341 protein-coding genes, 4 tRNA genes, 3 pseudogenes and 1 riboswitch (2 of these 349 running past the window's edge) are annotated in these 461,373 nt (G+C 43.5%); of the genes and pseudogenes, 184 read left to right on the top strand and 164 right to left on the bottom strand.

The genetic code is table 11. The annotated features are described in order from the left end of the window. The 4 genes in view from BacF7301_RS26135 to BacF7301_RS23800 are tightly spaced (at most 44 nt apart) and all read left to right on the top strand, a layout consistent with a single transcriptional unit that may run on beyond the window. Positions 1 to 71: the 3' end of a family 43 glycosylhydrolase gene (locus tag BacF7301_RS26135; RefSeq protein WP_369805662.1), read on the top strand. The gene continues 853 nt to the left of window position 1, outside the view; only the last 71 of its 924 coding nucleotides appear in the window; its start codon lies beyond the left edge, outside the window; the stop codon is at positions 69 to 71. A 44-nt stretch (positions 72 to 115) separates the two neighbouring features. After that, on the top strand, positions 116 to 2,980 hold the full coding sequence (locus BacF7301_RS23810; protein WP_167966701.1) for a glycoside hydrolase family 3 C-terminal domain-containing protein: 2,865 nt from the start codon (positions 116 to 118) through the stop codon (positions 2,978 to 2,980). Between the two features lie 38 nt (positions 2,981 to 3,018). Then, positions 3,019 to 4,722 (top strand): family 43 glycosylhydrolase, encoded by a 1,704-nt coding sequence (locus BacF7301_RS23805; RefSeq protein ID WP_167966700.1) that lies wholly within the window; start codon positions 3,019 to 3,021, stop codon positions 4,720 to 4,722. Positions 4,723 to 4,740: 18 nt separating this feature from the next. Beyond that, positions 4,741 to 7,302: a glycoside hydrolase family 3 C-terminal domain-containing protein gene (locus tag BacF7301_RS23800; protein WP_167966699.1), complete on the top strand. Its 2,562-nt coding sequence runs from the start codon at positions 4,741 to 4,743 to the stop codon at positions 7,300 to 7,302. A gap of 147 nt (positions 7,303 to 7,449) precedes the next feature. Here BacF7301_RS23800 and BacF7301_RS23795 read toward each other — a convergent pair whose 3' ends face one another. From BacF7301_RS23795 to BacF7301_RS23745, 11 genes are all read right to left on the bottom strand, one after another. Next, a complete protein-coding gene (locus tag BacF7301_RS23795) occupies positions 7,450 to 7,917 on the bottom strand; it encodes a hypothetical protein (protein ID WP_167966698.1) in 468 nt (155 codons plus the stop codon). Between the two features lie 81 nt (positions 7,918 to 7,998). Then, positions 7,999 to 8,334, bottom strand: coding sequence for a hypothetical protein (locus BacF7301_RS23790; RefSeq protein ID WP_167966697.1), 336 nt, complete (start codon positions 8,332 to 8,334; stop codon positions 7,999 to 8,001). Positions 8,335 to 8,496: 162 nt separating this feature from the next. Next, the gene (locus BacF7301_RS23785; RefSeq protein WP_167966696.1) at positions 8,497 to 12,195 is read right to left on the bottom strand and encodes a glycoside hydrolase family 2 protein; all 3,699 of its coding nucleotides are present in this window, start codon (positions 12,193 to 12,195) and stop codon (positions 8,497 to 8,499) included. Positions 12,196 to 12,437: 242 nt separating this feature from the next. Further along, a complete protein-coding gene (locus BacF7301_RS23780) occupies positions 12,438 to 15,146 on the bottom strand; it encodes a hypothetical protein (RefSeq protein ID WP_209319478.1) in 2,709 nt (902 codons plus the stop codon). 44 nt (positions 15,147 to 15,190) lie between these two features. Continuing rightward, positions 15,191 to 17,020, bottom strand: coding sequence for a DUF5010 domain-containing protein (locus BacF7301_RS23775; protein ID WP_167966695.1), 1,830 nt, complete (start codon positions 17,018 to 17,020; stop codon positions 15,191 to 15,193). Positions 17,021 to 17,050: 30 nt separating this feature from the next. Continuing rightward, positions 17,051 to 18,412 carry a glycoside hydrolase family 99-like domain-containing protein gene (locus BacF7301_RS23770; protein WP_167966694.1) on the bottom strand — a complete coding sequence of 454 codons (1,362 nt, stop codon included), beginning with the start codon at positions 18,410 to 18,412 and terminating at the stop codon, positions 17,051 to 17,053. Between the two features lie 22 nt (positions 18,413 to 18,434). After that, positions 18,435 to 20,423, bottom strand: coding sequence for a SusD/RagB family nutrient-binding outer membrane lipoprotein (locus tag BacF7301_RS23765; RefSeq protein WP_167966693.1), 1,989 nt, complete (start codon positions 20,421 to 20,423; stop codon positions 18,435 to 18,437). An 11-nt stretch (positions 20,424 to 20,434) separates the two neighbouring features. Continuing rightward, positions 20,435 to 23,713, bottom strand: a complete 3,279-nt coding sequence (locus BacF7301_RS23760; protein ID WP_167966692.1) for a SusC/RagA family TonB-linked outer membrane protein — start codon at positions 23,711 to 23,713, stop codon at positions 20,435 to 20,437. Between the two features lie 456 nt (positions 23,714 to 24,169). Then, entirely contained in the window at positions 24,170 to 26,752 is a 2,583-nt protein-coding gene (locus BacF7301_RS23755; protein WP_167966691.1) for a hypothetical protein, read from the bottom strand. A 201-nt stretch (positions 26,753 to 26,953) separates the two neighbouring features. Then, positions 26,954 to 29,215, bottom strand: a complete 2,262-nt coding sequence (locus BacF7301_RS23750) for a GH92 family glycosyl hydrolase (protein WP_167966690.1) — start codon at positions 29,213 to 29,215, stop codon at positions 26,954 to 26,956. 36 nt (positions 29,216 to 29,251) lie between these two features. After that, on the bottom strand, positions 29,252 to 32,494 hold the full coding sequence (locus BacF7301_RS23745) for a glycoside hydrolase family 2 protein (RefSeq protein ID WP_167966689.1): 3,243 nt from the start codon (positions 32,492 to 32,494) through the stop codon (positions 29,252 to 29,254). A gap of 599 nt (positions 32,495 to 33,093) precedes the next feature. Between BacF7301_RS23745 and BacF7301_RS23740 the strand changes: the two genes are divergently transcribed. From BacF7301_RS23740 to BacF7301_RS23730, 3 genes are all read left to right on the top strand, one after another. Beyond that, positions 33,094 to 35,607, top strand: coding sequence for a carbohydrate-binding protein (locus tag BacF7301_RS23740; RefSeq protein ID WP_167966688.1), 2,514 nt, complete (start codon positions 33,094 to 33,096; stop codon positions 35,605 to 35,607). Positions 35,608 to 35,663: 56 nt separating this feature from the next. After that, entirely contained in the window at positions 35,664 to 37,163 is a 1,500-nt protein-coding gene (locus BacF7301_RS23735; RefSeq protein ID WP_209319477.1) for a hypothetical protein, read from the top strand. Between the two features lie 94 nt (positions 37,164 to 37,257). Beyond that, complete coding sequence (locus BacF7301_RS23730; protein WP_167966687.1) at positions 37,258 to 38,682, top strand: glycoside hydrolase family 32 protein; 1,425 nt, start codon at positions 37,258 to 37,260, stop codon at positions 38,680 to 38,682. A gap of 104 nt (positions 38,683 to 38,786) precedes the next feature. On the opposite strand, the gene BacF7301_RS23725 is transcribed toward BacF7301_RS23730, so the two are convergent. Then, positions 38,787 to 39,659, bottom strand: coding sequence for an aldose 1-epimerase family protein (locus tag BacF7301_RS23725; protein ID WP_167966686.1), 873 nt, complete (start codon positions 39,657 to 39,659; stop codon positions 38,787 to 38,789). A 228-nt stretch (positions 39,660 to 39,887) separates the two neighbouring features. On the opposite strand from BacF7301_RS23725, the gene BacF7301_RS23720 reads away from it, so the two are divergent. The 7 genes from BacF7301_RS23720 (at position 39,888) to BacF7301_RS23690 (ending at position 52,246) form a co-directional block, all read left to right on the top strand. Further along, a complete protein-coding gene (locus BacF7301_RS23720) occupies positions 39,888 to 42,998 on the top strand; it encodes a SusC/RagA family TonB-linked outer membrane protein (RefSeq protein ID WP_167966685.1) in 3,111 nt (1,036 codons plus the stop codon). A 30-nt stretch (positions 42,999 to 43,028) separates the two neighbouring features. After that, positions 43,029 to 44,735, top strand: a complete 1,707-nt coding sequence (locus tag BacF7301_RS23715; protein ID WP_167966684.1) for a RagB/SusD family nutrient uptake outer membrane protein — start codon at positions 43,029 to 43,031, stop codon at positions 44,733 to 44,735. 43 nt (positions 44,736 to 44,778) lie between these two features. Continuing rightward, complete coding sequence (locus BacF7301_RS23710; RefSeq protein WP_167966683.1) at positions 44,779 to 46,170, top strand: DUF4960 domain-containing protein; 1,392 nt, start codon at positions 44,779 to 44,781, stop codon at positions 46,168 to 46,170. A gap of 32 nt (positions 46,171 to 46,202) precedes the next feature. Continuing rightward, positions 46,203 to 47,771, top strand: coding sequence for a glycoside hydrolase family 32 protein (locus BacF7301_RS23705; protein ID WP_167966682.1), 1,569 nt, complete (start codon positions 46,203 to 46,205; stop codon positions 47,769 to 47,771). Between the two features lie 129 nt (positions 47,772 to 47,900). Beyond that, positions 47,901 to 49,733: a glycoside hydrolase family 32 protein gene (locus BacF7301_RS23700; protein ID WP_167966681.1), complete on the top strand. Its 1,833-nt coding sequence runs from the start codon at positions 47,901 to 47,903 to the stop codon at positions 49,731 to 49,733. Between the two features lie 420 nt (positions 49,734 to 50,153). After that, complete coding sequence (locus BacF7301_RS23695; RefSeq protein WP_167966680.1) at positions 50,154 to 51,323, top strand: MFS transporter; 1,170 nt, start codon at positions 50,154 to 50,156, stop codon at positions 51,321 to 51,323. A gap of 35 nt (positions 51,324 to 51,358) precedes the next feature. Further along, on the top strand, positions 51,359 to 52,246 hold the full coding sequence (locus BacF7301_RS23690) for a carbohydrate kinase family protein (protein WP_167966679.1): 888 nt from the start codon (positions 51,359 to 51,361) through the stop codon (positions 52,244 to 52,246). Between the two features lie 115 nt (positions 52,247 to 52,361). Here the strand turns inward: BacF7301_RS23690 and BacF7301_RS23685 are convergent, their stop codons facing one another. Together BacF7301_RS23685 and BacF7301_RS23680 are read right to left on the bottom strand one after the other, a co-directional pair. After that, the gene (locus tag BacF7301_RS23685; protein WP_167966678.1) at positions 52,362 to 53,201 is read right to left on the bottom strand and encodes a DUF4377 domain-containing protein; all 840 of its coding nucleotides are present in this window, start codon (positions 53,199 to 53,201) and stop codon (positions 52,362 to 52,364) included. A 77-nt stretch (positions 53,202 to 53,278) separates the two neighbouring features. Then, complete coding sequence (locus BacF7301_RS23680) at positions 53,279 to 53,857, bottom strand: Crp/Fnr family transcriptional regulator (protein WP_167966677.1); 579 nt, start codon at positions 53,855 to 53,857, stop codon at positions 53,279 to 53,281. A 332-nt stretch (positions 53,858 to 54,189) separates the two neighbouring features. Here BacF7301_RS23680 and BacF7301_RS23675 point away from each other — a divergent pair, with 332 nt between their 5' ends. From BacF7301_RS23675 to BacF7301_RS23640, 8 genes are all read left to right on the top strand, one after another. Further along, on the top strand, positions 54,190 to 54,759 hold the full coding sequence (locus BacF7301_RS23675; RefSeq protein WP_167966676.1) for a Crp/Fnr family transcriptional regulator: 570 nt from the start codon (positions 54,190 to 54,192) through the stop codon (positions 54,757 to 54,759). Positions 54,760 to 54,830: 71 nt separating this feature from the next. Continuing rightward, a complete protein-coding gene (locus BacF7301_RS23670) occupies positions 54,831 to 55,514 on the top strand; it encodes a hypothetical protein (protein ID WP_167966675.1) in 684 nt (227 codons plus the stop codon). 505 nt (positions 55,515 to 56,019) lie between these two features. Further along, entirely contained in the window at positions 56,020 to 61,578 is a 5,559-nt protein-coding gene (locus BacF7301_RS23665; protein ID WP_245208288.1) for an alpha-2-macroglobulin family protein, read from the top strand. A gap of 14 nt (positions 61,579 to 61,592) precedes the next feature. Next, on the top strand, positions 61,593 to 64,388 hold the full coding sequence (locus tag BacF7301_RS23660; protein WP_369805661.1) for a substrate-binding domain-containing protein: 2,796 nt from the start codon (positions 61,593 to 61,595) through the stop codon (positions 64,386 to 64,388). 121 nt (positions 64,389 to 64,509) lie between these two features. Next, positions 64,510 to 64,848, top strand: a complete 339-nt coding sequence (locus BacF7301_RS23655) for an MGMT family protein (protein WP_167966672.1) — start codon at positions 64,510 to 64,512, stop codon at positions 64,846 to 64,848. A 297-nt stretch (positions 64,849 to 65,145) separates the two neighbouring features. Next, positions 65,146 to 66,372, top strand: a complete 1,227-nt coding sequence (locus BacF7301_RS23650; RefSeq protein WP_167966671.1) for a quaternary amine ABC transporter ATP-binding protein — start codon at positions 65,146 to 65,148, stop codon at positions 66,370 to 66,372. Beyond that, a complete protein-coding gene (locus BacF7301_RS23645; protein WP_167966670.1) occupies positions 66,369 to 67,196 on the top strand; it encodes an ABC transporter permease in 828 nt (275 codons plus the stop codon). The genes BacF7301_RS23650 and BacF7301_RS23645 overlap by 4 nt, the downstream gene beginning before the upstream one ends. A gap of 48 nt (positions 67,197 to 67,244) precedes the next feature. Further along, complete coding sequence (locus BacF7301_RS23640; RefSeq protein WP_167966669.1) at positions 67,245 to 68,108, top strand: glycine betaine ABC transporter substrate-binding protein; 864 nt, start codon at positions 67,245 to 67,247, stop codon at positions 68,106 to 68,108. Positions 68,109 to 68,178: 70 nt separating this feature from the next. Here the strand turns inward: BacF7301_RS23640 and BacF7301_RS23635 are convergent. Continuing rightward, positions 68,179 to 68,424: pseudogene (locus BacF7301_RS23635) on the bottom strand (hypothetical protein); the annotation flags it as partial. Positions 68,425 to 68,534: 110 nt separating this feature from the next. On the opposite strand from BacF7301_RS23635, the gene BacF7301_RS23630 reads away from it, so the two are divergent. Further along, positions 68,535 to 68,837 carry an NVEALA domain-containing protein gene (locus BacF7301_RS23630; RefSeq protein ID WP_167966668.1) on the top strand — a complete coding sequence of 101 codons (303 nt, stop codon included), beginning with the start codon at positions 68,535 to 68,537 and terminating at the stop codon, positions 68,835 to 68,837. Positions 68,838 to 68,998: 161 nt separating this feature from the next. Then, on the top strand, positions 68,999 to 69,985 hold the full coding sequence (locus BacF7301_RS23625; protein ID WP_167966667.1) for a BF3164 family lipoprotein: 987 nt from the start codon (positions 68,999 to 69,001) through the stop codon (positions 69,983 to 69,985). Positions 69,986 to 70,108: 123 nt separating this feature from the next. Here the strand turns inward: BacF7301_RS23625 and nifJ are convergent, their stop codons facing one another. Beyond that, a complete protein-coding gene (nifJ, locus tag BacF7301_RS23620; protein WP_167966666.1) occupies positions 70,109 to 73,657 on the bottom strand; it encodes a pyruvate:ferredoxin (flavodoxin) oxidoreductase in 3,549 nt (1,182 codons plus the stop codon). 32 nt (positions 73,658 to 73,689) lie between these two features. Continuing rightward, entirely contained in the window at positions 73,690 to 74,868 is a 1,179-nt protein-coding gene (locus BacF7301_RS23615; RefSeq protein ID WP_167966665.1) for an ATP-binding protein, read from the bottom strand. A 162-nt stretch (positions 74,869 to 75,030) separates the two neighbouring features. Between BacF7301_RS23615 and BacF7301_RS23610 the strand changes: the two genes are divergently transcribed. After that, a complete protein-coding gene (locus BacF7301_RS23610; protein ID WP_167966664.1) occupies positions 75,031 to 76,233 on the top strand; it encodes a hypothetical protein in 1,203 nt (400 codons plus the stop codon). Between the two features lie 10 nt (positions 76,234 to 76,243). On the opposite strand, the gene BacF7301_RS23605 is transcribed toward BacF7301_RS23610, so the two are convergent. Together BacF7301_RS23605 and BacF7301_RS23600 are read right to left on the bottom strand one after the other, a co-directional pair. Then, a complete protein-coding gene (locus BacF7301_RS23605) occupies positions 76,244 to 77,800 on the bottom strand; it encodes an ATP-binding protein (protein WP_167966663.1) in 1,557 nt (518 codons plus the stop codon). Between the two features lie 938 nt (positions 77,801 to 78,738). Further along, positions 78,739 to 80,196, bottom strand: a complete 1,458-nt coding sequence (locus tag BacF7301_RS23600; RefSeq protein ID WP_167966662.1) for a glycoside hydrolase family 10-like protein — start codon at positions 80,194 to 80,196, stop codon at positions 78,739 to 78,741. 109 nt (positions 80,197 to 80,305) lie between these two features. On the opposite strand from BacF7301_RS23600, the gene BacF7301_RS23595 reads away from it, so the two are divergent. Genes BacF7301_RS23595 through BacF7301_RS23585 form a run of 3 tightly spaced genes read left to right on the top strand, consistent with a single transcriptional unit; the run spans position 80,306 to position 82,453 of the window. Further along, positions 80,306 to 81,736: a carbon starvation CstA family protein gene (locus tag BacF7301_RS23595; protein ID WP_167966661.1), complete on the top strand. Its 1,431-nt coding sequence runs from the start codon at positions 80,306 to 80,308 to the stop codon at positions 81,734 to 81,736. Next, positions 81,733 to 81,963, top strand: a complete 231-nt coding sequence (locus tag BacF7301_RS23590; RefSeq protein WP_167966660.1) for a hypothetical protein — start codon at positions 81,733 to 81,735, stop codon at positions 81,961 to 81,963. Before BacF7301_RS23595 ends, BacF7301_RS23590 begins: the two co-directional genes overlap by 4 nt. A 4-nt stretch (positions 81,964 to 81,967) precedes the next feature. Next, entirely contained in the window at positions 81,968 to 82,453 is a 486-nt protein-coding gene (locus tag BacF7301_RS23585) for an outer membrane beta-barrel protein (protein WP_167966659.1), read from the top strand. Between the two features lie 81 nt (positions 82,454 to 82,534). Here BacF7301_RS23585 and BacF7301_RS23580 read toward each other — a convergent pair whose 3' ends face one another. From BacF7301_RS23580 to uvrA, 3 genes are all read right to left on the bottom strand, one after another. Continuing rightward, on the bottom strand, positions 82,535 to 83,317 hold the full coding sequence (locus BacF7301_RS23580; protein ID WP_167966658.1) for a class I SAM-dependent methyltransferase: 783 nt from the start codon (positions 83,315 to 83,317) through the stop codon (positions 82,535 to 82,537). Positions 83,318 to 83,416: 99 nt separating this feature from the next. Then, positions 83,417 to 84,928, bottom strand: a complete 1,512-nt coding sequence (locus tag BacF7301_RS23575; RefSeq protein ID WP_167966657.1) for a sigma-70 family RNA polymerase sigma factor — start codon at positions 84,926 to 84,928, stop codon at positions 83,417 to 83,419. Between the two features lie 325 nt (positions 84,929 to 85,253). Further along, on the bottom strand, positions 85,254 to 88,025 hold the full coding sequence (uvrA, locus tag BacF7301_RS23570; RefSeq protein ID WP_167966656.1) for an excinuclease ABC subunit UvrA: 2,772 nt from the start codon (positions 88,023 to 88,025) through the stop codon (positions 85,254 to 85,256). Between the two features lie 17 nt (positions 88,026 to 88,042). On the opposite strand from uvrA, the gene BacF7301_RS23565 reads away from it, so the two are divergent. Next, on the top strand, positions 88,043 to 89,629 hold the full coding sequence (locus BacF7301_RS23565) for a glycoside hydrolase family 10-like protein (protein WP_209319476.1): 1,587 nt from the start codon (positions 88,043 to 88,045) through the stop codon (positions 89,627 to 89,629). 69 nt (positions 89,630 to 89,698) lie between these two features. Here BacF7301_RS23565 and BacF7301_RS23560 read toward each other — a convergent pair whose 3' ends face one another. From BacF7301_RS23560 to purL, 4 genes are all read right to left on the bottom strand, one after another. Further along, a complete protein-coding gene (locus BacF7301_RS23560) occupies positions 89,699 to 90,247 on the bottom strand; it encodes a chromate transporter (protein ID WP_167966655.1) in 549 nt (182 codons plus the stop codon). A 110-nt stretch (positions 90,248 to 90,357) separates the two neighbouring features. Next, positions 90,358 to 90,906 (bottom strand): chromate transporter, encoded by a 549-nt coding sequence (locus BacF7301_RS23555; protein ID WP_167966654.1) that lies wholly within the window; start codon positions 90,904 to 90,906, stop codon positions 90,358 to 90,360. After that, a complete protein-coding gene (locus tag BacF7301_RS23550; RefSeq protein ID WP_167966653.1) occupies positions 90,903 to 94,916 on the bottom strand; it encodes a hybrid sensor histidine kinase/response regulator transcription factor in 4,014 nt (1,337 codons plus the stop codon). The genes BacF7301_RS23555 and BacF7301_RS23550 overlap by 4 nt, the downstream gene beginning before the upstream one ends. A 276-nt stretch (positions 94,917 to 95,192) precedes the next feature. Then, the gene (gene purL, locus BacF7301_RS23545; RefSeq protein ID WP_167966652.1) at positions 95,193 to 98,897 is read right to left on the bottom strand and encodes a phosphoribosylformylglycinamidine synthase; all 3,705 of its coding nucleotides are present in this window, start codon (positions 98,895 to 98,897) and stop codon (positions 95,193 to 95,195) included. Between the two features lie 258 nt (positions 98,898 to 99,155). Between purL and BacF7301_RS23540 the strand changes: the two genes are divergently transcribed. From BacF7301_RS23540 to BacF7301_RS23500, 9 genes are all read left to right on the top strand, one after another. Then, the gene (locus BacF7301_RS23540; RefSeq protein ID WP_167966651.1) at positions 99,156 to 99,809 is read left to right on the top strand and encodes a LysE family translocator; all 654 of its coding nucleotides are present in this window, start codon (positions 99,156 to 99,158) and stop codon (positions 99,807 to 99,809) included. 10 nt (positions 99,810 to 99,819) lie between these two features. Beyond that, on the top strand, positions 99,820 to 100,365 hold the full coding sequence (locus tag BacF7301_RS23535; protein ID WP_167966650.1) for a DUF4924 family protein: 546 nt from the start codon (positions 99,820 to 99,822) through the stop codon (positions 100,363 to 100,365). Continuing rightward, positions 100,366 to 101,214, top strand: a complete 849-nt coding sequence (gene rfbD, locus BacF7301_RS23530) for a dTDP-4-dehydrorhamnose reductase (protein ID WP_167966649.1) — start codon at positions 100,366 to 100,368, stop codon at positions 101,212 to 101,214. It begins immediately after the preceding gene. A 5-nt stretch (positions 101,215 to 101,219) separates the two neighbouring features. Then, positions 101,220 to 102,794 (top strand): peptide chain release factor 3, encoded by a 1,575-nt coding sequence (locus BacF7301_RS23525; RefSeq protein ID WP_167966647.1) that lies wholly within the window; start codon positions 101,220 to 101,222, stop codon positions 102,792 to 102,794. A gap of 77 nt (positions 102,795 to 102,871) precedes the next feature. Continuing rightward, complete coding sequence (locus BacF7301_RS23520) at positions 102,872 to 103,462, top strand: RNA polymerase sigma factor (protein WP_167966646.1); 591 nt, start codon at positions 102,872 to 102,874, stop codon at positions 103,460 to 103,462. A gap of 8 nt (positions 103,463 to 103,470) precedes the next feature. Next, positions 103,471 to 104,307, top strand: a complete 837-nt coding sequence (locus BacF7301_RS23515) for a FecR family protein (protein WP_167966645.1) — start codon at positions 103,471 to 103,473, stop codon at positions 104,305 to 104,307. 709 nt (positions 104,308 to 105,016) lie between these two features. Beyond that, positions 105,017 to 105,277: an OadG family protein gene (locus BacF7301_RS23510; protein WP_167966644.1), complete on the top strand. Its 261-nt coding sequence runs from the start codon at positions 105,017 to 105,019 to the stop codon at positions 105,275 to 105,277. A 28-nt stretch (positions 105,278 to 105,305) separates the two neighbouring features. Further along, positions 105,306 to 107,135: a biotin/lipoyl-containing protein gene (locus BacF7301_RS23505; protein WP_167966643.1), complete on the top strand. Its 1,830-nt coding sequence runs from the start codon at positions 105,306 to 105,308 to the stop codon at positions 107,133 to 107,135. Next, entirely contained in the window at positions 107,135 to 108,370 is a 1,236-nt protein-coding gene (locus tag BacF7301_RS23500; protein ID WP_167966642.1) for a sodium ion-translocating decarboxylase subunit beta, read from the top strand. The genes BacF7301_RS23505 and BacF7301_RS23500 overlap by 1 nt, the downstream gene beginning before the upstream one ends. Before the next feature lie 100 nt (positions 108,371 to 108,470). Here BacF7301_RS23500 and BacF7301_RS23495 read toward each other — a convergent pair whose 3' ends face one another. The 5 genes from BacF7301_RS23495 to BacF7301_RS23475 form a co-directional block, all read right to left on the bottom strand. Then, positions 108,471 to 109,742: a TolC family protein gene (locus tag BacF7301_RS23495; RefSeq protein WP_167966641.1), complete on the bottom strand. Its 1,272-nt coding sequence runs from the start codon at positions 109,740 to 109,742 to the stop codon at positions 108,471 to 108,473. 33 nt (positions 109,743 to 109,775) lie between these two features. Then, positions 109,776 to 112,814 carry an efflux RND transporter permease subunit gene (locus BacF7301_RS23490; protein ID WP_167966640.1) on the bottom strand — a complete coding sequence of 1,013 codons (3,039 nt, stop codon included), beginning with the start codon at positions 112,812 to 112,814 and terminating at the stop codon, positions 109,776 to 109,778. Further along, on the bottom strand, positions 112,811 to 113,866 hold the full coding sequence (locus tag BacF7301_RS23485) for an efflux RND transporter periplasmic adaptor subunit (protein WP_167966639.1): 1,056 nt from the start codon (positions 113,864 to 113,866) through the stop codon (positions 112,811 to 112,813). Before BacF7301_RS23485 ends, BacF7301_RS23490 begins: the two co-directional genes overlap by 4 nt. 803 nt (positions 113,867 to 114,669) lie before the next feature. Further along, positions 114,670 to 115,077: a hypothetical protein gene (locus tag BacF7301_RS23480; protein ID WP_167966638.1), complete on the bottom strand. Its 408-nt coding sequence runs from the start codon at positions 115,075 to 115,077 to the stop codon at positions 114,670 to 114,672. A gap of 167 nt (positions 115,078 to 115,244) precedes the next feature. Further along, positions 115,245 to 115,499 (bottom strand): type B 50S ribosomal protein L31, encoded by a 255-nt coding sequence (locus BacF7301_RS23475; RefSeq protein WP_005678397.1) that lies wholly within the window; start codon positions 115,497 to 115,499, stop codon positions 115,245 to 115,247. 370 nt (positions 115,500 to 115,869) lie between these two features. On the opposite strand from BacF7301_RS23475, the gene BacF7301_RS23470 reads away from it, so the two are divergent. Continuing rightward, positions 115,870 to 116,874, top strand: coding sequence for a class II fructose-bisphosphate aldolase (locus BacF7301_RS23470; RefSeq protein WP_022137411.1), 1,005 nt, complete (start codon positions 115,870 to 115,872; stop codon positions 116,872 to 116,874). Between the two features lie 244 nt (positions 116,875 to 117,118). Here the strand turns inward: BacF7301_RS23470 and BacF7301_RS23465 are convergent, their stop codons facing one another. From BacF7301_RS23465 to BacF7301_RS23435, 7 genes are all read right to left on the bottom strand, one after another. Further along, positions 117,119 to 118,432 carry a tetratricopeptide repeat protein gene (locus BacF7301_RS23465; protein WP_167966637.1) on the bottom strand — a complete coding sequence of 438 codons (1,314 nt, stop codon included), beginning with the start codon at positions 118,430 to 118,432 and terminating at the stop codon, positions 117,119 to 117,121. 255 nt (positions 118,433 to 118,687) lie between these two features. Next, positions 118,688 to 119,848 carry a sodium ion-translocating decarboxylase subunit beta gene (locus tag BacF7301_RS23460; RefSeq protein WP_167966636.1) on the bottom strand — a complete coding sequence of 387 codons (1,161 nt, stop codon included), beginning with the start codon at positions 119,846 to 119,848 and terminating at the stop codon, positions 118,688 to 118,690. Between the two features lies 1 nt (position 119,849). Continuing rightward, positions 119,850 to 120,281: an acetyl-CoA carboxylase biotin carboxyl carrier protein gene (locus BacF7301_RS23455; RefSeq protein ID WP_167966635.1), complete on the bottom strand. Its 432-nt coding sequence runs from the start codon at positions 120,279 to 120,281 to the stop codon at positions 119,850 to 119,852. A 24-nt stretch (positions 120,282 to 120,305) separates the two neighbouring features. Then, positions 120,306 to 121,226 carry an OadG family transporter subunit gene (locus BacF7301_RS23450; RefSeq protein WP_167966634.1) on the bottom strand — a complete coding sequence of 307 codons (921 nt, stop codon included), beginning with the start codon at positions 121,224 to 121,226 and terminating at the stop codon, positions 120,306 to 120,308. Positions 121,227 to 121,257: 31 nt separating this feature from the next. Then, a complete protein-coding gene (locus BacF7301_RS23445) occupies positions 121,258 to 122,811 on the bottom strand; it encodes an acyl-CoA carboxylase subunit beta (protein WP_167966632.1) in 1,554 nt (517 codons plus the stop codon). 28 nt (positions 122,812 to 122,839) lie between these two features. Continuing rightward, the gene (mce, locus tag BacF7301_RS23440) at positions 122,840 to 123,244 is read right to left on the bottom strand and encodes a methylmalonyl-CoA epimerase (protein WP_008999807.1); all 405 of its coding nucleotides are present in this window, start codon (positions 123,242 to 123,244) and stop codon (positions 122,840 to 122,842) included. A 173-nt stretch (positions 123,245 to 123,417) separates the two neighbouring features. Continuing rightward, on the bottom strand, positions 123,418 to 124,416 hold the full coding sequence (locus BacF7301_RS23435; protein ID WP_167966631.1) for a GNAT family N-acetyltransferase: 999 nt from the start codon (positions 124,414 to 124,416) through the stop codon (positions 123,418 to 123,420). A 240-nt stretch (positions 124,417 to 124,656) separates the two neighbouring features. Here BacF7301_RS23435 and BacF7301_RS23430 point away from each other — a divergent pair, with 240 nt between their 5' ends. The 3 genes from BacF7301_RS23430 (at position 124,657) to BacF7301_RS23420 (ending at position 130,264) form a co-directional block, all read left to right on the top strand. After that, positions 124,657 to 127,773 (top strand): SusC/RagA family TonB-linked outer membrane protein, encoded by a 3,117-nt coding sequence (locus tag BacF7301_RS23430; protein WP_167966630.1) that lies wholly within the window; start codon positions 124,657 to 124,659, stop codon positions 127,771 to 127,773. Between the two features lie 12 nt (positions 127,774 to 127,785). After that, positions 127,786 to 129,585, top strand: a complete 1,800-nt coding sequence (locus BacF7301_RS23425; RefSeq protein ID WP_167966629.1) for a RagB/SusD family nutrient uptake outer membrane protein — start codon at positions 127,786 to 127,788, stop codon at positions 129,583 to 129,585. 136 nt (positions 129,586 to 129,721) lie between these two features. After that, positions 129,722 to 130,264: a beta-class carbonic anhydrase gene (locus BacF7301_RS23420; protein WP_167966628.1), complete on the top strand. Its 543-nt coding sequence runs from the start codon at positions 129,722 to 129,724 to the stop codon at positions 130,262 to 130,264. On the opposite strand, the gene BacF7301_RS26005 is transcribed toward BacF7301_RS23420, so the two are convergent. After that, positions 130,233 to 130,475 carry a hypothetical protein gene (locus tag BacF7301_RS26005; RefSeq protein WP_167966627.1) on the bottom strand — a complete coding sequence of 81 codons (243 nt, stop codon included), beginning with the start codon at positions 130,473 to 130,475 and terminating at the stop codon, positions 130,233 to 130,235. The two genes, BacF7301_RS23420 and BacF7301_RS26005, sit on opposite strands and share 32 nt — an antisense overlap. A gap of 102 nt (positions 130,476 to 130,577) precedes the next feature. On the opposite strand from BacF7301_RS26005, the gene BacF7301_RS23410 reads away from it, so the two are divergent. From BacF7301_RS23410 to BacF7301_RS23390, 5 genes are all read left to right on the top strand, one after another. After that, positions 130,578 to 131,114, top strand: a complete 537-nt coding sequence (locus BacF7301_RS23410) for a nitroreductase family protein (protein WP_167966626.1) — start codon at positions 130,578 to 130,580, stop codon at positions 131,112 to 131,114. 2 nt (positions 131,115 to 131,116) lie between these two features. Continuing rightward, positions 131,117 to 131,452 (top strand): hypothetical protein, encoded by a 336-nt coding sequence (locus BacF7301_RS23405; RefSeq protein ID WP_022137506.1) that lies wholly within the window; start codon positions 131,117 to 131,119, stop codon positions 131,450 to 131,452. 40 nt (positions 131,453 to 131,492) lie between these two features. Continuing rightward, positions 131,493 to 132,287: a Rossmann-like and DUF2520 domain-containing protein gene (locus BacF7301_RS23400; RefSeq protein ID WP_167966625.1), complete on the top strand. Its 795-nt coding sequence runs from the start codon at positions 131,493 to 131,495 to the stop codon at positions 132,285 to 132,287. After that, positions 132,268 to 132,789 carry a KdsC family phosphatase gene (locus tag BacF7301_RS23395; RefSeq protein WP_167966624.1) on the top strand — a complete coding sequence of 174 codons (522 nt, stop codon included), beginning with the start codon at positions 132,268 to 132,270 and terminating at the stop codon, positions 132,787 to 132,789. Before BacF7301_RS23400 ends, BacF7301_RS23395 begins: the two co-directional genes overlap by 20 nt. A gap of 83 nt (positions 132,790 to 132,872) precedes the next feature. Next, positions 132,873 to 133,454: a Maf-like protein gene (locus BacF7301_RS23390; protein WP_167966623.1), complete on the top strand. Its 582-nt coding sequence runs from the start codon at positions 132,873 to 132,875 to the stop codon at positions 133,452 to 133,454. Between the two features lie 58 nt (positions 133,455 to 133,512). Here the strand turns inward: BacF7301_RS23390 and BacF7301_RS23385 are convergent, their stop codons facing one another. From BacF7301_RS23385 to pheS, 8 genes are all read right to left on the bottom strand, one after another. Beyond that, positions 133,513 to 135,717: a tetratricopeptide repeat protein gene (locus tag BacF7301_RS23385; RefSeq protein ID WP_167966622.1), complete on the bottom strand. Its 2,205-nt coding sequence runs from the start codon at positions 135,715 to 135,717 to the stop codon at positions 133,513 to 133,515. Between the two features lie 14 nt (positions 135,718 to 135,731). Continuing rightward, positions 135,732 to 136,913: a DUF418 domain-containing protein gene (locus BacF7301_RS23380; protein WP_167966621.1), complete on the bottom strand. Its 1,182-nt coding sequence runs from the start codon at positions 136,911 to 136,913 to the stop codon at positions 135,732 to 135,734. 161 nt (positions 136,914 to 137,074) lie between these two features. Then, positions 137,075 to 138,118: a porin gene (locus BacF7301_RS23375; RefSeq protein WP_167966620.1), complete on the bottom strand. Its 1,044-nt coding sequence runs from the start codon at positions 138,116 to 138,118 to the stop codon at positions 137,075 to 137,077. Positions 138,119 to 138,128: 10 nt separating this feature from the next. After that, positions 138,129 to 139,109, bottom strand: coding sequence for an ABC transporter substrate-binding protein (locus BacF7301_RS23370; RefSeq protein ID WP_167966619.1), 981 nt, complete (start codon positions 139,107 to 139,109; stop codon positions 138,129 to 138,131). Between the two features lie 123 nt (positions 139,110 to 139,232). Next, positions 139,233 to 140,492: a phosphoglycerate kinase gene (locus tag BacF7301_RS23365; RefSeq protein WP_167966618.1), complete on the bottom strand. Its 1,260-nt coding sequence runs from the start codon at positions 140,490 to 140,492 to the stop codon at positions 139,233 to 139,235. A gap of 92 nt (positions 140,493 to 140,584) precedes the next feature. Further along, positions 140,585 to 141,262 carry an endonuclease III gene (gene nth, locus BacF7301_RS23360; protein ID WP_167966617.1) on the bottom strand — a complete coding sequence of 226 codons (678 nt, stop codon included), beginning with the start codon at positions 141,260 to 141,262 and terminating at the stop codon, positions 140,585 to 140,587. Further along, entirely contained in the window at positions 141,259 to 142,455 is a 1,197-nt protein-coding gene (locus BacF7301_RS23355; RefSeq protein WP_167966616.1) for an MFS transporter, read from the bottom strand. Before BacF7301_RS23355 ends, nth begins: the two co-directional genes overlap by 4 nt. Before the next feature lie 98 nt (positions 142,456 to 142,553). Beyond that, positions 142,554 to 143,573: a phenylalanine--tRNA ligase subunit alpha gene (pheS, locus tag BacF7301_RS23350; protein WP_167966615.1), complete on the bottom strand. Its 1,020-nt coding sequence runs from the start codon at positions 143,571 to 143,573 to the stop codon at positions 142,554 to 142,556. Between the two features lie 120 nt (positions 143,574 to 143,693). On the opposite strand from pheS, the gene BacF7301_RS23345 reads away from it, so the two are divergent. Together BacF7301_RS23345 and BacF7301_RS23340 are read left to right on the top strand one after the other, a co-directional pair. Beyond that, positions 143,694 to 144,710, top strand: a complete 1,017-nt coding sequence (locus tag BacF7301_RS23345; RefSeq protein ID WP_167966614.1) for an energy transducer TonB — start codon at positions 143,694 to 143,696, stop codon at positions 144,708 to 144,710. 499 nt (positions 144,711 to 145,209) lie between these two features. Next, positions 145,210 to 145,422, top strand: a complete 213-nt coding sequence (locus tag BacF7301_RS23340) for a hypothetical protein (protein WP_024988929.1) — start codon at positions 145,210 to 145,212, stop codon at positions 145,420 to 145,422. An 18-nt stretch (positions 145,423 to 145,440) separates the two neighbouring features. Here BacF7301_RS23340 and BacF7301_RS23335 read toward each other — a convergent pair whose 3' ends face one another. The 3 genes from BacF7301_RS23335 to BacF7301_RS23325 form a co-directional block, all read right to left on the bottom strand. Further along, on the bottom strand, positions 145,441 to 145,860 hold the full coding sequence (locus tag BacF7301_RS23335; protein WP_167966613.1) for a hypothetical protein: 420 nt from the start codon (positions 145,858 to 145,860) through the stop codon (positions 145,441 to 145,443). Between the two features lies 1 nt (position 145,861). After that, positions 145,862 to 146,860: an AAA family ATPase gene (locus BacF7301_RS23330; protein WP_167966612.1), complete on the bottom strand. Its 999-nt coding sequence runs from the start codon at positions 146,858 to 146,860 to the stop codon at positions 145,862 to 145,864. Positions 146,861 to 146,960: 100 nt separating this feature from the next. Next, positions 146,961 to 147,034, bottom strand: a tRNA-Ala gene (locus tag BacF7301_RS23325). A 117-nt stretch (positions 147,035 to 147,151) separates the two neighbouring features. On the opposite strand from BacF7301_RS23325, the gene BacF7301_RS23320 reads away from it, so the two are divergent. The 3 genes from BacF7301_RS23320 (at position 147,152) to pulA (ending at position 150,102) form a co-directional block, all read left to right on the top strand. Then, on the top strand, positions 147,152 to 147,454 hold the full coding sequence (locus tag BacF7301_RS23320) for a DUF4286 family protein (protein WP_167966611.1): 303 nt from the start codon (positions 147,152 to 147,154) through the stop codon (positions 147,452 to 147,454). Beyond that, positions 147,451 to 148,017, top strand: a complete 567-nt coding sequence (gene ruvC / locus BacF7301_RS23315) for a crossover junction endodeoxyribonuclease RuvC (protein ID WP_024988767.1) — start codon at positions 147,451 to 147,453, stop codon at positions 148,015 to 148,017. The genes BacF7301_RS23320 and ruvC overlap by 4 nt, the downstream gene beginning before the upstream one ends. Before the next feature lie 84 nt (positions 148,018 to 148,101). Beyond that, positions 148,102 to 150,102: a type I pullulanase gene (gene pulA, locus BacF7301_RS23310; protein ID WP_167966610.1), complete on the top strand. Its 2,001-nt coding sequence runs from the start codon at positions 148,102 to 148,104 to the stop codon at positions 150,100 to 150,102. Between the two features lie 6 nt (positions 150,103 to 150,108). Here the strand turns inward: pulA and BacF7301_RS23305 are convergent, their stop codons facing one another. Continuing rightward, the gene (locus tag BacF7301_RS23305) at positions 150,109 to 154,227 is read right to left on the bottom strand and encodes a two-component regulator propeller domain-containing protein (RefSeq protein ID WP_167966609.1); all 4,119 of its coding nucleotides are present in this window, start codon (positions 154,225 to 154,227) and stop codon (positions 150,109 to 150,111) included. A gap of 371 nt (positions 154,228 to 154,598) precedes the next feature. On the opposite strand from BacF7301_RS23305, the gene BacF7301_RS23300 reads away from it, so the two are divergent. From BacF7301_RS23300 to BacF7301_RS23255, 10 genes are all read left to right on the top strand, one after another. Beyond that, positions 154,599 to 157,697 carry a SusC/RagA family TonB-linked outer membrane protein gene (locus tag BacF7301_RS23300; RefSeq protein WP_167966608.1) on the top strand — a complete coding sequence of 1,033 codons (3,099 nt, stop codon included), beginning with the start codon at positions 154,599 to 154,601 and terminating at the stop codon, positions 157,695 to 157,697. A 28-nt stretch (positions 157,698 to 157,725) separates the two neighbouring features. Next, positions 157,726 to 159,627, top strand: coding sequence for a RagB/SusD family nutrient uptake outer membrane protein (locus BacF7301_RS23295; RefSeq protein WP_167966607.1), 1,902 nt, complete (start codon positions 157,726 to 157,728; stop codon positions 159,625 to 159,627). A gap of 179 nt (positions 159,628 to 159,806) precedes the next feature. Next, positions 159,807 to 161,453 carry a sialate O-acetylesterase gene (locus BacF7301_RS23290; protein WP_167966606.1) on the top strand — a complete coding sequence of 549 codons (1,647 nt, stop codon included), beginning with the start codon at positions 159,807 to 159,809 and terminating at the stop codon, positions 161,451 to 161,453. A 21-nt stretch (positions 161,454 to 161,474) separates the two neighbouring features. Then, on the top strand, positions 161,475 to 162,959 hold the full coding sequence (locus BacF7301_RS23285; RefSeq protein ID WP_167966605.1) for an MFS transporter: 1,485 nt from the start codon (positions 161,475 to 161,477) through the stop codon (positions 162,957 to 162,959). Positions 162,960 to 163,027: 68 nt separating this feature from the next. Further along, the gene (locus BacF7301_RS23280) at positions 163,028 to 164,122 is read left to right on the top strand and encodes an endo-1,4-beta-xylanase (protein WP_245208499.1); all 1,095 of its coding nucleotides are present in this window, start codon (positions 163,028 to 163,030) and stop codon (positions 164,120 to 164,122) included. 45 nt (positions 164,123 to 164,167) lie between these two features. Then, positions 164,168 to 165,145, top strand: a complete 978-nt coding sequence (locus BacF7301_RS23275) for a glycoside hydrolase family 43 protein (RefSeq protein WP_167966602.1) — start codon at positions 164,168 to 164,170, stop codon at positions 165,143 to 165,145. Between the two features lie 151 nt (positions 165,146 to 165,296). Beyond that, positions 165,297 to 167,462 carry an alpha-glucuronidase family glycosyl hydrolase gene (locus BacF7301_RS23270; protein ID WP_167966601.1) on the top strand — a complete coding sequence of 722 codons (2,166 nt, stop codon included), beginning with the start codon at positions 165,297 to 165,299 and terminating at the stop codon, positions 167,460 to 167,462. Between the two features lie 60 nt (positions 167,463 to 167,522). Further along, on the top strand, positions 167,523 to 167,966 hold the full coding sequence (locus tag BacF7301_RS23265; protein ID WP_167966600.1) for a VOC family protein: 444 nt from the start codon (positions 167,523 to 167,525) through the stop codon (positions 167,964 to 167,966). 117 nt (positions 167,967 to 168,083) lie between these two features. Next, positions 168,084 to 169,535 carry an ATP-binding cassette domain-containing protein gene (locus tag BacF7301_RS23260; protein WP_167966598.1) on the top strand — a complete coding sequence of 484 codons (1,452 nt, stop codon included), beginning with the start codon at positions 168,084 to 168,086 and terminating at the stop codon, positions 169,533 to 169,535. Positions 169,536 to 169,644: 109 nt separating this feature from the next. After that, positions 169,645 to 170,160 (top strand): RNA polymerase sigma factor, encoded by a 516-nt coding sequence (locus BacF7301_RS23255; protein WP_167966596.1) that lies wholly within the window; start codon positions 169,645 to 169,647, stop codon positions 170,158 to 170,160. Positions 170,161 to 170,791: 631 nt separating this feature from the next. Here BacF7301_RS23255 and BacF7301_RS23250 read toward each other — a convergent pair. The 6 genes from BacF7301_RS23250 to BacF7301_RS23225 all read right to left on the bottom strand — a co-directional run bounded on the left by BacF7301_RS23250 (position 170,792) and on the right by BacF7301_RS23225 (position 174,147). Beyond that, a complete protein-coding gene (locus BacF7301_RS23250) occupies positions 170,792 to 171,220 on the bottom strand; it encodes a hypothetical protein (RefSeq protein WP_167966595.1) in 429 nt (142 codons plus the stop codon). 84 nt (positions 171,221 to 171,304) lie between these two features. Continuing rightward, entirely contained in the window at positions 171,305 to 171,682 is a 378-nt protein-coding gene (locus BacF7301_RS23245; RefSeq protein ID WP_167966593.1) for an Imm10 family immunity protein, read from the bottom strand. A gap of 32 nt (positions 171,683 to 171,714) precedes the next feature. Next, positions 171,715 to 172,227: a hypothetical protein gene (locus BacF7301_RS23240; protein WP_209319475.1), complete on the bottom strand. Its 513-nt coding sequence runs from the start codon at positions 172,225 to 172,227 to the stop codon at positions 171,715 to 171,717. Beyond that, positions 172,217 to 172,786: a hypothetical protein gene (locus tag BacF7301_RS23235; protein WP_167966589.1), complete on the bottom strand. Its 570-nt coding sequence runs from the start codon at positions 172,784 to 172,786 to the stop codon at positions 172,217 to 172,219. The genes BacF7301_RS23240 and BacF7301_RS23235 overlap by 11 nt, the downstream gene beginning before the upstream one ends. An 82-nt stretch (positions 172,787 to 172,868) precedes the next feature. Then, complete coding sequence (locus BacF7301_RS23230) at positions 172,869 to 173,564, bottom strand: nucleotidyl transferase AbiEii/AbiGii toxin family protein (protein ID WP_167966587.1); 696 nt, start codon at positions 173,562 to 173,564, stop codon at positions 172,869 to 172,871. 10 nt (positions 173,565 to 173,574) lie between these two features. Further along, positions 173,575 to 174,147 (bottom strand): hypothetical protein, encoded by a 573-nt coding sequence (locus BacF7301_RS23225; protein WP_167966585.1) that lies wholly within the window; start codon positions 174,145 to 174,147, stop codon positions 173,575 to 173,577. Positions 174,148 to 174,394: 247 nt separating this feature from the next. Here BacF7301_RS23225 and BacF7301_RS23220 point away from each other — a divergent pair, with 247 nt between their 5' ends. The 7 genes from BacF7301_RS23220 to fsa all read left to right on the top strand — a co-directional run bounded on the left by BacF7301_RS23220 (position 174,395) and on the right by fsa (position 185,825). Beyond that, positions 174,395 to 175,462: a FecR family protein gene (locus tag BacF7301_RS23220; protein WP_167966583.1), complete on the top strand. Its 1,068-nt coding sequence runs from the start codon at positions 174,395 to 174,397 to the stop codon at positions 175,460 to 175,462. Positions 175,463 to 175,481: 19 nt separating this feature from the next. Then, on the top strand, positions 175,482 to 179,075 hold the full coding sequence (locus BacF7301_RS23215; protein ID WP_167966582.1) for a SusC/RagA family TonB-linked outer membrane protein: 3,594 nt from the start codon (positions 175,482 to 175,484) through the stop codon (positions 179,073 to 179,075). 20 nt (positions 179,076 to 179,095) lie between these two features. After that, a complete protein-coding gene (locus BacF7301_RS23210) occupies positions 179,096 to 180,523 on the top strand; it encodes a RagB/SusD family nutrient uptake outer membrane protein (RefSeq protein ID WP_167966580.1) in 1,428 nt (475 codons plus the stop codon). A 17-nt stretch (positions 180,524 to 180,540) separates the two neighbouring features. After that, a complete protein-coding gene (locus tag BacF7301_RS23205; RefSeq protein WP_167966578.1) occupies positions 180,541 to 183,036 on the top strand; it encodes a zinc-dependent metalloprotease in 2,496 nt (831 codons plus the stop codon). A 237-nt stretch (positions 183,037 to 183,273) separates the two neighbouring features. Further along, a complete protein-coding gene (gpmA, locus tag BacF7301_RS23200) occupies positions 183,274 to 184,020 on the top strand; it encodes a 2,3-diphosphoglycerate-dependent phosphoglycerate mutase (RefSeq protein WP_167966576.1) in 747 nt (248 codons plus the stop codon). Positions 184,021 to 184,048: 28 nt separating this feature from the next. Then, the gene (locus BacF7301_RS23195) at positions 184,049 to 185,101 is read left to right on the top strand and encodes a class I fructose-bisphosphate aldolase (protein ID WP_167966574.1); all 1,053 of its coding nucleotides are present in this window, start codon (positions 184,049 to 184,051) and stop codon (positions 185,099 to 185,101) included. A gap of 67 nt (positions 185,102 to 185,168) precedes the next feature. After that, positions 185,169 to 185,825, top strand: a complete 657-nt coding sequence (gene fsa, locus BacF7301_RS23190) for a fructose-6-phosphate aldolase (RefSeq protein WP_167966572.1) — start codon at positions 185,169 to 185,171, stop codon at positions 185,823 to 185,825. Positions 185,826 to 185,968: 143 nt separating this feature from the next. Here fsa and BacF7301_RS23185 read toward each other — a convergent pair whose 3' ends face one another. After that, positions 185,969 to 189,916, bottom strand: a complete 3,948-nt coding sequence (locus tag BacF7301_RS23185; RefSeq protein ID WP_167966570.1) for a hybrid sensor histidine kinase/response regulator transcription factor — start codon at positions 189,914 to 189,916, stop codon at positions 185,969 to 185,971. Positions 189,917 to 190,028: 112 nt separating this feature from the next. Here BacF7301_RS23185 and BacF7301_RS23180 point away from each other — a divergent pair, with 112 nt between their 5' ends. The 14 genes from BacF7301_RS23180 (at position 190,029) to BacF7301_RS23115 (ending at position 217,401) form a co-directional block, all read left to right on the top strand. After that, positions 190,029 to 191,459, top strand: a complete 1,431-nt coding sequence (locus BacF7301_RS23180) for a RapZ C-terminal domain-containing protein (RefSeq protein WP_167966568.1) — start codon at positions 190,029 to 190,031, stop codon at positions 191,457 to 191,459. Between the two features lie 10 nt (positions 191,460 to 191,469). Then, complete coding sequence (locus tag BacF7301_RS23175; RefSeq protein WP_167966566.1) at positions 191,470 to 192,219, top strand: nucleotidyltransferase family protein; 750 nt, start codon at positions 191,470 to 191,472, stop codon at positions 192,217 to 192,219. Between the two features lie 141 nt (positions 192,220 to 192,360). After that, positions 192,361 to 194,355: a hybrid sensor histidine kinase/response regulator gene (locus tag BacF7301_RS23170; protein WP_167966564.1), complete on the top strand. Its 1,995-nt coding sequence runs from the start codon at positions 192,361 to 192,363 to the stop codon at positions 194,353 to 194,355. A gap of 660 nt (positions 194,356 to 195,015) precedes the next feature. Then, positions 195,016 to 196,053, top strand: coding sequence for a PD-(D/E)XK nuclease family transposase (locus BacF7301_RS23165; protein ID WP_167966563.1), 1,038 nt, complete (start codon positions 195,016 to 195,018; stop codon positions 196,051 to 196,053). A gap of 285 nt (positions 196,054 to 196,338) precedes the next feature. Further along, entirely contained in the window at positions 196,339 to 198,021 is a 1,683-nt protein-coding gene (locus BacF7301_RS23160) for a glycoside hydrolase family 18 protein (protein ID WP_167966561.1), read from the top strand. Positions 198,022 to 198,051: 30 nt separating this feature from the next. Beyond that, the gene (locus BacF7301_RS23155) at positions 198,052 to 201,384 is read left to right on the top strand and encodes a SusC/RagA family TonB-linked outer membrane protein (protein WP_167966559.1); all 3,333 of its coding nucleotides are present in this window, start codon (positions 198,052 to 198,054) and stop codon (positions 201,382 to 201,384) included. Positions 201,385 to 201,397: 13 nt separating this feature from the next. Next, complete coding sequence (locus tag BacF7301_RS23150) at positions 201,398 to 203,224, top strand: RagB/SusD family nutrient uptake outer membrane protein (protein ID WP_167966557.1); 1,827 nt, start codon at positions 201,398 to 201,400, stop codon at positions 203,222 to 203,224. 44 nt (positions 203,225 to 203,268) lie between these two features. Then, positions 203,269 to 205,080, top strand: a complete 1,812-nt coding sequence (locus BacF7301_RS23145; RefSeq protein WP_167966555.1) for a DUF5006 domain-containing protein — start codon at positions 203,269 to 203,271, stop codon at positions 205,078 to 205,080. 241 nt (positions 205,081 to 205,321) lie between these two features. Next, entirely contained in the window at positions 205,322 to 206,905 is a 1,584-nt protein-coding gene (locus tag BacF7301_RS23140; protein WP_167966553.1) for a sulfatase family protein, read from the top strand. 18 nt (positions 206,906 to 206,923) lie between these two features. Beyond that, complete coding sequence (locus BacF7301_RS23135; RefSeq protein ID WP_167966551.1) at positions 206,924 to 209,248, top strand: glycoside hydrolase family 20 protein; 2,325 nt, start codon at positions 206,924 to 206,926, stop codon at positions 209,246 to 209,248. A 69-nt stretch (positions 209,249 to 209,317) separates the two neighbouring features. After that, positions 209,318 to 212,401 carry a glycoside hydrolase family 2 TIM barrel-domain containing protein gene (locus tag BacF7301_RS23130; protein ID WP_167966549.1) on the top strand — a complete coding sequence of 1,028 codons (3,084 nt, stop codon included), beginning with the start codon at positions 209,318 to 209,320 and terminating at the stop codon, positions 212,399 to 212,401. 147 nt (positions 212,402 to 212,548) lie between these two features. Then, the gene (locus BacF7301_RS23125) at positions 212,549 to 214,366 is read left to right on the top strand and encodes an alpha-L-fucosidase (RefSeq protein ID WP_167966548.1); all 1,818 of its coding nucleotides are present in this window, start codon (positions 212,549 to 212,551) and stop codon (positions 214,364 to 214,366) included. Positions 214,367 to 214,507: 141 nt separating this feature from the next. After that, positions 214,508 to 215,683, top strand: a complete 1,176-nt coding sequence (locus tag BacF7301_RS23120; protein ID WP_167966546.1) for a mechanosensitive ion channel family protein — start codon at positions 214,508 to 214,510, stop codon at positions 215,681 to 215,683. Between the two features lie 107 nt (positions 215,684 to 215,790). After that, positions 215,791 to 217,401 carry an ATP-binding protein gene (locus tag BacF7301_RS23115; protein ID WP_167966544.1) on the top strand — a complete coding sequence of 537 codons (1,611 nt, stop codon included), beginning with the start codon at positions 215,791 to 215,793 and terminating at the stop codon, positions 217,399 to 217,401. 199 nt (positions 217,402 to 217,600) lie between these two features. Here BacF7301_RS23115 and BacF7301_RS23110 read toward each other — a convergent pair whose 3' ends face one another. The 5 genes from BacF7301_RS23110 to BacF7301_RS23090 form a co-directional block, all read right to left on the bottom strand. Next, positions 217,601 to 218,668, bottom strand: coding sequence for a metallophosphoesterase (locus tag BacF7301_RS23110; protein WP_167966542.1), 1,068 nt, complete (start codon positions 218,666 to 218,668; stop codon positions 217,601 to 217,603). Positions 218,669 to 218,680: 12 nt separating this feature from the next. Then, entirely contained in the window at positions 218,681 to 219,709 is a 1,029-nt protein-coding gene (locus BacF7301_RS23105; protein WP_167966540.1) for an endonuclease/exonuclease/phosphatase family protein, read from the bottom strand. Positions 219,710 to 219,716: 7 nt separating this feature from the next. Next, positions 219,717 to 221,240, bottom strand: coding sequence for a SusD/RagB family nutrient-binding outer membrane lipoprotein (locus tag BacF7301_RS23100; RefSeq protein WP_167966538.1), 1,524 nt, complete (start codon positions 221,238 to 221,240; stop codon positions 219,717 to 219,719). Positions 221,241 to 221,252: 12 nt separating this feature from the next. Beyond that, positions 221,253 to 224,564 carry a SusC/RagA family TonB-linked outer membrane protein gene (locus BacF7301_RS23095; RefSeq protein WP_167966536.1) on the bottom strand — a complete coding sequence of 1,104 codons (3,312 nt, stop codon included), beginning with the start codon at positions 224,562 to 224,564 and terminating at the stop codon, positions 221,253 to 221,255. A gap of 254 nt (positions 224,565 to 224,818) precedes the next feature. Next, on the bottom strand, positions 224,819 to 225,841 hold the full coding sequence (locus BacF7301_RS23090) for a FecR domain-containing protein (protein WP_167966535.1): 1,023 nt from the start codon (positions 225,839 to 225,841) through the stop codon (positions 224,819 to 224,821). A 103-nt stretch (positions 225,842 to 225,944) separates the two neighbouring features. On the opposite strand from BacF7301_RS23090, the gene BacF7301_RS23085 reads away from it, so the two are divergent. After that, positions 225,945 to 226,532, top strand: coding sequence for an RNA polymerase sigma-70 factor (locus tag BacF7301_RS23085; RefSeq protein ID WP_167966533.1), 588 nt, complete (start codon positions 225,945 to 225,947; stop codon positions 226,530 to 226,532). 31 nt (positions 226,533 to 226,563) lie between these two features. On the opposite strand, the gene BacF7301_RS23080 is transcribed toward BacF7301_RS23085, so the two are convergent. Both BacF7301_RS23080 and BacF7301_RS23075 read right to left on the bottom strand, forming a co-directional pair. After that, positions 226,564 to 227,712, bottom strand: a complete 1,149-nt coding sequence (locus BacF7301_RS23080) for an endonuclease/exonuclease/phosphatase family protein (RefSeq protein ID WP_167966531.1) — start codon at positions 227,710 to 227,712, stop codon at positions 226,564 to 226,566. After that, positions 227,693 to 229,153, bottom strand: a complete 1,461-nt coding sequence (locus BacF7301_RS23075; protein ID WP_167966529.1) for an aminoacyl-histidine dipeptidase — start codon at positions 229,151 to 229,153, stop codon at positions 227,693 to 227,695. The genes BacF7301_RS23080 and BacF7301_RS23075 overlap by 20 nt, the downstream gene beginning before the upstream one ends. 135 nt (positions 229,154 to 229,288) lie before the next feature. Between BacF7301_RS23075 and BacF7301_RS23070 the strand changes: the two genes are divergently transcribed. Then, positions 229,289 to 229,522 carry a hypothetical protein gene (locus tag BacF7301_RS23070; protein WP_167966527.1) on the top strand — a complete coding sequence of 78 codons (234 nt, stop codon included), beginning with the start codon at positions 229,289 to 229,291 and terminating at the stop codon, positions 229,520 to 229,522. Positions 229,523 to 229,549: 27 nt separating this feature from the next. Continuing rightward, positions 229,550 to 230,152, top strand: coding sequence for an OmpH/Skp family outer membrane protein (locus tag BacF7301_RS23065; RefSeq protein ID WP_167966525.1), 603 nt, complete (start codon positions 229,550 to 229,552; stop codon positions 230,150 to 230,152). Positions 230,153 to 230,274: 122 nt separating this feature from the next. Here the strand turns inward: BacF7301_RS23065 and BacF7301_RS23060 are convergent, their stop codons facing one another. Next, positions 230,275 to 230,616 (bottom strand): hypothetical protein, encoded by a 342-nt coding sequence (locus tag BacF7301_RS23060; protein ID WP_167966523.1) that lies wholly within the window; start codon positions 230,614 to 230,616, stop codon positions 230,275 to 230,277. 3 nt (positions 230,617 to 230,619) lie between these two features. Then, positions 230,620 to 230,916 carry an FtsB family cell division protein gene (locus tag BacF7301_RS23055; protein WP_044653844.1) on the bottom strand — a complete coding sequence of 99 codons (297 nt, stop codon included), beginning with the start codon at positions 230,914 to 230,916 and terminating at the stop codon, positions 230,620 to 230,622. Positions 230,917 to 231,077: 161 nt separating this feature from the next. Between BacF7301_RS23055 and BacF7301_RS23050 the strand changes: the two genes are divergently transcribed. After that, positions 231,078 to 232,955 carry a DNA polymerase III subunit gamma/tau gene (locus BacF7301_RS23050; RefSeq protein WP_167966521.1) on the top strand — a complete coding sequence of 626 codons (1,878 nt, stop codon included), beginning with the start codon at positions 231,078 to 231,080 and terminating at the stop codon, positions 232,953 to 232,955. Between the two features lie 80 nt (positions 232,956 to 233,035). Here the strand turns inward: BacF7301_RS23050 and BacF7301_RS23045 are convergent, their stop codons facing one another. From BacF7301_RS23045 to rho, 13 genes are all read right to left on the bottom strand, one after another. Further along, complete coding sequence (locus BacF7301_RS23045; RefSeq protein WP_167966519.1) at positions 233,036 to 233,269, bottom strand: PspC domain-containing protein; 234 nt, start codon at positions 233,267 to 233,269, stop codon at positions 233,036 to 233,038. Between the two features lie 96 nt (positions 233,270 to 233,365). Next, positions 233,366 to 233,441, bottom strand: a tRNA-His gene (locus BacF7301_RS23040). Between the two features lie 64 nt (positions 233,442 to 233,505). Further along, positions 233,506 to 234,660, bottom strand: coding sequence for a CapA family protein (locus BacF7301_RS23035; protein WP_167966517.1), 1,155 nt, complete (start codon positions 234,658 to 234,660; stop codon positions 233,506 to 233,508). Beyond that, positions 234,657 to 235,538, bottom strand: coding sequence for a bifunctional methylenetetrahydrofolate dehydrogenase/methenyltetrahydrofolate cyclohydrolase FolD (folD, locus tag BacF7301_RS23030; protein ID WP_167966515.1), 882 nt, complete (start codon positions 235,536 to 235,538; stop codon positions 234,657 to 234,659). Before folD ends, BacF7301_RS23035 begins: the two co-directional genes overlap by 4 nt. Positions 235,539 to 235,673: 135 nt before the next feature. After that, positions 235,674 to 237,056, bottom strand: a complete 1,383-nt coding sequence (locus tag BacF7301_RS23025) for a cytochrome c peroxidase (protein ID WP_167966513.1) — start codon at positions 237,054 to 237,056, stop codon at positions 235,674 to 235,676. Positions 237,057 to 237,073: 17 nt separating this feature from the next. Continuing rightward, positions 237,074 to 237,862, bottom strand: a complete 789-nt coding sequence (locus tag BacF7301_RS23020; RefSeq protein WP_167966511.1) for a cytochrome c biogenesis protein — start codon at positions 237,860 to 237,862, stop codon at positions 237,074 to 237,076. Beyond that, positions 237,846 to 238,724 (bottom strand): cytochrome c biogenesis ResB family protein, encoded by an 879-nt coding sequence (locus BacF7301_RS23015; protein WP_167966509.1) that lies wholly within the window; start codon positions 238,722 to 238,724, stop codon positions 237,846 to 237,848. Before BacF7301_RS23015 ends, BacF7301_RS23020 begins: the two co-directional genes overlap by 17 nt. A 500-nt stretch (positions 238,725 to 239,224) precedes the next feature. Beyond that, positions 239,225 to 240,547 (bottom strand): signal recognition particle protein, encoded by a 1,323-nt coding sequence (ffh, locus tag BacF7301_RS23010; protein WP_167966507.1) that lies wholly within the window; start codon positions 240,545 to 240,547, stop codon positions 239,225 to 239,227. Between the two features lie 58 nt (positions 240,548 to 240,605). After that, positions 240,606 to 241,928 carry an MATE family efflux transporter gene (locus BacF7301_RS23005; protein WP_167966505.1) on the bottom strand — a complete coding sequence of 441 codons (1,323 nt, stop codon included), beginning with the start codon at positions 241,926 to 241,928 and terminating at the stop codon, positions 240,606 to 240,608. A 39-nt stretch (positions 241,929 to 241,967) separates the two neighbouring features. Continuing rightward, positions 241,968 to 243,932 (bottom strand): tetratricopeptide repeat-containing sensor histidine kinase, encoded by a 1,965-nt coding sequence (locus tag BacF7301_RS23000; protein ID WP_167966503.1) that lies wholly within the window; start codon positions 243,930 to 243,932, stop codon positions 241,968 to 241,970. Further along, positions 243,929 to 245,743 (bottom strand): sensor histidine kinase, encoded by a 1,815-nt coding sequence (locus tag BacF7301_RS22995; RefSeq protein WP_167966501.1) that lies wholly within the window; start codon positions 245,741 to 245,743, stop codon positions 243,929 to 243,931. Before BacF7301_RS22995 ends, BacF7301_RS23000 begins: the two co-directional genes overlap by 4 nt. Before the next feature lie 131 nt (positions 245,744 to 245,874). After that, positions 245,875 to 247,341, bottom strand: coding sequence for a sulfatase family protein (locus BacF7301_RS22990; protein ID WP_167966499.1), 1,467 nt, complete (start codon positions 247,339 to 247,341; stop codon positions 245,875 to 245,877). 196 nt (positions 247,342 to 247,537) lie between these two features. Then, positions 247,538 to 249,778, bottom strand: a complete 2,241-nt coding sequence (gene rho / locus BacF7301_RS22985) for a transcription termination factor Rho (protein WP_167966497.1) — start codon at positions 249,776 to 249,778, stop codon at positions 247,538 to 247,540. 234 nt (positions 249,779 to 250,012) lie between these two features. Here rho and BacF7301_RS22980 point away from each other — a divergent pair. Then, a pseudogene (locus BacF7301_RS22980) lies at positions 250,013 to 250,850 on the top strand (4Fe-4S binding protein). Here BacF7301_RS22980 and tilS read toward each other — a convergent pair. Continuing rightward, positions 250,835 to 252,115: a tRNA lysidine(34) synthetase TilS gene (gene tilS / locus BacF7301_RS22975; RefSeq protein WP_167966495.1), complete on the bottom strand. Its 1,281-nt coding sequence runs from the start codon at positions 252,113 to 252,115 to the stop codon at positions 250,835 to 250,837. The pseudogene BacF7301_RS22980 and the gene tilS overlap by 16 nt on opposite strands. Before the next feature lie 164 nt (positions 252,116 to 252,279). Between tilS and feoB the strand changes: the two genes are divergently transcribed. The 4 genes from feoB (at position 252,280) to BacF7301_RS22955 (ending at position 255,966) form a co-directional block, all read left to right on the top strand. Continuing rightward, positions 252,280 to 254,766 carry a ferrous iron transport protein B gene (gene feoB / locus BacF7301_RS22970; RefSeq protein WP_167966493.1) on the top strand — a complete coding sequence of 829 codons (2,487 nt, stop codon included), beginning with the start codon at positions 252,280 to 252,282 and terminating at the stop codon, positions 254,764 to 254,766. Continuing rightward, positions 254,763 to 254,978 (top strand): hypothetical protein, encoded by a 216-nt coding sequence (locus BacF7301_RS22965; protein WP_167966491.1) that lies wholly within the window; start codon positions 254,763 to 254,765, stop codon positions 254,976 to 254,978. Before feoB ends, BacF7301_RS22965 begins: the two co-directional genes overlap by 4 nt. A gap of 51 nt (positions 254,979 to 255,029) precedes the next feature. Beyond that, a tRNA-Cys gene (locus BacF7301_RS22960) sits at positions 255,030 to 255,101 on the top strand. Positions 255,102 to 255,225: 124 nt separating this feature from the next. After that, complete coding sequence (locus tag BacF7301_RS22955) at positions 255,226 to 255,966, top strand: Fic family protein (RefSeq protein WP_167966489.1); 741 nt, start codon at positions 255,226 to 255,228, stop codon at positions 255,964 to 255,966. Between the two features lie 18 nt (positions 255,967 to 255,984). On the opposite strand, the gene BacF7301_RS22950 is transcribed toward BacF7301_RS22955, so the two are convergent. Further along, on the bottom strand, positions 255,985 to 256,500 hold the full coding sequence (locus BacF7301_RS22950) for a GNAT family N-acetyltransferase (RefSeq protein ID WP_167966487.1): 516 nt from the start codon (positions 256,498 to 256,500) through the stop codon (positions 255,985 to 255,987). 157 nt (positions 256,501 to 256,657) lie between these two features. Between BacF7301_RS22950 and BacF7301_RS22945 the strand changes: the two genes are divergently transcribed. Together BacF7301_RS22945 and BacF7301_RS22940 are read left to right on the top strand one after the other, a co-directional pair. Beyond that, positions 256,658 to 257,311: a hypothetical protein gene (locus tag BacF7301_RS22945; RefSeq protein ID WP_167966485.1), complete on the top strand. Its 654-nt coding sequence runs from the start codon at positions 256,658 to 256,660 to the stop codon at positions 257,309 to 257,311. Positions 257,312 to 257,386: 75 nt separating this feature from the next. Then, positions 257,387 to 258,265 carry a DMT family transporter gene (locus BacF7301_RS22940; protein ID WP_167966483.1) on the top strand — a complete coding sequence of 293 codons (879 nt, stop codon included), beginning with the start codon at positions 257,387 to 257,389 and terminating at the stop codon, positions 258,263 to 258,265. 60 nt (positions 258,266 to 258,325) lie between these two features. Here BacF7301_RS22940 and BacF7301_RS22935 read toward each other — a convergent pair. Continuing rightward, positions 258,326 to 258,399: transfer RNA gene (locus BacF7301_RS22935), tRNA-Thr, on the bottom strand. A gap of 102 nt (positions 258,400 to 258,501) precedes the next feature. On the opposite strand from BacF7301_RS22935, the gene BacF7301_RS22930 reads away from it, so the two are divergent. Beyond that, positions 258,502 to 259,104: a TlpA family protein disulfide reductase gene (locus BacF7301_RS22930; RefSeq protein WP_167966481.1), complete on the top strand. Its 603-nt coding sequence runs from the start codon at positions 258,502 to 258,504 to the stop codon at positions 259,102 to 259,104. Between the two features lie 131 nt (positions 259,105 to 259,235). Here BacF7301_RS22930 and BacF7301_RS22925 read toward each other — a convergent pair whose 3' ends face one another. Continuing rightward, positions 259,236 to 259,967 (bottom strand): class I SAM-dependent methyltransferase, encoded by a 732-nt coding sequence (locus BacF7301_RS22925; protein WP_167966479.1) that lies wholly within the window; start codon positions 259,965 to 259,967, stop codon positions 259,236 to 259,238. A gap of 98 nt (positions 259,968 to 260,065) precedes the next feature. Here BacF7301_RS22925 and BacF7301_RS22920 point away from each other — a divergent pair, with 98 nt between their 5' ends. Both BacF7301_RS22920 and BacF7301_RS22915 read left to right on the top strand, forming a co-directional pair. Continuing rightward, positions 260,066 to 260,251, top strand: a complete 186-nt coding sequence (locus BacF7301_RS22920) for a hypothetical protein (protein WP_167966478.1) — start codon at positions 260,066 to 260,068, stop codon at positions 260,249 to 260,251. A 110-nt stretch (positions 260,252 to 260,361) separates the two neighbouring features. Further along, positions 260,362 to 260,736 carry a DUF3592 domain-containing protein gene (locus tag BacF7301_RS22915; RefSeq protein ID WP_167966477.1) on the top strand — a complete coding sequence of 125 codons (375 nt, stop codon included), beginning with the start codon at positions 260,362 to 260,364 and terminating at the stop codon, positions 260,734 to 260,736. 104 nt (positions 260,737 to 260,840) lie between these two features. Here BacF7301_RS22915 and BacF7301_RS22910 read toward each other — a convergent pair whose 3' ends face one another. The 6 genes from BacF7301_RS22910 to BacF7301_RS22885 all read right to left on the bottom strand — a co-directional run bounded on the left by BacF7301_RS22910 (position 260,841) and on the right by BacF7301_RS22885 (position 265,633). After that, positions 260,841 to 261,218: a VOC family protein gene (locus BacF7301_RS22910; protein ID WP_167966476.1), complete on the bottom strand. Its 378-nt coding sequence runs from the start codon at positions 261,216 to 261,218 to the stop codon at positions 260,841 to 260,843. A gap of 14 nt (positions 261,219 to 261,232) precedes the next feature. Beyond that, entirely contained in the window at positions 261,233 to 262,378 is a 1,146-nt protein-coding gene (locus tag BacF7301_RS22905) for a DUF4468 domain-containing protein (protein ID WP_167966475.1), read from the bottom strand. A gap of 13 nt (positions 262,379 to 262,391) precedes the next feature. Then, a complete protein-coding gene (locus BacF7301_RS22900; protein ID WP_167966474.1) occupies positions 262,392 to 263,123 on the bottom strand; it encodes an MBL fold metallo-hydrolase in 732 nt (243 codons plus the stop codon). Positions 263,124 to 263,190: 67 nt separating this feature from the next. Next, positions 263,191 to 263,835: a pyridoxamine 5'-phosphate oxidase gene (gene pdxH / locus BacF7301_RS22895; RefSeq protein ID WP_167966473.1), complete on the bottom strand. Its 645-nt coding sequence runs from the start codon at positions 263,833 to 263,835 to the stop codon at positions 263,191 to 263,193. Between the two features lie 31 nt (positions 263,836 to 263,866). Further along, positions 263,867 to 264,571: a pirin family protein gene (locus BacF7301_RS22890; protein ID WP_167966472.1), complete on the bottom strand. Its 705-nt coding sequence runs from the start codon at positions 264,569 to 264,571 to the stop codon at positions 263,867 to 263,869. A gap of 60 nt (positions 264,572 to 264,631) precedes the next feature. Beyond that, positions 264,632 to 265,633, bottom strand: a complete 1,002-nt coding sequence (locus BacF7301_RS22885; protein WP_167967288.1) for a 2-hydroxyacid dehydrogenase — start codon at positions 265,631 to 265,633, stop codon at positions 264,632 to 264,634. 211 nt (positions 265,634 to 265,844) lie between these two features. On the opposite strand from BacF7301_RS22885, the gene BacF7301_RS22880 reads away from it, so the two are divergent. Further along, positions 265,845 to 267,206 carry an OmpP1/FadL family transporter gene (locus BacF7301_RS22880; RefSeq protein WP_167966471.1) on the top strand — a complete coding sequence of 454 codons (1,362 nt, stop codon included), beginning with the start codon at positions 265,845 to 265,847 and terminating at the stop codon, positions 267,204 to 267,206. Positions 267,207 to 267,292: 86 nt separating this feature from the next. On the opposite strand, the gene BacF7301_RS22875 is transcribed toward BacF7301_RS22880, so the two are convergent. Continuing rightward, positions 267,293 to 268,582: a DcaP family trimeric outer membrane transporter gene (locus BacF7301_RS22875; RefSeq protein WP_167966469.1), complete on the bottom strand. Its 1,290-nt coding sequence runs from the start codon at positions 268,580 to 268,582 to the stop codon at positions 267,293 to 267,295. Positions 268,583 to 268,745: 163 nt separating this feature from the next. Between BacF7301_RS22875 and BacF7301_RS22870 the strand changes: the two genes are divergently transcribed. The 5 genes from BacF7301_RS22870 (at position 268,746) to queF (ending at position 272,484) form a co-directional block, all read left to right on the top strand. Continuing rightward, positions 268,746 to 269,252, top strand: coding sequence for an RNA polymerase sigma factor (locus tag BacF7301_RS22870; protein WP_167966467.1), 507 nt, complete (start codon positions 268,746 to 268,748; stop codon positions 269,250 to 269,252). A 258-nt stretch (positions 269,253 to 269,510) separates the two neighbouring features. Then, positions 269,511 to 269,912 carry a hypothetical protein gene (locus BacF7301_RS22865; RefSeq protein ID WP_167966465.1) on the top strand — a complete coding sequence of 134 codons (402 nt, stop codon included), beginning with the start codon at positions 269,511 to 269,513 and terminating at the stop codon, positions 269,910 to 269,912. Positions 269,913 to 270,098: 186 nt separating this feature from the next. Next, positions 270,099 to 270,779: a queuosine precursor transporter gene (locus BacF7301_RS22860; protein ID WP_167966463.1), complete on the top strand. Its 681-nt coding sequence runs from the start codon at positions 270,099 to 270,101 to the stop codon at positions 270,777 to 270,779. An 8-nt stretch (positions 270,780 to 270,787) separates the two neighbouring features. Next, positions 270,788 to 271,447, top strand: a complete 660-nt coding sequence (gene queC / locus BacF7301_RS22855; RefSeq protein WP_167966461.1) for a 7-cyano-7-deazaguanine synthase QueC — start codon at positions 270,788 to 270,790, stop codon at positions 271,445 to 271,447. Positions 271,448 to 272,028: 581 nt separating this feature from the next. Beyond that, complete coding sequence (queF, locus tag BacF7301_RS22850; protein WP_167966459.1) at positions 272,029 to 272,484, top strand: preQ(1) synthase; 456 nt, start codon at positions 272,029 to 272,031, stop codon at positions 272,482 to 272,484. Between the two features lie 31 nt (positions 272,485 to 272,515). Here queF and BacF7301_RS22845 read toward each other — a convergent pair whose 3' ends face one another. Next, the gene (locus tag BacF7301_RS22845; RefSeq protein WP_167966457.1) at positions 272,516 to 273,085 is read right to left on the bottom strand and encodes an RNA polymerase sigma-70 factor; all 570 of its coding nucleotides are present in this window, start codon (positions 273,083 to 273,085) and stop codon (positions 272,516 to 272,518) included. Positions 273,086 to 273,227: 142 nt separating this feature from the next. Here BacF7301_RS22845 and BacF7301_RS22840 point away from each other — a divergent pair, with 142 nt between their 5' ends. The 7 genes from BacF7301_RS22840 to BacF7301_RS22810 all read left to right on the top strand — a co-directional run bounded on the left by BacF7301_RS22840 (position 273,228) and on the right by BacF7301_RS22810 (position 286,598). Next, the gene (locus tag BacF7301_RS22840) at positions 273,228 to 274,250 is read left to right on the top strand and encodes a FecR family protein (protein ID WP_245208286.1); all 1,023 of its coding nucleotides are present in this window, start codon (positions 273,228 to 273,230) and stop codon (positions 274,248 to 274,250) included. Between the two features lie 176 nt (positions 274,251 to 274,426). Then, positions 274,427 to 277,960 (top strand): TonB-dependent receptor, encoded by a 3,534-nt coding sequence (locus BacF7301_RS22835; RefSeq protein WP_167966455.1) that lies wholly within the window; start codon positions 274,427 to 274,429, stop codon positions 277,958 to 277,960. A gap of 10 nt (positions 277,961 to 277,970) precedes the next feature. After that, on the top strand, positions 277,971 to 279,992 hold the full coding sequence (locus tag BacF7301_RS22830; protein WP_167966453.1) for a RagB/SusD family nutrient uptake outer membrane protein: 2,022 nt from the start codon (positions 277,971 to 277,973) through the stop codon (positions 279,990 to 279,992). Between the two features lie 68 nt (positions 279,993 to 280,060). Continuing rightward, on the top strand, positions 280,061 to 281,587 hold the full coding sequence (locus BacF7301_RS22825; RefSeq protein WP_167966451.1) for a sulfatase: 1,527 nt from the start codon (positions 280,061 to 280,063) through the stop codon (positions 281,585 to 281,587). Between the two features lie 51 nt (positions 281,588 to 281,638). After that, on the top strand, positions 281,639 to 284,296 hold the full coding sequence (locus BacF7301_RS22820; RefSeq protein ID WP_369805660.1) for a glycoside hydrolase family 2 protein: 2,658 nt from the start codon (positions 281,639 to 281,641) through the stop codon (positions 284,294 to 284,296). A gap of 18 nt (positions 284,297 to 284,314) precedes the next feature. Next, a complete protein-coding gene (locus BacF7301_RS22815) occupies positions 284,315 to 285,889 on the top strand; it encodes an arylsulfatase (RefSeq protein WP_167966447.1) in 1,575 nt (524 codons plus the stop codon). Positions 285,890 to 285,956: 67 nt separating this feature from the next. Continuing rightward, positions 285,957 to 286,598: an HD domain-containing protein gene (locus BacF7301_RS22810; RefSeq protein ID WP_167966445.1), complete on the top strand. Its 642-nt coding sequence runs from the start codon at positions 285,957 to 285,959 to the stop codon at positions 286,596 to 286,598. Between the two features lie 44 nt (positions 286,599 to 286,642). Here the strand turns inward: BacF7301_RS22810 and rlmH are convergent, their stop codons facing one another. Further along, a complete protein-coding gene (gene rlmH, locus BacF7301_RS22805; protein WP_167966443.1) occupies positions 286,643 to 287,116 on the bottom strand; it encodes a 23S rRNA (pseudouridine(1915)-N(3))-methyltransferase RlmH in 474 nt (157 codons plus the stop codon). Between the two features lie 127 nt (positions 287,117 to 287,243). On the opposite strand from rlmH, the gene BacF7301_RS22800 reads away from it, so the two are divergent. From BacF7301_RS22800 to BacF7301_RS22770, 7 genes are all read left to right on the top strand, one after another. Beyond that, complete coding sequence (locus BacF7301_RS22800) at positions 287,244 to 287,636, top strand: DUF4783 domain-containing protein (RefSeq protein ID WP_167966442.1); 393 nt, start codon at positions 287,244 to 287,246, stop codon at positions 287,634 to 287,636. After that, positions 287,629 to 288,477: a carboxylating nicotinate-nucleotide diphosphorylase gene (nadC, locus tag BacF7301_RS22795; RefSeq protein WP_167966441.1), complete on the top strand. Its 849-nt coding sequence runs from the start codon at positions 287,629 to 287,631 to the stop codon at positions 288,475 to 288,477. Before BacF7301_RS22800 ends, nadC begins: the two co-directional genes overlap by 8 nt. A 266-nt stretch (positions 288,478 to 288,743) precedes the next feature. After that, positions 288,744 to 289,295 (top strand): RNA polymerase sigma factor, encoded by a 552-nt coding sequence (locus BacF7301_RS22790; RefSeq protein ID WP_167966440.1) that lies wholly within the window; start codon positions 288,744 to 288,746, stop codon positions 289,293 to 289,295. After that, positions 289,279 to 290,325, top strand: a complete 1,047-nt coding sequence (locus tag BacF7301_RS22785) for a putative outer membrane beta-barrel protein (protein WP_167966438.1) — start codon at positions 289,279 to 289,281, stop codon at positions 290,323 to 290,325. Before BacF7301_RS22790 ends, BacF7301_RS22785 begins: the two co-directional genes overlap by 17 nt. Positions 290,326 to 290,336: 11 nt before the next feature. Further along, a complete protein-coding gene (locus BacF7301_RS22780; protein ID WP_167966436.1) occupies positions 290,337 to 290,861 on the top strand; it encodes a DUF4943 family protein in 525 nt (174 codons plus the stop codon). A 184-nt stretch (positions 290,862 to 291,045) separates the two neighbouring features. Then, positions 291,046 to 291,774, top strand: coding sequence for a DUF4858 domain-containing protein (locus tag BacF7301_RS22775; protein WP_167966434.1), 729 nt, complete (start codon positions 291,046 to 291,048; stop codon positions 291,772 to 291,774). A 167-nt stretch (positions 291,775 to 291,941) separates the two neighbouring features. Further along, positions 291,942 to 292,886, top strand: coding sequence for an NAD(P)H-dependent flavin oxidoreductase (locus tag BacF7301_RS22770; protein WP_167966432.1), 945 nt, complete (start codon positions 291,942 to 291,944; stop codon positions 292,884 to 292,886). A 154-nt stretch (positions 292,887 to 293,040) separates the two neighbouring features. Here BacF7301_RS22770 and ald read toward each other — a convergent pair whose 3' ends face one another. The 5 genes from ald to BacF7301_RS22745 form a co-directional block, all read right to left on the bottom strand. Continuing rightward, the gene (gene ald / locus BacF7301_RS22765; protein ID WP_167966430.1) at positions 293,041 to 294,147 is read right to left on the bottom strand and encodes an alanine dehydrogenase; all 1,107 of its coding nucleotides are present in this window, start codon (positions 294,145 to 294,147) and stop codon (positions 293,041 to 293,043) included. A gap of 126 nt (positions 294,148 to 294,273) precedes the next feature. Continuing rightward, positions 294,274 to 294,957 (bottom strand): WG repeat-containing protein, encoded by a 684-nt coding sequence (locus BacF7301_RS22760; RefSeq protein ID WP_167966428.1) that lies wholly within the window; start codon positions 294,955 to 294,957, stop codon positions 294,274 to 294,276. 430 nt (positions 294,958 to 295,387) lie between these two features. Continuing rightward, on the bottom strand, positions 295,388 to 296,722 hold the full coding sequence (locus BacF7301_RS22755; RefSeq protein ID WP_167966426.1) for a RagB/SusD family nutrient uptake outer membrane protein: 1,335 nt from the start codon (positions 296,720 to 296,722) through the stop codon (positions 295,388 to 295,390). Positions 296,723 to 296,738: 16 nt separating this feature from the next. Beyond that, positions 296,739 to 300,074, bottom strand: a complete 3,336-nt coding sequence (locus BacF7301_RS22750) for a SusC/RagA family TonB-linked outer membrane protein (protein WP_167966424.1) — start codon at positions 300,072 to 300,074, stop codon at positions 296,739 to 296,741. A gap of 33 nt (positions 300,075 to 300,107) precedes the next feature. After that, positions 300,108 to 302,741: a zinc-dependent metalloprotease gene (locus BacF7301_RS22745; RefSeq protein ID WP_167966422.1), complete on the bottom strand. Its 2,634-nt coding sequence runs from the start codon at positions 302,739 to 302,741 to the stop codon at positions 300,108 to 300,110. Positions 302,742 to 302,936: 195 nt separating this feature from the next. Here BacF7301_RS22745 and BacF7301_RS22740 point away from each other — a divergent pair, with 195 nt between their 5' ends. From BacF7301_RS22740 to BacF7301_RS22730, 3 genes are all read left to right on the top strand, one after another. Continuing rightward, positions 302,937 to 304,592 carry a M23 family metallopeptidase gene (locus BacF7301_RS22740; RefSeq protein WP_209319473.1) on the top strand — a complete coding sequence of 552 codons (1,656 nt, stop codon included), beginning with the start codon at positions 302,937 to 302,939 and terminating at the stop codon, positions 304,590 to 304,592. Positions 304,593 to 304,620: 28 nt separating this feature from the next. Beyond that, positions 304,621 to 306,264 (top strand): C69 family dipeptidase, encoded by a 1,644-nt coding sequence (locus tag BacF7301_RS22735; RefSeq protein WP_167966420.1) that lies wholly within the window; start codon positions 304,621 to 304,623, stop codon positions 306,262 to 306,264. A gap of 160 nt (positions 306,265 to 306,424) precedes the next feature. Then, positions 306,425 to 308,170 carry a phospho-sugar mutase gene (locus BacF7301_RS22730; RefSeq protein WP_167966418.1) on the top strand — a complete coding sequence of 582 codons (1,746 nt, stop codon included), beginning with the start codon at positions 306,425 to 306,427 and terminating at the stop codon, positions 308,168 to 308,170. Positions 308,171 to 308,536: 366 nt separating this feature from the next. Here the strand turns inward: BacF7301_RS22730 and BacF7301_RS22725 are convergent, their stop codons facing one another. From BacF7301_RS22725 to cdd, 9 genes are all read right to left on the bottom strand, one after another. Further along, positions 308,537 to 309,712: a DUF418 domain-containing protein gene (locus BacF7301_RS22725; protein ID WP_167966416.1), complete on the bottom strand. Its 1,176-nt coding sequence runs from the start codon at positions 309,710 to 309,712 to the stop codon at positions 308,537 to 308,539. Next, complete coding sequence (locus BacF7301_RS22720) at positions 309,681 to 310,772, bottom strand: acyltransferase family protein (protein ID WP_167966414.1); 1,092 nt, start codon at positions 310,770 to 310,772, stop codon at positions 309,681 to 309,683. The genes BacF7301_RS22725 and BacF7301_RS22720 overlap by 32 nt, the downstream gene beginning before the upstream one ends. Before the next feature lie 81 nt (positions 310,773 to 310,853). Further along, positions 310,854 to 311,417 (bottom strand): Crp/Fnr family transcriptional regulator, encoded by a 564-nt coding sequence (locus tag BacF7301_RS22715; RefSeq protein ID WP_167966412.1) that lies wholly within the window; start codon positions 311,415 to 311,417, stop codon positions 310,854 to 310,856. Between the two features lie 6 nt (positions 311,418 to 311,423). Continuing rightward, complete coding sequence (gene nudC / locus BacF7301_RS22710; RefSeq protein ID WP_256380266.1) at positions 311,424 to 312,248, bottom strand: NAD(+) diphosphatase; 825 nt, start codon at positions 312,246 to 312,248, stop codon at positions 311,424 to 311,426. Positions 312,249 to 312,297: 49 nt separating this feature from the next. Beyond that, complete coding sequence (locus BacF7301_RS22705; RefSeq protein ID WP_167966408.1) at positions 312,298 to 313,998, bottom strand: ABC-F family ATP-binding cassette domain-containing protein; 1,701 nt, start codon at positions 313,996 to 313,998, stop codon at positions 312,298 to 312,300. Positions 313,999 to 314,806: 808 nt separating this feature from the next. Then, complete coding sequence (locus BacF7301_RS22700; protein ID WP_167966406.1) at positions 314,807 to 316,180, bottom strand: FAD-dependent oxidoreductase; 1,374 nt, start codon at positions 316,178 to 316,180, stop codon at positions 314,807 to 314,809. A 99-nt stretch (positions 316,181 to 316,279) separates the two neighbouring features. Next, on the bottom strand, positions 316,280 to 316,861 hold the full coding sequence (locus BacF7301_RS22695) for a DUF417 family protein (protein WP_167966404.1): 582 nt from the start codon (positions 316,859 to 316,861) through the stop codon (positions 316,280 to 316,282). 87 nt (positions 316,862 to 316,948) lie between these two features. Beyond that, positions 316,949 to 317,788, bottom strand: a complete 840-nt coding sequence (locus BacF7301_RS22690; RefSeq protein WP_167966403.1) for an AraC family transcriptional regulator — start codon at positions 317,786 to 317,788, stop codon at positions 316,949 to 316,951. Positions 317,789 to 317,790: 2 nt separating this feature from the next. Then, on the bottom strand, positions 317,791 to 318,273 hold the full coding sequence (gene cdd / locus BacF7301_RS22685) for a cytidine deaminase (RefSeq protein ID WP_167966401.1): 483 nt from the start codon (positions 318,271 to 318,273) through the stop codon (positions 317,791 to 317,793). A 111-nt stretch (positions 318,274 to 318,384) separates the two neighbouring features. On the opposite strand from cdd, the gene BacF7301_RS22680 reads away from it, so the two are divergent. The 18 genes from BacF7301_RS22680 (at position 318,385) to BacF7301_RS22595 (ending at position 343,483) form a co-directional block, all read left to right on the top strand. After that, a complete protein-coding gene (locus BacF7301_RS22680) occupies positions 318,385 to 319,290 on the top strand; it encodes a glucosaminidase domain-containing protein (RefSeq protein WP_167966399.1) in 906 nt (301 codons plus the stop codon). A gap of 186 nt (positions 319,291 to 319,476) precedes the next feature. Next, a complete protein-coding gene (locus BacF7301_RS22675) occupies positions 319,477 to 320,835 on the top strand; it encodes an NAD(P)/FAD-dependent oxidoreductase (RefSeq protein ID WP_167966397.1) in 1,359 nt (452 codons plus the stop codon). Between the two features lie 289 nt (positions 320,836 to 321,124). Continuing rightward, the gene (locus tag BacF7301_RS22670) at positions 321,125 to 322,372 is read left to right on the top strand and encodes an efflux RND transporter periplasmic adaptor subunit (RefSeq protein ID WP_167966395.1); all 1,248 of its coding nucleotides are present in this window, start codon (positions 321,125 to 321,127) and stop codon (positions 322,370 to 322,372) included. 17 nt (positions 322,373 to 322,389) lie between these two features. Next, positions 322,390 to 323,055, top strand: coding sequence for an ABC transporter ATP-binding protein (locus tag BacF7301_RS22665; RefSeq protein ID WP_167966394.1), 666 nt, complete (start codon positions 322,390 to 322,392; stop codon positions 323,053 to 323,055). 85 nt (positions 323,056 to 323,140) lie between these two features. Then, entirely contained in the window at positions 323,141 to 324,430 is a 1,290-nt protein-coding gene (locus BacF7301_RS22660; protein WP_167966392.1) for an ABC transporter permease, read from the top strand. 32 nt (positions 324,431 to 324,462) lie between these two features. Continuing rightward, positions 324,463 to 325,716, top strand: a complete 1,254-nt coding sequence (locus tag BacF7301_RS22655; RefSeq protein ID WP_167966390.1) for an ABC transporter permease — start codon at positions 324,463 to 324,465, stop codon at positions 325,714 to 325,716. A gap of 83 nt (positions 325,717 to 325,799) precedes the next feature. After that, entirely contained in the window at positions 325,800 to 328,412 is a 2,613-nt protein-coding gene (locus tag BacF7301_RS22650; RefSeq protein WP_167966388.1) for a sensor histidine kinase, read from the top strand. Positions 328,413 to 328,543: 131 nt separating this feature from the next. After that, entirely contained in the window at positions 328,544 to 330,034 is a 1,491-nt protein-coding gene (locus BacF7301_RS22645; protein ID WP_167966386.1) for a TolC family protein, read from the top strand. Between the two features lie 97 nt (positions 330,035 to 330,131). Beyond that, entirely contained in the window at positions 330,132 to 331,481 is a 1,350-nt protein-coding gene (locus tag BacF7301_RS22640; RefSeq protein ID WP_167966385.1) for a sigma-54-dependent transcriptional regulator, read from the top strand. Positions 331,482 to 331,603: 122 nt separating this feature from the next. Then, positions 331,604 to 332,917, top strand: a complete 1,314-nt coding sequence (locus tag BacF7301_RS22635; protein ID WP_167966383.1) for a sensor histidine kinase — start codon at positions 331,604 to 331,606, stop codon at positions 332,915 to 332,917. 96 nt (positions 332,918 to 333,013) lie between these two features. Continuing rightward, positions 333,014 to 335,566, top strand: a complete 2,553-nt coding sequence (locus tag BacF7301_RS22630; RefSeq protein ID WP_167966382.1) for a DUF5686 and carboxypeptidase-like regulatory domain-containing protein — start codon at positions 333,014 to 333,016, stop codon at positions 335,564 to 335,566. Positions 335,567 to 335,674: 108 nt separating this feature from the next. Continuing rightward, on the top strand, positions 335,675 to 336,964 hold the full coding sequence (locus tag BacF7301_RS22625; protein WP_167966381.1) for an inositol-3-phosphate synthase: 1,290 nt from the start codon (positions 335,675 to 335,677) through the stop codon (positions 336,962 to 336,964). Between the two features lie 89 nt (positions 336,965 to 337,053). Continuing rightward, complete coding sequence (locus tag BacF7301_RS22620) at positions 337,054 to 337,533, top strand: phosphatidylglycerophosphatase A family protein (protein WP_167966379.1); 480 nt, start codon at positions 337,054 to 337,056, stop codon at positions 337,531 to 337,533. Positions 337,534 to 337,547: 14 nt separating this feature from the next. Continuing rightward, positions 337,548 to 338,015 (top strand): GtrA family protein, encoded by a 468-nt coding sequence (locus tag BacF7301_RS22615; RefSeq protein ID WP_209319472.1) that lies wholly within the window; start codon positions 337,548 to 337,550, stop codon positions 338,013 to 338,015. Between the two features lie 47 nt (positions 338,016 to 338,062). Further along, complete coding sequence (locus tag BacF7301_RS22610; RefSeq protein WP_167966375.1) at positions 338,063 to 338,713, top strand: CDP-alcohol phosphatidyltransferase family protein; 651 nt, start codon at positions 338,063 to 338,065, stop codon at positions 338,711 to 338,713. Positions 338,714 to 338,796: 83 nt separating this feature from the next. Next, on the top strand, positions 338,797 to 339,732 hold the full coding sequence (locus BacF7301_RS22605; RefSeq protein WP_167966373.1) for a phosphoinositol dihydroceramide synthase: 936 nt from the start codon (positions 338,797 to 338,799) through the stop codon (positions 339,730 to 339,732). A gap of 81 nt (positions 339,733 to 339,813) precedes the next feature. Further along, a complete protein-coding gene (locus tag BacF7301_RS22600) occupies positions 339,814 to 340,806 on the top strand; it encodes a lysylphosphatidylglycerol synthase transmembrane domain-containing protein (protein WP_167966371.1) in 993 nt (330 codons plus the stop codon). A gap of 130 nt (positions 340,807 to 340,936) precedes the next feature. Then, the gene (locus BacF7301_RS22595) at positions 340,937 to 343,483 is read left to right on the top strand and encodes a zinc-dependent metalloprotease (RefSeq protein ID WP_167966369.1); all 2,547 of its coding nucleotides are present in this window, start codon (positions 340,937 to 340,939) and stop codon (positions 343,481 to 343,483) included. Positions 343,484 to 343,545: 62 nt separating this feature from the next. Here BacF7301_RS22595 and BacF7301_RS22590 read toward each other — a convergent pair whose 3' ends face one another. The 6 genes from BacF7301_RS22590 to BacF7301_RS22565 all read right to left on the bottom strand — a co-directional run bounded on the left by BacF7301_RS22590 (position 343,546) and on the right by BacF7301_RS22565 (position 347,893). Further along, positions 343,546 to 343,995, bottom strand: coding sequence for an N-acetylmuramoyl-L-alanine amidase (locus tag BacF7301_RS22590; RefSeq protein WP_167966367.1), 450 nt, complete (start codon positions 343,993 to 343,995; stop codon positions 343,546 to 343,548). An 11-nt stretch (positions 343,996 to 344,006) separates the two neighbouring features. Continuing rightward, entirely contained in the window at positions 344,007 to 344,324 is a 318-nt protein-coding gene (locus BacF7301_RS22585; protein ID WP_167966365.1) for a hypothetical protein, read from the bottom strand. 142 nt (positions 344,325 to 344,466) lie between these two features. Continuing rightward, entirely contained in the window at positions 344,467 to 344,988 is a 522-nt protein-coding gene (locus BacF7301_RS22580; protein WP_167966363.1) for an HU family DNA-binding protein, read from the bottom strand. A 192-nt stretch (positions 344,989 to 345,180) separates the two neighbouring features. Beyond that, a complete protein-coding gene (gene dnaB / locus BacF7301_RS22575; RefSeq protein ID WP_167966361.1) occupies positions 345,181 to 346,560 on the bottom strand; it encodes a replicative DNA helicase in 1,380 nt (459 codons plus the stop codon). Further along, positions 346,550 to 347,167: an LvrA C-terminal domain-related protein gene (locus BacF7301_RS22570; protein ID WP_167966359.1), complete on the bottom strand. Its 618-nt coding sequence runs from the start codon at positions 347,165 to 347,167 to the stop codon at positions 346,550 to 346,552. The genes dnaB and BacF7301_RS22570 overlap by 11 nt, the downstream gene beginning before the upstream one ends. A 420-nt stretch (positions 347,168 to 347,587) precedes the next feature. Continuing rightward, on the bottom strand, positions 347,588 to 347,893 hold the full coding sequence (locus tag BacF7301_RS22565; protein ID WP_167966357.1) for a DUF4248 domain-containing protein: 306 nt from the start codon (positions 347,891 to 347,893) through the stop codon (positions 347,588 to 347,590). A gap of 205 nt (positions 347,894 to 348,098) precedes the next feature. Between BacF7301_RS22565 and BacF7301_RS22560 the strand changes: the two genes are divergently transcribed. The 4 genes from BacF7301_RS22560 (at position 348,099) to BacF7301_RS22545 (ending at position 355,003) form a co-directional block, all read left to right on the top strand. Then, on the top strand, positions 348,099 to 349,043 hold the full coding sequence (locus tag BacF7301_RS22560) for a tyrosine-type recombinase/integrase (RefSeq protein ID WP_167966355.1): 945 nt from the start codon (positions 348,099 to 348,101) through the stop codon (positions 349,041 to 349,043). 371 nt (positions 349,044 to 349,414) lie between these two features. After that, positions 349,415 to 352,666: a coiled-coil domain-containing protein gene (locus BacF7301_RS22555; RefSeq protein ID WP_167966353.1), complete on the top strand. Its 3,252-nt coding sequence runs from the start codon at positions 349,415 to 349,417 to the stop codon at positions 352,664 to 352,666. A 467-nt stretch (positions 352,667 to 353,133) separates the two neighbouring features. Continuing rightward, positions 353,134 to 353,367, top strand: coding sequence for a hypothetical protein (locus BacF7301_RS25845; protein WP_209319471.1), 234 nt, complete (start codon positions 353,134 to 353,136; stop codon positions 353,365 to 353,367). A 76-nt stretch (positions 353,368 to 353,443) separates the two neighbouring features. Then, on the top strand, positions 353,444 to 355,003 hold the full coding sequence (locus tag BacF7301_RS22545; protein WP_167966351.1) for an ATP-binding protein: 1,560 nt from the start codon (positions 353,444 to 353,446) through the stop codon (positions 355,001 to 355,003). Between the two features lie 72 nt (positions 355,004 to 355,075). On the opposite strand, the pseudogene BacF7301_RS26165 reads toward BacF7301_RS22545, so the two are convergent. The 3 genes and pseudogenes from BacF7301_RS26165 to BacF7301_RS22535 all read right to left on the bottom strand — a co-directional run. Further along, positions 355,076 to 355,174 (bottom strand): annotated as a pseudogene (locus BacF7301_RS26165) (PD-(D/E)XK nuclease domain-containing protein); the annotation flags it as partial. Positions 355,175 to 355,599: 425 nt separating this feature from the next. Beyond that, positions 355,600 to 357,174 (bottom strand): Rne/Rng family ribonuclease, encoded by a 1,575-nt coding sequence (locus BacF7301_RS22540; protein WP_167966349.1) that lies wholly within the window; start codon positions 357,172 to 357,174, stop codon positions 355,600 to 355,602. 284 nt (positions 357,175 to 357,458) lie between these two features. Further along, the gene (locus BacF7301_RS22535) at positions 357,459 to 357,734 is read right to left on the bottom strand and encodes an HU family DNA-binding protein (protein WP_167966347.1); all 276 of its coding nucleotides are present in this window, start codon (positions 357,732 to 357,734) and stop codon (positions 357,459 to 357,461) included. Between the two features lie 214 nt (positions 357,735 to 357,948). On the opposite strand from BacF7301_RS22535, the gene mutY reads away from it, so the two are divergent. From mutY to BacF7301_RS22515, 4 genes are all read left to right on the top strand, one after another. Continuing rightward, positions 357,949 to 358,998 carry an A/G-specific adenine glycosylase gene (mutY, locus tag BacF7301_RS22530; RefSeq protein WP_167966345.1) on the top strand — a complete coding sequence of 350 codons (1,050 nt, stop codon included), beginning with the start codon at positions 357,949 to 357,951 and terminating at the stop codon, positions 358,996 to 358,998. A gap of 87 nt (positions 358,999 to 359,085) precedes the next feature. Next, positions 359,086 to 359,553 (top strand): single-stranded DNA-binding protein, encoded by a 468-nt coding sequence (locus BacF7301_RS22525; RefSeq protein WP_167966343.1) that lies wholly within the window; start codon positions 359,086 to 359,088, stop codon positions 359,551 to 359,553. Between the two features lie 76 nt (positions 359,554 to 359,629). Further along, complete coding sequence (locus BacF7301_RS22520; RefSeq protein WP_167966341.1) at positions 359,630 to 360,982, top strand: gliding motility-associated protein GldE; 1,353 nt, start codon at positions 359,630 to 359,632, stop codon at positions 360,980 to 360,982. A gap of 100 nt (positions 360,983 to 361,082) precedes the next feature. After that, complete coding sequence (locus tag BacF7301_RS22515; RefSeq protein ID WP_167966339.1) at positions 361,083 to 361,715, top strand: 4'-phosphopantetheinyl transferase family protein; 633 nt, start codon at positions 361,083 to 361,085, stop codon at positions 361,713 to 361,715. Between the two features lie 189 nt (positions 361,716 to 361,904). Here the strand turns inward: BacF7301_RS22515 and BacF7301_RS22510 are convergent, their stop codons facing one another. From BacF7301_RS22510 to phoB, 9 genes are all read right to left on the bottom strand, one after another. Continuing rightward, on the bottom strand, positions 361,905 to 362,129 hold the full coding sequence (locus BacF7301_RS22510) for a (4Fe-4S)-binding protein (RefSeq protein ID WP_167966337.1): 225 nt from the start codon (positions 362,127 to 362,129) through the stop codon (positions 361,905 to 361,907). An 8-nt stretch (positions 362,130 to 362,137) separates the two neighbouring features. Further along, positions 362,138 to 362,440, bottom strand: a complete 303-nt coding sequence (locus BacF7301_RS22505) for a GNAT family N-acetyltransferase (RefSeq protein ID WP_167966335.1) — start codon at positions 362,438 to 362,440, stop codon at positions 362,138 to 362,140. Between the two features lie 115 nt (positions 362,441 to 362,555). Further along, positions 362,556 to 363,935: a tryptophanase TnaA gene (tnaA, locus tag BacF7301_RS22500; protein ID WP_167966333.1), complete on the bottom strand. Its 1,380-nt coding sequence runs from the start codon at positions 363,933 to 363,935 to the stop codon at positions 362,556 to 362,558. 278 nt (positions 363,936 to 364,213) lie between these two features. Next, entirely contained in the window at positions 364,214 to 365,011 is a 798-nt protein-coding gene (locus BacF7301_RS22495) for a DUF4465 domain-containing protein (RefSeq protein WP_167966331.1), read from the bottom strand. A gap of 34 nt (positions 365,012 to 365,045) precedes the next feature. After that, entirely contained in the window at positions 365,046 to 367,022 is a 1,977-nt protein-coding gene (locus BacF7301_RS22490) for a YncE family protein (RefSeq protein WP_167966329.1), read from the bottom strand. 15 nt (positions 367,023 to 367,037) lie between these two features. Further along, positions 367,038 to 369,080, bottom strand: a complete 2,043-nt coding sequence (locus BacF7301_RS22485) for a TonB-dependent receptor plug domain-containing protein (RefSeq protein WP_167966327.1) — start codon at positions 369,078 to 369,080, stop codon at positions 367,038 to 367,040. Between the two features lie 188 nt (positions 369,081 to 369,268). Continuing rightward, a riboswitch (cobalamin riboswitch) is annotated at positions 369,269 to 369,477 on the bottom strand. 280 nt (positions 369,478 to 369,757) lie between these two features. Beyond that, entirely contained in the window at positions 369,758 to 370,702 is a 945-nt protein-coding gene (locus BacF7301_RS22480; RefSeq protein ID WP_167966325.1) for a DUF5106 domain-containing protein, read from the bottom strand. Positions 370,703 to 370,836: 134 nt separating this feature from the next. Beyond that, positions 370,837 to 372,618, bottom strand: a complete 1,782-nt coding sequence (gene phoR, locus BacF7301_RS22475) for a two-component system sensor histidine kinase PhoR (protein WP_167966323.1) — start codon at positions 372,616 to 372,618, stop codon at positions 370,837 to 370,839. A gap of 9 nt (positions 372,619 to 372,627) precedes the next feature. Further along, a complete protein-coding gene (phoB, locus tag BacF7301_RS22470; RefSeq protein WP_167966321.1) occupies positions 372,628 to 373,317 on the bottom strand; it encodes a two-component system response regulator PhoB in 690 nt (229 codons plus the stop codon). A gap of 241 nt (positions 373,318 to 373,558) precedes the next feature. Between phoB and BacF7301_RS22465 the strand changes: the two genes are divergently transcribed. From BacF7301_RS22465 to BacF7301_RS22450, 4 genes are all read left to right on the top strand, one after another. Further along, a complete protein-coding gene (locus BacF7301_RS22465) occupies positions 373,559 to 374,752 on the top strand; it encodes a hypothetical protein (protein WP_167966319.1) in 1,194 nt (397 codons plus the stop codon). A 71-nt stretch (positions 374,753 to 374,823) separates the two neighbouring features. Next, on the top strand, positions 374,824 to 375,630 hold the full coding sequence (locus BacF7301_RS22460; protein WP_167966317.1) for a DUF3805 domain-containing protein: 807 nt from the start codon (positions 374,824 to 374,826) through the stop codon (positions 375,628 to 375,630). A 27-nt stretch (positions 375,631 to 375,657) separates the two neighbouring features. Then, complete coding sequence (locus tag BacF7301_RS22455; protein WP_167966315.1) at positions 375,658 to 377,526, top strand: ABC-F family ATP-binding cassette domain-containing protein; 1,869 nt, start codon at positions 375,658 to 375,660, stop codon at positions 377,524 to 377,526. Between the two features lie 35 nt (positions 377,527 to 377,561). Continuing rightward, positions 377,562 to 378,410, top strand: coding sequence for a histidinol-phosphatase (locus BacF7301_RS22450; protein WP_167966313.1), 849 nt, complete (start codon positions 377,562 to 377,564; stop codon positions 378,408 to 378,410). A 454-nt stretch (positions 378,411 to 378,864) separates the two neighbouring features. Here BacF7301_RS22450 and BacF7301_RS22445 read toward each other — a convergent pair whose 3' ends face one another. The 4 genes from BacF7301_RS22445 to BacF7301_RS22430 form a co-directional block, all read right to left on the bottom strand. Next, a complete protein-coding gene (locus BacF7301_RS22445; protein ID WP_167966311.1) occupies positions 378,865 to 379,305 on the bottom strand; it encodes a hypothetical protein in 441 nt (146 codons plus the stop codon). Positions 379,306 to 379,957: 652 nt separating this feature from the next. Continuing rightward, positions 379,958 to 381,985, bottom strand: a complete 2,028-nt coding sequence (locus BacF7301_RS22440; RefSeq protein ID WP_167966309.1) for a polysaccharide lyase family 8 super-sandwich domain-containing protein — start codon at positions 381,983 to 381,985, stop codon at positions 379,958 to 379,960. 338 nt (positions 381,986 to 382,323) lie between these two features. Beyond that, the gene (locus BacF7301_RS22435) at positions 382,324 to 382,473 is read right to left on the bottom strand and encodes a hypothetical protein (protein WP_167966307.1); all 150 of its coding nucleotides are present in this window, start codon (positions 382,471 to 382,473) and stop codon (positions 382,324 to 382,326) included. Between the two features lie 689 nt (positions 382,474 to 383,162). Beyond that, positions 383,163 to 384,398: a fucose isomerase gene (locus tag BacF7301_RS22430; protein ID WP_167966305.1), complete on the bottom strand. Its 1,236-nt coding sequence runs from the start codon at positions 384,396 to 384,398 to the stop codon at positions 383,163 to 383,165. Between the two features lie 181 nt (positions 384,399 to 384,579). Between BacF7301_RS22430 and BacF7301_RS22425 the strand changes: the two genes are divergently transcribed. Both BacF7301_RS22425 and BacF7301_RS22420 read left to right on the top strand, forming a co-directional pair. After that, a complete protein-coding gene (locus BacF7301_RS22425) occupies positions 384,580 to 385,779 on the top strand; it encodes a pyridoxal phosphate-dependent aminotransferase (RefSeq protein WP_024987316.1) in 1,200 nt (399 codons plus the stop codon). Between the two features lie 20 nt (positions 385,780 to 385,799). Next, the gene (locus tag BacF7301_RS22420) at positions 385,800 to 387,044 is read left to right on the top strand and encodes an ABC transporter permease (RefSeq protein ID WP_167966303.1); all 1,245 of its coding nucleotides are present in this window, start codon (positions 385,800 to 385,802) and stop codon (positions 387,042 to 387,044) included. Positions 387,045 to 387,079: 35 nt separating this feature from the next. Here the strand turns inward: BacF7301_RS22420 and BacF7301_RS22415 are convergent, their stop codons facing one another. Genes BacF7301_RS22415 through BacF7301_RS22400 form a run of 4 tightly spaced genes read right to left on the bottom strand, consistent with a single transcriptional unit; the run spans position 387,080 to position 392,010 of the window. Then, positions 387,080 to 388,252, bottom strand: coding sequence for a glycosyltransferase (locus BacF7301_RS22415; RefSeq protein WP_167966301.1), 1,173 nt, complete (start codon positions 388,250 to 388,252; stop codon positions 387,080 to 387,082). A 56-nt stretch (positions 388,253 to 388,308) separates the two neighbouring features. Beyond that, complete coding sequence (locus BacF7301_RS22410; RefSeq protein WP_167966300.1) at positions 388,309 to 389,334, bottom strand: AI-2E family transporter; 1,026 nt, start codon at positions 389,332 to 389,334, stop codon at positions 388,309 to 388,311. A gap of 58 nt (positions 389,335 to 389,392) precedes the next feature. After that, on the bottom strand, positions 389,393 to 390,646 hold the full coding sequence (locus tag BacF7301_RS22405) for a sensor histidine kinase (RefSeq protein ID WP_167966298.1): 1,254 nt from the start codon (positions 390,644 to 390,646) through the stop codon (positions 389,393 to 389,395). A gap of 5 nt (positions 390,647 to 390,651) precedes the next feature. Then, a complete protein-coding gene (locus BacF7301_RS22400; RefSeq protein ID WP_167966296.1) occupies positions 390,652 to 392,010 on the bottom strand; it encodes a sigma-54-dependent transcriptional regulator in 1,359 nt (452 codons plus the stop codon). 375 nt (positions 392,011 to 392,385) lie between these two features. Here BacF7301_RS22400 and BacF7301_RS22395 point away from each other — a divergent pair, with 375 nt between their 5' ends. The 17 genes from BacF7301_RS22395 to BacF7301_RS22315 all read left to right on the top strand — a co-directional run bounded on the left by BacF7301_RS22395 (position 392,386) and on the right by BacF7301_RS22315 (position 415,363). Then, positions 392,386 to 393,687, top strand: coding sequence for a TolC family protein (locus tag BacF7301_RS22395; RefSeq protein WP_167966294.1), 1,302 nt, complete (start codon positions 392,386 to 392,388; stop codon positions 393,685 to 393,687). Between the two features lie 107 nt (positions 393,688 to 393,794). Continuing rightward, on the top strand, positions 393,795 to 395,042 hold the full coding sequence (locus BacF7301_RS22390; protein WP_167966292.1) for an efflux RND transporter periplasmic adaptor subunit: 1,248 nt from the start codon (positions 393,795 to 393,797) through the stop codon (positions 395,040 to 395,042). A 48-nt stretch (positions 395,043 to 395,090) separates the two neighbouring features. Further along, on the top strand, positions 395,091 to 395,807 hold the full coding sequence (locus BacF7301_RS22385; protein WP_167966290.1) for an ABC transporter ATP-binding protein: 717 nt from the start codon (positions 395,091 to 395,093) through the stop codon (positions 395,805 to 395,807). Beyond that, positions 395,804 to 398,224, top strand: a complete 2,421-nt coding sequence (locus BacF7301_RS22380; protein WP_167966288.1) for an ABC transporter permease — start codon at positions 395,804 to 395,806, stop codon at positions 398,222 to 398,224. The genes BacF7301_RS22385 and BacF7301_RS22380 overlap by 4 nt, the downstream gene beginning before the upstream one ends. A gap of 417 nt (positions 398,225 to 398,641) precedes the next feature. Beyond that, on the top strand, positions 398,642 to 399,394 hold the full coding sequence (locus tag BacF7301_RS22375; protein WP_167966287.1) for a FadR/GntR family transcriptional regulator: 753 nt from the start codon (positions 398,642 to 398,644) through the stop codon (positions 399,392 to 399,394). Beyond that, complete coding sequence (locus BacF7301_RS22370; RefSeq protein ID WP_501986045.1) at positions 399,391 to 400,464, top strand: hypothetical protein; 1,074 nt, start codon at positions 399,391 to 399,393, stop codon at positions 400,462 to 400,464. Before BacF7301_RS22375 ends, BacF7301_RS22370 begins: the two co-directional genes overlap by 4 nt. A gap of 29 nt (positions 400,465 to 400,493) precedes the next feature. Next, the gene (locus BacF7301_RS22365; RefSeq protein WP_167966283.1) at positions 400,494 to 401,405 is read left to right on the top strand and encodes a dihydrodipicolinate synthase family protein; all 912 of its coding nucleotides are present in this window, start codon (positions 400,494 to 400,496) and stop codon (positions 401,403 to 401,405) included. 117 nt (positions 401,406 to 401,522) lie between these two features. Beyond that, a complete protein-coding gene (locus tag BacF7301_RS22360; RefSeq protein ID WP_167966281.1) occupies positions 401,523 to 403,163 on the top strand; it encodes a sialidase family protein in 1,641 nt (546 codons plus the stop codon). Between the two features lie 3 nt (positions 403,164 to 403,166). Beyond that, positions 403,167 to 404,402 carry an MFS transporter gene (locus BacF7301_RS22355; protein WP_167966279.1) on the top strand — a complete coding sequence of 412 codons (1,236 nt, stop codon included), beginning with the start codon at positions 403,167 to 403,169 and terminating at the stop codon, positions 404,400 to 404,402. Positions 404,403 to 404,421: 19 nt separating this feature from the next. Then, positions 404,422 to 405,846 (top strand): sialate O-acetylesterase, encoded by a 1,425-nt coding sequence (locus BacF7301_RS22350; protein ID WP_167966277.1) that lies wholly within the window; start codon positions 404,422 to 404,424, stop codon positions 405,844 to 405,846. 70 nt (positions 405,847 to 405,916) lie between these two features. Then, complete coding sequence (locus BacF7301_RS22345) at positions 405,917 to 409,180, top strand: SusC/RagA family TonB-linked outer membrane protein (RefSeq protein WP_167966275.1); 3,264 nt, start codon at positions 405,917 to 405,919, stop codon at positions 409,178 to 409,180. Between the two features lie 14 nt (positions 409,181 to 409,194). After that, positions 409,195 to 410,655 carry a RagB/SusD family nutrient uptake outer membrane protein gene (locus BacF7301_RS22340; protein WP_167966273.1) on the top strand — a complete coding sequence of 487 codons (1,461 nt, stop codon included), beginning with the start codon at positions 409,195 to 409,197 and terminating at the stop codon, positions 410,653 to 410,655. 12 nt (positions 410,656 to 410,667) lie between these two features. Next, positions 410,668 to 411,777 carry a sialidase family protein gene (locus tag BacF7301_RS22335; RefSeq protein WP_167966271.1) on the top strand — a complete coding sequence of 370 codons (1,110 nt, stop codon included), beginning with the start codon at positions 410,668 to 410,670 and terminating at the stop codon, positions 411,775 to 411,777. Positions 411,778 to 411,808: 31 nt separating this feature from the next. Further along, positions 411,809 to 413,353: a PKD domain-containing protein gene (locus tag BacF7301_RS22330; protein WP_167966269.1), complete on the top strand. Its 1,545-nt coding sequence runs from the start codon at positions 411,809 to 411,811 to the stop codon at positions 413,351 to 413,353. Positions 413,354 to 413,667: 314 nt separating this feature from the next. Continuing rightward, entirely contained in the window at positions 413,668 to 414,210 is a 543-nt protein-coding gene (locus BacF7301_RS22325) for a hypothetical protein (RefSeq protein WP_167966268.1), read from the top strand. An 18-nt stretch (positions 414,211 to 414,228) separates the two neighbouring features. Beyond that, a complete protein-coding gene (locus BacF7301_RS22320; protein ID WP_167966267.1) occupies positions 414,229 to 414,819 on the top strand; it encodes a sugar O-acetyltransferase in 591 nt (196 codons plus the stop codon). Positions 414,820 to 414,874: 55 nt separating this feature from the next. Next, positions 414,875 to 415,363, top strand: a complete 489-nt coding sequence (locus BacF7301_RS22315; protein ID WP_167966266.1) for a hypothetical protein — start codon at positions 414,875 to 414,877, stop codon at positions 415,361 to 415,363. A gap of 157 nt (positions 415,364 to 415,520) precedes the next feature. On the opposite strand, the gene BacF7301_RS22310 is transcribed toward BacF7301_RS22315, so the two are convergent. The 16 genes from BacF7301_RS22310 to BacF7301_RS22240 form a co-directional block, all read right to left on the bottom strand. Then, entirely contained in the window at positions 415,521 to 416,216 is a 696-nt protein-coding gene (locus BacF7301_RS22310) for an isochorismatase family protein (protein ID WP_167967285.1), read from the bottom strand. Positions 416,217 to 417,168: 952 nt separating this feature from the next. Next, on the bottom strand, positions 417,169 to 417,819 hold the full coding sequence (locus BacF7301_RS26000) for a DUF5071 domain-containing protein (protein ID WP_245208284.1): 651 nt from the start codon (positions 417,817 to 417,819) through the stop codon (positions 417,169 to 417,171). Between the two features lie 117 nt (positions 417,820 to 417,936). Further along, positions 417,937 to 418,428 carry a DUF2004 domain-containing protein gene (locus BacF7301_RS22300; protein ID WP_167966264.1) on the bottom strand — a complete coding sequence of 164 codons (492 nt, stop codon included), beginning with the start codon at positions 418,426 to 418,428 and terminating at the stop codon, positions 417,937 to 417,939. Positions 418,429 to 418,727: 299 nt separating this feature from the next. Continuing rightward, a complete protein-coding gene (locus tag BacF7301_RS22295) occupies positions 418,728 to 419,393 on the bottom strand; it encodes a hypothetical protein (protein ID WP_167966262.1) in 666 nt (221 codons plus the stop codon). 2 nt (positions 419,394 to 419,395) lie between these two features. Continuing rightward, positions 419,396 to 419,809 carry a hypothetical protein gene (locus BacF7301_RS22290; RefSeq protein WP_167966260.1) on the bottom strand — a complete coding sequence of 138 codons (414 nt, stop codon included), beginning with the start codon at positions 419,807 to 419,809 and terminating at the stop codon, positions 419,396 to 419,398. Positions 419,810 to 420,113: 304 nt separating this feature from the next. Further along, entirely contained in the window at positions 420,114 to 420,713 is a 600-nt protein-coding gene (locus tag BacF7301_RS22285; protein ID WP_167966258.1) for a hypothetical protein, read from the bottom strand. Between the two features lie 121 nt (positions 420,714 to 420,834). Continuing rightward, positions 420,835 to 421,485 carry a hypothetical protein gene (locus BacF7301_RS22280; protein WP_167966256.1) on the bottom strand — a complete coding sequence of 217 codons (651 nt, stop codon included), beginning with the start codon at positions 421,483 to 421,485 and terminating at the stop codon, positions 420,835 to 420,837. Between the two features lie 246 nt (positions 421,486 to 421,731). Next, positions 421,732 to 421,983, bottom strand: coding sequence for a DMP19 family protein (locus BacF7301_RS25995; RefSeq protein ID WP_245208283.1), 252 nt, complete (start codon positions 421,981 to 421,983; stop codon positions 421,732 to 421,734). Between the two features lie 264 nt (positions 421,984 to 422,247). Next, complete coding sequence (locus BacF7301_RS26070; RefSeq protein ID WP_256380246.1) at positions 422,248 to 422,382, bottom strand: hypothetical protein; 135 nt, start codon at positions 422,380 to 422,382, stop codon at positions 422,248 to 422,250. A gap of 102 nt (positions 422,383 to 422,484) precedes the next feature. After that, a complete protein-coding gene (locus tag BacF7301_RS22270) occupies positions 422,485 to 423,024 on the bottom strand; it encodes an SMI1/KNR4 family protein (protein ID WP_167966254.1) in 540 nt (179 codons plus the stop codon). An 81-nt stretch (positions 423,025 to 423,105) separates the two neighbouring features. Next, positions 423,106 to 423,666 (bottom strand): imm11 family protein, encoded by a 561-nt coding sequence (locus tag BacF7301_RS22265; RefSeq protein ID WP_167966252.1) that lies wholly within the window; start codon positions 423,664 to 423,666, stop codon positions 423,106 to 423,108. Between the two features lie 56 nt (positions 423,667 to 423,722). After that, the gene (locus BacF7301_RS22260) at positions 423,723 to 424,592 is read right to left on the bottom strand and encodes a hypothetical protein (protein ID WP_167966250.1); all 870 of its coding nucleotides are present in this window, start codon (positions 424,590 to 424,592) and stop codon (positions 423,723 to 423,725) included. 39 nt (positions 424,593 to 424,631) lie between these two features. Further along, positions 424,632 to 424,844, bottom strand: coding sequence for a hypothetical protein (locus tag BacF7301_RS22255; RefSeq protein WP_167966248.1), 213 nt, complete (start codon positions 424,842 to 424,844; stop codon positions 424,632 to 424,634). A 79-nt stretch (positions 424,845 to 424,923) separates the two neighbouring features. Further along, positions 424,924 to 425,430 carry a hypothetical protein gene (locus BacF7301_RS22250; RefSeq protein WP_167966247.1) on the bottom strand — a complete coding sequence of 169 codons (507 nt, stop codon included), beginning with the start codon at positions 425,428 to 425,430 and terminating at the stop codon, positions 424,924 to 424,926. A gap of 69 nt (positions 425,431 to 425,499) precedes the next feature. Then, positions 425,500 to 426,063, bottom strand: a complete 564-nt coding sequence (locus BacF7301_RS22245; RefSeq protein ID WP_167966246.1) for a hypothetical protein — start codon at positions 426,061 to 426,063, stop codon at positions 425,500 to 425,502. A gap of 82 nt (positions 426,064 to 426,145) precedes the next feature. After that, positions 426,146 to 426,757: a DUF6707 family protein gene (locus BacF7301_RS22240; protein WP_167966245.1), complete on the bottom strand. Its 612-nt coding sequence runs from the start codon at positions 426,755 to 426,757 to the stop codon at positions 426,146 to 426,148. A gap of 1,254 nt (positions 426,758 to 428,011) precedes the next feature. Here BacF7301_RS22240 and BacF7301_RS22235 point away from each other — a divergent pair. From BacF7301_RS22235 to BacF7301_RS22190, 10 genes are all read left to right on the top strand, one after another. After that, positions 428,012 to 430,489: a TonB-dependent receptor gene (locus tag BacF7301_RS22235; protein WP_167966244.1), complete on the top strand. Its 2,478-nt coding sequence runs from the start codon at positions 428,012 to 428,014 to the stop codon at positions 430,487 to 430,489. A 135-nt stretch (positions 430,490 to 430,624) separates the two neighbouring features. Then, on the top strand, positions 430,625 to 431,704 hold the full coding sequence (locus BacF7301_RS22230; RefSeq protein ID WP_167967283.1) for a sensor histidine kinase: 1,080 nt from the start codon (positions 430,625 to 430,627) through the stop codon (positions 431,702 to 431,704). Beyond that, on the top strand, positions 431,701 to 432,744 hold the full coding sequence (locus BacF7301_RS22225) for a sensor histidine kinase (RefSeq protein WP_245208282.1): 1,044 nt from the start codon (positions 431,701 to 431,703) through the stop codon (positions 432,742 to 432,744). The genes BacF7301_RS22230 and BacF7301_RS22225 overlap by 4 nt, the downstream gene beginning before the upstream one ends. Beyond that, complete coding sequence (locus BacF7301_RS22220) at positions 432,741 to 433,457, top strand: LytR/AlgR family response regulator transcription factor (protein ID WP_167966242.1); 717 nt, start codon at positions 432,741 to 432,743, stop codon at positions 433,455 to 433,457. The genes BacF7301_RS22225 and BacF7301_RS22220 overlap by 4 nt, the downstream gene beginning before the upstream one ends. Before the next feature lie 66 nt (positions 433,458 to 433,523). Continuing rightward, positions 433,524 to 434,072: an RNA polymerase sigma-70 factor gene (locus tag BacF7301_RS22215; RefSeq protein ID WP_167966241.1), complete on the top strand. Its 549-nt coding sequence runs from the start codon at positions 433,524 to 433,526 to the stop codon at positions 434,070 to 434,072. 85 nt (positions 434,073 to 434,157) lie between these two features. Continuing rightward, on the top strand, positions 434,158 to 435,333 hold the full coding sequence (locus BacF7301_RS22210; RefSeq protein WP_167966240.1) for a FecR family protein: 1,176 nt from the start codon (positions 434,158 to 434,160) through the stop codon (positions 435,331 to 435,333). A gap of 10 nt (positions 435,334 to 435,343) precedes the next feature. Then, positions 435,344 to 438,739 carry a TonB-dependent receptor gene (locus BacF7301_RS22205; RefSeq protein WP_167966239.1) on the top strand — a complete coding sequence of 1,132 codons (3,396 nt, stop codon included), beginning with the start codon at positions 435,344 to 435,346 and terminating at the stop codon, positions 438,737 to 438,739. Positions 438,740 to 438,766: 27 nt separating this feature from the next. Further along, positions 438,767 to 440,224: a RagB/SusD family nutrient uptake outer membrane protein gene (locus tag BacF7301_RS22200; protein ID WP_167966237.1), complete on the top strand. Its 1,458-nt coding sequence runs from the start codon at positions 438,767 to 438,769 to the stop codon at positions 440,222 to 440,224. A 25-nt stretch (positions 440,225 to 440,249) separates the two neighbouring features. Continuing rightward, entirely contained in the window at positions 440,250 to 441,422 is a 1,173-nt protein-coding gene (locus BacF7301_RS22195; protein ID WP_167966236.1) for a metallophosphoesterase, read from the top strand. A 33-nt stretch (positions 441,423 to 441,455) separates the two neighbouring features. Then, positions 441,456 to 442,625 carry a metallophosphoesterase gene (locus BacF7301_RS22190; RefSeq protein WP_167966234.1) on the top strand — a complete coding sequence of 390 codons (1,170 nt, stop codon included), beginning with the start codon at positions 441,456 to 441,458 and terminating at the stop codon, positions 442,623 to 442,625. A 3-nt stretch (positions 442,626 to 442,628) separates the two neighbouring features. Here the strand turns inward: BacF7301_RS22190 and BacF7301_RS22185 are convergent, their stop codons facing one another. From BacF7301_RS22185 to trxA, 4 genes are all read right to left on the bottom strand, one after another. After that, positions 442,629 to 442,934 (bottom strand): YidH family protein, encoded by a 306-nt coding sequence (locus BacF7301_RS22185; RefSeq protein ID WP_167966232.1) that lies wholly within the window; start codon positions 442,932 to 442,934, stop codon positions 442,629 to 442,631. 125 nt (positions 442,935 to 443,059) lie between these two features. Further along, positions 443,060 to 444,307, bottom strand: coding sequence for a glycosyltransferase (locus tag BacF7301_RS22180; protein WP_167966231.1), 1,248 nt, complete (start codon positions 444,305 to 444,307; stop codon positions 443,060 to 443,062). A 59-nt stretch (positions 444,308 to 444,366) separates the two neighbouring features. Continuing rightward, positions 444,367 to 445,584, bottom strand: a complete 1,218-nt coding sequence (locus BacF7301_RS22175) for a radical SAM protein (RefSeq protein ID WP_167966230.1) — start codon at positions 445,582 to 445,584, stop codon at positions 444,367 to 444,369. Between the two features lie 216 nt (positions 445,585 to 445,800). Then, the gene (trxA, locus tag BacF7301_RS22170) at positions 445,801 to 446,298 is read right to left on the bottom strand and encodes a thioredoxin (protein ID WP_167966228.1); all 498 of its coding nucleotides are present in this window, start codon (positions 446,296 to 446,298) and stop codon (positions 445,801 to 445,803) included. A gap of 497 nt (positions 446,299 to 446,795) precedes the next feature. Between trxA and BacF7301_RS22165 the strand changes: the two genes are divergently transcribed. The 3 genes from BacF7301_RS22165 to BacF7301_RS22155 are packed head-to-tail and all read left to right on the top strand — an operon-like array spanning position 446,796 to position 450,056. After that, positions 446,796 to 448,193 carry an RtcB family protein gene (locus BacF7301_RS22165; protein ID WP_167966226.1) on the top strand — a complete coding sequence of 466 codons (1,398 nt, stop codon included), beginning with the start codon at positions 446,796 to 446,798 and terminating at the stop codon, positions 448,191 to 448,193. A 43-nt stretch (positions 448,194 to 448,236) separates the two neighbouring features. Continuing rightward, a complete protein-coding gene (locus BacF7301_RS22160) occupies positions 448,237 to 448,944 on the top strand; it encodes an RNA ligase family protein (RefSeq protein ID WP_167966224.1) in 708 nt (235 codons plus the stop codon). 2 nt (positions 448,945 to 448,946) lie between these two features. Then, on the top strand, positions 448,947 to 450,056 hold the full coding sequence (locus BacF7301_RS22155; protein ID WP_167966222.1) for an AAA family ATPase: 1,110 nt from the start codon (positions 448,947 to 448,949) through the stop codon (positions 450,054 to 450,056). An 82-nt stretch (positions 450,057 to 450,138) separates the two neighbouring features. Here BacF7301_RS22155 and BacF7301_RS22150 read toward each other — a convergent pair whose 3' ends face one another. From BacF7301_RS22150 to BacF7301_RS22100, 11 genes are all read right to left on the bottom strand, one after another. Further along, complete coding sequence (locus tag BacF7301_RS22150) at positions 450,139 to 450,888, bottom strand: GNAT family N-acetyltransferase (RefSeq protein WP_167966220.1); 750 nt, start codon at positions 450,886 to 450,888, stop codon at positions 450,139 to 450,141. A 358-nt stretch (positions 450,889 to 451,246) separates the two neighbouring features. Next, a complete protein-coding gene (locus BacF7301_RS22145; protein WP_167966218.1) occupies positions 451,247 to 451,639 on the bottom strand; it encodes a hypothetical protein in 393 nt (130 codons plus the stop codon). A 33-nt stretch (positions 451,640 to 451,672) separates the two neighbouring features. Then, positions 451,673 to 452,329 (bottom strand): hypothetical protein, encoded by a 657-nt coding sequence (locus BacF7301_RS22140; protein WP_167966217.1) that lies wholly within the window; start codon positions 452,327 to 452,329, stop codon positions 451,673 to 451,675. An 80-nt stretch (positions 452,330 to 452,409) separates the two neighbouring features. Beyond that, positions 452,410 to 453,015 carry a hypothetical protein gene (locus BacF7301_RS22135; RefSeq protein ID WP_167966215.1) on the bottom strand — a complete coding sequence of 202 codons (606 nt, stop codon included), beginning with the start codon at positions 453,013 to 453,015 and terminating at the stop codon, positions 452,410 to 452,412. Positions 453,016 to 453,144: 129 nt separating this feature from the next. Then, positions 453,145 to 453,402, bottom strand: a complete 258-nt coding sequence (locus BacF7301_RS22130) for an Imm17 family immunity protein (RefSeq protein WP_167966213.1) — start codon at positions 453,400 to 453,402, stop codon at positions 453,145 to 453,147. A gap of 111 nt (positions 453,403 to 453,513) precedes the next feature. Continuing rightward, positions 453,514 to 454,104: a hypothetical protein gene (locus tag BacF7301_RS22125; RefSeq protein WP_167966211.1), complete on the bottom strand. Its 591-nt coding sequence runs from the start codon at positions 454,102 to 454,104 to the stop codon at positions 453,514 to 453,516. Positions 454,105 to 454,188: 84 nt separating this feature from the next. Beyond that, positions 454,189 to 454,446 carry a hypothetical protein gene (locus tag BacF7301_RS25840; protein ID WP_209319470.1) on the bottom strand — a complete coding sequence of 86 codons (258 nt, stop codon included), beginning with the start codon at positions 454,444 to 454,446 and terminating at the stop codon, positions 454,189 to 454,191. Positions 454,447 to 454,597: 151 nt separating this feature from the next. After that, on the bottom strand, positions 454,598 to 455,116 hold the full coding sequence (locus BacF7301_RS22115) for a GNAT family N-acetyltransferase (RefSeq protein WP_167966209.1): 519 nt from the start codon (positions 455,114 to 455,116) through the stop codon (positions 454,598 to 454,600). Between the two features lie 41 nt (positions 455,117 to 455,157). Continuing rightward, a complete protein-coding gene (locus BacF7301_RS22110; protein WP_167966207.1) occupies positions 455,158 to 456,657 on the bottom strand; it encodes an L-lactate permease in 1,500 nt (499 codons plus the stop codon). Positions 456,658 to 456,769: 112 nt separating this feature from the next. Then, the gene (locus BacF7301_RS22105; RefSeq protein ID WP_167966205.1) at positions 456,770 to 458,224 is read right to left on the bottom strand and encodes a DUF3868 domain-containing protein; all 1,455 of its coding nucleotides are present in this window, start codon (positions 458,222 to 458,224) and stop codon (positions 456,770 to 456,772) included. A 24-nt stretch (positions 458,225 to 458,248) separates the two neighbouring features. Beyond that, positions 458,249 to 458,836 (bottom strand): DUF3575 domain-containing protein, encoded by a 588-nt coding sequence (locus BacF7301_RS22100; RefSeq protein ID WP_167966203.1) that lies wholly within the window; start codon positions 458,834 to 458,836, stop codon positions 458,249 to 458,251. 244 nt (positions 458,837 to 459,080) lie between these two features. On the opposite strand from BacF7301_RS22100, the gene BacF7301_RS22095 reads away from it, so the two are divergent. After that, positions 459,081 to 460,625, top strand: coding sequence for an acyl-CoA carboxylase subunit beta (locus BacF7301_RS22095; RefSeq protein WP_167966201.1), 1,545 nt, complete (start codon positions 459,081 to 459,083; stop codon positions 460,623 to 460,625). 146 nt (positions 460,626 to 460,771) lie between these two features. Further along, on the top strand, positions 460,772 to 461,373 hold the 5' portion of the coding sequence (accC, locus tag BacF7301_RS22090) for an acetyl-CoA carboxylase biotin carboxylase subunit (protein WP_167966199.1). It continues 910 nt past the right edge of the window; the window shows 602 of its 1,512 coding nt (coding positions 1–602); it begins with the start codon at positions 460,772 to 460,774; its stop codon lies beyond the right edge, outside the window.

Genomic DNA, 461,373 nt, shown 5'->3' with positions numbered 1-461,373 from the left:
GTTCCATCTGTGTAGATAAACTGTATCATAATCCGGACGGTACTATCCAAATGGTAAAGCAGACCAAATAAATAGATAAACAGAATACTAATAATATTTGAAAAACGAACATAACATGAAAAACAAAATGAAATGGATGCTGGCAGTAGGATTATTGTCATGTTCAGTAGCAATGGCGCAGCAACAAAGCGATATCCTGTCGGTATCGGCTTCTGCAAATGCGGAAAATGCTTCTTTGGCATTTGATAAGAATGTAAAGACAATGTGGACAATCCCCTCTCAGGCATTAAAGGCCGAGCAATGGCTGATGTTTACTATCCAACAACCCGGCGATGTCTGCGAACTGGATCTTCAGATGCAGGGCATCAACAAAAACGAGCTAAAAGATGCATTGGATATTTTTGTCACTTATGACCCAATGAACCTGGGAACTCCCGTAAATTACCAGGTAGAAGGGAATGACAAACAAATGAAAGTGAAATTCACTCCTAAATATGGTGCTCATGTCAAACTAAACTTCAAACCCGGAAAGTTGGATAAGCCTTTTTCTCTAAAGGAGATTTCCGTGCTCGTAGCGGAAAAGGTTCTGACGGACAGCAAAGGTAAAGTAACTGACCGCCGTTATATGGACGCGTCTCTTCCCGTAGAAGAACGTGTGGAAAGCCTGTTGGCGGTGATGACGCCGGAAGATAAAATGGAACTGATTCGTGAAGGATGGGGCATCCCCGGTATCCCTCATTTATATGTGCCGCCTATTACAAAGGTAGAAGCGGTACACGGCTTCTCATACGGTAGCGGCGCAACTATTTTCCCGCAAGCCCTGGCAATGGGAGCTACCTGGAACAGAAAACTGACGGAAGAAGTGGCGATGGTTATCGGTGACGAGACGGTAGCGGCAAATACCAAACAGGCATGGTCGCCCGTATTGGACGTTGCACAGGATGCACGTTGGGGACGCTGTGAAGAAACTTTCGGAGAAGACCCCGTACTGGTTTCACAAATTGGCGGTGCATGGATTAAGGGCTATCAATCCAGAGGCTTGTTTACCACTCCCAAACACTTCGGCGGACACGGTGCCCCATTAGGCGGACGTGATTCGCACGACATCGGACTGTCCGAGCGTGAAATGCGCGAAGTGCATTTGGTTCCGTTCCGTCATGCTATCCGCAACTACGATTGCCAGTCTTTGATGATGGCTTACTCCGACTATATGGGAATTCCTGTTGCCAAAAGTACGGAATTGCTCCAACAGATTTTACGCCAGGAATGGGGATTCAACGGATTTATTGTCAGCGACTGCGGCGCTATCGGAAATCTGACTGCGCGTAAGCATTATACGGCAAAAGATAAGATTGAAGCTGCCAACCAGGCATTGGCTGCCGGCATCGCTACCAATTGCGGTGATACCTATAATAATAAGGAAGTGATTCAAGCCGCCAAAGACGGACGCATCAACATGGAAAACCTGGATAACGTATGTCGTACCATGCTATCTACCATGTTCCGCAACGAACTCTTCGAGAAGAACCCTTGCAAACCGTTGGATTGGAAGAAAATCTATCCGGGATGGAACTCGGACAGCCACAAAGAAATGGCACGCCAGGCAGCACGTGAATCTATTGTAATGTTGGAAAACAAAGACAATCTTCTGCCTCTGACCAAGACCCTGCGTACTATTGCAGTGTTAGGCCCCGGAGCGGACGACCTTCAACCGGGCGATTACACCCCGAAATTACAGCCAGGACAATTGAAATCCGTACTGACGGGTATCAAAGATGCCGTAGGCAAACAAACGAAAGTTCTCTATGAACAAGGTTGCGACTTTACAAATCCGAACGCAACGAATATCCCTAAGGCTGTCAAAGCAGCTTCCCAATCGGACGTTGTAGTAATGGTATTGGGTGACTGCTCCACCAGTGAAGCCACCACTGATGTCCGCAAAACGTGCGGAGAGAACAACGACTGGGCTACCCTGATTCTGCCCGGCAAACAACAGGAACTGTTGGAAGCCGTTTGCGCAACAGGGAAACCGGTCATCCTGATTCTTCAGGCAGGACGTCCCTACGACATTCTGAAAGCATCAGAAATGTGTAAAGCGATTCTTGTAAACTGGCTTCCGGGACAGGAAGGCGGTCCGGCAATGGCAGATGTTCTGTTCGGTGACTACAACCCCGGCGGTCGCTTACCTATGACTTTCCCGCGCCACGTAGGACAACTCCCTCTATATTATAACTTCAAGACTTCAGGTCGTCGTTACGAATATGTAGATATGGAATATTATCCGCTTTACCGCTTCGGATTCGGACTTAGCTACACTTCTTTTGAATACTCAGACTTGAAGATTAAGGAACAACCGAACGGCAATGTAACTGTTCAGGCTACCGTGAAGAATGTAGGAAGCCGTGCCGGTGACGAAGTGGCGCAATTGTATGTGACGGATATGTACGCCAGTGTAAAGACCCGCGTCATGGAACTGAAAGACTTCGACCGTGTTCACTTGCAGCCGGGAGAATCGAAAACCGTCTCTTTTGAACTGACACCCTACGACATATCCCTGCTCAACGACCATATGGACAGAGTCGTGGAAAAAGGAGAATTCAAAATATGCGTCGGCGGCATGAGCCCCGATTACAAAGCTAACAATGAAATCAAGCACAGTGTAGGCTTCAGCGATAAGAAGAAAGGCGTATCCGGCATGCTTAATTATACGCATGAGTTTGGCGCCAACTTCAATCTCTCTATATCAAAGGTAGAAGAGAATTTGACGAAGAATCAGAAGACCGTATGGGTAAGCGTGAAGAATGAAGGTTCATTGATGGATATTGGTAAAGTTGAAATGTTTATTGACGGTATAAAGATAGGTGATGCCATCCATTATGAACTGGGAGCAGGAGAAGAAAAATTGATTCCGTTCAAGCTGAATAAAGACAGCAAGCAACCCGTTGCCTTTACTACCAAGTATAAAATGGTGGCTCTGTAGAGTCGCCATTCGCCGGAACAACTAAAAAGAAAAACACCATGAAAAGAGCTACTTACCTGTTAATAGCAGGCGTAATGGCAGGATGTATCGCTTCCTGTTCATCCGAGAAGCGGATAGCCAAACATAGGATTGTGACGAACCCCATCAATCTGAACTACCGCTTTCAGCCGCAAGACGAATCACGTCGTGAAGCTGCCGACCCGGTACTGGAGTACTTTAAAGGCTATTATTATCTGTTTGCATCCAAGTCCGGCGGCTATTGGCGTTCTGAAGATTTGGCGGACTGGGAATACATTCCCTGCACTACCATCCCTACCTTGGAAGATTATGCTCCCACCATTCTTCCGATAGGAGACACGCTGTACTTCACAGCTTCCAGCGGGCAAACTCAAATCTTCAAGAATGCTCACCCGGAAAAAGATGCCTGGGAAGCCGTAGATACCAAACTGACCTACCGTCTGCACGACCCCGCCTTCTACAAAGACGACGACGGCAAAGTATATATGTATTGGGGCTGCTCGGATAAAGAGCCAATCATGGGCGTGGAAGTAGACCCGAAAGACGGCTTCCGGGAGATAGGTGAAGCCAAAGAACTGATAGCGCATCATGGTGATAAATACGGTTGGGAAGTCCCCGGCAAGAATAATGAAGAACCACGCCAGGGATGGAACGAAGGCCCTTGCATGCTGAAATTTGAAGGACGCTACTATTTGCAGTACGCGGCTCCCGGCACTCAATATCGTATTTATGGAGATGGAATTTATGTAGGAGATACGCCTTTAGGCCCATTTGAATACATGGAAGATAATCCGTTTTCATTCAAACCGGGCGGCTTCATCGGTGGAGCAGGGCATGGGCATACTTTCCAAGATAAATATGGAAACTACTGGCACGTAGCCTCTATGACCATTTCCGTCCGCCATTGGTTTGAGCGTAGGCTGGGACTTTTTCCCGTAGCTATCTCTACCCGCAACGGCATGTACGCACATACAGCCTGGTCGGATTATCCTTTCTCGATTCCCGACCGGAAAACGGACTTTGACAAGACCGATTTAAGCATGGGATGGAACCTGCTTTCATACCGGAAACCGGTACAGGCTTCTTCCGCCCTCACCGGCTACGAACCGTCTAAGGCCAATGACGAACAGATTGAAACCTGGTGGGCTGCCGAAACCGGAAAAAAGAACGAATGGCTGCAAGTCGATTTACAAACTCCCATGTCGGTAAATGCCGTACACGTGAACTTTGCCGACCATAATTTTAAAGTCTTTGCACCACATCCGCCGGTCGTTTATCAATTCGTTATCGAAGGCTCGACAGACGGAAGGAAATGGATAACCCTGATTGATGAAAAGGAAAATACGAAAGACGAACCCCATTGCCTGTATCCACTGGATAAGCCTGTGAATCTCCGATACCTGCGAATTTGTAACACAAAGGATATGGAAGGATGTTTTTCTTTGTCCGGTTTTCGTATATTTGGCAAGGGTGAAGGCGCAGTTCCTTCTAAAGTAACCGGCTTCCGGGCTATCCGTAATCAGGAAGATAAACGAATCTACCGCTTCACCTGGGATGCGCAAAAGGGGGCTACCGGATACGTATTGCGATGGGGAACTCAAAAAGATAAGTTGACGCACGCCGTGACAGTCTTCGACCATCAATATGAAGCCCGTTACTTTAACAGGGATTCGGAATATTATTTCTCGATAACAGCATTCAATGAGAACGGCATTAGTAATTAAACAATGTAAAATAGAAAAATGGAGCTAATAAATAGGTATAGAACGTTTTTACTGGCAGGTGCCTTGTCTGTGATGTCCTGTTCTTTTATACAGGCGCAAGAATTGTATAAGAATGAAAATGCGCCCGTACACGAACGAGTGACGGATTTACTCTCCCGCATGACGGTGGAAGAAAAGATAAGTCTGCTGCGTGCCACTTCTCCCGCCATTCCCCGTTTGGGCATTGATAAATACTATCATGGCAATGAAGCGCTGCATGGAGTGGTACGCCCGGGACGTTTTACCGTATTCCCGCAAGCCATCGGCCTGGCCGCCACCTGGAATCCTGATTTACAGAAGCGGGTCGCTATCGTGATTTCGGATGAGGCGCGTGCCCGTTGGAATGAACTGGAGCAGGGCAGGGAGCAGAAAGAGCAATTCAGTGATGTGCTGACCTTTTGGTCGCCTACCGTGAATATGGCACGTGACCCTCGTTGGGGGCGTACCCCGGAAACGTACGGGGAAGACCCTTTCCTCAGTGGAATTATGGGAACTGCTTTTGTGCAGGGACTGCAAGGCGATGACCCGCATTATCTGAAAATCGTTTCCACTCCCAAGCATTTCGCCGCCAATAATGAGGAACACAACCGCTTTGTCTGCAATCCGCAAATCTCCGAAAAGCAATTGCGTGAATATTATTTCCCTGCTTTCGAGATGTGTGTGAAGGAAGGAAAAGCCGCTTCCATCATGACTGCCTATAACGCATTGAACGATGTACCCTGTACGCTGAACGCCTGGCTGTTGCAAAAGGTATTGCGTCAGGACTGGGGATTTCGGGGATATGTCGTTTCCGATTGCGGGGGGCCATCCTTACTTGTAAACGCCCATAAATATGTAAAAACGAAAGAAGCGGCGGCTACTTTATCCATTAAAGCAGGACTTGATTTGGAGTGTGGCGACGATGTCTATGACCAATATCTCCTGAATGCCTACAAGCAATATATGGTATCCGACGCCGACATTGATTCGGCTGCCTATAACGTCCTGACAGCCCGTATGAAACTGGGACTTTTTGATGGAACGGAACGCAATCCGTATACTAAAATCTCCCCGTCGGTGATTGGCTCGAAAGAGCATCAGGAGATAGCTTTGGACGTTGCCCGCCAATGCATTGTTCTGTTGAAGAATAAAAAGAACATGCTTCCGTTGAATGCCGATAAGTTAAAGTCGATAGCAGTGGTTGGTATCAATGCAGGCAAATGCGAGTTTGGAGATTATAGCGGTGCACCGGTAGTAGAGCCTGTTTCCATCTTGCAGGGAATCAAAAACAGGGTAGGCGATAAAGTAAAAGTAGTATATGCTCCCTGGAAATCTGCCGCCGACGGACTGGAATTGATTCAAGGCGAGAACTTCCCCGAAGGATTGAAAGCGGAATATTTTGAAGATACTCATTTGAAAGGTACTCCCAAAGTGCGCACGGAAAACTGGATTAACTTTGAACCTGCCAACCAGGCGCCCGACCCGTTTCTGCCTAAATCTCCGCTTTCTATTCGTTGGACGGGTAAACTGAAACCGACTATCTCCGGTCGCTATACATTCAGCTTTACTTCGGATGACGGTTGCCGTTTAAGCATTGACGACCAGTTGTTGATTGACGCATGGTCGGCGCATGCGGTATCTACGGACTCTGCTTCTATCTATCTCGAAGCAGGAAAAAACTATCAATTAAAAGCCGAATATTACGATAACCGTGATTATGCCATTGCAAAATTGCAATGGAAAGTTCCGCAAACAGGAAAGGCTACCCGTCTTGATTTGTATGGAGAAGCCGGAAAAGCTGTCCGTGAATGTGAGACGGTGGTTGCCGTAATGGGAATCAATAAGTCGATAGAACGCGAAGGACAGGATAGATACGATATTCAGCTTCCGGCAGACCAAAGAGAGTTCTTGCAGGAAATCTATAAAGTGAATCCGAACATAGTCGTTGTCCTCGTTGCAGGAAGTTCATTGGCTATCAACTGGATGGACGAACATATTCCTGCCATCGTGAATGCCTGGTATCCGGGCGAGCAAGGCGGAACGGCTGTTGCCGACGTATTATTCGGTGATTATAATCCTGCCGGACGTTTGCCACTCACTTATTACAAATCGTTGGATGAACTGCCGCCGTTCGATGATTACGATGTCACGAAGGGGCGTACTTATAAGTATTTCAAGGGCGACGTCCTTTATCCTTTTGGCTACGGACTGAGCTATTCTTCTTTTAAGTATAGCGATTTGAAAGTAAAAGACAGCGCAAATAAAGTCACTGTTTCCTTCCGTTTGAAGAACACCGGAAAGAGAAAAGGCGATGAAGTGGCACAGGTGTACGTGCGAATCCCCGAAACAGGCGGCATCGTTCCGATAAAAGAACTGAAAGGCTTCCAACGTGTCCCTTTGAAACCGGGCGAGAGCCGTACCGTAGATATTGAGCTTGATAAAGAACAACTTCGTTATTGGGATACGGCAAAAGAGCAGTTTGTAATGCCTGAAGGCATATTTGACATCATGGTCGGTGCATCTTCCAAAGATATTCGTTTGCAGACGGTAATCGGTTTATAGCCTATGCTTATATAATAAGAATAGCGAAGTAGTTATAAAAGAATGCTTATAGAAATAGATAAGTATAATGGTTCATCATAGTATAATTAACTTTAAACAAGAAAGCGGAGTTTTTTGCTCCGCTTTCTTGTTTAAAGTTATGTATGATTAGAAGTTAGCAATTTCATAATACTTAAAGAAGTAATAGAAAGCTACCTTATGCCATTTGGTTAACTCTTTATCACCCGATAGGAGTGAAGATACCGTGCATTTGTCAATGCCTGTATAGTTGCTTAGGTGTTTGCTTCTTAAGCCCAAGTGGTCCATCCTTTTCTTAACCCAATCAACAGTAATCCCATCGATGTCTTTGCGGTCGAAATTGACTGCTGATACGGTCAGCTTCCAATCGTCCGGGATTTCTCCTTTGAACATTTCACGAATACGTTCAGTCAGTTCTTTTTTGGTAAGAAACTTATCATTTACCAAGTCTTTTTGTTCAGCGCGAACAATCAATCGCCCTTCATTATAGGACACAACTTCAATAGAAATATGGCCCATGCGTTGATACTGCCTTGCGAACTCATCAATTCGTTTTTTACTCTCGGCAGGGAGAGGTAGTAATTCAAGATTCTTCATAATTCATCAATTTACGTTTTGATAATCGGATATTTAATAATGTAATATACTTTGTAATGGAGGGGCTTTCGCCCCTCCTGATCACAATTTGATGAGCCTCATCTGCGAGATGTCGAAAATAGCAATCTGATTGTTTTCACGTCCGAATAGCTTGGCTTCTTCGAGGTTGGTGAAAATTCTGATGGAGTCGAAGTAGAACATTCTGTTTTCTTCATTAAACCATCCACCGACTTTCTTTTCGTGCATCAAAGCATGATTAAGAACTCTTTTCAATCCTTCTTCTCCGAAACTGTTTTGAGTCTCAAGATAGGCGACTGAAATACCTTTTGTGATCTTTTTTAAGGTTGTGAGATCAACCGTGAATCCGTCAGGATTCGCCTTTGCTATCATTTCGATAGCTTCGAACAATTGTTCCATAATATAAAGAACTTATGCGGACGTCACCCGCGTTTGTTTGACTCAACAAAGATATGAAAAAGTTTGTTAGTCACAAACTAATACTATATAAAAGTTTGTGACTAACAAACTTTTATATAGTAAGGTAGTCTTTGTTTTAACTAGTTGTGAATGCTTACTTACCTATTTATTTGTAGCCAGACAGTTTATCATATTCACTACCAATTTGCCTGCTATCGGGTCTGTCATTGCTTTTTCCGTGCACATAGTGGAGACAATGGCTTCTCCCTTTCCGTCAGCTATTTGTAACATGGTCAGTCCGCGCATGGATTCTATCCGTTCAATGCGGTCTTCTGGTTTGCCACCGTCAATGTAAGCATGGATTTTCATTTGCCCTGCCAGTTCCGTTACATTCTTGTGGCGGTGAGCTTTCAAGGTAGCCGTACATGCCACGGGAATTTCTCGTTTATTGTTATTGAAATAGCGCAGTTCCAGTACGTCGATGTCGTTAAAGACCGGAGCGTCATTGCGTTCCATGATTACAATATCGCCTTCCGTCGGGATAATCCAGCCTGTGATATATTCGGGATATACGGTTTTGACAGTTTCCTTGCTGTTGAGGAAAAGAAGTTTTCCACCTTTTGACTGGTAGGCACGGAGCAATTCTTTTTCTTCATCGTTGCAAGTTGTCAGTCCGGAGATGACGCAAAGGTCGGCTTTTAGTTTGCTGTCGAGCAATTCTTTTACCGAAGAAACCGGTTGATACTTGATGTTCAGGAAGTCGAATACGCTTTTCGTGTTATCTTTATCTAATAATACAATCTTTTTGCTGTTGTCCACCTGACCTGCATTCCATTCTTTGCGGGCGAGCAGTAACTCGTATTCATTGGCAGAGATGGGCAAGCCGTTCTCTGTGAGTTTCAATACCAGTTTGGCTTTTGTCTTGTTGGCAGGCAGACAGGTCGGTAACTGAATGTCAGGTTCGATATAATATCGTGCGTAATGCTTCACGGCAGGGATATTTTCACAACCGTTTGCCAATCGCTTTCCGGTTTCGTCTTGTATTTCCCAATGGAGCAGCGACGGTTTCAAATCCGTGCCGTTCTCGCGGTCGTTTACTATATAGATACGTGTAGGCAACTTCTCGCCGGCATACAAATTGCGCCCCCATAATTCTGCGCTGACCAATACAGGTTGTAAAGCCCGTTTCAAAGCATAGTAAGTAGGATACGGCTCGATATTCTGATAATCGTATGTTTGACGGAACCAGGTCATTAACGCAAAGTGCATAATACCCGAAGCCTGGTCGTTGGAACGGCGGAGCGTTTCAGCCAGTTCGCCCGTGATGAATGCCTGTACTTTCAGGAAGGATGCAGGGTCAGCCCAGTCGTAAGCCTCATAACCTATCAATGTATAGGGATTCTGATGGATAAGCTGGTAAGAACGTGTAGGATGCCCCGTTTCATTGTTGGGATAACCCGTAGACATTTCCTGGCTGATGAGCGGACGGTCTGCCACTTTGAACTGCTTTTGGAATTCACCGTTGAAGAAACGGAATACGGAGTAGTCATACCAGTTGTAATAACCGTGCATATCGTCAATGTCACCATCATCAATGCTGTTCATAAAGTCGGTGCCGAATTTCTTGTCTTTGCCTTTGGCCTGATAGTTGGAATCGAAGCAGATAGGACGGGTAGGGTCGATGCGGCGCATCTCTTTCACTACATCCGAGATAATGCGATATTTCTCTTTGGCACGTTCCAGATCGCTGTCATTGTCGTAGAACTTCATTTCATTGTTTACTGTCCAAAAGAGTAATGACGGATGATTGCGATACTTTTTCAGCAGTCCCAGAAATTCGTCGCGCCACATCTCCAACAGACGTTGGTCGGGAATCGGTGTGGAGTGAATCATCAGCCATGACCATGTACCTTCGAATGAAACACCGATACCGTTGTTATCGGCAGCCGCCATCCAAAGTTTGTTCCACGGGGTGGTATGCGTGCGGGTTACGTCAATGTTTCCGGCTTTCATCAGTTGCATGAAGGTATTGGCCAGGTTTTCATCGTTGGGGGCCAGTGCGAAAGGAATGTGGTTTCCGCCACGTAACCAGTATTTATTACCGTTCAGGTAGAAAAGTCCGTCCTTTACTTCAAAAGTGCGGAAACCGGAAGTTTCAGTCAGGCAGTCCAGCTCAGTGCCTTTGGCCGCAACCAGGCGGAACTTGAAATCATAGAGATTAGGATGCTGCGGTGTCCATAGACGGGGTTTCAGGTCGTTTATAGTGTACGTTTCCATTCGTTCTTCGCCTGCGTTGAGGTTCAGTTTCCGCAGAGATAGGCCGGAGTAAAGCATAGAGCCGGTTTCCTTGTCGATAATATCCGTGTAAAGGTCGAATTGTTTCTTCTTGCTACCGTGGTTCTTTATGGTTACGTCGAAGGTAGCGCCCTGCAAGGTAGGCTTGATAAAGACATCTTCCACCTTCATCGGGTCGGTGACAGTCAGCTTCACAGGTTGCCAGATTCCGGCAGGTTCATCACCGTAGAAACCATGTGCGATGTCTTTCAGGATATCTTTCTTTACGGTCACTTTACCGTCCTCTTTCTCACTTTCGCGGACGGAAGAGTAGAAGAAGTCGATAGAGTTGGAATCGGAAGAAGTGTTGCCGTCCGCGTTGCGCGTCACTTTTACTGTAAGCAGGTTCTTGCCGGGTTTCAGCAGTTGGCTGCCGTCTACCCGGATTTCACCGAACATACCGATGTTCGAAGCTGCCAGTGTGCCGTTGATATAGATTTCGGCAATTTTAGAAACAGCGTCGAAGGTCAGAGTCAGGTTCTTGCCTGCTACGTCAGCGGGCAGTTCCATCCATTGGCGATACCAGGCGTATTTCACGCGGCGGTAATCAAAGGTATAGTTTTCGCAACGGTCGGTTTCCTGTTGATAGTAGGTGTCCGATACGCCTTTCGGCTGTGCTCCGGTGGGAGAGGGCATTGTTTCGCCGTGCAGCCAGATGCGGATAGGATTCCAGAAATTGGGGACGGACATGATATGCCAGTCCTTATCGTCAGTTTGTGCTGAAATAGCTTTATCCTTGTTGTCCAGTTGATAGTCAGGCATAAAGAGCCAGTTGCCATCCAGCGTGATGTCCGTGCGGCTGCCGGTGAGGGCTTTTAATTGAACGGGCGCGTAGGCGGCACGTTCCTCGCGGCGTTTGTTTTCTTTTTCCGCAGGGGTGGCTTTCTTTTTATATTCCGCTACTTTTACGTCTTTCAGTGCGTCGTCCGCCATCGGGGTTACGACAAGGTCGTCAAACTCAGTCTCTATCCATCCGCCGCCTAAAGCAACTTCACCCGATGGAACGAGGTTCGCGTTTTTGTCCACGAGGTCGATACGGGGTTGTTTCTCGTCATTGAGGAAGATACGGATACGGTTGCCGCAAACTTCTACTTTCACCTGATACCATTCTCCCGGCACAGGGTGGAAGCCCAGCGGACGGACACCCATAAACTCATCCGTACCCATATATCCGGTGCGCATCAGGTAGAGGTCGTCTTGCAGTCCGCCTTTGATACCTACCACATAGCGGTCGAAACGGTTGTAATTGCGGAAACTCGCCCAGATTTGTACCTGTTCGGCATTTTTAGGGGCACGGGCTTTGAAAGAGAAAGAGTAGTTCTTCCATTCGGGGTTGCCGAATAAGGCGTAGGAGCCTTTGGAACGGAATACGTTGTCGGCAATACTGCATGTGCCCCGACCCACCACTTTCAGTGTTTCTCCGGTGTTGGAGAAGTCGTTTGTCCATGAAGCATTGTCTTGTGCTTGTCCGTTCATGCAGAAGGCGCTGCACGCACAGGCTAGAAATACTTTGCTGATTCTATTCATGATATTACAAGTTAATAATAATTTTGAGACAAAGATATCGTCCGGCGATAAATTTTAGGATGAAGTGTCGCTTAATGTACGCTTAAAATGTGATTAATTGTCCCTGCTCTTGTTTTTTTGTAAAAAGAGCCATGCCGGAATTCGAGGTCTGTAACAGACTTGCGATTTCACGGCATGGTTGTTTGATAGAGTTCCTATTCTAAAGTAACCTGTATTACTCTAGTTTGTACAGAGAATAAGACTTACCCCTCAACAATTCTGAAGAACAGGTTCTGGTTTGAGAAGTCGGTATTATAATCAATCTTTATTTGAAAATTGGTCGTTGTCGGAACTGCCTTTAATTTGAATGTCTGTTCGTCACTGTCAATTTCCAAGCCGGCAGTAGTTTCATTACCTTGTGGTTGGAACTTTAATTCACACCTTCTTTTGCCAAAGTACTTCTTTGCATAATCGGTTATCACAAGTTTATTTGTGGCAAAATCATATTTTATTAATACGGGAAGATCCTTTCCGGTAAGATTATCAGGCCCGCCGTAAACATCCCATGAACAACCGTTTACCCAGAAATTGTGATTTTTGAAGTAATCTCCGAATTTATACACTTTGCCTACTTCCAAATCTGACAATTTCTTCTTTTCCGGATCGCCCGTTATTTCAGATACTTTGATTTCATAGTCTGTACTGATGACGCCCGTTGCGTTTGGCTGTTTGTCAAGTCCCATGTAAATTGTGTTTTCACCTGGTTGGCGAACGGGGTCTTTGATGTACCACTGTTCATTTCCGTTAGAGTTAGTTGCTCCCTTACCGGCATCGAATGTCCAAGAGAATTTGACACCATTATTGGATTCTGTCATATCACTCACTTTCTTGTCGTTGAAGTTGAAGTTATACAGAGCCCATACCGGACTTAATGTTAAAGTATAGTTGTCGGCATCCCATTTGAAGTTAGTGTCCCATTTTTCTTTAACTTTGTCATTTTGGTCGTCTCTATTCAATGTGATTTTGAAATCAGCGTCAGCAGGTTTGAAATTATACAAGGTAGTGCGCAAATCCAACTCGTTGAAGTGGTAACCCAGTTCTTCATCATACACACCGGGGATTGCCAATTTCTTGCCTAATATACGTATATTCTGATTAGGGTCGGTATCCGGATGGTCAATACCGGCTTTTACATACATTTGAATAGCCAGTTCCTCTTTTGCAGTCGGAGCTTCCACTACATACTTCGTACCTACATTTCCTACATACAATCCCACTTCTTTCTCATTGAGAGTGAAAGGAGCTTTGTCTGTTCCTTCATCATTCATTGCGAACAGGTTAGCGCTTTCTATACCGTCAGCCTGAGGGCCTACCAACAGATAACTGGTCTTTTGGGCGGCATCGTAGTAAAGGCATACTTCACCATTAGCTAACTCAGTGTCTTGTGTAATCGTCGCAAGGTTGGTAGTCATCGGGATAGCTTCCCAATTGCCGCCGTTGGCTTGAGTACCCAGTTTCCATGCTTTGGACGCAGTGACACCGAGATTTTCCAGTGTTGTTTGGGAGTTCTGCACAATGAAGACTTTTGTACCTTTGTACAGACTTTCAATGTCGCTCAACGATACTGTTGTACTTCTTAATTCGATACCGTTCTTAGCGGTTGCTTCATCTTGTGAGTAAATCAATACTTCTTTAGAGAATTCCTCTTCGGCAACGGTATAAGTTATTCTGACTTTACCCGACCTGTTAGGAGCTTTGGCAGTTAATACACCTTTATCAGTAACTTCGAACGTATTGTTCGGGTTTTCTGTCAATTCATAAGTGGTTGCAACTGCGAGTTCACTGAATCCCAGTTCGTCTACAAACTTCACTTCTTCGTTTTCACCGAATCCCCAGCCTATTGTTCTGGCAAGGTCGAGACTTTCCGTGCTGACGAATTTCAAGGATTCCGAGTTCTGATATACCGTACGTGTCTCACGATAAGCGAACACGCCATTATTGGCACTGTAGGAAGTCGGTTTCACCACGAAGTAGTTGGAACTTGTAGTCGTTTTGTCCAATGTGATTTCCAGTACTGCACCGTAGTAAGGAGCAGTCATGTTACTTGGAGTCAACTCTACGCTCAAAATGCCGTTTTCGTCTAACTTCTTAGTTGTATTTACTAACAATTGGGGCACTTCCGCACGTGTCAGCTTCAATTCGTGAATATCCGCGCACTGGAAGTCTGCTTCGGACAAATCAATGTCTTTAGGCAGAATCTTGAACTTGGCGGTAGCTGTATGGGCGGTAACCACTTTACCTTGCGTATTGGTATAGCTGGCTGCTTCCAGGAACTCGTCTTCTTCGAAAACAAATTGTTTCTGGAAGAGGATAGAGCTGATACCGCTGAAACCGCCGCCTTGTACGGGAAGAATATAGTTTTCGCCGTAGATATAGACAGAGAGCGTCTTATTCTCTTTGTTCTCTGCCAAAATTGGTGTATCCTTGTCTGCGGTGATAGTGGTTTGTACCAGTCCTTCCGTTTTCTGGATATAGATGTAACCGTTGCTCTTGTCATAATACAGTTGGTCTTTGTCTGTTCCGGCGATTTCCTGTTCGGTACCGAATGTCAGTACTTTATACCAGCCCGCACCTTTGTCTTTGGTATATCTCCATGTACCTTCTTCCACCTTGAACTGGTAGAAAGGGGTGGCTTTATTGGAAGCTTGGACGTATAACTCGTCTCCGTTGCTCAATACGATGGTGTATTGCGACTGGTCTTCACTGGGGTACCAGCTTTGTACGGTCAGGTTTGCGTTCAGCGCAGCTTCAATCTTTTCTTTGAATCTATCCATGTCAGACTCAACCGTTGTGATGCGGTTGTTCAGACCTTCGATATCCGAGTCGTAATCCTTGCAAGAAACAACTCCTGTTCCTAATGAAAACAACAGTGCTCCATAGAGAAAACTGTTTAATACTCTTTTGTTCATCATAGGTAAATTTTTAGTTTGATACATATTTTACTATTCTAATTTCTTTATTTCTCTGCGATAATTTCCGCGTAGTTCAGACTGATGTCACCTTCGGTCACTATCAGGTTGAAGTCGGCATATCCGCGTGCTTCACGGGAGTAAACAGCTACTTCGGCTTCTTCCCATGCGCCGCCTGTGGCAGGGAGACTTACGCTTTGGGTCATCGTGTCGCCAATCTGGCAACGTACGCTGGCTGCACCATTGCTGGAGTAGCGGAAGCGGATGGTGGACGCTCCGGTCCGGAAAGGAATCTCTTTCCATCTTAGCGTATTCAGACCGCCGGAAGTGAGGTTGGCGTGCCAACCGCCGTTGTACTTCGTATCGTCGCTGTATTTCACCACGCCCTGTTCGGGAGCATTGTTCATTTCTACTTCCATCAACAGCGACTCTATCTTGCTTCCCGAAACTGAACCGTTGAAACAATAGTCGCAGGCTTCCGCTTCCAGTTTCTGTTTGGTCGGGAAAGGATGGTTGCTGTACTTGCGGAGCAGGTTGATGCGCTGGTTGGGATAGTCGTAGTAGATTTTATCCGAACTGCGCCACCAGGCTGCGTTCTCGGCAAGGTCGGTAAATCCTTCCAGGAATACGAGGTCAGGCTTTTTAGCTAAGAAAGATTCCATCATCTTGGTTGCGTAGCGACCGTGGTCGGAGTCGATAAACTGCCAGTTCGGACGGGCGAGGTCACCCTGTACGAAGCCCGGGCATCCACTGCCTACACTGAATCCTTTGAAGTTATAGGCGGAGATATAGGTGTTGTAGATTAAGTTCTCATTGTACACTTCCTCTGACATATCCATAGTGGGAACTGCAAACCAGTTGTGAATACCGTCCAGATAGGGACAGTTTACCAGTGAGAAGTCGCGGTCGGTCCATTCGCGCTGGATGATAAGGAACGGGCGCACGCCGAACGTACTGTTGAAATCGTCACTGATACACTTCAGGATATAGCTCAACTTGCCGTTGTAGGCATCCGATTTTGTTTCATCGAGTCCGGTCGTACTTTTGTATTTTGCCGGGTCTTTTTTCATCAGCTCGCTGAGGTAACTGTCCTGCAGAAAGCCGTTAGGATTCCAGAACAGGATAACCGGGCGTCCGTCTATCTCGAACCAGTAGTCGCGTGGTACGTTTTCGAACGAGGGTTTCAGGTTGGCATCCCAGATGTAGTAGTACACTTCCTTGCGGAAATCGTTGTCCATACCTTTCATATCCTCTTTCTCGGGGTCGAGGAACAGCAACGGATAGTGTGAGCCTTCTACACGGCTACCGTTCTTGAACGGCTTGTTGTCATAACCGTAACCTTTGTGCGCGTTGCGCGCAGCCGACCATGAGGCAGGCGTATCGTCGAAGATGGCGATTTTGAACTCGTGTTCCACACCTTTGCGCTTGATAGCTGCCATCAGGTCGTGTAGCTTGTCGGGACGTCCGTGGTCAATGTCCTTGTTGGCTTCACCGCGACAGTTCATGGCAACATAATCCTGACCGCTGTAAGCGATTTCTTCTACGAAGTTATCCCACCAGTCGGCTTCGGTAATCGGGCCGGGATAAGGTTTGTCGTCCTGTGCTTCCGGGTAAGCGGAAGCAACGTAGCGACAGAATAATGAACGGTTGTGCATGGTGGATACGTCGGTTCTGGGCTTGTCCATCTTCTGGCGCAAGTTGCCTTCGAATCCTGCCAGTGTACCTATCTTGTAGGAACGTACGATTTCCTGTTCCGTTCCCTGTCCGCCTTCAGAACCCGGACCGTCCGGTCCGTCATTCGGATTGTCGTCCGAGCACGTCCAGCAGAAAGCGCCCAATCCTAGCAGACAAATGTATTTCCAATATTTATTTTTCATATTCTTTCTATCATTAAAGAGTTTACAATCTTAGTTTTTCTTGAATTGCTGGCGGGTGATGTCCAGGTAAGTCCTGCCGTATCCGTTGCCGTATCCTTCTACTGTCGGCTCGATGAAAGAGTCGAAGTTGTACTTGTTGTAGGAGTCGATAAGAATTAACCGGTTGCGTCCGGCATTCATCTTGGCCACGTTGCACATGGTGCGGTAGGTGGCGTCGTCTTTCTTCACAATCGGAGAGTTGCCGACGGAACCGCGACCATCCTGCACCAGTTTGTTCCATGCCGGACCGACACAAGGAACGAACTCCATGCTGCCGTCGCCGAAAGCGGGCAACGCTGTTTCACGGTTGTACTTCCAGTTTTGGTCTATCATCTGCGGGTACATATAGGAACGGCTCATTTCCGACTGGTCGTACATATTACGGCTGGCTACGGCGTCTACGCAACCTTCCATGTAGAAGTATTGATAACGCATCTGGTTGCACCATACATCAGCGCTTTCCACCATGATGTAAATGTCGTAACCGGTAGCTTCTTTCACCGCTTTGCGGATGCCGTCATACATTGCCTTGGATTCTTGCGCATAGATTTCGCCTGTCTTGTTCTTGATGTAAACTACCGGGCGTGTGCCGTTCAGCTTGTAGTAACGTTCGTCCGAGAAGTAACAGCCGATTTTGCTGAAGAAATTGTTCAGTAGTTGCTGGCGGGTGTAGGTGACACCGTCATATGCTTTTCCGGCTGCCGTCTCGATACAGTTGCTTGAAGAAAGAGTGGGGGGCAGGTCGACAATGTTGTTCCAGTTGACAGCAATTACTATCTTCATGGTTTTCAGGTCTACGAAGTCTACTCCCGGTTGTCCGAGGTGCGGCATCGGCAGGCGTTTGCCGCCCCTGCCGGAACGTCCCAGCATCATAGTGACGAACAGGGAATCTCCCTGGTTGATTTCCGTACCGGGGCCCTTGCCCAAGTCAGCGCCCACTTCGGGCAGGATGATAAAGTTCGCTCCTGCTTCGATACAGTCGTCTACGTGCTGCTGTACCATTGGTATCATGCGATAGCTTTGGCTTCCTGCGTCCGGTTGCAAGTAACCGTCCTTTTGTGATTCGGGCATTACTTGCGGTGTCAGGTTGTTGTAGTCGTTCTTGGCGCTCAGTTCCTTGTCGGTCAGCGTCAGAAGTTCCCAACGGGTGAAATTTGCGTCACCATTCGGTCTGGTGGTAATGTCGTTCCCCTTGTAGTAGAAGATGCCCACCTGATAATCTTCGGTGACAGGAATTTCCGGAATCTCGTAGTTCAGGAAGTAGTCATCGACGCTCGGACCTTCTTCCTTGCTGCATGCTGCAAGAAGTAGTAAGGCTGCGGAGCATCCGGCAATGTATTTCATTAGTTTCATAACTGTCTATCTGTTTATTATATTATTTATTATCTTCTATACGTACCCACTTGATACTTGCCGCCAGGCGTTCTTCTCCTTGCAGGGAAGCGTATTCGGGATAGTCTTCGAGTACATTTTCGACAAACTCTTCAATTGTGTCGCCATACCAATGGGCTACCATTTCGTTGTTATACATCAACTGGCCGCCTTTCCAACGCTCGTACAAGCCTTCCTGGTTGTATGGACCGCCGATACCCAACGGAGTGAAGAAATTATCATTATAGTTACCGTCGGAACGGGGTACGAGTGAAGTGGATTGCAGCATACGGCAGGCTTCACGGTAATAGTTCATGTTCCAGTTACGTTCGTCCGTAGGATATTGCAGGCGTTCGGGCACAGGGTCGAACTGGTTGGCACCGTAGGTTCCGTAGTTGTTCGGAGTTCCGTTGTAGAAGATAGGTGGATATTGCATCACACGTGTCCTGCGTTCCAATGTCCATCCGGCGAATCCGTTGAAGTAGTCGGCGATGTAACGTTGCTTCCACACCTGTTCCAGATTGTTCTTGTAACCGCCTTTTCCGTTGATGTCGGCTTTGTAGAAGGCGCGGTAGTCGCGGCATCCCAGTCCGTTGGTGTTCCATTTGATACCGTTGCGTTCGATGTATCCGGAGATTCCGGCTGTGACGCCATACTCGTTCATGGAAGCACTGATACCGTTGTAGTAGTACTGTTCGGCGCTCTGCGGCAATGCCACGTTCAATCCCCATTCATCTTTGCGCAATTGGATTTCGGCGAGCATGAAGTTTACGTCCGCCCATGTCAGCAGTTTCACCGTAGCGTCCTGCTTGATGAAGTCACGATGAATCAGGGCGTATGTATAACCCTCGATGCTGACGGAAGCTGTGGAGTAAAGGCTCTGAAGGTTGTTATTGTGTTCATCCTTGCCTACAATCCATCCGGTTGGAGTCTGTTTCAATTCGAAGCGGGGCAGGAACGGTACTCTATAGGATACCTGGATATATTTCTGCTCTGCTACCGACCAGAGGGAGTCTCTTACTACGGCACGGTAGTCACCACTCTCGTTGAGGCGCGATGTTTGCGCGTACTTGCTCAGACGAGGGTCTTTGTAGGAGCGCATATAGCAGAAGAAGTATTCGTTCATTGCCGGGTAAGTCAGCCCACCTATCTCTGTTTCCAGTTTCGTACCCAGGTCGAATTCTTTCAGGATACGGTTGTAATATAAGGATACGTCGGCATTGGGGTCGGTTCCGTAGCGTCCGGCCGCGTTGTCGCTGTTGGAACTGAACAGGTAGTTGCGGTTGGTTTCGTTCAGCGCTTTTTCTATCTGTTCACGTGCCATGGAGATGGCTTCGGGGCTTTTCTTCATGTTCATCATGCGGATAGCTACGTCCAAACGCAGAGAGTTGGCAAACTTGCGCCATTTATCAATGTCGCTGTCACCACCGGCAGACGGATAGAACGGGTCTTTCAGCATTTTCGTTCCGTTCGGGTCGAATGTTTCCACTGCCTGATCCAACCAACGGAGTATTTGCATATATGCTTCGGCTTCGCTGTTGTAGTAATATACGTTTCCGTAAGTCTCTTTGCAGGCAGAATCCAAAGGAATAGGTCCCCAGGTTCCGGTTAGTACAGAGTAGAGGTAGGCTTTCCAAGTGGTCAGTATCGCCCAGTAGTTGCCGTTGGTATCCCGGTCATATTTCTGCTCCATGATAGCTACGTCGCCCAAAACTTTCTTGTAGAAGTTATAGAATCTGTCGCCTACGTTCTCCGAACTTTGCGGGCTCGTCCAGGAAACTACGTAACGTGCCATGTAGGCGTAGTAGTTATAGTTCATTTCGGATAATACGTCCAGGGATTTGTAGATAGTGCCCGGAAATATCTTCTGAATGTCAATTTCATCCAGATATAGCTTGTTGGGGTTTTGATTGGTTGCGTCGAAACTATCCACGCAAGATGTAGCCAGTCCCAACATGGCTGCAGCGCATAGTGTATATAAGTACTTTTTCATCGTCATCGCTGTTAAAAAGTTATTTTAAAATCGAAACCGTAACTGGAAGTAGGCAGGTTAAAACCGCGTTCCAGACCTTGTTGGATTCCCATGGAAGAAGTGGCTTCCGGGTCAATTCCTTTCGGCGTTTTCTGATGAAGGATAGCTACGTTCCTGCCTACGGCGGAAACTCTCATGGATTGTATGAAGCCTATCTTTCTCAGCCAGTTCTTGGGGATGTTGTATCCCAAAGAGATTTCTTTCAGTTTCACGTAAGAAGCGTCGTACAAATAGAGCTCACCGTTTTTACCGCTGTCGTTGGTCCAATAGTCAATCGGCTTAATCCAAGCCTGGCAAGGTTGTCCCGCCAGTCCCGGTACGGAACTGTCATATACGGCTCCGGGGATATTCATGCCTTTCGGGCGGGAAGCGTCCATGTAGATGTTGTTCTTGCCGTTGGGTACGTATTTAGGGTCGAGAATACCGAGATAACCGGTCTGGTCGCCTTCATTCAGAATCAGGTCAGAGAACAGGTGCTCTGTACGTCCGCCCATGGACATGATGGATTGTGCGTTTCGCGAAGACTGGAAAGCCGTTTCCGACCATACGTGTCCGCCCATACGAACGTCGAGCATGGCGGAGAAAGTCAAATCTTTCCAGCGGAGCGAAGTACGGATACTGCCTGTCCATTTCGGTTCTACGCTGGCGAGGAATTTGGCTTCGCCTGACAGGGGACGGCCGTTGGCTCCCACGAGTACTTGGCCTTCGTCATTGGTCTTCCACGGTTCGCGGCAATAGAGGCTTACCAGCGGCTCACCTTTCACAATACGCAGTTCCACACTGTTTTGTACGGTAGTCAGTGTCATGTAGTCCATACCGTTTGCCAGTGAGACTACTTCCGAGTTGTTTTTAGCCCAGTTGATGTCTACTTTCCATTCCCAGTCTTTATTCTTGAAAGGAACGACGCCCAGGGTCACTTCATATCCCCAGTTCTTTACTTCACCGGCGTTGAACAAGGCTTCTCCATAACCGCTTACACCGTTGATAGTGGAAGTCAGGATTTGGTTTTTGGTGTTCTTGTTGTAATAGGTGAAGCTGAATGAAGCGCGGTCTTTCAGGAAACGAAGGTCCAACCCTGTCTCGAAAGAGGTGGTGCTTTCCGGTTTCAATGAATTGGTCTTGCGCTTGTTTTCACTCTCAAACCATGCCATGTCTCCCAAGTAAGAAGTATTGTAGCTGAATCCGTTCAGTAATTGGTCGAAGCCGGTATCGTTACCTACTTTGGCGTAAGAACCACGAACCTTGGCATAGGATAACCAGTCTTTGGGAATACTTTTCACTAACTCTGTCAGTACGAAGCTGACACCGTAAGAGGAGTAGAAATAAGAACGGTTGTCGGAAGGCAGGGCAGACGACCAGTCGTTACGTCCGGTTACGTCCATGTAGATGAAATCTTTGTAACCTACGCTGGCAGTTCCGTAGACAGCTTGCTTTTTCTTCGCGTTATATTCCGGCCATGATTTGATGGTAGCACCGTTATTGGTGAGGGAGATAAAGTCGGAAGTAGCCAATGTACCGATTTCCGAGTTTTGTTTCTTGAACAGGAAGTCCTGCATATTGGTACCCACGCTGGCGGATACGTTGAAGTCTTTCCAGGTCTTGTTGTAAGAAAGCATGGCTTCGTAAGTATAGTTACGGGCTTTCTCCGTGAATTCTTTATAGAATCCGTCGGCATCTCCCGGAGTGTACATATTACGGAACTCATAGCCGTCTTTCATATTCATGTCGAGGGCGGCTTTCAGACGCAGTTTCAGGTCTTTGGTCAGTTTGTAGTTTATCGTAATGTCTGCCAGTATCCATTCTTTCTTATCCTGGTTGGAAAGTTCGTTCAGCATCCACACCGGACTCTTGAATTGAAGGGCGGTCGGTTTTCCGTTCTCGTCTTTCCAGGGATACATTTCCTGTATGGAAAGGTCGCGGGGCATATCCATAAGTGTATAGATAGGGTTACGGTCGGAGTTGTTACGGTAAGAACGGTTTTTGACATTCTCGTGCGTATAGCGACCGTTCAGGTCGACGTCCAGTGACTTTGTCAGTTTTACGTTGGAACGTACGTTGAAAGCGTTACGGGTCAGGTTGTTCAGTCCTTCCAATACGTCGTCGCTCCGCAGGTTGGTGAAACCGATACGGGTGGAGACATGTTCGGTGGCGCGTTCTATGGAAACACTGTTCGTCCAGGAGTAGGCAGTCTGATACATAGAGGTGGTGTTTGCCGGGGTAGGAACGTAAGATTTGAGTTCTCCGTTGCGTCCTACTACTTGGAAACCTAACATCGGCATACCCCATGAACGGGAGTTGTCGTAACCGCCCATGCGTTGGATACCGTAAGGTAGATTCGGGTCATAAGGCACTTTGACGTCTCCATTGAAGGAGTTGGCTTTGTTGTTTTCAAAACGGTTGATATGTCCGCCACCATATATATTCTGATAGATGGGATATTGGGAAAACTCAGTGAACTGTACGTTTGTGGAGTACGTCACACCCAAGCCGCTTCTTTGACCGGCTTTCTTGGTGGTAATCAGGATGGCGCCGTTGGCTGCGTCCGAACCGTAGAGGGCAGAAGCGTTCGCACCTTTCAGGACTACGATGTTTTCGATGTCGTCCGGATTGATACTGTTGGCGGGGTTACCGTAGTCGATTTCGCCACCGGTCACGTCATTAATAATAGGTACACCGTCGATAACGTAAAGTGGCTGGTTGTTACCGGAAATGGAGTTAGCACCACGGATGCGCACGGTAGCCGAACCGGCGGCACCGTTGGAGATAACCTGCAATCCCGCTACTTTACCTGCCAGCATGTTTACGAATCCTGCGTCCCGGTTTTCGGTCATGCTTTCTACGTCCATCTTCTGGAAAGCGGTGGAAAGTGATTTTTCATCACGGCGCAAGTCCATGGCTGTTACTACTGTCTGTTCCAACATCACGGCGTCTTCTTCCAGGGTCACATTCAATAGGTTCTTTCCTTTTACTACATTGAATGATTTTGTCTTAAAACCAATATAGGAGAATTTCAACACAGCGCCGTTTTCGGGGACTTGAATAGAGTATTTACCATCAAGGTCGGTTATTACACCTTTTGTACCACCCACTATCACTACATTAGCACCGATAATAGGCTCACCTTGTGCATCGGATACTGTTCCTTTCACCGTCCGGTTCTGCGCCTGCATCACCGAAGCACTGAACAGCATTAAAATTAAAATGAGACTTCTTTCATAGTATCTCATGTGCTGAGAAAATCGTTGTTTCATGCTTTTCATGAATTTATTTATGAATAATCACTAAATTTAAGAATTAATCGGATGAGAGAAGCTTGTTTCCTTATAGGCTTCGTCATTCGAATTAGATTAAGGTGTCCTTTCTTCTTTCATAATACGTTATGTTTTTAAGATTAATTTTTCAGCAAAAGAACTGTTAATCAATAAAAAAAGAGGGGTGTTTGCGATTAATTGGGAATTAAAAAACAATTAAATGTGAATTAAGTCTTTTTTTTCTTATAATCCTTCACAGATAGGTGCTTTTTCCTTGTATTGAATGAAAATAAAGTTATGTATATGGAGAAATATCTCTGGAATTATTCAGGTTTGTGATGTGGAGTGTATGAAATGGAACTCCCCTTTTCCCTAAATCTTGATATATTTCGATGGTTTAGGGGGAAGGGGAGAATGTTTATGGAAAAATTAATGCTAAAATAACTTGTCGTCGGGTTATAAATCGCCAAATGGGACTTTATAAGTTTCACCCATGGAGTCGTGATACTCTTTGCAGAAGCGGTCGTACAGGTTTCGGGCAATACCTTTCTTTCCCTGTGCGACCAGTACGGAACACTTGGCTGCCAATGCTTCTTCATTCAGTGGGTCGTGCAGGAACATGATGTCGGCAAGGCGGATAATCATATCCTGATGGTTCCGGCTGATTTCAATGTCCAGCAGGTTCTTCAATAAGTCGATGGAATAACTGGAATAATCGTCCTTAAAGTCGTCCAGCCAATCAAGAATCGTATTGGGGAGTAAGGGGCCGTATAATAGTAATTCCAGGATTCGGTTCAATAGTTCTTCACTTTTCTCCTGCTCGAATTGTTTGGTACAGGCAATCAGGGTGTGGTAATCACAGAAAACGTCTGTTCCCCATTTGATGCGCAGGAAATTGTTTTCTATCATTACTTCCATGTCTCCGATGCTTTCCAAGAGTACCCGTAGCTTGCGCAGGTTTACGTTACGGTTATTGCGGGCGGCTGTTTCTTCCTTGTCCGGCCATAGTATTTCCGTTGTCTTGGATGCTAAAATGCCCTGGGAATTTTTCTCTGTATGGAGTATCAGCAGGATAAGCATATGTTTCAAGCGGGGGGTGAAGTTGGAAGTGATGTCATTCCCATCTTTATCGCGTACGTTGAAACAGCCCAGTAAAGAAATTGACGCACGGCTACGGTCGTAATAGTTCATCGTTTCAGTGAAAACGGGCTCCGTGTCTTGCATTATTTCTCTTCTCGATGCCGCCTTGTACTCTGTTGGTTCCGGTTGTTTTTGGGTATTTCCGGTTTCTGTCATAGCTGGATTTTCTGCGACTTTCTTGGGGGCAGGTGCTTCTTCCTTCTTGTTCTTGCATTTCAAGCGGTAGAATACGAAACCACCTAAGACAAGCAGGATGATACCGATGACGTAGATATACCAACAACTGCCGGTATCCTCTTCAGCCGTGGACTGCCGGATATCCATTTCGTTCACGAGTGGCATATTGATGGAATAGATAGCTACATCGTGAGTATGGTTGCTTAGTATCTTATCTAATACCAGGAACAGTTTTCCGTGCGACGGAGAGGTATAAAGGCTGAAATCACAGTCTTGATAGGTCGATTCGTTATAAATGGGCTTGGAGACTTCCGTGTAGACGGAGTCTTTCATCGAAATCTTCCACAATACGCCCCCTTTATTTGTCGAGACGGCATAGAAGGTACTGTCCGATGGTTCGAAATACATGGATGAGGCCATAATTGTGCCGTCCGCTTTGGGCTTGTCTTTTTGCCAGACGATACGTGATTGCTTGGTTTTCAGATTGATGGCACATAAGCCCCAATAGTAGTGAGTGCTTAGTTCCTGCTTGCCGTACTTGTTTCCTCTGCCGCCAAAGATATACAGTTCATCGCCAACCACCGCCATAGCTGCTGAGTAGCGGGGATAGAGGGGGCGTTCGTATTCTATCTGTTCTACTTTGCCACTGCCGGACTTCATCCGATAGAGGTCATTGCGGTATTGGTAGAAACCATAGCCGCCGAAGAAGTAGAAAGAAGAGTCTGCCGGATTAAATGCCCTGGCATGGTTGTAGTTAGAGGCTTCTTCCGTATTGCGTACCTCATTGCTCCATTTCTCCGTATCGAACGAAAAGCTGGAAATTGTGCCTTTTTTCGGGAAATAAGAGACTAACCGGTTGCTTAACGTATCGTATATAAGATGGTTGGGAGACTCGACAGCCGGATAGCCGCCACGTATAGTTACTTCCTTTTGATGGACTCCGTTTTCGTCTAAAATGTCAATCGACTGGGATTTGACCAGATAAAATAAGGCTTCGCGGACGTTAAAGGCTATGTTCAGTTTTCCCGGAATTTTAGCCTGGTGGATAAGTTTCCATTCGATATGATTGTCTATCAGCCATAAAGGATGGACAGCGCGTGCCACAGCCTCTTCTATTTCATCATAGCATACATCGTCATTGTGTTTCCACAGTTTCCATTCGTGTATCTGTTTTCCATCTTGTGTGATGGTTATGTTTCTCAAGTCGATAGGAGCCACGTCTGCCAGGTATTGTTGCATCTGTCCGAATGAAGCCGTTAAGCTTTTCACTCCTTGCAGGGGAGCCATGGCGGATATTTTCTTGTTGTCGTAATCTACCTCGATAACGTTGTCTTTCAGGCGCAGATGCAAAGAGACATCCAGCCATTTTTCACGTTCTATGGGACTGTTTATGTTTACGATACCTTCATTGAGCACCAATGCCGGGAAATGCCTTTCTTCACCGGCGACAAATGAAAAACGAATAAACTGGTTCGTATTTGTATGCAGATGGAGAATGGAACCGAAGTCGGGTTCACCGGCTCGTACATACATTTGGAATGAAATGATGAAATCGTTTTTTATAGAGAAAGGTTGGTTATCATCCAAGTACAAGGTGGTTCTCTCTACTCCCGGCACTGTATGGGATTTGAGAGAAAGACCATAATCATACAAAGAAGATGCGTCCACTTTACCTACCGTGCAAAGCAGGACGAAGAGCAAAATTTGCAGTTGATATTTCATAGTACTCTGTTTATAGTGCAAAAATACAAAAAACTGTATGATATACCCAAGAAATGGGAGTTATTTGTGGGGCAATACTTTGAAACAGATATTCGGTATTACTATCTATCATACGTTTTATGAAAAATGAAGATGTCCCAAAATAGAATGCGGGAAATGAAAATTCTATTTTGCGACATCTTCATATAAACTGGTGGTAGCTTATTTACTGTCCGCTGAGGGCGGAGCGTCATTTATTCCGCTGCCCCATGCCTTATTCGGTTTGTTGCCCATTTTCAATACTAACTTTCCACCGTTTTTCAAATCATCGTGGCTAAACCAAGGTTTCTTCCATTCCTGACCGTTCAGTGTAGCCGACTGGATATATTTATTTTCTTCGGAAGCGTCCGGAGCCTCGATTTCAAATACGGAACCGTTGCTGAGGGTCACCTTTGCATTGGTGAAAAGAGGACTCCCGATATTGTAGGCGGGCATTCCCGGAGTGACAGGGTAGAAGCCCAGTGAGGAGAAAACTACAAATGAAGTCATACCACCGCCGTCTTCGTCTCCCGGCATTCCCATAAGGTCATTGCGAAACCAGGTTTTCAGCATTTGGCGGATACGTTTCTGGGTTTTCCAAGGCTGCCCTGCGTAGTTGTAGAGATAAGGTACGTGCAATGACGGTTCGTTTGCCATGGAAAACTGTCCGACGTTGCCTGTGTGGTCGGGGAGTTTTGAATAGAATTCATATTTGCTGCGCCCCAACGGTTCGCTGAAAGTGCGGTCGAGGTTGGCGATGAACTGTTCTTTTCCGCCCATAAGGTTGATGAGGTCGGCTACGTTGTGGGGGACGTCCCAACGATATACCCAGCCGTTGTTCTCTCCGTAGTATTCACGGGCGCCCATACCGCCTGAGTAACGGTAGTCGAATGGAGTAATCCAGTTGCCTTCCTTGTCTTTCGGGTGGAAGAAACTTGTTTCTTTATTGAAGATATTCCGGTAGTTGTAAGAGCATTGCAGGTAGTGGACGGCTTCGTCTTTTTTGCCTAATGCATCCGCGATGCGTGAAAGACACCATTGGTCGTAGCTGGTTCCCAAAGTGACGGCGACGGGCTGACGCTTTTCAAAAGGATGCACGTTCGGGTCGGTTTCTTTTTCGTCCGGGCGAAGGGCGGGGATATATCCGTTGTTTCGGTAGAATTCATCCAGCCATCCGGCGGCGGCTCCCGACCAGGGGGCAAGGGTTTTTTCTTCAATTCCTTTCCGGCAGGCTTCGTAGGCTTTTGCCGCATCCAAGTTCAATCCTTTGGCAAGGGCATCGGCTATGGTGGCGACGGCATGGTTGGAGTTCATGCGGCGTGAGTCACCCGTTACTTCGGGGAAGGTAGGCATCCACATCGTTCCCATTTGTTCCGCCATCAATAGGAAGGAAGCGATGATGTCCTCTTCTTTCTTCTGGTCAATCAATGTACGGAGCGGGTGGGCGGCGCGGTAGGTATCCCAAATCCAGTCATCGTTGTAGAAAGGAGTGCCGTTGTCATCGTGTACTTTACCGTCGAAGGCGCTGAAGTAACGGCCGCCGGCTTCACTCATGCAGATAGGACGTTCGAAAGTACGGTAGAACGAGGAATATAATACGGTCTTGTCGTCTTCCGTACCGCCTTCCACCTTGATGCGTCCCAGGGTTTCGTTCCATAGTTGGCGTCCGGCTTTTGCCAGGTTCTTTATATTGTAGTCTTTCAGTTCGTTGCGCATGTTCTTTTCTGCCTGTTCTTCGCTGATGAAAGAGATGCCATAGCGAAGGTTGACTGTCGTTGTTCCGTCGGCGAAACGCCATGCTGCACAAGCGTTTATGCCTTCTGCATTGTCTTTGCTGGCTTCGATGACACCGTCGTTCAGGATACCTGTACTTATCGGTTTTTCTTGTGGCTCGATATATACATATACATTGGTGTTGTCGCTCAGTTGCTGATGTCCGCTGATAAAGTTCTCACCTACATGGATAGAGCCATTGCGGGAGTTGACAATGATATAGGCAGGTTTGTCCGCTTCAAAGGTTATCCGGTAAAGGGCGGATTGGTGGGAAAGGGCATATTCCGCTTTCATGCGGTTGTCGTCCAGGTCTACTTCGTATGAGTAAGGGGTGAGACGCTCGTTATCATAGTTGTAAGTGATGATGGGGCGGAGCTTCGTTCCCTGATAGGGACTGAGGTTGAACGCGGAACGTTCGCGGTGGTTGGTGACAATCAAAGGCAGTCCGTTTAACAACTCGGTTGTATAGTCGACACGTTCGGGATAGATGCGGAGCATGCTGTTCGGCAGTTGGATGGTAGGGAATGTAGGAACCAGCAGATGGCTGATATTACCTATGTACGGATTGACATAGTCGACAGGCTCCTTGTTGGAGCTCTGCGACTGTCCGCCATTGCATCCGCTTAATATGGCAACGATTGTTGCGGCAGCGAAGAAATGTGTAATTCTCATGGTTGCTTTTTATTTTTAGTTGTTTCTAATCCTATTTTATTTGGCTTCCGGGTTGATGAAGGCAGCTTTTAAAGTCGGAAGAAAATCCTGTTTGTTGTCACATTTGAAGAATCCGGTAAAGTCGTTCCGGTCGCCTTCTCCTATTTTAATGACTAACTTGTTCCAGCCTTGCAATAGAGGAAGCTCTTTATAGATTATTTCATTCCGCCCGTCGTGCGATACACTTGTATAAGGTTTGTCATTAATGAGCAGTTCGCGTTTCTTCGCTTTCAACATCAGGGAGAGTTTTGGCATATTAGGCTCTATCAACAGGTCATCCAGGGGACGCGGGCTGAATACATAAAATTCCAATGTCCGGCTGTCATTCTCCTTCACGAATTTATCTTTAGTGGCTACCGGGAAGTTCATCTGCTCGTCGCGCAGGAAAAAGACTTCGTTGATGTCAATTTCCGGCTTTTGGGATTGGATTCCTGCATTCTTCAAGATAGTGCTCAATGTGTTGTATCCTTTTTCCGAATTGGCGAACTCGGTTAGTGTATTTAAATAGTAAGTGGAAGCCCCTTCCCGGTATTTGACAAACACCGGAGTGGCGGACGTACATTCGTATTCACTGCGGATTGTTCCGGCTGTCTTGATTTCTTCCGGTCGTTTGTTCCACTTGCGCCAGTCTGTTTTGCAGGCGTTCAGTAGGACATCGCCTTCTTCTACGAATGCGCCTTTCAGTGAATAGTTGGAAGCATCCGCCTTTTGAAGTTCACAGAAATAGAAGTCGGAGTTGTTGAGTCCATACATCCATGCTTTCTGCACAGGTAGGAAAGAAGAACGTTTCAGCGGGTCTAAGGCTACCGGAAGCGGCAGAATCTCGTTGTATCTTCCTACGGTTTCCGGTGTAATTCCCCAAATCCATGCATCTGCGCCTTTGGCAAGCTGCTTTTGCAGTTCTTTTTGGGTGGCGGCATCTAATGCGCGGGTACCGTCTATGATATAAAGCAGTGAGGAAGGAGTGGTTATTTTTGAAGCGAATGTTACTCCCTGTGCGTCCATCAGTTGTTTTACTTTGCTGTCCGGATTGCCGATAAATACTACTTCCTTATAATTTCTGACTGTATTTGTGGCTTCGTGGGCCTTGTATTGTTCTTTGTCGATTGTGGCGTAAGGTGACCATGCCGGTTCTCCCGGAGCATTGGCGGCACGTAGGGCGCTATACATTGGCCATTCCTGATAGAGTGGCAAGGTTGGGTCGTAACCGGGATTGAACGTCGTGCAATAAGGGCCTACGCGTTCGGGTTGTACACCCGGAACTCCTTCCTGGTATTCACCGAAGAATACGCCGTCTTCCGTCACGGAAGGCGTTTTCGTTACATCTCTCTTGCCGAGTGGGAGCGGTTTCAGTGCATACCATGCCATATTGAAGACAGTACTGTATGAAGCACCCATCCGGCGTTGGTTGGCTATCAGGTTGTAACACTCGTTTGCCAGTCCTTCCATACGTCCTTCCTGTGATTCGTAAGCACGTTCTCCATTGTATTTGGATACTTGTTCAGGTGTACCGTAGTAAGCCATGCTGTGTTCACCGATACCCCAAGGCTTTCCGATGTTAATCCAGTTTTTCATGGAGTTGATGTCTCCATAGTGCCCGACGGTTACAGGTAGTATGCCGTTGCCGTCGTCTTCACCGTCAGATGAAATCCAGGGACGGGTAGGGTCGTACAGGCGTACGATGTCGCGCCATTCTTCCCATGCCTTTTGTTGGGTGGGCATCAGTTCGGGACGGTTATATACATGCAGGATAACGGGTTTGTTCTCGTTGCTGATACTCCATCCGAAGACGGAAGCATGGTTGCGGTCACGCAAGACAAAACGTTTCAGATGTTCTTTTGATGATTCCCAAAAGTGTTCCGAATCCAGTTTCGGGCCACCGTCGCTCGCCCAGTTGGCGGTTTCATTCAGTACGCAGATACCCATTTCGTCGGCCATATCCATATAGAAGCGGGGATAGACCTGTGCGTGCGGGCGGACTGCGTTTCCGTTCATGCCCTTAATGGCAGTAAACCATGCCCACGCATAGCGGCGTGTCATTTGCGGGATACCCATAAAGTGCCAGGAGTCTCCATGCAATGTATAAGGTTCGCCGTTCAGACATTGTGTAGTTCCTTGTAATGTCCATTCACGCCAGCCGAAGCGTTCGTATTTGGTATCGACAGTCTGTTTTTTGTCTTTTATGGAAAGTAATAAGGCATACAGGTTCGGTTGTTCGGGAGTCCAGTATTGGAGCGTATTCTTGCCGACAGCTATTTGTAAGGTGACTTTCTGTTTTTCATTGGCAGCCAGCGAAACTTTGAGCGGAGTTACCTGTAACGCTTCCGTGCCTAATGTCCAGGCAGGAACGGGAGCGGAATTAATGTCCGTTCCGGCACAGTTTATCCATTCTTTTACATTGCCTTGCAGTTGTATGTTGGCTTTCTGGGCGGTTTTATTCTCCAGGGTTACTTCTATTTCCAATGTATTCTTGGAAACCAGCGGTTTCACATATACATCTTCTATATGTATTTTGGGCAAGGCCAACAGATATACATCTTGCCAGATACCGTTGATATGATACCCCCACATGGAGCCACCTGGTACGATACGGCGTCCGATAGTCGAGTTATCTTCAAATAAGGACTGGCTGCGTACTCCTACGAGTACTTCCACGGTTTCACCGGGAGTCACTTTATCTGTGATGTCGAAGCTGAAAGGCAGGAACAAATCGAAATTCTCGCCTAACTTTTTCTTGTTGACATAGACTTCGGAATATCCTGCGACGGCTTCAAAGTGAAGTTTGATTTGCTGACCTGTCCAGTTGGCGGGGATGGTGATGTTCTTTTTCATCCATGCCATTTTTACTTGTTCCCATTCTTTGGGATAAGAAGGATAGTTGCGGTGGTCGGGACCTTCTAAATCACGATAACCGAAAGAATTGATATTCCATGGAGAAGGTATTTTGATACGTGTCGCACTCCAATTACTACCGTCTTTCGGGAGTGGCAATTCGGGAGCTGTTCCTTTCCCTTGTTTGTAGTCCTTCGGCAAAGCGACGGGTTGGAAATCCCAGTAGCCGTTCAGGCAAATCTCTTGGCGATGTTCTTTCTCGGTTTTATTCACCAAACCTTCGCTGGGGGCAAAAGGATAGGGATAAAGTAACTTTTGTCCGTTAGTCACTGTTTGTGCATTCGTCTGTATGGGCTGTAAGGTAAAACTAGCCAGCAGACTACACAATAGGATTAGATTCTTCTTCATATTTATACATTAATAGTTTTTCTGATATTATTAGTTAGCGGCAAAGTAAAGGGAAAAGCATTAAAAAGGGGGAATGAAAGGGATTAATCTGGGATTAAAAAGTAATTAATTGCACAAAACATCTGTTTTTCTTCCAAATAAAGGGAAAAATCTGCTTTAGATGCCGTCTTTGCACGTCTGAAAAAACTTATATCTGAGAATGATTTTTAATTCTTTGAGCGAAATAACTTTTGCTGGCTTTTTAATTTCATCGTTTAACTATCAGGATATATTTCATTCGTTACTTTTATTTCGTTTAACTATAGTTTCCCTTGCGGATGACTATAGTTATACGCAAGGGAGACTATAGTTATCTTTGTGTTACACTATAGTGTAACGCAAAAAGAATAAGCAATGAAGATAATCTGATTAGGTAATGAAAGAAATCCTGTTAGCCTCTCCGGCAATAAATGGACATAATTGATAAGAAAAGTAGCATTTTAAGCGATTTAATTGTTTTTTAATCTCCGGTTAATCCGGTTTTAATAAAGTAGGAAACCGGCTCCATTTATCTTTGCAAATACAGATATGATAAATGTTATTTGATAAAAAGAAAAACTATGAGACACAATTTATTATTTGCTTTGAGATATTTTCTTCCGCTCTTCTTTAGCGGATTAGTCGTCTTGAATGTTGCTTGTAAGGAAGAGCGTTCGGTCATCAGTGATGATTCTGGGAAAGATGGGGATGGTGACGATGAATATGAGTATGTGGACGACCGTTATGATAATGGGATAAGCTGCGAGGAATATTTGGCCAACTATCGGGGAGTTCCGTTTAAAAAAGATTCGGAAGGAAATAGTTTGTCTGTGATTTCGGGAGTACCCGCTACGATAGAAGCCGAGGACTTTGATGACGGCGGACAGGACATCTCTTTCAACTTTAAAAACAGCACGGCCGGAAACTACAAGGATTATCGTACAGAAAAGGGAGTTGCCATCAGCAAGAGCGGAACGGTCATTAATATAGGTAATATCAATAATGGTGACTGGCTTTGCTATACATTGCAGGTCACTCAGACAGGAGCTTATTCTATTGAAACATATTGTGTGTCGGGTGGCGGAAAGACCAGTTTTTATTTTGAGGTGGACGGTAAATCCGCCGGTCAGATAGTCGATTCGCCGGAAGATGACTGGAGCGTCTTTTCACATTCGGTCAAGGTGACGAATGTGCAGTTGAGTGAAGGAAAGCATGTTTTGAGGTGGTACACTACGGGTAGCATTAATCTGGATAAGTTCGTATTTACACGTACCGGAGAATATACGGGAGATAAAGTGGACGGTGCTCAGTTTGAATATCCCAGATACGGTTATTATGAACATAATCCGTTGTTCGTCGATTTCTCCTCTCAGATGTTTCAGAATTCATTTACGGGAACGCTTTATACAGCCGACCCTTCGGCCCATGTTTGGGCGGACGGAAGACTGTATGTCTATGCTTCACACGACATGGAGCCGACACAGGGATGCGACCGCATGGACAGATACCATGTTTTCTCTACTACGGATATGAAAAACTGGACAGACCATGGAGAGATAATGAACTCGGCTACTGTAAAGGCACATGTAGGTATGGGCATTGACGGCTTTATGTGGGCTCCTGATTGTGCGTATAATAAGGAAGACCAATTGTACTATTTTTATTTCCCTCATAAGATTGACGCGAATACATGGCGTATTTTTGTGGCAACTAGCAAAGAACCTGCCGCGAAGTTCAGGGTGAAAGGAGTGATTGACGGTATTCCTTCTACGATTGACCCTTGCGTATTTGTCGATGACGACGGACAACCTTATATTTATACCAGCGGTGCCGGCAAAGGCTGTTGGGGCGCTAAGTTACGTAAGGATGACTGGACTAAGTTGGATGGAGTAATGACTCCTCTGACCGGTTTTACCGATTTTCATGAAGCTCCTTGGGTGCATAAATATAAAGGTAAGTACTATTTGAGCCATTCGGACAATCATGCGGCCAGCCAGGGCGGTAACCGGATGCAGTATTCTATGTCCAACAATCCTTTAGGCCCGTATACTCCATGTGGTGCATATATGTATCCTCATGGTGAAGAGACAGCGCATGGTTCTATTGTCGAGTATAACGGGCGTTGGTATTCTTTCTACCACACAGCTAATCATTCTGGGAAAGGAGCTTTGCGTTCAGTCTGTGTAGACCCGATTGAATATGACCAGAATAATAAATTAAAGATGGTACAAAACTGGGGAACTCCCCGCAGTGGAAAGGCTGTGGAAGTAAAAATGTCGCCGTCTGTGGTGATTCAGGCAGAGGACTATAATGCGGGCGGTGAACATTATGGGTATCATAAGAATCCGTCGGAAGGCGGAATGAAACAGGAGACACAAAATGGGGTTACATATCTTAAAGGAATGAAGTCCGGCGAATGGGTGCGTTATTCGATTAATGTCAGGGAAGCGGGACGTTATGGCATCACTTGCAGAATGTTCCAAAAACGTTCGGGCGGTAAATTCCGTATTGCCATCAATGGAGTATATAAAACGGGTGAAATTGCTTTGAGCGGTTTTGCCGGTGTATGGAGTGAGACTTTTGTATATCCTGTCGAACTGGAAGCGGGCGAGCAATATATCGACTTCCGTATTAAGGGCGGGGATATTGACATGGACTGGATAAAGTTCGGTGCGGGATACAGCCAGGTGCCCGGTGTCATTCAGGCTGAGGATTTTGACGAAGGACAATATAGTTTCAAGAACGGTTCGTCCGGCAATTTCAAATCTTACAGGAGTGACCAGGGGGTAGCTATCAGTGCAAGTAATAATGTTGTCCATATCAGTAATACTTCCGGTGGCGACTGGATTCAATATACATTCAGCGTTCAGGAGAAGATTTCCAGCGTCAAGGTTCGTGCGGCAGCAGAAAGTGGCGGTAAGTTTGCCCTTTCTTTTGATGGTGGGGCGCAGTTGGATGCCGTATCCACAACTACGGGGAACTGGAATACCTATAATGATTTTACCGTCTCGAATGTGCAATTATCCCCCGGCACTCATACAATGAAAATTCATATACTTAGTGCCTTGAACATCGATTGGTTTGAATTTCGATAAGAAATAGAAAGAAATAAGTATAGTTGAGCTTGTTTGAGAATTAAATAGAGCAAAATATGAGAATACGAAATTTGTTTTTAGGGGGAAGCTTAATCTTCTTCAGCTTCTGTCCGTCTTTGGTTTCAGCGGCTACTGTTGAAAAGATGGTTGTGGGAGTAGCAGAAAAGAAAGATGCATATGTTCATATTATAATGAACGGGCAGAGTTTGTCTACCGGACATCAGTCTTATCCGGTACTTTCTACGGAGAATGTGGAAGGTAATTATATGATTGGTAATCAGATATGGATAAACTATGGAAATTCCCGGGAATATGTGTTTAATCCGCTGACAGGCAATATCGCTTCGAGTTTTCTCACCGGGAAGGATGTAAAGAGCCGTTCGGCAGGAACGATAGCCGAATGTCCGTTATTGGCGGCTGTCAATCATATCCGTTTGAAGCGACCGAAGATGGATAAAATCCTGGCAACTTCGGTAGGCGTCAGTGGTGCCAGTGTGGAAGAATTGTCGAAAGAGTCGGAAATTCGTTCTTATTATAAGGACTTTCTCCGTTCATTGGATTATGGTGTTGAAGTTGCCCGAAGCCAGAATAGCAATCTCTATTGCCCGGTTATTTTTTGGATGCAGGGTGAGTTTAATTATAGTCCGAATAAAGATAAGGGAATGCATGCCGATGTGCCGAATACAACAGACAGGGAAGAATACAAAGCTTTGTTGTTGCAGTTGAAAAACAACATGCAGGATGATATATTGTCACGATACGGACAGAAGAAGAAACCGGTATTTATAACCTATCAGACCGGTGCGCAATATATGCGTGATACGCTTTCCATTTCTATGGCACAACTTGAGGCGGCTAACGAAAATCCGGATATTATCTGTGCGGGCCCCATTTATCCGATGACAGATAGGGGCGGGCATCTTGATGCTAATGGTTATCGTTGGTACGGGGAGATGTTGGGTAAGGTTTATTATCAGACGCAAATCAAAAAGAAGGAATTCAAACCTTTACAACCGGTGGCAATAAAGCGGACAAGCCAGCCCAATCAGATACGTATCAAGTTTCATGTACCTGTGCCGCCTTTGGTGTTTGATGTGAATACATTGCCCAAAATCCGTGATTATGGTTTTGAAGTATATCTGAATGACTATCGGCCGGACAACTGTCAGAAGATAACAAACATAACTATCGAGAAAGATGAAGTTGTACTGACCTGTCAGCAATCTTTGGAAGGAGAGGTTATCATCATGTATGCCGGAACAAGAGCGCATATTGACCAACAGGAGAATGGCAAGAATCATTTGCAGGGACATGGCAATTTGCGGGACAGTGACCCTTATAAAGCTTTTTATACCTATATAGACTTGGATAAAAAAAATGAAGACGGTTCTTTTGTTTATCCGCGTGAGGACTTTGAGACGACTCTCCGTCCTGACTATGAACCTAAAGACGAATCGGGACAAATCATTTATGATAAGGCATATCCGCTGTATAATTTTAGTGTAGGGTTTTATTATAAGTTGCCTGCCGGTTGTATCAAATTTGATACCCTTTGAAACAAAGTTTATAGACGAAGGCAAAGATACCCCCTATCTTTGCCTTCGTCTTATTTTAATTAGGTCTTGTTATTAAATTGAATACTTTGTTGCCATGAAAACAATCCCTTGGATAGAACTATGTAAAGGTGCCCTACTTGCGTTAGCAGCCTTCTGCGGACTGACCTGTTGCCACACAAGCAGCACATTAGATACAGTTGCAGAAAAGTTCCGTCCTGTCTACCATCATACTCCCCTTTACGGCTGGATGAACGATATTAACGGCTTATCTTATCAAGACGGAGAGTATCATATCTATTTTCAATACACCCCCTATGATTCCAGGCAGGGAAATATGTATTGGGGACATTCTGTCAGCAAAGACCTTCTACATTGGGAGTATTTGGTGCCAACTACTCCCCGTGATACGTTGGAACACATCTTTTCCGACGACTTGGAGATATTCAACGCTTCCAAAGTCTTTTGGTATGCATCGGAGAATAAATGGGTGATGATTGTGTCTGACAATAAAGAAATAAGTTTCTATGCTTCCAAAGACAAGAAAGACTGGGATTATATGAGCAGCTTCGGGGAAGGATACGGAGTGCAACCTTGTCTATTGGAGAATCCTGACATGGTGGAACTATCGGTAGATGGAGATACCGGTCGTAAGAAATGGGCTTTGATAGTCAACGTAAATCCGGGCTGTTACTTCGGCGGTAGTGCAACTCAGTATTTTATAGGAGACTTTGACGGGACGAATTTTATTTGTGACAATCAGCCCAATGTCACGAAATGGCTGGATTGGGGAAAAGACCACTATGTTACAGCTTGTTTCTCAAATACAGAAGAACGGACAATTGCCATCCCTTGGATGAATAATTGGCAATATTGCAATATTGTTCCGGCGAAACAATTCTGCAGTGCGAATGCATTGCCACGTGAGTTGGGACTGTACACGCAAGATGACGATATTTATCTTTCTGCTGCTCCGGTAGCGGAAGTAAAGGCGTTGCGGAAAGAAAGTAAGGAGATTCCTGCTTTTGCTGTTACCAAAGATTATCATATTGATTTCTTATTGGCTGATAATGAAGGTTCTTATGAACTGGTATTGGATATAACTTCCGGGAAAGCAGAGATTATGGGATTCAGCCTCTTTAATGATAAAGGTGAAAAGGTTGATATCTATTTCAATCTTCCGGAGAAGAAACTGGTGATGGACCGTACGAAAAGCGGCATTGTAGATTTCGGAAAGAATAGCATACCCCATGAACTGGAAGCTCATGACCGTAGAAAGACGACTTCGATTAATTATATGAATGATTTCGCATTGGCTACATGGGCGCCTATAAGGAAAGAGAATAAATATACTTTGGATATTTTTGTTGATAAATGTTCGGTAGAAGTCTTTCTGAATGGGGGAAAGATAGCTATGACTAACCTCGTTTTTCCGACGGAACCATACAACCGTATGTGTTTCTACAGTAAAGGGGGAGCATTCAATGTTGATTCATTAAAAGTGTATAGATTAGGTTTATAAGTTAGGTTTTGTTGATTAGAATTAGGTGTGGGTAGCTGTCGGATGCGAATCCGGCAGCTACTTTTAGGTATGATATGGCTCGAATATTGTTGGCTATTCATCAATTACTCATTTATTTCAATCGTATATCCCCCTTTGAATACGTCATCCGGCTGTAAATGCTGCATCCAGTCTTTATCTTTGTATTCCCCTGTATAGTGTGCACGGTCGCAACGCCCATACCAGGGTTCGATGCATACGAAAGGAGCATTCTTTGCGGGCGGCGACCAAAGCCCTACTACCGGAGCATCAAAATGCAGGCTTAGATAAGCTCTCTTCTCCTTATTATATAAGGTGACTTTATGAATCTGTTCACCTTCCAATATCAAAGCATCTTTATCAAAGCTATGTATATCAAGTGGCAACAATCCATCCGCCAACTCTAACGCATATTCAGTAGAAGGGTCTGCACATCCCTTTTCAGAGATAAGAATATATTTCAAGTCGTCTTTCTTATCAAATCCGAAGAACCCTCTTTCCGAAGTGGCGGCATCAAAGTCCGGCCAATAGAAAGCAGGATGAGCACCAATCTGAAAATACATTTCTTTGTCACCCGTATTCTTTACTTTCCATATCACTTCAATTTGCTTCCCATGAATACGGTAACCTATTTCCAGACAGAATGGAAACGGATATTTCTGCAACGTCTCTTCATTGCTGGTAAGACGATAACATACTTCGTTTTCTTTTTCAGAAACAAGCGTGAATTCCATGTCGCGGGCAAAACCATGCTGGGTAAGTACATAAGGAATACCTTCATTGCGATACTCATTCTCCCACACACTTCCTACAATAGGGAACAGGACAGGGGAGTGGCGTTTCCAAAATGCAGGATTGGCTTGCCACAGATATTCTTTTCCATTGGCAAAGATACTGCAAAGTTCAGCTCCATGCGGAGATACTTGAATCGTAAGTTGTTCGTTGGATATTGTTTTCATATCATTCATTTTTCAGTTGACTACAATTAGTAGTCAACTCCATTTTAAAAGTTCTTATCATCATACAAAGGTAGCGTTTTCTGTGATTATAGCGTTCTATGCAACATAAATTACAGCCTTTGAAACATTTCTTTCAGTCGATTGACATAAATCAACCGTAATTTGCATCATCGATAAAGAGAAAATTCGTACTTTTAAATTAATAACATTAAACTAATGCTCAGTATTATGAAGAACAAAAAACTTCTTTGCAGCGTTTGTTTCCTGTTTGCTTTCATGTCAGCCCTTTGGGGGCAAAGCATAACGGTGAAGGGAAACGTTACTTCCAAAACGGACGGACAGCCGATTATCGGGGCCTCTGTTATTGAAACTACAGCTACAACCAACGGAACAATTACCGACTTTGACGGTAACTTTACCCTTTCCGTTCCTGCTCATTCAACTTTAAAGATTTCGTATATCGGCTACAAACCCGTGACCGTGAAAGCGGCTGCTTCTATCCGTGTATTATTAGAAGAAGACACACAAATGGTGGACGAAGTCGTCGTGACCGGCTACACCACCCAACGCAAAGCCGATTTGACCGGTGCCGTCTCCGTAGTCAAGGTGGACGATATACAGAAACAAGGTGAGAACAATCCCGTGAAAGCCCTTCAAGGCCGTGTCCCCGGTATGAACATCACTACTGACGGTAACCCGAGTGGTTCCGCTACCGTACGTATCCGCGGTATCGGTACGTTGAATAACAACGACCCTCTTTACATTGTCGACGGAGTGCCTACTAAATCGGGGATGCACGAACTGAACGGAAACGACATCGAATCCATCCAAGTATTGAAAGATGCTGCTTCCGCATCTATCTACGGTTCGCGTGCTGCCAACGGCGTGATTATTATTACTACCAAACAAGGCAAGAAAGGACAGATTAAAGTAAACTTTGACGCTTCCGTTTCGGCTTCTATGTATCAGACCAAGTTAGAAATGATGAATACCGAGCAGTACGGCCGTACCTTGTGGCAGGCTAATGTTAATAGCGGCAAGAATCCGAACGCCAATCCTATCGGTTATAATTATAACTGGGGATACGATAGCAATGGCACTCCGGTACTTCATGGAATGTCATTACCCAAATTCATTGATTCGGAAAATACCATTGCCGTAGGCGATACCGACTGGTTCGACGAAATCACCCGTACCGGATTTATCCAGCAATATAATCTTTCTATCAGCAACGGTACTGAAAGAGGAAACTATTTCTTCTCATTAGGCTATTATAAAAATGACGGTTTGATTAAGTATACAAACTTCGACCGTATCTCTGCCCGTATGAATGCCGACTTTAAGGTAATCGGCGACCTTCTTACCATTGGTGAGAACTTTACCCTGAACCGCACTACTGAAGTGCAGGCACCGGGCAACTTGCTGAGTGATGCCATGATTTCACTTCCGATGATTCCCGTACATACGGTAGACGGAAAAGGATGGGGCGGCCCTAACAAAAGTATGCCCGACCGTCAGAATATTGCCCGCGTGCTGCATGACAATAAAGACAACCGTTACACATACTGGCGTATCTTCGGCAACGCTTATGCCAACCTGCATCCGTTCAAAGGATTCAATATCCGCACCAACTTCGGTTTGGACTATGCACAGAAATATCAACGCAACTTTGTATTACCCTACAAAAACGGCGTTCTGGAAAACAGCACCAATGGCGTGACCATGAAACAGGAACATTTCACCAAATGGATGTGGAATGCCATTGCTACTTACGAACTGGAAGTCGGTAAACATCGCGGAGACGTCATGGGTGGTATGGAGTTGAACCGTGAAGACGACATCGACCTGGCCTCTTATCGTGAAGACTTTGCAGTCATCGACCCCAACTACATGTACCCCAGCGCAGGCACCGGACTGGCGCAAGCCACAGGCGGCGCAGGTGGCTTCTCACTGGTTTCTTTCTTTGGCAAGTTGAACTACTCTTATGATGAGAAATATCTCGCATCATTCACCATTCGTCGTGACGGATCTTCCCGTTTCGGTAAGAACAACAAATATGCGAACTTCCCTTCCGTTTCCGTAGGATGGCGTATCAGCCAGGAGGCTTTCATGGAAAAGACACGGAGCGTAGTGGATGATTTGAAAATCCGTTTTGCATGGGGACAGACCGGTAACCAGGAAATTGAGAACAACGGTCGTTTCTCCCTGTATAACTCCAATTACGGAACAGGCGAACCGCCCACATACGGAACTGCCTATGACATCATCGGCAATAACGGCGGTCTGATCCTTCCTTCCGGTTTCAAACGCGACCAGTTGGCCAATGACGATCTGAAATGGGAGACGACAACGCAGACGAACGTCGGAATCGACTTCACACTCTTCAACCAAAGTCTGTATGGCTCTGCCGAATACTTCTATAAGAAAACAACGGACATACTGCTGAAACCGTCCTACATCGCCGTATTGGGAGAAGGTGGAGCGCATTGGCGAAATGCAGGCTCTATGGAAAACAAAGGTTTCGAAATCAATTTGGGCTATCGTAACAAAACAAGATTCGGACTAAGCTATGACATCAGCGCCAACTTGGGAAGCTATCGTAACAAGGTTCTTTTCGTGCCTGCCGAAGTGGCTTCTACCGGAGATTTTGGTGGTGACGGTGCTATGAATATCATCGGTCATGCCTATCAGATGAGAGCCGGATATATTGCCGACGGCATCTTCAAGACACAGGAAGAAGTGGACAATCATGCCGACCAAACGGGAAAGGGCATTGGCCGTATCCGCTACCGGGATGTAGATGGCAATGGAGTAATCGACCAAAATGACCGTACATGGATTGGTAATCCGAACCCCGACTTTACGTATGGTATCAACATCTATCTGGAATATAAGAATTTTGATTTCACCATGTTCTGGCAAGGTGTACAAGGAGTGGATGTAGTCAATGACGTGAAGAAGAATACAGATTTCTGGTCGGTAGGAGACATGAACGCCAATCGCGGTACACGCCTGCTGAATGCATGGTCGCCATCGAATCCTTCTTCCACGATTCCGGCATTATCTGTTGACGACCTGAATGATGAAAAACGTTTCTCCAGTTACTTTGTGGAAAACGGCTCTTATCTGAAACTTCGTAATTTGCAATTGGGCTACACCCTGCCTGCTGCCATTTCCAAGAAGATTTGCATGGAACGCCTGCGTTTCTACTTCAGTGCACAGAACCTGTTGACTATCAAGAGCAAGAACTTTACCGGCCTCGACCCTGAAGACAAGGATAAAGGTTTTGCTTATCCGATTCCTATGAATCTCACGTTCGGATTCAATATCGGTTTTTAATCAAGTTACTTATCAATAATACATGAAGATATGAAAAAGAGAAAACTATATATATCATTGCTGTTGGCAGCTTCCTTATTGACCACTACCGGTTGTAATGATTTTCTAGACCGGAATCTGCAAGGCTCCCTCACGCAGGAAGAAATCACGACGCCCGAATATGTGGACAATCTCGTTATTGCCGCTTATGCCTATATGGTGACAGGGCAGGACATGAATGCCCCGTTCAGCCTTTGGCCGTATGGAAATGTCCGTTCGGACGACGCATACAAGGGCGGGCTCAACTCCGAAGACGGCTCACACTTCCACTTCCTTGAGATAGGAAAAGGAATCACGACCGACAACTGGGCTTTTGATGATATCTGGTATCGTTTTTATTGCGGTGTCTCCCGTGCAAACGCGGCATTGAATTCACTCAACTCGATTGATGAAGCCAACTATCCTTTGAAACAGGCACGCATCGGAGAAATGCGTTTCCTGCGCGGCCACTATATGTTTATGCTTAAAGAGATGTTCAAGAATATTGTGATTGTGGACGAAACGGTTCCGACAGAACAATACACAAAGATTTCTAACGTGCAATATACCAGTGACGAGCAATGGCAGAAGATTGCCGACGACTTTAAGTTTGCTTTCCAAAACCTGCCGGACACTTGGATACAGGACGGGCAAACCATAAAAGGACGTCCCACCCGTGCCGCAGCTTCCGCCTATCTGGCAAAAACAATGCTTTACAAAGCCTACCGTCAGAATGAAAAGAATGAAGTGACGGAAATTAATGAAGATGACCTGAAAGCCGTATTGGCTTATACGGACGACGCGATAATGAAAGCGGGCGGTTTCAGCCTGGAGCAGGATTACTCCATGAACTTTCTGCCGCAATACGAAAATGGCAGAGAGTCCATCTGGGCAGTTCAATACTCGGAGAATGACGGAACTAAATATGGTAATCTGAACTTTGGCGACCAACTGACTGCTCCGCAGGGAATCGGTTGCTGTGACTTCCACAAGCCGAGCCAAAACCTGGTGAATGCATTCAAGACCAGTGTGGATGGATTTCCTTTGGTCGGTTCTTATGATACCGAAAATTATAACAGTGCAACAGACCCGGTAGATCCCCGCCTGTTCCACACGGTAGCTGTTCCGGGTTTCCCCTATAAGTATAATGAGAAATATACTTTCGATGAAAGTTGGAGCCGCAACAAGACCTTCTATGGTACATATGCGTCGCTGAAAGAAAATGTGGATAAAGACTGTACCTGTCTGAAAAAGGTCGGTGTGTTCTATGCCAACTCGCTGAACCATATCGTGCTACGCTATGCAGATGTGCTGTTGATGCGTGCCGAAGCCTTGATTGAGCTTCACCGTTACCAGGAAGCATTGCCTTTGATTAATGAAGTGCGCAACCGTGCCGCCAAGAGCACAGTATTGATTTTCGACTATAATGCCCGTTTCAAAGTATCTCCGTATGCCGGTTTTGCATCGGAAGAAATAGCTCGCGAAGCATTACAGTGGGAACGCCGTTTGGAATTTGCCATGGAAGGAAGCCGCTTCTTCGACCTGGTACGTTGGGGGATTGCCGATAAAGTAATAAACAACTATTACCGTACCGAGACTGCACGCCGTTCTTATTATGGCGAAGCTGTATTCACGAAGAACAAGAATGAATATCTGCCTATCCCGCAGAAGCAGATAAATTACAGCGGTAACCTGTACAAGCAGAATTATGGCTGGTAATCGTAAGACAGATAAAATCAAATTATTTAAAAACAGAATCACTATGATACAGAAAATATATATGTTATTCTTGTCGGCACTGCTGCTTTTGGCTGCCGGATGCGATGACGATAATACTTCTTCGCTGATACTGGACAATGACGTGTGGATTACCTCTTTCCGGATTGGCGAACAGGCAGGCGAGATAGACCAGGTAGCCAAAACAGTGAAAGTACACGTTCCGGTAGGTACGGATATTACCAATCTTACTCCCGAATTTACCCTTTCAGAAGGAGCGGCTGCCAATTTGAAAAGCGGCACGCCGGTTGATTTCACACTGCCGGTCGTAGTAAGAGTGACGAACGGAAATGTTTTTCTTGACTATACTCTTACCGTAGAATGTGATGAGGCTCGAATCACTGAGTTTAAAGCCGGAGCATATTTGGGCAGCATTGATGAAGCAGGCAAGAAGATTGCCATCTATGTGCCATTGGCTACGGATGTCACAGCCATGTTGGTAAGCGTTCAGGCAAGCGAGGGAGCTACTATCGAACCCGAATCAGGAGACATCATCGACTTTACCAGTCCGGTCGTATTTACCGTGACCAATCGCACCGCTACTGCTGCCTATACCGTTACTGTCGTACCGACCAACGTTAAGTTTACAGGTTTCATCGGCACGGCTGCTTCTGCCGACCAGTTGGAAAGCGATGACGAAAAGGCTGCATGGACTTGGATGAAGAGCACTATCGCAGCGTCAGAGTACATATCTTTCGAAGCCGTAAAGAATGGAAGTGTCGATTTAAGCCGTTACACAGCTATTTGGTGGCATGGAGATTTCCATCCGCATGACAATCTCCCATCTATAGCCGACGACGTTTCTGCTGCCATGCGCTCTTACTTCGAAGGCGGGGGCAGCCTGTTGCTGACACGTTTTGCTACGAAGTATGCAGGTAAATGGGGAATTGCATTGGACGGTAGGGAACCGAATAACTGTTGGGGTAATTCTGTATCGGAAGCCTTTGTGACAGATGCCCCCTGGGGAGTTTCATTCAAAGGACATGAAGACCATCCGTTATTCCGCGGACTGGCATTGAAAGACGGACGTTCGGATGTGGCTTACCTGTTCGATAAAGGATATTATACAACGAACAGTACTGCACAGTGGGTGACGCAAATCAAGGAAGGTTGGGCTGATGCATACTCTACAATGGTAGACTGGAGAGAGAAGACAGGTGGTATCGACCTTGCCGCTTCGGATGGCGATGTAGATGCGGATGAAGACAGAAAGGCGGTGGTAATAGCCGAATTCCCGTCGCGTGATGGCAGCGGTAAAGTAATCTGTATCGGCTCAGGCTCTTACGACTGGTATGGTGAGAACGGAACCAGCGACAACCTGTACCGTCCGAATACGGAGAAGTTAACCAGGAATGCTATCGACTATTTATGTGAATAATATCTATTAAACTATATAAAGACACCATTATTATGAAAACTATGATATTCAGTATATTGTCACTGGGACTTTCCTTATCGTTCGCTGCTTGCGGCGACGATGACAATCCGGTCATCACCGACCGTCAGTTGGAACAGACTACTACCTATTTCACCCGTTCCGAACCGGATAGTTATTTCACCTACTACAAGCCGCAAGTAGGCTATGTAGGTGACCCGATGCCATTCTTCGACCCGGTGAGCAAGGAATTCCGTATCCTTTATCTTCAGGACTGGCGTGACGGTGCGGCTACTTTCCACCCCATTCATTGCGTCGCTACAAAAGATGCGGCTTCTTATATTTCCTTTGGTGAAGCAATCCCCTGCGGAGCATTGACAGAACAAGACCCTGCCATAGGCACCGGCGGTACGATTTATGCCGACGGCACTTATTATACTTTCTACACCGGACATAAGTTCAACTATAAAGGCGACCAAAAGAAAGAAGTGTTGATGCTGGCTACCTCTGCCGATTGCCGCACATGGACTAAAGACCACTCTTTCCGTCTCGAAGCGCCCGAAGGATATAATCCGAATGAATTCCGCGACCCGCATGTGTTCCGTGACGAAGATGCTGGACTCTACCGCATGGTGGTGTCTGCCATTAGAAACGGCAAATCGGTCATCGCTCATTTTACTTCCACCGACTTGCGCAACTGGACTGTGCAGGAGCCTTTCTTCAACAATATATGGGGACGATTCTACGAATGCCCGGATGTATTTAAGATGGGAGACTACTGGTACATGATTTACTCCGACAAAGACGAAACCCGCATGGTGCAATACTTCTTTGCGCCTACACTGGCCGGACTGATGGGATTGCCGGATAACGGTTATCCCGGCTATCTGCCTCGTGAAGGAAAGTTGGAAGGTACTTCATTCTATGCCGGAAAGACGGCAAGCGACGGGAACGACCGTTATCTTTGGGGATGGTGCGCCACTCGTGAAGGGAAAGACAATGCAGCCAATGCCGACTGGGCAGGCGCTTTGGTAGCCCATAAACTGGTACAGAACGCAGATGGCACGTTGAGCCTGGATGTCCCCGCCGCAATTAATGCCAAATATACACAGGCAGTTGTGTGGGAAGAAAAAGCTAGGACAGGAGAGGTGAGTGGGAATGCTTCAGCCTATACCTTGAAAGCAGGGGCTTCCGTTCGCTTCGGACGTTTGCAGGATAATAATAAGATAGAAATGACGGTGAAAGCACCCGAAAACAGTGAAGCCGTATTCGGAGTTTCGTTTGTAGACTGCACCGACCGTAATGTGAAATACAGTCTCTTTATCGAAGCTCGATGGAATATGCTGAAACTTGCCAAAGTAGTGACAGACGAGAAGACCGGAGAAGTGACCGAACGGAAAGACATCACGGAAGTTCCTTTTGAGAAATCCGCCGATGGTATGTACCGCATCAAGATGTACACGGAGCAATCTGTTTGTGTATTATACGTCAACGATGCTTTCGCATTCACCAATCGGGTGTATGATTTGCCTAAGAATCCCTGGTCTGTCTTCTGCTCCGACGGCGAAGTGACCGTATCCGAAATTAAATTGAGTACTTATTGATTGAAAAGTAACATCTTTTACAGCGTTTGAAACAAATGTGATAGGCGCTCTGCTCCATTGCGCCTATCTTTGCACTGTTACAAGAAACGCGATATCCTGAAATAAGTAACAACCTTAATACCATAAAACATGAATGTATTTTTGCCTTTAAAAAAACTTCAGACCCTTCTGATTTGTTTTACGCTTATGACTGTCTCACTCTCTGTCCAAGCGACCGGTTCTTCCTTATCCATCCGGAATTTGGGAGAAGGTTATTGCCTGGTGCGTGTCAACACGAATCAGAAATACCTGCTGTTGCCCGTAGAAGATGCGTCTCCCGATGTACGTATCAATATGATCGTTAATAATAAAGAAGTAAAGAACTTCGATGTCCGGCTGGCTATCAATAAAGTGGATTACTTTGTTCCGGTAGACCTTTCCGACTACTCCGGCCAACTGATTTCTTTCAAATTCAAACTGAACTCGAACGACCCGGTTCGTGTCAACCTTTCACCGGACAACACGGCCTGCTGCAAGGAAATGAAGCTATCCGACACGTTCGATACTTCTAACCGTGAAAAGTTCCGCCCCCTGTACCATTTCTCACCCCTCTACGGATGGATGAACGACCCGAACGGAATGGTATATAAAGACGGTGAATATCACCTGTTCTATCAATACAATCCTTATGGCTCCAAATGGGGGAATATGAACTGGGGACATGCCATCAGCAAAGACCTGGTCAATTGGGAACACCGTCCGGTTGCCATTGCTCCCGATGCTTTCGGAACGATATTCAGCGGCTCGGCAGTAGTAGACCATAACAATACCGCCGGCTTCGGCGCAGGCGCAATCATCGCCATCTATACACAAAACGGCGACCGCCAGGTACAAAGCATCGCTTACAGCACCGACAACGGGCGTTCGTTTACCAAATACGAAAACAACCCCGTCCTGGTTTCCGAAGCCCGCGACTTCCGCGACCCGAAAGTCTTTTGGTACGAAGGAACAAAACGTTGGATTCAAGTGCTTGCCGTAGGACAGGAAATGCAAATTTTCTCTTCTCCGAACTTGAAAGACTGGACATTTGAAAGCAGCTTCGGCGAAGGATACGGCGCCCACGGTAATGTGTGGGAATGTCCCGACCTCTTCGAACTTCCCGTGGAAGGAACAAATGAAAAGAAATGGGTACTGCTTTGCAGTCTCGGTGACGGCCCTTTCGGAGATTCCGCCACTCAATATTTTGTCGGCAGCTTCGACGGAAAGAAATTTGTCTGTGACAACCAGCCGGAAGCTACCAAATGGATGGACTGGGGAAAAGACCATTACGCCACCGTAACCTGGAGCGATGCTCCCGACAACCGCCGTATCGCTATCGCATGGATGAGCAACTGGCAGTATGCCAACGACGTCCCGACTTCCCAATACCGCAGCCCGAACTCCGTTCCCCGCGACTTGAGCCTGTTCTCCATAGACGGTGGGATTTATCTCAAATCCGCCCCTTCTCCCGAACTGTTGAAACTGCGCGACATTTCAAAGAAACGTTCGTTCAAAGTAAGCGGAACACGCACGGTCAAAGAAATGATTCCGGGCAACGAAGGTGCTTACGAAATAGAACTGACCATCAAGAACCAACATGCAGACATTATCGGCTTCCGTCTCTACAATGATAAAGGCGAAGAAGTAGATATGCAATATGACATGAAAGAGAACAAATTCTCTATGGACCGTCGTAAAAGCGGAGATGTCAGCTTCAACGAAAATTTCCCGATGCTGACATGGACGGCTATTGAAAGCGGAAGGAACGAATTGAAACTTCGCCTGTTTGTCGATAAATCAAGTGTAGAAGCCTTTGGAGACGACGGACGTTTTGCGATGACCAACCAGGTATTCCCGTCGGAACCTTACCGCCATATCGACTTTTATAGCAAGGGCGGAGCTTATAAGGTAGATTCGTTTGTGGTTTACCGGTTGAAGCAATAGGCTTCTTCTATTTAATCTATACGCTCTTTTCCCGATTCCCTACGGCAGAGTATATCTACCCTTACGGATTACTACACTTAAGGTAACGGCATACTTCTGTTAAGCCTACGGTATAGTTAGTTTACCATGGCCGTGGTAGCTTCTTCTCACGGCCATGAAGAGAACCTACCACGGACATGAAGAGAATTCGTCACGGCCGTGACAAACTAATAATACCGTAGCTTTCGTCCTATTATAGCGGTATGAAGCAAGAATCGGATAAGCGCTAAACAGGTTTACTCCCGTAGGGGCGGACAAGTTAAGCCCTAAGGATACAGAAATTATATAATAACAGATTCACTTTGTAGCATACGGATAAACAGGTATGTGCAATTTAAGTAAAAGATATAACAATGGAAAACTTAAGTAAAAGATATAATAATGGAAAACAGTAAAAACTCTTCTCTCTCCAAACTTATCCCGGTGATGCTATGCTTCTTCGCCATGGGGTTCGTTGACTTGGTAGGCATTGCTTCCAATTATGTAAAGGCAGACCTCGGTCTGTCAGACTCACAGGCGAATATCTTTCCTTCACTCGTCTTCTTCTGGTTCTTGATTTTCTCCGTACCGACAGGGATGCTGATGAGCCGTATCGGTCAGAAGAAAACCGTATTGCTTAGTTTGCTTGTGACATTCGCTTCGTTACTGTTACCCATTTTCGGTGACAGCTATATGCTGATGCTGATTTCCTTCTCTTTGTTGGGCATCGGAAACGCATTGATGCAGACTTCCCTGAATCCGCTGCTCTCTAACATCGTGAGGGGTGACCGCTTGGCAAGTAGCCTAACTTTCGGTCAATTCGTGAAAGCGATTGCTTCTTTCCTTGCGCCATATATTGCTATGTGGGGAGCGACGCAGGCCATTCCGTCTTTCGACCTGGGCTGGCGCGTTCTTTTCCCGATTTATATGATAGCAGCCGTCGTTGCCATTCTCCTGCTCAACGTCACGCAGATTGAAGAAGAAAAGGAAGAGGGCAAACCGTCTACTTTTGGTCAGTGCTTGGCCTTACTCGGCAAACCGTTCATTCTGCTTTGCTTTATCGGTATCATGTGCCATGTCGGCATCGACGTAGGTACGAACACTACCGCCCCGAAGATTCTGATGGAACGTATCGGCATGGGACTGGACGATGCCGCTTTTGCGACAAGCCTTTATTTTATCTTCCGTACGGCAGGCTGCTTCCTGGGATCTTTCATCTTACGTAAGATGTCTCCGAAATCTTTCTTCGGCATCAGCGTAGTGATGATGTTAATTGCCATGATAGGTTTGTTTATTTTCCATGAAAAAGCAATTATCTATGCTTGCATCGCCTTGATTGGTTTTGGCAACTCTAATGTATTCTCCGTTATCTTCTCGCAAGCATTACTTTATCTGCCGGGTAAGAAAAACGAAGTTTCCGGCTTGATGATTATGGGGCTTTTCGGTGGAACGGTATTCCCGTTGGCGATGGGACTGGCTTCGGACACTTCACTGGGACAGAACGGAGCGATTGCCGTTATGACAATCGGAGTGCTTTATCTGCTGTTCTATACGCTCCGTATCAGAAAATAATTTTATATTTGGGAATCAATTAAACTCTGTTTATCATGAATAATATAATAGTAGGAATGGGTGAAGCGCTATGGGATGTGCTGCCCGAAGGAAAGAAAATAGGTGGTGCTCCGGCAAACTTTGCTTACCATGTTTCACAATTCGGCTTTGACAGCCGTGTAGTCAGTGCGGTAGGTAATGACGAACTGGGGGATGAGATAATGTCAGTATTCAAAGACAAGAAACTGAATACTCAGATTGAACGGGTAGATTACCCTACCGGTACGGTGCAAGTGACACTGGACGCTGAAGGTGTGCCTTGTTATGAAATCAAGGAAGGCGTTGCCTGGGATAACATTCCTTTCACGGACGAACTGAAACGCTTGGCGTTGAATACACGTGCCGTCTGCTTCGGCTCGTTGGCGCAACGCAATGACGTAAGCCGTGTCACTATCAACCGCTTTCTGGATACAATGCCCGATATAGACGGACAACTGAAGATATTCGACATCAATCTCCGCCAGGACTTCTACACCAAAGAAGTGTTGCGTGAGTCTTTCCAACGTTGCAATGTCTTGAAGATTAACGATGAAGAGCTGGTGACCATCAGCCGTATGTTCGGCTATCCGGGCATCGACTTGCAGGATAAGTGCTGGATTCTGTTGGCTAAGTACAATCTGAAGATGTTGATTTTGACTTGCGGAATCAATGGCAGCTATGTATTTACCCCGGGTGTTGTTTCTTTCCAGGAGACACCGAGAGTTCCTGTTGCCGATACGGTAGGGGCAGGCGATTCTTTCACGGCAGCTTTCTGTGCTTCTATACTTAACGGTAAACCGGTTCCCGAAGCTCATAAGTTGGCGGTGGAAGTTTCTGCTTATGTCTGTACGCAGAGCGGGGCGATGCCGGAACTTCCGCAGGTGTTGAAAGACAGATTATTATAGGAAAGATATAATCGGTAGTATTTACATACTTTCCTTAAAGAAGTTAGTAGCAAATACTACCGATTAATATTGAAATGTATTACTTGTTTTTGTGATATGTCTGCATGGTATGAAATCAGGATATAGTAAATTGGCTATTGTTCAGGCGTTGAACGCGTACTACACCTTTAACTCCGGCATTTGGAAATTTAGTCTTATAATAATTAGTCAAATCTTCGTAAAACCAAAGACGATAGTAAGGATCCCTTCCGCCACCGGGCATTAATGTAATAATGACATCATACGGGTGCACTATTTGTTCAGATCTCGATATAGAAGAAAAGAACCATATTGCATACGTGGCTATTTGTTCATCCGGTTGTAACAGTTGATAGGATGCAGGTAGTGGTGTCTCCAAAGGAAAATTGCTCTTTCTTTGAAGTGTCCCACTTTCTATTGGAACATTGTTTGCATCTAAAAGTGTCCATGCCGTCAGCTCGTAATTGAAAAGATAACTGCCGCCAACAAAGAATGATGAATTATTCTTTAAATCATTTTCGATAATATCTTTCTGCTCTGCATCAACTGCATACATGAGCTGAATATTGAATAATGGTACTATTTTATTTTGAGATATTATCTCTATTAGTTCATACCTCTCTGTACTACCGTTAGAGGAAGGATTATCGAAAGGGGTTATCCTCACCCTTAATTTATATTCATATCCGCTTTGGTATTCAAAGCCTTCTATCTGATTGGGAAGAATACGCAATTTCTCATTAGAATCTTTGATAGTGCATTCTATCATACCCTGAACTTTATGTTCGGTTGAAGTGACAACCTCAACCCACACCAGTTTGGACGAAATAGACATAACGACAATTTCTCCAACAACATTGTCGTCATCACTACAACTGATAAAACAGAATGTATAAAGGAATAGTAGTAGTATTCCAAATCTTTCTTTTGTTCTCATTATACTAATCGAATTAAAATATAAAATTATCTGACTACAAAATACAGCAAAAGAATGGATAATAACCTTGATTTGAATCAAGATTTACTTCTCTGTACAATCCTTTTTCTAATCCGGCTCAATGTTTCGGGTGTTATCATTAAATAGGAAGCCATTTCTCGCAAGGTTATCCTGTTTAATATGTCAGGACATTTTGCTGTTAATGCTTGATACCGCTCTTCCGGGGTATCACAATATATGGCTCTGAGTCTTTGTGCCATTGAAAAAAGAATAACTTCTGCTATCCTTCTGCCAAGATGCTGGGCATCTATGTTACTGTTGAAAAATGAATTTACTTCAGATATTGAAAGTATATATATGACAGAGTTTTGAACAGCTTGTATATTAGCAATTGCACGACTGTTATTCTGTAAAGGAGAATAATTGCCGAGAACTTCATTCTCAAATGCGTATGACAGGATATGTTCTTTCCCACTAGAATCATCGCAGGTGTATCTGAATGAACCTTTTTCAAGATAACCTATAAAGGGAAAATGCTCGCCTACTTTACAAAAATAGTCGTTTTTCTTAAAATCAATCCTTTTTCCATTATTGAGAAACAGACTGAAGAACTCGCTGAAATCGAGTATTTCGTTGTATATGTTGAATTCTCCCATTGCCGGTAGATTATTTTCATTAGGGCAAAGATATATAGAAAAATTAAATAAGTGTCACACAATCGGTTAATTGTTTATCCTTTACACTATTGTGGATAGTTCCCTGCTAAATATTTGTGTTCATTCTATCTTTTTGGGGGAAGAGATTATTAATAAAATAATCAAGTTATATGAAAAAAAGCACGGTAAGTTCCGTATTTCTAGGAGCTTTGTGTTATATTTGGCAGAAGCTTATTTGTTATATACTAATTTGTATAGCAATAATATAGCGTTAAATCATAATAGAAGAGTTACTAAAGACACAAATACCGAGTATCTAATAGAGACGGAATATGAAAAATTTCAATTTATATATAGAGCAGTTTGATTATACTCCAATCAGGGAACTTTTCCGCAAAAAGGGTCAGTTGCGTATCTTAAAAAAACGGGAATATTTCGTTCGTCAAAATGAAGTTACTCAATTTGTAGCATTAATAGAATGTGGGATATTTCGTTATACTTGTACTAGTGATGATGGTAATGAGCATATTATGGGATATTCTTTTCAGGGTGAGTTTGTGTGTGATTATCCATCATTAATTCTTGGGAGCAGAACAACAGTCTGCATACAAGCAATGACTGATTGTGAGGTTTATTGGTTACCGATACATGTACTCAATCAATTTTGGGAAACTAATATGGATACGCAGCGTATGGGCAGGCATGCTGCTGAAATCTTATTTACGGAGATGTACCAGCGTTTGCTTGGATTTTATTGTGACACACCGGAGCAGCGATATATAAAGTTAATGAGGCGCTGTCCTGACTTAAAAGAAAAAATACCACTAAAGGATATTGCGTCATTTCTTGGAGTTACCCCCGAAACGGTCAGTAATATACGAAGAAAGCTTCGATATAAATGAAAGTCTTGAAATACTTCAAGTTTTTTTCTTCTCGTTATTCATAGCTTTGTTGCGCAAAATATGAATAAGTTATGAAAAACTCCAGGTTGATTCTGAAAAGAGTATTTTTATGCTCGGTAATATTCTCTTTAATTTCCGTTTGTTCTTTCGGTAAAGAAAGAAAAGTACTTTATGCGATACTGACACTTAAAGATTCGACTATCGTGGAAGGTTATCTGCGTTCTTTTCCATTGACAGATAGGGCTGTTTCAGTCAAAATCAGTTCTGATATAGAAGGCAAGTCCGAGAAGTATAAAATAAGGAATATAGAAAAGATGGAGATTAAATCAGAGAATGGCGATTCTATAAGCGGTGTATGGAAACCTATGTTTGTCAACAATGGTGTTGGAAGATATAAAGGATATATCGCTGAAAACCCGGTTATGTTACTTTCCATTTATCAAGGTAAGAATGTGAATGGGTATGTGGGAATGATATGGTGCCTTGTTGACCCCCTTAGTGGCTATTCGGAAGTACTCCCTTGCTTTTATTATCAGCTACCAGATATGGATTATGCCAAATGTTTCCTTATTATGAAAGGTACTCTCTTTTATAAAAGACACAAAAAGTCATTGATGAGGGAGTTTGCGGATTATCCTGCACTCGTAAATATGTTACGGAACGATACGCTTCAAATAAAAGAGATTCTTAAAAATCCAATGATTGTTATTCGTGAACTGGATAAAATCATTTCTGCTTCTATGGCTGTTGAATGATAACGTAGATAGTAGAAAAGATTAGAATAAACTGAAACAGAGACTTAAGAAGGGGAAATGAAGCGGTTACAAATTGTAACCTGTTGAAAATGCAAGCCACTGACGGTAAAATGAGATTGACAAATGCAACAGATACAGAACAACTGTTCTGCCTTATGAATAACTGGTTTTCCTTTACTTAGGAGAGGTATGGACATAAAAAAAGGAGCAACGCCTTGCTCCAACCTTTGTTAACCTTAAATCTAATACTATGAAAAACACAGTGCAAAGATACGGACTTCTGTGAAATCTGCAAATAATCCAAATAAAAAGAGATGTTTTATAACATTGATTAAGCGTTTTGTTTACGCTTTACACTTTTCTTAATAATTCTCCGGCAAATATCTATACCCATCTTATCTTCTTTTGAGAGACTAATTCGTAGAATAATCGGGCGATAATTAGTGAACTCGCATATTTATTTTTATTTTTGTTCAGAATCAATCTATTAAGTACTATGAGCACCATGCGATTTCGAATAAAAAGCCTGTTACTACTGGGGTTACTGCTTCTTTCTGACTGGACTTTCGGACAACCGATGCTTGGAAGCGACGCTTCTCCCGAAACGGTTGTTTTCGAATTGAACAATAAGGATGCCTTGAAGCTTCTCAAAGGTAAACTCGGACGTAAGGATTGGGACAGAATACAGCAGACGCCATTTGCCCGTTTCACTAAAACGTGGACTGAACTTCCTGCCAGGGGACATTTCCTGCTAGCTAATGTAGAGCGGAACGAAGTTCATTACCGGTATACCCCAGTGATTCCTTTCCACGTTTTTCTGTTCAAAGAGTATGGGGTGCTGACTCTCCAAGTGGTTGATGCCGAAGGAGCAATCAGAAAAGATGCTAAAGTACGTGTTGGCGGCAGGGCGGTATATTACGATAAAGACAGCCAGACGTATACGGATGATAACTGGTCGCAGAAAGAGCAACATATCCTGACGGTGGAGTTAGACAAGTTCCGGGCAGTATTTGATTTGCGGAAACATCTTGTTTCGCCTTGGTATCGGAATGATTATGGTCAGCAAAGCGGCCCGGAATTTTATAGTTATCTGATTACGGATAAGAATAAATATAAACCGGGCGAGACGGTTCGTTTTAAATCTTATGCTCTCTCGGAGCATAAACGACCTTTGAAACAGGAACTTTCTTTGTGGATGCGTACCGGTTCTTCCGGACGTGACTATAAGAAGATAATGCCTGTCACTCCTTATCATCCGGGGGGATATGCAGGAGAATTTCAGTTGGACGATTCATTGAATCTGAAGTTGGACAAGATGTATATCATCCAGCTTCGTGACAAGCGGGGACGTATTGTCGGTTCTACAGGGTTCAAATACGAGGATTATGAGCTGAACGGGAATAAGTTGCTTGTCAAGTTGGCTTCGAACGTGCAGTATGCGCCACAGGGCAACCGGATAGATATTAGTGCCACGGATGCCAACGGACTTCCTCTGCGGGAAGTGAATGTGGAAGTTACCATCAACAGGCAGCAAGTGTTGAAATCTTATACGGAAATCCTCTCTTTGCCGGATACGTTGATGTCTGTGCAGGCGGAACTGGATGTTTCGGGAAAAGCCTCGGTAAATATCCCTTCTGCAATATTCGGCGCTTCCGACTGCTTTTATAGTGTAAATGTCGTGTTGCTGACTGCTGATAATAGTCGGTTGGAACAACAGGACAAAGCGACTTTCTACTATTCCAGCCACGATGTGCAATGTACGACACAAGCGGATACTATCTGCTTTTCTTTCTTTGATTCGGGCGTAGAACGTCCGGTAGCAGCGGAACTGGTTTATGGAGATAAGAAAGAAGTAAAGAAAATACGTTTGCCTTATCGGGAACCATTCAACCAATCTGTTTCCGACTATCGGTTTAAAATCCCCGAAGCGAATTATGAAACAGTCATTGCTGCCGACAGACTGGATTCCAAACTGAAATTGAATGGCGGAATAGAAAAGGATTCGTTCTGTGTCTCTCTTTCCAATCCTTTGCAACTGGAACTTTCCTGGTATGTATATCAGGGCAACCGGTTATTGCAAAAAGGTTCGGGAAAGGAGATGGAACATCGCTCTGGTGAAATAGACCCGTCTTCTGTCTATTACGTGGAGATATTCTATTTTATGGGAGATAAGGAATGTATGCTGAAACGCTCGTACACTTCTCCTTCCGAACGGTTGTTGATTGAATCCGATTTGCCCGAACGCGTGTATCCCGGACAGAAAGTAACCACAAAACTGAATGTAACGAATATCCAGGGGCATCCGGTTGCCAATGTGGACTTGACGGCTTTTGCCGTGAATAGTCAATTAAATTATTATGTGCCCGATTTGCCTTATTATGGCAGCGCTCCCCGTCCGCGTGAGCAGCGTGCTTCTTATTCGATGCGGCAAAAAGAATATCTGCATACCGGCAGGTTGGATTATAAACGTTGGAACCAGTTGCTTCATTTGGAGAAATTGCCTTATTATCAGTTTGCTTATCCTTCGGGAAATCTGTTCAGGCAGACGGCGGACACGCCGGACGGAACTACCCAGTTTGCTCCTTATGTGATGCTGAACGGGGAAGCGGTGGATATTTATGTGATTGAGCAGGACGATGTTCCCTGTTATTTCTCGTGGACGGAGCAGCCGAAAGAGTATTCTTTTCCTGTATTTCGTCCGTGGGGAAAGCAGAAGATAACTTTACGGATGCATGACCGGGCTTTTATTATTGACTCTTTGGCCTTTGAACGGGGCAAGAAAACGATACTGAGTTTTGATATGAATCAGTTGCCGCAAGGCGTATCAATGGTTTGGCTAAGACAGAAGAAAGGGAAATATTATGATTATAAGTTTACCCCGGAAGAGAAAAAACGATATGAACGGTATCTCTGCCGGCTTCCCGTAGCGGAAGGGTGGGGATATACTTCTCTGGAACATAATAGAGATTTGTTTCCAGTTTCACTTCAGGGATTGCCGCGTTATAAGAAGAATATATTGGCAGGGCCGGTAGAGCCGGGGCTTTGGAAATATATGAATGGCGTACTCTATCGGCATGAAGGCGGGTTCTCTTATGGGTTTGAGGGGAATGTAGTCTATAAGTATAAGGATGACGAGTTGTGTCCGACTCGTTTATACTTTTCATCTGTGGCTAAGATTCCCACTTTGGACGATTCCCACTTGTCGCCGGAAAGATTCCGTAAGCTGGTGGAAGAGCATAGGAAAGGAATCAGTTGGCATCCTTCCCGGATTTATTTTTCTTTGCCGGACAAGAAGCTGAACTTCCGCCTTCCTGAAGAGAGGGATTCTACCGGAGTGGCAAACTTGTTCTTTAGAGATTGCGTTACCGGGGAAATTGTATACCCGGATACACTGGTGCGGAAAAGCAGGATATATTCTAAACTTCCTGCGGGTATCTATGATGCTATTCTGCTTTATAAGAACGGGAAGTATCTGAAACAGGACAGTTTGCAGATAAGACCTTATACTTATATGGATGTCAGTATGGAATCTCTGTCATTGCATGAATGTGATTCTTTATCTGCCAAATGGCTTTTGGCGGGAGGAGAAGCCGGTTTCATCGGAACGAATCCGTCTTTTGGCAAAACGATGAGGATAACGCAGTATGTTCGCCATTATGGAGGAAAGATTTGCGGGTATGTCGTTGATTCTACAGGAGAAGGACTGATAGGATGCACTGTGTTGGTGAAAGGAACGATGGAAGGGACGATAACTAATGTGGACGGATATTTTGAAATGGATTGTGGCAGGAGCGGAGATTTGCTTCAGATTAGCTACATCGGATTTAAAACACAGGAAATAATGGCAACTCCCGGCATGAACCTGATGATTACCTTAGAAGAAGATAGTCAGGCGTTGGAAGAAGTGGTAGTCGTTGGATATGGAGTAAGTGCCAAGCGCTCGTTGACGGGGGCTGTTGCCGGACTCTCGGCGGATTCTTCTGCTCCGGCTTCCGCACCTTTAGAGAAACTGGAAGAACAGGATAAAGAAACTAAGGACGAAGTGGATGCCGGTCAAATCTATAATGAGTTGATGCAATTGAGCGGATTGCGCCGGAACTTCTCGGATGTAGCTTTCTGGCAACCCCGCTTGTTTACGGATAAAACCGGAACAGTCCGGTTTGAAACGACTTTCCCTGATAATATGACGAAATGGGAAGCGGTTGTCTATGCTATGAACCATCGTTTGCAGACGGGTACTTTCCGCCGTTCCGTCCGCTCCTACAAGCCGTTGATGGCGGAGCTGAAAACTCCCCGTTTCCTGATAGATGGAGACCGGAGTGCATTGGTCGGAACGATTCGTAATTATTTGGAAGGGCAGCAGATAAAAGGAAATGTGCAGTTCCGTGTTGATGGGGAGGCAAGGATGGAGCGGGAAGTGAATCTGACGGAAGGATTCCATGAAACGTTGCCGATGCAGGCCGCGAATACCGATAGTGTGACAATGAGTTATCTTTTCACTCGTGACGATGGATATAAGGATGGGGAAGAATATACAATTCCTGTATTACCTCAAGGAACGGAACTGGCTGAAGGTACGTTAAGTATCTTATCCGATCCGGAAACGGTCAAAGTACAATCCGGCAAGGATGAAGAGGTCACGATTAGTATCATGGACAATCAACTGGATGTTTATAAAGAATCGGTGAATTATCTGAACGGATACAGATATTTGTGTAATGAGCAACTGGCTTCCAAGTTGATGGGTTTGCTGGCTTATCAAAAGTTTATGCAAAATAAGGGCGAACCGGGAAAAGTGGATAAGACAATCAAATCTATTGTCCGCAAGTTGGTGAACAACCAGAATAAGCAGAAGCTATGGTCGTGGTGGGGAAATATGGAAAATACTTCTTACTGGATGTCGGCACATATCCTGCGGGCTTTGAAATTAGCGAAAGATGCAGGCTATGCGGTAGACTTGAATCTGAACGGGTTGGAAGTAAATTATGCCCATGTGCGTCCTTATCGGGGGATGAAACTGGATGATATAGAAATCCTTCATGCATTGTATGAATGGGGAGTTCAGGCGGATTATTCCTCGGCTGTCAAATTGTTGCAACCGTTCGTCCGGCAACAGGAGCAAAAGGAGGATTCATTGGCGAACAGATATAAGGACTATCATCCTCGCTCGTATCTGAAAGAAAAGCTGCTTCTTTGGGAAATCAAACAGCAAGTGGATTCAGTAAATGTAGGCGATAGTGTAAATCGTTATTTGAAAAAAGATATATTGGGCGGTGTTTATTGTGATGATGGGCGGCGCACTTCTTCCTGGTCTTGGGAAGGAAATAAAATGATAAATACGCTGATTGCTTACCGGATTATCAAGAATGATTCTTCCTTATATAAGCTGAAAGATAAGATGCAATTATACATTCTTCGGACTAAAGAACGTGGTTGGAATACTTATCAGGCTTCTTCTGCCGTGGCAACCATCCTCACTGATATATTAAAAGAATCGAAAGGCACAATAATGGGGACGACTGTATCCGTGAGCGGTAAGGACAACAAACAAATAACGGAATTTCCTTATCAAGCCCGACTGACAGCAGGAGAGAGTCTGCTTATTTCAAAAACAGGGAATGAGCCTTTATTGTATAGTGTCTATTCGACGAAGCGTGTAATGGATGCTCGTGAAAGCGATTCATTCAAGGTCGAATCGACTTTGGAGACGGATTCTTTGGTAGCGGGTATGCCTGTCGCACTCACGGTTACCTTGCAAGTGAAACAGGAAGGCGCGCAGTATGTAATGCTCGAAGTTCCTATACCGGCAGGTTGCAGCTATGCTTCAAAACCTGTTAATTTTTCCGGTGGCGAAGTGTATCGTGAATATTTTAAAGAGAAAACTGTTATCTTTAGCGAAAAATTACCGATAGGTACTTATACGTTTACTATTCCTCTGCTTCCACGGTTTACCGGTAAATATACGCTGAATCCTGCGAAAGTGGAATTGATGTACTTCCCGGTAGTGAATGCTAATAACGAAGGGAAAAGAATTTGGATTACAGAAAGAAAAACGAAAGAATGAAAACAATTAAAGCGATGAAATATACGAAATGGATAGTGATATTGTTTTGTCTTTTAGGAATGGCTGCCTGTCGGCAGGATGCTCCCCGTTTCCGTATTGGGGTGGCTCAATGTAGCGATGATTCATGGCGACATAAGATGAATGATGAAATTCTCCGTGAAGCGATGTTCTATGACGGGGTATCGGTAGAGATACGTTCTGCCGGAGATGATAATCGCCGGCAGGCGGAAGATGTTCATTATTTTATAGACAAAGGAGTTGATTTACTGATAATCTCCGCCAATGAAGCAGCTCCCATGACTCCGATAGTGGAAGAAGCCTATCAAAAGGGAATTCCTGTTGTTTTAGTAGACCGGAAGATTCTTTCTGATAAATATACCGCATATATCGGTGCTGATAATTATGAAATAGGCCGTGCGGTGGGAAACTACATTGCATCCAGCCTGAAAGGAAAAGGAAATGTGGTGGAGCTCACCGGCTTAGGTGGTTCGACTCCTGCTATGGAACGGCATCAAGGTTTTATGGCTGCCATCAGTAACTTCCCGGACGTCAAGCTGATTGATAAAGCGGATGCTGCCTGGGAGCGTGGTCCGGCAGAAGTAGCAATGGATAGTATGCTTCGTCGTAATCCAAAGATTGATGCCGTATATGCTCATAATGACCGTATAGCTCCGGGAGCTTATCAGGCCGCCAAGAAAGTGGGACGGGAAAAGGAAATGATGTTTGTCGGTATCGACGCTCTGCCGGGGAAAGGAAACGGACTTGAACTTGTTCTTGATAGTGTGTTGGACGCCACCTTTATTTATCCTACCAATGGCGACAAGGTGTTGCAGTTGGCAATGAATATCCTTGAGAAAAAGACTTATCCTAGAGAAACTGTGATGAATACCGCTGTTGTAGACCGTACGAACGCACACGTCATGCAACTTCAGACGACTCACATCTCAGAACTGGATCAGAAGATAGAAACCTTAAACGGACGTATCGGTGGATATCTGTCACGTGTGGCTACGCAACAGGTTGTCATGTATGGTGGTTTGGTCATTCTTTTATTGGTGGCGGGATTATTATTAGTTGTTTATAAGTCTCTTCGCTCTAAAAACAGACTGAATAAGGAATTGTCGGAACAAAAGAGGCAATTGGAAGAGCAGCGCGATATACTGGAAGAGCAACGGGATAAGTTAGAGGAACAACGTGACAAACTGGAAGAACAGCGTGACCAATTAATACAGCTTTCCCACCAACTGGAAGAAGCGACCCACGCCAAACTTGTTTTCTTTACGAACATCTCTCATGATTTCCGTACTCCATTAACTTTAGTTGCCGATCCGGTAGAGCATCTGTTGGCCGATAATACACTAAGTGGTGACCAGCATCGAATGTTGATGCTGATACAACGAAACGTAAATATCCTCTTGCGTCTGGTCAATCAGATTTTGGATTTCCGTAAATACGAAAATGGCAAGATGGAATATACCCCCGTTCCGGTAGATATTCTTTCCTCTTTCGAAGGTTGGAACGAATCTTTCCTGGCGGCAGCCCGCAAAAAGCATATTCATTTTTCTTTTGACAATATGCCGGATACGGATTTCCATACATTGGCGGACATAGAGAAACTGGAACGTATTTATTTCAATTTGCTCTCCAATGCCTTCAAGTTTACTCCCGAGAATGGAAAAGTAACAGTCCGCCTGGCTTCGTTGATGAAAGAAGGTAGCCAGTGGATTCGTTTTACGGTAACCAATACCGGTTCGATGATTTCCGCAGAACATATCCGGAGTATTTTTGAACGTTTCTATAAAATAGATATGCACCATGCCGGTTCGGGAATAGGATTGGCTTTAGTAAAGGCTTTCGTAGAACTGCACGGCGGAACTATATCAGTGGAAAGTGATGAAAAACAGGGAACTGTCTTTACCGTCGATTTACCGGTACAGGCTTGTATTTATGAGACTTCTTCTTTGGAAGGCTCTCCCGCATCTTCTGTTTCCGAAGCTTCTCCCTTAAATGACGCTTTACCCATTGAAGAAGAGGAACTGGAAAAGAACTATGATTCTTCCAAACCTTCCGTACTTATCATTGATGATAATGCGGATATCCGTTCATATGTTCATGGACTACTTCATACAGACTATACTGTCATTGAAGCGGCAGACGGTTCGGAAGGTATCCGCAAGGCTATGAAATATGTCCCGGATTTGATAATCTCCGATGTAATGATGCCGGGCATTGATGGTATTGAATGTTGCCGCCGTCTGAAAAGCGAACTGCAAACATGTCATATCCCTGTTATCCTATTAACGGCCTGTTCTTTGGATGAACAACGGATTCAAGGCTATGACGGTGGCGCAGATTCTTATATCTCCAAACCTTTCAGTTCGCAATTGTTACTGGCACGTGTCCGTAACCTGATAGATTCACATCGTCGTCTGAAACAATTCTTTGGTGACGGACAGACATTGGCAAAAGAAGATGTCTGTGATATGGACAAGGACTTTGTAGAAAAATTCAAAACCTTGATTGATGCGAAGATGGGAGATTCCGGTTTGAATGTAGAAGACTTGGGCAAGGATATGGGACTAAGTCGTGTGCAGCTTTATCGTAAGATAAAATCCCTGACTAACTATTCTCCTAATGAATTACTTCGAATTGCCCGCTTGAAGAAAGCGGCTTCCCTGCTTGCTTCATCGGATATGACTGTGGCTGAAATTGGTTATGAAGTCGGCTTCAGTTCTCCTTCTTATTTTACCAAATGCTATAAGGAACAGTTTGGTGAGAGCCCGACGGATTTGTTGAAGAGGAAAGGATAAGGCAGGGAAATTCTTACAGAAACGGAAATAGATGATTCTAATAAACTGGTTGCAAATTATAATTTGCACATTCTCTTATTTTTATCTAGCTTTGAAAATCAAATAAGTAGAAATCCGAGCAATGAAAGATTATAAAGTAGATAAAGCGAGCCTTTCCGATAGCTTTTGTCAGGAAGTATATCAGGTGGTCTGTGAAATACCTTCAGGTAAAGTTTCCACTTATGGTGGTATAGCTGCATTATTGGGAATACCTCAATGCTCCCGCATGGTAGGTCGTGCCCTGAAGCAAGTGCCGGATGAAGTCTCAGCGCCTTGTCATAGGGTTGTCAATGCATCCGGGCGTCTCGTTCCCGGTTGGGAAGAGCAAAAACTATTACTCTTGGAAGAAGGAATTTCTTTCAAACAAAATGGGTGTGTAGACTTGAAAAAGCACCTTTGGAACTACTCCGTTTCTGAATAAAATTTGCATCTTTAATCTATTTTGCCTATCTTTGCAGTAACAATATGCAAAAACAGGCTGTAATTCGTATATGAAAATACTGTTTTTTACTGTTCATTGAGAGGATAATCTTATCAAATTCTATTCCTTTTAAACTACTCAGTCTGTTTTTTTAATCATTAAAAACTCATTAGCTTGTCATGTTATAATGTAACGTGACCGAACCAAGCGAACTTTCAACTTGTTTATCATTGGTGAGAATGATAAGCGCAACAGTTGAAAACAAAACAATTATTATAATCTAAACCAATATATTATATGAGCAAAATAGAAATAAAGGATTTATATCTCATCTTCGGTCATGAGAAACAGAAAGCACTCAAGATGCTGAAAGAAGATAAGAGCAAAGCGGAAATCCTGAAAGATACCGGGTGTACGGTAGGAGTGAAAGATGCTAATCTTTCAATTAACGAAGGAGAATTTTTTGTGATAATGGGACTCTCCGGCAGTGGAAAATCGACATTACTACGTTGTATAAACCGTTTGATACGTCCCACATCGGGACAAGTACTCGTCAATGGAGTAGATATTTCCAAAGTTTCCGAAAAAGAACTCTTGCAAGTCCGGCGAAAAGAGCTGGCTATGGTTTTTCAGAATTTCGGGTTATTGCCCCATCGTTCCGTATTACATAATATCGCATTCGGACTCGAACTTCAGGGAGTGAAGAAAGAGGAACGAGAAAAGAAAGCCATGGAAAGTATGAAGTTAGTCGGGTTGAAAGGCTACGAGAATCAAATGGTAGGCGAGCTTTCCGGTGGGATGCAACAACGTGTCGGTTTAGCCCGTGCCTTGGCCAATAATCCCGAAGTACTTTTAATGGATGAGGCTTTCTCCGCCCTCGATCCTCTGATTCGCGTACAGATGCAGGATGAACTGCTGGCTTTGCAATCAAAGATGAAAAAGACGATTGTCTTTATTACCCACGACTTGAGCGAAGCAATCAAACTGGGCGACCGTATTGCTATTATGAAAGACGGGGAAGTCGTACAAATAGGAACTTCAGAAGAAATTCTGACTGAACCCGCCAACGACTATGTAGCCCGCTTCGTGGAAAACGTAGACAGAAGCAAGATTATTACCGCTTCATCCTTGATGATTGACAAACCATTGGTTGCCCGCCTGAAGAAAGAAGGACCCGAAGTACTGATTCGTAAAATGCGTGCGAAGAATATAACAGTACTTCCTGTTATAGATGCCGACGACAAGTTGATAGGAGAGGTTCGTCTGAATGACCTGCTTAAACTGCGTAGTAAACAGGAGAAATCCATAGAACCAATTGTGAGGACAGAAGTACATTCAGTACTATGCGATACAGTATTGGAAGATATTCTCCCTCTGATGACAAAGAGCAATTCACCGGTTTGGGTGATTGACGAAACACATGAATTTCTGGGAACTATCCCACTATCATCCTTAATCATCGAAGTGACAGGAAAAGATAAAGAAGAAATAAACGAAATAATCCAAAACGCAATAGATTTATGATAAATATAGGACAATATATAGAAAGTGCCATCAACTGGATGATGGTACATTTCGCCACTTTTTTTGATGCCGTGAATGCAGGTATCGGTAGTTTCATTATCGGATTTCAACACATTCTTTTCGGAATCCCTTTTTATATAACCATCCTCGTACTTGCCGTCGCAGCCTGGATGAAAGCAGGACGCGGAACAGGTATCTTCACCGTACTAGGCTTATTACTAATCTACGGTATGGGATTTTGGGAAGCAACCATGCAAACGCTGGCTCTCGTATTATCATCTACCTGCCTGGCATTGATTGTCGGTGTCCCTTTAGGAGTATGGACGGCAAACAGTCCGCGTGCGGATAAGATACTCCGCCCCATTCTTGACTTGATGCAGACTATGCCTGCCTTTGTCTATCTGATTCCTGCCGTTCTTTTCTTCGGCTTGGGGGCAGTGCCCGGAGTGTTTGCTACCATCATTTTCGCCATGCCGCCTGTGGTCCGTCTTACCGGATTAGGAATCCGGCAAGTTCCTAAAAATGTAGTGGAAGCTTCCCGCTCGTTCGGAGCTACCCGCTGGCAGTTACTTTATAAAGTACAGCTTCCTTTGGCACTACCCACTATCCTGACCGGAGTAAACCAAACGATTATGATGTCACTCTCCATGGTCGTCATCGCCGCAATGATTGCTGCCGGTGGTTTGGGAGAAATCGTATTAAAGGGTATTACCCAAATGAAAATCGGACTCGGATTTGAAGGCGGTATAGCAGTGGTCATCTTGGCTATCATCCTGGACCGTATCACACAAGGAATGGCAGGAAGAAAAAGCAAGAAGGACTAAAATAGAAAGAACTAAAATAAGAAAGACAGAAAACTGAAAGGAATAAAAATGAGAATATATAAATTAGCAGGAATCGTACTGTCCGCTCTGCTTTTGCTGGCTTCCTGTACGAATTCCGACTCAAATAAGAAAAAAGTAAAAATAGCCTATGCCAATTGGTTGGAAGGAATAGCCATGAGCCATTTGGCGAAAGTGGTACTGGAAGAACAAGGATACGAGGTTGAGCTACAGAATGCCGATCTTGCACCCATCTTCGTATCCATATCCGGAAAGAATTCAGATGTCTTTTTGGATACTTGGTTACCGATCACAATGAAAGATTATATGGACCAATATGGTGATAGCATCGAATTTTTAGGCGAAGTATATGGAGAAGCGCGTGTCGGACTGGTCGTACCTCAATACGTTACCATTAATTCCATTGATGAACTGGCTGCCAATAAAGACCGGTTCTCTTCTGAAATAGTCGGAATAGATGCCGGTGCAGGAATCATGAAAACCACGGATAAAGCCATCTCAGCTTACGGCCTTGACGGCTATACACTGATGACTTCAAGTAGCTCGACGATGCTTGCATCTCTGAAAAAAGCGATGGAGAAAGGCGAATGGATAGTTATTACAGGATGGACACCACACTGGATGTTCGATCAGTTTGATTTGAAATTTCTGGAAGACCCGAAGAAAGTATATGGTGACTTGGAAGAAATCCATGCCGTCGCCTGGAAAGGATTCAGTGAAAAAGATCCGTACGCAGCGGAGTTCTTTGGTAATATCAAATTAACGACAGAGGAACTCAGCTCCTTTATGACAGCTATGAAAGACGCCCGAATGGACGAAGAAGATATAGCACGCAAATGGCGGGATGAACATCGGCAGTTGGTGGATAGCTGGATACCGAAATCAAAGGAATAACTGGCTTAAACATAAAAAGGGAGTCATGCATTGAGCAGACTCCCTTTTATATCTATCTGAGTGTGATTAATTATTCAGCATCCCAGTTTCCTTTAGCCAGACGTCTGTAGTTGTTGTAACGCCATTTAGCGTTTTCTTCAGCAGCTTTGAACAGTTCTTCAGCTTCAGTAGGATATTGTTTCATTACAGAAGCGTAACGAACTTCACCCTTCAAGAAACCTTGGAATTCTTCCCAGTTCGGTTCTTTGCTATCCAATTGGAACGGATTCTTGCCTTCTTCTTCCAAAGTTGGGTTGTAACTCCACAAGTGCCAGTAATAAATTATATATAATCTGCTGAATAACATAGCATAAAATATTGCTTACAACTAATAAAACAGTATATTTACGGAAAATACACAAAGTAACAAATTAAAAACTTATCAAGATGAAAAAAAAAAATTATGGCTTAGCTGCTTTGATTATAGCAGTTGCTTGTTATGGCGTCCATGTGACGTATAATTCAAAATATGAATTAACTCAGTTAACACTTCTTAATGTGGAGGCTTTGGCATATGATGAGTTCACCGGAAGGTTCAAACAGTGTTACATTTTTACTAGTACAACATTACTACCAGACGAACCCGCATTCTATGTTACATCGTGCAGTAACTGCCATACAGTAAAATCCACTACGAGTATTGGTACTTCTAATTGTGCGGGTTCTTTTCCTGGTCTACCGGGATGGTAACTTTATTATAGCCTATAGATCTATTATTCATTGAAAAATATCATTTTTTCATGTACAAAAATCAGATTCTTCGAGCTAAAACTCTCTAAATGATAGATACAGTATTATATACACTTATTTATTGAATTAAGATAGTCATTTTAGAAAGAATAAATTATACGATGAAAAAAACAACTTATTTATTACTTATTTATACTTTAATTATTATAGCATGCAGTGGACAAACTTGTGCACAAAGGCAGGCATTTTCACAGGAAATAGAACCCTTTCCAGTGAAAAAATCTTTTTGTGCGGAGAAAATAAGAGTAAATGAAATATTCTCTCCTGATGGAATAGTGATAAAAAAAGGAAATCTCTTTGTAACAGATTCAAGAAATAATGATGCTATGATATATCAATATTCACTTCCTAGATTTCATTGTATTTATCAAGGTGGAGTCAAAGGAGGAGGAAAAGATGAATTTCAAATATCTCCCACATTATGTAAAACTGTTTCTGATAAAGTTTATATTTGGGGATACACTCCATTTCTTATCAAATGTTTTATGTTGGATAATAACCACATGTCTCTTGAGAAAGAAATCAAACTGCCTATCTCTGATAGAATAGTCAATTTTATGAATGTTGTCAACGATTCTTTATTAATATATAGTACGTTTCCCTATAAACTTAATATAGAAAAAGTCAATTTGAATACCATGCAGATAACAGGACAGATTTTAATTGAACAAAAGCAGAAGGAATTATTCTTTGACGAGAATAGAGGATATTTGGCAGCTAACGACTCTCTAATAATCTATGCTTATACCTATAAAAAGCAAATAGATTTTTATCGAGTAAGCGATATGAAGCTCTGTAAGAGACTTATTGATAATACTGTAGTGCCTTATATAATAGTGAACAATATCAAAGAAACCAAATTTTGTCAGCGTGAATTAGTTGCAGGTAAGCGTTATTTCTATATAAGATGTCCCAAAAAGGAAAAAGGATGTTTTATTGAAGTATTTGATTATTCAGGACATTCTGTCGCAAAATACGAACTGGACGTTCTATTATATGCATTTGATGTGGATGAAGAGAACGGAATTATATATGGTTATAATGGTGACATATTTGAAGATGGCTTTTTGAAGTACACTATCTTGTAGTGTACGAACTCCCATAGTTTGCTGGGTGTGCCAAAATTATATTGATTAAAGATATTTTTAACTAACTGTAAAAAAGGCGGATATCCCTTGTGGATTCCGCCTTTTCCTTCTTAAAATAGCTCTTTATTCAGCATCCCAGTTTCCTTTAGCCAGACGTTTGTAGCTGTTGTAACGCCATTTAGCGTTGTTCTCAGCAGCTTGGAACAGTTCTTCGGCTTCAGCAGGATACATCTTCATTACAGAAGAGTAACGAACTTCGCTCTTCAAGAACGTTTGGAAGTCTTCCCAGTTCGGTTCTTTGCTATCCAGCATGAACGGATTCTTGCCTTCTTCTTCCAAAGCCGGGTTGTAACGCCACAAGTGCCAGTAACCGCACTTAACAGCCTTTTCTTCTTCTTCCTGGCTCTTACCCATACCGGCTTTCAGACCGTGGTTGATACATGGAGCATAAGCGATAATCAAAGATGGTCCAGGATATGCTTCTGCTTCGCGGATCGCTTTCAGAGTCTGAGCTTGGTCAGCACCCATAGCAATCTGAGCAACATATACATAACCGTAAGTAGTAGCCATCAGGCCGAGATCTTTCTTACGTACGCGCTTACCAGCAGCAGCGAACTTAGCGATAGCACCCACCGGAGTAGCCTTAGAAGACTGACCACCTGTGTTAGAGTAAACCTCAGTATCAAGAACAAGGATGTTAACGTCCTTACCAGAAGCGATTACATGGTCAAGACCACCGTAACCGATATCATAAGAAGCACCGTCACCACCGATAATCCACTGGCTGCGTTTAACAAGATATTGTTGCAGTTCAGCGATTTGCTTGCAATGATTACATTTATCTTTGTTAGCTTCAACAACCGGGATAATCTTAGCTGCCAGTTCTTTCGTCTTGTCAGCGTCCAGCATGTTGTTAATCCATTCAGCGAACAGTTCTTTTACGTCAGCAGGAGTGCAGTCAGCAGCAATTGCTTCGTTCATAACCTTAACGATACGTGCACGCATCTTTTCGTTAGCCAGTTCCATACCCAGACCGAATTCGCAGAAGTCCTCGAACAATGAGTTAGCCCAAGCAGGACCATGACCGTCTTCGTTCTTAGTATAAGGAGTAGAAGGAACAGAACCAGAGTAGATAGAAGAACATCCGGTAGCGTTAGCAACCATTTCGCGGTCACCGAACAACTGAGAAATCAGTTTCACGTACGGAGTTTCACCACAACCTGAGCAAGCACCTGAGAACTCGAACAACGGAGTAGCGAACTGAGAGTTCTTCACGTTAGACTTGATGTCAACCAAATGTTGTTTAGTCTTCACGTTCTTAGCGCAGTATTCCCAGTTAGCAGCTTCAGCCAATTGGCTTTCAAGATGCTTCATAGACAATGCTTTGCCACCCTTCTTCGGATTACCCGGACAGATGTCGGCACAGTTGCCGCAACCCAGACAGTCGAGAACGTCAACCTGGATACGGAATGTCATACCGTCGAATACTTTACCTACCGCTTTCAGTTGTTCGAACTGAGCACCCTTCTGTTCTTCTGCGTCGAGAACGAACGGACGGATAGAAGCGTGAGGACAAACGTATGCACACTTGTTACACTGGATACAGTTTTCAGCATTCCATTCGGGCACAAATGCAGCAACACCACGTTTTTCGTATTGAGAAGTACCTTGTTCCCAAGTACCGTCTTCGATACCCTTGAACGCAGATACAGGCAGTAAGTCACCGTCTTGTGCATTGATCGGGCGAACTACTTCGTTGATGAATGCAGGGTCGTTGTTTTCAGCTTTTGCGTCGTCCGGCAGGTTAGCCCAAGCAGGATCAACAGGCAAAGTCTTGTATTCACCACCACGGTCAACGGCAGCATAGTTCTTGTTGACAACGTCTTCACCCTTCTTGCCGTAAGACTTAACGATGAATTTCTTCATCTGTTCAACAGCCTGTTCTACAGGAATAACGCCTGTGATACGGAAGAATGCAGATTGAAGGATAGTGTTGGTACGGTTGCCCAAGCCAATTTCCATTGCAATCTGAGTTGCGTTGATATAATATACAGAAATGTTGTTCTGTGCGAAATATTTCTTAACCTTGTTCGGCAAGTTCTTAGCCAGTTCGTCGCCTTCCCAGATAGTGTTCAGCAAGAAAGAGCCGTTCTTACGCAAACCACGTGTTACATCGTACATGTGAAGGTAAGCCTGAACGTGACAAGCAACGAAGTTCGGAGTATTTACCAAGTAAGTAGAACGGATAGGATTATCACCGAAACGCAAGTGAGAACAAGTGAAACCACCAGACTTCTTAGAGTCGTAAGAGAAGTAAGCCTGACAGTGTTTGTCGGTGTTATCACCGATAATCTTAACAGAGTTCTTGTTAGCACCTACCGTACCGTCAGCACCCAAACCGTAGAATTTAGCTTCGAACATACCTTCACCGCCCAAAGCGATTTCTTCTTTCTGAGGAAGAGAAGTGAAAGTTACGTCGTCTACGATACCGATAGTGAAGTGGTTCTTCGGCATCGGCATAGCCAGGTTTTCGAATACAGAGATAATTTGAGCAGGAGTAGTGTCCTTAGAACCCAGACCGTAGCGACCGCCAACGATAACCGGAGCATTTTCTGCACCGTAGAAGCAGTCTTTAACGTCAAGATACAAAGGTTCACCGTTAGCACCCGGTTCTTTAGTACGGTCAAGAACTGCGATAGTCTTAGCAGTCTTAGGTACAGCAGCCAGGAAGTGTTTAGCAGAGAACGGACGATACAGGTGTACGGCAACCATACCCACTTTTTCACCGTTGGCTACCAAATGGTCGATAGCTTCGCGTGCAGCTTCCGTTACAGAACCCATTGCGATAATCACGCGTTCTGCATCTTCTGCTCCGTAGTAATCGAACAAACCGTATTTGCGACCTGTAATCTTGGAAATTTCATTCATGTATTCTTCTACGATAGCAGGAACAGCTTCATAGTAGTTGTTGCATGATTCACGATGTTGGAAGAAGTGGTCGGGGTTTTCAGCCATACCACGAGCTACCGGATTCATCGGGTTCAGTGCGCGGGCACGGAATTCAGCAAGAGCTTCCTGATCAACCAGCGGAGCAAGGTCTTCGTTTTCCAACATTTCGATCTTCTGGATTTCGTGAGAAGTACGGAAACCGTCGAAGAAGTTCATGAAAGGAACGCGAGATTTGATAGTAGCCAGATGAGCAACACCAGCCAAATCCATAACTTCCTGTACAGAACCTTCAGCCAACATAGCGAAGCCAGTCTGACGAGCAGACATTACGTCTTGGTGGTCACCGAAGATACACAATGCGTGAGAAGCCAATGTACGTGCAGATACATGGAATACGCAAGGCAAAAATTCACCGGCAATTTTGTACATGTTAGGGATCATCAGGAGAAGACCCTGAGAAGCAGTGTAAGTAGTAGTCAACGCGCCAGCCTGAAGAGAACCGTGTACTGCACCGGCAGCACCGCCTTCAGATTGCATTTCCTGTACCAATACTGTTTCGCCGAAGATGTTCTTACGTCCTGCGGCAGCCCATTCGTCTACGTACTCAGCCATAGTCGAAGAAGGAGTGATGGGGTAGATAGCTGCTACTTCAGAGAACATATACGAGATATGTGCTGCAGCTTGGTTACCATCACAAGTGATGAATTTCTTCTGTTTAGTCATAACTAAATTAAATATTTAAGTAAATAAATCTTTTAATATAAAAAACCGAACATCCAGAGAGGTATCTGGTTGCCCCGGCCTATCTCCACTTTGTGCAACGCGTACGTCACATTCGGATTGTTCTTTATCTTTGCTCCTTCCTGGCAAATTTTGAACGGCATTACTTCGTCCACCATAAACGAGTAGTTCTTGTCTCCTTTATGTATCTTATGGTCTTTCCATAAGGAATTTGCAAAGAAAGTGTCCAGTACATCCTGCTCTTCCACTTTCACCGGATAGATGGAATACATCAGGTTGGAGTTGTGCATCATTATCTTTGATGGCTTTTTCGGAAATTCTTCCCCTTTCGGATAAACCAGGTTAATGAGTCGTGCGTCCGCCAAATACTTGATATAATTCATCACCGTGGCGCGGGATGTCTGTATGTCGCTTGCCAGTTGACTCACATTGGGAGCCTTCGGCCCGTCGACAGCGAGCAAATATAGTAATTTTTTTATCTTTGAAAGATATTTCAATTCAATTTGTTTGAGGAGCAGTATATCCACTTCCACCATCATGTTCATCGTTTTCAGCAGATTCTCCGAAAAGTTACGCTTTTCGAGGAAGAACGGGTAAAACCCATGATGCAGGTAATCCTGGAAATAATCCAGCGGACGAACTTTGGAAAGTACTCCTTTGGCTATCTGCTCGTGCGTGCTGAGAATCTCTTCAAGGCTGTAAGCCCGGAATTTCATACCTGTTTGCAGGTTCAGGAATTCACGGAAAGAGAATCCACGCAGGTTATAGCTTTTTGCAATATCACGCAGTTCTAGGTTTTCTTCTTTCAGTCGCATCACGGACGAACCGGTAAAGACAATCTTCAGATTGGGAAAACGGTCGTAGCACATACGCAGTTCTTTGCTCCATTCCGGGTGTTTGAATACTTGGTCGATCAGTAATACCTTTCCACCGCGTTTCTGAAATTCGTTGGCAAAATCCACGATGCTGTGTCCCGAGAAATAGAAGTTGTTCATATTGATGAACAGGCAAGAGCGGTCGTTCCCGAATTTCTCTTTGGCATATTGGAGCAGGAAAGTGGTTTTTCCTACGCCACGTGTCCCTTTGATACCAATCAGGCGGTCGCTCCAGTCAATCTCGTCCATGAGGTCGCGGCGAACGGGGGCATTGGTGTGCTCAACAAGATAGGAGTGCGTGCGATAGAATGATTCCATTTCTGTTCTTTGTTTTTCGGGGGGCAAATATAGTGCTTTTTTTAGGATTTGCAAAGTAGAGATGGCAAAATTGTGCTTTTAATTCTAACTTTCTGTTTATTGTAGCCATTCCTGACTATTTCCTGCATATATTTGCAGAATAAAGTTTTGAATTCATTTGAAATGACTAAGAAGGTTCTTTATATATTCAATCCGGAGCATGATTTGGCGCTTGCCAGTGGTGAAGCGAATTATATGGCTCCGGCTTCCGCCAGACAGATGGCGGCTGAACTAGCTTTGCTTCCGATGTGGTATGCAGAAGAGGGGAGTGCAGTATTGGCTTCTTCCGCTTATAATCTCAATTATCTGAAGCAAATGCAGGAGTTGCTGGATATTCCGGTTCGTTTGATAACGGAGCCGGAACTGGCTTCTGAACCAGATTGGGATATTCATCCTTGGGGCTGGGATGTAGCTTTACGGAAACGGCTTGCAGGGCTGGGAGTAGATGAAACTTTGCTCCCTTCTATGGAGCAGCTAAGCAGTTGGCGGGAATATTCTCATCGTTCTAAAGCTGTCTCATTACTTTCGGAATTACAGTTAAATGAACATTTCTGCGGAGAATCTTATTACTTGGAAACACCGGAAGAATGGAAAGCTTTTGTGGAAGAGCGGGAAGGCTGCCTGTTGAAAGCTCCGCTTTCGGGAAGCGGCAAGGGGTTGAATTGGTGCAAAGGCGTATTTACTCCTTTTATTTCCGGTTGGTGTACACGTGTGGCTGCTTCGCAAGGCGGAGTTATCGCGGAGCCTATATATAATAAGGTAGAAGATTTTGCCATGGAGTTTTATTCCGACGGTGCAGGTGGAGTGACGTTTGCGGGATATTCCCTTTTTCATACCGGAAAGAGCGGAATGTATGAAGGAAACCGTTTGCTTTCTAATGAGGCAATCCGAGAACAACTTTCGCAATATGTCCCTTCGGAGGCTCTGACAGATTTGGAGAACTGTTTGAAATACAAACTTTCTGCATTGGTGGGAACCGTGTATAAAGGTTATCTTGGAGTTGATATGATGATTTGCCGGTTTCCGGAGAATAAAAAAACTGTATTCCGAATTCATCCTTGTGTGGAAATTAATCTGCGCATGAATATGGGAGTCATGACACGTCTTCTGTATGACCATTATGTATATTCTGATTCTACAGGACGTTTCGGGATTGATTACCATCCTTCGGAAGGCGAAGCCTTGAAGGAACATGAACGGCTGTCCGCAACCTTTCCGTTGGAAATCAGGGAAGGGAAAGTGCATTCCGGTTATTTACCTTTGGTGCCTGTTCATAAGAGAAGCTGCTATCGGGCGTGGATACTGGTTACTCCCGATAGTTTATAGTTCCATCTATTCACACCAGCCAGCGGCTGATATTACGTTTCTCCGCACTGAATTCTACTCCAATTTTTATCACTTCACGTCCGTCTGCCTGATATGGTATCAAGTAGCCTTTATCTTCAATCTGCTTTAGTGCCGCTTCTGCCGTATCATGCAGTTTGAACTCGAAGACATAGATATATTTAGGAGTTTTCACTACGGCGTCTGCGCGACCGCGGGCGCTGCGCACTTCCGCATCAGTGAACTGTCCCATAAGTTTGAAGACAATATAGAAAACCACTTGGTAATGGCGTTCTGTTTGCTCGTTCAGTTCGTAGTTGAAGTCGGCAAAGAAGGCTTGCAGGCGGGTGAGGAAAGAATCGTAGTCTCCGTTTTCCAACTCATTGACGAACTTTCCGACGTAAAAGCCTTGATCGTTATTCTTTACTCCGGTATAGAATGGTACCAGAAAATCAATGAAACCGTAACGCACCTCATCGTTGGGAAATTCCAGCAGGTAGTTGCGGAAACGTTCATCATAAGCTTTTATCGTTAGATAGCCACTTTGATAAATCAGCGGAATCGGGTTATTGGAATCTACACGATACTCGGAAAACATGGAAGACGGTGCTTCGATGCCGTCGAGCAAAGTACGCAGGTCATATTCGGTTTCTTGCAGCATCTCGACGAGGAAAGTCGGAGTGCCGGTCTGGAACCAGTAATTGTCGAATACTTTTGATTTCAGGACATTCAGTACACTGAACGGGTTGAAAATGCCTACCGAGTTGATGCAAAAATGATAGCCATCATAGAGACGCGTCATTCGTAGCACTGCTTCATCATAAGAAATGGAATTATTGGCTGCAAGTATCTTTATTTCCGGTTGGAAGGTATCCAGTAATTCTTGAAGAGTGATGCCGCAAAGAGTGCCGTAATCGGGCCATAAGGTGATGTCCTGCAACTGGTTGAGGTCACTGAATACACTTACTTGTGCGAATTTCGTCACTCCCGTGAGGAAGACAAAACGCAGGTAGCGGTCAGCGCTTTTCAATACGCCATAAAAGGCTTTCAGAGTTTTACGATAGTCATCCAGCAGGTTGTCATTACCTAGGGCTTGAAGTAACGGCTTGTCATATTCGTCTACCAAAACCACAACGCTGTTACCTGTTTGCTCGTAGGCACGGCGGATGATGCCGGAGAAGCGGCCGGAAAGAGTGTTTTCATCCATTCCTTTGCCATACTGAATCTCCCATAGGGTAAGTTGACGGCTAAGAATATCATAAAGTCTTTCTGGGGAATCATATTTTTCTGCGTTCAAATCCAGATGTAGCACAGGATGCTTTTCCCATTTCGTTTCCAGCTTTTCGATGGCAAGCCCTTCGAATAGTTCTTTCTTTCCTTCAAAGTAGGCTTCAAAGGTAGATAGGAGAAGACTTTTACCGAAACGGCGTGGACGGCTCAGAAAGTAAGGAGTAGATGTATAAGCTATTTTCCACACAAGTTCTGTCTTATCTACATATAGATAATCACCCTTACGAAGTTTCTCAAAAGTCTGTATCCCAATAGGGAGTTTGCGAAGCAGGTCATTCATTGTTAATCTCCTTTTAGTGGTTCAAAGATAATCATTATTTTCGTAATATTCCGCTTTCAATATGTCAAAGAATGGGTATTATAATTTTGTTTAACTGGAAAATTATCATTTAGCTCATTCTCATGCGAAAATGAGCTAAACTGTGCAGTTCTGAATCATTCGATAGCGGAATACTGCGTAACTTACCTCTTTCTTAATAAATAAAGTATCATAAATGCCACTATAAGATTATTGCTATTCATCGATTTCACCTGATTCTTGAAATGCCGATGAATAAGGTTATAGCGGGTGAAAGCGAGGGGCAAATTAGGTGAAACAGAACATTATCGGTTCCACCTTGTCTTTTCTAAATATCCCTTGAGCTAAAACCAATATCATTATAGCTAATCCGGATATCATTATAGCTAATGAAAATATGCTTATAGCAAATCCATTGTCAGGTATTAATAGATGAGCTGTCAGATATTAATAGCCTAGTTGTCAGGTGTTAATACCTTGGTTCTCATCTATTAATACTTGAATTGGTACATCTATAGATTCAACAGATTGCATCTATATACTCACCGTATTGCATCTATATATTCAGCACAGTGGCTCTATATGTCCAGCAATCGGTATAAATAAATTCAAAAGGTGAAAGCGATAATGGAAGACTTCACCTGGTTCTTCCCTACGCTTTCACCCGCTATCTCCTTATTCATCGATGTTTCAGCTATAAGGTGAAACTGGTGGAACTTATGAATCAAAAGTTCATGTTATACTTATGCAAATCAGTAATTGAAAGCAAAATCTCATTCATTTCCGCACGGTTTTACTCATTACTGTTACAGTTATGGATAAAACGTATGGCTGTATCAAGGTTCTTTCTCCTTTGTGTTACTAATTGAACTTGAACTGTTATTCTTCTTTGATTTTATATACATCTTTACTTGATACTTCTAGTTTCCCTCTTGTATCGCTACGCTTTCATTTCCGAAACGGTCTACGGCCGTAACAGCGAAATGCTTTTTAGTATTCCAAGGCAGGATGGGGGCATAGATATAACTTGTGTCCCTAATATTCTGTGCTACGATATTTTCCGGTCGGCTGGTGTCTACCGGATACTCATTGGAAGCATAAATAACATACATCGGTTTGTTGCGTTCGTCATTATCCGTAGCAGCCTGCCATTTTAATTCAGTGTATCCATTCTCGATATTCGTTATTTTTAGCTCCGACGGAGCCGTAGGCGGAACATTATCCAGCCAGGGCATAGGTGGCTGTAAAGCCGGATATGCATAGAAATTTTCGGCCAATTCATCATAAATACCTTGTGTATTCTCCATAAGATACTTCACCCGGTAGTGTGCTTCACCTGCCAGTTTATGACTGCGGATAAAATTCATCTGACGGTCTATCTCGTCACGTGTCCATTTTCCTTCGTCGGGATGAAGGAAATAAATGCCGAGTCCCGGAATCACCTGCCGTCCGTTGCACTGTTCCTGCCAGTCGAGGGCAAAAGGATAGAAATTGTTTCCTTGGAAATACATCATCGGATATATCTGGTCCATGATACCTTCGCCAAGCCATCCTTGCGGGTCTTGATAAACAGTGAAGAAAGCATTCCATCCACGGGAAGGATAGCGTGAAGTATCCCGGTATTTTCCTACCGGACTGGCACTGAGCTTCACCCACGGCTTCATCGCTTTTACACCTTTATATATATAGCGCACGATTTCCGAAATATTATCCCGCCGCCATTGTTCCAGTGTACGGCCTTTGCCATATCGGCGGAAGTCGTACTTGTCGGGAAAGAGAGGAGCATTCTCCGGATAGCGCAGATAATCGAAATGCACCCCGTCAATATCATAACGGCTTACGACTTCCCGCACCAGTTTCATCAGATACTCTTTGGTTCCCGGATGTCCCGGATTAAGAAAATATTCATTCTTATATGGTACGCAAATGTCTTTCATCCGCTTGGTGACGGACTGGCTGCCGAGAGAAGCAACGTGTTTCCTGTTTCCCAGCGGGATAGTCACCATCCAGGCATGACATTCCATGCCCCGCTTATGACATTCCTCAATGGCAAAAGCGAGCGGGTCATATCCGGGATTTCCGCCGGACTTTCCTGTCAGGATAGAGTTGAAAGGTTCGATAGACGAGGGATATAATACATCCCCGCGTGTACGTGTCTGAAACAGGACGGTATTGAAGTTGGCAGCTTTCAGCTTATCGAGAATATCCACTAGTTCTTCCTTTTGCTTGCGGATACTTTGAGGACTTAGCGCACGTGTACGAGGCCAGTCAAGACCATACAAGGCCGTGAGCCAGGCGGCACGAACCTCATGCTTGGGCTGTGCAGCTACAGAGAGGAAAGGAAACAAAAGTGAAAGAATGAAAATAGATAAGCGCATATTCTTTATTTTTTGTTTTAAATCCCTGCAAAGTTAGTAAAAGTGTCGGTAATGTTGGGCTGTTTCGTGAGATTATGTTACATTTGCCAAGCTAAAAAAACGACACACTATGATAACATTTACTCTATGCCTGCTGGCGCTGATAGTAGGCTATTTTACGTATGGACGCCTGATGGAGCGCGTCTTTGGTCCTGATGACCGTAAAACACCGGTTCTGACCAAGGCTGATGGAGTGGACTATATTCCATTGCCAACCTGGAAGATATTTATGATTCAATTTCTGAATATCGCTGGATTAGGTCCGATATTCGGGGCAATTATGGGAGCTAAATTCGGTAGTTCTTCCTATTTGTGGATTGTATTGGGTAGTATTTTTGCAGGTGCGGTGCACGATTATTTTGCCGGGATGCTTTCATTACGGAATGGCGGAGAGAGCCTGCCGGAGATTATCGGTCGTTATTTGGGGCTTACGACGAAGCAGGTCATGAGAGGATTTACCGTTATCCTGATGATTTTGGTAGGTTCCGTTTTCGTTGCCGGTCCTGCAGGGCTGTTGGCAAAGCTGACACCGGAAAGTCTGGATGCGACATTTTGGATTATCGTTGTGTTTGCTTATTATATTCTGGCTACTTTACTGCCCGTTGATAAAATCATAGGTAAAATCTATCCGTTATTTGCGGTTGCCCTACTGTTTATGGCAGTAGGAATTTTAGTGATGCTTTATGTCAACCATCCTGCTTTGCCGGAATTATGGGACGGACTACAGAATACAAATCCGGAAGCGAGTGAGCTTCCTATTTTCCCGATTATGTTTGTGAGCATTGCCTGTGGTGCAATTTCCGGTTTTCATGCTACGCAGAGTCCGTTAATGGCACGTTGCATGACTTCGGAGCGTCACGGTCGCCCGGTGTTCTACGGCGCGATGATTACCGAAGGTATCGTTGCCCTTATTTGGGCTGCCGCTGCTACTTACTTTTTCCACAAGAATGGAATGGAAGAAAGCAATGCTTCCGTTATTGTGGATGCCATTACAAAAGAATGGTTGGGAACAATCGGTGGAGTGCTTGCTATTTTGGGAGTCATTGCCGCTCCGATAACTTCGGGAGATACGGCTTTCCGTTCCGCCCGCCTGATTGTAGCGGACTTTCTGGGCATGGAACAAAAAAGTATGCGCCGTCGTTTGTACATCTGTATTCCGATGTTCGTGGTAGCTATCGGTTTGCTTTTGTACAGTTTGCGTGATGCGAACGGATTTAATATGATATGGCGTTATTTTGCCTGGGCCAACCAGACTTTGGCTGTGTTTACCCTGTGGGCTATAACAGTTTTCTTGGCGGTATCCAGGAAACCTTATATCATAACTTTGATACCGGCACTGTTTATGACAAGTGTATGTTCAACTTATATATGTATTGCTCCCGAAGGACTGGGACTTTCGCATGCACTCTCCTATGGCATCGGCATAGCGTGTGTAGTGATTGCGGCAGTTTGGTTCTACGTCTGGCTGGGCAAGCAGAAAACAAGAAAATTATCAGAATGAAGAAAATAAAGAAATCAACGGGAGTTGCGTTAGCATTCCTTATTTATGTATCAGTAACGGCAGCTTATTTGTTGCCGCGTAACACGGAAGTTAGCCTGACAGAGAAAGTTCTGACAGTGGGCGTCTCTTATGTCATTGTCTTCCTTCTTTGGTTAGTGCTCCGTAAAAAGGAACAAATGCGCGAACGCCGCAAAAAAGACGAACAATCTATTCACTTAAAAAAGTAAGTTTATGAAGAAATTAGCTTTAGCTCTTTGCTTATTGGCAGTCTCTTTCACTGCACAGGCACAATTTGAGAAAGGAATCACGATTATTAATCCTTCATTGTCAGGATTGGACTTTTCGTATAGTAAAAATGATAAAGCAAAATTTGGTCTTGGCGCACAGGTCGGTACGTTCTTTGCCGAAGGCATTGCCTTGATGGTAAACGCCGGAGCCGACTGGTCGAAACCGGTAGACGAGTACACACTGGGTACGGGGGTACGTTTCTACTTTAACAAAACCGGTATTTATTTAGGTGGCGGACTGGACTGGAACCGTTTCCGTTGGAGTGGCGGCAAGCATCAGACTGACTGGGGATTGGGTATTGAAGCAGGATATGCTTATTTCCTTTCACGCACAGTAACTATCGAGCCTGCCGTTTATTATAAATGGCGTTTCAATGATGGTGATATGTCACGCTTCGGCGTTAAGATAGGATTCGGATTTTACTTGTAAATAAATTGAGATTTAATATATTCCCTCTTAGTAAGTAAAAGCTTATTAAGAGGGATTGATGTCTTGTTTAGTCTTGTTAGTTTATTCTTTTTCTTTTAAGATATAGAAACAACTGGTGCTTGCATAATTCCTTAGATAAGGTATTCTGGAAATCGTATTATTCAATTTATGTGGAGATAACCCGAACTTTGTTTTATAATGTGGATTAATGAACCATAGTTGCCTATTTAGTATTATTAGATCAGTCTTTTTAATTAATCTTTCGAATAATTCTATTGATACCCTCGTCTTTTTGATGGAAAGCAATTCTTTGATACAATCTGTATCCACTCTGAAGGCTTTTAGAAGTAATCGGTATATAAAAGCGGGGAATAAATGAATAAAAGGCAGATAGGAAAATATTCGGTTTCTGCATATTTGTTGGTGACCTCCAAATGGCATTTGCCATGCTGGGAATGACATAAAGACAATGCCTTGTGGTTTCAGATATTTGCTCAGATTAGACAAAAACAGTTCTTTTTTTGTGATATGTTCAAATACATCATGGCAGATAATAATATCAAAATTCGATTCCAATTCCTTTAGCTTAAATATATCTGATGCTATAAATTCACCTTTTGCATGAAGCTCATTAAAAAAGTTTTTTGCGTCTTTGATACGACTTTTAGCCATATCAACCCCGATGGTATTACATCCTATTTCCGAGAAAGGAAGCAAGTTACCTCCATCACCACAACCAATTTCCAACACATTCATTTCTGCTTCTATTGTATGCCAATTTTGGATATAGGGGATAAAGTAGTTTCTACTTGTTATAGATAATTCTTTGAAATATATATTTCTGTTCTTATGACGCTCTTGCATAATAATAGTTTCATATATAAAGAGTGATTCAATTGAAATTACTTACTATAATTATGATAAACTATTCCCTGAAAGACTGCATGGTAATCGTTGTTTTTTTTACCAGGATAAGCGAATACCTATCGGTAATGTCACATTGAATGGCTTTGTAGTCCTAATTGTATTCAACCTACTTCCATTGTCAAAGTAGTATCGTAAATTAGGTTCTGCATAAATTCCGATAGAGGGAGTTATATGATACTGGATGCCTATGCCAAAATCGGCTGACCACTGTAAATGTGGATATAGGCTACTCTTCTTTTGAGATATAATTTGCCCATTTTCTGACGTGATTTCTTCTGAAGTAGCTCTTACAGGTATATCCAAAGTCATTCCTGCGGAAGTGTATAGAGAGAATCTTCGTTGCTTCCATACATTGAAAGAGCCTTTTATTGGGATTCCTATATAATTGATTTTGTGTGTTTTTTCTAAATAAGAATCGCTAATGACAGTGAAGTCAGAACGTAGGTATGTATATTGAATTCCGGTTTCTATGCCCCAATGTTCATTTATATTCTTACGCAACGAAAGCGATAATGTAATAGGAATGTGATGATATGATTTTTCCAGTACTTCCTTGGAATGTCCGGATGAAATATCACCGGGGATTCTTGATTTGTGAGAGTTGATTTGTTTTTCTCCACCTGAATAAGATAAAGCCAACGACCAATTTCTTTTATCGTTGGAAAGTTGTTTTGGAGTATAGGTACTATAAAACTCTTTCCGCTTTTTGGTATCTTGATTTTCTATTATCTGGTGATTAGAGAGTTTAATACTGTCTTTTCCTTTTGCAACACTGTCTTGTAAAATAACCTTTTGTTTAGGTATCTTTCTTACAGATTCAGATTTTGCATACAGAGGAGAAGTAGGTACATGATTTAAAATAGTTTTTATGGAATCTTTTGTTAAGATGCTTTGGACTTCTTGTTTTTTCTCTTTCTGTGTAGTCGCAATACTTTGTTCTGTAGTAACAGTTTTCTTAGATGTATAGAGCCATATTTGTATAAAAATAATAGATGATAATATAAGTAATCCAATCATAATGCGGTATTGGGAGATGAGTTTACGCAATATCTCTTTCGCTCTTGATAATTGCGATGAGGAAGAATGAGGAGCTATATTTAACAATAGACCGATTTCTTTGTGAGACAATCCTTCTAATACAGCTAATTTGAAAACTTTGTTATAGCCTTCCGGAAGTGATTCTATCATTTTGAGCATCGTTTTGTAGGACGGGAAATCATTAGAGGGAAATGTGTCGATGGGAGCTTCATCTTCACCTATCTCTTCTAAAGAGATTGTAGACGCAGAACTGCACTGTTTCAAATATCTTAAAGATATATTTTTCATAATTGTTCCCATCCAGTGCTCTAATTTCTCAGGAGAATGTAGGGATTCTATAGAAGTGAAGATGATAATAAAGCCGTCATGCAGAAGGTCTTGTACAATTTGCCTGTCAGAGACATAATGAAAGCAGATTTTTGTCATCTTATTAGCATAAGTTTGGTAGAGCCAGCTTAAAGCCTGCTTATCTCCTTTTTTACATAACTCTACGAGTTTATTTTGGTTCATGTGTTTTACGTTCTATATGACATTCTATAATAGATATGATGTATAAAAGTCAAAAAGACTGCATGCCTTTTGCTATTTTAACATTCCTCTCCTTTGTCTTTGGTATAAGATGAAGATGAGATACGTTAAAATATAATCAGTTTAAGGATAGTTTATTGATTAGCGTGTTTGGCTAGTTGTTTGTGTCAAGAAGTAAAAGACGCAATTTGGATAAAAGAAGTAAATTGCAAGGCTTTGAACACTCTTTTTTAAAATGGAGAGTACAAATACCTTGCATATATGAGGAGAGATTAAGATACAACGAATCTTAGGAAATAAATTATTTCTATTTCAGTTTTTCTTTCAAAAACTGCCCCGTATAGCTTGCTCCGCAAGCGGCTACCTCTTCGGGAGTACCTACCGCTATTATATTTCCCCCTTTATCTCCGCCTTCTGGCCCGAGGTCAATCACATAATCGGCGCATTTGATAACGTCCATATTGTGCTCAATAATAACAATACTATGTCCCCGACGGATAAGTGCATCGAAAGCATCCAACAATTTACGAATATCATGGAAGTGCAATCCCGTAGTCGGTTCGTCGAAGATAAACATAGTCGGGTCTGCTTTCTCCTGGCTTAGGTAGAATGCCAGTTTCACACGCTGGTTCTCACCACCGGAAAGGGTGGAAGAGGATTGTCCCAGTTTGATGTATCCTAATCCTACGTCCTGTAAGGGAAGCAGCTTCTTTACAATTTTCTTCTGTCCATGTTCATTGAAGAATTCAACAGCTTGGTTCACGGTCATTTCCAGTACATCATAGATGCTTTTATCGTGGAATTTCACTTCCAGCGTGTCGGATTTGAAGCGTTTTCCGTGACAGGATTCACATTCGAGCACTAAGTCTGCCATGAACTGCATTTCTACCGTGATGGTTCCGTCGCCCTTGCACTCTTCGCAACGTCCGCCTTCGCTGTTGAAACTGAAGAATCCGGCTGTGTAACCCATTTGTTTAGCTAAAGGTTGCTCAGACCATAATTTGCGGATTTCGTCATACGCTTTGATATAAGTTACCGGATTGGAGCGCGATGATTTGCCAATCGGATTCTGGTCTACAAATTCCACATTCCGCAGGTCGCGCAGACTGCCGTCGATAGAAGAGAACTCTCCCGGTCGGTCACTACATTCGTCCAATTCACGTTTCAGTGCCCGGAAGAAAATGTCCCTTACTAACGTACTTTTTCCGGAACCGGAAACTCCGGTAACGACCGTCATTACGTTGAGCGGAAAACGGGCATCTACTCCTTTCAGATTATTCTCGCGTGCCCCTTTCAATTCTATATAGTTATTCCACGGACGGCGATGTTCGGGAACAGGAATTTCTTCTTCTCCCAGAAGATAACGCACTGTGTGGCTATTACTTCCCTTTTTCAAGTCTTTCATGTCGCCCTGATAAACGACTTCTCCGCCCAAGCGTCCGGCATTGGGCCCTATGTCGATGATATAATCTGCGGCACGGATGATTTCTTCGTCATGTTCCACGACCACTACCGTGTTGCCTAACTGTTGCAGTTGGCGTAATACATAAATCAATCGGTCTGTATCACGGCTGTGAAGCCCGATACTTGGCTCGTCAAGAATATAAAGACTGCCTACAAGGCTGCTGCCTAGTGATGTTGCCAGATTGATACGCTGGCTTTCTCCACCGGACAGGGAATTACTGAGACGGTTCAAGGTCAGGTATCCCAAACCTACGTCAATCAGAAAGTGGATACGGTTATTGATTTCAATCAAGATACGGCGGGCTACATCGCTGTCGTGCTCGTTGAGTTCCAGTCCGTCAAAGAACTGCTTTAATTCTGTGATAGGTAAATCTACCAGTTCGGAGATATTCTTTCCGCCTACCCGTACATATCCGGCTTCCGGTTTCAGGCGTGTGCCGTGACATTTCGGACAAAGCGTCTTTCCCCGGTAACGGGCGAGCATCACACGATACTGGATTTTATATTGATTCTCTTCCAGCATCTTGAAGAAATCGTTGATGCCGTGGAAGTATTCGTTGCCTTCCCAAAGTAGTCGGCGTTGTGCATCCGTCAACTCATAATAAGGAGTGAATATCGGGAAATCAAACTTGTCCGCGTTGTGGATCAATTCTTCTTTCCATTCTCCCATCTTCTCGCCACGCCAGCATACAATAGCCCCTTCATAAACTGATAAAGAACGGTTCGGCACAACCAGATGTTCGTCTATGCCGATAACCTTACCGAAGCCTTCGCAGCTAGGACAGGCACCGATAGGAGAGTTGAACGAGAACATCTGGTCGTTCGGTTCTTCAAAGACGATGCCATCCGCTTCGAATTTCGTGCTGAAAGTGTGTAGCTTCGTTGTTCCGTCCGAAAGATAGAAACGCAACATACAGGTTCCGTCACCTTCATACATGGCTGTTTCGGCAGAGTCGGTCAACCGGCTCATGGCATCCTTGGTGTTGGCTACCGCCATACGGTCTACCAGCAGATAGACTTCATCACCTGCCACGAGCGTATATTCATCTATACGTTTCATTTCACCGTTCACTTCGATACGGTTGAAACCCTGTTTCAAGTCTATTTCCAACTGTTGTTGCAGGGTGCGGTCTTCACGCAGGCGGATCGGTGTCAGCACCGTATATCTTGTACCTTCCGGATACGAGAGCATACAGTTGACAATATCTTCCGTCGAATGTTTTTTTACTTCCTGTCCGCTGACGGGGCTGTATGTTTTCCCCACGCGGGAATAAAGCAGGCGGAGATATTCGTAAATCTCGGTCGAAGTCCCCACCGTAGAACGCGGATTGCGGCTATTCACTTTCTGTTCGATGGCAATGGCGGGTGGAATGCCTTTGATAAAGTCACATTCCGGCTTGCTCATTCGTCCCAGAAACTGGCGCGCATAGCTGCTCAAACTTTCTACATAGCGGCGTTGTCCCTCTGCATAGAGGGTATCAAAAGCGAGGGAAGATTTGCCGGAACCCGATAATCCGGTGATTACAACAAGTTTGTTGCGTGGTATATCTACATCGATGTTTTTTAGGTTGTTTACTCGTGCACCTTTTATCGAAATATAGTTATTTTCTGACATAAAATACTCCTTGTTTTATGGTAGTCGGCAAAGTTAGCGAATTTATCGGGAGTTTGTATTATCTTTGCGTCACATTATTACGATTTAAGAATATTATGAAGCTGAAAAACTATCTTTTACTTTTAGCTCTTCTTCTTGCGGTAGGAGTGAGGGCGCAGGTGCCAACCGGCAATAAATATCCCAAACGTGAATTTCGTGCAGCATGGATACAGGCTGTCAACGGGCAGTTCCGCGGTATTCCTACCGAACGGCTGAAACAGACGTTGATTAGCCAGTTGAACTCTCTTCAGGGAGCCGGCATTAATGCGATTATCTTCCAGGTACGTCCCGAAGCGGATGCACTGTACGCTTCACAACATGAACCCTGGAGTCGCTTCCTGACCGGTACGCAAGGGCAGATCCCTTCTCCTATGTGGGATCCGATGCAGTTTATGATTGAAGAGTGCCAAAAAAGAAATATGGAGTTTCATGCCTGGATTAATCCTTATCGTGTGAAGACTTCGTTGAAGAATCAGTTGGCTCCGGAACATATTTACCATCAGCATCCTGAATGGTTCGTTACTTATGGCGATCAGGTATATTTCGACCCGGCACTTCCTGAAAGCCGGGAATATATTTGTAAAATTGTGACTGATATCGTGTCCCGTTATGATGTGGATGCGATTCATATGGATGATTATTTCTATCCTTATCCTGTGAAAGGACTGGATTTCCCGGATGATGCGAGCTTTGCCCGTTATGGCGGTGGCTTTACGAATAAGGCGGACTGGCGTCGTAGTAATGTCAATGTGTTGATAAAGAAGCTTCACGAGACTATCCGTGGAATAAAGCCGTGGGTGAAGTTCGGTATCAGCCCGTTTGGTATTTATCGTAATCAGAAGAGCGATCCGTTGGGAAGTAATACGAATGGTTTGCAGAATTACGATGACTTGTATGCCGATGTCCTGCTTTGGGCACGTGAAGGATGGATTGACTATAATATTCCGCAGATATATTGGGAAATCGGTCATAAGGCAGCCGATTATGAGACATTGGTGAAATGGTGGGCTACCCACTCGGAAAACCGTCCGTTGTTTATCGGCCAGTCTGTGCCGAACACTATTCAGCATGCCGATCCGCAGAATCCTTCCATCAATCAGCTTCCACGGAAGATGGCCTTGCAGCGTGCTTATCAGACGATTGGCGGTAGTTGCCAATGGTATGCGTCGGCAGTTGTCGAAAATCAGGGAAGATACCGTGACGCTTTAGTTAGCGAATATCATAAATATCCCGCTTTGATTCCTGTTTTTGACTTTATGGATGACAAGGCTCCGGGCAAAGTGCGCAAGATGAAAAAGGTATGGACGGAAGATGGTTATGTGCTTTTCTGGACTGCCCCGAAGGCGGAAACGGAAATGGATAAAGCGGTTCAATATGTAGTTTACCGCTTTAGCGGAAAAGAAAAGGTGAATCTCGACGATCCTTCACATATTGTAGATATCACCCGCAATTCTTTTTACAAGCTCCCATACGAAACAGGAAAAACAAAACACCGCTATGTAGTAACGGCTTTGGACCGTCTTCATAATGAATCGAAGTCTGTAAGTAAGAAAGTGAAATTATAGCGTAAATAAAGAACTATAGATAAAGGATGAAGATTTTTGCTGCATGGCACATCTTCATCCTTTATTTTTTTAATAGAGCAGCAATCCTGCAATGCCGCAGGCGATAATCATCAGAATCGGGTTTGCTTTATATTTTCTCGTTCCGATAAAAGCAATCAGGAATATAATGACGCTGATAACAAATGAATAAGTATCTTCCGTAGGCGAACCGAAATTCTCTACATTCATTAATACCAGTGCGGCAGAAGCCAGCAGTCCTACGACTGCTGGTCGTAACCCGCTGAAGATAGATTCTACTACCGGATGTTTCTGATATTTCAGAAAGAATTTGCTGATAGTCAGCATTAAGATAAAAGAGGGGAGAACTACTGCGAAAGTAGCAATGATGGATCCCCAAACACTGCCTGTCGAAGTAAATCCTACATAAGTTGCCGCATTGATACCTATCGGTCCCGGTGTCATCTGGCTGATTGCGACAATATCCGTGAACTCCTGCGAACTTACCCATCCATAGCGGGTCACCACCTCGCCTTGAATCATGGAAAGCATGGCATAACCGCCACCGAAGCCGAAAAGCCCAATCTTGAAAAATGTATAGAATAACTGTAGGTAAATCATATGATTAATAATTTATATAATAATTTTAAGCACGGATTACACGGATTTCACGGTTTTTAGAATTATGAATCTGTAAAACAACAGCATTAATCCGTGTAACCCGTGCCTTCTCAACTCTCAATTCTCAACTTCTTTAATTTTCCCCATAAGAACCCGCCTACACCCGCAGCAATGATAATCCAAATCGGTGAGAAGCCCAGCAGCCAAATTAGCAGTGCTGAAACAACAGGAATCCACAAGTTATAGCGGTTGATTTTCGCCGACCGTCCCATTGTAAAAGTCGGTGCAGCGATGAGTGCCACTACTGCCGGGCGAATCCCTTTGAAGATACGCTCCACTATCGGATTATCCTTAAAGCTATGGAAGAACAGAGCGATAGCCAATATAATAATGAAAGACGGCAGAATTGTTCCCAATGCCGTGATGATGCTTCCCCGGATGCCGCGCAACTTATATCCAATAAAGATGGAAATATTAACAGCCAGTATGCCGGGAGCAGATTGGGAGATAGCCAGCAAGTCGATAAAGTCTTCTTGTGCTATCCATTTCCGCTTGGTCACAATTTCGTTTTCGATTAGCGGCACCATTGCATACCCGCCGCCAATGGTAAAGGCGCCTATTTTAAAAAAGATTCCAAATGCTTCGAGATAAATGTTCATTCTTCTTTTTCTCCTTCTTCCTTATTTACTGCTTTTTTCTCTTTGAAGTATTGACTGGGACTTACGTTGTAATGCTTCTTAAATACTTCGCGGAAGTATTTGGCATCACTGAACCCTGTCATCTCCGCTATTTCTGTTATGCTATGTGCGTCTTCTTTCAGCAACTGTATGGCACGTTTCAGGCGAATCAGCCGGATATAATCTCCCGGTGCCTGGTCGGTCAGTGCTCTTAGTTTGTTGTAGAAACTGGTGCGGCTCATGCCCATCAGACTGCAGAGCACGTCTACTGTGAGAGCCGGATTATCTATGTTATCTTCCACGTTCTTCTTCACGCTTGCGATAAATTTCCAGTCAATATCCTGTGAGCAGTTAATACAATCTTCATCGTTCTCTTCGTCTTCCAAGTCCAGACTCGCATACTTGCTGCGCAGGAGCGCGCGGTTAGCCAGCAGATTGGAGATATTTGCTTTTAAGATACCGATGTTGAACGGTTTCACCACATACTCGTCCGCGCCGGTGTTCAGTCCCGAGAGAATATCTTTCTCGTTGTTGAGGGCTGTCAACAGGATAACAGGGATATGTGATGTTTCGATATTGTTCTTGATAACCTTGCATAATTCGTCCCCTCGCATTTCCGGCATCATAATGTCGGAGATAACCAATTCCGGTTTGTATTCGGGAATAATAGTCAATGCTTCCTTTCCGTTGGAACAAACCTGGATGGTATAGTCTCCGGATAATGTCTGCGACAAGTAATTACGCAACTCGTCATTATCTTCCACGATTAGGATTCGCTGGTGTTCTGCATTTTCTTTCTTTTGTGCAGTTTCGTAAATCTCAGGTGATGGAGCCGCGTCATCGTTGAGGCTTTTGATTTCCTGGCGTTGCTTGCTTGGAGCCGCCAAATGCGCTTTCCGATAAAGCTTGCTGTCTTTTGGGAAAGTGATTTTAATCACTGAACCCTGATTCTCCACGCTCGACAGATTAATCTTTCCTTTGTGCAACCGGACTAATTTCCATACGAGCATCAGTCCGATACCGCTGCCGGTCACTTTGGAATTGATAGCGTTGCTGCCGCGGAAATGAAGTTTGAACAGCTTGTTTTGTTCACTGGCCGGAATACCGATACCTGTATCTCTCACTTCCACGCTCCATGAATCGGATGTTTCCGAAACGAAAATCTGTACGTTCCCATTTTCCGGTGTATATTTCAACGCATTTGAAATGATGTTCTTGAAGATAGACTCCATCTTCTCCTTGTCAAACCACACATTCATGTACCTGAAATTACTTTCATAGGTGAAGTTGATGTGTTTGATATTGGCATACTGCTGGAATGCGTTGAATATTTCATTCATAAACGTGTTGAGTTCATGTTCCGAAATGTATAGTTCGGAAGAATATACGTCCGCCCGTTCAAAGTTGATAAGATTGGTCGTGAGGCGTAGCAGGGCATTCACGTTGCGTAAAGCCGTATTCATATTCGAAATGCCTTCTTTGCTTAACGCTTCTTTTTCACGAAGCTCTTCCAAAGGCGCTTTGATTAACGTCAATGGAGTACGGATGTCATGTGCGGTATTGATAAAGAAGTGTATTTTCTCATCGGAGACTTTACGCTGTTTTCTTAAAATAAGAATACGCAGCAGAATGGCGGCAATGAGGACAATTATGCCTGCATATAATAGCATCGCCCAGAATGTCAGCCAGAAGGGCTGGGCAATGATAATATCCAGACTTCTCTCTTCAAGTACGACCCGTTTGTCTTCGTTAGAGATTGCACGCACTTTCAGCGTGTATGTGCCCGGTGCAAGATTAGTGTAGCGGATTGTATTTTCGCTGCTGGGCTTACTCCATTCTTTGTAGAACCCTTCCAGTTTCCAGGAATAAATAACGTTGGAAGGATAATCGTAGTTGATGGAAGAAACCTGCAAGGAGAAAATATTCTGATTGTATTCCAATTCCAATACTTTGGTATCGTTGATGCTTTCTTTCAGTGGCGAACTCTTGTCGCCCGGATAAATGGTCTGATAGAAAAGTTTGAAATCACTGAAAATCATCTTGGACGAATAGCTTCTGGGCAGCTTCATATCTTTATGAAACTCGATTGCCCCGTCGGAACTGCCGAAGACAAAGTTATTGTTTCTGCGTAATACGCCCGACAGCGCATTGAAGTGTGTAGTCATCAATCCCATATCTTCCGTCCAGTTATGGAATTTCTTTTCTTGCGGATAGAAACTCGTTAATCCGCTTTCCGTGCCCATCAGTATTTCTTTATCCTCATCCGATAATATGGTATAGATATTATTGGATATCAAAGCACAGTTCTCCGAATAGTAATGAGTGAACAGCTTTTTATTAAAATCGTAGATTAAGAGCCCCGACCCACTTGTACCTATATATAATGAACCGTTCTTTGCTTGATACAGAGAGTAGATATAGGTTGATTCTACCGGCAGCTTGATGCGTTCCCATTTTCCGGATTCTTTGTCCAGCAGGTATAACCCCGTGGCACTGCCTATCCACATGCTTTTATCATCTTTCTCGACAATGGCGGTAATGGAATTCAAACCGGGGTAAAACCGTACGTCCTGTGTTTGCAGGCGGATACGTTTGAGGTTGTAAAATCCACCGGACCATATGTATCCTTGTGAATCCATGCGGATATCCCGTATATACTTGTCCGGGCGCATGCTGGTTTGAGTATATAACGGCGGCATGAAATAGCTGACTGTGAATGACTTTTTGTCTATCTGGTAAGCGCCGGAAGAATAACCGCCTGCCCAAATCGTTCCGGGAGCCACCTCGCAAAGAGTGAGGAATATATGGCTCTTGTTTTTTTGCGACTTCTCGAATGAACTGAGTACCGAACGCCACTGTCCGGTCTTTGAATTGAAGAAACTGATGCCATTGTTCGTGGCAAACCATAAATCTCCGTCGCTGTCTTCAATGATTGCATTCACTTGGTCGTTGATTAAGGACTGCTTGTTGCCTATGGAGTGCTTTATCCACTTATAGCTGGAGTAGCGGTTGTTCTGCACAGTTACTCCGATGGGGTAATTTGCCAGCCAAATCCGTTCTTCATCATCCACATAAATGTCATTGATACTGTTACCGTTCATGCCATTATTGCTGTTGTAGTCTGTGATGATAAAAGGCTCCAACTGGTAAGTTTCGGCATTCATCTTGTGTACGCCGCCGCCATCCGTAGCTATCAGCAATTCTTTGTCGTTCAGTGGCTTGATTTTGTTGATAGTGATATCCATCAAGTTGTTTTCCGGCTGTACGACAGACTTGATGCTCATGTCGTAGACAAAGATACCCCGCAGGAAGGTCCCGATGAATAGCTTGCCTATCTTTCTGTCGAAATGCAAATCGCTGACCTGAAACTTCACATTCTCCATCTTGTCGCAATTGATAAGTTCCAGGGTGTCATTTTTCAGCTCGGCATAGTGTATCCCCATTTCCGTGCCAATAAAGTAATGTGATTCATCTATCTGCTCAATGTCAGTGATTTCTTCTTTTATTTCATTCTTGATAGGACATACTTGGGAAGTTGCCGTGTTATAAAGGAAGATGGTTTCTTCATTGCATAGCCATATGTGATTGTTTTGGTCCAGCCATGCAAAGCTGACCGGAGCAGGCAGGTCGCGAAAGTTCTCTATCGGTAACTTGTAGACAAGTTCGAAACGGTCATGCACCTGGTCATACCGGAACACCTTGCCTTTCTTGCCGATTTCCCACAGGACTCCATTCCGGTCGATGTACAGCCAGTTGAGGTTTAATAGAGAGTTCACTTCTGTGTCACCATCCATTAACTTATATCGCTTGAAATCTTTTCCGTTGTATCTATCAATACCTTCGTGCGTGAGGAACCACATATAGCCGGTTCTATCTTTTTGAATACAATAAACTCGCCTGTTGCTCAACCCATCTTCCACTCCTAGATATTGATACGTCTGAGCGACACAGGTTAAAGGAAACAATAATAATAGAAAAATCCACTTTTTCATACAAATAGGACTTTTAAGGGTTATTGAATCTTATTTTAGAGGGGGAAAGTTTGACAAAATTAAGAAGAATTTTCGATACTGCAAAATTTTAAGGTAAGATTAGATAGCTCTTGAAATAAAGCGAATCAGGTATTTTATCGCTATTTGTATATGCTGTTTATTTATGGAATGTTTAGTTGCAAAAAAGGGAATTGCGGTAGCAAAAAAGTGAAAAAGAAAAAGCTGGTATTTCAAAAAAATACCAGCTCTTCTTAAATAAAATATAAAAGAGTGTCTTTATTTCACTTTTTCTTCAACCCATTTGCGGGCATTGACAAATGCTTCGATCCACGGAGTTACCTGATCGCTGTTCTTGCGGTCTGCCGGGTAACAACCGTTCTGCCATGGGAAGATGGAGCGTTCCAAGTGAGGCATGATAGCCAGGTGGCGTCCGTCTGTGCTAGCCAGTGCTGCGATGGAATAATCGGAACCGTTCGGGTTAGCAGGATATTCATCATAGCTGTACTTCGCTACTACATTATATTTGTCTTCGTCATATGGCAAAGAGAACTTTCCTTCTCCATGAGCAACCCAGATACCCAGTTTGCTGCCGCTCAAAGAACCGAACATAACGCTGCGGTTTGTCGGGATTGTCAGGCCGAGGAAGCGTGATTCGAACTTATGCGAATCATTGTGCAACATCTTACCCTGCTTCTTCAGTTCCGGGTTGATAAGGTTGAGTTCCATCATCAACTGGCAACCGTTGCAGACACCTAATGAAAGCGTGTCTTCACGGGCATAATATTTATCCAACGCTTCTTTTGCTTTCGGGTTGAACAGGAAGGCACCTGCCCATCCTTTGGCGGAACCCAGTACGTCGGAGTTGGAGAAACCACCGCAGTAAACGATCATGTTCACATCTTCCAGTGTTTCACGTCCGCTGATAAGGTCAGTCATCGTGACGTCTTTTACGTCAAAGCCTGCCAGGTAGAGTGAGTAAGCCATTTCACGCTCGCCGTTTGTACCTTTTTCACGGATGATGGCCGCACGGATACCGCTAGGAGTGCGACGGTCGGGAGTGATACCATATTGAGAGAGCTTCCCTTTGAATTCAGGCATGAACGCAAATTCTACGGGTTGCATCTTATAGTTTTCGAAACGTTTCTTTGCGCAGCCGTTCATAGACTGTTTGCGGTCGAGCAGGTAAGAAGAAGAATACCATACATCACGCATATAGTCAATACCGAACTGGTAAGTAGCGTCGTTCTTAGATACCAGGATATGGCGTTCGTCAGTCGGTTTACCCAACTTCAGGTAGCCTACACCGGCATCTTCCAGAATCTTTTTCACTTCATCTTTATGCTTGTCGCTGATTTGGATAACGATACCCGGATTTTCTGCAAACAGAATCTTGATGATATCCTGTTCTTTCATCTTGTCAAGACTGATTTCCATACCGCCTTCTACATTAGAGAAGCACATTTCGAGCAATGTAGTGATTAAACCACCGGCAGAAATATCGTGTCCTGCAAGAATCAGTCCTTTGTTTACGAGCTCCTGTACGGCAAGGAAAGCATCACGGAAGTATTCGGCATCTTGTACGCAAGGCACATCGTCGCCTACTTTACCCAGAGATTGCGCGAAAGCGGAACCGCCGAGTTTCAGTTCGTCAAAGCTGAAGTCGATATGATAAAGAGTTGTCTTTTCGTTGTTCACCAATACCGGAGATACTACCTTCTTCACGTCAGAAACTTCACCGCCGGCAGAAACAATCACAGTTCCCGGAGAAACCACCTTTTCACCGTTCGGGTACTTCTGAGTCATTGACAAAGAGTCTTTTCCGGTAGGAACGTTGATTTGCAAAGCGCAGCAGAAGTCGCTCAATGCTTTAACGGCTGTGTAAAGGCGGGCGTCTTCACCTTCCTGAGAGCGGCAAGGCCACATCCAGTTGGCAGACAAAGAGATGCTGTCCATACCTTCTGCCATCGGAGCCCAAACGAGGTTGGTCAATGCTTCGGATACGGAAAGGATAGAACCGGCAGCCGGATCCGCCAATGCCGCTTGCGGAGCATGTCCGATAGAAGTGGCGATACCTTTCTCGCCACGGTAGTCGAGCGCAACGACGCCACAATCGCTCAACGGCAACTGAAGTTCACCCTGGCATTGCTGACGGGCTACTTTACCTGTCACGGAGCGGTCTACCTTATTTGTCAACCAATCCTTGCAGGCTACTGCTTCGAGCTGTAATACATTGGTCAGATATTCATGGAGTTTCGACAATTCGTATTTCGGCATTTCGTAATGACGCTCTACGGTTTTATCTATCATATAAGTCTTGGGAGAAGAACCGAACATCTGTTCTACGGCAAGGTCGAACGGACGTACACCGTCTGCCTGCTGGAAAGCGAAGCGATGGTCGCCGGTTGTTTCACCGACTACGTACATCGGAGCGCGTTCGCGTTCGGCAATCTTACGTACATGTTCGATAGCTTCTTCTTTAATCAGCAGACCCATACGTTCCTGGCTCTCGTTGGCAATGATTTCTTTTGCAGACAAGGTCTTGTCACCGATAGGTAACTTGCTCATGTCAATCAAACCGCCACATTCTTCCACCAACTCGGAAAGACAGTTTACGTGTCCTGCCGAACCGTGGTCGTGGATGGAAACAACGGGATTCACCTCTTCTTCGCAAAGAGCGCGTACTACGTTGTTGGCACGTTTCTGCATTTCTGCGTTGGCACGCTGAACGGCATTCAGTTCGATTCCGCTGCTGTAACGACCTGTATCTACGGAAGATACGGAACCGCCGCCAAGTCCGATGCGGTAGTTGTCACCACCGATTACTACCACTTTGTTTCCCGGTTCGGGAGCACCCTTCAGGCAGTCACGTTGTGTGCCGTAACCTACACCGCCGGCAAGCATGATTACTTTATCGTAACCATATACTTCTTTGTTCTCCGTATGTTCGAAAGTCAGTACGGAACCGCAGATCAGCGGTTGACCGAATTTATTTCCGAAGTCGGAAGCACCGTTGGATGCCTTGATAAGAATCTGTTCGGGAGTCTGATACAGCCATTGGCGTACCGGAAGAATATCTTCCCATTCGCGTCCTTCGTCCGTGCGGGGATAAGAAGTCATGTAAACGGCAGTACCTGCTATCGGCAATGAACCTTTACCACCACCCATACGGTCGCGGATCTCACCGCCTGTACCGGTAGAAGCACCGTTGAACGGTTCTACGGTAGTCGGGAAGTTATGTGTTTCCGCTTTCAGCGAGATAACGCTCTTGATGTCTTTCACCTGGAAGTAATCAGGCTTGGAGTGGTCTGCCGGAGCAAACTGTTCCACAACCGGACCTTCTGCGAAGGCTACATTATCTTTATAAGCAGAGATGATTTTATTAGGATTTTCCTGTGTCGTCTTTTTAATCATCTGGAACAGCGAGGACTCCTGCTCTACGCCGTCGATGACAAACGTTCCGCCGAAGATTTTGTGGCGGCAGTGTTCGGAGTTAATTTGTGCAAAACCGAAAACTTCGGAGTCGGTCAGTTTACGTCCGAGGTCATTTTCCACTTTCTTCAGATAGTCCATTTCTTCTTTAGAAAGTGCCAGACCTTCTTTTTCGTTGTACACTTCGAGGTCTTCGATGTAGATGATCGGTTCCGGCTGGCGGTTTGTCGTGAATACGTTCTGGTCGAGTCCTTTGTACATGCGTTGCAGCATTGGGTCGCGGTCGGCGTTTTCGTCCTTAACGGGGAAGTACTCCTCGATGCGGCTGATGCCTTCAAGTCCCATGTTTTGGGTGATTTCTACTGCGTTTGTACTCCAGGGAGTGATCATCTCGCGGCGCGGACCAACGAAACAGCCTTTCAGGTTTTCTTCACTTTCCATCACGGCTTCGCCAAAAAGCCAGCAGAGTTTATTACTTTCGTCAGGGGTGAGCTGATGGTTGCTCTCTACGGCAATCACGCTCTTGGAAGGGGTTCTGAAAAAAAGAATCATGTTGTATATTTACGATTTTACGATTTACGATTTTACGATTGAAGTCTCTGCAGGAGAAACTCTTCTCTTTTTCTGTGGCGCAAAGATAAGCAATTTCATTGGTGGTAGGAAAAAAATGGAGAATAAATTCCTATACCTTATTTAATATGTTTATTTTCGATGTACGTTTTGCTTATTATGGCTATATATAGTGATTCTTGTGTGGAAAAAACGTTAATATACTATCCCCATATCACAAAAAAGTGCGATATTTGCGGAATGATTCAGATAGAGACAATATTCGATATATTAGTTAAAGGCTTTATTATTGGCGTTGTTGTGTCCGCACCTCTCGGTCCGGTGGGTGTATTATGCATCCAAAGGACTTTGAATAAGGGGCGTTGGTACGGATTTGTGACAGGCCTGGGAGCCTCTTTGAGCGATATAGCTTACGCTCTGCTGACCGGTTACGGCATGAGTTTTGTATCAGATTACATTAATAAAGGCAGTTTTTATCTGCAATTGCTGGGTAGTGTCATGTTACTTCTTTTCGGAATCTATACCTTTCGCAGTAATCCGGTGAACTCCATTCGTCCGGCTTCGTCCAATAAAGGGTCTTATTTCCATAATTTTATAACCGCATTTTTCGTCACTCTTTCCAATCCTTTAATCATATTCCTGTTTATCGGACTTTTTGCCCGTTTTGCCTTTGTGCAGCAGGGCGTTCTGGTCTTTGAAGAGATAACGGGATATTTTGCTATCGCTGCGGGAGCATTGACCTGGTGGCTCGGAATCACTTATTTTGTAAATAAGGTGCGTACCAAGTTCAATCTGCGTGGCATCTGGATACTGAACCGTGTCATTGGAAGTATTGTGATACTGGTATCCGTGGCAGGCTTGATTTATACTTTGTTGGGAGAGTCAATTTATTAAGAGGTAACTTATGAATCAGATAGCACAACAACTGAAGGAGCAGAATATTGCCGAATACCTTATATATATGTGGCAAGAGGAAGACTTGATTCGTGCCAATCATTGTGAACCGGAAGAGATGGAAGCCAATGTGATTTCCCGCTACCCGGAAGACCAGCGTCCTGCCATGCGAGAATGGTATGGAAACCTGATGACAATGATGGGCGAGGAAGGCGTACGTGAAACGGGACATTTGCAGATTAATAAGAATGTGATTATCAATCTGACCGAACTGCACAATGCGCTGGCTTCGTCTCCTAAGTTCCCTTTTTATAGTGCCGCCTATTTCAAGGCATTGCCGTTTATCGTGGAATTGCGGAATAAAAACGGCAAGAAAGACGAACCTGAACTGGAAACCTGTTTTGAAGCCTTATATGGAGTACTCCTGCTTCGGCTTCAGGGAAAAGCCATCAGCGAAGGAACGGCAAAGGCAATAGAAGCCATCACTAGCTTTCTGTCTATGTTGGCGAACTATTATGATAAAGACCGCAAAGGTGAATTAAAACTGGATGAATAAATGAGAATTTTGGTAACGGGTGCCAACGGTCAGCTTGGCAACGAAATGCAGGTGCTTGCAAAAGAGAACCCGCAACATACGTATTATTTCACAGATGTGCAGGAACTCGACATTTGTGATGAGCAAGCTGTATGGGCTTATATTGCCGAGAAGCGAATTGAATTGATCGTAAACTGCGCAGCTTATACGGCAGTGGACAAAGCGGAGGAGAATGCAGAACTGGCTTACAAATTAAATTGTGAAGCAGCGAAAACCTTGGCAACCGTTGCGCAATTTAATGGCGCGGCTATGATACAGGTTTCTACAGATTATGTGTTCGACGGCACCGCCCATACCCCTTACACCGAAGATTGTGACCCTTGTCCGGATTCTGTATATGGCACTACAAAACTGGAAGGAGAATATGATGTGATGAACCACTGCGAGAAAGCAGTCGTTATCCGCACCGCATGGCTCTATTCCACTTTCGGCAATAATTTTGTAAAGACGATGATTCGCTTGGGAAAAGAACGTGATAGTCTGGGAGTCGTTTTCGACCAGATAGGAACACCTACTTATGCCAACGACCTGGCACAAGCCATCTATACCATTATTAATAAAGGTATAGTTCGCGGTGTCTACCATTTCAGCAATGAAGGAGTCTGCTCCTGGTATGACTTTACGATAGCCATCCATCGCCTGGCAGGAATCACTTCATGCAAAGTAACCCCTTTGCATACGGCGGAATATCCGGCGAAGGCAAACCGTCCCGCCTATTCCGTACTTGATAAGACAAAGATAAAAACAACGTTCGGCATCGAGATTCCTCATTGGGAGGAAAGTCTTAAACGATGCATTGACACCTTATAATATATATGGCAGATAATACAGAAATTTTGAGACGGCGAACGTTCGCCATTATAGCGCATCCTGATGCCGGTAAAACATCCTTGACGGAAAAGCTATTGCTTTTCGGTGGTCAGATTCAGGTGGCAGGTGCGGTAAAAAGCAATAAGATTAAGAAAACGGCTACGTCCGACTGGATGGAGATTGAGAAACAGCGTGGTATCTCGGTGACGACTTCTGTGATGGAATTCGATTATCGCGACTACAAGATTAATATTCTCGATACTCCGGGTCACCAGGACTTTGCCGAAGATACATATCGTACATTGACAGCAGTAGACAGCGTTATCATCGTGGTGGATGGTGCGAAAGGTGTGGAAACACAGACACGTAAACTGATGGAAGTGTGTCGTATGCGCAAGACTCCGGTTATTATCTTCGTCAATAAGATGGACCGTGAAGGAAAAGACCCGTTCGATTTGCTGGACGAACTGGAAGAGGAACTGATGATTCAGGTTCGTCCTTTGTCCTGGCCGATTGAACAGGGAGCCCGTTTCAAGGGTGTATATAATATCTACGAACAGAAACTGGACTTGTATCAGCCGTCCAAACAGATGGTGACGGAAAAAGTGGCAGTCGATATTCATACGGATGAACTGGACGAGCAGATTGGAAAAACATTAGCAGACAAGTTGCGCGGTGATTTGGAACTGATTGAAGGGGTTTATCCTGAATTTGATGCTGAGACTTATCTGGAAGGTGACTGTGCTCCGGTATTCTTTGGCTCGGCTTTGAATAACTTCGGTGTTCAGGAATTGCTGAACTGTTTCGTAGAGATTGCTCCGAGCCCTCGCCCTGTACAGGCTGAAGAGCGTGAAGTAAAACCGGAAGAACCTAAATTCACCGGATTTATCTTTAAGATTACCGCCAATATCGACCCGAACCACCGCTCATGTGTGGCATTCTGCAAGATTTGTTCCGGCAAGTTTGTGCGTAACGCTCCATACCAACATGTGCGCCACGGAAAGACGATGCGCTTTTCGTCGCCAACACAGTTTATGGCGCAGCGCAAGACAACGATTGACGAAGCCTATGCCGGAGATATTATCGGTCTGCCGGATAACGGTACTTTCAAGATTGGCGATACGCTGACGGAAGGTGAAATGCTTCACTTCCGCGGATTGCCGAGTTTCTCGCCGGAGATGTTCAAGTATATCGAGAATGCAGACCCGATGAAGCAGAAACAATTGGCGAAAGGTATCGACCAGTTGATGGACGAAGGTGTGGCGCAGTTGTTTGTCAACCAGTTCAATGGCCGTAAGATTATCGGTACGGTAGGGCAGTTGCAGTTTGAGGTTATCCAGTATCGTTTGTTGAACGAGTACAATGCGTCTTGTCGCTGGGAGCCGGTAAGCCTTTATAAGGCTTGTTGGGTGGAGAGTGACGATCCTGCGGAACTGGAAGCCTTCAAGAAACGCAAATATCAGTATATGGCGAAGGATAGGGAAGGGCGCGATGTGTTCCTGGCGGATTCCAACTATGTACTCCAGATGGCTCAAATGGACTTTAAAAACATCAGATTCCACTTTACAAGTGAGTTTTAAGACATATTCGATGTATTTTAACTAAAAAATTAGGTAAAAAAAGGAAAAACATATCTCATATAAATGAGCGAAGAGAAATGAAGACACTATCCTGGGATAAGATTCAGCAAGGGGATGAAGAGGCATTCAGGCAGCTTTACGACCAGTATGCAGATTTGCTTTATGGGTATGGCATGAAGATAGCCGGTGATGACACCGTGGTGACAGAAGCGATACAGTCGTTGTTCGTTTACATCTTTGAGAAAAGGGAAACGTGTGCCGCTCCTCAATCCATACCTGCCTATCTATGTGTTTCGTTGAGGCACATGATAGTGAACGAGCTGAAGAGAGAGAATAGTGGAACATTCAAATCGCTGGATGAAGTAGACACCAATGAATATCGGTTTGATCTGGAGATAGACATAGAGACAGCTATTATCCGTTCGGAATTGGAAAAGGAACAGTTGGAGGCTTTGCAAAAAGAGTTGAATGGCTTGACAAAGCAGCAACGGGAAGTATTGTATCTGAAATACTATAAGAAGATGAGTCCGGAAGAGATTGCTCAGGTGATGGGACTCACTCCTCGTACGGTTTACAATACCACCCATATGGCTATAACCAGATTGAGAGAGCGTTTAGGTACATCTTTATTGTTAGCAGTGATGGCTAATTTATGGATCTTTAATTAAGGTGGGATATGGAAAATTGGACAGAATCTTTAGAAAAATACCTGGAAGAAGGCAAACTACCTCTGATTGGCGATAAGTTCTCTCGCAGGAAAGAAATCGGCGATAAGCTGAAGCTGCAGCGTGAAGAGAGCCATAAGATTGCCTTGAGCCGCAGGAGAAAACAAGGTGCCGGGCGAAGTATTCCTTTCTCTTGGGGAATAGCTGCCATGTTCTTGCTTCTTTTGGGAGTGGGCGGATATTATTTTTCGGAGAAGAAGATTGTAACGGAAGGTACGGCTATGGCATATGAATTGCCGGATGGCAGTAATGTGCAGATTATGGAGAATTCGAGCCTGACTTACAACCGAATAACCTGGCTTTGGGAACGCAAACTGCAATTGTTTGGTAAGGCTTCTTTTGAGGTGACCAAGGGCAAGACATTTACTGTAAATACCGAAGCCGGTGCTGTGACAGTGCTGGGAACAAAATTCCTGGTCGACCAGCAAGGAAAGAAAATGTTCGTGAACTGTGAAGAGGGTAGTGTCAAGGTAGAGACTGCCGTAGGCAAGCGGACATTAGTTGCCGGAGAAAGCGTGCGCTGTGATGAAAACAAGATTGTCCCTGTGCCGAAACCGGATGATCCGCAATTTCCGGAAGTCTTGGGGTATGAAGACGACCCATTGATTAATGTAGTAGCAGATATAGAACTTATATTTAAGGTCACGGTAGTAGGGCGTGAAAAGTGCGATGGACTTACCTATAACGGAACGGTCTTGACGAAAGACCTGAACGCCACCCTCGAAAATGTCTTCGGTTCGTGTGGAATCAGTTACGAACTTCACGGAAAAGAAATTATTTTAAAATAAAAAAAGCCCCTTCTAGGTATCCAGAAGGGGCTTTTTTATTTTTCTTCAAATTTTCTTCATTTTTTTTTGGTAAAAAACAAATGTTCTCTTCTCTTTCTAGTATAAGAGCTATTAATGATGTTTGAAAGAAACGATAGAGATTTAATTAGAAGAGTAAAATGTTGTAGAAGAAATTGATGTAGAAATATCCTCGTGATGAGGACTGAATTTTTAAGCTCAAAACAAACAATAGACAATTGGCAGGTGAATGGTTGTCGAAAATTAGAATAGGAAACGGCCCCCTCGTTGACAGTGGCGATTGCTCCTTAGGCTCGTTTCCCCTATCAAACAGACATAGTCGGCTAATAAAAGGGTTGACAACCGGACACTATACTGCTGTACTAATTTAAAGATGAACGCCGGGATGGCGCATGAGAGGTTTATAACGATGGTCGGCTCCTTTTGGCGGTTAATAGGTTAAGAAGGTATGAAGCCAAAATGAGAAGCCGAACCAGTTTTTATCATTGAGTATTTTTATTTAATAATTGTTTTATCAGAATGTGAGAGAAGGTTGAGGGGCCTTCTCTCACATTGTTTTTATACCTGTCTGTCAGCAAAGTAAATTACGGATTTATATTTTATATTCCTTTCTTAATTTATTTTATAGCAAATATTTGGTATTTTCGAACGCTTTTTAGACAAACAGCTTAAATTACTAATAATTTATTATATGGAAAATATCGAAACAGCGATCCTGCTGATGGTGGTCGGAATGGCTACCGTATTTGTTATTCTGCTGATTGTGATTTATTTAGGCAAGTTTTTGATCACGTTGGTCAATAAATATGCCCCCGAAGAAGTGGTTCCTGTGAAGCGGGAAACACAGAAAGGCCCTGCGCCTGTCCCCGGAAATATTCTGGCAGCTATTACAGCCGCTGTGAATGTGGTGACATTGGGCAAGGGTAAAGTCACTAAAGTAGAAAAATTATAAATCTATAAAAGTTATATCACTGAAAGACATGAAAAGAGAAGTAAAGTTTAGTTTGGTTTTCCGAGATATGTGGCAATCTGCCGGAAAATATGTACCTCGTGTAGATCAACTCGTAAAGGTAGCGCCTGCCATCATTGAAATGGGCTGTTTCGCCCGCGTAGAAACAAATGGCGGTGGTTTTGAACAGGTAAATTTATTGTTTGGCGAAAATCCGAATAAGGCTGTACGTGAATGGACAAAGCCCTTCCACGAAGCAGGTATTCAAACCCATATGCTTGACCGCGCACTGAACGGACTCCGCATGAGTCCTGTTCCGGCAGATGTCCGCAGATTGTTCTATAAAGTAAAGAAAGTCCAGGGAACGGACATTACCCGTACATTTTGTGGATTGAACGATGTACGCAATATTGCTCCTTCCATTACCTATGCAAAAGAGGCCGGCATGATTTCACAGTGCTCGCTTTGTATCACTCACTCGCCCATCCATACGGTAGAATACTACACCAATATGGCGTTGGAACTTATCAAACTGGGAGCGGACGAGATTTGTATCAAGGATATGGCAGGTATCGGCCGTCCTGTTTCATTAGGAAAAATCGTAGCCAATATCAAGGCTGCGCATCCCGAAATACCTGTTCAGTATCATAGTCATGCAGGTCCGGGATTCAATATGGCAAGCATCCTCGAAGTGTGCGACGCCGGTTGCGACTATATCGACGTAGGTATGGAACCTCTTTCATGGGGTACAGGTCATGCTGACTTGCTGAGTGTACAGGCAATGCTGAAAGATGCCGGATACCAGGTTCCCGAAATCAATATGGAAGCTTATATGAAGGTACGTGGTATGATTCAGGAATTTATGGATGACTTCCTGGGATTGTACATCAGCCCGAAAAACCGCCTGATGAACTCCTTGCTGATTGCTCCCGGACTGCCCGGCGGTATGATGGGTAGTTTGATGGCAGACCTGGAATCCAATCTGGAATCTATTAATAAATACAAGGCGAAACATAACCTGCCGTTTATGACGCAGGATCAGCTTCTTATCAAACTGTTTGATGAAGTGGCTTATGTATGGCCGCGTGTGGGTTATCCACCATTGGTGACTCCGTTCAGCCAATATGTGAAAAACCTTGCCATGATGAACGTGATGGCAATGGAGAAAGGCAAAGACCGTTGGGGTATGATTGCCGACGATATTTGGGATATGATTCTGGGTAAAGCCGGACGTTTGCCGGGCGAGCTTGCTCCTGAAATCATCGAAAAGGCGGAACGCGAAGGCCGCAAATTCTTCGAAGGAAATCCGCAGGATAATTATCCTGATAATCTCGACAAGTATCGCAAACTGATGAAGGAGAACAAATGGGAAACCGGACAAGACGATGAAGAACTCTTCGAATATGCTATGCATCCGGCACAGTATGAAGCCTACAAGAGTGGCAAGGCGAAAGAAGACTTCCTGGAAGATGTCGCCAAGCGCCGTGCTGAAAAAGACAAGTCGCCCGAAGAAGATGCAAAACCAAAGACACTGACCGTACAGGTAGACGGACAGGCTTATCGCGTGACCGTTGCTTATGGTGACGCTGAACTTCCTGCTGCGCCCGCTGCCGCTGCTCCGGTAGGAGAGGGCAAGGATGTGCTTTCTCCATTGGAAGGTAAATTCTTCCTGGTGAAGAATGCGCAGGAAACTGCTTTGCAGGTAGGTGATACTGTGAAGGAAGGCGACGTGCTCGGTTATGTAGAAGCAATGAAGACTTACAATGCTATCCGTGCAGAGTTTGGCGGTACGGTGACTGTCATTTGCGTTAACCCGGGAGATGCTGTTTCAGAAGATGATGTATTAATGAAGATAGGATAATGAACGAGATATTTGAGAATTTGTACGACATGACTGCGTTCAGCAATATCATTGCCGAACCGCAGTTCCTGATAATGTATGCCATCGCGTTCGTTCTGCTCTATTTGGGTATCAAGAAACAGTACGAACCGTTGCTGCTTGTACCCATCGCCTTCGGTGTGCTGCTTGCCAACTTCCCCGGTGGAGATATGGGGGTGATTCAGGCCGACGAGAATGGTATGATAATGATAAACGGAGTAATGAAGAACATTTGGGAAATGCCTTTGCATGACATTGCGCATGAACTGGGAATAATGAACTTCATTTACTATATGTTGATTAAGACAGGTTTCCTGCCACCGATTATCTTTATGGGTGTCGGTGCATTGACGGACTTCGGGCCGATGCTGCGCAACCTGCATCTTTCTATTTTCGGTGCTGCTGCACAGCTTGGTATCTTTACTGTGTTGCTGGTGGCTATCCTGATGGGTTTCACTCCTCAAGAGGCTGCTTCCCTGGGTATTATCGGTGGTGCGGACGGTCCTACGGCTATCTTTACAACCATTAAGCTCGCTCCGCATCTGCTGGGTCCGATTGCCATTGCCGCTTATTCTTATATGGCATTGGTGCCGGTCATCATTCCGCTGGTAGTAAAATTGCTTTGTTCAAAGAAAGAATTAAGTATCAACATGAAAGAGCAGGAAAAGAAATATCCTTCAAAGACAGAAATCAAGAATCTGCGTGTATTGAAGATTATCTTTCCGATTGTGGTAACTACGGTTGTTGCTCTCTTCGTGCCCAGTGCAGTGCCTTTGATTGGTATGTTGATGTTTGGTAACTTGGTGAAAGAAATCGGAACCAATACATTCCGTTTGTATGATGCTGCTTCTAACAGTATCATGAATGCAGCCACTATTTTCCTCGGCTTATCCGTAGGAGCAACGATGACTGCTGAAGCGTTCCTGAACTGGACGACAATCGGTATCGTTGTCGGTGGATTCCTTGCATTCGCACTGTCCATTACCGGTGGTATATTCTTAGTGAAACTATTTAATCTCTTTTCCAAGAAGAAAATCAATCCGCTTATCGGCGCAACCGGACTTAGTGCCGTTCCGATGGCGAGTCGTGTTGCCAACGAGATTGCTTTGAAATATGACCCGAAGAATCATGTATTGCAATATTGCATGGCTAGTAACATCTCCGGTGTGATCGGTTCTGCCGTAGCAGCGGGTGTGTTGATTTCCTTCCTTGCGTAAGTGAAGAACAACTGACTTTAGAAATAAAAACCGGAGAAATGAGCATTTTGACTCATTCTCCGGTTTTCTTTATATATAGATTTTGAGAATTGGGTTTTCCTTATTCACTGATAACTTTCCTGTATTCCGCTATCGCCATCTTTTGTGCCAGATAAGCATTAATCAGATTAGTATGAGCCTGTGTCCATGATAACTGTGCGGAGAGTACATCTACCATATTCGCTTTCCCTTCATTATATGAAAAAGAAACCAAATCGAGATTCTCATTTGCCAGGTTCATCGTTTCTGTCGCTGTCTTTACCTGATATTCCGTTTCCGTCAGTTTGGTCAGTGCGGCGGAAAGTTCTTCATTGATGTTATCCGTCACATAGCTTTGTTGGAGCTTCCGTATACCGATATATGCTTTCTGCTGGCGGTTTGTTTTGAAACGCGCCCCCCAGCGGAAGATAGGGATATTCAGGTTAATACCGACAATGGGATTAAATGAAACATCATATCCAAGGTTAGGCGTACCTGTTGCCCAACCGCCACTGAAGTACATATTCAACTGCGGATTAAACTGGCTAAGTGCCGCTTTACGTTGCGCCTGACTTTTCAGAATGTTGACTTCCGTACTTTCATAATCGGCACGGCGTTGCAATACATTTTCAAGGGATAGGATTTGTATAGGGGCGGAAGCCGTGTCGATCGTATAAAGGCTGTCTACGGGACTATTAGGTTCCGCTCCCATTAGAATATTTAGTTTTTGCAATGCCAATGTATAATTCTGGCGAGCTTTGATATATTGCAATTCCGCTTCTTTCAACCGGGTAGAAATCATCAGTAAGTCCGTGCGGCTAATCATTCCGTCGTTGAAACGATCCTGGATAATATCATATTGCTGCTTTACGATACTCTGATATTTATCAGCAGCCTGTAACATAGCTTGTGAAGCGGAAGCGTTCCAATAGACAGCATCACTCTGATAGTGAATCTGGTCTATGGTGAGTTCCTCATTAAGCCGGTTCAGCTTTTCGTCAGCTTTCGCTATTTTGTGCCGGGCATTGAGAGCGCCACCTGTGTACAGCGGTTGCGACACGACGAATACTCCTTGATAAGTGTGATTGCGGTATTCACCTAACGGTTCATTCCATGCGCTGAGGTCACTCATGTTGAGAGTACCGTCCGCATTGACATCTATTTTGGGCAAGAATCCTGTATGCGCAATCTTTCGTGCTTCAGTACTTGCCAATGTCTTTAGTTTCTGTTGTTTCAGAATTTGGCTGTACGCTTCCACTTTATCCCGGTAGGCTTCCCTGCTGAGATAAGGCTGTTGCGCCTTGGCTGTGAAACCGAGGGTCAGTAGTGATAGAATTATAAGTTGAGTCTTCATTTTATTCATTATAAATATTAAAATCAAGTTTCATCAGGAATCGGAGTGGATTCGTTGAATAGCACAATAAGCTACCGGAAGGACAAACAATGTCAGCGCCGAAGCTACTAGTAGTCCGCCCATGATAGTAGCCGCCATTCCACCGAACATAGCGTCGAACAACAAGGGTAACATACCCAGGATTGTTGTACCGGATGCCATCGCTACGGGAACAATACGGCTGGTCGTTGCACTGACAACTGCGTCCAAAGGTTTCTTTCCTGTTGCCGCTTCCAAATCAATTTGCTCGACGAGTACGATCGCATTCTTTATATTCATACCAATCAACCCTAGCAACCCCAGGATAGAGAAGAAGTCGAATGACTTGCCAAGTACCAATAATCCCAAGACAATCCCGATGAAAATCAGCGGTAACATGAGCAGAATCACTGTCGGCTTTCGATAGGTACGGAAGAGGAACAACAATGTCACAAACATCAGGAAGAACGTCAACGGCAAATTCTTTGCCAGCGCCTCGTTAGATTCCACCTGGCTTTCCTGTTCACCAAAATACTTCATCGTATATCCTTCGGGAACTTTAATCTCTTTCTGTACCTGCGGCCATACTTGATTAAAAGCAGCGATGGCATTTATCCCGCGACGCGGGTCGCATTGTGCCATCATCACCATTTGCCGGTTATAATCCTTCACATTCGAGAACCGATACTGAAAATCAAAATCAGAAACGACTTGTTCGAGACTGGTTGTCTCGTTTCCTGTTCCGAATACCGGTAATGTGCGCAAATCATTGATGCGGAACGAATCTACCGTATTATTTTTCAGTAAAATCGGAAGCACTTGGTCACCTTGGCGATATTCTCCCAATGTCATTCCTGTAGTTCCTATTTGGATACTCTGTGCCATGCCCTGGCGTGATACTCCTAAGGGTTGTGCCCGTTCCGGGCTATACACAGGTTTCCACACCGGAACCTTGTTTCCCCACGAATTACGTACGTTAATCAAATCAGGATTCCGATGCATAATGTCCAACGCCTGGTTGGTGAGTGCCACGAGTGTATCCATATTGGGTCCGATAAAGCCTATTTCAATAGCTGCATCTACGGCAGGAGATAGTTTGAACAGACTTGTACGGGTAATTGCATTCGGATAATTCGCTTTCATATATCCATCGAAATTCTCTTCATACTCTTTCGTATATTTACTATCCGTCAATTCCACCAATACATTGGCGAAGTTGGGTTTCGGTCCTACTGAAGTAGAAGCCAGGTAATATCTAAGCGGTGTACTGCCGAAAGTTATGGATACTTTCTTCACTTCCGGCTGTTTGGCCAAATGTGCTTCTACTGATTTCATTTCTTTCACCACATCGTTGATGCTGTATCCATCCGGATAGAATACGTCTGCACGGAAATAAGGCTTATCCAAAGATGGAAAAAAGTTTTGCGGCATCGTCCCCATGATAACGAGTGAAATGACGAAAAGTACCACCATAGAACCTAGCGTCAATGTTTTTCTGCGAATCAACACACGGAGAATGGCAGCAAATTTGTGATAGAATGGCTTATCGTACGGGTCTTTAGCACCATCGTTAGCTTTTGCCTTTAGAATAAAATTACCGAATACCGTCGTCTGCGTGAGAGCAAGCACCCAACTCAATCCGAGTGAAATGGCGAGCACAACGAAAAGCGGTTTCACAATTTCCGCCACAGAAGAAGGAGCGAGGTAGAGTGGCAGGAACGAGCAAATGGCAATAAATGTAGCTCCGAGCAATCCCCATTGTGGCCCCGTTGCGCCATCTATCAATGCTTTCCGTCGATTGACTCCACGGGCAATGGCTATCTGTGCGTTGTCCGTCACTACGATGGCATTGTCTACCAGCATCCCCATGGCAATGATGAATCCTGCCAGCGACGTACGATTCAGTCCGACACCGAAGAAAGACATAATGAGCAATGTGCCACCGATGGAGAAAATGAGTGATGAACCGATTAGTAATCCCGCGCGCAGCCCCATCACTAGCATGATAATCACGATTACTATCAGGATAGATTCTATTAGATTGATGATAAATCCGTTATTGGCTTCGTTGGCTATTTCGTTTTCCAAATATAGGCTTTGTAACTCAAGTCCTACCGGCATAAGTGGTAATAATTCGCTTAATTTCGCTTTCACATTCTCGCCTGTCTGCACTACGTCCCGTTGCGGGTCAGTAGAGACACCGATACCGATGGCACGTTTTCCGTTCACGTGCATGATATTGGAAGGCGGGTCCATATATCCTTTTTCTATAACGGCAATATCTCCCAGCTTCACTTGTCCGGCTTTCGTGGTAATCACTTGATTGCGGATGTCGTCTACCGTAGTGTACATACCATTGGCGGTCACTCGTAACTGCTGCTCGCCTGCACGGATTTCTCCGGTATTGATAATCTGGTTCTGTGATTGCAACAGGCTGGCAAGCTGCTTCGGATCAATGCCCATACCCACCAACTTGTTGGTTGAAATAAAGATATTGATTACTTCCGTCTGCACCCCGAACAGGGCAACTTTCATCACTCCGTCCGCTGTGACCACCTGGGTTTTGATTCGTTCCGCCCAGTTGCGCATCTCTTCATACGAGTAACCGTCGTCTGCTGTCAATCCATAATAGATGCCGAACACATCCCCGAAATCATCGGAAACAGTTGGTGTAGAAGCACCACTTGGTAATTGCGGCTGTATATTGAGTACCTTTCGCCGCAACTCGTCCCATTTTTGTGGAATAGAACTGGCTGCCAGTGACGGTTGTAGTTCGAATGTGATTTTAGAAAGCCCGTACATGGATTCCGATTTAATCTTGTACACACCACTCATACTTTGAATCTCGCGAGAGATAGGTTCGGTAATCAATCGCTCCACTTCAGCTGGTTCGGCTCCCGGATAACGGGTCATGATAACCGCCGACTTGATAACGAAGGGAGCATCTTCTTTCTTACCCAGTTTACCGAAGGAAGTGATTCCCCCAATCAGTAATACAGCAAGAAAGAAATAGATGATTTTCGTGTTGTCTAGTGAATATTTAGCTAAGTTCATTTCTCAATTTCTTTTACAGTTTCTCCTTCTACTAACTGATGCACACCTGCAATAACGATTTTCTCTCCGGATTTTAACCCTGCGGAGATAAGAACCTGAGCTTCTCCGGTAGGTGCATTGACGGTAATCTCACGTTTGTGAACTTTATCTCCTTCCACTACCCAAACATACATTTTCTTCCCCTCACTTTCGCCGAACACGGCACTGAGGGGTACAATCGTCCAACTGTCCTGCACCAGCGGACCTACATCTGCCGTGAAACGGATACTGCACGTAAATCCCGGTTTCACCGCATAGAGGTCGCGGTCGAACGTCGGATCGTCAATCGTGATACTCACCGGGATTCCGGTTCCATCTGTTGATATGTCAAGATACTCTTCAAGTTTTGCTTGAAACACGTGTCCCTTGAATGTATCGAATTCTATCAGGAAACGAGGGTCTTTGGCATGGAGCAGATAGAGATAAGCATCAGGAATAGTGAACTTGATGCGCAAGTTACGTGTATTGACCAACTGCACGATGCCTTCACCGGAATTGACACGTTGATAATTCTCTACCAAGCGCTTCTCGATAGAACCGTCAAAAGGAGCTGTCAGCTTCGTGTCACGCATATTGTTGACGGATAATTCGTATTCGGATTTTGCTTTCTGGTAGTTGGCCAGGCTGATTTCGTATTCCTGCACGGAGATAGCCTGACGGGAAAGAAGCCGCTTGTTGCGTTCTACCTGTGCGGCAGCCGTTTCATAGGCGGATTTTGTAGCAGCATATTGTAACGCAATGTCTCTAGGGTCAATTGCTGCTATCAGTTGTCCCTTTTTTACTTTCTCTCCTTCGATGACGGGCAATTGGATGATTTGTCCGCTAACACGGAATGCCAGTTTCACATACTCCACAGCTTCTACGATTCCCGAAAAATCTTTCCTGATAACCGACCTCGACTCTACAATCGTAGTCTTAACAGGACGGGCTGTTGTTACTTTCGTCTCTTTTTTTTGTCCGCAGCCGGCTAGCAAGATAGCAGCCACCAGGACGAATCCATATTTCTTCTTCATATACCACACTGATGTTTAGAGTTTTTGCGTTGATTCGTTTTTCTTTTTTAAAGAGACAAAACAATTTGCAGGTATGAATGTTCAAGAAAAGTTTATTTCATTTCTGCACGGTTTTGAGCTAATTGATGTGATTCTCTCACTACTATAAAGTTTAAAAGTGTGCAAGTATCTGCAACGCTGCAACAAAACGGAGATAATAAACTAATAAATAGACAGTTATAGTGTTGCAGATATCTGTTGCAGATGGTGGCAGATAGCCTTTATCTGCCACACTGTATAAAACAATAAATCTTTTATTGCAAACGGTACAATCATATATATGAAACAATGGTTCCCTACATCGAAACTCCCGTTCCCAGGCTGGAAATTGCAGTATCCGCGTATGGAAACGAGAGTATCCGCGTAGGGAAATTGGAGTTTCTGAGTATAGATACTCCAGTTTCCCTATGCGGATACTGACATCAATGTAATGCCTCCGGCTTTTCCTTAAGGGGATATCTGCCCGTAACTACACGATACGTGTTGCAGATAAGGGATATCTGCAACCATCTGCCACAGGTATCTGCAACGCTGTAACTATCTATTTATTAGTTCATTGCCCCCGTTTTGTTGCAGCGTTGCAGATACTTGTATATTTTTAAACTTTATAGTAGCATGAATATTACATTAGACTCATCTTAATACAGATTAGTTCATTTCTGCACAGTTTTTATTCTCCTTCAGCCATTGATTCATATTATTTAATAAAAAAATCCCCGGCAGTGCATACTGTCAGGGATTACTTTTATTAGTTTACTGAAACTTTAGTTCCGTTGCCTTTTGGGCTTTCCGGAAAAAATAGTCAATTCGAAAATTGTGAATATGATTTCGACCGTTGAATAGCCGTTGAGGTCATATTCCAAGTTTTCGTTATCGGAGTAGTATCTGAGATAAACGGTTGGAGTTCCATTATCGAAATCAAGGAAAAGATAAGAAGTGTAATCGTAAATCCCCAAATTGGCAAATTCATTTAGTATGGCAGTGTTGAAAAGCGTGCACCACCCTGTTGTTTCTTCGTTTCCTGACATCTCGAATCTGCGGTGTTCTTTGTTAAAAGCATCTTCATTCACATGTTTGAGTTGCCTTTTTATCTCTGCACTGAAAGACAGACGTTGTCTGATGAAATTGAGTACCTCTTCTTTTGTCATTTGTTTTAATTGAGCTATTTCCATTATATTTGTTTATTAAGTCACCAAAGGTACTCTCTTTATTCGGTAATCAAACATAAATGGAAGTGTTTCTTTTGAAAAACTTACTTTTTGTCGTAGGACACTTTAAACGAAAAAGAGGAAATTCTCAGTGAGAATCTCCTCTTTTTCATCTTTAGCGAAAGATCGAGTTATTTCTTCTTACGGTCACCGTAACGGCTCATGAACTTATCAACACGACCTGCAGTATCCACCAATGTAGATTTACCTGTATAGAACGGGTGAGAAGTGTTAGAGATTTCAATCTTCAGCAACGGGTAAGTTTCACCTTCGAATTCGATGGTTTCTTTAGTTGCTACAGTTGACTTAGACAAAAACATGTCACCATTTGACATATCTTTAAATACTACCGGACGGTATGATTCTGGATGAAGGCCTTTTTTCATTTCAGTATCTGTTTTTTTAATTTATATTCTGTTACTATTTTGGTAAGAAATAGTGTAATGGTCATTTTCAGAGCGCAAAGATAATGTATTTCCGTCAAATAGAAAAAGGTTTTGCAGAAAAAAAGATGATAAAGTGTTTTAGTGCCCTATTGGGTTAATTGGATTATCTGTTACCTGGCTATTCTATCTTTTAGTCATTTGTTTGTAAGGTGGACATTACAATCTAATGTAGGACGAGCTTCCCTGCTAGAATTTGATGTCCGATTTAAGCCTTTTTCTACTATATTTTTCTTTCCGATGTTCGTTATTCGGTGGATAATGCTTACTTTTGCGTAGAATTTTTATTCACTAACAATAAACTTTAAACAAAATGGTAAATTACAAAGATTTAGGATTGGTAAACACGAAAGAAATGTTTGCTAAGGCTATCAAAGGTGGATATGCTATCCCAGCATTCAACTTCAACAATATGGAACAGATGCAAGCTATCATCAAGGCTGCTGTTGAAACTAAATCTCCTGTGATTCTTCAGGTTTCTAAAGGTGCTCGTCAGTATGCTAACGCTACTTTGTTGCGTTACATGGCTCAGGGTGCTGTAGAATATGCTAAAGAATTAGGCTGCGCACATCCGGAAATCGTTCTTCACCTTGACCACGGAGATACTTTCGAAACTTGCAAATCTTGTATCGACTCTGGTTTCTCTTCAGTTATGATCGACGGTTCTCACCTTCCTTACGAAGAAAACGTTGCATTGACTAAGAAAGTGGTTGAATACGCTCATCAGTTTGACGTAACAGTTGAAGGTGAACTTGGCGTATTGGCTGGTGTAGAAGATGAAGTTTCTGCTGACCACCACACATATACTGACCCTGAAGAAGTAATTGATTTCGCTACTCGCACAGGTTGCGACTCTTTGGCTATCTCAATCGGTACTTCTCACGGTGCTTACAAATTTACTCCGGAACAATGTCACATTGACCCGGCTACAGGTATGATGGTTCCTCCTCCATTGGCATTCGAAGTATTGGACGCTGTAATGGAAAAACTTCCGGGATTCCCTATCGTTCTTCACGGTTCATCTTCAGTTCCTCAGGAAGAAGTTGCAACTATCAACAAGTTCGGTGGTAACCTGAAAGCTGCTATCGGTATTCCTGAAGAATGGTTGCGTAAAGCTGCTACTTCTGCAGTTTGCAAGATCAACATCGACTCTGACTCTCGCTTAGCTATGACTGCTGCTATCCGTCAGGTATTCGCAGAAAAACCGGCTGAATTCGACCCACGTAAGTATCTTGGTCCGGCTCGTGACAATATGGAAAAATTGTACAAGCACAAAATCATCAACGTACTTGGTTCTGATAACAAATTGGCTCAGTAATCATCAGATTATTCCAATATAATAAGAAAGGCTGCTTCCGGTTGACGGTAGCAGCCTTTTTAATTGGTGCTAAAGAGGTCTTCTGTTTGCTTGATAAATGGGAATTTTTTAGGCACGGATTACACGGATTTCACGGTTTTTAGAAATATGATTGTATAAAGCAACAGCGTAATCCGTGTAATCCGTGCCTAAAATGACAACACCCCGCAAGGAAACCTTGCCGGGGCGCTACGCCCCTAAATTATCATTTTCCATTCTGAAAGAAATCTTCAATTTTCTGTTTGCTTTTCAAATCTTTCAGCCAGTTGGCGGCAGCGTTATAATAATTGGCCATTCCCAAAACAAGTTCACCTTTTTCGTTCAATTTAGCTTGCTCGGTCTTATCATCTTTAGGGCGCGTTTTCAAGAATGCTTCCAAATAACGCTCTGTGCTTTTTTTGTCTTTCAAGGCAGAAAAGGATAGGTGGGCCATATCATACAAGATTTTGTGATTTTGCCTGTCGTATTTCTGATAGCGTTCTTTCATGGATGCCAGTTGCTCTTTATACATCTGTGCCATCTTGTAGCAATCAGTCATACCGATGTAAAGTCGCGTCATGCTACTGTCTTTCGGTATCGACAGATTGATAGCCTGTTCCAAATACTCTACTCCCTGTTTTTTCCACGAAGTTTTGGCGCAGGCACGTCCGAGATAATAGAGAAGGTTTACATTTTCCGGATCGTATTTCCGGGCGGCTTCCAAAAAGTCATGTGCTTCGTAATATCTTTCTATTGCATAATAACTGATGCCAAGATAGTAGCAAGTATGGAAGGAGCTGTCTCCTTGGTTCACCAAGTATTGATAACGGCGAATTGCGGTAGGATAATCTTGTTTTAAACAGTACGCCAAAGCATTCTGGCGGTTGACTGCGATATTGGTAGTGTCGATCTGCCGGTATTTCTCTGTGGCTTCGATGGCTTCGTCGAAGTAGGAACCTGCTATATTTATAGCGCCTAGTTTGGCGGCGGCAAGATAGTCGCCCGGATATTTCTCCTGAATATTGTAGTAGCATCCGGCTGCGGGGAGCGGTTCACCCATGCCTTCGAAACTTTGTGCCTGCAAGTGCAGGGCAATGGCGGAGCTATCTTTCTCTGTCATCAAACTGCTTTCCCCTAATGCGTCCCTGAACTTTTGCAGGGATAGGAGCAGGGTGATATATTGGATACGCACATATTTGTTTTCCGGATTGAGGTCAAGTGCCCGTTCGTAATACGCTAGTGCCTGATTGCTTTTGGCAAGTGTACGGCAACATTCGGCTGCTTCAATAAATACACGGCTATTTGTAGTGTCGTTCGTGATAATCTCTTGATAGGTGGAAAGTGCTTCTGTGTTGAGTCCCAGTCCTCGCAAAGCTTTTCCTTTTTGCAGGAGGAGGGGAGTGGTCGGCTTCTTTGCTGCGATAAGAGAAAGTGCTGTCTCGTAATCATAGTTTGCCATTGCTTCCTGGATGCGGTCTGTGTGCTGTGCCAGCAACAGAGTGGTGGGACAGAGCAAGAGCAATAGAAGTAATCGTTTCATAAATCGTAATTTTAGTGTGTTGTTAATGAGGTGCAAGTTACTAAAATTATTGTATTTACGAAATATTCGTAGTGTGTTTCAGATAGATTAACGTACCGATAACACTAGATAACATGGCAGAGGAATGTGATATAACGAAAAGAGTGATAATAAAAAATGCCTCTTTCATAGGAAAGAGGCATTTTCGTAGTAGAAAAATCTACTTTTATAATTTTAAGGCATACCGAATGGAAACCCGGCAGGGGCACCTTGCTCCTACATCAAGAATCCCAGCAGGATACCGGCAGCAACAGCTGAACCGATAACTCCGGCAACGTTCGGACCCATAGCGTGCATCAACAGGTAGTTGGTAGGATCGTATTCCAAACCGATAACTTGTGAGATACGTGCCGAGTCGGGAACGGCAGATACACCTGCATTACCGATCAACGGATTAATCTTGTTACCCTTCTTCAGGAAGAGATTGAAGATCTTAACGAAGATTACACCTGACGCAGTTGCAATAATGAATGACAATGCACCGAGAGCGAAAATCTTGATAGAGTCGATAGTCAGGAATTCAGAAGCTTGCGTAGAAGCACCTACTGTCAAACCTAACAGGATAGTGATGGTGTCAATCAACGGACCACTTGCTGTATTGGCAAGACGACGGGTTACACCACTTTCTTTCAACAGGTTACCGAAGAACAGCATACCGAGCAAAGGCAAACCGGAAGGAACCAGGAAGCAAGTCAGCAACAAACCGATAATCGGGAAAATCACCTTCTCCGTGTGAGAAACGGCACGCGGCGGTTTCATACGGATGACGCGTTCGTGTTTGGTGGTGAGCAATCGCATGATAGGCGGCTGTATCACCGGAACCAACGCCATATAGGAGTAGGCGGATACCGCAATGGCTCCCATTAGGTTAGGTGCCAGCTTGGATGAGAGGAAGATGGCCGTCGGGCCGTCTGCACCACCAATGATACCGATTGCACCGGCTTGCATCGGGTCGAAACCTATTTCCAATGCAATCATGTATGCGCCGAAGATACCGAACTGTGCAGCAGCACCGATCAACATCAATTTCGGGTTAGAGATAAGTGCCGAGAAGTCCGTCATGGCACCGATACCCAAGAAGATGAGTGGCGGATACCAACCGGAAGTTACTCCCTGATACAATATATTCAATACTGAACCTTCTTCATAAATACCGACTTTCAGTCCGGCATCCATATTAAAAGGTATATTACCGATTAGCATACCGAACCCGATAGGAATCAGCAACATCGGCTCGAACTCTTTGGCTACCGCCAAATAGATGAACACCAAGCCTACGAGGATCATCACCACGTGTCCTACGGTAGCGTTGGCAAAACCCGTGTAGGTCCAGAAGTCGGCAAGGTTGTTTCCTAAAAAGTTTATAAAATCTCCCATATTATTCGATAATTACGAGGTCATTACCTTCAAGAACAGAATCTCCCTTATTTACATTGATGGCAGTAATCTTGCCGTCTTTGTCCGCATTGATATTGTTTTCCATCTTCATGGCTTCCAATATAATGATGGTCTGTCCTTTCTTTACAGTATCGCCTACATTCACTTTGATGTCGAGGATAACACCCGGTAGCGGAGACTTGACACCTGACTTGCCGGTAGACGGCGCAGTTGGTTTCACAACTTGAGTAGGAGCAGTAGGCGCATTAGGCATAGGGCGTACCACTACTGGCTTTGCAGCCGCTTTGGGCTGTTTCTCCATTTCTACTTTATAGTGTGTACCGTTCACTTCTACATGAGCGATATTGTCTTCAATATCTCCGATGGTTACTTTATATGAGTTACCGTTGATTTTATATTTATATTCTTTCATCGTTTTTACTTTTTATAAGGTGACTTACTTTCTGGGAGGAGTTTCACGCAACGTGTAAATCTTCGAACTCCACGGTGAGTAGCTGCGTTTCACACGAGTGATAGTCAGTACTGTATCTTCTACGTCGTGTACTTCATCCTGCATTTCGTGCAATGCCATAGAAATAGCAGCGTAAACTTCGCCCGGAGCCTGTGACAGCTCTTTCGCTTCTTGTTTGTCGACGCCTTTTGTTCTCATAGTATTGCGCTTGCTTAAGTTGACTGCAACTTTGCCGACAACTTTGAAAGCAATGAACAGAAGAATCAATCCGCAGAATACCACACTCATAGCAGAAATAGACATACCGACACCGTCAGCATCATGTTCCTCGAACTTTTCCATCTTAGCATTACTGTTAAGAGTTTGGTTGTTGGTGCTCGGAGTAACGTATTTGTCACTGCTTGCTCCTTTTACTTCCCATTCTGCTGCACCGTCACTTATGCGTGCATATGATTGGTTAGTACTGAGAGCGCCTGCCGGTATTACAATTTGATCCATCAGCTTTTTGCCGGAGTCGAATAGGCCAATCCAGTTGGCAGTTTCGGGATTCAGCTTGAAGCTGGTGTGGAAAGTACCGCGGTTAGGCTCGCCGTCTGCCCAAAATAAAGCGTGCTGGCGTGGTTTCACTAGCGTAAGTATATCACCTTTCGGGATAAAATAAGTAACTGTATCGCCCGGTTGGCTACTTACTTTCAGCAAGCAAGCTGCCAGGTCGGCGCTACCGAATGATTTATTGAATATTTCAATCCATGCACTGTGCAGTCCGTAATCATCCTGGAAATTATTTTCGTTATCTATCAGGATTTCGTTCAATACCAGCTTATTGTTAGACTTTTTCTCTCCACAAGAAGTCAGCCCAATCAGCAACAGCAAAGAAAGGAATATTCCGATTTTGGTTTTGTTCATAATCGTTCTTGTTTTAATGTGAAAAGTTGGATTACAACGGAATATTACCATGCTTCTTAGCCGGGTTGGTCAGTTTTTTAGTCTGCAACTGCTGTAAAGCGCGGATGACACGGAAACGTGTGTTGCGTGGTTCAATCACGTCATCAATGTAACCGTATTTAGCTGCATTGTAAGGATTGGCAAACAGTTTCGTGTATTCTGCTTCTTTCTCAGCAAGGAATTGTGCCGGATTTTCCTGATCTTTTGCTTCACGTGCGTACAATACTTCTACTGCTCCTGCACCACCCATTACTGCGATTTCAGCAGTTGGCCATGCATAGTTCATATCACCGCGAAGTTGCTTACAACTCATCACGATATGAGAACCACCGTAGGACTTACGCAATGTGATAGTTACTTTAGGTACGGTAGCTTCGCCGTAAGCATACAGCAATTTAGCACCATGAAGGATAACGCCGTTGTATTCCTGACCTGTTCCCGGAAGGAATCCAGGTACGTCTACCAACGACACGATAGGAATATTGAATGCATCGCAGAAACGAACGAAGCGTGCACCCTTACGAGATGCGTTGCTATCGAGCACACCTGCCAGATACTTAGGCTGGTTGGCAACGATACCTACGGATTGTCCGTTGAAACGTGCGAAACCGATGATTATATTCTTGGCATAGTCTTTCTGGATTTCCAGGAACTCACCATTATCAACAACAGCACCGATTACTTCGTACATATCGTATGGTTTAGTCGGGCTGTCAGGGATAATATCATTCAAAGAATCTTCCAAACGGTCGATTGGGTCTGTACAATCTACATAAGGAGCTTCTTCAAGATTATTTTGAGGAATGAAGCTCAACAGATTACGAATCAGTGCGAAACCTTCTTCTTCTGTCTTAGCAGTGAAATGAGTGACACCCGACTTGGTAGAGTGAACACTTGCGCCACCAAGGTTTTCCTGGCTTACATCTTCGCCTGTTACAGTCTTTACAACTTTCGGTCCGGTAAGGAACATATAAGAAGTACCTTCCATCATTAATGTGAAGTCCGTCAAAGCCGGAGAATAAACAGCACCACCGGCACAAGGACCAAAGATACCTGAAATCTGCGGAATAACACCGGAAGCAAGGATATTGCGCTGGAAAATTTCTGCATAACCTGCAAGGGCATTGATACCTTCCTGGATACGTGCGCCACCCGAGTCGTTGATACCGATACATGGAGCACCCATCTTCATTGCCTGATCCATGATCTTACAGATCTTCAATGACATTGTTTCGGATAGTGAACCGGCAGAAACAGTGAAATCCTGTGCAAAAACATATACCAGACGTCCTTCGATAGTACCGCAACCGGTTACTACGCCATCACCTGGATAATGTTTTTTCTCCATGCCGAAGTTCGTGCATCTATGCTCAACGAACATGTCCATTTCTTCGAAGCTACCTTCATCCAGCAACATAGCCAAACGCTCGCGTGCTGTGTATTTCCCTTTTTCATGTTGCTTCGCAATTGCTTTTTCGCCGCCCCCGAGACGTGCTACGGCACGGCGTTCAATAAGCTCTTTAATTTTTTCAAGTTGATTACTCATGAGTTCTTGTTAGTTTTAGAGTTTATGATTAATGTTCGCAGAGTTCTGTCAGCACGCCAAGAGTTGATTTCGGGTGAAGGAAAGCGATGCTTAAACCTTCTGCACCTTTGCGCGGAGCCTTGTCGATAAGGCGGATTTCTTTGCTTTCAGCTTCAGCCAAAGCATTAGCTACGCCATCTTCAACAGCAAATGCAACGTGATGAACACCTGCACCTTTGTTTTCAATAAACTTAGCAATGGTACTCTCAGGGCAAGTCGGCTCCAACAGTTCGATTTTTGTTTCGCCTACTTTTAAGAAAGCGGTTCTTACTTTTTGATCTTCCACTGTTTCAATGTTGTAACACTTCAGACCTAATACATTTTCGTAGTAAGGAAGGGCCTCTTCGATGCTTTTTACAGCAATGCCCAGATGTTCAATGTGTGAAATCTTCATAACTATACTTTTTATTTGGTTTTAATTATGTGCTTATACGGCATAAAACAGCACAAAGAAAGACATTTCTTGCCTAATAAAGAAATATTTCTGCATTTAATTGTTGGGTTATAAAGCATAAAAAATGGCTGGAAGGGAGCACTGGAAGTCGTTTTGCAATCTTGAGATTACATTTAGACATAAAATTTGACTAGAAGTTTGTTCAACCAAGTCCAACTGACGCGGAACCAGCGGCGTGTGCTGCTTTGTTTTCCACCGAAGCGAAGTACGAAATCACGGTAACCGTGTTTGCGGAACGGAAGTCCTACGTCCATAAATTCCATATGCCGGAATCCACGTTCGTGAGCGTCTTCCAGAGCTTTCCAGACAGCGAGTACACCGGGATATTGCAATGCATAAGTCTTTCGCATCCCACCCGAAAACCAAAGGAAAGCACTGTCACCGGAATAAATGCAAACAGAGCCGCCGATAATCTTCTCCTTATATTTTACGATGAATATTTTTGCCTGTTTTCCTTTGATTAGCATACTATTCATATGCCGGAAAAAATCATTGGCAGGGAAGTATCTGCGTATGCGGGAAGAATATACTTTGTGTAACATTCGTGAGAAATCGCGTATTTCTTCTGCGGTATGTGCTTCTTCTACTATTGCTCCATTATTAAGCCCTTTTTTTATCTGACGGATACGCGACGGACTGAATCGGTCTTCAGTCTTTTTCATACTGTGCAATGAATTTCGCACCCGTAACCAATTGACCGGAAAGTAATTATTGCTTCGAAAAAACTTGTAACCGAACATAGAATTATTCAGATTACGGAATTCAATAAGAAAACAGGTGCGCGATGCTTCCTGGGTAAGATGCTCTAGCATCTCGCCGAACACTTCTTCCGCTTTTTCTTTATTGGTATAGAGAGTTTCATCCAAAGCTTCGCCTTCACTATATACCACACAATGTTTCACCAAAGAGGATGGAAGCCATCTCTTTGCCTTACGGATAGCGGCAAGTAAGCGTGCCACTGGTTTACCATCTTCTGTCGCTACTATTAATAAAGGTGTATACCCTGGAGTTGCTTCATAAATCTGAAACAGCTCTTTGGAGTGGAATGTATTCTTTCCTGATAAATCAGGAATATCCTTTCCTTTATAATATGTTGTTAGTTTAAGTGGCATCTAGGTACAAATTTACACTTTTTATTCTTCATTCAACAATAAAATAGAGATTTTGTTGGGGATACTTAAAGTGACGGACAATATAGTTTTCTATCTTTAGTAGAAAAAATGTGCTGAAAAATAGAAATATAGTATCAAAAGTGAGTACTTCTTAAAATAATAATCGTCTTTTTAATTGGTAATAATCAACTGCTTTTATGTAAAACTGAGATAATTAATATTAACTTTAAATTAGAATGAATGAAAGATTATGCATTTGTTGAAGCGTGGAAGACATGCTATTGTCGTACTTCTATGATTTTAGGGCTTTCGTTATTATGTGCCCCTCTGTCTTTTTCGGTTTATGCGGAAGATGGAGTTTCTAATACTATGGTGCAGGTTGTCACACAAACAAAAACTGTACAAGGAACTATTATTGATGAAAATGGCGAGCCTCTGATTGGGGTTTCTATTATTGTGAAAGGAACGAGTACAGGTACGATTACTGATTTTGACGGTCACTTTTCTATCAATCTTCCGGTAGGAAAGAAAGAATTGGTTATCTCTTATATAGGATATAAAGAGCAAACGGTTACTGTTACTGGCAGTGCGCCAGTCAATGTGAAGATGGTAGCAGATACCCAAGCTTTGGATGAAGTGGTGGTAATCGGTTATGGTACAGTGAAGAAGCGTGATTTGACAGGAGCGGTAACTTCCGTTAAAAGTGGAGAAATCACGATGAGTCCGGTTAACAATCCTATGGAAGCACTTCAAGGAAAAGTCGCAGGTTTGGATATCATGAAATCTTCCGGTAAGGCAGGCGCGGATGTGGATATCCAATTGCGTGGAACTCGTTCGATTTACGGTTCTAACACTCCTTTGTTTATTATCGACGGAATTCAGGGCAGCTATAATCAAGTGAATCCGGCGGATATTGAATCTATTGAAGTGCTGAAAGATGCTTCTTCGACAGCTATTTATGGTTCGGCAGGAGCCAATGGCGTTGTCATTATTACTACTAAACAAGGAAAAACAGGAAAAACTACAGTTAACTTTGATGCCTATGTCGGAATCAGTGGCTTTGCCAAATATCCTCATGGAATGGTTGGTGATGAATATGTTAATCTGAAAAAAGAAGCCTGGCGGACGAAAAATAACGAAGAGTATCCGGAATTTATGTCTACAATCTTCAATAAACCGGGAGTGCTTGAGGCTTATGAAGCCGGCAAATGGATTGATTGGGTAGACGAAGTAATGGGGAAAAACGGTGTTCAGCAGAATTATAACCTGTCAGTGACAGGAGGAACGGAAAAGACGAAGATTTTTGCTTCCTTGAATTATAATAATGAAGAAGGATTGATTAAAAACGATGATCGTAAGCGTTATAGCATGCGTCTGAACCTGGACCAATCTATTTTTTCCTGGGCCAAAATAGGTTTCAATACTAACTTGACATATACCGATAGCAATTCACGTAATCAAGGTGTTTTTGTAAATGCATTGACTTTCCTGCCATTGGGTGACGTGTATGATGCAGCAGGAAATATAAACTATGAATATTGTAAAGACGGGGAAAAGGTGAATCCGATGGCTGATGAGGCCAAGGATCAATACGTAAACAATACACGTAGTACCTATTTTGCAGGCAATGCTTACCTGGAACTGACTCCATTAAAGGGGCTTACTTTTAAATCAGTGCTTGGGACTACGTTGAATAATGCCCGTAATGGGGTTTTCTTTGGAAAGAAATCTATTGCCAATATAACTTCCGGTTATCAGGCGCCTCTTGCAGAGATATATAACAGTTCTTCTTATGCTTATAGATGGGAGAATGTGCTGACTTATAATTTTACGTTGGCTAAAGACCATAATTTAGGTGTAACGGGGATTACTTCCTGGTCGAAAAATCAGAATGAGGCGAACGAAAGTCATGCACAGGGGCAGGAACTTGCTTCACAGTCGTTTCATAACCTGGGAGCCGGCACGGAAAAAGTAGTAGTAAGATCGAGCTTCTCACAGACGCAATCGATGTCTTACGCGCTTCGTTTCAATTATAGCTATAAAGGTAAATACCTGTTTACTTTCTCTAATCGTTGGGATGGGGTTTCTCATTTGGCTGTCGGACATAAATGGGATTCTTTCCCGGCTGCGGCTATCGCGTGGCGTATTAGTGATGAAGCTTTTATGGAAAAGACACAGGACTGGCTGTCTAATCTCAAGTTTCGCGCAGGCTATGGTGTGACCGGAAATTCCGGTCGTAAAGATGCTGCCTATTCTTCCACAACAGGAAGTTTTACCTATACTACCGGTGTTGGTTTCGGGAATAACGGGGCCGGACATATCCAATACGGAGGGACGTATGGTAATCCCGATGTAGGCTGGGAAAAGTCTTACAATACAAATATCGGTATTGACTTGGGATTGTTTAATGGAAGAGTTAATCTGACTCTCGACTGGTACAATACAGATACGAAAGATTTGCTGTATGCACGCACGATGCCGATTACTTCAGGAGTATCGGGCTGGGGCTCACCGTTAAAAGCATGGCAGAACCTCGGCGAGACTAATAATAAAGGTGTCGAAATATCATTGAATACTCAGAATATAGTAAAGAAGAATTTTACATGGTCTTCCAATATAACTTTTACTGCTAATAAAGAAAAGATCGTTTCTTTGCCGGACGGAGATGTGAAAGATGAAAAACTATTTGAAGGAGAAGCGATCAGTGTTTTCTATGACTATAAATATTCGGGCATTTGGTCAACTGCTGAGGCAGAGGAAGCTGCCCGGTATAACTGTAAACCTGGCGATATCAAACTTGCTACAGATGGTTCATTCAATGATAAAGGCATCCATACATACAGTAATAAAACAGATTATTTCATTTTGGGCAAGAAAACACCGGACTGGATTCTCGGTTTTCAGAATAACTTTACCTATCGTGATTTTGACCTGAGCTTCTTCGTAATGGCTCGTTGGGGATTTATGGTTAACAATGATGTTATCACCCGTTATAACCCGACTACAAGCTGGGATAATTCACCGACAGGAATCGACTATTGGACACCTGAAAATCAGGGAGCTTATTTGCCTCGTCCGGGACTTCACGAGCAAAAAAGTAATTATGCCGGCTTCACTTCTTTGGCTTATATGGATGGTTCATATATCAAAGTGAAAAATATTACTTTAGGATATTCCCTTCCAAAGAAATGGCTTGCTAAGATTCGTATGGAAAAGCTTCGTGTATATGCTACCGCTTATGATCCGTTTATTTTCGCTAAGGAGGAATTAATGAGAGATCTTGACCCGGAGCGTAATGGTGCATCGGATTTCCCATTGACCAAGAGATTTGTATTTGGTGTAAATGTAACCTTTTAATTAATGAGAATTATGAAAAATAGAAAAATATACAATGTATTATTAGCTACAGTCTGGATTTTCTGGGGAGCATCCTGTTCTTTGGACGAATACAATCCGGGTGGTTCGGATATTGAGTCGTTAATGACCACACAGAATGGCTTTCAGTTGGCTATTAACAATTGCTACTTTGGGTTGCAACGCAGCTTCAACGGCAAGCAAATTTATATTCAACTGTCAGAAGCCGGTACTGATTTGTGGACAGCGAAGCAAAACTCAAACACGAATGCTAATTATTTTAAATATGCAGAAGGAGGAGCAATGAACCTGAATATGGCTCAAAGTATTTGGAACTCTGGATATGATGGAATTGGCTCGTGTAATTTGGCACTCGCACAAGCCGATAAGGTTATCGATTGGGAGTCGGAAGAGGTAAGGAATGCAACTATTGCAGAGGCTCATTTCTTAAGAGCTTTGTATTACTATAATTTGGTTGAAACATTTGGCGGAGTTACTCTTATTACTGGTAAAACCGAAAGTGTAAACATGGCTCCGGGCAGGGTTGAACCTTTGGAAGTTTATAAGAGCTGTATTATTCCTGACCTGGAATTCGCCGCTACTTATTTACCAGTATCCCGTCCGGAAGAAGAGGGACGTGCTTTACGAAAATCCGCCAAAGCCTATTTAGTGAAAGCCTATCTGACAACTAAAGAATATGGCTGTTCCGATTATTTGCAGGCAGCCAAAGACTTGGCAGATGAATTGATTCGTGATTGTGAAGCTGGCGGGGCAAATCTGGGTACTTATATGTATCCTTCTTACGAAGAGGTATTTACTGATGCCAACAATCAGAATAATAAAGAGTCGATGTTTTCCATTGCTTGTAGTAGCCTGTATGGTAGTGTCAACAAGTGGCAGAATAACTTAAGCTGGATGGAGTTTTACTGCAATACTTATTATTTTCCTGCTATTGAAAAGACCGAAGATGGAATTAAACAATGGGGCGGCAATCCTGAAGGAGAATTTATGCCTTCCAAATATTTATTAGACTTATATGTAGAATCCGATAATACACTTGACCCTCGTTATTCTTCTTCTTTCAAAACCTTATGGAAGGCTAATAAGGAATTTACCTGGTCTGAGGATAAAATTAAGGAGATGGACAGGACTAGTAATGTGACAACCAATACATCTTTGGAAGTAGGCGATGATGCTATTCGTATTATCCGTTCGGAAGAAACTGATTATGCAACTTTGAAAGCTCAAAAGTTAAATGCTCCTTATATGATTGTGGACATTGAAGATTTGTATGATAATAATGGAAAGGTAAAGATGAATTATACTCGTCAAAGTGACGGCAAAAGTGTCTTGAATCCATTTTATTATTTCTATCCGTCTTTATCCAAGTTTAATACGACAAATGTCATAGTCTCTAACTGGAGTAAGGGACGTTATGGAAGTAATGCTTCAATTATAACGATGCGTATGGCTGAAATTTATTTGTTAGCTGCCGAAGCAGATTTTTATCTGACGGGCGGAACTAATGCGAACAAATATATAAACAAGGTGCGTAGCCGGGCAGGAGCCTCTATATATAATGGTACGGTGGATATCCAGTATATTTTAGATGAACGGGCAAGAGAGTTGGCAGGTGAGAGTACCCGGTGGTTTGACTTGAAGAGAACCGGCAAACTATCGTCGGAATACTTGAAACAAACTAATCCGGATATCGGTCAGTATTTTCAGGACAATACTCATACTGTACGCCCTATCCCGCAGTCATTTACAGATGTAATAGAGAATGGGGTGAATTATCAGAATCCAAATTATTAAGAAGCTCTTTTTTATTAAAAAAATAGATGTCGATTAAATTTTAATTTTAAGGAGGGATATATCCGTGATGATATATCCCTCTTTCTTGTTTTTTCTTTATCTTTGTATGGTTACATATCAAATAAAACAAAAAGCTATGTTAGAAGAAATACTTGCTTACAACAAAAAGTTCGTTGAGAACAAGGGATATGAAGCGTATATTACAAACAAGTATCCCGATAAGAAAATTGCTATTCTTTCCTGCATGGATACCCGACTGACAGCTTTGCTGCCTGCCGCATTAGGCATCAAGAATGGAGATGTAAAGATGATTAAGAATGCAGGAGGTGTTATTTCCCATCCTTTCGGTAGTGTGATTCGTAGTTTGCTTGTGGCTATTTTTGAGTTAGGAGTGGAAGAAATCATGGTGATTGCACACTCTGACTGTGGAGCTTGCCATATGCATAGCGAAGAAATGCTTGAAAAAATGAAAGCGCGGGGAATCAATCCTGATTATATCGACATGATGCGTTTTTGCGGAGTTGACTTTCATTCCTGGTTGGACGGCTTTGAAGATACAGAGAAGTCGGTGAGAGGGACTGTTGATTTTATAGTGCGCCATCCTTTGATTCCGGCAGATGTAAAAGTCTACGGATTTATTATTGATTCTATGACTGGAGAGTTAAGCAGGGTTGTGTAAACAGGCTTTTTTGAATCAAATATAATCGGAAACAGTATAAAAAATAAGGCAGCTCTTTGTTAGCTGCCTTTATCTTTTTGCGGTTATAAACTTTCTTTGACTGGTGCACCCGTTTATGACAAATGGGGTGTCCGTACATCTCGATTTCAGCCTCCCGGCTTGCTTTACGATTCGCTTTAATGTAATCGTCCTGCGTAATTCGCTTTTTCATACTATGATATTATTTGTCAGTGCAAAGATACTATTTTATTTTCGATTATGCCCGTTTTGCACTATCTTTGCAATTATTAATCAAATGAAACCCGGAAACAATATGGAAAATTTCAGTGAATTGATAAAGAACCGTCGCAGTATGCGCAAGTTTACCGATGAAGAGCTGACACAGGACGAAGTTGTTACGTTGATGAAATCAGCCTTGATGTCCCCCTCTTCCAAGCGCAGTAACAGTTGGCAATTTGTGGTAGTCGATGATAAAGAAATGTTGAAAGAACTGTCCCATTGCAAAGAACAGGCTTCTTCCTTCATAGCCGATGCCGCTTTGGCGATTGTCGTAATGGCTGACCCGCTGGCGAGTGATGTCTGGATTGAAGATGCTGCTATTGCTTCCATTATGATACAGTTGCAGGCAGAAGACCTCGGGCTGGGGAGCTGCTGGGTACAGGTACGCGAACGCTTCACTGCTACCGGAATGCCTTCCGATGAATTTGTACATGGCATACTGGATATACCTTTGCAACTTCAGATTCTTTCCGTCATAGCCATCGGGCACAAAGCAATGGAACGCAAACCCTTCAACGAAGAACATCTTCAGTGGGAGAAAATTCATATTAACAAGTTCGGAGGAAAATAACGATGGGAGCTGCCAAAGCTAATAATAGCAAAGATACCTACATGGCTACTGCCGTTACCTTTATGGTAATTGGAGCACTATATCTGATTGATAAACTGATTCATTTTTCTTCCATCGGCCTGCCTTGGGTGATGAATAAGGATAACATGCTGCTGTATGCTTCTATCTGTTTCCTTATTTTCAAGCGCGATAAATCCATTGGCTTCGTATTGTTGGGGCTTTGGCTGGTGATGAACATCGGTCTGGTAATGTCATTGCTGGGTTCACTTTCAGGATATTTGCTGCCGTTGACACTGCTTATTATCGGAATTATTTTATTTTGGATTGCAAAACGATAAAGAAACGATAAAGAAACGATAAAGAAACGGTAAAGAAACGATGAATAGAAGTATAGAAGATACCCCGATTGTGTTTATCGGTGCCGGAAACCTGGCTACCAACCTGGCAAAAGCACTTTATCATAAAGGCTTCCGTATCGTGCAAGTGTATAGCCGGACTGAGGAATCCGCCCGCACCTTAGCCGAACAAGTGGAAGCGGAATATACAACCGACTTACAGGAAATCTCCAAAGAAGCCCAATTATATATCGTATCCCTGAAAGATGCCGCTTTTGTGGAACTACTGCCCCAAATAACAGAAGGCAAACAAAACGCCTTGTTAGTACATACGGCAGGAAGCATCCCGATGAGTATATGGGAAGGATATGCGGAACGCTACGGAGTGTTCTATCCGATGCAGACATTCAGCAAACAGCGTGAAGTCAATTTCCGGGAGATACCATTCTTTATTGAAGCCAAAAGGCCGGAAGACGTGGAACTACTGAAAGCAATTGCCGCCACTCTCTCCGGGAATGTCTATGAAGCAACTTCCGAACAACGCAAGAGCCTTCACCTCGCGGCAGTCTTTATCTGTAACTTCACCAATCATATGTATGCTTTAGCAGCAGATTTGCTTGAAAAATATAATCTGCCTTTTGATGTCATGCTTCCGCTGATTGATGAAACGGCACGTAAGGTACACGAACTGGCACCCCGTGATGCGCAAACCGGTCCGGCTGTGCGTTATGATGAAAATGTGATAAGCAATCATCTTGCCATGCTGGCAGACTCGCCGGCATTACAGGAAATATATAAATTAATGAGCAAAAGTATCCATGAGCACCATCAATTATGATTTATCCCGTATCAAAGCATTAGCTTTTGATGTAGACGGAGTATTGAGTTCCACCACAGTTCCGCTGCATCCTTCAGGTGAGCCGATGCGTACTGTGAATATCAAGGATGGATATGCTATCCAGTTGGCAGTGAAAAAAGGACTTCATATCGCCATCATCACCGGCGGGCGGACAGAAGCGGTACGCATCCGTTTTGAAGGCTTGGGAGTGAAGGACTTATATATGGGCTCTGCGGTGAAGATACACGATTATCGTGCCTTCCGTGACAAATACGGATTGGCTGACGATGAAATATTATATATGGGAGATGACGTACCCGATATTGAAGTGATGCGGGAATGCGGACTTCCCTGTTGCCCGAAAGATGCTGTGCCGGAAGTAAAATCCGTTGCGAAATACATCTCTTATGCAGATGGTGGCTGTGGCTGCGGACGTGATGTCGTGGAACAAGTCCTGAAAGTCCATGGCTTATGGATGGCACAAGACGCTTTTGGCTGGTGATAAAATTAATTATAGGATTGACTGACATCAACAAACAGTATTTTCAATTGTAAATAGTAAATTATCCAATCGTAAATAAAACAATGCTTGATAATCTAAAGAAATACCAGGTCATACTGGCTTCCAATTCCCCCCGCCGAAAAGAACTAATGTCAGGTTTGGGAGTAGACTATGTAGTCAGGACATTACCTGATGTCGATGAATCGTATCCCGATACATTGGTTGGTGCAGAAATCCCTGAATTTATCGCCCGTGAGAAAGCCGATGCTTATCGCGCCATGATGAAACCGGGAGAACTTTTAGTAACGGCGGATACCATCGTCTGGTTGGACGGAAAAGTCCTGGGTAAGCCGGAGGGCAGGGAAGGGGCTGTTGAAATGCTTCGTACGCTTTCGGGAAAATCCCACCAGGTATTTACGGGTGTCTGCCTGACAACTACCGAATGGCAAAAGAGCTTTACCGCTTCTTCCGATGTACAGTTCGATGTCTTGTCCGAAGATGAAATCCAGTACTATGTTGACCGTTACCAGCCTTTGGATAAGGCGGGAGCCTATGGCGTTCAGGAATGGATCGGCTATATCGGAGTAAAATCTATTTCCGGCAGCTTCTACAATATAATGGGACTCCCCATACAGAAACTGTACGGGGAGTTAAAGAAATTATAGTTGATAAGCTGAATTCCGAACCTTAGGAAGAAATTCTGAATCTCAGGAAAAACGGAAACTAGATTAAATCCAGCATCAAAGGAATATCCTCTTCTCGAACACCTTGTTTGAGGAGAGATTCTTCATCTTTATGGAACATTTCAAGGAATCGTTCCCGGTTCCCACTGGCTGTAATCGCCTTTCCGTAGAAAACGGCAGCCTTCTGGATATCTTCCATCACCCATGCAACGTGTCCGGCATTCATATAGTCGATAGCCAATGGCTTTTGTTCGATGATTTTCTCGTAATACTTCATTGCCTGCTCATATTTCAGGCTGATAAATGAACACCATCCGATGCCACGCCATGCTTTTACGCAATTACTTTCAATGAAATCCAGTTTGAAGAAGTAATTCAGCGCTTCCTCATATTGCCCCATTTCAGCCAAACAACTACCGATGTAGAAAGTTACATTCACATCTTCGGGCGCGGCTTCTTCCACCTTTTTATAATAAGTGAGGGCTGCCTGATAATTCCTGTTCAATCGATAGCAAATAGCCAGATGGCGATTGTTCCAGATATTATCCGGTTTCAGCGTATCAGCTTTCAGATAGGCTTGGACGGCTTCTGCGTATTTCTTTCTTTTCTGTAATGCATACCCGAACTTCTGATAATATTCCGCACTGTCACCTTCGAAACCACCAATAGCTTCCAGTTCCTCAAAAATCTCGATAGCCTCGTCCCACCGTTCCTTTGACAAATAGAAATCAGCAATAGGGAATAATACATCTTCCCAAGACAGCACATTATCGAGTGCAGGAACATGATGGAGATCGAGCTTTTCTTTAAAAATATCTCTGAATTCCTGACGGCGTACACTGAGCTTGAAGAAACGGTAAAGGTCATGCAAGTACTGGTTGCTGACCGTTCCCGGGCGTTCATTGAACCGCTTCATTGTTTCAGCATTCGATTTCTCCGCCAATTCAGCCACTTGCTGTTCGTTGAGCTGGCTCAACATCATATCCTGCTGCGCCTGTGGCAACTGATGGATGGTGAAGAACAACGAATACTTGTCGCTATTGCTGAAAAATCCCGACTGGAGAATCAAATCCAGTAAGCTGCTTCCCTGGTTTCCCGCCTGTTTCAGCGATTTAAGCACGTTCGACTGCTGCTTACTGAACGGATAAAACCAGTTCTGTACTTCGCGGAAGAACGGATAATTCTTCAAAGCGGCAAACGTGCTCATATATACATCGGCTCCTTCCAACTGGAGTTCGTTCATTTCACGCAATTTATCTCCCAGTCCCGACTTTTCGAAAGCATCTTCCCAATCCGGGTTCTTATCATCATTCTCTTCGTCGTTTTCCTCAAAGCCGAACCTCATATTCTTCATCGAAGAAACATTCTTCAGCATTTCGGGAATAATCTCTTCCCGCATCTTCTTGTCGATTTTCTCCGTCTCCTGGCAGAGTAACATCTGACGATAAATACGTGCGACGTCATCAACAAAAGAAGGAATTTCTTCCATAAGATCCACCCGCTTGATAAGTTCCGGGTAGAAAGTGAGCCGGTTTCTGTAAATGTGGAAAATAATCATCGTACCTACCAATGCCCGTTGGTTGACGTTGACATCCGGATGGCGGTATGCGTCGAGCAGCCACATGATTTTCCGTAAGTCGAAACACTCCATCAAACTCAAGGTGACAGCACTGACGAACAAGCATAAATCATCTCCCGGAAGTAATTCCGATACCAGCATAGCTTGGGCTTCTTCTTCATCCTGCGGATTCCATGCACTGTTTGTCCAAGTTCTTATGAACATAAATTTGAGTGTATCTTCATGCCGTTTCAAGACTTCGTCCATCTTTTCGTCAGACAGCAATCCGCTGACTGCCAAGTCGTCATTAAATGACTCCAATATATGCAGTATCGTTTTAATGCCGTAGTCCGACAATTCCGATGACACGGGAGTACGGCGCACCTCATGATAATACCTTGAAGAAGCGTTATCCAGCATAAGCAATCGAGACTGGTCGGCAATTCCCCACGTGTCCGCTACCATTTTCTGATACAGATTCCAGCGTTCCGGGTCGTTTGCTCCCTGTCTCATATAGTCCAGCATATACTTGTATGAGGTCTGCAATTGCTCCAGGCGCGTACGTAAATCCCAGTCAGGACATTGCCACAACAAGGATTCCAGTTGCATCAAGGCTTCCTTGAGTCTTTTGTCTTCAAGTAAAGTACGTATATATGCGTATTGTTCATTAATCGTTTTTTCGTTCATTGTGATTTAATTATTTATTTTTTTCCAATCCAGGTCAGACGTTTCCAAAGACCCTCAAAAGGACCGTGTTTGTGGTGTCGGAGCCACCACGAACAGAATGCCATTTGTAATAGAACAAAAAGGATGCCAAAAAGGAAACTGTATGTAATACCTAAATACCGCCCCAGTTCGAATCCCCAATGATAGAACAAAAGAGAACCGAAAATAGATTGCCCGAGATAGTTAGTTAAACTCATTTTTCCATAAGTTGTGAAACGCATAAAGAAACTGCGGTCTTTCACGTGGTAGAAAGTCAGTAATAATCCCGTCACCAGCAACACCATAAAGCTAAGGTTACTGAATGAACTTAGAATAAGCTGCAAAGGAACAAGTATCGCACTCCGTTCTATAAATTCCGGCAGCATATTGTTGAGTCCGTAGATAGGGAAGAAGCAGAGAAGGGAGAAAGCCAAAGCCTTCAGCCACAAACGCTCGTTCTTTTCACTGTAAAGGAAATATTGACGGCGTCCGACAAGCATACCGAACAGGAATAATCCCGGTGTTTGCAGGATGCGTCCGTGTTCCAAAGCCCAGGTCATGTTAGCCATCTGTCCTTCCCACATATTCATACGAATCGTTTCGAGGAATGTTCCGTTCTTTTGCACATCGAATGCGATACCGAAATAATAGCGTGCAAGACTTTCCCCTGCCACATAGTCAGGATTACATAAAGCATAGATTAGCTTTACCCAGTCGATAGGTTGAAGAATGAGTATAGTGGCAAATATAAGAACAGTACGGTCACTCATCCGGCAGAATATCGGCAGGATAATTCCAAGAATGGCATACATCGTCAATATCTCTCCCGTAAAGAAAGCCGCATTGAACTGTCCGATAATGAATAAAATAAATAATCTCCATAAGAACCGCAGGCGGAAATCCTTTCCTCTCCGTTGCTGGTTGTTATCCTGAATATAGAAACTAAAACCAAAGAGCAGAGCGAATACGGCATATGCCTTATTACTGAACGCAAAGAATAATCCTCTCCAAATGGCTTGGTCGGTGAACTTCATCCATTCAAAAGGTACTTCTTTTGGGAAAGAATAGAAATTGAAATGTTCGATACTGTGCAAGAGGATAATTCCCATGACTGCTAATCCTCTTAATACGTCGGCAACGTCTACTCGGGCGTTGGATTCGGCGATTTTGTGTTCCATGATTTTTTAGTTTCTGTTATTAATTGGTTTATGTAATAAATTTAGGCACGGATTACACGGATTTCACGGTTCTTAGAATGATGAATATGTAAAACAGCAGCGTTAATCCGTGTAATCCGTGCCTAATAATATAAGATTATTTTGCAAAAGACTTAGTTAAATTAGAATCTTACCTGCACCTGTGCCTGTATCAGACTGGAGTCCTTTTGTCCGTCTCCTTTTTTATCACAAAAGGTATATTGTGCTTGTAGGCGGCATCTGGGATAAAACCAGTATTGTACGCCGGCAATATAATTATTCTGTTTGAAATCGGCAGCCTTATTCGGGTTGAAATAGTCATACGAAGCAACGAAATCGAAGTTTCGCGCAAAACGAATGCTGCCTGTTGCATAGAATCCTTCACTTTTTACATTTCTGTCTTTTCCGCCAAGATATTCCGAACGCAGATTGAATTTGGAAGTAGTGACAACCGCTCCCGCACTCCAACGCTTCTTGGCATAATTCTCTCCGGCTTTAATCCCGGTGTATTCCGAATCCGCTATCGCATGTCCTGTTCCGCGAATGAACGAACCGCCTACGGACAACCACTCCAATGGATAAACCATCAGATTTCCGACAACATCTTTCTGGCTATTCTTATCTTTTGTATTCAATCCCTGTCCGTTCATTACAGCCACCTTATATTGCAGAAAGTCATGGAACAGTTTTCCGTGAAGCATCATACCGATGTCCCGTCCCGAAGTCATGCCGTAGCACTTGTCGCTACCGCTTACTCCCGCCAGGTAACAGACAGACTGCGAGTAGCAGTTAATTAACTCCACCGTAGTCGGTGATAATTCATTTTCGATGGTATAAGGAACTTTAAACTCACCGATGCGTGCCGTAAGACCGGGTAGGAATTCATAGTCAGTATATACCTCCAGCAACATACCGCCATTATAAAAGTCATACATGAAATCGCATGTCCACCGTTTGGTAATCTTCCCGTGTGCCATGAAAATGATACGTTTGATATCGAAAGTATTGTCCGGCTTCGCCGCATCATCATATGTATAGCCGAGTTGGGCATATCCGGCAAGGCTGATACGTTCTTTCAGTGTGTTGACAACCTGATTCAATGAGGTTTTCTCTTGCGCGATGAGCGTGCTTTGTATGCCCGTTGCGCAGAACATGAAGATGGATAGTTGGAGAAGTGTTTTTCGCATGAAGTCGTTGTTATTTGATTGTTGTTATTTGATTATGGTCGCTGTTGGGGGTATAAGTAGTGTCTATCAGATTCTTTTCCGAATAAGTTTCAGGTATCCGCCGGTTTTCTTTCAACCAACGCATGGCTTTTTCTACGCCTTCAGCCGAAGGACGTGTCGCTTTTTGGTAGTTGGGGAGTGCGATAAGTCCTGTCAGACTCTCCGGCACACCTATTTCAATCAATACATGCTCCCATTCTTTTTGCGGGTGCATCTTTATATAATCCACTCCCAGGTTATAGCCTGTGACAAGCAGCCCGATTTCCCTTCTTTTCTCGTCGATAACTTTCCGTGAAAAGGCAGTAGCGGTAAAATCAATTCCCAGTTCCTGTGTACTTATTAATGAACGGTGCTTGCTGTTCATCGCAATAGATGCGGCAGGGTCGGGCAGGAATGAAGCATCAATTTGATTGCATTGTAGCATTTGCAGGCGGAGAGGAGTCTGGCTGATTTCGGGCTTATTCACTTCCGTATAACTCATGCCGGCTTTACCTAATAACAAGTCGCTCGCATATTCGATAACAGTGTTACGGGATACGGCGATATTCTTGTTTCCAAGTTCTTCCAACTGATTGATACGGCTCTTTTTGGAAACGATAAAGCAGAAATAACCGTCATTCTTCAGGATAAGTCCCAAGTCAGTGTGATGAATGGCTTGAAGTACTATTGCACTGGGGTAATCGGTTATCATCCCATCCATTTGTCCGGTTTGAAAGGCGGCATCCCTGTCGTCGGCGGAGTTGAATGGAAGAATGGTTAAATCCAGTCCCAATGAATCATAGATGCCTTCGGATTTGGCTATGTGGAAAGGCAATCCTTCCAAGGTAGGCATCATGCCCAGAGTGAGTGGTTGTAGTTCGGATAGAGGCAAAAAAGAGTTTTCTCCTTTTTTACTCTGGCAGGAGCAAAGGAAGAAAAAGATAAGGTAAAACAGGAGAGTCGGTCTTTTCATACCTTTATGGTAAATAGTAGGCACGGATTACACGGATTACACGGCTTTTGTAATATAAATCCGTGAAATCCGCGTACTCCGTGCCTAAAAGAAATTAGAAGTAGTGTCTTGCAACACTGCTTGTTATTCTTGAATAGCAGCGATACCCGGAAGAATTTTTCCTTCGATTGCTTCGAGCAATGCGCCACCACCAGTTGAAACATAAGATACACCGCTAGCCAAACCGAACTTGTTGACACAAGCTACAGAGTCACCACCACCAACAAGTGAGAAAGCGCCGTTCTTGGTTGCTTCAACGATAGCTTCACCTACTGTACGTGAGCCGTGAGTGAAGTTTTCAAATTCGAATACGCCCGTAGGACCGTTCCAAAGAATAGTCTTTGATTCTTTGATAACGTTAGCGAAGATTTCTTCAGTCTTAGGACCGATGTCAAGACCTTCCCATCCGTCAGGAATTTCGTCAACCGGACAGAATTTGGTATTTGCATCGTTAGAGAAAGCGTCAGCAATCTTGGCGTCAACAGCCAAAACAAGGTTTACGCCTTTTTCTTTTGCTTTCTTGATCAAGTCCAAAGCCAGGTCGAGTTTGTCGTCCTCACAGATAGAGATACCGATCTTGCCGCCCATAGCTTTAGTAAATGTATAAGTCATACCACCTGCGATAATCAGGTTGTCCACCTTGCTCAACAGGTTTTCGATGATTTCGATTTTAGAAGAAACTTTAGAACCACCCATGATAGCAGTGAACGGACGTTTGATGTCGTTCAATACTTTATCAACAGCTTTCACTTCTTTCTCCATCAGGTAACCGAACATCTTGTTGTCCACATCGAAATATTTAGCAATCAATGCTGTAGAAGCATGAGCACGGTGAGCAGTACCGAATGCGTCGTTTACGTAGCAGTCAGCGTAAGAAGCCAATTTCTTGGTAAATTCTTTCTGGCTTTCTTTTACAGCCTTCTTGGCAGCAGCTTTTTCTTCGTCTGTTGCGTCTTCTGCCAAACCTCTTGGTTTGCCTTCTTCCTCAGCATAGAAACGAAGATTTTCGAGCAACAGAACTTCGCCCGGTTGCAGAGCAGCAGCTTTTACAGCAGCTTCTTCACCCATGCAGTCATTAGCAAACTGAACTTCAACGCCCAGTAATTCAGACAGGTGCTTGATGATATGTTTCAAAGAAAATTTATCGGCAACGCCTTTCGGACGGCCCAAGTGAGAGCCAATGATAATGCTACCGCCGTCTGCCAGAATCTTCTTCAAAGTAGGAAGAGCTGCACGCATACGAGTGTCATCTGTAATGTTGAAGTTTTCGTCCAGGGGCACATTGAAGTCCACGCGAACAAATGCCTTTTTACCGGCAAAATTGAATTTGTCAATTGTCTGCATAATACTCTATTTTTATTTAAAAGTGTTTTAAAATTCTTCTTTTAGAACGACCGCAAAGTTACTATTTATTTCGGTTCTCTGCTATTAAATCGTTATTTATTCTTGCCTTTTGGTGTCTCTTTTGTAACTTTATAAGTGTTGCAGAAATATTTGCACATCATTTGCAAACCACAGGTGTCACATTTGGGAGTGCGTGCCTGACAAACATAACGGCCGTGCAGGATGAGCCAGTGATGGGCGATAGGTATGATATTTTCCGGAATATTCTTCATTAATTCCTTTTCTACACTGAACGGAGTCGTGCAACTGTCCGGCACCAACCCGATGCGGTGACTGACGCGGAACACATGCGTATCCACCGCCATGGCAGCCTTGTTGAATACCACGGACTGAATGACATTCGCCGTCTTTCTCCCCACACCAGGTAGTTTTATCAAGTCCTCCATATTGTCCGGCACCTGGCTATTGAAGTCATTTACCAGCATCTTCGCCATTCCCACCAGGTGTTTAGCCTTATTATTCGGATAAGACACACTTCGGATATATTCGAAAACCACTTCCGGCGTAGTGGCCGCAAGAGCTTCCGGCGTCGGGAAATCTCTGTACAAAGGCGGAGTGATTATATTCACCCGCTTGTCCGTACATTGTGCGGAAAGAATTACGGCAATCAGCAACTCAAACGGGTTATTGTAATGTAATTCAGTTTCGGCCACGGGCACGTTTTCCTGAAACCAGGCGATTACTTTCTCATAACGTTCTTTCTTTCTCATCGTAGTTTGTTTTTATGGTAATGAGGCGTTACTTTGATTTTAAAATAGATAGCGGAAACCACCGTCAGGCAGGCTCCGAAGAGATAGGCTTTGTCAAATGTGCTGATTTCCGCAATATATCCCCCGACCAGCATACCGATACCGATTCCCACATCCCAGGACGTGAGATAGGTCGAAGTGGCTGTTCCCCGCTGGCTGTTGGGCGCAAGATTCACAAACAGCGTATTGAATGCCGGAAACATAATCCCGAATCCGACACCCATCAACAGTGCGATACCGAAAAACAGAATCGTGCAGGCCGTATCATTCCACTGAATCAGATACACACAGGCCGAAAGCAGGAAAAAGCTGCAAACCACCAAATATAATCCGGCTACTATTACCTGCGTGATTTTCCCCCGGTCTACCAGTTTCCCCGAGAATATCCGGGAGATGGCCATACCGACTGCCATAAAGGTAAAGAAGAATCCCGTTTGTGTGCGAAGCCCTATCTCATGGGCATACATTGCCACATAATTGGTAGTCATACCGTAAGGAATGGAAAGCAATAGCAGGCTAAGTCCCGCAGGCATTCCCTTCAACAGGATAAAGCGGTCGAGTGAAATAGGCTCCCGTTTCACAGGGGGCTTATAAGGCGTCTTCACCAAGCTTGCGGATAAAAAGCCCAAAATACAGGAACTGAGCGCATAACAGAAGATTGTGGAAAAAGACACTCCCGCATCATGCAGGAACAATCCGAACATCGGCCCGATGGACATCGCCATATTGTTTGTAAGCCCGTAATAACCTAATCCTTCCCCTCTGCGCGAAGAAGGCATAATGTCGATTACCACCGTATTTCCACCTACCGTGACCATCCCGAACGAAACGCCGTGTATGATTCGGAATATAATAAATAAGGTAAGCGAACCGGCAATGAGATAACCGCCAAACATCATCATAAAGATGAAGTAAGCGAAAAGATAGAGAGGTTTGCGGGCAAAAGTATCGAGCAGATAACCGGAAAACGGACGGATGCAGAGTGCTGCCACCGTATAGCAGGAAAGCACGATACCAATAGTCGAGTTTCCGGCTTGGAAGAATTCGGATAAATAGAACGGCAAAACAGGAATCAACAACCAAAAACCGAAGTAGAGCAGGAAGTTGGCTGCCAAGATAAAACAATAACTGGAAGTAATGAGTCTATCCTTCATAGTTGGAGAAGTTGAGAGTTGAGAGTTGAGAATTGAGAGTTAGCTGCGCTATTCTGCATAGCCACTCTCAATTCTCAACTCTCAACTCTCAACTTATTTTAGTATGCCGCTTCGAATTCTTTCAGGAAGCGTGTGTCGTTTTCGGAGAACATACGAAGGTCTTTCACCTGATATTTCAGGTTCGTGATACGTTCGATACCCATACCGAGGGCATAACCGCTGTACACTTTGCTGTCGATGCCGTTGGATTCAAGCACGTTCGGGTCTACCATACCGCAACCGAGGATTTCCACCCAACCGGTGTGCTTGCAGAACGGACAACCTTTTCCACCGCAGATATTACAGCTAATATCCATTTCGGCACTAGGTTCAGTGAACGGGAAATAGGACGGACGCAAGCGAATCTTCGTATCCGCGCCGAACATTTCTTTGGCGAAAAGCAGCAATGCCTGTTTCAGGTCGGTGAACGATACATCTTTGTCTATATACAGAGCTTCTACCTGGTGGAAGAAACAGTGTGCACGGTAGCTGATAGCTTCGTTACGATATACACGTCCCGGGCAAATGATGCGGATAGGAGGTTTTGAAGTTTCCATCACACGGGTCTGCACAGAAGAAGTATGCGTACGCAATACTACGTCCGGGTGAGCTTCGATAAAGAAAGTATCCTGCATATCGCGTGCCGGATGGTCTTCGGCAAAGTTCAGTGCCGAGAACACATGCCAGTCGTCTTCGATTTCAGGGCCTTCAGCGATGCTGAATCCCAAACGGGCAAAAATATCAATGACTTCGTTCTTTACAATGGTAAGCGGGTGGCGTGTACCCAGTTTCACGGGATAAGCCGAACGTGTCAAATCCAGTCCGTCGCAACCATTGTCCTGACTCTCGAACTGCTCTTTCAGCGCATTGATTTTATCCTGCGCTTTGGTTTTCAGTTCATTCAGTCTCATGCCGACTTCCTTTTTCTGTTCGGCGGCTACGTTACGGAAATCCGCCATTAAATCGTTAATGGCTCCCTTCTTGCTAAGGAATTTGATGCGGAGAGCTTCGAGTTCTTCGGCATTGGAGGCATGCAAGGCTTCCACCTCTTTCAGAAGTTGTTCAATCTTAGCTATCATATTCTTGATCTATTGTTATTCAGTTTCTTAGTAAAAACCGTGCAAAGATATAATTTTCTCATGAACCATCGAAATATTTTGTATCTTTGTTGCCGATATGTACCGAAAATCCGGCAACTTATGAAAAAGATTGTTTTCACTCTTCTGCTTTTGACCCTCTCTTTCCGCCTTGTGGCTCAAATTGATTATTTGGAGCCGGTGCGACCTTTTTCTACTTACAAAGGTGAGTTGGGCGAATATTATCGTAATGTGTTTTCTTTACTAAATACAGGCTTTCAGAAACAACCCTATGGACGTTTTGTAGCTATTCCTTCCTTTTCTCCCGAATATGCAATGTCGGTCGAGAAGAAGAACGGGCGTTATTCCCTGATTTCAAATACGCTGTCGCGCACCTACTGGCAAGCGGAGAAAGGGACAGTGGGAGTGGATACTAAATCGGTAGTAATCAGTGCATCCCTTTATCAGTCTTTAGGAGCTATTTTCCGTCTAGTCACCGAGCAAATACAGGATTTGGATGGTTCCAGCACCGGTTTGGACGGAATTGTCTATTATTTCTTTTCTACTGACGCGAAAGGGAAAGAGCAGATGGGGCGAAAGTGGTCGCCTGCCAAAGGAACTTTGATGGAACGCCTTGTGTTGGTTTGCCAGTCGGCATATATGTTGTCCAAAGGTGAGAATATTTCGGAGCCGACTTTGGCGGAAGAAGCTGCCGCCTTATTGAGAACGTTGCAACAACGCAGCAACGCAGAACCGGATGCTTACAAGAAACCGATGTATGTCGGTATTTATCAGGTAGGGCCCCGTTCAAAAACACTTTCCGGAAAAGATGTGGAAGAATTGGCTCACTTCTCGGACATGAGTGTGGAAGAATACATTGCCGGTCAAATGATTTATCCGGAAAGTCTTTTAGAAAAGAATGTCTCGGGTTATGTCCTGTGTGAGTTTACTATTGACAAAGAGGGAGTTATCCTTCGTCCTCATATCTTGCGCTCCACCCATCCGGAATTTGCGGAAGAAGCTCTCCGTATTGTAAAAGGGATGCCGAAATGGTCACCTGCACTTGTCGGGGGAAAGCCCTCGGATAGCAATTATACCCTGTATATTCCTTTCCGACCAAAGAGCTATCGTGCCAAATAAATATCCTCTACACAAAGTTTGAAAAACATAACACATCTGCCATCTGCAACAAAATTGAAATAAACAGTTGGACTGTAGATGGTTATAGCGTTGCAGATACCTGTGGCAGATGTGTTGCAGATAAAGTATCTGCAACCTTACTTTTCTATTCGCTTCTAATTGAACAGTCAATCACTTGCTATTCTCAAAAAGTCAAAACATGTGGGCGAATCACTCGTTTCCTGCGTTGAAACTCCAGTTCCAACGGTCGAAACTCTAGTTTCTGCGGTAGGAAACTGGAGTTTCTAAGGCTGGATACTTTAGTTTCTAACGCTTGAAACTAAAGTTTCAAAGGCTTGAAACAAAATGTTTCATTGCTTGAAACACTTCGTTTCATTGGGTAAGTTTGAATGCTGCAACAGTATAATAACAATTCTGCTTTCTTCAAAAATCATTAAAACAACAAACATTTCTTGCTCCTAATTGTCTTATAGCCATAAACCTATAAAAATGAAAACTTATGGATGATATGATTAACAGACATGATTCGATTGCTGAAGAGAATATCGAACCGAATGGTCGTCCGGCTACGAACGAATTTGAAGAATGGAGCGGCGAAGTTGCCGACCGTGCCGACAATGTGTTCAAGAATGATACGAAAGACGGTCCTATCAAGGATCGTAAGAAACGTATAAAGGAAATGGATGAAGTGATAAAAAAAGACCTTGAATAAAGGTCTTTTTTGGTTTTATTACTTGATAATGATTTCTGCTTGTATATTCTTTGAAATAAGCTCTATCCCATATTTCTTCTTAAATAAGGCTTTTGCCCTTTGTGCGGAAGTATCACTGGAAGGATAACGACTTGATACAATGATAGCCTGCTTCTTGACAGTACTGTTTTTAGCAGATAATTGCTGGATACTAGCCTCTAACTGTTCAACGGCATGTGGCAGGTCTTTCCCTTTTAGTTCAACGAAGTACTCATTGCGGCAATGGTCAAGTATCAGGTAATCACATTTGATTCCTTCGGTCATCTGGCATCCGTCCACTTTTACTTTTGTCAGTAAGTGTTGGTTGGGATTTGAGAAAATACATTTGCATTTCTTTTCTTTTACTACCACTATCTTATCTGTAACTTCCCGTGTACAGGCTTGCTTGAATATTGCCATTTTATTCTAAATCTAATAATGCGGAGAAAATCCTGCTTTGTTCATCCGAAGTAGCATCTATCTGGTCGGCGACAATGATAGCAAACTCTTCATCTAAAATAGATACGATAGTTCCATTTTCTATCTTGTAGGCTGTGATTCTGTCAAAGTCAACCCAACACTCTTTGGGGATGACTGCTGCAATTTCTTCTTCTTTTTCCGGATGTAATTTAAGTATATTGCCGGCTTCTATCATATTGTTTAAAGCGGATAATAGATATGGGCTGTGTGTCGTTACTGTCAGTTGGCGACATTTATCTACCATGTGATGCAATAAATTAACTTGAGTCTCAGGAAAAAGATTAAGTTCCGGCTCTTCTATTACAAAATGAGTATTCGGCTGTTCTTTGGTTATGTAATCTATAACCATTAATAAAGGTATGACAGACTGAATGCCTGACGACGCATCTTTGAACGGGATAACTTTATCGTGGTCTATTAATACCAGGTTCTCACTTGTTTCCCGAACCTGAAATATCATATTGAAGATTGGAATCTGGTAGTTGGCAAATTGGTTCTTTGCTTTTTCATAAAGTGAAGCAAATTCCAATAATGTCAATGGTATGGGAGCCTTAGCCAAGACTAAAGTAGCTATGGAACGGGAAAATGTGCTGATAAAAAAACGTTCTGCCGGAATGTACAAGTTATGATTAACCGGATTCGTCAGAAGATTGAATCTAAAAGAACCCTCTTCATAAGTGATGCTGCCTTTTCCGGAAGTATAATTGATATAACTGTCCGGGTTGAAATATGAAATGATATTGAACTCGGCAAACTTTGTCATTAAACTGTCTGATTCTTTTTCCGAGGGCTGGTTTTCATAATTCTCAAATAGAGTGATCAATTTGGCTACTGTACTTTTTCCGGCTCCTTGCTCACCTATGAATATATTGAGATCCTTCAAGACAATATCTGCTGAAGTGATTGCTCCAAAGTTACGAATGGTAAGTTTACGCTCCATATTACTATACGACTTAGATTTTCAATTCGTGTCGCAATATAATTAATTAAAGGAAGAAAATCAAAAAAGAGCAACTCTTTTAGAATTGCTCTTTTTTAAGTGGAGAGTATCGGACTCGAACCGATCACCTCGACACTGCCAGTGTCGCGCTCTAGCCAGATGAGCTAACCCCCCTTTTCAACCTTATATGATAACGTTTGCAAACGAATCCTTTTTTGTTGCCGCAAATATAATGCAATATTCTGAAATAATTGCTATGTTTGCGGTAAATAATCGTTTGAAAAAAAAGATATGCTGATTTATAATACTACTTTTCAGGTGGACGATGCCATCCACGATAATTTTTTGATTTGGCTAAAAGAGTCTTATATCCCCGAAGTACAAAAACACGGAACGCTGAAAACGCCGCGCATTTGCCGGATCCTGAGTCATCGGGAAGATGGAACTTCATATTCTTTGCAGTGGGAAGTAGAGAGCAGCGGATTGTTGCATCGTTGGCATCTGGAACAGGGGACGCGTTTGAATGACGAACTGGCAAAAATATTTAAAGACAAGGTAATCGGATTTCCGACATTAATGGAGATAATAGAGTGATTCAGCCGGTAAAGGAAAAGATAATTCTGGGAATTGACCCCGGTACGACAATCATGGGATATGGAGTTCTAAGAATAAAAGGAACCAAACCGGAAATGATTGCTATGGGGATTATCGACTTGCGCAAGTTTGCCAATCACTACTTGAAACTACGCCATATCCACGAACGGGTATTGGGCATTATAGAAAGTTATCTGCCTGACGAACTGGCTATTGAAGCTCCTTTTTTCGGTAAGAATGTCCAGTCTATGTTGAAGCTGGGACGTGCGCAGGGGGTAGCGATGGCGGCAGCATTGAGCCGTGACATCCCTATCACCGAATACGCCCCTTTGAAAATAAAGATGGCTATTACCGGAAACGGACAAGCGTCGAAAGAGCAGGTGGCGGATATGTTACAGCGGATGCTTCGTCTCTCGAAAGAGGACATGCCTGTCTTCATGGATGCAACGGATGGTCTCGCTGCTGCCTACTGCCATTTTCTGCAAATGGGACGTCCTGCCGTAGAGAAAGGATATAGCAGTTGGAAGGATTTTATAGCGAAGAATCCGGATAAGGTAAAGTGAACTTAATAAGGTAAAGTGAACTAATGGATTATAGAAGATAATCATCAAACGAAAATCGTTATCACAGGAACAGGAGAGTATAAGATGGGAATTAATTATTCAGCAATATTAGGGGTGACTACAGTGGCAACAGTGATGAGTTGTTCTTCCGCGAAAAAGGAATATGCTTCCTTCGAGCTATATCCGGTTCGCCCGGGAAGTCTTATCGAAATGGAATATGCGCCGGAAGCAACCAAGTTCACTCTTTGGTCGCCGACAGCCGAAGAAGTACGCCTGATGCTTTATGATGAAGGCGAAGGCGGTCATGCCTACGAAACAGTAAAGATGGAACCTGGTGAAAACGGAACCTGGACGACCGTAGTGAACAAGGATTTGCTCGATAAATTCTATGCCTTCAACGTGAAAATCAACGATAAATGGCAGGGAGACACACCGGGCATCAATGCCCGTGCCGTCGGAGTGAACGGAAAACGTGCCGCTATCATTGACTGGAAAACGACGAACCCCGAAGGGTGGGAGAGCGACCAGCGTCCGCCGTTGAAATCTCCTGCCGATATGATTATCTACGAAATGCACCATCGTGACTTTTCCGTCGATTCTACTTCGGGAATAAAGAACAAAGGAAAATACCTCGCGCTGACCGAACACGGCACGATGAATTCGGATAAGCTGCTGACCGGCATCGACCATCTGATTGAGTTAGGCGTGACACACGTGCATCTCCTTCCTTCCTATGATTATGCTTCCGTAGACGAAACAAAACTGGACGAAAACCAGTACAACTGGGGATATGACCCGCTGAACTACAATGTCCCGGACGGCTCGTACGCAACAGACCCTTATCAGCCTGCCACCCGTGTGAGAGAATTCAAGCAAATGGTGCAGGCATTGCACAAAGCCGGTATCCGGGTGATAATGGACGTAGTCTACAATCATACTTTTAATACGGCGGAGAGCAACTTCGAACGTACCGTTCCCGGTTATTTTTACCGCCAGAAAGAAGACGGTACTTTGGCGAACGGTTCGGGATGCGGCAATGAGACGGCAAGCGAGCGACCCATGATGCGTAAGTTTATGATAGAATCCGTTCTCTACTGGATGAAGGAATACCATATCGACGGTTTCCGCTTTGACCTGATGGGAGTCCATGACATTGAGACAATGAACGAAATCCGCAAAGCGGTGAATGAAGTAGACCCTACTATCTGTATCTACGGTGAAGGTTGGGCAGCCGAGACTCCCCAATATCCTGCTGATTCCTTGGCAATGAAAGGAAATGTCGCGCAAATGCCCGGAATAGCTGTTTTCTCCGACGAACTGCGTGACGGACTCTGCGGGTCGGTTTGGGAGAAGACCAAAGGAGCTTTTCTTGCCGGCGTTCCGGGGGGAGAAAATAGCGTTAAGTTCGGTATTGTCGGAGCCGTAGAGCATCCGCAGATACATTATGATTCAGTGAATTACAGTCAGCAGCCGTGGGCGGAACAGCCTGTTCAAATGATTAGCTACGTCTCCTGCCACGATGGGTTATGCCTGACAGACCGCTTGAAAGCGAGTATGCCGGGGATTACTCCCGAACAGCTTGTCCGTCTTGATAAATTGGCGCAGACGGTAGTCTTTACTTCGCAAGGTATCCCGTTTATCTATGCCGGCGAGGAAGTGATGCGTGACAAACAGGGAGTGGACAACAGTTATAAAAGCCCGGATGCAGTCAACGCCATTGACTGGAGACGCAAGACAACGAATGGAGACGTTTTCATGTATTACAAACGGCTGATTGACCTTCGTAAATCCCATCCTGCCTTCCGTATGGGAGATGCGGACAAGGTTCGGAAGCATTTGGAATTTCTTCCCGTAGAGGGCAAGAATCTGATTGCGTTCCGCCTGAAAGACCATGCGAACGGGGATCGTTGGGGCGATATTGTCGTAGCCTATAACTCCCGTACTACTCCCGCCCGTCTTGAAGTGCCTGCCGGCAAATACACAGTCGTGTGCAAAGACGGCGTGATAGACGTCCGCGGACTGGGAACGCAAACAGGGCCGGAAGTGATTGTTCCCGGTCAGTCTGCGCTGATTATGTATAAGTAAGCCTTGCTACTCCTGCGGAACGTCCGGTTGTTCCTTGTATTCGGTCGGCGAGATGCCGTAGAATTCCCGGAAGGAATTGGAGAAATGCGACAGATTGGAGAACCCGGTGGCGTATGCGACTTCCGAGATAGTCAGGTTTTTCTCCCGCAGCAAGGTAGCCGCCTGCTTTAGCCGGATATTACGGATGAAATCCCGTGCCGACTGGTTGGTCAGCTCTTTCAGCTTCCTGTGCATATGTACGCGGCTCATGCCGACATTGGCTGCCAGCATTTCCACGTTGAGGGCAGGGTCGGTGAGATGTTCATTGATGGTCTTCATCACTTTGCCCATCAATATCTCGTCGTTCGACTTCATTTCAATTTTTACAATCTTCTCTTCCACCTGCTGTTCGCCGATAAGCTGTCCGCGCAACCTTTCCCGGTTGCTTATCAGGTTGCTCGCGGTGGTGCGCAGCAGTTCCGTATTGAACGGTTTTACGATGTAAGCGTCCGCGCCGGTTTCCAGTCCTTCTATCCGGTCTTCCGCTTTCGATTTGGCGGTTAATAATATAACCGGTATATGATTGACGTTGATATTCTGTTTCACCTTGCGGCAAAGAGTGATTCCATCCATTTCCGGCATCATAATATCACTGATTACCAAGTCCGGCTTTTCCTTTAGGATGTTTTCCAGTCCTTCCCGTCCGTTTGTACATTCGCTGATACGGAAGTCCGTACTCAGTTCGTTCCGCATATACTGGCGTATTTCGTCGTCATCCTCTATAATCAGTACACGATAACGCGTTTTGGACTTAGGCTTTTTGGCATCGTCCGCCGTTGCGTATTCATCTTCCGTTTCGTACAGTGTATCTTTGGAAAGTTGGGACATAAGCAAGTCGTTTCCTGCTTCATCCGGGTTCTCCAGTTCGTCGGTTTTCAGATGGTCGCTTCCCAGAGGCAGGCGGATAATGAAGCGTGTTCCCTGTTCGTCTTCCCGGTTTTCCGCCATGATGAGGCCATGATGCAGTTTCACAAGCGAACGCGCCAGATGCAAACCGATTCCCGTACCGAAATTGGATTGCGTCATATCATTATTAATCTGATAGAAACGCTCGAAGATTTGCTTGATTTTGTCCTTGTCGATACCTATTCCGTTGTCCGTCACGCTGATTTCAAAATAATCTTTCAACGCACCCCGGTAGGTGCTGTTATGACCGGTTTTCAGCAGGATATGAATGTTTCCGCCATCCCTTGTATATTTGAAAGCGTTGGATAATACATTCATCAAGACCTTGTCGAAGTTGTTCAGGTCAATCCATACTTTGAGCGAATCCGCATCTTGAAGTTCTTTGTCGAAAGTGAACGTGATATTTTTCTTTTGAGCCTGATAATTGAAGGTCTGCATTAGGTCTTCGATAAATCCTACCATATCCGTCTCACGGAATTTCAGATGCATCTGTCCTTTGTCCAGTTTCCGTATATCCATGAGCTGGTTGATAAGGCGGAGAATACGTTGTGCATTCCGGTAAATCATAAGATATGCTTGTTGTTTTTCGGAATGTTCGGCAATCAGCTTCTCCAGCGGGCTGATGATTAAGGTCATCGGAGTGCGTATCTCGTGCGATATATTGATGAAGAATTGGAGTTTGGCTTCATTGATTTGCTCCTGGTGCCGTTGCTTCATTATCTCCTGGCGGCGGTGGATACGGGATATGACATACATGGTAAGGGCATAGAGAACCAATACAAGCAGGCAACTCCATAACACTTTCGCCCACCAGGTGTTATACCAGGGCGGAGTGACCACTATTTCTACGGTGCGTATATCGGACGTGCTTTTATTGTCTTTGGCTCTCACCATCAGCGTGTACCTGCCGGGAGACAGGTTGGCATAACTTACCCGGTTCATTCCCGGACTGGTATTCAGCCAGTTCGTTTCCAATTCCTTAATCTTATATTGATAGATTATTCGTTCCGGGTTGGCGAAGTCCAGTGTGGAAAGTTCCATTCTGAAAGCGTTCTGATCGTAAGTCAGCGTGAAGCGGGTGGCATCCATCACATCAGAATCGGTGATGGCGTGTTTCCCCAACATATCACCTTTCTTGACGGAGTGGTTGCCGAGTATGAAATCGGTAATCTCTATCCGGAGCTTCTTATCGGGTTCTGCTATGTCTTTCGGGTAGAAACTGGTCACGCCGCTTGTCCCGCCGAAGTAAATCTTCCCACGGTGGTCTTTGTAGAATGCGCCGCGTGTAAATTCGTTTCCCTGTATGCCGTCGGATGCGGTGTAGTTGATAAAGGTTTCCGTATCGGCTATGAGTTTGGACATTCCCTGGTGGGTGCTTATCCAGTAGTTATTCATGTCATCCTGCACCATGCCGCAGATAACGTCGCTGGGTAATCCCTGTTGGGTGGTGTAAAGGCTGAACTTCTGTGTGTGTTTGTCAAACTTGTACAGCCCTTCGGAAGTCCCTACCCAAATATGTCCTTTGTCATCTTGCAGTAACGTGTGCACGAATGTATTGGGGAGCAGGTTATTTTGTGATAGATAGTTGATAAAGTTTTCCGTTTGGGGATTGAAGCAACTTAATCCGTTGCAGGTGCCTATCCACAATAAACCTTCGTTGTCTTCGATGATACAGTTAATCCAGTCGTTGCAGAGTTTGTTCACTTTCCAGTTCTCGTTTTGCGATTTGGAAGACTGGTACTGGTTGATTACCTTGCCGGAGATATCCATCTTATAAACTCCCGAACCATAAGTCCCCACCCAGATATGCCGGTTTCGGTCTTCGGCTATACAGAATATTTTCTTATTGTCGGATGCGGTCGGGGTGGACAGTTGCTCGTTTACAGGCGTACATATGCCGGTTTGTTTGTTCATTAGCGTCAGCCCGCTCAGGTAAGAGCCTATCCATAGTTTATGCTCTGAGTCTTCCATCAGGCAGATGATGTTGCGGGGAGCGGAACGGTTGTTTCCTTCTTCTTTGAAGTGAAGAATTTGTTTGCCTTCATCGTTCACGGCATACAGTCCGTCGTTGTCCGTGGCTATCCAGGCGACATTCTGACGGTCTACCAGGATACTCATTACACAACTCGAACCGATTTCGCTTTTCGGGAACGACTTGTAGCCGTAATAGTTGAACTTGTTCGGCATGGAAGGAATCATCAGCAGTCCTTTCTGGAAGATACCTAGCCAGAGATTGCCGTCTTTGTCTTCGAGGACGGAATGTACTTTGGAAGAACCGAGGTCGAATACACCGTTGTGTACATCGTAGTCTTCTATGCTGTTCGTATTCCGGTTGTATATCTTCAGTCCGAATCCTTCGGTTCCTATGTAGAGATTGTTATTCTTGTCGATGGTCAGTGTCTTGATACTAAGCCGGTTGTTTCCCTTGTAAGGAATAGGGGTGAAGTGATGGCTTGACGGGTTTAACTTCATCAATCCGCCATTCAGGGTACTTATGAATAAAGTGCCTTCCTTATCTTCGCAGAAGCAGGATATGTCTTCCGAAGTCAGTTGTCCGGGGGCGGTGAAGTTCTGTACCTGTCCGTTGGAAGGGGTGTAGCAGAATAAGCCCTTGTTTTCCGTGGCAATCCATATGTTCTGTTTGGAGTCCTCGTAGATGGTCTGTATGAAATAACTTTGTATTTTCCGGTTCAGTTCTTCCTGAGGGATAAATTTATTGTCTTTCAGTGAGATGATACCGCCGCCATATGTTCCCAGCCATATTTCCCCGTTTTGTAATTCGATGATGTTGGCAGAGGTTTGCGGTGCCATGTTATCCCTGTTGTGCTGTATGGGGATAGTTTGAAAAGTATTTGTCGCCTGGTCGTAGATTTGTATCCCGTTGATGCAGGCTATCCAGAAACGTCCTTTGCTGTCCTCGAACAGTGTTTTTACATAATTGTTCATCAAGCCGTCGGGTTCGTTCTTGTTTTTCTTATAAACAATGAAGCGGTTTCCGTCGAACTTGTTCAGCCCGTCTTCCGTTGCCACCCATATGAATCCCCGTTTATCTTGATACACCTTATTGATAAGACTGTTCGATAGTTCTTTATCAGTAGAGTAGAATCTTCCGGTCTGGGCATTGACCAATGTCAATGCGGCTAAAATCAAATGGCAACAAAAGGAAAATAGTGTTTTCATATATAGGAGAAGGATTTATTAACTACGGACAAAGATAAAGGATTCCCGGAAAATATTACCTGTTTGACGTTTTTTTTATTTACTTGAGTAAAAGCGTAATAGTGGGCTGTGATACCTTCCTGGGCACTTATGTAACGTACGGTAAAACCTCTGTTACAGTCGTACGACTCAATGTAACGACCGGTCAACATCATGGAACGCCTCTTATGATGTGCTAAAAAATAAAATCGTATGTTTGCATTAGTGAATCGCACTGAATGTTCAACACCTTAAAAATAGTACTGTATGAAAACATAATTCAGTTCCTTTCTTATTCTTAATATAAGACTATAAAGTATTAATCCTCAAATTTTAAATTAAACAATGAGTTTATGAAAAGCACGAATCGTTACCTCAGACTATCAAGTCTATTTGTTATGCTATGCTTCATTCCTCTATGGGCATTGGCGCAGACTATCACCGTGAAAGGTATAGTGAAAGATCCTACCGGCGAACCGATTATCGGCGCCAGCGTTATCGAAACGGGCACAACCAATGGTATGATTACCGACCTTGACGGTAATTTTACAATGAAAGTACCTTCTAATGCAAAGCTTACAGTGTCTTTTGTCGGTTATCAGTCTCAGACGATAGACGTTGCCGGACGTACTTCCATACAGGTAATCTTGAAAGATGATACACAGGCGTTGGACGAAGTGGTGGTAGTAGGTTATGGTACGGCGAGGAAGTCGGACGTGACGGGTTCTATCGCCAACGTCAACTCAAAGACATTGAAAGAGATTCCTTCGCAGAACTTCACTCAGGCGCTGCAAGGCCGCGTTGCCGGTGTCGAAATCAACCGTACCTCATCAAGACCGGGCTCGGAACAGCAGATACGTATCCGCGGAACCCGTTCGTTGAATGCAAGTAACGACCCTCTTATCGTTCTCGACGGTATTCCTTTCCCGGGAAATATCAGTGATATTAACCCTAACGACATCAAGACGATTGATATTTTGAAAGATGCTTCGTCGACTGCTATCTACGGTTCACGTGGTGCCAACGGTGTTATCCTGATTACTACTAATAAAGGAACGCAAGGCAAGGCAACCGTTACTTATAACGGATATTACGGTATCGTTACGCTATTCTCCGAATATCCGATGATGGACGGCCCCGAATTTGTGAAGTTCAGAGAGATTGCCGCAGCCAACGGTTCCAGTTGGGGAGCAATGGGAACGATGGACGACCCTTCAGTGAACACCAACTGGCAGGACTTGATTTTCAAGACCGGCATGACTACGAACCACGACCTTTCTGTTTCCGCAGGAACTGAAAAAGGTTCTTACAACTTCGGTACTACCTATTATAAAGAAACTTCCGTTCTTCCCGACCAGGGTTTTGAACGTATTTCGTTGAGAGGTTCTATCGACCAGGAAATCGGTAAATACATAAAGGTAGGTATTACCACCCAGAACTCATATAGCAAGACGGAAGGTGAAGAAAGCGCGCCTGTCTATAATATCCTACAAACGAATCCTACCATCAGCCCGTACAATAGCGATGGCAGCATCCGGGAAGAAGTCATCGAACTGAATTCTTCGGACAAGCTCCTGAACCCGTTGCTGTATAAATCCGTTGGCGAAAAACATGCGGACGACCGCAAGACTTTTGCTACTTACAACAGCGCATATGCCGAAGTGAAGTTTATGGACGGTCTTAAATACAGGCTCAATCTGGGTTTGAACTATCGCCAGAGCAATTACGGAAAGTTCAATGCTCCGGGCACTCCTTATATGGCATATAATGCGGACTTGGCGGAAGCGACCATCTCTAACGCACTGACAACCAACTGGACAGTAGAAAATATGTTGATGTATGACAAGAAGTTCGGCAAACATAGCATTAACGCTGTTGCCATGTACTCTGCTGAACGTACTACTTACAGCTATTCAACGGCATCCGCCACGGGTATTACGGCAGATGCGGTGCAATATCATAATTTAGGCTTGAACTCGGACAAAGTGACCATTGACCCGAACAAGCAGAAATACTGGCAACGTGGCTTGCTTTCTTACATGGCACGTGCGGCTTATTCTTACGATAATCGTTATATGTTGTCCGCAACATTCCGTTCCGACGGTTCTTCCGTACTGGCAAAAGGCAAGAAATGGCACACTTATCCGGCAGTATCGGCAGGATGGAATCTCAGAAACGAATCATTTATGAGTGACATCGACTGGCTGAGTTCGTTGAAACTTCGCGTTGGATACGGACAGACGTCCAATCAGGCTATCGACCCTTATGCTACATTGGGAGCGATGAAAGCGGTATATTACACAACCGGTTCCACGGGAATCACCGGCTATTTCCCCAACAGTGTTACTAATGAAAACCTGGGATGGGAATATTCATCCACCTGGAATTATGGTATTGACTTCGGATTGTTCAACGGACGTTTGAGCGGTACTTTTGAATACTATTCCCAACGTACGAAAGACATCCTGATGCAATTGTCATTACCGGCATCTTCCGGTATCGCGTCGGCTTACTGGCAGAATATCGGTGAAACCTCTAACAAGGGTTGGGAATTGTCTTTGAAAGGAATCATCTTCGAAAATAAGAACGGCTGGAGTTGGGACGTCGGTTTTAATATCTACGGAAACAAGAATAAGATTGTAGCCTTGGCAGGCGAGTCGGGGCGTGACACCGGTAACGGCTGGTTCGAAGGTCAACCCATTGACGCGATTTATGACTATAAGAAAGTCGGCATTTTCCAAAAAGGCGAAGAAGCCATTGCCGCAGCAAGCTACGCAGGCGGTAAACCGGGTGATATAAAAGTGGCTTATAACCTGGTAGATGGAGATCCTGTCACATTTGACGCGAACGGAGTGCCTTCGAGAGAAATCAATGCCAGTGACCGTCAGGTGATTGGAACGGCAGAGGGGAACTTCCAAGGTGGTTTCAATACTACGGTGGCTTACAAGAATTTCGATTTAAGCATTGTCGGTGCTTTCAAGAATGGTGGTACATTAATCAGTACACTACATTCACCGCAAGGCTATCTGAATATGATGAGCGGACGTCGTGGAAATATCAAAGTGGACTACTGGACGGAAGATAATCCGACCAACGCATATCCTACTCCGGGTGGAACAACAGGTGGTAACGATGCCCCTGCATACGCTTCTACTCTGGCTTACTTTAGCGCATCTTATCTGAAAATCAGGACAATCACATTGGGCTATAATTTCTCGGAGAAGTTGCTGAATAATGTCGGCATCAGCAGAGCGCGTCTCTACTTCACCGTCCAGAACCCGTTCGTCCTGTTCTCTCCGTATAATGACGAGACAGGACTGGATCCGGAACCGAACTCTTACGTAAGAGAAAACAGTGCGACTACTGGCGGACTGCCCGAACGTTTCCTTTCTATCGGTACGAACACGCCCTCTACCCGTAACTTTATCTTCGGGCTTAACTTGACATTCTAATGCTATTACCTATAAAAACAGATTCATTATGAAAAGAATAACCAATAAATTCCTGGCAGGAACTTTGATAGCGGGTTTTGCGCTTTTGACCTCTTGTTCAGATATACTGGACGAACAACCTCGTTCTGAGATAACTCCGCAGTTGATGCAAACCAATCAAGGGGTGGAGCTTGCGCTCACTTCCGTATATTCTCACTTGCGCTTCCTCTACGGGCCGGTCAATCCCTGGTACAATTTCCAGTACGGTACGGATGAAACGACTTACGGCGGACTGGTAGGTTCGGGCGATGACGAACGCAGAATGGACGATTACAATATTGTGGCGACCACCGGACGTCCGGGCTGTTTTTGGAACAGCAATACGTTTGCCTATATCAACACCTGTAACGGAATCATCTCTATCGGGGAAGCGAACGGGGTAGACTCCCGCCTGCTTGCCGAAGCCCGGGTGATGCGTGCGCACGACCAGTTCCTGCTGGTACAGTTCTATGGCGGTATTCCGCTTGATTTAGGTTCGGGCAAGAATGCATATAACACGTTGCCGAACCGTAAATCTGTCAGAAACACAGTAGAAGAGACGTACACTTCTATCATAGAAGATTTGGAAAAAGCGACCGCTGATTTGAACGGCACGAAGAGAGACGACCGTTTCAAAGGTGTAGTTACAGAGGCTTATGCCAGCTATCTTTTGTCAAAAGTATATCTGACTTACGGATGGTGGCTGAAGAACAACAATAAATCAGGTTCCGACGGCTACTTCCAGAAAGCATACGATACAGCTATGGGTGTGATAAGTAAATCGGGAGTGAACGGCGCAGCCGGAGCGAACGGATTCGGACTATTGCAGGATTATTACCAGGTGAACCTGGCTCAGAACGACCGTAATATAGAAGTGTTGCTCTATGCCGACCGCAGCGATGACGCAGGATTTGATTTCTCGGAAGGTGAGAGCTGGGGTACTGAAGCCGAAAAGAGCAATATTGCGTTCTATGCCATGCGTTGTTGGTTTGATACCTCTTTCAATGGCGGTGGTGCTCCTTGCGGACGTTCCGCGCTTCAGAATTATGGCCGTCCGTGGAGAAGATGCGCGCCGACGTATGAAGTGATTGCAAATACATTCGCAGATAAGACCAATGACTCCCGCTATGACGGAACTTTTCAAAAGGAATGGCTCGCAAACCAGAACGCTTCTACTTCGAACGGCGCTTTGAACACTCCGTTTGCATTGGGCGATGTGGTGTACTATATGCCGGGTTATGAAATTCCGGGCGCAAGTGCTCCGACTAAGCTAGCTAGTGGCAACTTCCCCGTACAGACGATTGCAGGACAGAATTATGCAGTCTTCACTCCCGAATATATGACACGTGAGCATTTCCCGTCCTTGTGGAAACTCGGGCCTTACAGTCCTAACAATGCTTCCGGTTATGCGAACTCCTCTTCCTTGCGTCCGTTTAATGTCGCCAAATTGTCGGAAGTGTATCTGATTGCTGCCGAAGCGGCTGTAATGGGAGCTACCGGTACGAAAACGGCTAGAGAACTGATTAATGTTCTCCGTGAACGTGCCGCTTACCGCTCTGCCAATACAGAAGCTCAGAATGAGACTGCAAAAACGAATATACTTGCCGCGACTCCGGCAAATATAGATATAGACTATATCCTTGACGAACGTTCGAGAGAGTTGTACGGCGAACAACTGCGTTGGGCAGACCTTGTCCGTACAAAGAAGCTGAGCCGTGCAAAGACATATTCTATCCGCGATTATAATGCCGACGCGATACAGCCGAGAAATACAATCACCCGTCCGGGACTTGCCAATATCGAAAATGAGCCGGACAGCAAGTTCTATCTGCGTCCGATACCGCAAACATTTATCGATACGTTGGATATGACCGAAGAGGAAAAGAAGGCTTATCAGAATCCGGGATATTAATCAAATAGCTCCGTTTTTCCCCTTCCTGAAGCCGGTTTCAGCTTGGATGTAACATGATAAAACATATTTGTAACATTTACAAACGATGATGTAACAGACAAGAAACAATCTGAATCGTAAATCTTCGGCGAAGGGGAATAAACTTCTTAAGTTTGCAAAGTCATAAAAGAAAATACAGAATGAATAAGTATTGGTTTTATAAGGTTGGGTTAGTAGTTGTGTTCCTTTGCTTCGCCGTGGTAGGCGGGGCAAAGGTTAAACTGCCTGCTCTCGTTTCCGACGGTATGGTACTTCAACGCGGGGAACAAGTGAATCTTTGGGGAACGGCAGCTCCCGGTGAAACGGTGAATGTGGCTTTCCTGAAAAAGAAATATAAGACCGTTGCCGACGCACAAGGCAACTGGAAACTTATGCTGCCTGCATTGAAAGCGGGCGGACCTTATACAATGACCATCAACGATATTGAATTAAAGGATATTCTTGTGGGGGATGTCTGGGTATGTTCCGGTCAGTCGAATATGGAGTTACCGGTGGCACGGGTTACCGACCGTTTTCGGGATGAGATAACCGCTGACAGTAATTATCCGATGGTCCGTTATATAAAGACGCCATTGCTCTATGACTTCCACGCTCCACAGACGGATATTCCGGGAATTTCCTGGAAAGCGATGACCCCTGAAAATGTGATGTCTTTCTCCGCTTTGGTTTATTTCTTCGCCAAAGATTTCTATCAGAAAACGAAAGTCCCGGTAGGAGTGATAAACTCCAGTGTCGGCGGTTCGCCGGTAGAAGCATGGCTCAGTGAAGAAGCGTTGAGGCCTTTTCCATCTTATTTGAATGAAAAGCGCATCTACGAATCGGACGACTTGATTGCATCCATGAAGAAAGAGGAAAGAAAGAAAAGCCATGCCTGGAATGTGGCGTTGTATCAGGGGGATAAAGGAATGCACGAAGCTACCCCCTGGTATGCGGACGGTTATGACGACAGCGACTGGCAACAAACCGAACTGTTTGCATCCGGTTGGGCGACTAACGGATTGAATCCGATTAATGGCTCTCATTGGTTTCGCAAGGACTTCCAGGTTTCCGAACAGCAGGCGGGAGAACAAGCTACTCTTCGCTTGGGGTGTATAGTCGACGCGGATTCTGTATATGTGAACGGTACATTTGTGGGAACAGTTTCCTACCAATACCCGCCCCGTATTTACACTATCCCAGCCGGATTGCTGAAAGCAGGAAAGAATACGGTGACAATCCGGCTTTTCAGCTATGGCGGTCGTCCTCATTTTGTAAAAGAGAAACCTTATAAGATTCTCTTCGGAAAAGGCCAACCGGAAAAAGGGGAGTTGGAGATAAGTCTGGAAGGCAACTGGAAATATCGTTTGGGTGCTCCCATGCCGGCTGCTCCAGGACAAACGGCTTTCCATTATAAACCGGCAGGGCTTTATAATGCGATGATTGCCCCTTTGCTGAATTATACGGTATCCGGGATAATCTGGTATCAGGGCGAATCGAATGTATCACGCAGAAATGAATACAAAGCGCTGCTGTCTGCCATGATAACCGACTGGCGGGGACGTTGGAACCGACCGGAAATGCCTTTCTATATTATCGAACTGGCGGACTTCCTGTCTCCTGAAGATAAAGGCGGACGTGCTGCCTGGGCGGAATTCAGAAAAGTACAGGCGGAAGTAGCCGATACAAATGCCAATGTCACTTTAATTAAGAACGGTGACTTGGGCGAGTGGAATGATATTCATCCATTGGACAAAAAGACTTTGGGACAACGGCTTTCCCGGGCAGTCTTTCAACAAAGGAGCAACTAATTAATAATAGATAATAATACCATGAAAACACAGACTCAAAAAGTGTCGATGGCCGAGAAAATCGGTTATAGCTTGGGAGATGGTTCTGCGAACCTGATTTTCCAGATGATGATGATGTTCCAACTCTTCTTTTATACAGATGTGTTCGGAATCAAAGCAACGGCGGCGGGAATGATATTGCTGGTCGCACGCATTTTCGATGCGTTCGTCGACCCCGTAGTAGGCATCTTGTCGGACAGAACCAATACCCGTTGGGGGAAATACCGCCCCTGGCTATTGTGGACGGCCATCCCTTTTGCTGTATTCTTCATCCTGGCATTTACGACACCCGATCTCAGTGAGCGTGGTAAGATTCTCTATGCGGGTATCACTTATACCTTATTAATGTCCATTTACTCTTTCAATAACACACCTTACTCTTCCCTGGGTGGTGTAATGACCAGTGATATAAAGGAGCGTACCAGCATTTCATCCGTCCGTTTCGTCACTGCTACGATAGCGACTTTCGTCGTACAAGGACTGACTTTGCCGCTAGTCTCCAAATTCGGACAGGGAGACGACCAGCGCGGGTGGTTCCTGACAATCACCTTGTTTGCCGTCATCGGAGTTGTTCTTTTGGTTATCACTTTCTTTTCTACCAAGGAACGTATCACTCCGCCTGTGGGACAGAAGAATTCTGTAAAGCAGGATTTTGTAGATATCATAAGTAGCCGTCCCTGGAAGTCCATGTTTGTCCTGACTCTATTCCTGTTTACGACATTAGCCATGTGGGGCAGCAGTATGTCCTACTATTTTAATTACTTCGTAGACAAGACTGCCCTTTTCGACTTCCTGCAGAACTTCGGACTCGTGCGGGTAGAAGGAGAGACGTATGGCATGTGGCATACTTTTCTGGATGCTTTCGGCTTGATAGCGCAGCCCGACCATAGCAATGTATTTGCCGTAGGTTTCAGTTTGTTCAATATGATAGGTCAGATTATCACTTTAGCGGGCGTAATTTTGCTTTCCGGCTATCTTTCCAATATCTTTGGCAAGCGGAATGTGTTCTTGATTTGTCTGGCGCTGACCGCATTGTTTACAGCTTTGTTTTTCGTGGTAGAACCGACAAGCATTGGCACGATATTCACCATAAACTGTTTGAAGAGTCTGGCTTATGCGCCTACTATCCCGTTGCTTTGGGCGATGATGGGTGACGTGGCGGATCATTCCGAGTGGGTGAACCATCGTCGTGCTACGGGTTTTGTCTTTGCAGGAGTGGTCTTTGCCTTGAAGGCGGGACTGGGTATCGGCGGAGCTATCTGCGGCGCGATTGTCGATTCATTCGGTTTCATATCCAATGTGACGCAGACGGAGAGTGCAATTCTGGGTATCCGCCTGACATCGAGCGTGATTCCTGCTATTACATTCTTTATCGGAGTGATTGCCCTGTTCTTCTATCCGATTTCAAAGAGATTGAACGAGCATATTCAGGCAGACCTGGCAAAACGAAGACTGGAAAATAATTGATTATTAATTAATAGATTAGAGACTATATGAAGATTTCGACAAAAACAACTGTAACTTCCCTTTTGGCTATGGCGGTCTTGATGACAGGCTCTTCAATAGCCTTGGCGCAAGAGAAAAACACCTTGAAAGAGGCTTTGAAAGATAAATTCCTGATAGGGACGGCAGTTAATACACAGCAGGCATCCGGTAAGGATAAAGCAGGGGCAGAGGTGATACGGAAACAATTTAGTGCCATTGTAGCGGAGAACTGTATGAAAAGCCAGGAGATACATCCCGAAGAGAACCGTTATAACTTTACGCAGGCGGATGAATTTGTAACATTCGGTGAGAAAAACAACCAGACGGTTACGGGACATACGTTGATATGGCATACGCAACTTTCGCGTTGGTTCTGTGTAGACAAGGACGGAAAGAATGTCTCTCCCGAAATCTTAAAGAAGCGGATGAAAGACCATATCACTACCGTCGTGAAACGCTACAAAGGTCGTCTCAAAGGCTGGGACGTTGTGAATGAAGCATTTGAAGACAACGGAGAGTATCGCAAGACTAAATTTTATGAGATTTTGGGAGAAGAGTATATTCCTCTGGCTTTCCAGTATGCACACGAAGCCGACCCGAACGCCGAATTATACTACAACGACTATTCGATGGCTCTTCCGGGAAGAAGGGCGGCTGTCGTGAAATTGGTGAAAGACCTGAAAAAACGGGGTATCCGCATTGATGCCATAGGTATGCAGGGACATGTCGGCATGGATTATCCGAAAATCAGTGAATTTGAAAAGAGCATGCTTGCTTTTGCCGAAACAGGCGTGAAGGTGATGATAACGGAACTGGATCTGACAGTTATTCCCTCACCGAATCCCAATGTCGGTGCGGAAGTCTCCGCTTCTTTCGAATATAATAAAGAGATGAATCCCTATCCGAAGGAACTGCCTGCAGAAGTGGCAAAAGCATGGACGGCACGAATGAATGACTTTTTCCGTCTTTTCCTGAAACATCAGGATATAATAACCCGGGTTACTCTTTGGGGAGTGGCCGACCACAACTCCTGGCGTAACGACTGGCCGATGAATGGACGCACGGATTATCCGTTGCTTTTCGACCGTAACTATCAGCCGAAACCGATAGTCGACCTGATTATCAAAGAAGCTGCGCGGAAATGAATCGTTTGTCCGGGCGATAATAATAACTTTAAAAAGAATAGAACCATGAAAACAGAAAAAAGATATTTAGTTCCCAATGATTATATGGCTGATCCTGCCGTACATGTATTTGATGGCAAACTCTACATTTATCCCTCTCACGACTGGGAAAGCGGGATTGCCGAAAATGATAACGGGGATCATTTCAATATGAAAGACTATCACGTCTATTCTACGGATGATGTGATGAACGGTGAGATTATCGACCACGGGGTCGTACTGTCTACGGAAGATATTCCCTGGGCGGGACGGCAACTTTGGGATTGCGATGTCGCTTTCAAGAACGGTAAGTATTATATGTATTTCCCGTTGAAAGACCAGAATGACATATTCCGTATCGGAGTGGCTGTCAGCGATAAACCATACGGGCCTTTTGTGCCGGAAGCCAATCCGATGAAGGGAAGTTATAGTATCGACCCTGCCGTGTTGGATGATGGCAACGGGACTTTCTATATGTATTTTGGCGGTCTGTGGGGCGGGCAACTTCAACGTTACCGGAATAATAAGGCGTTGGAATCGGCTATTTTGCCGGAAGGAGAGGAAGATGCATTGCCGGCTCGCGTAGCCCGTTTGAGCGAGGACATGATGGAATTTGCGGAAGAACCCCGTCCGGTGATAATTTTGGACGAGAACGGCAAGCCGTTGACGGCAGGAGATACCGACCGTCGTTTCTTTGAGGCTTCCTGGGTACATAAATATAATGGCAAATACTACTTCTCTTATTCTACGGGAGATACCCATCTGCTTTGTTATGCGATTGGTGACAATCCTTACGGGCCGTTTACCTATCAAGGCGTTATCCTTACTCCAGTGGTAGGGTGGACTACCCATCATGCCATTGTGGAATTCAAAGGCAAATGGTACTTGTTCCATCACGACTGTGTGCCGTCCGAAGGGAAGACATGGCTTCGTAGCCTGAAAGTCTGCGAACTCCAATATGATGCGGACGGGCGGATTATCACTATTGAAGGAATAGATAAATGATAATTTTAATTTAGGCACGGATTACACGGATTACGCTGTTGCTTTTGCAATCATATTTCTAGAAACCGTGAAATCTGCGTAATCCGTGCCTGAAAATTCCCCTTTTATCTATTAAGTTTCCATTGATGAAACAAACTATGAACTTATACTTATGAGAATAATATCTATATTAACATTCATCTTGTCCTTCTGTCTTTCGTCCCGCGCGGAAGATGGAAGTGCCCTGTGGCTCCGCTATGCGACAGGTACGAAGGCGGAAATTAATTGCAGGAAGCAATCGCCGACATTAAACATTGCCGTTTCCGAATTACAGAAATATTGGAAAGGCGGTCTTCCTGTGACTTTGGAAGTAAACGCAACAAAAGAGTTGCGTGCACTTGGAAACGAAGGATATACCATCCGTACTTCTGCCGACGGCAAGCAAATCACCATTGCCTCTTCCGGTGAACAAGGTGTGCTTTATGGAGCTTACCACTTACTCCGCTTGCAGGCTGCGGAACAGCTTTCGGAATCGAATTCTAGCGCAACAAACTCGGACTCAAAATTGAGGGTACTGAATATCTCAGAAAAACCGGATTACCGGATTCGTATCCTGAACCATTGGGATAATCTGGACGGCACTATCGAACGTGGCTATGCCGGACATTCACTTTGGAAGTGGGAAGAGCTTCCTGCCGTTGTCTCTCCCCGTTACGAAGCCTACGCCCGTGCCAATGCTTCTATCGGTATCAACGCAACCGTATTGAACAACGTCAACGCGAGTCCCAAGATTCTTTCCGATGAGTATCTGCAAAAAGTAAAAGTACTGGCGGATATATTTCGTCCTTACGGCTTGAAAGTATATCTTTCCATTAATTTCTCTTCTCCGGCAGCCTTGGGCGGTTTGCCTACTTCCGACCCATTGAATAAAGAAGTCATTGCCTGGTGGAAGAAGAAAACGAAAGAGGTTTATTCCCTGATTCCCGATTTCGGCGGATTCCTGGTGAAAGCGAACTCCGAAGGACAACCCGGGCCGTGTGATTACGGACGTACCCATGCCGAAGGAGCGAACATGCTTGCCGATGTGTTGAAACCTTATCGCGGCATCGTCATGTGGCGTGCTTTCGTTTACTCGCCTACGGACAGCGACCGGGCCAAACAAGCCTATCTTGAATTTGAACCTTTGGACGGCAAGTTCCGCGACAATGTGATTGTGCAGATAAAGAACGGCCCGATTGACTTCCAACCCCGCGAACCGTTCAGCGCATTATTCGGAGCCATGAAGAAAACACCCGTGATGCCGGAATTTCAGATAACACAGGAATATCTGGGATTCTCCAACCACCTCGCTTTTCTCGCTCCCATGTGGAAGGAATGTCTGGACAGCGACACCTACGTACAAGGCGCAGGCTCTACCATCGCCCGTGTGACGGACGGCTCCCTGTTTGCTCATCCGCTGACCGCCATTGCCGGAGTAACCAACATCGGCGACGATATAAACTGGTGCGGGCATCCTTTTGCGCAAGCCAACTGGTATGCCTTCGGGCGTCTTGCATGGAAACATTCCCTTTCATCCGAAGAGATAGGCGAAGAATGGCTGAAACAAACCTTCCTTCCTATTGCCGGACAACCATCCCGCAACTCCGTCAATGAAATATCTCAAAAGGAAAGACAACAACTTCACTCTCAACTCTCCCTTCTCAACTCTCAACTTCTCCAAGAGTCGAGGGAAGCCGTAGTAGATTATATGATGCCGTTAGGACTGCATCACATCTTTGCATGGGGACATCATTACGGGCCCGAGCCTTGGTGTGATATTCCCGGTGCCCGTCCCGACTGGATGCCTTCTTATTACCATAGGGCAGATGACGGCGGTATCGGATTCGACCGCAGCAGCAAAGGGAGCAATGCGACCGCACAATATCACTCTCCTTTATGCGAACAACTGGATAATGTAGATACCTGTCCCGAAAATCTGCTTCTTTGGTTCCACCATGTTCCCTGGAATCATCGGATGAAGAGCGGGCGTACACTTTGGGCGGAGTTGTGCTATGCTTATGACCGTGGGGTGCAAGAAACCAGAAACTTCCAGAAGTTATGGGCGCCTATGGAGAAATACATCGACCCGGAACGATTCCGTGACGTACAGCACCGGTTGAAGATTCAGACACGTGACGCAGTGTGGTGGAAAGATGCCTGCTTGCTCTATTTCCAGCAATTCAGCAAGCAGCCGATACCTTATGAACTGGAACGTCCGGTGCATGAATTGAAAGATATGATGGAATACAAACTGAATATCACTAATTTTGAATGTCCGCCTTACGGATTTACCCGATAGAATGATTATATTTGTATCTTGATTATAAGAAACAAATAACAAACCATTAATCAGTAAACAATGAAATTCAGCAACGTAAGATTATTAGTGAAAGACTTCGCCAAATGCTTCAAATTCTACACCGAACAACTCGGACTGAAACCTGCTTGGGGAGATGAAAATAGCGGATACGCCAGTTTTAAAGTAGCCGACGGAATAGAAGGCTTCGCCCTTTTTGTATCCGACTGGATGGCGTCTTCGGTAGGCAATGCAGATAAGCAGCAACCCGTTGCGATGCGTGAAAAATTAATGGTTTCATTCTATGTAGATAACGTAGACGAAACCTTTGCCACCCTAAAAGCCAAAGGCGTGACGTTTATCAGTGAACCTACGGATATGCCCGATTGGGGGATGCGTACCTTGTATCTGCGCGACCCCGAAGAAAATCTTATAGAACTCTTTACCCCTCTATCGCCGGAGAAATTTAGCCAGGAGCTTCTTGAAGAAGATAAGAAATTTCAATAAGGGATATTGCTAAAAAGGAACTTTTAATACGTTTTTCCTGTAAATAGACAAGAAAAGTGCTTATTCTGTGATAAAATTGTTACCTTTGCGGTCAAAAATAAAACAGAATATAAGAATATGATCCAAAATACATTCTGCATGGCGGGGGGCGTAGCACGCAACCCGCTTGTGCGTTTAGCCAAACCTATCACGGCAACTATCGGAGCGAACGAACATATAGCCATTGTAGGTCCCAATGGGGGTGGCAAGAGCCTTTTTGTAGATACATTAATCGGAAAATATCCGCTACGTGAAGGAACACTCCAGTATGACTTTTCCCCTTCCGCTACTCAAACTGTTTATGATAATGTGAAATATATCGCGTTCCGTGATACTTATGGAGCGGCAGATGCCAATTATTACTACCAACAGCGTTGGAATGCGCACGACCAGGATGAAACGCCGGACGTCCGCGAAATGTTGGGAGAGATTAAAGACGAACAACTGAAAAATGAACTGTTCGAGCTCTTCCGCATCGAACCTCTTCTTGATAAAAAGATAATCCTTCTTTCAAGTGGTGAACTGCGTAAATTCCAGCTCACAAAGACACTGTTGACAGCCCCCCGCGTTCTGATAATGGATAATCCGTTTATCGGATTGGATGCGCCTACCCGCGAATTGTTATTCTCTTTGCTTGAACGTCTGACAAAAATGTCGTCCGTCCAGATTATTCTGGTGCTTTCCATGATGGATGATATACCTTCCTTTATCACTCACGTTATCCCTGTTGATAAAATGGAAGTGTTTTCCAAGATGGAACGCGAAGCCTACCTGACTGCTTTCCGCAACAGAGACGCAACTACTTCTTTCGATGAATTGCAGAAACGGATTATTGATTTGCCTTATGACGGCAACAACTATGACTCGGACGAAGTGGTGAAACTGAATAAGGTAAGTATCCGCTATGGCGACCGCACTATTCTGAACGAACTGGACTGGACAGTGCATCGTGGGGAGAAATGGGCGTTGAGCGGGGAGAATGGTGCAGGAAAGTCTACATTATTGAGTTTGGTTTGTGCGGATAATCCACAATCATACGCTTGCGACATCAGCCTTTTCGGACGCAAACGGGGAACTGGAGAAAGTATCTGGGAAATCAAGAAACACATCGGATATGTAAGTCCCGAGATGCATCGTGCTTATCTCAAAAACTTGCCGGCTATTGAAATCGTAGCCAGCGGACTGCACGACAGTATCGGACTGTACAAACGCCCCCAACCGGAGCAGATGGCTGTATGTGAGTGGTGGATGGATATATTCGGCATTGCCGATTTGAAAGACAAACCTTTCTTGCAGCTTTCCAGTGGGGAGCAACGTCTGGCTCTGTTGGCACGTGCTTTCGTCAAAGATCCTGAATTACTGATTTTGGACGAACCGCTTCATGGATTGGATACTTACAATCGTCGTCGGGTCAAAAAGGTGATCGAAGCCTTCTGCAAACGTAAAGATAAGACGATGATTATGGTAACGCATTATGAATCAGAACTTCCGGATACGATTACAAACCGCATCTTCTTGAAAAGAAATTAGGTATCACAGTGTAGTAGTTTGGTTCCTAATCTTTCTTCCGTGAATTATTACTCTTTGTACTGATTGGCTATCTTTGTTCCCAATTAAATGCAAAAAGTAATCAAAACACATGGATAATAGTCAAAATGCTATCGCCATATTGTATAAGCAATATTGGCAAAAGCTCTATATTCATGCATATAATCTGCTGAATGACGGAGAAAGCGCAAAGGATGTATTGAGTGATGTGTTTTGCTCAGTACTTGAAAACAGCGAGCAGTTTGAGGGGAAGACTGATTTGCTGCCTTTATTCTATGTCATGGTGAAAAACCGTTGCATTGACCACATACGTCATCAGAATGTAGTGAACCGGAATGCGGAAAGATACTTGGAAGAACTTTATAGCGGTTGGACTGCCAAAGAGTATCGGGACTACGAAGATAAAATAGACCGGATGCAGGAGAGTATCCGCCAGATGGCGCCGCAAATGCGCATAGTAGTGGAAGAGTTTTTTCTGAATGAAAAAAAATGTGCGGAAATTAGTGAAATATTAAATATCAGTGACAATACAGTCAGAACCCATATTGCCCGGGCTTTGAAAATACTCCGTAAACGATTGAGTGTCTTTTTACTTATTACAGTTTAATGTTGAATCCTGCTCTTCACAGGTTTCACACTTTAGCTGAATGGTTATAAATCAGATATTTATGGTGAATGGAAGTAGGAAAAACAAAGTAAATAACCCTTCACATCCTTCACGCACTTATATGGATTTGTTGGGCATATATGTCTGACGTGTTGGATCTATATGTCTGGCATATTGGATCTATATGTCCAATACGCACGGCATATATCTCCTGTAAACAAGGTATTAATACCTGATAATTCAAGAGTTAATACCTTATAGCTCAAGAGTTAATACTTGATAACTCAAAAGTTAATACCCAACGGGTCATTTGTTATAAGCTAATTTGTTTTAGCTTATAGCATATTCTTTTTTGCTTATAGCATATTTACTTTAGCTCATAGCATATGAAAAAAGAGGTGAAGGATGTGAAGGGTTGTTTGCTTTGTTTTTCTGCCTCCCTTCACCATAAATGTCTGATTTATAGTTGTTCATCTCAATGGTGAAACCTGTGAACCGTTGGAATAGTTCATTTGTGTGTTATTGTCATTGGTATATAGGCTTCATCTTTCATCTTTATTATTAGTGGTTTGCGGCTTACAGCCGTTAGGTGGCATAGGTAGTTGTATATCATTATCATTGATATAGCTTGTTATAATTCAAAATACCATTCCAAAAAAGAATTGAAGTCTTTCCATTGTGGCGATAACTTTCCATTTTGAAAATTGATTAGTTTTTCTCCCAATTCAATTTCGAGGACTTCTCCTGTCTTACGGTTATAGAAAAAACCACCTTCACCTTCAAAACTATCAAGAGGTAAGTATTCAGTGGGAATGTTTAACATTGCTTGTCTCTCTATCCCATAAGTTAAATCATTTGTGTAAATTTTGAACCAACATACATTGTAGATTTCGCTACATCGTCCACGAAATGTTATTTCAGTAGTATTTAGATTAAACAATGCAAAATCACTATTCAAATCAATTTTTAAATCTACCAAAGCCTCTTTGTACTCTTTATCTTCTTTTTCCGAATATACGCCTTGTTTATTCAAATATTCTATCACCTTATTACTCAACATGATTTTATAATATTTTATTTGTCTTACTTTATTGTTAATGCTTGGCACTGTGCAACTTTAAGTTGCATCGCTGTTTGTTAATAACTATTCAATAATTAATCTATCTCCCAGAATATCTGAAAGCATTTTTCTATATTCCTTTATATCTTTAATTAGATTTTCCTTATACGCAACAGTGATTGAAGTAATGCCATCCATTTGTCCATTCTTTACAGAAAAGGTTATTTCATTTTGACGCAAGATAACGTTGTTACATATATCATAGCCAGAATTAGATTGATCTGTATATTCGATATAGTACGAGTTCATTCCTAAACTAATATCTTGTTCATCAAACTCTAATGCTCTTTCAATAATCACATACTCTTCAGTATCATTTTTATCGTCTGCGTACCCCACTAAATATGAATTATCTTCTGTTAGTTCATATACTATATGATTGGCTGTAAATTTTATTTCCATATTTAATATCTTCTTCTTTGTTGTTGATTGCTTTATGCTTTTTCAAGTACTTTCTCTATTATATTTAACCGTCTGACAAATTCGTTTTTATACTTCCAACTTTCATGTAAGTTAGCCCAAATTCTCAAACGATTTATAGCCACTTGAACAAAATATTTGTAATCAACTTCTATCAAACCTTCATCCACTAATTGACCTAATGCTGTTGCAATGACAGAGGAGTCAAGAGTGAAAATATATTGTTGGTCGTCAAATTCATCATTATCTATTTGACTTTTTATCTTGAGTTCGTCCACAAGATTTTCTTCGTTGTAGTCATCGTAGTCGTCAAATTCTCCCACACTTTCTATAACCCAGGCAATACAATATCCAACAGATATTTTTTTATTTTTCTTACGCCATTTTCGGAACTCACACAAGGCAGTATGTCCTTCATCTGAACCAAATGGAGATAATTCATCTGAAGCACTCCAGAAAAAATCTTCTGTCAGCAATTCTATTGCTCTTGCGTGAGCGTTATTTTTATCAATTCCTTCAAATTTCATATTCATAATTTATATTTATTCGTTTGTTATATGCTTTTTCTAACTCACTAAAAATTTGAAAACCTATATATGATTTAGGATTTGGATATTCCTTTCTATAATAACAATTCCAATAGCTAATCATCTGGCTTTTTGTTCTATTATAGAACTCGTTATTTTCAGATATAAAGTAAAGGTAATTTTCAATATTATTATCTATTTGAACTTTTATGTCAGGCAATATATCTTTTACATATTCACCTAATAACCTAAAGCAGAACGGTATTATCCAATACTCTGTACAGAATAACAGATTGCGCAAATGCTTCTGTCTAATAAAACCATCATGATGTTTGGTGAAAATGCAGTCTAAAATATATTTCTGTATAGTAGTCAAATTCCCGGACGCAGGCTCACTAAAATAAATTCGTTCCGGTATTGTTAAGAGGATATTATTAATTTTGACGTTATATGACCTCTTATGAATATCTCCGTCCTTGATTTTCAAATTATCAATGACTACTTGAACATCCTCTTTCAAATTTAGAGGGAAACACATTATTAGTTCTTCTTTTTTCATCGTCAATAGTGTTCGGAGAATAATCGATCTTTTGGGGAGATTTATCCGCTTGTTGGTAACCTTATTCCTGAAACGTCTGTTTCTACGCTAAAGTCGGGAACTCTTTGAAGAATTGCAGCAGTTGGATGGTTTCTTTACGAAGTTTCGTTCTGACAAAGGATTTCATCTTTGCATCGGTCAGTTCTCCCAATCCGCTTATCAGACTTTTGTCACTTGTCTGTTCCAGACGTTCCACGCACTTTTGTATGTAATCGGCAAGAGGAAGCCCCATGCGGTTCTCAACGATACCGGCATTGATAGCGGAATGATTCTGCAAGAAAAACCAACAGTCGAAGATGTCACGGCTTGTCACTTCTGAACGGTCGAGCAATGCGCACAACTTATGAGCGAACATATCCGATTGTACCAATACTTTCATTTCTATGCCTAACAGATTTTTTATCTCGTAGTGATTGTCGTAGATGCGATTGGATATTTCGACTTTCAATTTCCGCTCGCCCATGCCATAATCAAGTACGATAATGGGGTCGTAAAACTTCATGGCTTCATCGAATATTTTACCATATTTCAATAATATGGCGTGAACTTTCTCATATACTCTTTTTTCTTTGGCACTATCTAGCAAGTTGAAGTCCAAATCGACAGAAAACCTCGGAAGCTGGTAGAAAAACATCAAGGCTGTTCCGCCTTTAAATCCTAGACAGTTGGCAAGTTCCTTATCCGTATATATGTCTTTCAATACCTGCATCATGAAAAACTTATGCTTATTTATGTCCATATCGTCTTTATTACTTGTTGAATAATCGTTTCACTCTCATTTCCATTCGTCCGTTATTATAAATAGGCAACAATTCCTTCACCTTTTTATAGTCCAAAGCCCTCAGATTATCGAAATAATAGTCGGCGTTCAGGTACATTACATCAAGGAAAGCTCTCTCCGGAGTAGCCATATTGATGTTGTTCCTGCATATTATCCCTGTTGTGTTTGCTAGAATCTCACCCTTTATACGTCTGTAGCAAAACTCTTTGCCGTCAATTTCCACACTGCGGCTCAAGTAGCTGACAGATGAAAGGCGAGAATCATATTGAAATACCACGCCCGCTTTCTGAAGCACATATTCCAGCGACAGGTAAGATGGTGTGAAGAGCATACACGCCAGTTCTTCGGGATTATAGTTTTTCTTCGCGTAAAATCTCCGGCGCGGGTTCAGCAGCTTGCCTTCCTTCACGTAATAATTAAGACGCTTCGCCATTACGCCTTCTCTTTCTTCTCCAAGAAGAAGAGTGATTCCTGCAATTGAGAAAACCGTTTGTGGCGACTCATACAAGCGAATTAAGACACTCTTTTGTGAACTGTACATCTAAATATTTCGTATTATCAGTTTATATTTGTCTGCGAATATAGCTCTTATATCTTGCATTGCCAACGTTTCATGCTGTAAATAATATCTTTCTTCGATAATATTGCAATAAAAATACGTCATTCTATCTATGCAAGCAACTAAAAAGAGCATTTGTTCTTTCTGAATTTCCATCAAGAAAAAAAATCTCTCATAGGTGTCATTAATTTCGGTTGGCTCTACGTATTAAGATAAACAGTTGATTATTATGATGGAAAATCCAGACCAGAATTCAGATTATGCATTGCGTGCGATACAGGAACCGAGACTAAGGGAGACGGAAGAGTTCAACCAGTGGATTAGCGTACCTGAAAACAAGAAACTATTTCTTGACCTGATGGCTTGCAAGGAAGCTGTGATGCGTGAAAGCCTGGATAGGAGACGCAAGGCAAAAACGAAAACACGTATTTGGGTAGCGGCTTCTGCTGTGGCTGCCATTTTGGTTTTGGCCTTTCTTATACCTTCTTTACTTCCTTCTTTCTTTATAAAAAAAGAGGAACCGGTGCGATTCTTTGCCGCAACTGTCAGTGGAGAACATGTGATGCTGCAAATGGACGGTCATCATGAACAACAACTGTTGGAAGACAGTGTGATGGACATCAAAAAATGGAAAACATTGACGCCGGATACCACCTGCTGTCAAACGTTGACTACACCACGTGGAAAAAGTTTCCTATTAGTATTGTCCGACGGGACTAAAGTGTGGATAAATGCTGAAAGTAGCCTGCGCTATCCTGTCGCATTCAACGGGAAGGAACGACGGGTAGAGTTGAAAGGTGAAGCCTGCTTTGAAGTGGCAAAGGATGAAAAATGTCCCTTTATCGTAAGTGCCGACGGCATGGATACCCATGTGCTGGGTACTAAATTCAATGTACGTTCATACACAACAGAAGACCGCCACGTGACATTGGTGCAGGGAAAAGTGCAAGTGACCAACACGAACAGCCTTACATCCGTAGTACTTCAACCCGGACAGGACTTGACTTATACGGAAACCGGAGAAGAGAAAATATCGCGTGTCAACATAGCTACCTATACGGCATGGACAGAAGGAATGTTCTATTTTGAAGATTCGTCACTGGAAGAAATTATGAGTTCTCTGGGCAGATGGTACAACGTGAACGTCGACTTTGAACAGGTGGAACTATACAATATCCGCCTGAACTTTTGGACGAACCGCAACGCTCATCTGGACGAGGCGGTGGAACTGCTGAATAAACTGGAAAAAGTACATGTAGAATATCAGGACGGGACTATTACGATTAAACATATATAACTTTACAAATACAACTCTTATGAAAAAGCAACAAATTACATTGTCTCGCAAAAAGGCAATGAGAAAGGTCGTATGGATGAAAGCCGCCTTCTTATTGCTGATGTTTGTAACTGCCCTCTATGGACGGGCGCAAGATACGGACAGCAAATTGATTTCTTTGGAACTAAAGGAAGCGCCACTGGGAGAGGCTTTGAAGCAGTTCAGCAATGTGTCCGGTTATAAGGTGAATTTTCCTAGTGAAGATGTCGGAGCGTACCGGGTAAGCGTCAGCATACACCAGTTGGCACCTTTGGCGGCACTTCAGAAAATACTGGAAGGGAAACCTTTTGAATATGAGGTGAAACAACATTTTATCACTGTCCGTAAAGTGAAGCCTGCATCGACTACTCGTAAAGTCAGAAACGTCGAGGGGCGGGTAATGGATGAAAAAGGTGATCCGTTGCCGGGTGCGAACGTCCGGGGAATCGACAGCCCATTTGGAGCCATTTCTAATATTGAAGGATATTTTACTTGCAAAGTACTGGAAGGCACTCATACATTGGAAGTCTCTTATGTGGGGATGCAGACTGAAAAGGTGTCTATCAAAGGACGTACCAGCGTCAATGTAATTTTGCATGAGGACAAACAACAACTAGGTGACGTAGTCGTGACCGGTTATCAGCGTATCAGCCGTGAACGTTCTACTGCCTCTTTTGGCTTTATAGATTCTGAACAACTGACAAGGCAGATGCATAGTGACCTGGTGTCATCCCTGGAAGGACAAATAGCCGGTTTGCGTATGAATATTAATCCGAATAACGGTGATATGAGTCCCATCCTTCGTGGTGTAGGTACATTCTCAGATAAGGTAGGCACAATGCCGTTGATCGTCGTAGATGATATGCCGACCGACCTGACTTTGAGTGAGATAAATTCTTATAATGTAGAAAGTATTACAGTCTTGAAAGATGCCGCAGCAGCTAGTATTTATGGTGCTTTAGCTGCGAATGGTGTTATCGTAGTGGCTACGAAGAAAGCTCCAAAAGAAGGTACAAACGTGTCTATTAACGCCGACTGGTTTATCACTACCAAACCGAATTTCAAGAGCTTGAATCTGGCTTCTACCAGTGAAATCATTGATTACCAAACGGCTGTATTTGATGCCAATGTAGCCGAAATAGGGAGTGCATCGGGATACTTGTCCGGTTTTAAATCCGGATACTACAACCCTTTGTTCCAACTTTATCTGGATCGGGAAAATGGAAGTGTCAGCAGTGATGAGGTAAATGCCACTTTGAATCAATGGCGCAATAATGACTATTATAAAGAATATCGTGACAACGCCTGGCGTACAGCCGTGACCCAACGTTATAACGTGAGTATATCTCAAAAGACCGGAAATAACAATCACTTTCTTTCTTTCAACTATGAGACTGACAATCAGCGTATCATAAGCAGTAAGAGTAATCGGATTTCCTTGTATTACAAGTCGAACTATGCGATTACGAGTTGGATGAATGTGAACGCCGGCGTGGACGTACGCATGGGACGCAGCGACACACCGAATACAAGCTATACCAGCTATACCATACAGCAAAGGTATGAACGGATATTGGATGCCGACGGCAACCGTTATACGTCTCCTTACGTCAATATAGGCGGTTATCCGAACAGTGCTTATAATGGCAGTGTGGTAAGTCAGGCGGAATGTGTTTCACCTTACAAATCGTTTGGTTTCAATGTGCTCGATATGCTGGATGAAAGCAAGACGAAAGCGCACAATGTCAGTATCCGTCCATTTGTCAGTTTGCAGGCCCGTTTCCTGAAGATGTTTAAGTACAATTTTATGTATCAATATGAATGGAACAAGAGTAAGAGTGAGCAGTTTGACTCGGAAGATTCCTATCTGATGCGTATGTCGCATAACGGTATGGTTGACACGGACGGAAAATCGCATTTGCCGAAAGGTGGTCGATTTTATCAGACAGAAGTAGAAAGTAACCGCTATACAGTACGAAACCAGATAGATTTTGACAAAAGCTGGAAGGATCATACAGTGACTGCCATTGCCGGATTGGAATTCCGTGAAAACAAGATTCCGAAATCTACTCGTCAATTACTTTATGGCTATGATCCGCAGACGCTGACTTCCGATCAAATGAACTGGCAGACCTTCCGTGATGGCGTAGGAACCAGTGCCCTTTCCGGCAATACGATTACTTTGTCGGGGCTGTCCACCACTTTACAGGAGACACGCCATCGTTATGCGTCTTTTTATGCGAATGCAGCATACTCTTACCTGTCCCGCTATAATCTGTCGGGAAGTATCCGTTGGGATCAAACCGACTTGTTCGGTCTTGATATTCGTAACCAGCGTCATCCCTTATGGTCTGTTGGTGCTTCCTGGATCCTGTCGGAAGAGTCATTTATGAAAGAGATTTCCTGGTTGGATTATCTCAAAGTGCGTATGACTTATGGTATCAACGGTAACGTAGACCAAAGTTCGACCACTTATTTTGTTGTCAAGCAAAAGACACAGAGCAATCCTATTAAAACAACCTATCTGACGTACGATGATGATGATTTGCCTAATCCGAAACTGCGTTGGGAAAAGACTGCCACTTACAATGTGGGATTGGATTTCCGCCTGTTCAATAATGTGATTAACGGTAGTTTGGAATACTACAACCGCCAAGCGTCCGATTTGCTTGTACGTCGGTATATGGATCCGACTATAGGGGCGAAATCACGTGTTGTAAATAATGGCGAGATGCGTAACCGGGGTGTGGAATTTTCCCTCACGGCAAACATCGTCCGCAAGAAAGACTGGAATTTTGCTGTAGATTTCAACTTTGACCATAATAAGAACAAAATGCTGAAAGTGGATCACAGCGAATCGGACTATGCGTCACTTTTTATTATGAGTCCGCAGAACTATTTCATGGAAGGCACTAGCTATAATACACTATGGGCTTACCGTATAGACCGCATTGAGAACGGGTATCCGGTAGCAGTAGATAAAGATGGCAATGATTTGGTGAAATTCAATGAAGACGGCACGGTAGCCAGTATCACCAGCGGTTCATCGCTCAAAGGTACTGACGACTTGGTGAACCTTGGTTCACTGACTCCGAAATTCAGTGGCTCACTGGCTTTCAGGCTTAACTATAAGAATTTCGATTTGAACGCTTTCTTCGTGTATGCCGGCGGTAACAAACTGCGCAACAGTGTAGTGAGCATGAGTGACCAATTGGGAAGCCAGACGCTGAAAGGAATTTCCAACCGTTGGAGTGCGGATGCCCCGGATGAATTAGTACGTATGTATCTTGATATGCCGTCGCAGGTGAAATCTTATGCGGGTACTTTTCAGGATTGGTGGCAGTATGGTGATATGAATGTGAAAGATGCCGGTTATGTGAAATTGCGTAGCCTGAGTTTGGGTTATACTTTGCCACTGACTATCTGCCAGCATCTCCGTCTCAACTCGCTGAAAGTAAAGGTGCAAGTGAACAATCTGTTTACCTGGTGTAAGGCAGGGAGCGATATTGATCCCGAGAGTTACAATATGAATGGTGGAACACGTGGTATGGCTTCGCCCAAAACTTACTCCATCGGATTATCAACAAGTTTCTAACTATTTAAAAGACATAGGATATGCGTAAATTACTTTATATTTTGCCGATTATTCTCATAATAGGGTTTGCAGCTTGCGAAAATTATGTGGATATAACTCCCACAGGCAAGAAAACCGTGGATTCTACCCAAACTTATTACGAATTGATAGCACTGCCCAACCGGGCTTATTATCCGTCAGCCTTTGCTTTGTTGAGTGATAATGTATGGGCGAAGGAATCAAATATCATAGGTAATGAGTTTATCTCATGGGATGGTATTAATATGACTTTCAATGAGGAAGCCAACAGAAAAGAATTGAGTGACAACAATCTGTATGCAAACTGTTATGCATACATCTTGCGGTCGAATATTGTGATTTCATTGATAGACGACAGTCAGGGTGACAAAGACACCAAAGAACTGGCTAAAGCGGAAGCGAAGATCATGCGTGCATGGGATCACTTTATTGCAGTGAATACGTATGCGAAAGCCTATAATCCGGAAACGGCGGCGAATGACGGCGGGATTCCCATCGTCAGTAAATATGACTTGGAAGCTACTCCGACCAAATCGACTGTTGCCGAAGTTTATGATTTCATTATTAAGGATATAGAAGATGCACTTCCTTATTTGCAGGAAGAACCGGTAAATGTATATCATCCGTCCAAAGCGTTTGGTTATGCATTGGCTGCTCGCGTTTATCTGTTCCATCGAGACTGGAAGAAAGCGAAAGAAGCTGCGGAAGAATCGTTGAAACGGAACGGCAGTTTGATTGATTATGTGACTTTAGCGGATGCAGGCGGCCCGACCAAGGTGTCGACTTATGCCAAAGGCGGTAATCCGGAAATTTTGAATTATGCTTATATGGGGGGATACTCTGACAATTTGGCTTACACGTATGGTATGGCAAGTCCGGAGTTGGTGCAACTTTACGGACAGAATGACGAACGTATGAACCAATTCTTCAAAACGACCGGCAACAGTATCTATTACTTTGATGAAGGCTCCGGTGCTGCTTTATGGAATACTTCAATTACTTACTCTAAATTCCAGACGATGTCCGTAGGTATGCGTACTGCTGAAGTTTATCTGATTTTGGCCGAAGCTAAAGCACGGTTGAAGGATATATCGGGTGCTGTCGGGACTTTGAACTTGTTGCGGGAAAAACGAATCAGGGGTGCGGAAGCCGTATTGCCGGAACCGGCTACCGAACGGGCGATGGTGCAGGCAGTCATTGACGAACGCCGCAAAGAGTTGATTTCAGGATTCAGCCGTTTTTGGGATTTGAAACGATACAATACGGAAGCCGATTATGCGAAGACAATCACCCGTAAGTTTCCATTGGTTTCTACGGACGTTGAGCAGAAAACATACACACTGCGCCCGGATTCACGCTTGTATATCATCCCGTTCCCGGTAGATGCCCGTGAAAAGAACCCGAACATAACGCTGAACACTAACGAATAAAAAAATAAAGGGAAAACATGCGAAAGATTTTAATGATGGCTGTGTTGGTGCTCCTTACCTTGCAAGGTGTCGGAGCACATATCGGCGGTGAATGTCTGCTTGATAGCGGAAAGAAGAAATTAGTAGCCCAAGAGGACACTACCAAGAAAACTACACCTTATGAGAAACTGCTGAAAGAAGGCGGAAGCGAATGTGAGGGAATGTTTACAGTACGTCATATCAAAGATGACTGGTATTTTGAAGTACCGGATTCTCTGTTGGAACGGTTACTGTTGGTTGTTACCCGGTTTAAAGCCGTGCCGCAGGGTTTCAAGATGATTAGTGGCGAAGAGGTGAACCGGAGTGTGGTTTATTGGGAACAGCATAATGACAAGACTCTCTTTCTGCGCGAGTATGTGCAGTCACAGTTTGCCCGTCCGGGGGATAAAATAGCTGAGGCGTTGAAACAATCAACTGTAAATCCGGTTATTGGTAAGTTCGATGTTATCGGTAGGAATCCGGAAACTCAGGCACAGCTCATTAATGTATCCAAGTTTCTTCTGGGGGATAACAAAACATGTGGCTTTACATCAAGTGACCGTTCCATTCTGGGTATCGGCTCGTTAGTACAGGATCGTACATTTATGGATACTATCAAGACTTATCCTATTAATGTAGAGGTGACCACCTTGCGTACTTACAATATTACTTCCGGCAAGTTGCCGGCGGCTGCGACGGGTTCGGTGACTGTGAAATTGAATACCAGCATGGTAATGTTACCTAAAGAACCCATGCAGCCACGTCTGGCGGACGAACGGGTGGGATTCTTCCAGAATCCGGTAACTGAATTTTCGGACGACCAGCAGGTTACTGTGCGCGGATCTATCATCCAGCGTTACCGGTTGGAGCCGAAAGACCCGGAACGTTATCGCCGGGGACAACTTACCGAACCGAAACGTCCCATTGTATATTACATAGACCCTGCAACACCGAAGAAATGGATACCTTATCTTAAAGCGGGTGTGAAAGACTGGAATGTAGCCTTTGAAGCTGCCGGATTCAAAAATGCCATCATAGCTAAAGAATGGCCGGACGATCCTACAATGAGTTTGGATGACGCACGTTATAGCGTGTTGCGTTATCTGCCTTCGGAAAACGAGAATGCTTACGGGCCGCGTATTGTAGACCCTCGTAGCGGGGAAATCATGGAAAGCCATATCTGTTGGTATCACAACGTGATGAACTTGCTTAAAAAGTGGTATATGGTGCAGTGCGGACCTTTGGATAAACGTGCGCAGACAATGAACTTTGATGACGAATTGATGGGTACATTGATTCAGTTCGTTTCCTCACATGAGGTAGGGCATACCCTCGGATTGCGTCACAACATGGCGGCAAGTTCGGCTACGCCGGTAGAAAAACTGCGTGATAAAGCTTGGGTGGAAGCCAATGGTCACACGGTGTCGATAATGGATTATGCACGGTTTAATTACGTGGCGCAACCTGAGGATAAGATTTCCGGGAAAGGACTTTTCCCCCGTATTGGCGACTATGACAAATGGGCAATCAAATGGGGTTACCAGTATCGTCCCGAATTTAAAGACCCTTTTAAAGAGAAAGCGGCATTGCGTGCCGAAGTCACGAAGAAACTTCAGAACGACCGTCGTATGTTGTTTATCGGTGATGAAGGAAAAGGTGCTGACCCGCGCAGCCAAAGTGAGGATCTGGGTGATAACAATATGAAAGCGAATGAATATGGCATAAAGAACCTGAAAAGGGTGATGGAAAATATAATGACCTGGACAGCGCAGCCTGACGGCCATTATGACGACCTGAATACGATTTATAAATCAGTCCGTGCCCAACATCTGAAATACACTATGCATGTACAGAGAAACTTGGGTGGCCGTTATACCAATAATCTGCCGGGGATGAAACCTCATGATTACCTGCCGCGCAGTGTGCAGAAAGAGGCGATAGAGTGGTTTGGACGCAATCTGTTCGAGGCTCCGCTCTGGCTCTATCCGGATAAGGTGGTGAGTTGCACGGGAGTCAAACCTATGGATGAAATTCGTGACCGCCAAAATTCCTTAGTCACTTTACTGCTCGCGCCGGGAATGATGTATAATATCTATTCGTCTTCTTTGTGCGGTTCGGAACCGTATCCGCTTGATGAATATCTGAATGATGTGTTCACTGCGATATGGAAACCTTTGAACACTTCCAATGAGTTGGAAAATAATCTCCGTCGCCAGTTGCAACGGTCTTATCTGACATTTATCGGACGCATGATGAATCCCGAAAGCAAAGATATCGCCAATGCGAATGCGACATTCAGCCGTTCTGATATCCTGCTCTTTGTGGAAACACACTTTGACAAGGTGGAAGAATATGTGAAAAGACAGCTTGCCGTTTGCAAGGAAGGTGACTTGAATTATCGTCATTATGCAGCTTTGCTGCGGGACATTAAAAAGACAAAAGAAGCATATTACGGCAAAAATACCGATATATCTGCTTCAACAGAGGGCTTTTAAAACAAAACGCAAAACTAGGACCGATTTTTATGCATTAAATTCTCTCTCTTTTTGAATAAACTTGCTTTTCCCTTCGGGGAAAGGTGAGTTTATTTTTTATATACATGTTCCCCATATTTTACTGAACTACTGAAAAGAATCATCATTTTTGGGTATTGATAACTATTTATTTTCTGGTGAACTTTGTGGAGAAACAAAATGTTGTATATATAAAAAGAAGAAAGGAGATTTATAAGAATGAAAAAGATAGTATTGCTTCGTCATGGTGAAAGTGTCTGGAACAAGGAAAACCGTTTTACGGGCTGGACGGATGTAGACCTGACTGAAAAAGGAGTTGCCGAAGCGGAGAAAGCCGGTGTGACGCTGAAAGAATATGGATTCAATTTCGATAAAGCCTATACCTCTTATCTGAAAAGAGCTGTAAAGACACTGAACTGTGTACTGGACAAGATGAACCTGGACTGGATTCCCGTAGAGAAAAACTGGCGCTTGAATGAAAAGCATTATGGAGAGTTGCAGGGATTGAATAAAGCGGAAACTGCCGAGAAATATGGTGAAGAGCAAGTGCTCGTATGGCGTCGTAGCTACGATATTGCTCCTAATCCGCTTGCGGAGAATGATTTGAGAAACCCGCGTTTCGATTACCGTTACCATGAAGTTCCCGATGCCGAACTCCCCCGTACCGAATCTTTAAAAGATACCATCGAACGTATTATGCCTTATTGGGAATCGGATATATTTCCCAGTCTGAAAACAGCCCATACCTTATTGGTGGTGGCTCATGGCAATAGTTTGAGAGGTATCATCAAGCATCTGAAACATATTTCGGATGAAGATATTATAAAGCTGAACCTGCCTACTGCCGTGCCTTACGTTTTTGAGTTTGATGAAAACCTGAACGTGGCTAATGATTATTTCCTCGGTAATCCCGAAGAAATAAAGAAACTGATGGACGCGGTAGCGAATCAGGGGAAGAAAAAATAGAATAGTTACACATTAAAAAAACAAAGTTATGAGTAAAGTAGTTGAATTACTAAGAGATAAGGCCTGTTATTACCTGGACCACACTTGCGAAACCATTGATAAATCATTGATTCATGTTCCGTCTCCCGATACTATAGATAAGGTTTGGATTGATTCCGACCGGAACATACGCGTATTGAACAGCCTGCAAACCTTGTTGGGACACGGACGTCTGGCAAATACCGGTTATGTATCCATACTTCCCGTCGACCAGGATATTGAACATACCGCCGGGGCATCCTTTGCCCCGAATCCGATTTATTTCGACCCGGAAAATATCGTAAAACTGGCTATTGAAGGCGGTTGTAACGGGGTAGCTTCCACATTTGGTATTCTTGGCTCCGTGGCACGTAAATATGCCCATAAAATACCTTTCATTGTGAAACTGAATCACAATGAGTTGCTTTCTTACCCGAACAGCTTCGACCAAGTGATGTTCGGTACGGTTAAGGAGGCTTGGAATATGGGAGCGGTAGCCGTAGGAGCAACCATCTATTTCGGTTCTGAACAAAGCCGTCGCCAGTTGGTGGAGATTGCCGAGGCTTTTGAATATGCGCACGAACTGGGTATGGCAACCATTCTTTGGTGCTATCTGCGTAATAATGATTTCAAGAAAGGTGCTGTGGACTATCATTCCGCTGCCGACCTCACCGGACAGGCCGACCGCCTGGGAGTCACTATCAAAGCGGATATTGTGAAACAGAAACTTCCTACTAATAATGGTGGGTTTAAAGCCATCGGCTTCGGTAAAATTGATGAACGTATGTACACCGAATTAAGTTCCGAACACCCGATTGACCTTTGCCGCTACCAGGTAGCCAACGGCTATATGGGACGTGTAGGATTGATTAACTCCGGTGGAGAATCTCATGGAGAATCAGACTTGCGTGATGCTGTCATCACTGCCGTAGTCAATAAACGTGCCGGTGGTATGGGATTGATTAGCGGACGTAAAGCGTTCCAGAAACCGATGAATGAAGGCGTAGAGTTATTGAACACCATCCAAGATGTATATCTTGACCCGGAAATAACAATTGCTTAATCCCGGGTGAATGGAAATAAATTCTTATCTTTGACTATTAGATAGTTAACCATTAAAAATTAGAAGTATGAAGTTTTTTATTGACACAGCCAATTTGGAGCAGATTCAAGAGGCGTATGACCTCGGAGTACTTGACGGAGTGACTACCAACCCTTCGCTCATGGCGAAAGAAGGTATCAAGGGCACGCAAAACCAGCGTGAACATTATATCAAGATATGCGAGATTGTCAAAGGCGACGTGAGTGCCGAAGTGATTGCAACCGATTATGAAGGCATGATTCGCGAGGGCGAAGAACTGGCTGCGCTTAATACACATATTGTAGTGAAAGTGCCTTGCATTGCCGATGGTATCAAAGCTATCAAGTATTTCACGGAGAAGAGAATCCGTACAAACTGTACATTGGTCTTTTCCGTAGGACAGGCATTATTGGCTGCTAAAGCCGGAGCTACTTATGTTTCACCTTTTGTCGGACGTTTGGACGACATTTGTGAAGATGGGGTAGGGCTTGTCGGTGATATTGTACGTATGTATCGTACCTATGATTACAAGACGCAGGTACTTGCTGCTTCTATCCGCAATACGAAGCATATCATCGAATGTGTGGAAGTGGGAGCGGACGTTGCTACTTGTCCGTTGAGTGCTATCAAGGGCTTATTGAATCATCCGTTGACGGATTCGGGATTGAAGAAATTCCTGGAAGACTATAAGAAAGTGAATGGTTGAGTAAGCAATGAAACTTGCAATATATTAAAATTATTAGGCACGGATTACGCGGATTACACGGTTTTAAGAGATTGATTAATCAAAAACCGTGAAATCCGTGTAATCCGTGCCTGAATAATATTTATTTCTCGTGTAGTTGCTTGTTAGTCTTTTTTCCTTTCCTGTTTCCGCTTTTCCTTATACTGTGTCGGCGTTTCTCCCGTATATTGTTTGAAAGCCGTACTGAAATAGCGTGAAGTTGTAAATCCCACCTTCTCGGCGATTTCCGTAAACGACATTTCCGTACCGGTGATTAACGTTATCGCTTTTTCCATCCGGAATTTATTGATATAATCATTGGCTCCCATATCAGTCAGCGCTTTCAGCTTATTATAAAGCGAAGCCCGGCTCATACCTATCTCCTTACAGATAAAAGAGACATCTAAGCCACTGCTGTCCAAATTCTCCTGAATGATTTGATTCAGTTTCAACAGGAAAGTTTCGTCTGCCTGGCTGAACGTACTTTCTTCCGCTGCGGGGATTAATCCGGCATTCAGATATCTTTTCTTGGTAGATTCCCGGTTTTTCAGACGGTTGCGGACGATTTCCATCAACATCTCTATTTCGAAAGGCTTTGTCAGATAGCCGTCCGCTCCATTCTTGTATCCGCTCAACTGGCTTTGCTTATCATCTCTTGCCGTCAGAAGAATGATGGGAATATGACTGATAGTAATATCTTCCTTCATATTCTTACAAAGTTCGTATCCGTTCATTCTTGGCATCATCACGTCGCTGACAATAATATCCGGGGCATGGCTCTTGATAAGTTGCAGTGCTTCCACGCCGTCCGCGGCTATTATGATTCGCTTAAAGTATTCCCCTAATGATTTTTTCAGGAAATCCGTCAGGTCGGGATTATCATCCACTACCAGAATCGTGTAGGAAGTTGTATCGAAATTATTTTCATCCGGTATATTTTCATTCTTGTCATCACTAATCAGTTCGTTCAGATATGCTTTGGGCTGGCAGATAATTTCTTCGGTTCCCTGTTTCAGTGGCAGTTCGAAGAAGAAAGTAGCACCTGCTTCCTGGTTATTACGGGCACCGATGGAACCGCCGTGCAGCTCAACCAGAATTTTAGAATAAGATAGCCCGATTCCCGTTCCGCTTTGTTCGCCCGTTCCTTGGTAGAAGCGGGTAAAGAGCTTCCGGGTATCTACCTGCTGCAATCCGTTGCCCTGGTCGGCAATGGAGACACGTACTCTGCCTTCTTCGGGAAGTAATTCAGAAGTAATTGTAATTTCCGTATTTTCGGGGCTATGTTTCAGGGCGTTAATAAGCAGATTGCTTAAAATAGTCTCACACTTGTCCTTGTCGAAGCTGACAGTTTCAATCCGTGGGTCGAGTTCATAGCGGATTTGTACATTCTTGGCTTCACCCTCGCTGATAAAGTCCTGTGAAACGTGCTCAATCCATTGGTTGAATGGATGAGGCTGTATCTGCATTTTACTTTCTCCAACTTCCATTTTGCGTACATCAAGCACCATGTTTATCAAGTTCTTCATGCGTTGTGATTGTCTGTAAATAGCCTTCAACGGAAGATACTGATTGTCATCGGAAGAGAGCGATTTCAATATCCTGCTGAGTGGAGCGTGTATCAGTGTCAATGGAGTACGAAGTTCGTGGCTGATATTAATGAGAAAACGTACTTTCTCTTCATACACTTGTTGTTCGTGTTCCTTCATTGCCCATCTCAACTTTTCTTCTTTACGGTTCAATGCTCTTCGGAAAGTCTCTATAATGACAATAGCGATGAAAACTGCACAACTAAGGATGAACCACCACGTGCGATACCAGGGTGGAAGAATCGTCAGTTCAAGGACTTCCTGGCTGGGAATCCAGCTACCGTCCTTCGCGGTGCAGGAAGCCATGATTTTGTAACTTCCCGGTGGCAATGAGCGTATAGCCAGTTCTGGATTATAGGATTCGATTTGCTGGTCGTTCAGTCCCTCTATCTGATATTTATATACCTTTTGGCGGAAAATATCTTCCTCTTTCGACATAATCCGGATAGTAATATTACTGTTCCAGGGCGCGGAGATGCCTTTCGGGTTGCCGCTTAGCTCATCATTAACGGATTCGCCGTTGATAATAACATCCGACAACTGAAGTTGAGGGAGCTCGGATGTCGTCAAAGGAAGTTTGCTGTTGATATGCAGCAGACCTTTAACACCGCCCATATACACATCTCCCTGTATGCTTAATAATTGAGGTTTGGAAAGATATTCGTTTAGAATAACACCGTCTGACTCTCCGAAAAGAACAAACTTCTTTTCTTTAATCAACCAAGCGAATAACATACTGTCGGCCCCTATCCATACTTTTCCCTGCTGGTCACATACTATCAGGGTGATTTCGCCAAATAGGGAAGTCTGTATCGGAGTCTCTGTCTTTGTTACTGGATTATAATGTATCAGTCCGTAGTTGTTTCCAATCCAGAAATTTCCTTCTTCGTCCCGTGAGACGGAGTTGATGATTGTATCTTTCTGACAAGAATACAATGCTTTCAGCCGGTTTGTACGGTTATCCAGTTCATAGATATGTTTTGTATCACTTAGATAGGTATAATCTTGGTAATTGCCGATTGGCAGGAGAGCACCGATGATATCCTGTCCTTCCTGTTCTGTAGCGATGCTGAAAGTTTGCTCTTTCAGGTTGTACTTATAGATATGCTCCCCTAGAAATAGGATACTATGCGGTGTGTTTTGTAATAAATTCACGGCTTTTCCCCGGTTGCAGAGACGAGCGTTTGTTTCAGCATCGACAATGGTGAAAGGCTGTTTTTCTCCGGTTGCCGGATTGAAAATAAATACTCCCTGCGAGAAAAGGGAAATCAATAATTTGCCGGGAGTAAACGCGCAGATAGACGCCACCTTGTCTTCCCAGGTCGAAGGGTAATGGGTGAATTTCTCCGTAACCGGATTGAAACTGTTTATGCCGCCCCCGTCCGTACCTATCCATATTCGGTTTTGAGATTCCTGGAAAAGGCTCAGGACAGTAGCGTTGCTTAGTCCGCGGTCATTGCCGGGCAACACATCTTTATAGGTTTTCATGGAAACTTCCCGGATGCTGATTAACCCGTTGCGGATACTGCCTGCCCACATATTATTGTTCCGGTCGTTGTAAAGGCATAAGATAGAATTGGCGGGAAGCGAATAATTATCCCTTCCGGGGATATGTTCCAAAAGAGAAAAACGTCCCGTTTCCGGGTCGAGGATATTGATGCCGCCCCCGTCTGTTCCAATCCATATTTGCCCTTCCCGTTCGGCGAGACTTAATACAACATTGTTGCTTAGCGATGAATTACGGGTAGTATAGGTAGCCAGTAACTTGCCGTCACGGGTGAAACAATTCAATCCCCCGTTGTAAGGAGCCACCCATATCTTTTTTTGTGAGTCGATAAGGACGTTCATAATTTCTTTTCCGCAATCGAAAGGCGGGCGGATGCATTTTCCGGTCTTTAAGTCGAGCAGGAGCAAGCCTTGCCACCGGCTACAACAGAGCAGGGTGTGTTCATCCCAAAGACTCAGCAGGGTTACGTTGTAATTCGGTTCCAGGTCGAAAGATTGCAGGAGACGGAAAGAGGAATCCTGGTAATTATAGAAGAATATCTTGTTTTTCGAACCGAACAAGACTCCGTCTTTTGTCAGGCAAACAGAATAAACGATGATGTTATTTCCGGTTTCATTTGTCGGTATAAAGAAATCATCACTCTGCCGTTGATAGCGTGCCACTCCTTTGTCCGTCAGAATCCAGATGTTATTTTGTTCGTCTTCTATCATCTGATAGATTAAATTATGAGGAATGGAGTGAGGATTGTCAGCTTGATGAACGTATTTTTTAAGTTCATGTCCGTCATATCGTCCCAGTCCGGAGCGTGTTCCTATCCATATGAAGCCTTGTTCATCCGTCAGGATACACCGCACGGTAGACGGCAATCCGTCTTTCAGAGAGATTTGTTTATAGTAATAATGTCCGGCTTGAAGGGGGAGAATGCCGGCAAACTGTGTGATAAATGCTACGCATAGTAGTATAAAGATTCTTTTTTTCATGGAATCAGGTCAGTTTAACTGAAACAAAGATAATATATTCGGATGAATATTAGTTGAATCGGGACTCTTATTTTTGGTTTTTATCCCTATCTTTGCTCGAAAATATACGACTATGATTACCGAAGAACTACAGAAACTTTATCAGGCATATACGGGTGTTCCCGCTGAAAATATAACAGAATTACCCTCTTCCGGATCCAACCGCCGGTATTTCCGGCTGACGGGTGTGCAGACATTAATCGGAGTGTATGGAACTTCTGTCGATGAGAATGAAGCCTTTCTTTATATGGCAGGGCATTTCCGCAAAAACGGTCTGCCTATTCCCGAAGTTCATATCGTGTCGGAAGATAAAACCTATTATCTACAGGAAGATTTAGGTGACACGCTGCTGTTTCATGCTATTGAGAAAGGGCGTGCCACCAGTGTATTTTCTGAAGAAGAGAAAGAGTTGCTTCGCAAAACGATTCGTCTGCTTCCCGCTATTCAGTTTGCCGGAGCCGACGGGTTCGATTTTTCCCGTTGTTATCCTCAGCCGGAGTTCAACCAGCGTTCCATCCTTTGGGATTTGAATTATTTCAAATATTGTTTCCTTAAAGCTACCGGAATGGAGTTTCAGGAAGACAAACTGGAAGATGATTTCCAGAAAATGAGTGATGTCCTGCTGCGCAGTTCTTCCGCCACTTTCATGTATCGTGATTTTCAGAGCCGCAATGTGATGATAAAAGACGGGCAACCTTGGTTTATTGACTTCCAGGGCGGGCGCAAGGGGCCGTTCTATTATGATGTTGCTTCTTTCTTGTGGCAGGCCAAAGCGAAATATCCCGATAGTCTTCGCAAAGAACTTTTGCAGGAATACATAGAAGCCCTGCGCAAATACCAGCCGATTGACGAGTCTTATTTTTATAGCCAGCTTCGCCACTTTGTGCTTTTCCGTACCTTGCAGGTATTGGGAGCATACGGTTTCCGTGGTTATTTTGAGAAGAAGCCCCATTTTATTCAAAGTGTTCCTTATGCCATTGAGAATCTGCGTGAGCTGTTGAAGGAAGAATATCCTGAATATCCGTATCTCTGCAAAGTATTGCGTGAGCTTACCGGACTGAAACAGTTTACGGACGATTTGAAAAAGCGTCAACTGACAGTGAAAGTAATGAGCTTCGCCTATAAAAAAGGAATTCCTGAAGACCCGACAGGCAATGGCGGTGGTTATGTATTCGATTGTCGTGGCGTGAATAATCCTGGCAAGTATGAACGCTACAAACCTTTCACCGGACTGGATGAGCCGGTAATTACTTTCCTTGAAGAAGATGGAGAAATCCTTCATTTCCTCGATAATGTCTATGCTTTGGTGGATGCTTCCGTGAAACGTTATATGGAACGCGGATTCAGTAACTTGTCCGTTTGCTTCGGTTGTACCGGCGGGCAGCACCGTTCCGTATATTCGGCACAACATTTGGCGGAACGCCTGAATCAGAAGTTCGGAGTAAAAGTAGAACTGGTGCACCGCGAACAGAATATAGAGCGCACGTTCGAAGCAACCGTATAAAAAATATTGTATGAAAGCAATGATATTTGCAGCCGGTTTGGGTAGCCGACTGAAACCACTGACCGATACAATGCCCAAAGCCCTTGTTCCCATAGCCGGACGACCGATGTTGGAGCATGTAATATTGAAATTGAAAGCATCCGGTTTTACCGAAATAGTGATTAATATCCATCATTTCGGTGAGCAAATACTTGATTTCTTGAAAGAGAATGATAATTTTGGACTTACTATACATATCTCCGATGAACGTGACCAGTTGCTCGACACAGGGGGCGGAGTAAAGAAAGCCCGCACTTTTTTTGAGAATTCCAATGAACCTTTTCTTGTTCACAATGTAGATATTCTTTCGGATATTGACTTGAAAGAACTCTATGATTATCATTTGCAGAATGGTGGTGTCGCTACGTTATTAGCCAGCCAACGTAAAACTTCCCGTTATCTGCTTTTTGATACGGAGAAGAAACTTTGCGGATGGATTAATAAAGATACGGGGCAAGTGAAACCGGAAGGTTTCCAATATGACGAGTCGCTTTATCAGGAGTATGCATTCAGTGGTATCCATGTTCTTTCTCCTGCTATCTTTCAGTGGATGGATACTCCATGCTGGGAAGGTAAATTCTCTATTATGGATTTCTATCTTGCCACCTGTCGGCAAACGGACTTCTTTGGGTATCTGTCTGATGGACTCCACCTCATTGATATTGGCAAGCCGGAGACATTGGCTAAGGCAGAAGATTTTGTAAAAGGTTTGAACCTTTAAAATAGCCACGTATACTACCAAAGTGCTAGAGGGAGATACCTAAAGGGACTTTTCGACTTGTTTTTTATTGTAGTACGAAAGATTTATGTAAGTTTGCTTGGATAAACAGACAATATTGTTGAACTACATAAATTTTGTAGCATGAGAAATGAATCTCCCTTAGCTTTAATTAGTGGGGCAACTGATGGTTTATTGTATAATATCTTTGAGCACTTATCCGTAGGGCTGGAATTATATGATAAAAGTGGCTTCATGGTCGAAGTTAACCATACTGAATTACAATCAATGGGAATAAAAAACAGGGAAGATCTTCTAGGACGAAGCCTGTTCAACATCCCAAGTCTTTCTGACGAAGACAAGCAGCAAATAATGAATGGAGAAACCATACATCTCATGGCGGAGTATGATTTCGACAGGCTACGTAGTTGCTTTCCTACCTATCTGTCCGGTACCAAACATTTTGAAATTACGGTTTCTTCCGTATTCGGCGAAAACGGTAAGGTAACGAACTATCTGGTAATCACTCAAGATGTTACCGAACGTATTTTATGGCATCGTAAGTATGAAAACCTTTATGAGGATGCATTGCGTTCGAAAAAAGAACTAATCGAGAGTGAGCAGAAAATGATGGAACTGCTTCATCATAATGAATTGGTACTAAACAATACCAATTCCGGACTGGCGTACATTACTAACGATTATATTGTACAGTGGGAGAACGTGTCACTTTGCAGCAGAAGCCTTTCTTATGAGGCCTACAAAAAGGGCGAAGCTTGCTATAAGACTGCTCATAACCGGACTACTCCTTGTGAGAATTGCGTGATGCAGCGTGCCCGGAAATCCGGTCAGGTGGAGACTATCCAGTTTTTGCTCAATAATGAACACACCATCGAAGTGTTCGCTACTCCTGTATATAATGATTTGGGGGAGATAGAAGGCGTGGTTATCCGTGTGGATGATGTAACCGAACGTCAATTGATGATAGGTGAACTGGAAAAGGCAAGGAAACAGGCTGAACAATCGGATAAATTGAAATCCGCCTTTCTTGCGAATATGAGTCATGAGATTCGTACTCCGTTGAACGCGATTGTCGGTTTCTCAGATTTGTTGATGATAACTGACAATCCGGCTGAGAAAGAAGAATATAGTAAAATCATCAATACGAACAATGAGCTGCTATTGAAGTTGATAAATGACATACTGGACCTTTCTAAAATAGAAGCCGGATCGGTAGAGTTGAAGTATGAGGAGTTTGATTTGGCGGTTTATTTTGACGAACTGGCAACTTCCATGCAATGGCGTATTAAGAATCCTCAGGTCCGTCTGATTTCTGTTAATCCTTATACTGTCTGTATGGTAAAATTAGACAAGAAACGTTTTGCCCAAATCCTCACGAATTATGTGACAAACGCTATCAAATATACTCCGGAAGGAACTATCGAAATGGGGTATGAAAAGGTGGAAGACGGAATTCGTATCTATGTTCGTGACACAGGAATCGGAATTCCGGAAGATAAGAAAGATAAGGTTTTCTACCGGTTTGAGAAACTGGATGAGTTTGCCCAGGGTACAGGACTTGGACTGTCTATCTGTAAAGCTATCGTGGAAGCATGTGAAGGCAGTATCGGATTTGAGTCGGAATATGGAAAAGGCTCTTTCTTCTGGGCTGTTCTGCCTTGTATAGATGAACTGGACGAGGATGGTATGGTCATTTCCTTGCAGAAAAATGGAAGGAAGGTAAGAAAAGATGCTGCCGTGGCTGCCAACGAAGAAAAGGAAGAGCAGAAGACTATTCTGGTAGCAGAAGATATTCAAAGCAATTTTTCTTTAGTGTCTTCGCTGTTGAAAAATAGATGTAAACTATTGCATGCGCCAAATGGTCAGAAAGCTGTTGAAATAGTACAAAGCGAGCCGGTTGACCTTGTACTGATGGATATGAAAATGCCGATAATGGACGGACGTACTGCTACCGCTGAGATTCGGAAGTTCAATACCCGTATTCCGATTGTCGCGCTGACTGCCCATGCTTTTGAAGCTGACAGGGTAGCGGCTTTGGAAGTAGGTTGCGATGATTATTTGGTAAAACCTATTAACGGGGCAAAATTGATGCAGGCTTTGAAAGAGTATGGTTGTTGAGAGGGTTGATTAAAAATGTGCTGATCTGAAAAATTGTATATTATATCCTTCCAGTTTTTGATATACCTGTCATTTGTTGGTGATGAGGGAAAAAATGCTCTGCATTTTAGATGAAAGAATGCTGAGCTGTTTGTTGTCTTGAGTAATTCCTGTCTAAAAAACAGGCAATTCTTTCATTTTCTGTCTATATGCTTCCTGTTTGCTTGTATATAGTTTGTTTTGTCATTTTCTTTCTGTTCACATATAATGATGAACTAGCCTATAAACTGGCTTTTCTGAGGGCTTTTATGGCTTGGTCGGTAAGTATGGAATGCTTTCTCGGTGAGCAATGAGTCGTTCCTCGGTGAGGAACACACCCTTCCTCACCGAGGAAAATTGCTTATCGCTTTAAAGAAAACGCATATTCTCTGAAAATATATGCTATATTGTGGCGATAATGTGCATATATATGTGATAATATGGATAGTTTTATTTCTAGCTTACTTTGTTTTGTAGTCCTGCTTTCTGCCTTAATCTGAAAAATAGAACATTTTTCTTATTTGTTTTGAGGAATTGAGAGAGGGGCTACTTAATATAAAAGACTATAAATCCGTAAAGATTAGGATTGTTCCTCATATTTATGGATTTAAATAGTTACCTTTGCTATAAAAATAGAATATCATGTCCAAATACGTTAATCCTTTTACTGATATAGGATTTAAAATTATTTTTGGTCAGCCGGCCAGCAAAGATTTGCTCATCACTTTGTTGAACGAACTACTTGCAGGCGAACATCATATTACAGAACTTACTTTTCTCGATAAGGAAGATCATGCGGACAATGTGAGTGATAAAGGTATCATTTATGATCTTTATTGTCGTACAGCGAGTGGTGAGTATATTATTGTGGAGATGCAGAACCGTTGGCACAGTAATTTTCTGGATCGTACTCTTTATTATGTTTGTCGTGCTGTGAGCCGGCAGATAGAATCTCCTTCTTCAAAAGAAGTCCCTGTTCCTGAAGAGCCGATGACTGCAAGAGAACCACTTGTGGCTTATGGAAAACAATATAGACTACCTACTATATATGGAATCTTCCTGATGAATTTCAAAGAGGAAAACTTAGAGGCGAAATTCCGTACGGATACGGTTCTTTCCGACCGTGATACTGGGAAGATTGTCAATCCGCATCTCCGGCAAATTTATTTGCAATTTCCTTATTTCACTAAGGACTTGTCGGACTGCCATACATTATATGATAAATTAATTTATGCACTGAAGAATATGAGCAATTGGAACAGAATGCCGGGTGCTTTGAAAGAACAAGTGTTTGAACATCTGGCGAGATTGGCAGCAGTTGCCGATCTTTCGGAAGAAAACCGTATCGCTTATGATAAGGCGTTAGATCGGTATAGGGTCAATCAAATCGTAGAGGAGGATGAACGGCGTAGAAACGAAGAGATGCGAAGAAAAGCGGCTGAAGAAGGGATGCAAGCGGGTAAGAAAGAAGGAATGAAAGAAGGAATGAAAGAAGGAATGAAAGAAGGAATGAAAGAAGGAATAAAAGAAGGGATGAAAGAAGGGATGAAAGCTGGGTTGGAAAAGGGAGAGCAAAAGAAACAAATTGAAATTGCCCGGAAAATGAAAGAGGGTGGAATATCCATTGATATGATTATTCAATGTACAGGGCTTCAGTCTTCTGACATAGAAAACCTATAATATATATTCGTTGGAAAATTGTTGTAGTTGCATTAGTTTAAAATATAAAAGAGGCGGGAATATTCGGAAATGAATATTCCCGTTTTCTTTTTTTGATTCGTAAGATGTTCAAAGATGTCTGTGACACTATAATAAATCGATGAAATGGACGATTTTAGACAAAATTGGAAGAATCGTAGCTAAAATAGAACATTCCTTATCTTTAAGATAACCTACATTTGTTGCTGTCATTGTCAAATAAGGCAGTACATGATTAAATATAAGGTAATCTTAATTATTAAATTTATGAGAAACAAATTCCTATTCCTTTGTCTCTTCCTTTTTGGAACGTTGACAGCTTGTAAAGACACAAAATGGGTGGATGTTCCGACTGATACTCCCCCCGAAGGTGCAGTTACGGGAAAACCTGGTGAAGATGAACCGGATGATCCGGATGACCCAACTGAGATGGGCCTGATTAATTGCTCTTATATTCGTGGCGATTTTTATGATTCCGGTCGAATTTCCGGCAAAAGTATGGCTACCTGTAATGATTTGATTTTCTTGGCATGTCGTCCTTATGCTGATGGCAGTCTGGCTTTTGAACTACCTGATGCTAAATTGACGGGAAATGCTACCTATGCAGCGGAAAAAAGTGGTAAAAATGGTGTGTTATACTTTAATGGTAGTGCAACAATGAATGCAGGTGATGGTTTACTTCATTCACCGGATGGTCCTAGTAAGCAATTTACTTTTGGTACGTATATATATATAGATGAATGGGTAGCTGATGCTTATTTATTTAAAAAAGCTACAAGTTCAAAAACGATTGCAGCTTTACAACTAGGTGATGGGGCAGGAAAGGTGAAACTAACTGTTGGTGGTTTAAGTACCGAAATTACTAATGACAATTTAGCTACAGGAGGATGGCATTACATTGCTTTATCTTATAAAACATCTGAAATAAAACTTGATGTGGATAACAAGTCTGCAAAATTAACACCGCAAAACGGCAATACATTCCCCGAAGTACCCAACGACCGTGTTGATTTTATTGTTGGAGATAAATTTAAGGGCTATTTAGAAGAAACAACTGTTTGGAGTATATCTGCCGGCACATTAGGCAAAGACCCTATTACTTACCCTTCGGTTTGGAATAAAACAAAAGTACTTGCTTATTGGAAATATGATGAAGCGGGAAATCTTGGTAAAGATTCTCATTCATGGATAACTCGTTTGGAAGATATGCGTAAAGTTATGGGGACTCCGACTGGTACATCAAGATTCCGTTTAGGATGTGCCGGTGGTCAATGGAAAGATATGGTTAAAAATGAGGGAGCTTATACTAATTTCGCTAATAAGATTTGTGAGGTATTGGCTACTCATAATTTAGATGGAGTAGATCTTGACTTTGAATGGCCGGAAAATTCTAATGAAGGTACTGCATACAGTAAGGCAATTGTCGAAATGAGTAAAATATTCAAGAAGAATGCAAGAAAAGTATTCTTTACAGTTTCTATACACCCGTTTTGTATGAACAATTTGACTATTGATGCCTATAAAGCTACGGATTTTGTCTCTTTACAATGTTATGGTCCTGATACAGAGTATTATAATATTGATAGATTTAAACAAAAGGCAAATGAGGCAACTTCGATAATTCCTAAAAATAAATTAGTTTTGGGAGTACCTTTCCAAGGAACTACAGGAATTCCGGGAGAACAGAAGGGATATTTTGATTTTGCAAATAGTATTTCAGGTCCTGATCAAACACAGATTACCTATACTGATGGCAAAACATATACATTCGACGGTGTAAACGCCATTTATAACAAGACAAAATATGCTTGTGAAAACGGTTATGCCGGTGTCATGAGTTGGGATTTAGCAGTTGATGTAGATGTCACTGATGACAAATCTTTATTGAAAACCGTTCAAAAAGCAATCGAAGATTATATTTTTTCGTCCGGAACCAGTGAAACTGAATAATACAGAATCTAAATTATTAAATGTAATATTATGGAAAAAAAGAAGTTAATGAGAGAACAGAGACGTTTTGTTCTTCTTCTGATGCTCCTGTTGTCATTTCCTTTGGGTGTTTTAGCTCAGCAGAAAATGATAAAGGGACAGGTAGTAGACGATAGGGGAGATGCTATTATCGGTGCTACTGTCATGGTGAAAGGTATGAATGGGGGAACGATAACCGATATAGATGGTAATTTCTCTATTGCAGGAAAAGTGGGTAATACCCTTTCTATTACATACGTTGGCTATGCTCCACTGCAAGTAAAGATAACCAAACAGGAAGGTAACCGTTTTGTGATGAAGGAAGATGCAAAAGCACTTGACGAAGTTGTGGTGGTAGGTATGGATACTCAGAAAAGAAACACTATTACTGCCGCTGTGGCCACATTGAAAGATGATGCTATTGTCAATCGTCCTGTGACGGATGTAACCAGTGCTTTGCAAGGTAATATCGCCGGATTGAATTTTGCTTCGGATGCTGTAGCAGGTGGCGTCGGCGGTGAGTTGGGAGCTGATATCCAATTCAATATCCGTGGTGTCGGTTCTATCAATGGTGGCGAACCTTATGTATTGGTAGATGGCGTTGAACAGAGTATGCAGAATGTGAATCCTGCCGATATTGCCAGTATCAGTGTATTGAAAGATGCTTCTGCTTCTGCCGTATATGGTGCGCGCGCTGCCTACGGTGTGGTACTTGTTACTACAAAAAGCGGTAAAAAAGAAAAGGCAAGAGTGAGCTATCGCGGAACGGTTGGTTTTAGTTCGCCAATCAATATGCCGGAAATGATGAGTTCATTGGAATTTGCAGGTTATATAAATGAGCGTGCGGACAATATGGGAGTAGCTCATGTCGTTTCAGATAAAACAATTGGTAAAATGCAGGGATTTATGCAAAATCCTTATTCGGCAGAATTTCCGGGAGTGGACATCAATGCCAATGGTGACGACTGGGCGAGTACATATTATAACCAATATGCTAATACCGATTGGTTCCAATATTATTTCAAAGATAAATCTATCCGTCATTCTCATAACTTGAGTGTACAGGGAGGTTCTGATAAGATGAACTACTATATTGGTATGGGATATATTTATCAGGAAGGTTTGATGGACAAAGTACAGGATGATTTGAGTAAATATAACTTAAACACAAAGTTCCAGATAAATGCCAATAAATGGCTGCGCTTTAATTTGAATAATAATATAACGTTGCAGATGATTAAGCGTCCGATGGGAAATCAAATGATTTTCTATAATAATGTATCCAATCAATATCCAAATCAAGCGACCGAATTGCCTGTTGACTCTGAATATAATATTCCTGGTTGGAGTGAATTGATGTATTTGAAGAACTCCAATTACAATCAGAATCGTCTGTCTGATGCTTTGACTCTTTCTGCTACCGTCACACCTTTGGAAGGATGGAATATTGTTGGTGAGATGAAAATGCGTCTGGATGTGGAACATAATGATATGAAGTTGGTTCAGCCTTATTATGAAACTCCGCAAGGGAAGTATAAAAAAGGTGCTACCCAGAAACAAGGATATGCTTATCCGGGCATGAGTTGGAAAAATACTTATTTCGATTCTTATTCTCGCGGAAGTGTTTTTAATTACTATTTGTCTCCGAACATATCTTCTTCATATACTCATCAATGGGGAGGTCATTTCTTTAAAGCGATGGCAGGATTCCAGATGGAATTGAGAGAGGATTCTCAAGAAGCCATGTATAAGGATGGAGTGATGGACGACCAGATCTATTCATTTGAGAATGCCAGTGGAAATATAATGGTATCTGAAGCTCGTACACATTGGTCTACAATGGGTATGTATGCCCGTTTGAACTGGAACTATAACAACATTTATTTTCTGGAAGTCAGTGGACGTTATGATGGTTCTTCCCGTTTTGCCAAAGGAAACCGTTGGGGATTTTTCCCTTCCTTTTCTGCTGGTTATGATATAGCTCGTACCGATTATTTCAAAGCGTTGGATTTACCTGTATCACAATTGAAAGTACGTGTTTCTTATGGACGTTTGGGCAATCAGAACGGTGCCGGACTTTATGATTATCGTTCTTTTATTGAGTTGGATGCTTCTTCACAGAATGCATGGATTTTGCCGGGAGTTTCTGATACTCCTTCCAGAGGTACGATTGTAAAGACCCCTAAGTTGATTAGCCCGTATATTACATGGGAAAAAGTAGACAACGCCAATCTGGGTATTGATTTGATGTTGCTCAAGAATCGTTTGTCTATAACTGCTGATATTTATCAACGTACTACCCGCGATATGATTGGTCCGGCTGAGGCTTTACCGGGTATTAGCGGAGTATTACCTACTGACCGTGCGAAGGTGAACAATGCAACTTTGAGAAACAGAGGATGGGAACTTTCGGTTAACTGGAACGATAAGTTGAAATGTGGTTTTAGCTATGGCATTGGTTTCAATGTATTCAATTACAAGGCTGTAGTGACCAAGTATAACAATCCAAGTGGAACTATTTATAATAATCACACAGGATATGCTGCCAATAAAGGATATTATGAAGGAATGGACGTAGGAGAAATTTGGGGATACCAGGCTGATGATTTATTTTTGTCTAACCGCGAAATTGATGAATATCTCAGACATACGGACTTGTCCGCTTTTAAGGCAGCGGATCAATGGCGTCGGGGTGATTTGAAATATTTGGATATTAATGGTGATGGTAAAGTGAATGCCGGTGACGGTACGTTAGCTAACCGTGGAGATTTAAAAGTTATAGGTAATACTACTCCTAAATATTCATTCGGTATTAATCTGAATCTTGGCTATAAAGGATTTGAAGTGTCAACTCTGTTGCAGGGTGTTGCTAAACGGGATTTCCCGATTTCCGGCAGTACTTATATGTTTGGCGGACAGAACTTTTTCAAAGAACACTTGGATCATTTCACAACACAGAATCCGAATGGTTATTTGCCTCGCCTGACTGATTGGAAAGATAATACGGATTATGTGGTGAATACAGGTTATAATACAACCCGTTATTTGTTGAATGCAGCTTATATGCGTATGAAGAATTTAACAGTATCTTATAATTTCAGTCGTAAATTGCTGAAAAATATCGGGCTGGAAAATTTGAAAGTATATTTCACTTGTGATAACTTGTTTACTATTACAAAGTTGCCGGGACAGTTTGATCCGGAAACATTGAATCAGGTCAATATGATGGCTGGTGGTAGTAATGAGCAGTCTCCGGGTTTGACTTCTCCATTGAAACAAAATGGTAACGGAAAGGTATATCCGATGAACAGGAACTTCGTTTTTGGACTTGATTTCACATTTTAATAAGGGATAAGCAATGAAAAAACTATATATATTATTTATTCTTGCGGGTGCTTTCTTGTCTGCATGCTCGGATTTTTTAGAAAAAGCGCCTATTACTTCACCGGAAAGTGGAGGCTATCTGGCCAGTGAAGAACATTTGACCAGCTATGTAAACTTCTTATATACAGGACTTCCTACTTTGGAAACTTATGGTATGGGTGTTTTCGGTGAAGAGAAAAACAGTGACAACATCCTTGCGCAGAACTATGAAAGGCGCTTGAATGGGGAATTGCAGGAAAGTAATGGTGGCTCAAAAGAATGGGAAAAAGGCTATAAGGGGTTGCGTGATGCCAATTATTGTCTTCATAACTATGCAGTTCCTGAAATGAATGAGACGGACAAAATCTTGTCTTTAAAAGGAGAAGTTTACTTTTTCCGTGCCTATTGGCATTTCTATTTACTGACTCGTTTTGGCAGTATTCCTATTATGGACGATCTTTGGGATGAACATGCTACCGCCCAAGGTCTGCAAGTTCCGGCTACAGATCGCGGAAAAGTGGCAAAGTTTATCCTTGAGGATTTGGATACGGCAAAAAAATTACTATATCCACGCAGTAAGTACAAAGGATTGAGAGTTAGTCAGGAAGCAGCTCTTATTTTGGCTATGAGAGTAGCTTTGTATGAAGGCTCTTGGGAGAAATATCATGCCGGTACTGATTTTGCCGCTGCAACGAATGCATCTACAGAGTTCTTTCAGACTGTAATAACTTTGGGAGATGAACTGTTTACTAAAGGATTGAAATTAAACAAGAAAGAGAATGATCCTTTCAACGCAAAAGATGGTGGTGAAGCGTTTGCACATTTGTTTAACCAGTATGATTTATCCGATATATCAGAAGCTGTTTTCTGGAAGAAATATTCGATATCAGGCGGTTTGACACATGGATTATCCGCCTTATTATCTCAAGGCACCGTAGATAACTCTGGTCCTGCTGGTTTATCACAATCATTGGTTGATAATTATTTGTATGATACAGGTCTCCCTATTGATCCGGCAGATGATAAATTTAAGGACTTCAATCGTACATTTGAAGGACGTGATCTTCGTTTGATACAAACTGTGATGCATAGTGACTGCCGCTTCAAGGCTGATAGCGACTCGAAGCCAATGAAGGTTGAGATTCGTACAGATGAAAATAAGGATGAAGTTGTTCCGCCTTATCTTTTGGCAGGTGACAATCAGCGTAGTATTACCGGTTACCATATTCGTTTGGGACTAGATCCATTGTTTAATAAAGACAAAAAGGGCGGTGAGACTGCATTACCAATCATTCGTTATGCAGAAGCACTGTTAGCTTATGCGGAAGCTGCCGCTGAGTTAGGCAATGGGACTTGTGAAGCATCAATATTAGAGAAAACTTTGCAGCCATTACGTGAACGGGCAGGAGTGACTTATGTTGCCCCAACTGAGATAGATCCTAATTATCCTGTATTCAGTGATCAATATACTCTGACTCCTATATTGCAGGAAATTCGTCGTGAGAGACGCGCGGAACTGGCATTACAAGGTTTCCGTCTTGATGATTTGATGCGTTGGAGAGCTGGTAAGTTAATTCAGAATCAACGGGGTAAAGGTGCTTACTTAGGTAAAGAAGGTGTATTGTATCGTGCATTTAGTACAGATCAAGCCGATGAACTGGATAAGATAACATTGACTGCGGACAAATGGATGGATCCTTTGGCAGAATGGCTTCCGGCAGGATACCAGTTCAATACGGATCGCGACTATCTGTTGCCGATTCCTTTGAACGAAATCAACTTGAACGAGCAGTTGCATCAGAACCCGGGATGGCGCAAATAACAAACAATAGAATCTGTTTTAATGATGATTAATTTAGAAAGAATATGAAAAGACTATTATATAAGATACTTCCGGCTTGCTTGCTGGCTATCGGTTTGCAAGGATGTGACGATGAGACTCGTTACAATCCGTTGCCGGAGGCGGTGCCTTTGACAATGACTGTCAATGGTCAGGCATTCGCAATGGGTGAACATTTGAAGGTAGACATTGAAGTAAATAAAGACGCAGATGGGAATGAAGTGAACCCCAATGAAGACTTTGATATTTACTTTACTGCTAAATCCGGTAATGAGGATGTTTCCAACTTGTTTGATCCCTTTAGTAGTATTGTGACTTTCCCAAAGGGAGAAACAAAAATACAAGTAGATTTTCCTGTAAAAAAGGAAGGATTGAAAGGGCATAAGAATTTAAACTTTGTGGCTTTTGCACGTGGATATAAAATGGCAAAATCCAGTGCGGTTATCAAGGTCTCTGATTATTACCGTATTACGATGTCATTGGAGAATAATCTGGATAATGTAGTGTTGGATGGTGGAAAGTGTGTATTAGTAGCTCAGATAGATAAGCCAAGATCTATTCCTATCAGGGTTACAATTGAACCCAAAGAGGACGAAACATCATTTTTTGCAGGCTTGCCTTCCAGTCTGATTATTCCGGCAGGAGCATCAAGTGTAAAGAGTGATGAAATTACCCTTAGTTTGAATGGGGCGGCAATCAAAAGCAAGGAACTGACATTGAATTTTGAAAGTTCATCAAAAGATAACCCAATGACAGAAGAGGCTATGGCGATTACATTGAAAGGAATTGATGATCCTAATCTGTATGATCCGACAAAAGTATATGCTAATCCGGAACAAATTTTTGTATCATCGACGAATAAGGATGCTGTGATGAAATGGGATTGGGGAAAGACAGCTCCTTATTATGATATGAAAGCGGATAATGTACATCCAACAGTCGATTTGTCTACTTGGAAGTTTATTAATGCGATCGAGTTCCACAAGATTGATGCTTCGTTTTGGGGTAGTAATCCGAGTAAAACTCCATGGTCGTTGTCTGATACAAACGATAAGCCTTCACAGCTTTATCAAGCTGTAGATAATACAAGATTCTCGAAAATTACAAATGAAGGAATACTGAAAATGTGGGCGGAATATGGAGATTTTGCATGGACAAGTGTCAGTGGTAGAAGTACTTATGGTGCTGCAGGCTATTACAGCTGTAATTTTGATAAGAATAATACTGCTGCTCCTCAGTTTGTACGGATTTATCCGGGTATAAGAATTGAATTTAGAGTTCGTCTTGGGGGAGTGAGAGATGGATTTATTCCTTGGATTGCCTTGAAAGACCCTAAAGATGGTTATCGGTTTATGAATAAAAAAGAAGTCGATATTCTTAGAAATGAAAAAGGTAATGTAATAACACAATCTATATATTCAACGACAAATCAGATTGAATTTTCTAAGAAAACGTCTATGCCTACTGCAGGAGAATGGAATATATATTGGGCAGAAGTGGAAGATACAGAAATCAGAATAGGTATCAATGGTACTACAACAGTAACTTTGAAGAAAGAAGATGCTTCTTCATGGCCTTTTGATAAAGAATCGTTCACACAGAATGCTAATGGTTCGTATATGGGCTTTGATATTGTGATGCGTTTATCTCCTTCAGCAGAACGTGATGCTGGTACTCCTGTTGAAGGTTGGGATACTGTATTGAAGAGTATTACTGATTATCAGAATGACGATAGGACTCCACGTATGGAAATTGACTGGATTCGTTTTTATAAAAAGGATGGTGTTTATAAGTGGGATAAAAATACTGAACCGGTTTCGGGTAAGGTCTTTTATTAGAAACTATTTTCTATAAGGGAAATGAAATTATGACCCAAAGTTGTTTTTTCTAAATATGAAGTTTCTCTAAATTGGAGGAAAGGAACTAAGATAGTTAGCTTTCTTTCCTCTATTTAGAGTTTCTTTTCTAACGAATCATGCAGAAATGGAGATTATTGGAAATTAATTGGTAATTTGTGGAAGCCGATTCTGCCTTCCGTCCTCTATCTTTGCTGTTACTATCTAATATAAAATTGTTTTTATGGAAAAACTGCAATCAAACTTGTTCTTTCCTCTGGCAGGAATAGCTGCCGTAGCTTCCCTTGCTTCCTGCTCAAACAAGCAAAGGCCTGCGGAGCAGAAACCTTTGAATATCGTCTATATCATGACGGACGATCACACAGCACAGATGATGAGCTGTTACGACACGCGCTACATGGAAACCCCGAATCTCGACCGCATTGCTGCCGACGGCGTACGCTTTACTCAAAGTTTTGTGGCCAATTCATTAAGCGGACCCAGCCGCGCCTGCATGATAACAGGAAAACATAGCTGTGCTAATAAATTCTACGATAACACCACTTGCGTATTCGACAGTTCGCAACAGACTTTTCCGAAACTGTTACAGAAAATCGGCTACCAGACAGCGCTGGTGGGTAAATGGCATCTTGAAAGCTTGCCTTCCGGATTTGATTACTGGCAAATTGTCCCCGGACAAGGCGACTACTACAATCCGGATTTCATCACACAAAACAATGACACTATCCAAAAACATGGATACATCACGAACCTTATCACCGATGATGCTATCGACTGGATAGAAAACAAACGCAACCCGGAGAAACCTTTCTGTCTCCTGATTCATCACAAGGCGATTCACCGTAACTGGCTCTCGGATACCTGTAACTTGGCTTTGTACGAGGATAAGACCTTCCCTCTGCCGGACAATTTCTTTGACGACTACGAAGGACGTCCCGCCGCTGCCGCACAAGAGATGAGCATCGTGAAAGACATGGACATGATTTATGACCTCAAAATGCTTCGTCCCGACAAGAATACCCGTCTGAAATCCTTGTATGAGAAATATATCGGTCGCATGGATGAAGCACAACGTGCCGCATGGGACAAATTCTACACTCCGATTATAGACGATTTCTATAAACAGAACCTTCAAGGCAAAGACCTTGCCAACTGGAAATTCCAGCGTTACATGCGCGACTACATGAAGACCGTGAAATCACTGGACGACAATGTAGGCCGTGTGCTCGACTACCTGAAAGAGAAAGGACTGCTGGATAACACACTCGTTGTCTACACTTCCGACCAGGGATTCTATATGGGTGAACACGGTTGGTTCGACAAACGCTTCATGTACGAAGAATCCATGCGTACACCGCTTATCATGCGCCTGCCGAAAGGATTCGACCGCAGAGGCGACATCACCGAAATGGTACAGAACATCGACTATGCACCCACCTTCCTCGAATTGGCAGGAGCGGAGATTCCTTCTGATATCCAAGGTGTATCCCTCGTTCCCTTGCTGAAAGGCGAACATCCGAAAGACTGGCGGAAAGCTCTCTATTATCATTTCTACGAATACCCCGCCGAGCACATGGTGAAACGTCATTACGGTGTACGTACGGAGCGCTATAAACTGATTCATTTCTATAATGACATCAACTGGTGGGAACTTTACGACCTGCAGGCAGACCCGTCGGAAATGCATAACCTCTACGGACAGCCTGAATATGAACCGGTAGTGAAAGAACTGAAAGAAGAAATGCTGAAACTTCAGGAGCAATACAATGACCCTGTCCGCTTCTCACCGGAGCGGGACAAGGAATAAATCCAACGTACATACACCATGAAAAAATACATCTTAATCATTCTCGTACTGCTTTCGCCGTTGGCAGCGTTTTTGCAGGCTGATAACTTAACATCCCCTTTAATTTCAATAGTTCCACGCCCGACACACCTTGTGCCGGGCAGTGGCAACTTCACCTTTTCTGCAAAAACGGCATTTGCGGTAGAAAATCAGGAGCAGGCCGCGATTGCACGCAATTTTATCAACCTGTTTACCCATGCTGCCGGAATAACTCCTGCATTGAATGTCGGCAGCAAAGAAGGACAAGTCCGTTTTGTGACGGATTCTTCTTTAAAAACCGAAGCCTATCTGCTGGAGATTACACCTGAACAGATACTTATTAAAGCATCGGATACAAAGGGATTTTTCTATGCCCTGCAATCTGTCCGCCAACTCCTGCCTGCTGCCATAGAATCGGAACAACCGGTGCAGAATATCGCTTGGAGCGTTCCCGCAATGACAGTTCAGGATGAGCCCCGTTTCGGTTTCAGAGGATTACTCTTGGACCCGGTACGTTGCTTTATTCCTAAAGAGAACGTCTTGCGAATCATCGACTGCATGGCGATGCTGAAAATAAACAAGCTTCATTTTCATCTGACGGATGATAACGGCTGGCGGATTGAAATAAAGAAATATCCCCGTTTGACAGAAGTAGGAGCGTGGAGAGTAGACCGTACAGATGTACCTTTCCACTCACGCCGTAACCCGAAGCGTGGGGAACCTACTCCGATAGGCGGTTTCTACACGCAGGATGAGATTCGGGAGATAGTGGCTTATGCCGCCGACAGGCAGATTGAAGTAATTCCCGAAATAGATGTACCTGCACACAGTAACTCCGCTTTGGCTGCCTACCCCCAACTTGCCTGCCCGGTTGTGAAAGACTTTATCGGTGTGCTTCCCGGACTGGGAGGACGGAATTCCGAAATAATCTATTGCGCGGGAAACGACAGCGTATTTACATTCCTGCAAGATGTATTCGACGAAGTTCTGGCACTTTTTCCTTCCCGCTATATTCACGTCGGAGGAGATGAAGCGCGAAAGACGAATTGGGAGAAATGCCCACTTTGCCAGAAACGGATGAAAAAGCAGCATTTGGCGGATGAAGAAGATTTGCAGGGTTACTTTATGAAACGTATCAGTGATTATCTGCGTAAGAAAGGTCGCGAAGTGATTGGCTGGGATGAGTTGACAAACAGTTCTTTTCTTCCCGAAGAATCCATTATTCTCGGTTGGCAGGGAATGGGAACGGCTGCCCTGAAAGCTGCCGAAAAGGGACATCGTTTTATCATGACTCCGGCACGCATCATGTATCTGATTCGCTATCAGGGGCCTCAATGGTTTGAACCGGTAACCTATTTCGGAAACAACACACTGAAAGATGTTTTTGATTACGAACCGGTACAGAAGGATTGGAAACCGGAATACGAGTCTTTGTTAATGGGAGTACAGGCTTGTATGTGGACGGAATTCTGCAATAAGCCGGAAGACGTGGAGTATCTTTTGTTCCCTCGTCTGGCTGCTTTGGCAGAAGTGGCATGGACGCCTGCAGATACAAAAGACTGGTCCGGATTCTTGAAACGAATGGACGCATACAACGCCCATATTGCTGAAAAAGGGATTATCTACGCCCGCTCAATGTATAACATACAGCAGACGGTGACTCCGGTGGACGGACATCTGGAAGTGAATTTGGAATGTCTCCGCCCGGACGTGGAAATTCACTATACGCTGAATGGCAGTAATCCGGCTATGTCCTCTCATCGTTATGAAGGGCCTATCCGTGTGACAAAGACACAAATGGTGAAGGCGGCTACCTTTATGAACGGCAAGCAAATGGGAGAAACCCTGGACTTGCAGCTCACATGGAACAAAGCCACGGCAAAACCTCTGCTTGGCAATAAGAAGAATGAAATGTTATTGGTCAACGGATTGCGGGGAAGCCTGAAGTATACGGATTCTGAATGGTGCAACTGGAATCGGAATGATACTGTTTCTTTCACGATAGATTTGCTTGATAAGGAGAAAATGAATAAATTTACCATTGGTTGCATTACGAATTATGGAATGGGAGCGCATAAACCGAAGATGATTCGCGTAGAGATTTCCGATGACAACCGGGCATACCGTGCCATAGGGGAGTTGAATTTCTCTTTGGAAGAAATCTATCAGGAAGGAACTTACAGAAATGACTACTCGATAGATATGGGCGGAGTATCTGCCCGTTATGTCCGGGTGACGGCGGAAGGAGCGGGGATTTGTCCCGCAGAACATGTCCGTCCCGACCAGGAAGCGAGAGTCTATTTTGATGAGGTTATTATAGAATAGTAGTCAAGTCGTTAAAAACAACAATTAGGTGCTTTGTAAAACAATCTTATATAAACTAATTATGATGACATGCTTATGAACATTAGCTTTCAGAAACGAACTTTTTTAATCTTATCTGCAGTACTGGTTACCACTACTTTCACGTTAGCGCAGCAACAACCGTTGCCCGAATGGCAAAGCCAGTATGCGGTAGGACTGAACAAACTCGCCCCTCATACCTACGTATGGCCTTACGCCGACGCTTCCGACATTGAAAAGCCGGGCGGATACGAACAGTCCCCATTTTATATGAGCCTGAATGGGAAATGGAAATTCCATTGGGTGAAGAATCCCGATAACCGTCCGAAAGATTTTTATCAGCCTTCTTATTATACCGGAGGTTGGGCGGACATCAACGTTCCCGGCAACTGGGAACGTCAGGGTTATGGCACAGCTATCTATGTCAACGAGACATATGAATTTGATGACAAAATGTTCAACTTCAAAAAGAATCCGCCACTGGTTCCTCATGCGGAGAATGAAGTCGGTTCCTATCGTCGCACATTCAAAGTGCCTGCTGATTGGAAAGGCCGTCGTGTAGTACTTTGCTGCGAAGGTGTAATCTCTTTCTATTATGTATGGGTGAACGGGAAACTGCTCGGATATAATCAAGGCTCGAAAACAAATGCCGAATGGGATATTACCGATGTATTGAACGACGGAGAGAATGTAGTGGCTTTGGAAGTGTACCGCTGGAGTTCGGGCGCTTATCTCGAATGTCAGGATATGTGGCGTTTGAGCGGTATCGAACGGGATGTTTACCTATATAGCACTCCCCAACAGTACATTGCCGACTATAAATTGAGCGCTTCTTTGGATAAAGAACAATACAAAGACGGTATCTTCGGACTGGAAGTAACCGTAGAAGGACCTTCCGCTACCTCCAGTTCTGTCGCTTACACATTGAAAGATGCTTCGGGCAAGGCAGTCTTACAGGATGCTATCCAAATAAAATCCCGCGGATTGAGCAATTTCATCGTATTTGACGAAAAGAAGATTCCGAATGTGAAGGCTTGGAGTGCGGAGCATCCTAATCTTTATACATTGGTGCTCGAACTGAAGGACGCCCAAGGCAAAGTCACCGAACTGACCGGATGCGAAGCCGGTTTCCGCACTTCGGAAATCAAAGGCGGACGTTTCTGCATCAATGGTGTTCCGGTACTAGTGAAGGGAACCAACCGTCATGAACACTCACAACTCGGACGTACGGTAAGCAAGGAACTGATGGAACTGGACATCAAACTGATGAAACAGCATAATATCAATCTGGTTCGGAACTCGCATTATCCTACTCATCCATACTGGTATCAGCTTTGCGACCGTTACGGACTGTATATGATTGATGAAGCAAACATCGAATCTCATGGTATGGGTTACGGACCTGCTTCTCTCGCCAAAGACAGCACTTGGCTGCTGGCACACATGGACCGTACGCACCGTATGTACGAACGTTCCAAGAATCATCCTGCCATTGTTATCTGGTCACTTGGAAACGAAGCTGGTAACGGTGTCAACTTCGAACGTACCTACGACTGGCTGAAATCGGTAGAAAAGACCCGCCCCGTGCAGTACGAGCGTGCCGAACTGAATTACAATACGGACATTTATTGCCGTATGTACCGCAGTGTGGACGATATCAAAGCATATGTGGCAAAGAAAGACATCTACCGTCCTTTCATCCTATGTGAATATCTGCATGCAATGGGCAACAGTTGCGGCGGACTGAAAGAATACTGGGACGTTTTCGAAAACGAACCGATGGCACAAGGCGGTAGCGTCTGGGATTGGGTAGACCAGTCATTCCGCGAAATAGACAAGAACGGAAAATGGTACTGGACTTACGGCGGTGACTACGGCCCGGAAGGAATCCCAAGCTTCGGTAACTTCTGCTGTAACGGGTTGGTAGGTGCCGACCGTAAACCGCACCCGCACCTGCTCGAAGTGAAGAAAGTATATCAGAACATAAAGACCACATTACTTGACCGGAAGAACATGAAACTCCGTATCAAGAACTGGTACGATTTCTCTAATCTGAATGAATATATATTCCATTGGAATGTAACAACTGATAGTGGAGAGAAACTCGCAGAAGGTACCAATGTACTGGATTGTGAACCGCACGCTACCATAGATATACAGTTGGGTAATGTGATTCTCTCGAAAAAGGACCGTGAAGCTTATCTGAATATTAGCTGGACCCGAAAGGACGATTCTCCGATGATAGCTAAAGACTGGGAAGTGGCTTATGACCAGTTTGTACTTTCCGGCAATAAGAACTCTGCAACCCATCGTCCGCAAAAAGCAGGTGAGACTACATTCACCGTTGATAAAGAAACGGGCGCATTGACCTCTTTGAATCTGAATGGCAAGGAGTTGCTTTCTACCCCGCTCACATTGAGCCTTTTCCGTCCGGCTACGGATAATGATAACCGTGATAAGAACGGCGCGCGCCTATGGCGTAAAGCAGGACTGGACAACATAACCCCAAAAGTCGTTTCACTGAAAGAGGGCAAGAACTCGACAACCGCCCGTGTGGAAATACTCAATGCGAAAGGACAGAAAGTAGGTACGGCTGACTTTATTTATGCACTGGATAAGAACGGTGCATTGAAAGTGAACACTACTTTTGAACCGGATACCGCCATTGTGAAATCAATAGCACGCCTGGGATTAACATTCCGTGTAGCTGACACTTACGACCAGGTTTCCTATTTGGGACGCGGTGATAACGAAACGCATGTCGACCGTGACCAATCCGGTAAAATCGGTCTGTATCAGACAACTCCCGAACGTATGTTCCACTATTATGTCGCTCCGCAATCTACGGGCAACCGGACTGACGTACGTTGGGCGAAGTTTACGAACCACTCCGGTGAAGGTGTTTTTGTCGAGTCAAATCGTGCTTTCCAGTTTAGTATCATTCCTTTTTCAGATGTATTATTAGAGAAAGCGCGTCATATCAATGACCTGAAACGCGATGGAATGTACACAGTACACCTGGATGCAGAGCAGGCAGGTGTGGGAACCGCTACTTGCGGTCCCGGTGTGTTGCCGCAATATCTGGTTCCATTGAAGAAACAAAGCTTTGAATTCACCCTTTATCCGATAAAATGAGTTTAGAAACGATAGGCTATTAGATTATATAATTTAGGTGTGGATTTCACATTTTCTTTGAATATTGTCAGAAATATTCTGTTAGAATAGTGAAATTCACACCTTTATGTTATCTTTGTACTATCAGCATTAATTAAATTTTATATCATGAACAAACTACTGACCACCTTATTATTATCCTCTGCCATCACATTGGGCATGCAAGCCCAGAAGAAAGAAAACTATTATGTGAAGCATGTCGAATTCCCTCAAAATGCCACCCTTGAACAGAAAGTGGATATGGCTGCACGTCTCGTACCCACCCCTCAACAATATGCCTGGCAACAAATGGAATTAACAGCTTTCCTTCATTTCGGTATCAACACCTTTACCGGACGTGAATGGGGAGATGGAAAAGAAAACCCCGCTATCTTTAACCCCACCGAGCTGGATGCCGAACAATGGGTAAGCACTCTCAAGGACGCCGGCTTCAAAATGGTACTTCTGACCGCAAAGCATCACGACGGCTTCTGCCTCTGGCCAACAGCTACCACCAAACATTCTGTAGCCTCTTCTCCCTGGAAGAACGGGCAGGGGGATGTCGTAAAAGAACTTCGAAAAGCTTGCGACAAATATGATATGAAGTTCGGCGTCTACCTTTCTCCGTGGGACCGCAATGCGGAATGTTATGGAGACTCTCCCCGTTACAATGAATTCTTCATCCGCCAATTGACGGAACTGCTTACCAATTACGGTGAAGTGCACGAAGTATGGTTCGACGGAGCGAATGGGGAAGGTCCGAACGGAAAGAAACAAGTCTATGACTGGGACGCTTTCTATAAAACAATCCAACGCCTGCAACCGAAAGCAGTAATGGCGATTATGGGAGACGATGTCCGTTGGGTAGGAAATGAAAAAGGACTGGGACGCGAAACGGAATGGAATGCCACCGTACTGACTCCGGGAATTTATGCCCGCTCGACAGAAAACAACAAACGGCTGGGTGTCTTTAGCAAAGCGGAAGATTTAGGAAGCCGCAAAATGTTGGAGAAAGCTACGGAACTGTTTTGGTATCCTTCGGAAGTGGATGTGTCCATTCGTCCGGGATGGTTCTATCATGCGGAAGAAGATGCGAAAGTGAAGTCCCTGAAACATCTGTCGGATATTTATTTCCAGTCGGTAGGATATAACTCCGTGCTTTTATTGAATATACCGCCCGACCGCAAAGGCTTGATTAATGAAGCGGACGTGAACCGTCTGAAAGAATTTGCAGCTTACCGTCAACAGATATTTGCCGATAACCGGGTGAAAAAAGGAAGAAACTACTGGAATGCCACTTCAGGCAGTGAAGCCGTTTATTCTTTGAAACCGGGCTCGGAAATTAACTTAGTGATGCTTCAGGAAGATATCACGAAAGGACAGAGAGTGGAGTCTTTCGTTGTAGAAGCTTTGACTGACAAAGGCTGGAAAGAAGTAGGCAAGGGTACGACAATCGGATATAAACGTATGCTGCGTTTCCCGACAGTGAAAGCCAGTCAGCTACGGGTGAAGATTGACGAATGTCGTCTGACTGCTCATATCAACCAAGTGGCCGCTTATTATGCAGCTCCTTTGCAGGAAGTGGTTCAGGGTGAAGATTGGAATAATCTGCCTCGTGCAGGCTGGAAACAAGTCGCTGATTCTCCATTGACGATTGACTTGGGCAAATCGGTGACATTAGCCAGCTTTACTTATGCTCCTTCGAAAGCGGAAGCAAAACCGACAATGGCATTCCGTTATAAATTCTTTGTGAGCATGGACGGAAAGAACTGGAAGGAAGTTCCTGCCAACGGTGAGTTCAGTAATATCATGCACAACCCGTTGCCACAGACGGTCACTTTCGGTCAGAAAGTACAAGCACGTTATATTAAGTTGGAGGCTACTACGCCTACCGCAACAACCGCGAAAGTAGAAATGGATGAAATAGGAGTGATAACTACTCCCTGACGGGATTGTTATCGCTGAAAGATATGCTTAGAGAGTAGCAGTGAAGACTGGCAGTCCCGATTTCTAGTGAATCGGACGCCAGTCTTTTTTTTCTAAACCAAATGAATCTTTTGCTGTTATTAATAAAAAAAGACAGAAGTTATGCTCGTAGTAGATTTAGGAAAATGGATGAACAAAATCCTGATAGATTGGGGAATTGACCCGACAGTTGCCGACCGTTTTGATGAGACTATTATTGCTGTGCTGATGATAGCAATTGCTATCGGCCTGAATTATCTCTGCCAGGCGATTCTTATAGGAGGAATGAAGCAGTACACCCGTCGGAAACCGCACCTTTGGAATACGTTGCTGATGAAGCGCAAAGTGTTTCACAATCTGATTCATACGGTTCCGGCTTTTCTGGTTTATTCTTTACTGCCAATGGCTTTTATTCGCGGCAAGGATTTATTGCTTATTTCCCAGAAAGCTTGTGCCGTTTACATTATCTTTTCTTTGCTGTTGGCCATTAATGGGATTCTGTTGATGATAATGGATATCTACGACGGGAAGGAGTCTATGAAGAACCGTCCGATGAAAGGATTCATCCAGGTGTTGCAGGTGCTTCTGTTCTTTGTCGGTGGAATCATTATCATTGCCATTATTGTGAATAAATCTCCAGCCAGTTTGTTTGCGGGATTAGGTGCTTCGGCTGCCATCCTGATGCTGGTATTCAAGGATTCCATACTAGGATTTGTGGCGGGTATCCAGCTTTCCGCCAATGATATGGTTCGTCCGGGCGACTGGATTACGCTTCCTTCCGGTGCCGCCAATGGCACAGTGCAGGAGATTACTCTGAATACAGTCAAGATTCAGAATTTCGATAATACGATTTCTACCGTTCCCCCTTATACATTGGTCAGCAGTCCTTTCCAGAACTGGCGGGGAATGGTGCAATCAGGAGGACGAAGGGTAATGAAGAATATAACCCTGGACTTGACTACACTCCAATTTTGTACGCCCGAAATGCTCGACCGTTATCGGAAGGAAATCCCTTTGATGGCGGATTATCAGCCTGAAGAAGGTGTAGTACCTACCAATTCCCAGGTTTATCGTGTATATATTGAGCGTTATTTGTGCAGCTTGCCTGTGGTGAATCAGGATTTGGACTTGATTATCAGCCAAAAAGAAGCCACGATGTATGGAGTACCTATTCAAGTTTACTTCTTCTCCCGAAACAAAGTTTGGAAAGAATACGAACGTATCCAGTCGGACATCTTCGACCATTTGCTGGCAATGGTTCCTAAATTCGACTTAAAGGTCTATCAGTATTCGGATTAAATGTTAAGTAATATAACAAAATTCGTTTTATAATGTCCGGAATCGTTTGTATTTATGCCTGTTTTCACGTATCTTCGTCTAGTGATTCATAAAAAGCCGATAAAAAGATGAAATATCCTATTGGAATACAGAGCTTTGACCGCATTCGTGAAGACGGTTTTGTTTATGTAGACAAGACTGCCTTAGTTTACAACCTTGTGCAAACGGGTTCAATCTATTTCTTGAGTCGTCCCCGTCGTTTTGGGAAGAGTTTGTTGGTGAGTACACTTGCCTGTTATTTTCAGGGGCGGAAAGAACTTTTCGACGGACTGGCAATTGCCGACCTTGAAAAAGACTGGTTGCAATATCCTATTTTCCGCATTGACTTTAACGGTGGACCATACACTCAACCGGGAGTGCTCGAAGCAACTATCGAAGGGTATTTAGGCAATTGGGAAGACATCTATGGCAAAAATCTGAACTATACTACTACAGGTGACCGCTTCAAGGAACTGCTCCGCCGTGCTTATGAACGGACAGGACAGCGTGCGGTAGTACTGATTGATGAATATGACAAACCCATTCTCGATGTGTTGGATACCGGAACTTACACCTGCAACCATGTAGGAGAGAAACTTTTGCTTGAAGACCATCACAGGGAAATTCTGAAATCTTTTTATTCCACCTTCAAAGGGGCTGATGAGTATCTGAAATTCGTACTGTTGACGGGAGTTACGAAATTTTCGCAAGTAAGTGTGTTCAGTGGCTTCAACCAACCAAAAGACATTAGTATGGATGAACGCTACGAATCACTATGCGGAATCACTCAGGAAGAATTGGAGAAATACTTCGCAGAACCCATCTCGCGATTGGCAACTAAATACGAATGTACGGTGGAGGAAATGAAGGACTGGCTGAAACGGCAGTACGATGGCTATCATTTTAGTACGAACATGGCAGACATCTACAATCCGTTTAGCTTACTCAATACTTTTGACATGAATGAAATCCACAACTATTGGTTCTCTACCGGGACTCCTACTTATCTGATACGCTTGCTACAGCATAGCCATGAGCAGATGAACGAACTGACTGGCAAATTTTATAAACCATCTTTATTTGTGGACTACAAGGCAGATGTGGAACAGCCTTTACCTATGATTTATCAAAGCGGTTATCTCACAATTAAGGAGTATAACAAAAGAATGGGAACCTATCTGCTTGACTTCCCAAATAATGAGGTGCGTGAGGGATTCTTATCTGTATTAGCAGCCAATTATATGAAGCCGAAGAGTAAGGAAGTGACGAGTTGGATAACAGATGCCGTGATGGACCTTGAACAAGGTGATACAGATGCGTTCCGCCGTTCCCTCACTTCTTTTTTGGCAAGTATTCCCTATGACTCCCACGGCTCGTTGAAAGATATAGATATAACAGAAAAGCATTTTCAATACACTTTTTATCTATTACTTCGACTGATAGGCGTATATTGCATCGCTATCCATTGCGAAGACCGCCAAAGCTACGGACGGGTGGATTGTACGCTGGAGATGGAGGATTACGTCTATATCTTTGAATTCAAAATGGACGGTACGGCACAGGAAGCTCTGGAACAAATAGAGAAGACTGGCTACGCCAAGCCTTATCTGGCAGACAAACGAAAGGTGATTTGTATCGGAGTGAACTTCTCATCTGTCACACGGACAGTAGAAGACTGGGAAGAAGTTTCCATTGCGTGAGAAAAATAGAATTATAATATACAGTAGGGATATTTAGTAAATGCCTCACTTTAAAATTCAATGAAGAGTAAATTTCATGGAAAGGTGAAATTTACTCTTCATTTTTTATCCATTCTCCTATCTTTCGACTAAAAATAGAATGGTACTTGTACTTATAGTTAGTTTAAGAAATTTCTTCTTAGTCCGAAAAACTTTTTAATTATTCAATAACTATATCGAACTGGTCATAAGATGCCGTTCTCCATGCTTTATCTGCGCTTGATGGTGAGAGAGCGAAAAGAGGGGAGAACGTTTTGATTTTAATTGTTTTGCCATTAGGCATGAACTCCATAATTCGTAGCCAACAATCTCCGCCATTTCCGAACCATTGTCCGTCGGCCGTTTGCGCATTGAACATCATTTGAGGAATGTTCTTTCCGTCCTTATTCTTATCGGTGCGGAAGCTGACATTATGCTCATTATCGGTGATATTACATTCGTGTCCACAAACAACCAGACAGATGTTTTTTGACGGATAAACAAGTTTCTGCCATATAGCTTCCGCATAGTTGGCGGGAGTTACTTTATAATCTTCCTTAATGAATCGTTCTCCTTTGTAATCAAGGAAGGAATGCGTTAATAAAATCACCTTATGATTAGCATACTTCTCTTTCTCAATCACCTTTTTAGCCCATTCTATCGCTTCATCCCTGGGAGCAAATTCCAAAGATAAAACCAGTATCTTCCCCCAGGTATCCGTTTCAAATTGATACGCGGCATTTTCTAAAGTAGGGATACCTTTTGAGTCAAGTCCAACTTCAACCAATGTGTTTCGCCAGCAACTATTTCGTTCCGAAGGGAAATAATCGGGAAAATGCGTCAAACGATTTTCTGATTTCTCATAACCGTAGTCATGGTTTCCGGTACAGAGTACGTAAGGCAATTTACCGTCCAAACGTTCAAAAGCACGCGATGCAGCTTTCCATTGTTCGTTGCTCGTCTGATTTCCATTCACACCATCTGGGATGCGGATTTCGTTTTGCTCTACCAAGTCTCCGGTACACAGCGCCGCTTTGATATTTAATGACGGGATACTATTGGCTATCCATGCAGTCTGTAATTCAAAGAGGGGTTGGTTGGCATCGAACTTGGTGTAACTTTGCGGATCGGGTATCAGAATCATGGTAAACGAATTCTTGTCGGTCAGTTCGGCGCGTACCGGATAGATTTGCGCGGATGCATATAATGCCTGCATACAGAGGGCTAATACAAATAATAGTTTTTTCATGCTTATAATAATTTATTTTATGCAAAATATTACCATCACTGCTTTATGGTCGGTAGGCCATACATCGAGCGGTTCGATAAATCGGTCATTGCTGTTTTCTTCCATTCTTTTGCCCCGGATAATCGACTGGGCTGGCCCTACTATTACGGCATCCTTTAGCTTTATCCTTTTGGAAGGCATGTAATAAATAAAATCTATCCGGTCTCTTTCATCTGCTTCCGGTGCCCATGACAGTTTTTGTTCCGGCACTCCCTTGTTGTCCGATGGAAATGTGAATCCCGGATGAGTGACCGGATTGGGATATTTAGTTCGGTAAGCGTCCTTGAATCCGGCCTCCATTAGCATGGTAGAGCAATCCCAGCGAACTATTGTGCCATGATGATCCCACAAATCTTTTGTCTTCTCATTCCAATCGAGATGCGAAGGTTCATTAAAATCTCCACCCAGCAAAATAATATTGCCTTTTTCTTTCTTTGAATCTTCAATAAAGTGAAAAATGGCTTCATCACGCATAGATTCCCGGTTGGCTTTTTCCACTTTTATTCTGTCGGTTACTGGTGTATCTAGCTTTTTCCATGTAACACCGCTATACCCTCTTGGCAGGTAGCAAGCATAATGGGTATAATCCAGATGTGCTGAATAGACTACCACTGTCTGCCCATTAATGCGTATCCGTGCTTTCAGTACCGAACCGGCATCTCCTTCAGAGGGACGGTTGGGCGCCTGCTTTTCTATCGGATATTTTGATAAGATCCCAACATCTAAAGGACTGTTTTCTCCATAATACGTCTTACCTCGTTCTTTCAGTGCATGGAGTATGCGGGAAATGAACATTTTACCATGGTAGTTGCGTACCTCACTGAACATAACGATATCCGGTTCCAGTCGGGAGATTTCATCTGCGATAGCTTCAAAGCCTCCTTTGACCATGGTTCCTTCCTGCCAGATATTCATTTGCAGCACTTTTATCTCTACACCTTTTGCTTGGACTGCGTTTATGCATAGCCAGATAAGTATTCCTGTTAGTTGAACTTTTAACATATGCTTGTTATTGTAAAATCCACATTAATTTGTTTACATCATCTACGCCGTCGAATTGACGTCCCAAGGCTTCGTCAATATTCTCTTTGTTATAGTCAGATTCACTTTTGGGATACATCCAGCGCATCGGGAGTTGATCTGTTACATCATTACGGTTTGTTTCGGGATTGATTGGTAAAACTGGATATCCAGTACGACGGTAATCGTAATATGTATCCCACGGATGCTGTAGGAAGGAAGCCAGATAACGTTGAGTGATAATCTTTTCGATATCCGGTTCTTTGCTTCCGGTAAGTTGTATCGCAGGTGTTGCGAGGAAAGCGGCAATACTTTCTTTGGTGATGGGATGTCCGTGATGATAAATGGCTTCATCCGGTGTGTTGTCTGCGATAAAGTTCATGCTGGCTTCAATGCCTTTCTTATAATAAACGGTGGCATCACCTTGTATCCAGCCTCTTACGGCAGCTTCGGCTAGAATAAAATTCTGTTCGGCATACCCTAGGCGTATGACAGGTTCGCCTGCCGGATAGTCTGTATATCGTGGATTTAATCCGGAATATTCAAGAGCTGCATAGGCTTTGTTTATTTCCTCAAAGGGAATGGAAGGATCAATACCGATGTATGCATTCCAGTCGTCTTCCTTTAATCCGGCTTTCAACTTAGCTTCCGAAGGTTTTGCATAGTAGAACATACGGATATCGACGGTTTCTTTGAATTTGTCGATTATCATGTTCGTTAGTATTGGATTGGAAGTGTACTTATGGTTTGTTTTGTTGAAGGGATATAATGTGTTTGCTTTGTCCATATATATCATTTGCAGATTGTCAGCATTGGATTCCATCAGGTTGCCTGATGCGATGATTTCTGAGAAGCGTTCTTTGATGTTCAGGTCAGTATCACTTTCTTTCTTTGAAAGATGCATCAAGACTTTGAGTTGAAAAGCTGTAGTCGCTTTTTTCCAAAGTTCTATCTTTCCCCCCAAGATGGGATCTCCTGTGAAGTCTTTTCCATTAGAGAATAATTCATAAGCTCTGGTCAAATCATCAAGAACAAAGTTCATGACTTCTTTTTGTGTATTATAACGAGGTTTTACTAGTCCTTTTTCTCCTTGTAAGGCTTCTTCATAGGGGATGTCTCCCATTTCCATAGATATATAGAAAAGTTTGTAGGCTTTGATAAAATGCGCTAATCCGTCATAAGCGTTCACATTATCATCAGAAACAGACTCTACCATTTTTTGTGCATTGATTAAGGTATTGTATCCTCCGAAGCTGGAACGTCCGAATATATTATATTGGTAGTCTTCCATGCCTTCTCCACCCCATGCCAATTGTTTGGATAAGAGTGCGCTATTGACAAAGGATTTACCACTACTGGAACTGGTGATATTTAATAGTAGTCCGGTTGCCAATAGTGAAGAGGTGACTTTCGTTGTTGCGTCCGGGTCAGTATTAATTTCATCGAATTTGTTGCAAGAGCTTAATAAAGCAATTATCAACAACAAGGACAGGTATTTATTCATAAGTTTCATTATTTTATCGTTTTAAAAATCCAGTTTGACATTGAACCCTACATAGCGGGTAGAAGGCGAACTCAGATTATCCGAATCGCCGTCAGGATCGGTGAAACGGAACTCTTTTGTCCAGATAAGTAAGTTTTGTCCTACAAAAGCGAGTGACAGACCTTTCATGTGTAGTTTCTCACAAATGGATTTTGGCATTTGATAGGTAATGGAAAGGTCACGTAACTTAAAGAATGTCTCATCAAACACGTTTTGACTGGTAACGGTACGTGCGGACGGATTCAATGTTTTTGTATATGTTTCGTAGGATACTTTCACATCATTAGGAGCAAATACACGATTGTCGAATGTAATCTTACCATCAGAGTCATACTCAACTTTGCCAGAAACTATTTTGACGCCTTTCCCTATATAATTGGTTTGACGATTGACTACCTCGTCATATCTCCATTCGTTGTCTGAGTCTATATGTGCTCCGGAATTCCACATGCCCTGATTCGTTTTTGAATGTGCCAGTCCTCCTACGCGTCCATCAAAGGAGAAAGAGAGAGTTATATTTTTAAAAGAGACAGTGTTGCTCCATCCCCATATCCAGTCCGGATATTCATAACCCATGACAGACTGATACTGGCTTTGTTTAGGATAACCTCCATAATTAATGATATTTCCTTCCGGATCCCGTTCCCAGTCATAGACGCCATACCAGTCCCAACGTTTACCGGCTGCTACCCATGGTTTCTGTGTGGAATATTTAGGGTCAACTTTGGTGTAATACCAGCGGTCGCGTGACCAATTGAAAGTAGATTCCCAGTTCCAGTCTTTTGTGCGGATAATGTTGCCGGATAGTGTGAGTTCTACTCCTCTTCCTACATATTCTTCGTCAATATTGATCAATGTGGAACTAAAACCTGATGCACTACTGATACCGGCACTTCGGGTGAGATTATAATATAGCTTATTATAATAGGTGAAATCTATTTTCAGGCGATTTCCGAAGAAGTGTGCAGCCGTACCGATTTCATAAGAACGGGTAGCTGACGGTTTAACTGCCATGCCACGGATGGATGAAGGATAGTAAGCGGCACTTTCGCCATTCCATAAATCAGTTGAAACACTATAAGTGTTGTTTGTATCATATACTCCCAAATCACTTTTGGTCACGGTCCATGCTCCTCTGACTTTCCAAAAATCAATAAATTTAGGCATTGGAATGAATTGGGACATCACCACACTACTTGCTACTGATGGATAGAAATAGGAGCGAGTTTCTGACGGTAATGTAGATGACCAGTCGTTACGAGCTGTAACGTCTAAGAACAAAGTACTCTTCCAGGATACAGATGCTTTACCGTAGATACTGGTAGTTAGTTTTTTTGTAATTCCACTAGTTGTCTTTAGTGGGTCTACAGAGCTTTTCAATGAGTAATATCCGGGGATACTTAATCCATTCTGTGTTTGAGACAGGATATTGTCGCTCTTCCAATAATAGATTGTACCTCCGATGAAACCGTCCACGTTGAAATCGCCAAACTTATGATCGGCTGAAAGCATCAAGTCATTATTAAGGCTATATCCACCCAGGCGCTGCAAAGCGTAATATCCTAATTTGTCCCATCCTCCTAAAGCACTTATCGGATTACGCCACTCTTTCTTTTGTGAGTAGGAGTCTAAACCGGAACGTAACGAGAGTTTCAACCAGGAAGTAAAATCATAATTGGCAGAAAGATATCCATTGATCAGATCATAATCACTGCTTGATATAATTTCATAAGCAGTTATATAAGGATTATCGTACCATTCAGTATCCATCCAGTTTTGTTGTTCGTCTGTTTTTATCCAGTAATCTTTATAGTCGCGTATATCATATTCCGGACCAGACCAAATGAGTAAGTTATATAAAAATCCAGCGCTACTATAACCGGAACCAGTGTCATTTGGATAGAAACGTTTGTTGTAGGTAAGTCCGCCTTCAAAAGAGAACTTTTTCCATTTCATATCTCCTGAAACCGAATATGTAATTTTATTTAGTTTTTGATTAGGATACTGTCCTTTGTTATATACATGCGTTAATGAAGTGCGTACACTTCCGTATTTACCTTTTTGTGCTACACTTACATTATTGTTGGTAATCAAGCTCAACTCCTGGAAATTTTTCAGATTGTTCTTTCCTTTTGAAACCAACGGCATTTCCACAAATTCATGTGTATACGGATCATATTGTTCTGCTGTGCGGCCAATATCCAGTTTATCTCCCCACACATAGCTACCTCCTGTTCTATAATAACCTCCGGAACCGGTACTGTATGCGCTCTGTACTTCAGGTTTTTTCAGATAGCCTGCGGCGAACATTGTGCTACTGTTCACTGTAACTGTCAGTCCTTCCTTACTTCCTTTCTTGGTTGTAATCATCACCGCACCTGCTCCTCCGCGTGCACCATATAGTGCAGAAGCGGTAGCTCCTTTCAATACGTCTATAGATTCGATGTCGTCAGCCGCTATGTCATTCAATCCTACATTTCCATAAGGTACTCCGTCGATGACTAAAAGGGGAGAAGAGGCACGAAGTGAAAGTGAAGGTGACGTGTTAAATTCTGTACTATTCTTTACGTTTAACCCCGCAATCTTACCGGTCAGCGAAGTGGCTACGTTTACGTTCTTGACTGTAGACAGTTTATCTCCATCTACCTTTTGCACTGCATATCCCAATGCCTTTTCTTCACGCTTGATACCTAAGGCAGTCACAACGACTTCTTCCAACGCTGCTGCATTTTCTTCCAGGCGTATATTGAGTAAAGTTGCATTATTAACTGTAATTTCTTTAGTCTGGTATCCGATATAAGAAATAGTAAGGGTACTTTGGGTTCCTACAGAAAGTGAGAAGTTACCTTCTATATCCGTAATTGTCCCATTTCCGGCAGTTCCTTTTTCTTTGATATTTGCGCCGATAATGGGTTCACCGTTTTTATCTTTCACCGTTCCTTTTATTCTTTTATTTTGCTGTTGTTGAGCTAACTCATTGTTTTCCAAAATAGCTTTAGGAGATAGTATAATACTATTTTCCAGTACTTGGTATCCGATATTAGTTCCTGCAAACAATTGGTTCAGTACTTGTTTGATTTCCGTTTGATTGCTTTTTATGCTTACTTTTCGTGAAATATCGACCTGTTTATTATTGTAGAAGAAATGATAATCAGATTGTTTTTCAATTTCGTCCAGTACTTTTTGTAAACTGCTGTTATTTACGTTTAAGGTAACGCGTGCTGATTGAGCATGGCTATTAATTGCGAGTGTCAGACTTGCAAATGCAAACAACATTATTACTGATAATTTCATACACAATGGTGTTTCTTTCAGGAATTTGAATATATTCATTTTCCTGAAAAGTTGGAAGTTCAAATAATAAATCATAGATTTGTAATGAATTTGATTAAAAAAATTGCTATAGACATCATACTTGTCGCCAAACAAGTATACTGTAGGTTTTTCATACGGAAAAATACGCCAATATTTTTCCGTATGTTTTTTTGTTTTTCAAGGAGGGTGTGTTGTCATATGCATGTTCATTTAGGGTTAAGTATTAGAGTGAATTAATAAAGTTCGATTCGCGTTTTCTTTTCTATAGATTCATCCTGGCCTTTCTTTGGTTCCAGAAATTTATACTGTATCTCTGCTGCCAGCCTGAAGTGCTCCAGAATGAGAGGTAAATGCTGGCTGTCGAATACCCCGGTGAAAGAACTATTATATAAGGTGGAATCTTTCACAATGAATTCGGCATTGAATCGTTTGCTCAGTATTTTGAGCGCTTCGCTCAATGGAGTATTTCTGAATACCACCTCTCCATCTTTCCATGCGGTATAAGTCCGTACATACAGAACTTCTGTTTTAGTCTCCTTCGTTTTCGGATTATAGGCAAATTCTTCGTTAGGTTTAATCACGTGTGATTGTTCTCTATTGTCTTTACCGAGAAAGGACAGTCGGACTGAGCCGGAAACGAGTGTTGTTTTAACTACACTATCTTTCTGATATGCTTCTATATTGAACTCCGTACCTAACACTTCAGTTTGGATTTGGAAAGGAGTTGTGACAATGAATCTTTTGCTCTTGTCTTTGCATACAGAGAAATAAGCTTCTCCATTCAGCTCGACACTGCGGGTATCATTCTCAAATTTTACCGGATATTTGAGAGAAGAGCCGGAGTTCAACCAAACTTTCGATCCGTCCGGCAAATCGGTAACAGCCACCATCCCCGGATTCGTTTTGAGTATTACATATTCGGTAGGGGTGCTTTTTAGCGTTAGATATAAACTGACCGCAAGTAAAGGAATTGCCAGACAGGCTGCAATACGTTGTCCCCACATAAACCATGAAGCTGTCTTCTGATGCTTGTGTATCTTGTTTCTTACTTTTTCAAAAGCTGTAGGAGCATCTATTTGTTTCATATAATTTAAAGTGTCTGCTGCGCGGTATAGTTGGTATATGTCGCGGGCAATTTTCTCATTATCTTCTGATAAATGTATCCATTCTTCAACTTCCTTTCGGTGCTCTGGAGAAAGTTCACCTGTAAAGTAGTTGAGTAAAACTGACTCATTGATGTAATCTGAATTGTTCATATTTCCTGCTTTTATAGATATGACTAACGAAAGAGAAAAACTCCTATTCAAAAAATGACTTTTTTTCAGAAATAATAGTATTTTTGCTGAAAACAAGACTGATATGCATAGTGACACTTTCGATACGGCGACTGATGAGAATCTTTTTTTTCATGTTCAACAGGGACGTGAAGATGCATTTGAAGCACTTTTTCTCAAATATTATCCTTCACTTTGTGCGTATGCCCGCATGTTTGTTGAGCAGAATGACGGACAGGAAATTGTTTCGGATGTCATGGTCTGGTTGTGGGAGAATAAAGAGATGCAAACCTTTGAATTTTCTTTGAAAAGTTATTTGTTCAGAGCGGTTAAGAACCGTTGCCTGACACTTATTAGGCATAACCAGGTGAAACAAAGGGTGGAAGAGGTTATTTTCAATAACTTGCAGCCGCAATATGATGATCCGGATTTCTATATTGTTGATGAACTGACTCAAAAAATAGAAGAAGCATTGGCTAATCTTCCTGATAAAGTGCGCGAAACATTCGAAATGAATCGTTTTCAGGACTTGACTTATAATGAAATAGCTGAGCGTCTCGGTGTTTCTCCTAAAACTGTAGATGCCCGGATTCAGCAAGCCTTGAAATTGTTGCGTATTAGTTTGAAAGACTATTTGCCTTTGGTAATTCCCCTTCTGATGAAAATGCAGTGAACAATAACTATAAGGATTGATTTAGTTCCAGTTAATATAAAATCAGTTCGAAATCAGTGTAAATAGGCAAATGGTCGCTGATACCGCCTTGATACTTCATTCCCTTATAAGTGCGGAAAGGCTCTCTATCACCGTATTTCTTATCCTCAATTAGTAAAAAGGGGAGAAGGCAGACATTTGCTTTTTCCTCACTGGTGAAGAACTCACCGGATTGATTCAATAAAGCGCCGGATACAATCAAGTGGTCGAGCAATCCCCATTCGCCTCGATATTTGTAAGAACCGAAATCTTTGGATTTGGCTTTTCGGGCGAGTAGATGATAGAGTTTCAATGGAGATAAGGTAGGGGATGGCGCTTCCGCTTCCAGTACTTCCCGAATTGATTTATTAGTCGGATAGTCATTAAAATCTCCCATGATGATAACTTGTGGATGAAGCCGTTTGTACAGAATACTATCCGCTTCCGTTCGTAGAATTTGAGCTGCATGAAGCCGGTAAGGTTCGGACTCTTTCGCTCCGCCCGAACGACTTGGGAGATGACAGACAAATACATCCAGCGTATCTCCTGTCAGTAATAAACCGCTGACGTGCAATAAATCTCTTGTCGGACGATGTTGGTTGAAAGGAGGAATAGAGATAGAACGGGAAGATAATAATTTGAATAAATCCCGTTGATAAAGCAGAGCTACATCAATACCTCTTAAATCGGGAGAACTCGTCATGACATAACGGTAACCAAGTTCTTTTAAAGGAGAGCGGCGGGTGAGGTCACGCAGTACCGTATCATTTTCCACTTCACAAAGACCTACGAGGGCGGGCGGATTCCATTCACCGGCTGCCGTGATGACACGTGCAATATCAGCCAGCTTCTTTTTGTATCTACTGTAATTCCAGTGGCGCATTGCGTCGGGAAGAAATTCGCGGTCATTCTTTAGGCTGTCGTGATGAGTGTCGAACAGGTTTTCTATATTCCAGCTTACGACGCGAAAAGGGACTTTTTCTTGGAAGAGAGAATCTTGCTTGTAATGAGAATCTTGTGCTATAATATAAGAAGGAGTAAGAAAGCTGATGCCCGATAAGCCCATAACAAAAAAGAGTATGGTAATAGCTACTCTTTTTTCACTATTACCATAACTATTGATTCGTTGACTTGTCTGTCTGTTATTTCTTGGCAGGAACATGTACCAGAATATCCAGTAAGTGCTTCCAGAACTTATCTACAGTAGGAATAAGCATCCGCTCGTCGGGAGAGTGTACACCGGTAAGAGTCGGTCCGAAAGAAATCATATCCAATGCCGGATATTTGTCAAGGAACAAGCCACATTCCAATCCGGCATGAATAGCTTTCACTTTGGCATCTACGCCAAATAAACGCTTATAAGATTCGGCTGCCACTTCGAGAATAGCCGAATGCGGGTTTGGTTTCCATCCCGGATAACCTTCACCGAAGGTAACGTCCGCTCCTGCCAACAGGAATACGGCACGTACAGTATTCGCCATATCATTGCGTGCAGACAAAATAGAACTGCGCTGGCTGGTTTCGATGCGGATGATGTTATTCGGTTTCATCTTCACAGAAGCAAGATTAGTAGATGTCTCCACCAATCCCGGAATATCCTGGCTCATTGCGTATACACCATGAGGAGCGGCATACAATGCTTTCAGTAAACGATCGGTTGTGCTCTGGTCGATAGCGGTCTTGCGAGGATTTTCCGATTCAAGAACCAACTTCAAGTCCGGTTCAACAATGGATAATTCATCTTCCATTTCACTGGCAAAGATATTCAGTTCAGTACGAATATCGTGTTTTGCGTCTTCGGGCACAGCGCAGATAGCATACGCTTCACGCGGAATAGCGTTACGCAGATTACCGCCGTTGATTTCGCAAAGATACAAGTCATGATTGTTGGCTATACGGGTAAGATAACGATTCAGAATCTTGTTGGCATTTCCCCGTCCCAAGTGGATATCACCACCGGAATGACCGCCTTTCAGTCCTTTCACTTCCACCTTGAAGAAGAAATATCCGGCAGGAACCTCTATCTCCTTATAGGTAAACTGTGCCACGGAATCAATACCACCGGCACATCCGATAAAGATTTCCCCTTCGTCCTCAGAATCGAGGTTCAGGAGAATATCACCACTCATGAAACCCTCTTTCAAGGCAAAAGCTCCCGTCAGTCCTGTTTCTTCGTCTACGGTGAACAAACATTCCAACGGTCCGTGTTCGATGGTGTCGTCGGCAAGGATAGCCAGTTCGGTAGCCACACCGATACCGTTGTCCGCTCCGAGAGTCGTTCCTTTGGCTTTCAGCCATTCTCCGTCTATTTCAGTTTCGATAGGGTCGGTGAGGAAGTCGTGCTGAACGTCGTTGTTCTTTTCGCACACCATGTCGATATGCGATTGCAGTATGACAGTTTGCAGATTCTCTTTACCCGGAGTAGCAGGCTTTTTAATCAATATGTTGCCAACCTCATCTACGTTGGTTTCAAGATTATGTTTAGCTCCGAATGCCTTCAGATAGGCAATCATTTTCTCTTCCTTCTTTGAAGGGCGCGGCACCTGGCAGATTTCTTCGAAATACTTGAATACGCCAGCCGGCTTTAAGTCTTTTTTTTCCATGCTGTTTTCTTTTTTATAATAAGGAATAGAAGGGTGGTTTTGGTTTCTTCTATTGCTAAATATGGTTAATTTGATTGGCTTATCTGAACTCATATCTCATTAAAGCCTATCTTTGCACTCACAAAATTAATAGAAATGGTTGAGACTATACTGATAACTTTGTTAATAGTTGCTATTTCCCTGGCATTATTAGGGGTGAAAGTATTCTTTACGAAGGGTGGGAAGTTCCCGAATGGCCACGTGAGCGGGAATAAAACGTTGCGTAAGAAAGGTATCGGATGTGCACAGTCTCAGGATAGGGAAGCACAAAAGAAACCACGTTTTTCTATTGATGAGTTGGAAAAAGCCTTGAACGATAGTATGAATTAAATTTTTAAAAAACAATACTTATAGATTATGAATAGAATGAACTACCTCATGAATGGTTTGGCTGCTCTTGCGTTTATCGTTTTATTTTCACAATGTGCCGGCAAAGCTGATAATCAAACTACTACTGCTCCGTCTCAGTCTAACGCCGAATTGTCAGGAATGAAAATTGCCTATGTTGAAATCGATTCGCTGCTTGCTAAATACAACTTCTGTATTGACTTGAATGAGGCGATGGTAAAGAAGAGCGAAAATGTACGTATGACATTGAACCAAAAGATGACCTCTTTGAATAAAGAAAAACAAGACTTCCAGAAGAAAGTTGAGAATAATGCATTCTTGTCACAAGACAGAGCTCAACAGGAATACAACCGTTTGGTGAAGTTGGAACAAGACCTTCAGGAATTGAGCAACAAACTTCAGAATGGTCTGATGGAAGAAAATAACAAGAATAGCTTGCAGTTCCGCGATTCTATCAATGCTTTCCTGAAAGAGTATAACAAGACTCACGGATACAGCTTAATCTTTAGCAACACAGGTTTCGACAACCTGCTTTATGCTGACAGCACATTCAACATTACAAAAGAAATTGTAGACGGGTTGAATGCAAGATATTCTCCGGTAAAGAAATAATAAACAAAATATATTGTTAATATTCAGTATTCCGCTCTTTGTATAAAGGAGTGGAATATAAAAGGAAAAATTTTGTTTGTGTTGGTGCCTGTTCAAGACTGTGAAGCTATGAGCAGGCTTTTTTATGCCCTTTCCTTTTCTTCTTCCTGCGGGATACGGAAAGCAGTGTAAAGTTCGAGTATAGCGGCGATAGTTAGACAGGCAATCCACTCATTTCCACGTGTGGTGAACATGAAAGCTCCGGTCAGTATGAGAGCCAATGCTCCGAATATCTGCTGGATGCGCAGGCGTTTCAGTGTTTTGCTTTTCCCTTTGACGGGTGTGTTCACCTGTGCCAATGCGATGAATCCGGCTCCGATGGTGTAGATATAGGGAGCATACATCCATCCGGTGATAAATACGGCAGCTCCGGCAAGAGCCATGACAGCTCCGACGACGAAAAGGGCGGGTACTAATTGTTTCATTCTTTATTCTTCAAAAACGTAAATATCTTCGTTGGGTTTCTTCATCAGATACTTCTCACGGGCAATCTGCTCAATGGCATCCGGATTGGTGCTTATTTCATTGAGACGTTTCGTATTCTCCTCATAATCCGCCCGGTACTTTTCTATTTCTTCTTTCAGTTGACTGATTTCACGCTCATATCCGAAACGGCGAACCAAACTGTTCTCGTCCAGAAAACCTATGATGACAGCAAATGCAACGACCGTAATAAGATACTTACGTCTGCATATGAAATTCCAAATACTGATTAGTTTACCCATAACTTCTCCTTATTAATATTCGCATTAATATCCGCAAAGATAAAACTAATAACTTAAAAACTTATCGCTTCGGCTTCAAAACTTCTCTCTCTATCCCTTATTACTTATCACTTTTTTGTGTACATTTGCAGCAAAAGCAAAAAACAGAGAGAATCCCGGATATGGAAAACTATATTGTATCAGCCCGTAAGTACCGTCCATCCACGTTCGAGTCAGTGGTAGGTCAGCGGGCGCTGACCACTACGCTGAAAAATGCGATTGCCACTCAAAAACTCGCTCATGCTTATTTGTTCTGCGGGCCGCGTGGGGTAGGAAAGACTACTTGCGCGCGTATCTTTGCCAAGACCATAAACTGTATGACGCCCACCGCCGATGGCGAGGCTTGCAACCAATGCGAATCTTGCGTGGCGTTCAACGAACAGCGTTCGTACAATATCCACGAACTTGATGCCGCATCCAATAACTCGGTAGACGACATCCGCCAGTTGGTGGAACAGGTACGCATTCCGCCACAGATCGGCAAGTATAAAGTATATATCATCGACGAGGTGCATATGCTTTCCGCATCTGCTTTCAACGCATTCTTGAAAACGTTGGAAGAACCGCCCCGTCATGCTATCTTCATTTTGGCTACGACAGAGAAGCATAAGATTCTTCCCACCATCCTTTCCCGTTGCCAGATTTACGACTTCAACCGGATTAGTGTGGAAGATACGGTGAATCATTTGTCATACGTCGCTTCGAAAGAAGCCATCACCGCAGAGCCGGAAGCATTGAATGTGATAGCGCTGAAAGCGGACGGTGGTATGCGTGATGCTCTGTCTATCTTCGACCAGGTAGTGAGTTTCACGGGTGGAAACATCACGTATAAGAGCGTGATTGATAATCTGAATGTACTTGATTATGAATATTATTTCCGTCTGACGGATTGCTTCCTTGAGAATAAGGTAAGCGATGCGTTGCTGCTTTTCAATGATATATTGAATAAAGGCTTTGACGGAAGCCACTTTATAACTGGCTTGTCCTCTCATTTCCGTGACTTGCTGGTGGCCAAAGATGCGGTGACCTTGCCTTTGCTGGAAGTAGGGGCGAGCATACGCCAACGTTATCAGGAGCAGGCGCAGAAATGTCCGTTGCCTTTCCTGTATCGGGCGATGAAGCTCTGTAATGAATGTGATTTGAATTACCGCATCAGCAAGAACAAGCGTTTGCTGGTAGAACTGACCTTGATACAGGTTGCACAGCTTACCACCGAGGGGGATGACGGTAGTGGTGGGCGTAGCCCTAAGAAGACTATAAAACCCGTATTCACTCAGCCTGCCGCAGCTCAGCAGCCGCAGGTCGCTTCTGCAACCTCAGCTCAGCAGAATCCTGTTCATTCGTCTCCGTCGTCAACTACTTCAACGCAAGCTGTCGGAAATGCTAATGCTGCCCGGCAACAACAGGCAACGCCTGCGGTGTCACAACATGTGTCTCCTTACCCGAATGCGACTTCTTCCGCTCCGTCACAAGGAGCAGGAGCTCCCCAAACGGTGAGGGAAGAACAGCGGAAAGTTCCGGTGATGAAGATGTCCAGTCTGGGTGTGTCTATCAAGAATCCGCAGCGTGGGCAGGAGACTCAGAATACGGCTGCAACTGCCGCTCCTAAGGTGCAGATGCAACCGGAAGAGGATTTGATATTCAACGACCGTGACCTGAACTATTATTGGCAGGAATATGCAGCACAATTGCCGAAAGAGCAGGATGCGCTAATGAAGCGTATGCAGATGCTTCGTCCGGCATTATTCAAAAACTCGACGACTTTTGAAGTTGTAGTGGATAATGAAATGGCGGCGAAAGACTTTACCGCCTTGATTCCTGAATTGCAGGAATACCTTCGTGGCCGGTTGAGAAATAGCCAGGTAGCGATGAAAGTGCGGGTCAGTGAAGCGGCAGAAACGATACGTCCGGTGGGACGTGTAGAGAAATTCCAGATGATGGCACAGAAGAACCAGGCTTTGATGCAACTGAAAGAGGAATTCGGACTTGAATTATATTAGTCTTTTGTGAAGAAACCATATAAAATGAGCCTTGCCCGATTGGTTGTCATTTGACAAAGAATCGGGCAAGGCTTTTGTTTTTAATGGAGTCTGTCATTCATGCGGTCTTCGTATCCGTCTGACGGCATTTTTGCCGGCATTACAATCCATAAGATGATGTATATGATTACTCCGGCGAAAGCAGTAAAGAATGTAGCCAATACATATACTATTCTCAATAAAGTCGGATCCCAGCCGAAATACTCTGCAATTCCGGCACATACCCCCGCAATCATGCGGTTGGAAGAGCGGGTTAGTTTCTTGTTATTTTCCATATATGGTATAAATTTTAGTGCGAATATCGGTACAAATATACTCTGCCAACAAAGAAAAAGTCCTTATAAGCATCTAACTTACAAGGACTTCTCTTTGGGTGGAAGACCGGACTCGAACCGGCGACATTCAGAACCACAATCTGACGCTCTAACCAACTGAACTACATCCACCATGTCTGCGTTTCTCTAACGCGGTGCAAAGATAGATATTATCTTTTAATCTCCAAAAGATTCTACTACTTTTTTTCGTAAAAAGTATATTCTTTTATTCCCCGATTGTGCTTGCTGAAAAGGGTTCGCGCATCATTCGTGAAGATTTTCAGAGAGTTACGTGCTTGTAAAGGAATTGAATCAGCCGGCAGGTTGACGGGGAGTAATTGATGATTTTTTTTCCCAGATTGCATCGGGCGGGCAGTCCATACCAAACTGTATTCACAATTATTGAGACGTGTGGTACTATCTTTTACTAATTCCATCCTTACCATAAGTCCGCCATCCGTGCGACGGGCAGACATATTGGAGATAAAATTCCCTAGTGAATAGACAACAAGATGCTTGTCGTTTGTCAGGCTGTCCGTACGGACTTCGATGGGTTGTACGACGTGCGGATGCGAACCGATTACGTGGTCGACACCTTTTCGGAGCAGCCAATCGGCGAGGAACTTCTGCTCTTTGTCCGGCAGGGATTGATATTCTATCCCCCAATGCATGCAGGCGATGATTGCGTCCGGATTCAGGGCTTTGCCGGCTTCTATATCTTTTGCGATAATCGCCGTGTCGATATAGTTCACGATGTTGGGCGGGGTGACGGGGATTCCGTTTGTGCCATACGTGTAATTGAGCAGGGCGATACGGAATCCGTTTTTCTCTAATAGGAGAGGGTATTCTTTTTCGCGTGCTTTGGAGTTGATATACGTTCCGGCATGAGGAATCTTCAATGTGTCGATTAGTTGGATGGTACGTTCCAATCCGGGCCTGCCGCGGTCGAGACTGTGGTTATTGGCAGTCACGAGGACATTGAATCCGGCATCATGGATGGCAGTCAGAAACTCGTCCGGTGCACTGAAAGCCGGATACCCTTTATAAGGTTTTCCGCCTAACGTGACTTCCAGGTTGGCGATGGCAAGGTCGGCTCTACTTATCTCTTCCTTGACATATTCGAAACAAGTGGAATAATCATAGCCTTTTGCAGTCCGTGCGGCATTGATTTGTCCTTGATGTTGCATCAAGTCTCCTACGAAAAGGAGCCGGAGCGTATCGGCAGGTATAATACTGTCAATGGCGGAAAGGCTGTCCGCTGAGGTAGTATTAATAGAATCTCTCCTTGCCTGCGACCGTGAGGTGCAGGACAGGGAGAGAAGCATGATTATCAGAAACAGTGTGTGCCTCATTGATAAATGGCTTTCTTACCGGCTAGGAGTGTGTTTTTCATTAACGATACAATCGTCATCGGCCCGACGCCGCCCGGTACGGGAGTGATGAATGAACACTTCGGAGCCACTTCATCAAACTTCACGTCGCCGGTCAGTTTGAATCCGGATTTCTTCGTAGCGTCCGGTACGCGGGTAGTACCTACGTCGATAACTACTGCGCCTTCTTTTACCATTTCGGCTTTCACGAAGTTGGGCTGTCCCAAAGCGGCGATAATAATATCAGCTTCCTGGCATTCTTTCACCAGGTCTTTGCTGCGGCTGTGGCATACGGTTACGGTAGCGTCACCCGGATAAGCCTTTTGCATCATCAGTGCAGCCATCGGTTTGCCGACGATGTTGCTGCGTCCGAGCACGACGCATTTCTTACCCGAAGTCTCTATTTCGTAGCGTTTCAGCAGTTCGAGGATACCGTTGGGAGTAGCGGACACATAGCAGGGAAGCCCGATAGACATACGCCCTACGTTTATCGGGTGGAAGCCGTCTACGTCTTTACGGTAATCGATTGTCTCAATTACTTTCTGCTCGGAGATATGTTTCGGTAACGGGAGTTGCACGATGAAGCCGTCCACATCGTCGTCCTCATTCAGTTCGCGCACTTTGGCTAGCAGTTCTTCCTCGGTCACGTCACTTTCGTAACGGATAAGTGAGGATTTGAATCCGCATACTTCGCAGGCTTTTACTTTGGCGGCCACATACGTTTCGCTGCCACCGTCGTGTCCTACAAGGATAGCTGCCAGGTGCGGGCGTTTTCCGCCATGAGCCACAATTTCGGCCACTTCGGCTGCAATCTCTTGTTTCACTTGTTCGGAAATGGCTTTTCCGTCTATCAGAGTCATATTTTCAGAGTATTTATTGGTGATGGGCAAAAGTAAAATAAATAACTGAACTGTCCAAAAAGATTGGAGTATAAAAAAAGAAGATGCCTCACCTGGCATCTTCTTTTGGTACGGAGAGAATATTTCTCTTATCGTTTAAATCATATTCTTATTGGTCAGTAACTTGCCTTTGTACTCTCCTGTCAGTGTGCGAAGAAAACCGACGATTTTGTCTACTTCCGGTTGCGGCAAGTCAATGCCTAACTGATACTTGGCCATAGCGCGGACGGCATCGTCCATGGTAGCCATGCTGCCGTCGTGGAAGTAAGGAGCAGTGAGTTCGATATTTCTCAAGCCGGGGACTTTGAAACGGTGACGGTCGCGTTCTGCCTGCGTCTGTTTGAACCGTCCGTTGTCTTCTTCGGTCATTTCCGCTTGTCGTTCGGCAAAATAATCCCCTTTCACACCGATTAGCTCGTAAGACTGTCCGCCCAGGATTTCTCCTACGTGGCAAGTGGCGCAATCGTATTTCTTGAAAAGCTCGTATCCGGCAAGCTCATCTGTGCTGATAGCATCTTTCTGACCTTTCAGATAACGGTCGAAACGTGAGTTGGGAGTCAGCAGTGTCTTTTCAAACTCCTCAATTGCGTTTGTGATATTCTTTTCGCTGAGCCCGTCGGGATATACTTCATTGAATGCCAGAACAAAGTTTTTGTCTTCTGCCAGTTTGTCGATAATCTGATTGAAAGATTCGCAAGCCATTTCTACCGGATTCAACGGGGGGCCGGCAGCTTGTTCGGCAAGTGTTCCGGCACGTCCGTCCCAGAACTGGACGAAATTGTAGGCTGCATTGTAGACTGTCGGGGCATTCACACCACCAAACTGTCCGCCTACGCCTTCAGAATATTGCTTGTTGTCTACGCCACCGGTATCCAATCCGTGGCAACTGGCACAGGATACGGTATTGTCAGCCGACAGGCGGGTGTCGTGGTATAACAAATCTCCAAGCACCACCTTGCGTACGTCCACTGCGATAGAGTCGGCGATAGGGCGAACCGGTTCGTTGATAAAGTCGGGGGCAACCGCTACGTCCGTGTATAGCCCCATGCGGTGGTTCTTTACCCAACTGAGTGCCACTTCTTTTTTGGCATCATTGAAAGAAGCCCCCCAGTGTACGAGATAGTACTTTGCCTGCGGCATTTTTCCGTCAAGGATTACTTTCTCTACTTTTGCCAGGTCTACCGGATTGAGAGGACGGCCTTCTTTCAAATCTTTCTCCATCTGAGTCATGTCGAAAGCACGGTAAGCGTTGCTGACATCTTCCATCACGATTTTTCCGGCAACGGGCATGCTTGCGTAGAACGGTAAATCGGGCGTCGATGTATGGCATCTCAGGCATCCTGCGTCCGTAATGATTTGCTGCATCTGTGCATTGGCTTCCATGTCGCTGGAAGGCACCCGGTGCATGAGCCGGTAGGTGACTGCCAGTGCTGCCACTACCACCAGCAGTGCTACGATTAGTTTTGTACTTTTTTTCATTTCACATTTGATTTTAATTAGTTGTTATTACGATTATATAAGTGCACGCTTTGTTGGGCGGCCGGCAAGTAATTCACTCCATACCAGCACATTTGCAGGGCGAGGAAGGAGACGATGAGCAGTGCGTACAGGCTTTTCCGCCCGGCTTTTCTGAAAAGGCGGAGATGTATATAGAGCAAGTATCCCATCCAGGTGATAGCTGCCCAGGTTTCTTTCGGGTCCCAGCTCCAGTAGTTTCCCCAGGCTTCTTTTGCCCAAAGGGAGCCGAGCAGCATGCCGATGGAGAGGAAGGCTACTCCGGCGTAGACAAGATTGTCGGCCGTGTGCAGATATTCTTCCTTGTGGCGGAATAATCCGGTCACTGCAATGATGAACGCGCATCCCAGAACGGAATAGGAAAACATATATACCGTGACATGAGGGATGAACCATATGCTTTGCAGTGCCGGCATCAGTGACTGGTCATGTATCTCGGGTTTCATCAGGTTGATGATGATAAAGACGGTGGAGAGCAGTGTCGAGAAAGACAGAATCCAACGGTATTTCCATCTTATATAGGTAAGCAGCCCTGCCACTCCCATGAAGAAAGAGTACCATAGCCGGGTTTCTCCCATGGTGCGCAAAGGCGGGCGTTGAAGGAAGACCCACAATCCGGCAATGAAGATGCCCAAAACGATAATGCCGGCTGACGTAAAGGCTGTTGCCGCCTTGCTCTTCGTTGACGAACGAAGGGAGAATACGGCTCCCGTCAGCCATAAGCAGACGGATATGGCTGCAAATACATAGAAATTATCCCAGTTTATCATACTTTTTCGCTCCGTTGATGAATAATAGAATCGCTCCGGCCAGCATCATCAGGATGCCTGCCACTATTGCATATTTCCAGGGTTGCTTTACTACTTGCAAGATGCAATATTCACTGTCGTTGCCTTTCGTTACGTCATAACCAGTGAGATATACATCTTCTCCCAATCGGTAGGCATACGGATGATTCACTTCGAGCAGTGCTTTTTCATTTCCCAAACGTACATTTGCTGCAAAGCGGGAAGGACGTCCGTTCGGGTAATATTCTACGGCAAAAGAGTCGAGTGCTATTTCATAGTCCAAATAATGCGGCGCGCCGTTCATGTCGAATGCTTCACGTGCCGGTTCACCTTTATATATAGGTATGCGTAGTGTCTGGGTATCACTGCTGCCGAAGAATCCCGCGAATAAGGCGAGCCATAAACCTGTATGGTTTAAGATGAAGCGCCACCGTGCTTGTTTGCGGTGTTGAAAAGCGTGGATGGTAATCATTCCCAGATTACTTAGCAATAAAAGAAGGATGGCGATAAATATCCAGCTAGTCATAAAGTTATAGCATCCCAGCAGGGCAAGAATACCTTCACGCGCCTCTGCCGCTGTATCCGATAGTTGGGGGAGAAGTCCTATCACTAAGCAGCCGCCGATAAATAATCCGATGGATAGCGCGCTGGTCTGAGGGGAGCAAAGAAAGCGGGTAAAACCTGAATTTTTGTATTCCTTATATAATATGTATAGTATGAAAAGCCATATTGCCGCAAAGATAATGTTGAGCGGAAAGGCAAGGAAGGAAACCGGGAAGTTTCCTGTGAATAGTTGCATGGCAACTGCCGATAATATATATCCTGTCGTATAGATATAACGCATACTCGTGTTTCTGTTTGTAATCTTTTGCAAAGTAATAAAATAAAAACGAATAAACATCTAAAATCTTTATAAAATTGTAATCGTTACAATCGAATGGCAGCATTATTATGGATTTGATAGAATATATGCGGTCTTTTTAGCCTGGTTTTTTCTATCGGATTTGCGTAATGCGTGAACGATTCATCGTAATGATTAAAATATTCATTGCAGTGATTAAAGATTTTCACTGTAATGAATAAGGATTTTGAGTGCAGCGGATTATAACTTTTTATGCAGTCGGGTAGTGGTCATGTTGTAAGGTGACAATGGTCACTTTATAACGTGACAAATGTCATAATGCAAGGTGACAATTGTCACTATGCAATGGGACAACTACTAAGGAATAGTTTGGAAATCCATAAAGATACAAAAATAATAAGAGAAAAGCAATACCCTCTTACAAAAAAAGAGGAAGCCGTGGCTCCCTCTTTCTATTCGGAATTTAGAAATGATTCTTTCTTTTATCTCTTCATTTTCGGCATCATCTTGCCCATTTTGCTGCTGGTTACCATCTTCATCATTTTGCGGGTCTGGTCGAATTGTTTCAGCAAGCGGTTTACTTCCTGAATCGTTGTTCCGCTACCTTTGGCAATACGTGTACGGCGTGAGCCGTTCAGCAGTTCCGGGTTGGAACGTTCTGCCGGAGTCATGGAGTAAATGATGGCTTCGATGCTTTTGAACGCATTGTCGTCAATATCAATGTCTTTGATTGCTTTGCCTACTCCCGGAATCATGGAAGCAAGGTCTTTCAGGTTACCCATCTTCTTGATTTGGGCAATCTGGCTGAGGAAGTCGTTGAAGTCGAACTGGTTCTTGGCAATCTTCTTCTGCAAGCGTTTGGCTTCTTCTTCGTCATATTGCTCCTGTGCACGTTCTACCAATGAAACGATGTCACCCATACCTAGGATACGGTCTGCCATACGGGCAGGGTGGAACTGGTCGATTGCTTCCAGCTTTTCTCCCGTACCTACGAACTTGATTGGCTTGTTAACTACCGAACGGATAGAAAGAGCCGCACCACCACGGGTATCACCGTCGAGCTTGGTCAGTACCACACCGTTGAAGTCCAGGCGTTCGTTAAATTCCTTGGCTGTGTTTACAGCATCCTGACCAGTCATGGAGTCTACCACGAACAGGATTTCGTTCGGGTTGATGGCTTCTTTGATAGCGGCGATTTCGTTCATCATCTGTTCGTCTACTGCCAGACGTCCGGCGGTATCGACGATGACGAGGTCATATCCTTTGGCTTTGGCTTCCTGGATGGCGTGTTGCGCGATTTCTACCGGATTCTTGCTATCCAGTTCGCAGTACATCGGAACTTCGATTTGTTCTGCCAGTACACGCAACTGTTCGATAGCTGCCGGACGGTAAACGTCACAAGCTACCAGCAACGGCTTACGGTTCTTCTTGGTTTTCAGCATGCGTGCCAGCTTGCCGGAGAAGGTAGTCTTACCCGAACCCTGCAAACCTGACATCAGGATTACTGCCGGACGGGAGTCGATATTGATTTCGGCCGTCTCTCCACCCATCAACTGGGTAAGTTCGTCGTGCACAATCTTCACCATCAACTGGCTCGGCTTCACAGCCGTAAGTACGTTCTGGCCAAGTGCTTTCTCTTTCACCGTATCAGTGAAATTCTTTGCTACCTTGTAGTTTACGTCGGCATCAAGAAGTGCCTTGCGTACGTCTTTCAGCGTCTCCGCTACGTTGATTTCGGTGATTTTGCCTTCACCTTTCAGAATCTTGAATGACCGTTCCAGTCTTTCACTTAAATTATCGAACATAGTTGTTTAATTACTAATTAATTATTTGAGCCTGCAAATGTACAAAAATCTCTCGGATTTATATCTTTTTATTCTGCCATTTTGCTTTTTTGAGGTAAATATAACTTGTTATCAATAGCAAGGTATAGTACACTATCTCAATCGTAAAACAGATTTCAATCGGTGCTTTCAGCCACATTCCGATGAATATGATGTATGAGCCGTAGATGACGATTGTAATTGTTTCGAGCAATAAAGCTGCTTGCGTGTTGCCTGTGCCGGAGATGCCGTTGAATACGACATTGGCTACCGACGCGATGAGCATGGCGATGCAAATCACGTACACTGACGGCACGGACTCTGTGATAAGTGCGGCTTCGCTGGTATAGATTGAAAGCAGGAACTGGGGAAACAGTGCCGACAACGCAACCAGCCCCAGCATAATGAAGAACGAGAACCGTGCGATTTTATTGATAAGCGGCATCACGAACCGGATTCCCCCTGCGCCGATGGCGTTACTCACAAGACTGTTGGTGGTGGTTGCCAATGCGTTGACCGGAATTAACAGTACGACGTAGATGCTTCGGACGATATTGGCGATGGCCAATTCCCGCTGTCCCAGTCTCTCTACGGCTACAAAGAATACGAACCAGGTAGCCATCGACAGGAAATATTGCAGCATCGTGAAACAGGAAATGCTGAGAATCCGCATTAACAAGGATGGATCGAAAGAGCGCAGACGGTGCAGTCCGTATTTCTTCAGATCGACTGTAATGTACGTGTAAATCAGGAAGAAGAGAATTGAAGTGGCTTCTGCCAATACGGATGCGATGGCGGCTCCCTTGATACCCATTTCCGGCAGACCGAATTTCCCGAAGATTAATGCGTAGTCCAATACGACATTAGTCAATGCCATGACTACTGCGTTGATGGTAAGCACTTTGGTACGTGTGATACCGATATACAATGCCCGGAACATGACATTGACGAAAGAGAAGAAAAATCCGTAAATACGCCAGTCGAGAAACTCCATTGTTCCTTCATAGATGGACTCTGAAGATACGAGCAATCGCATGATGTTTCCACCGAAGGCTTTGGTGAAGCCGAACAGTATCAGTGCCATGGCAAACAGGAACATGACACCCTGAATCATGACCGGGCCTACGTCCGTATAGCGTCCCTCGCCATTGCGTCTTGCGATGACTATCTGCGAACCGGTGCTGAATCCGAATGCTATGGTGAATACACATATATAGAATAACCCGCCCATGGCAGAAGCTCCGAGGGCTACCTCACTCACGTGGCCGAGGAATGCCGTGTCGGTGACGTTGATAACATTTTGTGCCAGCAAGCTCAGTAGTATCGGGTAACTGACACTCCAAATCTGTTTGTTGGTGTACATAATTAAGGGATTAAGTTTACATTTTGCAAAGATAACGCTTTATTTCGATTCGGGCGTAATAGGGTAGATGAAAACTATTTCCGGTCCTTCGGGAGTTTTATCATTGATGAGATAGTTGCCGCCGAAGTGCTTCAGCAGTAACCGGTTGATGTCATGCCGGATGATGGTTTCCTGTGAGGCAAAAGTGTGTTCTGCCAAAGGGGAATTGATGATCCGTAAACGAAGCATATCTCCATTCCGGCTTGCTATGAACCGGATAGTCCGTTCCTGTTGGCTCCCTTGTTCGTCCGGATAAACCAGTGTGCTAAGTAGTGCCTGTATCAGCCGCGCTGTGTCGGTACGGATAATTTGAGAACTCGTCTCGGCGGTGAACAGCACCTTGATACCTGCCTTTTCGTTCCTTGCATCCGCCATATAGCATGCTTCTTTGCATAATTCGATGATGTCATTGTCCTGTATCTGGAATTTCATCATCTGAGCTTCAAGACGGGACAGGTCGAGGACATCGTTGACGAGTCTCATGAGTTTTTCCGAACTTTTGTGGATGATATTGGAGTATTCCTGTCTCGTTTCCTTGTCGATGTTGGGTTCGCAGGCGATAAGTTGCGAGAAGCCTACCACATTGTTGAGCGGAGTGCGGATATTATAGCTCATGTTTGACAGGAAGCGGTTCTTTATTTCATTGGTTTTCCGCACGGTTTCTGTAGCTTTCCGGATTTCGTTTTCAGCGTGTTTCAATGCTTTTCGTACCATGAAGAGCCGTGACATAAAGATAAACAGCAGAATCAGAATAATGAAAATAAAAGTCAGGTAGATAAGCTGGGTCTTGTTGTTTTGCCTTTCTTGTTCCAGTGCTGTCTTTTCGATATTATATTTGCTTTTTATCAGTTCCATTTGGGTGTTGGAGAGTGCGGTTGAAGCCGAGTCTTTGATGGTTAGTGCCTGCTCATACAAAGGGATGGCTTTTTCGCTCTGTCCCGCCTGTTTCCATATTCTGGCTTTTTCGAGCAGTTGTTCGGCATAGTCGCTGGGAAAATCAGCTTTCAGCATCGTCAATGTCGTGTCGATGTAATCTGATGCTTGTGTATATTCTCCTATTTCCTGATAATATTTTGCATAGGTGTCGAAATAGAGCACTTTGTACATGAAATAGGTATCTTCGTTCAAGTATTTTTCGGCTTTCAGCAGATGTAGATAAGCCCGTTGGGGTTGATGAATATTCAGATAATAATAGCCGTAGAACAGTTCGTTGAAAAGATATACATCGGCAAACCCTTCTTTCAAAGACGGATTCCTGCTGATGTGCTTATTCAACGCACTTTCCAGTTCCTGCAGGTATTTGAGCAGTTTTTTGTTGTCTTTCTTTTCTTTGGTGACGGATACCAACTGCGAGAGTACGGAGATACGAACCACCGGATTCTCCTTGGCGGTAAGCATCTGATAAGCGTCTTCCAGAGATTCGATTCCTTTGTCCCAACGCTGGCTGCCGATATAAGCGTTGCTCAGGCATTGGTAAGCGGCTATGACTCCACGGGTGCAGTTCTGCTTGTCGGCTTGCAGTTTCATTCTTTTTGCTTCACTGATAGCGAGTTCGTACTGTTCGTTGTAGGTGTACAGGTCTATCTGAAAGCGTCTGGCATCAAAGAAAAAGTCCCATATCTCCGATTTCCGGACATGAGGTTCCATGATGGTGAGCCATTTGCTTACGCTGTCCTGATTGCTGTGATTATAATAATAGAGGACGTGGTAATATGCCGCCATACCGGCATATTTGTCATTTTTCAGTTGTAGGGCCTCTTTCATCAACGTATCTGAGTATTGGATACATTGATAGTTGTTCTGCTCTATCCTGATGATCCGGTTCAGGACATTCAGGCGCATGGTGTCGCGAGGCAGGGTTTGAAGTACTTTCAGCAGGCTGTCGGATTCTGATATTGCTTCGGTACCCGCCTTTCCGGTCAGGGTGCAACATAATAAGGCTATCAGGAGTATGGTCTGTTTCATTCCGCTTTCTCCTTTCCTTGTTGTTGGGGGCGATGGATGGGATGGGTGAACAGGAAGCGTGCTCCTTGATCGTAATCCGGGTCAATCCATATCCGTCCGCCCAGTTGCTCGATGATGAGCTGGCAGATAGACAGTCCGAGTCCCGTGCCTTGTGCGTTTTCGTTCAACTTTTCAAAACGGTTGAAGATTTTGTCCTGGTTTTCTTTGGTGATTCCGCAGCCTGTATCGGTCACGGAAAACAGTGCCATATCTTCTGTCTGCTTTTCAAGTTCCATGATAATGGAGCCTTGCGGGGTGAATTTGGTGGCGTTAATAAGCAGGTTGATTAATAATTGTTGCAACCGGGCATTGTCTGTCGTCAGTTCCAAGCTTTGGAGTGAAGTGGAGAAGTGGACATCCGCATTTGTCTGCTTTATCTTTTCGACCATGTCGATGACGTTCCTGCATATGGCTACTGCGTCGCATTGCTCGTACTTGAATGTCATTTTGCCTATTTCGAGGCTGGACAGGTCGATTACATCGTTGATTAACTTAAGCAGCAGTTCGGAGTTTTGCTGAATGATATCGCTGCATTGCTGCCGGGTTTCGTTGTCGATGGATTCTTCCGTCAGGATAGACGAGAAGCCGGACAGAGCATTGAGCGGTGTGCGGATTTCATGGCTCATGTTAGACAGGAAAAGGCTCTTTGTCCGGATAGAGTTCTCTTCTTGCTTCTTGGCTTTTTCCAGCTCTTGCCGTGATAGCCGCAGTTTCTTGTTACTGTGCTTTATCAGGAAGATTAAAAATATGATTAGCGTGACTATGGACAGGATTGTAAACCAACTCCAATAAAGGATTGTTTTCTGCCTGTTTAAGTTGTCTAATTCTTTTTTATCAATTTGGTAATGAGTATGCAGTTCGTTGATTTGACGGATGTAATTCGTGGCTTCCAGAGAGTCCTTGAATGAGTTCAGGAAATCATAAGCTTCGCATGCTTCCTCGTTTTTGCCCATCAATGCGAGTGTTTTGGTACGTTCTTGTTTGATAAGCAGGGAGTTATATGAATCTGCCGCTCTCATATTTGAAAGTATTTCATCGAATATCTTTAATGCCTGAAGGTATTCTTCGGATTCGGTATAGTAGCTGGAATACAGGTATTTGGTCATTAAGAGATAATAAGAATGTGTGGGGTGCTGATTGACTGACTCGGCTTGTTGCAGATAGCTCAATGCTTCGGGAAGATGGCGCATCTGGATATTGTAGAATGCCTTGAAGTAGGCGATATGAAAGGCATCCTGTTGGTTCCTGTCTTTGTCTGACAGGGACTCGAATTCCCGGATATAGTTTTCTATATCTGTCATTTGGCGATATTTGAGCTTGGTGAGAATGAGCTGGGACAGGATTGCTTTTGTATATGAGTCTGCGTTAGGGATATTTTGGGCAATCTCAAGTGCCTCTTTGTAGGATTCGATGGCTGCGATAGGTATCGATGACGAGCTTTGGTATGTATTTCCGATAGCCTGTAGGGAGAGTGCTGTTCCCAACGGGTAATGCATGGCTTTGGCTTTTTGGTACATCAGGTCGGCCTTGTCTATGGCAAGGCTGATGTTGCCTTTGGTTGCTAATGCCTGTACGGTCAGTTGTTTTAGCCGGAATAGGAATGGGTATTGCTGCTGTTGTTCCAGTTCGGGTTCCAGTATCTTTTCCCATTCGATAATGCTGTCTATCGTAACTTCAGTGCTGAAAGGTACGTTGTAGTCGAACAACGACTGTAATAAGGAGATGCGTTCGGCATTGGTGTGCGCTGCATGCAGGGTTGCTGATATAAGCATGCTTGCAAGGATTGTGATAATATGGTATTTGTGTTCACTCACTTGATATTTAGCTGTTTGTTTGTTAGATGATGTGCAAAAGAAATAAAAAGAGCGAAGATTACAAAGAAATCTCCGCTCTTTTTATTATTTTATTTTTTTTTGAGAATCTCACGTGCTCCGGGACCTTCGTGATTTGGATAGCCCGGTGTGTGATTCCTGCACCGTGGGTCGGCGTCTACTTTCAGGCTGCGGTAGTCGTCTTTTGTCCGGGTGATGTAGTCATCGAGCATTGCACGGTGTTCTGCAAGAACCTTTGTGTATTTAGGGTCTTTGGCTAGATTCTTGCGCTCTCCCGGGTCTTTCTTCATGTCGTACAGTTCCTCTCCGTTGCCTTCAAGGTAGTGGGTGTATTTGTATCTCGGCCCGCGTACCATACGTCCGGGAGTCGTCACGTATTCGTATTCGCTGTGCCATTCGGAGACGGCATACGGGTGGGTTTTCTTCTGTTTTTCTCCTTTTAGTGTAGGGGCAAGGCTGATTCCCGCTTTTCCCGCCGGAATGGAAATTCCTGCCAGGTCGCAAAGGGTGGGCAGAAGGTCGAGCGTGGGCTGTGTGAGCAGATGGTCTACCGGTTTCTTCTGTTGCTTGATGCCGGGGCCTGCAAAGATGAACGGAACGTTTGTCATTTCGTCGTAGAAGCTGATATGCTTGGTCACCATGCGGTGTGAAGCCATTCCGTCGCCGTGGTCGGCCAGGATGACTATGATGGTGTTCTTTCCGGCTGGTGTGGAATAGAGTGCTTTCAGTACGCTGTCCACTTGTTTGGATACCATCTTCGTATAGTGCTGGAAGGCTGCGATGTAATGGCGGTAGTTCTCTTCGCTCCAATGGGAAGCCTGTGTCATGCGGCGGTGGCTGCAACAAATATACTGTACCGGAGTAGGGATGTTGCTCCAGTCTTCGACATCGAAGTTGGCAGGCAGTTCGGGAAGAGTGCCGCTGATAGGGCGGTCTGTGTGTACGCCTTCATTCGCTCCTACGAATCCGCAGATATTGTGAGGATTTTGAAAGTCGGCGATGCAGATGAAAGGTTCCTGTGGCGGGTTGCTCAGATAGGCCACTGCGTCTTCGCAGGTTCCTACATCAAGGAAACTGTCGTTGTTGACGGGAAATTCAGGGTCGGTAAATGGTTTTGCTACCGGTTCCTTATGCTTGAATCCTCTTAGCGAACCCATGTCGTGAGTCTTTCCGAAGTGCACGGCTTCGTAACCGTTCTCGGAGAAAAGGCTTCCTAGTGTCGGTACGCTTTCCGGTATGTGTGTGTTGACGGGTTCGCTGGAATTGGAACGTACGTTGGTTTGATGGGGCATCATGCCGCTCCATAAGGCTGCGCGTGAAGGTTGGCTGAGAGGACAGCCTACATAGGCATTGGAGAAGATGACCCCTCTTGAAGCTACTTCGTCCATAGGAAGGGTGCATCCTTGAGTATGCCCGTAAGCGCCTACGACACGTTGCGTCAAATGGTCGCATTGGATAATCAGGAAATTCGGCTTTTCTTGTGCCTGGGCTGCTATGCCGCATAGGGCTAAACCCATGAAAGGATAAATCGTTTTCATTCTTGGTTAGAATTAGGTAATATTGATTTTGCAACAAAAGTAGGAAAAAAGGGAATGTAAAAAAGGGTAGGAGAGCGGTTTTGGACGTAAATGAAAGGAATTTGTACAAAAGTGGAATCTTGAAAAAGAGAATGGTGGCCAATCTGCGGGATAATTGCAGTTTGACCACCATTCGTTATTTATCTTTTTCCGTTGATTAGCTGTTCATGCTCATCAGGAATTCGTCGTTGTCTCTGGTTTTCTCCAGACGGTCTTTTACGAAATCCATTGCTTCAATCGGATTCATGTCGGCAAGGTATTTGCGTAATATCCACATGCGGTCGAGCGTCGTCTTGTCAAGCAGCAGGTCGTCGCGGCGAGTGCTGGATGCGGTGATGTTGACAGCAGGGAAGATACGTTTGTTGGACAGGTTGCGGTCGAGCTGCAACTCCATGTTACCTGTACCCTTGAATTCTTCGAAGATAACTTCGTCCATCTTGGAACCGGTATCAATCAAGGCCGTAGCGATGATGGTCAGTGAACCGCCGTTTTCGATGTTACGTGCCGCACCGAAGAAACGTTTGGGTTTGTGCAATGCGTTAGCATCGACACCACCGGAAAGCACTTTGCCGGATGCCGGGGAAACTGTATTGTATGCGCGTGCCAGACGGGTGATGGAGTCAAGGAAGATAACTACGTCGTGACCACATTCTACCAGGCGTTTTGCTTTTTCCAATACGATACCTGCGATTTTCACGTGGCGTTCTGCCGGTTCGTCGAAAGTGGAAGCGATGACTTCTGCGTTGACGCTGCGTGCCATGTCGGTTACTTCTTCAGGGCGTTCGTCAATCAGCAGCATAATCATATATACTTCCGGGTGGTTGGCTGCTATTGCATTGGCGATGTCTTTCATCAGGATAGTCTTACCGGTCTTCGGCTGGGCTACGATCAATGCGCGCTGTCCTTTACCAATCGGAGCGAAAAGGTCAACAACACGGGCAGACATGGAGTCTGAATAACCGCCTTTGCAAAGCTTGAACTTTTCATCCGGGAAGAGGGGAGTCAAATGTTCGAAAGGAACACGGTCGCGCACGAAAGCTGCGTCACGTCCGTTGATTTTCGATACTTTGACCAACGGGAAATATTTTTCTCCTTCTTTCGGCGGACGGATAACTCCTTCTACTACGTCACCGGTCTTCAGGCCGAACAGCTTGATTTGTGACTGCGATACGTAAATGTCGTCCGGAGAAGAAAGATAATTGTAATCGGATGAACGGAGGAATCCGTATCCATCCTGCATGATTTCCAAAACGCCTACGCCATTGAGGATATCGTCAAATTCGTATGGCTTTTCACGCTCGATAATTTTGCGCTCCTGTGGTTGCTGTGCCGGGAAGTTTTCGCTGGCATTGTTCTGCTGGTTGGAACGCTGCATAGGCAAGCGCTGTTGGTTCTGGTTATTGTTGCGCTGGAAATTATTATTGTTGTTATTATTATTGTTGTTGTTACTAGCGTTGTTGCTATTATTGTTATTGTCACGTGGACGAACAATACGCGGACGTTGCTGTTGAGCTTGCTGTTGTTGTTGAGATTGTTGTTGCGGGTGAGAGGGTTGTTCAGATGCCGTTTGTGCCGGTTCTGTTTTTGTAGCCTCGAACTTACCGAACAGTTCGGTAGGAAGCTCTATTTTTTCAGAAGGCAGGTCTTCGATTGGGATGAAGTCATCATCATCGGCATTGGACAGGATATTGCTTTCTTCATCGATAACTGGTGCAGCCTTCTTTTGTGGCTTTGCTATTACTTTCTTTTCAGCAGCAGGCTTGTTGGCTTCTGCAATAGGTTTGTTTGCTTCTACAACAAGTCTGTTGGTTTCAGTAACAGGTTTATTCTCTTTTTCTTTCTTTTCGGCAGGTTGTTGCACAGGAGCGGCTTTCTTTTCAGCTTCAGCAGGCTTTTCTGCTACAACTGCCGATTTAGCTTCCGTTTCTTTGGTAACTACCGGTTTTACGTTTTCTACTTCTTTTTTCTCAGCAGCGTCAGTACCTTTGCGTGGACGACCTACTTTACGTTTAGGAGCAGCAGTGTTTTCTGCTTTGGCTTCAACGGCAGGAGTCTCTTTTTCTTTGTTTGTACTTGCCTCTTTGGAAGGTTGTTGTGTTTTAGCAGGAACGGCTTCTTTGTTTTTTGCAACTTCTCCACTCTTTGTTGCGGAAACTGCCTTGTCTTCTTTTTTGGAAGGAGTTACACGCGGTGAACGCTTTTTCTTGTCTTCCTTACGCTCTTCTTTGAGCTTATCTGCGGCAACTTTCTTAGTAGCTCCTACGATTGCTTGTTCATCGAGTATTTTATAAACAAGGTCTTCTTTTTTGAATGAGTCTGCTTTTTTTATGCCTAAATCTTTGGCAATAATTTGAAGTTCCGACAGTTCTTTGTCGTTTAATTGGATAATGTTATACATATAGTATGGTAAGTTATTAATATTTCTTTTAGCTGAATTACGGACAGCATTACTACAGCTTATAGCTACAGATATGCAAGCATACGTTTTGTTTTTTATTATGAATTAGGGATGTATGTGTTGAATCGTAGAATGTTTCAACGGGGCAAAGATAATAATTTTTTTTGGTTTCATGAACAATCAAACATTTTTTTCCACGTAAAAGTGTATCTTTGCTACATAAAAGAAAATAGTATGACAGTAAATGAAGCTTATTTAATTTATTTTTCGCCTACACACACATCAAAACAAATAGCGGAGGCGATTGTTCACGGAACGGGCATAAAAAATATTCTTCCCATAAATGTCACTCAACAGGCTACTGAGGAAATTGTAATTCCTGCGTCTGCATTGGCTATTATTGTGGTTCCCGTGTATGGGGGGCATGTGGCTCCTTTGGCAATGGAACGCTTACAAAGTATCCGCGGCTTGGATACGCCCACCGTTTTAGTTGTGGTTTATGGAAACCGCGCTTATGAAAAAGCTTTAATGGAGTTGGACGCTTTTGCCATCCCTCACGGTATGAAGGTGATTGCCGGGGCAACTTTCATCGGAGAACACTCGTACAGTACCGATAAACACCCCATTGCCGTCGGACGTCCTGATGACTCCGACTTGGCTGTGGCAGCGGATTTCGGGGAAAAGATTCGGAAAAAAATAGAGACAGCCGACACTATGGATACTCTTTATCCGGTAGATGTACGTGCTATCAAACGTCCGAGTCAGCCTTTCTTTCCTTTGTTACGTTTTTTGAGAAAGGTCATCAAACTGCGCAAAAGTGGTACGCCGCTTCCCCGTACTCCTTGGATGGAAGATGAAAGCGTATGTACTCATTGCGGATTATGTGTGGTTCGTTGTCCGGCAGGAGCTATCACCAAAGGTGATGAGGTGCATACAGATGAGGCTAAATGTATCAAATGTTGTGCCTGCGTAAAAGCCTGCACTAAAAAAGCGAGAGTATATGATACACCCTTTCGCTACTTTACTGTCTGATTGCTTTAAGAGGCAGAAACAGCCTCAGACTATTTTATAGATAACGATACGTTGGGTCGTTTCATCAATACGGAAGCGGTTGTCTGTCCGTTCGCCTATCAACCACGCAATGCGTTCTCCGCAACAGAGTACCCATTGGCGTTCTTTTTGGCTGATAGAAAATTTGCGATCGGTCAGATAATCGCTTACTTTTTTCTTTCCTTTCATTCCGAAAGGAACAAAAGTGTCTCCTGTCTGCCATTTCCGGTAAGAGATTTCTCCATTCAGCTTGTCTGCGTCAAAACAGGCAATTCCCTTTTCTCTCGGAATCTGAAAGTCCGGCGTATATTCTTTTTCTTCTTTGATGATTTGGAAAGGGAGTTCCTCTTTGTTTTCTGATTGGGCCTTTTCTAATAAAAGGAGTTCCCTGTCTTTAATCACTCTCCATTCTTTACTGCTGAACTGTTTTCCCGGTTGTCCGTCAAGCGAATTGGCAATATCTTTGATTTGTGCGGAGTTGAAGCCCAGAGGATGCAATATTTCAAATAAAAGAGCTTCGGGTGCCGGTTCTTTTAATAATTCGCGGATTCGGATACCTTCTGCTGTGACTATTCTTGCTTTGACTTCGTCCGTGTACTTATTATATATAGTAGCTACGTCATTCAGATAATTGCTGGTTTCTATCAGACTGTTTTTTACAGATGGATTAATTGTCTGCATAAGTGGAAGAATGTTGAGCCGGATTTTATTACGGGTATATTCGTCTTCCAGATTGGTGCTGTCTGTCACATAATCTTGTCCGATGTTTTGCAGATAGAGCATGATTTCTTCCCTGTTGATACAAAGTAACGGGCGTACGATAACTCCATTGCGGGGGCGGATTCCCAATAGTCCGGTGATGCCTGTTCCTCGAATTAGATTCAGCAATATTGTCTCTACGCTATCATCCTGATGATGGGCAACTGCTACAACATCGGCCTGGCATTGATTTCTTATTTCTTCAAACCAGTTGTATCGCAATTCCCGGGCTGCCATTTCGATGGAAATACGTTTTTCGGCTGCATATCGGGTAGTATCAAAATCAATTGTATGCAGGCGGATTCCATATCTTTTGCATAGCTGTCGGACAAATTGCTCGTCGCGGTTTGATTCTTCGCCACGCAGATGGAAATTGCAATGTGCAGCTTCGCAGTGATAGCCTGCTGCATGAAGGATGCATAACAATGCCACCGAGTCGGCTCCACCGCTCAATGCGACCAGGATTTTGCTGTCGGAAGAAAATAAATCCTCTTTTTCTATATACTGTGTAATCCGTTGTTGTATCATATTCTGCAAAGATAATAGTTTATTAAAGTATCTCAAGTGAATGGCCGTTGTTTTTAGTTGCAGGCAGTGTTTTGGAATACGAAAAAGCTTGTTATTTAAAAACAATCTAAATAATTTGCATGCTCCGAAGTTATGAATTATCTTTGCCGAAAATTTTGAGAGTTATGCGTTTGTCCGAATTAAAAACAGGCGAAAAAGGTGTCATCGTTAAGGTGTTGGGGCACGGTGGTTTTCGTAAACGTATTGTGGAGATGGGCTTTATTAAAGGTAAGACGGTTGAAGTGCTGTTGAACGCTCCACTAAAGGATCCCATTAAATATAAAGTCCTGGGTTATGAAATATCTCTTCGTCGCCAGGAAGCTGGGATGATTGAAGTGGTCAGTGAAGAAGAAGCTAAAAAACTGGCTGAAGAGGCTATTTATCATGAAGGACTGCCTGAAGATATATCTGTAAAAGAAGAAGAGATGAAACGGTTGGCGTTAGGTAAACGCCGTACCATCAACGTTGCCTTGGTCGGAAACCCGAACAGTGGCAAAACTTCTTTGTTTAACTTGGCTTCCGGTGCTCACGAGCATGTGGGAAATTATAGCGGTGTGACTGTAGATGCCAAAGAAGGCTATTTCGACTTCGAAGGTTATCATTTCCGCATTGTCGATTTGCCGGGAACCTATTCTTTGTCGGCATATACGCCGGAAGAGATTTATGTCCGCCGTCATATTATCGACGAAACTCCGGATGTGATTATAAATGTGGTTGACTCCTCTAATTTGGAACGGAATTTATATCTGACTACTCAATTAATTGATATGAATGTCCGTATGGTAGTGGCTCTGAATATTTATGATGAGTTGGAATCCAGCGGAAACACATTGGATTATCATTTGTTGAGCAAACTTTTCGGAGTTCCGATGGTGCCTACCGTAAGTAAGAAGAACCGTGGATTGGATACTTTGTTTCATGTTGTCATCAATCTTTATGAAGGAGTAGACTTCTTTGATAAAAAAGGAAATATGAATCCGGAAGTGCTCAGAGACTTGGCCGAATGGCATGATTCTTTGGAAGACCGGAAAAACCATGAAGAAGAGCACTTGGAAGATTATGTACGGGAACATAAGAAAAGCGGGCGTGTCTTCCGTCATATTCATATCAATCATGGACCTGATTTGGAGAAAGCCATTGAAGCGGTAAAAGAGGAAGTTTCCAAGAACGAATTTATCCGTCATAAATATTCCACTCGTTTCCTGTCTATTAAATTGTTGGAGAACGATCCGGATATAGAGAGCTTTGTACGCACTTTGCCGAATGCCGGAACTATTTTTAGCATCCGTGATAAAATGGCTAAGCGTATTCAGAATACGTTGAATGAAGATTGTGAATCTGCTATTACGGATGCAAAATATGGTTTTATCAGTGGTGCGTTGAAAGAAACATTTACTGACAACCATTTGGAACAGGCGCAGACAACAAAAGTGTTGGACGCTATCGTTACTCATCGTATTTGGGGGTATCCCATCTTTTTCCTTTTCATGTATCTGATGTTTGAGGGCACTTTTGTGCTTGGAGAATATCCGATGATGGGAATTGAATGGCTAGTGGAGCAGATTGGTGATTTGATACGCAATAATATGTCCGAAGGGCCGTTGAAGGATATGCTGGTTGACGGTATTGTCGGTGGAGTAGGGGGAGTCATTGTCTTCTTGCCGAATATTCTTATTCTGTATTTCTGCATTTCGTTGATGGAGGATTCGGGATATATGGCACGTGCCGCATTTATTATGGATAAGATTATGCATAAGATGGGATTGCACGGGAAGTCGTTTATTCCGTTGATTATGGGATTCGGATGTAATGTGCCTGCTATTATGGCTTCACGTACGATTGAGAACCGGAAAAGCCGTCTTATTACGATGCTGGTTAATCCATTGATGTCTTGCAGTGCCCGTCTGCCTATCTATTTGTTGCTGGTGGGAGCTTTCTTTCCGAACAATGCCAGTCTGGTGTTGTTAAGTATTTATGCGATTGGGATATTTCTGGCTGTGCTATTGGCACGTTTGTTCAGTAAGTTCCTGGTGAAGGGTGACGATACTCCGTTTGTGATGGAGCTTCCGCCATACCGGATGCCGACAGCTAAATCAATTTTCCGTCATACATGGGAGAAAGGAGTCCAGTATTTGAAGAAGATGGGAGGAATTATTATGATTGCTTCTATTATCATTTGGTTCTTGGGGTATTATCCGAATCATGACGCATATGAGACGGTAGCCGAACAGCAGGAGAATTCTTATATAGGTCAGCTTGGCCGTGCAATAGAGCCGGTGATTGCGCCTATGGGATTTGACTGGAAACTGGGTATCGGCTTGATTTCGGGAGTAGGAGCGAAAGAATTGGTTGTTAGTACTTTAGGAGTTTTGTATGTAGACGATCCGGAAGCTGATGAGGCCAGTTTGGCGGAGCGGATACCGATAACTCCATTGGTTGCTTTCTGTTATATGTTGTTTGTGCTGATTTATTTCCCTTGTATTGCAGCATTGGCAGCTATCAAGCAGGAATCCGGTAGTTGGAAATGGGCACTCTTCGCTGCCTGTTATACAACGGGATTAGCTTGGCTTGTTTCATTCGCGGTTTATCAGATTGGAGGACTATTTGTATGAATAATTGGCAGGAATGGGTAGTCGGAGTACTGATTGTACTCTGCATTGCCCGAGTCATATATGGAATTTATGTTTTTTTTCGTCGTACGCGAGAAAGCGCTAATCCTTGCGATAGCTGTGTAAGTGGCTGTGAACTAAAGGATATGATGGAGAAGAAACAAAAAGAGTGCGGTGTAAAGAAAAAAAGTACAAAGAAAAATTGCTGTGGATAGTTGGTAGTTTCAAAATTTGTACTACCTTTGCAACCGCAAACGAGAAATAACGGTTCCTTGGATGAGTGGCTTAGTCAGCGGTCTGCAAAACCGTGTACGGCGGTTCGAATCCGCCAGGAACCTCAAGGAAAGCTCCGAAACTACTTCAGATAAAGGGTTTCGGAGCTTTTTATTTCTTTGAGGTATACAGATGGGGCGTAGGCTCTGATGAGGTTTACTTTTAGGCAAATAAGAAAATTCCGAAAGCATGAAATCAATATTCAATGAAGAACAGCAGAAGAAGGCTGCATTTATCTTGGAAAGCCCTCTGTCTAAGTTATCCGAACTTTACTCTAATGAATTAAAGGATTTGGCTGTGGTTTGGTGTTATTACTCTGGAAAGATAGAGGGTAATACTTATACCTACGTTGAAACGGAGGCATTATTGAAAGATGGTATCACTTCTGAAAAGAAGTATGAGGATGCCAAGATGCTTAAAAATCTTTATAACACATTCACTTCTGAATTGGAATATATCAATAAAGGAAACAATAAAGAAACCATAGATGAGCGTACTCTGTTCAGAATACATCAATCTATTTCCACAGGATTGGTATCAAATGAAGAATCAGGTTCGTTACGGACACGTGCCGTTCGTATTAGTGGAACAGAATATGTCCCACCCAAGAATCTTCAAGAGATTAAAAGTAAATTGAACGAGATTCTTTTTCTGCAGGAAGAATATGCCAATCCGTTAGAAAAAGCCATATATTTGCATTGTAATCTTGCTCGCCTGCAACTTTTCATTGATGGAAACAAGCGGACTGCAAGAATGATAGAAAGCGTTGTTTTGATGAATGTTGATATTATTCCTGTATATTCAGCCAAAGATTCTGATATTTTGAATTACAGGAAGAGTTTGATCGTTTTCTATGAAACAGAGGATTATAGTAAGTATGCTGACTATTTTTTGAATAGGCAGATTGAACGTATTAAGGAGATAGAATAGTTAAGACTATTGTTTTTTTTAATCATAAGTTATTGTTTTCCTATAATCCCCGTCACTTTTCTTTGTGAATCCATTTTTTAATAATGCTTTTATTGAGATTATATTTTCCTCAGAAGGGTCTGCGGATATTTCTTTGCCGCCGATTTGAATAATTTTTTCTTCCAGCAGTTGAATGATTCTTTTGCCAATACCCTTATTCAAATATTCCTCCTCACCAATCAGATAGCCGATCTCATACGTGTGATTTTTTTCTGTAATGTCTCCATACAATTCTTTGAAGTCATGTTCTTCTTCCTCTAAGTCTTTTAAATAAAAACAATCGGTATAGAGACAGTATCCAATTTCCCTGTCGTTGTAGTAAACAATGAAGTGTTTTAAGAAACTATATTTTCCATTTCTTTCATTTATTTCGTTTAGCCAGTCTTCTTTTTCTCCAAACCATTTTTTGATATATTCCTTGTCCAGCCATTTATCAAATAATGGTATGTCTTTGTCTATTAGAGGCTTTAATTCAATTCTGCTCTTATTTATCATAAACTCATTTTAAGTTGTTCATTCGCTTTTAGTAAATTCGGATTTTCCTGTAAAAATACTAAATAATTTTAGGCTTTTCCCTATTGACGATTATAGAATTCACCGGTTAAGTATGATTTTCCTGTGTTACTTTTGTAGTAAACCAAAAGAAAACATTATGAAAAAGATTTTATTCATTCTATTTGTTGCACAGTTTGTTTTAGCTCCTTATATGACAAAGAGCTATGGTGCAAGGGCTATCGAGGAGAATCACGAATATTCGATGGGTGATCAGGGAAAGAGGACAGTCAAGAAAGACATCTTCGGGAATACCATTATTGAAGACGATAAAGGTAATAGAGAGACGATTAAAAAGGACATCTTGGGAAATCTTATCATAGAGGATGATAAAGGCAACCGCAAGACTGTAAGAGAAGATATTTTAGGGAATATCACAATCGAAGATAATAAGGGTAATAGAAAAACTATTCGGGAAGATATCTTGGGAAATCTTACTGTTGAGGATAATAAAGGTAACCGCAAGACTGTAAGAGAAGATATTTTAGGGAATATTATAATCGAGGACAATAATGGTTATAGAAAAACTGTTCGGGAAGATATTTTGGGAAATACTATTATTGAAGACAATAACGGTAATCGGAAGACAGTGAAGGAAGATATCTTCGGGAATACCATAATTGAGGATAATAAGGGTAATAGGACAACTTTTAAGAAAGATATTTTTGGTAACCAAATAATAGAAGATAGCAAGGGAAATAGGAAGGTCATTAAAAAAGATATCTTCGGAAATACAATTATTGAAAAGTATTAAAGTATGTGACTGGGGATGTCTGATTCTTTCGCTATCTTTGTATCGAAATATATCGGAAATTAGTTGAATGCATCCATGAATCGTATAAAAGGCATACTTTATGCGGCAGTATCCTCCTCCACTTTTGGGCTTGCTCCGTTCTTTTCTATCACTCTGTTGTTAGCTGGTTTTTCAGCATTTGAGGTGCTTTCCTATCGTTGGGGAGTGGCGTCGGTTGTGTTGACGGCATTTGGTTTATTTTCAGGGTGTAGTTTCCGGTTGTCAAAGAAAGACTTCGGAGTTGTCTTTTTATTAAGTCTGTTGCGGGCGGTAACCTCATTCAGTTTGATTATTGCCTATCAGAACATTGCCAGTGGTGTGGCGTCCACGATTCATTTTATGTATCCGTTGGCAGTTGCTTTGGCAATGATGTTTTTCTTTCAGGAAAAGAAGTCGCTTTGGGTAATGTTCGCTGTTCTTATGTCTTTGCTGGGAGCGGCTTTACTTTCATTGGGAGAGCTGGATGCAAAAAACGGTAATACGATGATTGGCTTAGTGGCGGCTTGTGTCTCTGTTTTTTCATATGCAGGATATATTATTGGAGTACGGACAACGCGGGCTGTGCAAATAAACTCTACGGCGCTGACTTGTTACGTCATGGGCTTTGGAACTGTTTTTTACCTTATAGGAGCTTTTTGTACTTCCGGGCTCCAGTTAGTGTCAGATGGATATACTTGGCTGATAATTTTAGGGCTTGCTTTGCCGGCAACTGCTATTTCTAATATAACCTTGGTGCAGGCAATCAAATATGCAGGACCTACATTAACCTCAATTTTGGGAGCTATGGAACCATTGACAGCAGTTGTAATAGGAGTTTTAGTTTTCAAAGAGCTTTTTACGGCGAATAGCGCGATTGGGATTCTTTTGATTTTGATAGCTGTCAGCGTAGTCGTATTCCGTAGGCAGAAGTCTTGAGCATAAGGATTAAATAAAAAAAGCTGTTTATCATATCGATAAACAGCTTTTTTATTAGTGAGCCTCTTGTCGGATTCGAACCAACGACCCCGAGATTACAAATCACGTGCTCTGGCCAACTGAGCTAAAGAGGCGTTATTTTCTTTTGCGGGTGCAAAGGTATGAATTTATTCTAAAAATGCAAATACGTCACGCACTTTTTTTATATTTGCAGTCTCACTAATGATTATAAGAAGATGAAAAAGAGAATTATGAATGTGTGTGGAATGGCATTTTTAGCCATAAGTATATTGGCGTGTTCCGGTCAGAAGAAAGGAACGGCGAGTGCTGAAACTACAACGGATAGCATGAAAGTGGCTTCGGAGGCATTGACCGCCGAAGCGGATAGTACAGGATATATCGTTCGGGTAGGAGAGACGGCTCCCGATTTTACGATAACTTTGACCGATGGCAAGCAGGTAAGTTTATCTTCTCTTCGGGGTAAAGTTGTGATGTTGCAGTTTACAGCGAGTTGGTGTGGTGTATGTCGGAAAGAAATGCCATTTATTGAAAAAGATATTTGGCTGAAGCATAAAGGCAATGCTGATTTTGCGTTGATTGGCATTGACCGTGACGAACCGCTTGATAAAGTACTTGCTTTTGCCAAATCTACAGGAGTCACTTACCCGTTGGGATTGGATCCGGCAGCTGATATTTTCGCAAAATATGCCCTGCGCGAATCCGGCATAACGAGAAATGTATTGATAGATAAAGAAGGTAAAATCGTAAAATTGACTCGTTTGTATAATGAGGAAGAGTTTGCTTCCCTTGTGCAGATGATTAATGAAATGCTAAAATAAAACAAATACTTTTTGGTGAATTATAGCATGCAGAAAATAGTGACGCTATCCCGACAAGATAGCGTCACTATTTGGGCTATATGGCGACACTATCCGGAGTACATACCGTCACTATATTAATCTTGGATTATTCAGGCGAGACTGAGCTTTGCCAAATAATCATAATGTTTACCTTCTTTTACCAGTTCGACTTTGAACCCACATTCGGACGCATATAAGCTAAGTGTCTGGAAATCTATATATAACCAATCGAACGTATCCCCTTTCACATCCTTATATTGCATCTGAAAATCAACTTCTCCGTAATAATCTCCGGCCAAATCAATGACTATGCTGCCGTCCTCTTCTTCGAAAAGATAACGAAGGTCGCTGGAGTCCATCAATATGCATCCGCCGGGGCGAAGGATGCGTTTCATACGTTGAAAGAAATCGGGCATATTGCTTAACTTTCCGATAACTCCCGAACCATTCATCAGCATCAGGATAGAATCGAACGTATCAGTAAATGTTTCATCAAAGAGATTGACGAGACGGGCGTCATTGACTCCCCGTTGTTTCATGACCTCGACAGATAGCGGAGAAATATCAATGGCACATACCTCTTTCCCCATTTCCTGAAGTGCCAATGCATGGCAACCACTTCCTGCACCCACGTCTAATATCCGTCCTGTCGCCATTTGCAGAGCGGTACGTTCCAGCGCAGGCATGGATTGGATATTGCGGAACAGTTCCTTGACGGGGATTTCATCTTCTTCGAATTGAGAAGAAAATACTCGTAAGCGGTCGGCTCTGCGATGATTGAAATAATCAGAAATAGCGGCTCCCATCGGGTCCTTTTCTGCAGAAAGAATTGTTGTTGCCATTGACGGTTATATATTGTTTTAGTCGGCAAAGATAAATAAATCCGTAGAAAAGGATTATCTTTGCCGTTGGAAATGTGAATATTAATAATGTATATTATATGAGTATAGAAGAAGCAATGATGGGTGGAATCGTCTTTAAAGGTAAGAAAGATAAGCCCAAAGAAGAGGAAAAAGTGAAAACGAAAGCGAAGAAAGCAACCTATATTCGTGGACAACACGGTTCGGGAGCAGCAAAGATGAAAGCGGATATCCGTAAAAAAAGAGCAAATCGACATAAGAAATAAATATCGTGATAATCAATATTATTATTTGTGTAGCGGCAATTATACTACTATTAAAGGGAATTTCCCTGGTGTTAAGAACGATGATGGTCTGGATGATGTTTGTTGATATAATGAAGAATAGCAGAACAAAGATGCATGGAAGGGTTGTGGAGGTACAGACTAAGACTTATAGTAGCGATGATGGTGATATTACTGCGAATTATCCCATAGTGGAGTATAAATCGGATGAAGAGAAAGAAATGCATCGTCGAATAGCCACATATGATTTTATCGTGGAAACGGCTGATTATTCTCATAAGTTATATTCTCAAAAGACACCTCACGTAGGAGATAAGGTAACAGTTATATGCAACCCGAAGACTCCGGACAAAATCTTGGCATTTTCCACTATGCCTCTTACAAGATTATTATGTAAACTGTTTGCTCCCGGATGTATCTATGTGGCAGCAAGTATCTTAGGCGTCTGTTATGTATTTATTAAATGATTGATAAGAGAGTAAAGCACTCTCTTCTGAAATAAATTACCCCTGTCACACATAGCTGTAACAGGGGTAATCTTATTAATTGGAGGATTTTAACACACTTTCAATTACTTCTGTGGAAGTATCTCAATCCAATAGTCGTCCGGGTCATTGATGAAATAAAGCCCCATAGCAGTATTTTCAAAACATACACAATTCATTTCTTTGTGATAAGCCCTGACTGCATCATAATCACCGGCTACACGAAAACAGAGATGGCTTTCATTCTCGCCCAGTTCATACGGAGCGGTATGCTCTTTCAGACAAGTCAATTCCAGGAGAAAACCCGTTTCGTTGTCTGTCAGATAAACTAATGTGAACGAACCGTCGGAAGCTTCTTTCCGGTGATGTTCTTTCAAACCGAGCGCTTTCTCATAGAAAGCAATGCTACGTTCCAGATTTGTTACATTGATATTGAAATGGTCAAACTTACTTTTTATTTCCATTGTTGCAATCTTCCTTATTTTTTCATTAAGAGCTTCACAATCTCACCGACATATGTGCGGGGTTGTCCGGCTTGCGGAGCGGTTTGTGAAGGCAGTTTCTTACATTCGATAACAGCCGACGGAGTTGTTTGGTTCGGAGCGTAGAGTTTCAGAGTATAACTATCCGCTTTTTCTATGGCATCGTAAGACTGCTCAGGTGAAAGCGTGCAGTAAGCCACAGCCTTGCCCGACTGATAACCCAGTGCGCCACCGGCATTTGCAGTCATATTTGTCATGTTGAACTCATCCTTTCCGATGCTGATAACCAATTTTCCGCTTCCCATCAACGCATATACTTCACCCGGAATCTGCTTCAAATTAACCTCAGTATAACCCGGCATATCTGCTGAAGCCTTGCCTACAGGAGTAGCAGGAGTAAGAGTTGCGGCAGGAACGGTCTTCTGAGCAGGTTCGGCAGTTGTCACTTTAATATCAGTCTTCGCATCTGTACCGCCAATAACAATCGGACCTGCGGCTGCAACGATTGACGGAGCTTTTTGCTCTTCTTCCTTCTTCTTTTTCTCTGCTCTCGGGCGAGTATCCGGTGCTCCGAAAGCTACGGCTACATCCATAAATATATCATCTGCGAAATCTACCGTTTTTCTACGCCATTTAGCCAATCCGCGCACCAGTTTAGTCTTCGCTTTGTTAAGCGCATATTTGTCGGTAATCCATTCTTCCGCTTTATATTTTTCGGTATCGCGGTAGGTGAAACGTATCTTTTCCAGTTCTACCAGGCAATTTCCAGGTTTGCAAGTCACTGTAATCTGGTAATTGACTAATGTGCGGTCCAAAGACAACGCACTGGAACTGAATACAATCCATTCTTCTCCCACGCCGGCAATCGTACCTTTGGCTTCGTCGGAAAAAACGATGCGGCTGTCGACGTTTTTATTTTCTTTCAGGCGTTCGTCCATCCACTTCATTATCGTATCGTAGATTTGTGCCTGGCTCATTCCGGGAATCTGGAATTCCTTGGAGAATACTACTTTACCATCCACTTCGGGAACAGCCCCAGCAAGATACCTGGTATCGTCTTTTTTGTCTTTTGCAGAATCTGCCTTCATTGCCATCGGCAATGCGAGGAACAGGGTAAGAAACAGAATCGTAAATTTATTCATAATTATAATGTGTTTATTTGGTAATTTCAAAACTTTCGCCCCGACGGGTGATGCTGATAAAACGGCATCCTGCATCTTCGGCAAAATTTTGGAGCGCGTTGCCGCCTTCATAATCTTCACTGAAGTGCATGGGCACAAATATAGTAGTTTTTATTTGTTCGATGAACTGTTTTGCCCCTTTCATGTAATCTTTTCCCATTCTCTGATCTACCGGAAACAGTACTAAATCAATGTTTGGCGCTTTTTCTTTTAAATATTTAACTTCTGCAAGGAAATCACCGTTGGCTTTTCGTATCTCAGCTTCGGTGGATTCTTCACTCCAGTGCCAGTTGTTCAAGTCTCCGGCATGGAAGATACTCCAACCTTGCAGATGAATCAGGAACGAACTGCCGACATCCGTAGAGCCGAACGCATCAATGCGGATTGTGTCATCTTCGTACGTTTCTCCTTTTTTAATATAGAAAGCATCTTCGGCTTTAGTGCGATGTGATTTCAGAATATCTTTGGAGAAAACATACTGAATGTCGGGACGTTGTTCTTTCCACGTCAATATATCACGGTTGAAGTGGTCGGGATGAAAGTGGGTAGCCAATACGTACAGTTTACCCGGCCTTTGCAGGAGATAATCATGTACGATTCCCCGGTTATGTTCGGATTCGGAAGAATCTTTGTAGTAATCAATGATAACAGTCACGCCTTCCGCTTCGATGGCGAAACCGCTGTGATAGATATAATCCAGTGTCATAAGCTGAATGTTTTATAGTTGCAATATTACGTATTCTAGTTGGAGTTGCCAAGAAAAATCGACGAAATCAGGGAGCAAGGCGACTGATTTCCCATTCACCATCCGGTTGCAGGGTGTATAAGAAGCGGTCGTGCAGACGGTTGGGGCGTCCCTGCCAGAACTCGATTCTTGTAGGCGTAACTGCATATCCGCCCCAGTTGGCAGGTCTTTCTACATTTTTCCCTAACCACCGGGCTGCTTCTCTGACAAAAGCACGCATCAACTGCATCCTGCTTTTGATAGGCTGACTTTGCGGGGAGATTCGTGCGCCGATTCTGCTTTTGTAAGGACGTATACGGAAATATTCGTCCGATTCTGCCGGTTCAACTTTGGCTGCCGTTCCTTCTATATGCACTTGTCTTTCGAGCGCATGCCACACAAAAGAAAGGGAGATATACGGATTTTGTGCCAATTGCTTTCCTTTACGGCTTTCGTAATTCGTGTAAAAGATAAACTTCCCGTCATGAAGCCCTTTCAGTAGCACGGTACGCGTGGACGGTTTTCCTTCGGGGGACACAGTGCCCACAATGACAGCGGTCGGTTCGTCTACTTCTGCGTCAATCGCTTCTTGCAGCCAGCGGCTGAAAAGCGAAAGCGGGTCGCCGGGAAGTTCATTTTCCCGCAACCCGCTTTTGGTATATTCCTGTCGGATATCAGCTAGATTTGTTCTCATCTACAAACTGTAACTTCTAATTAATAATTTCTCACATCGGTACTTCTATCAATAGAATATGTGAGTCCTTCAATGTTTCCAGTTCAAAACTGTTGGTTTCGTAAATACCCATTCCGTCACGACGTTTCATCACTTCGCCTTCTACTACAATTTCCCCTTCAATAAGGAATATATATACACCTGCATGACTTTGGTGCATGTGGTATCCCAACTTCTTTCCGGCTTCTACCTTGCCGATAGAGAACCAAGTGTCTTGCAAAAGGGAAGCGGGCGTACTGCCGTCGGGCGATACGATTACCGCCAACTCATTCGGACGTTCCAGTTCGGTGATATTGAAGTCCTGATAAACGGGACGCGTATTCCGTTCTCTCGGCATAATCCATATTTGCAGAAATTCCACTGGTTCTACGGGACTTGCATTCATTTCGCTATGGAAGATTCCTGTTCCGGCACTCATCGTCTGGATTTCCCCGACAGTGATAATCCGGCTGTTCTTCTTGCTGTCTCCATGTTGCAGATGACCTTTCAAGGGAATTGAAACGATTTCCATATTCTTATGCGGATGCGTCTGGAACCCTTCTCCGGGTGCAACTTTATCGTCATTCAGTACGCGGAGAGCACCGAAGTTGATACGGTCGGAATCGAAATATTCATCGAAACTGAAAGTATGGTGACTATCCAGCCAATCGTATTGGGAATGTCCTCTTGTATCTGCCTTATGTATAACTTTCTTCATAATTATCTCCTTTTTCTTGTTGATTATATATCATGTAAACAAAGCAATAGATTAAAAGTTTTATCTCTTCACTTCATTTAGCAGAGGTTTGTGATTGATAAAATCTTTTATGTTTTGCAAGGTTGTCAAGGCGATATTCTCCATCGCTTCGCGTGTGAAGAATGCCTGATGGGAGGTGACAATCACATTATTGAACGAGAGCAGGCGGGCAAGCACATCATCGTCGATGATGCGGTCGGACTGGTCTTCGTAGAAGTACTCGCTTTCTTCTTCATATACGTCCAGACCAGCGGAACCGATTTTCTTATTCTTTAACCCTTCAATCAGTGCATTGGTATGAATCAACTGTCCGCGACCGGTATTGATAATCATTACTCCGTCTTTCATCTTACCGATAGAGTAGTCATTGATAAGGTATTTCGTTTCTTCAGTGAGCGGGCAGTGTAGGGAGATAATATCCGAACTATGATATAATTCGTCCAGTGAAGTATAAACAATCTGCTCTTCCCGTGCGAAGTTATAATCAGGGTAGAGGTCATATGCCAGCACGTTCATACCAAACCCTCTTAGGATATGAATCAAAATTTTCGCTATTTTTCCTGTGCCGATGATACCTGCCGTCTTTCCGTGCATATCAAATCCCATCAAGCCATGAAGGGAGAAATTGCCGTCCTTAGTACGCCAGGAAGCACGTGGAATTTTACGATTCAACGATAGCATAAGAGCCACCGTGTATTCGGCAACCGCATAGGGGGAGTAAGCAGGAACGCGTACTACGGTGATTCCGGCAGCGGCAGCCGCATTCAAATCCACATTGTTGAATCCCGCACATCGTAGTGCCAGCAGTTTTACTCCATTCGCTGCCATGACACGGATTACTTCTGTGTCGGCAACATCATTAACAAAGATACATACGGCATCTACGCCTTGCGTCAGTAGTACATTGTTCTTATTCAGATGTCCTTTATAATAGCGTATCTCAAATCCGAACTCTTTGTTTTTATCATTGAAAGAAGACTCGTCATAAGGCTTTGTGCCAAAAAATGCAATAGTATAGCCCATCATATTATTCTATAATTTGTTATACTATAAAAACGTAAAAACAGGTGGATTTGTTTACTCTCCGTATGATGATAAATCTAGATTGTTTCATTAGAAACAGTTTGTTTTTTCAATTAAAATAGGCGGATAAATGAAAATAAGTGCACAAACATATCTCCCGTGTGCAATAATGTTGTATCTTTGCGCCCGAAATAATTTAAAAAAGATTTAGATGAGAAAAATTTCCTTGATTGGATTTGTAATGCTAATCGTTTCAATTCCAACTTTTGCCGGAGGTCTTCTGACAAATACTAATCAACACGCTGCTTTTCTTCGTATGTTATCTCGTGGTGCCACTATCGAAATTGATGGTGCCCTGTCCAATCCGGCCGGTTTGGCATTTTTGCCGAATGACGGTTTTCATGTGGGATTGAGTATTCAGAGTGCTTTTCAGACGAGAAATATTGATGCTAGCTTTATGACATATAGTGGTCTTGATGGTGCAACTCCTACCGTTTCCGATTTTAATAAGTATTATAAAGGTAAAGCTGCTGCGCCGATTATTCCCAGTGTATTTGCAGCTTATAAAAAAGGTGATTGGACCATTTCTGGTTTTTTTGCTATCACTGGTGGAGGTGGAAAGGCTTCGTTTGATGACGGTCTGCCTATGTTCGAGTCATTGGCTATGGCGGGTATTTTTCAAACTAGTGTAGAAAATTATAAAAAAACGCAAGGGCAAAGTCCGATTGTGACTCCCAATATGTACGATATTAACAGTGCGATGGATGGTAAACAATATATCTACTCCGTACAATTAGGCTTGTCTTACAAAATCAATGACTGGCTTTCTGTATTTGGTGGTGGCCGTATGAACTATTTTTCAGGTGGCTATGAAGGTTATTTGGATGCTAAATTGAAAGAAAGTTATGGCGGCAAGGATTTAATGAATTTGGCATTGGATTGCGATCAAACCGGCTGGGGATTGACTCCGGTTATCGGTGTGGATGCCAAGTTCGGTAAATTTAATTTTGGTGCTAAATATGAGTTCAAGACGAACTTGAATATAGAAAACAATACGAAAAAAAATACAGAAGAGAATGGTGCGTTAGCTGCTTTCAAACATGGTGTGAATACTCCTAATGATATTCCTTCTATGCTTTCGGTTGCTGCTGCCTATGAGATTTTGCCGGTATTACGTGCATCTGTAGAATATCACTTCTATGATGACAAGAAAGCGGGAATGGCTGGTGATAAACAGAAGTTTCTGACTAAGGGTACTAATGAATATTTAATGGGTATTGAGTGGGATGTAATCAAGCAATTGACATTGAGTTGTGGCGGACAGATCACTGACTACGGATTATCTGACGATTTCCAAAGTGATACAAGTTTCTCTTGTGACTCTTATACATTGGGTGTTGGAGCGAAAGTGAAATTGAGTGAAAGAGCAGCTTTGAATGTCGGATATATGTGGACTACTTATGAAGATTATACAAAAACTTCAAAGAACTATAATGGTACAGGGTTGCCCGGTACTAATGTATATAGCCGTACCAACAAAGTGTTTGGTGTGAGCTTGGATTATAGATTCTGATTTCATAATCCAATCTTTATATATAAGAAGCCGTCTCAAACATTGGGTTGAGGCGGCTTTTTAATTCTATATCAATTTATATTAGTTTAGAAAGAATACTGTACCAACATATTCAGCCGATTGGCGTGACGGGTTGAAGAACTGAAATCACTGCGCCATCCTCTCAAATATTCGACACCCACTTGTAGGTTACTGCTTACATTCCAAAAAGCATTAGCTACAAGATACTGTCCTTTACGATAAGATTCCGGGTTTTCACTTGGATACCCATTTTCTGAATAAAGTCTGGATAAACTATACGTACCCGATACAAAGAAATTCGGGCAAAAATTATATTGTAATCCGGCATACCATCCCAACATCGGAAGCACCTGCATCTTTCCTGCATCATCGGGATCGGGAACAATGTCCACATTCAGATTACTTAAATCATTCAGGTAAGAACCGATACCCTTACCATAGTTGAACTGTCCGTAAGCCTGCAACTTCTTTGTGATATTGAAAGTTGTGGATGCTTGCAGACCGAATCCGGTTGTAGAATATGCCTTGTCATATACATTACTTGAATAAGTCATACTGCGCACGATAGCACCTAGTTTGATATGACTGTTACTGTTCCAGTTGTATTGTGCGGAAGCAGCGAAGTCCGGCATCCGTTGGGTATTGATAGAAACATCACTGTTAGCCGTGCCGTCTACCGAAGGCATCTCCATGGCTACACCGAATTTCCAGTTTTTCAACTTATCGCACATATAGCTTAATTGCGTGGTGCGGTAAAAGGCTGAACCGTTAGGACCTGCAAAATCGATAGTAGGCGGAAGAGCGGAAAGATCCATGAACGAACCATAACTGTATCCGATGGTGAAACCGAGGAATTGGGCATACGCATTTTGCAGTTCAAAAGTCTTTCCGTCACCGCGGAAGTTACCGGCGGTGTAAACCACGAAGTCGCCGAGATGTTTCGTGCGTCCTACCAATTTAAGGAATAGGGTAGAAGTAGTGATATCCATCTGAAATTGATTCTTGGCAAAATTTCCTTTTCCCGGTTGGGGAATCAATGCCGGATAGAAATCCACGTCGTCAACAATCCCGTTAAAGTCATACTCCGCCGTTGCACGGACATATCCGCCGATGCCTAAAGCAAATTTTCCTTTTTGGTCGGTGAGCAGAAAGCGGGGAGCGTTCGGATCATGGAAACGCATCTGTGAACGGTCATTCATGATGCGGATAATTTCATCTCCTGCCTTATCCCGGGAGACGAACATGATAGAATTAGGTTCTTCATCTTCGATGACTACCTTCTTTTGTGCATTAGCACAGAGGGGGAAAATTCCCATCCCCAGTAGCATAGCTACCATTTTAAAACTTGTTTTCATTATCAGTTAAGTTTTAGGTGAATGCCCAATGAACAACTAAAAAAAGAAATGGTTGAAAAGCCCAAAGGAAAAATTGCCAAACTAATCGGAAGAATTGCTATTTATATTCATTCTAAAAAAGCGGATCTTTGTACCGTACTAATCAGATAAAAGAAATACGACGATGGGAAAAGTAGAATTTACACAAGGAATATTAGACATACAGCCGGATTTGCATCGCTTTGCATACAAGTTGACGGCAGACCGTGATTCAGCCAATGATTTAGTTCAAGACTGTGTATTGCAGGCATTGGATAATCATGAGAAGTTTACGTACAGTAAGAATCTGAAAGGGTGGATGTACACACTCATGCGCAATATTTTCGTGAACAACTATCGCCGTTCGGTTCGTGAAATGAATGTGATAGATGATACTTATTCTATCAACCAACAGTATTTGATTGAAGATGAAGATGCCGATAGATTTGAATTTACTTATGATATGAAGCAACTATATCGTGTGATACATTCGATACCGGAAGAAATGAAAGTACCCTTCCAGATGTTTGTCGCCGGATTTAAATATAGAGAAATTGCCGATAAATTAGGATTGCCGATGGGGACGGTGAAGAGCCGTTTATTTTTCATCCGCAAGCGGTTGAAAGAGGAATTGAAAGATTTCTCATCCTGACGCATACTCCTGATTGATTGAGTGATGTGTTTTAAGGTCAAAGTTGAAAGCCTTCCTATCAAGAATATAATGCTGATGGGAAGGCTTATGCATATGAAACAGAATGTTAGTTGATGCAAAGAATGTTTCTGAACATACTCTCTAAAATAAGAATTAATCGTTGTTCTTTTTTGGGGTTAATTTTGTATATTTGGCATAGGAAGTCTGTGAGATAGCTTTTTGCTTAAAGACGTTTTGAAAATTTAATTTGTGTATGGTATGGAGTATTCAGGTAAAAAACTGCCGGTCGGTTTTATATATATGTTAAATAAAAAGGACATGGTGGAGATTGAAAGCATTATAGGTTATTCTATTGATTCTGTATATTTGGATGGAACATCCTACAGCGAGACGAAGATGGCAAAATATGCTTTTGACAAAAGTAAGAATACGCATTTCTCTGTTGTTTATATCAACTATATAAAAGAAGAAGAAGGTCTGAGAATAAAAGTGGAACTATATGGAATTAGAAAATCTCATTTTTTGAATGAATCATCATTACTATCTCAAAAAGAAAAAGTAAAGTCTGAAACCATCGAACATATTAGGAGAGCTGTTCTTGCGTATAAGAATCATGTTTTAGATTCTAATTATGTGTTTGTTTCGTTATATTTAGAATAGCGAAAAGAGTTTGTCTCTTGATATGTAGATTTAGAATAGCTCTAGGTTTAAGTATTTACTTTATATACATCTCTTTTTGCCTTCTCACTTTTTTATTCTATCTTTGCAGCCCGAAAGAATAAAAAGACATTTGATGCCGTGAATAGCGGTCGTGTATTCTAGAACACCACGTAAAAAACAGGAATTATGAAAGAGAAAGTATCTGTACCTTTTATGCTGCTCGGCATTCTTTTTAATGTATGCCTTATCGCAGCCAATCTTCTTGAAACGAAAGTAATCCAAATCGGTAGCCTGACCGTGACCGCCGGATTATTGGTTTTTCCTATTTCTTATATTATCAATGATTGTATCGCCGAAGTTTGGGGGTTCAAGAAAGCGCGCCTTATCATTTGGAGCGGTTTTGCGATGAACTTCTTTGTTGTAGCCCTCGGACTGATAGCAGTTGCCATTCCGGCTGCTCCTTTTTGGGAAGGAGAGGAACATTTTGATTTTGTATTCGGTATGGCTCCCCGCATTGTGGCTGCCAGTCTGATGGCATTCTTGGTCGGTTCGTTCCTCAATGCATATGTGATGAGTAAGATGAAAGTAGCCAGCCAGGGGCGTAACTTTTCCGCCCGTGCCATTTGGTCGACTGTTGTAGGGGAGACGGCAGATTCATTGATTTTCTTTCCGGTAGCTTTTGGCGGGATTATTGCCTGGAAAGAACTGCTCATAATGATGGGAATCCAAATCGTACTGAAATCCATGTATGAAGTGATGATTCTTCCGGTGACTATCCGTGTGGTAAAAGCCATCAAGAAAATAGACGGTAGCGATGTCTACGATACCGATATCTCCTACAACGTACTGAAAGTCAAAGATATTTAAGATAGATAATGAATAGAGAAGCAGCATTAGTTGTGTTCAGTGGCGGACAGGATTCCACCACTTGCCTGTATTGGGCGAAACGCAACTTTAAAAAAGTATATGCCCTGAGTTTCCTGTATGGTCAGAAACATCAGAAAGAAGTGGAACTGGCACGGGAAATAGCCCGTAAGGCGGAAGTGGAATTTGATGTGATGGATGTATCCTTCATCGGACAACTGGGACGTAACTCCCTGACCGACGCTACAATGGTGATGGACCAAGAGAAACCGGCAGATAGTGCTCCCAATACATTTGTTCCGGGACGCAACCTGTTCTTTCTAAGTATTGCGGCAGTATATGCCCGCGAACGCGGTATCAATCACTTGATAACAGGAGTTTCACAAACAGATTTCAGCGGTTACCCCGATTGCCGCGATGCATTTATAAAGTCCCTCAATGTAACATTGAACCTGGCTATGGATGAACAATTTGTGATTCATACCCCTCTGATGTGGATTGATAAAGCGGAAACATGGGCTTTGGCAGACGAATTGGGAGTATTGGAGCTGGTTCGCACCGAGACTTTGACATGCTATAATGGTGTTCAGGGAGATGGTTGCGGGCATTGTCCGGCTTGTACGCTGCGTCGGGAAGGACTGGAAAAGTATTTAAAAAGTAAGAATCAATAATATCTCTACATAGAGATAAAAAATGCATTTTTTGCTGTCACCTGTCACACTTTAGTTGTTAACCATTTGAATGTAAGATGAATAGACTGTGACAGCAAGTGGTGACAGCAACTAAACCAGACATTTTTCCGTCACATCTACTGTCACCGGTAAGTTCTAATGAATAGAATGGTCGTAGCTTCTGTTCGGAACGTATTGGCTCAATTTAGTTTCAACGGCTTGAAACTGTTGTTTCATCGGTGAGAAACTAAAGTTTCAACGGTAGGAAACTAAAGTTTCTATTGCTTGAAACTATCAGTTCCAAGGCTTGAAACTCTTTGTTTCAAGTAATGAAACCATTTGTTTCAAGGCATGAAACACTTTGTTTGACCACATGTAACGTTTCGTAACAAGCAAGGCGGGGACAAAGCAGCCGTGGGGGGAGAATTGATGGTGATAGGTGATAGATACGGTGATAGGTTGTAAAATGAATCATTCACCACTCAAATGCTTATAAATAAGGTATTTGAGTCTGGCCGGTGATAGGTGAAAGAGGAAATGCGTTTTTTGTATAATGTAGAGGTGGTAGTAAACGAGTACAAATGACAGAATTAAAAGACCAACTTTCCTTATTAGGAAGAAAGACCGAGTATAAGCAAGATTATGCTCCTGAAGTATTGGAAGCCTTTGATAACAAGCATCCTCAGAATGACTATTGGGTACGTTTCAACTGCCCTGAATTTACAAGTCTGTGTCCCATCACCGGGCAGCCGGACTTTGCAGAGATACGTATCAGCTATATTCCGGATATAAAAATGGTAGAAAGCAAGAGCTTGAAACTCTATCTTTTCAGCTTCCGTAATCATGGTGCTTTCCATGAGGATTGCGTGAATATCATCATGAAAGACCTCATCAAACTTATGAATCCCAAATACATCGAAGTAACAGGAATCTTTACCCCCCGTGGCGGTATCTCTATCTATCCGTATGCCAATTACGGTCGTCCGGGGACAAAATTCGAACAGGTGGCTGAACATCGGTTGATGAACCGGGAATAGAACCGCAGGTCTGTTTACCAAGAAAGATATTTTAGATTAGAAAAGCTAAAATTATCGGCTGAAGGTCAGAAAGGCTTTTGCGGAGTAGTTTGGTAGCCTGCTGTATGCGATAGGCGACAGTTTTGGGCGAAACTCCTAACTTCTCTGCAATCTCTTTGTGGCTCATCTTCGTAAAGCGGTGTTGAATAAACGTTTCGCGATAGGAAGCGGGTAATTCATCGATGGCTTCTTTTATTCTTTTGGTAAGCTCCATGAGTTGATACGTATCTACGTTCTGTATCATGCTCTCCATCTCTTCGTAGAAATTAGTATCAGCAGTGTACTTCAACTGCTTTTGTTTTATACAATTTAACGATCTCCGATACACCGATTTAAGCAAATATCTACCTAATGATGTATCTATCAGGAGCGTTTCCCGATGTTCCCATAACCATAAAATAGCGTCACCGGCAATTTCTTTTGCATCTTCGTAGTCGACAAAACGCCTTCCGTATGCGCACAATATAGGGTAGTATTCTTTAAAAATACGGTCGAAAGCAGTTATTTCTCCATTCTGTAGAGACGCTAGTAATTGTTGCTCATCTATCTGCGTGTTTTTCATATGGTGCAATGATACTATAATTATTCGAAAGAATAGAAAGTATAAACGGTAATTAACCATATTGTTTATAATAGTTAAAGATGAAATAAACCTTAGTATTTTTTTTCTCCCGCTTGTCTCTTCAATGAAAACAAGTAGAAACATGAAAATGGAAGAAATAAACATAGAAGATTTGCTTATCAGATATTATGATGGCGAAGCAACGGCAGACGAGGTGCAGGAGATAGAAGCGTGGATAGAGGTGTCGGACGAGAACAGGCAGAGAGCAGCAGAAGTGTACACGTTGCTTCTTGCGGTCGATACCAAGAACACTATTGACGCTATGGACATGGAAAAAGAACTGTCGACGGTAAAGATGAAGATGAAAACGGCCGGACACCCGGTTGCCTGGTGGAAATGGATGCAGCGTGCCGCAGCAGTCATGTTCATACCGATGGCTATTACTATTCTCTTGTTGCTGAATCAATCCGGCCCCGCTTCTTCTGTCTACGTCCAAATGCTTGAAGTAGAGACTCAGCCGGGCGTGGTCACTTCTTTCAGGCTGCCGGACAGTACGCTGGTATATTTGAACTCGGCTTCCACGTTGCGCTACCCTTCCATTTTCACCGGTGATACCCGTGAGGTAAGTCTGAGCGGCGAAGCCTATTTTGATGTGACGAAAGATCCCGACCATAGATTCATAGTCTCTACTTCCCAAAATTCAAAAGTAGAAGTTCTGGGTACACGCTTTAACCTGGAAGTGTTCGACGATATGGAAGATGTGGTAACGACATTGGTAGAAGGCAAGGTAGAATTCAAATACCATAAAGCGGGCAGTGAACAGAAGATGACAATGAAGCCGGGACAGAAAACGGTTTATAACAAGAAGAGTGGAGAGATACAGGTAAAGACCACCAGTGGAGAATCGGAATTGTCCTGGAAAGATATGAAAGTGATTTTCGACCGTACCTTTTTGAAGGATGCATTGCACATGCTGGAAAAGCGGTATAATGTAGAGTTTATAGTGAAAACCGCCAAATATGACAAATATACATTCACCGGAACATTTACGGATCAGTATGTAGATGAAATATTGGAGAACTTTAAGATATCGTCACGTATCCGTTGGCGGAACGTCGAGAAAGAAGACCGAAATCAAGGAAAGAGGCTAATAGAGATATATTAGAAACCTTTATGTTTAACTAATTAAATTTGATACAATTATGAATTACTACAAACCCCCTTAAACAAAAAAAAGACATACAGGCACGATGCTCCAACATCAGCCTGTATGTGAAAGCCTTTAAACTGTTTGCACGCAAACAGAGTAAATTATTTCTTAACTTTAATTCATGCAAAGATATGAAGAAAAACAACTATGTCCAACAATTATGGGTGGATAATCCCGTTTTTGCCCTTTGGAGAAAAATTCCTTTATCTATGAGACTATTATTTGCATTTTGTTTTTGTTTCGTTGGACTCTTATGCGCTAACGATAGCTATGCCCAACGTACTATGATTAATGTGAAAGCACAAAACCTGACTGTAAAAGAGGTGCTCTCCCAAATTGAAGCACAATCTGATTTTAGTTTTTTCTACAATGACAGCCATGTTGACTTGAATCGCCGGGTATCGGTATTAACTGAGCGTAACAATATATTTAACATCTTAAATGAGGTATTCAAGAATACCAACGTCAAATACGTCGTTCATAACAAGAAGATTATACTGTCTACCGAAATTCCCGAAGTATCTTCCGTAAAACAGACCACCGTACAGATAAAGGGAAAAGTATCGGATATGTTCGGCGATCCGGTCATCGGTGCCACGGTCATGGAAGACGGCACTCAGAATGGTACAATCACAGACCTGGACGGAAATTTCATTCTGAACGTTGCGTCATCCAATGCGACAGTCACAGTTTCTTATGTGGGCTATATTTCGCAGACCGCAAAGGTGCATACGGGAAAACCTCTCTTGATAACCTTGAAAGAAGATACCAAATCACTCGACGAGATTGTAGTCGTAGGTTTTGGTACACAGAAAAAGGTAAACCTTACCGGTTCGGTATCTACGGTAAATGCCGAGGATTTATTGTCGCGTCCGGTTTCCAACGTAAGCCAGGCTTTGCAGGGGTTGGTGCCGGGAATGAACTTCTCTTATGCTTCCGACGGCAATGGCGGTGAAATCGGTGCGGACATGAAAGTCAATATTCGTGGAGCAGGTACGATTGGCGACGGTTCCAATGCTTCTCCGTTGATTTTGATAGACGGCATGGAAGGAAATATGAATATGCTGAATCCGAATGATATTGAAAGCATATCTGTGCTGAAGGATGCGGCAGCTTCCTCTATCTACGGTTCGCGCGCGCCGTTCGGTGTGGTGCTGATTACGACTAAGAAAGGAAAAGCGGGAAAAGTGAATGTGAATTATAATAATAGTTTCCGTTGGTCGGAGGCTATCAATCTTCCGGAAGTGGCGGATTCCTACACTTATGCCAAGTACTTCAATAAAATGCAGTTGAATGATGGCAAAACGGCGGTGCAGTTTGATGACACCCGTCTTCAGGCCATCAAGGACTATGCGTCGGGAGTGATTACCACTACCACCCAGCCTAATAGAAATACCCCTACCATTTGGGACTGGATAGGCAATACGGACACAGACTGGTATGATGTAGTCTTCGGGGGAACTGCGTTCTCGCAAGAACATTCTCTCAGTGTGAGTGGCGGAACGGAAAAAATCCAGTATTATTTTTCGGGCAACTACATGGGGCAGGAAGGAATGGTGGCTATCCGTCGGGATAAGTTGCAACGTTATTCGGTGACGAGCAAAATTAATGCGCAGCTTTATCCTTGGTTAAGCATGAACTACAACATGAAGTACATGAGAAAAGACTATACCAAGCCCACGGCAATGACTGACAATACCCTTTATCACAATATAGCCAAACGATGGCCGCTGGAGCCGACAGTAGACCCTAACGGTTACCCGATGGGGAATACCATCATCCGGCCTATTCTTTACGGTGGCGACAGTGATTCGCAGACCGACTGGCTGTATCAGCAATTCCAAGTGGTGATAGAACCGATCAAAGACTGGAAAATCTTTGGAGAAATCAATTATAAGGTGGTAGATGCTTTCTCGCATACCGATTATCTGAAGGTGCCGCAGATGAACGTAGCCGGCGAACCCTATTCCGGCGACACATGGAAAACATCAAAGGTCACCGAAGGTGCCGAACGTACCAATTATTTCAACGCTAATGTCTACAGTGAATATAGCCGGACGTTTGTTGAGGCGCATCATCTGAAAGCGATGGTCGGCTTTCAGGCGGAAACGAATAAATGGCGGCAGTTGCAGGCGTCAAAGCTGGACTTGATTTCAGAGTCAGTACCTAACATTAATGCCGCTACGGGAGAGTCTACGATTGATAAGTCCAAACTGAATCATTGGGCGACAGCCGGATTTTTCGGCCGGCTTAATTATGACTATAAAGAACGCTACCTGTTTGAGATGAATCTCCGTTATGACGGAACTTCTCGTTTTGCAAGAGATAAACGCTGGAACCTGTTCCCGTCTTTCTCTGCCGGATGGAACGTGGCACGCGAGGCTTTTATGGAACCTTGCAGCAACATCATCAATACGTTGAAGATTCGCGGTTCATGGGGTGAATTAGGAAACCAGAATACGGAAAACCTTTATCCGTATATCCAGTTGATGAAGTTTATTGCCCAAGACCCTGACTCCCATTGGTTGATTAATGACGCACGTCCCAACACAGCGAATGCGCCCGATTTGATTTCTGCATTGCTCGGCTGGGAAACCATGCGGTCATGGAATATCGGTTTTGACCTCGGAATGTTGAACAACCGCCTGACGGTAAGTTTCGACTGGTTCAACCGGAAGACTATTAATATGGTGGGACCGGCTCCCGAACTTCCCGTTACTTTAGGTGCGAATGTTCCCAAAATGAATAATGCGGATATGCAGTCTACCGGTTTTGAACTGGATTTGGGATGGAGAGACAACATCCGGGATTTTAATTACGGAGTGCACCTGCTGCTTTCGGACGACCGTCAGAAAATCTTGAAATATCCCAATACGACCGGCAAAATAGATACGTGGTACGTAGGCAAATATAATGGTGATATATGGGGATTCGAAACAATCGGCATTGCCAAGAGCCAGGAAGAAATGGACGCGCATCTCGCTTCACTGCCCGAAGGCGGTCAGGATGCGATGGGCAGCAAATGGGGAGCAGGTGACATCATGTATCGTGATTTGAACGGTGACGGCAAAATTTCCGAAGGAGCCACTCTTGATGACCCGGGCGATAAAAAAATTATTGGTAATAGCTCTCCGCGACTCAAGTTCGGTTTGGACTTGAACGCATCCTGGAAAGGTTTCGACGTACGCTTATTCTTCCAGGGAGTGGCAAAACGTGACGCATGGTTGAACGATAATATGTTCTGGGGAGCTACAGGTGGTATATGGTCATCAGCTTGTTTTACTTCCCATCTTGATTTCTTCCGCGAAGAAGCGGATGATTTCTGGAGTGCTAACAAGGATGCTTATTTCCCGCGTATATTGGTCGACAATTACGCCAAGAACCAGAAAGTGCAAACCGGCTACCTTCAGAATGCCGCCTATGTACGCTTGAAGAATTTGCAGATTGGATATACCATCCCTGCTCATATCACCCGGAAAATAGGTGTTTCCAATCTGAGAGTCTTTTTCTCAGGAGAGAATCTGTTCACCCTGACAGGCTTGCCCGACGGATTTGATCCGGAAACGATTAATACCGGATACGGAGCGAAGGATGGTTCGAGCAAGTCAGGAAAGACTTATCCGCTGTCTCGTACTTTCTCTACAGGATTTAGTGTTAACTTTTAATTGACGACGTATGAAAAAGATATTTCAATATTTATTTTTGCTGACGGGGGGAAGCCTTATATTCTCTTCTTGCAACGATTTTTTGGATAGGGAACCTTTGGATAGCGTAACCCCGGACAACTTTTTCTTTACTGAAAATGACTTGGCCGCTTATGCCGTAAAGCATTACAACTTCACTACCCACAGCGGATTCAATGCCGGAATTTGGAAAAATGATAACGCGACTGATAATCAGGCTGCCACTGACTATGATAACAAGTGGATTCCCGGTCAATGGAAGGTGAAAGAGGCTTTTGATAATCCTGCATCGAACGACCCGTGGCATTTTGCTGCTATTCGTGAAGCGAATTATTTCCTCGAAACGGTAGTACCGCGTTTTGAGAAAGGGGAAATAGAGGGTACGGAAGCAAACATCAAGCATTATATCGGTGAAATGTATTTCTTGCGTGCCAAGAACTACTTGTCGAAACTGGAGGCTTTCGGTGACTTCCCGATTATAAAGACTACATTGCCGGACGAAGCCGAGCCTTTGACGGCGGCTAGCAAACGGGAACCCCGCTATAAAGTGGCACGCTTTATTTTGGAAGACTTGGACCGGGCTATCGGCTTGCTTACCAATAACATATCCGGAGGCAAGAACCGTATCACAAAAAATGCCGCCCTGTTATTGAAATCGAGAGCTGCTTTGCTGGAAGCTTCCTGGCTGACTTATCACAGAGGTACGGCTTTAGTTCCCGGTGGACCGGGATGGCCGGGAAAGGCGGAAGATCTTGAGGGCTTCAATATTGACACGGAAATTGCATTTTTTCTGAAAGAGGCTAAAGCGGCAGCCAAAGAAGTGATTGGCAACGCGGCTTTGGTACAGAATACGGCAAAAGATTGCATGGATGAAACAGTTAAAACAGACGATGATAAATATAAAATGAGCAACCCCTATTTTGCTCAATTCTCAGCAAATAGTTTGGAAGGATATTCGGAGATATTGTTGTGGCGCTCTTATAATCTGCTGGAATATAAGGTGGTACATTCGGCTCCTGCCTATATCCGTTTTGGAGGAAATACAGGTTTTACCCGTCAGTTTGTTGAGAGCTTTCTCTGCCGTGACGGTAAGCCGATTTATGCGACCAGCCAGTACAAAGGTGACGAGTCTTTATTGGATGTCCGCAAAAACAGGGATTTGCGTTTGCAATTGTTTATGATGACACCAAGTGAAACTCTTAGTCCTATTATAATGAATGGTGCTCCTGATTTGCTTCCGGATGTTCCGCAACTTCTGGAAATAAACGAGAAGAGGTGTGTAACGGGCTATCAGGTTCGTAAAGGGCTCTCCGATAATTGGTATCGGGATGGTAATACGGCGATTGAAGGTTGTCCGGTATATCGTGTGGCTGAGGCTTATCTCAATTATATTGAGGCAGACTGCATAGAGCATAATGGAACGTCCATTGGTTCGGAAGCTGCGGGCTATTGGGGTGATCTTCGTGAAAGAGCAGGATTGCCGAGAGATTATACTGTGACGGTGGATAATACCGATCTCGCCCGGGAACTAGATTGGGCGGTATATTCGGGTGGCAAACAAGTTTCTCCATTATTATATAATATCCGTCGTGAACGGCGTTGCGAATTGGTGGCTGAAGGCTTGCGAATGATGGATTTGAAACGCTGGAGAGCATTGGATAAGGTACAGCACTTTGTGATTGAGGGAGTTAACCTGTGGGAATCCGACTTGAAGGATAAGTACATGAAGGACGGAAAGAATCTTTTGGTACAGGAGGGAACGGAAGGACAGACGTCCAATGTGTCGAGCTATGCCAATAGCGGCAAGTATCTATGCCCTTACCGTGCAGTGAAAACAAACAATCTTATGTATGACGCCGGATATTCATGGTGTGAAGCACATTATCTGAATCCTATTGCTATCACGCACTTCAGAATTACCGCTTCCAATCCCAATGATTTGAGTACTTCTATTATTTATCAGAATCCGGGATGGCCTACGGTAGCCAACGAAGGACCGCTTGGGATAAAATAAAGAATGTTTAAATAAGAGAAACTGCATCTTGAGGATGAAGATGCAGTTTCTTTCAATAAGAGTGATCAATGAAAAAAATAACTTCATTATTATTCCTGTGTTTTGCAGGAAGCTTAGCTAATATACACGCCGGGAAGCGACCGAATATTTTATTGTTTTTGGTAGACGATATGGGCTGGCAGGATACTTCCGTACCCTTTTGGAATCAAAAAACGACTAATAATGAAACTTATGAGACTCCTAACATGGAGCGTCTTGCCCGCAAGGGGATGAAGTTCACGCAAGCATATGCCAACAGTATCAGTTCTCCCAGTCGTGTCAGTTTGTTTACGGGCATGAACAGTGCCTGCCATCGGGTCACTAACTGGACACTGGAACGTAATAGATCTACTGACGCACAGAATGAGAATCTCAATTACCCTCAATGGAATGTAAACGGATTCTGTCAACAAGATAAAGTAGAGCGTTGCACATATGCAACGTCATTAGCGCAGGTATTAAAAGACAATGGGTATTATACTATACATTGCGGTAAAGCGCATTTTGCCGCACGCACTACACCGGGGGAGAATCCTTTGAATATGGGATTTGATATAAATATTAATGGCGGTGCAGCCGGTGCGCCGGGTTCGTATCTGGGAGTGAATAATTTCGGGAATGCCTGTGACGGGCGTAGGACGAGTGTATTTGCCGTTCCCGGACTTGAAGAATATTATGGAAAAGATATTTTCCTGACAGAAGCGCTGACTTTGGAAGCGATAAAAGCGCTTGATAAAGTAAAACAGGAAGATAAACCGTTTTTCTTGTATATGTCACATTATGCCATTCATGGACCGATAGAAAAGGATATGAGGTTTTATGAAAAGTATAAGAAAAAAGGCTTGTCGGATACAGATGCTGGTTATGCGGCACTTCTTGAGGGGATGGACAAAAGTCTGGGTGACTTGATGGATTATCTGGAAAGTAATAAGTTGGCGGATAATACAATCATCCTTTTTATGTCGGATAATGGTGGCATGGCAATCGAATTTTACGGGTTAAACCCACTTTATATGCAGAACGCACCCCTCAGTAGTGGAAAAGGGGCGGCACATGAAGGCGGAATTCGCGAACCGATGATTGTGTACTGGCCGGAGGTTACTGCTCCTCGTTCGGAATGTGACAAATATCTGATTATTGAGGATTTCTATCCTACTATTCTTGAAATGGCTCAAATCAAACGCTATCATACCGTGCAGCATATAGACGGTGTCAGCTTTGTTCCTTTACTGAAAGGTACGGGTGATTCTTCAAAAAAACGTTCTCTTTATTGGAACTTCCCTAATGGATGGGGAAAGCCGGGACCGGGCTTCGGAGCCAGTTGTACGATTCGCAAGGGAGACTGGAAATTGATTTATTACTACGGCACGCAAAAGAAGGAACTGTTTAATATCGCGGAAGACATTTCGGAAAAACAGAATCTTGCGGAAGAATATCCGGATATATTAAGGAGATTATCTAAGGAATTAAGTGTATATTTACGGCAAAAGAAAGCCCAGCGTCCCTCGTTCAAAGATACGGGAGAGCCTGTTCCCTGGCCGGATGGGACTTTATAATTAATAAATTAACTTTAAATATTTATGAGACATACTCTTTTATCATGGCGGATGCTGGTGATTTGCCTTTTATCACTGTATTCGTTGACATCTTATGCCGGCTATCAGCCGGCATATTCCACGGCAGGTTTTTATTCGTTGCCCAATACCGGGCGTACTGTGTTCAGCATGAATCCTGCCTGGCGTTTTCATAAAGGAAAGGTAGAGGGAGCCGAACAAAAAAACTTCGATGACAAGGCCTGGAATGTCGTATCCTTGCCTCATGGGATAGAATATCTTCCTGTTGAGGCTAGCGGATGCATTAATTATCAGGGAGAGATATGGTATCGTAAACATTTTACGCCTCAGGATGATTGGAAGGACAAGCAACTGTTTCTTCATTTCGAGGCTATTATGGGGAAGTCGAAAGTATGGGTCAATGGTAAGTTGCTGAAAGAATATTTCGGAGGTTTTTTGCCGGTGGTTGTTGATGTTACTTCCGCTCTGAACTTTGGAGAGGATAATGTGATTACGGTATGGGCGGACAACAGTGATGATCCTGCTTATCCGCCCGGCAAGACACAGGAAACACTGGATTTTACTTATTGTGGCGGAATATATCGTGACTGCTGGATGATAGTTCATAACCGTGTATTCGTGACGGATCCCAATTATGAAGATGAAGTGGCGGGAGGCGGACTGTTTGTCTCTTATGATAAAGTCTCCCGGCAATCGACTTTAGTGAATCTGGATATACACATACGCAATACTTCGGGGAAGTTTTTCAATGGAAAAGTCAGTTATGAGCTTTTTGATCGTGATAACCGGCTGGTGCTTTCGACAGAGAAACGGTTGTCTGTGAGCAACGACAGGGCGGCAAAGGTATCTTCTCGTCTGAAAGTGGAAGCTCCCCGGCTTTGGTCGCCGGACAATCCTTATCTCTATCAGTTGCATGTGTACGTGAAGGATAAAGCCGGTAATGTCGTTGATGGATATCGTCGTCGTATTGGTATCCGCAGTATAGAATTCAAAGGAAAGGACGGCTTTTGGCTGAACGGTGAACCGTATCCTTATCCACTGATTGGTGCCAACCGACATCAGGATTATGCGGTGATAGGCAATGCTCTGCCTAATAGCCTGCATTGGCGTGATGCCAAGAAATTGCGTGATGCAGGGTTGCGCGTTATCCGTAACGCGCATTATCCTCAAGATCCTGCTTTTATGGATGCTTGCGACGAGTTGGGGCTCTTTGTTATTGTCAATACTCCGGGATGGCAATTCTGGAATGATGAACCGGTCTTTGCGCAGAGAGTATATAGCGATATTCGCAACATGATCCGCCGTGACCGTAATCATCCTTGTGTGTGGATGTGGGAGCCTATTCTGAATGAAACATGGTATCCGGCTGAGTTTGCCAGGAATGTGGTCGATATATTGAATAAGGAATATCCTTATCCATACTGTTATGCGGGCTGTGATGTCACGGCACGCGGGCATGAGTTCTTCCCTATCCATTTCACTCATCCGGCGGAAGGGGGCGGGGGAGCCTTTAATACCGAAACGCTGAATCCTGACATCAGTTATTTCACCCGGGAGTGGGGAGATAATGTAGACGACTGGTATGCGCATAATTCTCCTAGTCGTGTGAATCGTGCATGGGGGGAAGTGCCGATGCTTGTGCAGGCTCAGGGATATGCTAAGCCCGATTATAAACTTACGAGCTATGATGTGTTGTATAGAACAACGAGACAGCATATGGGTGGTTGCCTCTGGCATTCTTTCGATCATCAGAGAGGGTATCATCCCGACCCGTTTTATGGGGGGATTATGGATGCGTTCCGGCAGCCTAAACTGTCTTACTATATGTTTTGTTCGCAACGTCCTGTGGAAGTAAATGAGGAATTGATCGCAGATAGCGGTCCTATGGTGTATATTGCTAATGCGATGACTCCTTTTTCTCCGAAAGACGTTACGGTATATAGTAATTGTGAAGAAGTACGCCTTACTTTTTGTAAAGACGGCAAGCAATACAGCTATCGTAAACCAGCTATTGAATCAGGAATACCTTCGCCGGTTATCACATTTAAAGAGGTCTTTGATTTTATGTATGACAAACAATTGTCGCGCGGAGGGAAACAGGCTGATTCATACCTTTTGGCAGAAGGCCTGGCAGGTGGAAAGGTGGTAGCTACTCACAAAGTGATGCCTACTCGCCGCCCGTCGAAATTATTACTTTGGGCAGATGATGAGAAGGTGAACTTAAAAGCGGACGGATCGGATATTATGACTGTGATAGCTGCCATTGCAGACGATAACGGAAACATCAAACGATTAAACAATTATGAAGTGAAGTTTGAAATAGAAGGTCTCGGACAACTCGTAGCCAATGACGAAACTTTCACTAATCCTGAACCGGTTCGTTGGGGGACTGCGCCTGTATTGGTAAGAGCTTCTACTGTTCCGGGCGAGATTAAGGTGCGTGCATCGGTCGTATGGCAAGGCAAACATACTCCGGTTTCAGCCGAACTGGTTATTCAGACTTATCAGGCGGAACATATTTTGTTGGCGGATAAAGAAGAACTGGAACAATTGGAATCAGTCGCCAGGCAGAAAGGCATGAGTGTGATTTTGAATTCCAAAGAACAGACTGACGGTAACCGGAAGCAGCAACAGGAAGCAAGCCGGCTGAAACTGAAAGAAGTTGAAAAACAACAAAGTGATTTTGAATAATAATATAGACTAATCAATATGCAAAGGGTAATATATACTTCCTTATTATTGGGAGTAACGGGCTTTTCTTGTGTGAAGGCCCAGAATAGTGTGTCTCCGAATATTATTTTGATTTTATGTGACGATATGGGATTCTCCGATATAGGCTGTTACGGAGGTGAAATTCATACACCCAATATTGACCGTTTGGCAGAAAATGGTATCCGTTTCAGCCAGTTTAAAAATACGGGGAGAAGTTGTCCCAGCCGTGCCGCTTTGTTGACCGGACATTACCAACATGATGTAGGGATGGGCTGGATGACAGCCGTGGATGAACACCGTCCGGGATACAGGGGGGAGATAACCGGGAAGATCCCCACTATTGCCGAAGTTATGAAAGCTAATGGCTATTCTACTTACATGAGTGGAAAGTGGCATCTTACGTTGGATGACGCTTTCGACGCTCCTAACGGGAGTTATCCCGCGCAGCGCGGCTTTGATAAGTATTACGGTTGTTTGAGTGGGGGAGGGAGTTACTATACTCCGACTCCGGTCTATCATAATCTGACAAGAATAAAAGAGTTTCCTGACGATTATTATTACACGACAGCCATAACTGATTCGGCGGTAAGTTTTATCAGGCAGCATCCTGTTGATAAACCTATGTTTATGTATGTAGCCCATTATGCTCCGCATTTACCTTTGCAAGCTCCTGCCGGGCGTGTGGAAAAATGCAGGGAGCGCTATAAGGTAGGTTATGATGTATTGCGGAAACAGCGTTTTGCCCGTTTAAAAGAAATGGGATTTATACCGGAGGGAATGGAACTGCCTGTTTATCAGAAAGAATTTGAAGGCAAACGTCCTGCTTGGGAAACACTTACAACGAAACAGCAGGAGCAATGGATTACTGATATGGCAACTTATGCGGCGATGGTTGAAATAGTGGACGATGGCATTGGTCAACTGGTTGAGACTGTAGAGCAAAAAGGGATGCTGGATAATACCGTATTTATATTTTTGAGTGATAACGGTGCTACCAGAGAAGGCGGATATTTAGGTCAGTTAATGGCTGATTTAAGTAACACTCCTTATAGAGACTATAAAAGCCGTTGTCTTCAGGGTGGGACCAGCACGCCTTTCATCCTGACTTATGGCAATGTTGCTAAAAATAAAAGTAAGGGGGAAATATGCCGGCAACCTGCACATATTATTGATGTATTGCCTACCTGTATGGATCTTGCTTCGGCTCGCTATCCTAAATCTTTTGAAGAAGACTTGCCGGGAATGACTTTGCTTCCTGCCATAGGCGGTGGAAAAATAAAAAAACGGGAACTGTTCTTTGAACACGAGGCTTCATGTGCCATTATCTCTGAGCATTGGAAGCTAGTGCGTGCCGGAAGGAATGACGCATGGGAACTGATAGATTTATCGGCTGACCCTTTTGAAACGAAAGATTTGTCCGGTCAATATCCTAAACTTGCCAGAAAACTGGAAACCCGTTGGAATAAGTGGGCGGAAAAGTATAATGTTTTTCCACTGGAAGACAAGTCGTGGACAGTGAGGATTAAGTACTACCGGGATTTATATTCGGGGAAGAGTGAAAAAACTGAATAGTTTCTTTATTATAATACCTATATTTGTACCATAATAAATTGAATAGTCCAAATATATAATATTGAATATGGTTCATAATATCCCCGTTGAGTTGCAAGATTATGTCTGCGAAAAGATTATTCCGCAATATGCTGGCTTTGACAAGGCACATCAGATAGACCATGTGGAAAAAGTGATTGAAGAAAGTCTGAAACTGGCGGTGTATTATGAGGTCGATTATTCGATGGTTTACATCATTGCTGCTTATCATGACCTGGGACTATGTGAGGGACGTGAGTTTCATCATATAGTCTCCGGCAGGATATTGCTGGCGGATGAAACCTTGCGGCACTGGTTTACGGATGAGCAACTGTTGCAGATGAAAGAAGCGATAGAAGATCATCGGGCTTCCAATAAACAGGCTCCGAGAAGCATCTATGGAAAAATAGTTGCCGAAGCCGATCGTATCATTGACCCTGAAATAACTTTGCGCCGTACCGTTCAATATGGATTGTCTCATTATCCGGAAATGGATAAAGAACAGCAATATGTCCGCTTTCGGAAACATCTTAATGATAAGTATGCGGAAGGCGGGTATCTGAAATTATGGATATCTCAATCAGAGAATGCCGGACGTTTGGCGGAACTTCGCCGATTGATTATGAATAAAGAAGAACTCCAACGGGTATTTGATAAACTTTACATAAATGAAAAGAATGGATATGTGTAGTGCTCCATTCTTTTTCCGGTTTTTTCCGGTTGGTTCGTGAAATATTATTCGTGATGATACGGTCCCCCGTTCAATATCGTCATCGCCCGATAAATCTGCTCCACGAATATCAACCGGATCATCTGATGCGAGAAAGTCATTTTTGACATTGAAATCTTTTCATGGGATGTCTGATACACTTTCTCTGAGAAACCATAAGGCCCCCCGATAATAAAAACCAGTCGTTTGTTGACAGTGTTCATTTTCCGCTTCATGTAGTCGGCAAACTCAAGGGAACGCATCTCTTTTCCGTGTTCGTCGAGCAGCACGATTACATCCCCCGGTTGGAGGGCTTTCAATATCAGTTCACCTTCCTTTTCTTTCTGAACTTCCATCGAAAGACTTTTCGTGTTTTTCAGTTCGGGAATCACTTCCATATCAAAAGTGATATAGCGTTTGGTGCGCTGTATATAGTCGTTGATAGCTGTGATATAGTGTTGTTCTACGGTTCGTCCTACGACGAGCAGGGTTGTTTTCATGCCTCTATAATTCTGATTAATGCACAAAAATAGGCATTTTTTATGTTATTCTGCAATTAATGCTTACCTTTGCCTATCATTAGTTGAAAGTTTAAGCCTTTAAACTTCAACTTAAAAGCTTGTAATTATGAAAAAACGAGTGCTCGTAGGAATGGCCGCTTTGCTTCTTTCCCTCTCGTTGCTAATGGCACAAGAGATACCGGCAGGGGTGATTACGGCATTTAAAAGAGGAAGTTCGCAAGAACTGAGTAAGTATATGGGGGACAAGGTAAACCTGGTGCTCCAAGGTCGCTCGACAAACGTTGACAAGCAGAAAGCAACGGCTATGATGCAGGATTTCTTTACGGAGAATAAAGTCAGCGGATTTAACGTGAACCATCAGGGAAAACGGGACGAGTCAAGTTTCGTTATCGGTACGTTGGCTACTACGCAGGGAAGTTTCCGTGTGAATTGCTTCTTGAAGAAAGTACAGGATAAATGTTTAATACACCAAATAAGAATTGACAAAATCAATGAATAAGGAAAAAGAACTGATCGACAAACTGATCGATCTTGCTTTTGCAGAAGATATAGGTGATGGCGACCATACCACCCTTTCATGTATCCCGGCTACGGCAATGGGAAAATCAAAATTGCTTATCAAAGAAGCCGGCGTGCTGGCAGGTATCGAAGTGGCTAAGGAAATCTTCAACCGTTTCGACCCGACTATGAAAGTCGAAGTATTTATTAACGACGGAATGGAAGTGAAGCCAGGCGATGTAGCGATGGTAGTGGAAGGAAAAGTACAGTCATTGCTCCAAACCGAGCGCCTGATGCTGAACGTGATGCAACGTATGAGCGGCATCGCGACAATGACCCGCAAATACGCAAAGAAGCTGGAAGGTACAAATACCCGCGTACTGGATACTCGCAAGACTACTCCGGGTATGCGCATCCTCGAAAAGATGGCTGTGAAAATCGGTGGCGGCGTAAACCATCGTATCGGTCTGTTCGATATGATTCTCTTGAAAGACAATCACGTTGACTTTGCCGGAGGTATTGATAAAGCTATCACCCGTGCTAAAGATTATTGCAAAGAAAAAGGTAAAGACCTGAAGATAGAAATAGAAGTCCGCAGCTTCGACGAACTGCAACAAGTTCTCGACCTCGGTGGAGTAGACCGTATCATGTTTGATAACTTCACTCCCGAAATGACGAAAAAAGCAGTAGAGATGGTGGGCGGTAAATACGAAACCGAATCTTCGGGTGGTATCACCTTTGATACTCTTCGTGACTATGCCGAATGTGGTGTAGACTTTATCTCCGTAGGTGCTCTGACTCATTCAGTGAAAGGACTGGATATGAGTTTCAAGGCATGTTAATGGAAAGGAGAAGATTGGCATGACGTTTTTTTAGACGCGGATAGCGCGGATGACACGGATTTGAGACTTTAGTAAAAAGAATCCGCGTTATCCGCGTTATTTGCATTTAAATATTGTTTCCTATCTTCCATGTTTTTTGCAAATGCTTCAGAAAAACTTCCCTATTTATATTCTTTAACATTTTCTGTTGCAGCATTCCCCAAACTCTTGCGTCTAATAGATAAAACGACGCAGACATACGTTCGGTTTTAAAAAAGGTAATTGACTTGGAAAACGAGATAGAACTGGTAAAGGGCTGTCGGGCAGGAAAGGATTCAGCCCGAAAGGAACTTTACACCCTCTATTCCAAACAGATGCTGGCGGTATGTTTCCGCTATACGGGCGATATGGATGCGGCGCACGATGTACTGCATGACGGTTTCATCAAGATTTTTACCAACTTCTCCTTCCGGGGCGAATCGTCGCTCTGCACATGGATAACCCGGGTGATGGTCACTCAATCGCTCGATTATCTGAGACGGGAGAAACGAGTCAGTCAGTTGGTAGTGCATGAAGAGCAACTTCCCGATATACCCGATATATCGGATTCGGGAGGAGGGGCTGGAATCTCCGAGGAGCGGTTGATGGCTTTTATTGCCGAATTGCCGGATGGTTGCCGAACCGTTTTCAACCTTTATGTGTTTGAAGAAAAGTCACACAAGGAGATAGCTCAGATGCTCCATATCAAAGAGCATTCGTCTACTTCGCAGTTGCATCGCGCCAAGTATTTGTTAGCAAAAAGAATTAAAGAGTATAGGAACAATGAAGAAAGAAAATGATGAAATAACCGATCTGTTTCGCACACGTCTCGCTGATGCGGGGATGAGTGTCCGGGATGGCTTTTGGGAAGAGCTCTCGCAGGATATTCCTGTGGCTTGCCAACATCGCCGTCGGATCCTGCTCTTCCGTGTGGCGGCTGCGGCATCTGTGTTGCTCGTCCTGGCGGCTTCATCGGCTACTTTCCTGTATTTCTCTCCCAAGGAAGAGATGGAAGAAGCTTTTACGAAGATAGCCGTGACGAATGGCGGGCAGATGGACGGAGACGGGATACGTGTCAATCAATTGCCGTTGCCGGTGGAACCTGTTTTACCGAAACCGGCTCCTAAGTCTTTTGGTATGTTGTCACAATGTATAGAAGAGGAGGATTCGCTTTCTATTACCTTCTCCATGTCGTTCTCTTTTTCGTCAACTACTGCGGGAAGTGGCAATCGTTACGGTAATCAAGGTTATAATGGTTATTGGCAGGCTGCAAATGGAAATACGGAATCATCTGCCGTGCAGGAAGAAACTGCAAGTCCGGCTGTTACTCCCGAAAAAGTTGTGAAGAGAGATCGCTGGGCGATAAAAGCGCAGTTAGGCACGGCACTTCCGGCAGATGGCGGTACGTATAAGATGCCAATTTCTGCAGGTGTGACAGTAGAACGGAAACTGAATGATTATCTGGGAATAGAAACCGGATTGCTTTATTCAAATCTCCGTTCGGCAGGACAACATTTGCACTATTTGGGTATCCCTGTCCGGGTAAACGTGACGCTGATAGATACAAAGAAAGTTGACCTTTACGCTACTGTAGGCGGGATAGCGGATAAATGCATCGCCGGCGCGCCGGACAATAGCTTCAAGGAAGAACCTATCCAACTGGCAGTGACTGCCGGCATTGGAATCAATTATAAGATTAACGACCGACTTGCGCTTTTTGTCGAACCCGGTATTTCGCACCATTTCAGCACGGATTCGAAACTGGCTACGGTACGCACGAAACGGCCGACTAATTTTAATTTACTTTGCGGACTTCGCATGACGTATTAATCCTTATGAAAATGAAAAAAACACTTGTAATGCTGTGGATGGCACTTTGCCTGATTGTATCTTTCAGTGGATGCAGCAGCGAAGAAATGGATTATAACAACCCTGATGTTGCTCTTTTTGTGAAGCAATTGAAGTCGGGCACGTATAAGATGAAGAATGATAAAGGAGTGGTGGAAGTTCCTCATTTCATGGAAGAGGACATTCCCGAACTTTTGAAATATGCAGAAGATCTGACAATTATCCCCTCTTTTCCGTCGGTTTATAATACGAACAACGGTAAGATTCGTTTGGGTGAATGTATGCTTTGGGTGATTGAGTATATCCGTCAGGGCATACCGCCGTCAATGGGTTGCAAAATGGTATTGGCGAATGCTGAAAATTATGAAGCAATCTATTTTCTGACCGACGAGGAAGTGATCGATGCAGCCGCTTGCTATCGTAGTTGGTGGGAAGAACGGCAATATCCGAAGACACGGTGGACGATTGATCCGTGTTATGACGAACCGCTTTGCGGATCGGGCTATCGTTGGTGGTGACACTAAAAAGGAGTTGCGTTCGGAATAAAAAATAGAGAACATTCATGTGGGAACGTTTGTTTGTATCAGTAGTCTTTTTACTGCTGACAGGGGCTTGCTACGCTCAATGGACTGCTGAAAATCGGGTTGAGGCAGGTATGTATGAAGCGTTTGAAAGGTATTAGGTAATGAAAGTATAAAGAGGATGAATAGATTGATGAAACGTTTTTTGGCAACTATGGCATTGTGTTTTGTAACTTTACTTGCGTATTCGCAAGTCTGGACGGCGCAAGACTCATTGCATCTGAAGAAGTTGCTGGATAGTGACCAGGAGTTGCACTTAAATATGGATGCTGTAAAGTCGATTGATTTCGGTAGTGCGGTAGGAACTCCCCGGATGTCGGAGGAGAAGAATTGGATGCTGCCTGACGAATCGCTACCCGAAGCATTACCTAAACCGAAAGTGGTGTTGAGCCTGATGCCGTATAAGGCAAATACCCGTTTTAATTGGGATCCTGTCTATCAGAAAAAGATAAGGGTGGATAAGAATACCTGGCGGGGAGATCCTTTCTACGAACTACGGCATCAGAGATCATACTCCAATTGGGCGCGTAATCCGATGGCAAAGGGAATGCGTAAGTCTTTGGATGAGATACAGGCGAGCGGAGTACGTTTCCGCCAGTTGAGTGAGCGTGCCAATGGGATGTTTGTAAATTCGGTAGTGATGGACAGTCCTATTCCTTTATTTGGAGGGAGTGGGGTGTATATCAATGGCGGAACCATCGGAGGGCTTGACTTGATGGCTGTCTTTACAAAAGATTTTTGGAATAAGAAGGGAAGGGATAATCGTGCCCGCACGTTGGAAGTCTTACGGACTTACGGAGACTCGACGACTGTATTGATAAATAAACCAATCGAACAGATTGCCCGGTAAGGGCGTTATATATATGTACTAATGTTGCGATACGACAATATACTTGACCGGAGAGTGTTTGTAATTGAATAATTTATATATTTGTATATTGTTGTATTAGCGCATTAGTAAATAACCCGGTTTCTTATGGGGGATGAGATTATTAGCGCATTGATAAATTGTTAATTATGAATAGAATAACTTCTCTTCTAGGAATACAGTATCCTATAATTCAAGGTGGAATGGTATGGTGTAGCGGTTGGCGGCTGGCTTCCGCAGTGAGCAATGCGGGTGGCTTAGGTCTGATTGGTGCAGGTTCTATGCATCCCGAAACTTTACGCGAGCATATTCGTAAATGCCGTGCAGCTACGGAGCTTCCTTTTGGCGTGAATATCCCTTTGATGTATCCTCAAATAGAAGAAATAATGAATATTGTGGTGGAAGAAGGAGTGAAGATTGTTTTTACTTCTGCCGGAAATCCGAAAACATGGACAGGATGGCTGAAAGAACGTGGAATAAAAGTTGTTCATGTAGTTTCTTCCTCTCGTTTTGCAGTGAAATGTGAGGAAGCGGGAGTGGATGCTGTGGTGGCTGAAGGTTTTGAAGCCGGCGGGCATAATGGTCGTGAGGAAACAACAACTTTCTGCCTGATTCCTGCTGTGCGTGAGGCTACGACCTTGCCTTTGATAGCTGCTGGCGGTATTGGTACGGGAGAAGGGATATTGGCTGCTATGGTATTGGGGGCTGAGGGAGTGCAGATAGGTACTCGTTTCGCCTTGACCGAAGAGAGCTCTGCAAGTCCGGTGTTTAAGGATTATTGCCTGAGTCTTGGCGAGGGGGACACTAAGTTATTATTAAAGAAACTGGCTCCGACACGTTTGGTAAAGAATGATTTCCGATATGCAGTGGAAAAGGCGGAAGATAGTGGTGCTTCTTCCGAAGAATTACGAACCCTGCTGGGAAGAGGGCGAGCAAAGAAAGGGATGTTTGAAGGTGACTTAGAGGAAGGTGAGCTGGAAATAGGACAGGTTTCGGCAATAATATCCCGTCGGCAGTCGGTGGTAGAGGTAATGAGCGAATTGGTTGAATCTTATCGGCAAGCGGTAGAGAAGAAATATTTCTTTGAAAGATAAATGATAATTTAGGGGCGTAGCGCCCCAGCAAAGTTTCCATGCGGGATGTTGCCATTTTAGGCACGGATTACGCGGATTACGCTGTTGCTTTATGCAATCATATTTCTAAAAACCGTGAAATCCGTGTTATCCGTGCCTAAAAAAATCCCATTTATTATAGGCTGACAGGTTCGTATTTCAAGCCAAACACATCGGCTATGGCTTTATAAACGATTTTTCCTTCTATAATATTCAATCCGAGTGCCAGTGCCGGATCGTCTTTGCAAGCTTTTTTCCAGCCCTTGTTTGCTAGAGCGATAACATAGGGCAGGGTAGCGTTGGTAAGAGCCAAAGTGGAAGTATAGGGGACAGCTCCCGGGATATTGGCTACCGCATAGTGAACGATACCGTCTACGACATAAGTCGGCGCACTGTGAGTTGTTGGGTGAGATGTCTCAAAACAGCCCCCCTGGTCTATTGCTACGTCTACCAATACTGTACCGGGTTGCATCATTGAAAGCATTTCTTTTGTAATCAGATGTGGTGCTTTATCGCCGGGTATCAGTACGGACCCGATAACCAAGTCGACGTCCGGTAATTCTTTTCTTATTCTTAATTCGGATGCGTACAGCGTTTTTACATTCTTAGGCAGTGTCTCGCTCAAATAACGCAGACGAGCCAGGTTTATATCTGCAATTGTTACGTCTGCTCCCATCCCGGCAGCCATTTGCGCAGCATTGCTACCTACGATTCCGCCACCTAAAATCAAGACCTTGGCAGGTTTCACTCCCGGAACACCGCCTAAAAGAATTCCTTTTCCCCCTTGTGGCTTTTCCAGAAAACGGGCGCCTTCTTGGATGGACATTCGTCCGGCTACTTCGCTCATGGGTATTAACAGGGGTAATGAGTGGTCGGCTTTCTCTACAGTTTCGTAGGCCAGGCATATTGATTTATTGGCAAGCATGGCAAGTGTCAGATCTCTGTCGGAAGCAAAGTGGAAGTAGGTAAATAATACCTGTTCTTTTCTGATGAGCTTATATTCGGGAGCTATCGGTTCCTTTACTTTTACGATCATCTCGGCAATGGCATAAATATCTTCTATCGTTGGCAGAATTTGTGCACCGACAGCTTGATACGCTTCATCCGGGAAACCGCTGTTGATTCCTGCTGTATGCTGGATATATACTTGATGCCCTTGCTTCACCACTTCGGCTACTCCGGAAGGCGTCATCCCTACGCGGTTCTCATTGTTCTTGATTTCTTTGGGTATTCCGATGACCATAATGTTACATATTAAGGGTTTAACATGGTCGAATGTACGAATAATCCCCTTACGTTGTTATTCGTAAGGGGATGTTTTAGAACAGAATGTCGTTTGTTGAGATGAATAAATGCGTAGAGTGGTTGTTTATAGACATTCACTGCCCTGTTTGTTGATTTTCATGCTTTTTCCATAGAGACCCACTCGAGCTATATTGCTATAAAAGGGTTCTGCAATATCATATTTAAAAGGAAGTATTTCCTTGTTGTTCTTGTCTATATATCCCCATTTGGACGACTGGCTTTCGATGCAGACGGCAGCCAGTCCTTCTGAGAAAGGACAGCCGTTGTCATATTCCAAAGGAATAACGATTTTGCCTTTCATGTTAATAAAGCCCACCTTGTTATGTAGTGAGACGAGGGCTAGTCCTTCTGTAAACTGCTCCATCTGGTTGTATGTCGGAGGCAGAATGTAGTTTCCTTGTCTGTCAATCAATCCCCATAGTCCATTGTTACATACTCGTGCACATTCTTCTTCGAATGAGTGGGCTGCCGAGAATTTTAGAGGTATCTGTATTTGTCCCGTGCAATCAATATATCCATATTGTGAGTTAAGTACTACCATCGCCAATCCTCCCTTAAAGGAAAAAGCCCGTTCGTACTTTAGGGGAATGACAATGTCATATCCTTTGTTGATGTATCCCCACTGGATTTTTCCTTTGGCGGGAGCTAACCCTTCCGCAAAACGACCGATTGCCGAGAAACGTTTTTTTTTATTAGCTACCCCATAAGCTAAAAAAGACGCAAAGAGCTTTGTAATAGTGTTGCTCATACTTATTGATTGTTTGTGGCGGTAAGCGTCCCTGATACCGTGTATATACAGAAGAAGCGTGGACGTCGTTAGTTCATCCTATTCAAGGCTCTGGTAAGCCCAACGGCGAATGAACAACAGAGTCCACGCCCTTGTATAACAAAGACGTGAACGCTTAGTTGTCATTATCTCACCGTTGATGAATTTACCAGATTCTGAATAGAGATAATATTCTAAACGCTTCTACGTTATTTATCGTAATAAGTCGCTACAAAGATATTATTTTCCTGGCATATGACAATGCGTTTTGGGGATAAAGATTTTAGAACAAACGGGAAGTGTAGAGTAAAATGTCGGGTTAGTGGTGGGGGGGAATAAAAAAAACTCCTTTTACAAATGAGGCTGCAAGAGGAGTTTTATCAGATTATAATTGGGAAGGATAAATAAACTTTTAGTTTAATAATCCAGGATTTGCATCGATTGCCGCTTGTGGAATCCGTAATGTGTAGCGTGAATCATTTTCCTCTAATATGTAGGTTTGTCCATCTATAACTTTTTGGATTCTAGGGCGAGTTGTGCGACGTAAATCAAACCAACGGTGTCCCTCAAAAGCTAGTTCGCGCGCCCGTTCTTCCAAAATCTCTGTGATTAGCGCATCTTTTTCCATCTTATTCACAGCATTTGCTTTTTCTTCATATCCTTCGGGCGTATAACGGTTCTTCATAAGTTGTAGTAAGCGGATACGAGCTTCTTTTATCTTATTCAGATGAGCGGCTGCTTCTGCTGCATTAAGATACAGTTCTGCTGTACGGAAGGTGCAGTTTTCTTTGCTTTTTAAAGAAGGATAATTTCCATCTGTATTTGCTGTACTATAATATTTGGCTGGACGTAGATCATGATTTGCTGCATATTTTTGCATGAATGAGGCGGCCAGCAGAGCTTGGTCAGCAAAAACACTGTAGTATATAACTTCGTATGCTGTAATTGTTTCTACCGATTCATAGTTATTAGGAAGTTTGGAGTCTACGTTATTAAAATCTTCCAAATCCGATTTTTTTGCTAATGTCAGTTCCGCGGCTGCATAGGCTTTTTCCCATTCTCCCATATATAGTCTGACACGGGATTCCATAGCATCTACAGATAATGAGGAGAAACGGTATGAATACTTCTCTTTCCATGATTCTTGATTGATAAGTTTACGGGCTGACTCGATATCTGCCAGGATTGCCGTATAGATTTCTTTGACGGTATTACGTGATGGGGTTCCTTCCAGATCAAGATCCCATTTTAATGGAATAGATTTAGACTCAGGGCCTCCCTCTTTGGTATAGGGCTGACCGTAAAAATTTACAAGTATAAAATGTGTATATCCTCTTAGTAGGTAGGCTTCTCCTACAAGTTGGTTTATTTCCTCCTGACTTCCTTCTGTTATTTGATTCTGTTTGTCAATGATTGCATTGGCATAGTATATGACAGAGTAGAAAGATTCCCATTGAAATTCCCTAGTGGTGCTACTAGGTGTAATATCATTCCATTTTTCAATGTCAGAGTAGGCATTTTGTGCGGTACTACTTGTTGAGACTATTGACATATCACTACGAAAGTCAATAACGCCTTTGTCAATTATTTTGGCACCTTTGTTATAAGCAGTAGTTAGCAATGCACGATATTCGGACAATGTATTGGGTATTACTTTGCCTACGGGCTGGATATCCAAATAGCTGTCACAGGAACTCAATAAGATGCTTCCTATCAATATGGTGGCGATGTATATTTTTCTCATCATATGCATATTTTCTTCTTTAAAAGTTGAGACTAAGATTGAATGTCACGGATTTGGGAATCGGAGTAGAATAAAGATTACCCATAGATTCGGGATCCATATAGTTCTTATAGCTGCTACCGAATACAAACAAGTTGCGGGCTTCCAGTCCGACGGTAGCCCCTCCGATATTTACTTTGTGCAACCATTCGGATGGGATGTGGTATGCAAGGCGTATATTTTGCAGACGTACATAGCTCAATTTCTTGACCCAGATATCAAGTGAATTATAAAGGTATCTTTTATCAGAGAATGCCCGATAGTCTGCCGGATTACGATTGGGAGTGGCTAATGCCGGAAATTTTCCATCTTTATTCTCTTCTGTCCATCTGTCTAAAATATCTCTGTTTAAATTGCGTGCGGGGTCGATGTCCATGTGGTAGCTTGGAGTTGTCTTAACGTGAGCTCCAAAGTTGTATGAGAAGTTCAGATTTAATTCCCAGTTCCGGTAATTGAAGGTGTTCATGAATCCTCCCGTGTAAGGCGCGTCGGATGTACCGATATAGCTATACAATTCTCTTTCTTGATCGGCTGCCGATATACCATAATCATAGTATCCATCTCCTGTTGGGGTCATTTGTAAGAGTTCTTCTATTGTGACTCTTTTCCCTTCTTTATTTTCAAGAAGTATTTGTCCGGTTTCAGGCTTGATACCTTTTGTTTTCAGAGCAAATATAGCTCCTACAGGATATCCTTCGAGACTGGGAGTTGCTTGTGTTTTGTTTGTCATCACTCTCAATACCTTATTTTGATTGTAAGCAAAGTTGAAAGAAGTGTACCATGAGAAATCTTTGGTTGTAATGTTGCGTGTTTGTAGGTTTACTTCAATTCCTTTGTTTTCCATACTTGCCCAGTTGACAGTCATATTTGTGAATCCGTTTTCTAATGGTAACATCTTGGAACCAATAAGGTCAGTACCCTTTCTGTAATAATAATCTACGCTCAGATTGATGCTTTGATTGAATACTGAAAAATCGATTCCTGCATTATAAGAAGCTGTTTTCTCCCAACGCAGTTTGCTGTTCGGGGCGTTGTCAATAGTGATATTTTCTTCATCCCCCTCTGGTATAATATCAACGTATCCATAGCTTCCTACAAGGAATGGAGAAGTCGTTTTATCGATATTTCCTTGTAAACCATATGACAGGCGGAATGCTAGGTTGTCAATCCATTTTAATTGGCTGATAAAAGGTTCATTGGAAAGACGCCACATGCCACTGACTGAATAGATGGGCAGGAAACGATATTTTTTATCTACGCCGAACAGGTCGGAACCATCCATACGGACGCTGCCTCCCAGTGTATAGCGGCTTTTTAAAGTATATGAACCATTGGCGAAGAAAGAGGCGAATGCGTTCTCTGTATAACTTTTACTTTTAAGCTTCCAGTCGTTAAGATCTTGCTTTCTAAGGTTCAAGTTTTTGAACGTTAGTGTTTTCGGATCGTATCCATATCCGGTGGAGGATGCATTTTCATACCAGTTTTTACGGATTTCCGATCCGGCCATTATTTGTATGTCATGGACATCTTTAAATGTGTTTTTATATTCTCCTTGAATTTTCCATGTTATCTGGGATGTTGTAGAATTTGTTGTTTTAAGCATTCCACCTTCCGGGATGATATACTTCGTAATCTCCGACTCTTCATAAGTGTGTTTTTCACGTTGATTACGTATGTTGAAGCTATTCATTCCTGCAAATTCTTCTTGAGAAAGCTGTTCCCATTGTACACCAATTTGTGAGGTAAGTTTCCATTGGTCATTGAAACGCAGTTCTGCATCGAAAATCGAATTTATGGCAGTATTGATGGACTCCTTACTGGTATTGGCACGTTCTTCATAAATATTGAAGCCTTGATTAAGGTTGGAGACGGAACCAGCCACGACTTCATAATCGTATATATAGTTATTGTTTTGATCGAACGGCTCGAAGTAAGGATTGGCAATACGTGAGTAATATACGGGGTTGGTAAGGCCTTGCGAGTCAGTCATAAATGTTTGGTTCTTACGCCTGTTAGCAAAGACCGATATTCCCACTTTAAGTAGTCTGTTTATTTGATATGAAGTCTTGGAAGTCAAATTGAACCGGCTGAAGCTTACTCCCGGCACATTACCGTTTTCTTTAGTATATCCAAGTGAGTTGTAGTAAGTAACTTTTTCGCTACCACCAGAAATACTTAAATTATACTCTTGTGTAAAAGCATCTCTGAATAATATGTCATTCCAGTCGGTATTAATGCTTTTTAACCGAGTGATGGCATTTTGTGCTTCAGGGGACAATCCGTCCCAGCCTTTTTCTCTAAATGTATTTAGCAGGTCATATTTTTTCAAAATAGTGGCTACACCTCCTTTTTCTTCATAAACAGAGGTAGGTATGAAGCCGAATAATAGATATGTTGGTTCACTCATTAACTGGAGTTCCAAGTTAACTTTTTCTTCTGCATTCAATAGGTTGAGACGGGAAGTATCCAAATTTGGGGTGTAAGTAAGCTTGGTATTGAAGTTGACAACAGGCTTTCCTGTCCGTCCTCTTTTGGTGGTCACTACAATGACTCCATTTGCAGCACGCGCACCATAAATAGCGGTGGCTGCTGCATCTTTTAAAATAGTGATACTTTCAATGTCATTAGGACTTAATCCGGCAATAGACGATTGTCCGATGTTCACAATATCATTATCAGATTTAGTATCGTCTAATTTGGGAATATCTGTTCCTTCCAAAGGCATTCCATCCAATACCCACAACGGATCTTGTGTTCCATTTAATGAAGCAGTACCACGAATACGAATTTTAGCCGGAGCTCCCGGAGCACCGGACGTATTTGTAACTGCCACACCCGCAATTTGTCCTGTCAATGCCTGGTCGATACTTTTGGTAGCACCTACCATCGCATCTGATAATTCAACTTTTGAGATGGCAGCAGTCAGTTTTCTACGTTCCAATGTCTGATATCCCGTTACGACTACGTCTGCCAAAGCATGTGCTGAAGGTTGAAGTACTATGCGATAACTCTTCTTTTCTCCTTGTAATACGATTGCTTGTTCTTCAAAACCAATATAACTGCAATGAATACGCGTTACTTTTTCCGGAACAGAAATAGAGAATTTACCATCAATATCGGTGATAGTACCTAGGGAAGTCTGTGATGCTCCGGCTTTCTTCAAATCGTCTGCATGGACATAAACGGAAGCACCAATCAGAGGTTCATTATCTTCACCGGAGATTACTACTCCGGTAATAGTGCGGTTGGCAGCACTGGCGGAAGCCAGTGCATTAACAAATAAGCATATAATAATGCACAAAAATTTGATTCTCATTAATTGTAAGATAGTTTAATTAATAGGTTTGTTTTACTTGATTCCCAAAGCGGTATTAATACGTAAAATCATATCTTCATAATGGTAGCGTGTAGCAGTATCGGAAGTTCCAAGACGATTCTGCAACAACTTCTTGATGCGTAATAACTCACCGCGTTTCACAGAGATGGCATCTGAGATGCGGTTGAGTTGGCTGCCGTAGAAATTGAGCACACGCGGAGCACCCATCCGGTCTTCCTGGCGGAGTGCACGTTGTTCGGCAGCATAACAGCTACAGAAAGGAGTGGCATGGTCAAGCAAGAAATGCTCGTTCGCAATTTTCTTGTTGATTTTCACGGCTTCCGGTTCTGCGGCAGCAGTAAGTAAAGCATCTAGGAAGTTCTTCTGCAAAGAGCGTTCCATCACGTTGGGGATACCACCGCGTTCGGTAATACCGAAGATGTTCTTGTGAAGCCCGTCCATCAGTTCCACTACTGTAAAGGCTTTCTTTCCGTTGACGGATTCATTTTCTATCATACGCATCAGACGGGTGTTGCCAAGCAAGTCCCAAAGAATATAGGCTTGGGCATTCTTCAATATCTGGGTAGGAGCGTTCTCCTGCTGACCGATTGGAGTATTGCGGAGCAAGTAAGTATATTCTCCCACTTCTGTGTCGAACAGCCATTTAGGATAAGTCAGAACTTCGTCCATGAGGAATTTCAGTGAAGCCTGTTGCTTCTCTTTTTCTACAAATGTATAAGTCTTGACACCATCTCCTACGGTTGTGTTCTCGATATAGATACCGCCGATGTTGGCAAGTACATGATACAAATAGTTGTTCCATTGATTGATAACAGCGTAATAGAGACGGGATGCTTCTTCATAAGTCTGCCCCTTTTCTCCGGTAGTAGTCCATTGAAGGATTTGCGGGACGATACGTTTCAGGTTTTCGATACCGAGTAAAGAAGAACGAACAGGGTCGTCACCTAAGTCCTCATTCTGCGCGCGCGGGTCTACGGCATCGCGTACATCTTGTGCTTCGCTGTATTTGTAAAGACGGTCTGTATGTTTGCTCAGGAAATCAAACAAGAGGTCTTTCTCTTCTTCCGGAGTACTCTTTCCATACCAACGATAGCCATATTCGATAGCGAACATATCATAAGGACCGATATGCGGAGAAAGTACTTTCACACCGTCTCCCGGCTGGGCGACGTAGTTGAAACGTGCATAGTCCATAATGGATGAAGCGGTAGAATTCATTCTGCTAGTGAAGGCTTCCGAACGTAGCGAATCTGTCGGGAAAGCCCATGAGCCCATCATGTTATGGCGCAATCCCAAAGAATGACCTACTTCGTGGCAAGCCACAAAACGGATGGCGTCGCCCATCAAGGCATCAGGTAACTGTACGTTGCGGGCTTCCGGGCAAACGGTTCCCGTCTGTACTGTAATCCATTCGCGTACCATGGAAAGCACATTATGCCACCACATAATGTCAGCCTCCAGGATTTCTCCTGAACGAGGGTCCAATAGGGAAGGCCCCATTGCGTTTTTCTTTTCCGAAGCGGCGTAAGTCAGTACGGAGTAGTTGACATCATCCATATCTACATGCATGCTGTCCGTGATTTCTTTTGCAATAATCGCATTCTTGAAACCAGCTTTTTCGAAAGCGGTTTGCCAGTCTTCAATTCCTTTTTTGATATACGAACGCCATTGGTAAGGAGTCGAGTTATCAATATAGAATATAATGGGTTTGGCAGGTTCCACTAGTTGACCTTTCAGGTAAGCTTCCCGGTCTTCCGGTTTGGGTTCTATGCGCCAACGTGTGATATACTGCGTTTTGTCCGTTCTTTGTTGTGCATCGCTGAAATTTAATAACGGGTTGGTGAAGTATCCGACTTTCTGATTATCGAAACGTCCCATCATCGGTGTTTCAGGCAGCAGAAGGATAGAAGAGCTTACTTCCACCGTCACGTATACAGTTGTAGTGCCTTCTGTCACCCGGGTGGTTAACTCGGAAGTTGCCACGACATTGTTTGAGAAAGACTTGATAGAAAGGATACGTGATAAGTTCTTGATAGCCGAAGTACCCAGGTTGATATTGGTAAATACATTATTGATACTGGTTTCAGTACCGTCATAAATGTCATTTACTTTGATTACCAATGCCGTAGAATCCGCGTTGATTGCTTCGATTTTGAATGCGGCAATCAGCGGAGAGATAAAGTTGTTCTTTACCGAACGGAATATGGCATCTTTCTGAGGAGCCAGTGGTAATGGACGTTGTTGACGGAACATCAGTTTGCCGCTTGCCTTGTCCCATTCCATGCAAACCATCTGATTTTCATAATTTACTCCACGGTTTACACCTGCATCATTCAGTTCGGCAGGAACTCTTTGCAGTTTATTGACAACTAATAAATCACGTCCTAAAAGTGATGTGGGAACTTCAAAATAATAATCGTTCTTCTTTTGATGTACAGCAAACATTCCTTTTGTTGTTTTGCTGCCTTCCACTAATTTTTCGTAGTCGTTTTTACTCTTCTCTTCTTTTTCTTCTGGTTTTTTCTTTTTCTTTTTAAACCAACTCAGATTTTCTGTAGCGGGGCTGGTTGCAAATGCTGAGTGCGCTTCTCCACTCATCAATATACATGCAATGACCGCTGCCATTACTTTTACATACATTCTCATTGAGTTCTTTATATTTAATTAAAATTAAAAACGGATACAAAAGTACTAATATAAATAACATAATTGGTACAGGTTTGCAATGAATATAATAATAAAAAGAAATATTAACTAGTATCTCCGGCTATCATTCCGCCCGGATATTTCGTAATTTAGTTGGAATAGTGTACATTTGCGGGGAGTAAAATAGTGAATGGAATGATAAAACAATATATCACTGCTTTGATGCTGGCTTGTTGCGTCGGAGTTTGTGGACAAGAAAAGAAGCAAGCCACCTTTGTGCCACCTTTTGACTTTCCTCTTACATTGAGCGGAAACTTCGGAGAAATCCGCTCTAACCACTTTCATGGCGGATTGGATTTTAAAACAGGCGGAGTTATCGGCAAACCTGTCCGTGCCCTTGCCGATGGGTATATTTCACGTATCCGTGTCACCAATGGTTCGGGATATGTACTTGATGTTTGTTATCATAACGGTTATTCTACTATCAACAGGCACTTGAGCGGTTTTATTTCCCCTATTGCCGAAAGGGTGGAGAAACTTCAATATGAAAATGAGAATTGGGAAGTGGAGATTATTCCCGAACCGGATGAATATCCGGTGAAAGGCGGTCAACAGATAGCATGGAGCGGGAATACAGGCTATTCGTTCGGTCCGCATCTGCATTTGGATGTGTTCGAAACAGAATCGGGGGATTATATCGACCCGATGCCTTTCTTCAAATCGAAGATAAAAGATACGCGTGCCCCCAAAGCTGATGGTATTATGTTTTTTCCGCAGCCGAGTAAAGGTGTGGTAGATGGAAAACAGCAGACCAAAACAATTCTTCCGAACGCGGAAAGTCCGGTGGAAGCATGGGGAGTGATAGGTACGGGCATCAAGGCATATGATTACATGGATGGGGTCAGCAATCATTATGGAGTGTATTCGGTTGTTCTTACGATAGATGGAAATGAGGTTTTCCGTAGTACGGTAGACCGCTTTTCTCAGGAAGAAAACAGAATGATAAACTCATGGACGTGCGGGCAATACATGAAATCTTTTATTGAACCGGGGAATACTTTGCGTCTGTTGAAGGCATCGAATGGTAATCGCGGTTTGGTGACGATTGACGAAGAACGGGATTATCAGTTTCTATATACCTTAAAAGATGCTTTCGGGAATACTTCCAAATACAGTTTTACTGTACGTGGACGGAAGCAGCCGGTTGAACCTTTGAGTCATCGGGAGAAATACTTCTTTGCCTGGGATAAGACAAATTATCTGCAAGAACCGGGATTGAGCCTGGTTGTTCCGAAGGGAATGTTGTATGACGATGTTCCTCTTAACTATCAGGTGAAAGCCGATAGCGGGGCAGTCGCATTTACTTATCAGATAAATGACAAACCTGTTCCGCTTCATGCGGGGTGCGAGATTCGTATCGGTCTGCGCAGAAAGCCGGTAGCCGACACAACAAAGTATTATGTAGCCCGTGTGACTCCGAAAGGCAGGAAATATAGTGTAGGCGGGAAGTATGAGGACGGTTACATGAAAACATCTGTCCGTGAATTGGGGACTTACACCGTTGCCATGGATACGATACCGCCCGAAATCATCCCTATCAATAAGAACCAGTGGGGAAGAAACGGAAAGATTGTCTATCGGCTGAAAGACGAAGGCGCCGGCATTGCTTCCTATCGGGGCATGATTGACGGAAAGTACGCACTTTTCGGGCGGCCTAATATTGTGAAGTCATATTGGGAGTGCAAGCTTGATTCAAAACACGTGAAGAAAGGCGGCAAACATACCGTTGAATTTACGGTGACCGATAATTGCGGAAATGAGACTGTATCCCGTGAGACTTTTGTTTGGTAATTATTAAAAGTGAATCATATATAATATTATGAAGAAAAGAATGATTTTGTGTGCCGCCGTACTGATGGCGGCTGTGGCGAATACTTTCGCCTGTACCAATCTGATAGTCGGTAAGAATGCTTCTACCGACGGTTCGACCATCGTTTCCTATTCTGCCGATTCGTATGGGCTGTTTGGAGAACTGTATCATTATCCGGCAGCCACTTATCCGAAAGGAACCATGCTGAAAGTGTACGAATGGGATACCGGTAAATACTTGGGAGAAATCGAACAGGCACGGCAGACTTACAACGTGACCGGCAATATGAACGAATATCAGGTTACGATTGGTGAAACGACTTTCGGCGGACGTCCCGAATTGGCGGATTCTACTGGTATTATTGACTATGGAAGCCTGATTTATATCGGACTGCAACGTTCGCGTACTGCCCGTGAAGCCATCAAGATAATGACTGACTTGGTGCAGCAATACGGCTATTATAGCGAAGGGGAATCTTTCACCATTGCCGACCCGAACGAAATATGGATTATGGAAATGATTGGCAAAGGCCCCGGTATCCGCGGAGCCGTTTGGGTGGCTGTACGTGTGCCGGACGATTGTATTTCGGCTCATGCCAACCAGGCGCGCATCCATCAGTTTGACATGAACGACAAGGAAAACTGTATGTACTCTCCTGACGTTGTTTCTTTCGCGCGTGAAAGGGGATACTTTAATGGAGTGAACAAGGATTTTAGTTTCTCGCTTGCTTATGCGCCCCTTGATTTCGGTGCGCGTCGTTTCTGCGAAGCCCGTGTATGGAGCTATTTCAATAAGTACACTGATAACGGTAAAGATTACCTTCCTTATATCGAAGGAAAATCCAATACACCGATGCCTCTTTTCGTAAAACCGAAACAGAAGTTGTCCGTACAAGATGTGAAAGATATGATGCGCGACCATTACGAAGGAACTCCGCTCGACATCTCTAATGATTTCGGGGCAGGGCCTTACAAAACTCCATACCGTCTCTCTCCTCTGAACTTTAAGGTAGGCGACCAGGAATATTTCAACGAACGACCTATTTCTACTCAACAAAGCGGCTTTGTATTTGTTGCACAAATGCGTGCTAATATGCCCGACCCGATAGGCGGCGTACTTTGGTTTGGCGTGGACGATGCGAATATGGCGGTATTTACTCCTGTCTATTGTTGTGCTACGAAAGTGCCGGTTTGCTATACGCGTGTGGATGGAGCCGATTATATTACTTTCTCCTGGAATTCAGCTTTCTGGATTTTCAACTGGGTATCCAACATGGTTTATCCGCGTTATGATTTGATGATTGGTGATGTACGTGAAGCGCAGAAGGAGATGGAGACTACCTTCAACAACGCACAGCAGGGCATTGAGGAAATGGCAGCCAAATTGTTGGAGAAGGATAAGAACGCTGCAATTGATTTCCTGACAAACTATACCAACATGACCGCACAGAGTACTTTCGATACATGGAAGCAACTGGGTACTTTCTTGATTGTGAAGTATAACGATGGAGTAGTGAAACGTGTGAAGGACGGACAATTCGAACGTAATTCTATCGGACAACCTGCCGGAGTGCTTCGTCCTGGTTATCCGAAGGAATTCTTGCAGGAATATGTCAAACAGACCGGAGACAGATATAAAGTGCCTCAAGAATAGATATTGAGTATCGGATATCAGGTATTAAGTATGCTGTTTTTTAATTCTAAATTCTCAAATTTCAATTAAAAGAATAGGAATTATAAACTTATTATTTTACATTTGTGTGCTCAAGAATATAACAGTAAATAATTCATTAACCATATAAATAACAATCGAAATGGAAAATCAGGAACTTATTAAACAGGTCACTGAGAAAGCCGAAAAATGGCTGACCCCGGCTTATGATGCCGAAACTCAGGCTGAAGTGAAACGTATGTTGGAAAATGACGATAAGACCGAACTAATTGAAGCATTCTACAAAGACCTGGAGTTTGGTACGGGTGGTCTGCGCGGTATCATGGGTGTAGGTAGCAATCGTATGAATATCTATACGGTAGGTGCCGCTACCCAGGGACTTTCCAACTATCTGAAAAAGAACTTCAAAGACCTGCCGCAGATTTCTGTAGTAGTTGGTCACGACTGCCGTAACAACAGCCGCTTGTTTGCAGAAACTTCCGCTAATATCTTCTCTGCCAATGGTATCAAAGTATATCTGTTCGATGATATGCGTCCCACCCCGGAAATGTCTTTCGCTATCCGTCACCTCGGTTGCCAGAGCGGTATTATCCTGACTGCTTCTCACAACCCGAAAGAATACAACGGTTACAAGGCATATTGGGATGACGGAGCTCAAGTATTGGCTCCGCATGATAAGGGCATTATCGACGAAGTAAACGCTATTGCTTCTGCTGCCGACATCAAATTCCAGGGTAATCCGGATTTGATTCAGATTATCGGTGAAGATATCGACAAGGTTTATTTGGATATGGTGAAAACCGTTTCTATCGACCCGGAAGCTATTGCCCGCCACAAGGATATGAAAATCGTTTATACTCCGATTCACGGTACAGGTATGATGTTGATTCCGCGTGCATTGAAGATGTGGGGATTTGAAAACGTATTCACTGTTCCCGAACAGATGATTAAGGATGGTAACTTCCCGACTGTCGTATCTCCGAACCCGGAAAATGCGGAAGCTCTTTCTATGGCTGTGAACCTGGCTAAAGAAATTGATGCAGAACTTGTAATGGCTTCCGACCCGGATGCTGACCGTGTTGGTATTGCCTGCAAGGATGACAAAGGCGAATGGGTGCTTATTAATGGTAACCAGACTTGTATGATGTATCTTTACTATATCCTGACTCAATACAAACAACTGGGTAAGATTAAAGGTAATGAGTTCTGCGTGAAGACAATCGTAACTACCGAACTTATCAAGAAGATTGCCGACAAGAATAATATCGAAATGCTCGACTGCTATACCGGTTTCAAATGGATTGCACGTGAAATCCGTCTGCGTGAAGGCAAACAGAAATATATCGGCGGTGGTGAAGAAAGCTACGGATTCCTTGCCGAAGACTTCGTTCGCGATAAAGATGCTGTATCAGCTTGCTGCTTGATTTCAGAAGTTGCTGCATGGGCAAAAGATAACGGCAAGTCACTGTATCAATTACTGCTTGATATTTACGTAGAATACGGATTCTCTAAAGAATTCACCGTAAACGTTGTGAAGCCGGGCAAGAGCGGTGCTGAAGAAATCAAAGCCATGATGGAAAACTTCCGTGCTAACCCACCGAAAGAATTGGGTGGCTCTAAAGTAATCCTGAGCAAAGATTACAAAACTTTGAAGCAGACAGACGACAAGGGAAATGTAACGGCAATCGATATGCCGGAATCATCAAACGTTCTTCAGTATTTCACAGAAGATGGCAGTAAAGTTTCAGTCCGTCCTTCCGGAACAGAACCTAAGATTAAGTTCTATATGGAAGTTCAAGGTGAAATGGGATGCCGCAACTGTTTCGCTTCTGCTGAGTCTGCCGCTATGGAAAAGATTGAAGCAGTGAAGAAGTCATTGGGCATCTGATTCTGTTTCTTCTGATAGTTTCAGAATAGGACAATAATAAAAATAGCGCCTCTATAATCTTTCCGAAGAGTATAGAGGCGCTTCTTTTTATCTATATGATAGTCTTGATTTCCCCATTTTTCAAGCATTTGGCCCGATTAAGCACAGTTCTTTCAATTCCTTTGCATTCTTTAAGCCGACTTTCTAATCATTCTTAGAAGAATCTTGTTCTATTGGCATCATCTCAATTTCAACAGGCAGGCTGCGGATACACATGTTTTGTTGATGCTTTAGAGTGATACGTTCAGTTTCATATTCATAAGTTGTTCGTTTGTAGTTTGAGTGTATTTCGTAGCCTGCTTTCTTTATTTTATAAGAGCCTTTCCATTATTTTTTAGTTCCTATCCAAGTCCATTTATGCCATATCGTCTCCAACGGTCCTTGTTTATGTTTGGACAGCCACCATTTACAGAACTGAACCTGTAATATGCAAAGAACGATACCAATCACCAAACTTAGAGTATATCCGCAATAAGGAGCCAGATAAAATCCGAATGGGAAATAGATAATAGCACCCAGGATAGACTGGGAAATATAGTTTGTCAGACTCATCTTACCGTAAAAGCGCAGGCTGGAAACGGCTTTTTGAAATTTGGCTTTCTGATACAGTAAAATGAAAGAAGAAATTAATACGATGGTGAACGCGAATTTCTGCCACATATCAAAAGCGGTGCCTACTGTCTGTTGGATAAGGCTGCTGTCACTCTGCATGATTTGCTCTTTCAAGGAGTAAAGAGGAGCGAAGCTGATAGCAGCGATAATGAGCGCTTTTACCCAGAATTTCAGATGAGATTCGGTGGTGACGAACAACTGTTTGCGTCCGATATACAGACCGAACAGAAAAAGTCCGGCAGTCTGTAAGAAACGTCCGGCGCCGATAGCCCAGAATAGGCTGGCCTTCTGCCCCAGAGTGACATTACCTATCAGGAACTCCCAGAAGTTGCCGTCTTTGGTGTAGGCAGCCACTTCGGCATACATCGCTCCGACATTTAAGTCGGGCAGGGTATAGGCAGGGTTGAAAAGGCTCATAATGTAGTGGAACCATTCAATAGGTTGCAGCGAGAACAGGATAGCAGTGATTAAAATAGCCTTATCGCTCCATTTGCGTACGATAAACAGTACGATGCCGACTACAACAAACAAAAGCAAGACATCACCTGCCGGGAAAAAGGCAGCGTTAAGAGTAGCAAAGCCTGCCAGTAATACCATTCTCCATAAAAAACGATAGCCGAAGTCTTTTCCTTTCAACTGCTGGTTGTGCGACTGGATATAGAAAGTGAATCCGAAAAGCAGGGCGAAGATAGCGTAAGATTTTCCCGCAAACAGTGAGAATGTCGCATTAAATACCCCGGCATCCAAAATGGTGAGCCATTCGGGCGAACTTTCCGGATAGACGGGAAAAATGAAATGCTCAAGGTTATGTACCAAGAGGATAGCCATGACGGCAAAGCCTCTGAGGGCATCTACTACTTCAATTCGTGGTGTTTTTGTTGATAATTCCATGAGGTTGGTTTATGATTGTTTTTTTAGTGAATATTCGTTTTACCCATTTGTTGGCAGGCTTTTCAAAGTAATAATAAGAAAGCAGGCTGAGTATAATGGTGATACAGAAAATAATGGGAACACTTACTGTCCATGGTAACTGCCATTGATAGAGAGCAGTCATCTTTGTGTACGTGAGTATGATAAACAAATGTATCAAGTAGAAACTATAACTGATTTCTCCGCCTATGATTAAAAAACGGTTGGATAATAACCGGGATATGCCCCCTTTTTGTAAGGAGAAGATAAGAATGATGAGCGAAACGGGCAACCAGTAATAACAAGAATAACGGTAAACTTTAGGAATGTCTGCGGCGCAAAGGAAGAACAGAAGAAATAATGCAATGGCTCCTGTTTCTAATAATGTGCTGGTGGAATAAGAAATCTTTTTATTGCGCAATGACCGGTAGAACTGGTAAAGCAGAACACCTACGAAAAAGTCCGGCAGCCGGGTAATGGGATTTACATACCAGTATGCTTTGATTTGCTCCTCACCGGTCAGATACATGCCTGCCAGCATAAAGAGAAGGCAAATAAAAAGAATGATAACTAAATGTCGCTTGTTATTTAAGAAAGGAATAACCAGAGGAAAGCAGAAGTAAAACAACTGTTCGCATCCCAAACTCCACGAGGGGCTGTTGAATGAGAAAAAGTAGTCGGCAGAGGGGAAAAACGGTTGTAACAGAAAGGTGGAAGCGACAAAGTGCTTTATCCAGTCTGCCGTGCCGCTATATTGCACGTATCCGCCTATGCATGCGGCAATTAATAATGTCAGTAGGTGCAAGGGATAAATACGCGCAAGGCGTGCTACCCAAAAAGTTCGTCGTGTGGTAGTCTTTTTCAGTAGCTTCTCCTGATAGTTGTAAGCAATAATAAATCCGCTGAGCACAAAAAAGAAACTGACTCCGACAAATCCCTCTTTAAAGAAATGAGCGTTGAAGCTTGAATCAATAACATAGCAATGCGCCCCAAATACCATCAAGGCAAAGAATATCCGTAAAGAAGTTAATGTGTTAATCACGATACTTATCAGTTTTTTGTACTCGACTGCAAAAGTACTGTTTTCTTGTGAGATAAAAATTCACATAGATTAAAAAAGAACTTAAGCTTCGGAACGTAGGCGGCTGAGATGTTGGGGAGTCATGCCAAGAAAAGAAGCGATATATCCCAGTTGGGCGCGGTGGATGACATCGGGCTGTTCATGTAAGAGCTGTTCGTAACGCTCCTTGGCCGGAAGGTAGAGCCGGTTGATATGATGCATATCCATATATAGCAGGCACTCCTGATGGATAACCCGTCCCCAGTTTGCAATCTCTATATTCGTTTCATAAATCTGATTTAAGTCTTCGATACGTATGGCATACAATTCGCAATCTTCCAGCAATTCTACATATTCGTATCCGGGCTCATTGTGATACAAATCTTTCATGGCAAAGGTGATATCGCCTTCGCGGGAAAACCAGATAGTGATTTCTTCCCCGTCACGTAAACAGTATGACCGGCAAAAACCTTTTTCGATAAAATAGACGTGACGGTCTGCTACACCACCGTGTATCAGCAAGTGCTTTTTGGGAAGCTCCAACTTTTCCATGCGGCTGAAAAGTATTTCCAGCGATTTATCAGATACCGGATAATACTGGCGGATACCTTTGATAATGTTTTCCATGGCCGGTTATTGGTTAGGAGATTCCAGCCACCAGTCAATCATCTTCCGTGCAAGGCTCAGTTTTCGGGGAAGTTCCGGCAGGTTATCCCGTGTATAGAAATCTCCGGAGCTTAGTTCTTCCTCTTGCAGTTTGATTTCCCCACCGGCATAATCTGCAATAAAACCCACCATCAACCCGCTGGGATAAGGCCATGCCTGATTGCCGAAATAAGTGATATTCTTCACATCCAGTCCGGTTTCCTCTTTCACTTCACGCGCTACACATTCTTCTAGTGTCTCTCCGGTTTCCAAAAATCCGGCAACAAGACTGTTGAACGTTCCTTTAAAGTTGCGGGCATGGACCAGGAGCAGTGAATCTTCTTTTCTCACCAGGACGAGAACTGCGGTTGAAATGGACGGATATACTTCCCTTCCGCATTTCGGGCAACGTTTCATGATGTCCTCTTTCTGCTCTATAGGAGTGCCGCAGGCGGAGCAAAAACGGCTGTTCCGGTCCCAGTGCAGAATCTCATACGCTTTTCCTGCTGCCTGATAATGAGACAGCGGGAGATACTCATAAGAGGCACGAAGTCCAATCATTGCATATTGCGCCGATTCTTCGACAGGCGAGGAGAGGGAGAAAGACTTGCAATTTCTTCCTTCCAGCGTAGTGATATTGTGTACGGTTGTTTTTTCTTTGATGACAATAGGGGGAATTTCTCCGCAAGGAAGGGCAAATGTGCCATTCCCTCTCTTTTCGAGCAATAGCTGGTCTTTATAAAAGACAAACCACCATGATTGCGTTGTTTCACTCATTTTATTCTCATTCTTTTCTTTGCGCTGCGAAGTTATAAAAAACTGTATAGATATTGGAGACTTTCGCGGATAAAATATTGGTGGATTAACTTAATACAATATGTTGCTCGATACCAATTTCACGTATGAAATAGCTGTCATGGGAAATTGCAATTACTGTACCCGTGTAGTTCTTGATGGTATTGGTGATGATTTCAATACTCCGTATATCCAGATTATTGGTCGGTTCGTCCAGGATAAACATATCCGGTGTATTATTACTAATCATCAGGCAGCAGAAAGCGAGCCGCATCTTCTCACCACCGCTTAGTTTCCGGCAGGACTTGTCCCATTCGGAAGCGGGAAACAGGTAACGGTTCAGAATAATCTTTATTTCGTGTTCCGGCAGGTTCCGGCTGTTGAAAGCGTAAGCCTGTTCAAGGATACTGTTCCGGTCGTCGATGATAGAGTATTCCTGATTCAGATAGACGTAAGAGAAATCTGCCCGTGTGAGTGTTCCTTCCTGTGGCTGGAGTTGTCCGGTGATGATTTTCAGAAGAGTGGTCTTTCCGCTGCCGTTGGTTCCTTCTATGCGGAGACGGTCGCCGCTCTTTAGCTGAAAGCTGATGGGAGTTTGCCAAAGCAGTTGCGCTGGCAGGTTGCTACCGTTGCTGCTGTCGGAAGTATCATTCTCACTTGGATTCTTATTCTCTTTTTGATTCTCAATCTCTTTTTGACTATCATTATCGTTCAAGTTAGGATAATAACAGAAATTAATGTCTTTCGCTGTAACTAACGTTTTCCCGTTGTGCAGGGAAGAACTGTTGAAATCAGTCTTTAGCGCAGCCGTTGGAGAGAGTGAACCACGAAGCTGGTTGCGTTCATCGGTCAGTTTTTCGGCTTTCTCCTGATGAACACCGTTTAGCTTGCTGGTACTTTTCTCCGATTTTCCCTGCAATGCATTTAGTACGATGCGCGGAACACCTTTTTTAATATTGGCTTTTTCGCCACGCACATTTTGCTTATCTCTTCGTTCGGCCGTTTCACGGGCTACCTTGCGGGCTATCCGCAATGCTTTCTCTTTTTCTTCGATACGCTGCTGTAAAGCTTCCTGCATCAGGGCTTTCTGTTCTTTGTAGAATTCGTAGTTCCCACCATAATACGTGATTTGGTGTTTCTCCAATTCACAAATTTCGGGAAGGAGATTGAGTAAAGTGCGGTCATGGCTCACTATCAACAATGTTGAGCGCCATTTCTCTACCCAATCATACAAACGTTCCCTGCCCGAAGAGTCGAGATGGTTCGTAGGCTCATCCATGAGAATGACAGATGGATGATGAATATCCATACCCGCTAGAAAGACACGGGTCTTTTCTCCGCCACTGAGCAGATGCATCGGGTAGGATAGAGGAAACTGCCCTAATCCCCACGCGTCAAGAGCGGCGACGGAGCGTTCTTCGATATTCCAGTCATCATCCAGTAGCGTGAAATTTTCCGTTGAGGCATCTCCCGCCAAAATAGCGTGCAAGGCTTGTCGCTTGCTGTCTATCTGCAAGGCTTGGGCGATAGTTAATGAATCGTATTGTCCGAAATGTTGCGGAATGTAATAAAGGTCGTCCGGGCGGACGATAACACCGGAAGACGGTGATAGTTGCCCGGCGATAATTTGCAGCAGGGTAGATTTGCCACAGCCGTTATTGCCGACCAGTCCCAGTTTCTGCCCCTTACTGATGGCAAAGTTGAGGTCACTGAATAATACCTCTTTATCCGGATGGATATAGCTGATTTGTTGAATACTTATAGGCATGATTGTCTATTGGATTTGAAGTGAAAGAAATAGTGAAAGATAATCACGGGGAAGGGAGCGACAAACACAATACTGGCTAAACAACACGAATTTCGTGATGCTTAACGATACGTCAAAAGCATAGATGAAAAGTGATGTTTACTTAGAAGTGTTGTCTTACTTGGAAATTCTCATTGCGGTAAGTATATAGTTTAACTTGGTCGCAAAGATAACACTTTCCGGCAGAATCCCATGCTATTTCGGCAGAAATGTTTTTTTCAGAGCCTCTATTTACTCAAATCAGAGCCTCTATTTATCTTATTCAGAGGCTCTGTTTGCTTAATTCAGAACCTTTATTTGCTTAGTTTGCAGGCTCTGTTTTTGATTTGCAAATTCTACTTGTTCGGTTTGCAGACTTTATGGCTAACACGAAGCTGGTAATTCTTCTATTCCTATATTGTAGCTTTTCAAATCTACTGCAAATCATGTACAGAACATTAAGAGAAAAGTTTCTTTCGATTAATAGGAAAGTTCTGGTTATTAGGAAGTAAAGTTGTTTTGTGTTAATCGCAATCTATAAACGAAACTTGCGTTTATAAAAACAAAGCTTTCATTTATAAAAACGGAACTTTCATTTATAAAAACAAAAGCTTCGTTTATAGTTTATCATTAGTGCATGAAAAGTTTGGTACTAATCCAAAACAAGTTTGCCAGTAAGCAACATGAAGTTTGTTACTAATAGATTGGCTCATAGAACTATACCTTTCCACACAGAAATAAGGCTTTCAACGAAATCGCTGAAAGCCTTTATCCTTTACTATGTTATCCTTTATACATCAAATAGTTGATTTAATCCCTCACTCATACTCGGATGAGTAAAGATGAAATCGCGTAGAAAAGCAGCCTCTTGCCCTGTCTTCATAGCCAAAGCTACGATATTTATTATTTCCGGGGCATCGGCACAAAACAGCGTGCATCCCATAATCTTTCCGCTGTGGCTGTTCACAATAGCTTTCAGCATACCGTCCGTCTGTTGCAATGTGCGCGAACGGACTACGGAAGTGGCCGGTAAGCGGGAAACCTTAAAGGAATAACCTCTTTTCAGTGCTTCTTCTTCAGTGAGCCCAATGTGAGCCAGCGGCGGGTCGATAAATACTGCATACTGAACAGGGTCGCGGTCGCCTATATCCCGTTTTTTATCTCCGAAGAGCTGGTCGCGGATAATCCGGAAGTCATCCAGTGAAAGATAAGTGAATTGCGGGCCGCCCTTCACGTCGCCCATTGCCCATACATGAGGGGCGGTAGTGCGTAACTGGTCGTTTACCACGATAGCCCCGTGCGCATCCACTTCCACGCCTGCCGCTTGCAGGTTCAATCCTTCAATCATAGGTTTCCGTCCGGTAGCGATGAGGATAGCGTCACCGTCCACAAAGTAAGGAGTACCGTCGGACACATCCGAATAAGTCAGTGTCACGCCGTCATTCGTATCATGGATAGATTGTGCACGGGCATTGAGATGAATTTCTATCCCTTTCCTTTCCATCACCTCTCTGACGCTTTTGGCAATATCTTGGTCGTTGCGAGGCATGAACCGGTTGCCGCTTTCGAGGATAGTCACTTTACTGCCGAATCCGGCATACATCGAAGCAAATTCCAGTCCGATATACCCGCCACCGACGATAATCAAATGTTTAGGCAGGACGTTCATATCCAAAAGTGTGGCACTGGTGTACACATGCTGGCTTTCCTTGAGCCCGTCGATTGCCGGAATAATAGGAGTGGAACCGGTATTGATAAAAATTTCTTTCCCTTGCAGTTCAATATCCCCGTCAGGGAGTGCCACTTTCAGGGTATTGGCAGATATAAAGGAAGCTGTCCCTGTGTAGACAGTCACATTCGGGCGCTTGCTTAATCTTTCGTAATTGTTTCCTCTGAGAAAAGAGGTCAGACGGTTTTTACGGGCGACAGCCTGTTTATACATATTTGCCTGTTTCGGGAAATCCTCGTGGTACAGCAGGGAAGAAATCCCGGCTTCATGTATCAGCGTCTTTGTAGGGATACAAGCAATGTTCGGACAAGAGCCCCCATACATCATATCGGAGCGTTCGATGACGGCAACCTGCCATCCTCTGTTTGAAAGTTCGGCAGCCAGTGTTTTTCCTGCCTTGCCGAACCCTATAATAATTGCATCATATTGTTTCATAACTTCTTTGTTTAACGATTCGTATTAGACTATATAACAGTCTGAAAATACGATTTGTTCCGTAGCTCCAAGAAGTCAGAACCCTCTACAGTAGTGTGATTAGTCTTTTTTAAGTGTTTTGAGTACGCGTTGTGACGAGTCGGACAGAAGCACTACGGCACCGGCAAGGATAACAATATCCTTAATCACCAACCGCCCCGCGCCTGACAATAGCGGGAAGCCGAATTCTCCACTTCCTAAATTAGGAACCCATACTTCGGGTGTTGTGACGAGGAAGGAGAGTGTACCGAGCGTCATGATAATAGCCAGCGTATCACCTACCAGTCCTGCTTTCGAGGAGAAGATTCCAAGGAATACCAGGATGCCGATACTCATGATAAGAGCTCCCAGCCCATAAGAGAACGTATAAGTATTGTTTGCTTCATGCCATGCACGATTTTCCGGAACAAAAGCCCCTTCCGCGTTTTTGTGTTCCTTATATTCGGGAGCACCTTTTGCATAGAAGAAACTCATGAAAGGGCTGTTGGCAACGAACGGTACAATCCCGTCGGCCTCATAATGGAAATACTTCAATCCGCCTATCCATACGAATACCACCAGGATAGCTACACGGATAAACTTGATACCAAAACTTTTCAGACTTGAAGTGAAGGTCAGTAAAGCGATAAATTTCTCTTTCATTTTGTAGGGTTTTAATTGGTTTAACTTACACCGCAAAGGTCGTGCTTTTCCGATACCCCCAAAATGGCAATACTTCCGTATCCCTTATCAATTCTTCCCTTCCTGCGTATTTCTGAACTGTACGGCGCTTTGTCCGGTCATATTTTTAAAGAAACGGCTGAAAGAAGCCTGGTCTTCGAATCCCAGAATATCGGCAATCTCCTTGGCGCTTTTGTTGCTGTAAAGCAAGAGGCGCTTGGCTTCCGCTTCCACCCGTTCGTGAATCACACGGAGCGGAGAGGGCAGTTTGCAAGTCGAAAAGATATTCGACAATGTCTTGGGCGACTTATGCAGCATGTCGGCATAATCCTGCACCTGCTTCTTCGTCCGGTAATGTTCGTCAACGAGATTATAGTACTGGCGTACAATCTCGAAACCGGATTCTTTTTCACGAGTAATATTCATGCGATGGCGTGCAATCCGGGTACACTGGATGATGAACCTCTTCAGCAATATGCGCAGCATCTCTTCCTGCAAACTGTCGGAAACGGTGAATTCGTTTTCTAATGCCGCGGTGATGGTATCCAGTTCCCTGCGCTCTTTCTCATTCAGCGTGAAACGGATAAGATGGGACGAACCATTGAAGAGGAAGCCGCTGCATGATACCTCATGGTCGTTACCATAAATACAGTAGAAATTACTGTTAAACAGTAAAGTCAGGTAATCGCCGTCGATTGATTTGAATTCGAGATGTTGCAGGTGGGTCAGTGAAATCACTTCATCTTTGGCAAGTACCATTTCCTGATGGTCTATCTCTACCGTGATACTTCCGTTGCGTACCCATATAAACTTATAAAGTCCTTTTTCCTTTTGCAATGCTTTCTCCGCCAGGTATGAATCCGTAAGCGCGAGCGTTCCTTTCAGTTTTGTGTGATATTGCTGTAACATAGTTAATCCTCCATTGCTGATGCGTCAAATGACAGTGGCAATAAATCGCCTATACTTTTTATTTCGTAAATACATTCTTTACCGTAGAGCAGGATACGAATGGGTTGTCCGTATCGTTTTTCCGTTTCCAGAATCACTTGGCGGCAAGCACCACAGGGCGGAATCGGGTTGTCTATAAAGTCCTTTTCGGTTCTTGCGGCAATGGCAAGGGTAACGACCGCTTGGTCGGGATATTGGGAATTGGCGTAGAATAGAGTCGTGCGTTCCGCGCAGAGTCCCGACGGATAGGCGGCATTTTCCTGATTCGTTCCTGTTACTACGGTTCCGTCAGCTAACAGTGCGGCTGCACCTACCGAGAAACGGGAATAAGGGGCGTAACTGCGTGCTGTTGCATCCATGGCTGTTTTCATAAGTGCCCGGTCGGCCTCATTCAACTCATTATATTGATATACTTTAATAACTGCGGTAATTATGAGGTCTTTCATACGCGTTGAGGTATTGGTTTCTAACAATTAATGTTACAAAGTTAGGAAAGAGATTGATAATCCCAATTATTTTTCAGATTTTTGTGTCCTATAATCCACATCTGAATTAAAATGGAGAACAAATTACATAGGCTTGTCTTTTTAACTATCGTATTCTTTTTTGCCGTAGGAGTACAAGCACAGAAACGGAACGCCCGTTATACCGAATATATAAATAAGTATAGTGACCTGGCTGTCGAACAAATGAAGCTTCATAAGATTCCCGCCAGTATTACGCTGGCGCAGGGACTGCTGGAAAGTGGTGCGGGATACAGCCAGTTGGCACGAAAAAGCAACAACCATTTCGGTATCAAATGCGGTAGTAGCTGGCGGGGACGTACGGTTCGCCATGACGATGACGCGCGCAACGAATGTTTCCGTGCCTACAAGCATCCGCGTGACTCCTACGAAGACCATTCCGATTTCCTCAGAAGAGGCGCCCGTTATGCTTTTCTTTTCAAACTGGATATTACCGACTATAAAGGCTGGGCGCGCGGACTGAAAAAAGCGGGTTATGCCACCGACCCTTCCTATGCCAATCGCCTGATTACGATTATCGAAGATTACGACCTGTATAAATACGACCGCAAAGGCGTTTACTCGGAACGTAAGTTGAGAAAGAACCCCTGGCTGATGAATCCGCACCAGATTTACATAGCCAATGACATAGCCTATATCGTTGCCCGTAGCGGGGATACTTTCCAGGATTTAGGCAAGGAACTGGACATTAGCTGGAAAAAGCTCGTGAAGTATAACGACTTGCATCGTGAATATACATTAATGCCGGGAGATATCATCTATCTGAAAGCCAAAAAGAAGAAAGCTTCCAAACCTCATACCGTATATATCGTAAGAGACGGTGATTCCATGCACGGCATCTCCCAGAAATATGGTATCCGTCTGAAGAACCTGTATAAGATGAACCGCAAGGACGGTGACTACGTTCCGGAAGTGGGTGACCGCCTGCGCCTTCGATAAGACGATGACCTGCATTTTCACTAGCTTGCTGTGGTGCATCTTTCTGATAGGCTGCAGCATCTCTTCCTGATAGGCTGTGGCGCATCGCCCTAGTCTGCTGTGATGTCTTTCTCTGAAGATTTGCCACAACGAGCAAACTAAATGACTCATTCATGTGTTCTTATTACAGTAAAACATGATTATAGTATGAGTCTTAATATTGCAAAAGTAGATAAGAAGCGTGTCGTCATAGTAGGCGGTGGTTTCGGTGGCTTGAAGTTAGCTAATAAGTTAAAGAAGTCAGGCTTTCAGGTGGTCTTGATTGATAAGAACAATTATCATCAGTTTCCCCCGTTGATTTATCAAGTAGCTTCGGCGGGTATGGAACCTACTTCTATCTCTTTCCCCTTCCGCAAGATTTTCCAGCATCGGAAAGATTTCTATTTCCGTATGGCTGAAGTGCGTGCCATTTTCCCGGAGAAGAATATGATTCAGACTTCCATCGGGAAAGCTGAATATGACTATCTGGTTTTGGCAGCAGGCACTACCACCAATTTCTTTGGCAACAAGCATATCGAAGAGGAAGCCATGCCGATGAAGAACGTTTCGGAAGCGATGGGACTGCGGAATGCTCTTTTGGCGAATCTGGAACGGGCACTTACCTGCTCTACCAAGCAGGAGCAACAGGAATTACTCAACATTGTAATTGTGGGCGGTGGCGCCACCGGCATAGAAGTGGCGGGAATACTCTCCGAAATGAAAAAGTTTGTATTGCCGAATGATTATCCGGATATGCCCAGCAGCTTGATGCATATCTACCTGATTGAAGCAGGGCCGAGGTTGCTGGCAGGAATGTCGGAAGACTCTTCTGCTCATGCTGAAAAGTTTCTTCGTGAAATGGGTGTGAATATACTTCTTAATAAGCGTGTGACCGATTACCGTGACCATAAAGTCATACTTGAGGACGGCACTGAGATTGCCACGCGTACCTTTATATGGGTGAGCGGTGTCACCGGAGTGACTATCGGAAATATGGATGCTTCGTTGATAGGTCGTGGCGGACGTATCAAAGTCGATTCCTTCAACCGTGTGGAAGGAATGAACAATGTGTTTGCTATCGGCGACCAATGTGTCCAGTCGTCCGACGAAAGTTATCCGAACGGGCATCCTCAACTGGCACAAGTCGCTATCCAGCAAGGCGAACTGTTGGCAAAGAACTTGATACGCCTTGAAAAAGGACAGGAGATGAAGCCTTTCCATTACCGTAATCTGGGTTCGATGGCAACGGTGGGACGTAACCGTGCCGTTGCGGAATTCAGTAAGGTGAAGATGCAGGGGTGGTTTGCCTGGGTAATGTGGCTGGTCGTTCATCTGCGTTCCATTCTTGGAGTACGTAATAAGGTAGTTGTTCTTCTCAACTGGATATGGAATTATTTCACTTATGACCAGTCCATGCGTATGATTGTCTATGCCCGTAAGGCAAAAGAAATCCGTGACCGGGAAGCCGTTGAAGCGACTACCCACTTGGGGAAAGACCTGATACAAGAACCGCAACAAACAAAATAAATGGGATAACCGCAATAAACAAAACAAATATAAGAACAGAATAACGAAACAAACAAAATATACGCAACAAGCAAAACAAACAAAAATATAAGTCCGCTTTATGTGGCTCCGTCTTGTTCTTAGACGGTAAATTCGTACAGGGTGTTCGATTTCGGACACCCTGTATTTTTAATTATCCTCTGTTTATCAGTGATTTATGACTTTGGCACAGATTTGGTATAATAGATACCAAATGAATACATGATAAAATCATAGAATCATAAAATCATAAAATCATAAACAACCAGATATGGACAGAGAAATTCCAAAAGAAGTTCGTCAGAAAGAACGCAATAAGAAAATCATTCGTTATTCGCTCATTGGAGTGGCGGGAATTATTGTTGTCAGCGTACTCATTTCTTTGATGAGGGCGGGAGTAGAAGAAAAAGACCTTGTTATCTCTACTATTGACAAAGGAGTGATTGAAGTCAGCGTCAGCGCGTCGGGAAAGGTAGTCCCTGCCTTTGAAGAGATTATCAATTCACCTATTAACTCCCGTATCCTCGAAATCTATAAAAAAGGGGGCGATAGCGTAGACATCGGCACTCCGATTCTGAAACTCGACCTTCAAAGTACGGAAACGCAATATCAGAAACTTTTGGACGAAGAGAAAATGCGCCGGTATAAGCTCGACCAGCTTCGTGTCAACAATCAGACCAAGCTCTCCGATATGGCAATGCAGATTAAAGTTTCGGCCATGAAACTAAGCCGGATGAAAGTGGAACTAAGAAACGAACACTATCTGGACAGTCTCGGAGCGGGAACGACGGATAAAGTCCGTCAGGCGGAACTAAGCTATAATGTCGCGCAGCTCGAATACGAACAACTCCAACAACAATATAAGAATGAACAGGAAGTGGCCGCCGCCGAACTGAAAGTGCAGGAGCTTGATTTCAATATCTTCCGCAAGAGTCTGGCGGAAATGAAACGTACCTTTGAAGACGCGCAAATCCGCTCTCCCCGCAAAGCAATCCTTACCTATATTAATAATCAGATTGGCGCACAGATTTCGCAAGGAGAGCAGGTGGCTGTTATCTCCGATTTAAGTCACTTTAAAGTAGAAGGCGAGATTGCCGATACGTATGGCGACCGTGTGTCGGCAGGTGGAAAGGCGGTTGTGAAGATAGGCAGTGACAAACTGGAAGGAACCGTCAGCAGTGTGACGCCCCTTTCAAAGAATGGAGTCATCTCTTTCAGCGTACAGTTGAACGAGGACAATCATCACCGTCTGCGTTCGGGCTTGAAGACAGATGTCTATGTGATGAACGCTGTGAAAGAAGATGTGATGCGCATTGCTAATGGCTCTTATTATGTGGGACGCGGCGAATACGAATTGTTTGTCTACGACTCGGACAGCGAACTGGTAAAACGTAAAGTACAACTGGGAGATTCCAACTTTGAATATGTAGAAGTAATAAGTGGTTTGCAGCCGGGTGATAAAGTGGTTGTCAACGACATGAGTGCATATAAGAACAAGAATAAATTGAAGATTAAATAAGCTAAATACAAGAAGTTATGATAACACTGAACTCTCTTTCCAAAATTTACCGTACGGACGAGATTGAAACGGTAGCGTTGGAAAATGTGAATCTGACGGTAGAGCGTGGCGAATTTCTGAGTATAATGGGGCCTTCAGGATGTGGAAAATCTACTTTGCTGAATATAATGGGACTGCTCGACGCGCCTACAATGGGAACGATAGAAATAAACGGAATCCGCACCCAAGGGATGAAGGACAAGGAACTGGCAGCTTTCCGTAACAAGACACTTGGTTTCGTTTTTCAGTCTTTCCATCTGATAAATTCGCTGAATGTAATGGATAATGTGGAACTGCCGCTGCTCTATCGCCGTGTCGGTAACAGCGAACGCAAACGGCTGGCACAGGAAGTGCTGGAGAAGGTGGGATTAAGCCACCGCATGAATCATTTCCCCACACAGCTTTCCGGTGGTCAGTGCCAGCGCGTAGCTATTGCCCGTGCCATCATCGGTAATCCGGAAATAATTCTTGCCGATGAGCCGACAGGTAATCTGGACTCCAGAATGGGAGCCGAAGTCATGGAACTTCTCCATCGTCTGAACAAAGAAGACGGGCGTACCATCGTAATGGTGACTCATAATGAAGAACAGGCGAAGCAGACATCCCGTACCATCCGTTTCTTTGACGGACGGCAGGTGCGATAAATCTCTTTGTAGAATATTGCAGGTACAGTTCTGGTTATCATTGAAAGATGAATAAAAATAGATTGAACGTTATAATGATACGATAATGATAAAACTCTACTTCAAGCAGGCATTCCAACTGCTGAAAGAAAATAAACTGCTTTCTTCTATCTCCATCATCGGCACGGCATTGGCTATTGCCATGATAATGGTGATTGTAATCACTTTGCGTGCGACCATTGCCCCTTTTGCACCGGAGACTCATCGTGACCGTATGCTTGTCTTCCGTTATGCCGGGCTCCAGAATAAATCAAACGTAAACTGGCAGAGCAACGGCCCTATCGGATATAACACGGCAAAGGCCTGTTTCAAAGAGATGACCGTGCCCGAAGCGGTGTCCATCACCAATTCTTTCCAGGAAACGATGTTGGCTGCCAAACCGGCAGGCGAAATGGAAAGTTGCAGCGTACTGCAAACGGATGATGCTTTTTGGAAAGTATTTGAATTTGATTTTCTCTCCGGTAAGCCGTATGATAATGCCGATTTTGATGCCGGAGCAGCGAAAGCCGTTATATCCGAAGATATGGCGCGTCGGTTGTTCGGAACGTCGGAAGTCGTAGGAAAGACGTTCTTGCTGAACCATTCTGCTTACTTGATAAGCGGAGTAGTGCGCCCGGTATCCAAATTGGCACGATACGCTTATGCGCAAGTCTGGATTCCTTTAAGTTCGACGAATGCTTTCACCACAACCTGGGGAGATGAAAATATTATGGGAATGGTTTCTGTTTTCATATTAGCCAAATCAGAAAAAGACTTTCCGGCTATTCGCAATGAAGCAGACCGCCTGAGGGCAGTATTTATGGCAGGACATCCTAATTTCGATTTGCTTTATCGTGGACAACCCGACACGTATTTCGTTGCTTCACAACGATATTCTGCTAATAATCCCCCGGCAGTGAAACAAGCCGTCCGGCAATATATAATAACATTACTTGTACTTCTGATTGTCCCTGCGGTCAACCTGTCCGGCCTCACTTTATCACGTATGCGCAAACGTCTCTCCGAAATAGGAGTGCGGAAAGCCTTCGGTGCCCCAAGAAGAGAATTAATGATGCAAGTGCTTTCCGAAAACATGCTTTATTCGCTTTTTGGTGGTATCTTCGGATTATTATTGAGCTACATTGCCGCTTTCCTTCTCGGGGGAATGTTGTTCTCCGTAGACTTCGTATCCGATGGGGTGAACGATTTGCGGACGATGTGCGTCGACCTCTTGTTTGACCCTGTCGTATTCCTGTTGGCATTCCTAGCCTGCTTCCTGCTCAACTTGCTCAGTGCGGCTATTCCGGCATGGAGAATCACCCGTACCAATATTGTAGATGCCATAAATGAGAGATAACCCGAACAGTCAACTAATAAATTGAAAAGAAGATGCAGCTATTAAAACAAATATGGAACGAACGCCGGTCGAACGGATGGTTGTGGGCAGAGTTATTACTTGTTTTTGTTGTCCTGTGGTATGTAGTCGACTGGACATATGTGACCGCCCGTACCTATTATGAACCGGTAGGGTTTGATATTACCGATACCTACTATCTGGAGCTTAGCCTGAAAAATAACAAGAGCAACTCCTATATCCCTAAAGATAAAAAGAATACCACGTTGGGGCAGGACATTACTGAACTGGCAAACCGTCTTCAACGATTGCCGGAAGTGGAAGCAGTTTCCGTATCCAATAATGCACGTCCTTATATCGGAAGTAATTCCGGTAGTATATTGCGTATTGATACTATTGTCCGTACTCCGTTGCGACGTACGATGACTCCTGAATTTTTACAGGTATTCCGTTATCAAAGTGCGGATGGTCGTGGCTATGAACCGTTGGTACAGGCTTTGAAAAACGGGAATGTGGTAGTCAGTGAGAATTTTTGGCCTGATGATTATAAGGGTGACCGCACATTGTTGGGCAAGGAAATGGTGGATGTGGATGATTCTACCCAAGTCTATAAGATAGGCGGTGTATCAACCAAAGTGCGTTATAACGATTTTTGGCCTAATTATAGCGATATTTATATAGCTAGGGCTTTCATGGAAAAGGTGATAGTTGAACTGGATGATGACTTTTACCCTTCCAGTGTGGAAGTTTGCCTGCGGGTGAAGCCGGGTACTAGTAAAGACTTTCCGGAACATTTGATGAATCTGTCAGCCAGCCAGTTGAGTGTTGGCAATCTGTTCATTCTGAAAGTACATGACTATGAGAATATACGGAATGACTTTCAACAGGGTAATTACAATCAGGTACAGGTTCGTTTCTGGATGATGGGCTTTCTGTTGCTGAATATCCTGTTGGGGATTGTCGGTACATTCTGGTTCCGCACGCAACATCGCCGTTCCGAGTTGGCTCTTCGTGTGGCGGTCGGCTCCAGCCGGATGCAACTTTGGGGGCGTCTGAATAAAGAAGGACTGTTACTGCTTACTTTGGCTGCTTTGCCTGCTGCCATGATTTGCTATAACATAGGCTACCTGGATTTAACTGACGGATATATGGAATGGGGAGTTCCCCGTTTCCTTATAACGTTTGTCGTAACTTATTTCCTGATGGCTGTGATGATACTGGCCGGTATTTGGTTTCCTGCCCGTCAGGCAATCCGCATACAGCCGGCAGAAGCATTGCGCGAGGAATAAAAAAATAAGGCTATTTGCATTGTTTTCAATATAATAACTTATCTTTGTGCGCATAATACTGAAAACAATGCAGGCTTTTGCTTATGAATAGACGATATTACTGTTTGTTTGTAGTTCTCTTTTTAGCTGTCCTCGTTCGGGCGGCAGCTTCGGAAAGTACATTCAATATACTCTTCATCCAGTCATATACTTCTCAGACTCCTTGGCACAGTGACCTTAATCAAGGTTTGGTGAAAGGATTCAGAGAGAGCGGGGTGAAGGTGAATATTACGACAGAATATCTGGACGCTGACTTCTGGGCATTTAATTCGGAGAAAGTAATCATGCGCCGTTTTTGCGAACGTGCCCGTGAGCGTCGGACGGACTTGATTGTAACGGCGAGCGATGAGGCTTTCTATACACTTTTCGCATGTGGAGACTCGTTGCCATTGCAGGTTCCGGTTGTCTTTTTCGGTATCAAGTATCCTGACGCAAAACTGCTTGCAGCTCACCCCAATGTCTGCGGATTCACGGCCAATCCCGATTTTGATGTCATCCTGCGTCATGCGCAAAAGATATTTCCCCAGCGAAAAGATGTCGTTTGCGTGATAGATAATAGTTTTCTGAGTAACAAAGGTCGCGATGACTTTGAAGAAGAGTGGGAAATCTTCCAACAGGATAACCCGGATTATAATATGAAAATTTATAATACTCAGAATCATACCACCAGTCACATTATTGCGGCAATTTGTTATCCGCGCAATAGCTACGGGCGCATTGTGATTGCTCCAAAATGGTCGCCTTTCCTTTCGTTCGTAGGCAAAAACTCCAAAGCTCCGGTGTTCTCAACCCAGACTGTGGGACTGACCAACGGTGTCTTTTGCGCCTATGACAGCGATGCCTATGCTTCCGCGTTTATGGCAGGTCAAAGAGCTTCACAGGTATTGAAAGGGACTTCTCCACTGAGTATCGGAGTGACAGAAGCCGAACAGGGATTTATATACGACTACAAGCAACTGGAATTTTTCCACGTCGACCCCGATAAAGCGACTGCCGCCGGCGGAATCATTGTCAACGAACCCTATTGGGAGAGATACAAATTCCTCTTCATTCTTCTCTATCCGTCCATCCTGGCTTTATTGATAGCATCTATCGTATGGCTGATGCGTGCCAACCGTCGCGAATCCAAACGACGTGTGCAAGCCCAGACCCGCCTGCTCGTACAGAACAAACTGGTAGAACAGCGCAATGAGTTTGACAATGTCTTCCACTCCATCCGCGATGGCGTGATAACGTATGATACAGACCTGCATATCCATTTCACGAACCGTTCTTTATTGAGGATGCTCCATCTGCCGTACGAGTCGGGCGGACGTTTTTATGAAGGCATGATGGCAGGCAGTATTTTCAATATCTATCATGAAGGGCAAAATATTCTTCATAAAATGCTGAAACAGGTAGCCCGTACGGGAGAGAGCGTACAGATACCACAAGGCTCTTTTATGAAAGAAGTGCACAGTGAGAATTACTTCCCGGTATCTGGAGAAATCGTTCCGATTCATTCGAAAGGGGGAATTACGGGCATGGCTCTTTCCGCACGTAACATCTCGGATGAAGAAATGCAGAAACGTTTCTTTGATATGGCACTGGATGAAAGTTCCATATACCCGTGGCAGTTTGACATGAAAACCAATTGCTTTATTTTCCCGCAAGGTTTCCTTGTGCAGATGGGATATGACGAATCAGTCACTACCATCACCCGTGAAGAAATGAACCGTACGATTCATCCGGACGATTTGAAGGAAATCATTCCGCAATTTGACAAGGCATTGACAGGAGAGAATAAGAATCCCCGTCTGAGTTTCCGCCAACGCAATGCGAATGGCGAATACGAGTGGTGGGAATACCGTTCTTCAGCTATCAGCGGTCTGACGCAGGATTCACTGTACGGCATATTGGGTGTGTGTCAAAGCATCCAGCGATATAAGACAGCCGAACAGGAAATGAGGGAAGCGCGCGATAAAGCTCTCCAGGCAGATAAACTGAAATCCGCTTTCCTCGCCAATATGAGCCACGAGATTCGTACTCCGTTGAATGCCATTGTAGGCTTCTCCGACTTGTTGAGTGATACAAGCGGCTTCACGGAAGAAGAAATCGCCCAGTTTATAGCGACTATTAACAAGAACTGTGGACTGCTGCTGGCATTGATAAACGACATTCTTGACTTGTCCCGTATCGAGTCCGGCACGATGGAATTTATGTTTGCAGACCACAACCTGCCTTTACTTTTAAAGACTGTCCATGATTCGCAAAGGCTGAATATGCCATCGGGCGTAGAACTGGTATTGCGTATGCCCGAAAGCGACAAGAAATATCTGAAAACAGATAATGTCCGCCTGCAGCAAGTAGTCAATAACCTGATTAATAACGCTGCCAAGTTTACGAGCAGCGGGTTTATCACTTTCGGCTATGAAGAAGATGAAGTCCCCGGATATACCCGTATCTTTGTAGAAGATACAGGTGTCGGCATTTCAGAAGAGGGCATCCGGCATATCTTCGAACGGTTCTATAAAGTCGATAACTTCACGCAAGGAGCCGGACTGGGGCTGAGTATCTGCCAAACTATCATCGAACGTCTGAAAGGCTCCATCTCCGTGACTTCCGAGGTAGGTAAAGGCACTCGTTTCACCGTACGCCTTCCCAACCATTGCGAATAAACCCGAACGTTCGTTTTTGCGTATAGTGTCCGAAAATGAACACTATGCTTATCTTGTAACCGATTGGAAATAAATACTTTATTCTTTTGGCACATCGTTTGATTCTCCTTTAGTGGAAAATACTGTGCATAATGAAAAAGAAAAGTATATTAGTAGCTCTTGCCGCAGCTTGCCTTCCATTGGCATTGTCGGCTCAGAAAGAAGGACAGAAAGAAAGGGAGATAACCTTGAATGAAGCTATCGCAATGGCACGTTCGCAATCCGTCGATGCGGCCGTTGCCCTGAATGAACTGAAAACCGCCTATTGGGAGTACCGTACCTTCCGTGCCGACCTTCTGCCGGAAGTCAATCTTACCGGCACTTTGCCCAATTACAATAAATCATACAGTTCTTATCAGAATTCCAATGGTTCCTACAGCTTCGTCCGCAACAGTGCGCTGGGACTTTCCGGCGAACTTTCCATCGACCAGAACATTTGGCTGACCGGCGGTAAACTCTCTCTGACTTCCTCTCTCGACTATATGAAACAACTCGGTTCCGGTGGTGACCGCCAGTTTATGTCCGTCCCCGTAACCTTGAAACTTACACAACCCATCTTTGGTGTGAACAACATCAAGTGGGACAGGCGCATCGAACCGGTGCGCTATGCGGAAGCGAAAGCGGCTTTTATCACCGCTACCGAAGAAGTGACGATGCGCGCCATTACCTATTACTTCAATCTCCTGCTGGCAAGAGAAAACCTGGGCACCGCCCAACAGAACCGGAAGAACGCCGACCACCTCTACGAAGTAGCCCTTGCCAAACGGAAGATGGGGCAGATTTCCGAAAACGAACTCCTGCAACTCAAACTTTCCGCCCTGAACGCGAAAGCGGCTTTGACGGAAGCGGAGAGCGACTTGAATGCCAAGATGTTCCAGCTCCGTGCCTTTCTGGGAGTAGGAGAGGATGAGATACTCCGTCCTGTTATTCCCGAAGCCGTAGACGGCTCAAAGATGGAATATAATAGGGTATTGAACAAAGCGCTCGAACGTAACTCATTCGCGCAGAATATCCGTCGCCGCCAGTTGGAAGCCGATTATGAAGTGGCTACGGCACGGGGCAACCTGCGTAGCGTCGACCTCTTTGCCAGCGTAGGATATACCGGAGAAAACCGTAACTTCCCCACCGTCTATAAAAACTTGCAAGATAACCAGATAGTGCAGGTAGGCGTCAAAATACCTATCCTGGATTGGGGAAAACGCCGCGGCAAAGTTCGTGTAGCCAAGAGCAACCGTGACGTGGTACTTTCAAAGATTCGCCAGGAACAGATTAATTTCAATCAGGATATTTTCCTGCTGGTGGAACATTTCAACAATCAGGCACAACAGTTGACTATCGCCAAAGAAGCCGACACCATCGCCCAGCAACGTTACAAGACCAGTATCGAAACTTTCCTGATAGGCAAGATTAATACCCTCGACCTGAACGACGCTCAGAACTCCAAAGACCAGGCAAGACAAAAACATATTTCCGAACTTTATTATTATTGGTATTATTTCTACCAAATCCGCAGCCTGACGCTTTGGGATTTCCGTACCAACACCGAACTGGAAGCTGATTTTGATGAAATCATCCGGCAATAAAAAGCGGAAAGCATGATGTCCGTTAGTAATTTTTTGTAGATTTGCAATATCATAAAGACACTGTAACTATCTCCCTTGATAAATAAAGAAATGAACCATGATTCTGATAATTGACGATGACAGCGCAGTGCGCTCTTCCCTCAGCTTCATGCTGAAGCGGGCAGGGTATGAGGCACAGGCAGTTCCCACTCCCTGGGAAGCCATGGATGTGGTGCGTTCCGTAACTCCTGACTTAATCTTGATGGATATGAACTTCACCCTTTCCACAACGGGCGAAGAAGGTCTGACTTTGCTCAAGCAGGTAAAGATATTCCGTCCCGAAACTCCGGTTATATTGATGACCGCTTGGGGAAGTATCCAACTTGCCGTGCAGGGAATGCAGGCAGGCGCTTTCGATTTCATCACAAAACCCTGGAACAACGCCGCCCTGTTGCAACGAATCGAAACCGCCTTGGAACTCTCGACGACTTCTAAAGAAACTACACAGGAACAAAGCGACTCCTTCGACCGCAGCCATATCATCGGACGCAGCCAAGGTCTGACGGACGTATTGAATACCATCGCCCGTATCGCAAAGACCAACGCTTCCGTACTAATCACGGGCGAGAGCGGGACAGGCAAAGAACTGATAGCCGAAGCCATCCATATCAACAGCCAGCGTGCGAAGCACCCGTTTGTAAAAGTCAATCTGGGCGGTATTTCCCAAAGCCTGTTCGAGAGTGAAATGTTCGGGCATAAGAAAGGAGCTTTCACTGATGCTTCCGCCGACCGTATCGGACGTTTCGAAATGGCGAACAAAGGAACTATCTTCTTGGATGAAATCGGTGACCTCGACCCTTCCTGCCAGGTGAAACTGTTGCGTGTATTGCAAGACCAGACTTTCGAGGTTCTCGGCGACAGCCGTCCCCGCAAGACCGACATCCGAGTAGTCTCCGCCACCAATGCCGACCTGCGCAAGATGGTGAGCGAACGCTCTTTTCGCGAAGACCTGTTCTACCGCATCAACCTGATAACTGTAAAACTGCCTGCCTTACGCGAACGCCGCGAAGACATCCCGCTGCTGGCACGTCATTTTGCCGACCGTCAAGCCGCAGCCAACGGACTGCCGCATACGGACTTCTCCGCCGACGCCATGCAATTCCTGAGCCGTCTGCCTTTCCCCGGAAATATCCGTGAACTCAAGAACTTGGTAGAGCGAACCATACTGGTAAGCGGCAAACCGCTTCTCGACGCTTCCGACTTCGACGCCCAATACATTCGCCACGACGATGCAAGAGCAGCCGAAGGCGCATCCCTGGCAGGTATGACATTGGATGAGATAGAACAGCAGATCATCCTTCAAGCACTGGAACGTTACAAAGGAAATTTGAGCCAGGTAGCTACGGCATTGGGTATCAGCCGTGCCGCCCTCTACCGCCGTCTCGAAAAATATAATATAATAATGTGATAAATTTAGGCACGGATTACGCGGATTACACGGTTGTTTAATACAACCACTATTCTAAAAACCGTGAAATCCGTGTAATCCGTGCCTAATAATATAAGATTAACCATTAACCACAGATAAACGTGCGTATAAAAGGACTATTTTTCATCCTCGTCTTCTTGTTGCTGGCACTGGGCGGCATATTACTGTTCCTTTCCAGCCAACTGAACACGCTCTTCTTCTACATAGGCGAGGGGCTGATACTCTTCATTCTCATTTATCTGGTATTCTTCTATCGTAAGCTCGTAAAACCTTTAAATACCATCGGAAGCGGCATGGACTTGTTGCGCGAACAGGATTTCAGCAGCCGCCTCAGTCCGGTGGGACAATACGAAGCCGACCGTGTCGTAAATGTCTTCAACCGCATGATGGAACAACTCAAGAACGAACGTCTCCGCCTGCGCGAACAAAATCACTTTCTCGACCTGCTGATTAACGCTTCCCCGATGGGGGTCATTATCACCACCCTCGACGACGACCTCTCGCAACTAAACCCGATGGCATTGAAAATGCTCGGTGTCCGTCTGGAAGACGTACAAGGCAAGAAGATGAAAGAGATAGACTCCCCGCTAGCCATGGAGCTGGCCAACGTCCCGAAAGGCGAGACAACCACCGTCCGCCTGAACGACTCCAATATCTACCGTTGCACTCACTCTTCCTTTATCGACCATGGATTCCAACACCCTTTCTTCCTCGTAGAAAGCCTGACGGACGAAGTGATGAAAGCCGAAAAGAAAGCCTACGAGAAGGTAATCCGCATGATAGCCCATGAAGTGAACAACACGACCGCCGGCATCACTTCCACACTGGACACCGTAGAACAAGCCCTTTCCACCGAAGAAGGCATGGACGACATCTGCGACGTGATGCGTGTGTGTACCGAACGCTGCTTCTCCATGAGCCGTTTCATCACCCGCTTCGCCGACGTTGTGAAGATACCCGAGCCTACCGTCTCGCCCGTCAACCTGAACGACCTGGCTTTTACCTGCAAACGTTTCATGGAAGGAATGTGCAACGACCGCCATATCAAGCTCCGCATGGAACCGGACGAAAGCCTGAAAGACGTCATGCTGGACGCCGCCCTCTTCGAGCAAGTACTTGTGAACATCATCAAGAACGCCGTCGAAAGTATCGAAACAGATGCCGAAAGCATCGGGACAGACGGTGAAATCATCATCCGTACCTTGTCTCCCGCCACTATCGAAATCACAGACAACGGCAAAGGCATCAATAAAGAAACGGAAGCGAAACTGTTCAGCCCTTTCTTCTCTACCAAACCGAACGGGCAGGGCATCGGCCTTATCTTTATCCGCGAAGTACTGATGCGCCACGGGTGCACCTTTTCATTGCGGACTTATGCCGACGGATTGACCAAATTTCAGATTGTTTTTCCTTGATTGTGTCAAATAAGAACAGTTCTTCCGTCAAACAGACCTTTTTTTGAACTCAAATACCCGTACCTTTGCCCCGCTCAATTCAATAGGATATAAGGTATGAGATTAATGATGAAAGGTATATCGACGCTCTTTCTTTTATTGACAATCAGTATTCCCCTTAGTGCACAGTATGTGGTACAGGGTGTGGTTACTGATTCTCTGACAAAAGAACCCCTGCCTTATGCATCTGTACGTTTGAAAGACACGACCGAGGGAACTACTACCGGAAGCGACGGACGCTTCTATTTCAAGACCAACCGTTCCGAAGCAGTACTTGTGATTTCCGTAATCGGCTATAATGACGATAGCCGGAACATTCGTCCTGCCCGTAACGCATCCTACAAAGTAGCGCTTTCACCTACCTCGTATGACCTCTCCGAAGTCGTAGTGAAACCCAAACGCGAGCACTACCGGAAAAAAGATAATCCTGCCGTAGAGTTTGTCCGCCGGATGATTGAAAGCCGCGACAACTATTCCCCTTACGAAAAAGACTTCTGGCAACGCGAGCGTTACGAAAAGACCACCTTCGCGTTGAATAACTTCGACGAAGAGAAACAGAAGAAATGGCTCTACCGCAAATTTGATTTCCTCACCGAATACGTAGACACCTCTGCCGTCACCGGAAAGCCGATTCTCACCGTATCCGCCCGCGAACTGCTCGCTACGGACTATTACCGGAAATCTCCCCGTTCGGAAAAACAATGGGTGAAAGGACGCAAGCAAGCCGGTGTCGACGAATTTCTCTCTAAACAGGGCATGCAGGCAGCCATCAATGAAGTTTTCAAGGACGTGGACATCTACGAGAACAACATCTCCCTCTTCACCAATAAGTTTGTCAGCCCCCTGTCCCGTATCGGCACAGGATTCTATAAATACTACCTGATGGATACGTTGCAGATAGCGGGCGAGCCTTGCGTAGACCTCGCTTTTACCCCTTTCAACTCCGAGTCTTTCGGCTTCAACGGGCATCTGTATGTCACGCTCGACTCTACTTACTTTGTGAAACGTGCCGTATTTAACTTCCCGAAAAAGATAAACCTGAACTTTGTAGATTATATGTTGCTCGAACAGGAATTTAAACGTGCCGAAGATGGTACGCGCCTGCTCGACCACGAAAGTATCACCGTAGAATTCAAGCTGACCGAAGGACAGGACGGCATCTTCGCCCGTCGCGTGGCGGATTACAGCAACTACGCCTTCACGCCGACCGCCGAAGCGGACAAAGCCTTCGGCAAGCCGGAACGCATCATCGAAGAAACGGCAGCCCTGGCACGCCCCGAATCTTTCTGGGCGGAGAACCGTCCGCAAGCCGCCATCTCGCAACAGGAGAATTCGGTAGACCGGCTGATGGCACAACTGCGCGGTTATCCGGTTTATTACTGGACGGAGAAAGTACTCTCCATCCTCTTTACCGGCTATATCCCCACATCGAAAGAAGCCCCTCTTTTCTATATCGGCCCGATGAATGCCACCGTCAGCGGCAATACGCTCGAAGGCGTCCGTATCCGTGGCGGGGGAATGACCACCGCCTGGCTCAACCCGCACCTGTTCGGTAAAGGCTACATCGCCTACGGTTTCAAAGACGAGAGAATGAAAGGGCTGGCGGAACTGGAATACTCCTTCAAGAAAAAGAAAGAATATGCCAATGAATTTCCCATTCATTCGCTGAAATTGCGTTACGAATCAGATGTCAACCAATACGGGCAAAATTATCTTTATACAAGCAAGGACAACGTATTCCTCGCCTTGAAACGTGAGAAAGACGACCGTATCGGCTATTTCCAACAAGCGGAAATGACCTATACCAATGAATTTTACTCCGGTTTCTCTTTCCAACTGACAGCGCGCAGGCGGACGGACGAATCCTCTTACCTGATTCCCTTTCTGCTGAAGCAAGGCGATTCCTTCACTCCGGTAAAAGATTTTTCTACCAGTGCGGCAGAGCTGAAACTGCGTTACGCTCCGAACGAGAAGTTCTTCCAGACCCAATGGAACCGTTTCCCCGTATCCCTGGATGCTCCCGTGTTTACCCTGTCGCATACCATCGCCGGGAAGGGAATCCTGGGCAGCGACTATACATACAACCATACCGAAGCCGGCGTCCAAAAACGATTTTGGTTCTCCGCTTTCGGCTATACGGATGTGATATTGAAAGCAGGGAAAGTGTGGGATAAAGTACCGTTCCCGTTGCTTATCATGCCCAACGCCAATCTTTCCTATACCATCCAGCCGGAATCTTACTCATTGATGAACGCAATGGAGTTTATGAACGATGAATATTTCTCATGGGATGTCACCTATTTCCTCAACGGGTGGTTGTTCAATCGTGTTCCGTTGTTGAAAAAACTGAAATGGCGTGAAATAGTTTCCTGTCGTGGGCTGTACGGACATTTGAGCGACAAGAACAATCCTGCATTCAGTGATGATTTGTTCGCTTTTCCGATTGCGGATACCCGTACAATGGGAAAAACGCCTTACGTAGAAGCAGGAGTAGGTATTGAAAACATTTTTAAGGTGTTACGTTTGGACTACGTGTGGCGGCTTACTTACCGCGATTCTCCGGGAATTGACAAGTCCGGTTTGAGAATAAGTCTCCACATGACCTTTTAAAAGTTAAATCCTGCTAATTGCAATGTTTATATAGCAAACAAAGCTCGTATTAGTAATTAATTAATCTTATTTTTGCATCAATTTTAGTTTAATTTTAATAGAATAGAAATGAAACAAGAAATTAAACCCGCTACCGGACGTCTCGGTGTGTTGGTAGTTGGAGTCGGTGGTGCGGTTGCTACCACAATGATTGTAGGTACACTAGCCTCTCGCAAGGGACTGGCAAAACCGATAGGATCTATTACCCAGTTAGCCACAATGCGCATGGAAAACAACGAAGAAAAACTCATCAAGGACGTCGTGCCCTTGACGGATTTGAACGACATTGTTTTCGGCGGATGGGACATTTTCCCGGATAACGCATATGAAGCTGCCATGTACGCTGAGGTCTTGAAAGAAAAAGACCTGAACGGAGTAAAGGACGAATTGGAAGCTATCAAACCGATGCCGGCTGCTTTCGACCACAATTGGGCAAAACGTCTGAACGGAACACATATCAAGAAAGCTGCTACACGCTGGGAAATGGTGGAACAACTTCGCCAGGACATCCGCGACTTCAAGGCTGCCAACAACTGCGAACGCGTCGTTGTGCTTTGGGCTGCAAGTACTGAAATCTACATTCCATTGTCTGACGAACACATGTCACTCGCTGCTTTGGAAAAGGCAATGAAGGACAACAACACGGAAGTGATTTCTCCGAGTATGTGTTATGCATATGCTGCCATTGCGGAAGATGCTCCGTTCGTAATGGGTGCTCCTAACTTGTGTGTGGATACTCCTGCTATGTGGGAATTCTCCAAACAAAAACAAGTACCTATCTCAGGTAAAGACTTCAAGAGCGGCCAGACACTGATGAAAACCGTATTGGCTCCGATGTTCAAAACCCGTATGCTGGGTGTGAACGGCTGGTTCTCTACCAATATCCTCGGCAACCGTGATGGTGAAGTGCTCGACGATCCGGACAACTTCAAGACAAAAGAAGTCAGCAAGCTGTCTGTTATCGACACTATCTTCGAACCTGAAAAATATCCTGATCTCTACGGAGACGTTTACCATAAAGTACGTATCAACTATTACCCGCCCCGCAAGGACAACAAAGAAGCATGGGACAACATTGACATCTTCGGATGGATGGGTTACCCGATGGAAATCAAGGTGAACTTCCTTTGCCGCGACTCTATCCTTGCCGCTCCTATCGCACTGGACCTCGTATTGTTCAGTGACTTGGCAATGCGTGCAGGCATGTGTGGCATCCAGACTTGGCTGTCATTCTTCTGCAAGAGCCCGATGCACGATTTCGAGCACCAGCCGGAACATGACTTGTTCACTCAATGGAGAATGGTAAAACAGACATTGCGTAACATGATCGGTGAAAAAGAACCTGATTATTTGGCTTAATTCGGGAAGATGTTCCTGAAAATATATAAACTTTCCCCTTCTTCAGCAAGGGGAAAGTTTTGTTATTCTTATACACTCTATTGCAAATAATGAAAAGACCTTCCTTTCTACCTGTTTTTATAGGCACGGGCTTTGGCTCCGGTTTTTCTCCTTTTGCTCCCGGTACGGCTGGGGCGTTGTTGGCTTCTATCATTTGGATTGCGCTTTATTTCCTGTTTCCCTTTACTACCGTTTTATGGATTACCGCTGTTTTGGTGATTGTATTTACATTCGCCGGCATTTGGGCTGCCGACAAGTTGGAGCCTTATTGGGGGGAAGACCCTTCGCGCGTGGTAGTGGACGAGATGGTGGGAGTGTGGATACCGTTGCTGGCTGTACCGAATGATGAGAACTGGTTTTGGTACGTCATCGCGGCTTTTGTTCTGTTCCGTGCATTTGATATTGCCAAACCGTTGGGCGTGCGCAAGATGGAGAGCCTGAAAGGTGGAGTAGGCGTTATGATGGACGATATTTTGGCGGGAGTGTATAGTTTTATCTTGTTAGTGGGAGCGAGATGGGTGATTGGCTGAAAAAGATTGCGCGGATGATTTCTCAGAAAGGCGGCTTCTTCATGTTCTTGAGGGCGCAACTTTCTGCTCAGATGGCAACCATTGCAGACTTTCTCGTAACGATTCTTCTGGTAAGGCTGTTTGATGTCTACTATGTGTATGCTACCTTGGCGGGTGCCATCTACGGGGGAATTGTCAATTGCATCATTAATTATAAATGGACATTTAAGTCGAAAGGTAAAAAAACGAATGTAGCTGCCAAGTTTGTCATAGTGTGGTTTTGCAGCGTTTGGTTGAACACATGGGGGACATATGCGCTGACGGAGTCTTTGGCGAAGATTCCCTGGGTGCGGGATACGCTCAGTCTCTATTTCGGTGATTTTTTCATTATACCCAAGGTGGTGGTGGCGGTAATTGTCGCGCTGTTCTGGAATTATAATATGCAGCGTCTCTTTGTTTACCGGAATATAGATATAAGGAGCTTGTTCGGAAGAAGGCATTGAAGAATTTGAAATAAATAGAAGATTTAGATATAAACAGATTTAGACACATGAATTACAGAGATTATTTACAACAACTGATTTATAAGATTATCAATCCTTTGATACACGGGATGATTAAAATCGGAATCACTCCCAACTTCATCACCACTACCGGATTTATCCTGAATGTGGTAGCGGCGGGTATGTTCGTATATGCCGGAATCTATGGCGGAGAAAACGACCTTGCCATCATCGGATGGGCAGGCGGTGTGATTCTGTTTGCCGGACTGTTCGATATGATGGACGGACGTGTAGCCCGCCTGGGTAACATGAGTTCCAAATTCGGTGCGCTTTACGATTCGGTACTCGACCGTTACAGCGAACTGATGACTTTCTTCGGTATCTGCTACTACCTGTCAATGAAAGATTATTTCCTTTATGCACTTATTGCTTTCGTGGCGCTTATCGGTTCATTGATGGTAAGCTATGTCCGTGCGCGTGCCGAGGGTTTGGGGATAGAATGTAAGGTAGGATTCATGCAACGCCCCGAACGCGTGGTGCTGACCAGCCTCGGTGCTCTGTTTTGTGGCATATTCAAGGACATCACCGCTTTCGAACCGATTCTGATATTAATCGTTCCTCTGGCTTTAGTCGCCGTACTGGCCAATATCACTGCCTTTGCGCGTGTGAGACACTGCTACAAAGCGATGAAAGAATAATAATTCAATATGCCGATAAGTTGATATGCCAATTGGAAAATGACCGGCATATTCCTTAATTGGCACATAAACGTACTCTTATAATGATAAAGAACATTCAAAAGCCATCGAAGAGAGAAGCCCTGACCGTCATAGTCATCATGGCTCTTTTTCTTCTGCTGACAGCTATTTTCATCGGGCTCCGTTCCGAACATCTGATGATAGCAGTGCTCTACCTTGTCTTATTCTTCGCCGGACTGCCTACCCGCAAACTGGCAGTAGCCCTGCTGCCTTTCGCCCTTTTCGGAATCTCGTATGACTGGATGCGAATCTGCCCCAACTACGAAGTGAACCCAATTGACGTGGCCGGACTCTACAACCTGGAGAAATCCCTCTTCGGCGTAATGGACAACGGCATCCTCGTCACTCCCTGCGAATACTTTGCCGCGCACAACTGGGCGATAGCCGACGTCTTTGCCGGAATCTTCTACCTCTGTTGGGTTCCCGTCCCCATCTTGTTCGGTCTTTGCCTGTACTTCAAGAAGGAGAGAAAAACGTACCTTCGCTTTGCCCTGGTATTTCTTTTCGTCAACTTAATCGGCTTCGCCGGTTATTATATTCACCCTGCCGCTCCCCCCTGGTACGCCATCAACTACGGTTTTGAACCGATACTGAACACTCCGGGCAATGTAGCGGGCTTGGGACGCTTCGACGCTTTCTTCGGAGTGTCAATCTTCGATTCTATCTACGGACGCAATGCGAATGTCTTTGCCGCAGTACCTTCACTGCATGCGGCCTATATGGTCGTAGCCCTGGTATATGCCATCATCGGCAAATGTAGATGGTATGTCATTACCCTCTTCTCTATAATCATGGTAGGCATCTGGGGAACAGCCGTTTATTCCTGTCATCACTATATTATCGACGTATTGCTCGGCATCTCATGCGCATTAATCGGTTGGCTGGTATTCGAATATGTATTGATGAAAATTCCGGCATTCCGAAGATTCTTCGACAGATACTATACATATATAAAGTAGTAGTATTTGCAATTATATTTTAGATATTCTATAATGGAAAATTCGGCAGTTTCGACTGCCGATGTGCAAACAAGTGTATAAGTGAAGAACAAATATCGTAATATATTCCTTGCCTTCGGCATTATCGCCGTCCTGATAATGATATTCACTTTTGATATGGATTATCAGGAGCTTTGGGTGAACTTGAAGCGTGCGGGAATATATTTGCCTTTGGTCTTATTGCTATGGCTATTCGTCTACCTTATTAATACCACCTCGTGGTATATCATCATCCGTAGTGGCAGCAAGATCGGTTTCTCATTTGCCCGGCTCTATAAATTCACCGTCACGGGCTTTGCGCTTAATTATGTGACTCCCGTTGGGCTGATGGGCGGTGAGCCCTATCGCATCATGGAGCTGAAACCTTACGTCGGCATAGAAAGAGCCACATCTTCCGTGATTCTCTATGTGATGATGCATATCTTTTCCCATTTCTGCTTTTGGCTAAGTTCTGTGCTGCTCTACGTCTGCCTATATCCGGTAGGGTGGGTGATGGGCATTATCTTAGGAGCTATCACCCTATTCTGCCTGTTGATTGCCATCCTTTTTATAAAAGGTTATCGCCACGGAATGGCAATAGCCTGTGTCCGCATGGGTAGCCATATCCCTTTCTTGAAAAAGAAAGTGCTCCGCTTTGCCGAAACTCACCGGGAAAAACTTGAAAATATAGATACACAAATCGCCCTTCTCCATCAGCAAAAGAAACGTACCTTTTACGCAGCCCTCTTTCTCGAATATACAGCCCGTGTCATTAGCTGCCTTGAAATATGGCTGATACTGAACGTATTGACAACGAACGTCAGCTTTGCCGACTGCTGCCTGATTGCCGCTTTCTCCTCTTTACTTGCCAACCTTTTATTCTTCCTGCCGATGCAGCTAGGCGGACGTGAAGGCGGATTCGCCCTCGCCGTAGGCGGTCTTTCCCTCTCCGGCGCTTACGGAGTTTATGCTGCATTGATTACCCGCGTGCGCGAAATGGTCTGGATTGTTATCGGACTTGCCTTGATGAAGGTTGGTAATAAGAAGAAAAACTAGACAACATCTTGCGCCAATATTGAACAGGAAAAAAATAATTCATGTCGCTTTGTAAAAATAAGATAGTATGATTTGGATAGCTCACATGAATAGTTAACTTTGCAGCAACTAACATCTTAAAAATAAAAGCATGAGAAAACTAACCACCCTTTTGTTGCTCCTGGCAATGTTGATTCCAACAGCCGGAGCACAGTCTACCGACCTCTTTAAGAAGAAGAAAAAAAAGAAAAGTGCTACCGAAATGGCTGCAGACAAAGCTAAGGCCGACTCCATAGCCAAAGCCAAGAAATCCCCTTTCCAGCCTTACGCAAGTGTAATCACCAAAAAAGCCAAGACTATGAACGGCTTCTTCAAGGTGCACTGCATAGAAGGAAAATACTTCTTCGAGATACCCGATTCCTTGTTCGGACGCGACATATTGATTGTGAACCGTATTGTGAAAGCCCCGGTAGACAAGCAGAAACGCAAAGCCGGTTACCCCGGCGACCATATCAGTGACGAAGTAATCCGCTTCGAACTGGGACGTGACAACAAACTGTTTATCCGCCAAATCTCCTATCTGGAACATTCTACCGATACACTGGGAATGTATCAGGCAGTGCTGAACTCCAACGTCCAGCCTATCGTCGCCACCTTCCCCTTGAAAACAATGCGCAAAGACAGTCTGACGAAAAATTACGTAATCGAAATGACCGACTTTATCCGCAAGGACGGCGACATGTTCTCTTTCTCCAACTTTGCGAAAGACAATATCGGCGCAACCTCAATGATACCGGACGCCAGCTATATCGACACACTGAAAGCCTTCCCGCAAAATATCGAAATCCGCACCGTGCGTACTTTCCAGCGCAGGCCGCCGATGGGCAGCGCCTTCGAGAAAATGATGGCCCAATATACCAATTCCACCGGCCCGATGACCTACGAACTGAACAGCTCCATGCTGCTTCTTCCTAAAGAACCGATGAAGCCGAGACTCTACGACAGTCGCGTAGGTTACTTCGCTGTCGGTTACAAAGACTTTGACGGCAACCCGCACGGAATGAAATACAAAGCGAACATCACCCGCTGGCGTCTCGAACCGAAAGACGAGGATAAGGAGAAATACCTCAGGGGCGAACTTGTAGAACCGAAGAAACCAATCGTTATCTACATCGACCCCGCCACTCCTAAAAAATGGGTTCCTTACCTGATTCAAGGAGTCAACGACTGGCAGAAAGCCTTTGAGAAAGCCGGCTTCAAGAATGCCATCATCGGCAAAGAAGCCCCCACGGACGACCCGACATGGAGTCTGGAAGACGCCCGTCATTCGGCTATCGTCTATAAACCGTCCGATATTCCCAATGCAAGCGGCCCTCACGTACACGACCCCCGCAGCGGAGAAATCCTCGAAACACATATCAACTGGTATCACAACGTAATGCTCCTGCTCTACAACTGGTATATCGTGCAAGCCGGTGCCATCGACCCGGGAGCACGCAAACCCCAGTTTGACGATGAACTGATGGGCGAACTGATTCGTTTTGTATCTTCCCACGAGGTAGGCCACACACTGGGCTTGCGTCATAACTTCGGCTCTTCCGCCACCGTCCCGGTAGAAAAACTGAGAGACAAAGCATGGGTGGAAGCCAACGGCCACACCCCGTCCATCATGGACTACGCACGTTTCAACTACATCGCCCAACCGGAAGACAGCATCTCACGTGCCGGAATCTTCCCCCGCATCGGTATCTACGACGACTGGTCTATCGAATGGGGTTACCGCTGGATGCCCGAATTTGAGACGGCAGAAGCTGAAATCCCCCACATGAACAAGTGGATTATCAGCAAACTAAAGGAAGACAAGCGCTACACTTTCGGCACGGAAAGCGACCGCGACGACCCTCGTAACCAGAACGAAGACTTGGGCGACGACGCAGTGCTGGCAGGCACATACGGCATCAAGAATCTGAAACGTATCATGCCCGAAATCATCAACTGGACGTACGAACCGAACGAAGGCTACCAAAAGGCAAGCACCTTATACAGCAACGTAGCCGGACAGTTCTCCCTATATATGGGACATGTGGCAACCAATGTCGCCGGTATTTACAGTACCCCGATTTCGGTAGAACAGACCGATGTGAAAGCAGTGGAATTTGTGCCGAAGGATATACAGAAGAAAGCTGTGACATTCTTAAACAAAGAATTATTCACCACGCCTACTTGGTTGATGGACGACAAACTGACAGAAAAGGCCGGAGTCAATACCTTCAATTATATCTTCCGCGTGCAGAGTAATATCTTGAAACGTTTGCTTAGCAGCCGCACGCTGGACAAGATGACGACCAACGAATTGATGAACGGCAACAAAGCCTATACTTCCAATGAAATGTTCCAAGATTTGAAGAAAGGCATTTGGAACGACCTCAGAGGTGGCAAGAAGCCCGACCTCAATCAGCGTGCTTTGCAGAAAGTCTATGTGAACGCCTTGATTGCCATGCTCGACAAACCGAAAAATAACTCTAATCCGATGAGTTATTCCTCGGATTCCCCTTCGGAAGCGCCTGCCATTGCCCGCGGACAACTGGCTAGTCTTAGAAGTGAATTGAACAGTGCGGCAAGTGCTTCAAGTGGCATATATAAGAGTCACTATCAGAACTTGAAAGCATTGATTGATACTGCCTTTGATGCTAAGTAAAAGGACTATAAATACAAAAAGCGGCTCGTATATCAACGAGCCGCTTTCTTTTTTTGGGGGGATTACACTTTTCTCCAGTCAGTCTCAGCATTAAAGCAAGGACAAGCCTTAATCCATTCTTCCGGCTCAATCTCCCCATTCCCGTTCAAGTCCGGGCTCAAATCCCGATGTCCGCATACCCGGCAACCCGGATAATCCTTCAGCAAGGTAAGAATCAACACCCGCAGAGAATGTTTCTGCCACTCGGTACGCGTATCCTTCGGCCGTCCTTTACTGTCAAGTCCACCCTCATAACAAATACCGATACTTTCACAGTTGAAACCACGGGCATGTGCACCCACCCGTTCGAGGGGTCGGGTAGACTTGATATCCCCATTCTTCCGTATATAGAAATGATACCCCGCTCCGTTGAATCCCCGTCTGCGATGGCAGACATCCAAGTCATATTCCGTAAAGTCCCTGTCCTCGCGTGTAGCGGAACAGTGGACTACTATCAGGTTTATAGGTCGCATCACTTCCGTCGTCAAGCTTTCTTCAACCCCATACCCGCGCCGCCTGTATTACTGCGCTGCGCACACTCCTTATTGACACACTGCAAAGCAGCAGCCTGCGCCAACTGTCCCCGCAGCGAGAAAATCTCCGTATGCATCTCCTTCACCCTCGAACTAAGGTCGAAATAATCCTTCAACACCTTCTCCAACTGCTGCATCAGAAAAGAATACTGGCCTTTCACCAATTCGCTGAACTCTTTGACCTCTTGCGCCATAACCTTGCGCTTCTTGCGGTTACTGCCCAAAAAGGGCAGAATCGTCATAATAATCTCTATAATTTTATCTAGCATTTTAATAAATTGAAAATTGAAACATAAAATTAGAAAATAGGAGAGAAAACATGAACCACATGCCGGGGATAAAATAACTACTCCCCGGCATCCGTGTGGAACTGTTCATTAATAAGGTTTAACTCAAGGAAAGAGACAGCCTTTATGCTGCCGGGTCCGGAGTTTCCCCGTCATCCCCTTCGCCGGAACCGCCACCGTTTCCACCTTCAGAACCGCCCCCTTCGGAACCACCTTTAGCATCACCCTTTCCCGCCAGGACGAAATCCACATTATTCTCACTTCGGGTAGTGGTATGACTCGTATTCACCAGATGCAGCGCCTTATCAGCCACAAACCGGACATTCACCTTACGGATACAACGCACCGTGCAATCCTTCTCCTTCTCCGTGCCCTCGCTGCTCAGCGTGATATGGAAAGTCCCCAATCCATCAATCTTCACCTTGTCGCCTTGCGTAAGCGACAGGCGCAACTGCTCCACAAAAGCCTCGATAGCATGCTTCACATCTCCCGCCGTAAGCGAGGAATTCGCTTCGATGGCATCCGCCAGCTTGTTGACGTCCATCACCCTTACAGTACCCGATTTCTGGCGTACATAATACAACACCTGCGAGTCTTCCTCGCTCACATTCTTTCTGCGCTGATAGCGCTCTACTAATACGTTCATAATTTGAAAAAGTTAAGGTTTAAGTAATAATTATTTTCTGTCATTCCGACTATACAAAGATACAAAACTACGAAAGGAAAGTCAAGTATTTTATAAAATATTTCCAAGCAAAAAACAACCGTTTTGAACCCCCGAAAACAAATCTATAATGTAATGAAAAATAAACCGCAAAAACAACCACTTTCCCCATCCTTATCTGGCATGTTTCTGAAGATATTCCAATGGCGGAACATAATCCGTAATCTTCGTCATTTCCGGATTATGGCTGAAATAAGCGTTTCCCGTCTCCCCGTTGCGTTGCTTGGCGATGATGGCCACACCCAGGTCTTTGGTCGGATATCCGCTTTCCCTATCCGTAGTGACCCGTGCCAACGCCGGGCGATACAGCAACATCACCATATCCGCATCCTGCTCGATGGCACCGCTTTCGCGGAGCTGGCTCAGTTCCGGCCGCCTGTCTATCTGCCCTTCCGACAAACGGTTCAACTGGCTCAGTAACACCACCGGCACATTCAGTTCCTTGGCGAGCAACTTCGCCTTCCGCGCAGCCTGTGCCACTTCCTGCTCGCGGTTTCGGTTACTCTGCCCGCTGCTCATGTCGCAAAGTTGCAGATAATCGATGATAATCATGCCGCACTCATTCCGGCTTTGCAGCAACCGTGCGCTGGAACGCACATGCTCCATACTGACCACCGTACTGTCATCCACATGAATCGGCAACCGCGCCAGTCCGGCAGCCACGGCGCGCGCTTCCGCCATCTCCTGCGCGCTCACCGTTCCCCCGCGCCAATGACCGGCACTGACATTGCTCGCCCCCGTCAGCCACCGGTCTGCCAACCTTTCGCCCTGCATCTCAAGACTGTAGACAGCTACGGCATACCCCGCCATTGCCGCGTTTCGTGCCAGGTGCAGCGCGAATCCCGTCTTTCCCACACCGGGACGCGCGGCGATAACCACCAGTTCACCGTTCTGTAGCCCCGACGTCATGCGGTCCAAATCCGTCAGCCCCGTAGGAATCCCCGTCACGCCATCCACGCTCCGGGCGATACGCCCCTCAGCTTCCGTCATGGCAGCCGCCATCAGCGTATCCATGTCGCGCATATTGCTATGGTGTCCGGATTCCCCTTCCAGACGGTCGAGCAGATTGTGCGCGTCCACCAGCGTGTCACCGATGTCTATGGTTTCGTCCAGCGAGCAGGCGAGTAACTTGTTCAACCCCAGAATCATCTCCCGCCGCAGAAACTTCTCGTGCACTATCTGCGCATGATACTCGATATGTGCGGAACTGGCCACCTTACTGCTCAACTGCGTGATGCCGTAGGGGCCGCCCGCATCCTCAAGCTTTCCCCGGCGGGCAAGCTCCTCTTTCACGGTGAGAATATCAATCTTCGTGCCCGCCTGGTGCATGGCGAGCAAAGCGCTGAAAATCAACTGGTGACGCGTCACGTAAAACATCTCCGGGCGTAACTTCCCCGCTATCAGCGGTAAGGCATCCTGCTCGATAAGGCAGGCGCCTATGATAGCCTCTTCCACTTCGGGCGCTTGTGGCGAAACCCGGTTCTCAGTATTCATTAAGAAACGCTTTATTAGATAAGTAACTGCCTGCATGCAGGACATATTTGGAATTTGTCTGATGGAAATAATATTCCTCGATTTTGTCGATAGCGAGTTGCTGCTCTTTGGCGCTGAGCTTTTTCCATTCGCGCTGCACTTTGGCTATGTTCTCTTTGGGAAGTTGCGTAATGGCGTGATACTCGTCCCAGAAGTAGGCGAACTTCTCGTTGACGGCTTTCTTCTTCTTCATCGCTTCAGGATTCCCCACCCATTTGTCATATTCCACCACGCGGATATGCAAGGACTTGTCCTCATGCGGGATGATTTCAATCACTCCTGCGGTGGCCAGGTCGTGAATCAGGCGGAAAGTCCGGCAGATACTCCAGTTGAAAATCCGGCTCCAGTCGCGGTAGCTGTGCATGCTTTCGCCCCGCCGGCACACGAATTCCTTATTTTGATATCCGGTATATTGCGTCTCCGAATAGTTGACCTTCATAAGCATGATTAAGAGTGCCTCTGTATCCCCTTCGCAACTATGCCCGTTGTCAATCTGCTGTTGCAACAAAGATTTGGGGATAATCAGGAACCCGCGCGCCGTCATGGACTGGAAATTAAATTTCTTCATAAGTCGAGTGTTTTTAAAATTTTCGGTAAATATACACTAGTTTTCATGAGCATGCAATAAGCCATGTTCAGCACGGTTCGCGGGAGTTGACGGGTGGAGAACAGAGTTAAAAAAAAACTTTTTCATCCCGGAATGCGGTTCATTGGATACGAAATGAAACAGACGCTCCGTTGGGGGGAAACGGAGCGTCTGTTTGGAGTGAACGGAGCCTGCGTTCGGGTGAATCAGAGGCTCTGTTTGAGGGCGGAAAAACGGACACTTGTGCGTAACGCTTAGCGTAACACCTTTTTCTTTGTGTAAGTTGCTGTGTTATTGGATTTTATATGTGTAAAGAAAAAGTACCCGTAACGCTTGACGTAACACATTATAAACAATAAATAATAAAATATATATTTAAAAATATATAGTTCGATTTTCCCTTTATTTCTTGTCTGCGTTTACACTTTCGATTGCAGTTTCGTTAGTTGGCGGTATCTTGATGACGGGTGTCCCCAGAAATTCGATGAGGATGAGTTGCATCTTCGGACTGACGTTGTTTGTTTTCTTTGTGTAGCCTGCTTCTGTCATTCGGGCAGCCAGTTCTTTGTGGGTTCTGATACAGTTGCGCAATTTTCTGCTGGCCGAACTGGGAGTGGACAAATCCGGAAAATACTCTACCGCTAAGTCAGAGAAATGTTTGAAACCGTTAATACTGTTGCCGTCGTTGGCTGATTCATGAGTTTTCATGATTCTTAAAATTTTAAATTAAACGAAATAGGGCTTTTGACCCTGAAAATTGCGCAAATGTAAGCAAATATATTCTAAGGATAAACTTAAAGTTATGACTTTTTATTTGACTGTTTTTATGTATGTAAAATTTAATATTCGTATTTTTGTAGTTACTGAAAGTAAGCTTTTATAAATGTAAATATTAATAATTAAGATTTTTTTTATGAAGAAAGAAAATTTGATTTCGTTTATGAGACAAGTGTCCCAAGGACTGGAAGACAGTGGCAAGCTGGGCACTGCTCATGTGTATAAGAGTACGTTGAATGTGGTTGTGGCCTTTCTGCGGAAAGACTGCCTGCCGTTTCGGGCGGTGACTCCCGGTTGGCTGAAATGTTTCGAGAACAGCCTTCGCGGGCGTGGATGCAGTTGGAATACGGTGTCTACCTATATGCGTACGTTGCGTGCCGTCATCAACCGTGCCGTAGACCAACAGAAGGCGCCCTATGTGCCGCGCCTTTTCAGTGCGGTCTATACAGGCACGCGTGCCGACCGCCGCCGTGCGTTGGACGACGGGGACATGAAGAAGATGTTTGCCCGCCCGGCTCCCGCGAACGCTACCGCTGCCATGAGACGCGCGCAAGAATGTTTCATCCTTATGTTTTTGCTCCGCGGGTTGCCTTTTGTCGATTTGGCATACTTGCGCAAGTCCGATTTGCAGGGAGACGTCATCACCTACCGCCGGCGTAAGACGGGACGCCCCCTGTCCGTGACGCTGACGCCGGAAGCCATGTCGCTATTAGAGAAAAACAAGAGCCGTGATGCCGCATCCCCCTATCTCTTCCCGATTCTCCATAGCGGAGAGGGGACAAAGGAAGCATATCGCGAATACCAGTTAGCACTGCGCAACTTCAACCACCAACTGGAACTGCTCGGGCAGCTACTCGGACTTGAAGGCAAATTGAGTTCATACACCGCCCGCCACACCTGGGCTACCACTGCCTATTATTGCGAGATACACCCGGGAATCATCTCCGAAGCGATGGGACATTCGTCCATTACCGTGACGGAGACATATCTGAAACCGTTCAGAAATCGGAAAATTGATGAAGCAAATAAACAAATCCTTGATTTTGTGAAGCGGTCAGTTGGTTGGATAATAGCTTCATAGATAGACTGTTACTTCGTAGGTAACGGGTTTGTATTTCGGTGCAAATATGAGCATATTTCTTAAAACAACCAAACTAAATCGTACATTTTTTCCAATAATCTACTCAAAAGCGGAACTGGGACAGACAAAACACGTGGATTCTTTGTATTAGGGCTTTGTTAACTTCTAAATATTGTAAAAGGTTTCCCTCCCCTCTGCCGCTTGTCAGAAGCAGGGGTAAAATTTCTAATCGCATATTGTCTTATTTTTCCGTACTGACTACTCTGAAAGAGCAGGAACAAAGGTTTTCCCGTTACCTACGAAGTAACGGGCAGTCTGTTATTGAAACTTAGTGTTTAATAATATATTATTAATGTAATTTTTAAGTAGTTATGAAAAGAAAATTTGTAAAAGTGATGTTCTTCGGAGCTTTGGCGCTTTCTACTGTCACCTACGTAGGTTGTAAGGACTATGATGATGATGTGAAAGGGCTGCAAGAGCAGATTGACACCATCAACAAAAAAGGGGCTGATGTAACAACGGAAGCTATGAAAACTGCTATTAGTAGTGCAGTGGCTGATTTACAATCTCAACTGGATGCAATAGCGGGCAAAGCAGACAAAACTGCGCTAGAAGAACTGAAAGCAGCAGTTCAGAAATTGCAAACAGCGTTAGAGGGCAAAGCTTCAAGTGAAGATGTTGCTGCATTGAACACAAAACTGGAGGAAGCTATTGGTAAAGTAGACAAATCCATCGCTGATGCAGTAAAAGTAGCAAAAGACCAACTGCAAGCTGAAATCGACGCCTTGGAAGAAAAGCTGGGTACAGCTGATGGAAAAGCAGATGAGAATGCTTTGAAATTGGCAGAACTTGAGCAGAAAATGTTGGAACTTGATAAGGCAAGCGGAGAAAGAATTGCTAAGCTGGAACTTCAAATTGCTGAATTGGAAGGCATAAAGACTAGAATTAAGAATCTGGAAGATGCTAGTGCCAATTTCGCTACAATGGACCAGTTGGATGAATATCTGCAAACTGCAAAGGACTATGTAGATACTAAAATGCTTGATTATTTGACGTCAGATCAAGTAACTAATAAAGTCGATGCTGTGAAAACGTACGTAGACGGAGCATTCAGAACAACTATTTTGACTGAACTGGGAACAACTTATCTGAGTATTGATTCATACAATGAAGATATGGAAAAGCTTACACAACAGATAAGTACATTTGTTGATAGCCAAAGTCAAGAATATAAGGACATATTTGTGGATATTAAGACGTTGATGGACTACAAGAAAGATGTTCTTGAAGTACTAGTCAAAAATTTATCGGATCCGAATAATAATACTATTCAGAAGGCAAATGACTGTTATAATGCTTTGAATGGTATAACAGATGTGAAAGATGAATTAGCTAAGTGTGCAAAAACTTCAGATTTATCTGTATATCTGAAATCAGCAGACTTGAATAAGGAGATTGATGACCATCTGAAAGCAACCTTCGCCTCTTATGATTCTAGCATAAAAGAAATCGGAACAAAGGTAGAAACTCTTACTGGCGCAGTAAAAGATATGCTTAAGAGCCTTGTTTTCCTTCCGCAAGAATATGACGAAAACGGCTTGGTGAGAAAGGTTGAATTCATATCTTATTATACAACTGATGATGCTTCTACTGCTGCTAATGCTGAAGGTCAGAAAGAAACTATTGGCAGTGTGCTGATTTCCAATGAAGTAGAAACTAAAGTAAGATTCCGTGTTTCTCCGGCTACTGCCGTTGATGCATTGGTAGCGGAGAATAGTAAATACACTATCACAACAGACAAACATATCGTGAAAAGTCGTAGTGTTGGTGCACCATTTGAAGTTACCGGAGTATCAAAGGTTAAAAAATCGGGATCGGAAACTGAATATGAAGAAGGTGTAATTGAAGTGACTTTGAATATTGGTTCTGCTTCAGAAAGTTATGCTATCGCTTTGTACGTGACCGGTAATGATGAAACAACAAAACTGACTGAAATCACTTCTGATTACTTTGCTGCCATCATAGGCAAAAGTTATGTGAAAAATGTTACTTATTCTAATGCGACTACAGGACGTGGTGATGTGATGTATGATGATAATGTGAATGGATTGTCATTCTTTACTGCTGCTACTAGTGAAAATGATGGTTCGGAATATTATTCAGTGACATTGAGTGACAAAGATGGCAAGAATGAGAAAACAGCAACATCATTGAGTGGCATGAATATCCCGACTGATCTTTTTAATGTTACATTCGCATTAGATGGTGCTAATAAAGAACACTTTACTCTAAAGGATGGTCTTTTGAAAAAGACTGCTGAAAGTGCATTGGAGGATGTATGTACAGTAACTCCGACTGTAACAATGACAGTAGGAAATAAAACTGCTTCATATGCAGGAACTGCTGAAACTGTAACTGTTAAATCACGCGGTGCTGAAACGACAGTTACCCTGGATAATAAACAGATATGGAATACCGGAGAGAAAACATATAATCTTCAAGCGGCTGCAATTAAAGCTATTTTGGATGAAATCAATAAAGCTACTGGAGAAAAATATAAAAAGCTTTCTGACGTAAGTTCAGCGATAGCTGAAGCCAGTGGTTCTGTGAAACATGAAGCTGATGGTAAAGTGGATGTTGAAGTGAATAACGACGATGTGGTAGTAACTGTTCAAGGTGAATTCTCTGGTACTGCTGTTCCATACATTACATTTGACTTTGGAAACACTTTGGTAATAAAAGTACTAGTTAGTGTAACAGTGAACAAACCGGAATTCAAAGCTTTGAATGCAGAAAAAGCAGTTTGGGATGGTCGTTCTGTATTACCAATGATTTCTGCGGTTGGTGGTAATCCTCTTGCAGTTACTTTAACTAGAAATCTGGGAATATTGTTTGTGAAATCAGAATGGGATAACCTTATAGCCGAAGCTAAAGCAGGTAATGTTGAACTTAAGACTGTACTTACAGCAGGTAAGAAAACTGGTAATGAGGTTGGTACTGTTGCAATTTCAGGAGAAAATAGTGAAATATATACATTCACCAATAACAAGTCCAACACTGATGAGGTGACTGTAAAATTTGTGTTGTACTGTGGAGATGAAGCTAAACCGGAAGATGAAATTGCCACCGTTGGAACAGTTGAGCTTATTGCTCCTGATATGACAGGCGATTTGCAGGCTCCTACTGAAGATGAGGACATTAACATTATAAAGGGGAATTTGGCTGAAACTACAAACTTGTTGGCAAATTTCACATGGAATGACTCAAGAAAGAAAGAAATGTGGCCAGAGCTTGCTCAAGATTTCGGAGATGGCATTAACTCTGCAGCCGATGCTTTAGGTGTTTATGGATTGAACGTGACATATACAGTGGTTGATGAAGGTAGTAACCGTGCTGATTTTGAAAAATATTTCGATAAGACTGGTTATATCGATGGTGTATTGACTGAAGATGCAGTTAAGGATATTAAGCTGAATAGTACTTATAATAATTTGGAGACATCTCTTGATGCACCGATTCAGGTAGTCATTGAAATTAAAGCCGCTTCTTCTTGGGGACAGGCAATAACGAACGGAACTACAAGAATGAGTATTACGTATCCGAAAGGTACTGCTAAGAAATAAACTCATGAATTGAGAATATTTCTTTATAATACAAGCATCTCCCCTCTACTAGCTTAGGCTGGTAAGGGTGGGAGATAGCTTCAAAAAAACAGGCTGATATAAGGTCTGAATTGATAAACTTATCTTCATGCTATTGTATGAAGATAGTTCCCCTAAGTACGCAGATAGAAAGTTTATGCTTGTGAAAGTATATCTTTCGTGCCTGCTACTTAGCAGGAAGATGTCTCCCTTATTTCCCACAGACATCTTCCTATTATTCCCGGGGCATCTTCCGTATTGCGCTAGAATTAATATGCTAGTCCCTTATTTCCCTATAGATAAGAAGATGTTCTGAGAATACAGAAAACCCGGGCTTGTGAAAGTCCGGGCTTTTTCGATTGTAATGGCGATGCCTAGAACTTCTTTGTATCTCGCTCCGATTGAACAGAACCTGATTGAACGGGTAACCGAAATTCCGTATTAGTCGGATGGAAGAATGGGAGAAAATAGAAGAATCGTTCAATTGCGGTGATACCGACTTGAACGATTTTATTTTGCATGAGGCTCCGCTATACCGGGAAGCGTTATTGGCTGTGTCTTGGGTAGCTAGCCCATTACTGTCCGCCCTCTTTCGTATCAGCTTCTGTAATTCTCGTCGTAGTAGTGCTAAAACAGAAAGTGGTTGTGAAACTTTTATTGTAGGTGAAATGTTTTTCTTTTAACTTGCTATGGCAGAGAAATCTACTAAAATCAGTATCTTTGCAATAAGAAAGCGCATTTTTTATAAAAGCAGAGAGTATGAGCAATAAAATTTATCCTATCGGTATTCAGAGTTTTGAAAAGATTCGTAATGACGGTTATTTCTATTTTGATAAAACTGCATTGATGTATCAAATGGTCAAGACGGGAAGTTATTATTTTTTGAGTCGTCCGCGCCGTTTCGGAAAGAGTCTGCTCATCTCTACCTTAGAAGCTTACTTTCAAGGAAAGAAGGAATTGTTTACTGGCTTGGCAGTAGAAAAGTTGGAAAAAGACTGGATTAAATATCCTATATTGCATCTCGACCTTAATATCGAGAAGTATGACACACTGGAAAGTCTGGATAATATACTTGATAAATCGCTGACAGCGTGGGAGAAACTTTACGGTGCCGAGCCGTCCGAACGTTCGTTTTCCTTGCGTTTCGCCGGTATCATAGAGCGTGCCTGCAAATTGGTAGGGCAACGTGTGGTCATCTTGGTCGACGAATATGACAAACCTATGTTACAAGCCATTGGTAATGAGGAACTTCAAAAACAATTCCGAAACACCTTGAAACCGTTCTATGGAGCGCTCAAAACAATGGACGGTTGCATTAAGTTTGCATTCCTTACTGGCGTGACAAAGTTTGGCAAAGTCAGTGTATTCAGTGACTTGAACAATCTGGATGATATTTCAATGTGGAATGAGTATATCGAAATATGTGGTGTCAGCGAGCGTGAAATTCACGAAAATCTGGAAACAGAACTCCATGAATTTGCTGCAGCGCGAGGTATGACGTATGACAAGCTTTGTGAAGAACTGAGAGAGTGCTATGACGGCTATCATTTTACGCACAATTCAATCGGCATGTACAATCCGTTCAGTCTGCTTAACGCTTTCAAACGCAAGGAATTCGGCAGCTATTGGTTTGAGACGGGTACGCCTACCTATCTGGTGAAGTTACTAAAAAAACATCATTATGACTTGGAACGAATGACGCACGAGGAAACTGATGCCCAGGTTCTGAACAGTATAGACTCAGAATCTACTAATCCCATTCCTGTGATTTATCAGAGTGGATACCTCACCATCAAGGGGTATGATGAAGAATTTGGAATGTATCGTTTAGGTTTCCCAAATCGTGAAGTGGAAGAGGGATTTATCCGTTTCCTACTTCCTTTTTATGCGAATGTGAATAAGGTGGAATCCCCTTTTGAGATTCAGAAGTTTGTCCGTGAGGTGCGTTCCGGTGATTATGATTCTTTCTTCCGTCGCTTGCGGAGTTTCTTTGCGGACACTACTTACGAAGTGATTCGTGACCAGGAACTGCATTACGAAAACGTGCTTTTCATCGTTTTTAAACTGGTCGGCTTCTACGTCAACGTGGAATATAAGACGAGTGACGGACGTATCGACCTCGTCCTGCAGACTGATAAATTCATCTATATAATGGAATTTAAGCTGAACAGCACGGCCGAAGAGGCTTTGCAGCAGATTAACGACAAGCATTACGCCCTTCCTTTCGAAATGGATGAACGTAAACTCTTTAAAATAGGAGTAAACTTCAGTGCGGAAACCCGCAATATTGAAAAGTGGATAGTGGAGGAAAATAGATAATTTAAGCTTCTTCACATACCACCATTTTCATCCCCTGATAGACAACTACGATTTTGTGCAAAGTCGTTGTTCCAACAAGTAGCTGTGTAGTTGTTCACGTACTACTTGGTTGGGTATAGTCAATAATGTCTGACCATATTTAATGCCGCTAATAGTCAACATTCCGAAGTATGAAAAACGAATTGAAATATATATTATTGCTTCCCCCGTATCCCCCCGTCCCAGCGGATTTATAATTCGCTGGTTTTTCGTATCAGGATTTGTAATCCGCTTGCTTTTTACGTGCATCTTGAACAGGAAACGAGTACAAATCCGATTGAACGGAGAGTTTAATTGAACAAGGATGAGCGGCTTGAACAGAGAGTTTGGTAGATAGCTAAAAACAATAAGAAGTAATTTATTGAAAACAATAAAACTGGGTGTCGCTTTATAACGGTAGATGCATATCTGAACGCTATTCCGTTTTATGAAAAGAACCATTTTAGCCCATTACTGCCAGAAGATGATGATGAACATACTCGTTTGTATTATTATGATTTGAAAGAAGAGTAAATAGACAGAAAAGGCGACCCGTTGCAACGAGCCGCCTTTTCTGTCTATTTGATTTCGAATTCTTCCTTCATATCGATTTCCTCTCCATGTGTATCATAGAACACATATTGCAGGAATGCGAGTTTCTGACTTGGAATAATCTTGATACCGAATCCGTATTTCATCTGCCACTTCCGTTTCAGGGAAACGAGTCCCTGGTTGATGTAAGCGGCCACATACGGATGGACGTGTAACGAGAATTTCTTAACCTTCAGTTTATTGACCAGATAATCAATTTTACTCTCCAAAGTGTCCGTAAAGAGAATGGACGACTTGATAGTGCCTTTGCCGAAGCAGGTGGGGCAGATTTCGGTCGTGTTGACGTCCATTGCCGGACGCACACGTTGGCGCGTAATCTGCATCAGCCCGAATTTGCTGAGCGGCAGAATATTATGCCGTGCCCTGTCTTTCTGCATGTTGGCACACATGCGTTCATAAAGCTTCTGACGGTTTTCGGCTTCATTCATGTCGATGAAGTCCACGACGATGATACCACCCATATCCCTTAATCGCAGTTGGCGCGCCAGTTCGTCGGCGGCTCCCAGATTCACTTCGAGTGCGTTACCTTCCTGTCCGTTGGCATTTTTGGTGCGGTTTCCGCTGTTCACGTCTACTACGTGAAGCGCCTCAGTATGCTCAATAATCAGATAGGCACCACTCTTGTAAGAGATAGTTTTACCAAACGAGGATTTAATCTGCTTGGTGATACCGAAATTGTCGTAAATGGGAAGCTGGCCTTTGTACAGTTTCACGATGTTAGCCCGGTCGGGCGCAATCAGTGATACGTAGTCTTTGATTTCATTGTACACAGCCTCGTCGTTGACGTGAATATTCTCAAAAGATGGGTTGAAGAGGTCGCGCAACAAACCTACGGCACGACTGGTCTCTTCATAAATCAACGTCGGATACTTGGTGGCTTTCTGTACTTTTGCCATCGCATCTTCCCAATGCTTGATCAGGACTTTAAGCTCTCCGTCGAGTTCGGCTACGCGTTTGCCTTCGGCTACCGTGCGGACGATGACACCGAAGTTTTTCGGCTTGATGCTCATCAGCAGTTGTTTCAGGCGGGCGCGTTCTTCGCTCGATTTAATTTTTTGTGATACGGAAACCTTGTCATTGAAAGGGATCAGTACGAGATAGCGTCCGGCAAACGAAATTTCGGACGTCAGTCGCGGTCCCTTCGTGGAGATAGGTTCCTTTACGATTTGCACCACTACTTCTTGTCCCACCTTGAGTGTGTTGGATACAGTTCCATCCTTGTCGAGGTCGGGAAGCAGGGTTGCTTTGCTGATGGAGGCCAGCTTCTTTTTGTCGCTTAAAGTCTGCTTTACAAACTTTTCGAGTGAGTTAAATTGAGGACCCAGGTCAAGATAATGAAGGAAAGCGTCTTTCTCGTAACCGACGTCTACAAAGCATGCATTCAGTCCCGGCATCAATTTCTTGATACGTCCCAAATACATATTGCCCACAGAAAAGGAGATGTTTCTTCCTTCGCTTTGAAGTTCCACCAGGCTCTTGTCTTCGAGAAGGGCGATGGATACCTCTTTGGGCTGTACGTCAACTACTAGTTCACTTGTCACTGTTTTGTTTCCTTATTATTGATTGAATCTCATTTATATGAACAACTTTTTTGACAAATTGTTCATTTTGGGTTAGCTACTTAAACAAAGAACAAACTTGAAAGACATAGAGCTTCGCAAGTTTGTTCTTTATTTCTGTGTGATCCAGACTTAAAAATTATTTTTTGCTTTTATGTCTGTTCTTTCTTAGTCTTTTTTTACGCTTGTGCGTAGACATTTTATGTCTTTTTTTCTTTTTTCCGCTTGGCATAGCTTCACATTTTATGGGTTAATACTCTTGTTTATTATTTCTTTACTGAAATTGTAAATGTCTTAGCCGGTTTGAAAGCCGGAATGTTGTGCTCAGGGATGATAATCGTAGTATTCTTAGAAATATTACGAGCGGTCTTCTGTGCTCTTTTCTTCACTACAAAACTACCAAATCCACGTAAGTACACATTATCGTCGTTAGACAATGAATCTTTTACAGCGTTCATGAATGCTTCTACTGTTGTAAGAACTGTCTGCTTGTCAATTCCAGTTTTCTTTGTAATCTCGTTTACAATATCTGCTTTAGTCATTTTTCCTTAAAAAAAATATTATTACTATTATGTTATTGCTAATTTTTTGGACTGCAAATATATAGCTTTTTAAGCTCCTAAAAAAATATATTATGCACATTTTTCTAAAAAAATGGTGGCGTTGGGTTTTCTTAGAGCCAAAAGAGTTACTTTTGTGTGGCTTTTGAACAGCATATACAAGATAAATGTTAGATGATACGTTAAGAATGGTCTTATGAATGAGTTTACTGAAGCAATTATAAAGTGGTATGAGGAGAATAAACGTGAATTGCCCTGGAGGGAGTCTTCCGACCCATATCTGATATGGATTTCGGAAATTATCCTTCAGCAGACGCGTGTGGTGCAGGGATATGATTATTTTCTTCGTTTCGTCGAGCGTTTTCCCGATGTGCGGACATTGGCGGACGCGGAAGAGGATGAGGTGATGAAATATTGGCAGGGATTGGGTTATTATTCACGTGCCCGTAATCTTCATGCTGCCGCAAAAAGCATGGATGGGGTTTTCCCGAAAACGTATCCGGAAGTGCTGGCTCTGAAAGGAGTAGGGGAGTATACTGCGGCGGCTGTCTGCTCGTTTGCTTATGGTATGCCTTATGCGGTGGTGGACGGAAATGTATATCGTGTGCTTTCACGTTATTTCGGCATTGACACGCCGATTGATTCGACAGAGGGGAAGAAGCTCTTTGCGGTTTTGGCGGACGAGATGTTGGACAGGAAGCAACCGGCTCTTTATAATCAGGGGATTATGGATTTCGGGGCGATTCAGTGTACTCCGCAGTCGCCTGATTGTTTGTTTTGCCCGTTGGCGGATGGTTGTTCGGCTCTTGCGAAAGGGCTGGTCGGCAAACTGCCGGTGAAGCAGCATAAGACGAAAACGACGAACCGTTATTTTAATTATATTTATGTACGTGCGGGCGCGCATACCTTTATAAGTAAGCGGACGGCGGATGATATTTGGAAAAATCTTTTTGAACTGCCTTTGATAGAAACTCCGGTTGCTGTGCCGGAAGAAGAATTTTTAGCTTTGCCTGAGTTTCAGGCGCTTTTTGCTCCGGGTGAGCAGCCGGTAGTCCGTTCGGTGTGTAGGGAAGTGAAGCATGTATTGTCCCATCGGGTGATTTATGCTAATTTCTATGAAGTGACATTGCCCGGAGAAACGGCTTCTTTCGGTCAGTTTCAGAAAATAAAGGCGGAAGAATTGGAGCAATATGCTGTTTCAAGGTTGGTGCACGCTTTTATTGAGAAGTATATTGATTCGAAATAAAAGTTACAACAATTCTTGCATCCTATTGTTATTCTGTTTAATTTTGGCAGCAGATTTGAATTTAAGAATTATAAACTTGATACATATATGTCAGTAAATAAAGTGATATTGTTAGGAAACGTGGGACAAGATCCACGGGTGAAATATTTTGATGCAGGTTCGGCTGTGGCAACTTTCTCGTTAGCTACGACAGAACGTGGCTACACGTTGGCTAATGGAACCCAGATTCCCGACAGAACGGAGTGGCATAATATCGTTGCATCCAATCGACTGGCTGAAATCGTAGATAAATATGTGCACAAAGGTGACAAATTGTATTTGGAAGGAAAGATAAGGACACGTTCTTACACCGACCAGGCAGGTGCCACGCGCTATGTCACCGAAATTTATGTGGATAATATGGAAATGCTGTCTCCGAAAGGTGCTAATCCGGGAGCTGCTGCTTCTGCACAGCAACCTGCCGTCGGTCAGCCACAGCAAATGCAACAGCAACAGCCGCAGCAGACGCAAGCGCAGCCTGTACAAGATAATCCGGCAGATGACTTGCCGTTCTAGTAATGTGATAGTGTGCCAATAGGTTTTCGCGAGCAGATTGGCACATTGTCTTTTGTAAAACTAAAATATATACTCTTTGGACTCAGATGGTTATTTAAGCCAATTGGCTGATATTTTCAACGGTATTACCGTAAACACTCCTTCTATCTCTGCTATTATCGCCATAGTACTGGCAGGTGTACTCCTGCTTGCTTCCGGTTTTGCTTCGGCTTCTGAAATCGCTTTTTTCTCGCTTTCTCCTTCAGACCGGAATGATATTGATGAACGAAATCATCCTTCCGATGATAAAATAAGTGCCCTTCTTGGTAATTCCGAACGTCTTCTGGCGACGATATTGATTACTAATAATTTTGTGAACGTAACCATTATCATGCTCTGCAACTTCTTCTTTATGAATGTCTTTGTATTTCATTCCCCATTGGCAGAGTTCCTGATACTGACTGTGATACTTACTTTTCTGTTGCTCCTGTTCGGCGAAATCATGCCGAAGATTTATTCAGCGCAGAAGACATTGGCTTTTTGCCGTTTCTCCGCACCGGCTATTTATTACTTGGAAAAAATATTTTATCCGATAGCTACTGTCCTGGTGGGCTCTACTACTTTTCTGAACAAGCATTTTGCCAAGAAAAGCCATAATATTTCTGTTGATGAACTGTCTCATGCGCTGGAACTTACAGATAAGGCGGAGCTTACCGAAGAAAATAATATTCTGGAAGGAATTATCCGTTTTGGCGGAGAAACCGTGAAGGAAGTGATGACTTCTCGTCTGGATATGGTTGATTTGGATATTCGTACGTCTTTCAAGGAAGTGATGCAATGTATCATTGAAAATGCTTATTCACGTATTCCTATCTTTGCCGGTTCGCGGGATAATATAAAGGGTATACTGTATATCAAAGACCTTCTGCCTCATGTGGGCAAAGGGGATAATTTTCGTTGGCAGTCATTGATTCGTCCTGCTTATTTTGTACCTGAAACGAAGATGATTGATGATTTGCTGCGTGATTTCCAGGCGAATAAGATTCATATTGCCATCGTCGTAGATGAGTTTGGGGGAACTTCCGGACTGGTGACGATGGAAGATATTATCGAAGAAATAGTGGGGGAAATTCATGATGAGTATGACGATGAAGAACGTACATACGTTGTGTTGAACGACCATACCTGGATATTTGAAGCGAAAACGCAGTTGACGGATTTCTATAAGATTGCGAAAGTAGATGAGGATGAGTTTGAGAAAGTGGTGGGGGATGCCGATACCTTAGCAGGTATGCTGCTTGAGATTAAAGGTGAGTTCCCGGCATTGCATGAGAAAGTGACTTATCACAATTACGAGTTTGAAGTATTGGAGATGGATAGCCGCCGTATTTTGAAAGTCAAGTTTACGATTTTGCCTAAGGATACGGAAGCATCGGAAGGAAAAGAATAATCTTTGAAAATAGAATCATGAAAGTAGATTCAAGAAAACAGATTAACGAAAATAGAATCACGAAAATAAAATCACGAAAGCTAAATCAAGCAAATGTAAAATGGCGTTATTTCTGCAACATAAGACGGATGATATACAGTGGGCTGTCTGGAAGATGGAAGAATCTTTGGATACATTATTGGCTTTTCTGCCTGAGACGAGAAGAATCTCCTGCGAACAGGAACTGAGCCGCTTTGTCTCCGAACGGCGGAAATTGGAATGGACGTCTGTCCGTGTCTTGCTGTATTCAATGCTTCGGGAAGACAAGGAGATTGCTTACTCTTCTGAAAGCAAACCTTATCTGTCCGACCATTCTTTTTTTATCAGCATTTCTCATACAAAAGGATATGTAGCTGTGATTCTTAGTTCCCGGACTGCTGTCGGCATTGATATCGAGCAATATGGGCAACGTGTCCATCGGGTATCCGACCGCTATGTCCGTTCTGACGAACAGGCGGAAGCTTATCAGGGAGATACAACTTGGAGCCTGTTGTTGCATTGGTCTGCAAAGGAAGCGGTTTTTAAACGTATGGAAGATGCCGACGCCGATCTTCGTAAACTCCGTTTGACACATTTTATTCCTCGGGAAGAGGGGACGTTTCAAGTTCAAGAGTTCGTGACGGGGTTGCAAAAGCTTTATACTGTCGGTTATCGTATCCATTCGGACTTTGTGTTGACTTGGACGTTGAATTGAATATGGAATAAACTGATTATATCATGAATTGAATATATCATCATTTGATTATAGAAGGAATTTAAATGTAGGGATATTCCTAAAATAAGAAATAGGGACATTTACTGAATATCCCGAATGTAATATAAAATACGAAACGGTGAATAATAAGTGGAAAATCTCCTCTATTATTCACCGTTTCTTATTGGGTTACTTCTCTTTCTTGTTCAGTCGGTAGCTTAATGCGCCTGAAGGACATTTACTGATTTGCGCAATTAGTTCTTCCGTTGTCGCATTTTCAATTTGTACCCAGGGCCTTTCTTTCGGATGATAAACATTGGGTAGCATCTTTACGCATATTCCGGCATGCTGGCATAATTCCGGCTGCCATACAATGGTCAGTTCGCCATTCGTATATTCAACTTTCTTTCCCATGACTATTCTTATTTAATATGAATACCGCGCATTACGATTCTTTTCCATTCGGGATGCTTATGGATATATCCGGCTACAAACGGGCAAAGTGGTACGAGGCGTAATCCTTGCCGCTCTATGTCCGTCAAGACCTTTTCTGCAAGTTGTGAACCTATTCCTCTTCCGCCCAATGAAGCGGGTACTTCCGTGTGAACAAGATAAATTTCTCCGTTATTTGATTTGATATAGTCTATTTCGGCTATCTTGCCATCGATTTGAAATTCATACCGATGTTTCTCTTCGTTGTCTATTAATTTATAATCTTCTGCCATAATTTTTACGCATTAAGTTTGATTGATTATAATATAAACACTTCAGAAGAGCTTTTGTTTATACGGACAATTGTTGACGGAGATAACTTTCCTTGTTTACACGGACTTTTCCTGTTTATAGAGACAACCTTTCTAGCTGGACTGTGAAATGTCGCATCAACGGAGCTTCCCAAGCGATACGTACTCCGCGGGTAATGCTTTCCCTGCGTTCATATACATTTTTGAGGGCGGCGGCAATTACGTTCATATGATTGTCAGTGTACACTCTGCGGGGGATGGCAAGACGCAGTAAATCGAGTCCGTTGAATCGGTTTTCATGAGTAACCGGGTCACGGTCGGCAAGAATATAGCCGATTTCGCATCCGCGGATACCGGCTTCCAGATAGAGCTCAACAGTCAGTGTCTGTGCCGGAAATTCTTCCTTGGGTACGTGTGTCAGCACTTTGGGCGCATCGATGAAAATGGCATGACCGCCGGCAGGACGCTGATAGGGGATTCCGTATTCATCCAGTTTCTTTGCCAGGTATTCTACTTGTTTGATGCGTGTTTCGAGATTATCGAATTCTGTGTTTTCATCCAGTCCGATGGCGAGTGCGTTCATGTCCCGTCCGTTCATTCCGCCGTAAGTGAGATATCCTTCGTATTGCACGCAGAAACCTTTTGCGCCTTCGTACCAGTCTTCGCGCCGTGTGGCTATGAATCCGCCCATGTTGACGATTCCGTCTTTCTTGGCACTCATTGTCATGCCGTCGGCAAGGGCGAACATCTCTTTCGTAATTTCTTTGATAGATTTATCTTGATAACCTTCTTCGCGCATTTTGATAAAGTAAGCGTTTTCAGCAAAGCGTGCGGAGTCGAAAAGTACCGGCTTGCCGTATTTGTCGGCGATAGCTCTTACTTCACGTAAGTTCTGCATGGATACGGGCTGTCCGCCGGCTGTGTTGTTGGTGATGGTTACGATGATAAAGGGGATACGTTCTGCATGTTCTGTCAACGCTTTCTGTAATTTATCAAGGTCTACATTTCCTTTGAATGGGAGTTCTAGCTGTGTCTGTTTGGCTGCATCAATGGTGCAGTCTAATGCGGTGGCACGGCGTCCTTCGATATGTCCTTTGGTGGTATCGAAGTGTGAATTGCCGGGTATGATGTCTCCTTCGTGTACCAAATAGGAGAAAAGTACATTTTCTGCGGCACGTCCCTGGTGCGTCGGAATGATATACTCAAATCCGGTCAGCTTCGTAATCATCTCTTTCAGTTTGAAGAAGGATGTCGCACCGGCATAACTTTCATCGCCGAGCATCATTCCAGCCCATTGGCGGTCGCTCATGGCTCCTGTTCCTGAGTCGGTGATAAGGTCTATATAAACTTGTTCTGATTTGAGTTGGAAGACGTTGTAATGTGCTTCTTTAATCCATTGCTCGCGTTCTTCACGAGTACTTTTACGGATGGGTTCTACCATCTTTATTTTCCATGATTCAGCAAAAGGTAATTCCATTGTAGTATATTTAAGTGTTTTACTTGACGAATGTAGTGGTAATTTATGAAAGATACAAGGATATAATAGCTTTTTGTTAGTGGTGCGATAGCGAAATATTTCTTTAAATGCAGGAGTAATGAATATAAAAAGGAACTTTGATATGAAAAGAGTCAGACTTCGGAAAAGGAAGCCTGACTCTTTAGAATTATACAGTCAATTGAATGTAATTATATGGTTTATTATTTACAATCAATAAATTGAAAGGGTATAATTAAGGTAAATCGAACGGTTGTTTTTTATTTTTCGATGAGAGTGATACCGTCAAGGCAGAAATAAGAAGGAGTCATCATTCCGAGTTCTGGGTCTGTATCTGATGAATTCATTTCAAATTTAATGTAGTCAGCATTGCTGATATTACTCCAATCGAACCATTCCCATGTGTTAACTATTTTTTGTTTGTTGTCACGGAAATCTGCCAAATAGAAATCAATGCGTCCGATAACACTTCCATCTGCTTTGTATCCTACTGCTGTTAACGTAAACCAGTCCCCATTAGTGAAAGGTCCTTTAACCATAGAAGATGAGCCATCATTTCCATCCTTGATAGCAAGATAAGCATATGTTGTGTTTGTTACCCATGCACCTTTGAGCTCATATTTTTCGGTGTTGAGATTAGTGATTTGGGCAGGGGTGTAGCTATTGGTATTTGATGTTAAATAGGTTTTTCCGTTTTTTCCTTTTCCTGTTATAGCACTGATATTACTATACCCAGCGGTTGTAATATTAGTGCAATTAGTATAAGTGAATCCACCGCCAAAACTTGTACTACCTTGGTAACTACTGTAGTAATGTGGTAATTCTATTAGATTTTGAGGGTCTTTGAAATTGCACTTCGTATAGTAGCCATCTACTTCTCCCTCTGTTGTTTTAAATTCAGATTCAGCTTCAGTTAGTAGGTTCTCGAAACTAATGACAATTTCTTTTTTGTCACCACCTTTTGTTTCATCATCACCCCCTTTTGTTTCATCGTTATCATCACTACATCCGCAAAAAGCGAATATGGATACTAATAAGAATAAAGATAACTTTTTCATGTTTCTGCTCTAATTTTAATTATTAATTGTTTGATTATTTTTTGTAATGTAAGTTTTCTACTGTGACGACTTCGGTAGATATTTCTCCTGTCCAGCCTATGTCCTGATTGACGGCGGTATAGATTCTTACGAAGTCTATTTGGTCTAATAATACAGGTTGTCCGTTTTGGTCTACAGCCCGGTCTATTTTAAATTGGCTGTATTCGGTTCTGTTGGGATGATTGTCTGCATATCCCCAAGGATAACAATAACCTACCCAAACATTGCCTTCTTCTACGGCATTGTCTTTTAGACGTGTCCCATGGAAAGTTATTTCGTTTTCTTCTATCCAGTTCGGATAATAAGAATCTTGTTGATGGAATGTGTTACGTTTGACGAATCCCTCTTTTCCTAAATTATCTTTCCAGCGGACATCGCCATTGGCTGGTTGGGGACGATAATAGGTGATTGCGTAATTACGTATTTCTGTATCTTTTCCGTACTCACTACCTGCCAACTCATACCATTCATCGTCAGGTATCCCATTATTATTTATATCTTTTGAGACTAATACAATTCCCGGTTCAGCACTTCCACCAAGTGCTCCTGTTCCAGTGTTATTGTTGTAAGTGGCATTTCCCCATACCTTGAAATCATATTCCCCTTCGATATTAGGGATTGGTTGAGGAAATCCTACTGTTATTGTTCCACCGAATCCGCCTAATGAGATAACTGATTTTTTCTTTAGCTTTTCTGTGGCACGCTCTAAAACTTGTTCGGCAGTGAAACCTGTCTCATAAGCCGACGTACTCGTATTGATAAACTGTCCGGGAGCTGGCTTATACTCCCATACTTTATTGGCGAAAGCCAATGAATTTTCAGCTTCTTCGGTATTATCATCAATGTCGCTTTGTGAAGCCTTGTCGCTGAATGCAATCGTGTTCGGATTCAGTCCGATATTATTCAGACGGAATTGCAGTTGTCCTTGTTGGTTAAAACAGAGCAAATCTCCGTATATGGTGTAATCATAAGCATTTGTGATATACACGTTACCACTATAAGGATTCACATTGATTCCATAAGGAGTATCGATACTTGTTCCATCCGTGATGAAATTCTCACGAACGGTTTTTCCTGTTTTCAGATTGAATGCCTTGATAGAAGATGTTTGCGTACTATAATTGTAATTGTATAGATAGGCAATCTCTCCGTCAATGGCGAAGTTCTGTACTTTCTCATTGTAATGAGTCACTCCATTTGTCAGGCAGTCTATTTTTGCAAAGTTATAATTTCCTGCTTCTACATCTTCTCCACGGGTTGCTACATAAACGGTTGTTCCATCCGTTCCGGCTACAATCTTGCCCGGATTCGGTCCTACTGTAATTTTATTGATTTCTTTGAATGTGGCGATATCGACCACAGATACAGTATTGTCTACTCCCAGACCGGATGCATAATCCAGTCCGCCGGAATTGGAAACATATAACTTTTCGTTTTGTACACAGATTCCATCGGGATTACGTCCTACGGAAGTGACACCGTCTATGGCGAGGGAAGTTGTATCAATACGTGTCACTGTTCCGTCATAAGAACACACATACGCTTTTTCTTTATGAAAGGCGATGTATCGCGGTTCACGTGAACTTCCGTTTTCGGTCAGCATTTGAATTTGCTTCAAGGAATTTCCTGTACGGAAGTCTATTACTTCCACTGTACTGGAGACATTGACAATGACATATATCTTGCCGCCATAAATGGCTAAATCATTTGCCGTATCTCCCAATCCCCGATGATTGATTGTATTAAAATAGTTGCGCACCATTCTCTGGTTTCCGAAAGAGAAACGCATCAATGAACTGTTATTCTGATTGAATAGTCCTTCACATAACGCATAGAGCTCGGCTGTATCTGTTTCAGTCGGGTCACCTGCAATGTCAGAAGTGAAAGGCTTGTCTTCCATATCATCACAGGCAGTGAATAATAATAGGATGGGCAGGCAGAACCAAAATATATATGTCAATTTCCTTTTCATATCAGTATCCTGCTTTTAATATATTATTTTTAGCGTTGCTCTTACCGAACGTCCCGGCATTGGGAAGTATCGTACAATCTCGTAATTTTTGTCCATCAGGTTCAATACTTCCACACATAGCGAACTTGTAACTTTTCTTATCCGGAAGTCGCGGCTCGCTGAAATACTATGGTCACTGTAACTATCCAGTCGATTTGCTGCGATATTCTGTCCTACTGTATAGCGTTTTCCTGAATAAAGGAATGAGTAAGATATATTTATCCATGGTGTCTCGAGGCCTGCTTGTCCAGAGGCAGAAACACGGGGAGTATAGGCTATCTGATGTTTATAAGTCGATTTATCCTTGTTCGAATTAGGGTCAGTGACATCCAACGCCCGTTGGTATGTATAATTGCCGGACAGGTTGATACGGATTTTCTCCCAAGGCTGGAGAGACAAGTTTCCTGTGGCGTCAATTCCTTTAATCTCCACACTTCCCAAGTTTCTCATGCTCCATATCGCAAGGTTCTTGGTAGGATAAGCAATGATTTTATCCGTTACTTTGTTATAGTATGCATCAACGGTTGCCGAAAGATAAGGAATGAATGTACATACATTCTTGCTATAAGTCAGACCGATATTATATTGCTTTGCATTTTCAGGTTTCAGTTTGGTGTTTCCCACTTCCTGATAATATAAGTCATTGAAACTTGGCAGGCGGAAGATGTCCTTATAGAAGGCACGGATACGGAACTCTTCGCTACGGAAAGGCTTGAATGAAGCGCTGATATAAGGCGTCAATTTGCGGTGATTGCCGGCACTTCCGCCTTCCTTTACATCTTCGTTGATGATAGTCGCCAAAGCGGATGCGGAGATTGTGAGCCAATCATTCACGTATTTTCCTGCAAAAGCTGTCAGCCATGAATAGCGGGTGGGTTGCGCAAAATTAGTAAGATTAGTATCCATTGTATTGATACTCCCATCCGTCGAAAGGGAAAATGAAAGATTGCTCAATAATCTGTATAATACCGATGCGGAGAGATAGTACTCCTGTTGGTAATAACTGTTTTCCGTTTTTCCTAAAGAGTTTTTGGTGTCGGGGTCCAGGTAACGCTGATAGCTCCAGTTCCATTTGGCGGAAGTCTGCAATACCCATTGTTGGCTGAACTCTTTCTTGTATTGGCTTTGTACAAATGTATTCTTGTCCCACAGGTGTTGTGAGGAATAGTCGTTATAAAGTGTAGTAGCTTTCGGTAATCCTCGGGAAGATTGGAAGTAATAGGCTTTCAATCGCCATTGTTCTTTGTCGGAGAAGTTGCCGTAAAGTCCGGCCTCGGTACGGAAAGTCTGTACGTCGGTATTCTTTCTTTTCTCCCGTGACGTCAGGTCACCCTCTGCATTTCCGTAGTGCAGGGTATATGGATACTGTCCGTCTGAAGACATCCATTCGGCATTGGCTGTGACTGTCCACTTAGAATTGAGTTGTTGCTCTAACAGAACCGATGGGTTGACCAGTCCCCATGAGCCGGTCTTGAAAGCCGCGCTGATATTCGTACGTTTCCCTTTTTTGAAACGGGGAGTAAGTGTCTGTATATTCAGTATTCCTGCCGAAGCGAAGAAACGTGCCGGCTGGAAGATATTATCAGTCTGACCGTTGCTAAGTGATAACTGGTCTACATTATCGAGCGAGAAACGACCGATGTCAATCTGTCCTGTCTGGCAGTCGGTTACGGTGATTCCGTCATAACCCACGGCTGTGTGTTGTGCGCCCAAGCTGCGTATGGATACGGTTTTCAGTCCGCCGATGCCACCGTAATCTTTCACGGTTACTCCGGCAAAATGCTTCACGGCGTCAGAAACTTGCAGGGCATGCAGGTTTTTTAGTGCATCTTTGGAAAGTACTTGTAGCGGAGCGGTAGAACGTATCTCTCGTGTTTGGTAAATATCGGAAACTGTAATTTCGGGGATGGAGTATGTATGTGCTGTATCTACTTTTTGCTGTTGTGCGAAAAGTGTCGGGAATAAAAGCTGGCAGCAGATTACTGCACAGATACTCTTGTATAGCCTTATATGTCTCATCCTTATCCTACTACTGGTCTATTTTTTCACTTTTAAAAGTGTCCGGGCGAAATCCCTTCGACCGGACACGCATAAATAAACTTGGCAGAGTTTATTAATTAAAACACACTTTCTCTGAATCAGAGTGATGAATGAAATGATAGACGGATTGTCCGGTTCATTAGACTCAACGCTTTTTCCTCGAAAGCAGTGAAATTGGGTGCACGGCAGGTCTTCTGACTCGTTCCTGTTGCGGGCGCCTTCCCAGAAGTTTCTTTCCAGTGGCTAAAAGTAGGTTGCTCGCAACACATTTATAGAACTTACAGCAGCGGGACTGTTCAGGATTTACACCTGATTCCCTTTTAATCGCTTTCCTCGTATGTTTTGAGGTCTGCGAACCAATGCGCGACAAAGATAGGGAGTTTATTTGGCTTTTGCAAAGGGGGCGTTCTTTTTCTTTCGTCTTGATACGAAAGAAAAAGAACCAAAAAGAAAGAATCAAGGCTGCGTTTTTTCAGCTACTCCGGTGTTTTCTCCGGCTAAAGGGCAGAAACTCGCTACGCTCAAACAGTCTGCCCTTCTTAACGCCGAAGAAAACACCTGCGCTTGACGCTGAAAAAACGAGGCCGGGAGACCATGCGGCGTGGGCACGTGTGTGGGTGGTGTGGTGTGGGCGGTGTGGGTGACGTGGGAGATGCTTATTGTTCGCCTTTCATTAGCAGGTATTCTTCGATGGTTTGCGCGGGAGCATCTTTCAGAAGTACTGTCTTATCCTTGTTCAGAAGGTAGAGGGTAGGGACGGCTTTCAAGTCATACAGTTGTTGTTCCTTGATAGCGAAGGTCTTGTCATATCCGTTAATCCATTCCTTCGGGAATTCATTCAGATGTTTCCGCCATTCGTCCAGTTCTTCGTCGGGGTAGATAGAGAGGATGGTCAACTTCTTTTGAGATAGAAGCTGATTGATGATAGGGGCGTTTTTTAATGCTTCGATTGTTTCCGTGCAGGCATGGCATCCCGGGTTATTGATAAATAATAAGGTATAGTCCGATTTCTGTTGATAAAGAGAGCCTTGCGCACCGGAAGCTAATGTATAGTTAAAATTCAGAGCTTTGGTTCCGATACGGTTTTTCTGAGCCAGTTCACGACGGGCTTTCGGACGTACCTTTTCTATTTCTTCCAGTACGGGAGAAGCTAGCATGGCATCCAGTACAGGGATATAAAACTCTTCGTTACGCATCGGAGAGTTAGGGTCGTACAGATATTTGTCTGCCAAGTCGGTGATGTAAGTGAATACTTTCTTATCCACATTTGTCCGTTCGATTGTTTTCCGTATAGCTTGCTGTGCAGTTTCCAATGGAACATGGTTCAGTATATCACAATAGTCCGCCCAAGCTTGTTCGGTCACTTCGGGGTGATGGATATAATTGGTATCGGCAAAGTTTACGTTATCCCAATAATGCTTGACGAGGAAATCCGCCCGTAAATCCGGGGCTGTCAGCATCGGCGGGATGGTTGGTAATGTGAAAGTCTTGATAGTATCCTGTGCTACTTCGGTTTTGTTTAAGCCGGAAGCATTGCCGTTTTTGCAGGCACAAAGACAAAGGAGACATACAACAGGAAGAATATTTAGATTCGTTTTCATAATTGGCTATTATTATAATTGAACTTCTATGAATTACATAGAAGACAAAGATAATGCCTTTTCATTTTATACAAAGAATTTTTCTTCCTTTTCTTCTTTGTCTTCTTTTAAAAGAACCTTGCTTCTTGAAAATCTTATTTCTCCTTTGCCAATGTAAAGACAAACTCCAGTCCGCCGCCCTGATTATTTTTGGCAGAGATGATGCCGCCATGGATAATCACTGCATTCTTCACGATAGCCAGTCCCAGACCCGTTCCGCCTAATTTCCGCGAACGGCCTTTGTCTACACGATAGAAACGCTCGAAGAGACGGTTCAGATGTTCGGGGGATACGCCTACTCCCGTATCGGCAAAACTGAAATAATAGAAACTCTCGTCTTCACGGAAACAATTGATATTAATCTGGATATTCGTTCCGGCATATGCGATGGCATTATCCATCAGATTGCGGAAGATGGAATAAATCAGGGAATAATTTCCTTTGACCTGTATGCTCTTCTTTAAAGAATTAACCACCGTGATATGCTTCTCGTCCAGTTCCAGTGAAACTTCGTTGATGATATTTCCTACCAGTACACTGATATCCACCCGTTCCATGTCAATCATGTTGGCAGCCTCATCCATGCGGGTAAGTACGGAAATATCACGCAACAAGCGGCTCAACCGATTGCTTTGCGCATAGCAGCGTTCGAGGAATACATTAATCTTCTCTCGCGGTATATTCTCGTTATTGACGATAGTCTCCAAATACCCTTGAATACTGCTGACAGGCGTTTTCAGCTCATGCGCGATGTTCTGTGTCAACTGCCGTTTCAGATTCACTTGTTCCTCTTCCTGGGTGACATCATTGATTGAAATCTCAAAGCTTGCATCCTGGAAGATGATACATTCAACGATAAACGTGCGTCCGTTCTTGTTGATGGTGATAGACATTCGCTTTTCGTCTTTCCCTCTTGAACGCTGTTGCTGGTTCTTATTAATAAAATGTATAATCTCTTTCAGTTCGCTGATGGCAAAGACCTCTTCCGTAGTTTCCAGGTTAGAGTCCGAAATCAGGTTGCTGTATTGGGTAAAGAGATTGTTGACAAGAATCTCCTTTTTGTCTTTCGTAAATACTCCCAATCCTTCGTGAGAAATCTGAAGATGGGTAATCAGCTTCTCGCGTTCGATGTAGAGAGCTTCTTTCGTCTCGTGCAGCCGCTTGTAGATTTGGATGATATGCTGCGATATTTCTCCCAGTTCATTGTGCGGGAAAGCCGATTGCATCGCCATCTCGATAGGCTCGTTCCGGTCGGCACGCATGGCAAACTCGCGGAGCTGGCTGATAGAAGTCCCCAGTTTGTTCGTGAATTTGTAGAAGATAATCATTAGCAGCAAAGTTACGATTACGGTGAACCATAAATAATGCGGGTCTGCCTGCAGATTGTTGATAAGGCTGACATTATATGGTAATGCCGAGCGGAGAATATAATCCTTATAACGTGTAGCCGAATAAAAATAAGGAACTCCTGTCGTTTCCGAAGTACGGCGCACGTCATATCCGTTTCCGTGTTTCAGTGCCTTTTGTACTTCCGGACGGTTCAGATGGTTTTCCATCTGCTCGTCGTGGTTCGGATAACTGTCGTAAACCACATTTCCATCCAGGTCGATAAGCGTTACACGCAAGTCTTCCAGAATATGATTATTGATATAATCGTTGATAATTCCGTTGTCAAGCGGTTGCTCATCCAGCCGTTCGTAGAGCCGGCTGTTGTAATCCTGCAGTTTGGTATTCAGCAGTTCTACTTTATACTCCCGTTCGCGTTGGTACTGGTACGCGATGAAACAGACAACGAATACCAGGAACAACGAAATAACCGAAAGGAAAAGCTTCCGGCTGAAAGAAAGAAAATGTCTTTGAGTTACAGGCAGGTTCATGATAAATAGTTATTCAGCTTCAAAACAGTATCCGTATCCGAGACGTGTGACAATGCATTTGCCGTACACTCCTATCTTTTTGCGCAAACGGGTGATGTTTACGTCGATAGTACGGTCCAGCACATACACTTCGTCGCTCCAGATACGTGCCAGAATATCTTCACGTGAGAATACACGCCCTTTATTCTGTACCAGCAGAAGCAAGATTTCAAATTCTTTTTTGGTCAATGACACTTCTTCGTCGTCGATACTCGCTTTCTTCTTGGTGATGTCGATGACAAGTGTCTGGTAAGTAAGCCGTTCGGGCGCTCTTTCCGTTTCCGTCGTTGCCGTACGTCTCAATACGGCTTTCACACGGGCTATGACTTCGCGCAGGGAGAAAGGCTTCGAGATATAATCGTCCGCGCCCAGGTTGAATCCTGTTACGGTATCGTTTTCAGTATCTTTTGCTGTGATGAAGATGATAGGCACTTTGGCTGTTTTCTTATCTTTTTTCAGCATGTTCGCCATTTTGAATCCGGAGATTTCTCCCATCATCACATCGAGGAGAATTAAATGGTAGCTGCTGATGTCCATCTTCAGTGCTTCTTCGGCAGAGTTTGCGGTATCTACCTCATAACCTTCGTTCTCAAGATTGAATTTCAGAATCTCGCAGAGGTCTTCTTCATCGTCGACAACTAAAATACGGGTTTCGTTCATAAGATGTATTTATTAATGTGATATGACAAAGTTACGTTTTTATTTTATTCGATGCAAAGATGAGAAGACTTTGTTACGGTCAGATGAAACAGATGTTACAATCGCGTTACATTCCTTGATTTATGGGAATTGATACGGAATATGGAAGTTTTTATGGATTGTAAGAGGAAAAAACGTCTGCTATTTGTTATCTTTGTTAGCGAGATAGGATAGAAATGTTTGATAATAGAAACTACAAACGATGATAAAAATTGACTTGAAACGGCATAAGCGCGAAGTGATAGGTGCGGTTATCGTACTGCTGCTCCTGCTTGGCGGTGTGTCCGTCTTTAAATATACCTCTTTTAATACCGGCTTTGAGATAGCAGACGATTTGGGCGGAAACATCTTTCCCTCGGCTATTCTGTCCGTAGCCACTACCGATGCGCAAGTTATCATACCTTCGGATTCCACTTATCTGGGAAATCCGAAATCATGTATTGCCATCCGGCTGAAATCAAAGACCGCATACAGCCGTGTACGCATTGAAGTGGCCGAAACGCCTTTCTTCTCCCGCTCCGTATCTGAGTTCGTCTTGAACAAGCCGCGTACGGAATATACGATTTATCCGGATATTATATGGAATTACGAAGCATTGAAGAATAACGCGCAAGCCGAGCCGGTAAGCGTTGCCGTGACTGTCGAGATGAACGGGAAGGACTTGGGACAACGGGTACGTACCTTCTCTGTCCGTAGTATCAACGAATGTTTGCTGGGGTATGTAGCGAACGGAACCAAGTTTCACGATACTAGTATCTTCTTTGCCGCCTACGTCAATGAAGAGAATCCGATGATTGACCAATTGCTCCGCGAAGCATTGAATACCCGTATCGTCAATCGTTTCCTCGGCTATCAGAGCAAGGCTAAAGGAGCGGTAGACAAGCAGGTGTATGCCCTTTGGAATATTTTGCAGAAACGCAAGTTCCGTTATAGCTCCGTCTCCAACACCAGTCTTTCGAGTAATGTCGTATTCTCGCAACGTGTCCGTACGTTTGATGATGCACTGGAATCCTCTCAAATCAACTGTGTGGACGGCAGTGTATTATTCGCGTCATTGCTTCGTGCCATTAATATCGACCCTATCCTTGTGCGTACACCGGGACATATGTTTGTGGGTTACTACACAGATAATTCGCATACCGACAAGAACTTTCTGGAGACAACGATGATTGGTGATGTCGACCTGGACGACTTCTTTCCCGACGAGCAACTGGACTCCACAATGGTAGGCAAGTCGCAGAACGAAATGTCATTGCTCACCTTCGAGAAATCCAAACAATACGCCAATAAGAAGTACAAAGAGAACGAAGAAGGCATTCATTCCGGCAAGCTGAACTATATGTTTTTGGAAATTTCCAAAGAGGTGCGCAGGAAAATACAGCCGATAGGTAAATAGTTTCTTATCTATCTTCATGCAATTTCCCTATTTTATTGTATTTTTGCCAAGTAATCATTTAATGAAAAAGGATGCAAGGCAAGAAATTTATCTCCCCCGGAGCATGGTTTTCCATGAACTATCCATCGGACTGGAATGAGTTTGAAGATGGCGAAGGCTCTTTTCTTTTCTATAATCCCGATGTATGGTCGGGCAACTTCCGTATTTCCGCATTTAAAGGCAAGGCCGGTTATGGCAAAGACGCCATCCGCCAGGAACTGAGTGAGAACGATTCGGCTTCATTGGTAAAAGTCGGAACGTTGGAATGTGCGTACAGTAAAGAAATGTTCCAGGAAGAAGGAAACTATTATACTTCTCATGTCTGGATTACAGGCATTGACGATATTGCTTTCGAATGTTCCTTCACCGTCCCTAAGGGCGGAAGCGTGCAAGAAGCCGAAAGTATAATCAACACTTTGGAGATACGCAAAGAAGGGGAGAAATATCCCGCTGAACTGATTCCTGTCCGCCTTTCGGAGATTTACCAGATTAATGAAGGATACGAATGGGTGGTATCTACCGTAAAACAGGAATTGAAAAAAGATTTTCAAGGCATAGAAGAAGACCTCGAAAAACTTCAGCAAGTGATTGACAGCGGCAAGATAGGTGCGAAGAAGAAGGAAGAATGGCTGGCAGTCGGCATCACAGTCTGCGCGATTCTTGCCAACGAAGTGGACGGCATGGAATGGCAGACCTTGGTTGACGGCAACCGTGAAGCCCCTGTGCTCCAATATGAAGGCCGGATTATCGACCCGATGAAACTGGCATGGAGCAAAGTAAAGGCAGGAGAGCCTTGCAACGTCATTGAAGAGTATAAATCCGTGATTATTAATCACTAATCACTAACCGACTAATCACTAAATTACGTGGCTGTACCTTATTTACAGATAGATAACCTGACCAAGTCCTTCGGCGACTTGGTTCTTTTTGAAAATATATCTTTGGGCATTGCCGAAGGTCAGCGTGTAGGGCTGATAGCGAAGAACGGCAGCGGCAAAACCACCTTGTTGAATATCATCGCCGGAAAAGAAGGCTATGATAGCGGCAACATTGTCTTCCGCCGCGACCTTCGTGTAGATTACCTGGAACAAGACCCGCAATACCCCGAAGAACTGACCGTGCTCGAAGCCTGTTTCCATCATGGCAACAGCACCGTAGAACTTATAAAAGAGTACGAACGTTGCATGGAAACCGAAGGGCATCCGGGACTGGAAGACCTCTTGGCGCGTATGGACCAGGAGAAAGCCTGGGAATACGAGCAGAAAGCCAAGCAAATCCTTTCGCAACTCAAAATCCGTAACTTCGACCAGAAGGTGAAACAACTCTCCGGCGGACAACTGAAACGTGTCGCCCTCGCCAACGCCCTGATTACCGAACCGGAACTCCTGATTCTCGACGAGCCCACCAACCACCTCGACCTTGACATGACCGAATGGCTCGAAGACTATCTGCGCCGTACCAACCTCAGCCTGCTGATGGTAACCCATGACCGTTACTTCCTCGACCGTGTCTGCTCCGAAATCATCGAAATAGACAATCAGCAAGTCTACCAATATAAAGGTAATTACAGCTATTACCTCGAGAAACGCCAGGAACGTATCGAAGCTAAAAGCGTAGAAATAGAACGTGCCAACAACCTCTACCGTACGGAACTCGACTGGATGCGCCGGATGCCGCAAGCACGCGGACACAAAGCCCGTTACCGTGAAGACGCTTTTTATGAACTGGAAAAGGTGGCAAAACAGCGTTTCAATAACGATAACGTAAAACTGGAAGTGAAGGCATCCTATATCGGCAGCAAGATATTCGAAGCCGACCATCTGTACAAGAGTTTCGGCGACCTGAAAATCCTGGAAGACTTCTCTTATATCTTCTCCCGCTATGAGAAGATGGGAATCGTAGGAAACAACGGAACCGGAAAATCGACTTTCATCAAGATACTAATGGGACAAGTACAACCCGATAGCGGCACAGTGGACATCGGTGAAACAGTCCGTTTCGGCTACTACTCGCAAGACGGGCTCCAGTTTGACGAACAGATGAAAGTGATTGACGTCATTCAGGACATTGCCGAAGTCATCGAACTGGGCAACGGAAAGAAACTGACCGCCTCACAATTCCTGCAACATTTCCTTTTCACCCCCGAAACCCAGCATAGCTATGTCTACAAACTGAGTGGGGGCGAGCGCCGCCGTCTTTACCTGTGCACCATCCTGATGCGTAATCCTAACTTCCTCGTACTGGACGAGCCTACCAACGACCTTGATATTATCACATTGAATGTGCTCGAAGAATATCTCCAGAACTTCAAAGGATGCGTCATCGTCGTGTCCCACGACCGTTACTTTATGGACAAGGTAGTAGACCACTTGATGGTATTCAACGGACAGGGAGACATCCGCGACTTCCCCGGAAATTACAGCGACTACCGCGACTGGAAAGACGCGAAAGCCCAAAAGGAGAAAGAAGCCGAAAAGCCGCAGGAAGAAAAGACTGCTCGTGTCCGCCTGAACGACAAGCGGAAGATGAGCTTCAAGGAAAAGCGCGAATTCGAACAACTGGAAAAGGAAATAGCCGACCTGGAAGCGGAAAAAGCCCGGATTGAAGAACTCCTTTGCAGCGGTACGCTCTCCGTTGACGAACTGACCGAGAAATCGAAACGCCTGCCCGAAGTGAACGACTTGATTGACGAGAAAACAATGCGTTGGCTGGAACTCAGCGAAATAGAAGGCTGACTTGTGCCGCTGTAACCCCGATAACATAACCTTGTATGACAAACCTGACTAACTATCATAGCCACTGTCTCTACTGCGACGGACGAGCCAACATGGAAGATTTTATCCGCTTTGCTATCAGCGAAGGTTTTACTTCCTATGGCATCTCTTCCCATGCCCCGCTGCCGTTTCCTACTGCATGGACAATGGAATGGGACAGAATGGAAGATTATCTTTCCGAATTCTCCCGTCTCAAAAAGAAATACGCGGATAAGATAGAGCTTGCCATCGGCCTTGAAATAGATTACCTGAACGAAGACAGCAACCCCGCTTCATCCCGTTTTCGGGAACTGCCGCTCGATTACCGGATAGGCTCCGTGCATATGCTATATTCCCCAGAAGGGAATATTGTGGATATTGATACTCCGGCAGATACTTTCCGCCAGTTAATAGACAAGCATTTCGACGGTGACCTGTATTCCGTTGTCTGCCTTTATTATGAGAACCTGCTTCGCATGGTCGAACTGGGTGGATTTGATATTGTCGGTCATGCGGACAAGATGCATTACAATGCTTCCTGCTACCGTCCCGGATTACTGGACGAACCGTGGTATGACACTTTAGTCCACGGTTATTTCTTAGAGATAGCCCGTCATGGATATATTGTCGAAATCAACACCAAGGCTTATCACGAATTAGGCACTTTCTATCCCAATGAACGTTATTTTACTTTCTTGAAGGACTTGGGTATCCGTGTGCAAGTGAACAGTGACGCCCACTATCCCGAAAGAATAAATAATGCCCGTCCCGAAGGCTTGGCAGCTTTGAAGAAAGCAGGTTTCACGTCGGTGGTGGAGTGGCATGGCGGAAAGTGGGAAGATACGGCTCTTTGTCTCTTCCCGTAAATTCCATATATAATTAGTCCTTAATTGATTACATTTTATTGTCAGCCTTCTCTTCTTGTCAGGTTACTTGTTTGCCGGTTGGTTAACTAAGACTTTATAGGAAGAGGAGCAGGCATAGTTATATTGGGATGTCGGTATAGTTATGTTAGGATGCCGATATAGTTATGTTAGGGCACCGCTATTGTTAGCTCACCACAGCCGTGGTGACTTCTCTTCATGGCTGTGGTAAGATGCTACCACGCTTGTGACGAATACTCACCACGGCCGTGGCAAATAAACGATACCGGCACCTTGACTGAACAATAGTTACTGGATAACAGATGTATAACGGCTATATGGCAGATGCTTAACAGGGACTTATTCCGAAAGGTCAGTAAGGCCGGGTGAATAGGCTAGCACAGTTATAGTCCTTTTTCATGGCTTAAGACTAATTCTAGGTATAGCTGCTTTGGAATTACGATTTTATCAATCGTTTCAAACGTCTCCATAATCTTTCTATCCAACTGACATGGAAAGACTCTTCGTACTGTGCAACTATTTTTTTGCAATCCCGCAACCGGACGTTTTGTCTTTTCATTGTAGCCTGTATTTCACTTATTTGGGCGATTTTATCTCTTTGCAGCATCAGTTCTTTGTCTTGTTCTCCAATGATTTCGACATAAATATCACAGATTCTCGTCTTTGCCATACACAGTTCTTCCAGTGTATCGATGTACTCTGCTGTAATTCCTTTTTTACACTTATCTATGAATTCTAGGAAACTTTTTTCGTCGATGGCAGGAGTATCTTCTTCATATGATATGGGAAATCTTTTCATTTCCGCCCAAAGCTGGATGATTGCTTTATTATATCCATACTTTGCCGCTGCTTCGTTTATGTTTATCCATTTCGACATGATGCTTCTTTTTAAGGTGTTCCACAATAGTGAGTGATATATATTTTGTTTATGTGGTACAACGTGCATCCAGCCTTTTGTATGTCGGACGGCGGGCGTATGATTTAAGGTTATTATGGGGATTTTGATAACCGGCCGGATACAAAAAAGGCATGGATGCTGTTGAATACCACCATCTCTGAACAGGGCCTAGCAACCTCACTACAAGATGATGATAACAACAGACATCCACGCCAATCGTTTATATATAACACATCTTTTACGGATATGTTGATATACAGCCGTTCAGGTGGAGTGTCTGTCGTATCATCTCTCTGTAGTTTAAAAACTTGCTAGGTTTTGTTCAAGAGAGATAATACGTATTTACTCCATAAAGAAATAAAATACCGCCTTCCATTAGTTCCATCGCGCCGATGAATGGAAAACGTGCGACAAAGATAGATGTTTTTTTTGAAATGAAGTGGTAATATAGGAATAAATGCAAGAAGTTTAGTATGTAAGGGTAGATTTGGTAGTTCTACTATTTTTCAACTAACTCGAAATTGTAAAGTTAAGACATACTATTGTATCTGTTAATCTCGTTTTATGCTATTATCGAATATTATTGTATCTGATACAAAGAAACTTCTGCCATTTTAGTTTTTAAAATAAATCAGATGCTATTTCCTGTTGTGAATGGTCTATGAGCAACGAAATTCCCCTTTTTTGTATGAATAATATAAGTTCCCGGTTCTGATATAGCTATCGGATTCTGACCTTCTATTAATATTTGGGTAGGATGATATACGCTTACGTAACATAAATCTTTGATAACAACCGCTTGCGCTTCTTTGTCATTACGGATAATACGGATAGAGTTACTGTCGAAATTGCGAACTTTTTGTTGTGTGGTGGCTGGAAGTGTCAGATATATATAAGACGCAGGCATATCTTTGCGATGTTTCAAATAAATAGAGAATAATTTGTTTTTCAGGACTTCGGGTCTGTACATTCCCATGAAGTCTTTCCATTGCCCTTCTTTATTCTCGGTCAGAGTGATGCAAGTGTCTGCTTGTAATATAATATATCCTGTATTATTATGGAAGAAACGTTTGTTACCATCAGACCATACCTTGCCTTTACTGAATCGTTGGTCGATAGATGTCATGATAGTAGCTGTGCTGTCTGCATGAATGTTGCTGCCCATACATAGTACATAGTCATCCGTGAATACCCATGCCTTATTAGCTTCCAATTTATTGCGTTTCAGTTGCATGGCGGTGATACCTGTTTGCTGATAAGTAACTCCGCCAACGCAAGAACTGTGATTCCGTGAATCTGTTTTGTTGGGATTAGGAATAGGAGCATTGCTTTCATAAGTGGTGATTCCCGGAATCCTTCTCCAATCCCAGAAAGGAAAAATATTATGGTATTCATCTCCGCGTACGTAAGTATATAGTGCGCCATCTGCCATGTAATATCCTTTCAGATTATCTTCGTTCACCAGTTCTGTGCCAATCACTCGTTCGGAAGCCATGCGTACGGAAGCCATCCATCGAGGAGTACGGTGAATTGTATAATCCGATTCGCAGAAATGTTTGTTTCCGATGAACGGGTTGGGAGCTTTTGAAGAGATGGAATTCCGGTCAATCATTTCTTGTATTTTACCAGCCACTTCCGGTTCGCTGCTTTTCATTAAGGAATAGGCTGCAAAACGCAGGTTGAATCCTTTGTCGATATCCGCATTTCGGAATAGTTGTCGGTTCAGTCCGTTTACGTCCCAATATCCTCTCCAGACAATCCATTGATAACCTTCGAGTAGGAGAGAAGAGAGAATTTTCTGCTGTTCTTTAGAAAAGGCAAGAGAAGTTCTGGCAAATAGTTTCGAGTAAAAACTCATATTGCAAAGAAAAGACAGTCCGTAATTTCCGAACTGCTGTTGCGGTCCATGTTGGTGGAAGCTCCAGTCCGCTTTGATTCCTTCTTTTTGTCCGAGGATTATTTCAGAGGAAATAACGTCCCGTGCTTCTTTCGCCAGTTTCCAGTCGTTTTGCAATAACGCTCTGATGAGAACATTACCTGCCAGCCAAACTTTGTTTTGTCCGGTCATTCCGAAAGCGGAATTCATCATTACTTTGATTGCGCTCTGTTTTTCCTGTTCACTCATCTCTTGTTCGAACAATAGAAATGTAGGACCAAGCGTACGTGGAATACCAATTTGATTATACCACCAGTTTTTGCATACCAGTTCCTGACTGAACCAGAAGTCCATAGCTTGATGGATGGCATTTGCCAGTCGGGATATTTCAGACTGTTGGAGTTTCCGTTTATTCTGATGGTAATATTTAGTGAGTTTCAGAAGCCGTTCCGTATGTATCTTCGGTTCCCAACCGGAACGTTTGGTATCCGAATAGTTGATGTCTTTCCATGAGCCGTCTGTGCCGATAGTACTGATTAAACGCTTGATTTCTTTAGAGGAGATAGGATACAGTTGTTGTAATTCAATCACGTTCTGATCGGAGACTTCTTGCTCCCGGGGAATGGTTGCAAGTTGTTTGAGAAGAACTCTCTTCCCTTCGTCTTCACCAAGAATTGCATGTATATAATTCCTCTTGATTAGTGCTATTGAATCGCTGAAGGATTTTTGTGCATGAGCTGTACAGCACGTGATCAGAAGAAATAATAACAGTTGCTTTTTCATTCAGAGTTTATTTTATGAGTTTCTGGAAACAAAAATAGTGAATTTTAATTTAATCAGGTGATATTTACGTCCAAACTATATACCTTTTGGATACATGACGGATATATCTACTTTTTGTATAGTGACGGATGATTATTTGGTATTTCAGTCAATAAATATTCCAATTTTTCTATGTCATGCACTTTTTCACGGTTGGCCAATGACAAAATCACCGTTGGCCAACCGTGAATTCACCATTGGCCAACGGTGATTTTGCGTATCCGGAACAAAAAGTAAAGAAAAATGGGGGTGAAATCGGCAATCGGTTTCACCCCCATTTCTAAAAAGGTCGTAAAAGATTAGATTCCAGGACCGGGTGTTCTATCTTCCGAATAGTCACCTCTGGTTTTATCTTTACGCTCCGTTTCATTAGCGGCAATGTATTTTTCCAACGGGTGATTCTTGTCGAACTTCAATGCGATTTTCTTTTTCTTATACTTTAAACTCATAAGGAATTTAGTTTACGAATTGGTTGATATTAGTGAGTCTTTATATAGACTTCGAATCAAAAGTCGGATATTCATTTGGAATAGATTCAGAAATGAGCACTTTTTTAATGACAACTATCTGTAAGTCACATGTTATTTTTTAAGTATTACCTAGTATTAGATTCCGATATGTTGAACTCCGGATGTTCTTTCAGCTTGTTGAAGAGTTTGGTGCGGGCAATTCCCATTTCACGGGCAAGAATATCTACATTTAAAGATATATAGTGGTTGATTTGGAAAAAGAATAGGAAGATTTAGTGACTTCTTCCTATTCTATTAATATTTTCTGCCGTCCTATTAATCAATTCATCTAATTGAATTATCCGGTTGCACTTGTGTAACCGGGATGATACACAAGAGTAACCAGGCTGTTGCACTTGTCTGTTCAGGCAGTTGCACAAGTGTAATTTGATACTTGCCAGTTAGATATGAAGATAACAGGTGTTATTAGATATAATTCGCTGATAATTAGTGTGATGTGAGGGAAATGCAGTTTTTCTTCAGAAAAAAGCAAAAACATCCTATTGTTTTTTGTGAACTTATCTTAAAAATAGGATGTTTTTAGGCTTAACTGTTTGATTATTAGCTCTGCCACATTTTTGTATTTCCCCCTATAATACTTAAAAATAATACAAAAATGTGGCACAGGTTTATTCGGTTCGTTTGCAGGCATTTGCCAGGAAGAACTCGTTCAATGCATCTTCATAGTTTCCATGAACCAGAATATGATGATTGCCTAATGGATTCTTCAGGAAGTATTCAGCCGAAGTATTCATGCGGATGCGTACTTGTGTACGGCACATATTGATATAATTCGTATTTTCGGATAGTGTTCCCGCAGACAAGTAATATTCGTCCAGACATTCGCCGCCGCACTTTATGATAGTCACGTCTCCCGTCGGAAGCAGTCCCTGGATGGCAATTCCTTTTTCCGTTTCGAAATGGTTGCGGATAATATACCTTTCCGTTTGTTTGAGCCCGATGGTACAGTGGGCTAATATAAGTTCGTTGGTACGTGCATTAATCATGGAAGGGTTTGCCATGAATCCGTCTTTTCCGGTCAGTGACTTCACGGCGAGCAGGGTGAATATGGATTGAAGGTCACCTTCGCAGCCCGCCATTATTCCGTCGTCGTTCAGTAAGGACAATGCCAGACAGCCGGTAGTGTCGATTTGCTCAATCAGTTTGAAGCAACTCAATGTCAATGCTTCCAGTTTCTCTTCTTCGCATACTTTCTTGATAGCCCGGTATAGTCGCATCGCTTTGATGATATCTTCGGGAGTTCCCTCGCGGCAGGCAAGAGCTTGCGAGGCGACTGCCGCGCAGGAAGCACCTACCTGTTCATCCGTGATTTGTTGAAAATGTTCATAAATCCGTTCCAGCGGAATGTCTATGTATTCGATGCCCCAACGGCGTTTTGCCAGCAGATAGTCAACATTACTGGCAACCAGCCAGGAAGAAGGAGTTCCGATGACTCCGATACGTTTGCCGAATAAGGAACGTTGTGCCTGGAAATTATTATAAAGTATATGCACACGTTGTATAATGGACGGCAATTCACCGTGAAGGATTTCGCTTTTCATTCCCCTTCCGCGAAGCCATGTAGATATCTCCAGGGCGGCTGCAAGTGAATTCTGCATGCCATCCGCCAGTAAAATGGCGGGGCGGGGAAGGCGTTCGAAATGTTGGATGACCAGTCTTTCTACTCCGCCGGTAGCGATAAAAATAATCTTGAAATCATCACTCGTCAGCTTGTCCATATCCTGATAATCGACGAGCTTGACAGTATAATATTTTTCGAGTTCGCTTAAAATCGCTTCATGCGAAGCGCGCAGCGTAGTTTGTTTATGAAGTAGTGACGCGAATGAGATAAGGTGTATGGTCATTATGATATTGTTTTAAGTTTTCCGTATGACAAATGTATAGCTTTCTTTTCATAAAACCATAACGATTTTAACCTTGCTAAGGTTTTTAAAGTTTTTATGTCTCTGTATTCAAATTATTGCGTACATTTGCAGCTCCAAGTAGAAAAAGTAAATAGTAATTAAGTAATTTGTAGTTAAAATTATGCCAACCATATCCATTCGCGGAAACGAGATGCCTGCATCTCCTATCAGAAAACTGGCTCCTTTGGCAGACGCTGCCAAGCAACGCGGAGTCCATGTATTTCACCTGAACATCGGACAGCCTGACCTGCCCACTCCTCAGGCCGCGATTGACGCGATACGCAACATTGACCGCAAAGTGCTGGAGTACAGCCCCAGCGCAGGTTACCGTAGCTATCGCGAGAAACTTGTAGGATATTATGCAAAGTTCAATATCAACCTTACGGCAGACGATATAATCATTACATCGGGTGGTTCGGAAGCGGTATTGTTTTCTTTCCTTTCCTGCCTGAATCCGGGGGACGAGATTATTGTCCCGGAACCGGCTTATGCCAACTATATGGCATTCGCTATCTCTGCCGGAGCGAAGATTCGTACTATCGCCACGACTATCGAAGAAGGTTTCTCACTTCCGAAAGTGGAGAAGTTTGAAGAGCTGATAAATGAACGCACCAAAGCGATACTGATTTGTAATCCGAATAACCCGACCGGTTATCTGTACACCCGTCGCGAGATGAATCAGATTCGTGACCTGGTGAAGAAGTATGATTTGTTCCTCTTCTCCGACGAAGTATATCGTGAATTTATCTATACGGGTTCTCCTTATATCTCTGCCTGCCATTTGGAAGGTATCGAGAATAATGTGGTACTGATTGACTCCGTTTCGAAACGTTATTCGGAATGTGGAATCCGTATTGGTGCGCTGATTACCAAGAACAAAGAGATACGTGACGCTGTTATGAAGTTCTGCCAGGCTCGTTTGAGTCCCCCTTTGATTGGACAGATTGCTGCTGAGGCTTCACTGGATGCTCCGGAAGAGTATTCGCGCGAGACGTATGATGAGTACGTGGAACGTCGTAAATGCCTGATTGACGGCTTGAACCGTATTCCGGGTGTTTATTCTCCGATTCCGATGGGGGCTTTCTATACAGTGGCAAAACTTCCGGTAGATGATTCGGACAAGTTCTGTGCCTGGTGTCTTTCGGACTTCGAATACGAAGGACAGACGGTATTCATGGCTCCGGCTTCCGGTTTCTATACGACTCCGGGTTCCGGTATTAATGAGGTTCGTATCGCTTACGTGTTGAAGAAAGAAGATTTAACCCGTGCGCTTTTTGTCTTGCAGAAGGCTTTGGAAGCGTATCCGGGAAGAGTAGATTAATAACTAATCACTAAATAAACTTGTCTCTATCACTTTTCATAGCCCGGCGTATCTATCGTGAAAGCGATGGCGGAAAGCAGGTGTCACGTCCTGCGGTCCTCATTGCCATGGCGGGTATTGCTATCGGGCTGGCTGTGATGATTATTGCCGTGGCGGTGGTTATTGGGTTTAAAAGTGAAGTGCGGAATAAAGTCATAGGATTCGGTTCGCATATCCAGATTGCCAATCTGGATGCGGCGAGTTCTTATGAGACTCATCCGATTATGGTAGGGGATAGCATGATGGCAGCTCTTGTCGCCTATCCTGAAATAAGCCATGTGCAGCGTTTTTCTACCAAACCGGGCATGATTAAGACGGATGATGCTTTTCAGGGCATGGTACTGAAAGGTGTCGGTCCGGAATTTGACCCTCGTTTCATGCAAGAGTATCTGTTGGAAGGCGAGATTCCCGTTTTCAGTGATTCGGTTTCCAGCAATCAAGTGCTTATCTCCAAGGCTTTGGCTACGAAGATGAAGTTGAAACTGGGAGATAAGATATATACTTATTATATACAAGACGATGTCCGTGCGCGCCGGTTGACTATTGCCGGAATTTATCAGACGAACTTTTCCGAATACGATAATCTCTTTTTATTGACTGACCTGAACTTGGTGAACCGCTTGAACGGCTGGCAACCGGAGCAGGTGACCGGGGTGGAACTTCAAGTGAAAGATTATGATAAGCTCGAAGATACGACGTATGAAATAGCGGTCGACACTGACAACCAACAGGATGAACTGGGGGGCGTGTATTATGTGCGTAACATCGAACAGTTGAATCCCCAGATATTTGAGTGGCTTGGTTTATTGGATATGAATGTGTGGGTGATTTTGCTTCTGATGATAGGCGTTGCCGGTTTTACCATGATTTCCGGATTGTTGATTATCATTATCGAACGTACGAATATGATCGGCATCCTGAAGGCTTTGGGAGCTACTAATTTTACGATTCGCAAGACTTTTCTTTGGCTTTCTGTTTTTCTTATTGGAAAAGGAATGCTTTGGGGAAACGTAATCGGTCTGTCATTCTATTTTCTCCAATCTCAATTCGGAATATTTAAGCTTGATCCGGAAAGTTATTATGTCGATACTGTATCGGTTTCTTTCAATATCTGGCTTTTTCTTTTGATTAATATCGGTACATTGTTATCGTCGGTTCTGATGCTGATAGGCCCCTCGTTCCTGATTACCAAAATCAATCCGGCGAGCTCTATGAGATATGAATAACTTTCTAATCTGAGTCTTTGGGGATGCTTCCTTAATTATCTTCTCATAAAGTCTCCTTTACCCCGGAAGAAACGGCAAAGCTTGAAATTCAATGACTGCATCGGCTGGAGAATATCGAATACAGGCAGCGAGAAATAATATTTCCTGTTGCCGCCTATTTCTTTGGCGGTCTGATTGATGACAACGGCTTGCACGGTGTAGCGAATCAGCCAGAGCAACAACGCAATACCTGCCGCTAACCAGTGGAAATTAAGGATGCCGAATACGATACCGGCGATGCAGGCAACGTAGAATAACAGGCGTGATAAGGTTTCAAAACCTAATAAGTAGCGTTGTGCTCCGCGGTAAAAGCGTGAGGTGGCTACATAACTGACTTTTTCTTCTTTCCAGTCTTTATAACGGTAAACGGGTTGTATCCGCATGGTTGCGTTGAAGTCCGTTTCCACACGGGTATTGGTGCTGTTTGCCATCTGGTTGACGAACAGGTCGTCTTCTCCGCGTTGCAAGTTCAGATATTTGGAATATCCTTTTTGCTTGAAGAATAATTCTTTGCGGTATGCCATATTGCGTCCGATGCCCATGTACGGTTTTCCGGCCAGGGCGAAGCCCAGGTAGCGCAATGACTGGAATAAGGTGTCGAATGAGACACGTTTGTGCAGCCAGCCTTTGGTGCGGTCGTATCCGCTGTATCCCAGTACGATTTGAGTTTGCGAAGTGAAGTTGCGTGCCATCAGTTTCAGCCATTGCTTGCTTGCAGGCAGGCAGTTTGTCTCCGTGAATACAAGCCAGTCGTGTTTGCTGGCCTTGATGCCTAAGGTCAGGGCAAGTTTCTTATGGCTGATATAGCGGGCGCTGTCCGGTGTAAAGCTGTGGTAGAGATGAGGATATTTCTCTTCCATATATCCCAGCACATCTTCTGTCTCGTCGGTGGAAGCGTCATTGATGACAATGACTTCAAACTGCGGGTAATCCTGTTCCAGGATAGCCGGAAGGACTTTGCGCAGGTTGTCAGCTTCGTTGCGCGCACAGATGATGACGGAAAGTGGCGGCAATTCCCGTGTGAAGTGCGTTTCTTCTTTACGTACTGCTTTGTTGCGCAGGTGTATCCGGTTGTACAATCCGAGATAGTAAATAAGCTGAATAATAAAGAGAATACCTGCGGCTGACAGTAGATTCAGCTCGACAGTATTGAATGTAAATGCTTCCATTGAATTATAGTGTCGTTTTTACGCTCACAAAAGTACGCATTTTTTTGGTAGTTCCGTTATCTCGAAGGAAGGTTATTTCGCAAATCCAGATATTCTTTCTTGAACATATCGACAAAAAGAAAGAATAGCGAGAGTAATAGCGGCCCGAAGATAACTCCCATAAATCCGAACAACGGCAAACCGATGACTACTCCGAAGATGGTAATCAACGGATGGGTGTCTGCCATTTTCTTTTGAAGGATAAAACGAATCAGATTGTCGGATTGTGAGACGACAATGGCTCCGTAAGCGGCAAGTCCGATGGCATTGAACCAGTCTCCGCTGATAGCAAGGTAGGCGGCCACGGGAAACCATACCAATGCTGTGCCCACCATCGGAATGATGGTAGCAAAACAGGTGAGGAAGCCTAATAGTAAAATATTGGGCGCTCCGAAGATAAGATAGCCTATCATGGCAACACCCCCTTGAATGATAGCCAACAGAGGGATACCGATAGCGTTGGAGCGTACAATCATATTGATTTCGTGAATCACTTCCTGCGTATTTGTCTCGTTGAACGGAAGAATGGCATTGACATATGCTTCCATCTTTTTCCCGCCTATCAGCATGAAGTAGAGTACAAATACCATGACAAACAGATTGATGGCAAGGCTGCTGACGCTTTCCATGATTATCTGTCCGATGCGGGGGAGAATGGAGACTATGAACGATAATGTATCTTTGCCCAGTACATCATATCCTGTCTTTTCCTTGATAAACTCCGCTACTTGCTGAATGGGTTCGACCAATGTCTGTGGAGCCAGATTGATGTCCTGAAGTTTGTTTACTACCAGCCATATTGTCAATCCGAGAGGGACAAGAAACACCAGTACGGTTTCTGCCGTAATCAATAGCGCGCTGACACTGCGTTTCATTTTTCGCTTTTCTGTCAGGTGGTTCATTTGTGTACGTACCAGTATATAGATGGTGAGTGCTCCCAACAATCCCCCCAAAAAAGGAGTGATTTGCCGGAAGATGATAACTCCCATAAACAGGATAATAACAATGAGAGAATATTTCCAGTATTGTTCTTTGGTGCTCATATCGTGCGATTCGTTCGTTTATATAATAATAAACACGAAAAGCGCGGAAAGGTTTGTTTTATAGCGGTATATCCATATGAAAAACAGTTTTGCCGGGGTTGCTCTCCTGAATGGTGAGATGCCCGTCGTGAAGGCGGATGATTTGTTTGCAAAGGTTTAATCCGATGCCGCTGCCTTCTGATTTGGTGGTAAAAAAAGGAATAAAAATCTTTTCCTGCAATTCGGGCGGAATGCCCGGGCCGTTGTCCGCAATGTCGATGGATATGCGTTCGTCTTGCTGTGCGTGGATACTGATTCTTCCTTTTTCTGTTCCTTCCAGTGCTTGCATGGAGTTTTTCAGAAGGTTGAGCAGGACTTGGGAGAGTTGGTTCTCGTCGCCTTTCATGTAAATGGTTTCGGGTTCACAGGTCAGTGTGAAGGTGATATTGCTTTCTTTGAAGTCGCCGGACAGGAGTTCACGGAGATTCTCCAGGGTTGCCGTAAGTGAGAAAAGTTTCTTTTCGGGTTGCGGCAGGTAGGAGAGATGGCGGAAGGATTCGGTAAATTGTAACAGGCGTTCGCTTTGCGCCTGAATGATACGGAGTCCGCGAACCGCTTTCTCGTTAATGTCCGGATAGGTGGACAGTGTTTGTGACAGGGAGATAATGGGAGCGATGGTGTTCATTATCTCATGGGTGAGCACGTGGCTTAGTTTGTTCCACGATTCACTTTCCTTGTCGCTAAGTTCGTCGCCGATGTCCTTGATAGACAAGAGGGTTATTGTTTCATCTTGTAGTTTCATCCGGCTTTGCGAAAGGCTGAGATGCTCCTTTCTGCCTTTTTCTTGCAGAAGGGATTCCAGTTGCCGGTATCGGGTTAATTGCTGGCAGTCTAATAGGGAAAGGGCAGCGCTGTTTGCCATGATTATCTTTCCCGTAGAATCCCATGCCAATACGCCGCTGGGCACTTCTTCCAGGAGCGAGCGGTAGAAGTGTTCCTGTCTGGAGTATTCTGATTGGGTTTTGGCGAGCAGGAGATTGATGCGGTTGAGAGAGCGGTTCAGTTTTTCCTGTTCCTTGCTGACGTTGTGTTCGGGGAAGTAAAGCATATTGTCCTTATCTTCTATCGCGTCGAAGAAGATACGTAACTTTTGATTGAATGAATTTAACTTGTTTACTAATCCGCAGATTTGGAGCAGGGAACAGATGATTAATAATGCACCTATCACAAATCCGCGTTGTGAGATGATAAGCCAGGCGCCTGTTCCCGATGTAGCGAGAATAAGCATGACGTGTAGCAGTATAATCCAATAGAGGTGGCGGCTGAATATCATGCTGTTCAGGGTTTGAAGCGTTTTAGTTTGTTATAGAGTGTCTGACGGCTGATTCCCAGTTGTTCGGCGGCAGCAGTCAGGTTTCCGTTGTTTTGCAGGATAGCTGTTTCGATGGCTTGCCTTTCCACTTCTTCCAAGTTGGGGACAGTGCTGGTAGTTTGCGGTTTCCAGCTCTGTTTTACCAGAATGTCTTTGGGACGTATCACGTTGCCTTCACATAAGATAACGGCTTTCTCGATGGCGTGCTGCAATTCCCGGATATTGCCCGGCCAGTGGTAGGAGCGTAGTTTCTCTATCGTTTGCTCATGCATCCGCATTTCCGGACGTTGGTATTTCGAAGCGAAACGGTGGAGAAAGGTTTCGATGAACAGAAGTATATCGTCTCCCCGTTCCCGCAATGGGGGAATTTCCAGATGGATAGTGTTGATACGGTAGAATAAGTCTTCGCGGAATAATCCTTGTTTCACCATCTCCGGAATGTTTTTATTGGTAGCGGAAATGAGACGGATATCAACGGGGACGACTTTATTGCTTCCGATTCGGGTGATATTCCTGTTTTGCAGTACGGTCAGTAACTTGGCTTGTAGTGCAAGGGGAAGATTCCCAATCTCATCCATAAAAAGCGAACTGCCGCTGGCGGCTTCGAACTTTCCCGGACGGCTTTCGTAGGCATCCGTAAAAGCTCCGCGCTCGTGGCCGAAAAGTTCACTCTCGAAAAGGGATTCGCTGATAGCTCCCATGTCGATACTTGACATGGAGCGGGTATTGCGTGGAGACAGGCGGTGTATCTCCCTCGCCAGCATTTCCTTTCCGGTTCCGTTTTCTCCGGTTATCAGGATATTGGCGTCGGTCTTGGCTACTTTATTGACTACTTTTATTAATTGTAGCATGGCGGGAGAATGTCCTATCAGCATTTCCTGTTTGTTCGGATTGCCGGAGCCGACAGTTTGGCTCTTTGATTTTGGGGAGCTTTTCCCGTCGGATTTATGATTGTATGCTTCCTTTATTTTCTGAACCAGTGTCCGGTTATCCCAGGGTTTGAGAAGAAAATCGGTAGCTCCGTTCTTCAAGGCTTTTACGGCAAGTTCTACATCTCCGTAGGCAGTCAGCATCACCACAGGCAGCGTGGGACGGATTTCGTGAATACGTTTCAGCCAGTACAATCCTTCGTTGCCGTTATTGATGCCTGCCGAGAAATTCATGTCAAGGATTACAATATCAATGGAAGTGGTAGTAAGCAGTGTTGTTATCTGATTAGGATTGGTGGCTGTACGGACTGTATTGAACTCGTTTTCGAGTAAAAGTTCCAGCGAAGCCAACACACTTTTATTATCATCTACTATTAAAATAGTTCCGGTTTCCATATATGTAAGATTGGGGGTATCTGTCTGGGTTGAACGATTCTTTAAGTTTTCGGGTAAAGATATTCGTTTTTGCTTTTTCCTGCAAGGGAGTGTCCAATAATTAGACGTTTTATGATGCATTTCTTGGAACATGACTTTATTCTATGTTTCGTTTAAGGAATATTCATAGCTCGAACGTTGAATAATGGCTGTTTGCACACAGCTTATAATGCTTTTTATTGATAACGTCCAATTTTTAGACGTTATGGTGTGTAATAATTGGACGGGAACGATAAAGCAATGTATATCATCTGTCTTGTAATCAGTGATTTAAATATTGTGGCATTATGTTTGCTTTTTTATTCGTATAGAACACAATCGCATATATACTGAAGAATGAGGAACATATTCTTTTTATTGGTTTTATTGCCCGCAATTACGTATGCTCAGCCTGCAATGAGTTTGGACGAATGTATCCGTCTGGCATGGAAGCAGAATCCCTCTATACGGAATAGTGCTATCGACATGAAGGAAGCACGAACGGATTATGCCGCCGCTATCGGCACATTCCTTCCCCGTATAGTAGCTAACGCGGAAACGGGAAAGCGTTTCGGGCGTTCGATAGACCCGGATACCAATGGCTATACGGAAAAGACTTTTGAAGAGGGAACAGTAGGTCTTGATATGACTTTGTCTTTGTTTGAAGGTTTCTCGCGTATCAATCAGGTTCGTTTTCGGAAAATAAACCGGGAACGCAGCGAGTGGGAACTGAAAGACAGGCAGAATGAACTCGCTTATCAAGTGACGGACGCTTACTACAAACTGGTTTTGGAAAGAAAACTCTTGAATCTGGCTTTGGAACAAAGCAGGTTGAGCGAACGATACTTGAAACAAACCGAGACATTTGTGGAACTGGGTTTGAAATCCGTCTCCGATTTGCAAGAGGTGAAAGCCCGCAGGGAAGGGGATATATATCGTTATCAATCCCGTGCCAATAGTTGCCGGTTGTCATTGCTGCATCTGGAACAGTTGATGAACTTCCAGCCGGGCGATACGCTTGTCATTCAGGATACGATTGTCGAATTGAGTAAACTCCCGTTGCTTTCACTCCCCTCTACGGAAACATTGTATGGGCAATCGTTGGAAACACTTCCTGCCATGCGTATAATTGGCTTAAAGCAGAAAGCCGCCCGCAAGGAATACGCAATAGCAGGCGGAGCTTTTTCTCCTTCTGTGTATGCCCGCTTTACGGTAGGTTCCAATTTCTACAACACTGCATTTTCTGCCAGACAATTGCGGGATAATATAGGAAAATATGTCGGCATCGGTATCTCTTTCCCTTTGTTGAGTGGTTTTGAACGTCTGACGAATCAGAGGAAGCTGAAACTAAACTTATATCGCTTGAAGAATGAAGAAGAACTGGAGAAACAACAGCTATATACCGACATTGAGCAAACTCTTCTTTCCCTACGTGCCGGCTATACGGAACATCAACAGGTATTGCAGCAATTGAGTGCGGAAACTCAGGTCTTGAAAGAATCCGAACGAAAGTGGGAAGAAGGGCTTATCTCTGTCTTTCAGTTAATGGAAGCCCGCAATCGTTTTATCTCTGTCAAAGCAGAACTGGTTCGTGTACGCTTGCAGGTAGAGATGATGATAAAACTGGAGAAATATTACCGGGAAGGAACTTTCTTATAAAGGCAGAATTCATACATCTTGGATAACAGAGTGGATGCTTCCCGAATAACAGGATAAATGTTTCCCGAATAACTAATTTATAATAACCCTATTTTGATTGATTCCTTATGGATACACCTATTGAACGCAAACCCGGCATTACCCGCAAACACCTATATATAATAGGTGGCATAGCCTTTGTCATTGCCGTTGTTTTATATTTCATATTCAGAGATACCGCCTCTTCCATGACTGTGGAGAAAGAACGTCTGACGATTGCTACCGCCCAACAAGCGGAATTTAATGATTATATCCGTGTTATCGGTCAGGTGATGCCCAGCCGGATAATCTACATGGACGCCATTGAAGGCGGGCGTGTGGAAGAGCGTTTGAAAGAGGAAGGCGCCATGGTGAAGGCGGGTGATGTGATTTTGCGCCTTAGCAATCCTTTGCTGAATATCGGCATCATGCAAAGCGAAGCCGACCTCGCCTATCAGGAAAACGAATTGCGTAATACCCGAATCAGTATGGAACAGGAACGTCTGCAACTCAAGCAGGAACGCATCGGACTGAACAAGGAACTCACGTTAAAGAAACGCCGTTATGAGCAGTACAAGCGTCTGGTAGAAGAGCAACTGATAGCCCGCGAAGATTTCCGCCAGGCAGAAGAAGAGTTTGAGGCTGCGAAAGAACAGCTTACGGTAATTGACGAACGTATCCGCCAGGATAATATCTTTCGCGAAAGTCAGATTGGCAGTCTTGACGAGAATATACGGAATATGAAACGAAGTCTTGTGTTAGTCCGTGAACGCTTGGAAAACCTGAAGATTAAAGCTCCGATTGACGGGCAGGTAGGTAATTTGAATGCGCAAGTCGGGCAGTCTATTTCGGCAGGTGAGCATATCGGGCAGATTATTACTCCTGACTTGAAAGTGCAGGCGCAGATAGACGAGCACTACGTAGAGCGTGTGCTGACCGGACTTCCGGCAGACTTTACGCGTGACGGGAATACCTATAAACTGGAAGTAACCAAACCTTATCCCGAAGTGAAAGAAGGGCAGTTCCGTACTGACCTTGCTTTCATCTCGGAACGACCGGAGAATATACGTGCCGGACAAACCTATCATATCAATCTTCAATTGGGCGACCCCGCGCAGGCCATTCTTGTCCCCCGTGGCGGATTCTTCCAAATTACCGGCGGCAGATGGATGTATGTTGTTGATGAAAGTGGTAAATTTGCAACGCGGCGTCCTGTGAAGATAGGGCGTCAGAATCCACAGTATTATGAGGTGACGGAAGGTTTGTCTCCGGGCGAGAAAGTGATTATATCCGGCTATGAGTTATTCGGAGACAATGAGAAACTAATACTAAAATAATGGCTTGATGTGCATAAGTACTTGCAAGCCGATTAAAAATGATTCACCATGATTAAAACAGAAAAATTATCCATGCTTTTCACCACAGAAGAAGTGCAGACAAAAGCATTGAACGAAGTCTCTTTACAAGTGGAACAAGGGGAATTTGTAGCCATAATGGGCCCTTCGGGATGCGGCAAGTCCACGCTGCTGAATATTTTGGGTACACTTGATTCTCCCACTTCCGGCTCTTATTTCTTTGAAGGGAAGCAGGTGGATAAAATGAGTGAGAACCAACTGACAGCTCTCCGGAAGGGAAATCTCGGTTTTATCTTCCAGAGTTTCAACCTGATTGACGAACTGACCGTATATGAGAATGTGGAATTGCCCCTTGTTTATATAGGTGTCAAAGCCGACAAGCGCAAAGAAAGGGTAAATAAAGTACTCGAAAAAGTGAACCTGCTGCATCGCGCCAACCATTATCCCCAGCAACTGTCCGGCGGACAGCAACAGCGTGTAGCTATCGCCCGCGCCGTAGTGACGGACTGTAAATTACTCCTTGCCGACGAACCTACCGGAAACCTGGACTCAGTGAACGGCATAGAAGTAATGGAGCTGTTGAGTGAACTGAACCGTCAGGGAACTACCATCATCATCGTTACCCATTCCCAACGGGATGTAATGTACGCACACCGCGTCATTCAATTGCTGGACGGACAAATCGTAGCCGAAAATATCAACCGCCCTCTGGAAAAGAACACGTCATCTAAAAGCGAAACCGTATGATAGGAAATTACTGGAATAGTGCCTGGCGGAATCTGATGAAACGGAAAAGATTCAGCTTCATTAATATATTCGGACTGGCGATTGGTATGGCATCGGCACTGCTGATTCTTACCTACGTGACTTTTGAATTCAGCTTTGATAAAATGCACACGAAGTATGACCATATCTACCGTGTGCAAAGTACGTTTCACGAAGGGGAAGTGCTGACCGACTACTGGGCAAGCAGCTCCTTCGGATATGGTTCGGCAATGAAAGAGAATCTTGCCGGAATAGAGGATTATACCCGTATCGGTTCCCTGTTTCAACCGGAACAAATAGTGAAATACGGTGAACTGACCTTGCGGGAGAATCAGATAGCGTATGCCGAACCCGGCTTTTTCCGCCTTTTCGATTTCGAACTTCTGAAAGGCGACAAGAAAACCTGTCTCTCCATGCCGGGACAAGTGGTAATCACCGAACGCATCGCCCGCAAATATTTCAAGGACGAAGACCCTATCGGAAAGATATTCATCTTTACCGGAGCATACGATAAAATATCATGTGAAGTGACCGGAGTGATGAAAGAAATGCCTTCAAATTCACATATACATTACAGTTTTCTGATTTCGTATAAGTCTCTGCCCAAGTATGTACAGGAATATTGGTACAAGCACGAGGCTTATACCTATGTCCTGCTCGACTCTCCCGAAAGGAAAGCGGAAATAGAGAAAGAATTTCCCGTAATGGCGGAAAAGTACAAGACGGATGAAGCGTTGAAAAACAAGATATGGGGAGTGTCTTTAATGCCTTTGGCGGATATACATCTCACCCCGCAGGTAGGATATGAAGCGGAGACAAAGGGAAACCGTTCTTCGATGATTGCCTTGATTTTCGCTGCCATTGCTATTTTGGTTATTGCATGGATAAACTATATAAACCTCACCGTAGCCCGTTCGATGGAGCGTGCCAAAGAAGTAGGAGTGCGGCGGGTAGTGGGAGCTTTCCGCAAGCAGTTGATTCACCAGTTCCTGTTTGAGGCATTAGTGATGAACCTGATAGCTTTTGTACTCGCCGTAGGATTGATAGAATTGATTCTTCCGTACTTTAACCAACTGGTAGGCCGTACCGTTACTTTCTCCGTTTGGCTGATGGATTATTGGTGGATTCTATTGGTTCTTGTTTTCATCGCCGGAATATTTCTTTCCGGATATTATCCGGCATTGGCTTTGCTAAACCGGAAACCGATTACGTTATTGAAAGGAAAATTCCTGCATAGCAAATCCGGCGAACGGACACGGAAGGTATTGGTTATCATTCAATATACGGCTTCGATGATATTGCTTTGCGGCACATTGATTGTCTTTGCGCAGTTGAACTTTATGCGCAGCCAGTCTTTGGGAGTTAAGACGAATCAGACATTGGTGGTCAAGTTCCCCGGTCATACCGAAGGGCTGAATACGAAACTGGAAGCGATGAAAAAAGCGATAGCACGTCTTCCGTTGGTACATCGGGTCACTTTCTCCGGTGCTGTGCCGGGCGAAGAAGTGGCGACCTTCCTTTCCAACCGCCGCACCAACGATGCCCTGAAGCAGAATCGCCTGTATGAGATGCTTGCCTGTGACCCCGATTATGTGGATGCCTATGGATTGCAAGTTGTAGCCGGAAGAAGTTTCTCGGAAGATTATGGAGACGATGTAGATAAACTGGTGATTAACGAAACAGCTGTACGTAATCTGGGTTTCACATCTAATGATGAGGCGATAGGGGAGTTGGTGACCGTTGAATGTACCGATGCTCCGATGCAGATTATCGGAGTGGTGAAAGATTATCATCAACAGGCATTGAGTAAGAATTACACACCTATCATGCTGATTCATAAAGATAAGATTGGCTGGCTGCCACAACGTTATATCTCTATCGTGATGACTTCCGGTGACCCTCGCGAACTGGTATCGCAGGTACATGAGATTTGGAACCAATATTTTGCGGATTCCAGTTTCGATTACTTCTTCCTCGACCAGTTTTTCGACCACCAGTATCGCCAGGATGAAGTATTCGGTGTGATGATTGGTTCTTTCACCGGACTGGCAATTTTCATTTCCTGCCTGGGACTTTGGGTATTGGTCATGTTTTCATGTTCCACACGTACCAAAGAAATGGGAATACGCAAAGTTCTCGGAGCTTCCCGTTGGACACTCTTCTATCAGTTGGTCAAGGGATTCTTCCAGTTGATTCTGATAGCGGTTGTCATTGCCCTGCCGATAGCTTGGTTTAGTATGAATGTCTGGTTGAGCCATTACGCTTTCCGTACGGATTTGAAAGCGTGGTTCTTTATTATGCCTGTATTGCTGATGCTGTTTATCTCATTCGTAACGGTAGCTTTCCAGACCATGAAGATAATAATGAGCAAACCTGCCCGTTCTTTACGATATGAATAATCTCTGAATCACTCCATCAGGTATTCGTTAATACCCGATATATTTATGTTAAATGTTAACGAGTCTATTGCTTTTATTAAACCATGTTATAAGATGCGCCGCTTTGCTCCGAAAATTTGGAGATATGCGGAAAGTCCGTATCTTTGCAATGTGTTTTTCATAGTATTAGATTTAAGGTTAACAAAAAAGATTGGCTGTCTGGGATAGATAGCCTTTTTTTATGCCCTTTACTTTCCTTCTATTTTTCACAAGTATATCTCATTTTCTGATTCTTACCGGTATGTTTCCTAAAGTATGTTTTTCAACACATATGCTTATTTTTCTATTATTATCTTCTTGTATTCTAAAAAAAATCCCTTAATATTGCATTTGTATTATTTGTCCGACAAATAATACAAATAACAAAAATCTAATGATATGAAGATAGAAATCAATCAAACAACGTTAATTGACCAGGTAGAAGACAGTCTGCTTACCTACTTCAAAAAGAATGATTTAGGACGTGGAGACTCTATTCCTAATGAAAATAGTCTGGCAGCGGAACTGGGAGTTGCAAGGAGTGTTGTCAGAGAGGCACTGAGCCGTCTGAAAATGATGGGGTTGATTCATGCGCGTCCCCGCAAGGGAATGGTTCTGACCGAACCGTCCATCTTGGGAGGGATGAAAAGAGTGATAGACCCCCGTGTCTTAAGTGAAGAAACAATTCTGGACTTGTTGGATTTTAGAATTGCACTTGAAATAGGAATATCAACAGATATTTTCCGTAAGATAACTCCTAAGGACATCGAAGAACTGAGTGAAATCGTAAAAATGGGTATCGTTTTTGAAAACAATGAATACGCGTTAATCAGTGAATCGGCTTTTCATACGAAACTGTATAAAATTACCGGAAATAAAATCATATCCGAATTTCAGGAAATCATTCATCCTATACTTGTCTATGTGAAAGAGAAATTTAAGGACTACTTGAAGCCTATAAATATAGAAATGAGCAAAAGCGGTCGGATAGCTACTCATGCCGATTTGCTGGACTTTATCAAGAAAGGGGATGAGAAAGGCTACCGGGATGCCATCGAAAGACATTTTGAGGTCTATAAGATTTTCAAGGTAAACCGGAGTCTGGAATTGATGGCGGAGAAAGAAGAAAGTGAAAAGGTAGAAGGCATATGAAAAAGCGGCATCTGATAATTTCATGTTTATCCTTAATTTTATTGTCTATGAATACATCTTGTTTTAGAAAAGGAGAAAAGGGGATAGAGGCACAATGGGAAAATACATTGCTGCTTCCGGGATGCGCCGGCATGCCGGAGAACGTCGGATTAGCAGGTGCATATTCCGGGATAGTGGATGGTAAGTTGCTTGTGCTGGGTGGAGCCAACTTTCCTGACAAGTATCCTTGGGAGGGAGGAACTAAGACTTGGTGGGCTGCTTTATATAGCTACGACTTGGATACAGAGGAATGGACTGTATATGATGATTTCCTTGACCGGCCGCTTGCTTATGGGGTTTCAATAAGTTTGCCGGAAGGTTTATTGTGTATCGGAGGATGCGACCGTGCGCAGTGTAGCGATAAAGTATTTCTGATAAAAAAAGAAAGAGATTCATTTGTGATAGATTCTGTCAGTTATCCGTCTTTGCCGGTTCCGTTGGCTAATGCAGCGGGGGCTATTTGTGATAATTGTATTTATATTGCTGGGGGGCAGGAGTCTATGGTAAATGAACGGTCGACTCATCATTTTTACATGTTTGATTTACTTCATAAAGAGAAGGGATGGCAGGAAATGCCGGGCTGGGACGGTCCTTCTCTTTCTTATGCGGTAGGCGTGGCTCAACGAGGGCGGTTTTATCTCTTCAGCGGAAGAAGCTATGCACCGGATGAAGCGATGACGGAATATACGGAGGGGTACGTATTTGAATCGGGCACCGGGAAATGGACTAAAATGACCAGCTCTTTTCCGGTGATGGCGGGTACTGCCGTGCCTTATGGGGAAGACAAAATTCTGTTATTGGGAGGAGTGGAAGAGATTCTGCCGACATCTCCCGAACATCCGGGATTCAGCCGTAAACTCCGGATAGTCAGTACGGACACAGATTCTCTGGTAGATTCGCTCGATTGCCCTTATCCTGTTCCCGTTACTACAAATGCTGTTTCTGTTGGAAACCAGGTATTTGTAGTCAGTGGAGAGGTACAGCCCGGCATACGGACACCGTTAATATTGAAAGGAACTTTCCGAAAGTGAAATAAAATAATAATCTAATTAAATGCACTATGAACAATTATGAAAGACTGGAAGGTATGGTTGCGGCCACCTTCACCCCAATGGATGAAAATGGGGACGTGAATTTATCTGTTATTGATAAGTATGCTGACTGGATAGCATCAACTCCCGTGAAAGGGGTATTTGTGTGTGGTACGACCGGTGAATTTTCTTCGTTGACGATTGACGAGCGTAAGGCAATTCTTGAAAAATGGGTAGCTTCTGCCGCCAAGCGTTTCAAGGTGATTGCACATGTCGGTTCAAACTGCCAGCGGGATGCCATGGAACTGGCACGTCATGCAGCACAAACGGGAGCTGATGCTATCGCTTCAATTGCTCCTTCTTTTTTCAAGCCGGGGACAGTAGATGAACTGGTCGATTTCTTTGCACCGATTTGTCAGGTTGCCGGTGAGTTGCCTTTCTATTATTATAATATGCCGTCAATCACAGGGGTTAACTTGCCGGTAGATAAATTCTTGGTAGAGGGTAAGAAGAAAATGCCGAACTTGGTAGGTACGAAGTTTACTCATAATAACTTGATGGAGATGGGGGCTTGCATCGACTTGGAACAGCATAAGTTTGAAGTATTGCATGGCTTTGACGAGATTTTGATTGCCGGTTTGTCCATGGGGGCAGTGGCAGGCGTGGGAAGTACATACAATTATATACCTAATGTCTACCATGCCATTTTCGAGTCTATGAAGAAAAATGAGGTGGAAACGGCACGTGCCTGGCAAATGAAGTCGATACGTACAGTGGAAGTGATTATTAAATATGGCGGCGGCGTGCGTGGGGGTAAAGCTATCATGAAACTGATAGGAATTGATTGCGGCAGTTGCCGGTTACCGATAAAAGCTTTTTCGGTGGAAGAGTATGAAAAACTAAAAGGTGATTTGGATGCGATAAAATTCTTTGAGTTCTAGTGATAAGAAAGAGGAGATGACAGTAAAAGTGTATTGCTGGGGTTAGCTACTTTACTTCCTGTCTATCTCCCCCTAATCTAGTTAAATGCGTTCAAATTTACCTAAAATAAAGATACTATGAAAGTAAGTAAGAAAATATTTATCATATTTTCGATGATTTTGCTATGGATACCGGATATATCTTTGGGTAAAGATATAAGGTTCGAATTGGAAAGACCTGTCATCCCTGTTTTGGTCAAGAAGCAGATTAATCCGACTATTAAAGCAACTTTGATTCAAACAGGCAACCGTCCTTACACCATCCGTCAGATTGATGTCGACTTGCAAGGAAGTACGGATTTGTCTGATATTCTTTCTGTTGCGGTGTATGGAACTCAAAAAAACGGGTTGATAGATGAGTCTCGTCTGATATGTAAACCGATGCCTGCTGCACGGAAAATATCTTTTACAGATAATATACAAGTGAAAGATGATTCCTTGTCTTTTTGGATAGCGGTGACCTTGAAAGATACGGTTTCGTTGACACATCGTGTTAGTGTGAATTGTAGCCGGATAAAAACCAGCCGGGGAGAACTGAAAGCCTCGAATAAGGATGCTGTACCCTTGAGGGTAGGAGTGGCATTGAGACAGAAAGGACAGGATGGTATCGTTTCTTCACGTATTCCGGGACTGGCTACCAGTAACAACGGAACTCTGCTGGCTATATTTGATGCCCGTTATGATTTAACCCGCGATTTACAGGGAAACATAGATATCGCTCTTCATCGTAGCTTTGACAAAGGACTGACATGGCAACCCATCCAGACGGTGTTGGATATGGGAGAATGGGGCGGACTGCCGCAAAAGTTTAATGGAGTAAGCGATGCATGTATCCTTGTGGATAAAAACACAAATGACATTTATATAGCCGGATTGTGGATGCACGGTGCATTGGATGATAATGGCAAGTGGATAGAGGGGCTGAATGAAAACAGTACTTACTGGATACACCAGTGGCGGAAGAAAGGCTCGCAACCGGGAACCGGTCTGAAAGAAACCTGCCAGTTTTTGATAACAAAAAGTACGGACGACGGACTGACATGGAGCTTCCCCGATAATATAACTGGTAAGACCAAACGCCCTGAATGGTGGTTGTTTGCTCCGGCTCCCGGACAAGGAATAACCCTGGCGGATGGTACTCTGGTCTTTCCTACGCAAGGACGCGATGAGAAAGGAACCGCATTCTCCAATATAACCTTTAGTAAAGACCACGGAAAGACATGGACAACCAGCAATCCTGCTTATTCGAATGTGACGGAATGTAATGCAGCCCAATTAAGTGACGGTACTGTAATGCTGAATATGCGCGACAACAGAAACCGGGGTAATAAAGAAGTGAATGGCCGGAGAATCTGTACGACAACAGATTTGGGCGAGACATGGACAGAGCATCCCACGTCACGGAAAGCATTGGTGGAACCAACGTGTATGGCAAGCTTGCACCGGCATAATTATACCGTGGGCGGAGAAAAGAAAAGTATATTATTATTTGCCAATCCCAGCGATTATAAGACACGGGATAAATTGACTTTGAAAGTAAGTTTTGACGACGGAATGACATGGCCTGAAAAATACTGGATTCTGTTTGACCAATATCGTAGTGCCGGTTATTCCAGTATCACGTCAATAGATGAAAATTCAATAGGGATATTATATGAAAGCAGTCAGGCAAATATGGCTTTTATTAAAATTGATTTGACGGAAATTCTAAACAGGTAGGTCATGAACAGTAAAACTTCAAATATATATCCTTGGGTAGTAGTCGGATTACTATGGGGAGTTGCTTTACTCAACTATATGGACAGGCAGATGCTTTCTACCATGCGGATTCCTATGATGGCAGATGTCCGTGAACTGGAATCGGCAGCCAATTTCGGCAGATTGATGGCGGTCTTCCTGTGGATATACGGACTGATGAGTCCCATTTCCGGGATTATCGGCGACCGTATGAGCCGCAAATGGTTGATTGTAGGCAGTTTGTGTGTATGGTCCGGAGTTACTTACCTGATGGGGTATGCCACTACTTTTGACCAACTCTACTGGCTTCGTGGAATTATGGGAGTGAGTGAAGCATTGTATTTGCCCGCCGCCCTGTCTCTGATAGCTGATTTTCATCAGGACAAGACACGTTCGCTGGCAGTGGGAATACATATGACGGGACTTTATGTCGGGCAGGCAATAGGTGGTTTCGGAGCTACTTTTGCAGCCATGTATTCTTGGCACAGTACATTCCATTGGTTTGGTATTATTGGTATAGGCTATGGTGTCATTCTGGCTTTTTTCTTGCGGGATAAGGAAAGGGGAACTGTCTCTGCCATACAGGAGAAAGTGAAAAGGATACCGGTTCTGAAAAGCTTGGGTATGTTGTTCTCCAACGTCTTTTTCTGGATTATCCTGTTTTACTTCTGTGTGCCGGGGACTCCGGGATGGGCGGCGAAAAACTGGTTGCCGACTCTCTTTTCAGAGAGCCTGTCTATTGATATTTCCGTGGCAGGGCCGATGTCTACCATCTCCATCGCTTTATCTTCACTGTTCGGAGTATTAGTCGGCGGATATATATCTGACCGATGGGTGCTCAAAAATGTGCGTGGAAGAGTATATACGGGAGCTTTGGGATTGGCTTTTATTATCCCCTCTTTATTGTTCATCGGATTCGGTCATTCCATTTTCGCATTGGTGATGGGAACGGTTCTGTTCGGAGTGGGATTCGGAATGTTCGACGCAAATAATATGCCGATTCTTTGCCAGTTTGTTTCAGCCCGTTACAGGGCAACGGCTTATGGTATTATGAATATGTGCGGAGTATTTGCGGGAGCGGCAATAACCAGTATCCTGGGAGAATCTACGGATGCCGGACATTTGGGACGAGATTTCGCGCTTCTGGCAATATTCGTATTGATAATGCTGGTCATTCTGGTCACCTGTCTGCGACCTAAGACCATTGATATGAAGGATTAATATTTAAAAACTATAAATCATGAAAAAGGTACTATGCATAATTGTCGGTATGCTTTGTCTTTTACCTTTGGCGGCAAAGGTAAAGCTACCGGCAATTATAGGGAATGATATGGTGTTGCAGCAGAATACCAATGCTAACCTGTGGGGATGGGCTTCCCATTCCCGGAAAATCACAGTTAAAACATCTTGGGATAATAAGACCTATACAACCACTTCCACTTCGGACGGTACATGGAAACTACAAGTACAGACGCCTTCTGCCGGCGGTCCATATAGCATTACCATATCCGATGGGGAACCTGTGGCACTTACCAATATTCTGATAGGAGAAGTGTGGTTATGTTCGGGGCAGTCGAATATGGAAATGCCTGTAAAGGGATTCAGGGGACAACCGGTAAAAGGTTCATGTGACGTAATTGCAACCGCTTCGCCGTCTGATAATATCCGTATGGTTACGCTTAAAATAAATAGTAGCCAGACATTGTTGGATGATTGCGTGGCAACTCCCTGGATGGAGTCTACTCCGGCCAATGTTGCAGATTTCAGTGCCACTGCCTATTTCTTTGCAAGTTATCTGCGTAAAGTTTTGAATATGCCGGTAGGCGTCATTTGTTCCAGTTGGGGCGGTTCCAAGATTGAGTCATGGATTCATAAAGAGGTATATACGGAAAAGTTTCCGGAAATATCTTTATCAGTACTGACCAAAGACCCTAAAGACATCGCCAGACCGAAAGACGAACCTACGTTACTATACAATGCGATGATTCATCCGATAAAGCAATTCACCATTAAAGGTACTATCTGGTATCAGGGAGAAAGTAACTTAAATAATCCGCAGGTATATAAACGGTTGTTTCCGGCGATGGTAGAGTCTTGGCGGAAGGAATGGAACCAGGGCGAATTTCCTTTTTATTATGTGCAGATAGCCCCTTATGATTACGGGCGGAAAAATGCGGATAAGACGGAAGCTGCCGAAATCCGGCAAGTGCAACTGGAATGTTTGAAGGAGATTCCCAACGCAGGCATGGTTGTCACGGCGGATATTGGAAATCGCACCTGTGTACACCCCTCTGACAAGGAGAGTGTAGGGAAGCGGTTTGCTCTGTGGGCATTGGCGAAAACTTACCAGCGTAGCGGAACACCTTATAGCGGTCCTCTTTACAAGTCTTTTGCAATAGATAAGGAAAAGATAATTGTGGAGTTCGATTATGCAGAAATGGGGATGACATCGTATGACCGGGAAATTGTCGGATTTGAGATTGCCGGAAAAGATGGCGTTTATTATCCGGCGAAGGCGGTTCTTTTTGATAATAAAACCAAAGTGGTGCTGACTAGCGAACAAGTTCCCGAACCGATAGGGGTTAAGTACGGGTTCAGGAATTATCAGCCGTTGAATTTATTTTCAAACTTCGGATTGCCGGCTTCTCCTTTTGTTGCAAAATAATTTTATACTATATGAGACGAGAAAATAGAAAAACTTGAAATTAGAGTTATTAACTTGTAATCTACAATTTATGTTAAATGCATTTTTATTAAAGAGTAAGCTATTCCGCATGTCGGGTATCTTACTGGTTATCCTCTCTTTCTGCATGCCCGTATTTTCGGCTTCACTCGAAGCTTCGGGCATGGAACAAAAGAAGGTAACTGTAAACGGAGTTGTTTTGGACGATACACACGAACCGTTAATAGGGGTTTCGGTTCTGGTGAAAGGTTCTCAACAAGGAACAGTAACAGATTTGGATGGAAAATATTCCATCACTGCTCCGGCAGACGGTATTCTGGTATTTTCATTTGTAGGAATGGAAAAACAGGAGATACCGGTAAAGGGACGGAGTAATATCCTGGTGACGATGAGAAGCAGTTCGGTTGCCTTGTCAGATGTTGTTGTTATCGGGTACGGTAAACAGTCTAAGGCAGCGTTGACGAGTGCCATCACTAAAGTGGATTCAAAAGATATGGCAATTTCGCCGACGGGAAATCCGATGTCAATGTTGCAGGGAAAAGTGCCGGGAATGGAAATCCGTGTAAATTCCGGTCAGCCGGGAGCCGACCCGCAGATTATAGTACGCGGCGGAACGACTACCGCGCCTGAAAGTGATTCTCCTATGGTAATCATCGACGGTGTGATTCGTACAATGAAGGATATTAATTATGCGGATATAGAAACGATACAAGTACTGAAGGACGCAGCTTCGACAGCCATTTATGGTTCGAAGGCTTCCCGTGGTATTGTTATGATTACGACCAAACAGGGTAAAGCTGGCAAAGGAAGCATCTCATTCAGCTACGGATTATCCGTAGACCACCAGCCGAAAAGAATGCCGCTGTCCGGTGCTCGTGAATATCTCACCGCAACCCGTACGGCTGCGCTGCACGCAACCGACCCGGATAAATATCTGTCAGGCACGTTTGCGATGAGCACTGCCAACAAACGGAACGCTTTGAATACAACCGCTTTTCTGGATGATTATATAACTAATTATGGTCAGGGGTATGTGGAAGACCTGTTGTATAACCAGGGGTGGGAGATGATGGAAGACCCTGCCAATCCCGGCAAGATGCTGATTTTTAAGGAAACGGACTTTCAGGATAATCTCTTCCAGACGCCGGTCAACCATGATTTTAATATAAACTTCAGTGGGGGTAACGAGAAAGCGACTTACTATATGAGTCTGGGCTATCTTACTCAAGACGGTATTGTTGTAGGTACTAATTACAATCGTTGGAGTTTTCTGACAAATGCTTCGTACAAGATTCGCAAGAACCTTACAGTAAGAGGTATGGTAAACTACTCCATGAGAACGACCGCGGGCATTAACGAGAACAATGTAATGTCACGGGCTGCCAAGATGCCGCCTACGGTACGCCAATATTATGAAGACGGAACTCCGGCTCCGGGTGAATTGACAAGCTCATTCCGTACTCGTCTGCATGAAGTGTATTATCAGGAAAAAGAAAACAGGGTGAGCCGAATCAATCTTTCTGCCGAACTGGATTGGGAGATTATTCCGGGACTGCATCTCAAACCCATGTTCTCGTACACCAATAATGAAGGTAAAGACCACAATTTCGAGAGATACAATGAAGTGGTGAAGAACAGACCGGTGTCCGAAGCACATAATATGGACCTGCATTATCAGTATGACCTTATTTTGAACTATACGAAGACGATAAAGGATAAGCATAACCTGGATTTGATGGTCGGTGGCAACTATATTTATGATAACTGGTATCGTTTCAGTGGTTCCGGTTATGGCGGCACATCGGATTATATCGAAACACTGAACGGCATTGCGGCTGAATCAGCCAAGACCACTTCCACTTTTGAGGAGAAGAAGATGAACAGTTACTTCGGGCGTGTCAATTACAATTATGATATGAAATACCTGTTCTCTGCAAGTATCCGTTATGACGGTTCTTCCCACTTTGCAGCCAATCATAAGTTTGCAGCTTTTCCGGGTGTATCTGCCGGATGGAACATGCATCGTGAGGCTTTCTTTGAACCTTTGTCGAAAGTGGTCAGCAATTTGAAACTTAGAGCCAGTTGGGGAAAAACAGGATATGACAACCTTGCACTGGAGAATACGGAAGGCTCTTATGAAGCCGGTAAGAACTATGCAGGCGAAGCAGGTATATTGAATACAGTGCTTATGAACCGCAATCTGTTATGGGAAGAAACAACCTCAACCGATTTGGGACTTGAAGCCGGTTTCCTGAATAACCGCATCAATCTGTCTTTCGATGCCTATTATAAAAAGACAACGAACCGTTTGCTGAACGAGAACTTATGGTCGGAAACGGGATTTGCTTCCATCAAGTCCAATTTCGGTTCTTTGAACACGAAAGGGGTGGAAATAGCCATCAATGCGATTCCCATACAAACTCATGATTTCCGTTGGAATGTAGATGCCAATTTCTCGATTTGGAGAACAACTATCGGCAAGCTACCCAATAATGGAGCAGACAAGAATCGTACCGGCGGCGGAATCATTTTCGACCCGAAACTGGGAAAATATGTTGAGGTTGGTGGATTTGCAGAAGGAGAACGCTTCGGTTCCCGCTTTGCTTATCAGTTGGACGGGGTTTATTCAACGGATGAAGATGCGGCCAATGCTCCGTATGATGAAGGAGTATCTTCCGGATGGCTGGGCAAAGGAAAATGTGCAGGTGATGCAATCTGGCGTGATGTGGACGGAAACGGTATCATTAACTCCAAAGACATGGTGTTCGTAGGTTATATTCATCCAGATAAGATGGGTTCTTTCAATAATACCTTCACTTACAAGAGTTTTACTTTACGGATTGCCACGGACTTTTCATTAGGAAATGTGATTGATAACCATTTCAGGGCACAGGCGAACGCAAATTCACGGAATAACTTTGCAACGATTCATGATGTAGCCAGTAACAAGATGTGGCACAAGCCGGGTGACATAGCTTCTATTCCCCGTTATGATGTGGAGTCCGACTGGGACAACGGAAAGCGTAACCATGGTCGTCCGAGCAGTTCTACAATTGGTTTTAGCGGCGGTAGTGCCAATACCTTGTATATAAAGAAAGGTGATTATCTGGCATTCCGTGAAGTCTCCCTGTCGTATCCGTTGCGTACCAAGTGGCTGCGTGCCGCTAAGATTGAAACGCTGGACTTGACGGCTGCTGTCTATAATTTAGGATATTGGACTGCTTATGACGGACTTACTCCTGAGGTAGTTGGCGCTGATGCCGGCAAATATTCCCGTCCGCGCCAGTTTATATTCTCTGTAAAATTCACAATGTAACATTAAAGTAAACGATGATGAGAGCTAAATTAATACTGTTTAGTATAATGGCTGCCTGCACCTTGGGTAGTTGTGAATCTATTTTGGAGATAGACCCTATTTCCGAAATAACTATGGCAAATTATTGGAAATCGGAATCTGATGTGAAAGGTTATCTGAATGGTCTTTATTCGGATTACAGAGGAATGACCAGTACCACCCTGTATGGAGAAGACCGTGGAGATGCTATGGTATCGGGAGTGATTGGCGGCGTTTCGCGTTCGCACCAGCATGAATTGAATGAAGAATATGGATTGGACTGGCGTACTTTCTATGAGAACATTCATCATTGCAATATGATAATCAAATATGCTCCGGGAATTGACTTTACACTGGAAAATGAGAAGAAACGTATTCTGGCACAGGCATATACTTTCAGGGCAAAAGCTTATCTCACTTTAACTCAGATGTGGGGAGACGTGCCTATTGTTTTAAATCCGACAGAATCCTATGATAAGGAATCACGTCCGGCGCGTAGTACAGCTTCTGAAGTGATGACACAAATTCTTTCAGATGTCCGGACTGCAATCGACCTGTTCCCGGAAACGAATATTCTGGATAAGAACCGGATTTCAAGACCTGCTGCGTTATGTCTGAAAGCAGAAGCGCTGGCATGGAAATATACGGTTCAGAAGAGTAATGACAAGAATGATTTGACGGATGCAATTTCCGCATTGGAAGAAGTGGAAAAGTGCGGTGTGGGTATGATGGATAAATATGCGGATATCTTCGATGTGGCAAACAAGAAGAACAGCGAAATCATTTTCTCCATTTATTTGAAGAAGGATGAATATAACAATATGTATATGTCTACGTTGTCCATGTCTGCCGCAGCCGGACTGCTGACTAACGATATCGTGAACAAAGAAGATATTCCGTACACCAACTCCACAATCGCACGTCACGTGTATGCACCGTCTCCCCGTCTGATTTCACTTTTCAGTGACAAGGACAACCGGGCTTCGTCAGCGTACATCAATGCCATAAATTCGAAAGGGGCGGTAGCCTTTACTTCACAGAATAAATTCCGGGGGACAGCCTATACCGACGACCGTTATTATGATAATGATATCGTAGTCTATCGTCTGGGCGAAGTCAAATTGCTGAAAGCGGAATTGTTATGTTACCTGGGTGGTGATAATGTACAGAAAGCTATTGATGCCATGTTCTCTACCCGTAATCGTGCCGGAATCGGAGTTTATACCGGAAGCACTAACCAGAAAGTGGTACAGAAAGAGATATTGGACGAACGGGGCAGGGAATTGTGTTTCGAGTTGAAGCGCTGGCCTGACCTGATGCGGGCGCACCATGCGGGTACCATTGATATTTATAGTTATATTCCTAATTTGGTTGGTAAATCCACTCCGTTGTATTTCCCGATTTTGAGGAAGATGATTGATTTGAATCCTAATTTGGAACAAACTGACGGTTATTAAAAAGTAGAAGCAATGAAGAATTTAAACTTAATATTTGCATGGGCGTGCCTGTTGTTTGTAACGACAGCATGCAATGATGTGGAGCCGAGCATATCTTCTTTACCGGTTCCCACAAGCAAGCCATATTCTATCAATAGGGAAGGATATGCTTATTTCAGAATCCCCACAATGGTAATTACTAATAGTGGTACGATATTGGCATTTGCCGAGGGACGTCGCAATGGCCCTGAAGATGAAGGGGATATTGACATCGTATTAAAGCGTTCCACAGATAGAGGGAAGACCTGGGGACCGTTGATAACGGTCAAGGATGATGGCGAAAACCGTTGCCGCAACCAAGTGCCTGTTTATTTGCCGGATATCAACCGTGTCATTTTATTGTCTTGCTGGAATCCGGGGGCAACGGGGACTAATTCCATATTTATGACCTATTCGGATGATGAGGGATTGACATGGGCGAAAGAAAAAGACATAACCGCTTCCGTTACTCCTGACAAATACAGATGGTATGCTACGGGGCCTTGTCATGGAATAGTGAAACAGTTTGAACCTCATAAGGGGAGAATCGTAGTGTCGTGCAATCATAATACTACTACTTCCGGCGCGGGACGTTCTCATGTGATATATTCGGATGATAAGGGGGAAACCTGGCATTTGGGTGGTATCATGGACGTGGATTATACGAATGAGAGTACCGTAACCGAATTAAGTAACGGTGATTTAATGCTGAATATGCGTAAGCAGTCCGATACGGAAAAATACAGGATGGTTTCTACCAGTATGGACGGCGGACTGACATGGAGTCCGTGTAAGTACACTACATTGAAAGAGCCGATATGTCAGGGTTCCATACTCTTTTACGGTTTGGGAGATGATGGTAAAGGAATTATTTTGTTCTCGAATCCGGACAGCCAAACCAATCGCAATAATAATACGTTGAAGATGAGCGAAGACGACGGAGTAACCTGGAAGAAGCAATATTCCTATACAGGCAGTGATTATGGGGGATACTCGGATATTGCCCGTTATCCTGACGGTATGATTGGAGTTTTATATGAATATGGATTCAAGAATATCGGCGGCATTGCTTTTCAGAATGTTGAGTTGTCACAGTTGCAATAAAACAATGCGTAGAATTAAAAAATAGATTGATATGAAAAAGATAATATATTTCCTGCTCGTATGTGTAGGGTTCTTTTATGCCTGCAAAGACGAGGAACAAGTACTGTTGAATGCAGACTTTATTTCAGACAAACAAACTATATCCGCAGGGGAGAAGGTATGTTTTATGGATAAGTCTGCCGGAGAGCCTGTACGATGGGATTGGGCTTTTGAGGGTGGAGAACCCGGTGTGTCTAACCTGTTCAGCCCGGAAATCGTGTATAATCATCCGGGAACTTATGCCGTAAAATTAAGAGTAGGTCGGGGAACAGAAAATGCCGAAACAGAGATACAGCAATTTATAACTGTTGTCTATCCTGATGAAATTACCGTAGCATTTAAATCCAATAAAACCCAGGCATTGAGTGATGAGACTATTAGTTTTACGGATTTGTCCATTGGCTTCCCGTCCGCTTGGTCGTGGGAATTTATTCCCACAGAAGGTCGTACGGTTACATCGACAGAACAGAATCCGAGTCTGATATTTGAACCGGGAGTTTACTCAGTTAAACTAACCGTAACTAATCCCAAGACGACGGCTACGCTTACAAAAGAGAACTATCTGAATATTATTGATAAGAACTCTGTTGCAGCAGATGTCACAGCAGACCGGCGCATGGTTATAGAAGGTGGAACTGTATCATTCAAAGATGCCAGCTTGGGACGTCCTACACGTTGGAACTGGACATTCGAAGGCGGAACGCCTTCTACTTCCAATGAGCAGAATCCGACTGTCACTTATTCAACAGCCGGCAGGTATAAAGTTACTTTAGTCGCTTCAAATGACATGAATACTTCTACTGCCGAACAGGAAGGATATATTACAGTATTGCCAAGTGCGGATATTGTTCTTTTCTATCCGTTCGAAGGTGACAGTAAAGATATGGGTCCCAATGCTATCCATCCGGAAGTTCTTAAACTGGGAGATAATATGGATGTCAACTTTAATGCACCTGCCCGTAAGGAAGGATTTACTTGTGCCGAGTTCAGAAGTAAGGATAATCAGAATTATGCTTTCTTGTCGTTGCCGGATAATGATGCGTTAGATTTCCAGGCAACCCCGGTGACTACTTCTTTCTGGGTGAAAACATCAAATAAGACTGCTACTAATATAGGTGTATTCCAGCATGGGGCCGGTCCTAATGCCAGTGCAGACGGAAAGAATAAACAGACTTGGTTCAGGTTCCAAAAATCCAGTCCGTTTATAAGATACGTCATTGAGTACACAGGGCTTTCCGGAAACTGGACTGACTTTAAAACAAAGTCAATGACGGATGGCGAATGGCATCATTACGTATGTGTACATACCAATGGAAGTACCTATTTGTATATTGACGGAGTAAAAGAAGCGGAAGCACTCAATAAAGGCTTAAAACCTGTCGACCGTAATCCTTATTTTATAGGTGCGATGTATAGAGGAGCAGAAGGTTCTCGTTCTTATGAAAACTTTATGGATGGTTATATAGATGATTATCTGGTGTATAACCGTGCATTCACGGCAGCAGAAGCGAAAGCGCTTTATGATAGCATGAAATAAGTAATATAATATTCTCTGATACCGGATATCCATGATAGCAAAATGCTTTTCATGAATATCCGGTATTTGTTTTTTATACAGGCTTGATAAAAAAACGACAAATAGATGATAAACTGAATCGTAGTTTTTGTACTTTTGTCCGCATATGAGTTTACAGATTATGGGAAAGAAAAAATACTTTATAAATTTCGGCATAGGTTTCTTCTTGGGAATAATAATATCCATTTATCTGTTTTCATTTCGGACTCCAGATTTAAAGATATGTTTTTATCCTTCCCATTAATATGTACTGCAACAATACACATAGCAATAGCATGAAAAATATATTTATTAAGATACTTCGTGTTCTAATGGTCTTTGTGCTTCTTATTTCGTGGGGCATTGGTTATGCTATTAATGAAGATACATTGACAGAGTGGTGGATACCTGTCGGAGTGGCATCAGTGATAGCTATCGCTACATTTCCTCTTTATAAAAAATGGGCATGGCTGACGGCAGGGGATAATAAAGCGGTCAATCTTCTGTGTCATCTGATATGTGTGGGAACTATTAGCTATGCTTTATTTCTTGCAGGCAATTATTGTTTGGCGGACCCTTCTTCTACACAAGAAGAAACGGTTGTTGTGCAGAAGAAGTATCAGGAGACGCATAAGAAAACACGCCGGGTAGGTAAGCGGCGTTATGTGTCGGATGGTGTGCGTAAGGAATACTATCTACAGGTGGCTTTTGAGAACGGAACTGTGGAAACGTTGCACGTATCACTTTCTACCTATAACAAGGCACGGAAAGGCAAAGCAAAGAAATTGACTTTACAGAAAGGCTTCTTCGGACTTCCGGTGATAACAAAGGGACTTTAAGAAAACGTCATGACATATATGGAAAATAAAAAATTGAGTGAAAGAATGCTTTCAGGAGAAATGTATAATGATTTGTCTGCGGAGCTGGTTCAGAGAAGGGAGCAGGCAGTCTTTCTGACTAATGAATACAATGCTACATATGGGAAACCTAAAGAAATCCGTGAAGCGTTATTGAGAGAACTGTTGAAACATATCGGCGATAGTGTTCACTTTGAACCCAACTTCCGGTGTGAATTCGGATTTAATATAAGTATCGGGAATAATTTCTTCGCTAATTTTGATTGTATCATGTTGGACGGGAATCATATTACGATAGGCGATAATGTATTGTTCGGACCACGGGTAGGGCTGTACACGGCAAATCATGCACTCGACCCGCAGGAACGTGTCATGGGCGGATGTTATGCCCGTCCGATAACTATTGGAGATAATGTATGGATTGGTGCCGGAGTTCATATTATGGGTGGCGTTACTATCGGACAGAATTCGGTGATTGGTGCAGGAAGTGTGATAACCAAGGATATTCCGGAAAATGTAATTGCCGCAGGAGTCCCCTGTAAGGTAATTCGGGAAATAACCGATAAAGATAAAACCGGATTTTTACCTTAACGGTTAAGCCTGTTTGGGGTGATATATTGCAAAATAAAGATGAATACTGCAAGCTATGAATAAAAGAAGTGCTTCATTTATTTGTGTCGGACTTATAGCAATAAGTTGCGTGTCCTCACTTTGGTTTTATGATTACTTTGTTACCGATAGAATCACAGAAGATCCAATAGCTTGGATTTTCTACTTTTTTCAACTTTCCATACTGGTGGGACAGCTTAGAATGGGCATTTACGCTATAAATGCACTTCTGCGGAAGAAAAAGGAAGTTGTGTCTTCTTTGAGTTATTTTGCCGCTCATGTTTTTTTGCAAAACATTACTCCTTTGCTTCAGACATGGGCAGTATCTTCTAAACCGGAATATCCGGTGTGGTTGCTGGTAAGCCAAATCATTTTTAGTCTTGTACTTTTCCTTTCTTTGTTGGGCAGTCAGGGTTCATCCTCATTTAAAAAATCGGAGTATATTCCTCGACTATTAATAGTTCCGTTTTATATAAACTGTGTATATACAGCATTTACTGTCATTGGATTGATTATCTTCTTGTAGTCTTATTGAAGATAATTGAGTATATAAGTGTTTGTGAAGAATCTCTGTCAAAACATGATAATCTCGCCTAAAACTGCATTGGGGAGGATTTGATAAAATTAAAAAGAACCTGCAAATTCAATGATTTGCAGGTTCTTCCATTACTTCTAAGAAAATCTTATCGTGTTTGCATTTCTTTTACTAATTCATCCGTCGTATAAACTCTCTCGCCTAAAAGAGTAAAATTGATTTTTGAAGCATCATCCGCGTTCATATTTCCAATGATTGCCGAAGCTGTGGCATCAAATACTACTGCTGCCTCAAAACCTCTTTCTTGTAACTCACGTAAGTGAGATTCAGCGCATAAATTGCCGGACATGCCACAAATAATCACCTTGTTTACTCCGCGTTTACGAAGTTGCAGGATCAGGTCGTTATTTTCAGGACCGAATAGCTTATGAGGTGCTGTGACAATAACATTCTTTCCATCATTGATATATGGTTTGTAGATGTCCAACCAGTCTGCTCCGGAACCTTCAAAATCTTCTCCGGTAAGCTGACCTTTCCGCTCGAACATACCATTCTCATGCATCATCTTTTCTACCGGACCTTCAAATAGCCACTGATGATCGTGTTTGTAATAGTAATGCGGAGAAATAAATACCAGCATATTTTTCTTTGCGGCTATATCAAATATCTGTCTCAGATGTTCTACTGTACCATTCCTGGTAATGTTTTCTCCAAAAAGTCCCCAACCTTTGCCTTTTTCACTTAGAAAATCGTTCTGAGGGTCCGTCATAACGATGGCTGTATGTTCGTCGATAATAAATTCGTCTTTGGCTTTCTTGTCTTGTGTCTGTCTGTTTGACTCCATTTCAACTGTTTCACCTGCAAAAGTCATTGAACTTCCTGAAATAAGCATCAGGCATGCAATCACAATTCTGTTTGTTTTCATTCTAAATTTTATTATTTTAATTAATACATATTGATATGACTAACTGCTTAAAGACTGGCCATTATCCTTGTTGCAGCTCATCCATTTTCACTTTGCAAAGTTCGTGTTTCCCAGCTATATCCGAAATAACGATTCTGCCTCTATTATTGGCTATTTTCCCCTGGTGGAAATTTGTTTGTGTGAAAGATATATAGATTGTGTCAACTGGGTATTGAAAAAACGACCTTTCTTAAAAAAGGAATATTTACGCAAGTAGGAGAGGGTATAATTGTAATCTTCAATGAGAAAGAATAGAAAATCTCCCGGCATTTGTAAATACGATTATCTCTCATTATACCATTTTAAGGATTTGTTGAGTAAATAGTACTTATTTTTCCGTTTGTGTTTTCCATTTGGAAAGTATAATCATGGATTTTTGCTTATTCTGTCATGTTTTTCTTATCCGATATTCGTGATAAACTAGAGAGAAAATGAGCTAAATAACCTCATTAATAACTTCCTCACCGATGAAAGGTAAGCTTCTCGGTGAGGAACGAAGTGTTCGACACCGAGGAACACTTCGTTTCTTTTAAACCAACGAATGTATTATAAGTAGGAGAGGATGTATAATTCAGGCAGTTTTATACAGAATGGAACTCTATTCTTGCATATTGTTGCATCGATTTATGCATTTTATTTTGTAACTCATTCTTTTTAGAGCAACTGTTTCTTACTGTAATCTTAAAAATAGAACATTTGCTCTGAAAGGTTTGGCTGTTTTAGGGGCTAATCAAGAGTGCACCTAACATCATTACTAAGGCTCTTGTATCCAATAAGGAAACACAGACCAAAGCAGAAATATTCATGTGTTCTATCATACAGCTTCAAAATATTATTTTATATTTTCTAGAAAGTTCAAGGCTCCTTCTTTCAGTTCTATTTCATCTTCATTTTTCGGAGTAAGTTCAGCTAATCTTTCTATAATAGGAAGAAGTTCCAACTGACTTTCTTTGGGAAATTGAATTAAAAGCCGCGTAATAATCCAGTACTTCCAGATAAGGTCTTTTTTCTGGTCAATAAGTATGCATCTGATACTTGGGAGCAACTCTTTATGAAACCGGGGTAATACGTGGATTAACTCTGAGGCCACAGGCCAATTCATATCTGCAATCCATTCCAGAAGCGGTAATGCTATTGAAGCAATTTGTCCAGTATTGTTCTCAGACAAACGCCTGACAGCTTCAATGTCAAATTTATTTTCAGGTATTAATTCTTGTAAGTTCATAGATAAGACTTCAATGCAAGTTTTATTTATTTTGCTGATAATGTCATTCTCTTGTATTTGTTCCTTCCTTATCGGAATATTCCAATTATGGTCTTTTATTATGTATAGGATAAATTCTTTAGCGTAAAACCCAACGTCAATAATGTAATTTTTATATTCTAATTGGAGCATATCTTCTTTGAGCAGAGATTCATAATTGGTACTTATGTATTCTGACAGATCGTCTAATATAACAGTATAAGAATTATTGTATATCATAGTTTGACTATATTTTCAGTATTGACTATTTGTTTTCTATGCGTACACCATTATTTCCGAACCAATCTTGCATCAATGTAAGAAAACCGAAAGGATGTGCAGATTGTCAGTCATCTGTTAGCTTTCCCAGGTAATATCTAAAATCTTTCCTTTACTATCGGTATGAACCACAACTATTTCATCGGAATTTTCACTATCAATCATATAATCCCATACTGCATAACTTGTATCTCCGGGATAGAAAGCTATCAGTTCTACTCTCTGTATCAATAGAGACAGGAATTGTTCTTCTTTTGTTTTAGTCGAATCTGTTCTTGGCAATAAATCATCAATAGCATCCCATTCGTCAAGATGCCATTGGACATATTCGTTCGTTGTTCCACCGTTTTCATAATCATCCAATATGGCTTTGTCAATTACCGACTTGTATTTAATGAGGTTGGAAAGATAATCTTCCAGTTCTTCCGACCATTTTACAGGTTTGCCTTCATAGCTACAAAAGTCTAAGTCTAATTCGACACTTTTATTGTCAAGAGTTACATTTCCTTCGAAATAATCTTCTTCCTGATTGTCTACTTCACCAAAATAAGTAATCTTTTTCTTGCTCATAATATTTTGTTTTTAAGTTTTTTGATGTCAGCCGTTAGCATCATATTTACATTTCAGCTAATTTCCATTTATTTTCGCTGGCAGAAACATCGTCATCAATATATGCTTGTAAATAAGAGCCTAAATCTTTATATCGGCTCTCTCCATTACAATTATGCAGTGAATTATCAGGGATATTCAAGTCCGACCTATTCTGATTATTCTTTCATTTTTTGCGCATATTTCAGTAAGTATAAAAGGTTACTTTTCCTGAATTTGAGGAAAAATAACCTTTACTATATATACTACAATTATCTATATTATAACTGAATAGCTTTCTTTGGTATGATATATTCAACCTTTCCTACTAAAAATCGAGGATGATGGAATGAATAACCAAGTTGATCGTCAGGGTATGTATAAGACATAATCAGAGGGGTGGTGCCATCATAAAAATCGAAAGCTTTATGAAATTTCTGAAAGATGTTATTTTTACGTTCTTCATCTATATTGTCTTGTGCAGAAAGTTGTTGAATCATAACTCCTAATCCTTCATCATTACTTATATATCCTATAAACTCTCGCAACTTATATTCTATAAATAGTGGTATGTCTTCATGGGGATTTCTTATATGTTTTCGTTCTTTATCTATTTCAAAAACAAGTAAAGGAGTTCCTGATAATCTAAATTTTTCTTCACCATACAGTTTAGAGACCAAAAGTCCATTTCCTGTATGAATGTTTTTCTTTGCCATAGATTCTCCATCAACTACAAATATGTCATATTTAGATAAATCTATTTTTTCTCTTTCATAAACAAAAGATTTGTTATCTAAATTATTGATTGTAGCAGTTAACTTTGTAACCTTGCTTATATCTCCAGCCTTAACAATCTTACATTGTGATTTTTCAGCAGGCTTTATACTAAACAAAAGTACTGCCAAAGCTCCAATAAGAAGTACTAAAATAATAATAAATAGAACCATATTCAAGAAACTTTTATTACATTAACAACTTCATCCTCTGCAATGATTAAACTGATTCCTTTTAAAACAGAAACTAGCAAAAAAGTCAGTACAAAACAGAAAATCTTTGCACACGAATTTGTAAAATACATAGTAAAAACTATGCCCAATAGAGAAAATGCAAAAACAAGGATGCTTGATATAAATCCAAATTTTAACATATTATATCCCGGTCTTACACTTGTAAGACTATAGGCAACATCAAAAAGATAACCAACAACAATCATAACCATTGGAATAACAAAACCTATAATATATTCCTTGTTATTAGCTATATTATTTAAAAAGTCCATGTCGCCTTCCAACACAAAACGAGGGAAAGCTGCGAATAACATTACTGTACACCATGCAAACAAATATACGCCTTTACGCCACATCTTACTCATTATAAACAAAATATGTTCTACTTTGGTTTTTATTGATAACTAATCTTTTTTCAAGAATAGCAATCTTACTTTTCAATTAATTGTCAAAGATACAAAAGAACTTCATTTTTCCTATCTTTTTTCGAAAATTAATAGACATTGTACAGATTAAAAATGATTTCTTAGTTTTCTGACTGTTTTACAGGTTTATCTTTATAGTTACAGAAGTCTAAATCTAATTTGATACTCTTATTGTCAGATTTACATCTCCTTCAAAATAATAATCTTTATCTCTCATGTTTATGCCATCTAAAATCTATTCCTTGGTCACTTTCAAACTCAAAGGTTCATGTTCATAATAATTATCCGATACTTCAATTTTATAACCTTTCCAGTTGTTTACGCTCACATTGTCTTTTGCGACTCCTGTACTGACATAGAGAAATGAAACAACTTCTTCTTCGCCATTCTCGGACAACTTAAATGAATCGGTGATTTTGTATCCGTCGAAATCTCCATTTTCGTCGATTAGATTTGCAGTTGTGCCGTAATCATAGGTTATGGTAAGTCCGTCTATTGTGATACCTTTTTTATACTTTCTATCGAAAACGAATGTATCTCCTATTCTTAATCTGCTAATCAGTAAATCTACGCTGTCTTTACGAATATCAAGGTTAAAAAGATACTTTCCTATTGCTAGTGGAAAATTATTTTGAATCTGACTATTATTTATTTCATAATAACTTAAGGCTGTTTCATATTCATTACTTTGAGATTTAATTTTCATTTTCAACAGTATTTGAGGGGAGCGGTCATTCCAGGGACAGGGTTGGATATGGAAATCAATAAGTTTTATTACCATACTGTCCAACTGTATGGCAAGATTGCCGCTTTCTTGTTTTAAGGGTATTCTCATATTACTTTGTTCATTCGTGTTTCCGACTGCTGTAATCGGTAGAACCGATAAGAGCAGTAGAAAAAATGCCAATATTGTTTGATTCCATTTCATACCATTGATTAAGTAATTCAGATGATTGTCAGTCATCGGTCTTTGTTGTCAAAATACTATCTTTTGCTATTTCTAAACTATCAGTCCGTATTTCTTTTAAGTGAACATATATAGTGTTTTCGTCGTTAGTTTCAACATCGTGTATTTCCCAAACCATTCCGTCATATTCGAAAGAAGTCAGTTCCTTTAGGAATAGTCCTTTGTTCTTATAAATGATATTATTATGATACTTGGGATGAATGTTTCCTGAACTTGTATCATAAATGCAGAATTGCCGATTTTTGAATATTGGGTTAGCATGGAAAATAAAAAAGACAAAGAACATTATCACAAACCAAAATGGAATACTTATTGCGACTCCCCAATAATAGATGCCCGAATAAAGCTTCCACCACAGATAATGTGCAGTTTTCTTAGATACGGTCAGGTATATCGTTATTCCGGACAGAATTGTCATATACACTATATACCAACTTATTCCCCAACGAATAATAATTTCTTTATAGAAAAGGATAGCAGAGAATATTGTAAGTAACAATGCTATTCCGTGTATCCATATAGCTATTCGGAAAGTTATACTTTTCAAGGAAGTATCTCCTTTCTTCTTGATATATCTGTTCAGATACAAATAGGCTATAAGAACAGGCAGAGAGAATAATATCAAATACAATATTTCCATGTTTCTATCTTTAATTCGGTGGATAACGCTTGCATTTAGAGGTTAGCTTTTCTTATTGTCTATATTTATAACTAACTCTGGATGAAATTTTAGAAGCATAAGTCGCATAATATGTTCCTTATCTTCCCAGTATTCCCGGTCTATTTCGTTTAATTTAGAATTTTCGTCCTCTGTCAGATATTGAGGAATGTCCCATAACGATTTTAATCGGTTGTCATCTTTAAATCTTTGGATGATACTGTAAGCCTACATTAGAAGCTGTTTGGTGACTGTCGCGCTGATAGTTTCCAATCCTTTGAGTGTAAGTAAATAAGCATCATATCCCCAATTACAGAAAAATTGGAGAAATCCACCATTATATACTTCCAATTCCAGCCAATATAATGCGGCAATTATACTGTCCGTTTGCTCCATTTCTTGGTAGTTGGGACGAAACTCAGCGAACTTATGCCCAAACGGGGAAAAACATTGTTCCCAGTATTGTTCTAAATTATCCATTCTTATTACTCTTATTGTAAATAATGGTAAGGGAGTCGGCAGGTATATTCATCTTTTTTATATATTGACCGAATATATCCTTACCGACACAAAGATAGCGTGTGGATCAATCAAAATCAATTATTATCAAAACTATTAATCTAAATTAAAAGACATCCCTGGAAAAGATATTTTGTTCTTCTATTACTTATAGATTCAAATGCGGAAAAAGTATGAATATCAGGAATATCTTGCGGGAGATTTGTCCGCTTGTTAGTAACCTATTCAAAACACATCATTTCCCCACCATCTGTTAAAAGTTCGCGGACAAACCTTGTGGATAGATTCTTCATTCTCCTTTTCCCATTCAAATTCGATTTCGAAAGCATACTGAGGTAATGAATAGTTTTCTTCTTCCATACTCTTAAATTGCTAATGTTGGGTGGCTAACAGACCGTTAGGGCAGTTGAGCCGTTTGTAAGTCACCTTATTTATTTTATCAGTAAGCACTGTTTAGTTCTATTAATGCAGTTCCTCTATGCATTCAAAAATTGGAGAATATGGCTCTTGACAGAATAACGGCATAACTTCATTGAATCTATTTTTGTCAATCATCTTGTCAATCAACTCATCTATAGAGGTAGCTACTTTTCTCACTCCTAATCCTCTAAAATCTGTTATGTATATATCAAACTCGTTTATTATAGGTTGACTTGCAATATTCCAAAACAGATAATAGCCATTTTCGCTTTGAGCAAAAGGAACTAACTGTTTTACAATTTCTATTGTGCCGTCAGGTTCTAAATCAAACCAAAGTTCTCCTTGAATTACATCATCATAATAAGTTGATCTAATTTCTTCTGAACGAATATTCCAAGAATCACCATAATCACCCATTGGAATATAGATAAACCATTCACCCAATACTCTTCCATAACCGAATCTCTTAACGAATTTCTGGTATGAAGTTGGAAACTTACGCCCATTCGTAAAGCTGAAACGATCTAAAAAATCCAAATCTCCATAAATAGTTGGTTTTCCTATTATTCTCAATTCTTCCATATATTTATCATTAAAAGTGGCTAATGTCCGGTGGCTAACCGACCTTTTCATGGGTGGCACAGCCGCTTGTTATCGACCAATTTATACATTTGTATAAATTGAATCTCCTTCACTTAAAAATCTTATCCCTTTCAGATTGGATTTTTCACATATATTCTTAAACTCTTCCGTAACAACAATATAAGATTTATGTTCTTTCATACGTACTATCGAAAAATTGTTAAGAGCATCCGTTAAGAAAAAGATTTTCTTCATTGTTCTTATACCATATCTTGTTGTTTCTATTACAGATTTATTCAAATCCAAGCATTCTAATGTATTAGTTATATTTAATGCAAAAAAGTTATTAATCTGATTCCCCTTTTTATCTGTTATAACAGCATTAAAAAATTGTAATTCAGAATTTTCAAGAAAAGAAAAAGTGTTTCTAAATTTTTTGCTAACAAGTAAAGGACCTAATGTTGGCAACAAATCATATTTATCAATGTAAGAATCAATCTTATCAATAGTATAATAGATAGGATGATTGTAGATAACAGGATGACCTTCACTTAAAGCAAAGTAATCTAAATCATTCTTTTCTTCATCAAATACAAAGTTTACATCTCTTTTATAATAATCTGCTAATTCATAGTATTTCATATTTACTTATATTTTACAATTCTTTTTTTTTGTTTATAGTCGATAATGTTCGGCAGTTAATCGCCATTTTGGGCGATTGAGGTGTTTGTTATCAATCTATTAATTTGCTCCATTGTATGCGAATAATGTTTCTTATTAGGAGTAAAGCATACTTTTTTTAATGTAGGACTTTCTAATAATGGAAACAAATTTCCATCTTTGCAATTCCAAAAACGGAATGATGTTAAAGACTCCATGCTCTTGATAAACTCCAGATTGTCCAACTCTGATATAAAAAGACCATGAACACTTTGGTTATTTGCTAATTCGGAATAGTCACGTAAGCCACTATTTTTTTCAAATGAAAGATCTGCTACATAGTTTAACTGATTAATACTGCTAATATCTTTCAGTTTCCTATTATGTGCCAGAACTAAAGTATCAATATATCTTAGTTCTGCTATACCTTGTAAACTTTCTATTTTTGATTGATATATGTGTAATACCTTTATAGACTCCCAATTAGAGAACAGTCGCAGGTCTTGTCCTGAGAATTTGCGAATAACGGCACTTTTCAAGTGCTTCAATTTATCTAAGTTTTGGAAGTTCTTATTATATACGATACCAATGTTTTGGAGTGCACCAAATCTTTTAAAATCTATAGGTAAATCCACTTCCTCAGAATATAAAGTTTCTAACTTTTGAAAAGAGTATATGTATTCAAAATTTGTGATATGGATAGGACTTATGCCGGTTATGGATAAGAATACTATTTGATTGGCAACTTTTTCAAAAAGTCTGAAGTCCATCGCTGCACCAAAAGTGTTCCTTATTTGCAAACCATCACAACCATTAGCAAGAGCAAATTCTATTCCCTGTTCAAATTCATTCGATTCAAACATTAATTTTTTCTTGCATTTATTTGTCTCAGCTTCATGTATTTGCATATTAATCTTATTTATGGATAATCTGCGTGTTATCCGCATTTACATTTCATCGAAAATTGAATCTAAAAGACTATTTAATTCGTCGTCTGTAAGATTAAAATTTTCTTGTTCAATTTTCATACTCTCGTATATTTCAGCCATTACCTCGCCTTCGGTAGAGAAAAACTGGTCGGCTGATTTTATATTGTACTCGTCAACAAGCATTTTTTTTAATACCTGTTTGGCTTCTTCGATTTTCTTTTCTTTTTCCATATCTGTTTTCTTTGTTTATTGCGGATAATGGTTTGGCAGCGTTCCGCTTTGTTCAGTCGGTTTGCTGTTTGTTATCGGTCTATTTCATTACACCTAAAATTTTTTCAAGTACTTCTTCCGGCTTATACCGCAAACTGTCAAATACAGTTTCTTGATATAGCATTTCACGAATAAGCGAAGGTTCTGATAATTCCATGTTTTTTTCCAATAACGGAACATAATAATCGTGTGACAGAACCCACCAAAGTTCATCTTCAGGAAAAGCCTTAACTTTATATTCGACATAATTCTTAGAATGTATTCTTTGTATGATTTCAAGAAGTTCGTCACACGATAATGGAATATGGAGTAATGGTGGAGTCCCTATTGAAAGCCTAAGAGCAACCATACAAATAGAGTCATCTTCCATATATTCAGAAAGAATATCTTTAGTAATAACTTTGTGAGTTAATTCAGAAAGTTTCTTTATTATATCCAAACATTTATTGTCCTTTTCACTATCATACCCACGTAGTAACCTCGATACTTGCGGACATATTTCTTCTATTTGAATAATTTTAGGTTCTATTTCTTCTCTTAGTTTCATTTTTTTCTGCTTTATTATTTGACCGATAATGTGTTGCAGCTTGCTGCCATTAGGCAGTGCAGGTGCTTGTTATAATAATTCTTTAGTATCAAATCCTAATTCATTCAGAACTTCTAATTGTTCTTTTTGGTATTCGGAAGTTCCAGTATGAATAAATTTTTTCTCTATAATATAGTTATTCGGATAATCTTCATAATAACTCATTAAAAAGGCTGGTATATTTTCATGTCTATTGAAGATATTTGAAATCATCCCAGACTTCACCAGTTTTATAAATATCTCTTTACTTTCACATTTGTAGAGATTCCCATCTTCATGGTAGACTAGGCATTGTTCAAGAAATAATTTCCTGTTGAAATTGGCAAAATTGGCTAAACGGTCAGGACGTTTCCAACGTTTTATATCAGTCTTATCAAGAGATGGCAGGATTTTTTCCCATACACCTCGCTTCACAGGAAAAGAATTACAAACGAAATAGAGACGATAAGGTGTTTTAGAAAATGTTTCGTCGTTTAATCCACCTTGCAATGGCGCAAAAACTCCGTAACAATCTTTAGTCAGAAGTCTCACATAATAAACAATTCCATTTTTTCCATTCATTTTATAAATTGCTCCTAATTCATATCTTGCCATAATTCATTGATTATATTTATTATAATGTGTTTCGGCTAACCGAACTTAGGCGGTTTGGCGATTGTTATCCATTTTCGACTTCTCATTTTGAATTTGAGAGAATTGCGACATATTCATCTATATCATGTTTCAATTCTTCCCAGTGTTCGACCAAGTTAGGATAAAGTCCTGTAACACCATAACCAAGCATAGTAAACAGAGCAATAAATCTCCATTCGTTTGCAATTTGCTTGTTGCTACTGGCTTCAATTTCCTTTTGCCTTAAAACATTAGGATAAGTAAATCTACCTCTTCGTTGGTTTTCAAAATTCCGATGTTTCTCTTCATTCTCAGCAAAAATCCCGATGGGTTGCATTTGTATGTTGTCTATTGCTTTTATACGTGCCATGGCTGCTTCTACATTTCCTCGCCTTTGTAGAAGGTAAACTTCCAGCCCCCAGATGTTTAAAATAAAATTCCACACTCCAAATTTTCTTTTTCCAGGAAAGGAAATGTCGTGGGTGAGATTGCAGACTGCAAGAGCTTTTTCCTCATGCCCATAAACAAAAAGGTAATAAGCTAAATGGCATAAGTTTTCAGCATCGTTGCCACTCTCGAATGAACATTTCTTTTCCAGTTTCTTGCTTAGATTAACGATTTTCTTTTCTGTGCAAGTTTCTATTATTGATATAAATATTTCTTTTTCAGTATTCATTTTTATTTTTTTATGTGGATAACGTTATGCTATCAGCGGAATCCCGCTGTTATTTTCTCTAAGTATTATCGTTATTATTGTTGGTGCAAACTTCGATATACCTAATTTATTCTCGTATAGAGAGGGAAGTTTGGTTCCCTTTTTTGTCTGATATGTTTTCATGTCTAAATCTAATGTTGACTTTGCTTTATTATTTTATTTATGTAAGGTAAATGTATATATTCTATTTTATGTGTTTGAATATTAGATACATACATATATAGTATAAAATAAACTATACAATATGCTATAAAAATACATTATTTTCTTTGTATAGCCAATTAAAAAGGATTTTTTTGACTTACATATCGAAATTTGTTTTGTAGCAGGGAAACCGTACCAAAGTTTAATTCATTTTCTCATGATTTTGAGCTAAACTGTGGAGTCCTAAATCATTCGATAGCGGAATACTGCGTAACTTACCTCTTTCTTAATCAATAAAGTATCGTAAATGCCACTATAAGCTCATTGCTGTTCATCGATTTCACCTGATTGTCGAAATGCCGATAAATAAGGAGATAGCGGGTGAAAGCAAGTGAAAAATTCTGGTAAAACAGAACATTCTCGGTTTCACCTTGTCTTTTCAAAATATCCCTTGAGCTAAAAACAATATCATTATAGCTAATCCGGATATGATTATAGCTAATGAAAATATGCTTATAGCAAATCCATTGTCAGGTATTAACAGATAATCCATCAGGTATTAATAGCCTGGACGTCAGGTGTTAATACCTTGAGTTTCATCTACTAACACTTGAGCTGGTAGAACTGTATATTCAACACATTGTATCTATATACTTACCGCATTGAATCTATATATTCAGTACGGTGGCTCTATATGTTCAGCAATCGGTTAAATAAATTTGAAAGGTGAAAGCAATAACGGGAGATTTCCCCTTGATTTTTTCTACGCTTTCACCCGCTATCTCCTTATTCATCGATGTTTCAGAGATAAGGTGAAACTGGTGAAATTTATGAGTCAAAAGTTCATGTTCTACTTATATGAATCAGTAATTGAAAACAAATTTTCATTCATTTCCGTACAATTTCATTCATTTCTGATGCAGTAACATAAAAGAAGCAGTCGTGAAAAAGAATAATAAATGTCTTGCCAATCCCGTATCTTGTCTACAAACAAAGCCCGTTCGTCTCATTTGAAAAACGTGCACTGTCCTGTCCCTTATCTTCGTACCGAAATAAAAAACAGAATAAGTCATGAAGATGAATAAAACTATGTTGTTGGAGAAGATAGCAACCCGTTCGGGAGTATCAGTAGATGAATGTGGGGTAGTGCTTAAAACATTGGAAAGAGTGTTGAGCGAAGAACTCACACGGAAGATGTATCGTTATGGAGGGTGGATACTCTTATTAATTGCTTTATTGGTGTCCGTAGCTGCTTTCGGGCAGACATCGGAACGGAAAAGCCGCCCCGTGCAGACGATTCGCGGGATTGTAGTCGACGGAGACTCGAAGTATCCTATACCGTATGCTACGGTGAAGCTGGCAGGCACAGAAGGGATGGGGACGACAACGGACAGTCTCGGACGTTTCGCCATCCGGCAAGTCCCTGTCGGACGACACACGGTAGAGGCAGCTTTTATGGGATATGAAACAGGGGTTTTTAGGGAAATATTGGTGACTTCTGCCAAAGAAATCTACTTGGAGATACCTCTGAAAGAGAGTGTGAACGAACTGAATGAAGTAGTAGTCCGTGCCCGGACAAACAAAGAAGAGGCGATGAACAAAATGGCTACCACCGGAGCACGCATGTTGAGCGTGGAAGAGGCAAGCCGTTATGCAGGCGGATTTGACGACCCTGCACGCTTGGTTTCCTCTTTTGCCGGAGTAGCTCCCAGCGTTTCCTCGAATGGAATTTCCATTCACGGCAATGCTCCCCATCTGTTGCAATGGAGACTGGAAGACGTAGAAATCCCTAACCCGAATCATTTTGCGGATATTGCCACCTTAGGCGGGGGAATCCTTTCTTCTCTTAGCTCGCAGGTACTCGGAAATTCCGATTTCTTCACCGGAGCTTTCCCGGCGGAATATGGAAATGCCGTATCCGGCGTGTTCGACATGAAGCTGCGCAATGGAAACAACCAGAAGAACGAAAATACCATCCAGGTAGGAATCATGGGTCTTGACGTCGCATCCGAAGGTCCTTTGAGCAAGAGACATAAAGCATCGTATATCTTCAACTACCGTTACTCCACCACCGGACTGCTCAATCTTGACGGTGGAACGATGGACTATCAGGACTTGAACTTCAAACTTAACTTCCCGACGCAGAAAGCCGGAACTTTCTCTATCTGGGGAACCAGCCTGATTGACAAATTCAAGAGCGACATGGAGAAGAATACAGAAAAATGGGAGTATCTTGGCGACCGTAGCGAGTCACGCGACAAGCAGTATATGGCAGCCGGCGGTATCAGCCACCGCTATTTCTTCAATAGCGACGCATCACTGAAAACAACCGTTGCCGCCACCTACTCGCAACTGGACGGCGGGGCATCCATGTTCAACCATGCTTTGGAAACCACTCCCTATATGGACTTGAAATCGAAACATGCCAACCTGATACTGACCAGTACCTTCAACCGTAAATTCAGTAACCGGTTCACCAATAAAACTGGCTTCACCTACAACGCCATGTTCTATAATATGAATCTCGCCATCGCCCCTTATGAAGCCCATCTGCTGGAAACCGTCTCCCAAGGTGACGGCAATACGAGCTTGATTTCCGCCTACAACAGCTCTTCTGTCGGACTGGGCGACCGCTGGACTCTCAACGCCGGTATCTACGGACAATTTCTGACCTTGAACAATCAATGGTCTGTCGAACCCCGTGCCGGTCTGAAATGGCAAGCCACCCCGAAAGCTACTTTCGCCTTGGCCTACGGAATGTACAGCCGCATGGAAAAAATGGACGTCTATTTTGTAAAGACGAAAAGCACAGGCGACAAGTCCGTCAACAAAGACCTCGACTTCACGAAAGCCCAGCACATCATGCTCTCCTTCGGTTACAAGATTTCCGACCGTATGAATCTGAAAATAGAACCGTATATCCAATTCCTGCACGACGTCCCTGTCATGGCGGACAGCTCTTATTCCGTGCTCAGCCGCTCTGACTTCTACGTGGAAGACGCCCTTGTCAACAAAGGAAAAGGCCGTAACATCGGAATCGACATCACCCTCGAACGCTTTCTGGAGAAAGGGCTTTATTACATGATTTCCGGCTCCCTGTTCGATTCCCGCTACCGTGGTGGCGACGGAAAATGGTACAACACGAAGTTTAACCGTAACTATGTCATCAACGGACTTGTCGGCAAAGAATGGATGTTGGGACGCAACAAACAGAATATCCTTAGCGTCAACCTGAAACTGACTTTGCAGGGCGGCGACCGCTATTCCCCGATTAACGTGGAAGCAACGATGAGCCACCCCGACAAAGAAGTACAGTATGACGAGACAAGAGCCTTCTCCAAACAATATTCGCCCATGCTTATCGGCAACTACACCGTCAGCTACCGTATCAACAAGAAGAAAGTATCCCATGAGTTTGCCGTAAAAGGACTGAACTTTACCGGAGCGAAAGAGTACTACGGACATGAATATAACGTGAAAACCGGAAAGATTGATGTCAGCGATAGCTCCACAGTACTGACAAATGTGAGTTATAAACTTGAATTTTAGCCAAATGGTATAGAAACCTTACCGGAAAAAGCTTTATCTTCGTACCCGGGAAACCGTGTACGCTGGGAATAGCTGATTCCGGTAACAATGAATTCCTCAATAAATCCCTCAATAAAGCGTATGGCAACCGAATCAATGGCAACAAGCAATATTGCAACAGGTAATGACTCTGCCTTTTTATATAAATTACTCGTCAGTCCGGAATTCCGGTGGGTACGGTATCTGATGCTCATTATGGTGCTGGGCACTATCTCTTTCAATCAGGTCTTTATTATTTTTATGGACTACCGGGAGATATTGGGCGCGTGGATTTATATATTTACTTTCATCTACCTGCTCACCTATGTTGTTGTCGTCTGTATGAACCTCTTTTGGCTGTTCCCGAAATTCCTGCTGAAAAGGCGTTATATCGCCTATTCATTCTTACTCTCTGCTGCAATGATAATTGCGCTGTTGATACAGATGATAGTGGAATATATGGCTTATTCTTACTGGCCGGAACTCCATGCACGGGGTTCCTACTTTTCAGTCCCCATGATAATGGATTATATCTCTTCTTTTATACTGTCGACACTTTGCATTATAGGCGGAACGATGACCGTGCTCCTGAAAGAATGGATGATAGACCATCAGCGTGTCTCGCAAATGGAGAAAGCCCACGTGCTTTCCGAAGTGGAGCAACTGAAAGAACAAGTCAGTCCGGAACTCCTCTTCAAGACCTTGCATCATTCGGGAGAACTGACATTGAACGAGCCGGATAAGGCGTCGAAAATGCTGATGAAGTTGAGCCAGTTGCTTCGTTACCAACTCTATGATTGTAGCCGGCAGAAAGTGCTTCTTAGCAGTGAAATAGCTTTCCTCACCAATTATCTGACATTGGAACAGGGGGCATCGGCGAGATTGAACTATGAACTTACTTCGGAAGGAGAAGTGAACAGAATGTTGGTTCCGCCTTTGCTTTTCATCCCTTTTGTGCAGTATGTCGTAAAGTTGCTGCACGAGCGGCAATTGTCGGCTCCAGTTTCCTTAAAAATCCATTTGAAAGCGGAGAGGGGCACGGTTATATTCACTTGTCTTTGTCCGGAACTTGACCTCTCTGAGGGCAGGGGGCTGGAGCGAATCAGGCAAAGACTGAACTTGCTGTATGGCGACCATTACGAACTGTTATTGACAACGAAATGCATACGGCTGGAACTGAGAGGGGGGGAAGCATGACAATCAATTCTTTTCTGTTAAGCCCTCATTACAGGATACACAGGCATTTCCTGTTGCAATCGGCGGTCCTGCTGATTACAATTAATGTATTTTGGTACGAGCCTCTGCAAATCGTTTCTTTCTGGAAACGGTTGGGCGGATGCCTGGCCTACTTTTTGTCTATGGACACGGTGATATATGCGAACTTGTATTTATTAGTACCCCGTTTCCTGTTGAAGAATCGTTTCGGCAGTTATATCGGGGCTGCCATATTAATGAATCTAGTGGTAATCACTTTTCTTTCGATTACCCAAGGGGCACTTTTTGAAGTGATTCTCCCTGTCAGGAACCCCGACGGGTTTGCTACATTTATCAATACCTTTTCGGGGATACTTACTCTGGGATTCGTTACGGCAGGCTCGGCAGCCATATCACTGTTCACCCATTGGCTGCGTTACAACCTGCGCATTGACGAACTGGAATCCACCACCTTGCAATCAGAACTGACGTTTCTCAAAAATCAGATTAACCCGCATTTCCTTTTCAATATGTTGAATAACGCCAATGTCCTGATAAAGAGAAATCCGGAAGAGGCTTCCAAAGTCCTGTTCAAACTCGAAGATTTGCTACGCTATCAAATCAATGACAGTTCGCGCGAAAGAGTCTCGTTAGCTTCGGATATCCGTTTCCTGAACGATTATCTGAACCTTGAAAAGATACGCCGTGATAACTTCCGGTTCACAATGGAGCAAGAGGGGGATATTGAATCTATTTGGATTCAGCCGTTGTTGTTTATCCCGTTTGTAGAGAATGCGGTGAAACATAGTTTCGATAGCGAGCATCCTTCGTCCGTTCGTGTCTCTTTCAAAGTAGACGATAACCGGTTGGAATTTCATTGCGAGAACTCCAAACCGTCCGTTGCCGTGAGCAAAGGCAAGGTGGGCGGAATCGGCCTTGCGAATATTCAACGCAGATTAGGGTTGTTATATCCCGGCTGCTACCAACTGGAACTAAAAGAAGATGAAAACCGTTATTCTGTAATTTTAAGTATAACATTATGAATTGTATAATAGTAGATGATGAACCGTTGGCGCGCGAAGCCATGAAGTTATTGATAGAAGAGGCAAATAATCTTCAGTTGGCGGGCAGCTTTAACAGTGCTGCTACCGCTTCCGACTATATGGAGCAGCACGGAGTCGATTTAGTCTTCCTGGATATTCAGATGCCGGGGATTACGGGAATTGAATTTGCACGGACGATTTCAAAACGGACATTGGTTATCTTCACCACTGCCTACACGGAATATGCATTGGATAGCTACGAAGTGGATGCCATTGACTATCTGATAAAACCTGTCGAACAGGAGCGTTTTCGGAAAGCAGTGGACAAGGCATTGGCTTATCATTCCCTGTTACTGAAAGAGGAAAAGGAAGCCATCGAGACAATTGCCTCTGCCGAATATTTCTTCGTAAAGGCGGAACGACGGTATTTCAAAGTCAGCTTCTCCGATATTCTCTTTATCGAAGGACTGAAAGATTATGTCATTATCCAACTGGGCGACCAGCGTATCATTACCCGTATGAGCCTGAAAGCCATATCCGACTTATTGCCTAAAGCTACTTTCCTGCGCGTGAACAAGTCATATATAGTCAATACCGCTCACATCGAATCGTTTGATAATAATGATATATTCATAAAATCGTATGAAATTGCTATCGGCAACAGCTATCGTGACGACTTCTTCGAGGGCTTTGTGATGCGGCAAAGATTGTGATATTTCACTTTTTTTTGGTTACATAATTTTCAAATGGTATATTTGTAACCAAAAGAAAGGATATACGTGATTCACACAACTGAAAACATAAGCATTAAACTGGCTGACGAAGCACAGTTCCGCTTTATATTTGACAAATATTACATAGCTCTATGTATGTTTGCCAATCAGTATGTCGAAGATGACGCGTTGGCTGCCGATATTGTTCAGGAATGTTTTGTCAAGTTGTGGCAGTTGCGGGATGACTTCATGTACGTGCATCAGATTAAATCCTTCCTTTATACTTCAGTACGTAATAAGTCCCTGAATGAACTGGAGCACACCAAAGTAATGAATGAGTATGCCCAAAAAGTCATGGAAATGGGCAAAGACTCTTTCTTTCAGGATAAAGTTATCGCCGAAGAAAGCTACCGTATATTGGTGGATGCTATCGACAAGCTGCCGCCCCAGATGAAAAGTATTATGCGGCTGGCCCTTGAAGGAAAAACCAATCCGGAGATTGCGGAAGCGTTGAATGTTTCGGGAGAGACGGTACACTCTCAAAAGAAGATAGCCTATCGTAAATTGCGCGGATATTTGAAGGATTATTATTACCTGCTTTTCTACTTTTTATAGTTTCTTTAAAAAAAAATCATTTTTAATACACCCTGATTTTCAATTCACCTGTTTTAGAATAAACAACGATTAAAACATGTGAATTATGATAAACCAATATTTCTATGTTGCAAGGCTTATTGCCAAGTACTTGTCCGAAGAAATAGGAGAGGAAGAACTGGCGGAACTGACGCAGTGGAGAAACGAATCTGCCGAAAACGAACGGCTCTTTCAGGAAATCTGCCGCGAAGAGAGCATAAAGCTGAATATGCGGAAAAGGCAGGCTTTCAGTACGGAAGACGGCTGGGTAGGGGTACAGAGGAAAATACAACATCATCGTTTCAGACACCGCCTGTTGAACGTATGCAAATATGCCGCCATCCTTATTCTTCCGTTGGCCATCGCTACTTTCGCAATCTATAAGAGTAACACCTACAACGAGCGTCATCCGGTAGCTCATGCAACGGAGCAAATCATTCCGGGCGGAAAGAAAGCCACCCTTACGCTGGATAACGGGGAAACAATCGACTTGAAATCCACTTCGGGAGTGGAGTTGAAAGAAAAAGACGGGACGGTAATCCAAGTGGATTCCACCACATTGAATTACCGGCAGACTCCCGACCGTTCATCCGATAAACTTGCTTATAATAAGGTAAACGTTCCTCGCGGCGGCGAATACCAGTTGACGTTGAGCGATGGAAGTAAGGTGCATTTGAACTCTATGAGTTCTATCCGCTTCCCGGTTCAGTTTGCAAAAGACTGCCGCTTGGTGGAACTGGAAGGAGAAGCCTATTTTGAAGTAAGCAAAACGGGACACCCCTTTATCGTAAAAACCAAAGGGATGAACATCGAAGTACTGGGAACCACCTTTAACATATCAGCCTACGCAGACGAAGAATATCAGACGACGCTTGTCAGCGGCTCGGTAAGGGTACAGGCAGAGAATGGAAGCAACCGGATTCTGAAACCGTCCGAACAGGCTTGCATCACTCCGGGTAGTAATCAGATTAATGTCCGCAACGTAGACACTGCGTTTTACACTTCATGGATACACGGAAAGATTAACTTCAAAGACCAGCGACTGGAAGATATTATGAAAACACTCGCCCGTTGGTATGATATGGATGTAATCTATGGAGACGAAACTACGAAAGACTTGCGCTTCGGCTGCTATATCAACCGCTATAATGAGATAGCCCCGCTTGTGGAATTACTGGAACAGACGGGCAGGGTTTCTATCGACGTGGAAGGAAAAACTATTAAAATATACACTAATCATTAATCCCTGTTTTATGGAAAAACTACGTAATGTTAACCGACTTGGGAAATGTGGAAGACGCCTCTGTATGACATTCCTCTTTCTCTGTATTACGACTTCAGGGCTTATGCAGGCATCTGTGTTTGCACAGGCTACCGTTACAGCCAAATTTAGAAACGTGACACTGAATGAAGTGCTTTGGGAAATTCAGAAACAAACCGACTTTACCTTTATTTACAGCACAAGTGACGCGAAGAAAGTGAAAGTGGAAAACCTGAATGTGAAGAATGAGCTGATTTCCGAAGTACTCAACAAATGCCTGCAAAATAGCGGACTGACTTACACGGTGCATGATGGAGTGATTGCTATCCGCAAGGCTGAGCCGGCAAGAACACAAACTGCCGCTGCCGTGCAAGAAAAGAGTTATACGATTACAGGTAAAGTGACCGAAGATAATGGTGAACCGATTATCGGAGCCAACGTGATTGTAAAGGGCACGACGAATGGCATGATGACCGACTTGAACGGTAATTTTCACCTGGAAGTGACGGATAAGAAAGTAACTTTGGTCGTTTCTTATATCGGCTACACTTCGCAAGAGGTAACCGTTATTCCCGGCAAGACGGTGAATATCATTCTGAAAGTGGATAATAACCTGTTGGAAGAAGTGATAGTAACCGGATACGGTACTTTCAAGAAATCGGCTTATGCAGGTTCCGCCAGTATCGTGAAAACGGATGCGGTGAAAGATGTTCCTAACGTATCTTTCCAGCAGATGTTGGAAGGCGCGGCTCCCGGTGTCAGCGTCAGTAGCGGTTCGGGCATACCGGGTTCGTCGACGTCTATCCGTATCCGTGGTATGGGTTCGTTCAATGCTTCCAACTCTCCGCTTTATGTAGTGGACGGGGTTCCTGTATTGTCCGGTGACATCGGTGCGTCCGGCAGTGATTCCGGTCTGGACGTGATGTCTACTTTGAATACGTCGGATATCGAGAGCATTACCGTTATCAAAGACGCTGCCGCCGCTTCACTTTACGGTTCGCGTGCAGCAAACGGTGTGGTTATCATCACTACCAAGCAGGGAAAGTCGGGCAAACCGGTCTTTTCACTGAAATCCGATTGGGGATTCTCCAACTTCGCCATGCCTTTCCGCGAAATAATGGGCGGACAGGAGCGACGGAATATGATTCACGAGGGTTTGCGTAATTACGCGTTATCCTACACCGGCAAAGTGGATGAGGATGCCATGGAAGAAGGCCTGCATCCGGGCATGACCGAGAATGAGGCTTGGGCATATGCGGATGCGAATATTAACCAATATGCACCGATACCCTGGTGCGGTTTTACAGATTGGGATGATTATCTGTTTCGCAACGGCAGTCACCAGAATTATGAGTTTTCTGCTTCCGGCGGACAGGAGAAGATAAAGTACTATACTTCTATCGGCTACATGAAGCAGGAAGGCGTTACTATCAACTCCGGTCTGGAACGTGTTTCCGCCCGTTTGAATGTGGACTACCAAATGGCTAAATGGATGAATATAGGCGCCAAGATACAATTCTCAAGAGTCAATCAGGATACTTATTCGGAAGGTACTACCTACACTTCTCCTATCTACGGTACCCGCAACGGTGCTACTCCTTCCGACCCTGTATGGAATGAGGACGGCACATGGAACCGTGAACTTATCAAGTTGGACGACCGCAATCCTATGTTATCCAATTCTTTCAACTTCAAGAAAGAGTATGTAACCCGTTCTTTCAATACCGTTTATGCGACTTTCGACATTTGGAAAGGCATCAAGTTTACATCAACATATAGCTATGACTTTGTGATGAACAAATCGCGTGCATGGAAAGACCCGCGTACCAGTGACGGTGACGATGACAACGGACGTTTCAGTAAAGATTATAATGATATTACGAATATGACATGGTCTAATATCCTGACCTACCAGACCAAGTTTAAGAAGAAACACAACCTTGATTTATTGGCAGGTTATGAAATCAACAGCAAAGAATCGGACGGGTTGGGAGCTACCATTTCCAACTTTGCACGCTGGGATAAACCGGAAATAAATAATGGTGTGGTGTATCAAAGTATGGGCGGTTCCAACAAGGCAACCCGTATCGTCTCTTATATCACACGTGCCAACTACGATTACGATAATAAATATTATCTGGGTGCCAGTTGGAGAACAGACGGAAGTTCGCGTTTGGCCAGAGAGAACCGTTGGGGAAACTTCTGGTCGGTATCGGGAGCATGGAGAGTCAGTTCGGAGAAGTTTATGAAACCTGTGCAGGACTGGCTGAGCGACTTGAAGCTCAGGGTATCTTATGGGGTGAACGGAACGTTGCCTTCTTCCTACTACGGCTATTTGGGATTGAGCAGCCTCACCAGCAACTACAATAATAATCCGGGTATTTCGCAGTCGCAACTGGAAAACAAGGAACTGACCTGGGAAACCAACTATAATTTCAACTCCGGCATTGACTTGGGATTTTTCGACAACAGACTGAATGTTACATTTGAATATTATGTCCGTACCACAAAGAATCTGCTTTATAGCCGTCCATTGTCTTTGTCTACCGGCTTCTCCAGTTACCTTTCCAATATCGGTAAATTGCAGAATAAGGGTTACGAACTGGAAATCCGTTCAACGAATATCGAAACCAAAAACTTCCGGTGGACTAGTAGTTTGAATCTGGGGCACAACGCCAATAAGATATTGAAACTGGACGGTGACTTGAAGCAGGTGACCAGCGGAACGACTATACATAAGGTAGGCTTGCCTTATTCTACCTATTATATGATTGAATTTGCAGGCATCGACCCGGCAGACGGTGAACCGATGTTCTATAAAAATTCGACAGACGAGAATGGAAAGCTGAACAAGGAAACCACTAAAGACCCGCGTAAAGCAGAAAAGGTTATCTTGCAATGTGCAAACCCTACTATTACCGGTGGCTTTGGTAACAGCCTTTCCTACAAATGGTTTGATTTGAATTTCAACCTGAACTTCTCTTTCGGTGCATGGAATTATGACGGTGGGGCAGGCAAGTTGGAACATGGCGGTGACGGTACACTGAATATTCCTACCTATTACCGGAAACGTTGGCAGAAAGAAGGCGACCAGACCAGTATCGAACGTTTTGTTATCGGTCGTTCCATATCTATGAAAGACTATGCCACAAGCCGTCGTTTGTACAGTGGTGACTACGTCCGTCTGAAGAACCTGACTTTCGGCTTCACCTTACCGAAAACATGGACACGGAAAGTAGGTATTGATAATGTACGCTTGTATGCGGCGGGAAATAATCTATTGACTTGGGCTGCGTATGATTACATCGACCCGGAATCGGGCTCGTCTCCAAGTTGGGATACTCCGCCTATGAGAACCTATACTTTCGGTCTGGAAGTGAAATTCTAAATGCATTAACCTGTTAAATGAGTAAGTATGAAAAAGATAAAATATATAGCTTTAGGTGTCTTGGCAACCTTATTGAGCGGTTGCGGAAATGACTGGCTGGATTTGCAATCTTCCACGGCTATTGAAACCGAAGGTTCGCTGACTGAATTAAGAGATTTTGAGTTTGTGTTGAACGGTGCATATAGCAGTATGCAGTCGTCCAATTATTACGGTGCCGACATGGTGTGTTACGGTGATTTGACAGGGGATGACATGAAATCCTATAAATCTTCCAGTACCAATGTGAGCTACTATACATTCAAGTATAACAAGACGAACGGGCCTAGCGGCTTTTGGGGAATGTATTACGGTGTAGCCAAGAATCTGAATATCCTGTTGCGTGATATTGAAAAGATAGAGTTGGTTCCCGACAGGGAAATAATGACCCCGAAGCAGGAAAAACTGACCGAACAGGTATATCACGATGACTTGAAAGGGGAAGCCTTGGCAATCCGTGCCCTGCTGCTGTTCGACGTGACACGTCTTTACGGCTATCCTTATCTCAAAGATAACGGTGCGTCATTGGCTGCGCCTATCATTGATAAGGTGGTGGAAGACAAGAACTTCAAACCGTCCCGCAATACGACCGCGCAATGCTACAAGGCAATCACTGACGATTTGATTGAAGCGGTGAAACTGCTGCGTCCGGTGAAGAAAGAGGGGAAAATCAACAAATGGGCGGCAATGACTTTATTGAGCCGTGTCTATCTCTACATGGGAAATAACGGTGAAGCCTACAATGTAGCCACCGAAGCCATCAAAGGCGCGGAGAAGCAAGGTTATAAACTATGGACGAATGACGAATATGCTAAAATATGGGCGACTCCGTTCAATAGTGAGTTATTGTTCGAGATTGTAAACCTGACAACTGACAGCCCGGGTAAATCCTCAATCGGTTATCTCTGCACTAAATATAACCTGATAGCAACGGAAAAGTATTGGAAAAAATACATGAAAGAGAAATCTGATGATGTCCGCAGCCAAATGGTTTCTACGGCAAGCAGCAGCAAGCCTTTTTGTCTGAAATATCCGGCACAGGGAGATAAAAGCTATGAAGACGCCAATATTCCGATTTTCCGCTTGTCCGAACTTTACCTGAATGCAGCCGAAGCTGCGGTGAAGAAGGATGATATAACGAATACCCGCAAATATTTGAAACCGATTTATGCACGTACAGGTGAGAATTTGGATGACTTGTCGGACGATGCCATTACTTTGGATTTAGTGCTTGAACAACGTCGTATTGAATTTTGGGGAGAGGGACAGCGTTTCTTCGACTTAATCAGAAACAATAAGAAGGTGGAACGCACGGACTATTTGAGCGAAGTTCCCGAAGAAGCGCGTTCTTTCGACTGGAATTATTATAAGATAGTACTTCCTGTTCCTAACCACGAAATGGAATACAACGAAAATATGGTTCAGAACCCGGAATATGAATTGCATTGATTAACCGCATTAACGTATAGAAATTATGAAAAAGATATATAGTATTTATTTCCTTTTAGGATTGTTTGTCACAGCCCTTTATTCCTGCGGGGAAGACTTGACTCCCGTAGGACCGGATATAACGGAAACTACGCACTTCCGCAATGACGGGCCTTACCTTTTCTACGAAAACGGTAAACTTAAAATACTGGAAGTAACTAAAGATAATACACTTAGCATCCGTGAGGAATCCGGCTTGCCTGCCGGTCTGAAACTTGACGTATATTCGGATGATAATAAATTCCTCTTCCAAGTACCAATTAACAAGGTTGAGAACTTTGAACGTCCGGAATGGAAAGACCAGACTTCTACGTATGGGAAAACCTTTGCCGTCTCCGACCTTCACGGACGCTTCGACTTGTTTGCCGCTATCCTGAAAACAGGAAAGGTGATTAATGACCAATATGAATGGACGTATGGCAACAATCACCTGGTTATTGACGGTGACATCTTCGACCGTGGTGCGGACGTGCTTCCTATCTTATGGCTTATCTATAAACTGGAATTTGAAGCGCAGGCTGCGGGCGGCAAAGTGACGACTATCTTGGGCGACCATGAAGAAATGGTGATGCGTGACAATCTGAAATATACATTTGCCAAATACAACAACCTTTCGCAAAAGGCGATGAATATGACTTATGGAAAGATGTGGGGACTGACAAATGTAATGGGGAACTGGCTACGTTCTAAAAATACCATTCAGATTGTAGGTGATAATCTGTATGTACACGCTGGATTGAGCAAGGCTTTTATGGAACGCACGGAGACTGTTCCCGAAATCAACGAACTGGTAAGTAAGAGTATCTACCTCACGAAAGAAGAACGGAAGAAACAATTTCCGAATATAGCTGATTTCCTTTACAGCGATGATTATGACGGGCCATTGTGGTATCGTGGAATGGTGAAAACAAGTAGCAGCTATAATCCTATAAAAGAAGCGGACGTCGATAAGTTATTGAGCGGCTATAACGTTAAGCGTGTTATTGTCGGGCATACGGAAAATAGCCGTATAAAGTTCAACTATGGCGGGAAAGTATATGATATTTGTGTCAACCACCCCGACGCTTTTGAAGATGAAGAAACTCGTGCCATGCTCATTGAAGGGGAAAGCATTATGGCTATGAATGACGAAGGAGAATTGAAGATGATTAAAAAGTAGTAATCACAATACTAATCAGAAAGAGAAAAGAATATGAAGACTCGTTTTTTAAGATTATTCCTTTCTACCCTTGTACTCGTTTTAATAAGTTCCGGCATAAGTGCCGGAACTTATCATTCGGGGGATAAGAAGAAAGACCATAAGGAAAAGAAAGAGCAGAAAGATAAATTGTCCGGTGACGGGCCTTATATACTCTATCAATCTGACGGTAGCGTACGGGTTATCAGTGTCAATAAGAACAAGAAGATTATTGACAAAACTTATGCTGCATTACCCAAGGATTTCAGTTTTCGTGTCACAGACCATAAAGGGCATTATCCATTCGATGTAAAACTTCATCCACTGAAACGACCGGATTGGAAATATACCTGCCCGGAAAAGGTATTTGTAATGTCAGACCCTCATGGGAGATTGAATTGTGTTATCAGTCTGTTGCAGGGAAACGGGGTTATCAACGATAAGTATCAATGGAGCTTCGGCAAAAATCATCTGGTTATCATCGGAGATGTTTTCGACCGGGGCAAAGACGTTCTGCAAATCTTCTGGTTATTCTATAAACTGGAAGCCGAAGCCGCTAAAGCCGGCGGACACGTCTCTTTCCTTTTGGGCAACCATGAAGCCCTCGTTTTGTCTGACGACCTTCGCTATACAAAAGATAAATACAAGCAACTGGCACAAAAACTGGAAAAGGAATATCCTCAACTGTTCGGCTCTGATACGGAACTGGGGCGTTGGCTTGCAACCCGCAATACGATACAGGTTATAGGTACGGACTTATATGTACATGCCGGATTGGGCAAATTGTTTTATGATAAGGATTTAAGTATCCCTACGGTAAATACGGAAATGAGCAAGGCACTCTTTATGAGTAAAAAAGAGCGTAAGGCACTTTCTCCGCTCACCGAATTTCTGTATGGCAATGAAGGGCCTATATGGTATCGCGGACTGGTGAGGACAGACGAAAAGTATAAACCGTTGGAAAGTAAAGGGCTGCAAGAAATATTGGAGCGTTATAAGGTAGAGCATATCATAGTGGGACATACTATTTTTAAAGATATTTCCACCTTTTATAATGGGCGGGTTATCGGCGTTAATGTTGATAATAAGGAAAACCGGGAAAAGAAACGTGGCCGCGCTGTGCTGATAGAAGGCAATACCTATTATGTAGTAGGCGATGCGGGTATCCAGCGAAAGCTATACTAGGTATCATCCGGCATTTTCACCACACTGTGACTTGTCTACGTAACATTTCAGTTGTCTCTTTATCTTCAAGTAATGGACAATTCCGAAGAAAAACAGAATGATACCTGCTATGATACATACCCACGCCAGTCCGTCCAGTTGTGAGATGCTGTCAATCTGAAGGATTCCGATTCCTGCGGTGAGGAGATAAAGGGAAGTGCGGATATAGGCAAACAGAGTTCTGACGTTGGCCAGTCTCGTTCTCTCTATTGCCAGGTAATCACGAAGTATCAATTCTTCGTCTTTGAATTTGTTGGTAGATTCTTCCATACTATGAAATGTTTTGTTATAGATGTGTTTCTATGCTGATATTTATATTAATATCTCTATTATAATAAACAAAATAGAGGACTGAATAGTTTCTTTTTTTTCTTGTAGAATAAGGCACGGTGTTGTTATTCACCGTGCTTTTTCAGGATTGATTCGATGAAATCACAGAAATTATCTGCCGACTGTTCCGAGCGCACCTTTTCACCCAGTTCTTCCGCATTCTTCTTGTAGAGAGAGTTGGTTACCAAGTCATGCACTTTCTCTTTCAGTTCCCTGTCGGAGATTTTTCCTATCTTGATTCGTGCCGGCCCTATTTGCAGTTGTTGTACACGATATGCCCAGTAAGGCTGGTCGATAATCAACGGCATGATAACCTGTGGCTTGCCGGCACGGGCTACGCTATGCGTTGTCCCCGAACCGCCGTGATGCATCACCGCATCGCAATGAGGGAATATCAGACTGTGGGGAACCGTCTGCGTCAGCAGAAAAACATCTTTATCGTTTGCCAACTGTCTGCCTGTTCCCGACCAGCCCGAACCGATAATCAACCGGAAGTCCAGTTGCCGGCATACATTGATTAACCGGTCGCAAAAAGCATTGCTTTCTTTCGCGCTGCAACTGCCTAATGTGAAGAAGATAACAGGCCTTTGTTCCTGTTGGATGAAATCGGCCAGCTTCCGGTAGGCTTCCGTGTCATATCGCAGTGTATCGTTAAAACAATATCCCCCGATATCCCATTTATATTTCCAGTCCGGGTCTGTATTGCCCAGATAGCGGCTGTACAACAGATAGTTATAGGCTCTTTCTGTGGCATAGTAACCGCAGTTCTTCAATGTCTCCAGTCCCAGCCGTTCCCGGTTCTTGTTGATACATTTTTGAGTCATATAATTATTTCCGATGTTGAGTAGCCGCCATATCATCCGGGGAGTAAAGATAGGATGAGGCTTCGGGTAGGGGAAGATAGGCGGCGGGATATGCCTGCCCGGAATGAAAGGGGCAAAAGCCGTTCGGATAAACGGTTTCCTGCAATAATCCGCCACACTGGCTGCTGCAAATTCAGAGTTGGTGGCTATTAGAATATCATGCTCCTTCAATAGCGGAACCAGTTGCTTGAATTGTGCATCAATCACATCACGCATCCATTGCAGGTAAGGTTTGGCACCTTTGTCTCCCTCTCCGGCTTTGGATACCATTCCTTGTATATCGTCAAAATCCTGTAACACATAATCCAGTTGGTATGCTTTCGCTTCTTTTTCAAATAGCTGCGGAAGGTTCAGTGTAACCTGATGTCCCCGCTTGATTAAGGCGGAGGCAATGGTGAGGTAAGGGTAGATATCCCCTTGCGAACCACGGGTGACCAGAAGAATTTTCATGTTGTGGCTTTTATATTTAGTATGTGGCTTTTATTATTTAGTACACGACTTATATCCTTTTAATATACGGCAACACCGATTTCGCTCAGCTTCGCCTTATCCAACTGGTACTTCTCTTCCATTCCTGCAAGGCTGGCTTCGCTGATATCAATCGGTTTGTCGAGTTTGCCCACTTCCCGATAGCCTTTATAGACTTGCTTCATCATCTTGCGGGGATTGAAAATGAGAGAAGCCGTGATAAAACAGCCGTGTGTACACCAGCAGTTTGCTTTGTATCCGTGCCCGATAGCCTCGACTTCTTTCTTCATGGTGTCACTTTGCATGATACGCTGCACGTCGCAGTCATAGTCTTTCACGTTCCCCAGCGGCTCACGCAGTTCGCAGGAGCGGAAACGGCCGTCGTAGTCGATGACCAGAGTCGTTTCTCCTGCCGTGCAGTCCATTCCCCACGGGGTAGGCCGGTCGATGTTGCTTGCACGGATATTATATAAAGCGCGGACAATGCCGGTATAGAAGAACTTCGTTATCGGTTTCCGCAGGCCGGAAGTGTTGGCAACCATTCGTTTGGCGTAAGCTCCGTATATCGGGGCGGATTCGTCCTGAATGGCACGGAGAGTCGTTTCGTCCAGTGCCTTGACCCCGTCTTCCCGTGTAGTGCCGCGTGCCGCTTCAATCGTATGGGTAGACAGATGAAAACGACCGTACATCCATGTCATAAAGTCATTAATCTGGTCTATATTGTATTTGGTGATTACCGTAGCCACGTTGAGCAGAACCTTACCGTCGTTTCTGAAATGCTCGCTGACTTTTCGGATAGTGTCAACCGCTTTGTAGAAGTTGCCGGGCACGCCCCGTTGCGTATCATGTGTTTCGCCGAATCCATCCAAGGAGATGCTGACGTTGATATTGCACTCCGGACAGTTGGTGCGGAAACGTGTTACCCATTCGATAACCCGGTCGGGCTTCAACCCGTTGGTCGGCATATTGACATCCTTGATATGATTGTTCCGATAAAACATCTCAAGAATCTCAGGCAAATCTTCCCTTAGCGTCGGCTCACCACCCGATACCCATAGCTTGTTAATCTCTCCGGCAGTTTCCGAGATTCTCTTGATTTCTTCGAAAGTCAAATCCTTCTCTTTTTTAGCCATATCGTTAGCGTAAAAACACATGGCGCATTTGGCATTGCACTTTCCCGTAACGAATAGAAATATGGATTCCAACTTTCTTTCCGAACTCATCGAACGAAAGGAACTTCTTGTACGTTTGGTCTTCATCTTATTAGAATAGTAGTTTAAATATTGTTCAGACATATGTCTGTGAGACAAAAGTACATAAATCTTTAAATTGATAACCTTAGAGGCAAATGCTAAATTCTTTCCTTTTCTCTGTAAATGAATACCATAATACGACCTGTAATATATAACTAGCCCTCTGCCAATCTTCAAAAGACTGACAGAGGGCAGTTACCATGATGAGAAAAAAGTCGAAGTTTATTGCTTGGCTTCGTTATCCTGTTTCAACAGAAATTCATCAATTGCTTTCTTTAGCTGGTCTTTAGGCAAGGCCCCTTGCGTGACTCTCGGCTCTTCGTTCATCGGAATCATCAATAGGGTGGGGATGCTGCGGATGCCGAATGCGGCGGCCAAATCCTTTTCCTGGTCTACGTCAATCTGATAGATGTCTATTTTACCGCTATATTCTTTGCTCAGTTCTTCAAGAATAGGGTGCAGCGCTTTACACGGCCCGCACCATGTTGCGTAGAAATCTACAATTGCCGGACGTTTGCCCTCAAACTTCCAATCGTTCGGATTGGCTTCATAATTATATACCTTCTTTAAAAAATCTGCTTTATTTAATGATACTACTTCCATTTTACTGTTCTCCTTTGTTGATTCATTACTCTTTTTATTTTCTCCATTGTTTCCTGCGCAAGCTGTCGTTGCCAGTACAATAGCAAATGCACTCAATAGACCTTTTATTAGTTTCATACTCTATTTCTTTATTTGTTTTCTCTGATGCAAAGATAGGGGGATTACAGTTCTTGCGAAATGGCAATTTCCCCGGATTACTTGGCGAAATTTCCCACTAATGGTTATCGAACGCTAAAAAATGTCTTTTATTCTTTGGTAGAGAAGAAAATAAGCATTACTTTTGCCGCGATAAAATGAGTATTCACCCTTTAAAACAGTTGGAAAGGGTATAAATTATGCTGGAACAATAATATATTCAATCTGGGACTAAGTTGTCTCGTCGGGAAGATGAGGCTTTGCAACTTTTTGTTTTCTTACGCTTACCGCAATTCTACTATTACGCGGTAATGGTTGATTAGTCCTGCAATCACATTTTTAATTTATAAAATAATTCACTTCAATGCTGTGAATGGATGTTTTGTATCCGTTTCCGAAGCATTGGTTATACCGTGTATTACATTGTCTGCTGCCGATGAGGCGGACAGGGAGTGCTGTATGCGAACAGAAAAAGAAGTATGGGAATACGATTAAAAGATTTAAGTAAACTGGGATACCGGGATAATGTAGCTCGTAGTCTGGTAGTGGATATTGTAAGCAAACATTGCAAACATGCCACCAAAGAACAGATTGAAAAGACATTGAGCGATATACTCGAACATCCCGAATCTTATAAAAACAACGAAATTTGGAATAAGCTCGCCGAACGCCTTTCGCCCACTGTGATAGCGAAGGACTTTAGGGCTTATGATTTATCGGACGAGCCGCTGATGTATAAAACCTACGGGGGAAAATTCATTGAGACGCTCGCCAAACAACAAATGAACCTGGCGATGCGTCTGCCTGTAACGGTAGCCGGAGCATTGATGCCCGACGCCCACGCCGGCTACGGATTGCCTATCGGCGGGGTGCTTGCCACGGACAATGCGGTGATTCCGTATGCCGTAGGAGTCGACATCGGCTGCCGGATGAGCCTGACGGTATTTGATGCCGGTGCGGATTTCTTGAAACGGTATTCGTATCAGATGAAGGAAGCCTTGAAGGATTTCACCCATTTCGGTATGGACGGCGGATTGGGCTTTGAGCAGGAACATGAAGTGTTGGACAGGGAAGAATTCCGGCTGACTCCTTTATTGAGGGATTTGCAGGGAAAGGCGGTACGCCAGCTTGGAAGTTCCGGTGGTGGAAACCATTTTGTGGAGTTTGGAGAAATTGCTCTGCAAGAGCATAATGTGTTGAATCTTCCCGAAGGGAATTATGTGGCTTTGTTGTCGCATTCCGGTTCGCGCGGACTGGGAGCCGCCATTGCCAAACATTACAGCCTGTTGGCGCGTGAAGTATGCCGGCTTCCCCGTGAAGCGCAGCATTTCGCCTGGCTGGACTTGGATTCCGAAGCAGGGCAGGAGTATTGGATGAGCATGAACCTGGCAGGCGACTATGCCCGTGCCTGTCACGAACGGATTCATCTGAACCTGGCGAAAGCATTGGGATTGAAGCCGCTTGCGAATGTCAACAATCATCACAACTTTGCCTGGAAGGAAGAAATTGCTCCGGGACGTATGGCAATCGTGCATCGCAAAGGGGCTACTCCGGCACAAGAAGGACAACCGGGATTGATTCCCGGCAGCATGGCTACGGCAGGATACCTCGTTTGTGGCAAGGGAGTGGAAGATGCTTTGAATTCTGCTTCTCACGGTGCAGGCAGAGCCATGTCCCGCCAAAAGGCGAAGGACAGCTTTACGCAGTCGGCTTTGAAAAAGATGTTGTCGCAAGCCGGAGTGACTTTGATTGGCGGAAGTGTGGAAGAAATGCCGTTGGCATACAAGGACATCGACCGGGTGATGCATACACAGGAGACGCTGGTGGAAGTGCAGGGTAGATTTATGCCTCGTATCGTACGAATGAATAAGGAGTGATGCGATTTAAGAATTTAGTAATTAATTAAAAAAGAAGAAGAAAATGATATCAGAGAAATATGGTCGTACCTATCACTATCCGTTCTCTCCCGGAACGACTAGTGATGACCGGATTAATCATACGTATTGGGAGGACATCCAACGGATTGGAACATTGGTACATACCGAAAAGTTGGACGGAGAGAATAATTGTTTGAGCCAGTGGGGTGTCTTTGCCCGTTCGCATGCTGCGCCGACCACTTCACCGTGGACGAGGCAACTGCGTGAACGTTGGGAACTGATAAAGAATGATTTAGGCGATATAGAAATCTTCGGAGAGAATCTGTATGCCGTACATTCTATTGAATATCAGCGGTTGGAAACGCATTTTTATGTGTTTGCGGTTCGTTGCATGGACCAGTGGCTGTCATGGGAAGAAGTGAAGTTCTATGCGGCTTTATTTGATTTTCCTACTGTCCCGGAGTTGAAGATAGAACCTGTTTCCGGTTTGACGCCGGAGCTTCTGAAACAGGAAATCATCCATATGTCACAAGAACCGTCAGTTTTCGGTTCTTGCGACCCGTGGACAAAAGAGGCTTGTACCCGTGAAGGGGTAGTCAGCCGTAATACCGAAGAGTATCCGGTAAGCGGATTTGCGCAGAATGTATTTAAGTATGTGCGGAAAGGGCACGTCAAGACAGATGAGCATTGGACGCGTAACTGGAAACGTGCCCGGCTTACCTGGGAATTTGCTAATGAAAAGGAGGAATAATTATGGATTGGAAATTGATAGAAGATAAATCGTGGAGCTCACTCGAACAACAGTTCGGGTGGGTGCGCGAAATGAATACTGTTCCGCAGGATACTCGTTATCATGCGGAAGGGAATGTAGCGGTACATACCCGTATGGTGCTGGAAGCATTGCAGCAATCTGCTGCTTATCAGTCTCTTTCTGCTTTGGAGAAAGAAATAGTATGGGCAGCCGCATTATTGCATGATGTGGAGAAACGTTCGACCTCTGTGGATGAGGGAGAGGGGAGAGTGTCTGCCAAAGGGCACGCCCGCAAAGGGGAATACACTGCCCGTACTATTTTGTATCGGGATTGTCCCGCCCCCTTCCATATCCGGGAACAGATTGCGTCTTTAGTCCGTTATCATGGGCTACCTGTTTGGCTGATGGAAAAGCCGGACTCTGTAAAAAAGCTCTGCGAGGCTTCTTTGCGGGTAGATACTTCATTATTGAAGATGCTGTCCGAAGCCGATGTCAGGGGACGTATCTGTGACGATAAAAAAGAGTTGTTGGAAGCTGTGGAACTATTTGAGATTTTCTGCCGCGAACAGGATTGTTGGAACAAACCGAGAGAGTTTGCCACTAATTATGCACGCTTTCATTACTTCCATACAGAGGGCGGTTATATTGATTATATCCCTCACGAACAGTTTAAATGTGAAGTCACGATGTTGTCAGGGCTTCCGGGAATGGGGAAAGATTATTATATCCAATCTTCCGGCATGGATATGCTGGTGGTGAGCTTGGACGCCATTCGTCGAAAGCACAAATTGAGCTCTACGGATAAATCAGCGAACGGGTGGGTAGTGCAAACGGCAAAGGAAGAAGCCCGGACGTATCTTCGCAAAGGGCAGGATTTTGTTTGGAATGCAACAAACATTACCCGTCAGATGCGGGCGCAACTGATAGACTTGTTTGTGGATTATGGCGCAAAAGTGAAAATTGTATATCTGGAACAACCATATCACATTTGGCGTCAACAGAATAAGAGCAGGGAATATGCACTTCCCGAATCCGTACTGGATAAGATGCTGGATAAACTGGAGGTTCCTTTGTTGACGGAAGCGCATGAAGTGGTGTATCATGTGGTATAGTCAAGGAGTATTATACTCCGGCTTTTCAAACTATTCGCAAATCAATTTGCAGGATATTAGGAGAAAAGCCGGAGTTATCTATTTATTTCTTGAGTATTCTCTTTAAATAGTCGGTATTCGTTAAGTTTACTGTCTCGAAAACACCTTTATAAAACACGGCGAAGTTATTGAATACACAAGGCAACTCCTTTGCTTTTTGTAGCGTATCCACTTGGATGAAAGATACAGGAACGTCATTTGTTTCACAATACTGTTTTATTATGTCAATGTATTGAGAGATATAAGGGCATTGCATATCATGATAAATTGTCAACTCTTTGTTTTCAATTTCTAGCTTCTTGGCGTTTGGCGCAAACTTGGGTGTTGTTCCGTCAAAAGAGAGAGCAAGCAATTCATATCCATTATCAGTAGTATCGACAACCTCAAAGCCAAACTTCTTGGCAAATGCCTGGTCGGAAAGCCAGCTCTTTTGTTTTTTTGACCCAAGCATACAAACGCCGGATTTACCTTTCTCTTTCGCATCAGCCAGACAATACTCCATGAGCGATTTTCCATACCCTTTTCCTTTGGGGCTACCCAGTACCCATAAGCAATACAGATAATAATAGTTGTCGCCGACGATAGGAACCCAAGCTGTTTCAAGAGGGGCATATTCGATAAAAACCGTAGCCTTTGCATTTAATTTTCTAAAGACATGGCCTTCGCTCAGCCGCTCGGAAAGCCATTGGCGCTTGGCATCAATACCCGGATGAGACTTCTTACTGCGGATAATGCAACATAAATGCTCGTCGGCAAGGTTTTCATTCGTCAGGTTTATAAAATCAGTATTCATGTGTACGTTTGTTTTAAGTTTGGACATTATCAATTAGTAAGATGTAATTGAGCCTATCTACTGTCATTGTTGATTGATTATGAATACAAATGTAGCGAATTTATGTAATATTGATTACCTATAGGTGACTTTCATTTATGATGGGAGTAAAATAGAGCAAAACGGTGCGCTAATGAATTAATCACATCCCTCACACTTTGCTCCACATCTTTGAAAAAAAGATAATGGGAAATCTAAAAAAGTCAACCGTCTTTTTCTGATTTCCCGCCACGTTTCCAGAATCTATCCAGAACATCCCATATTTATTTCAAACCCGTCCCAAAACGAGCTTAATGATTTTATATCTAATGGCTAAGTATCAGCCTGCTTCGTCAGCATTATATTTCTCCTTAATTGATGTTGTTACAATAAATTCATTGAAGTTCTCCGCAAACAAAGCGAAATCAATATTTTCATCTGCTGAAATCTCTTTTAGCAGATGTTCTACGATATAACATGAAGATATGTTTTTATTTGCGATTTCTTTATTATACTTATTAGCTAAAAATAGGCCGAAACTACTCCAAAACAATGTATCCCGTATATCACACTTCTCTCTTTCTTCTTTAGGAGTGTGAATGACTTGAGACATATAATAGCCATCCAAGAAACGGAATATATTGTTTATGGTAGGGTTTTCAAAATACATCTTCGGTCTTTTGCAAATCATGCTTAATAATTCAATGGTATTGTTGTGCTCTAATTTATTCATTTCAGGGGTTGTTTTTCTTTGTTAGTTGTTCTATTATTGCTCTATCCATGTTTTGATTTCATTGGAAAAATGTCTATGGAACATTTCTATCCACAGTTCATCATTACATTTATCAGGAATACAATCACGGATGCACTCAAACCATTGCTCCCACATCCAGTCAAAATTGTCTTCCGGCTCCATCATCCAAAGTAGAAAATCTTTCGGTTCCCAATCCGAAACCTTCATAATATCTTTTTGAACAATCTTGCGCATAGTTTGAAGCTGTTCTTTTGCTTCTTGGCTGGTTATTATTCCTTTCCAAAAATCAACTGCCGCTTGTGTAAAGTCTTTTAGTTGTTGGGGAGTGGCATTAGGAAAATATTTTTTATCCAGTCGCTCTACCATATCCTGCATGAAACGTATTCGGCGTTTATGCCATTGATGTTTCTCGTCATCTTCGACATTATCCAAGATATACTCTGTAAACACTTTAATAGCATCAAGTCCATTTATTTTTATTTCGTTCCATTCTTTTTCTATATATGAATGGTATTCAATTCCTTGTGATGCAAGTCTTTCTTTTTCTTCCATTTCTTCATCAAGTCTTGAAGCCTTTTTTACCTTGTTATAACAAACTGAACAGACTTCGTTAGGTAAAGCAATGGGGCGGTGCTTGCAAACAGGACATATTTTATACACATTTTCCATTCTATTGTATTTTTAATTTGCACTAATGGGATGGACGGGGAACGGCGTTAACCCGTTATTCCGCCTTGTTTATATTGAGTTTATTTTTCTTGATAGATTGTTTCAGAATATAATTCTGTTGTAAGGGTGATGGAATTTAATTCTCCATTAGGCTTATAATTAAAAGAATGTTGTAATGTGGCTTGTTCAACTTCATTTCTATCAAATTGTTTTATAACTATTTTTTGTAGAAAATTATCTTCATAAAAGTAAGTTTCTTCCTTGCTCCCACGAGAACCAATCGAGTACATTTTTTCAATTTTACTATTGCTTCCATATAGATAATAGCGGACATTTATAATACGTTTACTATTATTATACCTAATAGCTTTCATTAGTTCTTTCTCGTAAAATAAGAAAGTGTAATAAAACTGACCTTTAAGTTCGCAACCCTCTCGAATCTCTATAATTTTATTTTCAGCATTGAAAGAATAAGTGAATAGATTATTAGTTGATTTAAGGGTAGTTGTATTTTTGACTATTGTTCCCTGTTTGAAACCAGTTCTTTGATAAGAGTAAGGGGTGATTTCATAAAACTCACCTTTGTAGCTTTCTACTCTTACGACATTCTTTTCTATTTGTTCTTTTGATTCATCAAAAAGATTTTTCAGTGAATTAAATTCTTCTTTCAATCTATCAGGTATCATAGTGCTTCTTTTTTATATCAATGGGATTCAACTAATTAATCGCATCATAGTTTCTCTGGCAACTTTTAAAAGCCCTTGTGTTCTGTAATTAGAACTGTCATGCATATCACCTGTCACAAAATGGTTGAATTACAGTTTGCTTAAAAAGAACATTAAAATTCCTATTACAAGCAGAACGCTTCCACTGATTCCGACCAAGATTCGGGCAACAGTTCTGCCGAACTTATTAGAAACCCATGCGATATTCATCATTCTTCCGTCGCCTTCCAGTACCCAATCCCAGTTTAGAATGGCACCAAGCAGAATCAACAGTCCACTTGCGGCAATAAATAAATATCCGTACTCTTTGCATAGTTTACTAAAAAACTGACTGTTAATAGCTTCCATAATTTCATTTTTATGAAATTAGTAATAGTAATGGTTTGGTGAAGAATAGCGTTTAGCTATTATCTTTTTTTGTTAGCAACCTATTTGAAATAATTAATCAATTTATCGTTATTAAGAATATTCCCAATATGCCACAAATGGATTCATGACTTTATTGCTTTCAATTTTTCCATAAACATATATACAGCCACTCATGAAAATGGCAATATCTTCCATGCAAATTTCGTTGATTTGAAAAATGAAGCTATTTCCATCTTTAGTCACTTTACTATCATTATCTAATCCCCATTGAATAGGCATTACGTTACCCCCAAATTTGATTGCACAATTTTTTTCAGGCATATCTTTTTCTGCACTCATCTCGTATATTGAATAAATATTATCTATTTCGGGGTGTTTATATCTATCACTTTTGCTTTGATTACTTAATTCATGTTCAACCAACAACAATTTACAATCGGGATATGTGTTATATTCCAATGCAACATCAAATTCCGGAGTGAAAATAGATATTTGCTTGTTGGGATTTAAAGGGTTTTGAAATGTTAGATAAAAATAGACATTGTCTTTTTTAGATAAATTCTTATCATCAAAGCAAGCTGGAGCATTTCCACCAGCCCAACTAAAGCATTCTTTTTGGTATTCACCAATGCCGTAGTATATTGCATTTTCTCTTGTTTTAAGTATTCTTTCTATATCCATAATAACGATAATGATTTGGTTGTTGCTAATGTATTCAATAACCACACCTCATGATATATTTCCTAATCTCTATTAAATCATGACCTAATCATCATCAAAATATTCCAGTGGATTAGGTGTTTCAATGTAGGCGAGAGAGGAAAAGCAGCCATAAAATGCAGGAAGCCGGAAAGCGGATACCTGTATATAGGCATTTCCGTTTCCGGCTATCTTAATTCCACTATATCCAGAAAGCAGCAAGGCAATAGCTTGATTATTGGTATAATCTATCTGTATATAGTTCTGACCGTCTATACTTTGCTTTGTCAGTATGATACTTCCTCGTTGTGTGTCTGCTTCCATATAGGACTGGTTTATAACGTTACAACTATCACTAATTAAATGATAGTGCCAAAGTTAGAAAATTATTTATCACTAATTAAATGATATTGCCAAAGTTAGAAAATTATTCCGAAGAAAGTAAACAAGTATTTCTTTTTTTCATCATATCTATCTACCATTCTCCAATCGTACCTTCTACTTTATCCAACGCGTTCGGCACTAACTCGTACGCCAGTACGAATTGGTCGGGAATTCCGGGGCAGATAATTCCGAAATTGGCGGCAGACTGGTATCCGAACCGGTTATAATAATTGGGGTCACCTGTGAGGAATACAGCTTCATAACCCATTTCCGTAGCTAGTCTTAACCCCTCTTTCATAAGGGCGGAGCCGACTCCGAAATCCCTGTATTCCAGTAATACGGAGAGGGGAGCTACTAACAACGCTGTATATCGTTCGCCATTACGCTGCAAAACCGGAGTTTTGGTAAGCATGATATGTCCGATAAGTTTTCCGTCGGTTTCGGCAACCAATGAAAGTTCCGGGATGAAATTCTTTCCCTCACGCAGTTTTGCAGCGAAGTCCTGTTCGTCTCCATCTTTCACTTTAGCCGTTTCGAAGGCAGTTTTGATTAATTGGTAAACTTCGTCAAGGTCTTCCTTTGTCTCTTGTCTGATTTTAAAATTCTTCATGGAATTAAAATTGTTTCGACAAAGATATACTTTTCGGGGAATTAACTGAAAATATAGACAATAATTCCGGTAATTACCACATAAGCTAATGCGTACGGAATAGCTGCTTTCAGGATTTCACCCTCTTTGCCTTGCTGGTTTCCGGCGGAAGTGGCAATGGCGATACTTTGCGGGGAGATAATCTTACCGCCCGTAGCGCCTACCGTATTTGCGGCGGAAAGCCAATCGGGGCTGACATGAATTTGTCCCGCTACACTTGCTTGCAGTTTGCCGAAAAGGATATTGGATGAGGTGTCGCTTCCGGTTATAAACGTACCAAGGCAACCGATGACAGGCGCGAACAGCGGATATAAACTTCCCGTAGCGGTGGCGAGTGCCGTGGCAATAACGGCAATCATTCCCGAAGCGTCCATAATGGTGGATAATCCGACCAGGCAGATAACCGTGACGAAAGTCTTTTTCAACTGTTTTACTGTATTCCAAAGTACGATGAACAAGTCTTTTACTTTTGCCCCCTGTATCAATCCGCCGATGAAAGTACCCACAAAAAGCAATACTCCCGCATGAGTCAGCCATGAAATCGTATAATTTACGGTAGAAGCATTGATAGGCAGGCTGATTCTCGTAATCCAGTTATTCTCCAATGTGTGGCGCAATCCCGGAAAAAGCGGACTTGTGAGAATAATAAGGAAGAGAATAAGCAGGTAAATGCTCCAAGCATTCAGGATATCTTTCGTCTTTAACGAACTTTTCCGTGCCTTTTCTTCTTTGGATGCAGTCAGTTTGCCATAAAGAACGATGACGATGATAGACAGGATGCTTCCGATGATAGCCGGAGATTCTGCTCCCATATATCTGGCTGCGAGGTATTGGCTGACTAAAGAAACACTGCCTACCAATAAAGCCAGAAACAGATTTTTGGGGAGTGATTTCAGTTTGGGGTCGGTAAGGAAAAGCAGTACAAGCGGAATAAGGAACATGAGTACTGATAATTGCAGTACGACATTGGTACTAAGATTCAGAACGTCCAGATTCGTCTCCTTTGCCAGTACGAGCACCGGAGTTCCGATAGCTCCGAAAGCGGTAGCCACGCTATTCGCTATCAGGCTGACCGTGGCCGAGAATATCGGCTTGAACCCCAGACTGATAAGAATTGCTGCCGGAATAGCAACTGCCGTCCCGAATCCCGCCATCGCTTCCAGCAATCCGCCGAATCCCCAAGTCAATAGCAATACTTGAATACTCTTATCAGTAGAAATGGAAGCGAACTGTTGCTTTATAATCTCCATTTTTTCTGTTTTCAGCAATACGTTGTAGCTGAAGATAGCCATCAATATAATGATTAAAATAGGGGAGACTGCCTTTAACGCTCCGTATAGAAAGGAATAAAACAGGTTGTCCACAGAAAAGGCAAAGCCGAAAAGCGCAATCAGCATGGTTACAACTAAGGAAATGATACTACTTTTGTCGCCCGACATTTTGAAGAATGCCATTAATATGATTAATAATAGTACCGGAATGATAGCAAGAATCAAGGTCATAGTGGTCTGGTTTTAAAAAGTAAGACGTTCATTTGTTATGAGTATAACAAACAAACGTCTCACTTGGGTCGGTGCGGTAAATAGATTTTTCTATTTATTTCATTTTCACGCTTTACTGTTTCATCTTCACGCTTAATATTTGCTGTAACTGTTTCAGGTTCGCTTGAGCTGCTTCGTTACCTAATTTGGCTGCCTGTTCAAATGCCGCCATAGCACGGTTAATGTCACCGTTCAGGAAATTGTAAACACCGGTATTATTCATGAATTCGGCAGTCGTATGGTCTGCTTTTTCCATATATTTCACTGCTCTGTCCAAGTCTTTTTGTGACAGGGCGACGGCTCCTGCGTTCAGGTTGGCTACTGCGTCCGCAGGATACATACGTACAGCGATGTCGAATACATTGATGAAATCCTTGCTGCCTTTCGGATAACTGTTGGCTACCTGGTACATTTCATTCAAACTCAAGTATTTCGGATTTTCCATGATGATGACACGTCCTTGCTCCACGTCGAAGTTGACAACAGTATAGTCAATCTTGCAATTCACTTTGCGTAGTCCCGGATAGATTTCTTTCAGCATGGTACGATACGGAACTCCACCGCCTACACGCATGATTTCCTGTTTCCGTTTGGCGTCATCGGTCGTATTTCTGATGATTTTTAGGAATGTATCCTTATCTTTCATGGACGAAGATTCGAGAGCTTTCACCAGTCCGTCCCAGTTTTCGCCGCCAAAAGTCACTTTATAAAGTTTGGAAGACGCTTTCTCGTTCTTCACCAAATAGTCTTTCAGGGCTTCCGCACGTTTCTTGGACAGTTGTTCGTTGAACGCCAGCGGGCCTTCGGGAGAGGCGAAGCCTTCGATGCTGATGTTTTGAACCGTCAAGTTCTTGTCATTCTGAACCTTGTCGAACATGGAATGGATATTCACCAGTTCGGCATGATTATTCATAAAGTCGGTGAGGATGACAGATTTGTTGACCGGGAAGTCGAGATGCGCTTCATATTTTTCGCTGCGGTTCTTCACCACTTCCACCGTAGGTTGGATATAGGCTACGATGGGCGACATGGCACTCAGCCGTTTGGCTTCGGTAGACACGTCGTTGGTAATCAGCTCTTGTGCATTCATCTCCTGATAATTGCCACAGCCGCACAGGTTCTCAACGAGTTGCAAGGAAGCATTAGCCATCCACGGTTTGTAGGGGATGACTTGCGTATAATTGAAAGTTTCCCGTTTATTATATGGTACGATGATGGCGGTCGGTTCCTGCTTGGTCATTGCCAGGCTGCGGATATATGCCTTTTCGCGTCTTTTACCGTTGACGATGATTTCCTGCAAAGGGACATTGTGCTGTCCGTCTGTCAGCAGAGGGATAAGGCTCAGGCTTCTTGTCGAACCTACGGTGAGATTCTTCATGTCGACGGTCATGCCGACATAAAGAGAATTGCCCTGCTGCCACAATGATACATTAGAGAGGGTGAGGGCATCGTTCAGGAATTTTTGAGCATGTGCCGGCAATAGGGTGGCGGCAAGCGCTATAAACAGATAAATAAGTTTTCTTTTCATCCTTGTAAGTTTTAGAGAGTTCGACTATTTGATGATATAAATGAAGCTGAGTCCGATTTTGGTCGGGCCGAAGTAATTGCGGCTTTTGTGGGCGAGTTTTTCACCATTGTCGCCACGGGCATATTTGTCATATTTCAAGCGAGCGTATCCCACGCCAATCGTTGCTTCCATGCTCCATCGTTTACTAATCAGCCATTGGTAACCGTAAGAGATACCGGCGCCGTATAAGTTGCCGTCATAACGGTCGTGTCCCATTCCGAAGATATTCAGGTTGCTGACGTTCATCTCTCCGTAATGTCCGTGCAAGCCGAAGAAACTTCCGTTGAAACGCTCGCAGAGCCAGTAACGCAGTTCCGGCTGGACGAGCCAGTGTTTGAGCTGACGGTCTTCCCCGAACTTCCACGGATTGTAATTGCCGGATACGTCGAGAGTAAGTTTTTTCGCCAGTCCCACTTCAAAACCGAGGTTGGGAGTGGTAGTCGCCCAATAGAGGGCATTGGTCTTGATTGCAAATTTGGGTAAGTAAGTTTCATTCCGCTGTACTTGAGCACGGATGCTTGTTCCGAGCGCGAGCAGGAAACAGGCTGCTAATAGAAATTTAATTGTTCTCATTTTCGTTAGGGTATAGGTCTTATTAAAATGATGAGTGCTAAACAAGCAAAAGCGGAAGATTGTTGACGCAGCCGGGAAAAAAGTGTTTTCGCCGATAAATTATGTTTAAAGACATAAACGCTAACATTTTCGGAATATCGTACGTTTATTATATAAATATGCCTTTGTGTAATCAATGTGACAACATTTTAATTTATAACGGGCTATTTTTATGCACACATACATCTTTAAATAAATAGAGCCTATGAAAGAGCTTATCAAGAATCTGGAAGAACTGAACAGAAAAGCAGAAAAAGGCGGCGGAGACGCCCGCATTGAAAAACAACATTCCGTGGGCAAGCTGACTGCCCGTGAACGTATCGATTTACTGTTGGAGAAAGGTTCGTTTATCGAACTGGACAAGTTGGTGACTCATCGCTGTACCGATTTCGGCATGGAGAAGCAGAATTTTGCGGGTGATGGCGTGGTGACGGGATATGGCATGATTGGCAAACGGCTGGTCTATGTCTTTGCGCAGGACTTCACAGTCTTCGGCGGTGCCCTGTCCGAGACTCATGCCAAGAAAATCTGCAAAGTGATGGACATGGCGATGCAGATGGGAGCTCCTATCATCGGTCTGAACGATTCGGGCGGTGCACGTATTCAAGAGGGAGTCCGTTCTTTGGCGGGATATGCCGAGATATTTCTCCGCAACTCGATGGCTTCGGGCGTTATCCCGCAGATTAGCGCCATTATGGGCCCTTGCGCGGGTGGCGCTGTTTATTCTCCTGCACTGACCGATTTTATCCTGATGGTGAAGAATTCGGGATATATGTTTATCACCGGCCCTGATGTCGTGAAAAGTGTGACGCAGGAAGAGGTGAGTAAGGACGACCTTGGCGGAGTAGGCGTTCATATGACCAAGTCCGGCGTAGCCCATCTTTCTGCCGAGAACGATATTGAATGTATCAACTATATCCGCGAACTGATTTCCTACCTTCCCGGAAATAATATGGAAGAACCCCCGTTTGTTGCTACCAGCGATTCGCCGACCCGCCCGACGCCGGAACTTTCCAATCTTGTCCCTACCAATCCGAATCAGCCTTATAATATAAAGGAGATGATTGAAGCCGTAGCCGATGATAATAACTTCTTCGAATTGCAGTCGGAATTTGCCCCGAACATCGTCACCGGATATATCCGGCTGAACGGAAAGACAGTAGGAGTGGTTGCCAATCAGCCGTTGGTGTTGGCAGGTACGTTGGATATTAACGCTTCTGTCAAAGCAGCCCGTTTTGTCCGCTTCTGTGATGCTTTCAATATTCCTTTGCTGACATTGGTCGATGTGCCGGGATTCTTGCCGGGAGTAGACCAGGAGTATGGTGGTATTATCCGTAATGGCGCGAAATTGTTGTACGCTTATTGCGAGGCTACCGTGCCCAAAGTTACGGTGATTACCCGCAAGGCATACGGTGGCGCTTATGATGTAATGAGTTCCAAACATATTCGCGGTGATGTGAACCTGGCTTTCCCTACTGCCGAGATTGCCGTTATGGGGCCGGACGGTGCGGTGAATATCCTGTTCAGGAAAGAGATAGAAAAGTCGCAGACACCTGACGAGAAACGGAAAGAGCTTCAGGACGATTATCGCGAGAAGTTTGCCAATCCTTATCGTGCGGCGGAGTTGGGTTATGTGGATGAAGTGATTGACCCGGCAGTAACCCGCCTGCGCCTGATTCGCAGTTTCGAGATGCTTGCCAATAAGCGGCAGTCCAATCCGCCCAAGAAACATTCTAATATTCCGCTTTAAGTCTGTTTGTGGATTAAATTCAGGCACGGATTTCACGGTTGCTTTATGTGGTAACCTTAATGCTAAAAACCGTGTAATCCGCGTAATCCGTGCCTAATATTATTTAATTGCTCTTTAAAGTTTTTACTTCTAAAAAGAAAAAGATTATGATTAAGAAAATATTAGTAGCCAATCGGGGTGAAATAGCGATGCGTATTTTCCGTACATGCCGGGTGATGAATATTTCGACGGTGGCTGTTTATACACATGTTGACCGTGGAGCTTTGCACGTCCGCTATGCGGAAGAGGCTTATTGCATTTCCGAATCGCCCGAAGATACTTCCTATCTGAAACCGGAATTGATATTGTCTATCGCTAAAAAGACCGGGGCGGCCATTCATCCGGGATACGGTTTCCTGTCGGAAAATGCGGATTTTGCCCGTCGTTGTGAAGAAGAAGGAGTGATTTTTATCGGCCCGAGTGCGGATATTATTGCCAAGATGGGAATCAAGACGGAAGCGCGCAAGATTATGCGTGAAGCCGGACTGCCGATTGTCCCCGGAACGGAAACGCCTGTGCAGGGTATTGATGAAGTGAAGAAAGTAGCCAATGAGGTGGGGTATCCTATTATGCTGAAAGCGCTTGCCGGTGGCGGGGGAAAGGGGATGCGTCTGGTACGTTCCGAAGAGGAAGTGGAAACAGCTCTCCGCCTGTCCCAATCCGAAGCGGGAACGTCGTTTGGCAATGATGCTGTTTATATTGAAAAGTA

This window comes from Bacteroides faecium, assembly GCF_012113595.1.
GTDB lineage: Bacteria > Bacteroidota > Bacteroidia > Bacteroidales > Bacteroidaceae > Bacteroides > Bacteroides faecium.
Note: the sequence above shows the minus strand (reverse complement) of the source record. Positions and strands in the feature narration are given on the sequence as shown.

Bases quoted from the DNA above. Each gene is read 5' to 3' on its own strand.
- BacF7301_RS23810 (WP_167966701.1), top strand. From the start codon at position 116: ATGAAAAACAAAATGAAATGGATGCTGGCAGTAGGATTATTGTCATGT.
- BacF7301_RS23805 (WP_167966700.1), top strand. From the start codon at position 3,019: ATGAAAAGAGCTACTTACCTGTTAATAGCAGGCGTAATGGCAGGATGT.
- BacF7301_RS23800 (WP_167966699.1), top strand. From the start codon at position 4,741: ATGGAGCTAATAAATAGGTATAGAACGTTTTTACTGGCAGGTGCCTTG.
- BacF7301_RS23795 (WP_167966698.1), bottom strand. From the start codon at position 7,917: ATGAAGAATCTTGAATTACTACCTCTCCCTGCCGAGAGTAAAAAACGA.
- BacF7301_RS23790 (WP_167966697.1), bottom strand. From the start codon at position 8,334: ATGGAACAATTGTTCGAAGCTATCGAAATGATAGCAAAGGCGAATCCT.
- BacF7301_RS23785 (WP_167966696.1), bottom strand. From the start codon at position 12,195: ATGAATAGAATCAGCAAAGTATTTCTAGCCTGTGCGTGCAGCGCCTTC.
- BacF7301_RS23780 (WP_209319478.1), bottom strand. From the start codon at position 15,146: ATGATGAACAAAAGAGTATTAAACAGTTTTCTCTATGGAGCACTGTTG.
- BacF7301_RS23775 (WP_167966695.1), bottom strand. From the start codon at position 17,020: ATGAAAAATAAATATTGGAAATACATTTGTCTGCTAGGATTGGGCGCT.
- BacF7301_RS23770 (WP_167966694.1), bottom strand. From the start codon at position 18,412: ATGAAACTAATGAAATACATTGCCGGATGCTCCGCAGCCTTACTACTT.
- BacF7301_RS23765 (WP_167966693.1), bottom strand. From the start codon at position 20,423: ATGAAAAAGTACTTATATACACTATGCGCTGCAGCCATGTTGGGACTG.
- BacF7301_RS23760 (WP_167966692.1), bottom strand. From the start codon at position 23,713: ATGAAACAACGATTTTCTCAGCACATGAGATACTATGAAAGAAGTCTC.
- BacF7301_RS23755 (WP_167966691.1), bottom strand. From the start codon at position 26,752: ATGAAATATCAACTGCAAATTTTGCTCTTCGTCCTGCTTTGCACGGTA.
- BacF7301_RS23750 (WP_167966690.1), bottom strand. From the start codon at position 29,215: ATGAGAATTACACATTTCTTCGCTGCCGCAACAATCGTTGCCATATTA.
- BacF7301_RS23745 (WP_167966689.1), bottom strand. From the start codon at position 32,494: ATGAAGAAGAATCTAATCCTATTGTGTAGTCTGCTGGCTAGTTTTACC.
- BacF7301_RS23740 (WP_167966688.1), top strand. From the start codon at position 33,094: ATGAGACACAATTTATTATTTGCTTTGAGATATTTTCTTCCGCTCTTC.
- BacF7301_RS23735 (WP_209319477.1), top strand. From the start codon at position 35,664: ATGAGAATACGAAATTTGTTTTTAGGGGGAAGCTTAATCTTCTTCAGC.
- BacF7301_RS23730 (WP_167966687.1), top strand. From the start codon at position 37,258: ATGAAAACAATCCCTTGGATAGAACTATGTAAAGGTGCCCTACTTGCG.
- BacF7301_RS23725 (WP_167966686.1), bottom strand. From the start codon at position 39,659: ATGAAAACAATATCCAACGAACAACTTACGATTCAAGTATCTCCGCAT.
- BacF7301_RS23720 (WP_167966685.1), top strand. From the start codon at position 39,888: ATGAAGAACAAAAAACTTCTTTGCAGCGTTTGTTTCCTGTTTGCTTTC.
- BacF7301_RS23715 (WP_167966684.1), top strand. From the start codon at position 43,029: ATGAAAAAGAGAAAACTATATATATCATTGCTGTTGGCAGCTTCCTTA.
- BacF7301_RS23710 (WP_167966683.1), top strand. From the start codon at position 44,779: ATGATACAGAAAATATATATGTTATTCTTGTCGGCACTGCTGCTTTTG.
- BacF7301_RS23705 (WP_167966682.1), top strand. From the start codon at position 46,203: ATGAAAACTATGATATTCAGTATATTGTCACTGGGACTTTCCTTATCG.
- BacF7301_RS23700 (WP_167966681.1), top strand. From the start codon at position 47,901: ATGAATGTATTTTTGCCTTTAAAAAAACTTCAGACCCTTCTGATTTGT.
- BacF7301_RS23695 (WP_167966680.1), top strand. From the start codon at position 50,154: ATGGAAAACAGTAAAAACTCTTCTCTCTCCAAACTTATCCCGGTGATG.
- BacF7301_RS23690 (WP_167966679.1), top strand. From the start codon at position 51,359: ATGAATAATATAATAGTAGGAATGGGTGAAGCGCTATGGGATGTGCTG.
- BacF7301_RS23685 (WP_167966678.1), bottom strand. From the start codon at position 53,201: ATGAGAACAAAAGAAAGATTTGGAATACTACTACTATTCCTTTATACA.
- BacF7301_RS23680 (WP_167966677.1), bottom strand. From the start codon at position 53,857: ATGGGAGAATTCAACATATACAACGAAATACTCGATTTCAGCGAGTTC.
- BacF7301_RS23675 (WP_167966676.1), top strand. From the start codon at position 54,190: ATGAAAAATTTCAATTTATATATAGAGCAGTTTGATTATACTCCAATC.
- BacF7301_RS23670 (WP_167966675.1), top strand. From the start codon at position 54,831: ATGAAAAACTCCAGGTTGATTCTGAAAAGAGTATTTTTATGCTCGGTA.
- BacF7301_RS23665 (WP_245208288.1), top strand. From the start codon at position 56,020: ATGCGATTTCGAATAAAAAGCCTGTTACTACTGGGGTTACTGCTTCTT.
- BacF7301_RS23660 (WP_369805661.1), top strand. From the start codon at position 61,593: ATGAAATATACGAAATGGATAGTGATATTGTTTTGTCTTTTAGGAATG.
- BacF7301_RS23655 (WP_167966672.1), top strand. From the start codon at position 64,510: ATGAAAGATTATAAAGTAGATAAAGCGAGCCTTTCCGATAGCTTTTGT.
- BacF7301_RS23650 (WP_167966671.1), top strand. From the start codon at position 65,146: ATGAGCAAAATAGAAATAAAGGATTTATATCTCATCTTCGGTCATGAG.
- BacF7301_RS23645 (WP_167966670.1), top strand. From the start codon at position 66,369: ATGATAAATATAGGACAATATATAGAAAGTGCCATCAACTGGATGATG.
- BacF7301_RS23640 (WP_167966669.1), top strand. From the start codon at position 67,245: ATGAGAATATATAAATTAGCAGGAATCGTACTGTCCGCTCTGCTTTTG.
- BacF7301_RS23630 (WP_167966668.1), top strand. From the start codon at position 68,535: ATGAAAAAAAAAAATTATGGCTTAGCTGCTTTGATTATAGCAGTTGCT.
- BacF7301_RS23625 (WP_167966667.1), top strand. From the start codon at position 68,999: ATGAAAAAAACAACTTATTTATTACTTATTTATACTTTAATTATTATA.
- nifJ (WP_167966666.1), bottom strand. From the start codon at position 73,657: ATGACTAAACAGAAGAAATTCATCACTTGTGATGGTAACCAAGCTGCA.
- BacF7301_RS23615 (WP_167966665.1), bottom strand. From the start codon at position 74,868: ATGGAATCATTCTATCGCACGCACTCCTATCTTGTTGAGCACACCAAT.
- BacF7301_RS23610 (WP_167966664.1), top strand. From the start codon at position 75,031: ATGACTAAGAAGGTTCTTTATATATTCAATCCGGAGCATGATTTGGCG.
- BacF7301_RS23605 (WP_167966663.1), bottom strand. From the start codon at position 77,800: ATGAATGACCTGCTTCGCAAACTCCCTATTGGGATACAGACTTTTGAG.
- BacF7301_RS23600 (WP_167966662.1), bottom strand. From the start codon at position 80,196: ATGCGCTTATCTATTTTCATTCTTTCACTTTTGTTTCCTTTCCTCTCT.
- BacF7301_RS23595 (WP_167966661.1), top strand. From the start codon at position 80,306: ATGATAACATTTACTCTATGCCTGCTGGCGCTGATAGTAGGCTATTTT.
- BacF7301_RS23590 (WP_167966660.1), top strand. From the start codon at position 81,733: ATGAAGAAAATAAAGAAATCAACGGGAGTTGCGTTAGCATTCCTTATT.
- BacF7301_RS23585 (WP_167966659.1), top strand. From the start codon at position 81,968: ATGAAGAAATTAGCTTTAGCTCTTTGCTTATTGGCAGTCTCTTTCACT.
- BacF7301_RS23580 (WP_167966658.1), bottom strand. From the start codon at position 83,317: ATGCAAGAGCGTCATAAGAACAGAAATATATATTTCAAAGAATTATCT.
- BacF7301_RS23575 (WP_167966657.1), bottom strand. From the start codon at position 84,928: ATGAACCAAAATAAACTCGTAGAGTTATGTAAAAAAGGAGATAAGCAG.
- uvrA (WP_167966656.1), bottom strand. From the start codon at position 88,025: ATGTCAGAAAATAACTATATTTCGATAAAAGGTGCACGAGTAAACAAC.
- BacF7301_RS23565 (WP_209319476.1), top strand. From the start codon at position 88,043: ATGGTAGTCGGCAAAGTTAGCGAATTTATCGGGAGTTTGTATTATCTT.
- BacF7301_RS23560 (WP_167966655.1), bottom strand. From the start codon at position 90,247: ATGATTTACCTACAGTTATTCTATACATTTTTCAAGATTGGGCTTTTC.
- BacF7301_RS23555 (WP_167966654.1), bottom strand. From the start codon at position 90,906: ATGAACATTTATCTCGAAGCATTTGGAATCTTTTTTAAAATAGGCGCC.
- BacF7301_RS23550 (WP_167966653.1), bottom strand. From the start codon at position 94,916: ATGAAAAAGTGGATTTTTCTATTATTATTGTTTCCTTTAACCTGTGTC.
- purL (WP_167966652.1), bottom strand. From the start codon at position 98,897: ATGATTCTTTTTTTCAGAACCCCTTCCAAGAGCGTGATTGCCGTAGAG.
- BacF7301_RS23540 (WP_167966651.1), top strand. From the start codon at position 99,156: ATGATTCAGATAGAGACAATATTCGATATATTAGTTAAAGGCTTTATT.
- BacF7301_RS23535 (WP_167966650.1), top strand. From the start codon at position 99,820: ATGAATCAGATAGCACAACAACTGAAGGAGCAGAATATTGCCGAATAC.
- rfbD (WP_167966649.1), top strand. From the start codon at position 100,366: ATGAGAATTTTGGTAACGGGTGCCAACGGTCAGCTTGGCAACGAAATG.
- BacF7301_RS23525 (WP_167966647.1), top strand. From the start codon at position 101,220: ATGGCAGATAATACAGAAATTTTGAGACGGCGAACGTTCGCCATTATA.
- BacF7301_RS23520 (WP_167966646.1), top strand. From the start codon at position 102,872: ATGAAGACACTATCCTGGGATAAGATTCAGCAAGGGGATGAAGAGGCA.
- BacF7301_RS23515 (WP_167966645.1), top strand. From the start codon at position 103,471: ATGGAAAATTGGACAGAATCTTTAGAAAAATACCTGGAAGAAGGCAAA.
- BacF7301_RS23510 (WP_167966644.1), top strand. From the start codon at position 105,017: ATGGAAAATATCGAAACAGCGATCCTGCTGATGGTGGTCGGAATGGCT.
- BacF7301_RS23505 (WP_167966643.1), top strand. From the start codon at position 105,306: ATGAAAAGAGAAGTAAAGTTTAGTTTGGTTTTCCGAGATATGTGGCAA.
- BacF7301_RS23500 (WP_167966642.1), top strand. From the start codon at position 107,135: ATGAACGAGATATTTGAGAATTTGTACGACATGACTGCGTTCAGCAAT.
- BacF7301_RS23495 (WP_167966641.1), bottom strand. From the start codon at position 109,742: ATGAAGACTCAACTTATAATTCTATCACTACTGACCCTCGGTTTCACA.
- BacF7301_RS23490 (WP_167966640.1), bottom strand. From the start codon at position 112,814: ATGAACTTAGCTAAATATTCACTAGACAACACGAAAATCATCTATTTC.
- BacF7301_RS23485 (WP_167966639.1), bottom strand. From the start codon at position 113,866: ATGAAGAAGAAATATGGATTCGTCCTGGTGGCTGCTATCTTGCTAGCC.
- BacF7301_RS23480 (WP_167966638.1), bottom strand. From the start codon at position 115,077: ATGGAAATAGCTCAATTAAAACAAATGACAAAAGAAGAGGTACTCAAT.
- BacF7301_RS23475 (WP_005678397.1), bottom strand. From the start codon at position 115,499: ATGAAAAAAGGCCTTCATCCAGAATCATACCGTCCGGTAGTATTTAAA.
- BacF7301_RS23470 (WP_022137411.1), top strand. From the start codon at position 115,870: ATGGTAAATTACAAAGATTTAGGATTGGTAAACACGAAAGAAATGTTT.
- BacF7301_RS23465 (WP_167966637.1), bottom strand. From the start codon at position 118,432: ATGAAACGATTACTTCTATTGCTCTTGCTCTGTCCCACCACTCTGTTG.
- BacF7301_RS23460 (WP_167966636.1), bottom strand. From the start codon at position 119,848: ATGGGAGATTTTATAAACTTTTTAGGAAACAACCTTGCCGACTTCTGG.
- BacF7301_RS23455 (WP_167966635.1), bottom strand. From the start codon at position 120,281: ATGAAAGAATATAAATATAAAATCAACGGTAACTCATATAAAGTAACC.
- BacF7301_RS23450 (WP_167966634.1), bottom strand. From the start codon at position 121,226: ATGAACAAAACCAAAATCGGAATATTCCTTTCTTTGCTGTTGCTGATT.
- BacF7301_RS23445 (WP_167966632.1), bottom strand. From the start codon at position 122,811: ATGAGTAATCAACTTGAAAAAATTAAAGAGCTTATTGAACGCCGTGCC.
- mce (WP_008999807.1), bottom strand. From the start codon at position 123,244: ATGAAGATTTCACACATTGAACATCTGGGCATTGCTGTAAAAAGCATC.
- BacF7301_RS23435 (WP_167966631.1), bottom strand. From the start codon at position 124,416: ATGCCACTTAAACTAACAACATATTATAAAGGAAAGGATATTCCTGAT.
- BacF7301_RS23430 (WP_167966630.1), top strand. From the start codon at position 124,657: ATGAAAGATTATGCATTTGTTGAAGCGTGGAAGACATGCTATTGTCGT.
- BacF7301_RS23425 (WP_167966629.1), top strand. From the start codon at position 127,786: ATGAAAAATAGAAAAATATACAATGTATTATTAGCTACAGTCTGGATT.
- BacF7301_RS23420 (WP_167966628.1), top strand. From the start codon at position 129,722: ATGTTAGAAGAAATACTTGCTTACAACAAAAAGTTCGTTGAGAACAAG.
- BacF7301_RS26005 (WP_167966627.1), bottom strand. From the start codon at position 130,475: ATGAAAAAGCGAATTACGCAGGACGATTACATTAAAGCGAATCGTAAA.
- BacF7301_RS23410 (WP_167966626.1), top strand. From the start codon at position 130,578: ATGGAAAATTTCAGTGAATTGATAAAGAACCGTCGCAGTATGCGCAAG.
- BacF7301_RS23405 (WP_022137506.1), top strand. From the start codon at position 131,117: ATGGGAGCTGCCAAAGCTAATAATAGCAAAGATACCTACATGGCTACT.
- BacF7301_RS23400 (WP_167966625.1), top strand. From the start codon at position 131,493: ATGAATAGAAGTATAGAAGATACCCCGATTGTGTTTATCGGTGCCGGA.
- BacF7301_RS23395 (WP_167966624.1), top strand. From the start codon at position 132,268: ATGAGCACCATCAATTATGATTTATCCCGTATCAAAGCATTAGCTTTT.
- BacF7301_RS23390 (WP_167966623.1), top strand. From the start codon at position 132,873: ATGCTTGATAATCTAAAGAAATACCAGGTCATACTGGCTTCCAATTCC.
- BacF7301_RS23385 (WP_167966622.1), bottom strand. From the start codon at position 135,717: ATGAACGAAAAAACGATTAATGAACAATACGCATATATACGTACTTTA.
- BacF7301_RS23380 (WP_167966621.1), bottom strand. From the start codon at position 136,913: ATGGAACACAAAATCGCCGAATCCAACGCCCGAGTAGACGTTGCCGAC.
- BacF7301_RS23375 (WP_167966620.1), bottom strand. From the start codon at position 138,118: ATGCGAAAAACACTTCTCCAACTATCCATCTTCATGTTCTGCGCAACG.
- BacF7301_RS23370 (WP_167966619.1), bottom strand. From the start codon at position 139,109: ATGAAAAGACCGACTCTCCTGTTTTACCTTATCTTTTTCTTCCTTTGC.
- BacF7301_RS23365 (WP_167966618.1), bottom strand. From the start codon at position 140,492: ATGCAGACAATTGACAAATTCAATTTTGCCGGTAAAAAGGCATTTGTT.
- nth (WP_167966617.1), bottom strand. From the start codon at position 141,262: ATGAGAAAGAAAGAACGTTATGAGAAAGTAATCGCCTGGTTTCAGGAA.
- BacF7301_RS23355 (WP_167966616.1), bottom strand. From the start codon at position 142,455: ATGAAGGATAGACTCATTACTTCCAGTTATTGTTTTATCTTGGCAGCC.
- pheS (WP_167966615.1), bottom strand. From the start codon at position 143,573: ATGATAGCTAAGATTGAACAACTTCTGAAAGAGGTGGAAGCCTTGCAT.
- BacF7301_RS23345 (WP_167966614.1), top strand. From the start codon at position 143,694: ATGAAAAAGATTGTTTTCACTCTTCTGCTTTTGACCCTCTCTTTCCGC.
- BacF7301_RS23340 (WP_024988929.1), top strand. From the start codon at position 145,210: ATGGATGATATGATTAACAGACATGATTCGATTGCTGAAGAGAATATC.
- BacF7301_RS23335 (WP_167966613.1), bottom strand. From the start codon at position 145,860: ATGGCAATATTCAAGCAAGCCTGTACACGGGAAGTTACAGATAAGATA.
- BacF7301_RS23330 (WP_167966612.1), bottom strand. From the start codon at position 146,860: ATGGAGCGTAAACTTACCATTCGTAACTTTGGAGCAATCACTTCAGCA.
- BacF7301_RS23320 (WP_167966611.1), top strand. From the start codon at position 147,152: ATGCTGATTTATAATACTACTTTTCAGGTGGACGATGCCATCCACGAT.
- pulA (WP_167966610.1), top strand. From the start codon at position 148,102: ATGGGAATTAATTATTCAGCAATATTAGGGGTGACTACAGTGGCAACA.
- BacF7301_RS23305 (WP_167966609.1), bottom strand. From the start codon at position 154,227: ATGAAAACACTATTTTCCTTTTGTTGCCATTTGATTTTAGCCGCATTG.
- BacF7301_RS23300 (WP_167966608.1), top strand. From the start codon at position 154,599: ATGAAAAGCACGAATCGTTACCTCAGACTATCAAGTCTATTTGTTATG.
- BacF7301_RS23295 (WP_167966607.1), top strand. From the start codon at position 157,726: ATGAAAAGAATAACCAATAAATTCCTGGCAGGAACTTTGATAGCGGGT.
- BacF7301_RS23290 (WP_167966606.1), top strand. From the start codon at position 159,807: ATGAATAAGTATTGGTTTTATAAGGTTGGGTTAGTAGTTGTGTTCCTT.
- BacF7301_RS23285 (WP_167966605.1), top strand. From the start codon at position 161,475: ATGAAAACACAGACTCAAAAAGTGTCGATGGCCGAGAAAATCGGTTAT.
- BacF7301_RS23280 (WP_245208499.1), top strand. From the start codon at position 163,028: ATGGCGGTCTTGATGACAGGCTCTTCAATAGCCTTGGCGCAAGAGAAA.
- BacF7301_RS23275 (WP_167966602.1), top strand. From the start codon at position 164,168: ATGAAAACAGAAAAAAGATATTTAGTTCCCAATGATTATATGGCTGAT.
- BacF7301_RS23270 (WP_167966601.1), top strand. From the start codon at position 165,297: ATGAGAATAATATCTATATTAACATTCATCTTGTCCTTCTGTCTTTCG.
- BacF7301_RS23265 (WP_167966600.1), top strand. From the start codon at position 167,523: ATGAAATTCAGCAACGTAAGATTATTAGTGAAAGACTTCGCCAAATGC.
- BacF7301_RS23260 (WP_167966598.1), top strand. From the start codon at position 168,084: ATGATCCAAAATACATTCTGCATGGCGGGGGGCGTAGCACGCAACCCG.
- BacF7301_RS23255 (WP_167966596.1), top strand. From the start codon at position 169,645: ATGGATAATAGTCAAAATGCTATCGCCATATTGTATAAGCAATATTGG.
- BacF7301_RS23250 (WP_167966595.1), bottom strand. From the start codon at position 171,220: ATGTTGAGTAATAAGGTGATAGAATATTTGAATAAACAAGGCGTATAT.
- BacF7301_RS23245 (WP_167966593.1), bottom strand. From the start codon at position 171,682: ATGGAAATAAAATTTACAGCCAATCATATAGTATATGAACTAACAGAA.
- BacF7301_RS23240 (WP_209319475.1), bottom strand. From the start codon at position 172,227: ATGAAATTTGAAGGAATTGATAAAAATAACGCTCACGCAAGAGCAATA.
- BacF7301_RS23235 (WP_167966589.1), bottom strand. From the start codon at position 172,786: ATGAAAAAAGAAGAACTAATAATGTGTTTCCCTCTAAATTTGAAAGAG.
- BacF7301_RS23230 (WP_167966587.1), bottom strand. From the start codon at position 173,564: ATGGACATAAATAAGCATAAGTTTTTCATGATGCAGGTATTGAAAGAC.
- BacF7301_RS23225 (WP_167966585.1), bottom strand. From the start codon at position 174,147: ATGTACAGTTCACAAAAGAGTGTCTTAATTCGCTTGTATGAGTCGCCA.
- BacF7301_RS23220 (WP_167966583.1), top strand. From the start codon at position 174,395: ATGATGGAAAATCCAGACCAGAATTCAGATTATGCATTGCGTGCGATA.
- BacF7301_RS23215 (WP_167966582.1), top strand. From the start codon at position 175,482: ATGAAAAAGCAACAAATTACATTGTCTCGCAAAAAGGCAATGAGAAAG.
- BacF7301_RS23210 (WP_167966580.1), top strand. From the start codon at position 179,096: ATGCGTAAATTACTTTATATTTTGCCGATTATTCTCATAATAGGGTTT.
- BacF7301_RS23205 (WP_167966578.1), top strand. From the start codon at position 180,541: ATGCGAAAGATTTTAATGATGGCTGTGTTGGTGCTCCTTACCTTGCAA.
- gpmA (WP_167966576.1), top strand. From the start codon at position 183,274: ATGAAAAAGATAGTATTGCTTCGTCATGGTGAAAGTGTCTGGAACAAG.
- BacF7301_RS23195 (WP_167966574.1), top strand. From the start codon at position 184,049: ATGAGTAAAGTAGTTGAATTACTAAGAGATAAGGCCTGTTATTACCTG.
- fsa (WP_167966572.1), top strand. From the start codon at position 185,169: ATGAAGTTTTTTATTGACACAGCCAATTTGGAGCAGATTCAAGAGGCG.
- BacF7301_RS23185 (WP_167966570.1), bottom strand. From the start codon at position 189,916: ATGAAAAAAAGAATCTTTATACTACTATGCGTAGCATTTATCACACAG.
- BacF7301_RS23180 (WP_167966568.1), top strand. From the start codon at position 190,029: ATGATTACCGAAGAACTACAGAAACTTTATCAGGCATATACGGGTGTT.
- BacF7301_RS23175 (WP_167966566.1), top strand. From the start codon at position 191,470: ATGAAAGCAATGATATTTGCAGCCGGTTTGGGTAGCCGACTGAAACCA.
- BacF7301_RS23170 (WP_167966564.1), top strand. From the start codon at position 192,361: ATGAGAAATGAATCTCCCTTAGCTTTAATTAGTGGGGCAACTGATGGT.
- BacF7301_RS23165 (WP_167966563.1), top strand. From the start codon at position 195,016: ATGTCCAAATACGTTAATCCTTTTACTGATATAGGATTTAAAATTATT.
- BacF7301_RS23160 (WP_167966561.1), top strand. From the start codon at position 196,339: ATGAGAAACAAATTCCTATTCCTTTGTCTCTTCCTTTTTGGAACGTTG.
- BacF7301_RS23155 (WP_167966559.1), top strand. From the start codon at position 198,052: ATGGAAAAAAAGAAGTTAATGAGAGAACAGAGACGTTTTGTTCTTCTT.
- BacF7301_RS23150 (WP_167966557.1), top strand. From the start codon at position 201,398: ATGAAAAAACTATATATATTATTTATTCTTGCGGGTGCTTTCTTGTCT.
- BacF7301_RS23145 (WP_167966555.1), top strand. From the start codon at position 203,269: ATGAAAAGACTATTATATAAGATACTTCCGGCTTGCTTGCTGGCTATC.
- BacF7301_RS23140 (WP_167966553.1), top strand. From the start codon at position 205,322: ATGGAAAAACTGCAATCAAACTTGTTCTTTCCTCTGGCAGGAATAGCT.
- BacF7301_RS23135 (WP_167966551.1), top strand. From the start codon at position 206,924: ATGAAAAAATACATCTTAATCATTCTCGTACTGCTTTCGCCGTTGGCA.
- BacF7301_RS23130 (WP_167966549.1), top strand. From the start codon at position 209,318: ATGCTTATGAACATTAGCTTTCAGAAACGAACTTTTTTAATCTTATCT.
- BacF7301_RS23125 (WP_167966548.1), top strand. From the start codon at position 212,549: ATGAACAAACTACTGACCACCTTATTATTATCCTCTGCCATCACATTG.
- BacF7301_RS23120 (WP_167966546.1), top strand. From the start codon at position 214,508: ATGCTCGTAGTAGATTTAGGAAAATGGATGAACAAAATCCTGATAGAT.
- BacF7301_RS23115 (WP_167966544.1), top strand. From the start codon at position 215,791: ATGAAATATCCTATTGGAATACAGAGCTTTGACCGCATTCGTGAAGAC.
- BacF7301_RS23110 (WP_167966542.1), bottom strand. From the start codon at position 218,668: ATGAAAAAACTATTATTTGTATTAGCCCTCTGTATGCAGGCATTATAT.
- BacF7301_RS23105 (WP_167966540.1), bottom strand. From the start codon at position 219,709: ATGTTAAAAGTTCAACTAACAGGAATACTTATCTGGCTATGCATAAAC.
- BacF7301_RS23100 (WP_167966538.1), bottom strand. From the start codon at position 221,240: ATGAAACTTATGAATAAATACCTGTCCTTGTTGTTGATAATTGCTTTA.
- BacF7301_RS23095 (WP_167966536.1), bottom strand. From the start codon at position 224,564: ATGAAATTATCAGTAATAATGTTGTTTGCATTTGCAAGTCTGACACTC.
- BacF7301_RS23090 (WP_167966535.1), bottom strand. From the start codon at position 225,841: ATGAACAATTCAGATTACATCAATGAGTCAGTTTTACTCAACTACTTT.
- BacF7301_RS23085 (WP_167966533.1), top strand. From the start codon at position 225,945: ATGCATAGTGACACTTTCGATACGGCGACTGATGAGAATCTTTTTTTT.
- BacF7301_RS23080 (WP_167966531.1), bottom strand. From the start codon at position 227,712: ATGTTCCTGCCAAGAAATAACAGACAGACAAGTCAACGAATCAATAGT.
- BacF7301_RS23075 (WP_167966529.1), bottom strand. From the start codon at position 229,153: ATGGAAAAAAAAGACTTAAAGCCGGCTGGCGTATTCAAGTATTTCGAA.
- BacF7301_RS23070 (WP_167966527.1), top strand. From the start codon at position 229,289: ATGGTTGAGACTATACTGATAACTTTGTTAATAGTTGCTATTTCCCTG.
- BacF7301_RS23065 (WP_167966525.1), top strand. From the start codon at position 229,550: ATGAATAGAATGAACTACCTCATGAATGGTTTGGCTGCTCTTGCGTTT.
- BacF7301_RS23060 (WP_167966523.1), bottom strand. From the start codon at position 230,616: ATGAAACAATTAGTACCCGCCCTTTTCGTCGTCGGAGCTGTCATGGCT.
- BacF7301_RS23055 (WP_044653844.1), bottom strand. From the start codon at position 230,916: ATGGGTAAACTAATCAGTATTTGGAATTTCATATGCAGACGTAAGTAT.
- BacF7301_RS23050 (WP_167966521.1), top strand. From the start codon at position 231,078: ATGGAAAACTATATTGTATCAGCCCGTAAGTACCGTCCATCCACGTTC.
- BacF7301_RS23045 (WP_167966519.1), bottom strand. From the start codon at position 233,269: ATGGAAAATAACAAGAAACTAACCCGCTCTTCCAACCGCATGATTGCG.
- BacF7301_RS23035 (WP_167966517.1), bottom strand. From the start codon at position 234,660: ATGAGGCACACACTGTTTCTGATAATCATGCTTCTCTCCCTGTCCTGC.
- folD (WP_167966515.1), bottom strand. From the start codon at position 235,538: ATGACTCTGATAGACGGAAAAGCCATTTCCGAACAAGTGAAACAAGAG.
- BacF7301_RS23025 (WP_167966513.1), bottom strand. From the start codon at position 237,056: ATGAAAAAAAGTACAAAACTAATCGTAGCACTGCTGGTGGTAGTGGCA.
- BacF7301_RS23020 (WP_167966511.1), bottom strand. From the start codon at position 237,862: ATGATAAACTGGGATAATTTCTATGTATTTGCAGCCATATCCGTCTGC.
- BacF7301_RS23015 (WP_167966509.1), bottom strand. From the start codon at position 238,724: ATGCGTTATATCTATACGACAGGATATATATTATCGGCAGTTGCCATG.
- ffh (WP_167966507.1), bottom strand. From the start codon at position 240,547: ATGTTCGATAATTTAAGTGAAAGACTGGAACGGTCATTCAAGATTCTG.
- BacF7301_RS23005 (WP_167966505.1), bottom strand. From the start codon at position 241,928: ATGTACACCAACAAACAGATTTGGAGTGTCAGTTACCCGATACTACTG.
- BacF7301_RS23000 (WP_167966503.1), bottom strand. From the start codon at position 243,932: ATGAAACAGACCATACTCCTGATAGCCTTATTATGTTGCACCCTGACC.
- BacF7301_RS22995 (WP_167966501.1), bottom strand. From the start codon at position 245,743: ATGCTTATATCAGCAACCCTGCATGCAGCGCACACCAATGCCGAACGC.
- BacF7301_RS22990 (WP_167966499.1), bottom strand. From the start codon at position 247,341: ATGAAAACGATTTATCCTTTCATGGGTTTAGCCCTATGCGGCATAGCA.
- rho (WP_167966497.1), bottom strand. From the start codon at position 249,778: ATGTATAACATTATCCAATTAAACGACAAAGAACTGTCGGAACTTCAA.
- tilS (WP_167966495.1), bottom strand. From the start codon at position 252,115: ATGATACAACAACGGATTACACAGTATATAGAAAAAGAGGATTTATTT.
- feoB (WP_167966493.1), top strand. From the start codon at position 252,280: ATGCGTTTGTCCGAATTAAAAACAGGCGAAAAAGGTGTCATCGTTAAG.
- BacF7301_RS22965 (WP_167966491.1), top strand. From the start codon at position 254,763: ATGAATAATTGGCAGGAATGGGTAGTCGGAGTACTGATTGTACTCTGC.
- BacF7301_RS22955 (WP_167966489.1), top strand. From the start codon at position 255,226: ATGAAATCAATATTCAATGAAGAACAGCAGAAGAAGGCTGCATTTATC.
- BacF7301_RS22950 (WP_167966487.1), bottom strand. From the start codon at position 256,500: ATGATAAATAAGAGCAGAATTGAATTAAAGCCTCTAATAGACAAAGAC.
- BacF7301_RS22945 (WP_167966485.1), top strand. From the start codon at position 256,658: ATGAAAAAGATTTTATTCATTCTATTTGTTGCACAGTTTGTTTTAGCT.
- BacF7301_RS22940 (WP_167966483.1), top strand. From the start codon at position 257,387: ATGAATCGTATAAAAGGCATACTTTATGCGGCAGTATCCTCCTCCACT.
- BacF7301_RS22930 (WP_167966481.1), top strand. From the start codon at position 258,502: ATGAAAAAGAGAATTATGAATGTGTGTGGAATGGCATTTTTAGCCATA.
- BacF7301_RS22925 (WP_167966479.1), bottom strand. From the start codon at position 259,967: ATGGCAACAACAATTCTTTCTGCAGAAAAGGACCCGATGGGAGCCGCT.
- BacF7301_RS22920 (WP_167966478.1), top strand. From the start codon at position 260,066: ATGAGTATAGAAGAAGCAATGATGGGTGGAATCGTCTTTAAAGGTAAG.
- BacF7301_RS22915 (WP_167966477.1), top strand. From the start codon at position 260,362: ATGAAGAATAGCAGAACAAAGATGCATGGAAGGGTTGTGGAGGTACAG.
- BacF7301_RS22910 (WP_167966476.1), bottom strand. From the start codon at position 261,218: ATGGAAATAAAAAGTAAGTTTGACCATTTCAATATCAATGTAACAAAT.
- BacF7301_RS22905 (WP_167966475.1), bottom strand. From the start codon at position 262,378: ATGAATAAATTTACGATTCTGTTTCTTACCCTGTTCCTCGCATTGCCG.
- BacF7301_RS22900 (WP_167966474.1), bottom strand. From the start codon at position 263,123: ATGACACTGGATTATATCTATCACAGCGGTTTCGCCATCGAAGCGGAA.
- pdxH (WP_167966473.1), bottom strand. From the start codon at position 263,835: ATGAGAACAAATCTAGCTGATATCCGACAGGAATATACCAAAAGCGGG.
- BacF7301_RS22890 (WP_167966472.1), bottom strand. From the start codon at position 264,571: ATGAAGAAAGTTATACATAAGGCAGATACAAGAGGACATTCCCAATAC.
- BacF7301_RS22885 (WP_167967288.1), bottom strand. From the start codon at position 265,633: ATGGGCTATACTATTGCATTTTTTGGCACAAAGCCTTATGACGAGTCT.
- BacF7301_RS22880 (WP_167966471.1), top strand. From the start codon at position 265,845: ATGAGAAAAATTTCCTTGATTGGATTTGTAATGCTAATCGTTTCAATT.
- BacF7301_RS22875 (WP_167966469.1), bottom strand. From the start codon at position 268,582: ATGAAAACAAGTTTTAAAATGGTAGCTATGCTACTGGGGATGGGAATT.
- BacF7301_RS22870 (WP_167966467.1), top strand. From the start codon at position 268,746: ATGGGAAAAGTAGAATTTACACAAGGAATATTAGACATACAGCCGGAT.
- BacF7301_RS22865 (WP_167966465.1), top strand. From the start codon at position 269,511: ATGGAGTATTCAGGTAAAAAACTGCCGGTCGGTTTTATATATATGTTA.
- BacF7301_RS22860 (WP_167966463.1), top strand. From the start codon at position 270,099: ATGAAAGAGAAAGTATCTGTACCTTTTATGCTGCTCGGCATTCTTTTT.
- queC (WP_167966461.1), top strand. From the start codon at position 270,788: ATGAATAGAGAAGCAGCATTAGTTGTGTTCAGTGGCGGACAGGATTCC.
- queF (WP_167966459.1), top strand. From the start codon at position 272,029: ATGACAGAATTAAAAGACCAACTTTCCTTATTAGGAAGAAAGACCGAG.
- BacF7301_RS22845 (WP_167966457.1), bottom strand. From the start codon at position 273,085: ATGAAAAACACGCAGATAGATGAGCAACAATTACTAGCGTCTCTACAG.
- BacF7301_RS22840 (WP_245208286.1), top strand. From the start codon at position 273,228: ATGAAAATGGAAGAAATAAACATAGAAGATTTGCTTATCAGATATTAT.
- BacF7301_RS22835 (WP_167966455.1), top strand. From the start codon at position 274,427: ATGAAGAAAAACAACTATGTCCAACAATTATGGGTGGATAATCCCGTT.
- BacF7301_RS22830 (WP_167966453.1), top strand. From the start codon at position 277,971: ATGAAAAAGATATTTCAATATTTATTTTTGCTGACGGGGGGAAGCCTT.
- BacF7301_RS22825 (WP_167966451.1), top strand. From the start codon at position 280,061: ATGAAAAAAATAACTTCATTATTATTCCTGTGTTTTGCAGGAAGCTTA.
- BacF7301_RS22820 (WP_369805660.1), top strand. From the start codon at position 281,639: ATGCTGGTGATTTGCCTTTTATCACTGTATTCGTTGACATCTTATGCC.
- BacF7301_RS22815 (WP_167966447.1), top strand. From the start codon at position 284,315: ATGCAAAGGGTAATATATACTTCCTTATTATTGGGAGTAACGGGCTTT.
- BacF7301_RS22810 (WP_167966445.1), top strand. From the start codon at position 285,957: ATGGTTCATAATATCCCCGTTGAGTTGCAAGATTATGTCTGCGAAAAG.
- rlmH (WP_167966443.1), bottom strand. From the start codon at position 287,116: ATGAAAACAACCCTGCTCGTCGTAGGACGAACCGTAGAACAACACTAT.
- BacF7301_RS22800 (WP_167966442.1), top strand. From the start codon at position 287,244: ATGAAAAAACGAGTGCTCGTAGGAATGGCCGCTTTGCTTCTTTCCCTC.
- nadC (WP_167966441.1), top strand. From the start codon at position 287,629: ATGAATAAGGAAAAAGAACTGATCGACAAACTGATCGATCTTGCTTTT.
- BacF7301_RS22785 (WP_167966438.1), top strand. From the start codon at position 289,279: ATGAAGAAAGAAAATGATGAAATAACCGATCTGTTTCGCACACGTCTC.
- BacF7301_RS22780 (WP_167966436.1), top strand. From the start codon at position 290,337: ATGAAAAAAACACTTGTAATGCTGTGGATGGCACTTTGCCTGATTGTA.
- BacF7301_RS22775 (WP_167966434.1), top strand. From the start codon at position 291,046: ATGAATAGATTGATGAAACGTTTTTTGGCAACTATGGCATTGTGTTTT.
- BacF7301_RS22770 (WP_167966432.1), top strand. From the start codon at position 291,942: ATGAATAGAATAACTTCTCTTCTAGGAATACAGTATCCTATAATTCAA.
- ald (WP_167966430.1), bottom strand. From the start codon at position 294,147: ATGGTCATCGGAATACCCAAAGAAATCAAGAACAATGAGAACCGCGTA.
- BacF7301_RS22760 (WP_167966428.1), bottom strand. From the start codon at position 294,957: ATGAGCAACACTATTACAAAGCTCTTTGCGTCTTTTTTAGCTTATGGG.
- BacF7301_RS22755 (WP_167966426.1), bottom strand. From the start codon at position 296,722: ATGATGAGAAAAATATACATCGCCACCATATTGATAGGAAGCATCTTA.
- BacF7301_RS22750 (WP_167966424.1), bottom strand. From the start codon at position 300,074: ATGAGAATCAAATTTTTGTGCATTATTATATGCTTATTTGTTAATGCA.
- BacF7301_RS22745 (WP_167966422.1), bottom strand. From the start codon at position 302,741: ATGAGAATGTATGTAAAAGTAATGGCAGCGGTCATTGCATGTATATTG.
- BacF7301_RS22740 (WP_209319473.1), top strand. From the start codon at position 302,937: ATGATAAAACAATATATCACTGCTTTGATGCTGGCTTGTTGCGTCGGA.
- BacF7301_RS22735 (WP_167966420.1), top strand. From the start codon at position 304,621: ATGAAGAAAAGAATGATTTTGTGTGCCGCCGTACTGATGGCGGCTGTG.
- BacF7301_RS22730 (WP_167966418.1), top strand. From the start codon at position 306,425: ATGGAAAATCAGGAACTTATTAAACAGGTCACTGAGAAAGCCGAAAAA.
- BacF7301_RS22725 (WP_167966416.1), bottom strand. From the start codon at position 309,712: ATGGAATTATCAACAAAAACACCACGAATTGAAGTAGTAGATGCCCTC.
- BacF7301_RS22715 (WP_167966412.1), bottom strand. From the start codon at position 311,417: ATGGAAAACATTATCAAAGGTATCCGCCAGTATTATCCGGTATCTGAT.
- BacF7301_RS22705 (WP_167966408.1), bottom strand. From the start codon at position 313,998: ATGCCTATAAGTATTCAACAAATCAGCTATATCCATCCGGATAAAGAG.
- BacF7301_RS22700 (WP_167966406.1), bottom strand. From the start codon at position 316,180: ATGAAACAATATGATGCAATTATTATAGGGTTCGGCAAGGCAGGAAAA.
- BacF7301_RS22695 (WP_167966404.1), bottom strand. From the start codon at position 316,861: ATGAAAGAGAAATTTATCGCTTTACTGACCTTCACTTCAAGTCTGAAA.
- BacF7301_RS22690 (WP_167966403.1), bottom strand. From the start codon at position 317,788: ATGTTACAGCAATATCACACAAAACTGAAAGGAACGCTCGCGCTTACG.
- cdd (WP_167966401.1), bottom strand. From the start codon at position 318,273: ATGAAAGACCTCATAATTACCGCAGTTATTAAAGTATATCAATATAAT.
- BacF7301_RS22680 (WP_167966399.1), top strand. From the start codon at position 318,385: ATGGAGAACAAATTACATAGGCTTGTCTTTTTAACTATCGTATTCTTT.
- BacF7301_RS22675 (WP_167966397.1), top strand. From the start codon at position 319,477: ATGAGTCTTAATATTGCAAAAGTAGATAAGAAGCGTGTCGTCATAGTA.
- BacF7301_RS22670 (WP_167966395.1), top strand. From the start codon at position 321,125: ATGGACAGAGAAATTCCAAAAGAAGTTCGTCAGAAAGAACGCAATAAG.
- BacF7301_RS22665 (WP_167966394.1), top strand. From the start codon at position 322,390: ATGATAACACTGAACTCTCTTTCCAAAATTTACCGTACGGACGAGATT.
- BacF7301_RS22660 (WP_167966392.1), top strand. From the start codon at position 323,141: ATGATAAAACTCTACTTCAAGCAGGCATTCCAACTGCTGAAAGAAAAT.
- BacF7301_RS22655 (WP_167966390.1), top strand. From the start codon at position 324,463: ATGCAGCTATTAAAACAAATATGGAACGAACGCCGGTCGAACGGATGG.
- BacF7301_RS22650 (WP_167966388.1), top strand. From the start codon at position 325,800: ATGAATAGACGATATTACTGTTTGTTTGTAGTTCTCTTTTTAGCTGTC.
- BacF7301_RS22645 (WP_167966386.1), top strand. From the start codon at position 328,544: ATGAAAAAGAAAAGTATATTAGTAGCTCTTGCCGCAGCTTGCCTTCCA.
- BacF7301_RS22640 (WP_167966385.1), top strand. From the start codon at position 330,132: ATGATTCTGATAATTGACGATGACAGCGCAGTGCGCTCTTCCCTCAGC.
- BacF7301_RS22630 (WP_167966382.1), top strand. From the start codon at position 333,014: ATGAGATTAATGATGAAAGGTATATCGACGCTCTTTCTTTTATTGACA.
- BacF7301_RS22625 (WP_167966381.1), top strand. From the start codon at position 335,675: ATGAAACAAGAAATTAAACCCGCTACCGGACGTCTCGGTGTGTTGGTA.
- BacF7301_RS22620 (WP_167966379.1), top strand. From the start codon at position 337,054: ATGAAAAGACCTTCCTTTCTACCTGTTTTTATAGGCACGGGCTTTGGC.
- BacF7301_RS22615 (WP_209319472.1), top strand. From the start codon at position 337,548: ATGATTTCTCAGAAAGGCGGCTTCTTCATGTTCTTGAGGGCGCAACTT.
- BacF7301_RS22610 (WP_167966375.1), top strand. From the start codon at position 338,063: ATGAATTACAGAGATTATTTACAACAACTGATTTATAAGATTATCAAT.
- BacF7301_RS22605 (WP_167966373.1), top strand. From the start codon at position 338,797: ATGATAAAGAACATTCAAAAGCCATCGAAGAGAGAAGCCCTGACCGTC.
- BacF7301_RS22595 (WP_167966369.1), top strand. From the start codon at position 340,937: ATGAGAAAACTAACCACCCTTTTGTTGCTCCTGGCAATGTTGATTCCA.
- BacF7301_RS22590 (WP_167966367.1), bottom strand. From the start codon at position 343,995: ATGCGACCTATAAACCTGATAGTAGTCCACTGTTCCGCTACACGCGAG.
- BacF7301_RS22585 (WP_167966365.1), bottom strand. From the start codon at position 344,324: ATGCTAGATAAAATTATAGAGATTATTATGACGATTCTGCCCTTTTTG.
- BacF7301_RS22580 (WP_167966363.1), bottom strand. From the start codon at position 344,988: ATGAACGTATTAGTAGAGCGCTATCAGCGCAGAAAGAATGTGAGCGAG.
- dnaB (WP_167966361.1), bottom strand. From the start codon at position 346,560: ATGAATACTGAGAACCGGGTTTCGCCACAAGCGCCCGAAGTGGAAGAG.
- BacF7301_RS22570 (WP_167966359.1), bottom strand. From the start codon at position 347,167: ATGAAGAAATTTAATTTCCAGTCCATGACGGCGCGCGGGTTCCTGATT.
- BacF7301_RS22565 (WP_167966357.1), bottom strand. From the start codon at position 347,893: ATGAAAACTCATGAATCAGCCAACGACGGCAACAGTATTAACGGTTTC.
- BacF7301_RS22560 (WP_167966355.1), top strand. From the start codon at position 348,099: ATGAAGAAAGAAAATTTGATTTCGTTTATGAGACAAGTGTCCCAAGGA.
- BacF7301_RS22555 (WP_167966353.1), top strand. From the start codon at position 349,415: ATGAAAAGAAAATTTGTAAAAGTGATGTTCTTCGGAGCTTTGGCGCTT.
- BacF7301_RS25845 (WP_209319471.1), top strand. From the start codon at position 353,134: ATGGAAGAATGGGAGAAAATAGAAGAATCGTTCAATTGCGGTGATACC.
- BacF7301_RS22545 (WP_167966351.1), top strand. From the start codon at position 353,444: ATGAGCAATAAAATTTATCCTATCGGTATTCAGAGTTTTGAAAAGATT.
- BacF7301_RS22535 (WP_167966347.1), bottom strand. From the start codon at position 357,734: ATGACTAAAGCAGATATTGTAAACGAGATTACAAAGAAAACTGGAATT.
- mutY (WP_167966345.1), top strand. From the start codon at position 357,949: ATGAATGAGTTTACTGAAGCAATTATAAAGTGGTATGAGGAGAATAAA.
- BacF7301_RS22525 (WP_167966343.1), top strand. From the start codon at position 359,086: ATGTCAGTAAATAAAGTGATATTGTTAGGAAACGTGGGACAAGATCCA.
- BacF7301_RS22515 (WP_167966339.1), top strand. From the start codon at position 361,083: ATGGCGTTATTTCTGCAACATAAGACGGATGATATACAGTGGGCTGTC.
- BacF7301_RS22510 (WP_167966337.1), bottom strand. From the start codon at position 362,129: ATGGGAAAGAAAGTTGAATATACGAATGGCGAACTGACCATTGTATGG.
- BacF7301_RS22505 (WP_167966335.1), bottom strand. From the start codon at position 362,440: ATGGCAGAAGATTATAAATTAATAGACAACGAAGAGAAACATCGGTAT.
- tnaA (WP_167966333.1), bottom strand. From the start codon at position 363,935: ATGGAATTACCTTTTGCTGAATCATGGAAAATAAAGATGGTAGAACCC.
- BacF7301_RS22495 (WP_167966331.1), bottom strand. From the start codon at position 365,011: ATGAAAAAGTTATCTTTATTCTTATTAGTATCCATATTCGCTTTTTGC.
- BacF7301_RS22490 (WP_167966329.1), bottom strand. From the start codon at position 367,022: ATGAAAAGGAAATTGACATATATATTTTGGTTCTGCCTGCCCATCCTA.
- BacF7301_RS22485 (WP_167966327.1), bottom strand. From the start codon at position 369,080: ATGAGACATATAAGGCTATACAAGAGTATCTGTGCAGTAATCTGCTGC.
- BacF7301_RS22480 (WP_167966325.1), bottom strand. From the start codon at position 370,702: ATGAAAACGAATCTAAATATTCTTCCTGTTGTATGTCTCCTTTGTCTT.
- phoR (WP_167966323.1), bottom strand. From the start codon at position 372,618: ATGAACCTGCCTGTAACTCAAAGACATTTTCTTTCTTTCAGCCGGAAG.
- phoB (WP_167966321.1), bottom strand. From the start codon at position 373,317: ATGAACGAAACCCGTATTTTAGTTGTCGACGATGAAGAAGACCTCTGC.
- BacF7301_RS22465 (WP_167966319.1), top strand. From the start codon at position 373,559: ATGATAAAAATTGACTTGAAACGGCATAAGCGCGAAGTGATAGGTGCG.
- BacF7301_RS22460 (WP_167966317.1), top strand. From the start codon at position 374,824: ATGCAAGGCAAGAAATTTATCTCCCCCGGAGCATGGTTTTCCATGAAC.
- BacF7301_RS22450 (WP_167966313.1), top strand. From the start codon at position 377,562: ATGACAAACCTGACTAACTATCATAGCCACTGTCTCTACTGCGACGGA.
- BacF7301_RS22445 (WP_167966311.1), bottom strand. From the start codon at position 379,305: ATGTCGAAATGGATAAACATAAACGAAGCAGCGGCAAAGTATGGATAT.
- BacF7301_RS22440 (WP_167966309.1), bottom strand. From the start codon at position 381,985: ATGAAAAAGCAACTGTTATTATTTCTTCTGATCACGTGCTGTACAGCT.
- BacF7301_RS22435 (WP_167966307.1), bottom strand. From the start codon at position 382,473: ATGAGTTTAAAGTATAAGAAAAAGAAAATCGCATTGAAGTTCGACAAG.
- BacF7301_RS22430 (WP_167966305.1), bottom strand. From the start codon at position 384,398: ATGACCATACACCTTATCTCATTCGCGTCACTACTTCATAAACAAACT.
- BacF7301_RS22425 (WP_024987316.1), top strand. From the start codon at position 384,580: ATGCCAACCATATCCATTCGCGGAAACGAGATGCCTGCATCTCCTATC.
- BacF7301_RS22415 (WP_167966301.1), bottom strand. From the start codon at position 388,252: ATGGAAGCATTTACATTCAATACTGTCGAGCTGAATCTACTGTCAGCC.
- BacF7301_RS22410 (WP_167966300.1), bottom strand. From the start codon at position 389,334: ATGAGCACCAAAGAACAATACTGGAAATATTCTCTCATTGTTATTATC.
- BacF7301_RS22405 (WP_167966298.1), bottom strand. From the start codon at position 390,646: ATGATATTCAGCCGCCACCTCTATTGGATTATACTGCTACACGTCATG.
- BacF7301_RS22400 (WP_167966296.1), bottom strand. From the start codon at position 392,010: ATGGAAACCGGAACTATTTTAATAGTAGATGATAATAAAAGTGTGTTG.
- BacF7301_RS22395 (WP_167966294.1), top strand. From the start codon at position 392,386: ATGAGGAACATATTCTTTTTATTGGTTTTATTGCCCGCAATTACGTAT.
- BacF7301_RS22390 (WP_167966292.1), top strand. From the start codon at position 393,795: ATGGATACACCTATTGAACGCAAACCCGGCATTACCCGCAAACACCTA.
- BacF7301_RS22385 (WP_167966290.1), top strand. From the start codon at position 395,091: ATGATTAAAACAGAAAAATTATCCATGCTTTTCACCACAGAAGAAGTG.
- BacF7301_RS22380 (WP_167966288.1), top strand. From the start codon at position 395,804: ATGATAGGAAATTACTGGAATAGTGCCTGGCGGAATCTGATGAAACGG.
- BacF7301_RS22375 (WP_167966287.1), top strand. From the start codon at position 398,642: ATGAAGATAGAAATCAATCAAACAACGTTAATTGACCAGGTAGAAGAC.
- BacF7301_RS22370 (WP_501986045.1), top strand. From the start codon at position 399,391: ATGAAAAAGCGGCATCTGATAATTTCATGTTTATCCTTAATTTTATTG.
- BacF7301_RS22365 (WP_167966283.1), top strand. From the start codon at position 400,494: ATGAACAATTATGAAAGACTGGAAGGTATGGTTGCGGCCACCTTCACC.
- BacF7301_RS22360 (WP_167966281.1), top strand. From the start codon at position 401,523: ATGAAAGTAAGTAAGAAAATATTTATCATATTTTCGATGATTTTGCTA.
- BacF7301_RS22355 (WP_167966279.1), top strand. From the start codon at position 403,167: ATGAACAGTAAAACTTCAAATATATATCCTTGGGTAGTAGTCGGATTA.
- BacF7301_RS22350 (WP_167966277.1), top strand. From the start codon at position 404,422: ATGAAAAAGGTACTATGCATAATTGTCGGTATGCTTTGTCTTTTACCT.
- BacF7301_RS22345 (WP_167966275.1), top strand. From the start codon at position 405,917: ATGTTAAATGCATTTTTATTAAAGAGTAAGCTATTCCGCATGTCGGGT.
- BacF7301_RS22340 (WP_167966273.1), top strand. From the start codon at position 409,195: ATGATGAGAGCTAAATTAATACTGTTTAGTATAATGGCTGCCTGCACC.
- BacF7301_RS22335 (WP_167966271.1), top strand. From the start codon at position 410,668: ATGAAGAATTTAAACTTAATATTTGCATGGGCGTGCCTGTTGTTTGTA.
- BacF7301_RS22330 (WP_167966269.1), top strand. From the start codon at position 411,809: ATGAAAAAGATAATATATTTCCTGCTCGTATGTGTAGGGTTCTTTTAT.
- BacF7301_RS22325 (WP_167966268.1), top strand. From the start codon at position 413,668: ATGAAAAATATATTTATTAAGATACTTCGTGTTCTAATGGTCTTTGTG.
- BacF7301_RS22320 (WP_167966267.1), top strand. From the start codon at position 414,229: ATGGAAAATAAAAAATTGAGTGAAAGAATGCTTTCAGGAGAAATGTAT.
- BacF7301_RS22315 (WP_167966266.1), top strand. From the start codon at position 414,875: ATGAATAAAAGAAGTGCTTCATTTATTTGTGTCGGACTTATAGCAATA.
- BacF7301_RS22310 (WP_167967285.1), bottom strand. From the start codon at position 416,216: ATGGAGTCAAACAGACAGACACAAGACAAGAAAGCCAAAGACGAATTT.
- BacF7301_RS26000 (WP_245208284.1), bottom strand. From the start codon at position 417,819: ATGATATACAATAATTCTTATACTGTTATATTAGACGATCTGTCAGAA.
- BacF7301_RS22300 (WP_167966264.1), bottom strand. From the start codon at position 418,428: ATGAGCAAGAAAAAGATTACTTATTTTGGTGAAGTAGACAATCAGGAA.
- BacF7301_RS22295 (WP_167966262.1), bottom strand. From the start codon at position 419,393: ATGGTTCTATTTATTATTATTTTAGTACTTCTTATTGGAGCTTTGGCA.
- BacF7301_RS22290 (WP_167966260.1), bottom strand. From the start codon at position 419,809: ATGTGGCGTAAAGGCGTATATTTGTTTGCATGGTGTACAGTAATGTTA.
- BacF7301_RS22285 (WP_167966258.1), bottom strand. From the start codon at position 420,713: ATGAGAATACCCTTAAAACAAGAAAGCGGCAATCTTGCCATACAGTTG.
- BacF7301_RS22280 (WP_167966256.1), bottom strand. From the start codon at position 421,485: ATGGAAATATTGTATTTGATATTATTCTCTCTGCCTGTTCTTATAGCC.
- BacF7301_RS25995 (WP_245208283.1), bottom strand. From the start codon at position 421,983: ATGGATAATTTAGAACAATACTGGGAACAATGTTTTTCCCCGTTTGGG.
- BacF7301_RS26070 (WP_256380246.1), bottom strand. From the start codon at position 422,382: ATGGAAGAAGAAAACTATTCATTACCTCAGTATGCTTTCGAAATCGAA.
- BacF7301_RS22270 (WP_167966254.1), bottom strand. From the start codon at position 423,024: ATGGAAGAATTGAGAATAATAGGAAAACCAACTATTTATGGAGATTTG.
- BacF7301_RS22265 (WP_167966252.1), bottom strand. From the start codon at position 423,666: ATGAAATACTATGAATTAGCAGATTATTATAAAAGAGATGTAAACTTT.
- BacF7301_RS22260 (WP_167966250.1), bottom strand. From the start codon at position 424,592: ATGCAAATACATGAAGCTGAGACAAATAAATGCAAGAAAAAATTAATG.
- BacF7301_RS22255 (WP_167966248.1), bottom strand. From the start codon at position 424,844: ATGGAAAAAGAAAAGAAAATCGAAGAAGCCAAACAGGTATTAAAAAAA.
- BacF7301_RS22250 (WP_167966247.1), bottom strand. From the start codon at position 425,430: ATGAAACTAAGAGAAGAAATAGAACCTAAAATTATTCAAATAGAAGAA.
- BacF7301_RS22245 (WP_167966246.1), bottom strand. From the start codon at position 426,063: ATGGCAAGATATGAATTAGGAGCAATTTATAAAATGAATGGAAAAAAT.
- BacF7301_RS22240 (WP_167966245.1), bottom strand. From the start codon at position 426,757: ATGAATACTGAAAAAGAAATATTTATATCAATAATAGAAACTTGCACA.
- BacF7301_RS22235 (WP_167966244.1), top strand. From the start codon at position 428,012: ATGAAGATGAATAAAACTATGTTGTTGGAGAAGATAGCAACCCGTTCG.
- BacF7301_RS22230 (WP_167967283.1), top strand. From the start codon at position 430,625: ATGGCAACAAGCAATATTGCAACAGGTAATGACTCTGCCTTTTTATAT.
- BacF7301_RS22225 (WP_245208282.1), top strand. From the start codon at position 431,701: ATGACAATCAATTCTTTTCTGTTAAGCCCTCATTACAGGATACACAGG.
- BacF7301_RS22220 (WP_167966242.1), top strand. From the start codon at position 432,741: ATGAATTGTATAATAGTAGATGATGAACCGTTGGCGCGCGAAGCCATG.
- BacF7301_RS22210 (WP_167966240.1), top strand. From the start codon at position 434,158: ATGATAAACCAATATTTCTATGTTGCAAGGCTTATTGCCAAGTACTTG.
- BacF7301_RS22205 (WP_167966239.1), top strand. From the start codon at position 435,344: ATGGAAAAACTACGTAATGTTAACCGACTTGGGAAATGTGGAAGACGC.
- BacF7301_RS22200 (WP_167966237.1), top strand. From the start codon at position 438,767: ATGAAAAAGATAAAATATATAGCTTTAGGTGTCTTGGCAACCTTATTG.
- BacF7301_RS22195 (WP_167966236.1), top strand. From the start codon at position 440,250: ATGAAAAAGATATATAGTATTTATTTCCTTTTAGGATTGTTTGTCACA.
- BacF7301_RS22190 (WP_167966234.1), top strand. From the start codon at position 441,456: ATGAAGACTCGTTTTTTAAGATTATTCCTTTCTACCCTTGTACTCGTT.
- BacF7301_RS22185 (WP_167966232.1), bottom strand. From the start codon at position 442,934: ATGGAAGAATCTACCAACAAATTCAAAGACGAAGAATTGATACTTCGT.
- BacF7301_RS22180 (WP_167966231.1), bottom strand. From the start codon at position 444,307: ATGAAAATTCTTCTGGTCACCCGTGGTTCGCAAGGGGATATCTACCCT.
- BacF7301_RS22175 (WP_167966230.1), bottom strand. From the start codon at position 445,584: ATGAAGACCAAACGTACAAGAAGTTCCTTTCGTTCGATGAGTTCGGAA.
- trxA (WP_167966228.1), bottom strand. From the start codon at position 446,298: ATGAAACTAATAAAAGGTCTATTGAGTGCATTTGCTATTGTACTGGCA.
- BacF7301_RS22165 (WP_167966226.1), top strand. From the start codon at position 446,796: ATGGGAATACGATTAAAAGATTTAAGTAAACTGGGATACCGGGATAAT.
- BacF7301_RS22160 (WP_167966224.1), top strand. From the start codon at position 448,237: ATGATATCAGAGAAATATGGTCGTACCTATCACTATCCGTTCTCTCCC.
- BacF7301_RS22155 (WP_167966222.1), top strand. From the start codon at position 448,947: ATGGATTGGAAATTGATAGAAGATAAATCGTGGAGCTCACTCGAACAA.
- BacF7301_RS22150 (WP_167966220.1), bottom strand. From the start codon at position 450,888: ATGAATACTGATTTTATAAACCTGACGAATGAAAACCTTGCCGACGAG.
- BacF7301_RS22145 (WP_167966218.1), bottom strand. From the start codon at position 451,639: ATGAATAAATTAGAGCACAACAATACCATTGAATTATTAAGCATGATT.
- BacF7301_RS22140 (WP_167966217.1), bottom strand. From the start codon at position 452,329: ATGGAAAATGTGTATAAAATATGTCCTGTTTGCAAGCACCGCCCCATT.
- BacF7301_RS22135 (WP_167966215.1), bottom strand. From the start codon at position 453,015: ATGATACCTGATAGATTGAAAGAAGAATTTAATTCACTGAAAAATCTT.
- BacF7301_RS22130 (WP_167966213.1), bottom strand. From the start codon at position 453,402: ATGGAAGCTATTAACAGTCAGTTTTTTAGTAAACTATGCAAAGAGTAC.
- BacF7301_RS22125 (WP_167966211.1), bottom strand. From the start codon at position 454,104: ATGGATATAGAAAGAATACTTAAAACAAGAGAAAATGCAATATACTAC.
- BacF7301_RS25840 (WP_209319470.1), bottom strand. From the start codon at position 454,446: ATGGAAGCAGACACACAACGAGGAAGTATCATACTGACAAAGCAAAGT.
- BacF7301_RS22115 (WP_167966209.1), bottom strand. From the start codon at position 455,116: ATGAAGAATTTTAAAATCAGACAAGAGACAAAGGAAGACCTTGACGAA.
- BacF7301_RS22110 (WP_167966207.1), bottom strand. From the start codon at position 456,657: ATGACCTTGATTCTTGCTATCATTCCGGTACTATTATTAATCATATTA.
- BacF7301_RS22105 (WP_167966205.1), bottom strand. From the start codon at position 458,224: ATGAAAAGAAAACTTATTTATCTGTTTATAGCGCTTGCCGCCACCCTA.
- BacF7301_RS22100 (WP_167966203.1), bottom strand. From the start codon at position 458,836: ATGAGAACAATTAAATTTCTATTAGCAGCCTGTTTCCTGCTCGCGCTC.
- BacF7301_RS22095 (WP_167966201.1), top strand. From the start codon at position 459,081: ATGAAAGAGCTTATCAAGAATCTGGAAGAACTGAACAGAAAAGCAGAA.